This is a genomic window from Mycobacterium sp. RTGN4 (assembly GCF_033804635.1).
Lineage (GTDB): Bacteria > Actinomycetota > Actinomycetes > Mycobacteriales > Mycobacteriaceae > Mycobacterium.
Map to the genome: position 1 here is coordinate 287,027 of NZ_JAPZLB010000002.1, position 330,230 is coordinate 617,256.

The window sequence follows — 330,230 nt, forward strand, 5'->3', positions numbered from 1 at the left end:
GTGGCGGGGCGATGGCTTGGTGGCCGCCGCAGCCGACCTCGCCGGGGTGAAAGCTTATCATTACTAAGATTGCTAGATAGGGAATCGCGCGATCCGCGTGCCCGCTTCCGCCGTTACAAAATCCGCTCTAAGTGTCTATTTTAACTATGTTAGCATCTTAAGGTCTTGGGCCGGCCGTGGAAAGGCGGAGCGATGTCTTCGGGGCGCGTTCCCTTTGCGGATTGTCCGAAGGGCTGGTTTCACGTCGCATATAGCCGCGACGTCACCAACGGCAAGCAGATCGAGCAGGACATTCCCATTTGGGAAGCCAAGATCTACCGTGACAAGCCTGCCCTCGCGCGCGGTGAGTTCGCGATCACCGAGTTCAAGATCTGGGCGGAACGGTCCTATGCCGAGTCCCGTTGAGAGGCCAGCCATGAAAGTTCGCTCCTACGAACGGATATTCGTCGGCGGGCAGTGGCGGGAGCCGACGGGCGGTGGCCGTATCGACGTGGTCTCCCCGCACACCGAGGAGGTCATCGCGCACGCCGCGGCGGCCTCCGCGCAGGACGTCGACGCGGCGGTTTCCGCTGCGCGGACCGCCTTCGACGAAGGTCCATGGCCGCGGCTGAGTCATGCCGAGCGCATCGCGGTGGTGGAGCGGCTGGCCGCGATATACGGGTCGCACGTCGACGAGATGGCCGACCTGATCACCGCTGAGATGGGCTCGCCGGCGAGCTTCAGCCGACTGGGCCAGGCCGCAGGTGCCGCCTCGATGATGCAGCTCGCGGCGCAGGCGGCGCGGACGTTCCCGTGGGCCGAACGCCGCAACGGTGTGCTCGGCGAAGTCCACCTGCGCCGGGCGCCGGTGGGCGTCGTCGGCATCATTATCCCCTGGAACGTGCCGCAGAACCTGTTGATGCCCAAGCTGATTCCCGCGCTCATCGCCGGGTGCACCGTGGTGATCAAGCCTGCGCCGGAAACCCCGCTGGACACGTTGTGGGTCGCCGAGATGACCGAACAGCTTGGGCTGCCGGATGGCGTCGTCTCCGTGGTACCCGGTGGCCGCGAGGTCGGCGAGGAACTGGTGCGCCATCCCGGCGTCGACAAGATCGCGTTCACGGGTAGCTCTGCTTCTGGGCGGCACATCGCTTCGGTGTGTGGCGAGCAACTCAAGCGCTACAGCCTGGAACTCGGCGGCAAGTCAGCCGCGGTCGTGCTCGATGACGCCCACATCGGCAAGACGGTGGCGGGCCTCAAGATGGCCAGCCTGATGAACAACGGCCAGGCCTGTGTGGCCCAGACTCGCATCCTGGTCAGCGAGCGCAGGCACGACGAGTTCGTCGACGCGTTGGCCGACATGATGTCAGGACTGGTGGTCGGAGATCCGGCCGATCCCGCCACCGACGTCGGGCCGCTGGTGTCGCAGCGTCAGCAGCAACGGGTGCAGGAGTACATCCGCACCGGTGCCGCCGAGGGCGCGAAGATGGTGCTCGGCGGCGATGATTCACCGCTGGACCGTGGTTGGTACGTCCGCCCGACGCTGTTCGCCGACGCAGGAAACGATATGACGATCGCGCGCGAGGAGATCTTTGGGCCGGTGCTCACCGTCATCAAGTACACCGATGAGCGCGATGCGATCCGGATCGCCAACGACAGTGACTACGGGCTGGGCGGCTCGGTGTGGACCAAGGACGTGGCGCACGGCCTCGCGCTCTCCGGTCAGGTCCGCACCGGCACCTACGGCATCAACATGTACATGCTCGACATCTCCAGCCCCTTCGGTGGATTCAAGCAGTCCGGCATCGGCCGGGAGTTCGGCGAGGAAGGGCTGGCCGAGTACACCGAATTGCAGACCGTGGTGAGTGCGGGCAAGCTGCCCCCGCTGGATCAGGGCTGACGCGTGGCCCCGTCCGTCGGCATCATCGGAGCTGGGCCCGGCGGAATCGCCATGGGCATCCAATTAGCCAAGGGCGGTTACGAATTCACGATCTTCGACCGCAGCGACGGCTTCGGAGGTACCTGGCGCAACAACACCTACCCAGGGGCGGCGTGCGACGTCCCGTCCCACTTCTACTCGTTCTCGTTCGCGCTCAACCCGTACTGGAGCAAAACCTACGCCAACCAACCGGAGATCCTCGGCTACCTCGAAAAGGTGGCCACCGACTACGGTCTCGACGACCACCTGCTCACCGAGACCAGGGTGACCGAGTTGCGCTGGTCGGACGACACGCGCCGGTGGTCGGTGACGACCGAGTCCGGTGCCGCCCATGAGTTCGACGTCGTGGTCAGCGCCGTCGGCATGCTCGACGTACCCAACGTGCCCGACATTCCCGGCGCCGAGGGGTTCGCGGGACGGACGTTCCACTCGTCGGACTGGGATCACTCGAAATCGACTGCGGGCGAACGCGTCGCATCCATCGGGACGGGAGCCAGCGCAGTCCAGTACGTCCCTGCCATCGCCGCCGCGACCGAACACCTCGTGGTGTTCCAGCGCACCCCCATCTGGGTGGCCCCGCGCGTGGACGAGCCCTTCACCGCTGAGCAGCAAGCGCTCTTCGAACGCGACCAGGACGAAGCGCGCAAGGTCCGCAACAAGGCTTTCGAGGACTACGAGGCGGCGAACTTCGGAGCTGACTCCGAGGTGACGAAGTACCTGACGAAAGTGTCCCATGACTACCTGATGGCTAAGGTGGCCGACCCGCAGCTACGCGCGAAGCTGCTCCCCGACTACCCGGTGGGTTGCAAGCGACCACTGCAGTCGCGCACCTGGTTTGGAACCTTCGCACTGCCGAACGTCACCCTCGAGACCTCACCCGTCGCGGAGTTCACCGCGCGTGGGTTGCGCACCGCCGACGGCGTCGAGCACGAGGTCGACACGGTGATCTACGGAACCGGCTTCAAGGCCGCGGATTACCTGTGCAGTCTCGACGTGTACGGCACCGGAGGCCGGCGGCTGCGCGACGACTGGCGCGAAGGCGCCGAGGCGTATCTGGGCACCGTGGTGCCGGGCTACCCGAACCTGTTCACGCTGTACGGCCCCAACACCAACGGGGTCACCTCCATCATCTACATCCTCGAGGCGCAGGCCGAGTTCGTGCGGCGCACGCTCGACGACATGGTGGCCCGGACACTCGAGACGGTCGAGGTCCGACGCGACGTGCATGATGCCTTCAATGCAGAAATTCAGCACGCGATGGTGGGTACGGTGTGGATGGCCAACTGCAACAACTACTTCCGGCATCCCAACGGGAAGGTCGTCACGCAGTTCCCGTACAGCGGGCTGACGTTCGCACGGCGGCTGGCGCAGGTACAGCCGGATGCGTTTGTGGCAGGCCAAGAGAGGACCAGCACCTCATGATCGGCGTACACCACACCGCCATCGTCACCGCCGACGTCGAAACCTCGATGCGCTTCTGGCGTGACGGGCTGGGGTTCACCGAACTGATGGACTACACGTTCACCGGCGACTGGCCCACCCTGTTCGACGCGAAGACGGACACGCTGCGGTCGGTCTTTCTCGGCGACCCCGAGACACCGGACACCGGCATCCTCGAGCTGGTCGTGTTCGAAGGCGCGGCTGCTCCGCCCCCAACCGCGGCCGGGCCGACCGTCGGGTTCTTCTTGGTGTCGCTGCAGCGCGAGGTCGACCCCACCCTCGCCAGGCTCGGTGAGCTCGGTTTCACCGAAGGGCTGCGCCGCATCTCGATGCCAGCCCCTGGCGGCAAGGCGGTTCAGATGGCGGTCATCACTGCACCCGACGGGGTGCGGGTGGAACTGATAGGGGCAGCATCTTGAGCGTCATCGTGACCGGCGGCGGGTCCGGCATCGGCAGCGCCGCGGTGGCGCGACTCCGCACGGCGGGGCACGACGTCGTGGCATGGGACCTCAAGGGTGGCGACATAACGTGCGACATCAGCGCTCCCGAGTCGGTGACGGCCGCGCTCGAGCAGACCGTCGCCGCTCACGGTGCGCCGACCCGGCTGGTGGCGTGTGCGGGCGTCGGCGCGTCCGGGCTACTGCTCGAACAGGATCCGGATGCGTGGCGGCGCGTCATCGACACCAACCTGACCGGCACGTGGCTGACCATGCGCGCCGTGGCCCGCGCCATGATCGAGGCGGGCAGCGGAGGGTCCATCGTCGCGGTCTCGAGCATCAGCGGAACCCTCGCCGACCGTGACATGGGCGCCTACTGCGTGTCCAAGGCCGGTGTCGACATGCTGGTGCGGGTAGCGGCGGTCGAATGGGGCGCGCACGGCATCCGCGTCAACGCCGTTGGCCCAGGCGTAACGCGCACCCCGATGCTCGCCAAGCCCGAGCAGCTACCGGGCTGGGTCGAAGGGTTGACCGAACGCACTGCGCTCGGGCGCCTCGGCGAGGCCGACGACGTCGCCGAGACCATCGTGGGGGTACTCGAAATGTCGTGGGTCACTGGCCAAACCGTGTTCTCCGACGGCGGCCTCGCCCTGCACAGTCCGATCGACGCCTACGGGCAGGTGCAGCGGTTGATGAATCGCAGACCCATCTGAGCCAGCCCACGATATTGACACATCCGTTAAGTTGCGGCTTCGCTGTGACGCAGTTGGGTAACATGTGTTACTGAAGTGACGATAGTGGCTATTGGACACTCAAGTGTTCAGTCCCACCCATCCGCGCTCCAGGTCGAGGAGAGGCCCGTGTTCAGCAATACCCGACGCAGGATCTCGGGGGCAGCTGCCGCCACCTCGGTGGTTGCTGCCGCGTTGGCCAGTGCCGCGCCGGCATCGGCCGCTCCGCGTTGCCCCGACATCGAAGTGATCTTCGCGCGCGGAACGGACGAGCCCGCAGGCATCGGTCGGGTCGGCCAAGCTCTGGTTGACGAACTGCGTCCGCTGGTGGGCAAGAAGACGATAGGTACCTACGCCGTGAACTACCCGGCGTCCTACGACTTCATGGCGGCGGCCGGCGGCGCCACCGATGCGAGCAGGCGCATTCAGGACACCGCCGCGAAGTGCCCCAAGACGAAGATCGTGTTGGGTGGCTACTCGCAGGGCGCAGCCGTCATGGACGTGGTCGCCACGTCTCCCATCGCCGGGCTCGGCTACAGCGCACCGTTGCCCGCTGCCGTCGTTCCGCGCATCGCCGCGATCGCGGTATTCGGCAATCCGTCCGCTCGGCTCGGTCAACCGTTGACGCGCATGAGCCCGGACTTCGGGGCTCGGACCGCCGACCTGTGCAACACCAACGACCCCATCTGTTCGACCGGCCAGGACTTCAACGCCCACGTGCACTACCCGGAGTCAGGGCTGGTGAAGGTGGCGGCCAAGTGGGTCTCGAATCATGTCCAGCAGCGTGATTGAGGTGCTCGCTAGATTTCGATGGCTCCACTGATCAAGGACACCACCCCGGCGATGGCACCGAGCACGATGATCGCGAAGAGCACCGCCTCGGCAGGGCGGAACAGGCGAAGGTTCCGTTCCCTGCGCGCGATGACGTAGAGGATCGCGCCAGGGGCGTAGAGGATGCAGGACAGCAGCAGCTTGTCGGGACCGGCGGCGAAGATCAGGAACAAGGTGTAGAACGTCGCCAAGCCCGCGACTGCCATGTCCCCGGCCAGCGCTTTGCCGTCCGCATAGGTCTCCCGCGTCACGGTCAGCTTCAGCGCGTAGCCGGCGGCCAGCAGGTATGGGATCAGTGACAACGCCGCCGTCAGGTCGAGCATGAAGTTGAGTGCGTCGGAGGCGAACATCAGCGCGACCAGGAGCAGCTGGATCAGCCCGGCGGCCATCACCAGTGCCGTGATGGGCGCACCGTTGGAGTTGGTGCGGGCGAGGAACCGCGGCATGTCGTCGGTCTTGGCGGGGATGTAGAGGATTTCGGCCGACATCAGCGTCCAGGCCAGGTAGGCCCCCAGTACCGACAGCACGACCCCGACGCGAATGAAGATCGAGCCCCAGTGTCCCACAATGGATTCCAGGACCGACGCCATCGACGGCTGGGCAACGCCCGCGAGTTCGCCCTGCGGCAGAATGCCGTACGACAGCAGGGTCACCAGCGCGAAGACGCTGAGCACGCTGAGGAAGCCAATGACCGTCGCGCGCCCGATGTCTTCACGTTTGCGCGCGAACCGCGAGTACACGCTGGCGCCCTCGATACCGAGGAACACGAAGACGGTGATGAGCATCGTGCCCTTGGCCTGCTCGAAGATCGATGCGAAGGACCGGTCGCCCCCGCCCCAGAAGTTGTCGACGAACAGATGGCCCTTGAAGGCGACCGCAGCGATCACGATGAAGACCAGGATCGGCACGACCTTGGCGACGGTGGCAATCCGGTTGATGATCGCCGCTTCCTTCACGCCCCGCAGAATCAAATAGACGAACAGCCACACCCCGACGGAAGAGACGACGACCGAGAGCCACGTGTCGCCAGCGCCGAGCGCCGGGAACAGCGCGCTCGTCGTGGTCATGATCACCACCCAGTACGAGGTGTTGCCCGCGCAGGCCGACGCCCAGAAGCCGAAGGCCGAGTTGAAGCCGACGTAGTCGCCGAATCCGGCCTTCGCGTAGGCGAATATCCCTGCATCGAGCTCGGGTTTGCGCGTGGCCAACCGCTGAAAGACGAAGGCCAGCATCAACATTCCGGCACCGGCGATGGTCCAGGCGATGATCGCACCGAACACGCCAGTCTCGGTACCGAACCGCCTGGGCAGCAGGAAGACTCCCGACCCGATCATCGATCCGACGACCATGGCGGTCAGTGTGGGAAGGCTGACCTTGTCAGACTTCGAGGCCGTATCTGTTTCGCTCACGAAGCGCCTCCGGGTTCCTCGACAGTGGCGACCTTAGCGATCTCGAACCCGGTGAAGCGCCATTTCTGGTAAACGCGCGCTTCCGGGAACTCGGTGGACACTGGGTGTTTCACTGGGTGGATGACGATCAGTGGAGTGCTTGGCAGGCAAGGGCCGATGGCCGTCCGGGTCGGGGTTGCCGTCCTGATCGGAGCGGTGGCAGCGACGGCCGTCGCGACCGTGGCAGCCCGCTACGCACCCGTGATGGCGTGGATCGCCACCGCGGCAACCTTTGTCATCTGGACGTGGACTGCCGTCGGCCGGATGACGGCGACGGACACCCGAGACCACGCGACCCGGGAAGACCCGACTCAACCGGTCACCGACATCATCCTGCTACTAGCGAGCGTCGCCAGCCTGGCCGGCGTCGGCTACCTTCTGATCGCCCAATCAGCAAGTGGCGCGGACACCGAGCTCGCGGCGGCCGTCGGGGTCGGTAGCGTCGCGGTCGCGTGGCTGATCGTGCACACGGTGTACACCTTGCGCTACGCCAGGCTCTACTACGGCGACACTGAAGGCGGTATCGACTTTAACCAGGACGAGCCGCCGTGCTACCTCGACTTCGCTTATCTCGCATTCACCCTCGGTATGACATACCAGGTGTCCGACACCAACCTGCAGACCCGCGAGATCCGTGGCACCGCACTGCGACACGCGTTGCTTTCCTACGTGCTCGGCGCGGTCATCTTGGCCACCATCATCAACATGATTGCGGGCCTGGGCACTTCACGGTGACGGTTCAGGTGTAGCTAGGCTCGGCGAGCTTCACCAAGGTCTTGCCGATGTTGGCTCCGGTGAAGAGTCCGTTCAGGGCGTCGACGCACGACTCGACCCCGTCGAAGATGTGCTCGCGGTGCACGAGTCGGCCATCCTGTTCCCAACCCCGTAGCGCGCCGAAGGCCTCGTCGAAGCGACCCCACTTGTCGAGCGTGTTGAAGCCCTGCATCAGCGCGCTCTTGGCCAAGAGGTTGACGTAGTTGGCCGGGCCAGGGTGTTCGCCGGTGAGGTAGCTCGAGATGACCCCGCACAGTGCGACTCTCGCGTTTTGCGCGAGCCGGCCAAGCGCCGCGTCTAAGATCGGGCCGCCTACGCAGTCGAAGTAGACGTCGATCCGCTTGGGGCAGTGCGCTTTCAGCGCCGCCGGTAGGTCGCCGGACTTGTAGTCGATGCAGGAGTCGAACCCGAAGTCCTCGACGACCGCGCGGCACTTCTCGGGGCCGCCCGCGATGCCGACGACTCGAGCGCCCGCGATCTTGGCGATCTGCCCTGCCACCGATCCGGTAGCGCCCGCCGCGGCCGACACCACCACCGTCTCGCCCGGTTGCGGCCGACCGATGTCGGTCATCCCGAAGTAAGCGGTGGTGCCACTCGATCCGTAGATCGACATCACCGTCACCTGATCGCTGACGCCGGGTATCACCGTGGTGAAGACGTCGTCGCGGACGAGCGCGTACTCCTGGAAACCCGAGAGCGTGGTGACGACGTCGCCGACGGCGTAAGCCGCGCAACGCGACTCGACCACCTCACCGATCGAGGCCGCCCTGATGACCTCGCCCAGCTGAACGGGCGGCAGGTAGCCCGGCTGGTCGTCGAGCCAGGTCCGCGCGGCGGCGTCGATGCCGACGTAGGTGGTGCGGACCACGGCCTCGCCTTCGGCGGGCGATGGCGCCTCCGCGGTGACGAGTTCGGTATCACCCGGTTGGAGCAGCCCGGTGGGGCGGCGACGAAGCAGGATCTGGCGGTTCGCGGTCACGATTCTGAACCTACCGACGGCGCGGACGCGGTGGTGGTGAACCGTCGTCGATACGTTGCGGGGGTGATGCCGAGTTCGCGTTTGAACAGCCGGCGCAACGACTCGCTTGATCCGATTCCGGATCGTTCGGCGATCTGGTCCAACGAAGCGCGCGAGCTGTTGAGCATGACGCAGGCCGCTTCCAGTCGGGTGCGCTCGATGAAATGGTGTGGGGTGTAGCCGGTTTCGGCGAGGAAGAGTCTTGAGAGGTGACGTGGACTGGCGCCGGCGGCAGCGGCCAGTGCACGTAGCGAGTGGTCCGCCCGCGGGTCGGCGGTGATGGCGTTCATCGCGGTACGCACGATGGAGTTGTCGGTCGGTAGCGCTTCGAGGCGGACGCTGAACTGCGACTGATCCCCGGGGCGGGCCATGAAGACGACGAGGTCCTTGGCGACCTCGCGGGCCACGGCGGCGCCGAAGTCGTGCTCGATGAGCGACAGGGTCAGGTCGATGCCCGCCGTGACGCCAGCGGAAGTGACGAATCGGCCCGAGGTGACGAAGATGGCCGCCGGGTCGACGGCGACCTCGGGAAAGCGGGCAGCCAGCTGCTTGGCGAGCTTCCAATGGGTGGCCGCCGCATGCCCGTTCAGCAGTCCGGTCGCGGCGAGCGGGAAGGCCCCGGCGCAGATCGAAACGACGCGCCCGGCGCGCTGCGCCAGCGTGCGGACCGAGTCGACGAGGTCGGGATCGGAGATGCTGGCCTGCCAGTCCGGCGCGCCGGGCACCAGCAGCGTGCCGATGGTGCCCGAAACCGCGTCGGCCCGGCTGTCGACACCGAGGCGGACGCCCGAACTGGCGACGACGTCGCGGCCGGTGGGTGACGCGGTGGTGAGCTCATATGCACCGCCGAGTGCGTTCGCCGAGGCAAACGCGTCCATCGGACCGGTCGCGTCGAGGGCCTGGATGCCGTCATAGAGCATCACGACGACGCGATGGGCGCGCTGCTCCGTCATCAATGGTTCCCCGTGTCTACAAGTGTGGATTTCTTGGCTGCTTCGGCAGGGTTGTGCGACGCACTATTGGACGACAGTCAGGTCATGACTGAAATCATTGCTGGTGTAACCGTTCCGGACAGCGTTCTTGCACGAGAGGCTACGGCCCTGATCCGCGACACGACCACCGAACTCATCTATCACCACTCGCGCCGCGTGTTCCTGTTCGGCAGCCTGCAGTCCCGGAAGTTGGGGATGGCACCCGATCCCGAGTTGCTCTACGTCGCTGCGATGTTCCACGACACCGGACTGGTGCCGCCGTACCGCGGCCAACAGCAGCGCTTCGAGTTGGACAGCGCCGACGCGGCCAGGGACTTCCTCGGCTCGCGGGGACTGACCGGAAACGCCGCCGACGTGGTCTGGGCCGCGATCGCGCTGCACACCACCCCCGAGGTGCCCTACCGCATGGATCCCGTCATCGCGGCCACCACCGCCGGGGTCGAGACCGACGTGCTCGGCATTCGCCTCGCCGCGATCAGCGATGTCGACCTTGGCGCGGTCACCGCGGCGCATCCGCGGCCCAACTTCAAGTCCGAGATCCTGGCGGCCTTCGCCGACGGATTCAAGGACCGGACCGACACCACGTTCGGCACCGTCAACGCCGACGTGCTCGAACACTTCGTGCCAGGGTTTCATCGCATCGACTTCGTCGACGTCATCAAGAACTCGGCATGGCCGGAGTGAGCGCGGTGTCGGGGGTCGCTCAGCCCTCGACGGGGTTGATGCGGCTGACGATCAGCGGGTCGGCCGGGGTGAACGGGAAGTTCGGGAGGTCGTCGATGTGCGTGTTGAAGGCCGCGGCCAACACTTCGCGTGAGTAGGCGCTCGCGGACGCCCGGTAGCCGATGTCGGCGGGGAAGGGCTGGTCGAAGAAGATCAGGAAGTGCCAGTCGTCGGCACCGATGTTCTCAATGTGGTGCGGGTAGGCGCGCGGAATGAAGTACATGTCGCCGGTGGTCATCTTCCAAGTGTCAAGCGTGCCATCGGGATTCATGACCGTCATCCGCGCGTCGCCATGTTGGACGTAGCCCAGCTCGGCAGTGACCGGGTGCCAGTGCGGTTCCCGCATGCCTTCGTCGGCGACGCGCAGTGAGTACATCGAGATGTCTTTCAGCACCGGCCAAAACTGATCGCGGGCGAACCGCGCATTGCCACTGACGTAGTTCAATCCGGGCGCTTGGGCTTCGATGTCGAACTTGTGGGGGTCATTGAAGTAAGCGCCAGCCGGGATCTCGGGAGCGCCGATGCGGGCGGCCAGTTTGTGGTCGGTGGTGGTGCGCCGGATCTTGGCGAGGTCCGAAGCAGGCAGGTCGTAGGTGTTGCCCAGCACGGCGTCGGTGAAGGCGCCGAACGTGGCGCCGAAGCCGAAGTCCTCGGGGCGCTCATTGCGGAAGGCGATGATGAACTCTGCGACGTCGTCGCCGATGTTCTCGATGTGATGCAGCGACCCGGAATCGGCGTGGAACATCTGGCCCGCGGTGAGCACGAAACTCGAGAACTTGCTGCCGTCGTCGAGGATGGACACCAACGCGGTTCCCGACACGCAGTAGGTCAGTTCATTGGCGTTGGCATGCCAGTGCGGCGTGCGCATCGCACCCGGATTGAGCAGTACCCGCTTGATGGACAGGTTCTTGAGGATCGGCAGATTGTCGGCGGTGACCCGCCGCATCGAGCCCAGTTCGGACTCCTCGACGATCTCGCCGTCGAGCAGGGAGCGGGTGTGGCTGCTGCGGGTGATGGCTGTGGACATGAGTGCGCCTCCTCGATGTGACGGGCCGCCCAGACGGGCATGGGAGGTACTTTCCTCCGCGCAGGTCAGGTTGTCGTCAACGCCGACCGCCAGCGCGGCTACGGGGTGGCCGCAGAAGTGCGCTACCTGCTAGCCGCCATTGCCGCTCTACGCTGACGTGATGCGCCGTGACGACCTCCTCGGCTCTTGGCTGTTGACGTCGTATACCGCTGACACTGCGGGCGAAGTCAGTCATCCCTTGGGCCCGGCCCCCGAGGGAATCATCATGTACACCGATGACGGCTACATGTCCGCGCAACTGATGCGGCGTGACCGTCCGGCCTACGACAGGGCGATCACCGGCGGCGGCACGACCGAACAAATGGCGGCCGCGGCAAGCGGTTACCTCTGCTACAGCGGGCCTTACATCCTCGATGAGGCGGCCGACGTGCTGCATCACCACGTCCAAGTATCGCTGCTGCCCAATTGGCTTGGTGGAACACAGGTTCGGCATGCGCAGCTAAACGGCGACACGCTCACGCTCAGCGCCGCAATAACTTCGCGGAAGGGTGTTTCGTCGACGCACGTCCTGGTCTGGCGGCGTCCAGGCTGACGCTGGTTGGCCTGGTCAGCCTTGATGGCGGGCGCGAGCTATCGCGAAACATCCGACCGCTCTTCGCATTTCCAGCACTCGAACCACTGCAGAGCGCCGTCCACCTCCTGCCGCGTGCCGCAGTTTGGGCAGGCCACCTCGATGTCGGGGATGCGCTCCTTCTTGAACGTGAGCACTGCCACGCCGATGGGCCCGAAGAGTAGGCCGGTCTTGAAGCCGTCGAGCTTGTTCTGGCGGCGCAGCCCGGCTACGTGGGAGCCCGCCAGGCCGCATACGAGCCAGAGCAGCAATATCCAGGGCAGGAAGAACACCCAGGGGATCCAGCCGATCGGTTGCAACACTCAGTCCTCCAGCAGGTGGGTTACGCGGGCCGTCATGGGTGAATCTCCTTCGGGAGGTCGCTCTCTCGGCCCCGTGCTGAGCCAGCACGATAGTCGGTTGCGCTCGTTGTCGGCGGTGCTATTCCGGTGGTGGTGGTGGTGGTGGCAGGGGCAGGTGGTCGGGCTCGTCGGGCAGCACATTGCTGGGGAAGACGACGTAAGTCTCGTCTTCGAGCACGTTCAGGTCGGCCCAGTAGCCACCGGTGGTGGTGCAACTGACTGAGTATGTGCCGTAACAGTTGGTGGTCAGGGGCACCTGGTGCGCGGGCACCCAGATAGCCCGCTCCCGCGACCAGCTTCCATCCGGCCGGATCGGGCCGTCGCAGATGCTCCGCTGCTTGGCCTTGAAGAAGCCCACCCCGTTGGTCGCGCAGTTGGGCGGCTCGGGGTCGGCATGGGCCGTGGCCATCGGGGCTGCGAGCGCGGTCCCAAGCGCCATTCCACCGACAGCAATCAGCGTGCGAATCATTTTCAGTTCCCCCTCGTCGCGGCGCGGCCATCGACGGCCCCCCGGCTTCGGAGGGCAGACTGCCACGCGGCACCGACAACCTCACGGGCCTAAGGCCGGCCAGGGCCGGCGTCCTGCCACACTGGCCGTATGGACGTCGATGAGCGATCGCTGACCTCCGCCGACTTCCCGGTGCATTGGCCGGTGCTGACCCGGTGGACCGACAACGACATGTTCGGCCACCTCAACAACGCGGTGTACTACGAACTCTTCGACACCGCGATCAACGCGTGGATCAACACGATCACCGGACTCGATCCGCTGGCCGCCCCGTGGTTGGGCGTCGTCGCTGAATCGGGTTGCCGCTACTTCGCCGAACTGGCATTTCCGGACCCGCTGGTCATCGGCCTCGCCGTTTCCCGGCTGGGGACCAGCAGCGTGACGTACCGGCTCGCGGTCTTCACGCCGCCGGGCGATTCCGAAACCCCGAGTTCCGTTGCTGCCGTGGGGCATTGGGTTCACGTATACGTCGATCGGACCAGTCGCAGACCGGTGCCCATCCCAGAATCGATCCGGACGCTGCTCGCAAAGATCGCCCCAAGCTGACGTTAGGTGTGCTCGTCGAGCCAGCTGGAGATGGCGGCGACGGCGTCGCGGTAGAAGATCCGGTACGGACGATCGGCGACGTATCCGAGGTGCGGTGTGGCCAGCACGTTGGGCAGGGTGCGCAGCGGATGGTCGGCGGGCAGCGGTTCGGTGTCGAAGACGTCGAGCGCCGCCCCGGCGATCGCGCCCGACTGCAGCGCCGCGATCAATGCAGGTTCGTCGACGAGCGGTCCCCGAGAAGTGTTGACCAACAGTGCAGTCGGCTTCATCGCCGCAAGCTCGGCGGCCCCAACCAGCCCGCGGGAGCGTTCGCTGAGCTTCAGGTGCACCGTCAGCACGTCGGCCGCGGCGAAGAACTCGTCGCGCGGCAGATACCGAGCGCCGGTCTCGGCGGCTGCGTCGGCGGTCAGGTTCTGGCTCCATGCCACGACGTCCATACCGAACGCCGCGCCGATACGCGCCACCCGTGCGCCGATGCGGCCAAGGCCGAGCACGCCGAGCACTCGGCGGTCGAGCTCGCGGCCGACGGTCAGCTGCCAGCCGCCGTCGGCGACGGAGCGTCGTTCGGCGACCAGATGGCGGGAGGCGCCTAGGATCAGCGCCCACGTCAACTCCACGGTCGAAGCGACGGTGCCGCCGGTGGTCCCCACGAAGATGCCGTGTTCGGCGGCCGCGTCCATGTCGATCGAAGCATTGAACGGGCCGGTGGACGCGATCATCCGCAGCTTGGGCAAGCGCTCGATGACGTTGCGGGGCAGCGGTGTCCGCTCGCGCATCACGAAGATCACGTCGAACGGCGCCAGCCGACCGACCAATTCGTCGGCATCTGCGACGTGATCGGTGAACACCGTGACGTCGGCTCGTGACGTCACGGGGCCCCAGTCCGCCATCGTCAGGGCCACGTTCTGGTAGTCGTCGAGTACTGCTACTTGTACGCGTGCGCTCATCGTCTTCCTCTCGGTCGATTCGAGTGCGGCCGGATCCATATACTCAGGCCGTGCCGATCGTGAGCAAGACCGTCGAAGTAGCAGCCTCCGCAGAGTCGATCATGGCCATCGTGGCCGACTTCGAGTCGTATCCCCAGTGGAACGAGGAGATCAAGGGCTGCTGGGTGCTGGCCCGTTACGACGACGGAAGGCCCAGCCAGTTGCGGTTGGACACCTCGGTACAGGGCATGGACGGCACCTACATTCAGGCCGTCTACTACCCGGGCGAGCATCAGATTCAGACCGTCATGCAGCAGGGCGCCCTGTTTTCCAAGCAGGAGCAGGTCTTCGCCGTCGTCGCAACGGGTCCGACCTCGCTGCTGACGGTCGACCTGGACGTCGAGGTGACGCTGCCCGTACCCGCGGTGATGGTGAAGAAGATCGCCAACGACGCGCTGGATCACCTCGCGGGCAACCTCAAGTCGCGCGCCGAGCAGGTGGCGTCCTAACTCCGTAAATCGGGCCACAGCCCCAGCTCGTCGAGCCGTGCGGTGAGCCTGCGGGCGCCGTCGGCGAACTGCTCGGTGGTGAGCCGGACGGCCGCCTCGACGTCACGGCGGCGAAGGGCGGCGATGAGCTGCCGGTGGTTGGCCACCGCGTCGACGCCCCATTCCGCGTCGTTGGCGTAGATCCGGGCTGGTAGGTACCGCGTCGCGTGCAGCAGGAACCAGGACAGCTTCATCCGGCCCGCGGCCCTGTTGACGGCCCGGCGAAACGCGAATTCGGCGCTCGCCACCTGCTCGCCGTCCTTGCTGTCGATGGCCGCGGCAACCGCGTCGGCCAGCTGCTCGAGCTCGTCGATCTGGCCGTCGGTGATGCACTCCGCGGCCGATCGGATGAGTTGCGTGGCGATGGTGCTCTGCAGCCAGAAGAGGTCCTCGATGTCGCCGCGGCTGAACGGCAGCACTACGTAGCCCCGGTTCGGCTCGAGCTGCACCATGCCCTCTCCCCGCAGGGTGCGCAGCGCCTCGCGGACGGGGGTAATGCTGACCCCGAGTTCGGCGGCGGTCTCGTCCAGCCTGATAAAAGTGCCGTGACGAAGTTCGCCCGACATGATCTCCGCACGCAGGTGAGCGGCGACTTCGTCGGACAGTTGTTCCCGCCGCCCGAGGCTCTGCCGTTGCTGGCGTGGCTTGGCGGGTGCGTTCACGATTTTCCCGTTCTAAGGTGCACCAGGCGACGGGTTGTACCCGGGCCGCCTAGGCCATATTGTGACCGGGGCAACACCATGTTTGATCAAATATCAACACACCGCAACCTGTGCGGAGCGACACCAACGGGAGCAGCCGCAGTTGAACGCACAGCCGTCCCCGCGCCCATCCGCCCTAGAGCAGCCCTACCTGGCCCGCAGGAACAACTGGACCAATCAACTCGCTCGCCATGCGCTGATGCAGCCGGATGCCACGGCGCTGCGCTTTCTCGGACGCACCACGACGTGGAGTGAGCTCGACCGTCGTGTCACGGCATTGGCCGGCGCACTGAGCCGCCGCGGCGTCGAGTTCGGCGATCGCGTGCTCATCCTCATGCTCAACCGAACCGAGTTCATCGAGACTTTCCTGGCGGCCAACCTGCTCGGCGCCATCGCGGTGCCCGTCAACTTCCGGATGACGCCGCCCGAGATCGCCTTCCTGGTCAGCGACTGTGCAGCCAAGGTCGTCGTCACCGAACCCGTGCTCGCCGCAGTGGCCAGCGCGGTGCGCGAGCTCGACCCCACCCTTGCCGACGTTGTCGTCGCGGGCGGACACACCGAGGACGGCCTGCTGGGCTACGAGGACCTGCTCGCCGAGGAGGGCGGTCCCGTCGAAATCCCGGACATCCCCAACGACGACCCGGCACTGATCATGTACACCTCGGGCACCACGGGCCGGCCCAAGGGCGCGGTGCTCACGCACGCGAACCTGGCCGGGCAGGGGATGACCTTCCTCTTCACCAGCGGCGCCGATCTCAACAACGACGTCGGATTCATCGGCGTCCCGCTGTTCCACATCGCCGGCATCGGCAACACGATCATCGGCCTGCTGCTTGGCCGCCCGACGGTGCTGTACCCGCTCGGCGCGTTCGATCCCGGCGCGCTGCTCGACGTACTGGAGGCCGAGCAGGTCACCGGCATCTTCCTCGTGCCCGCTCAATGGCAGGCGGTCTGCGCTGCTCAGCGGGCCAATCCGCGACAACTCAAGCTTCGCGTGCTGTCCTGGGGGGCCGCGCCTGCCTCGGATACGCTGCTGCGCGACATGGCCGCGACGTTCCCCGGCACCCAGATCCTGGCTGCGTTCGGACAAACCGAGATGTCGCCGGTGACGTGCATGCTGCTCAGCGAGGACGCCATCCGCAAGCTGGGCTCGGTCGGAAAGGTCATTCCGACCGTGTCGGCCCGCGTCGTCGACGAGGACATGAACGATGTGCCCGTCGGCGACGTAGGAGAGATTGTGTACCGGGCACCTACGTTGATGGCGGGGTACTGGAACAACCCGAAGGCCACCGCAGAGGCGTTCGCCGGTGGATGGTTCCACTCCGGCGACTTGGTCCGTCAGGACGAAGAAGGCTACGTGTGGGTCGTCGACCGCAAGAAGGACATGATCATTTCCGGCGGTGAGAACATCTACTGCGCCGAGGTCGAGAACGCCTTGGCTGCCCATCCCGCCATCGCGGAGGTGGCCGTCATCGGCCGCCCGCATGAGAAGTGGGGCGAAGTGCCCGTCGCAGTGGTGGCGTTGGCAGCAAGTGCGCCATCGGAGCTTGCCATCTCCGAACTCGACGAATTCCTCAGCGAACGGCTTGCCAGGTACAAGCATCCGAAGGCGCTGGAGGTTGTCGACACCCTGCCACGCAACCCGGCTGGCAAAGTACTCAAGACGGAACTGAGAGCGCGCTTCGGAACACAGAAAACCGTTGACGCCGACGAAAGCGCCTCTGCTCCAACGGATTCTGCACATAAGGCGGAGGTTTAGCCAGCGGTGACGGGTTTGCTAACGGTTCAATCCTCAATCCTGCAGATGCGGTGCAAGGTGCTCAGGGCATCGGGTACAGTCCTGTGGTCCGGCTTACTACCCGCGAGTAGGGAGACGGCTATCACACCTACTGAGCAGGGGCAAGGAGGGGGCGTGCGACAGAGTCTGCCGTTGCGCCACAGGCACCGCGACTTGCTGGTGGGGGACTCACGAAGGGCAGCAGTGCGGCCACTCGGAAGGCGGACCTCGTGACGGCGTCGACCGGAGGGCTGGGAAACTACGTCCGCGACCAGGTCAAGCCTGGTCTGGAGGCCGTCGGCGGCTTCGTCAAGATGTGCGTGCTCACGGCAAAGGCGCTGTTCCGCAGGCCGTTCCAGTGGCGGGAGTTCATCCTTCAGGGCTGGTTCCTGTTGAGGGTGGCATTCCTGCCCACCATCGCCGTCGCCATCCCGCTCACGGTGCTCATCATCTTCACGCTCAACATCCTGCTCGCCGAGTTCGGCGCGGCCGACATCTCCGGGGCGGGCGCCGCGCTGGGTGCGGTCACCCAGCTGGGTCCGCTGGTGACGGTCCTCGTGGTTGCGGGCGCCGGATCCACCGCCATCTGTGCCGACATTGGCGCGCGCACCATCCGCGAGGAGATCGACGCCCTCGAAGTGCTCGGCATCGACCCCATTCACCGGCTGGTCGTGCCCCGCGTGGTCGCGTCGACGTTCGTCGCCTTCCTACTCAACGGCGCCGTCATCACCATCGGTCTCGTCGGTGGCTTCATCTTTGGCGTGTACGTCCAGAACATCTCGGCTGGCGCATATGTATCGACGCTGACGCTGGTTACCGGGCTGCCCGAGGTCGTGATCTCCGTCGTCAAGGCACTGGCCTTCGGCCTGATTGCCGGGCTGGTGGGCTGCTACCGCGGCCTCACCGTCTCCGGCGGCGCCAAGGGCGTCGGTACGGCGGTCAACGAGACGCTGGTGCTGTGCGTCATCGCGCTGTTCGCCGTGAACGTCGTCATGACGACCATCGGCGTGCGATTCGGAACGGGGCGCTGACATGTCGACGACTTCCGTTGTTCGGTCCCGGTTCCCAAGGGGCACCGCCCGCGCCGAAAAGCTGGCCGGTTCGCCCGCCCGGTTCCTCGACAGCGTCGGCCACGTCGGCTGGTTCGTCGTCCAGGCCGTCGGGTCCATCGGCCACGCGCTGCGCAACTACCGCAGGGAGATGCTGAGGCTCATCGCCGAGATCGGCATGGGCACCGGTGCCATGGCCGTCATCGGCGGCACCGTCGCCATCGTCGGCTTCGTGACCCTGTCCGGCGGCTCGTTGATCGCCATCCAGGGCTTCGCGTCGCTTGGCAACATCGGCGTCGAGGCCTTCACCGGATTCTTCGCCGCGCTGGTCAACGTCCGCATCGCCGCGCCGGTGGTGGCGGGCCAGGCGCTGGCTGCGACGGTCGGCGCAGGCGCAACCGCCGAGCTTGGCGCGATGCGTATCAGCGAGGAGATCGACGCGCTCGAAGTCATGGGCATCAAGTCGATCTCGTACCTGGTGTCGACGCGCATCCTGGCCGGCTTCGTCGTCATCATCCCGCTGTACGCGATGGCGATCATCATGTCCTTCCTGTCCGCGCAGATCACCACGACGTTGTTCTACGGCCAGTCGACGGGCACCTACGAGCACTACTTCCGGACGTTCCTGCGCCCCGACGACGTGATGTGGTCGTTCGTGCAGGCGATCATCATCTCGGTGATCGTGATGCTCAATCACTGCTACTACGGCTTCTACGCCAGCGGCGGCCCCGTCGGCGTCGGCGAGGCCGTGGGCCGCTCGATGCGGGCCTCGCTCATCGCGATCGTCCTGGTCGTCCTGTTCGCTTCGTTGGCGCTTTACGGCACCAACGCCAACTTCAACTTGACGGTGTAGCCGATGACCGCCCCCGGCCAGTTTCAGTCACCGATCAACAAGCCCAAGACGCCGCCGTACAAGATCGCCGGACTGGTGCTGCTGGTGGTCTTCGCCATCGTGGTGGCCCTGGTCTGGACCCAATTCCGCGGCGGCTTCGCCAATCCCGAGCGGCTGACGCTCATCTCGTCGCGGTCGGGCCTGTCGATGGACACGGGCAGCAAGGTCACCTACAACGGCGTCGAAATCGGGCGCGTCGTCGACATCGCACCCATCGAACGGGACGGCAACCAAGAGGCCAAGGTCTCGCTCGACGTCAACCGTCAGTTCATCCACCTGATCCCCGCGAACGTCGACGCCGAGATCAAGGCGACCACGGTGTTCGGCAACAAGTACATCGCCTTCTCGTCACCGAAGGACCCTGCGCCACAGCGCATCACGTCCAACGACCAAATCGTCGCGAAGAGCGTCACGACGGAGTTCAACACGCTGTTCGAGACCGTCGTGTCGGTCGCCAAGCAGGTCGACCCCATCAAGCTCAACCAGACGCTGACGGCCACCGCACAGGCGCTCGATGGACTTGGCGAGCGGTTCGGCCAGTCGATCGAGAACGGCAACACGATCCTCGACCAGGTCAATCCGCTGATGCCAAGACTCCGTGAGGACAATCAGCGGTTGGCCGACCTGGCCGAGGTGTACGCCGACGCGGCACCCGACCTGTTCGACGGGCTGAACAACCTCGCCACGACGGCCAAGACGCTCACCGACGAGCAGTCCAACATCGACAAGGCGCTGATCGCCTCGGTCGGGTTCGGCAACACCGGTGGTGAGGTCTTCGAGAAGGGCGGTCCATACCTGGTCCGCAGCGCCAAGGATCTGGTCCCGACCAGCGCCCTACTCGACGAGTACAGCCCCATGCTGTTCTGCACCATCCGCAACTACCACGACGTGAACCCGAAGATCGCGTCGTCGCTCGGTGGCAACGGCTACTCGCTGAACACGCACTCCGAGATCTTGTTCCCGGGCAATCCGTACGTGTACCCGGACAACCTGCCCCGGGTGAATGCGCACGGCGGTCCCGAGGGCAGGCCGGGCTGCTGGCAGCCGGTCACCAAGGATCTGTGGCCGATGCCGTACCTGGTGATGGACACCGGCGCCAGCATCGCGCCCTACAACCACATCGAACTGGGTCAGCCAATCGCCATCGAGTACGTCTGGGGTCGCCAGATCGGGGAGAACACGATCAACCCATGAAAATCACCGGTACAGCGATCAAGCTCGGCGCCTTGTCTCTGGTGCTGCTGCTCTTCACCGCGATCATCGTCGTGGTGTTCGGCCAGATGCGGTTCGACCGCACCACCAATTACAGCGCTATCTTCAAGAACGCCAGTGGATTGCGCGCCGGACAGTTCGTGCGCGCCTCCGGTGTCGAGGTCGGCAAGGTCGAGAACGTCAAACTTCTCGACGGCGGTGGTCGTGTTCAGATCGACTTCAATGTCGACCGGTCACTGGGGTTGTTTCAGGGCACGACTGCCTCGATCCGCTACCTGAACCTCATCGGTGACCGTTACCTGGAACTCAAGCGCGGTGACGACAACACGAAGCTGCCTGCCGGTGGCACCATCCCGATCGAGCGCACCGAGCCTGCGCTGGACCTCGACGCGCTGATCGGCGGTTTCCGACCGCTGTTCCGCGCGCTCGACCCCCAGAAGGTCAACACGATCGCCTCGTCGATCATCACGATCTTCCAGGGCCAGGGCGGCACCATCAACGACATCCTCGACCAGACCGCCTCCCTGACGTCGGCGCTGGCCGACCGGGACCAGGCCATCGGCGAGGTGGTCAAGAACCTCAACACCGTGCTCGCCACGACGGTCAAGCACCAACAGCAGTTCGACGAAACGCTGGTCAACTTCCAGACGCTGATCACGGGGCTGAAGAACCGGGCCGATCCCATCGCCAAGTCGGTCGCCGACATCAGCGACGCCGCGGGCTCGGTCTCCGACCTATTGGCGGAGAACCGGCCGCTGCTCCAGAAGACGGTCACCGACCTCGAGATCATTCAGCAGCCGTTGGTCGACCAGAAAGTCGAAGTGAACGACACGTTGATCAAGATCCCGAACGCGTTGAAGATCATCGGACGTGCCGGCGGTATCTACGGCGACTTCTTCAACTTCTACGCATGTGACGTCACGCTCAAGTTGAACGGATTGCAGCCGGGCGGCCCCGTCCGCACGGTCAAGGTCTGGTCGCAGCCATCGGGTAGGTGCACACCGCAATGAGGACCCTCGAGGGAGACAACCGGATCCGCAACGGGTTGATGGGCATCATCATCCTGGTGCTCGTCATCGGTGTCGGGCAGAGCTTCGCCAGCGTGCCGATGATCTTCGCGAAGCCCGTCTACTACGCGCAGTTCACCGATACCGGCGGCCTCAATGCCGGCGACAAGGTCCGCATCGCCGGCGTCGACGTCGGTGAGATCCGCTCCTTGTCCATCGACGGCGACAAGGTCGTCATCGGGTACTCGCTCGACGGCATCAGGATCGGTACCGACAGCCGGGCGAACATCCGCACCGACACCATCCTCGGTCGCAAGAACCTGGAGATCCAGCCGAAGGGCGCTACCGGGTTGAAGCCCAATGGCATTCTCCCGCTTGGTCAGACCACGACGCCCTACCAGATCTACGATGCCTTCTTCGACGTGACCAAGGCCGCCTCGGGGTGGGACACCGAGACGGTGAAGAAGTCGCTGAACGTGTTGTCGGACACCATTTCTCAGACCTACCCCCATCTCAGTGCTGCGCTGGACGGCGTTGCACGCTTCTCCGACACCATCGGCAAGCGCGACGGAGACATCAGGCAACTGCTCGCCAACGCCAACAAGATCGCAGGTGTGATCGGCAACCGCAGCGGGCAGATCAACGAACTGTTGACCGGCGCACAGACGTTGTTGGCCGCCATCAACGAGCGCACCTACGCGATCAGCCAGTTGCTGGAACGGGTGAGCGCCTTCTCCGCACAGGTGAAGGGCTTCATCGACGACAACCCGAACCTGAACAAGGTGCTGACGCAGCTCAACACGATCAGCGACGTCTTGGTGGCCAGGAAGTACGACCTGGTCGACACGCTGACGTCGCTGGCCAAGTTCACCGCGTCGCTGGCCGAGGCCATCGCGTCGGGTCCGTACTTCAAGGTCATGCTCGTCAACCTGGCGCCGTACTGGATCCTCCAGCCGTGGGTGGACGCCGCCTTCAAGAAGCGTGGCATCGATCCCAACGAGTTCTGGCGCAACTCCGGACTGCCCGAGTTCCGGTACCCGGATCCCAACGGCCAGCGCCAGGCGAACGGCGCGCCGCCTCCGGCCCCGACGCCGCTCGAGGGTACGGCCGAGCACCCGGGACCCGCAGTGATCGCCGGCTCGCCGTGCTCGTACGCGCCCGGTCCCGGAAACTTCCCGACCGCGGGCAACCCGATGCCGTGTGCGCAGGCCGAGAACGGACCGTTCGGATCAAACCCGTACGGCGCCAACACCTACGGACCGCCGGACGTGCTGGGACAGCCTGCGAATCCGGACGCGCCGCCGCCTGCTCCCGGCGTGCCAAGCGCCGCGTTCCCCGGTGAGTACCCGTCGGCCGTTCCCGGCGTCCCGCCGCCACCGTTCGTGCAAGGCCCGCCAGGGGCCAGGACGGTTCCGGTCACCCCAGGTCCGTCCGATCCGTACATCGCTCCTGGCTCGCTGCAGGGTGACGGCACCTCGCCGTTGCCGCCTGCGCTCGTCGGTCCTCCGCCGCCTGCCGGTCCGGGACCGGCGGTCGGCGGCGGCGGCGAACCGCTACCGGGCAATCCACCGTTCCTTCCGCCAGGCTCACAGGGATAGGGGGCAGCTGAGATGTCGACGATTTTCAACGTGCGCAACATGAAGTTGCCTGCCCTGACCAAGGCGACGGTCATCATCGGAACGCTGGTGGTGATCCTCGCGCTGCTCGCGGCGTACGCGGGTTACTACGTGTTCAACAAGCTGACCACCAACACGGTGACCGCGGAGTTCCCGCAGACGCTCGCGCTGTACCCCGGCGACAAGGTCCAGATCATGGGCGTGCGGGTCGGTCAGATCGACACGATCGAACCGGCCGGCGACAAGATGCGGGTGACGTTCCATTACGACTCGAAGTACAAGGTGCCGGCCAACGCGACGGCCTCGATCCTGAACCCGAGCCTGGTCGCCTCGCGGACGATCCAGCTGGCCCCCGCCTACACCGGCGGCCCGGTGATGGAAAGCGGTGCGGTGATCCCGATGGATCGCACGCAGGTGCCCGTCGAGTACGACGAATTGCGGGATTCGATCAACCGCATCCTGACCGATCTGGGGCCGACCAAGGAGCAGCCCAAGGGTCCCTTCGGTGACGTCATCGAGTCGTTCTCCAACGGGCTCGAAGGCAAGGGCGAGCAGATCAACAAGACGCTCAACGGGCTCTCGGAGGCGTTGACGACGCTGAACTCGGGGCGCGGGGACTTCTTCGGGGTGATCAAGAGTTTGGCGCTGTTCGTCAATGCGCTGCATCAGAACGATCGCCAGTTCGTGGCGCTCAACGACAACCTGGCGCAGTTCACGAACTCATTCACCAACACCGACAACGAGGTCTCCACGGCGCTACAGGACCTCAACCAATTGCTCACCACCACCAGGGGTTTCCTGAACCAGAACGGTTCGGTGTTGACCAAGGACGTCAACAACCTCGCCGACGTGACGAATGCGATCCTGCAACCCGCGCCGCGGAATGGCCTCGAAACGGGCCTGCACGTCTATCCGAACCTGGCCGCCAATATCGTCAACATCGCCTCACCCAACGCCGGCGGCATCGTCGGTCTGCCGGTGATCAACAACTACGCGAACCCGATGCAGTTCCTGTGCAGTGCAATTCAGGCGGGCAGCCGGTTGGGTTATCAGGACTCGGCGGAAATGTGTGCGCAGTATCTGGCGCCGATCCTGGATGCCACCAAGTTCAACTACCCGCCGTTCGGGCTCAATCAGATCACCGCGGCGATGACGTTGCCCAAGCAGATCGCGTACTCCGAGCAGCGGTTGCAGCCGCCGCCGGGCTACAAGGACACCACGGTGCCGGGCATCTTCTCCCGTGACACGTTGTTCTCCCACGGCAATCACGAGCCGGGTTGGACGGTGGCGCCGGGGATGCAGGGCGTGGACGTGCAGCCGTTCACCCAGAACATGCTGACCCCGGAGTCGTTGTCGGAGTTGATGGGTGGCCCCGACATCGTCGCGCCGGATGCGCCGTACGCATTCGGGGTCAACGACGGCCGGCTGCCTGGGCCGCCTAATGCCTACAGCGAGAACCAGCCGTTGCCGCCGCCGTGGTACCCGCAGCCTGGCCCGCCGCCGATACCCGCGCCGGGTGTCATTGCCGGTGATCCACTTGGCGCCATCGCGCCTGCCGCTGGGCCGCCCCCGGCGCCCGCAGCCGCGGGTCCGGCGTTGCCCGCTGAAGCAGGAGGCAACTGATGCTGAAGCTGAAGCGTCCGAAGTTGGGTACCGTCGCGCGGCGCGGCGGCGCACTGGCCGCCGCCGCGGTGACGCTGACGTCCTGCGGCTGGCAGGGCATTGCCAACGTGCCCTTGCCCGGTGGACCCGGCTCCGGCTCGGACAAGATGACCATCTACGTCCAGATGCCAGATACGTTGGCGCTCAACGTGAACAGCCGTGTCCGCGTCGCCGACGTGTTCGTCGGCAGCGTGCGTGCGATCGAGTTGAAGAACTGGGTTGCGACGCTGACGCTAGACGTTCAACCCGGCCTGAAGCTGCCGTCCAACACCCTTGCCGCCATCGGCCAGACCTCGCTGCTCGGTTCGCAGCACGTGGAACTCGACGCGCCGCCCGACCCGTCGGGCCAACTGCTGAAGAGCGGGGACACCATCCCGCTGGCGCACTCGAGCTCATTCCCGACCACCGAGCGGACGCTGGCCAGCATCGGCACCATCCTGACCGGCGGCGGCATCCCCAACCTCGAAACGATCCAGACCGAGGTCGCCAACATCTTGGGTGGGCGGGCAGATCAGATCCGAGACTTCCTTGGCAAGCTCGACACCTTCACCGCGCAGCTGAACGCTCAGCGCGCGGACATCACAAGGGCCATCGATTCGACCAACAAGCTGCTGTCCATCGTGGCTGCGCGTGACGACACCCTGAATCGCGTGCTCACCGAGTTCCCGCCGCTGATCAAGCACTTCTCCGACACGCGGGATCTGTTCGCCGACGCGGTAACCGCACTAGGCCGGGTCAGCAAGGCCACCGACGACTCGCTGTCGGCGGCCAACCCGGACCTGCATCGCAACTTCCAGAACCTGCAGCGTCCGCTCGTCCAACTGGGCAAGGCCTCGCCGTACCTGCTCGGTGCGCTGAAGGTCATCGGTACCGCCCCCTTCAGCATCGAGAACGTGCCGAAGGCCATCCGCGGCGACTACATCAACGTGTCGCTCAACGTCGACCTGACCCTGTCCGCGCTCGACAACGGCGTGCTCAGCGGTACCGGGGTTTCCGGCATGCTGCGGGCCCTCGAGCAGGCCTGGGGTCGCGATCCCGCCACGATGATTCCCGACGTTCGGTTCACCCCGAACCCGCACGATGCGCCAGGCGGTCCACTGGTCGAGAGAGGTGAGTGAGCGATGCTGACTCGCTTCATCAAGATCCAGCTGATCCTGTTCACGATCCTGACGATCATCGCCCTGACTGCGCTGGGGTGGTACTACCTGCGGTTGCCTGCCGTGGCGGGCATCGGGCAGTACACGCTGTACGCCGAGTTGCCACGGTCGGGCGGGCTGTACTCGACGGCCAACGTGACGTACCGCGGCACCCAGATCGGCAAGGTCACCGACGTGGTGCCCACCGAGCGGGGCGCCAAGGCGACGATGAGCATCGACAGCAACTTCAAGATCCCGGCCGACGCCTCGGCCAACGTGCACTCCGTCTCGGCGATCGGCGAGCAGTACCTCGACCTGGTGTCGACGTCGGACAAGCAGGGGAAGTTCCTGAGCCCAGGCTCCACCGTCGCTACCGGCACGGTGCCCAGTGAGGTCGGGCCTGCACTCGATGCAGCCAACAAGGGTCTTGCGGTGTTGCCCAAGGAGAAGATCGACTCGCTGCTGACGGAGACGTCTCAGGCCGTTGGCGGGCTTGGTCCCGCGTTGCAACGCCTGGTGGACTCGACGACGGCCATAGCGAGCGACTTCAAGGACAACCTTCCGCAGGTCGACGACATCATCAACAACTCGACGCCCATCCTGAACAGTCAGGTCGAGTCGGGTGACGCGATCTCGCAGTGGGCCAAGAACCTCAACGTCATCGCGGCGCAGACGGCCCAGCAGGACGGCGCATTGCGTAGCGGACTGCAGCAGGCCGCCCCGACTGCCGACCAGCTCAACAGTGTCTTCGGCGGGGTTCGGGACGCGCTGCCGCAGACACTGGCGAACCTGGCGGTCGTCACCGACATGCTCAAGCGCTATCACGCTGGGCTCGAGCAGGCGTTGGTGATCCTGCCGCAGGGCGCGACGGTCGCTCAGGCCGGCACGATCTTCGAGGGCGAGGGGCTGCTGCACTTCGGGCTGTCGATCAACCAACCGCCACCGTGCTTGACCGGCTTCCTCCCTGCCTCGGAATGGCGCTCGCCCGCCGACACTTCGACTAAGCCACTGCCCGACGGGTTGTACTGCAAGATCCCGAAGGACTACCAGGGCAACGTCGTCCGCGGCGCACGCAACTATCCCTGTGCGGACGTGCCCGGCAAGCGCGCGGCCACCCCGGCGGAGTGCCACAGCAACGCGCCGTACGAGCCGATGGGCACCAATCCGTGGTACGGCGACCCGAATCAGATTCTGACGTGCCCGGCGCCCGGCGCACGGTGCGATCAACCGGTCAAGCCCGGCTACGTCATACCTGCCCCGACGATCAACAACGGCATGAACCCGTTGCCAGCCGATCAGTTGCCGCCACCCCAGTCGACGGCACCGATCAGTGATCCACTAACCGCGCCCGGCCATGGCTCGGTCAGCTGCAGTGGACAGCAGCCCAACCCGTGCATCTACACTCCGGCAGCAGGGTCGACCGCGATATACAGCCCGTCCAGCGGGACGGTCGTCGGGCCAGACGGAGTGAACTACTCCGTCAACAACTCAAGTGATCCAGGAGAAAACGGATGGAAGGAGATGCTGGCACCAGCCAGCTGAACCCCACCGGACCAGACACCGATACGTCGGAGCAGTCCGACGCACAATCCGCTACAACGCAGGAACAACCCGCAGACGTCGGGTCGGACGGCGACGTCGTGCCCGCCGCTGAACCCGAGGACGTGCGCCGTCAAGAGCGCATCGGTCGCGGTTGGCTCGTCGGGATATGCGCCGGCCTGCTCGTGCTGACGTTGGGCGTCGCGTTCGGCGGCTACACCGCGTTGCACGCGCACGACCAGAGTGCAGTGATGGCGCGGGAGGACGCACTCGCCTTGGCGCGTGCCAAGGAATGCGTGACCGCGACCCAGGCGCCCGACGTGGCGACCCTGACTGCCAGCCAGTCGAAGATCATCGAATGTGCGACGGGTGACTTCGCCGTGCAGGCCAACCTGTTCACGGGCATATTGGTCGAGGCCTACCAGGCCGCCAACGTCGCGGTGAAGGTGTCCGACATGCACGGCGCCGTCGAGAAGCACAACGACGACGGATCGGTCGACGTGCTCGTCGCGGTACGGGTGAAGGTGACCAACTCACAGGCCGCCAATCAGGAGCAGGGCTACCGGTTGCGGGTGAAGATGGCTCCGGCCGACGGCACCTACAAGGTCGCCAGACTCGACCAGGTCACGTCGTGACAGCGGTACTCGAAGACACCGTCGAGTCGGAGCAGGCCGCCCCGATTAGGTACGCCTCCTGGGGTGCTCGGCTCGGGGCCATCGCGTTGGACCTGCTCCCGGGTATCGCGGTGATCGCGACGCTGGGGGTGCTGGCGTATACGACGAATCCGGACAGCTGGCTGCGCTGGACGTTCGTGGCCGTCCTGGCACTGACGGTGGTCGCGATGGTCGTCAATCGCGTGCTGCTGCCTGCGCTGATCGGGTGGACGCTGGGCCGCGCGGTGTTGAGCATTCGCGTGGTTGGGGCCAACGGACAGCCAACGGGTGTGCTCCGCGTGCTACTCCGCGAATTCGCCCATCTACTCGATACGGCGGCGGCGTTCGTCGGGTGGTTCTGGCCACTGTGGGACAGCCGTCGCCGGACCTTCGCCGACATGCTGGTGCGCACCGAGGTGCGCGTCGTGGAAGGGCCGAAGCGCAACGTCCGCAGGCTCGCGGCGGTTGTGCTCGCGGCAGCGGCGCTGCTCTGCGTGGCCGGTGCGGGACTTGGATACCTGGTGGAGTACCGCCACGACCGGGCCGTCGATCAAACACGCACCGAGCTCACCGAGCAGGGGCCGCGAATCGTCGAGCAGATGCTGAGCTACAGCAAGGACTCCATGGTCGACGACTTCGCGAAGGCGCAGGCGCTGGTCACCGACGATTACCGCCCCCAGTTGATCGCCCAACAGACCGCGGCGCAGAAGGCAGGTGTGACGGCCAACGAGTACTGGGCCGTCAGCAGCGCCGTGCTGTCCGTCGAACCCGAGCGGGGCGCGATGTTGATGGCGTTGCAGGGCCAGCGCGGGTCTGATCCCAAGGACCTGAAGTTCATCACCGCCACGGTGCGCGCCGACTTCGAGAAGATCGACGGACGTTGGCGCGTGGGCACTCTCACGGTGCTGAAGAAACCTCAATCGAACGCACCCAGCCAGTGAGCCCACGCATCAAGGTTGACCCACAGGTCAGCGACTACTTCACCTTTTCCCTACGGAAACCACTGAGGTGGGGGCTGCCCGTCACCGCGATCGTGTCCGCGCTCGTCGTGGCCGCCGCGTTGGCCGGAAGCATCTTCATGTTGGTCGGTCATGAGAGTGACCGCCGGACTCAAGTCAGGGATGCGACGTCACTCGGCTGCGTGCGTGGCTTCATGACGAACTACACGACGTTGGACCCGTTCCACGCCAACGCCTATACGGACCGGGTCATGGCGCAGGCTACGGGTGAGTTTCTCAAGCAGTTCAAGGAGAAGCTGAACGAGATCGTCATCCAGGTCGCGCGCGCGGAACCCACCACGGGCACCGTCGTCGAGGCCGGCGTACAGCGCTGGAACGACAACGGCAGCGCCGACGTCCTGGTGGCCACCAAGATTTCGACGAAGGCGCCGGACGGAAAGACCACCATCGAGAGTGGAAACCGTTGGGTCGTAACGACTACCGAGGAAGGGCAGCAGTGCAAGATCAGCAACCTGATTCAAGTGATCTGAACACCGACGAAGACGCCGCCCTCTTGCCCGAGGGAAAGGCCGCGCGTCGGCGCCATCGGATGCCCCGCCAGAAGCTGCGGCAGGCCGGAGCCGAAGGCACCGACGACGTGTCCGTCGAGCCCAAAGCTGACGTTCACGTCGAGCCGGAGGCTGAAGCTCAAGCCGAGTCCGTGCCGGTGGCGGCTGAGGCAGTCGTCGAACCCGAACCCGAACCCGAGGTGGTCGTCGAGCCCGAGCCCGAGCCGGTGACCCGCCGCAGCCGTTTTCCATGGCGCCGAGCCAAGGCGGCCGCACCGGAGTCAACGACGGACGAGCCGCAACCCGAAGTCGCGGTTGCGGAGCCCGAATCGGAGCCGGCCGAAGCTGCCGAGCATGCCGAATCTGAAACTCCCACAGTCGAATCCGAGGATATCGAGTCCGGCGACCCCGAGGACTCGGAGCCGGAACTCATCATGGTTCCGCACCGTCCGGCGGGCCGGAGGCTGAAGGCTGCCGCGATCGTCGCGGGCGGACTGTTCGTTGCGGCCGCGGCCTTTGCGGGTGCGACGCTGCAGCCGTATCTCGTCGACCGGGCCGAGGTGCAGACCAAGCTCGACGTCGCACGCACCGCTCAGGCCGGCATCACGACGTTGTGGACGTACACGCCAGACGACATGGACAAGTTGGACGAGCGGGCCGCGAAGTACCTCGGCGGTGACTTCGCCAAGGACTACAAGGAGTACATCGGGCGCATCGTCGCGGCCAACAAGCAGGCGCAGATCTCGAACAGCACCCAGGTACTCGGGGCCGCAGTGGAATCGCTGACGCCGACCGAGGCCACCGCGATCATCTACACCAACTCCGTGGCAACCAGTCCGGTCACGAAGGGCATACCGTCTCTGCGCTATCTGTCCTACCGGCTGCAGTTGGAACGCCGCGACGGACGCTGGCTGATCACGTCGATGACGGCCATCACTTCGCTGGACCTGACGCCGCGGCTGTAGCGCAACCCAGGCGCAATGACCATGGAATCGCCTGTCTCCCACCGGATGACGGTAGTCGGCCTGCTGTTGTTGACGTTTGCCACCGGACTGGTGGATGCGGTCAGCGTGCTGGTGCTCGGTCACGTCTTCGTGGCGAACATGACGGGCAACGTGATCTTCCTCGGGTTCTGGTTGGTGCCGCACTCCGGGGTGGACATGATGGCGGCGGTGGTCGCGTTCCTGTGCTTCGTCGCCGGAACGGTGATCGGCGGGCGACTCGCACGTCATCTCGATCACGACGTGCGACGCTGGTTGGTGATCGCGCTCGGGCTGGAAGTCGTGATGATGATCGCGCTCGCCGTGCTGGCGGGCAGCGGGGTGGTCCACTACCACGACAACGGAAAGTTGGTCCTCATCGCCGGGCTCGCGGTGACCTTCGGCAGCCAGAACGCGACCGCGCGCCAGTTCGGCATCCAGGAACTCAGTACCACCGTGCTGACGTCCACGATCGTGGGCATCGGGTTCGACAGCAGGCTGGCCGGCGGCACCGGGCAGCGGGAAAAGCTGCGCTATGCCGTCGTGCTGACGATGTGCGCCGGCGCAGGTGTTGGAGCCACCCTGACGCTGGTGGCCGTCGCACCGATCATTGCGCTCGCGGGACTCGTGGTCGCGACCAGCCTTGGGATCTTCGCGTTCGGTCCCGCCCGGCTCCCGACCCCCGACGGCTAGCCTGAATCCCATGCCATCAGTACTCGTTACGGGCGCAGGCCGAGGTATCGGACGGTCCATCGCCGAACATCTCGCCGGCCGCAACTGGGACGTCATCGCGGGGGTACGCACCCAACGGGATGCCGACGCCATCACGTCGGCCAATCCGCAGCGCATCTCCGCGGTCATCCTGGACGTGACCAACGACGATCACCTCGAACAGCTCGCCGAAACGCTGCCCGTCCACCTCGACGCCGTCGTGAACAACGCGGGCATCGTCGTCCCAGGGCCGATGGAAGCGGTCACCACGGCAGATTGGCGTAAGCAGTTGGACGTCAACGTGATTGGCCAGCTGGCCGTGACTCGCGCGGTGCTGTCGCGGCTGCGGAGTACCCGCGGCCGAGTGGTGTTCATCTCGAGTGTCAACGGCCAGTTGGTGTTCCCGCTGATGGGCGCCTACTGCGCCTCGAAGTTCGCCCTCGAGGCCGCGGCGGAATGCCTGCGGATGGAACTTCGGCCCTGGGACATCCCGGTCGTCGTGGTGGAACCGGCTCAGACGGACACGGATATGTGGGAGACGGCGCCCGACATGGTCGCGGATGCCGAGGCCGCGCTCACTCCCGCCCACCGCGAGCTGTACGCGAAGCACATCGCAGGCTTCAAGAAGCGCATCCCGCTGTCGCAGAAGTTGGCCGTCGCGCCCGAGAAGGTGGCTGCCGTCGTCGAACGCGCCCTGACCACGAGACGGCCGCGGCCGCGATACGTCGTGGGTGGGGCGCCCAAGGTGCAGGCCGCGCTCATGACCAAACTGCCCATCGCCGTGCGCGATCGGGTGCTACGCAAGGTCGGGGGACAGCCGTAGCGCGCACGCGTACTCAGCTGAAGGCAAGCCAACTGGGTAGCGCGCGCTCGCGGGAATCGCACAACACCTGGTAGGTGTCGCAGGACCCCTTGGGAACCCCAGAACCTGCCCACATGCCACCGGTGTCGCGGCGCAGCACGATCGCCGACGAGCCGCCGCCGTCGAGCAAGATCGCGGTGTCGCTGCCCAATGCGCGGAAGAGATCCTGGATCTGGTCGGGGGTATAGCTGCCGCCCTGGAATACGTACATCTCGTCGCGGTCGCGTGCGTAGGCAAGCGCGGTGCGGGCGGCGCTCGGGCCGCCGTCGTTCATCTGTCCGGTGTCGCCCGGGGCGAGCAGACCGAGCCCGCTGACCGCTACGAAGCGCGTGCCTTTCGCCATCAGGTCGGCGATCACCGGGGAAGCTGCGTCGTAGTCGCCATTGGACTTTGGCGTGATCACGAACGGAGCACCACCGACCGGGAGGATCATCGTCGTCAAGGCGGTCCAGACCTCGTCCCCGCCTGAGAGTGCCTGCTTGCCTGCGTAGGCGACGGTGCCCGTGACGGCAGCATTGGCCTTGCCTTGTCCGCGGGTGTTGTCGACGTAGGCGCCAAGGGGTGAGCTGCACCCGGTTTGCTTCCAGGACCCGCCCTTCTGGCCGCGTACGTCGAAGAAGTTGGCGTTGATCGCGATGGTCGGCTGCCCGAGCGCCTGCCACGCCTGCAGCGGGGAGTAAGTTTCGGAGGCCTGCCACAGACCCTCGCTGGTTCGCGCGCCTGCGCTTCGCTCGCAGCGAGATTGGTAGCCGGAGTGGGAGTCGACGAGCAGCCGCGGGGTGAGTTTCTGCGACGCGTTCTTGATGATCATCAGGTGGCCGCCGCTGGACAGTTCGTACCAGCTGCCACCGGCGTTGAGCATCGGTGCCGGGTTGCCGCCGCCGAAGTTGTACACCAGGTAGCGGCCCTTGGTGTTGGCGATCGCGCTGGCCAGCAACTCCCGACCGTCGGCCGCGTTGGCGGTGGGTACTCCAGCCGTCGCGGCGACGGCAGCGCAAACGACCGCCGCCGTCGCAGACGCGACGAAGCGGCGGAATTTCGCGGGTCTGTGCAGCACAGTCGCCCCTTCGCCAGAATTGACAGTTAGTTAACAATAATCACAGCGAACACACTGTCAACTTTCATCACAGCTACATCACGCTTCGGTGGCGAGCGAATCACGTTGGCGCCGAGGGAATTTGCCACCCACGCCCGTTAGTGCGGCTTGCCCCTCGGGCAAGCACTCATCAGCGTGAAGGGGGTGCGAGCCGATAGATGGCATCGGCCTGGTCGTCGGTGATGTACACAGCGCCGTCCGGGCCGACGAGCGCCGCAACGGGCCGACCCCACCGTGAGCCATCGGCGTCCTGAAAGCCGCCGACGAGCGTCTGCTGATTGCCAAGACTTCCGTGCTGCCACGGGTAGAAGGACACCTCGGGCGCCCGCGGTGGCTGCCGGTTCCACGACCCGTGTACGCCGACCAGTGCACCGTGTGCGTACGGAGCGGGCAGCGCGCCGTCGACGAAGCTCAACCCGAGCGGGGCCGAATGCGCGGCCATGCTCTGCTCGATCGGCGGTAGCGCGGCGCAGTCGAGCTTGCTGCCGTCAGCATTGGTCTGGACGTCGCGGATCAACGGGAGGTTGGCGGGACCGCCATCGGGATTGCAGTAGGGCCAACCCAATTCGCGGCCCAGGGTGAGCTTCGCGATCGACTCGGGAGGATGATCGCCGACGTAGTCACCGACCACCTGGCCGTACGACGGACCGGCATCGGGGACCGCGACGTTGTCACGATTGTTGACGGCGGTCCAGAGGGACCCATCCGGCGCGATTGCGAGCCCGGTGCCATTGCGCACCCCTGTCGCGAAGATCTGAGCGGGACCGCCGCCCGGCGGGATGCGCATGACGGTGGCCCGCTGCGGGTTCGCAGTGCGGTCCCCGGCTGAGACGTTGCCGGTCGAACCGATCGAAAAATACACGGCGCCATCGGGTCCCACCGCAAGACTCTTCAGTGCGTGCGCGTAGGACCCACCCAGCTCCGGGCTGCCGGCATCGGGCAGGCCCGTGGCGACGAAACGTGGAGGCGAGGTCGTCTCGTTGGCGTACTCGAACGCATCTATCCGATTGCTCTCGGCCACGTACAGCGTCGAACCTGCAAAGGCGATGCCGTGAGGCTGGTCCATGCCCCCGATGAGGAGTCCCATGCGTGGGCCCGCACCCGTGGGTTCCAGCCGCGCTACCTGCCCGGCGCCGGGTATCGACACCAACAGGTTTCCGTCCGGAGCCCAGGCCGCCAAGCGCGGCTTGGGCAACCGCGCCCAGACTGACAGCGTCCAACCCTTGGGTACCAACGCTTTCCGAGGCACGTCGAACGGCGCCTGCGCCATGTCGTCCTGCACTTTGACGGCCACCTCGACGAGGCCCGCTTCCGAGGCAGGCTTCGTCGTCGCGGTGGGCGGCGCGGGGGTCGACGAACATCCCGCGAGCAACAAGAGCCCAACGAGCCCGATGCGCAACGATTTACGCGGCAGCAAGGCCCGCATGCATCTCCCAGACCAGGATTTCGGACGGTTCGGTCGCGACGACCCGTTGCCCTCCGGACGCGGTGAAGCGCACGGCGTCACCCTCTTGTAGTGAGCCGGCACCCTCCAGTGTGACCTCGCCGCGCGGCACGAACAGGTGCAGGTATGGGGCGACGGGTAGTTCGACGCCGTCGCCGGGCTGCATACGGGCGACGCGCAGGGCGGCATACCGGTTCCGAATGGTGATGGCAGCATCGTCGGCGTGCTCGGGCATGCCGGACGCGACCGTCACCAGCCCACCTCGGAGCAGTTCGTCGTCGATTTCCAATTGCTGATAGCCAGGGGTGAGGCCGGACTCATCGGGGGCCACCCACATCTGCACGAAGTGCACGGGTTCGTGATGGGCCTGGTCGCCGGTGAGCGTCCACGAATCGTTCTTCTCGGAGTGCATGATGCCACGTCCGGCCGACATCCGTTGTGCCAGACCGGGATAGATGACGCCGGAGTGCCCGGTGGAATCCTGGTGCACCAGTGACCCGCGCAGCACCCAGGTGACGATTTCCATGTCGCGATGAGGGTGGGTTTCAAATCCGCTGCCGGGGTTCACCTGGTCGTCGTTGTTGACCAGCAGTAGCCCGTGGTGGGTGTTCTTGGGGTCGTAGTGCGATCCGAACGAGAACGAATGCTTGCTGTCGAGCCACGAGATCTTGGTGGCGGCACGGTCCGCCGCGCGTCGGATCTCGGCGGTTTCGATGCTGGTCATGGGATCCCTCCTCGGGAGGCCTTCGCCAGCCTAGGTGGCAGGCACTGGACACGACAACATGAATGATGTGTCATGTATTCCATGTGGCTATCCAGTGACGAACAACGGGTGTGGCGCGACTACCTGACGATGACGGGGCGGCTGCAGATCGCCATGAACCGCCAGCTGCAACGCGACTGCGGGCTGTCCCTGGCTGACTACGACGTGCTCGTCGCGCTCGACGAACGCCCCGGTTGTCGGATCTCCGAGTTGGGGGACCGACTGGGCTGGGAGCAGAGCCGGTTGTCACACCAGCTGTCTCGGATGCGGACCCGCGGACTGGTACTGCGCCGCGGCGCCGACGACGACCGCAGAGCGGCGACCATCGAGCTCACGAAGGACGGAAGGAGTGCCCTGGACGCCGCGGCGCCCGGGCACGCGAAGTTGGTTCACGACGCGGTCTTCGCGGATGTGCGTGCCAGCGACCTACGCGCGTTGCAACGCTGGACGTCGGGGGTACTGGAGCGGTTGGAAGCCCGCCCCGGCATGTCACAAGGTCCGCGGTAGCCCGAACTTCTCGAACAACCCGTCGGCGTGGAACGCCACCACGTGCGTGACGCCCTCGGGGCCGACTTCGAGCACGTGCAGTTGGAACTCCTCGTGCAGGCCGGTTTCGCGGTTGAGCATGTAGAGCGCGGCGGCGGGCTGGCCGTTGGCGGTGGTGCGCACGAACTGCATGTCGCCTGCGCCCTCGGCTGGGCAGTGCGTCTTGGACAGCAGGACGATGTGCTCGGGACCCTGATACCAACCGTCGAACGGCGGCATCTCGAACACCGCTTCGGCTGTGAACAACTCGACGAGCTTGTCCATGTCGTAGGACTCGAACGCGTCGATGTAGCGAGTCAGCAGATCCTGCGCCTCCGGGGACTCCGGCAGCGCCACCTGATGATCCTCACTGGGCTGGATCGAATCGAGTTGCGCGCGGGCCCGTTGCAGCAGGCTGTTGACCGCGGCCGTCGACGCACCGATGGCGACGCCCACCTCTGCGGCCTTCCATTGCAGGACTTCGCGAAGCACTAGCACGGCACGCTGACGGGGCGAGAGGTGCTGCAGCGCGGCGATGAAGGCCAGCCGCACCGACTCCCGGGATTCGGCGATCACCGACGGGTCCGACGGGTGCTCGTGTGGTGAGTCGGGTAGCGGCTCGAGCCAGGTGATCTCGTGATGCTCGGTGATGTCGCCCGATGGGTCCGACGCGGGCGCGCCCAACCCCGAAGGCAGCGGCCTGCGCTTGCGGCCTTCGAGCGAGGTCAGGCTGGTGTTCGTGGCGATGCGGTAGAGCCAGGTGCGAACCGACGACTTGCCCTCGAATTTGTCGTAGGCCTTCCACGCCCGCAGGTAGGTCTCCTGGACCAGGTCCTCGGCATCGTGGAGTGAACCCGTCATGCGGTAGCAGTGCGCCAGGAGTTCGCGCCGGTAGCGCTGGGCGTCGGCCAGGAACGCATCCTTGGACTCGAAACCGACCGGATCTTCTGCGAGCACGCTCACCCTGGCAACACTACCGACGCCCCCCGACAAGGTCAGTCAAAGGACAAGGTCCCCCCAAAGCGTCACAGGTGGTGTTTAGTGCCGCCAGCTAGTCTCCCCTGATGGCAACCACCCGCAGCGAGCGAAGCTTCGACGGCGTCGGCGGCACCCAAATCGTGTACGACGTCTGGACCCCCAACACGGACCCGACCGGGGTGGTGGTGCTCTGCCACGGCTACGCCGAACACGCGCGGCGATACGACCACGTCGCCGAGCGGTTCGGTGAGGCCGGGCTCATCACCTTCGCCCTTGACCTGCGCGGACACGGCCGCTCCGGCGGCAAGCGGGTGTATCTGAAGAACATCACCGAGTACACCGCTGACTTTCATCATCTGGTCGGGCTGGCCAGCGCCGCCTACCCAGAGCTCAAGCGCGTGGTGCTTGGCCACAGCATGGGCGGCGGCGTGGTCTTCGCTTACGGGGTCGAGCACCCCGACGACTACGCCCTGATGGTGCTGTCCGGTCCCGCGGTGTTCGCGCAGGACGCCGTGTCGCCCGTGATGATCGCCGTCGCCAAGGTGGTGGGCAGCGTGCTGCCCGGGCTACCGGTCGAGAACCTGCCCGCCGACGCCGTCTCTCGCGACCCCCAAGTGGTGGCTGCCTATGAGGCCGATCCACTGGTGCATCACGGCAAGCTGCCCGCCGGGATCGCCAAGGCACTAATCGGCGTCGGCGAGACGATGCCCCAACGCGCGTCGGCACTGACTGCGCCGCTGCTCGTCGTCCACGGGGGCCAGGACAAGCTGATCCCTGTCGCGGGCAGCACACGCCTTGTCGAGTGCGTGGCGTCCGAAGACGTCCACCTCAAGGTCTACCCCGAGCTCTACCACGAGGTGTTCAACGAACCGGAACGCGCGCAGGTGCTCGACGACGTCGTGTCGTGGATCGAGGTGCGGTTGTGAAAATCGTTGGCCGACATACCTTCTGGATGCTGACCGCCGTGTTGGTGCTCGCGGGGTGTGGGTCCGGGTCCAAGCCTGCCGCGTCCGCGCCATCGTCGACGTCGCCGACCTCGGTCGCACTGCCCGGCGGCTGGGTCGAAGACGAGGTCACGTTCCAGGCCGAGGGCGGGCTCACCATCCACGGCACGTACCGGCACCGTGCGGACACAGCGCCTGGTGCCGCCGCGGTGCTGATCTCCGAGAGCGGCAACACCGACCGCAACGGCGACAACGCGGTGGCAGGCCCGGTGGGCAACATGCGCCAGCTGGCGGAGTACCTGGCAGGCAAGGGCATCGCCACGTTGCGATACGACAAGGTCGGCACTGGCAAGACCGGGCTTGGCCCGTATGCCCTTCGTCCCAAGGACGTGGGCAGCGCCATCTACACGCTCGGTGCGCGCGCCGCAGCCGCCTTTCTCGCCACCCAGCCGGGGACCGACAAGTCCCGGATTTCCGCCTACGGACTCGGGGAGGGCACGGTCCACGCGCTGACGTTGGCCGCCACGCCGGCGCCCGGTGGCCCGACGATTCACTCCCTGGGGCTCTTCCAGCCGCTGCACGGCCGCTATCTCGACATCATCACCGGGCGCGTCCGCATCAGCGTCGCCGCCGACGTGAAGGCGAACGCCAAGACGCAACAGCAGGCGGACGACGTGCTGAACACCTGGCTCGCGGCCGTCGAGGAGATCCGTACCAAGGGCACGGTGCCCGCCACGCTGCCGGAGGGGCTCGGCGCGATCGTCAACGCGGGCAACGTAAAGGCCGTCATCGAATCCGACGCCATCGACCCGCTTGCGCTGGCTGCGAAACTGCCAGCGGGGACTCCGGTGCTTTTGACGTGCTCGGACTCCGACAGCCAGGCCAACTGTCCCGCCGAACAACCGCTGATCGACGCACTCGGTCACACGGCGCTGACCGTCGTCCAACTCAAGGGTGTCAACCATGTGTTGCGCGACGACCCGACCGACAACGTCGCGCAGTATGCCAAGCAGGACCCGTTGTCGCCGCAGCTGCTGACCGCGCTCGACGGGTTCGTCGGCAAGTGACAGTGGATACACTTCGGCCATGACGAGAACTGTTGTCGCCGAAGGGTATGGCGGGCCGGAAGTCCTTGCAGTACACGACGTCGACCTGCCGGCTCCCGGCCAAGGACAGGTGCTCGTCGAAGTCCGTGCGGCGGGTACCAACCCGCTCGACTTCAAGCTGTACAGCGGTCAGATGGGCCGAGACCCGGCCAAGCTGCCCATGCCGCTCGGGCTGGAGGCCTCGGGAACGGTCATTGCGGCCGCCCCTGGCGCGAGTGGATACACCGGAGGTCTGACAGTCGGCGACGAGGTGATCGTCACCAACGTTGACGCCGCCTACGCCCAGCGGGTGCTCGCCGAGGCCTCTGAGGTGGGGCATAAGCCTGCGGGGCTGTCATTCGAACAAGCTGCCGGACTGTTGTTGGTCGCCGGTACCGCGTGGCACCTGTTGACCAACACCAAGGTGGGGAGCAATGACACCGTGTTGATCCACGGAGCCAGCGGTGGCGTCGGCCTGATGGCGGTGCAGCTTGCGGTCGCCAGAGGAGCCAAGGTAATCGCCACCGCGAGCCCCGCCCGGCACGATCAACTGCGCAGCTACGGGGCCGAACCGGTCGCATACGGCGACGGGCTGGCCGACCGGGTGCGGGCGCTCGGTCGGGTGGACGCGGCGCTCGACCTGATCGGTACCGACGAGGCGCTCGACACGTCGGTGGCGCTGGTGGCCGACCGTGCGCGCATCGCAACCATCGCCGGGTTCGGGCGGGCCGCCGAGCTCGGTATCGCGGCGCTGACCGGCGCCGATGGGGGGCAAGCCATCCGCGATGCCTCGCGAGCGGAGATCATCGCGCTGGCGGCGGACGGCAAGTTGGAGGTAACGGTCGACAAGGTGTTTCCGTTGGATGAGGCACCCGAGGCGCACCGGTACCTGCAGACAGGTCACGCCCGCGGGAAAGTCGTACTGGTTCCTTAGCTTGAAGCTATGACTAGACAGCGAGAAGCGGAGCGGATCCGCGCATGACTGAAGACAAGATGCTGGCGCGTATCGCGGCCCTGCTGCGCCAGGCGGAGAACACCGACAACGTCCACGAGGCCGAGACGTTCATGGCGGCGGCGCAGCGGCTCGCCACCACGACCTCGATAGACCTGGCCGTGGCGCGGGCGCATTCGGCCACGCGCAGCAAGGCCCAGGCCCCCACGCAGCGGACCATCACCATCGGCAACGCAGGCGCGCGAGGCCTGCGAACCTACGTGCAGCTGTTCGCGGTCATCGCGGCGGCCAACGACGTGAAGTGCGACGTCGCGTCCAACTCCACGTTCGTCTACGCGTACGGGTTCGCCGAGGACATCGACGCCACCCACGCGCTCTACGCCGGCCTGGTCGTACAGATGGTGAAGGCGTCCGACTCGTACCTCGCCACCGGCGCACACCGGCCGACGCCGACCATCACCGCACGGCTGAACTTCCAGCTGGCGTTCGGCGCACGTGTCGGCCAGCGGCTGTGGGAGGCCCGTGACGATGCCAAGCGGGAGGTCGCACGGCAACCCGAGCGCAGTACGGGTACCGCACTTGCGTTGCGCAACAAGGACCTCGAGTTGAAGAGCTACTACCGGGAGGCGTCCAAGGCGCGCGGCACGTGGCGGGCCACCAGCGCGACGGCGGGTTATTCGTCAGCCGCGCGGCGGGCAGGCGACCGGGCCGGGCGCCGGGCCCGGCTTGGCCCCAGTGCCGAACTGTCCGGGCCGGGTAAGGCGTTGGAGGCCTAGCCGCACGTGCCCCGCGACGCGCAACGCTCGAAGGTCTATGCCGCAGAGGAATTCGTGCGGAAGCTCTTCGACCGCGTGGACAGCCACGCCAGCCGCGCGCTGGACTTCTTCGGTACCAGCGTCACACTGCCGCCGGAGGGCCGGTTCGGGTCCGTGGACGCGGTGCAGCGCTACGTGGACGACGTGCTCGCCCATCCCGCGGTGCGAGCGCGGTGGCCCGAACGCTCGCCCGTGACGGTGCGTGGGCGGCGTGGTGAGTCGGCGGCGCACTACGAGTGGACACCGGTCTCGGCCACCATCGCGGTGCCTGAACGTCAAACCACCTGGGCGCTGAGGGAACTGGTCGTGCTTCATGAGCTCGCCCATCACTTCAGCCAATCCGACCCCCCTCACGGTCCGGAGTTCGTCGCGACGTTCTGTGAACTCGCCGCCGCGGTGATGGGCGCCGAGGTCGGATACGTGCTGCGGGTCGTGTACGCCAAGGAGGGGGCGCGCTGAGCACGCGCTGCCATTTCGGTGCATTTGCTGCCGATGCGCTGGCGTGGCGCCGCTCACACCCCTAGAAACCCCAGATCCCATCGGCACCATCGACTGCTGCCAATTGGCGTTCAAATCCTGCCAACCGGAAATCAACACCCCCACTTGCCTGTTGAACAAAACAGACCGGTTCGCGAAGTGCTTCGAAGCAAGTGCAGTGCGCCACGGTTGCAACAACGAAATTGATACCAAAGAAGGCACCATTATGCAGAAGATCACGTTTGCCACCGCCATTGCGTCCGTCATGACTGCCGGAGTTCTGGGACTGGCCGCGCCCGCCTCGGCCGACATCGGCCATCACGACTGGGTGAACAACATCACGAACCCGACCGCCCAGGTCCCCCACGTGGACACCACGGTTCACCAGAGCCACTGAGCCACCGACACAGTCGAACGACGGACACCCTTCGGGGTGTCCGTTTTTCGTTGTGAGCGGGGGCAACAGATCAGGGAACGTGGGGCTTGATTTCTTCGATCACCCACTGCGCGTAGTCGAGATATTCGTTGACGTCGGCCACCGGCGGGATCGGCACGGAACTGGTCGTGACGCCCAATGCGGCGAACCGGCCAAGCTTGTCGATGAGCTCCGGAGCAGTCATCCCGGGCTGCTGGGTGGGGTCGTCGATGACGACGTGGCCCTCACCGATCAGGGACGTACCGAGCCCGTAGCAGACCTCGAACGGTTCATCCCGAAATGTCGGCTGCGACTTGATGAATTCGATCTTCGCCGGGATCTCGTCCGGCTGAGTGAGGAATGGAATCCAGCCGGAGGCGAACCGCGCGGCGCGCCGCAGCGCCGCGTCGGCATCGCCTCCGATCCAGATCGGTAGGTGCGGCTTCTGGACCGGTTTGGGTTCGAACGCCACGTCGTCGAAGGACACGTACTCGCCGTCGAATTTCGGTGCGTCGCTGGTCCACAGCTCGATGATGGCGGCGAGGTACTCGTCGGCCATGCGACCACGCTGTCCGAATGGCACGCCAAGGATGCGGAACTCCTCTGCGTCCCAGCCGACACCGAACGTGACTACCATGCGTCCGCCGCTCAACCAGTCCGCAGTCGACAGGGCCTTGGCCATGATGATCGGGTGCTGCAAGGGCAGCAATGTCGCGGACGAGTTGATCGCGATGCGGTGCGTGGCGCCGGCCAGGAACGCCTGGGCGACCGTCGAGTGGAAGTAGTGCGGGCCCGACAACTCGACATGCGCACGCGGAACGATGAAATGCTCTGGGACGGTGATCATGTCGTAGCCGAGTTCTTCGGCACGTTGAGCAATCGTGGCCTGGTCCGGCCCGGTCACGTTGGACTCCCAGGGCTGGGTGAGCGCCTTCAGTCGCATCGAATGAGGAATGGGCAGTGCGAACTTCACGACATCGCCTCCAGTTTGGCGAGCTTGCCGACCTGCGCTGCGCTGAGATGTCCGGCCCGGTACATCCACGCCAATGTGTCGCGGTAGGTGGTGGCAACGTCACGGAAGCTCAGCCCGAGCTCACGTGTCGTCCGCTCGGCGTCGGCCCCCGGCCACCGCGTGGTGAATTCCATGCCGTCGCGCGTCAACGGAAAGTCGAAGTCGTGGACGCGCTTCAACGCGTCGCCGACGTAGCCCGCTGCGCGCAGCAGGGCGCCGGGAGCGGAGAAGTGACGCACGCTGCGGCCCGTGAGCTGGCAGACGAGCCGGTGAAGCTCCGGCCACGTCAGCATTTCGGCGCACGCCGCGTACCGGTGTGCCCCGTCGGGAAGCTCGAGCAGCTTTACGTGCAGCGTGGCCAGGTCGCGAACGTCGACGACCTGGAGACCGCTCGACGTGATCATGAAGACGTCCTTCATGAACGAGGCCAGCCCGGTGTTCACTTCGCTCATGCCGGGGTCGTCGGGCCCCGATATGGCCGCGGGATAACAGATTCGGATGTGTGCGCCGTTCACCTGAAGTCGGCGGACGTACGCTTCGGAGCGCGCCTTCGAGCGCGCGTAGGCCGTCGTCCCCGGCGCAATGGGAAGCGCGGGCGTCAGAGCCGGCCCGCCAGGCCGGAAGAACACCCCGAGGCTCGACACGTAGACGATGCTCGGAAGGCCCCGCTGCGCCGCCCCGCCGACCACCAGCTCGACACCCCGCACGTTGGTGTCCTCGACCATCCGGGCCATGGAGCGCCGCAGGTCGACGACGGCCGCGACATGGACGACCCCGTCGCAACCCACCAACGCCTCATCGACCGCCGCGGCGTCCGTCATGTCGCCGACCACTACGTCCTCGGGAACGAAACCATGTGGCGCGAACACGTTTCTCACCTTGCCGGGATCGCGCGCCAGGAGCCGCACGTCGTGGCCCGCGGCCACCAGCGCGCACGCGGTGTGCGACCCGGTGAATCCCGTGCCGCCCGTGACGAGCACCCTCATCGCTCGAATATCGCCGAGCGGCAGTCCGCGGATGTAAGTAGCCCACTACTCGAATTCCCGCCGATCCCTCGTCGGATTAACGTGAGATACGTGACTGAGCCCGATCCGCTTGAACTCGATGCCATGTTCGGCCAACTGCTGCACAGCGAGGATGCTGCCCTGACTGCGGCACGCGAGGCGGCCGACGCCGCTGGCATGCCCCGCATCGAGGTGTCCGCGCAGCATGCGAAGTTGTTGAACCTGCTCGCGAGGAGCACGGGCGCCACCCGGGTGCTCGAGATCGGAACGCTCGGCGGCTACAGCACGATCGCGCTGGCGCGCGGCGTCGGCCCCGACGGGAAGGTCGTCACGTTGGAATACGAACGCGCCCACGCCGACGTCGCCCGCAAGAACCTGCTGCGGGCCGACGTGTCCGACCGGGTGGAGATCGTCGTTGGGGCCGCGCTCGACAGCCTGCCCAACCTGGCCGACCGTGGTGACCGCTTCGACTTCTTCTTCATCGACGCCGACAAGGAGAACAACCCGGCCTACGTCGAATGGGCGGTGCGTCTGGCGGATCCGGGCGCGCTTATCGTGATCGACAACATCGCTCGGCAGGGCCGCGTGCTCGACCCGGCCCCCGACGATCAGCAGGCCCGCGCGGTCAAGGACATGTTCGTGATGATGGGCGAACACCCCAGGCTCGACACCGCGGCCATTCAGACGGTGGGCACCAAGGGCTGGGACGGATTCGCGGTCGCGCTGGTGAAGCCCTAAGCCGAACTACGACGCGCGCTAGCCGCAGACCGCCCCCTGCGCCGCAGAGCCGACCAGCTTGCGGTACTTGGCCAGCACTCCGGTGGGGTACTTCGGTGCGGGCGGGTTGAAACCCGCCTTGCGCGAATCGAATTCGGCCGCGTCGACCAGTACGTCCAGCGTGCCCTTGCCGACGTCGAGCCGGATCTTGTCCCCGTGCTCGAGGAACGCGATCGGGCCCGCGTCGACGGCTTCCGGCGCGACGTGCCCGACGCACAGTCCGGTGGTGCCGCCGGAGAACCGGCCATCGGTGAGCAGCAGCACGTCCTTGCCGAGCCCGGCGCCCTTGATGGCGCCCGTGATGGCGAGCATCTCGCGCATGCCGGGACCGCCCTTGGGGCCCTCGTAACGGATGACGACGACGTCGCCCGCGACGATGGTGCCGTCCTCCAACGCATCCATCGCGGCGCGCTCACCGTCGAAAACCCTTGCGGTGCCTTCGAACACGTCGGAGTCGAAGCCGGCCGACTTGACCACGGCACCTTCGGGGGCAAGCGAACCGTGCAGGATCGTGATGCCGCCGGTCGGGTGGATCGGGTTCGAGAGCGCGCGCAGCACCTTGCCGTCCGGGTCGGGCGGAGCGATGTGGGCGAGGTTCTCGGCCATGGTCTTACCGGTGACGGTCAGGCAATCACCGTGCAGCAGGCCCGCGTCCAGCAGCGCCTTCATGATGACCGGCACGCCGCCGATCTTGTCGACGTCGTACATCACGTGCTTGCCGAACGGCTTGACGTCCGCCAGGTGCGGAACCTTGGCGCCGACGCGGATGAAGTCGTCGAGCGTGAGCTTCACGTCGGCCTCGTGGGCGATCGCGAGCAGGTGCAGTACCGCGTTGGTTGACCCGCCGAACGCCATCACGACGGCGATCGCGTTGTCGAAAGCTTCCTTCGTCATGATGTCGCGGGCGGTGATGCCGCGCTTGAGCAACTCGACGACGGCCTCCCCGCTGGCTTTGGCGAAGCCGTCGCGGCGGCGGTCGCTGGCCGGCGGGGCCGCGCTGCCGGGCAGCGACATGCCGATGGCCTCGGCCGCGCTGGCCATGGTGTTGGCGGTGTACATGCCGCCGCACGCGCCCTCGCCGGGACAGATGGCGCGCTCGATGGTGTCGACGTCCTCGCGGGACATCAGGCCGCGCGAGCAGGCGCCGACCGCTTCGAAGGCGTCGATGATCGTCACGTCGCGCTCGCTGCCGTCCGAGAGCACGGCCTTGCCGGGCATGATCGACCCCGCGTAGAGGAACACGCTTGCCAGATCGAGTCGGGCGGCGGCCATCAGCATGCCTGGCAGGGACTTGTCGCAGCCGGCCAGCAGCACGGATCCGTCGAGCCGCTCCGCCATCATCACGGTCTCGACGCTGTCCGCGATCACTTCACGGGAAACCAGCGAGAAGTGCATGCCCTCGTGGCCCATCGATATGCCGTCGGACACCGAGATGGTCCCGAACTCCATGGGGAAGCCGCCCGCCGCGTGCACACCCTCTTTGACGGCCTTGGCCAGCCGGTCGAGCGAGAGATTGCAGGGCGTGATCTCGTTCCACGACGACGCGACGCCGATCTGCGACTTGACCCAGTCGTCGTCACCCATGCCGACCGCCCGGAGCATGCCGCGGGCGGCGGTCTTCTCGAGGCCGTCGGTGACGTCGCGGCTGCGGGGCTTGATATCGGGCGATGAGGGCATTGGTCAATTATGCCTTTGGCCTGCTAACCGACCAAACCATTTCCATACCCCTCCGGGGTATCCGGTACGGTGGGGTCATGAAGTCGCTCCCGGCCCTGCTGGCCGCCCTTGCCACCGCCCTGTTCCTGTCGTCCTGTAGCAGCCCAGCCACTGAGGAGCACGCCGGTCACGACCAGAGTGCCCCGCCGTCCTCCAGCGCAACTGCACCCGCCGCCTTCAATGACGCCGACGTGTCCTTCGCGACGAACATGATTCCGCACCACCAGCAGGCCGTCGAAATGTCCGCGATGGTGCCTGACCGGTCCACCAACCCGGAGGTCGTCAAGCTCGCCGCCGACATCTCAGCCGCCCAAGGTCCCGAGATCGAGACCATGAAGGCGTTTCTCGTTCAGTGGAACGCGGGCGGGTCCGACCACCAGGGCCATGGCGACATGGCAGGCGGAATGCAGATGGACGGCATGGTCGATCAGGCGACCATGACGAAGCTCGGGTCGCTCAAGGGGCCGGAATTCGACACACTGTGGCTCCAGTCGATGATCGGCCACCACGAAGGTGCCATCAAGATGGCGCAGGCGGAACTCGCAGGCGGCGCCAATGCCGATGCCAAGACGCTCGCGGGGCAGATCGTGACCGGGCAGCAGGCCGAGATCGTCACGATGAAGCAGATGCTGGGAGGGTGAGATGACGGAAAGCCAGTCCCCACATGGGTATTCGTCCAACAAGGACAACTACGCGAAGCGGCTTCGGCGAATCGAGGGGCAGGTCCGTGGCGTCGCGAAGATGATCGAGGACGACAAGTACTGCATCGACGTGCTCACCCAGATCAGTGCGGTCAACAGCGCGCTGCAGTCCGTCGCGCTTGGCCTGCTCGACGAGCATCTCGGCCACTGCGTGAGCCACGCCGTCGCCGAGGGTGGCGACGAAGCGGACAAGAAGCTCGCCGAGGCGTCGGCCGCCATCGCGAGGCTGGTGCGGTCCTGAGCGACGTGTCGGTCGTGCCCGCGACCATCGACGCGTTGGAGGCGTTCCAGCGTGATGCCGACGAGTTCGCCGAGCTCATCGCGAGCCCCGTGCCCGCGGGCTGGCCGGAGATTCCGGAGGGCATCGAGTTCACCATCGACAAGCTGCGCGAGCGACCGGACCAGGCCGGCTGGTGGCTGCACCTCTTCTTCGACTCGACCGGACGGCTGGTCGGATCGGGCGGTTTCGTGGGTCCGCCCGATGACGGTGTCGTCGAGGTCGGATATGAGATCGCGCCGGAATTCCGCAACCACGGCTACGCCACCGCCGCGGCCCGCGCGCTGGTCGCCAAGGCGTGCTCCGAAGGCGGGGTGCACACGGTCATCGCGCACACGCTGGCCAAGACCAACCCGTCGACGTCGGTACTCGGCAAGGCCGGCTTCGGTTTCGTCGGCGAACTGCCCGACGAGGAGCAGGGCACGGTGTGGCGCTGGGAGCTCCTGGTCGACTGAGCGGCTACTGCTTGGAGTAGGCCGTCGGGCGCACCACGATCACGATGCGGTCCGGGTGGTCGGGCGGCGGCTGGGTGAACGGGCCGCTGTAGCGATCGTTGAGGTGCATGTAGAAGTCGCCGTCTGGATCCGGCACCAATTCCACGACGTCGCCGCGCACCTCGAGGAACTTGTACGGGTTATCCGGGTCGATGACCGACATCGCCACCTGTGGATGTGCTGTGACATTGCGGTACTTCTGGCGCTTGTTCGTATGGGTGAAGCGGAGCAGTTCGCCGTCCCAGTCGAACCACATCGGGTTCACCTGCGCGGTGCCGTCCGGGCGGGTAGTGGCCAAATGGCCGTATAGCGGGCGCTCCAGCAGGTCCTGGTAGCCCTCGGGTATCGCGACCATGGCATTTCCGTTCGTTCGAAGAGAATTGGATGAAATCGAATGAAACCGTCTCCGCGGTGCAACGCAAAGGGGCGGAATTCCGTTACCGGCCCCTTGTCAATAGTGGGTTCGAAGTAACAATCCACTGCCGTCCGACGAACAACACTGCAGTTCAGGAGTGTCGGCGTCGGATCGTGCGCAGACCCCGTCGGGGTTCGCTGGCTTAGCCAGGACTTTTCGCTATGCGACACTGGAGTGAGTTATTCAATGGAGGTGAATCATGCCGCAACGGACTGTGAGGGGACTCGCTAGCGCGATCTTCGCGGCCGGATTGGTCGTTGGGATGGCTGTTGGCGGCCCGACCGCATGGGCCGATCCCGAGGTCAATCCCGATCCCGGTGCCATCAATGTGCCCCCGGTAGAGCAGCCTGGCCCGCCGCCGGAGGAAGTTCCACCGCCGCCCGCGCCGGTGGATCCGATGGCGTTGCCGCCAGCACCGCTGGATCCGATGGCGCCGCCGCCGGCAGATCCGCTGGGCTTGCCGCAGCCTTTGCCGCAGCCGACGGTCATTCCGGAGGGCACCCCCGCCGGTCAGAACCCGACCGCGTACACCGGCCCCCCGGTGTTCGCGCCGCCGACGTTCAACCCTGTCAACGGATCGATGGTCGGCGTCGGTAAGCCGATCTACATCAACTTCGCGCGTCCCATCGCCAACCGGCAGTTGGCTCAGGACGCGGTGCACGTCTCGTCCGTCCCGGCAGTGCCCGGCAAGTTCTACTGGGCCAGCGACACCCAGCTGCGCTGGCGGCCGTTGAACTTCTGGCCGGCCAACACCGTCGTCAACATCGACGCAGGCGGCACCAAGTCGAGCTTCCGCACCGGTGAATCCCTCATCGCGACGGCTGACAACGCCACCCACCAGATGACGGTCACCCGCAACGGCACGGTGGTTCAGACGTACCCGATGTCGATGGGCAAGACGGGTCACGACACCCCGAACGGGACCTACTACGTGTTGGAGAAGTTCCCCAGCATCGTGATGGACTCCGCGACCTACGGGGTGCCGAACACCTCGGCGCAGGGCTACAAGCTGACGGTGCAGAACGCCGTCCGGATCGACAACAGCGGCAACTTCGTGCACAGCGCGCCGTGGTCGACTGGCGACCAGGGCAAGCGCAACGTCAGCCATGGCTGCATCAACCTTGCCCCCGCAGCTGCGCAGTGGTTCTACGACAACTTCGGCAGCGGCGACCCCGTCATCATCAAGGGGTCGGTGGGCACCTACACCCAGCCCGACGGCGCCCAGGACTGGCAGGTCTAGTTACCAGATCCGCACGCGCAGTTCGGGATCCAGGAACAGCTCGTCGTCCGCGCTGACGTCGAATGCGTCGTAATACGCGTCGATGTTGCGGATGACACCGTTGCACCGGAATTCCGGCGGCGAGTGCGGGTCGGTGGCCAGTCGCCTGACCGCTTCCGCGTCGCGGGACTTGGTGCGCCACACCTGCGCCCAGCCGAAGAACACCCGCTGCACGCCGGTCAAGCCGTCGAGCACGGGTGCTTCGCGGTCGCCGAGCGACAATTGGTAAGCCAGTAGCGCGATCGACAGGCCACCGAGGTCGCCGATGTTCTCGCCAACGGTGAACGCGCCGTTCACGTGGTTGTCGCCGGTCAGTTGGCGGGGCACGAAGTGGTCGTACTGCTCGATCAATGCAGTTGTGCGAAGCCCGAATTCGGTGCGGTCACGGTCGGTCCACCAGTCGACGAGGTTGCCGTCCCCGTCGTACTTGGCCCCCTGATCGTCGAAGCCGTGCCCGATCTCGTGCCCAATCACCGCACCGATCCCGCCATAGTTGGCGGCGTCGTCGGCCTCGGCATCGAAGAACGGCGGCTGCAAGATGGCTGCGGGAAAGACGATCTCGTTCAACCCTGGGTTGTAATACGCGTTGACGGTCTGCGGCGTCATGAACCATTCGTCGCGATCGACCGGGCCGCCCAACTTGTCCAGCTCGCGGTCATAGGAGGCCGCATTGCCGCGCCGGTAGTTGCCGTACAGGTCACCGCGGTCGACCTCGAGTGTCGAATAGTCGCGCCAGCGGGCCGGATAACCGATCTTCGGAGTGAACTTGTCGAGCTTCTCCAGGGCGCGCTGACGCGTCTCGGGGGTCATCCACTCCAGGTCGGTGATGCTCGTGCGGTACGCCTCGCGCAGGTTCGCCACCAAGTCGTCCATCCGGGCCTTGGCGCCCGGCGGGAAGTGCCGTTCGACGTAGAGCTTGCCGACCGCGTCACCCATGAGGTTCTCGACGAGCCCGACGGCGCGCTTCCAACGGTCGCGCAGTTGTTCAGTGCCGGACAGTGTGCGGCCGTAGAACGCGAAGTTCTCCTCGACCAGGTCGTCGGTCAGCAGCGACGAGCGTCCGCTGATCAATTTCCAACGCAGCCAACGCTTCCAGTCCTCGATGGGCTCGCTCGCCCACGCCGCCGCGAACGCGGTGAGCGCATCGGGCTGACGCACCACGACCTCGGCCGCCCGCTCGGGGGAGGTCCCGATTGCGCTCACCCAGCCTGCCCAGTCGAAGCCGGGGGCCTCGGTGGGCAGGTCGGCGAAGCTGCGCAGGTTGTAGGTCAGGTCGGCGTCGCGGCGCTTGACGACGTCCCAGTGCGCCGCGGCCAGCTTGGTCTCCAAAGCGACGATGCGGACTGCCGTGTCGACGTGCTCGGCCTCATCGTCGGCGGGGCCGTAGACGAGCGCGAACATCCGCGCGATGTGCGCGGGGTACTCCGCAAGGATGGCCGCGTGCTGCGGGTCGCGGTAGTAGGACTCATCGGGCAACCCGAGCCCGGACTGGGACAGGTGCAGCAGGTAGCGCGTCGAGTCCTTGGAGTCGGTGTCGACGTACAGTCCGGTGCCGCCACCCACTCCTGTGCGTTGCAGCGCGCCGAGCAGGCCGGCCAGCGCGTCACGATCGGCGACGGCGTCGACCTCGGTCAGCTCGTCGAGCAGCGGTTGCACGCCGATACGGGCGATGGTGTCGGTGTCCATGAAGCTGGCGTACAGGTCGCCGATGCGCCGCTGGTCGGTCCCCACCGGCGCACCCGCTGAACCGATTCCCCGGTCGCTTCGCTCCTGCCCGCCGGAAGCGGCCTCGGTGATCAGTTCCCTGACCTGTTCCTCGGCACGGTCGGCGAGCAACCGGAAGGCTCCGTCGGTGGCACGGTCGGCGGGCATGGCGTAGTCGGCCAACCAGCGTCCGTTGACGTGGCCGAAGAGATCGTCCTGTGGGCGGGCGTCCGCGTCGACATGGGTCAGATCGATTCCGGAGTTCAACGTCGCAGTCACCCCTGCATCCTTCCAGATGCCCGCGGAGCGGGGTTTTGCCGCCGGGTAGCCTCACGCCCATGCCCGACGAGCCAGACCACGAACCCGTTCGGGGCGCGGACGGTGTCTTCACCGGCCTCGGGATCGGCTCGGCGGTGCTCGGCGCGGTGGCGCTGGTCGCGGTCGTGCTCGCCGGCCTGATCTGGACGGGACACCGCTCCGACGTCACCGAACGCGCCTATCAGTCGTCGGTGCTGCAGGCCGCCGCGAAGTGGACCGACGTTCTGATCAACATGAACAAAGACACCGTCGCGCAGAGCATGCAGACCCTGCACGACGGCACCGTCGGCCAACTCAACGCCAACTTCGAGCAAGCCGTTGAGCCCTTCAGCCAGGTGGTTCAGCGGCTACAGTCGCAGACCGTCGGTCAAGTCGAATCGGTCTCGATCGAGGCGCTGCACCATGCGGCCCCTGGAGACGCCGGCCTCGCGCCACCCCAGCAACCCGAGTTGGCGACCGTCTCCACGCGCACCGATACCGCGCTCGTGGTGGCCACCTCGGTCAGCCAGAATGCCGGCGCGAAGCCGCTGACGGTGCACTGGACGCTGCGGCTGGGCATCTCCGACGTCGACGGCAAGCTTCTGGTGTCCAGCCTGGAGACCATCCGATGAGTCTTGGCGTGTTTTCCAGAAATGGCCTCCGGGTGCTCGCGTTCGACCTGCTCGTTCCCATCGCGGCGATCGCGGCGCTGGTCTACGTCGGCATCGTCCTGACGTGGCCGCTGTGGTGGGTCTCGGTGTGCTCGGTGCTGTGTCTGCTGACCGTCCAGGGCGTCGTCGTCAACGGCGTGCTGTTCCGCAGGGACGGCGTCACGGTCGGAACCGACGACGACGGTCCCGGGCTGCGGTTTGCCGTCGTCGCGGTGGCCACGGCCGCGCTGGTGGGCGCCGTCGTGGTCGGCTACTTGCATTGGACCGGGCCGGACCGCGCGCTGCACCGCGACAGCGAGCAGGTCGTCGGCATCGCGAGCAGCGCGGCCGAAGCCTCCGCGACGTTCTCGCCGCAGAGCCCGACCGCGTCCCGCGATCGGGTGGTCGCTTTGATGACGCCGCGTGGCGCCGACAGTTACCGAACCGAATTCGATCCCATGGCAAAGGATTTGGCAAGTAAGAACCTGACTGTGTCGGCCAGCACGGTCTCAGCCGGGGTCGAGGCCATCGGACCGAACGACGCTGTCGTCGCGGTGATCATGCGCGGCACGCAGAACGCGCCGGGCCAGCCGCCCGTCGTGGTAGCGCTCCCGTTGCGGGTGAGCCTGACCAAGGACGGCGATCGCTGGCTCGTCGACGACTTGTCGCCGATCAACTCACGCTGACGCGCCACCCGCCGCGAGCAGGCGTCGGGTGAGTTCCACGGGCCGACTCAGCGCCATCAGATGACCGCCAGGCATCACGTCGACGTCGAGCCCAAGGCGCTCGCGGACGACGCGGCGCTGGAAGTCGAGCGGGAACAACCGGTCGTCGCTGCCGACAATGACGACGGTGGGCACCTGCGGCCACGCGGGCAACGGCCACGGCTGCTCGAAGGGCGTGTCGGACTCGGGTGGCTCGGGCTGGCGCAACGCCTCGTCGCGAAGCTCGGCGGGAACGTCGTGGAAGAAGTCCTCGACGACATCGAACTGCTTGTCACCCAACCCAATTCGACGGAAGTTCGCGACCATGGCCGATTTCTGTCCAGTGGCCGCCCACCACTTGCCCGCTGACTCGCCGGGGCTGGGCACCATCGGATTGACGAGCAACAGTTTTGACGTGGGTACGCGTGCGGCCACCATCGGGGCCGTGAAGGCGCCCATGGACTGACCGACGACGACCACGGGCTGATCGGAGTCGGCCACCGCGCGGCACGCGATGTCGGCGTAGGTGAACAAGTCGGCCGCGTCGTCGTCCATGGGCAGGTCCACTGCGATGGCGTCCACGCCCGCGGCCAGCAAAAGCGCTACGACGGGGTGCCAGTACCAGGCGCTGCCGCCCGCGCCGGGAATCAGGAGGTAGCGGGTGGACACTGGGCGGCGGGTGTCAGTCGGCGCGTTCGGCGCGCATCTTGGCGAACCGGTCGGACAGCCGCCGCATCCGGATCATCAACGACGCCGACGGGCTGACCGCGCCGTGGATGAACGACGCGAACTCGTCGGGCGGGATGCCGATTCGCGACGCGAACTCCTGTTGAGCCAGTCCGGAGCGATCGAGCAGCATGTGCACGTGGCGAGCCACCTCGGCACGTTCGTTGTCCTCGAGATGGGCGCGGGTGCGGGTCAGCACTTCGGCCATGGCCTTCGAAACGCCATATGGTCGTGCGGTTTCCAGCACTTCCTCGACCTGTCGTGCCGTCCGGCCGAAGGGGTCGCGCTTGATCGCGGTGACGATGCGCTGCCACGTCGTCAGATCGTCGGTCTCCAAGGCCGCCCGGATCGACGAGGTCGGCCAGAATTCGACAGGGCGCTTGTCCACCGGCGGTGGCCGCCGCGGCGAGGACGGTGCCCCGCCACGGGGGCGGTTGGAGGAAGCGTCGCTACGTGCATCCGTAGACAACGTCACCTCGCCTCCTCCAGCATCGCGACCGCCACCGACAGGCAGCGCTCTCGCACTCGTGCCCAATCTTCCTGCGCGTCCGGCCCCGACGTCGATTCGTCGTCCTCGTCCGACGGGTGCGGGTCGGCCAGGCGACGGACCAGTTGGGTGGCCACCCACTGCCTTCGTGAGCGCTGCCCACAGTAATACCGGTCCATTCCGGCCAGCACCACGGCCGCAGTTTGAGTCTCCATGGACTCGACCAAATCGGCAAACTCGCTGAAGTCCTTGGCGCTGTTCCGGCACATGATCAGGTAGCTCTTGAGGCGCAGCGTTTCGGCACCGGTCGGGATCTGCAGCCGGTCACCGGTGGGCAGCTGGACGTTGGTGGTCTCCATAGGGCTTAGCCGTCGCACCACGGGGGGATCGGTCGCGGCGGCGGTGGACAGTGCGTCGAGTGCGACGGAGAGCCGCCCGCGCCACATGGTGACGGGGTGGATCGGCTGACGAATTCGCACCGTGCGACCCGCGCCGTTGGGCGGGGCCGGCGGGTGCGCGCCGTTGGTGCCGTTCGGCTTGGGTGCGCCGTTGGTTCCGTTGCGCGCCCCGTTGACCTTGCCGTTGATCTTCTGCGGCCGGGCCCGGGGTTGCGGAACCTTGGGCCCGTCACCGACCTTGGCGTGTCCGCCGAAGGCGGGGCTGGCGGGCAGGCAGCCGCTGAAGGCCAGCGGGTCGGCGACGATGATGGATTTCGGGGCGAGGGTCTTCATCTTCGCCGCCGACCTCACCACGGTGCGAAGTTCGGAGCCCGACGGTCCGAGCGCCGAGATGTCGTCGGGGATGATGACCAAGTCGCCGATGTCCACCTTCGGCAGCGGCTTCTCGAAGTCCACCGAGGGCAGTACGCGATCGAGCCAGGCAGGCAGCCACCAGTTCCACTGGGCGAACATCGCCATCAGTGCAGGGACGAGCACCAGGCGCACCACGGTGGCGTCGACGGCGATCGCAACGGCACACGCCACGCCCAGCTGCGCCACCAGGGGCATTCCGGCGAATGCGAAGCCGATGAACACCGCGATCATGATGAGCGCCGCACTGGTGATGGTGCGGGCGCTGGTGCTGACGCCGTAGGCCACCGCGTCGCGGGTGTTGTTGGTCTGCAGGAACCGTTCCCGGATGCGGGTCAGCAGGAAGATCTCGTAGTCCATGGACAAGCCGAACGTCATCGCGAGCACCAGCGGCGGGATGGTGCTGTCGATCGACGCGATGGGCTCGAGGCCCAACGACTCCAACCAGCCCCACTGGAAGACCGCGACGAGACTTCCGTAGGCGGCCGCCACGGACAGCACGGTCATGAGCACGCCCTTGAGCGCCAGGAACACCGACCGGATCGAGATCAGCAACATCACGAAGGCGATGAGCGCGACGAACACGAACACCAGCGGCTGCGTCGAGCCCACTCGGTCGTCGAAGTCCTTGAGTAACGCGGTCGGCCCGCCGACGTCGACTCCGATGCCGGGACCGGTCGCCTCCGGCACGTTGTGACGCATCCAGTCGACGGCCGTGCGCGCGCCCGGGTCCTCCGGATCGACGGAGAGCACCGCGGACATCAGCGCGCTGCGGTTGTCGTCACCGAACACCGGCGGGGACACGGTGACGACGTTCGGGCCCTGAGTCATCTTCTGCTGCACCGCATCCAGGGCCGCCGTGTGCTCGGGCCCGTTGGCGTTGTGGTCGGGGAACGTCACCAGCACCTTGACCGGACCGAGCGCACCGGGCCCCAGGGCCTGCGCCGCAGCGCTGACGCCGCCCCGGATTTCGTGTGTGGGCTCGAACTGCCGCAGCAGGCTGTTGCCGAGCGTCATCGAGAACGCGGGGGCCGCCAACGTAAGTAGGAAGGTTGCCGCGGCGATGGCCGACACCCACGGCCGTCGCATCACCCAGCCGACCCAGCGGGTCCAGAACCGGGACTGGGTGGTGTCGGGTCGGCGCGAGACGTGCAGCCACGACGAACGCTTGGCGGCGGCCCTGCCGAAGGTCGCGAGCACTGCCGGCGTCAGCGTCGTCGATGTCAACACCGCGACGGCGACCGCGAGGATCGCTCCGGTCGCCATGGACGACAGCACCGGGGTGTTGATGAGGTAGATCCCCGTCATCGAAGCGATCACCGTCAGGCCGGAAAGCAGCACTGCGAGCCCCGAGGTCGCCATCGCGGCGTCCGCGGCCTGCTCCGGTTCGCGCCCAGACCGCAGTTCTTCCCGGAACCGCATCAAGATGAAGAGCGAATAGTCCACCGCCAGCGCGATGCCGAACATCGACACGGTCGACGTGACGAACACCGACATCTGCGTGATCATCGACAGCAGATAGACAAGGCCCATGGTGACGACGACCGTGCAGACGCCAAGTACCAGTGGCATCGCGGCCGCCGCCAACGATCCGAAGACCGCCAGCAAGACGATCAGGACGATCGGCAGGTTCCACCTCTCGGCGCGGGCGATGTCGTGTTTGGTGGCCTCACCGGCGGCCGCGCCGAGTGCGCCCTGCCCGATGACGTAGAGCTTGACCTTGCCGTTCTCGAGTTCGCCTGGCTTTTCGCCGTCGATGCCGACCTTTGCGCGCAGTTGCTTGGCCACGTTGGTGGTGCCGTCGGCGAAGTTCGTCTGGAGCATGACGACGTACGGGCGGTCCGGTTGTGGCGGCGGTTGCTGCGGGTTCGGGACGACCTTGACGCTGGGGACCTCGGCGGCGATGCGCTCGAGTTGGGCGACCGCGGCGGTCATGTCCGCGAACGACGCGTCCGCATTGGGCGCGGCGACCAATCCGAGCGGGGAGGCGCCTTGATCGGGGAAGTGGTCCTCGACCGCGTATTCGACGTTCTGCGACTGCGAGCCCGCGACCTCGAAGCCGCCACCCGTCAGATTGCCCGACTGGTTGAGCGCGAGGTAGATCGAGGGCACCAGCAGGAGCAGCCAGCACACGAAGACCGCCCAGCGGTATTTGCGCAGGTTGCTGCTCAACCGCATCATGAACTGCTGGATGGCGGACCTCTGCCTTCTTCCTGGCGTTTCGTAGCGAAAGCCTACAACAGCGTGGGGTAAGGTGACCGGCCCGCGCGAGGCAGGCGGCCTCCCAGCAGGGGCTGAAGGCGCTCCCGTCCTGCCGTATCGAGCCAACCGGGGTCCGCGTTACTACCTGAATGTTTGCTGTACGCGTTGGGTGGGCGCTCCCGTCGATGGCCACCTCCATGGGCAGACCAATCAGGCGCTCACCACCATCTCGCAACAGCAGCAGGCGGGGGGCGGCGTTCCTGGCGGTTTGCCGGGAGCGCAGTCGACCGCACAGACCTCGACGGTGCCCGGCGGCGTCGGCCCGGTTCAGTCCACCGCGGCGCCGTCGGCCGCTCGGGGTCCCGGTCCACTGCCGGGGCCTTACGAGGCCACGGTCGGCTAACCGCGCACCATGCCGGCGACCCGCCCCAACGGTGCACGCCAAGCCCATGACCAGCGCGTTCGGGCGTTTGCAGAATTGGTTGATCGCAAGGCAAGAAAGTGCGAACCGATTCTGCTTAGCTTCTGGTAGTCGGTAACCGTGGTTGGTTACGGCCCCCCATTGAGCCTGCAGAATTCGCGAAGGAGCTTGACCATGTTGCTCTCGGTCCGTGCTGGGCGGCGTGTGGTAGCTGGTGCGCTTGGCGCCGGTGCCATTGCCGGTGCCATGCTCGTCGGTACGATCCCGTCGGCCTTGGCCGATGACCCGGCCCTGAATCCGCCGAACTGCACCGCGGCCGACCTGGCGGGCGTCGCATCCGGGGTCTCGGCCTCGACGTCGGGCTACCTCTTCACCCACCCGGACGTGAACTGGTTCTTCACCAGCCTCGAGGGCCTGCCGCGTGATCAGGTTCGCACCAAGGTCGCCGACTACTTGAGCAACAACCCGACGGTGAAGGCCGACCTGACGGGCATTCGCCAGCCCTTGGTCGATCTGAAGGACCGTTGCGGCTCGGCGCCTGCACCAGCAATTCCGTAGCCCCCGTGCGGGTTGGGGATCCACCGGCACATGACAGCGCAGTTCACATGGTGCTCATGGTCGACGACGACCCGGACGTCAGGACTTCGGTTGCCCGCGGACTGCGGCATTCGGGTTTCGACGTGCGGGTCGCAGCGACCGGCAAGGAAGCGCTGAGGCTCCTCTCCAATGAGACGCACGACGCGTTGGTGCTGGACGTTCAGATGCCAGAACTCGACGGCGTGGCCGTCGTGACGGCGTTGCGCGCGCTCGGCAATGACATTCCGATCTGCGTGCTGTCCGCCCGCGACACGGTCAACGACCGCATCGCGGGACTAGAGGCTGGCGCGGACGACTACCTCACCAAGCCCTTCGACCTCGGCGAGCTGGTCGCACGCCTACACGCACTGCTGCGCCGCTCCAGTCACAGCGACCGGCCATCCGACACGATGACGGTCGGGCCGTTGACCATCGACACGGCGCGGCGGTTGGTGTTCGTCGCCGGTGAACGGGTCGAGCTCACCAAGCGGGAGTTCGACCTGCTGGCAGTGCTCGCCGAGAACGCAGGCGTCGTGTTGTCCCGCCAGCGCTTGCTCGAGTTGGTATGGGGTTACGACTTCGACGTCGACACCAACGTCGCCGACGTATTCATCAGCTATTTGCGGAGGAAGCTCGAACGCGAGGGTCAGCCGCGCGTGATCCACACGGTGCGCGGGATCGGTTACGTCCTCCGCGACGACCAGTAGCCTCGCCACGGTGCGCTTCCCACGGTTCGGCCGGTCGGCGTCACTGCGTACCCGGGTCGCCGTCGCTTCGGCGCTCGCGGCGTCGGCGGTGGTGGCGGCCTTCACCGTGCTCACCTCGGTCGTGTTGCTGAACAACGATGCGGCGCAACTGGATCGGCGGCTGGATTCGATCGTCGAGGCCAGCATGTATCCCGACCAGTCCGGTGACCCCCGGCGCGGGGTGCTCACCACCGGCCGGTCGCGGTCCACCGGCCAGGTGGTCTTCCAGCGGGGCTTCCAACTACCCAGGTTGGAACCGGGTACCGCCACCGTCCTGGTCAACGGCGTCGACTATCGGGTGCGGACCATCCCGCTGGCCCAACAGGGCAATGCCGTGCTCATCTCGATCGGCATTCCGGCTGAGGGCGCGCTGCTCAACCGCGCCAGGATTCCGCTGTACACCGCGGTCGGCGTCGTCACCGTGCTGATCGCAGCGGGCCTGGGCTGGATGTTGGCCGGGCCTGCGGTGCGACCCTTGCGCAGGCTCACCGAACAGACCATGCGGCTGGGCAAGGGTGGCGAGCAGATGGAGGCGGTCAAGGGTGCGCGGGAGGCCGAGGAGCTCTCCGACGCGATGGTCGGGATGCTGAGCCGGCTGACCACGGCCCAGCAGGCCACCACGAACTCGCTGCAGGCCGCCCAGGACTTCGCGGCCAATGCGGCGCATGAGCTGCGCACCCCGCTGACGGCCATGCGGGCCGATCTCGACACCCTGCGCCTTCACGATCTCCCTGACGACGAGCGCGATGAGGTGGTTGGTGACCTCGCCCGCGCCCAGCGGAGGGTGGAGGCCATCATCACCGCGCTCGGTCAACTCGCTTCTGGTCAGTTGGCGCAGGACGAAGACCGCGAAACCCTCGACGTCACAGACCTGCTCGACCGTGTCGCGCGCGAGAACATGCGGATCGGTACCGCCGAGATCGTCGTCGACGCCGAGCACATCGGCACCATTGAGGGCTGGCCGGGCGGGTTGCGGCTCGCGGTCGACAACCTGGTCCGCAATGCGGTCACCCATGGCGCGGCCAGCCGCATCGTGCTGACCGCGCGGCGCGAGCAGGGTGCCCTCGACGTGGAGACCGGCCAGCGTGAAGCCGAGTCGCTCACCATCGTCGTCGACGACAACGGGCGCGGACTACCCGCAGAAGAACACCAGCTGGTGATGGGACGGTTCGCCCGCGGAACCACTGCCGCGGCAGGCGGTTCGGGGCTTGGCCTGGCGCTGGTGGCTCAACAAGCTGCGTTGCACGGCGGCCACGTCGAGCTGTCCGACAGTCCGCTGGGCGGCTTGCGGGCGACGCTTATATTGGCGACTTCGCCTGGGCGGGAGCCGGATTGGCCCGCCCTCTCGACGCTCAGCGCCGAGTCCGTACAGCCGCGACACCGCGCCAGCCGAGTATCAGGATGGCGGTCACCACCGAAGCGACCACCAAAAAGCTGAACGCGGTGCCTTGAGCGGTCAACTTGCGCAACAGCATTCCGACGACGACGGTGCCAATCCACACGCCAAGCCCGGTCGGTGACAACGCGGTCGGGCGGCGCCATCCCCGCGTGGCCAGCCAACCCACCGCGGTGCCCGTCAGGAACGGCCACGCCGTCTCCGCGACGCCGCTCAGTGTGATGCCCTCGGCGTGGCTGCGCCTGCCGATCGCGCAGAACACCACGACGCAGGCGACGTCGACGAGCAATGCGACGGCCGTGGTCCGCACCCGGGCGGGGCTAGCCGTTGTCATAGGTCATGACGTCGAGTACCACCGGGCTGACTCCTGCCTCCGGCCGCGAACCGGATCCCGGCGCCAACGGCGCGGGCTTGCCGGCCAGCAGCGGATCGAGCAGGTCCGTCGACGCCAGTCGGCCGTCCAGCGTGAAGTCCTTGAAGACGAACGGCAACCCGTTGGAGCGCAACGGGTCCGGCGTGCTCATCACGTGAAAATGCAGATGTGGCGCGTCGCTGTTGCCGGTATTTCCGAGGTTGCCGAGCACCTGCCCGGTGGTGAGTTGATCGCCCACCTTGACCTTGACCGTGCCTGTCTTCAGGTGTGCGTAGAAGGCGTAGTTTCCGTCCCCGATGTCCTGGACGACGTGGTTGCCGCCGTACTGGTCGAGCGGTAGCCCGGTGGGACCCGTACCGGGCACCTGCTCGGGCAGTCCGTCGACCACGCCGACGACGGGGCCGTCGGCGACGGCATGGATGTCGGTGCCGAAATAGGGATAGCTCTCGGTCTTGTCCTTGGGTCCCTTGAACACGGTGCCGTCAGGGCTCAGCTGGAGGTAGTCGATCGCGAACCGCTCGGCCCCCCAGAGCCCGCCGTCGAGTGGGTTCATCGCCATCCGGTGGGCCGTCATGTCGCAACAACTGTTGCCGTCCAACCAGTTTGGACCGGAAAGTGGCGGTGAGATAGCGGCCGGCTTATGGGTGGACACAGTTACCGGCGCTACGTGCTCGCTCACCGTGGCGGGTATCAGCGGCGGCATCGGCTTGGCCACGTTCACGACGATGGTGTGGGAAAGGTCGGTAGGGGCGGGTGTGCCGTTGTCGACCACCACATCCAGCCACACCACGCCTGCCTGTCCTGGGCCGAGTGTGGTGGTTGGCTTGGTGCCTGCGCCGAGCGCGCGCGTCCAGTACGCCAACTTGTCGCCAGCCAACGTCAGCAGCGTCCGGTCGCCCGCATTGACCGCCAGCGAGGCGAGCGTGACGTCACTGCCCATCGCGTTCGTCACCTGCAGTTCGTAAGCCAGGTGGACCTTGCCGTCGGTGGCGGGCACCGGCACGGGCGCTGCCACGACGGTGGCGAGCACCGGGGTCACCGCGGGAGCAGGAGCGGGCGGCGCCGCTGCGCTCGAAGGGGTGGGCTTGGAGTCGGTTCCACATCCGGCGATGAGCACCGCGACACCCAGCACCGAAAGTGTTTTCCACTCAACAGATTTCATAGCCATCCTAGGGCTCGGGTTCATGCCTGGCTTCGGGGTCGGGGCTGAACTGTGCGCTCTCCGGGGTGGCAGCCTCGAGGGTGGCGTCGGGATCGATGTCCTTCTCCGTTCGGAAGACGAAGAAGAACACCACCCACCCGATCGCCGAGATGAAGATCCAGCTGACCATCCGGTAGATGAGCATCGCGGAGATCGCGGACGCCAAGGTCATGCCGCTCGACACCAGGCCCGGAACCAGCACCGCCTCCACGACGAGCAGACCACCGGGCATCAGCGGGATCGACCCCACCGCGCGGGCGGCGGCGTAGGCGACGGTCAACGCGGCAAGCGACGGCCGGCCGCCTGCTGCGTACGCGGCGAATGCCAGGCAGGCCACGTCGGCGATCCAGTTGAAGAGCGACCAGCTGAACGCCGTCGTCAGTGCGCGCCTGCTCAGCTGCACCGACTCCAGCTGCTGGAGCATCTCGCGCCATTTGTCCAATCCGGTGTCGGCCGGCTTGCCCCGCACCGAGTTGACCCACGAAAGGATCCGCACGCCGATGCCGTCGATCTGTTGCGGGTTCTTGGCGACGGTCTGGGCGAGCAAGAGCAGTGCGACGAACCCGCCAAGCGTGAAGATCAGGGACAACGGATTCCGGCTGGCGCCAAGCAGAAACGCGCCCGCGAGGCCGATGAGCGCCAGCCCGACGACCTGAAGTACCCCGGACATCACCAGCTGCCAGGACGCCACCATGGGTGACGCGCCCCAAATCCGTTGCTGCCGATACATGAACGTCGCCGAGAGCACGGGCCCGCCCGGCATCGTCGTCGACAACGCATTGCCTGCATAGAACGCCGACTCCGAGCGCCGCTGCTTGACGTACACCCCGGCCGACTTCAGTAGGGCGCGCTGAATCTGGGCGAAGCTGTGCATCGAGGCGGCCGCAGCGAACGCCGCGGCAAGCACCCACCACCAGTTGGCCGATAACAGGCTTCGCCAGGCCTTCGCGAGTTGGTCCCACACCAGCACGACTTCGACCGCGAGCACGGTGACGGCGACACCGATGACCACCCACCGCAGCCACCAGTATTTGCCGCGCGTGCGGCCCATCTGGCGGCGAGCGCCGCTAGCTGTTGACATCTCCCGGGTCGCTTCGCTCCTGCCCTCCGGGACGTCCTGGGACACGCCCTACAGGGTAACGGCGCGCGCACGCAGGAAGAACAAGCGTCTTGAGGGCGCGCCGAGGCCGTTACAGTACCGACATGCCATGGGCCCCATCCGTCGATTCCGAAGCAGATTCGTCCGTCCAACCGCTGGTCCGGAAGGCGGCGGCCTGGTCGTGGCGCTTGCTGGTGATCCTCGCCGCGTTCGTCGCGCTGCTGTGGCTGATCACGAAGCTCGAGTTCATCGTGGTTCCGGTCGCGCTGGCGACCATGATCACGGCGATGCTGGTCCCCGTCGTGGACTGGCTGGACCGACGCGGGCTGCCGCGCGGGGCCGCCGTCGCCATCGTGATCCTCACGGGCTTCATCGTGGTCGGCGGAATTCTGACGTTCGTCGTGCTTCAGTTCATCGAAGGCGCACCTGCTCTCGTCGAACAGGTGACGGCCAGCATCAACGGCGCCAAGGAATGGCTGACCACCGGGGTGTTCTCCCACTTCAGCACCGAACAACTGGACAAATTCAGCAAGGGCGCGATCGACGCCCTGCAGAACAACCAGGCCAAGCTGACCAGCGGTGTGTTCGCCACCGCGGGCACCATCACCGAGATCGTCACCGGTGCGCTGCTGGTGCTCTTCACGCTCATCTTCCTGCTGCAGGGCGGGCGGCATATCTACGCCTTCACCACGCAGATCTTCCCGACGTCGGTGCGGGAACGCGTACGGGACGCCGGACGGGCCGGGTTCCATTCGCTGATCGGCTATGTGCGCGCCACGTTCCTCGTCGCGCTTGTCGACGCCGTCGGCATCGGGGCCGGGCTGGCGATCATGGGGATCCCCCTTGCGCTGCCGCTGGCGTCGCTGGTCTTCCTCGGTGCGTTCATCCCGCTCGTCGGCGCCGTGGTCGCGGGCGGGCTGGCCGTGATCGTCGCGTTGATCGCCAAGGGTTGGGTGTTCGCGCTGATCACGTTGGGGCTGATCATCGCGGTGCAGCAACTGGAGGCGCACATCCTGCAGCCGCTGGTGATGGGGCGGGCGGTGTCCGTGCATCCGTTGGCCGTCGTGCTTGCCATCGCCGCGGGCGCCGTGCTCGCTGGAATCATCGGGGCGCTGCTGGCCGTGCCGATCGTGGCGGTAATCAACAGCGCGGCAAGGGTTTTGCTCGCTGACGACCCGGCCGCCGAGGAGCAGGCGCTGGATGCCGAAGTGGGTCCGAGGATCAGGTCCGAATCAGACGACGTAGATCGTAAAGACGAGCCAGCCCTTAAAGCCGACCCTCCCGCCGCAGCAGGTCCGCAGCACTGACGCCCCCGCCGCGACGTTTGCGTTCGTCGTCGCGGGTATCGATCTTCTCGGTGGCATCCGCTTCCGGCTTCTGCGCGGGGATGGCGGTGGTGGGTGGCTCGTTTCCTGGAGGTGCGTTCTGCGGGGGCTTCTGTGCCCGCGGGCGCTGCTCCGGGATGGCCCTCGTCGGCGGCTCATTCGACGGCGTCGCCGCGCCTGCGCCGCTCGCACGTAGGTCGCCCAGCCACGATTCGATCTCACGGCCGGCGGCGGCGCTGCTGCCCCTGCCGGAAGCCGGAGGCTTGCCCGCGGCTCGCGGTGGTGCGCCCCCGCCCTTCGGCGCCGAGAACCGGGTCGTCGGAGCCTCCCCGACAGGCGCGGCCGGGGCGGTCGGAATGCGTGTGGTGCTTGCCGCCGACGGCGGATTGGCGCGCGGCGGGGTAGGCGGGCGCCCAGGCGGGATGGCCCTGGGCCCGTCCGGATGGCCGGGATCGTGCGGTGGCCGCGGTCGGTTGGGTGGTGGCACGGGCGCGCCCGCACCGACGAGGGCTTCCTCCGGCTCTCTGACGGTGGGCCGCTTGCGTTCGTCGGGCAGTTCGGTCTCGCCGAGTCCGAGCTTTTCCTGAACGCGCTTAAGCCAACGCGGCGCCCACCAGCAGTCGTCACCCAGCAGCTTCATGATCGCAGGCACCAGGAACATCCGGATGATCGTGGCGTCAAGGAGCAGCGCGATGAGCAGGCCGAAGGCCAGGTACTTCATCATCACCAGGTCCGAGAACACGAAGGCACCCGCGACGACGGCCAGGACCAAGGCGGCACCGGTGATGAGCCGACCCGTCGTGGCGGTACCTATTCGGATGGCTTCGGCGGTGGACATGCCGCGCTCCCTGGCCTCGACCATGCGAGACACGAGGAAGACCTCGTAGTCGGTCGAGAGCCCCCAGATCACCGCAATGATCAACCCGATCATCGGTGCCATCAGCGGCTGCGGGGTGTAGTTCATCAGGCCGGACCCGTGTCCGTCGACGAACATCCACGTGAGGATGCCCATCGTCGAGCCGAGCGTGAGGGCGCTCATCAACGCGGCCTTGATCGGCAGCACCAGCGATCCGAACGCCAGGAACATCAGGATCGTCGTCGTGGTGATCAGGAACACCGCCATCAGCGGCAGCTTGGCGAACAAGCTGTGGATGCTGTCCTGCTCCAGCGCGGGCGTACCGCCGACCCACACCGTGACGTCCTTCGGAGTCTGCATGTTCCGGAGTTCGTCGATCTTCTTGGCGGCGTCGTTGCGGTTCTCCAACCCGTTCTGAAGCACGCACGGTTCGTCCTTGGCATCGCACGGATGCAGTTGGCCGTCCGCGCCCTTCGGGATCGCGGAGTTCGTGACGTCCGGCGCGACCGGGCGCTCGTCCCACGTGCCTGAGAAGCCCGAGATCTGGGTGGCCTTGTTCTTGACGTCGGCGATCTGCGCGGGCGTCGCGTTCTGGATGACCAGGGTCAGCTTCTCGGTGCGATACCCGGGGAAGCTCTCATCGAAGGCCTTCTGCGCATTGCGCACCGAGTTGTCGGGCGGCAGGTACTTCTCGCTGATGCCGCCGAGCGCAAGCTGGCCCAGCGGAATGATGAGGATGACCATCACGATGACGATGGGCGCGGCGAACGCGATCGGCCGCTTCATCACGCGGTTGACCAGCTTGCCCCAGAAACCCTTCTCGACCTCTTCGCGGGTCTTGGTCTTCTGCGTCTTCTCCGCCAGCCAGTGCAGCCACCAGACGATGGGGGTGCGTGCCAGTTCGACGGCGCGTGCGATTGCGAGTCCGGCGATGACCACCGCGACGAAGATGACGATGCCGAGCAGGATCCAGAACAGCGCACCGACGACGATGCCTGCGTCGCGCAGCGCGTAGATCCCCCAGGTGAGTGCGGCCATCAGCGCGGTGTAGCCGAGCACCAGTCCGATGGTGGCCAACCCGGCGCCGCGTTCCCCAGTGGTGCGGATGCGCTGGCGGGCGATGTGGCCGAGCGCGATGCCGACCGGTGGCACGAGTACGCCGAGCGGGATCGACGCAATGGCGAACGTGTTGGTTTGCGGGTTGTTGGGGTCGGATCGGATCGGATCGGGCTCGGCGAACTTGATCAGCGTCTTGACGCCGAGTGCGTCGACCCGGGGGCCCAGGATGGCAAGCGCGGCCGCCAACACGGTGTTCGAGAGGATCGCCGCGAGCATGACCGAGGCGATGATCGCGTAGGTGATCGACTTCAGGAAGCCCTGCGGGAACAGCAGCAGCGGCACGGACGACGCCACGATGATCACCGCGGAGAACATGACCGTCCGACCGGAGGTCATCATCGTTCTTCGGATCGCGGTCTCGGTGTCGTAGCCCTCGGCGATTTCCTCTCGGAACCGGCTCACGATGAAGAGCCCGTAGTCGATGGCGATGCCCAAGCCGATGAGCGTGACCACCGGCTGGGCGAAGAAGTGCACAGGCGTGAATTCGGCGACCAGCCGCATGATGCCCAGTGCGCCTGCGATGGTCAGGCCGCCGATGACAGCTGGCAGGGCAGCCGCGATCACTCCGCCGAAGACGAAGAACAGCACCACCGACACCAGCGGGATGGCCGCTACCTCGGCGCGCTGCTGGTCCTCACCGATGGTGCCCGTCAGCTCGCTGGCGATGGGTTGCAATCCGGCCAGCTTGATGCCGCCGTCATCGACCTTTTGCAGATCGGGCGCAATGGCCTTGTAGTTCTTGAGGATGGTGTCGTCGTCGTTGCCCTTGAGCGGCATGACGATGAACGTGCGCGTCCCGTCGTTGGCGATCGCCTTGTTGGTGGTCGGGTCGCCGGTGGGGCTCTTGAGGTAGCCCTGCCAGGACAGCACCTGGTCGGGATGGTCGGACTGGACCTTGTCGAGCTCGTCCTTGACCTGCTTCGACCATTCGGGGTCGTTGACCTTCTTGCCGTCCGGAGCGTCGAGCACGCCGACGATGTGGCTCAGCCGGTCGCGGCCGTAGACGTTGTCGGCGAGCTCAGAGGCCGCGACGGACTGGCTGCTTTCGTCGTAGAAGCCGCTCTGCGTGACGTGCTCGCCGAGGCTCATCCCGTAGATGCCGCCGCCGACGCAGAGTGCGACCATGACGCCGATAACTACGTATCGGAATCGGTACACAGTTCGACCCCACCAGGCGAACACGCTCAACTCCTCACGATCTTCTTCAAGTTTCTCTTTCGGCCTGCGCTCATGGTTTCAGTCATCCAACGCGCGAGGTCAATAGCGAGGACAGCGGCCGGAACGGCTGCAGCCAAGCTCCCTGCTCGGGCAGCGAATCAAGGCCGATTCGCGGTAGCGGCTCTCTGAAGACACCGGGGATGTCCTCGAGGTCGACAAACTCCAAGGTATCCGACGCTAGCGCCCAACTCGCGTGTTCGCGAAATCCGAGAACCTGGACCTGAGTGCCATCCTTCGCGGCGTCCTCGAGCGGAAGCCGGAATGCCTGCCCGTCGGCCGAAGCGACGAAGATGGCGGCCAACCCCTCGGCGCGGCGCAACGCGATGTGCTCGAGCATGTCGCTGTCGACGTCGCTGTCGTCATCGATCTTGGGCTTGGCGAACACCGCGAATCCGACGTTGCGCAGTGCCTCGACCCAGGGCCGCACGACGTCGGCACTGCCCTGCGCAATGTTGGTGAAGACGGTGGCTTCGGGTTCGAGCGAGATCTGGCGCTCATCCGGGGTACGAAGCGCGGCGAGCTCGGCGGTGCGGGCCAGCAGCCAACGTCCCAGTGCGTCGAACCGGGGGCGGTGCGCCGCCGTTGGCCTGCCGCCCAGGATCGAACCAAGCCCCATGTCGAGGTTCGGCGCGTCCCACACCAGCAGCACGCGCTCGGGGACCGGCGTTGCGGCCGCTTCCTCGGGAAGTCCTGGCAGTTGCGACAGGTCCTCGGTGATGCTCATGACCTTCGCTCCCAAAGCAGTTCCGTCACAGCGCTTCCGGCCCGGTGCGCCTTCTCCTCGAACTTCGTCGTCGGACGTTGCACCGACATGGGCAGGTCGGCGTCGTCGAGGGATACGCGGTGCAACAGTGGTTCGGCGTCGCCCACCTCGGCGATCTGCTCGGCGTAATCGGCGTGATCGGTTGCGGCGTGCAGGAGCCCTCCGGGGCGCAGCCGGTCGGCCATCAACGCGACGGTCGCCGGTTGAAGCAGCCTGCGCTTGTGGTGGCGGGCCTTGGGCCACGGGTCGGGGAAGAACACCCGCAAACCCGTCAGCGATTCAGGGACCAGCAGGTGCTCCAGTACGTCGACACCGTCACCACGGATGAACCGCACGTTCGTCAATCCCGCGTGGTCGACGGCACTGAGTAGTTGGCCAAGGCCGCGGCGGTAGACCTCGACGGCGATGACGTCCAGGTGCGGTTCAGCGACCGCCATCGCGAACGTCGACACCCCGGCTCCGCAACCGATCTCCAATACCAGCGGCGCGGACCTTTCGAACCACGTCGCGGTGTCCAGTTCACCGGCAGGCTGACCGTCGCCGTCCCTGGCCTGCATGCCGAGTTCGGGCCAGCGTCGATCCCAGGTCTGCTGTTGAGCATCCGACAGCGTGGAATGCCTGGATCGGAAGCTGGTGACGCGCGGGAAGGGGTGCGCAGGCACATGTGTCCCTTCGCGCTGCGCATGCATCAGTCCATCGTGACTCATCGAGGCCTTCGTACCCGCATCGAGATGCAGATTGATACCCAACAGTTGTCTTTTATTGGTACCCATCCACAGCCCGAAAAACGCCGCTCGGATGGGGCTCATCGAGCTGCGAGCATGGACGTGGGGCGTTGGGGGGTGTGGCGGCGGGATGCCGACGGAATGTGGGGCTGGGCCGACGGCCTTTGTCGAGGCGGTGACACGCTTTGCTGGATCTGCACCTCCGGCCGACCTATCGCAGATCATCTCGAGAATGGGCCACCCGGTACGGGTTGCGGTGTGCGGTCGGGCCGGGGTGGGCCGGGGCACGGTCGAGCAGGCGTTGCGCCGCCGCGGGGTGCACGTCGTGGCGGAGCCCGCGGCTGAGCTTCGCCTGCGGGTGATCGCCGAGGTGCTCAAGCCGGAGGATCGGGCGGCGCTGGCATCGTCGGAAATGCCGACCGTGATAGTGCTCACCAAGGCCGACGTGAGCGCATCGGTGGCCGACGCGTCCACCGTGTCGATGATCGGTCTGCTGGCGACGGTTACCGGGCTGGACGACCAACTGGTGGCTGCGCTGCGCACGTTCGCCGAAGAACCGCCGGACCTGAGCTCGGTCGATGCCTTCATAGACACAGCCCACTCGGTCGATCGCGCGGTGCGGACCCGCCTGCTCGACCGGCTCGACCGCTTCGGCATCGCCAACGCGGTGGCTGCGCTCGCGGCCGGAGCGGAGCCGACCGCCGTCGTCGTACTTCTTCAGCAGCTCAGCAACGTCGACGGTGTCCTTGCTCGGCTTCACGCGGACGCCGCTGCGGTCCGGTATCGACGGGTGCAGCACGCCCTGGCTGAGCTTCGTGCGCTGGCGGCCCGCACCGACGACCAGCGGCTGTGGCGGTTCCTGGCCGCCGATGCGACGGTTGCGGCGGTGATGGCCGCGGCCCTCGAGGTGCTCGAGGCCGACGAGCCGGACACGGATGAGCCCCGCGCGATCCACTGGAGCCGGTACGCCCGCGGCCCCGTCAACGCGCTGCATCGCTCGTGCGCCAACGACGTGGTCAGGGGCATGTTGCGGTGACGGGGTCGCGACAGCTCGTCTTGGTGACGGGACCGCCGCGGTCCGGGGTCACCAGCCTGGTCGCGACGCTTCGCGAGCGGATGCCCGAGCTTGCGCCAGTGGAGGCCACCGAACTGGGTCAGGGCGACGTGCCGACGGCGGTGGTGGTCGTGGTGTCGGGCGTCGCCCCGATGACCGAATCCGACTGCCGCCAAGTCGATGTCGCGACCGGACGGAGCGACGTCGTCATCGGGGTGGTTTCCAAGGTGGACGCCCATCGAGGCTGGCGCGAAGTGCTCGCGGCTTGCGCGCTGAGCTACCGGGCAATGCGGTGGGTAGCCGTCGCGGCGGCGCCCGACATCGGCGCGTCGAATATCGACGGCCTCGTCGAGTCACTGCGCGATACCTCTCGAAAACCCTTGCTCGCCAACGATATCCGTGTCGGACGGCTGCGTGCAGGCCGAACCGCGATGCTCCGCGACCGCAGGCAGGCCAGGTCGGCGCGTGCGTTGATACTGCGGGGTGGCCTACACGAGACGCGCGCAGCGCTGGGCCGGTTCGTCCGCCAGCGTTGCGTGGCCATGCGCACGGACTTTCGGGCCCGCACCGCGGAACTGAGCCGCGGCGACTTCGCACGGTTCGAGGCCGACCTACTCGACGAGGCCGAGACCATGCTCGATGAACTCGAGCAGCAGCTGCTGGCCCGGAGCGACGAGCTGGCTGGGACGCTCGACGTCGCCGCGCCCGCGTACCCGCGCCCCGGAGCTGGACCGCAGCTGCCCGCATCGCCGACAGCGCCCAGGCAAGAGCGTCGCTTGACGATGGTGCTCGGCGCGGGGTTCGGGTTGGGCGTCGCGATGGCGGTGAGTCGCTTGTTGGGCGGGCTGGACCAAGGACTGGCCGTCGCGGCGTTGGTCGGCGGCGCCGCGTCTGGGGTGGGGCTGACGGTGTGGTTGGTGATCACGCGCGCACTGCTGCAGGAGCGCGCTTTGTACGACCGCTGGGTCGGCGAGGTCGTCACGACCTTGCGATGGCATGGGGAGGAGTTGGTCGCCGGCAGGCTGCTCGCTGTGGAGCTTGGCTTCGCGGCCGAGTTGGCGGCCCGTGACGAGGCCGAATCAGCCGATTTGTCCGAGCGTGTGGGCGCCATCGACGCCGAGCTCAGGATGCTTTCGCGGCTCACAGCGGTCGTACAGGAAGATTGAGGCCCAATTTGGGGCTTCTGAATCGGTCCTGTGAGGGATCGGACATACTCCTGATTTACCGCGGGTATGTCACCCACGTTAACCTCTATGTGAGGTATAACCGCGACCGCTAGCAGGAGAATGTGATGACCGCAGCGACCATTCCGGGTCTGGACAGCGCACCGACCAAGCACGAGGGGCTGCTCGCCTGGGTTCGCGAGGTTGCCGAGCTGACGCAGCCGGACCGGGTGGCGTTCGCCGACGGCTCCGAGGAGGAGTACCAGCGGCTGGCCGAGCACCTCGTCGAGGCAGGCACCTTCCAGAAACTGAACCAAAAGAAGCAGCCGAATTCTTACCTGGCGTTGTCGGACCCCTCCGACGTGGCGCGGGTGGAGTCGCGGACCTACATCTGCTCGGAGCGCGAGCTCGATGCGGGCCCGACCAACAACTGGATGGACCCCGCCGAGATGCGGGAGCTCATGACGAACCTCTACCGCGGTTCGATGCGTGGCCGCACCATGTGGGTGGTGCCCTTCTGCATGGGTCCGCTCGGTGCCGACGACCCGAAGCTCGGCGTCGAGATCACTGACTCGGAATACGTCGTCGTGTCGATGCGCACGATGACCCGGATGGGCCAGGCCGCGCTGGACAAGATCGGCGACGACGGCTTCTTCGTCAAGGCGCTGCACTCGATCGGCGCTCCGCTGGAGCCCGGCCAGGCTGACGTACCGTGGCCGTGCAACGACACGAAGTACATCACCCACTTCCCGGAGACCCGCGAGATCTGGAGCTACGGCTCGGGTTACGGCGGCAATGCCCTGTTGGGCAAGAAGTGTTACTCGCTGCGCATCGCCTCGGCGATGGCGCACGACGAGGGCTGGCTCGCCGAGCACATGCTGATCCTCAAGTTGATCTCCCCGGAGAACAAGGCGTACTTCGTGGCCGCGGCATTCCCGTCGGCGTGCGGCAAGACCAACCTCGCCATGCTGCAGCCGACCATCCCTGGCTGGCGCGCCGAGACCGTCGGCGACGACATCGCCTGGATGCGGTTCGGCAAGGACGGCCGGTTGTACGCCGTCAACCCCGAGTTCGGATTCTTCGGCGTTGCGCCGGGTACCAACTGGGACTCCAACCCCAACGCGATGAAGACCATCGCGGGGGGCAACACCGTCTTCACCAACGTCGCGAAGACCGACGACGGCGACGTGTGGTGGGAAGGCCTCGAAGGCGAACCCGATCACCTGATCGACTGGAAGGGCAACGACTGGAACCTGCGGGAGACGGATACCAAGGCAGCGCACCCGAATTCGCGCTACTGCACCCCGATCTCGCAGTGCCCGACGCTCGCCCCCGAGTGGGACGACCCCCAGGGCGTGCCGATCTCGGCGATCCTGTTCGGCGGCCGCCGCAAGACCACCGTTCCGCTGATCACGCAGGCCCGCGACTGGCAGCACGGCGTCTTCATTGGCGCGACGCTCGGCTCCGAGCAGACCGCCGCCGCCGAGGGCAAGGTTGGCACCGTGCGCCGCGACCCGATGGCCATGCTGCCGTTCATCGGCTACAACGTCGGCGACTACATGCAGCACTGGATCGACGTCGGCAAGAACTCTGACGAGTCGAAGATGCCCGCGGTGTTCTTCGTGAACTGGTTCCGCCGCGGCGACGACGGCCGGTTCCTGTGGCCGGGCTTCGGTGAGAACAGCCGCGTGCTGAAGTGGGCGATCGAGCGCATCGAGCACCAGGCCGACGGCAAGTCGACCGCCATCGGCATCGTGCCGACGGCCGCGGATCTCGACCTCGAAGGGCTGGATGTCGACGCGTCGGACGTCGACCTGGCCCTGGCCGTCAACGCCGACGAGTGGCGCAAGGAACTGCCGCTCATCGAGGAGTGGTTCGAGTTCGTCGGCGAGAAACTGCCGACCGGCATCAAGGACGAGTTCGACGCCCTGAAGACCCGGCTGGCCGAGGCCGACTAACTTTCCCCACTCATAAACTAGGTGAGCGCGGCGCGGGCTAGGTCGATCTGTTCGAAGGCGTAGGCAGCCATCTCGGCAGTGGTCATGCCCGCGCCGGTTCGGGCGAGTGTCGCATAGCGCTCGGAGCCGAGAACTTCGCGCAAATGCGTGATCGCCGTGTCGATCTCGGGAAAACTGGCACGGGCGAGGGCTGTTGCGGCAAACCCACTGATGGTGGCCGCCGACTCACGGTAACCGAGCCGGTCGAACAACGCGGTGAGCAGCCCCAACGCACTGCGCATGAGCTCTATGGTGCCGGAATCGTAATAGTGCCGGATCGTTTGGGTTATGTAGCCGAGGGCGTCGGCGAGTTGGCCGTGGCTCACGGAGAGTCCAGTCAGAAGCCCCGAGATGATTGAAGTCTGTTGTCGTTCACCGCTTTTGCTAGCGATCACCAATGCCCGACGGAGTGCTTCGTATGCAGCGTTGGGATCGGACTCTCGGCGAGCCCAGCCATACGCAAGGAGCGCGGCGCCGGTCATACCAGGGTTGTCGGTACCCGCGGCAGCAGCAAGCAGACTCTCTGATGCCTCCATCGCTTCATTTGTGGCACCGGCGGTGGCCAACGCAATTGCCATCACCGCCCGACTGGCCGTGTGAGCGCCCGGACTGCGCACGACGGTAGCTCGACACCACTCGACGGCCCGCTCGGGCCGACCCGTGGTGCTGTAGCCAGCGGCGATCACGCTTGCGAGTTCGTCGCTGACGTCGTCGAAGTTCGACTGCGGCCCTTGGTGACGAGAACGCCGCGCACACTCCGTCTCCGGTGTGTTTGAAAAGCCACCCCGTGTACTTCTCGACCGCGTCGCGTAGCACAGCATCGTGGGCTTCCAACGCAGTTCGCATCGCGTCCGGGTCGGCCTCCCACCGCCGCGTCGACCCCTCGATGTCGGTGAAGAGGAACGTGACGATCCCCGACGGCGCGTTCACCGCGAATCGCCTTCCTCCGACAACGCAGCACGTGTGCGCGCAATCTCGTCCAGAGCGAATTGCGTGATACATGCGTTCGTCATGTTCGCGCCTATCTGAGCCAACGACTCATAGGCCTGGTCTCCGAGCGCGGCTCGAAGATGCGCCGACGTGGTGATGATCTGCGGAAATGAGGTCCGCGCGAACGTGGTGCCTGCGAAGCCCATGAGTGTCGCAGCAGCCTCGTAGTGTCCGGCCTGCTCGAGGTGGGTGGCGAGCACGCCCAGCGGGCTGACCATCTGGGAGTAGGTGCCAGAATCGTGAAAGTTGTTGAGTGCCAGCGTGAGGAAGTCGAGCGTGTCGACTGGACTGCTGTTGGTCGCCGAGAACGCCGACAGGTTGACCGCAATGTATGACTCAGTCATCAGGTTGCCGCTGTCCTGAGCGATCTTCAGACCGCGACAGAGCGCTTCGTAGGCGGCAAGAGGACGGTCACCGTGGCAGGCGTAGCCGTATGCGAGCATGGCGAAGGAGACGGCGGCCGGGTTGTCGGTGGCGTCGGCAGCTGCCATCAGGTCCGCGCAGGCGGCCCTGGCCTCATCGGTCCTCCCGGCGGCGACCAGGGCCATCACCATCGCGCCTCGGTTGAATGTGTTGATGCCGCGCCCCTGCGTAAATCTCTTGCGGCACAGTCGTAGCCACCGGTCGGCCAGCCCGTTCGTGATGTAGGTGCCGCCCAAGGCGGTCGGTTCGATATCGTGAACGCTTCGGTCGAACCTTTCACTGTCCAGAGTCTCCGTCGCCGCTTCGGCGTAGGCGACGGCTTCGGATATCCGACCAGTCCGGTAGCACTCGGATGCCGCCACATACAGCTGTCCCAATCGCGGATGTTGAATGGCGCGTGCGCGTTCGACGAGTTCCTCAGCCCATGTCGACGGCTCGTGCAGTTCCATCCAGCCACCAATGAACGCGCCGTCGACGGCGATTGTGGCCGCTGTGTCGATGTCGTGCTCGTCTGTGGCCCGGCGAAAGGCGATTCGAAGATTGGGCAGTTCCGTGGTCAACCAGGTGTAGGCCTCACGCTGCCGAGGGCCGTCCCAAAGGGCCAATGCCTCTGCCACCCGACCGGCATAGTAATGCGCGTGTGCAGAGCGGGCGGCGTCCGCCTCACCGGCGGTGACGAGTTGTTCTTCGGCGAACTGGCGGATCGTCTCCAAAATTGAGAACCGGGTCTGCTCTGATGATCGGTCAGCGCTGACCAATGATTTGCGCACCAGGGCGTCGAGCAGGTCGAGGGTGGCGAATTCGTCGTCCATGCGGGCCACTGCGCACGCGCCAGCTAAGTCGAATCCGCCGGCGAAGACCGAACAGCTTGCCAGCAAGCCCTTTTCGTCGTCATCAAGCAGATCATGTGACCACTGCACCGTTTGACGCAGCGTCTGGTGGTGCTCGAGTCCGCGCCGTGATCCCACCAGCAATCGGAAGCGGTCATCGAGCCGGTCGCGAACCTCGAGCGCGGTCATCGACACCATTCGCGACGCTGCGAGCTCGATCGCCAGCGGGATCCCGTCAACACGACGGCACACTTCTGCGATGGCCACGGCTTCATCGGTTCCGGTCAGCGAGAGCTCAGGTGCGACGTGGCGGGCCCGCTCGACGAACAGCGTCACTGCGGGCGAGTCGACTCCGGCGCGGGTGTCCAGTGCTGGTACCGGCCAGAGTTGTTCATCGACCAGCCGCAGACCCTCTCGGCTGGTGGCCAGCACGCGTACGGTGTCCCCGCCGCGAAGGATCGTCTCGATCAGGTCGGCCGTCGCGTCGAGAAGGTGTTCGCAATTGTCGAACACCAGTAGGCGCGTGCGACCTTCAAGTGCCGTTGCCACGCTGTCTGCCACACTCATGCCCGGCTGCTGGGTGATGCCCAGCACGCTGGCCACCGCGTCGGGAACTGCCGAAGGGTCGCTAACCGGCGCAAGCTCGATCACCCACACTCCATCGGGAAAGGCATTCACCGCGCTCGCGGCGACCTCCAAAGCCAGCCGCGTCTTGCCTACCCCTCCGACGCCGGTCAGCGTTACCAGGCGATGCGCATGTAATGCAGCTTCGACTTGGACGAGTTCACTTTCGCGCCCAACGAAACTGCTGGTTCGCGGGCGGAGGTTCCCTGGCGTGGGGTCCAACGTCCGTAACGGCGGAAACTCGTCGGACAGTCCATCTGCTCGTACCTGATGCACGTCGACCGGCTGGCTGATGTCCCGTAACCGCCTTTGGCCCAACGCAGTGAGGTCGACGCCGCTCAGCAGTCCCGCCGTCTGGCCGTCGAGCAGGATTTGACCGCCATGGCCGGCCGCCATGACACGGGCGGCGCGGTTGAGCGCCGGGCCGAAATAGTCGCCGCCACGCTGCTCGGCTTCGCCGGTCGCGATGCCCATCCGAACCGGCAATTCCAATGACCGTTGCGCTGCGATGGCCGCATCCACCGCTGCAGGAGGCGAGGCGAAGGCCGCACACACCCCGTCGCCGGTGTGCTTGAACAACCAGCCCCCGTGCTTCTCGACGGCCTCGCGTAGCACCCGATCGTGAGCGTCCAGCGCGGCGTTCATCGCGTCGGCGTCGGCCTCCCACCGCCGGGTGGAACCCTCGATGTCGGTGAACAGGAACGTGACGACGCCCGAGGGCCTGGCCAACGCGCCTGCCTGGACGTTCATGGAGCACCCCCGCACTCACGGGTTCCCCCGGCGGTGTCATGGTATGGCGTGTGAGGGCGCCGCAAGTTGGGATTCGCACTCCTGACGATCTTGTGTTGAGGACCTAGTTGACACCCGTCAAGTAGGGCCGTCGTAAAGTCTGCTCATGCAGATTCGCGACACCGCCGTTGCCACGCCCGACAAGCCCGCCATCATCATGTATCCGTCGGGGACGGTGGTGACGTTCGGCGAGTTGGAGGCCAGGGCCAATCGGCTGGCGCACCTGTTCCGGACGGCCGGCCTCGTCGAGGGCGACGCGGTGGCGATCATCATGGAGAACAACGAACACATGCACGCGGTCATGTGGGCCGCGCGCCGGGCCGGGCTCTACTACGTCCCGATCAACACACACCTGACCGCTGCCGAAGCGGCTTACATCATCGACAACAGCGCCGCGAAGGCCATCGTGGGCTCGGGCGCGTTGCGTGACACGCTCGCCGGACTCGGCGCCGAATTGCCAAAGGGACTGCCCGAGGTGCTGCTGATCGTCGACGGCGAGTTGGATGGCTGGCAACGCTATCCAGAATGCGTTGCCGATCAACCGGATACCCCCATCGCCGACGAGATCGAGGGCGACCTGCTGCAGTACTCGTCGGGTACCACGGGCCGGCCGAAGGGCATCAAGCGCGATTTGCCGCACGTATCGCCCGCCGAATGGCCGGGCATGATGTCCGCGCTCGTCGGGTTCTGGATGCATCCGGAGGCCGTGTACCTGAGCCCCGCGCCGCTGTACCACACCGCGCCCTCGGTGTGGTCGATGCAGACGCAGGCCGGCGGCATCACCACCGTGGTGCTCGAGAAGTTCGACGCCGAAGGCGCGCTGGAGGCCATCCAGAAGCACCGCGTCACCCACGGTCAGTTCGTCCCGGTGATGTTCACTCGAATGCTGAAACTCCCCGAGGCCGTGCGCAATTCGTACGACGTGTCTAGCTTGGAGCGAATCATGCACGCGGCGGCGCCGTGTCCGGTGGAGATCAAGCAGCAGATGATCGACTGGTGGGGACCGATCGTCGACGAGTACTACGCCTCCTCCGAGGCCATAGGCTCCACGCTGATCACGGCCGAGGACTGGCTGAAGCACCCAGGTTCGGTCGGCAAGCCCATGATGGGTGCGCTGCACATCGTCGACGAGGACGGCAACGAACTGCCGGCAGGACAGGCCGGGGAGATCTTCTTCGAAGGCGGCCTCGACTTCGAGTATCTCAACGATGCGGGGAAGACCGCGTCGTCGCGGGACTCGCATGGCTGGAAGACGGTGGGGGACATCGGCTATCTCGACGAGGACGGCTACCTCTACCTCACCGACAGGCGTCACCACATGATCATCTCCGGTGGGGTCAACATCTATCCGCAGGAGGCGGAGAACATGTTGGTCACACATCCGAAGGTGATGGACGCTGCGGTGTTCGGCATTCCCGACGACGAGATGGGCCAGCGTGTGAAGGGCGTCGTGCAGACGGTCGATCCCGCCGACGCCACCGATGAGTTCGCCGAGGAACTGCAAGCTTGGCTACGGGATCGCCTGTCGCACTACAAGTGTCCGCGGACGATCTCGTTCGAGGCCCAACTGCCGCGCACCGACACCGGCAAGCTGTACAAGCAGTCCCTCATAGACAAGTACTCAGCCCCGGTCGGCTGACTCCGATGGGGCAGCGCGACGTCGAACTTTCGGGTGACGTGCTCGTCGGCGTCGAATCACCTTCAGATGCAGCGGCTTTCACGCTCGTCGAGCAAGCCTGCGACGACCGCCGCGCCATCACTGTCCCGTCCGTGTCGGCGGCGCTGGCCGAGCTCGAACGGCGTTGCTCGCGCTGGCCGCAGGCCGCCGCGGTGTGCGACGACGTGCTACGTGCCGTCGACGTCGATGAGCCGGCATTCAGCGGCGTGATCACCGAATCGCTGGCGTACTCGACACTGCAGTCCGGCCCGGAGTTCGCAGCCTGGCTCGCAGAGCGCGGGCCTGCGGTCGTGCCCGATCTCCCGGAGCCCGTCGTCGCCGAGCGCATCGGGGACGTGCTGCACGTCCGGTTCAACCGCCCGCAGCGCCACAACGCGTTCTCCACGGATGCCAGGGCCGCACTGCTCGAGGCGCTCGACGTCGCGCTGCTCGACACGTCGGTGACGGACGTCGTGCTGGGCGGCAATGGGCCTTCCTTTTGTAGCGGTGGGGATCTCGCCGAGTTCGGCACCTTCGCCGATCCGGCGAGCGCGCACCTGGCCCGCACCCGGCACAGCCCGGCGCTGGCGCTCGACGCGCTCACCAGCCGGCTCGGGGATAAGTGCCGGGCCGAGGTGCACGGTCAGGTGCTCGGCAGCGGGCTGGAGATGGCCGCGTTCTGCGGACACGTGACGTGCCGGGCCGACGCAACCCTGGGGCTCCCGGAGTTGGCGCTCGGGCTGATCCCCGGTGCGGGCGGCACGGTCAGCATCACGCGCCGGATAGGGCGTTGGCGTACGGCGTATCTGGTGCTGTCGGGCGCGACCATCGACGGGGCCACCGCGCTGGATTGGGGCCTCGTCGACGAACTCACGTAGTGAGTTGTCGCAGCAGCCTTCCGAGCTCCTCGACGTGGTCCGGCCCGAAGCGGCGGGCCATGGAGCTCTCGTGCTCAGCCGCGATCCCATCGAGCCGCGCCAGCAGGCTCTTGCCGAGTGGCGACAACTGGATGGCGATGCGACGGCGATCGTCCGGGAAGTGTGTCCGGTACAGCAGGGCCGAGGAGGCCAAAGTGTCGAGCGTGCGGGTGAAGGTCGGCTGTGCGATGCCGAGCCGGGCCGCAATGGCGACCATCGGCTCACCCTCATCGGCGGCCAATGCACGCAATATGCGCCACTGGTCGACGGTGGTCGACTCGGCGTCGAAGGCGACCGCCAGTTCGCGGGACAACGTCCGTTGAACGGACGTCAGCAGGTCCATCACGGGAGCAACCGCGACAGTTGGCACCTCGGATCGCGTGACCATGATGCGAGCATAGTGACGAGCTGCATACTTGTCGGTGTGTCGCCGCTTGACGTTGTGCGGCCGTCTCTCGAAGTGCTGGTGGACGGACCCTCGGACGATGTGCTGCGCCTTGGCCTTCTGATCCCGATGTCCGGCCCGTTGGGTCTGACGGCGACGTCTGCGCTCGATGCCGCGTGCCTGGCCGCTATGGAAGTCAACGAGCGCGGTGGCGAACGTGGCCGCCGCGTGGAGCTTGTGCTCGTCGACGCAGGCAGTGATCCTCACCGCGTCGCGGCGGAGTCGAGGTATCTCGCCGACGCTAAGTTGGTCGATGCCTTCGTGGGCCTGCACACCAGCGATGTGCACCGCGCGATCGAAGCCGCGCTCGCGGGACGGACACCGTACATTTTCACGCCGCCACACGAGGGCGGACACCGATCACCGGGCGTCGTGCTCATCGGTGATCCGCCGGCCCGCCAGATTGGCCCGGCATTGACCAACCTGATGTCCCGGCGGCGGCTTCGACAATGGGTGATGATCGGCAGCGACTACATCTGGACGTGGTCGATGCATCGCTTCGCCGCGAAACAGATCGTCGCGGCCGGCGGATCGGTCGTCTCGTCGAGGCTGGTTCCGTTCGGTCTCCATGCCGCCGACGCCGACGAACTCGTCGATCTGCTGTCGCGGCGGCATGCCGACGCGGTCTTGTTGAGCCTGATCGGCAGCGACCTGGCCGTGTTCAACCGCGCGTTTGCCCGCGCTGGTCTAGGCGATCGGGTGGTGCGGCTGTCTGGCTCCCTGGAAGAGAACGGACTGCTGGCCGCCGGCGGGGACGATACCGGCGAGTTGTATTCGGCGATGCGGTCTTTCGCCGGGCAAGCCGACGATCGGCGCCGGGCACTCGCAGAGAACCATCACCGCGCGTTCGGCGATTTCGCCCCAGTGCTCGACGCCTACTCCGAAGGTTGTTACGACGGCGTCCACCTGGCAGTGGCCTTGGCCTCGATCGATGCGCTGGCCGCCGCGCCTGCCCAATCCGCGGCCCGCCACCTGTTGGCGCGTGGCGGCGTCGACTGCTCTGACGCCTGGGCGCACGTTCCTGTCGGAGCACCGCAGCAGCACCGATGTCTGGCTCGGGCCGATGGCCTGGACTTCGCGGTTGTTGCCGATCTGTAAACTATCCATTTGAATACTATTCATTTGGTTGGTTGTGGGTTTAGGCTCGCCTGATGGCTGAGGAATCACTACCGAAGACGGTGCGCGCATCGCAACCGCCCACCACCGGAACGCTTCACCGCGGATTGAGCGTGAAGGGCGTCATCGCCCTTGCGGTCAGCGACATCACCCCGATGGCCTCACTGCTGATCATTGCCCCGGTAGTGCTCGCCGCGTCCGGAACCGGATCGATGTGGGCCTACCTCATCGGCTGCTTCCTCGCGATCAGCGTCGCGCTGTGCATGGGCGAGCTCGGCTCGATGTATCCGGTTGCAGGCGGCCTTTATTCGATCGTGCATCGGGTACTCGGCCGCCCGACGGGATTCCTTGCCCTCGTCGACTACGTCGCCCAGGGAGTGTTTCTGCCGGCGAGCATCGCGTTAGGTGTGGGCACCTACCTGCACGCGTTGAACGACTCGATTCCGGTGAACCTGTCCTCGGCCATCGCGATGGCTGTTGTGACACTGCTGGCGGTGCTGCGCATCCACATCGGCGCCATTCTGGTGGCGATATTCCTCGCCATCGAGGTCACCGTCCTCGTGGTGGTCGCCGTTGCGGGCTTCTCGCACTGGAACCAGCCGCTGAGCATCCTGACGCACCCGGTGAACTTCGACGGCACCACGCTGTCTTCGGTCGGAGCCGGTGCCATCGTCGCCGCGATTGCGATCACGATGTTCTCCGTCAACGGGTTCGACAGCGCCATCAACTTCTCCGAGGAAGCTCGCGGCGGCCCAGCAACCATCGGAAAAGCCGTCGTCATCGCGGCGCTGACAGGCATCGTGCTCGAACTCGTTCCGTTCTTCGGCGGCCTGATGGGCGCGCAGGATCTTGGCCAATATTTGTCCAGCGCAACGCCGCTCACCGATCTGATCAACCAGGTGTGGGGACCGACGTTCAAGAACATCGTCATCATCGGTGCGTTGTTCGCGGTGCTCAACGCCATCCTGGCGATCACGTTGCAGTTCGCCCGGATTCTGTGGTCGAGTGCGCGGGACCGGGCCTGGCCGGACGTGGTCAACTCCGCGCTGGGCCGGGTGCACCCGAAGTTCCAGTCCCCGTGGGTGGCGACGCTCGTGCTCGGTACGGTCGCGACGGCGCTGTGCTTCGCGTCAGATCTAGTCACCACGGTGACGTTCACCGCGGTCCTGATCATCGTGCTCTACGGCCTGATCGCGATTGCCGCCCTGGTCAGCCGGATCCGCGACAAGGACACCGTGCGCCCATCCCGGATGCCGCTGTGGCCGCTGCCCCCGCTGCTGGCACTGGCCGGTGTCATCGTCGCGCTGACCCAACAGACGCCGCATGACATTTGGATCGTCGTCATCCTTTTCGCCGCCGCCGCGGTCTACTACTTCGGCTATCTGCACCGCGCCAAGAACGATCGCTGGGTGCCGCACACCGTCGCCGAGGAAGCACTGTGAGACCGCCCGTTGGCAGGGGGCGCGCCCGGGCACTTGGCTTCCCGGTCGGCCACATGCCGACCGGCCCACTGAACGCCATCACCGACGTCGCCGGTGTGCGCGTCGGTCAGGCCACGGTGTGGCGCGACGACGGTGTCACGGCCAGAACCGGTGCCACCGCGATCTGGCCACACGAAGGCAACCCCTTTCGCGAACGGGTCTACGCGGCGACCAGTGTGTTCAACGGGTACGGGATTCTGACCGGCGACATCGTCATGCAGGAATGGGGCCTGATCGGGGCGCCAATCGTCTTGTGCGACACGGCGAATCTGGGTGTCGCGTACCAGGCCAGCGTTCGATACATGTCGGATCTCGACGAGGTGGTGGGAACCGACGACGTGCTCATGCCCGTGGTGGCCGAATGTGACGACGGATTTCTCAACGACAACCGCGCCGTCACCCTTACCGAGCCGGATGTGCGCGCCGCGCTGGATGGCGCGAACACCGGCCCAGTGGCCGAAGGTGTGGTGGGAGCCGGCACCGGCACGCAGATGTTCGACTTCAAGGGCGGGATCGGCACCGCGTCGCGCGTCATCGAAATCGGTTCGCGCACATACACCATCGGGGTGCTGCTCAACACCAACTACGGCACCCGGCCGCAGCTGCAGATCGCCGGTCACCCACTGGGCCGCCAAATGGTCGAGAACATGCCGGTGCACCACAAGGAAGGATCGTGTATCGCGGTCGTCGCGACGGACCTACCGCTGCACCCGAATCAGTTGCGGCGGTTGGCCCGCCGCGTCGACATCGGGCTGGGGCGTACGGGCAGTGTCGGCAATGACGGTTCGGGGGAGATATTCCTCGCCTTCTCCACCGCGCACCGTATTCCCCGCGAGGCCCCGGACGGGCTGCTGCCGATAGAGGTGCTTGTGGAGGGCCAGTTCTGGACGCAGGGCTCACCTTTCGACCTGATCTTCGACGCTGTCGCGGAAGCGTCCGAGGAGGCCGCGCTCAACGCGCTGTGCCAGGCGGACACCGTGCACGGGCGCGACGGTCACGTGTTGTCAGGCTTTCCGATCGAGCAGGCGCTCGCCCGGATGAAGTGAGCTGCAGTCGCGGGGTTACCGAGCCCGACGCAGCGTGACCCGGTAGGTGTACTGCTCCGGCAGGAAGTGGCTGACGGCCAACTCGACGGGCATGCCGCTGGCATCTGAGTACAACCGGTCCACTCGCAGCATCGGATGGCCGGGCTCGCAGCCGACCGCCGCGGCCACCTCGTCGTCCGCCGGAGATACCGTAATCGATTGCGCTGCTTCGGCTATCGGCGCGTCCAGACGCGGCTCGGTGAGGCCGATGATGGTGGTGGTGCTCACCGCTCCGTCGGCCAGCTCGGGGGCACCGAGCACGGTTCTGGCCACCGACTCGGGCAGGTGTACCCGCGTCATCACGAACGGCACACCGTCATGCAGGCGACGGAACGCCACGGTGTACACGACGTCGTCGTCCAATCTCAATCGGCTGGCCACCTCGACGTCGACCCGGCGCCGAAGCCCGGCGAGCACCTCCATCGTGGTGTCGTCGGACAGGCTCATCAGATCCTCGATGGAACCGAGCTGCCGAAGGTACCGGTGTCCAGCGAGGTCGCGGGCGTACGTCCCGCGGCCCGGCACCCGATACACCGCGCCCTCGGCGACCAGATCTTGAAAGGCCCGTCGCACCGTCTGCCGGGACACCCCGTGTCGCGCCACCAACTCCGATTCGGTGGGTAGCCGCGCGCCGTCACGATACTCACCGGCCGCGAGCTCGGCTCGAAGCTGTTGGCGCAATGCCTGATACGCGGGTGCCGGCTTGGTCATCAGAGCCCGCCGCGGGCCACCAACTGAGCGGCGATGACGTTGCGCTGGATCTCGTTGGTGCCCTCCCCGACGATCATCAGCGGCGCGTCGCGGAAGTAGCGTTCGACGTCGTACTCGGTCGAGTAGCCGTAGCCGCCGTGGATGCGCACCGCGTTCAGCGCGATCTCCATCGCGACCTCCGACGCGAACAGCTTGGCCATGCCCGCTTCCATGTCGGCGCGTTCGCCGTCGTCGTAGCGTTCGGCGGCGTGCAAGGTCAGCTGGCGGGCGGCCGTCAGCTTGGTGGCCATGTCAGCGAGGTAGTGACCGACGGCCTGGTGCTTCCAGATCGGCTGGCCGAAGCTCTCGCGCTGCTGGGCGTAGCTGAGCGCGTCCTCGAGCGCTGCGGTGGCCACACCGAGTGCTCGCGAGGCGACCTGGATGCGACCAGTTTCGAGCCCCTTCATCATCTGACCGAACCCCTTGCCGGGTACACCGCCGAGGATGGCCGACGCGGGAATGCGGTAGTCGGAGAAGGCGAGTTCGCACGATTCGACGCCCTTGTAGCCCAGTTTGGGTAGATCGCGCGACACCGTCAGGCCCTCGCCGTGCTCCGCAAGCACCACCGAGATGCCGCGGTGCTTCGGTTCGGCGTTGGGATCGGTCTTGCACAGCAACGCGATCAGGCCCGAGCGCCTGGCGTTGGAGATCCACGTCTTGGCGCCGTTGATGACGAGTTCGTCGTCCTCGGCCCGCGCGACCGTGGACATGTTCTGGAGGTCTGACCCGCCACTGGGCTCGGTCAGCGCCATGGTGGCGCGCAGCTCGCCGGTGGCCATCGCGGGTAGGTACCGCTGCTTTTGATCCTCGGTTCCGAACAACGTCAACAGCTTCGCGACGACGGTGTGCCCGCCCATCGCGCCGGCCAGGCTCATCCAGCCGCGGGCCAGTTCCTGTGTGACCAGCACGTAGCAATGCGTGGACACCGGGGAGCCGCCGTACTCCTCTGGCACCGCAAGCCCGAAGATGCCGATGCGCTTCATCTGTTCGATCCACGCCTCGGGGTAGGTGTTGGCGTGCTCGACGTCGCGGACCGTGGGCTTCACGTCACGGTTGATGAAGTCCCGTACGGTCGCCACCAGCATGAGTTCTTCGTCGGAGAGTTTCATATGTACGGCCATATTGACATTTTTGTGGCCAAACTGCCAGCATGTGACGCTGTGACTTTGTACGGCCAAATTCCGGGCGGCCCATACTTCGACGACCTACGAGTGGGCCAGGTCTTCGACTGGGCACCCGCCATGACGCTGACGAGCGGCGCGGCCGCGGTACACCAATCCATCGTCGGCGACCGGATGAGGCTGCCGCTGGACGCCGACCTGAGCCGGCTGGTAACGGGTTCGCCCGCCGCGCTCGCGCATCCGGCGCTGGTGTGCGACGTCGCCATCGGCCAGTCAACGCTTGCCACGCAACGGGTCAAGGCCAACCTGTTCTACCGCGGGCTGTGGTTCCACCGCTTCCCGTTGCTCGGCGACACGCTGCGGACCACGACGGAAGTGGTTGGCCTGAAGCAGAATTCGACCAAGCCGGGCCGGGCTCGTACCGGGCTGGCGGCGTTGCGCATGACCACGGTGGACCAGGACGGTCGACTGGTGCTGGACTTTCACCGGTGCGCCATGCTGCCGTTGCGCGAGGGCGCCGCCGACACCGACTACCAGGACGACCTGTCGACCATCGGCACCGACCTGCCCGCCCCTTCGGACCCCACGCAGTACTGGGATGCCGATGCCTTCCGCGCGCACGTGCCGGGACCGCACTTCGACGCCGAGCTGAAAGGCACGGTCATTCCGACCACGGCCGACGTGGTCAGCAGTGCGCCCGAGCTCGCCAGGCTGACGCTCAACATCGCTGCCACCCATCATGATTCACGGGTCGGAGGGCAGCGCCTTGTGTACGGCGGACATACCATCGCGCTGGCGCTGGCACAGGCGACGCGGGCGCTGCCCAACCTCGTCACTGTGCTGGGCTGGGAATCGTGCGACCACACCGGGCCGGTGCACGAGGGCGACACGCTCTACAGCGAGGTGCACGTCGAGGCGGCCGCCCCGCTGGAGGGTGGACGTGGAGGGGTGCTGCGGCTGAGGTCGCTGGTGTACGAGGCCGGTGACGACCGTCAGGTTCTGGACTGGCGATTCTCCGCCCTGCAGTTCTGAAGAGGCCACAATGGGGGCCGTGGACACCGCGATGCAGGACTGGGGTGCAGGCGGCCTGGCCTACCTGACCGGTCAGCCGTCGGGGGCGCCCGACTTCTCGCGCGCGGCCGTGCTCGGACAGGCGCGCCGGGTCGCCGACTCGTACCGCGTGCACACCGGAGTCCGCGTGGACGCGGCTGTGCTGCTCGCGGGCCGCGCAGGAATGTTGGGCTTGGCCCGCAACGGGCGGACCTCGGCCGGCGGAGCAAGCAGGTTGCTGCGTTGCCGCGACGGCTGGTGCGCGCTGACCCTGTCGAGACCTGACGACGTGGCCGCGGTGCCCGCCATGGTGGAGGCTGAAGAGCCGCAGGCTGACCCGTGGTCCGCGGTCGAAAGTTGGGCGGCCGGACGGTCCGCCGTCGAGGTGGTCGAACGCGCCCGCCTGCTCGACCTTCCGGCGGCGGTGCTCGGCGAGCGTCGCTGCGCCGCGGTGGTGGAAGGGCAGGCTGGGCCAGCGGACGCACCACGCCACCCCTCGGGACTGCTGGTGGTGGACATGTCCGCGATGTGGGCCGGACCGTTGTGTGGGCAACTTCTGGCGCAGGCAGGCGCCACGGTGGTCAAGATCGAAAGCCCGAAGCGCCCCGACGGCACCCGCGCAGGCCCACAAGCGTTCTTCGATTGGATGAATGCCGGAAAACTCTCCTACGCAGTCGATTTCGATGACGTCGAACGCCTGAGCGCGCTACTCGAGGTGGCCGACGTCGTCATCGAATCGTCTCGCCCGGCGGCCTTGCGGCGCCGCGGCCTCGGCTACGACGGCGTCGTCCCACGGCCCGGCCGGGTATGGCTGCGGATCACGGGTCACGGCGCCGATGGCGAGCAGGCCAACTGGGTGGGCTTCGGCGACGACGCCGCGGTCGCCGGCGGTCTGGTCGGTACGGACGGGGTTGGCCCGGTGTTCTGCGCCGACGCCGTCGCAGATCCGTTGACGGGCCTCCAATCCGCCCTTGCGGTGACCGACGCGCTGGCCCGCGGTGGTGGCGTCGTCGTCGACGTCGCGATGGCGGGCGTGGCGGCCAGCTATGCGGAACTGCCGCGAGCGCCATCCGAAAGTGGCTGTGCTGCAATGCCGCCGCCGCTACCGATCGTCGCAGGGGCGGCGGCCCGCCTGGGCGAGCACAATGCCTACGTCGAACGACTGGTCGACGAGCGGAGGCTCGCATCATGTTGATACAGCGTGCGACGCTGCTCGACGGGACCGTGGTCGACATCAGGACGGACCACCACATCCTCGACGTGTCCGACCGCCTTACCCCCGTCAAAGGCGAGCGGGTGCTCGATGCGGCCCACGGCACCGTCATCCCCGGACTGCACGACCACCACGTCCACTTGCATTCCGCGGCTGCGGCTTTGACGTCGGTACCCGTCGGACCACGGGAGGTCGGCGATCGAGCCGCGCTGCGCCGGGTGCTCGCCGCTGCTCATGTGGGTGACGACGGCTGGATACGGGCCGTCGGATATCACGACGCCGTCGCTGGCCCGCTCGACCGCGACGTGCTCGACGAGGTGTCCCCGAACGTCCCTGTTCGCGTGCAGCACCGCAGCGGCGTGCTGTGGACGCTCAACTCGGTCGGGCTAGCCAGGGTTGGCCTGCCCGATCACCCCGACGGGCAGCTGCGCAGCGCCGATCCGCATTGGTCGGATGCGTTGCAGCGCAGGGAAGTCGGCCTTGCCGAGGTCAGCCGTCGGCTCGCGGCTTTTGGGGTCACCGGGGTCACCGACGCCACGCCGGACCTCGGAGTCGCGGACGTCGTCAAGTTCGCCGAAGCTCACCAGCACGGCGAGCTGCTCCAGCGAACGCATTGCCTGGCGCCGGGAAAAGTCATCCTGCACGACGACGACCTCGATCTCGACGGGCTTACCGCATGGATCGCCGCCCGTCACGCCGACGGCGCTCAGGTGGCACTGCACTGCGTGACGGCGGCCCAACTCGTCGTCACCATCGCTGCGCTGCGCGCCGCGGGCGCTCGGCCCGGCGACCGCATCGAACACGCCGCGGTGGTCCCGGCGGACTGCCTGTCCGAACTGGCCGAACTGGGCGTCACGGTGGCGACGCAGCCGAACTTCGTTGCCGAGCGCGGAGATCAGTACCTCACCGACGTGCCCGACCACGAACACGGTGGGCTGTGGCGGGTGGCGTCGCTGCTGTCGGCGGGAGTCCCGGTCATGTTGTCGACTGACTTTCCGTTCGGCGATGCCAATCCGTGGGCGGCGATGCGCGCCGCGGTGCGCCGGACCACACCGTCGGGCGCCGTACTCGGGGCGACCGAACGCATTTCGGCGCTCACCGCGTTGACACTGTTCTTGGGCTCGCCCGCCCAGCCCACACAGGCGCGCAGCGTCTCACCCGGGCAACCGGCTGACCTGTGCGTGCTCGCCGGGCCGCCCGCGACCGTGCTCGGTGAACTCGACGAAGGCATGGTGGCCGCCACCGTCATCGACGGCGATGTCGTGTACGAGCGATAGCGGTCAGGCGTCCGCCGTTTCGGTCTGCGTGAGCGCTCCCCGCAGGAACTCGACCTGGGTGGCGAAGAAGGACTTCGACACCTTGGCCTTCATGAGGACAAGGTCGAAACCGTGAAAGGCGCCGGGTATTTCGACGACGTCGCACGGTACCCCGGCGGCCTTCAGTCGTTCGGCGTAGGCGATGTCCTCGGTGTGGAAGAGGTCAAACGTGCCGACGCCGATCCAGGCGGGCGGCAAGCCGCTGAGGTCGTCACGGCGGGCGGGCACGGCGACGTTCGGATCGGCGTCACCCAAATATGCCGACCAACCGAACGCGTTGGACTTCTGGTTCCACAGCCGGTGGTTGGAATCGTGCAGGCCGGCCGTGGTGCCCGACCGGTCGTCGAGCATGGGGTACACCAGCAGCTGAGCCGCGATCGCCACTTCGGCACGATCGCGCGCCAGCAGGGCGAGCGCTGCAGCCAACCCGCCCCCGGCGCTAGCGCCGCCGATCGCGACGTGCGCCGGGTCGACGGCGGGCAGGCCGGCCAGCCACGTCAGCGCGGAGTAGCAATCCTCCAGCGGTGCAGGGTATGGATTTTCGGGCGCCAGTCGGTAGTCGACGGACGCCACGGTGACCCCGAGTTGGCGCGCGAACCGACGGCACATCGCATCGTCCTGGGCGGCGCTACCCATCACGTAGCCGCCGCCGTGGATCCATAGCAGGCCGGGTCCGACGCCGGTAGCGCCCGGCGGCCGGTGCAGGTGGACGCGAACCCCCGACGGCAAGGTCAGCACCTCGACATCCGCGGACTTACGCAGGCCCATCAGCTTCGTCCCCGCGCGGATCAGCGGCAACGACACCGGCGTAATCAATGTGCGCGGCAAGAGCGGGGCCGCGTTGGCGAGGTCGGGGTGAAAGTCGGGCACGGCTCGACATTACTCACTGGGCAGGATCAGTCGCGATCGGTGAGCATGGCCTCGAAGGCCACCCTGTCACCCCGGTACAACGAACGGACCACCTCGATCGGTCGATCGTCGGTGTCGAGCGAACGCCGGTTGAGCCGCAGCATGGGCATTGCGGTCGTCGACTCGAGCAGTCCCGCCTCGCGCGGGGACGCCAACACGGTCTCCACGCGCTCGACCGCGGAACCGAATTGGATGCCCGTCGCGCGGATCGCGGCGTAGAGCGACGTCGTCGGGTCAAAGGTCGAGTTGAACTCCCCGAAGCGATGCCTGGGCAAGTAGGTGCTCTCCAACCCGATGCGCTGCCCATCGGCCAGGAGCAAGCGCTCTAGGTGCATCACGGCGTCGCCCTCGGCCACCTCGAGGCCCGCGGCGAGCTCCGTCGTGGCCTCGACGTCATCCCAGGTGACGAGGATGCGGCCCGGCTTGCGGCCCATCCGCAACGCGCCCTCGGTGTATGACCTCAACGAAAGGGGTTGAACCAGCTTTGGTTTCGACACCACGGTGCCGCGGCCGCGACGTTCGATGCGCCCCTCGACGAGCAGCTCCTGCAACGCTTGCCGGACGGTCTCCCTGGCCACTTCGAAGCGGGCGGCGAGTTCGCGTTCGGGAGGGAAGGCGTCACCTTCGACTAGCCCGTCGAGGATCCCGTCGAGTGCGGTGCGGACTGCGTGGGGCTTGCTCACGATGGATCCTGTTGTTGCCGAACCCGTTCCGCTATGGCAAGCACGTGCTCGATTGTGGCACCCGTCGCTGCCGGGTCCTTGGCGGCGTCGTCGTAGCGGCGCAGGCGCAGGGCGTCGGGCCACCACGGATGCGCCACGAGGTCGTCGTCCATACCGGGCCCGCCCTGTGCGGTCAGTGACAGCGCAGACGTGGGGGACAGTGGGTACTGGGGGTCGGTGGCGACCAGGTACCGCTTGGCGGCGACGTGAGCGCCCGCCAGCCAGCCCACCCGTGCGCCGAACCGAGGGGTCAACCAGTCCCTGGCGGCAACGTCATGTCGCGCCGCATCGGAAGGATCGAACAACGGACTGTGCGCCACGTCGTGCAGCGCGGCGGCGAGCACCAGTTCGTCGTCAGCTCGATCGTCGATGGCGCGGGCTGCCGACTGGAGTGCGTGGTCGAGTTCGTCGACCGCATCTTCGTCCCAGACGTCGCGCAGCGAGCGCAGTAGCGCAGCGGTTTCCTTCAGCACGGTCATCGCGGCCAGCATACCGCGAATTGGTCTATACCAATTGTTAACCTGCTGTTCCAGTGCGCAACACCGAACCTTTCGCAGGCCGTATCCCTGAGTCTGAAAGGTCACTGAACATGCGTGTGACGATCGTCGGTGGCGGCATTCTCGGGACTGCCCACGCGCTCGAAGCGGTCCAGCGTGGCCACCACGTCACACACCTCGAACGTGAAGTTGAGGCGCGCGGAGCGACCGTGCGGAACTTCGGCCTGGTGTGGGTGTCCGGTCGGGCTGAGCACGAGCTCGCCGCCGCCCTTCGGTCCCGTGAGTTGTGGGAACTGATCGGGGCCCGCATTCCCGGCGTCGGATTCCGCCCCGCCGGCTCGTTGACGTTGTTGCGGACTCCGCGCGAGGTTGCAGTTGCCGAGCAGGTCGTCGCCCGCACCGACGCCGCGGTGCGCGGATTCGCATTGCTGGAACCTGACCGGGTACGTGCGCTCAATCCGGCCCTTCGTGGCAAGTTCCTTGCCGGCCTTCACTGTTCACGTGATGCCGCCGTGGAATCCCGTCAGGCGATGCCCGCCATTCGGGAGTACCTCGCGGCAAAGGGCAGGTACCGGTTCGTGTCGGGTGCCGAGGTGCGGTCCATTGACGGCCAGACGGTGCGCGACGACCACGGGCGCAGTTACGGTGGCGACCTGGTGCTGCTCTGCCCAGGGGCCGCGCACGGTGGGCTGACGCGCGAGCTCGCCGGCGAGCTGCCGGTGCGTCGCGTCCGGCTTCAGATGATGCAAACCGACCCACTCGATGAACCACTCACCACCGCGATCGCCGACGGCGACAGCTTTCGTTACTACCCCGGCTTCGAGGGCAGCGCCCTGGATGCTCTGCGGGACACCGAGTCCCAGGACGTGGTCGCCGAAGAACATCGCATGCAGCTGCTCTGCGTCCAGCGTCTGCACGGCGGGCTCACCATCGGCGACACCCATGAATACGACGAACCGTTCGGGTTCGACACCGACGACGCCCCGTATGCGTACCTCGCCGCGTTGGTCGAGGAATTCCTCGGTCGCCCGCTGCCTCCGGTTCGGCGGCGGTGGGCTGGGGTGTACAGCCAGTGCGTCGACCCCGGCGAATTGGTGTGCCGCACCTTGGCGGGCGATGGCGTGTGGGTGGTCACCGGCCCTGGCGGGCGTGGGATGACGCTCGGCCCGGTCATCGCGGAACAGACCGCGGACCTGATCGAACTCTGAGCGGAAAGAATCCAATGAGCAACGGTATTCAACTCGCGGTCATCGACATGGCGGGCACCACGGTCGCCGACGACGGACTTGTCGTCGCCTCGTTCGAGGCGGCCGCGACGGCCGCGGGCCTGCCCGAGTCGGGACCCGAACGCGAACACGCCCGCCAGTACGTCATCGACACGATGGGGCAGTCCAAGATCACCGTCTTCCGGGCGTTGTTCGGCACCGAGGACCTCGCACAGCATGCCAATGCCGCCTTCGAGGCGGCATACGAGGCCGCCATCGACAACGGAGCGGCCAAACCCATCAACGGTGCGGCCGAGGCGATCTCACGGTTGCGCGCTGCTGGGGTCAAGGTGGCGCTCACCACCGGCTTCAGCGGTTCCACCCAGGACAAGCTGCTGGCGGCGTTGGGCTGGCAGTCGAGCGCCGATCTGGTGCTCGCGCCGGGTGACGGCGTGCGTGGCAGGCCCTACCCGGACCTGATCCTGACCGCACTCATGCGGTTGCAGGCCGACGCGGTGTCCAACGTCGCAGCGCTCGGCGACACCAGCAGTGACGTCGACAGCGCACTGCGGGCTGGATGTGCCATCGCCGCAGGCACGCTCACCGGTGCGCACGACGAGCAACAGCTGCGCGACGCGGGGGCGACCCATGTCGTACCCACCGTCACCGAGTTCGCAGACCTGATCCTCAACCATCAATCGAAGGACTGAAGAAATGAAGCTCCGCAAGACCCTGGCGGCCGTCGCGGCCGCAACCTTGGCCGTCGCGATGACCGCTTGTGGCGGCACCGGTTCCACCGGCTCTGGAAGCGGCGAGACGCTCACCGTTTACAGCTCCGACGGACTGGCCAGCTGGTACAAGCCTCAGTTCGAGAAGTTCACCAAGGACACCGGCATCAACGTCAACCTCGTCGAAGCCGGCTCCGGCGAGGTGGTTTCGCGCGTCGAGAAGGAGCAGGCCAACCCGCAGGCTGACCTGTTGGTCACCCTGCCGCCCTTCATCCAGAAGGCCGACAAGTCAGGTCTGCTGCAGGCCAGCGGTGTCGACCCCAAGGGCATCCCTGCCGCGCAGGTCGGACCCGACGCCAAGTACCTACCGATCGTGAACAACGCGCTGAGCTTCATCGTCAACCCCGGCGCCACCCCACAGCCCTCGACCTGGGACGACCTGCTGAAGCCGGAATACAAGGGCAAGCTGCAGTACTCGACACCGGGGCAAGCCGGGGACGGCACCGCCGTGCTGGTGCTGCTGCAGCACCTGCTTGGCAAGCCGGCCGCGCTGGACTATCTCGGCAAGCTGCAGGCCAACAACGTGGGTCCGTCCTCGTCCACCGGCAAGCTCCAACCGAAGGTGAGCAACGGTGAGCTGCTTGTTGCCAACGGCGACGTCCAGATGAACCTTGACTCGATCAAGAGCGACGGATCGAAGTTCAACATCGTCATCCCCGCGGCGGCTGACGGTAAGAAGACCACCGTCTCACTGCCTTACGTCGGCGGCGTCGCCAAGGGTGCGCCGCATGCCGACGGTGCCAAGAAGCTGCTCGCGTACCTGGTGTCCGAGGACGTGCAGAAGACGGTGGCACCCGACGCGCTCGGCATCCCGGTGCTCGATTCGCTCGTCGCGTCCTCTGAGGAGTCGGCAGCACCCAACACCCCGGCCGCGGTGCTCAAGGGTGTCGAGTTGTGGGTGCCGGACTGGAACACCGTGCTGGCCGAGCTCGATGCCGACGTCGCCGCATACCAGAAGGCCACCGGTAGCTGATCATGACGGAGCTCGGGGGGTCGGAGGGCAGGAGCGCAGCGACCCGGGAAGTGGGGTCGGAGGGCAGGAGCGCAGCGACCCGGGAAGTTGGGTCTCGCACGAAGGCGGCGCTCGACGACGGCGCGAAAGTTGTCATCGAAACCCATACGCCGGCAATCACCTTCGATCGCGTGCGGGTCCGCTACGGGCGCGGCAAGAAGGTGACCGATGCGCTCGTCGACTTCAACCTGCGCGTCGCGAAGGGCGAGACGGTCGCCCTGCTGGGTCCGAGCGGGTCGGGAAAGTCCACCGCGCTCAACGCGTTGGCGGGCTTCGTGCGCCCCACGTCCGGTTCGGTCCGGCTGGCTGGACGTGACGTCACCGACTTGCCGCCTGCCAAACGCGGCATCGGCGTGGTGTTGCAGTCCTACGCGTTGTTCCCGCACATGCGGGTTGCCGACAACGTGGCCTTCGGACTCAAGGCGCAGCGCGTGCCGCGCGGCGAGCTGGCGTCACGGGTCAACGAGGCGTTGGACATGGTCGGCATGTCTGCATTCGGAAAGCGTTTGCCCCGTGAACTTTCCGGCGGGCAACAGCAGCGCATCGCCATCGCCCGCGCATTGGCCATTCGGCCGAGCGTGCTGCTGCTCGACGAGCCGCTGGCCGCGCTGGATGCCCAGTTGCGCCAGTCGATGCTCGCCGAACTGCAGCGGCTCAAGGAAGCGCTGCCCGACACCGCAATGATCTACGTGACACACGATCAGTCCGAGGCCCTGGCGTTGGCGGACCGCATCGTGGTGATGAACAACGCCCGACTGATGGACGTGGACACCGCCGAGAACCTGTGGAAGCGACCGCCGAGCAGCTTCACGGCCGCGTTTCTCGGTGGCGCGAACCTGATCCCGTGCACGGTCGGCCGCGTCATCGGCACCTCGGCGCTGGTCACCTTTGCCCACAAGACCGTCAGCGCGGAGGCCCCGCAGCCTGCCGTCGGAAGGATCGACTGGGCGCCGGAATCGAAGGCGCTCTTGTGCATTCGGCCGCACGCGCTGAAGGTCGCCCCAGTCGGTGATCGGGACGTGCTGCGCGCCACCGTCAACGCATCGGTGTGGCGCGGAGCGAGTACCCGGCTGGTGCTGTCGGTCAGCGGCTTGCCCGATCAGCTGATCGACGTCGACGTCCCCGGCCACACGCAATACGACATCGGCGCCGAATTGGGCGTGCGCCTGCCCGAGCCCGCGGGCGTGCTGGTGGGCGGCTCGCCGTGACGGCACTGCTCGAGCACGCCGCCGAGGCGCCGGACCGGCCCGCACCGCCGCGCTCGCGGGCCACGTGGTTGGCCTTACCGCCCTTGGTGATCGTGTTGGTGGTCGCGGTGTATCCGTTGGCGCGGGTGTGCCTGGAGTCGCTGAAGGTCCGCGACGGGGGCAGTGGTTGGTCGACCTGGACGTCGGTGCTTGCTTCGCAGGCCTTCCGCGAAGCGCTGTGGCGCACGGTTGCGATCGCCGCGACGTCGACCGTGGGTTGTCTGGTGCTCGGCACGTTCCTCGCGATCGTGCTGGCGTTCGTGCCGTTTCCTGGCAGCCGACTTGTCGGCCGGCTCATCGACACCGTGCTCGCGCTGCCGTCGTTCCTCATTACGCTCGCGTTCACATTCCTCTACGGCACTGCGGGTGCGGTCAACGCCGCGATCGCGGGTATCACCGGCGACGACACCCCTGCGCTGAACTTCCTCTACACGCCGGTCGGCGTCATCGCCGCCGAGATCACATTCTTCACGCCGTTCGTCATCCGCCCGCTGCTGGCGTCGTTCTCGATGCTGCCGAGGGCGCAACTGGACGTCGCGGCAAGCCTCGGCGCATCGCCGCTCCGGGTGTTGCGCTCGGTGGTGCTTCCGGAGGCCTGGCCTGCCTTGATGGCGGGTGGCAGCCTGGTTCTGTTGTTGACGCTCAACGAGTTTGGCATCGTGCTGTTCACCGGAGCCAAGGGCGTCACCACTTTGCCCGTGCTGATATATACCCGCGGCATCGTGACGTTCGACCTCCCGGGCGCGGCCGTGATCGCCACCGTGCAGATCGCGCTGTCGCTTACCTTGTACACGCTCTACCGAGTGGTGTTCACCCGGCTAGTGGCCAACCGAGGAAGGGAGGTCGCCGATGTTGTTGTGGACCCGGCGCAGTAGGGCACTCCTCCTCGGCGTCTTCGGCGTGGTCGTCTTCGTCGTATTCGTCGCACCACTGGCGACGGTGGTACTCGCCGGTTTGGCGGGCTCTTGGACCGGTGCGCTCCCGTCACGCCTGGGTTTCGCCCACTTCGGCGATGCACTCTCAGGCGAAAACCTGGCCAGCCTCTCGGTGAGCCTGCAAACCGCCTTCGTCGCGGGTGGGCTCGCACTGGTGCTCGGCACGTGGGCGGCACTCGCGGCGCGCGAGGCGCCGAGATGGCTCAGCCGTGTCACCGACGCCGTGTTCCACCTTCCGATCGCCGTGCCGTCGGTGGCCATCGGCCTCGGCCTCCTGATTTCCTTCAACTCGCAGCCGTTGCTGCTCGGCGGGACCAGGTGGATCGTGATCCTGGCCCACGCGGTGCTGGTCTTGGCGTTCTCCTTCAGCTCGGTATCGGCCGCGCTCGATCGCCTCGATCCGGCCTATCGACAGGCCGCGGAATCCCTTGGCGCGGGCTCGACGAGGGTCTTGACGCGTGTCACGCTCCCGCTGTTACTGCCTGCGCTCGGCGCAGCCGCCGGGTTGGCGGTCGCGTTGTCGATGGGCGAGCTGGGCGCGACGGTGATGGTGTACCCCGCGACGTGGAAGACGTTGCCCGTCACGATCTTCGCGTTGACCGACCGGGGCCAGGCGTTCCAGGCCGCGGCCTGCACGACGATCCTGCTGCTCGTCACCCTCCTGGCGCTGGTGGGCGTGGGCCGTATCCGCGGTCGGGCCGCCCTGCGCTAAGCGGGCGGTGGTCCCGGCAGCGGGCCCGCAGGTGGTGGAGGCGCGGGCTCCGGCGGCACGTACCCCGGCAGCGTGATCGGGGGCAGCCCAGGAAGCTGGATGATGCCTGGCGGCGGGTTCGTACTCTCACTGGGTGTCGGCATGGGCTCCGGCGGTGGCGACGGCGCAGTAGTGGTGGTCGGTGTGGTGGTTGGCGTGGCCGCCGGCACGGGGGCCGGCGTGGCCGCAGTGACCACGGGCGCCGGGGGAGCCTGGATGGGTGACGCGGGTTCGGGGGCACGCAGTTCGGATGACGGCGGCGGCGGCGCTTCCGGGGGCGGCGGCGCAGGAGCGGCCTCGGCGGCCTGTCCCTTCACGCTGCCGACCAGAGGCTGCAGACCTTGCCCGCCGGGTGATTCGAGCCGGCACGCGATCTGGCGGCTGCCCGCCGACCAACTGTCTTCCGAAAGCGCGTCGTACTTCAGTGACAGCCCGGTGGCCTGCAGCGGAAGCGGCGCGAGGTAACCGTTCGCGATCCGGGTGCACTCGTCCTTGACGAATGCGTCCTGGTCGGCCGTCTCCGGCGGCCCACTCGGAAAGCGCTCGGCCAGGCTCACCGCACCGGCGATCTCGACGGCATGCCCGGTTGCGCAGTCGACCGGGATATCTGTGGACCGATTCGTGGCCGGGTCGATGCCCAAACAGGTGCCTGCGGGCCAGATCTTCGACTGATCGAGCTCGGCGACCCGGCCCTTGAACGGTGTCGGCTTGCTCCCTGGACCGAGTAACTGCAGTCCGCACAACAGGTTTCGGTCAGCGGGTGGGGCTCCACCGTTGTCGCCCGCCCACAGCACGCTGATCGTGAACCTGCTGCTCGGGTCGTACCGGTCCCCGAGGTATTGGCGCACTGCGGCCTGGCACGGTTCGCCGAAGTTGCCCATCCCGACCGACTTGGCGACCTCGAAGAGGTGGTTGTCCCGGCACTGCACGAACGATGGCTTGTCCGGTGAGTCGGCGGGCCAACTCAGGCAATTGCCGGCTTGCGCACTGCTGAACACCACGCCGGCGCGGCTGTCGTCCGACGGTCCGTCCCTGGTGTCCGGCGTCGCCATCAGTAGTTGGATGACAGCGCCGACGAGCAGGGCCACCAGCGCAAGGCCCAGCGTGGCGCGCTTGTTCGCATGGGCGCTGCGCCCGGATTCGCACGGCGCGTACAGGGGATGCCTGCCACCCGCGGCGCCGAGCGCGAGGGCAACGGTCTGGAGATCGGCTGGCGGCTCGCTTGACCGCGGCGACGACTCCACCGCCGTCACCGCTGTCGTCCCGGTAGCTCCGGGTTCCTACCTGCGGCAATGCGCCGACCAGGTTTGCCAGCCACGACAATAGAGCCTTGCACAGGTGGCCACGTCCCGCTACGTGGAGCCACCAGACGGCCACCTGAATGTGGCCCGGTCGTTACTTGAGGTCGTTACTTGAGCAGCGGGTCTCTCGGGAGCCCGAGGATGCGCTCGGCGATGGTATTGCGGGTGATTTCCGACGTACCGCCGGCAATCGTCATCGCGCGGTTGCCGAGGTAGGCCTGCGTGAGGAGTGGGTTCTGGCCGACGACGGCGCCGGCGCCCGCCAACTCCATACCGAGTTCGGTGAGGCGTTGACCTTGCTCGGCGACCAGCAGCTTCGTCACGTTGCCCTCGGGACCTGGTTCGGCACCGGCCAGCGCCCGCGTGACCCGGCGCAGGTTCAGCAGCCGCAGCGTGTGTCCCTCCGCGATCACCTCGCCCGCCTGCCGGAGGCGTGCGGCCGCGGTGTCGGCGGCCGCGGCGTCGAGCAACTCGACCAGCTCGTCCGCGGTGAAGCCGGTCGGTCCGCCCGAACCCCCGCCGATCGAGATGCGCTCATTGCCCAAGGTCGCGCGCGCGACGAGCCAACCGCGGTTGACGTCGCCGACAACGTCACCGTCGGGGACGAATACGTCGTCGAAGAACACCTCGTTGAAGTGCGCGTGCCCGGTGATGCCGCGCAAGCCGTTCACCGTCACGCCCGGCGCCTTCATGTCGATCGCCATCATCGTCACGCCTGCATGCTTGGGCGCATCGGCGTCGGTGCGGACGGTGGCGAGCCCCCATTGGCACATGTGGGCGAGGCTGGTCCACACCTTCTGTCCGGTGACGCGCCAGCCGCCGTCGACCTTCTTGGCAGTGGTGCGTACCGCTGCCGCGTCGGAACCCGCACCCGGCTCGGAGAACAGCTGGCACCACATCACCTGCCCGCGCAGGACCGGTTCGACCCAACGCTCACGCTGGTCGTCGTTGCCTGCCTGGGCGATGGTCAGCGTGACCCAGCCGGTGATGCCCATGTCGGGCCGCTCGACGTTGGCGAACTCCTCCTCGATGACCAACTGTTCGGCCACTCCGGCCTCCCGACCCCACGGCTTCGGCCAGTGCGGCACCAAATAGCCGGAGTCGACCAGGAAGTCGCGCTGCTGCTCCGAAGGCAGCGAGCGCCACGTGCTGACGGCGTCGCGGGCAGCGGTGCGGAATTCCTCGGCTTCGGCGGGCAGCGTGAACCGCGCGCCATGTGCCTGCCCGCTGCGCTGACCGTCGACGACGTCGAACAGCGGGTCGGCTCCGTCGCCCATGATCGCGGCCAGGGTGCGGGCGCGGCGCAGGTACATGTGTGCGTCGTGTTCCCAGGTGAACCCGATGCCGCCATGCAGCTGAATGTTGCACTGCGCGTTGAAGATCTGCGTGCGGATGGCGTGTGCGGCGGCCACCGCGGCAGGGAACCACGCGCTGTCCAGTTCGTCGGCACGTGCGGCGTCCCAGGTGGCGGCCGTGGTCTGTTCCGCGTTGACGAGCATGTTCGCCGCATGGTGCTTGACCGCTTGGAAGGTCCCGATGGTGCGGCCGAACTGTTCTCGGATCTTGGCGTATTCGACGGCCATGTCCAGCGTCGCCCAGCTGACCCCGACTGCTTCGGCGGACGCCAGGATGCGGAAGACGGTGCGGGCCCGGCGCGCCGCACCCCGCAGCACCCGGTCCTCGGGCAGGGCGACGGCCCGCAGTGCGACCGTCCCGATGCTGCGGGTGGTGTCGAGCGAACTCAGGGGCGTGACGGTGACCCCTTCGGCGTCGGCGTCCACGATGACGACGTCGTCGCCCGCGGTGAGTACCAGCACCGAGGCGTCGGGGGCCCCGAGTACCGCGGGACTCTCGCCGCTCACTATCAGATCCGACCCCGCGACGATGCTGCCGGAGCATCCGAGTGCCCCGACGGTCGAGCCGTCCGCGAGTCCCGGAAGGAGTTGGGCGCGAACGGAATCCGGTGCGCAGCGGTCGATCACCGTGGCCGCGCTGACCGTCGGCAGAAACGGCCCGGGGCAGAGTTCGCGGCCTTGCGCTTCGAGTACGACGGCCAGTTCGGACAGTCCGAAGCCCGAGCCGCCGTGTTCCTCGGGGATCGCCAACCCCTGCCAGCCGATCTGGGCGGCGGCCGCCCAGATGTCCGCCGGATGGTTGGTCGCCGGCGAGTCCGGGTCGAGGGTCGCCCTGGCCGCGGCCAGGCTCTTCACACGCCCCAGCTGGCCGGATGCCGAGTCGGCCAGTGCTCGGTGCTCGTCGGTGATGGCCAGCGCATTGATTCCCAGAGAGGTGCCCACGAACTCACATAACCACCGCCACCGGCGCGCCGTACCTGTGAGACAGGTCACAGCCAGGTCAGCGGCGTGGGGTGGTAGACAACTTCTCCACATTGTCGATTACCGACGAGTAACCGGGGTACAGTCGCGCCATGACGGCTCGACCGGATACCCGGTATCCAGGACCGACCATGGCCACACGCGCGAAGTGGTTGCTAAACGCGGGCCCCTCGGATTACCTACTTGCCATGAGCGTGGCGTCGACGTCGCTGCCGGTGATCGGCAAACACCTTGAGCCACTTGGCGGTGCGACGGCGATGAGCATTTGGGGAGTCCGTCACATGCCGGACTTCCTCGGGGCAGCGGTGAAGAACATGTTCACCCCTGGCATTGCTGAAGAGCGCAAGCGGAACCGCGACAAGACCAACGAAGTGGTGCAGAGCGCGCTCCGCGGTGTGGTGGCGCCCGAGGCCCTCGACATCGAATGGCCCGCCCCGGATTCGACGCCGCCGGTATGGAAGGCGTTGGAGCACCGTCGCAACGTGTACCGGACCTCGGTTCGCTACGGGGACAGTCCTGCTCAGGTGCTCGACGTGTGGCGGCCCAGGGAACTTCCCGCCCAGCCCGCACCGGTGATGATCTTCGTGCCCGGCGGGGCCTGGGTGCACGGCGGTCGCATCCTCCAGGGCTACGCATTGATGTCGAAGATGGCCGAACTCGGCTGGGTGTGTTTGTCCGTCGAGTACCGGGTGGCGCCTAATCATCCATGGCCGCAGCACATCACCGACGTCAAGACCGCGATCGCGTGGGCCCGCGCCAACGTCGACAAGTTCGGCGGCGACCGCAACTTCGTGACGATCGCGGGAACGTCGGCAGGTGGGCACCTGGCGGCCCTCGCCGGCCTGACCGCCAACGATCCGGAGTTCGACGCCGACCTGCCGGAGGGCTCGGACACGTCGGTGGACGCCGTCGTCGGCATCTACGGCCGTTACGACTGGGAGGACCGGTCCACGGTCGAGCGGGCGCGCTTCGTCGACTTCCTCGAGCGCGTGGTGGTGAAGCGCAAGATCACCAAGCGGCCCGAGATCTTCCGGAAGGCCTCGCCGATCGCTCGCGTCCACGACAACGCCCCACCGTTCCTGGTGGTGCACGGTGGCGGCGACACGGTCATCCCGGTGCAGCAGGCGCGCGACTTCGTCGCCAAGCTCACCCACGTCTCGCGGGCCGCGGTCAGCTACGCCGAGTTGCCAGGCGCCGGCCACGGGTTCGACATGACCGACGGGGCCAGGACGGGTTCGACGGCCACCGCAATCGGCTTGTTCCTCAACCAGGTTCACCAAAACCAGATGTTGGTCGGGTCGCAGCAGGTTATATAGCCCCGTGAGGCGGCTCAGCGGGTGGGACGCGGTACTGCTGTACAGCGAGACGCCCATGGTGCACATGCATACCCTGAAGTTGGCCGTGATCGCGCTCGACGAGCTTGGTGACCGGAAGTTCGGGGTCGACGAGTTCCGCCAGGTCATCCACGGCAGGCTCTACAAGCTCGATCCGTTCCGCTATGAGTTGGTCGACATTCCGTTCAAGTTCCACCACCCGATGTGGCGGGAGAACTGCGAGGTCGATCTCGAGTACCACATCCGGCCCTACCGGGTGGAGCGCCCCGGCGGCCGTCGCGAACTCGACGACGCGGTGGGCAAGATCGCCAGCACGCCGCTGGACCGCTCCAAGCCGCTATGGGAGATGTACTTCATCGAGGGACTGGCGAACGGCCGCATCGCGGTGCTGGGCAAGATCCACCACGCGTTGGCCGACGGGGTCGCCTCGGCCAACCTGATGGCGCGCGGGATGGATCTCCAGACCGGTCCGGCCGATCGCGATTCGTATGCGACTGATCCCGCGCCGACGCGATCGGAATTGGTACGCACGGCCTTTGGTGATCACCTCCGCCAGCTCGGCCGGCTGCCCGGCGTCATGCGCTACACCGCCCAGGGCATCGGCCGGGTGCGCAAGAGTGCACACAAGCTGTCGCCGGAATTGACCCTCCCCTTCACCCCGCCGCCGAGCTTCATGAACCACATGGTCGACGGAACCAGGAAGTTCGCGACGGCAACGCTCGCGCTCGCCGACGTCAAGGCGACCGGCAAGCATCTCGGGGTGACCATCAACGACATGGTGCTCGCCATCTCGTCGGGGGCGCTGCGTCAGCTGTTGCTGCGTCACGACGGCACGGCCGATCATCCGCTGTTGGCTTCCGTCCCAGTCAGTTTCGACTTCTCCCGCGACCGCATCTCGGGAAACTACTTCACCGGCGTCATGATGACGCTGCCAGTGGAACTCTCCGATCCGCTCGAGCGCGTGCAAGCCGTGCACGACGCGGCGGTGTCGGCGAAGGAGACCCACCACCTGATGGGACCGGAGCTGGTGAGCAGGTGGTCGGCGTACTTCCCGCCCGCGCCTGCCGAAGCGCTGTTCCGCTGGCTGGCCAACAAGGACGGCCAGAACAAGGTGCTCAACCTGCCGATCTCCAACGTGCCAGGGCCACGCGAGCACGGGCGGGTCGGCGGCGCGTTGGTGACGGAGATCTACTCGGTGGGGCCGCTGACCACCGGTAGCGGGTTGAACATCACGGTGTGGAGCTACGTCGATCAACTCAACATCTCGGTGCTTTCCGACGGCGCCACGTTGGACGATCCGCATGAGCTCACCAAGGCGATGGTTGATGCGTTCATTGAAATCCGCCGCGCCGCAGGTCTTTCCGAGGAATTGACCGTAGTCGAAGGGGCGATGGCCCAGTAGCGGGATAGCTCAGCCCCGCTTGGCCTTCACCCAGTCCAGGAAGTGCGCAACGGCCGTCGCGGTGAAGTGTCCGTGCGGCGAGCCGAAGAAGTCGAAAGCATGCTGCGCGTGGGGAATCTCGGAGTACACGACGACATCGTCCGACTTCTGTGCGAGCGCTTCGGCGAACTCGCGGCCCTCACCGACCGGGATGATCGAGTCGTCCTCGCCGTGAAGGATGAAGAACGGCGGTGCGTCCGGCCGGACCTTGGTGATGGGCGACGCGTCCAGGTACACCTGCCGGTTCGCCGAGAACCGCTTCTTGACGATGAAGCGCTGCAGGATCGAGATGAACTCGGGGCGCCCTGTGCCCTCCTTGCTGAACCAGTCGTAGCGGCCGTAGATGGGCACCGCAGCCACCACCGAGGTATCGGCGTCCTCGAAGCCCGGCTGCCACTGCGGGTCGTTGGGCGTCAGCGCCGCCAGCGCGGTCAAGTGCCCGCCTGCCGACCCTCCGGTGATCGCCACGAAGTCGGGGTCGCCGCCGTAGTCGGCGATGTTCTCCTTGATCCAGGCCAGCGCTCGTTTCACGTCGATGATGTGCGCGGGCCAGGTATTGCGAGGGCTGACGCGATACGCCATCGAGACGCAGATCCAGCCGCGTTCGGCCATGTGGCCCAGCATCGGGTAGGCCTGCGGACGGCGCATACCGATCGCCCATGCGCCGCCGGGCACCTGAAGCAGCACGGGTGCCTTACCGTCGCGCGGCAGGTCGCTGCGGTGCCAGACGTCGGCGACGTTCACCCGGTGCGGGCCGTACCGGATGATGTCGGACTTCTTGACGTACTGGCGTCGTGACCACGACGTACGGAGCACACCGCCACGTCGCCTGCGTCGCTCTTCTGCGGCGACCGCGGTGTAGTCCTCGCCGAGTGCCGCCCGCAGCGGATCTTCGAAGGACGGCTGTGACTTGGCACTGCGCCGATAGACGAAGCCCAGCACCCCCCACGAAGCCGCGGTCAGCGCCAGGGCGATCCGGCCGCGTGGGCCCTTGAAGTCGTCACGCACGCCGCGCCGGAGCGCGTCGAGCATCGACGCGCCGATGACTACCGGGGCGGCCTCGGCCGAGGGCCAGCCGAGAAAGAACACCGGGATCGTGACGTACCCCTCGCGCCCCAGCGGCTGGATTGCATTGGCAGCGTTGGCGAGTTCGGCGGTCGCCCGCAACAGCGGGTACCGCTTACGCGTCTTACGCCTCATCGGTCGAAGCGAGTTCAAGAAGCTCACGACGAAGAATCTTGCCAGTGCTGCCCCGCGGCAAACCTTCCAGCACTGTGATGCTGCGCGGAACCTTGTAGTTCGCCAGCTGCTCGCGGACGTGCGCCTTGAGGGCGTCGGGGGTCACGGAACCGCCGGTGCCCAGCACGACGAACGCCACCAGCCGCTGTCCGTACTGTTCATCGTCGACGCCGAGTACGGCGGCTTCGGCCACGTCGGGGTGGGTCGCCAGCGTCTTCTCCACCTCGATCGGGTAGACGTTCTCGCCGCCGGACACGATCATCTCGTCATCGCGTCCGACGACGAACAGTCGGCCCGCCGAGTCGAGGTAGCCGACGTCGCCTGAGCTCATGAAGCCCTCGTGAAAGGCTTTCTCTTTGTCGTTCGACCCCTTGGTGTAGCCGTCGAACTGGGTGGAGTTGCGCACGAAGATGGTGCCCACCTCGCCCTGCGGTACTTCCCGGCGCTCGGCGTCCAGGATCCGAAGGTCGGTGCCATCGGCCGGCCTGCCTGCGGTGTCCGGCGCCGCGCGTAGGTCGGCGGGTGTCGCGGTCGCGATCATGCCCGCTTCGGTGGCGTTGTAGTTGTTGTAGATCACGTCGCCGAACTGATCCATGAACTTGACGACGACGTCGGGTCGCATTCGGGAGCCCGACGCGGCGGCAAAGCGCAGGGAGCGCCCGCTGTAGCGCCCGCGCACCTCGTCGGGCAAGTCCATGATGCGGTCGAACATGACTGGGACGACACACAATCCGGTGGCGTGATGCTCGTCGACCAACGCCAGGGTGGCCTCGGGGTCGAACTTTCGCCGGGTGACGATGGTGCACGCCATCGACGCGGCGAACGCAAGCTGGGCGAAACCCCACGCGTGGAACATCGGTGCGACGATGACGGTGACCTCTTCGGCATGCCACGGCGTGCGGTCGAGGATGGCCTTCAAGGTGTCGGGCCCGCCGCCGGAGTGGCTGGCGCCCTTGGGTGTTCCGGTGGTGCCCGAGGTCAGCAGGATGACCTTGGACTTGCTGTCGGCCCGGCGTGGCTGCCCGCCTTCGTGCGCGGCGATCAGCTTCTCCACCGTCAAACCCGGGACTGCGCGGTCCGTCCACGCCACGATCCGGATTGCTTCGGGGTTGTCGGCCAACGCGCGGTCAACACTGGGGGTGAACTCTTCGTCGTAGATGACGGCAAGGGATTTCGAAACACTTTCCCGCGCCACCACTTCCGCCAGCGCGGGTCCGGCGAAGGAGGTGTTCAGCAGCAGCACGTCGGCGCCGATGCGATTGGTGGCGATCAACGCTTCGACGAAGCCACGGTGGTTGCGGGCCATGATCGCTACGACGTCGGGCGCACCTCCGCGCAGCGCTTGCAATGCAGCGGCGAGTGCGTCGGCGCGCTGGTCGATTTGCCGCCAGGTCAAGGTGCCGAGTTCGTCGATCAGGCCGGCTCGGTCCGGGCAGCGTTGTGCAGCGGCCGCGAAACCTGAAGTGATGCCCATGTGTTCGCGCGCCATTGCCGCAGCGATGCGCACGTACTTGTCCGGCCTCAGTGGCGCGATCACCCCGGCACGCACCATCGTCGTGACCAAGCCGAGCGTGTCGGACAGTCCCATGTCAGCCAATTACCGGGAGCCGACGTTCCTTGGCCAGTTCGTCGAGCGCCTTCTGCATGACGTGCCGGACGTGGGCGTCGACCTCGTCGACGTCGGGGTCCTCGCCGAACTCAGCGACGATGTCGATGGGCTCCAGCACCTGGGTGACGATCTTGGTGGGCAGCGGAACGTTAACGGGCAGTACGGCACTCAGGCCGAACGGGAAGCCGAACGAGATAGGCAGGATCTTCGCGCGGAACAGCTTGTCCAACCGAAGCGCCTTGGCGACCGAGGTCCCGCGGCTGAGGTACAGCTGGCTCTCCTGCCCGCCGATCGACACCGACGGCACGATGGGCACGCCCGCATTGAGCGCGGCCCGGACGTAGCCGGTGCGGCCGCCGAAGTCGATGGTGTTGCGGGACGTCGTCGGCCGGTACACGTCGTAGTCACCGCCGGGGAACACGATGACCACACCACCGGTGCGCAGGGCCTCGTCGGCATTCTCGTGGTTGGCGGGGATGAAGCCGGTCTTCTTGAAGAGGTCGGAGGTCGGGCCGACGAAGATCAGGTCGAATCCGAGCGTGTAGACCGGCCGGTCGTAGCCGTACGTCTCGTAGAAGTCGGTGGCGAATACCGGAACGTCCATCGCGAACAGTCCGCCGGAATGGTTCGCGACGACGAGCACGCCTCCCGGCGGGACGTTGTCCAGCCCGCGGACCTCCGAGCGGTGCCAGCCCTTGATCAGCGGCCGGATCAGGCCCATCACCTTCTCGGTCAGGCCCGGATCCCACTTGGTCACTTCCGACGGCGTTACTTCAGACGGCTCGCTATCGGTCTTCGGCACGGCTCCCCCTCGCGAAATTGGAACGTGTTCTAGTTTTAGCGTACCGGTGTCCGCTCCAGCTGGGAAATCCTCTGCCGTGGCTACAGCGGGCAGACGACCTTGACCCATTCATCGATGCGGGTGTTGAACTTCTCGTAGTCCGGATCGTCGAACTGAGCGCCCTGGGTGGAGACGAAGTGGTCGATGGCTTCCTGGACGTCCGGCGGCGGGTTGTACTTGGCGAAGATGTCAGCGGCCTTCTTGGCGTCCTCGGTATTCTTCGCGACCGCGAGATCCAGGTTGGCGCCCGTCACATCAGTGCACGCACTGGGATCCAGCGGCGCCTGGGGCGCCGCCGCGGGAGCGCTTGCTTCCGCGGCCGTCGACTCCGCGGAGCTCGACGTGTCCGAGCTGGATGACGACGACGGCGAGTTGGTGGTCGGCTTGCTGCCTCCGCAACCAGCGAGCAGCAATGCGAAGGCCGCGACGACCGTCACGATCCACCGATGGGACATGCGGGTTCTCCTCTGCCTGGCCGCACCAAGCAGAACAGGATCCGCTAGATCGCGGCGATGTACTCCGAAGTGTAGAACTCCGCTGGAGTCTGCGAATTCGGGGCAGGCCGCTCGACGATGACCCACGCTCCCGTCTTGCCGGACGCGATGGGGCCCTGCACCGTGACGGAACCCAGGCCTACGTCGTTGATCTGGAGCACGCCGCTGATGACGCCCGGGTCGCCTGCCGCACATCCATTCGACGGGCGCGGGGTCTGGATGATCCGCACGTCGTACTGGCTGTTCGGCGGGGCCGTTGCGGCGTCGACGTGCGCCGTGACCGTGGAGCCCGATGAACTGACTTCCGCGATCATCCTGCTGTCGCCGACCGCGGCGACCCACTTGAGCTGGCTGAAGTCACAGGCCCGCCACTGGCTGGAAAGTGGCATCGGGGACGCCGCACCGGCAACCGCAGTACTCGAGGCGAGCAGCGCCATGCCGACGGCCGTAACTTTCGCCATCGTAAATTTGGTCATAAGCCCCCATACTGCTCTTTTGCCGCAAACCGTGCAGTAGTCCCGATCACAGAATCGTGGTGATATTGCTCAAGTTCGCCGTGGGCGCAATCTAGAGGCCGCACCATGGATGGCATGCCAGAGGTCACCGTGAACCCCGCCGAGTACTTCGCACGCATCGGCTACGACGGCCCGACCGGACCGAACGAGGAATTGCTGCACGCACTCGTCGCCGCGCACGGCCGGACCATCCCGTTCGAGAATCTCGATCCACTGATGGGCGTGCCTGTCGACGACCTCGGACCCGAGGTGCTCGCGGAGAAGCTCGTCGGCCGCCGGCGCGGTGGCTACTGCTACGAGCAGAACGGACTCGTCGGCTACGTGCTGGAGGCGCTGGGCTACGGCATCGACCGGATCGCGGGCCGGGTGGTCTGGATGCGCGACCCCGACGCTGGTTTGCCCGCGATGACCCATCAGGTCCTGGCGGTCACGGTGCCCGGTGAGCACGACCGCTTCCTCGTCGACGTCGGATTCGGCGGGCAGACGTTGTCGTCGCCCATTCGGCTGGTGGCCGGGCCGGAACAGGCGACCCGGCACGAGCTCTATCGCATCGTCGACCGCGGTGAGGACCTGATCCTGCAGGCTCAGCTCCGCGACACGTGGCTGACGCTCTACGAGTTCACCACCCAGCCGCGCCCACGCATCGACCTCGAAGTCGGAAGCTGGTATGTATCAACGCATCCCGCCTCGATATTCGTCACCGGGCTGACCGCCGCGCTCGTCACCGACGAAGCGCGGTACAACCTGCGCGGCCGAAATCTGGCGATCCACCGCAAGGACGGCAGCGAGAAGATCCGCTTCGACACCGCGGCCGAGGTGCTCGACGCGCTCGAGGGGCGCTTCCACATCGATGTGGCCGACCTCGGTGACCGCGACGTCGTCGAAGCTCGCGTCGGCCAGGTGCTCGACGCCTGACTAGGGTCCGACGACGAACGTCCACGGGTCGTCGGCCGCGAGCGCCATCCGGCCCAGCCTGCGCGCGTGGAAACCGGTCGTGCCGAACTCGCCGGCCCAACTTCGGGCCCGCATGGTGGCCAGCCACAGGGGATGCTCGATGGTCACGCCGATCGCGCCGTGCAGCTGGTGCGCGATGGTGGTCACAGGTGCGACGGCCCGGCCCACTGCCACCTTGGCCACGGTCAAGGCATAGTCGGCCTGACGACTGTCGAAGCCGTAGTCGGCGGCTGCGGCGGTCGCCAAAGCCGCTGCAGCGCTGGCACGTTCGAGCTCGCCCGCCATTGCAGCCAGCGCGTGCGCGACGGCCTGGAAGTTGCTCAACGGCCGCCCGAACTGAACGCGGTCCCTGGTGTGTGCGACGGTAAGTTCGGTGGCGGCGTCGAAAGCGCCGACGAGATGTACACAGCGGGCCCATGCGCCCCGCCGTAGTAGTTCGTCACCCACTTCGGGGGCGAGCCGGACGACGTCGTGGGCGGGCACGTCGAACGCGATGGCGCCCCGCGGCTCGCCCGCCAGATTGTGACCGTCGACGACGACGGGTTCCGCCAGCCATGCCACCGAAAGCGCGTCGGAGCTGCGGGCGGCCAGCAGCACGGGACCCGAGCCCGGCCACGGCACGTCGGTGGCGGTGCCCGTGATCCGCTGGCCGGAAGAATCAGCGTCGGCGAACGCGACTGTCAGCGGTCCGGTCGCAGGCACTGCTAGGCCGGCTGCGGTGGCCAACCAGGCTGCGAGCACATCGGTTTCGGCGACGGGGACCGCGGCGGCCCAACGGGCGAGTCCCCGGAGCACGACGGCCGACTCCCGTATCCCGGCTCCTTCGGTGCTCGTCAATCGGCTCAACCCGGTGTCCTCGAGCGTGCGCCACAACTGATCGTCGAACGCATTCGGTAGGGCTCGGTGGCCGAGGCCCGCATCGAACGACCGGCGGCCGATGTCGTCGACGAGCTGGGCCAATTCGTCGTTCGGCCCGCTTGCCGCGGGCGCCCGCTCGAGACTCTTCGCGACGACGCCACGCAGCACCTCGTTGGTGCCGCCGCGCAGGGTGAACAGCGGCGAGTGCACCCGTGCCGCATCCAAGAGGCCGCGCAGCCGGTGTGCTTCGGGCGATGCGGCGTCGACGTGCTCGAGCAGGTCCGCAGCAAGTTCCACCGACTCCTGCTCGAACCGGGTGCCGAGGTCCTTCACCAGCGCCGCCCGCGTCGCGGCTTCCCCACCGTCGGACAGCGCCCGCGCCACCGATATCGACAGCTGCCGTAGCGAGCTCATCCGCGCGATCAGGTCGCCGACGGTCTCCGCGGGCGCTGAGTCGGCCTGCAGCCCGAGCGCTCGGATCAGCTCGAAAAGCAATGTGGCGGTGGATAAGATGCGTTCCGGACCACTGCGCTCGAAGCCCAGTTCCGCGGTCACTTGATGCCAGCCGGCACCGATTTCGCCCAACACGTCGTCGTCGGTGAGCGCGACGTCATCGAAGAGCACCTCGTTGAAGTGGTGCTCGCCGTTCATCAGCAGGATCGGGCTGACCGTCACGCCGGTCGCGTCGGTCGGCACGATGAACTGGCTGAAGCCCTCGTGACGATGCGCGGGATCGAGCGGGCTGGTGCGGGCCAGCACGACGATCTGGTGGGCCAGGTGCGCACCGCTGGTCCACACCTTGGAGCCGTTCAGCACCCAGCCGTCTGCGCTTCTGGTGGCTCGGGTCGCCACGGCGGCCAGATCGGAACCCGCGCCGTGCTCGCTCATCCCGATGGCCGAGTACAACCGGCCCTCGGCGATGCGGGGCAGCAGGCGGCTGCGCTGCTCCTCGCTGCCGAACGACATCAGGCCGGGGGCGACTTGGCGGTCCGCGATCCAATGCGCTCCGACGGGGGCGCCGCAGGCCAGCAACTCCTCGGTCACCACGTAGCGGTGCAGATACCCAAGCCCATGGCCGCCGTACTGCTTCGGGATGGTCAACCCGACGAAGCCCGCGTCGGCGAGTCTGATGCTGAAGTCGGCGTCCCACTTGGCCAACCAGCAGTCGACGGCGGGCTGCCAACCGTATCGATCGTGATCGGCCGCAAGGAAACTCCGGATGGCCGAGCGGAGTTCGGCCAGCTCGGCGTCATTGGCGCGCAGGGCGTCGAATTCGGTCACTGGATAGTGGAGTCTAGTGGGGACCCAATGACTGGATGAGAGGGAGCTGAGATGGCATTGGTGTACTTCACCGCGTCGAGTCTGGACGGGTTCGTCGTCGACGAGGCCGACAGCCTGGACTGGTTGACGTCGCGGGACGTCGACGCCCTGGGGCCGTTTGGATACGAGGCGTTCGCGAAATCCGTTGGCACGCTTGTCATGGGCTCGGCCACCTACGAATGGCTCGTCGCGAACCAGCCGGGGGCATGGCCCTACGAGCAGCCGAGTTGGGTGCTGACGAGCCGGCCGCGGATCGTCGTCGAAGGCCACCCCGTCCAGACGTTCGACGGCGACGTCCGCGAGTTGTATCCACGACTGGTCGCCGCCGCGGGGGACAGGGACGTGTGGTTGGTCGGTGGCGGGGAGGCGGCGGCTCAGTTCGTGGTGGCCGGCCTGGTCGATGAGCTCATCGTGTCCTACGCGCCGTGCACGCTGGGGCAGGGCGCCCGGCTGTTGCCGACGCGTTCGGAGTGGAAGCTGACCGAGTCGGCCGTCAACGGCGAATTCGTTTGTGCGCGTTGGGTCAAAGCCGCTTAGTGACCGGGCAGGCCGTAGCGCCGCACGAATTCCCTTGACTTGATGAGGAACTCCATCTGGTCGGCGACATCGCGCAGCGGGCCGGCGTTGCGGGTGGAGCGGCAAAGTACCACCGCTCCCTCCAGCGCGGCGATGCACGTCACGGCCAGCGACCCGGCGTCGGACTCGTCGAACCCGTCGGCGACGAACGCTCGGGTGAGCGCGGTGCGCCATCGGCCGAAGATCTCGCCCGCCACTGCGGTCAGGGCCGGATCGTCGTCGGCCGACCCGATGGCGGCTGCCACCACTGGGCAGCCTGCGGTGAACTCGCTGCCCGCCAGGGTGCGCTCCCAGAAGTCGACGAACTCGTGCACCATCGAGATGCCTCCGCGGTCAACGGCCCCGTCGATCAGTGAGGTGATCTTGTCGCCCGCGAACTGGAGGGCTTCGGTGAGCAGTTGGTTCCTGCCGTCGGGGAAGTGGTAGTACACCGAACCGCGGGGGGCGCCGCTGCGCGTGAGCACCTCGTCGATGGTGACGCCTGCGGCACCGCGTTCACGCAGCACTTCGGCCGCGCTGAGCAGCATGTTGTGCCGTGTCGACCCTCGCTTGTTCGGCTTGGTCGCCGCTTCTGTCATCAGGCCGCGGCCCTCGGGTGCCGCATGTGCGACAGCCGAGCACCCACGCTGCGTGGGCCGAACTTCAACGTCTCGCGACGGTCGCGCACCTCGTACGTGAATCTGCGGCCAAGGACGTTCACTTCAACGATCCACATGGCCCACCTCCCTGGGTATGTACCTGAGCATAAAACTCGCAACACACATCCACAACGAATGTATTCCGGCTCACACGATCTACGTGCTGGAGCCGAGGTGAATGGCATTTGATAGGACATTCTAAATGCAGCGCCGCCGATCCGCTGATTATGGTGAATTGCATAATTTGGCCATAGCGAGTTCACTGCACCCATGACCACGCCCACCCTGGACACCGTGACCCTCGAACGGGACGGACACGTCCTCGTCATGGGGCTCAACCGGCCGGAGAAGCGCAATGCCTTCACGGTGGCGATGCTCGCCGACCTGTCGCGCGCGTACGCCCTCCTGGAGCGCGACGAGACCCTTCGGGCGGGTGTGCTCATCGCCAACGGCGAGCACTTCACCGCAGGCCTCGACCTCGTCGACGTCGCGCCCTACCTCGCCGAGGGCCGTGACCCGATGCCCGAGGACGGCCGCGACCCGTGGCGGCTCGATGGCGCGTGGACCAAGCCGGTGGTTGCTGCGGTGCAGGGACGTTGCCTGACGCTCGGGATCGAGCTGCTGCTGGCGGCCGACATCCGGGTGGCCGCGGCAGATGCGCGGTTCGCCCAAATCGAGGTGTTGCGCGGAATCTTCCCGTTCGGCGGTGCCACGCTGCGCCTGCCGCGCCAAACCGGCTGGGGCAACGCCATGCGCTGGCTGCTCACCGGTGACGAATTCGACGCAGAGGAGGCGCTCAGGATCGGACTCGTCCAGGAGGTCGAGGCCAGCCCGGCGGCTGCGCAGGCGCGGGCGCGGGAACTCGCGCACACCATCGCCGACCGTGCTGCCCCGCTCGGCGTTGCGGCCACGCTGGCGTCGGCGCAGCTGGCCCGAACCGACGGTGATGCGGCCGCGATAGCCGCGCTGCGACCCGAGGTCACCCGGCTGTTCGGGACCGCCGACGCGGCCGAGGGCGTGCAGTCGTTTATCGAGCGTCGACCCGCCCGGTTTGCTGGTCGCTGATGGGCAACCGGGACTAGGCTCTTGACCCAGTTCGACGGTGAAAGGCGCAGACCGTGGGTCACTACAAGAGCAACGTGCGTGATCTCGAATTCAACCTCTACGAGGTGCTCGACCTGGAGAAGATTCTGGCGACCGGCGAGTTCGGTGACATGGACGGCGAGTCGGTGCGCGAGCTACTCGCCGAGGCGTCGCGGCAGGCCGAGGGCCCGCTGGCCGAGTCCTTCGCCGAAAGCGATCGGCACCCGCCGACCTTCGACCCCGAGACCCACACCGTCACCATCGGGGCACCCTTCAAGAAGTCGTTCCGGGCGTGGCAGCAGGGCGAGTGGTTCCGCATCGGACTGTCCGAAGAGGTCGGAGGCATGCCTGCGCCGGCCATGGTGGCCTGGGCCATCAACGAGTTCCCGCTAGGTGCGCAGCCCGCGGCCTTCATGTATCTCGCAGGCCCGGTGCTCGCCAACATCATCTTCCAGATCGGCAACGACCAGCAGAAGCATTGGGCCGCAATGGCCATCGAGCGGAACTGGGGAGCCACGATGGTGCTCACCGAGCCCGACGCCGGCTCGGACGTCGGCGCGGGCCGTACCAAGGCCGTGCCGCAGCCCGACGGCACCTGGCACCTGGACGGGGTCAAGCGGTTCATCACCAACGGCGACTCCGACGACCTGTTTGAGAACATCCTCCACATGGTGTTGGCGCGACCCGAGGGTGCGGGTCCCGGCACCAAGGGCCTTAGTCTCTTCCTCGTCCCGAAGTTCCTGATGGATCCCGAGTCAGGAGCGCCGGGCGAACGCAACGGCGTCTACGTCACCGGGCTCGAGCACAAGATGGGGCTCAAGGCGTCCGCGACGTGCGAACTGACCTTTGGCCAACATGACCGGCCCGCCGTCGGCTACCTGGTCGGTGACGTGCACAGCGGCATCGGGCAGATGTTCAAGATCATCGAGTATGCGCGAATGATGGTGGGCACCAAGGCCATCGGCACGCTATCGACCGGCTACCTCAACGCACTCGAGTACGCGAAGACCAGGGTGCAGGGCGCTGACCTGACCCAGATGACCGACAAGACGGCGCCAAGGGTCACCATCCTGCACCACCCCGACGTGCGGCGCGCGCTGCTCGTGCAGAAGTCGTACGCGGAGGGCTTGCGCGCGCTCTACCTGTACACCGCCGCCCATCAGGATCCCGCCGCCGCGGCGATCGTTTCCGGCGCGGACGCGAACATGGCCGAACGCGTCAACGACCTTTTGTTGCCCATCGTCAAGGGCGTCGGATCGGAACGCGCATACCAATGCCTCACCGAATCGCTGCAGACGTTCGGGGGATCCGGCTTCCTGCAGGACTACCCGATCGAGCAGTACATCCGCGACGCCAAGATCGACTCGCTCTACGAGGGCACCACGGCCATCCAGGCGCAGGACTTCTTCTTCCGCAAGATTGCCCGTGATCAGGGTGGGGCGCTGGCTCACGTGGCGGGCCAGATCCAAACCTTCCTGGACAGCGAGACGGCCCGCCCCGAACTCGCTGAGAGTCGCGCCGTGCTGGCGGCCGCCAACGCCGACTTGCAGGCGATGCTGGTTGCGATGACCGGGTTCCTGATGGCCTCTCAACAGAATCCCCGCGAGCTCTACCGGCTGGGGCTCGAGTCGGTGCGCTTCCTGCTGGCCGTTGGCGACCTGCTGATCGGGTGGATGCTGCTGCATCACGCCGAGCTTGCGCTCGATGCGCTCGACGCCAATCCCTCCGCAGAGGATCGCGCGTACTACGCCGGAAAGGTCACTACCGCAACGTTCTTCGTGGCGACGGTGTTGCCGCGGCTAGCGGCCGATCGCAAGATCGTCGAGTCCGCCGACCTCACTGCGATGGACGTGGCCGAAGCGGCCTTCTAGCCGCTCGAGGTGCTACGCGGCGGTTTCGGAGAATGCATCGCGGTGTTCCCGCACGAAGTCGACGAACCGGGCAGGCGGGTGCCCGAGCGCCGTGGCGAGGGTGTCGGCGTCAGGTGTTATGCGTGGTGCCGCACCACCGGCGAATGCTCCACCGATGATCGAGATGTGTTGCGCCATAGCCCTGTTCACGGGGGAGTCGTCGGTCTCCGCCCGCGCCTCCAGCTGCGCCCGCCAGGCTTCAGGTGAGATGGATTGGTAGCGGACGTACCGGCCGGTCTCCTCGGAGATGATGCGCGCGACGTCGGAGTGGCTGAGCGCTTCGGCCGCGGGCGGGTAGCTGATGGCCGGAGCGCTAGGCGCCGGTTTGAGCAGTTCCGCCACCGCGAGTTCGGCGGCGTCGCAACCACCGATCCATGGAGCCCTGCCTTCACCAAAGCTGTTGGCGATCGTCGCGTCCGCCCGGATCGTGCCGCCGTGCAACGTGAGCACGTTCTCGTGAAAGAGCCCCGCGACGCGCAAGATGGTCGGGTTGAGGCCGGCCCAAATCAGCACCTCTTCGGCGACGGCCTGCGCCTGACCCAACTTGCTGGGACTGCCGTGCGCCGAGGCGGCCATCGACATCACGACGACGTGCACTGGCCGCGCGGCGTCGACGAGCACCGACGCGAGATTGGTCGCCGCCGGAATCACCCCTGCGGCAATGGGATAGGTGAAGTAGACCGCGGCCACACCGTCGACCGCATCCACCAGCGAGCGGCGGTCGTGTAGGTCGCCGATGACGGTAGTGGCGCCGCGCTGTCTCAGCGCCGCGGCCCGTTCGTCGTCGGCCCGGGTGAGCACCCGGACGTGACGGCCGGTCGCGAGTAATTCGTCGACCACGGCGCTACCGGTGCGGCCGTGGCGGCCGGTGGCCCCGATGACAAGTACGTTGTCCATTGCGGTTCTTTCGTTTGAGTCGCCGTCAGGCGGCGAGGAAGTTGGCGACCTCGGTAGCGAAGGCCCGCGCGTGCTGGAACAGGAACGCGTGGCCGGCGTCGCTATAGAGCACCAGGGTGGCCGTGTCGAGGTGTTGCACAGCCACGTAGGAGGCCAGCGCGGGGATCATCACGTCGTGAATGCCGTTGGCGTACAGCACCGGTTGCTTGATGTCCTCCAAAGTCGAGCGCACTTCGTCGAACGGGACCGACAGGATCTTGCCGACCGCCACGAGTTGACCCGTCGCGGCTTCCTCGGATACCGCAGGGCCACCATTGGCGAGCCGGGTGGAAACCTTGGCCAGGTGCTGGCGGCCCGCGAGTCGAGCGGCGTCGGTTTCGGGATAGAACAGGTAGAGCAGATCGTTCGCGTCCGCCTCGGGTTTGGCCATGATGCGCAGCACTTCCTGGCTCATATCCGGCTGCCCCGGCACCGGCCCGACCGGTGCGCTACCCGCCACGACAAGTCTGCGGACGAGGTCGCGGCGACGGTGCGCCACCGCCTGCGCCACGATGCCGCCGAGTGACCAGCCCAGCAGGTCAACCGTAGGCACGCCGAGTGCTTCGATGAATTCGACTGCACCATCGGCGAATCCGTCCAACGAGTCACGGGGTTGTCCGGTGGAGTAGCCGATGCCGACGTTGTCGAACACGATCACGTCGTGGTCGGCGGCGAGATAGTCGATGAACTCCGGGTCCCACCAATCGATGGTGCCGCGGAAACGGTTCAGCAGCACGAGCGGGACGCCGCCGCGCGGGCCCACCCGCCGATAGGTGAACCGGGCCGAGGGTCCTTCAACGGTGAGGTCTTCGGCAGTATCAGCGAGGTAGGCGCTCACGAGCGGTCTCCTTCTTCGAGGTGCGGTCTCCTCCGGCCCGGAGGGGCAGCTTGTTGAACTTGCGAATCTGCTTGTCGAACATCCGAGCTGGCACCAGCCGGCGCACGGTGGCGAGGTTGCGCGCCCGCGGGCTGGCGGGGTAGCGCAGTTTGGGCGCGGTATCGGTGGCCGCCGCAACGATGGCCGCGGCGACCAGGGCGGGGTCGTCGCCGTCGTTCACCGCTTCGGCCACCACGTCGCCGACGAGCCGACGGCTCGATGCGTAGGCCTCGAGCGGACGGTCGGCTTGTGCGGTGTTGTCGTCGAAACCCGTTCTGGTTCCTGCCGGTTCGACGAGCACCGCCCGGACTCCGAACTCACGGATTTCGTGGTCGACGGACTCGGTGTAGCCCTCGATCGCGTGTTTGGTCGCGGCATAGGTCGCCATGAACGGCGCGGGGATGAGGCCGAAGATCGACGAGACGTTGATGATCCGTCCATGGTGTTGGGCGCGCATGTGCGGCAGCACGGACTTGGTCATCCGCATGACGCCGAACACGTTGATGTCGAAGATCTGCTGGTCCTGCGTCAGGGAGGTTTCCTCGGTGGCACCGGCCAAACCCACCCCGGCGTTGTTCACCAGCACGTCGATCCGCCCGAATCGCGCGATCACACGCCGCACCGTCTCGTCGACCGACTCGGCACTGCGCACGTCGAGATCCATCAACGTGACACCCGCGGGTGGCTCGATTCCCGCTGTGCGGCGGCCTGTTCCGACGACGTCGTAGCCCGCCTTCGTGAGCGCGGCCGCAGCAAGTCGACCGATGCCTACGGTGGCACCGGTGACCAGTGCCACCGGTCGAGTTGTTGTCATGGGAACTCCCAATCCGTCATTGAAGTATGATCGTAATATAATCAGACCGACCAGAGGATGGCAAGCTCGGTCTTCACACGGGCAGAGCGCATGGGGAGGAGATGCGATGAGGTACGGAAGCGAACAGAAGCAAGCCACCAGGCAGCGGATCATCGAGACCGCAGGGCGCCGGTTCAAGAAGGACGGCATCGACGGGTCGGGAATCGCCACACTGATGGCCGACGCCGGGCTGACCAACGGTGCCTTCTACGCCCACTTCGCCTCGAAGCAGGACCTGGTGGCTGCCGCGGTGTCCGAGCAGCTGAGTCGACAAAACGACAACTTCGGGGCGTTGGCGACCGAACCCGACGGCCTGGAAAGGCTTGTCCGCGCTTACCTTTCGAAGCAACACCGGGACAATCCCGAGCAGGGCTGCCCCTCGGCGGCGCTGCTCGATGAGCTCGGCCGCTGCGCAGACGTCACCAAGCAGGCCTACACCGACGGGGTACTGCCGGGCATCGATGCTATTGCGGCTCGACTCGCTCCGAAGGATCCGCAGTCGGCGCGGGTGAGGGTGCTGAACGTCTTCGCGATGATGGTCGGCACACTGCAGCTATCCCGTGCCCTGGTCGATCCTGTGCTCGCCGACGAGCTTCTGGAGCAAGGTGTCCAGGACGCGCTCACGTTGTTGGGCGTGCGCCCCTAGGCTGAAGGCATGGGGCTGGGAATAGTGGTGCTGCTCATCGGCATACCGATCGGGTTGCTGATGATCTTCAAGCCGCGCGAGGTGTGGCATGCCACCGAGGGGTGGAAGTTCCGGAATCCTGAGGCCAATGAGCCAAGCGGTGCCGCCTATCTGCTCGGCGGGTTGGGAACCATCACATGCACGCTCCTGCTCGCCATGCTCGCGTTCAGCAAGCCCGACTCGGCCGAATCGGCGACCAAGACCACGCCGATGCCGACCTATCCGTCCTTCACCTACTCGCCGCCGCCGCCCACCGCGTTCATGCCACCGCCCGTCATGACCCGCGGTGCCCTGAACATGATCGGCTACCTCACCAATCCCGGGCCCGATGGGAGCCTGATCGCGACGGTGTACTTCTGGGCGCCCGAGGTCGCGTCGCGGGTCCCGGCAGGCGAACCGCCGCCCCCGGCGCCGTGCGAGCTGGCACCGGACGTCAAGGGCGCAGGAACTGACCACGTCACGGTGGACGTCGTCTTGGCATGGTCTCCGAAGACGACGTCCAGTCTCAGCATGAACAGCGACTGCAACGCCAACGGGCGCGGTCACCAAGTCCGACGGTCCTACGTCGTCGGACCGGTGTCGTCGTCGGCGAAGCTGTTCACCAGCCAGCCGGAAGCGGACACGCCGTTGCCCAGGTTGGCCGAGGCGCCCGGTCCGCTTGGCGACCCCGCGCCCGCGTGACGAACTAGCCCGCAGTCTCGAGTGCGGCCAGCGCCGCCGCGACGGCGAAGAACTTGTTGGCGCCCAACTGGCGCACCGTCTTGATGCCGAACGCATCCGCGAGGTGCTTCGCGTCCGCGTCGGTCACTCCAGCCAGCGCGGCCGGGGACGCGTCGAGAATCTCCTTGAGCGACTTGCTCTCGTAAGCCTTGTCGAGTGCCTTGTCCAGGTCGACCGATACCGCCATGAGTTCCTCCTGAGCTAGATGCGTAAATGCCAGCGGGCGCCAAACGTATTCGGCCACCCTGTCAACAAGGTGTGAAGACGTTGGACGCCCGCTGGCTATCCGATCGGGGTTACTCCGGCGTGTAGCCGAACGGCAGCAGCACGCTCTTGGCCTGCGTGTACTGCTCGATGCCCTCGGGCCCGTTCTCGCGGCCGATGCCGGAGTTCTTGTAGCCGCCGAATGGCGCGCCGGGATCGAAGGCGTACATGTTGACCGCGTAGGTGCCGGTGCGAATCTGCGCCGCGATCTTCATCGCCTTGTCGTTGTCGCTGGTGAACACCGACCCGGCCAGGCCGTAGACGGAGTCATTGGCGATCCGCACGGCGTCTTCCTCGGTGTCGTAGGGAATCACCGCCAGCACGGGGCCGAAGATCTCTTCCTGCGCGATCGTCATCGAGTTGTCGACGTCGGCGAACAACGTCGGCTCGATGAACCAGCCGCTGTCGAGGCCTTCGGGACGCCCGCCGCCGGTCACCAATCGTGCACCCTCCTCGACGCCCTTCTTGATGTAGGCCTCGACGCGCTCGCGCTGCTTCTCGCTGATCAGCGATCCGATCATCGCGCCCGGATTGTCGGGCAGTCCGACGGGCATGTTTTTGACAGCTTCCCCGAGTTTTTCTACGACCTCGTCGTAGCGCGAGCGGGGCGCCAGGATGCGGGTCTGCGCGACGCACGCCTGCCCGGTGTTCATCAGCCCGGAGAAGACGAGCATCGGCAACGTGGCGTCCAGGTCGGCGTCCTCGAGGATGATGGCCGCCGACTTGCCGCCCAGCTCCAACGAACACGGCTTGAGCTTCTCGGCGGCGATCTTGGCGATCTCCTTGCCGACCGCGCTGGACCCGGTGAACGTGAACTTGTCGATCTCCGGGTTGGCGGTCAGTGCGCGGCCTGTATCCGGGCCACCGGGTACCACCGAGAGCACGCCCTCGGGAAGCCCCGCCTCGGCGAAGATGTCGGCCATCGCGAACAACGACAGCGGCGTCTCGGCGGCCGGTTTCACCACGATGGTGCAGCCCGCCAGTAGCGCGGGTCCGAGCTTGTTGGCGGCCAGGAAGAACGGCACGTTCCACGCCGTCACCGCGGCGACGACGCCGATCGGCTCGCGCAGCACCATCGTCGTGCCGTACACGCCGTCGCGGAAGTCGCGCCAGGTGAACTTGTCGGCCGCGCCCGCGAAGTACTGGAACGACGACATTGCGGCGCCGTACTGCATCATGTCGACGATCGTCGGCGGCTGGCCCGTCTCGGCGGCCAGCAGGAACTTCAGCTCGTCGGCCCGCTCTTCCAAGATCTTGACGGCGCGGCCCAAAATCTCGGCGCGCTCGGCGGGCGACAGGTGCGGCCAGGGGCCCTCATCGAAGGCCTTGCGGGCGGCGGCGCACGCGGCGTCGACGTCGGCCGGGGCAGCCAGCGGCACCTTGCCGACCAGTTCACCGGTGGCGGGCGAGTGCACTTCGATGACGTCCGACGTCGAGGGCTCGACCCACTTGCCGCCGATGAACAGCTTGTCCCACTCGGTCTTGAAGGCGGTGCTCTGTGTCATGAGCGTCACATTACCCACCGAACGGCCAAACGAGAACCTGTTGCAGTTCAATGGTTCACGACGGCTGCAACACCAGCACCAGATTGCTCACCGTGAATTCACGGAGCACCGGAACACGGGCCATCCACCAGGCCCATCGTGGGTGGTAGCGGGGGAATGCGGCGACCAGCGCACCGGTGCTGGCGGCCCATTCGAGGCCGTCGGCGGCAGTGACCGCAAACAACGACGAGCCGTAGTCATTCTTCGGTCGATGGCCGTGCTTGCGCGCATACCGATCGGCCGCGCGGCGGCCCCCAAAGTAGTGCGTCAACCCCATTTCGTGCCCGCCGAAGGGGCCGAGCCAGACCGTGTACGACAGCACCACCAGCCCGCCGGGCCGGGTGACGCGGAGCATTTCCCGACCAAGCAGCCACGGCTGCGCGACGTGCTCGGCCACGTTCGAGGACAGGCAGATGTCGACGCTGTCGGCGGCGAAGGGCAGCGCCATGCCCGAGGCCCGGACGAATGTGCCCGCGCCTGGCTCGCCGGCCGGTCCGGCATGCAGCTCGGCAGGGTTGGGCTCGACGCCGACGTAGTTAAGTCCGGCGTCGTCGAACGCGGTGGCGAAGTACCCGGGGCCGCCGCCGACGTCGAGCAGCGTGCGGCTCGTAGGCGCGGTGCCGTGCAGCGCCGTCCACAAGGAGGTGACCAGAGCGACGGTGTCGTCGGCCAGCGCTCCGTAGAACCGTGCGGGGTCGCGCTGCTCGAACCGGAACTCTCCGAGTAAGCGCAGCGACCGGGCCAGCGTGGCCTGCCGTGCGAAGACGTCGGTGGCGGTCACCCCGGCAACTCTAAACAGCCAGCTACGCTGGACCGGATGTCTGCTCGCCCGGTCCGGTCCGTCCTGCTGTTGTGCTGGCGTGACACTGGTCATCCGCAAGGCGGCGGCAGCGAGGCCTACCTGCAGCGCATCGGCAGTCAGTTGGCTGCCGACGGCATTGCGGTGACGCTGCGCACGGCCCGGTATCCGGGTTCGCCCCGCCGGGAGGTCGTCGACGGCGTCGACGTGAGCCGCGCGGGCGGCCCCTACTCCGTGTACGTGTTGGCGATGTTCGCGATGCTGCTCGCCAGGGTCGGGCTCGGACCGTTGGGGCGCACGCGTCCCGACGTCGTGGTCGACACTCAGAATGGGCTGCCGTTCATGGCTCGGTTGGTGTTCGGTCGCCGGACCGTCGTGCTCGTGCACCATTGCCACCGTGATCTGTGGCCGGTCGCCGGGTGGATGTTCAGTCGGGTGGGTTGGTTCGTCGAATCGGTCGTGTCGCCGCGGCTGCACCGGAGCAACCAGTACGTGACGGTTTCGCTGCCTTCGGCGCGCGATCTCGTCGAACTGGGGGTGAGCACCGACCGCATCGCGGTGGTCGGCAACGGACTGGACGAGGCGCCGGCCCACACGTTGACCGAGCCGCGTTCGAGCACCCCACGAGTGGCAGTGCTGTCAAGGTTGGTGCCGCACAAGCAGATCGAACATGCCCTCGATGCCATCGCCGGGCTGCGCACCCAGCTGCCCGAGCTGCACCTCGACGTCATCGGAGCGGGTTGGTGGGCGGAGCGGCTCGTCGAGCATGCGGCGCTGCTCGGTATCTCGGACGCGGTGACCTTTCACGGCCATGTCGACGACGAGACCAAACATCGTGTGCTGCAACGATCCTGGGTGCACGTCCTGCCTTCGCACAAGGAGGGTTGGGGGTTGGCGGTCACCGAGGCGGCCCAGCATGCGGTGCCGACCATCGGTTACCGGTCGTCGGGCGGCCTGACGGACTCGGTCATGGACGGCGTGACGGGACTGCTCGTCGATAACTATGGCGAACTGGTCGACGCGCTGGAGCGGTTGCTGACCGATGACGTGCTCTGCGCTCAGCTCGGCGCCAAGGCGCAGGTCCGAAGTGCCGAGTTCTCTTGGCGCCAAAGCGCAGTAGCCATGCGGACGGTGCTGCAGTCGGTGGCTTCAGGCGAGCGGATCAGCGGCGTCGTCTAGGCCTCATTCGCCTGGGCGTTGAGTCGGCGTTCGTGGTCGATGCGCCGTCGCCGGTCTTGGGTTCTGGTGGTTTTGCGTTTGGGCATGGTGAGGCCTGCGGTGTGTTTGGCCGGTGGTGTGCCGGTCACCGTGAATTCCGCAGTGGGGGTGCAGAGTTCGGGGAACAGTAGTCGGCTGCCGGGGTGGGTGGTGGCGGTGTGGCCATCGGGATCGGTCCAGCGCACGGTGCCATCGGGTGACTGTTGGTCGTGCCAGCCGGGCCAGAACGTTTTCAATAAATGATGTTCGCGGCATAGACATTTCAGGTTCGACGCGCACGTCGGCCCGTAGGGCCAGGGGATGGTGTGGTCGATGTCGGCGAGGGTGGCGGGTTTGGTGCAGCCGGGAAACCGACACGTCAGGTCGCGGCAACGGACGAATTCGGCGAGTTTCTTCGACGGCCGGTAGCCCGGTTCGGGTGGGGCTTGGCCGGGGTGGGCGAGTGTGGTGAGGGTGGCGTGGAAGGCGGCCTGGGCGGCGATGGGGGCGGGCAGTACCGCGCCGCCGAGGATCACGGCCGGCGGTGCGGCCGGGCACTGGCCGCGGTCGGCGTCCAGGGCGGCGCCCAGCCCTGAGAGGGTGTAGCTCGACCAGGGTTTGGGCAGCAGGGGCGGCGGGTCACCGACCAGGGCCCGACGTTGGGTTACCAAGTCACCCACTGGCGGTGAGGCGGGCTCGGGTTCGGTGGGTGGCTTTGGATCGGCCGGTGGCTTGGGGTCGAGGGGTGGCTCGGGGTCGGTGCTTGTGTCGAGGGCGTCGGGGCGGGCGATGACGTGGATGACGACCCCGCCGCCGGCGGGTTTGGAGGCTGCCTGGCAGTCGGGCTGTTCGCACAGACACGGCAGCCGGTCCCACCCGAAACCCAACGCCCCCACTGCGGCGGCGCGGCGCTGATCGAGGGTGCGGGGGTCGCGGTCGCAGACGGTGCCCGCGAGCGCGTGCAGGCGTTGGTCGAAGGCCTTGCCGTCGGTGGCCACCACGGTGCCCGACAGATGCGCGATGCCGGTGGAGTCCTCGACATAGACGTCGACGCTGCAGCCCCGGCTGGTGGCTTCGGTGCGGTGCACCCCGTCCGGATCGTGCGTGAGCACCAGGGCGTCGATGGTGCGCTCGGCCTCACACACCGACATCGCCCCACGGTGGCGCAGTTCGGCGGCCAACTCGGCGTCTAGCGCGCGCAGGGCGTCGGGGTCGCGGACCAGGGTGGTGCGGGTACAGATGGCGTGCACCAGCCGGTAGGAGATCAGTCCCTCGGCGAACAGTGCGGCGACTTGGGGCAGCCGTTCGCGCAAGGTGACCGCATCCATCAAGAGTCCGGAGGCGACGCCGCTGGTGACCTGGTGGGCGGCCCCGATCTGTGCACAGACCGCGGCCCAGTTGTCGAGGCGCCATTGGTCGCGTTCGGCGGATCCGTCGGCGGCATACGCGGCGGCGAGCATGTCGGCCATCGCGGCGAGTCGGGCGGCGCAGGCGGCGTTCTCCAACCGGGCACAGGCCCGGACGCGGTCACCGGGGGACCGGGCCGCGGTGATGAGGGTCAGGATCGGTTCGAACACACTTTCGAAGGTAATTGCCGCCATGCCGTCCGGCCACGGATCCGGCCACCCCGAATCCGGATCTGTGGATGAAACCCAGACTGTGGATGAAATCGAGCCGGGAGCCCGAAAGTGTCAGTGGGACATGCTAAGTGAACTGGCCGTAGTGGAAGCGGACTACGGCACGGTGAGTTCGAGCAGGCCTGCGAGGTCGGCGAATTGCTCGAGCCCCCAGCAGACACGCGCCAGTTCGAGCGCCCGTTCGGAGCCGAGTACCGGCGCGGCGAGTGCGACGAACTTGTCCTCGAGTTGGCCGTCGGACATCGGGTTGTCCGGGGTGCCGAGGTTGTGCGCAACGTGGCGCGCGAGCGACCGCCCGTCGTGCAAGTTCAGCACCACGCGCGCAGAGTCCTTGGTCTGCTCGGGATCGACGTGGACGGCGACGATTTCGCGCAACGCGAAGAGCGCCGGGTCGGCGACGCGGTCGTCGGTGAACTGCGCCAGCGACGCGGCGCCGTCGGCGAGTGCCACGGCCAGCACGTGGTAGATGCTGAACTTGCCCTGAAGTCCGGTGCGCGGTTCGGTCAGTCCGGTCGTCGTCTTCACGTAGTCGTGCACGTAGGCGTCCACCGACGTGACGTCATCGGCGGTCAGATGATGCTCGGCGCGCAGCTCGAGCAGAGCCTGCGCAGCCGGATGGGTCAGCGATCCGCATGCGTACGGCTTGAACCCGTCGCGGGGCAGGTACCACGTCTCGCCGAGTCCTTCGACGGCACGCCACGGCGCGGGATCGGGTGAGAACAGGTGGAGGAATCCGCGGTGACCCTCGACGGGTTCGGCGCTGGAGGTGAAGCCGTCGCGGGCGAGGAATCCCGACAGCAGCCCGTCCATCGCAGCCTTGCCAGGATGCAGGGACTTACCCATCGACCCGTAAACCACCTTCATGCCCGCGCTCTGCGTGGCACCGGTGCCGAGTGCCGCTAGCGTCTGGTCCGCCGAAAGCCCGAGCAGGCGTGCCGTTGCGACCGCGGCACCGATGTGGCCGACGGTGCCCGTCACATGCCAGCCGACGTCGTAGTGACCGGCACCTGCGGCGACCGCCACGCGCGTCTGCACTTCGAAGCCTGCGACGAATGCTGCGATCGCGGCCTTGCCGGTGACGGGCAGGAGCTCGGATGCGGCGGCGATCGCCGGCCACAGCGGAGCACTGCCGTGGATCGTTGTGCGGTCGGGGTTGAACGTGTCGTCGAAGTCCAGCACGTGTGCTGCGATCCCGTTGGCCAGCGCCGCGTATCCGGCCGAGGCGCGTTGCCGGGTGCCGACGATGGTGGCGGTGCGGGAACCGTCGCCAGGGTCGAGTGCGCCGAGCCCCGTACGGACCAGCGCGGCCTCCGCGGTGGCGGAACCCGCCAGGGTGCAACCGAGCCAGTCCACAAGGCACCGGACCGCCTGATGGACGACCTGGGCAGGCAGGTCCTCGGTCCGCAGGCCCGCCGCGAACGCGGCAAGCTCCGCGCTTACCGGGAATGCTCCAGTCACGGATCCACCTAAGTCTGTAATACGGACAGCACTTCTGTTATACAGAATGAATGGCAGCTACGGAGGCGAACTCGGAAAACTACGACGACAGGACGTCCGCCGAAACGCGCACGCTCCTCGAATTCGTCAGGCACACCGCCGCTGCCGACCTGCCGGCGGCTGTGCTGCACGAGAGCGCCCGCTGCCTGCTCGACCATCTCGGCCTCGCCATTGCGGGTGCGTCGGAACCCGCCGCCAGGATCGTCCGCGAGCAGGCCCTGATCCTCGGCGGAGAGCCGCAGGCCAGAGCGCTCGGGACCACCGCGCGGCTCCGCGTCACCGACGCCGCATTGGTCAATGGAATCGCTTGCCACGCTTTGGATTTCGACGATACACACGTGCCGACGATCCTGCACCCGACCACCCCGCTCTACGCCGCGGGTACTGCGCTCGCCGAGTGGTTGGGTACCGGCGCCCTCGACCTGCTGGCCGCGCACGCCCTTGGCTACGAACTCGCCGCGCGGGCCAGCAACGCGCTGTACCCGGAGCACTACGACGCGGGATGGCACATGACTGGAACCACCGGAGCGCTGGCGTCGGCGACGGTCGCCGTCCGACTGCTCGGGCTGGGCGAGCGGAAGGCCACGCACTGCCTCAGCATCGCGGCCACGCAGGCCGCCGGGCACCGGGAACAGTTCGGCACGATGACCAAGCCGTTCCACGCGGGGCACGCCGCGCAGGCCGGAGTCTGGGCGGGCCTGCTCGCGAATGGCGGATTCACCGGCGCACCCGATCCGCTGCAGGGCAGGCGCGGCATGTTCGCCGTGATGTCGTCGGCCAGCACCCAGGCCGACCTCGTCGACGGGCTCGGCGAGAAGTGGCAGATCTTTGACAACGGCGTGAAGCCGTACGCCTGCGGCGTGGTCATTCACCCTGCGATCGATGCCGTACGCGACCTGGCCGCGCGCAAGGGCCTGTCCGCCGATCGGATTCGGTCGATCAAGCTGAGGGTCCACCCGCTGGTGCTCGAGCTCACCGGAAAGACTGATCCGAGAACGGGTCTCGAGGGCAAGTTCTCCGTCACGTTCGCCTGCGCGATCGGCCTGCTGCGCGGCCGCGCCGGTGAGGCCGAGTTCTCCGACGCGCTGGTCGTCGATCCCGCGGTTCGGGCCGTAATGGGACTCATTGAGGTGACGGCGGATCCGGACGTCCCGCACACCCAGGCCGGCGCGACCGCACTGACCGACGACGGCAACATCGTCGAGACCTGGGTCGACGACGCCCGCGGAACGCCCGGCAATCGGTTGTCCGACGACGAGTTGCGGGACAAGTTCTTCGGTTTGGTCGACGAGGCGATCGGCCACGAGCGCGCAGAACGGTTGGCAGACACCACGTTCGGACTCGCGGGCAGCGGTGACGTTGAGGCGTTGCTGGCGCTTACCGTCCCCGGTCAGTAGGCCCGCGACACAGCTACCTCGGAGCCGTCGCAGTCCACGTGGACGACGGTTCCGGTCACCTCGGTCGGTTCGACCGTCAGCCGGGCCACCTGCTCGGCGATCTCGTCACGGCAACGGTCCAGATTGGCTCCCGCGCAATCGATTCCGGGGGATACGGCGTTGACGGCGACCCCGTCGGCCCGCAATGAGGCCGACAAGGCGCGGGTGAGCCCGAGCAGGGCGTACTTGGCCGACGACACGTGCACCCGCTTCGGGTCGCCGTCCAGCGCGTTGCGGCCGAGGATGTTGACCACCCGACCGCCTGGCACCAGGGTCGGCAGCGCGCTCCGAATGCACAGGAACGCGCCATCGAGCGTGACGGAATGGACTGCGTGCCAATCTTCCTCGGTGATATCGGCAAACGACGAGCGCGGCCGGTAGGAAGCGTTGTTCACGACCACCCGCACCCTGCCGTGCTCCGCGATGGCGTCGAACATGCTGCGCACCGCGGCCGCATCCGCGATGTCTGCGGGCGCGCTGAAGGCCTGTCCGCCTGCTGATTCGATAGCGGCCACCACGGCCTCGGCGTTGTCTGCGCGGGAACGGGTGTTCACCGCGATCGTCAGCCCGGAACGGCCGAGCCGTGCGGCGATGACGGCACCGAGTCCGCTGCCTGCACCAGTAACGAGGGCGATACCGGGGTCAGGCATCGTCGAGCGGCACCGTCTGCACGAGCAGCGCTGACACGTCTGCCAATTCGTCGATGTGCCAACAGGTGTGCAACAACGTCTCGGCGCGCTCGGCGCCGAGCACCGGGGTGACCAGCTCGCGGAACTTGAAGCTCAGTTCGGCGTCATCCAGGGGCGCCGCCGGGGTGCCACGGTTGCCCCGCACCTCGGTCGTCAGCGTGCGCCCGGAGGTCAGCACGAGTTCGACGTCGGCGTCCTGCTTTCCCAATGCCGGGTCGGTGACCACCTTCACGCGCTCGCGAAGGTCGACGACGTCGGGTCGGGTCAAGATCGGGTCGCCCAACTCCTCGGTGCCGACGCGGCGGAAGGTGACGGCGGCAGCGGCGCAGTGCCGAAGACTGAACTTGGCCTGCATTCGGGTGGCGGGACGGGGCAGGTCGGTGAAGCGGGCGGCGGGCGGCGAGACCCTGATGTCGATGACGCTGACCTCGTCGGGCCCTACGTCCTCGGCGGTGACCAGTGCGATCACGCCGTCGATCATGGGGTGGGTCAACGACCCACTCGGATAGAGCTTGTGCCCGTTGGACGGCAGGTTCCAGGTCTCACCGAGGCCGGTGCTGAGCCTGCCGGGAGCGGGCTCAGCGCTCATCACCGCGAGGTACCCGAAGTCACCTTCCAGCGCCTTGGCACTTGCCGTCAGTCGCTGCTCGACGAGGGCGGCCGCCAGCACGCCGTCCATGGCGGCCTTGGCGGGATGCATGCTCTTCAAGTCACTGCCCGCCATCACGCGCAGGCCCGACGCCTGCGTGGCGCCCGCGGCAATCGCGTGTTCGACCTGCTCGGCCTGCAGGCCCATCGTGCGGGCTGCGGCGGCCGCGGCGCCGACGTGACCGGACGTGCCCGTGACGTGCCATCCTGCGTCGTAGTGGCTCTGGCCCGCAGCGTGCGCGACCCGCGTCTCCACCTCGAAGCCAAGGGCGAACGTCGCGAGCGCGGCCTTGCCGGTAACCGGCCGGGTGTCGGGGGCGGTGTCGGCGACGGCGAGGATGGCGGGCCAGACCGAACAACTCCCGTGCACGGTGGTGCCCGGTGGGTTGTAGACGTCGTCGAGGTCGAGCACATGGGACGCGAACGCGTTGAGGAATGCGGCGTAGGGAGCCGATACCCGCATGCGGGTACCGACTACCGTTGCGCTGCTGCCATTTTCGCTCGGCGTGAAGGCATTTCTGGCCCGCCGCGTGGCGTCGTCCGTGGATCCGGCGACCGTCACCGCGATGTGGTCGACGAGTGCGCGCCGCGCGGCGTGGAGCACCGCTTCGGGGATCCGGTCGCCGTCGTGCTCTGCGACGAATCGCGCCAGCAGTGAGGTGTGATCGGGTTCGAGAGAGACAGAGCTCACTGATCCTTCCTCAGACCCAGCCCCGCAAGCAGGCCGCCGACGATGTCGGTCTGCTCCTTGAGGTAGCTGGTGAACTTGTCGTCCTGGAAGTTTTGGGTGACGAGGCCGTTGTCCTTGGCGATGGTCTTCCAGCCGTCGGTCTCGACCATCTTGGTGAGGTCGTCCTGGTAGCCCTGTACCGAGTCGGCAGGCATGTCGGGTGCGCCCATCACCGCGCGGAACTGAACGGGCACCTTGGCCGAGTCGATCCCCTGCTCGGTGGTGGTGGAGACGTCCGGAAAGGTATCCAGGCGCTGATCGCCGACCACTGCGATGACCTTGAGTTGCCCGGCCTTCACCTGCTCGGTGACGTCGGATGCGCTGCCCAGCATGATGTTTGCGTCGTTGCGTAGAAGGGCGGTGATGCGCGATCCGGTGTCCTCGAAAGAAAGGAACTTCCACTTGGCACCGAGCGTGTCCTGAAGGACCAGTCGGGTCAGCGCGTCGTTCGCGGTGCTCGAGCCGCCGGCCTGGACGAGGGTGTCAGGTGACTGCTTGGCCTGGGCGACGAAGTCGGAGAACGAGTTGAGCGGAGATTTCGCATTCGTCACGATCACTTGAGGTTCGGTGGCGACCAGCGCGATTGGCGTCAGCATGTCGAGCCCGACTTTGGCGTTGGCGACCGTCATCGGCGTGGCCAACCAGGTCGGGGTCACCTGAGCGAGCAAGCCCGCGTTGCCCTTTCGGTCGATCATGTACGACATCGCACCAATTGAGTCACCCGCTGGAACGTTGCGCACGGGCCATTGCGTCGGGATGATCTTGTTGTCGTACATCACCTTGATCATCTGGCGGGTGAACACGTCGGACCCGCCGCCAACTGCGTTGTGCGTCACCACCTCTACGGGCCCGGACTTCCCTCCGCCCGATCCGGAGCCGCTACATGCTGCGACGCCGAGCAGCGCGAGGATTGCGATCGCGATGGTGAGGACTTTCCTGAATCGGATCATGAGTGTGCCTACTTTCTGTTACGAGCCGACTGGTGGGAGCTGAAATTGCCTGTGGGGTATGGCTTCAGGCGTCGACGTCGACGAGTTGTTCGCGCACCTTCCGCGTCTTGCGGCCGAAGCCGAGTACCGCCAGCAGCAGCACCGCGAGCCCGATGAGCACCGCAGAGATGGGCCGTTCGAGGTAGATCATCGGGCTGTTGTCCGAGAGCAGCAGCGACTGCCGGATGGCGTTCTCCGCGATCGGGCCCAGCACGAACGCCAGAACCAGTGGCGCGGGCGGGATGTCGAGCTTCCTCATCACGTAGCCAAGCAGTCCGAAGACCGCAAGCAGGCCGACATCGAACATCGAGAAGTTCACGCTGTAGACGCCGACGACCGAGATCAACAGGATCGCGGGGTAGAGCACTTTGTACGGCGTATTGAGCAGCTTCGCGAAGAGCGGCACCATCGGAAGGTTCATGATCACCAGCACGACGTTGCCCAGGTACATGCTCGCGATGATCGGCCAGACCACGTCCGCGTGTTCGTGGAACAGCAGCGGGCCAGGGTTGAGCCCGTAGAGCACCAGGGCGCCGAGAAGTACTGCGCCCGTGCCCGAACCGGGGATGCCCATGGTCAGCAGCGGCACCATCGCGCCACCGGTCTCGGAGTTGTTCGCGGCTTCCGGGGCGGCCACGCCCTCGATGGAGCCCTTCCCGAATTCCTCCGGGTGTCGCGACGTCTTCTTGGCGATGATGTAGGAGACGAACGAGGCCACGGTGGAACCGGCGCCCGGCAGGATGCCGATGACGAAGCCGACGATGCCGCCCTGCAGCATGGCGGGCGTGGCCTGCTTGATGTCCTTCATGGACGGCAGCAGCTCGCGGATCTTGTTGGGCACCTTGAAGAGTTGCTTCTCGGTCTTCTCCTCGATGTTCACCAGAACCTCGCCGATCGCGAAGATGCCGACCGACAATGCGATGAATTCGACGCCGCCGGCCAACTCGATCTGGCCGCCGGTGAAGCGCTGCTCACCCGAGAACAGGTCGGTGCCGATGGTGGCGAGGAACAACCCGATGAACATCGAGATGAACCCCTTCAGCATCGAGTCGCCGGCCAGCATGATCACCAGCAGGAGCGCGAACAGCATCAGTGCCGAGTACTCGGGGGGACCGAAGTTCACTGCGAGGTCGGCGGCGATCGGGGCCAGAAACGTCAGGCCGATGACGCCGATGGTGCCGGCGACGAACGAGGCGATGGCCGCGATGCCCAACGCCGGTCCTGCCCGCCCCTGCTTGGCCATTTCGTAGCCGTCGATGCAGGTGACGACTGACGACGACTCGCCGGGGATGTTCAACAGGATGGACGTGGTCGACCCGCCGTACTTGGCGCCGTAGTAGATGCCCGCCATCATGATGAGCCCGGTCGCCGGTTCGAAACCGGTGGCCAACGGCAGCAGGATGGCGATGGTGGCAGGCGGGCCCAGCCCGGGCAGGATGCCGACCAGGGTGCCGAGCAGGCAGCCGACGACCAGCCACAGCAGGTTGGTCGGTGTGAAGGCGGCCTCCAGGCCCGACAGCAGGCCATCGATCGCGTTCACTGGTCTCCTTCAGCCCGTAGCAAAGCGCCAAATCGGTTCACCGCCATAGGGTTCCTTCCGGGAGTTGCACCTCGAGCAGAATCTCGAAGAGCACGTACATGCCGGGTGGCACCAGGATCAGCGCCACGATCGACGGAATCGAACGGATGCGTTCGATGACCACGATGATCAGGAACACCAGCACCTCGCCCGCGATCAGGAATCCGAACGGTTCGATCAGTGCAATGCAAACCACCAGCGCCAGCCACACCACCACAGCCCTGCCCATGCCGGCCCTGGACAGCGAAAGCGTGGGCACGTCACCGCTTTTGGCCCGCGGGCCCCAGAGCCAGACGGCTGAGAGTGCAAGGCCGAGTCCGATGAGCCCGATGGTCAGTAGTGCCGGAAGATAACCCGGCCCTGGCTCGCCGTTGCTGCCCTTGAACGCGAGTTCCGTCAGGCTGCGGTAAAGCAGCCAGGTCCCGAGTGCGGCGATCACCAGCCCGAGCGCAACGTGGACGCGCTGCGTCAGCCGGACGTCGGCAGGGTCGGGGGCAGGCTTGGGGTCGGGAGCGGGCTCGGCTGGTTCGGAAACAGGTCCGTCGTCAAGGGCGGACACAGCAGGCCGGTCGGTGTCACTGGCCATTCAGACCTCTTCGCTGGATGTCTTGAGAATGGAAACATCTTCTGGTCATAAGAAAACCTAGGGTTCGAGCGCGGGTGTGTCAAGCGTCACTTTCACAGGCTCAAGCCGGTTCTTTCTCAGCGAACGCTCGGTACTCTTCTTCTATGCAGACACCTCGACCGGAGAGCGAAACCGGGCCGGCGTATCCGATCTCCTCGGTGAACAACGCCCTCCTTTTGCTGCTGCTGTTTCGCGAGCAGCCGCGGGTGCGCCTCACCGATGCGTGCAAATACCTGGGGGTTGCCCACTCGACTGCCCACCGACTGCTCGCGATGCTCGCTCACCACGGGTTCGTCCAGCAGGAGCCCGTCACTCGCGCGTACGTCGCCGGGCCCGCCCTCGTCGAGGTGGGGCTTGCCGTCGTGGGTTCGCTGAACGTCCGCGAGCAGGCTCGTCCGGCGATGGAAGAACTCAACACCGAACTCGACGAGACGGTGCACCTTGGCGTGCTGGAGGGCAATCAGGTCCGCTACGTCGACGCCGTCGAGTCTGAACGCGCCCTGCGGGTGGTGGCTCGTACCGGCACCCTGGTGCCTGCCCATTGCACGTCGCTGGGCAAGGCACTGCTGTCGCAGATGACGGATCAGCAAGTGGCCGAGCTCTATCCGACCACCGCGGAACCGTTTCCCGCGCGCACGGCCCGTTCGATCACCACCCTGGAAGCGTTGATGAAGGAGCTTGCGAAGGCCAGGAATCGCGGGTATGCGGTCAACTTCGGGGAGACCGAAGACGACGTGGGCTCCGTGGCCGTCGCCTTCCGTGACTTCGCAGGGCGACTTGCCGCCATCGCCGTGGCCGCCCCATCCAGTCGCTTGAACGCACAACGGATTTCACGCGTCGGCGAGTTGATGATCGCCACGCTCGCCAAGGCGCCGGAGTCGCCGCGCCGCTAGTCGTCCGGTGCTCCTCGGGCCCCGACCGCGCCGGAGGCGGCGGTCGCGAACATGACGACGGCGAGAAGGACGAAGGCGCTCTGTACGCCCAACCATCCCGAGACGACGCCCGCGACCGCGAGAATGATCGTCTGCCCAAGGCGATTCGTCGCGAGCCGAAGGCCAAGTGCGGATCCTCTGCTGGTGTCGTCGACGAGGTTCACCACCCAGTCCATGGTGGTGGTTTGCGACAGGCCCAGCGCGAACCCCAGGATCGACATCGCGACGATCATCGGCGCCAGGGCGTCACTCAGCGCGAGCACCACCAGACAGCACGCAGCGACCGTCGTTGCGAGCACGGTCAGCCGTAGCGTCGGAATCCGCCGCACGAATATCGGCGTCGCGGCACGCGCCAGCAGCGCGCCGGTCGAGCTGATGCCGAGCAGGATGCCGACCTGGGTAGGGGCCAGTCCGATCGCGGCGCCAAGCAGGGGCATGTACACGAGTAGTAGGTCGATGCCGCTCTTCGCGGAGAAACTCGTCATCAGCGCGGCGGGCATCCCCCGTCTGCGCAGTAACTGCCACACGCGCTCCGCGCGGCCCGTCCGCACCGTCGAGCGTGCGATCCTGGTGCGCCAGGCGAGTAGCGCCGGCGGAAGGCCCGCGAGGAAGACCCAGGCCGCGACGAAGAGCGCCGACGACGTCGCGCCGAGGCTGGGTTTTTCGGAGTGGCCGATGATCACGCCACCGAGCACCGGCCCCACGATCTGACCGAGCGCCGACACCGTGGTCAGGGTGCCGAACCGGTTGATGCGTGCCAGTGAGCTGTGGGCCTGGGCCATGATGCTCTGCGCACCGATGGTTCCCGACATGTGTCCGATGCCGAGCGTGGTGGTCGCGAGCGCGATCGCCGGAATCGGCTCTGCGACGACGAGCGCGAACGACGAGCCGGCTGCGACGACCAGGCCGAGACCGAGAAGGATTGCGGGGTGGTGCTTCTCGGCCCAACGCCCGAAGCCGACGGCAAGCAGCATGGGCGGAACGGCGAAGCACGCCGCGGTCAGGCCGAGGGTGGTGCCGTCAGCGCCCAGTGCCAGCAGTCGGTAGGTCGATACCGGTCGCGCGAGGGTGACCGCCACCTGCAGTGCGAAGATGCTGACGACGGTGCCGACGAGCCACCACGGCGGGACGCGGGCCACGCGCAACGCGCGCGTGGGTCAGAACTTCCAGCCGCGCTCCGGCGTGGCGACGTCGACCTCTACGCCGTCCGGATCGCGGAACTTGAAGAAGCGCGGCGGGTCGGCCTGTTCGGCGCCGTACACCTCGATGCCGCGTTCCTTGAGTGCGGTTACCACGGCACCGGTGTCTTCGATCGTCACCCCGATGTGGTTGGGCCCCATGCCGCCGTACGTCCACTCCGACCGCTGGATGTCCGGGTTGGGTTGTAGCAGTGAGTAGTTGACCTCGCCGTCACTGAGGTCGATGGCCTTGCCGGGGTAGTGGCCTGGCGTTCGGATGTCGCCGAGTCGCGTGAAGCCGAGCACGTTCACGTAGAACTCGGCGGTGGTCTCGAGATCCTGGACCACGATTCCAAGGTGTCGGATGCGCATTGATGCCCTCTCTATCCTTCCGGCCGGGACGACCATATTCCGTTGTGGAGAAATAGTTTCTGCAAATCAGACTCTAGGCCGGACGAGTAGGACCAGTCAATGGGTTGCGAGGTGACGAATCAGGTGTCTGTCAGGCAGAAGCCACGCCGGTGCGCTCGCGTCGCAACCGGGCTGCGCCGACGAGCATCCCGACCGCCCCGACCCCTAGCGTGGCCAGCCACACCATGTGCGCGGCGATCAGTTCGCCGCGATGCTCGGCGGCGGGGTGGTCACCGCCGACCCGATACAACGTGAGCGTCTCGTCGCGGTAGGCCACGGGGAGATGCAACGGCGCCAAGGGAATTGAGCCCTTACCCGACTCCACCACTACCCACCCCACGCCTGCGCCGGCCAGCTGGTCGACGCTGGTACCCGAAAGCAGCATCCGCTGAACCTCGCGCGCGCGCTCGCCCTCGCCGGGCACGGTCTGGCCACCGATCACCAGATCGCCGGTCGCCAACACGTCCGCTGACACCCAGCGTGGCAACGGGTCGAGTATCGGCGCGCCACGCGCCCAAGGAAACTCACGCATGCTGTCGGGTGGTAGCACCGCGACCGCGCGCGGGTCGGCATTGATCATGGCCGCCACCGCCGTCCACCCCGGCGGATAGCGCACCGCGGCGACCTTGCCGCCCACGCCGAAGGCGAGGTCGGGCAACACCGCGAGCAGCACCACGCAGCACCCGGCGGCCGCTGCGATGGCGGGCATCCGAGCCCGCAGTGTCACGACGGCCGCGGCGCCGGCGACCGCGTACCCGGGCACCGCGAGTGCCACCCACTTCTGTCCGTCGCGCAATACCCCGAGGCCAGGCAGCGTGCGCACCACCGCCTCGAGTGCGGCCACGCCGGGACCGGTCGCCATCGCCGCCGGGAACACCACGGCGACGGCCGCGAGCGCCAACAACGGCACCGCGGCCGGACGGCGCAGCGCCGTCGGGAGCCCAAGGGCCACGATCGCCAACAGCGCGGCAGTGCCGACCAACGCGAAAAGGGTTGTCCGAGAATCGGGTACGGCCTGTGCGTTCCAAATGCCGGCCAGCCCCGCGAGGCTGCCGAAGGTGCCGAGCCCAGGTTCCGCGCGGGCGGCGAAGACGGGCACGCCCGTCGCCTGCGTCGAGGAAAGGGAACCGGCGAGCGCTGAGGCGACCAGCCACGGCAGCGCCGCAAGCAACGCCACCCCGAGGCTGAGCGTGACGCACGCCCACCGCGGCCGTCCCAGCCCCGGCGCCGTGGCGCTCACCACCGCGACGGTGGCGGCCAGCAGCAGCCCCGTCGGCGTCAGCCCCGCGAACGCAATCCAGAACACCAGCGGCGACCAACCGCCGTCCCCGGCGCGCAAGCGGAGCATCGCCGTCGCCACCCATGGCAGGCAGCCGTACCCCACCAACAGACTCCAGTGGCCCTGCAATAGCCGCTCCGCCACATAGGGATTCCAGATTGCGAGCGTGACGGCGACGAACTGGCCGGGCCGCCCAGCGTCAGGCACGACCGTCGCGACGAGCCGCGCGGCACCCCAGCCCGCGCACCACAACCCTGCGATCAGCAGCGCCTTGACCACGACCCCGCCGCCGACTGCCCAGGATCCGAGCGCCACGAGAAAGTCCTGCGGCAACGCGCGAGGGGCGGCCTCGGACAGCCCGAGGGCCGCGTCGGACAGATACGAGCGCGGCGTCGACACCGCGTCCCGCAGCAACAGATAGCCGGGTGCGAGCAACGGCGCCGTCACCAGTAGGGCCAGTGCCAGCGCATACGCTGGCACCGCCAGCCGACGGATGGTCAGACGGGTCGGTCCGGGGGCGCGTCGGGACGTCGCTGCGTCGGGAGTTTCTCCGTCTGCGCCTCAGCAGCAGGCATCGGCCCGGAGTCCATGGCGCGTCTACCGAAGAAGCCGTGGTCGGGTTGGTCGAGGCCGGGGTCGATCAACGCCGACTCGGACCGCAGTGTGAAGAACGTGAACGTGCCACCTGCGACCAGGGCCAAGATGCCGAGCGCGGTGAAGCTGATCGGCAGCACGCGGCCCCACAGGCCGACTCTGTCCCGTTCGTCCCTGGCGCTCGCCACCTGTGACTCGACGGTGTCCTCGGTGGAGTTGACCGTGTAGTCGACGTAGGTGACCTCGGGCTTGAGCTTGTCCCGTGCGTAGTAGTGGTAGCCGTGGTCCTTGGCCTTGACGATGGTGCCCGACACCGGATCGACCCAGAAGGTGCGCTGCGCGGCGTAGTAGCGCGTCATGGTGATCGGTTCGCAAGGATCGCCTTCGCCGGTGAGCCCCCACTGCGCGGCCACGGCGGTGACCGTGGTGTCGACGCTGTCGGAGTACAGCGACGGGTACTTCACCGGGTCGACGAGCTTGTTTTCGGCGTCGTAGCCGACGTTCTGGGTGAAGCGGTAGGTGGTCAGGCCGTTGACGTCGTCTTCACCGTCGTAGTTCGCGTCGAACGGCTTCTGCGCGATCGGGTCGAAGTACGGGTACGTCTTCTTCTCGGTGTGGAAGGGGAAGCGGTAGGCGAGCCCTTCGTGCGGCAGCGGCTTGGTCGTCGGGTTCGCGGGCGCGGTCGTCGACGCGGGTGGCTCCGCCATCGGCCGTGGGCTCTGCAGTCCGCCTGCGGGGTCTTCACTCGAGAGCGCGGTCGTGCGGTTGAGCGTCACGAAGTCAACCATCGCCAGCAGCAGACCTTCGTCCTTCTGCTTGTCGACGCGCCGCAACGTGCTGCCCACCTGGAGGGTCACGACGTCGGCATTGGCCGGCGCCTCAACGCTGACCTGCTGCTGCAACGTCATCGGCACGTTCTTGTTGATGGCGAACGGCACGCGGCCACAGGTTTCGTCACCGGGCGGCGGCTTGGGGGGCTCACCCTCGCGCGGCGCGGCAGGCGCCGACAGCGACGTCGGATCGAGCCCGGTCCCGGTTCCGTCGCTGACCAGCGTGGTGTCGATGTCGAGCGGGATCTTCGCGATCCTGCCCTCCGTATAGGTGGACAAGAGCAGCGCGGCAATTAGCAGAGCAGCGCCCAATCCCAAGAGCACCCACGTCGCCATGCGCAGCGCCTCAGCGCGGTTCAAACCGTGCCTCCCTATGGTTCGGACTACCAGTCCACCAGACAATCGACGTGCAGCCCAAACACCCGTCTGGGCTGCACAGAAAAACCCGCTCGACCCTAACAGCCGATGATAAGGCTGCGGCTTACCGCGAGGACATCCGGCAGACTGGCCGGGTGCTCAGTGCAGGCGGCCCCCCGAAGGCCCGGCTCGCCGTGGGTGGCGAGGTCGGCGGAACCCGCAGCTTCCTGCCCGCCGTGGAGGGGATGCGCGCCTGCGCGGCCATCGGGGTGGTGATCACCCACGTGGCGTTCCAGACCGGGCACACCACCTGGAGCACCGGCCGGTTCTTCGGCCGATTCGACCTTGCGGTCGCGGTGTTCTTCGCCCTGTCCGGCTTCCTGCTGTGGCGCGGACACGCGGCCGCGGCACGGGGTATGCGCCTGCGCCCGCCGACCGGTCACTATCTGCGGTCCCGGATCGTGCGCATCATGCCGGGTTATCTGCTGGCCGTCGTGGTGATCCTCTCGCTGCTACCCGATGCCAGTTCGGGCCTGACGGTGTGGCTGGCCAACCTGACGCTGACCCAGATCTACGTCCCACTGACGTTGACCGCGGGCCTCACCCAGATGTGGAGCCTGTCGGTCGAGGTCACCTTCTATCTGGCCCTGCCGCTGCTCGCCCTGCTGGCGCGCAGGCTGCCGGTACGCGCGCGCATCGCGGTGATCGCGGGCGCGGCGCTGGCGAGCTTCGGCTGGGGCCTGCTCCCGATTCACACCCCGTTCGGCGTCAACCCGCTGACCTGGCCGCCCGCGTTCTTCGCCTGGTTCGCCGCAGGCATGCTGCTGGCGGAGCTCACGGTGAGCCCGGTCGGGTGGGCGCACCGGATGGCTCGGCGCCGGGTGCTCATGGCGGTCGTGGTCGTCGTGGCCTTCACCATCGCGGCCTCCCCGCTGGCGGGTCCGGAGGGGCTCATCCCCGGCAACCTCGGCCAATTCGTGGTGAAGGTGGCGATGGGCACGGTGGTGGCGGGTGGGCTGCTGGCGCCGCTGGTGCTGGACCGGCCCGACACCCCGCACCGGATCCTTGGCAGCGCGCCCATGGTGACGCTGGGCCGCTGGTCATACGGACTGTTCGTCTGGCACCTGGCAGCGTTGGCCATGGTGTTCCCGATGATCGGGGCGTTCCAGTTCAACGGGCACATGCCGGTGGTGCTGGTCTTGACGGTCGTGATCGGTTTCGCGATCGCGGCGGTCAGCTACGCGCTCGTCGAGTCGCCGTGTCGGGATGCGTTGCGGCGCTGGGAGCGACGCAACGACATCACGCCGCTGGACAGCTCGGTCAGCGATGCGCCTGAGCCTGCCGACGCGCGATGACGTCATCGCGTACGGCCGTGCGGCGGGCCTTGCCCGCGTCGTCCCGCAACGGCCGGTCGACGAACTCCACCGTGCGCGGCACCTTGTAGGACGCCACCCGTTCGGCGAGAAAGGCTCGCACTGCGTCCTCGTCGAGCTCGCCGTCGGGCTGGACGAGTGCGTATGGCACCTGACCGAGATCATCATCGGGTACGCCAACGACCAAGCAGGACAGGATCATTGGATGTTCGGCCAGCGCCGCCTCGACCTCGGCGGGGTAGACGTTGCGGCCGCCGACGGTGAACATGTCGACGCGCCGGTCGCTCAGGTACAGAAATCCGTCGCTGTCGAAGTAGCCGAGGTCGCCAAGGGAATCCCACCCGTCGCGGCTCTTCGCGGCGACGCCGACGTAGCGGTACGTCGGGGCGCTGCCCGGGCTGGGGCGCATGTAGATCTCGCCGACGACGCCAGGCGGGCATTCGCGGCCGTCGTCGTCGAGCACCTTCATCTCGCCCGCCACCACGACCCCCACCGATCCGGGGTGGGTCAGGTACTGGTCACCGGAGATGAACGTCAGCGCCTGAAGTTCGGTGCCGCCGTACAGTTCCCAGACTTGCTCGGGTCCGACGATGTCGATCCAGGCGCGCTTGATCACCGGCGGGCATGGCGCGCCGAGGTGCCAGAACCTGCGGATCGACGACAGGTCGTACGCGTCCGGGTCGGCCCGGTAGACGGGCAACAGCCGTTGCATCACCGTCGGCACCGTCGCGAGGAACGTGACCCGGTGCTCGGCGATGAGCCGCAGGAACTCGGGTGCGTCGAAGCGCGGCATGATCACCAGCTGGTGCCCGAGCAGCAGTCCGGCCGCCGCGGTAGTGAAACCGGTGTTGTGGCTCAACGGAACCGAGAGCAGATTGACGTCGCCCTCGAGCATCCCGAGCGGGTAGCCGATGGCCGCAGGCAGCCTGCTGTCCCCACCCGCCTCGATCAGCTTGGGTCGGCCGGTGCTGCCGCCTGAGGTCATCGACTTCCACACCGGTGAAACGGCCTCGGGCAGCGCGTCGTCGGACAGCGCCGCGTCGGGCGTGAAATCGGCTGGGACGCTCGGCACTTCGCCACGTGGATCCTCGCGACCCACGATGAGCGCCCGCGGCTTCAGGTCGAGGATGCCCGTGAACTCCGCCTCGGGCAGCCGCGCGGACAGCGGTTGGGGTACCGCGCCGAGCTTCCAGCACGCGACGACGGCCTGAATCCATTCGATCGAGTTCGGCATCGCGATCGTCACGTAGTCGCCGACGCCGACGCCGAGTGCGGCGTATGCCCGGGCGAGCCGGTTGGTCGAGGCGTCCAATTCGGCGCGGGTGAGGGTGCGGCCCTCACACGTGACCGCGGGTGAAGCAGGTTCGGCCGCAGCCAGTGCGGACATCTGCGTGCTGATCGGCGGGACGCCCTCGACCACGTCAGTACCCGCCTTGCGTCGAGAAGATGGTTCTGGGGTTGTCCACGAGCATCGTGGTGAGCTGCTCGTCGGTGACGCCACGCTGTTTGAGCGCAGGGATGACGTCGTTGTGGATGTGCAGGTAGTGCCAATTAGGCAGCGCCACGGGCAGGGTCTCCTCGGGCAGTGCGTCGAAGTAGCACGACGCGTCGTGAGACAGCACCATCTTGTCGGCATGCCCGCGCTCGCACATCGTCGCCACGGTGGCGACGCGCTCCTCGAAGCCGAGGAACGCGTCGACTCCGAACCGGTCCATGCCGAGGTAGGAGCCCGCTGCGATGAGTTCCTCGAGGTAGCCGATGTCGGTCGTGTCGCCGCTGTGGCCGATGACGACGCGGGTGAGGTCGACGCCCTCTTCGGCGAAGATGGCCTGCTGCTCGAGTCCGCGCCGGGACGCGGCATGGGTGTGCGTGGAAATCGGCACGCCGGTCTGCCGATGGGCCGCGGCGACCGCGCGCAGCACCCGCTCCACCCCTGGCGTCACGCCGGGTTCGTCGGTGGCGCACTTGAGGATTGCCGCCTTGATCCCGGTATCGGCGATGCCTTCCTCGATGTCGCGGACGAACATGTCGATCATGGGCTCTGGTCCACCGAGTGGCGCACCAGGTCCCCGGTAGTGGAAGAACATCGGCACGTCGTTGAAGGTGTACAGCCCGGTGGCGACGACGATGTTGAGCTCGGTGGCGGCGGCGATGCGTGCGATGCGGGGAAGGTAGCGCCCCAGCCCGACGACGGTGAGGTCGACGATGGTGTCCACGCCGCGGGACTTGAGTTCGTTCAGCCGAACGATGGCTTCGGCTTCCCGGCGGGCCCCGTCGCCCCACGCCTCGGGATAGTTCTCCATGATCTCGGTGGTCATGATGAACACGTGCTCGTGCATCAGCGTGACGCCGAGGTCAGCCGTTGCGATGGCACCTCCGGCCGTGTTCACCGTGCTCATGGCTAGCTCCCGTCGTCGTCGCCGTCGTCGACCAATCGGGATGGTACGACCGGGCTAGCCTCCGGCACCAGGGTCGCCGCCAGCGCGGCCACCGACAGCAACGCCAGCAGCTGTACGCCCCAGTCGTGGCCGACGTACCCGTCGACCGAGCGCCACGGATAGCGGCTGAGCGCCGCGCCTGCCAGTATCAACCCGCCGGCCGCCACGCCGACGGTCAGCCGCTTGGACACCGAAGGCCGGACCCGCAGCCGGACCAAGAGCGCCGCGCCGACGACGACCGCCCCAACCACTCCGGATATCGCGAAACCCATTGCGACGATGGCGACTCCGACTGCCACGGGTCCCGGCTGCCACGGCGTGGCGGGTGGGGCGTTCGGTTGCGGCTTGCGTCGCCAGAAGGCCAGCAGGGCGAGCAGCGGCAGCAGGGCGAGGCCGCCGAACAAACCGAGGCGGTAGGGCGTGTTCGAGGGAAACGCCAGCGTGATAGGCCCTGACGCGTCCGCGGGCACCACCCAGCCCTGTTGCCAGCCGTTCACCGTGATCGGCGTCAGGGCCGTGCCGTCGGATGAGTGGGCCGTCCAGCCCGGGTTGATGCTCTCGGGCACCACCAGCACCCGCGCAGTGCCGGAGAAAGGCACGTCGACTATCCGGCGGTCGGAGGTCCACGCCTCCGTCTGGACGGGAGCGGTTGGGGCACTGCGTACTTCACCGGCCAACGGTCCGGCCAACTGAACGCCGTCGGCGACGAATGCGGCGCCGGGGCTGATCAGCAATTCCTGCTGCCCAGCGGGCAGCAGGATCGGGGCTGTCCGACATGGGTGCGCGGCGATGGGCTCGCCATCGAGCAGTGCGCCGACGGTGGTGTCCACCGAGGTCTGCACGAACTGGCCTGCGACGCCGATGATCGGCCCACGCCCGCATGGCAGTGCGATGACCCTGGTCCGGTTCCGCACAGCATCGGCGGCCGCGATGGGCTGACCCTGGGCGTCGAGTGCAGTCACCTCGGCGAGCCCTGGCGGCTTGACCTGATCGAAACCCAGTGCGGTGCGGTCGATCACGTCGTTCCAGTCCAGGATCGACAACTTCACGACGTCGGTCACCCGCGGCTTCAGCGCGATGGTCTGCGCTCCGTTCGGCTCGAGCCTGCGCACCTGCGGACCGTCGCCCAGGTCAACGGCCACCAGCGTGGGGTGGGCAGGCAGTTCCGCGGCGCTCGGCGTCAGGCGCAGCGCGGTGACCTCGGTCGGGTGGGGGAGCCGTAGCTCGAGGTTCGGGGCCGACCTGTGCTGCGTGACGCGTTGCGGCGCCGTCCATGAGGTACGTGGGTCGCCGTCACTGGCGGCGTAGGCGGAGCCCAGAACGTCGATGAGGTCGGCGTCACCCATCGTCCGCGCCGTGCCGGGTGGTGCGATGAGGTCGGCGAGGTTGGGACCCTGTCTGGCCCTAACCCACACCGTCGGCGTCACCGACATCGGCCCGGGCAGCGTGAGGGTGCGGCTCAGGTTGACCGGCTCCTCCGGGGCCATCGCCATCGTGGCAGCGCATCGCACTGCGTCGGGACCGTCCGCGCAGCCACCGCGACCGAGCAGGTCGTCGCCCAAATCCCATTGTGCGACAGCCGAACCCGCGGGCGGTCCGGGCACAACGACGGTGTGTCGCAGGCTCACTGGTTGGGCGAATCCGGAGGCGTCGTACTGGGTGACCGTGAAGTCGGTGATCCCGAACTGCACTCCAGGCGATCCGTCGTCGGTGGCCGCGGCCGTGAACCGTACCCACGGCGTCTCACCGCGCGGCAGCCGAACGGTCAGTGGAATGCCTGGCTCGTCGAACCGCATGGTGCGAGTGCCGTTGACGGTGGACACCTCGATGCGGCGAACCTGGGCACCAACGGCGGTCGCGCTAGGCGTGAGCGTGACGGTGGCGTTGGTGATCGGGTGGTCGAAGTCGACCTGCAGCCACTGTCCGACGGCCGACTGCAGCGCGTTGGACACCCAACTGGTCGATGTGTCGCCGTCGATCGCCGCCGCTGGGCCCGATGCGGTGGAAACATTCGGCAGCGCAGTCGAATCCGCCGCGGAGCTCGAGGTCGATATCCGCCCGCCCGGCCACTGCCCGTAGACCAGATCGGCTCCCGGCGCCGGGTAGTCGAGCACTCTGTTGAACGTATGGCGGGTGTCGTCGGGCGTGCGGATGGCGGACGAGTGGTCATCGACGCGGCCGTAGTCGGTCTCCCGTGCCATCGGCGTGTCGGTGACGGTGACGACAGGAACTGCCAACCCGGCGTGTTGCGCGTCGGGGGTCAGCAGCATGGGTCCGAGCGGCGGTTGACCGAGCAGTCGGCGGCGTTCGTCGAGTCGTAGCAACGACTCAGGACCACCGTCGACGCGGGCCATCGCATCCGCGTCGGTCAGGTAAGGATGGCCCGGATTGGTTTGCGCACCACCACCATCGACCCGGTAGATCTCCACGGCTGGGTAGCGCGGTCGCAACCCGCTGTCGGTGATGAACCCGTCCAACGTGCCAGGGCCGACGGGCTCGCCGAACTGTGCCACCCGATCGAGGCCGGGCGATCCGTCGATAGCGCGGTGGACCAGCAGGGGGCGTGCGGACCTTGACGCGTCGGGGTCGAGATCGTTGCGCAGCACCACATACGAAATCCCTTGCCTGGCAAGGCTATCGGCCAAACCGGCGGACGGCCGACCCGCGGCGAACAAGCGCTGCACCGAATCGAGCGCCCGGATGGTCTGCGGCGGGGTGAGCGGGATGGAATCGCGTACCCCCCACGGGCTGTGGCCAAGCACCTGCAGCGGCTCGTCGTGGCTGTTGCCCCACGTCTGGGTGGCGAACGGGGCGCCGGGCACGACCAGCACGCGACCGGCCGCCGGGTCGTTCCCCGGCACCTGGTTGTGCTCGTCGAGCCAGTCCGCCGCCTGGTGCCAATACTGCGGAATTGCCGTGAACGTACCGGGCGGCGCCAACCGGCCGGTCCACGCCAAGGAAGTTGCCGAACCGAGCGCGACGAGCACGACGATGCCAACGGCCACGCGTTTGTCGCGTTCGGGATGGACCAGCGCGGCCACCCACACGGGGCGCGGAGTGCTTCCCGGCAGGGGCACGCGGCTGAGCAGGTGGGCCAGCCCGAGGGCCAGCGGCATGCGCAGCAGCGGTTCGAGTTTGTGCACGTTGCGCAGTGGCGTGCCCGACGCGTCGAGGAACAGCTGAAGCTGATGTGCGAACGGCCCTCCGAGGCCGCCCGAGTAGGCGACTGCCAACAACGTCAGCCCGATCAGGAGTGTCACGATCAGCAGCCGCCGCGCGGGCATGCTCCGCAATGCGAGTCCGGCCATGCCCGCCGCCGCCACCAACGTCGTCGCAAGCACTGCCACCGAACTGGTCACCAGCGTGCTGCCCGCGGTGGCGGTCGGCGCCACGAACGGCGTCCAGCTGTAAGTGCCCCGCAACACCTCCGTGAGCGAAAGCCATTGTGTGGTAACGCCCGACGATTCGATGAAGTCGAGGAACGGTGGGCTGACGCGGCCAAGCATGAACAGCGCCACCACCCACCACAGCACGGCCAGCACGACCGACAGTGCCCACCAGCCGGTGAAACGCCACCACAGCTTGTTCGGGCGGTGGGCGGCCCACCAGATGACGGCGGCCAGGCACCCGGTCAGGGTCGCGACGGCGTTGACGGCGCCCATCAGCGCAATGGCCAGCGCCGAGCGCGCCGCGAGCACCCGGACATTACCGCCCGTGCCACGCAGCGCCTGGATCACCGGGATCAACACCCACGGCGCCAGCATCATCGGCAGCGTCTCGGACGAGATGGCGCCGAGTGTCGTCAGCACCCGCGGTGACAACGCGAACGCGGCCGCCGCGAGGACGCGGGAGCTGGTGTTGCCGATGCCGAGCGTCTCAGCGAGCCGCAGCAGCCCCCAGAACCCCACCGCGAGCAGCAACGCCCACCACAGCCGTTGCGTCACCCAACCCGGCAGTCCGAGCGCATCGCCCGCCAGGAAGAACGCACCGTGGGGGAAGAGGTAGCCGTAGGCCTGATTCTGGGCTTGGCCGAACGGCAGGTCGCTGTTCCACAGGTTCGCGGCGCGGGCCAGGAATCGCAGCGGGTTGGCGGTGAGATCGAGTTTGGTGTCGGGGGAGATCTGCCCAGGGGACTGGACGAACGCCAGGACCAGCGTCACTGCGGCGACCAACCACAGCCAACGTCGCGACAGCATCACACCTCGAGTCGCTTCGCTCTCTCCCGGTGGCGGGGTATCAGGTGCGGTCGCCGTACTCGACCCTGTTGAGCACCGACGAAGCTGGGTCGCCCCCCACCAGCAGCGGGCGCTCGTCCTGCTTGATCATCAGCGTGATGCTGAAGACGGCCGCGGCCCCGAGCAAAAGCCCGATGACGACGCTAGCCAGCGCAGGTAAGGCGAACCGATCCACCCGGCCAACCTAGCACGGGCGGCCCTACCGACCGATTGACGCGCGCGGTCGAAAGGCGGTTACGATGCGGCGCATGCCGTTCCCTAGCGGAGCATCTTTCGCCGGCTACACGCTAGTTCGGCCGCTCGCTTCCGGCGGGTTGACTGAGGTCTATCTCGCCGAGCATCCCCGCATGCCTGGGTCCGTGGTGCTGACGGTGCTCAACGCCAACGCAGCGGCCGACGCTGGGGCCCGCGAGCGGTTCGCCGCGAGGGCTGCCGCCGTCGTAGCGCTCGACCACCCCCACGTCCTGCGCGCTCACGACCACGGCGACTTCCAAGGCTGGTCATGGGTCGCGATGGACCACGTGGACGGCCCGGACTGCGGGCGACTGCTCGAGACGCGATATCGCGACGGGATGCCTCCCGAGGCCGCCGTGACGATCGTGACGGCCGTCGCAAGCGCGTTGGACTACGGGCACCAGCACGGCATCGAGCACGGTGACGTGAGGCCGGCCAACATCCTGCTGACCCAGACCGATTCCACCGGGTCCCGCGGCATCCTGCTGGACTACTTCGGCAGCTCGTACGTCGACGTCCGTCCGTCGGTGACACCTGACGACAAGCCCGATCAGTACGCGCTGGCGGCCACCACTGTCCATCTCCTCACCGGCGCCCCGGCGACGGCGAACACACCGCTACCCCAAGCCGTGGCGCCGGCAGCAGCGCCGCTCGCGAAGGCGCGCGCCGCCGCCCCGGCCGCCCGGTTCGATTCGTGTCAGGCGTTCGCCGATGCGTTGGCCGCAGCGTTTCCCGAGCCGTCCGCGACCGCCTCTGCGGAACAGCCGGCCGAACAGCCCGCTGCGAAGGCCACCTCGTCCCATGCGCACTCCTCTCGGTCCAAGCGAAAGTCGCGCTTCCGCGTGGCCACGGTGGTGCCCGCGCTGTTGACCGTGCTGGTACTCGTTGCGGTGTCGGCGTACGTGTTCCGCGACCGGTGGTACGACCGGTTCTTCCACCAGGCCGCGGCGGCGACGAGCCAGGCGGCGTCCACCCCGGCCGCGACCTCGGCTGCTGGCCCGCTGCCGCCCGCCCCGCCCGCATGTGGCGAGGGTCAGGACCTGCTGGCGTCGATGTCGTTGCGGGACAAGCTCGCACAGCTGGTGATGGTCGGCGTCACAGATTCGGCCGACGCCCGCAAGGTCGTCACCGACCACCACGTCGGTGGCATCTTCATCGGCAGCTGGACCGACCTCTCCATACTGTCCGACAACACGCTGCCCCAACTCTCCGATGCGGGCGGACCGCTGCCGTTGGCAGTCAGCGTCGACGAGGAGGGCGGTCGGGTGCAGCGGCTGAAGAGCATCATCGGCTCGCAGGACTCGGCCCGGGTGCTCAGGCAGACATTGAGCCTGCAAGAGGTCCATGACCTCGCGTTGGAGCGTGGCCAGAAGATGAAGGCGCTTGGCATCACCATCGACTTCGCCCCCGATGCCGACGTCACCGACGAACCCGACGACGAGGTCATCGGCGACCGGTCCTTCGGGTCCGACGCGGCGACGGTGACCGAGTACGCGGGGGCATACGCGCAAGGGTTGCGTGAGGCAGGCCTGCTGCCGGTGCTCAAGCACTTCCCCGGACACGGCCACGGATCGGGCGACTCGCACACCGGTGGGGTTTCCACGCCGCCGCTGTCGGACCTTGAAGCCGACGACCTCATCCCGTACCAGACCTTGACCACCGAGAAGCCCGTCGCGGTGATGGTCGGCCACCTCGACGTGCCGGGGCTGACCACCGACTATCCGGCCAGCCTTTCCCCGGAGGCGTACGCGCTGCTGCGGTCGGGCGACTACGGCGGGCCGCCCTTCGACGGCCCGGTGTTCACCGACGACCTGTCCAGCATGCGGGCCATCTCCGACCGATTCGGCGTGGCCGAGGCTGCGTTGCGCGCGCTGCAGGCCGGCGCCGACGTCGCGCTGTGGGTGACCACCGACGAGGTGCCCGCGGTGCTGGACCGGCTCGAGAGCGCCGTGCACGCCGGCGAATTGAATCCCGCCCAGGTCGACGCGTCGGTGTTGCGGGTGGCCGGCTTCAAGGGCAAGAATCCGCACTGCGGAGGCTGATTCGCCGCCGACTGCTTACGCTGGTTGAGAATGGGCGGAATACCTTGCCCTGGGTGAGTGACCGGCAGGAAAAGGAGCATGAGACATGGCGGGTGGTACCAAGCGGTTGCCTCGCGCCGTCCGCGAGCAGCAGATGCTCGACGCCGCCGTCCAGATGTTCTCCGTCAACGGTTATCACGAAACGTCGATGGACGCGATCGCCGCGGAGGCGGCGATCTCCAAGCCGATGCTCTACCTCTATTACGGCTCCAAGGAGGAGTTGTTCGGGGCGTGTCTGAACCGCGAGTTGGCGCGGTTCGTCGACGCGGTGCGGTCGGACGTCGACTTCACGCAGAGCCCGAAGGACTTGCTGCGCAACGCCGTCGTGTCCTACCTGAGTTACATCGATGCCAACCGGGCGTCCTGGATCGTGCTCTACACCCAAGCCACCAGTTCGCAGGCGTTCTCGCACACCGTGCGTGAGGGTCGCGAGAAGATCGTCGAACTCGTCGGCAGGCTGCTGCAATCCGGCACGCGAAATCCCCAGCCGGACAGCGACTTCGACATGATGGCCGTCGCGCTGGTGGGAGCGGGCGAGGCGGTGGCGAACCGGGTGAGTGTCGGCGACGTCGATGTGCACGACGCCGCCGAACTGATGATCAACCTGTTCTGGCGTGGCTTGGTGGGCAAACGGGACCCCGCAGTGCCCGCCGAGCGCTAAAGCTTGGAGACCGTTGCGGTGAGGTGCGGGTAGCCCTTGGACAGGTTGCGCAGCGCCAACTCCCAGCCGTCCGTCGTCCGGTCCACGTACAGCCCGGCACGAGCAGGCAGCACGACGGGCTTGCCGAAGCGCACCGAGTACTGAACTGCGTCCGGCAACTGGCCCTCGATGTTGGCCAATACGGCTGCAGCGCTGAACATTCCGTGCGCGATGACGGTCGGAAAGCCGAACAGCTTGGCGCCGACGGAGCTGGTGTGGATCGGGTTGTGATCGCCGCCGACCGACGCGTAGTGGCGAATCTGGCCGGGCGTGATGCGCAGGATGGCGTTCGGTGGCGGCAGTTTCGGCTGCTTCTTCGGTTCGGACTTCGGCTCGTCGGACAGGCTGGTGCGCTGCTGGTGGAGGAACGTCGTGACCTGGTGCCACGCGGTGTCGTTGCCCACGTTGACGTCGGTGATCACGTCCACCAGCAGTCCCTTGCGGTGTTCGCGGAGGTTTTCCGCATGTACGGCGACGTCGACGACGTCGGTCACCGCGATGGGCCGGTACCGCGTGATCTGATTCTCGACGTGCACCGAACCCATTGCAGCGAACGGAAAGTCGAAACCGCTCACCAGCGCCATCACCGAGGGAAACGTCAGCGCGAACGGGTACGTCAGTGGCACGGCGTCGGCGAACCGCAGGCCCGTGACCGCCGCGTACGCGGCGACGTTGGCCGAGTCGATCGCGAGGCCCTCGACGGACACCGTGCGCTTCGGCAGCGTGTCGCCCCGCCGGACGAACGGCAGTGCACCCGCCGCCGCCCTTGCCATGTTGAGCAGCCCGCTGGGCTGGCCGGTCATCGCCGTCACGCTCCTAACAGGGCTTGGCCGCAGACGCGGATCGTGTTGCCGGTCACCGCATTCGAGGCGGGGCTGGCGAAGTAGGCGATCGCCTCGGCGACGTCGACGGGCAGGCCGCCCTGGAACAGGGAGTTGAGCCGCCTGCCTGCTTCCCTGGTGGCCAGCGGAATGGCCTCGGTCATCTTGGTCTCGATGAAGCCAGGCGCGACGGCGTTGATCGTGATGCCTTGCTCCTCGAACCCGGGGGCCAGCGCCTGCGTCATGCCGATCATGCCCGCCTTGGTGGCGGCGTAGTTGGTCTGGCCACGGTTGCCTGCGATGCCCGCCATCGAGGAAAGCCCGACGATGCGGCCGCCTTCACCGATGATGCCGTTGTCCACCAGTCCTTGGGCAAGCCGTTGCGGGGCAAGCAGATTCACTGCGATCACGCTGTCCCAGCGGGCGTCGTCCATGTTCGCGAGCAGCTTGTCGCGGGTGATTCCTGCGTTGTTGACCAGGATGTGCGCCTTCCCGCCGTGGTGCTCGGCCAGGTGTGCGGTGATCTTCTCGACCGCATCGGGGGCCGTGACGTCCAAAGTCAACGCCGTCCCGCCCACCTTGGATGCGGTCTCGGATAAAGCAGCGGACGCCTCTGCTGCGCCTCCCATGTCGATTGCCACCACCTTCGCGCCGTCGCGCGCAAACACCTTGGCGATCTCGGCACCGATGCCCCGCGCCGCGCCCGTCACCAGCGCCACCTTGCCGTCGAGCGGCTTGTCCCAGTCGGCGGGCGGCACCGAGTCGGCGGCGCCGACGTAGAAGACCTGGCCGTCGACGTAAGCAGACTTGGCCGACAGCAGGAACCGCACCGTGGACTCGAGCCCAGTCGCGGCCGGCTTGGCGTCCGCAGCCAGGTAGACCAGGCCGATCGTCGCCCCGCGCTGCAATTCCTTGCCGAGTGAGCGGGTGAAGCCCTCGAGCGCCCGTTGCGCGATGCGTTCGTCGATCGAGGCCGTCTGGTCCGGCGTCGTGCCGATGACGACCACCCGGCCGCAGGAGCCCAGGTTCCGGAGCACCGGCGTGAAGAACTCGTGCAGTGCCTTGAGCCCTTCCGGGGTGGTGATGCCGGTGGCGTCGAAGACGAGTCCCCCGAAGGAGTCGGCCCAGCGGCCGCCGATGTTGTTGCGGACCAGTTCGTAGTCGTCGGCCAGTGCGCTGCGCAGCGGTTCGGCTACGCGGCCGTCGCCGCCGACCAGCAAGGATCCGGCCAGGGGGGCGTCGCCCGCCCGGTAACGACGAAGCTCCTGTGGCTGGGGGACGCCTAGTTGCTTGGCCAAGAACGAGCCGGGGCCGGAGTTGAGGACTTGTGAGAACAGATCGGTAGCCACTGCGCTGCCTTTCGGGGTGGAGAAACTTGGGTACTCGTCGTATGGAGTCGAGTATGGGGTACCCACTGTCGTGTCGATCACGAACTTACTCCAGAGTAATAACGGTGGGTAGTATGACGCTCGACACCGACGTCCATCTCACTGCCCGGAGGTAACTGTGGCTGACCAGAAGACCGCCCGGCGAGTAGCCATTCTCGGCGGCAACCGAATTCCTTTCGCGCGCTCCGACGGCGCGTACGCCAACGCGTCCAACCAGGACATGTTCACCGCCGCGCTCGACGGACTGATCGACCGGTTCGGCCTGTCCGGCGAGCGGCTTGGCGCAGTGGTCGGAGGCGCGGTGCTCAAACACAGCCGCGACTTCAACCTGATGCGCGAATGCGTGCTCGGCAGCGCGCTCTCGCCGTATACCCCGGCCTACGACCTGCAGCAGGCCTGCGGCACCGGGCTGCAGGCCACCATCGCCGTCGCCAACGCCATCGCCCTGGGTCAGTACGACTCCGGCGCCGCGGGCGGCGTGGACACCACGTCGGACGCGCCCATCGCCTTCGGTGACGACCTGCGCCGCGTGCTGCTCGGGCTGCGCCGGGCCAAGTCGAACGTCGACCGGCTCAAGCTCGTCGGCAAGCTGCCCGCCGCACTCGGAGTCGAGATCCCCACCAACGGCGAGCCCCGCACCGGGCTGTCGATGGGTGAGCATGCCGCCATCACCGCCAAGGAACGGGGCGTCAAGCGCGTCGACCAGGACGAGCTCGCCGCGGCCAGCCACAAGAACATGGCCGCCGCCTACGACCGCGGGTTCTTCGACGACCTGGTCACCCCGTTCCTCGGGCTCTACCGCGACAACAACCTCAGGCCCGAGTCCACCCCGGAAAAGTTGGCGAAGCTGCGACCCGTGTTCGGCGCCAAGCTGGGCGACGCGACCATGACGGCGGGCAACTCGACGCCGTTGACCGACGGTGCATCGGTGGCGCTGCTGGCGACCGACGAGTGGGCGGCCGAGCGAAAGCTGCCGGTGCTGGCCTACTTCGTCGACGGGGAGACCGCGGCAGTCGACTACGTCAACGGCGACGACGGCCTGCTGATGGCACCCACCTACGCGGTGCCACGGCTGCTGGCCCGCAATGGGTTGACGCTGCAGGACTTCGACTTCTACGAGATCCACGAGGCGTTCGCTTCGGTGGTGCTCGCGACCCTTGGGGCGTGGGAGTCAGAGGAGTACTGCAAGGAGCGGCTCGGGTTGGATGCAGCACTGGGCAGCATCGACAGAACCAAGCTCAACGTCAACGGCTCGTCGCTGGCCGCGGGTCACCCGTTCGCCGCGACCGGAGGCCGGATCGTCGCGCAGCTGGCCAAGCAACTCGCCGAGAAGAAGAAGCAGACCGGGCAGCCAGTGCGTGGGCTCATCTCGATTTGTGCAGCAGGCGGCCAGGGCGTGACGGCCATCCTGGAGGCGTAGAAAAACTTTCGACGGGGCTGTAACGCCGGCGCACGGTCCTTCGATATGTGAATAGTCCCGCGTTGTCGTCTGACCCCCCGACCCGACGACAACGCGGGACTCTTTCTTTGGAAGAATCGCCGTCATGGTCCAGCTACACGTGGAGCGGACGATCGCCGCACCTCCGGAACGGGTCTTCGATTGGCTCGCCGACCCGGCCAGCCTCAAGTCCGCGCCCTTGGTGTTGAAGAGCGTTTGGGCGAAGGGGTCGATGCCAGGGGCCGGGGGCCTGCGGGAAGTGACCGGTGCGGGCATGTGGTTCCGCGAGGAGATCACGGCCCTTGACGCTCCCCGGAGCTACTCGTACCTGATCGTCGCGTCGTTTCCGCCGTTCGACCACGAGGGCGGGACGCTGACGTTCACCCCGACCGGCGACGGCACGCATGTCGACTGGGACACGACGTACCGCCACCCGGCCCGCGCGGGCGGCAAGGTGCTGGAGACAATCAGCGCGCCGCTGCTCCGCATGAGCTTCAACGCGGTGCTCGCGGGCTGCGCGAAGGCGCTCGAGGCTTAGGCCGGCGGCGGATCCTTCTTCGCCTTGATCGGACCGGCCGCAGGCACGGGCGCAAACAGACTTCCTCCGACGCTGCCCCTGGCCGTGCGCACCGCGACGAGCCCCCAGGTGCCGAGCAACGCAACGTAGGCGAGCGCGGCGGCGATCTTGAAGGCGGGCAGCCCGGTGTGGACGGCCAGCTGCGTAGTGCCGGTGACGAAGGTGCCGACCGGGAACGTCAGGCTCCACCACGTCAGCGCGAAGGGCATGCCGCGCCGAAGGGTGCGCACCGTCAGCTCGGTGGCCAACACGATCCACAGCACGGCGAAGCCCCACACCGGAACGCCGAACAGGATCGCGAACACGCTCATGCCGCTGGCCAGCTCGGCGGGCACCGCAAGGTGCGCGACGGTCCCGAGCAGTCCGGCCGCCGTGATGCCCTGGCCCAGCGGGCCGAGCACGATCCACAGGGTAGGCACACGCGCGGTGCCCGACGTGCCGTAGAGCGCGAGCCTGCTCCAGATCATGCTGATGATGATCAGCGCCGCGATCAACGACAGCCCGAACATGGCGTAGCAGCCGTAGAGCATCGTGGTGCGCCCCGGGCCCGGCTGCATGTGTGGAATCAACAGCGCACCCGCTGCCGCCGAAACCATCGGCGGCACAACGGGCATGAGCCAGCCGCCGAACGCCGCATCGGGCTCGACGTTCAACTGCGTGAACATCAGGAACGGGATGGTTGCCGCGGTGAAGAGGCCGCCTGCGGTACCCGCGATCCACAGCACCCAGTCGAGCTCGACGGCAAGCCGCAGGCCGATGAGGTCCTTGCCGATCAGGATGGCGCCCGACCCGACGGTGAGTAGTGCCATCGGAGCCGCGCCGTAGAAGTGGGCCATCTGCGGGTTGTGCGAGTGGCCGCGGGCCACCGTCGGGTGCCGAACCCACTGTGCGGTCACCGCGATGACGAGGATCAGGAGCAGCCCGGCGGCGCCCGCCCAGACGACGCGGGTGAACACGTGCAGCCCAGGAACCTGAATCGGTAGCGTCGCCCCGGCCGTCGCCACGATTCCGGTGCCCATGACCGACGCGAACCAGTTGGGCCCGAAGTTCTTCAGTCGCGCCGCTTCGGTGGTCATGGCTTCGGTGGTCATGGAAGGCCATTGAACAGGCCGGCGGCGGGAACGCAAAGCATTCCGGCGCTTCGATGACGCCGGATCCGGTCAGCGGCCCTGTGGCTCAGCCAAAGCCGTGGGGGCAGGTTCCGCCGTCGGCGCGGCCAGCGAGCCTGCCGGCAGCGGAACGGTCGGGCCGCCCGGCGTGTGGATCGCCCCGAACAGCCAGGGCACCGCATCCGTGAAGACCTTGGTCGCCAACGGCCAGTCGTGCCGGCCCGTCGTCGGCACGACCGCGCACGTGATGCCATTCGCCCGGCCAAGCCCGCAGAGGGTGTTGGCGGCCTCGGTCTGGTCGCCCGGGTTGCCTGCCGCGTCACGTCCACCGAGCCCGACCGCGTCTTCGCCCCCGTCGCCTCCCTTGTGCTGGGTGGGCGCATCCGTCGATATCGCGAACCAGCCCGAAACCCCGTGATAGGGACCGTGTTTGGAGATGACCGTGGACGGGTCGAAGTCCGCCCACGCGGCGGCGTTCCCGCTGTAGAGCCGCGAGATGGTCTGGTCCTTGGTGCCCGCGTTGGGCCCCATGTCGCCCGCGATGTCGACGAAGCTGCTGAAGAGTTCGGGATGCATCACGGCGAGATCGACCGCGCACGTGCCACCCATCGACCAGCCGACGACGCCCCAGTCGGCACCGCTGGTACTCGTGCCGTAGTGCGAGTTCACATACGGCACGACGTCTTTCGTCAGGTGGTCCGCGACGTTCCCCCGGACGCCGTTGACGCATTCGGTGTCGTTGTTGAACGACCCGCCGGAGTCGACGAACACCAGCACCGGCGCGTTGCCACCGTGCGCCTGCGCGTAGCCGTCGACGATCGCGGCGGCGTTGCCGGTGCGCAGCCAGTCCGCCGGGGTGTTGAACTCGCCTGCGATCATCATGACGACCGGCAGCTTGGGCGGTGGGCTGGTCGCGAACCACTTGGGCGGCAGGTAGACGAGTTCCTGCCGATGCTTGAAACCCGATGCGTCCGACGGGATGTCCACCGGGACGACGCTGCCGTGGTTGAGCACGGTGTGGGCCTGCTGCATCGCGGCGACGGTGTTCGCATCCGTCTCGTCAGGCAGCGGCCCCGCGGTCAGCTGGTTCCATGCGACCTGGACGGTGGGGAAGTAGCCGACCCAGGTGTTGAGCGCCAGCCCGGTGCCGAGCAGACACAACGGGACGGCTACCACGGCCGTGAGTCGCCGCCGCCACTTGACGCCCCGCCAACCCAGTACCGCCACTCCGAGCGCGAATCCCGTCAGGCCGGTCCATATCCACAGCGAGTCAGGGGCGGGATCGCCCGCCATGCCTTGCGAGTCGACGAACCAATGCGCCCACGCGGCGATCGCAAGCCCGATGACGAGCGACACCGGCAGCCACACGAGGCTCCACCGGCGGGTGCGCCAGCCGATCGCGAGCGCCAGCACGATGATGGCAATGATCTGCAGGGTTAGCGGCAACCAGCCATGCAGTAGCGACAATCCGCCACGGTGGTACGCGGGAGCATCGGCTGCAAGCAGGTCCGCGGCAATGGGAACAAGAGGTGCGGGCACTAGAACATGGTGGCTGGCGTTCCTGAACGAATCCCGAAAAAACCGGGTGGCTCAGGTGTTTTCACAGCTAATGCATAAGGCCCCCGCCTAAGCGGGGGCCTTATGTGAGTTGAGCGGCGGTTAGAAGCTCGCTTCGTCCAGTTCCATCACTTCGTTGTCAATCGTGTCGATGACCAACTTGGTGCTGGTGAGCAGCGGCAGGAAGTTCTTCGCGAAGAAGGACGCGACCGCGACCTTGCCCTCGTAGAACGACTTCTCGGAACCCGTTGCGCCCTCGTCGAGCTTGGCGATGGCCACGGCGGCCTGCTTCTGCAGCAGCCAGCCGAGCACCAGGTCGCCGACGCTCATCAGGAAGCGCACCGAGCCCAGCCCCACCTTGTAGAGGCTCTGCGGGTCTTCCTGCGCGGCCATCAGGTAGCCGGTCAGCGTGGCGGCCATGCCCTGCACGTCGGCCAGCGCGGTCGCCAGCAGCGCCCGCTCGGCCTTCAGCCGGCCATTGCCTGCCTCGTTCTTGACGAACTGGTCGATCTCGTTGGCGACGTAGCCCAGCGCAACGCCCTTGTCCCGCACGATCTTGCGGAAGAAGAAGTCCTGCGCCTGGATGGCCGTGGTGCCCTCGTAGAGCGAGTCGATCTTGGCATCGCGGATGTACTGCTCGATCGGGTAGTCCTGCAGGAAGCCGGACCCACCGAACGTCTGCAGGCTCTCGGTCAACTTGGCGTACGCCTGCTCGGAGCCCACGCCCTTGACGATCGGAAGCAAGAGGTCGTTGATCTTGGTCGCCAACCCTGCGTCCACGCCGTGCACCGTCTCGGCGACCGTGGCGTCCTGGAACGTCGCGGTGTAGAGGTACAGCGCGCGCAATCCCTCGGCATAGGCCTTCTGGGTCATCAGCGACCGGCGCACGTCCGGGTGGTGCATGATCGTGACGCGCGGTGCGGTCTTGTCGGTCATCTGGGTCATGTCCGAGCCCTGTACGCGACTGGAGGCGTACTCGAGCGCGTTCAGGTAACCGGTCGACAGGGTCGCGATGGCCTTGGTGCCCACCATCATTCGGGCCTGCTCGATGACGTCGAACATCTGCGCGATGCCTTCGTGCACCTCGCCGACGAGCCAGCCGACGGCGGGCACGTCATGTTGGCCGAGCGACAGTTCGCACGTCGCGGAGACCTTGAGCCCCATCTTGTGCTCGACGTTGGTGACGAACACGCCGTTGCGCTCGCCGGGCTCACCGGTCTCGGGGTCGAAGTGGAACTTCGGTACGAAGAACAGCGAAAGCCCCTTGGTGCCGGGTCCGGCGCCCTCGGGACGGGCCAGCACGAGGTGCAGGATGTTCTCGCCGAGGTCGTCGGCGTCACCGGAGGTGATGAAGCGCTTCACGCCATCGATGTGCCAGGTGCCGTCGGGCTGCTGGACGGCCTTGGTGCGGCCCGCTCCGACGTCGGAACCGGCGTCGGGCTCGGTGAGCACCATGGTCGAGGTCCAGCCGCGTTCGGAGGCAAGCACGGCCCACTTCTTCTGCTCTTCGGTGCCGAGGTGATGCATGATCTGCGCGAAGCCGGCGCCCATCGCATACATGTAGACGGCGGGGTTGGCGCCGAGGATGTGCTCGATCAACGCCCACTGCAGGGCGCGGGGCATAGGCATGCCGCCCATTTCCTCGTCGAGGCCGATCTTGTCCCAGCCGCCGTCAAGCAGTGCGCGCACCGACTTCTTGAATGCGGGGGGCAGCGTGACGGTGTGGTTCTCGGGGTCGAAGACCGGCGGATTGCGGTCGCCTTCGGCGAACGATTCTGCGATCGGTCCCTCGGCCAGCCTGCTGATCTCGGCCAGCATCTCCCTGGCCGAATCCTCGTCAAGGTCGGCGTACGCACCCTGGCCCAGGGCCTTGTCGATGCCGAACACCTCGAACAGGTTGAACGCCTGGTCACGGACATTGCTCTTGTAGTGGCTCACGTTTCCTCCTCGATGAGAATGCCACCTGCGGTTGGGTACTCACGATAAGTTACCCACCAGTAACTGCGGCCAACTATACCGTTCAGTAACTTCAACGCAAAGCGGTGTCGAGCAAATTTCAGCCAGCTAACTAACCCATTGGTTGATCGGACCTGCCCAAACGGTTGGTTGGGCGTCGTGAACTGGGCATTTGCGCTGATGTGATATCTGCCACGAGTGGCCGCAGCACGGCCGTTAGGGTAGGTCGGATGAGGCGTCTCGCGGTGTGGGGAACAGGCAATATGGGTGCAACGGCGATCCGGTCGGCGGTTGCCTTCCCGGGGCTTCGGCTGACCGGGGTAATCACCTCATCGGCGGCCAAGTCTGGTAGGGACGCCAGCGAGTTCGCCGGCCTCGGCGCGCCGACGGGTGTGGCCGCCACGACCGACGTCGACGCGGCGCTGGCGGAGTGCGACGCGGTGGCCTACATGGCATCGGGTGACATCCGACCCGACGAGGCGATCGACGACATCGTGCGGTGCCTGCGCGCCGGTGTGCACGTCGTGACGCCGTCGCTGTACTCGCTCTACGACCCACGTTCGGCGCCGAAGGAATGGGTCGACAAGTTGACGGCGGCCGCCGAGGAGGGTGGCGCCACCCTGCTGGTCAGCGGCGTTGACCCGGGCTGGGCCAACGACGCGCTTGCCGTGATGGCCGCTGGCCTGTGCACCCGCATCAAGACCATCTACTGCCAGGAGATCTTCGACTACTCGACCTATGACCAGCCGTATGCGGTCAAGGTGTCGTGCGGATTCGGCGGGTCGATGGACGACATGCCGATGATGCTGCTGCCGTCCATTCCGACGATGGTGTGGGGCGGCAACATCCGGCTCATCGGGCGTGGTCTGGGGCTCGACATCGACGAGATCACCGAAGAACTCGAGCGGCTGCCGCTCGAGGAATCGGTCGACACCGTGATGGGGCCCTTCGAGAAGGGCACGCAGGGCGCCTTCTGGCTCAAGATCATCGGCTGGTCGGGCGGCAAGAAGCGCATCGTCGTGGACCACATCACCCGCATCCACCCGTCGTGCGCGCCGCATTGGCCACAGCCCGACGAGGGTGCGGGGGACCACCGCGTCTTCGTCGACGGCGACCCGCAGCTGACCATTGTCAGCCGCGCCGACCTGCCGGGCGGTAACCGCGCCGGCGGCGGCAATACCACTGCCGCCAACCGGCTGCTCGGTGCCATCGAGTGGCTGGCGACCCAAAAGCCAGGCATCTACGACGGCCTCGACGTGCCGCTTCACACCCCGTTGCCGGACGAGGTGGAAGCGACACGTTGGGCCTAAGCAGGGCCAGGAGACTTCCACCTGGGTGAGCCCTCCGATGGTCGGATAGTCGAGTGCCGCGGTCGCGTTCTATCCCGGTACTGCCCGAAGGTAGCGCCGTCACGATCGATCGCGTTGCGCCCCAAGCACTTCAATCCTGCAACGCGGGCCGTGCGCTCGTGCGAGCCGCGCATCAAGCGTTATCAGTGTGGCGTCGAAGGCCTCTGCCAGTGCAACGTAGAACGCGTCCCAGCCGCGGACGGAATCGCGTAGTTCCCATGCCCGATCCAGCAGCCAACGATGGCCGTACCGCTCGCCGGGCCAATCCCGTAGGTCGGCTATCGCCTGTCCGGCTGCGGTGCGGTCGATCCGCTCGCGCAAGCGAAGAGCACGGATGACGCCCATCACCTCGACGTCGATGACCGACGGCGCAACCTGGTCCTCGTCAGACGCCAGGCGGGCGGCGATTTCGCCAGCTCGCGGAGTGTCTACGACGACCTCGACCAGGCATGATGCATCAACGACCAGCATCTGGCCACTCGCCGCGCCAATCGTCCAACGCTCCTAGCACCTCGGCGGTCGATGCCTCAGAGGGCCGCCGACCCGTCCGGGTCAACCATTGCGCGATCGACGGTCGTGCGGCCAAACGCGCGGCCTCCCGGCGCAGTAGTTCGGGCACGGTTAGCCCCTCTTCTCCGGCGCGTCTGACGAGTCCCGCGTACACCTCATCGTCGATGTCTCGGATCTGGACTGTCTTGGGCATATATGCACCTTAACATGCATATGTGCATGACAAGGTGCGAATATGCATCGCGCGATGCGGATGTAGCCGAGCGCTGTAGGACTAGGACGGGCTCGACGTGCCGCTTCACACCCCGTTGCCGGACGAGGTGGAAGCGACACGTTGGGCCTAAGAGGGCCTAGGAGACTTCCACCTCTGCGTCTTCCTCGGCCACGGCCTCGGCCTCGGCCACGACCTCGGCCTCAGGTTGCGTCTCCGGCTCTGCCGCTGGCGATTCCGCGTCCGGCAGCTGAGCGACGAGATACTCGGCGAGCCCTCCGATGGTCGGGTAGTCGAATACCGCGGTGGCGTTGATCGTGAACGCTCCGCCGAACTGACTGTGCAACCGGTTGCGGAGTTCGATGGCCATCAGCGAATCGGTACCAAGGTCCAGGAACCGATTCGTGGCGGCCGGCGGCGACGCGAGTCGTAGGAAGTTCTGCACTTCCTTCTGGAGGAACTCGGTCACGAACCCTGCACGCTGCGGCACCGGGATCTCCTGCAGTTGCTTGAGCAACTCACTGTCACCAGTCAACTCGCCGAGGGCACTCGGCAAGACGAGGTCCAGGATCGGCGGACGCGAGCTGCCGAGCACCTTCGCCGCCCGCTGCCAGTTGGCCTTGATGACGGTGGCTTGGCCGGTGCCGTTGGCGACGACCTCGGCGAGTGCGCTCAACGCTGCCGACGGTTCCAGTGGAATCAGGCCCTGTGCACTGATATTCGCCGTCGCCGCCTCCGAAGAGGCCATGCCGCCTTGTGCCCAGGGGCCGAAGTTGACACCAGTGGCAGGCAGGCCCTGCGCCCTCCTATGCGCCACCAGGCCGTCGAGCAACGCGTTGGCAGTCGCGTAGTTGGACTGACCGGGTGAACCGAACAAGCTAGACACCGAGGAGGACACGATGAAGAAGTCCAGGTCGTCGTCCTTCGTCAACTTGTCCAGGTGATAGGCGCCGAAGGCCTTGGGCGCCAACGTCGTCCGGAAGCGCTCCACGCTCTGCTGTCCCAGCAGCGCGTCGTCGAGCACACCTGCGAGGTGAGCCACCCCAGCGAGCGGGGGCAACTCGGCACGAATCCGCGTCAGCAGCTGCTCGACCTCGGATTCCTCGCCGACGTCGGCGGTGAACACGTGGACGCGCGTCTTGTAGCGGTCGGTGATCTCGTCGATCAACCGTTGCGCGTCCACATCGGGCGCGCGGCGGCTGGTCAACACGATGTCACCGGCACCGAGTTGGGCCAGATACGACGCCGTGTGCAAACCGATCGCACCGAGTCCACCGGTGATCAGATAGCTCCGATCTGCCTTCGGCTGCAGCGGGTTCGGAATCTGCACCACGATCTTGCCGATGTGGCGCGCCTGCTGCATGCGGCGGAACGCGGCCCTCGACTCGGTCAGCGGGTAGATCTCGGCGGGCAGTGGCGTCCACTCGCCATTGGCCAATCCCTCCGACACCTCGGTCAGCAAGTCGCGAATGCGATCGGGTTCGGTGAACATCACCGTGTCCAACGCGACGATCTCGTAGGCGATGTCGGATCGGGCCTCGGCCATCTGCTCCGGTGACCAGATGTCGCGCTTGGCGATCTCGGCGAAGCGGCCGTTCTGGGCGGTGGCCTTGAGCGTCGCCTCGATGAAGCCCTCGCTTGTCAGCGAGTTCAGCACCACATCCACACCCTTGCCGTCGGTGTCCGCCAGGATCTGATCGGCGAAGTCCGTCGTACGCGAGTCGTAGACGTACTTCACGCCCAGCTTGCGCAGCGTCGCGCGCTTGTAGGTGCTGGCCGTGGCGAAGACCGTGGCGCCCTGCTGCTGGGCCATCTGGACAGCCGCCAGACCCACACCACCGCTGGCCGCGTGGATCAGCACCTTGTCACCGGGCTTCAGTTGCGCCCAGTCGAACGACAGCCGAACCGTCAGCGCCGCGGCCGGGATGGTGGCCGCCTCGACGGCGCTCACTCCGTCCGGAATCGGTGCCAGGAACTGGGCAGGCACGTTGAACCGGCTGGAGAACGCACCCTGCATGGAGCCGTAGACGCGTTGCCCCAGTTCGAGTCCGGTGACACCCTCACCCAATTGTGTGACGACGCCTGCGAAGTCGCCGCCGATCGGGCCGGGATCGCCCGGGTAGAGGCCAAGGACGTTGAGCACGTCGCGGAAGTTGAGCCCCGCGGCCTCCACCCGCACCTGCACGTAGCCTTCGTCCGGCGCCGGCACGTCCTTTTCGACCAGCCGCAGGTTGTCGATCGCGCCGCGTTCGGTCGGCGCGAGGACGTAGTCGCCCCCGCGCGGCACCGCGAGGTTGCCGCTACGCGCCCACGGCAACAACCGCGACGCCAGCAGCTTCCCTTGCCGCACTGCGATTTCCGGCTCGTCAACCGGGGTAGCCAACAGATTGGCCAGTGCCGAAACGGCCTCCGGTGATCCGTCGATGTCGAGAAGTTTGGCGCGCAACGCCGGTTCCTCGTTGATGGTGGTACGCCCGAAGCCCCACAGCGCCGCCTGTACCGGATCGACCGGTTCGCCGGATTCGGTGGCAACGGCCCGCTCGGTGACGATCCACAGACCGCCGGGCAGTTTCACGCCGCCCTGCACGGTGTGTACGGCGCTGAGCAGGTTGGTGAGCTCGGTTTCGAGCCGCGCGACGGCATCGGCGGTCGACTCTTCTGCACCGGGCCCGGTGCTGCGCCAGACCACGCCGGAGAACGGAAGACCGCGCTCCTGCGCCTCTTGCAACAGCTGTCCCAAGGATTCCGAACTGGCTGCCCGGTCGAAGGGGATGCACCCCGGCACCTTCGCGGCCAACTCGCTGAATCCGTTGATCAGCCAGGTGCCGTTCGCGGTGTCGGCACCGTCTTCGGATGGTGGCGGAGGAACCTCATGCCAGCCAAGTGTGTACAGCAGCCGGGTGGCGTCGCCGCCGAGCCCGCGCAACAACGCCTCGCGCGGCGCGCGCTTGACCGTGAACTCGCGGATTCCACCTAGCTTCTTGCCATCCCGGTCGACGAAGTCGAGATCGAAGACCTGGGTCTCGCTGTCGAGCCCTGTCTCGTGCCACCGCGCGCGGCAGTAGAACCTGCGGGGCATCTTCTCGCGCAGCGTCACCTGCCCGTAGCGCAACGGCAGGAACAGATCGTTCACACCCTGTTCGGCCGCGAGAAGTGCGGGGAACGCCGGGAAGGCAACGCCGGTGCACAGGTCCATCAGCACCGGGTGCATCGGCTCGGTTCCGAGGTGTTCGGCGAGTTCTTCGCCGACGACGATGTCGCCGATCGCCTCACCGTCGCCGAGCCACAGCGACTTCAGGGAACCGGACCAGTTCGGCCCCCACGCCAGCTCCAGATCGGCGAAGGTCTCGAACAACTCCTGCGGACGCATGCGGTTCAACCGCTCGATCACCGTGTCGACAGGGTCAGTCGACTCTTCGGTCGGCTCATCGTCGACACCGCTGAGGACAGTCCCTTCGGCGTTCAACGACCATTCGGCATCGCGTTCACCGTAGGGGCGGCTGTGCACCTTGAAGGTAGAACCGGCACCGTCCGCGAGCGGATGCAACGAGAGTTGAACCTCGCGAGACGCCTTCTCGGGCAGGATGATCGGCTCGTAGAAGAAGACGTCCTTCGCGTACGCCGGGGTACCGACGGCGGCCAACGCCATCGCTGCATACGTCGCCCCTGGCACGACGACGGTGCCGTAGATGACGTGGTCAGAAAGCCACGGCTGGGACTTGACGGACAACCTGCTGGAGTACACGGAGTCACCGGAGGCGAGTTCCTTTGCGCTACCGAGGATCCCCGAAACCGTCGGACCGTCAGCGGTGATGCCGGAGGTCTTGGGCCAGAAGCGGCGGCGCTGGAACGGATAGGTGGGCAACTCGAGTCTGCGACCGGGGTGACGATGCAGATTGGCGAAATCGGGTCGGTGGCCGCCGACGTAGGCCGCGGCCAGTGCGTCGGCGATCTGGCGGCGGTCGCCAACTCCCTTGCGCAGCGAGACGATTGCCCGCGGCGCGGCCAAGTGCTCCGGCCACACCTGCACCGCAGCCCCGGTCAGCACCGGTTGCGGACCGAGCTCCATCAGTACCGAGCAGCCCAGCCCCGCCACCGTGCGCACGCTTTCGGCGAATTGCACGGGTTGACGGGAATGCCGCCGCCAGTACTTCGCGTCGAGCGGCGTTTGGGCCGTGAGCACCGCGCCCGTGCGGTTGCACACCAGCGGCAACGTCGGAACGGCGAACTGCAACTGCGCTGCGTACGACTCGAATTCGTCGAGCACCGGATCCAGCAATTCCGAGTGGAAGGCGTGGCTGGTCTGCAGCCACGTGCAGCGGATCCCTTCGCCGTCGAACTTGGCGACTGCCTGTTCCAGATCTTCACCAGGACCCGACAGCACGGTGTTGGGCCCGTTGTAGGCGCCGACCGATACGTGTGGGAATTCGGCTGCGATCGCCTCGACCTGCTTGGCATCGGCGAAGACTGCGACCATTCGCCCACCCTCGGGCAGACTGCCGAACAGCCGGCCGCGCTCGGCCATCAGCCGTGCGCCGTCCTCGAGGCTGAAGACTCCGGCCACGCATGCCGCTGCATACTGGCCGACGCTGTGGCCAAGCACCACGTCGGGCTCGATGCCCCACGACTGCCACAACCGGGCCAAACCCATTTCGACGGCGAAGAGCGCCGGCTGCGCAAACGAGGTGTGCCGCAGGGTTTCTCCGGTCTCGCGATCGGTGGCGAACAGCACCTCCAAGAGCGGATGCGGCAGCATGCCGTCGACCGCCTCCGCGCAACGCCTCACGGTCTCGGCGAAAACCGGCTCGGCGTCGAACAACTCGCGCGCCATGCCCGGATACTGGCTGCCCTGCCCGGTGAACAACCACGCCGTCGTCGGGTGGTGCGTGTGCTCACCACGGACGACACCGGGCCGTAGGCGGTTCTCGGCCAACTCGGCCAGACCTTCACGCGCAGCCGCGACCGAATCCACGACCAGCGCAGCGCGATGTTCGAAGTGAGAACGGCCCGTGCCGGCGGTGAGGCAGACGTCGGCGAGGTCGGAGTCCGGGCGGCCGTCCAACCAGGCCTCGTAACGCCGTGCCACCGCCACCAATGCTTCTGGTGACCGCGCGGACAGTGCCAGCACGTTGAAGGGCTGCTCGGACGTGTACGACTCCGGGGTCACCGGTGCATCCGCGCTGGGCGACAGTGCAGGCGCCTCCTCGATCAGCACGTGTGCGTTCGTACCGGTGAAGCCGAAGGAGCTCACGCCTGCGCGCCGCGGCCTGCCGTTGGCGTGCCAGGGGATCGCCTTGTCGACGACCCGCACCGGCAGCGACTCCCACGGGATATGCGGCGATGGCGTGTCGAAGTGCAGGCTCTGCGGCAGCAGCTCGTTCTGCAGCGACAACACGACCTTGATCAGACCTGCTGCACCCGAAGCTGATTCGGTGTGTCCGATGTTGGTCTTCACCGATCCCATCAGGAGCGGACGGTCCGCGTCGCGTGAGCCGCCGTAGGCGGCTGCTGCGGCCTGCACCTCGATCGGATCCCCCAGTGGGGTGCCCGTACCGTGCGCCTCGAGGTAGTCGACGTCGCCGCCCGTCAGCCCGGCGCGAGCCAGCGTCGTCCCGATGAGCCGTTGCTGCGCCCCACCATTGGGCACCGTCAACCCGCTGGAAGCGCCGTCCTGGTTGACCGCGCTGCTCGAGATGACCGCGCAGATCCGATCGCCGTCGCGTTCTGCGTCGCTGAGTCGCTTGAGCACCAGAATTCCGCAGCCTTCACTGCGCACGTAGCCGTCGGCGGAGGCATCGAAGGTCTTGCATCGCCCTACCGGGGAAAGCATCCTGGCGCGCGAGGCGGCCACGACCGTCACCGGAGAAAGCAAGACGTTCACTCCACCGGCCAACGCCAGATCGCAGTCACCGGAGTGCAGTGCCTGGACGGCCTGATGGACGGCCACCAGCGCCGAGCTGCACGCGGTATCGACGGCCATTGCCGGCCCTTCGAGTCCCAGCGCGAAGGCAACCCGACCGGAAATGGCGTTGAGCGCATTGCCGGTGATGAAGTACGGCTCGATCTTGTCGATCGACTCCGACGACAGCAGATGCGCGTACTCGTTGGCGGCCACCCCCATGAAGATGCCGGTGTGGCTGCCGCGCAGCGCCGCCGGTGAGTATCCGGCGCGTTCGAGCCCCTCCCATGCCGTTTCGAGCGTCAGCCGCTGCTGGGGCTCGATCCAGACTGCTTCGCGCGGGGAGATGCCGAAGAATTCGGGATCGAATCCGTCGATGCCGTCCAGGAAGCCGCCAAACCGCGTGTAGGTCTTGCCGGCAGCGTCCGGGTCCGGGTCGAAGAACTCGTCGATGTCGAAGCGGTCCTCCGGGACTTCCCGGATCGCATCGATACCGCCGGACAGCACGTCCCAGAAGGCTTCCGGGTCGGGGGCGCCGGGGAAGCGGCACGACACCGCGACGATCGCGATCGGTTCGTCCGTACGCGTCGGCGCCGCTGATGCGGGCTTCGGCGCGGTCTTGGGCTGCTCGGCGAGGCCGAGCACGTCACCGAGCAGGTAAGCGGCGGCGTCGGACAGCCTCGGGTGATCCATCACCAGGGTGACGGGTATCTCCTTGCCAACGCCTTGTTCGATGCGCTGGCGCAATTCGACGGCCATCAGCGAGTCCATGCCGAGGTCGAAGAACCCTGTCTCCTCGCGGATCTCGGCAACGTCGACGCGTGTCACCTCTGCCACCGCTTCACGCAGGTAATCCGTCACGAGCTTCTTGCGCTGCTGCACCGGAGCATTCGTGAGTTGCTCGACCAGTTGGGTCTTGCCCGACGGTAGTACGACCGGCGCGGCATCTGGCACCTCGCGCGCCAACTCGGCCAGGAATGCCCGCCGCCCCGCCTGCTGGTAGAGCGGCAGGAAACGGGCCCAATCGATCCGGGCCACGACTCCCTGTGCTGGGCCTTGCGCCGAAGCGGCCGCGACGACATCGGCCAGTCCCGCCAAGGCATCGGCGGGTGACAGTGTCCGGACGCCTCGCTTCTCCAATCGCGCCCGCGACTCCGCGTCGGCCATGCCCGTCGACCAGGGGCCGAAGTTGACGCTGACCCCGGGGACACCTTGCTCGCGCAAGCGGTAGGCCAGTCCGTCGAGGAAGGCGTTGGCCGCGCCGTAGGCGGTCTGACCGAATCCGCCCCATACCGAGGCGATCGATGAGGTGCTGATGAAGAAGTCCAGCTTCAGGTCAACAGCGGCTTCGCTCAAATGCCAAGCGCCCCAGACCTTGCCGGCGAAGACGCGATCTACTTCGGCGTCGTCAAGGTTGCTCAACGGAGTGATGCCGAGCTCGCCCGCGGCATGGACGATGCCGGCCAACGGAGGCAGCTCGGCAGCCACGGTGGACAGCAGACGTGCAACGTCGTGTGCATCGGCGACATCGGCGGTGATGACCCGCAATTCCGAGCCGTACTGCTTGGCCAGCGCGTCGATGCGCTGTTGCGCGGCATCGCTCGGCGCGCTTCGGCTGGTCAGCACCAGGTGCTTGGCGCCACCGGCGGCCAGGTGCCCTGCGATTTCCAGTCCGATCGATCCCAGCCCACCGGTCACCAAATACGTTGCGCCATCGCGAAGGTTCAGCGGCGCGGCGCTCGGCTGCTCGTCCCGTCGCACCAGCCGTGGCACATAGACCGCATGTTCGCGCAGCGCGATCTGGTCGTCGTCACCTTGCTGCGCAACCACGTGGTTGATGAACCGTGACCATTCGTCTGTGACATCTCCCGTCGGTTCGCTCGCCCCAGTCGTGCCGCCCGACATGTCGGCCAGTCCACCCCACACCTGCGGAAGCTCCAGCGCCGCGGCCCGACCGAATCCCCAGAGGCAACTCTGATCCGGCGACACGGTGTCCGCATCGGTGATGCGCTGTGCGCCACGGGTTACCACCCAGATGGGGGCCCGCAATTCCGCGTCGACTGCGGCGCGGAAGAGCCGCCGAGTTCCGCTGAGAATCCGGTGTTGCATTCGCAACAACGACCGCATCGACGTCCCGCCGTTGGAGTCCAGCGCCGCGACGTGCACGATGCGGAGCGTCGGATCGTCCGCCGCTGCGGTGCGCAGCGCGTCCGCGAGATGTTCGATGTCCGTGTCCGACGCAGGCAACCCGAGGAACTGGTGCCGGTCGCCACGTGCGGTCAGCACGTCGACCAACGGTTGCGCGGCAGCGGGGTCGTCGCCGACGAGGATCCAGGTGGATCCGTCGCCGGTTGCCGCGCCAGAAGTTCCAGCGGCGGACTTCTCCCAGTGGAACTCGTAGCGGTCGTTGGTGATGGATTGGTTCGTACGCTGCTGATTGTGTTGTGCTGCAAGCTTAGTCAGCACATTCAGGGTGTGGTCGTCGCCGTTCGCGCCGTCGAGAAGCGCCGCGAGTTCCTCGAGCCCGCCATCCTCGAGGAGGCGGACGGCTTGGGTACGGGGTCCGCTGACGTGCTGTGGTTGTTCGGGTCGTTCCCGAGCGTCTTGGAACCAGTACTCACGGTGCTCGAACGGATAGTTGGGGAGGTCGAGCTTGCGCGCGTCCGGCTGCCGGAAGGCGGCGAATTCGGGAAGGTGCCCCAAAACGTACGCGTCGGCAACGGCTTCGGTGATCTGCCGGTGGTCGGCGGTGTTTCGGCGCAGCGACGCGATGGCCCGCGGCGAGGTGGACGGGTCGGGCCATGCGCGCAGGGCTGAGGCGGTCAGCACCGGTTGCGGACCGATCTCGAGCAGCACCTTGCAGTTCAGCTTGGCGAGGGTGCGCACGCTCTTGGCGAACTCCACCGGTTGGCGCGCGTGACGACGCCAATAGGCGCCGTCCAGTTTCGTGCTTCTGCCGAGTGCTTCGCCGGTGCGGTTGTCGATCAGAATCCGTTGTGGCGGAGCGAATTCGAACCGCTGAGCATAAGCCTCGAACTCGTCGAGGATCGGGTCAAGCAGCGCCGAGTGGAACGCGTGGCTGGTTTCCAGCCAGTCGCACCGGACACCGTCGGCCACCAGGTGGGCCACGGCCTGCTCGAGGTCGTGTGCTGGGCCCGACAGCACTGTGTTGGCGCCGTTGTAGGCGGCCACGGACAGACTCGGGAACTCGTCGGTGAGGCTTTCGACACGCTCGGGGGCGGTGAACACCGCGGCCATCCGACCACCCGCAGGCAAGCTGCCGAAGAGTCGGCCGCGCTCTGCGATCAACAGCATGCCGTCTTCGAGACTGAACACGCCGGCGACACAGGCCGCCGCATACTGGCCGACGCTGTGGCCAAGCACCACGTCGGGTTCGAAGCCCCACGACTGCCAGAGCCGAGCTAGGCCAACTTCCACCGCGAACAACGCGGGCTGTGCGTAGCTGGTCTGCCGTAGCGTCGCTTCACTATCCGGGCCATCGGTGTCAAAGATGACTTCCAACAACGGCTTTTCGAGTACGTCGGCGACCACTGCCGCACAACGTTTCAGCGTCTCTGCGAACACCGGCTCGGTGTCGAACAACTCCCGGGCCATGCCGGGGTATTGGCTGCCCTGACCAGTGAAGAGCCATGCCGTCTTCGGGGGTTCGTGGGACTCGCCACGAACCAGACCGGGTGACGGCCGGTCGTCGGCGACTGCGCCGAGCAACTCGACGGCAGCTTCTCTCGAATCCACCACCAATGCGGCCCGGTGGCCCAGGTGTGCGCGTGCCACCCCGGCGGTGAGGCACACGTCCGCCAGGCTGGCTTCCGGGTGTGCGCTCAACCAGGTGCGGTATTGGTCGGCGATCTGCACCAGTGCGTCGGGGGTACGAGCCGAGAGCGGGAGCAGGCTGAACCGTCCGTCGGCGGGCTGGTCGACCGGGCTAGGTGCCGGCGCTGCCTCGGGTGCTTCCTCGAGGATGACGTGGGCGTTGGTCCCGGCGAACCCGAAGGAACTGATTCCCGCGATGCGCGGCTGACCGTTGCGCTCCCACGGCGTGGCCTCTTTCACGACCTCGACCGCAAGGCGGTCCCAGGGAATGTGCGGCGACGGATTCTCGAAGTGCAGGTGCTTCGGCAATGTCTCGTGCTCGAGCGACAGGATGACTTTGATGACGCCGGCGATACCCGCGGCGGCTTCCAGATGGCCGATGTTCGTCTTCGCCGAGCCAATCAGCAGCGGCTGGCTCGCCTCGCGGCCGATGCCGTACGCCGCACCGGCGGCCTGAGCCTCGATCGGATCGCCAAGCGATGTCCCCGTTCCGTGCGCCTCCAGGTACCCGACCTCACTGGGTGCGACGCCGGCGCGCTTCAGCGCATCGGCGATAACTCGTTGCTGCGCAACGCCGTTCGGCACCGTCAATCCACCCGATGCGCCGTCCTGGTTGATCGCACTACCCCGGATCACGGCGCGAATCCGGTCGCCGTCGCGGACCGCGTCCTCAAGCCGCTTGATGACGATGACGCCGCAACCCTCGCCGCGCACGTAGCCGTCGGCGGCCGCATCGAAGGTCTTGCATTTTCCGTCGGGCGCGAGCATGTGCGCGTGGGAGAAGGTGATCATGGTCGCCGGGGTGAGCAGCACGTTCGCGCCGCCGGCCAGTGCGAGGTCGCATTCTCCCAAATGCAGTGCCTGGCATGCCTGATGGATGGCTACCAGTGATGAGCTGCATGCCGTGTCAACGGCGACCGCGGGGCCCTGCAGGCCCAGCCGATAGCTGATCCGTCCCGCTGCTGCGGCGTTCGACGTCCCGATGGCCATGTAGGCCTCGATCTCGTGGTAATCCAGTGCGTCGGATGCCATTCCGAGGTAGTCGTGGGTGGCCAAGCCGACGAACACACCGGTGTTCGAGTTGGCCAAATCCGTTGGCGCGGTGCCCGAATGCTCCACCGCTCGCCACGCCGTCTCCAACAGGAGTCGGTGCTGCGGATCCAACATCCTGACCTCGCGCGTGGACATGCCGAAGAACGGCGCGTCGAATCCCGTCACGTCATCGACGAAACCCGCGCGACGGGTGACGACCTTGCCGGGTACCCCGGGTTCGGCGTCGAAGAATTCGTCGGCGTCCCACCGGTCCTTGGGCACCTCGGATGTCGCGTCGCGGCCGTCACGCAGGACGTCCCAGAATTCACTGGCATTCTGAGCACCCGGAAACCGTGCCGCGTATCCAACGATGGCAAATCGGGGGGACTCGATCGGAAGTTTTGCAGATCCCATGGGCGTGCCTTCCTTTTGAACTTACGGTCCGGTAACTTACTCCACGGTCAGATGAATTTCTAGGCGGTCGGTTTTACACCTCGAGTGGCATCTGTAGCGCTGAGGACCAACCTCAACGCTCACTATCCCACGTGTGCCTGTGCCTTGTTGGGGCGCTCCGTCAGGGGTAGGGGGGTGCCAGGCACCTGTTACCCATCGAGGGTAAGTTGATCGACGCGACGTTAGCCGGACTCGGGAACCGGCCAAGCTGGGAGGACGAAGTTTTGCGCATCGGAAAAATTACTGTTGGTGCACTTGGCGAGTGGTCACTGACACCGGGTGTTGTCACGTCTTGGCATCCGACGGACGCGGCCAAGGAGGTCGCTCGACAGGCACCGACCAGTTCGGTGCCGGTTAGCTACATGCAGAGCCAGCACCTCCGGAACTACTCCGAACGGGCGGCCGCCGGCCAGACCTTCTCGCGGCAGATCATCGCCAGTTGCGACGTGGCCGGGCAGTGCGACATTTCAGCCATGGACCACGCCGTCAACACATACCTGCGTCGGCACGACACATTCCGCAGCTGGTTCGAAGCGGGGGGTGACGGCGGCTTCACTCGACATTCGATCGAAGATTCAGCAAATATTGAGTTCGTGCCCGTCGATCAGGGCCTCATGTCCGATGCTGAGATACGCGCGCACGTCGTGGACATACCGAATCCGTTGGAGTGGGGTTGTTTCCTCTTCGGGATCGTTCAGCACGAAGATCACTTCACCTTCTTCGCGGCTATGGATCACGTCCATGGGGACGCGACCTTGATCGGCACGACGATGATGGAAGCCAACGGCATGTACTCCGCGATGAGCGGAGCCGGGCAGGAACTCGCCCTGCCCGACGCCGGTAGCTTCGACGATTTCTGTATCCGCGAGCGAGAGTTCACGTCAACGTTGACCCTTGACTCGCCTGGGGTGCAGGCGTGGATCGAGTTCGCCGAGAACAACAGTGACGGCTTTCCGGACTTCCCACTGCCGCTGGGTAATCCGAACGAGGCGACCACCAGTGCCTGGAGCTCGCTATTACTGATGAGCACAGATCAGACGGACCGATTCGAAGCGGCTTGCAGTACGGCGGGTGCGCGCTTCGTCGGCGGTTTGTTCGCTTGTCTCGGCTTGGTGGAGCACGAATTCACCGGTGCGCTCACGTATTACGGGCTCACCCCGAGGGATTCGCGCACGGCCAGCGACAACTTCATGACGCAGGGCTGGTTTACCGGGTTGATCCCGATCACCGTTCCCATCGCGGCGACCTCTTTCAACGATGCGGCATACGCGGCGCAGGCCTCATTCGATTCCGGTCTGGCCATGGCACGAGTGCCGTATTACCGCGTATTGGAGTTGGCCCCGTGGTTGAACTGGCCCCGGCCGAACTTTCCGGTGTCCAACTTCTTGCACGGTGGCGCCGCGCCGCTCAACGCTATCCTCGCGGCAGGGGAGTTGGGCCTTGCGAACAACATCGGGATGTATCCGGACGACCGGTTTTCCTACCAATTGACGATCTACATATTCCGGTACGGGGAAGGCACCGTCATGGCGATCATGCACCCCGACAATCCGGTCGCCGAGAAGTCGGTCACCCGCTATATGGAGGCCATGAGATCGGTGTCCATACGGGTTGCTGACAGCGGCCACTGGGGACGCGTCGCATAGCGGTGCGGGATCGATGGCAAGGATGAGGGCGACATGCGACGTTTAGCCGATCTCGTGGTGCGATGGCCATGGGCGGTGATAGGGATTTGGATCGCCTTGGCGGTCGTCCTTCCCCTGTCGCTGCCCTCGCTGGGCGAGATGTCGCAGAAGCATCCGCTCGCGATCTTGCCTAGCGGTGCACCTTCAAGTGTCACCGCCGCGAAGATGAACGAGGCCTTTCACGAACCGGGCAACGATGACCTGCTGTTGGTGACGTTGATAAACGAGAACGGACTGACACCCGGCGACGAGGTCACCTACCGCAAACTCGTGGATGCGCTGCACGATGACCAGGCCGATGTGGTCACGGTGCAGGACTTCGTCAACACGCCACAACTGCGACAGTTCCTGACGAGTGAGGACAAGAAGACCTGGGTGTTGCCCGTCGGCCTCGCGGGTGAGTTGGGCACGCCGCGGGCCTTCGACGCATACAACCGAGTGGCCGACCTCGTCGAACGCAACGTCGCAGGCAGCCAGATGACAGTGCACCTCACCGGTCCCGCGGCTACCGTCGCGGACCTCACCGTCGCGGGTGAAAAGGATCGCCTGCCGATCGAGCTCGCGATCGGCGTCCTGGTGCTGTTGGTGCTGCTGCTGGTCTACCGCAGTGCGGTCACGATGCTGCTGCCGTTGGTGACGATCGGCTCGTCCCTGGTGATCGCGCAGGCCGCGGTGGCGGGCTTCTCCGAGTTGACCGGCTCGGGCGTCTCGAATCAGTCCATCGTCTTCTTGAGCGCGATCATGGCGGGTGCGGGCACGGACTACGCGGTCTTCCTGATCAGCCGCTATCACGACTACGTGCGGTCTGGGATGGACTCCAACCGGGCGGTCAAGGCGTCAATGATCTCGATCGGCAAGGTGATCACCGCATCCGCCACCACGGTGGGGCTCACCTTCCTCCTGTTGAGCTTCGCCAAGATGGGCGTGTTCCGAACGGTCGGAATCTCGTCGGCGATCGGTATCGGCGTCGCGTTCCTGGCCGGACTGACGCTGCTGCCGGCAATACTGGTGCTCGCCGGGCCGCGCGGCTGGGTCAAGCCGCGGCGTGAACTGACGGCGCGGTTCTGGCGACGTTCGGGCATCCGCATCGTGCGCAGACCGGTGCCACACCTGGTCGCCAGCGTGCTCGTCCTGGCCATCCTGGCCAGCTTCGCGATCTTCGCGAAATACAATTACGACGATCGAAAGGTCGTCTCGGCGTCGGCGCCGAGCTCGATCGGGTACGCCGCGCTGGAACGTCACTTCCCCATCGCTCAGTCCATCCCGGAATACATCCTCATCCAGTCACCGCACGACCTGCGCACACCGCGGGCGCTCGCAGACTTGGAACAACTGGCTTCGCGCGTCGCACAGCTGCCGAACGTCGGTCTGGTCAGCGGCATCACCCGACCACTGGGAGTGGTACCGCAAGAATTCAGGGCGACGTATCAGGCCGGGCTCGTCGGCGACCGACTGGCTGATGGATCCGATCAGATCACCCAGCGCACCGGTGACCTCAACCGACTGGCGACCGGAGCCAACACGCTGGCAGGCACCCTCAATGACGTGCGTGCTCAGGTCAACAGGATCGTGCCGAGCATCCAGGCTTTGGTCACCGAGTTCTCTTCGATGCGAACCCAATACGGTGGGGACAAGCTGGTGCGCGACGTCGACACCGCAGCCAAGCTCGTCGACAGCATCAACGCGCTCGGCAATTCCATGGGTGTGAACTTCACCGCCACCAAGAACTTCTTCGCCTGGATAGGCCCGGTGCTCCTGGCGCTGGACGGCAACGCGATCTGCGACGCCAATCCCTCCTGTAGCGACACCCGCACGCAGTTTCGGGCACTGGTCGACCCGAGCAACGAGGGAAACGTCAACCAGATCAACGACCTCGCGCACCAGTTCCAGGGCTTCGGTGACAAGCAGACCCTCAACGCGACGGTGAACAAGCTCAACAGTGCACTCACCAACGTCGCCAAGGCAGTCAACGACATGGGCCTGAACAAGCCCGGTGGCCCGCAGGCGGGCCTGAGCCAGCTGAAGCAGAACGCCGACCGCCTGGCGGGCGGGAGCCAGCAGGTCGCAGGCGGTGTGGACCAACTCGTCGATCAGATCAAACTGGTGGCGTCCGGACTCAACGAGGCATCGGCCTTTCTCTTGACGATGAAGGACAACGCCGCGGACCCGTCACAGGCGGGGTTCAACATTCCGGAACAAGTGCTGGGTCTTCCGGACTTCAAGAAGGCCGCCAAGGCGTTCATCTCGCCCGACGGTCACTCGGCGCGGTATCTGGTGCAGACCAAACTGAACCCGTTCAGCTCCGAGGCGATGGATCAGGTCAATGAGATCAATGACACCGCTCGGGGGGCCCAGCCGAACACCACACTGTCCGACGCCACGATTTCCATGGGCGGATTCCCTGCCGCGCTGCGGGACACGCGTGACTACTACGAGCACGACATCCGATTCATCATCATCGCGACCCTCATCGTCGTCATGCTGACGCTGATGGTGCTGCTGCGTGCGATCATCGCGCCGCTCTATCTCGTTGGCTCCGTGGTGATCTCGTATTTCGCGGCGATCGGCATCGGCGTCTTGACGTTCCAATTAATCCTCGGCCAGCAGTTGCACTGGAGCGTGCCCCCGTTGGCCTTCGTGGTGCTGGTCGCAGTGGGCGCCGACTACAACATGCTCTTGGTGTCGCGAATGCGGGACGAGTCTCCGCACAGCATGCGGTACGGAATCATCCGTACCCTGGGTTCGACGGGCGGCGTGATCACCGCGGCTGGGTTGATATTCGCCGCCTCGATGGGCGGGCTCTTGTTCTCCAGCATCGGCATCGTGATCCAGGGCGGTTTCGTGATCGGGGTGGGCATTCTGCTGGATACCTTCGTGGTACGCACCATCACCGTGCCCGCCATCGCGACGCTGGTCGGGCGGGCGAGCTGGTGGCCGTCACAAGGGCCCGCAGCGCCGCGGGCACCAGCCAAGGCCGTCGCCTCACAGGGTTAGCGAGGACACGCCATGTATGTGAAACTAGAGAAGCTGAGCGGTCAGGAGCAGGGATGAAGAAACTCCTCGCAGGGTTTGCAGTGCTGGTAACTGCCGGTGTCACAGGATGTTTCGGCGCCGGGAGCGCCACCGCCGACAACTCGCCCACCCCCGCGCCGCCTGCGCCCGGTGCGGCCGGGCCCGCCACGACGCCGCCCGGTGCGACGGGGCCCAACGCGACGGCGTATGCGCTTGGCGGAGCTCACGTGCTCGGCATTCCCTATGACGAGTACATCCGCATGACCGGCGAGCAATGGTTCCCTGGCATGAAGCGGGTGAAGGTGGACTACCCGGCAGGACAGGTGCAGGGCCACGTCCTGGAACGCCTGTTCCCCGGCATCGGCCCGATCGGAGAAAAGATCCATCCCGGCTTGGGCCTGGATGGGCCGAGCATCGGCGAGTCCGTCGACATCGGAGAGCCAAACCTCGAGGCGGCCATCCGCAAGGGTGGCCCCGGGACCGCGATGGGGTTGTCCGAGGGCGCGTTCGTACTCAATGCCGTGAAGGCATCGATGGCCAACGATCCGACCGCTCCGCCGCCTGATCAACTCAGCTTCGCGACGTTCGGTGACCCACTCGCGAAGACCCCCTTCGGGGAGAGCTTCCTGACCCAGATGTTTCCGCCCGGCAGCGTCGTGCCCGCGCTGGACTACCGCATGCCTGCGCCGGTGGAGAGCCAGTACCACACCGACCAGTTCGTCTCTGCCTACGACAGCATTGCTGACTTTCCCGACCGGCCAGACAATCTGTTCGCCCTGGCCAACTCGATCGCCGGCCTGGCCACCGGTCACACCGCGATTGCGTTCACCAACCCGAGCAATGTTCCGGCGCAGAACATCGTGACGACGGTCAACTCGAAGGGTGCGACGACGACGACGTACCTCGTCCCCGAGCAGCACCTTCCCCTGACCCTGGGCTTCAAGTACCTCGGGTACGACGAGAACACGCTGAACCAGCTGGACGCGATCCTGATGCCCAGGGTCAATGCTGGCTATTCGCGCAACGACGACCCGGCGACCGCACCGATCCAGGTGGATCCGGTGCGCGGCTTCGACCCCGCAGTAGTCACCGCACCGGCCAACGACGCGACGTTCGGCGGCGGCGGCGACCCCATTTCGACGCTCGTAAACGGCGCCATGTCGGTGCTGTCCAACGGCGCGCACCCATAACGGATGTGACGTGACATGACGCTTAGCCCCCAATCAACCATGCTCTCCATGCTGCACGGACGGGCCAGCCTGCGCCCCGACGACGTGGCCTTCACGTTCACCGACTACGCGCAGGATCCATCGGGTGTTGCGGAGCGGCTCACGTGGTCGCAACTGTCCCGCCGGACGATGAATGTGGCGCGCGAGCTCAGCCTTCACGCATCGGTCGGAGACCGGGCGGTGATCCTGGCGCCTCAGAGCCTTGACTACATTCTGGCTTTCCTGGGATCCATGCAGGCTGGGCTGATCGCGGTGCCGCTTCCGTTGCCGCATCGCGGCTCGAGTCACGATCGGGTTGGTGCGGTCTTTGCCGACACGTCGCCGTCGGTCGTGCTCACCACGTCCGCGGTCGCGGGCGATGTCGGCGACTACGTGGATCAAGCGCGCCTGGACATCGCTCCCAAGCTCGTCGAAATCGATTCCTTGAATCTGGACGTCGAGGTCGGACCGGGCATCGACCTGACTGACGTGCCCAGCACCGCGTATTTGCAATACAGCTCAGGTTCGACCCGAACGCCGACCGGGGTCATGCTTTCGCATCGCAACCTCCAGACGAATTTCGAGCAATTGATGCGCAGCCTCTTCGCGCACTCCGGCGTCAAGATCCCGGCTGACATCACCATCGTGTCGTGGTTGCCCTTCTACCACGACATGGGTTTGGTGCTGGGCGTCTGCGCCCCGATCCTTGGCGGCATTCCGGCCGACTTGACCAATCCGGTGGCGTTCCTGGAGAAGCCGTCCAGGTGGGTGCGAGCGCTGGCGCAGAATCCCAGTGCCTTTTCGGCGGCGCCCAACTTCGCGTTCGACCTGGCCGCCCGCAAGACCACCGACGCCGATCTGGCCGGCCTTGACCTCGGCGGGGTGCTTGGCATCATCAGCGGCGCCGAACGCGTCGAGCCGACCACTTTGGAGCGCTTCGTTGATCGGTTTGCGCACTTCAACTTTCGCGACCACATGATGCGTCCTTCGTATGGCTTGGCGGAGGCCACCGTCTTCGTGGCGTCAGGCACGTGGAGCGAATCATCGCCAGCGGCTCAGTTCGATGTCGAAGAGCTGTCCGCGGGCCGCGTTCAGCGGAGTGCGGCTGGCAGAGGCACGTCGCTTGTCAAATACAAAGTGCCGCAGGACCCTACGCTGCGCATCGTCGATTCCGAGACGAATCGCGAGTGCCCGCAGGATGTGGTCGGCGAGATCTGGGTGCATGGCGACAATGTCGCCGACGGCTACTGGAGCAGAGCGCCTGAGGAGCAGGGCTGCTTCGGCGCAACGCTGCTCGACCCTTCATCGGGCACGCCCGACGGACCGTGGCTACGAACCGGCGACCTCGGATTCATTTCCGACAGTGAGCTTTTCATCGTCGGCCGCATCAAGGATCTGCTCATCATCCGTGGAAGCAATCACTATCCCGAGGACATCGAGGTGACGGTCCAAGAGATCACAGGTGGGCGAGTCGCGGCGATAGCGGTGCCGGTGAACAGCACCGAAAACTTGGTCACCATCATCGAACTCAAGAAGCGAGGCGCTTCCGACGAGGAGGCATTGCGCTGGCTCAGCGGGGTCAAGAGCGACGTCACCTCGGCGATATCCAATGCGCACGGCTTGAACGTCGGGGATCTTGTGCTGGTCTCGCCAGGGTCGATTCCGACCACGACGAGCGGCAAGATTCGACGGGCCGCGTGCATCGAGCAGTACCGCCAGGACCAATTCGCCCGGTTGGACGCCTGAGCTCAGCGTCCTCGACGCTAGAGTCCGGCCGATCCCGCGCCGATCAGCAGGAAACCGACCACGGCCAGCAATATGGCGACGTCGCGGCGGCGTCGCCTGCGCACCCAGTCCTGCAGTGCCGTCAGGGTGGCGCGCGTCCGGTCCGGGGCCACCAGATAGCAGACCAACGGGATCTCCACGAACGCGAACGCCACTACGTTGAAAAGCAGTAGGGCGCAGAGTTGGGCGGACGCTGCGGCGCCGGAGGCGGCAATGAGCGCCAGGACGGCGAGATAGTCGACGGACGGCAGCGCGATGCCGAGGCCTGCGGCTCCGGCGGTCCACAGGGACCGGCCGTTGAGCAGCTTCTTGGTGCGCGTCGCGAGCGTTCCGGACGGCCGATCTGCCTGGCTCCCATCGTCTTTGCCGCGTTTACCAATCACGCCCGAGGCCACCACCGCCGCGTTGACCAGGAGCACCACGCCGACCACGATCTGCACTCGGGGCAACGTGAAATGGGCGGAACCCAAGGCCGGTCGCAGCACGAAAAGCGCGATGACACCCACCACGAGCCCCATGACGAAGCCGCCAACGAGGAAGGCGAGTAGTTGGAGCAGCGGCCGGGGCCGGTTGATCATCAGGATTGTCATGCCGATCCGGAACGGCTCCAGGCTGACCGCAACGGCCATCAACAGCAGCGTGATCCACATGACGAGGCGAGCGTTGGCTAGGTTCGCTTAGCCGCGCAGCACGGACAGAAGGGACGGCGCGGGCATGGGCGTTACGTTACCGCGCTCGGCCCGCCGACTCCAGGTCGCTTGCATTCACGGCGATTCCGACCCTGGCGGGCGTCGAGGAATCCGACCATCATGGCCACGTGACCTCCGTTCGGACCACGCTGCCCGTTGTCGACCTGCGCGACGAACCGGCCGCGCTGACCGAACGATTGCGGACGGTCGCGCACGAGGTCGGTTTCTTCTACCTGACCGGGCACGGCGTCGGCGATGATCTGACGGATCGCGTGCTGGCGGCGGCGCGCGCACTGTTCGCGCTACCGCAGGCCGACAAGGACGCCGTCGCGATGATCAACAGCCCGCACTTTCGCGGCTATACCCGGCTCGGAGGCGAGCTCACCGGCGGCGCGGTCGACTGGCGCGAACAACTCGACATCGGCCCCGAGCGCGTGCCGTTGCCTGACCCCGACGAACCGCACCTCTGTTTGCAGGGCCCCAACCAGTGGCCGGTAGCGCTTCCCGACCTGCCCGCCGTCATCGCGGAATGGGACGTCGCGCTGGCAGCGGTAGCACGAAAGCTGTTGGAGCACTGGGCGGTATCGCTGAGTAGTCCGGCTGATGTCTTCGAGCCCGCGTTCGCGGACACCCCGGCGACGCTGATCAAGATCGTGCGCTACCCGGCTCGGGCCGTCACTCCGCAAGGCGTCGGCGCGCATCGGGATGCGGGCGTGCTCACCCTGCTGCTCGCCGAACCTGGCACCAGAGGGCTCGAAGTCCGCGGGCCGAGCGGGGCGACGGGGCTTGGGTACGGGGAGTGGATCGACGTGGACCCGCTGCCTGGTGCCTTCATCGTCAACATCGGCGAGATGCTCGAGCTGGCCAGCGGCGGCTATCTGCGTGCCACCGAGCACCGGGTCCGGATCGCCGACACCGAGCGCATTTCGGTGCCGTACTTCTTCAACCCCCGGCTCGACGCCCAACTGCCCGTGCTGACGTTGCCCGACGAACTCGCCGGGGGCGCGCGCGGCGTCACCGCGGACCCCTCAAACGAACGCATCTACTCGGTCTACGGACGCAACGCGTGGAAGAGCAGGTTGCGGGCGCACCCTGACGTGGCCGCCGCGCATGGATACGTGTGAAGATGGAAGTGTTATGAGTAGCACCGATCTCAGCCCGGCCTCCCTGCGCGAAGCATTCGGCCACTTTCCGACCGGCGTCATCGCCATTGCCGCGGAAGTGGAAGGCGTGCGCGTCGGCTTGGCCGCCAGCACGTTCGTACCGGTATCGCTCGACCCGCCGCTGGTCTCGTTCTGCGTGCAGAACACGTCGGAGACGTGGCCCAAACTCAAGGATCTACCCGCGCTGGGGATCAGCGTGCTCGGTGAATCCCATGACGCGGCGGCCAAGACCCTCGCCGCGAAGACGGGCGACCGGTTCGCGGGCCTGGAGACGGAGTCGCGGACAAGTGGCGCGGTATTCGTGCACGGGACCAGCGTGTGGCTTGAGAGCGCCATCGAGCAGTTGATCCCCGCCGGCGATCACACCATCGTGATCCTGAAGGTCAGCGAGCTCACCGTGCACGACGACGTCGCGCCCATCGTTTTCCACCGCAGCACGTTCCGGCGGTTGGGCGGCTAGCTACGGTCTAGCGGCCAGCTCGTCGCGGTAACCCTGTACGCGTTGCTCCAGTTCGGCCGCGTCGTCGGGCCTGCCCTCTTTGCGGGCCAGCTCGGCGCGGGCGGAAAGCTCGCGGATCGCGGTACGAATGTCGTTGACGCTCTGGGTTTCTCCAGTGCTCATGTGGGTGCCTTTCGTCGCTGAATGGCGTTTGACTTGCACATTCCACCGTACGCCGCCAAAACGAAACGGCTGCGAAGTCCTGATGGACTTCGCAGCCGTTCACGTGCTCGAGCGCTTACTTCTTTTTGAAGAGCACTACTTCTTCTTGAAGAGCACCTTGCCCAGCCAGACGACGGGGTCGTACTTGCGGTCGGCGACGCGCTCCTTCATGGGGATCAAAGCGTTGTCGGTGATCTTGATGTGTTCGGGGCAGACCTCGGTGCAGCACTTGGTGATGTTGCAGTAGCCAAGGCCGAACTCTTCCTGGGCCATGTCCTTGCGGTCCACGACGTCCAGCGGGTGCATGTCGAGTTCGGCGATGCGCATGTGGAAGCGCGGACCCGCGAAGTTCGCCTTGTTCTCCTCATGGTCACGCACCACGTGGCAGACGTCCTGGCACAGGAAGCACTCGATGCACTTGCGGAACTCCTGGCTCCGCTCGACGTCCTCCTGCTGCATGCGGTAGTCGCCGGGCTGCAGATCCTTCGGCGGGGTGAACGACGGGATCTCGCGTGCCTTCTGGTAGTTGAAGGACACGTCGGTCACCAGGTCGCGCATGACGGGGAAGGTGCGCAGTGGCGTCACCGTCACGGTCTCGTCCTCGCCGAACGTGGACATGCGGGTCATGCACATCAGCCGCGGGCGGCCGTTGATCTCCGCCGAGCACGATCCGCACTTGCCTGCCTTGCAGTTCCACCGCACGGCGAGGTCATTGGCCTGGGTGGCTTGCAGCCGGTGGATGATGTCGAGCACGACCTCGCCGTCGTTGACCTCGACGGTGTAGTCCTTGAGTTCGCCGCCGGTTTCATCGCCGCGCCACACCCGCAGACTCGCGTCGTATGCAGTCATGTTCAGCCCTTCCGTTCCGGGTGCTCGGCCAGTTCGGCGTCGGTGTAGTACTTCTCGAGTTCGGAGAGCTCGAAGGTGCCCAGCAGATCCGGTCGCATCGGGACCTGCTCTTCGGGGACGACGGTGACGCCGGGGACCATCGCATCGGCGGTCGCGGCCGCCGTGGTCTTGCAGACCAGCAGCGTGTTGCGCCAGTTGGCGTCCATCGCCGGATGGTCGTCGCGGGTGTGTCCGCCGCGGCTCTCGGTGCGCTGCAGCGCCGCCTTGGCCACGCACTCGCTGACCAGCAGCATGTTGCGCATGTCGATGGCCAGGTGCCAGCCCGGGTTGTACACCCGGCCGCCCTCGACGGCGACGTTCTGGAGGCGGCCCCGCAATTCGTCGAGCTTGACCAGCGCCTCCTCGATCTCTTCCTTCTTGCGGATGATGCCGACGAGGTCGTTCATCGACTGCTGAAGCTCGGCGTGCAGCGTGTACGGGTTCTCGGGTTGCGCATGTGCGTCGTAGGGCGCCAATGCCATCTTGGTGGCCTCGTCGACGGCGTCCTGCGGCGGCTTCGGCCGGTCGTCGGCCAGCGCCCGCACGTAGTCGGCGGCGCCGAGTCCGGCGCGGCGGCCGAACACCAGCAGATCGGATAGCGAGTTGCCGCCGAGCCGGTTGGAGCCGTGCATGCCACCGGAGCACTCGCCTGCGGCGAACAGTCCTGGCGTGGCAGCGCCGCCGGTGTCGGGATCGACCTCGATACCGCCCATCACGTAGTGACAGGTCGGACCGACCTCCATCTCGTCCTTGGTGATATCGACCTCGGCCAGCTCGATGAACTGGTGGTACATCGAGGGCAGCCGACGCTTGATCTCCTCGGTGGGCATGCGCGACGCGATGTCGAGGTAGACCCCACCGTGCGGGGTGCCGCGGCCAGCCTTGACCTCGGCGACGATGGCCCTGGCGACTTCGTCGCGGGGCAGCAGGTCAGGCGTGCGACGGGCGGAGTCGTTGTCCTTGAGCCACTGGTCGGCCTCTTCCTCGGTCTCGGCGTACTGCCCCTTGAACACCGGGGGGATGTAGTCGAACATGAACCGCTTGCCCTCGGAGTTCTTCAACACCCCGCCGTCGCCGCGGACACCCTCGGTGACGAGGATGCCCTTGACCGACAGCGGCCAGACCATGCCGGTCGGGTGGAACTGGATGAACTCCATGTTGATCAGGTTGGATCCCGCGCGCAGCGCCAGGGCGTGGCCGTCGCCGGTGTACTCCCAGGAGTTCGACGACACCTTGAACGACTTGCCGATGCCGCCTGTCGCGAGCACCACCGCGGGCGCGTCGAACAGGATGAAGTTGCCGGTCTCGCGCCAGTATCCGAACGCGCCTGCGATACGGTCGCCGTCCTTGATCAGATCGGTGATCGAACACTCGTGGAAGATCTTGATCCGGGCCTCGTAGTCGCCGAATTCCTTGAAGTCGTCCTGCTGCAGCGACACGATCTTCTGCTGCAGCGTGCGGATGATCTCCAGGCCGGTGCGGTCGCCGACGTGGGCCAGCCGCGGGTAGGTGTGCCCGCCGAAGTTGCGCTGGCTGATCTTGCCGTCCTTGGTGCGGTCGAACAGCGCACCGTAGGTCTCCAACTCCCACACCCGGTCGGGCGCCTCCTGCGCGTGCAGTTCGGCCATCCGCCAGTTGTTGAGGAACTTGCCGCCGCGCATGGTGTCACCGAAGTGCACCTGCCAGGAGTCCTTGGTGTTGACGTTGCGCATCGCCGCCGCGCAGCCACCCTCGGCCATCACGGTGTGCGCCTTGCCGAATAGCGACTTGGTCACCACTGCGACGCGCAAACCGCGTTCACGGGCCTCGATGACCGCGCGTAGTCCAGCCCCGCCGGCCCCGATCACGACGACGTCGTACTCGTGCCGTTCGAGTTCAGCCATACTAATTCAACCTCACTAGTTTGTGAATGGCCTTGTCAGCCAACGAATCTCAGGTCGGTGATGGTCCCACTGGCGACCAACATGATGTAGAAGTCGGTCAGCATCAGCGTGCCGAGCGTGATCCACGCGTACATCTTGTGCCGCGTGTTCAGCCTGCTCACCTGTCCCCAGAACCAGTACCGGACGGGGTGCTTGGAGAAGTGCTTGAGCCGTCCGCCGACGACGTGGCGGCAGGAGTGGCAGGACAGCGTGTAGATCCACAACATGACGACGTTGACGACCAGAATGATGTTGCCCAATCCGAATCCGAAGCCGCCGGGCCCCTTGTCGGAGTGGAACGCGATGATCGCGTCGTAGGTGTTGATCACCGAGATGATGCCGGCGATGTAGAAGAAGTACCGGTGCGTGTTCTGGATGATGAGCGGAAACCGGGTCTCGCCGGTGTACTTCGCGTGCGGTTCGGCCACCGCGCAGGCGGTCGGGGCCTGCCACACCGTGCGGTAGTAGGCCCCGCGGTAGTAGTAGCAGGTCAACCGGAACAACAGCAGGAACGGCAGTGTCAACGCCGCGTAGGGCAGCCACCACACGTCGGGCAGGAACTGGCCGAAGTGACTGGACTCGGGGAAGCAACCCGACTGCGTTGCTTCGTTCCACTTGACCACACACGGTGAGTAGAACGGCGTCAGGTAGCGGTACTCGGCGACGAAGTAGTTGTTCTGCAGGAACGCCCGAACCGTCGCGTAGATCACGAACGCGGCGAAGCCGAGGTCAATGATCAGCGGCGACTTCCACCAGGCGTCGGTGCGCAGCGTGCGTTGCTTGATTTGCGCTCGCGTTGGCGAGAAGACACCTGTGCCGGGGCGGTCGGCGGTGGGTGCGCTCAAGGGGATTCCCTCACTTCGGTTGTAATGTGTCCGACCGGACGTTAGCGGAGTGCCCGGCGACGGGCGAAATCAAGCTTGCCTAACGGGTCCCACCGAGGCCTTCGTCGTCCACGTCCTGCCAGAAGTCGCTGGCGTACTGGGTGTCGGGGATTCCGATCTTCTCGCCGACGTGATGATGTTGGCTCACCCCCCGCGTGAGTTCCAGTTCCTCAGCGTCGATATCGAGCCGATCGATGTCGTTCATGATGCGTTCGGCGTCGTTGACCACGCGACGCATCGCAGCGGAGTCGCCGTAGCGTGAAGACAGTGAGGACACGCAGCGTCGCAAGCCACCGATCAATTCGTGTAGCTGAGCGAGTTCAGTGGTGGTGGACAAGAGGCCGACCTCCTTGGGCTGAAGGGTGTCACGAATCACATTACGACAACTGATGCTAGCCACGTCATCGGATCACAGTGAGACAAGTCACGTCACAGAACGGAGTTGGGGACATGCCAGAAGAGGTTTTGAAGGACCGCGCCATCGCGCTACTGGCGCTGCACGTGCCGGGCAATCCGGCCATCCTGCCGACGGTGTGGGACGCGTGGTCGGCAAAGCTGGCCGTCGACGCAGGCTTTGCTGCCCTCACGGTCGGCAGCCATCCGGTCGCCGACTCGGTGGGCAAGGCCGACGGCGAGGGGATGTCGTTCGACGAGCTCACCACCCGGGTCGCCCAGCTCACGGCCGCCGTGGACGCGCCCGTCTCGGTCGACATCGAGTCGGGCTACGGCGAATCCCCGCAGCGGATCATCGAGGGCTTGCTTTCGGCGGGTGCCGTCGGGCTCAACATCGAGGACACCGTCCACAAGGAGGGCAAGCGACTACGTACGGCCGAAGAACACGCCGCGCTCGTCGGTGAGCTCCGCAAGGCCGCGGACGCCGCGGGGGTGCATGTGGTCATCAACGCCCGCACCGACCTCTTCCTGCGGCAGGACGGTGACGAGTCCGATCGCGTGGACCGGGCGATCGCGCGGCTCAAGCTCGCCGCAGAGGCTGGTGCGGACAGCCTCTACCCGGTTGGCCGCCACGACCCGGACACGCTGCGCAGGCTCGCCGACGAACTGCCCTTGCCGATCAACGCCATCGCGCTGCCGGATCAGGACGACCCGGCGTCGTTCGGCCCGCTCGGCGTGGGCCGGATCAGCTTCGGCCCATTCCTTCAGCGGGCGCTATCCGGCAAGGCCGAGGAGATCCTGGCCCGCTGGAAGTAGCGCTCCCGGTTTACGATCCGCCGGTGACCGAGGACGAGCCGTGGCATGAGCACCAAGGCGTGGTGGTTGCGAGCGGGGTGGCCGGGCTCGTGCTGCTCGGACTGCTGGTGTACGCCGTGATGCGGGTTTCGGACAGTTCGGTGGACCCGCCAGACGTGGTGTACCCCGATACGTCGGTGGCTAGTACGAGCTTCACGACTCCGTCGTCGACGACCACCAGCTACGCGAAGCCGAGCGTGCAGACGAGCGAGCTGGGGCCCCCGGCCCCGGCGGGTCCGCCGCCGAACGCGCCACCCGAAGGCGGCGACCAGCCGTCAACCGTCGACACCCCGACCACGATCTACAACCCGTACGCAACGCCCACCAGTCAGGGGTCCGCAGGCCACATCTGAGCCGGCGGCTCACACGTCACCGATTCGACCGGTGAGCACACCGTGACGAGCGCTTCACATGAGGCGACATCCAGGCAATGTCGGGTGCTTAGCGTGGCGCCATGCACTATCCCAAGCGCGTGGTCGTCGTCGGTCACGGCATGGTCGGGCACCGGTTCGTCGAGGCGCTGCGCGCCCGCGACGTCGACGGCACCTGGCACGTCACCGTCGTGGCCGAAGAAGCCGACGCCGCCTACGACCGCGTTGGCCTCACCGGCTACACCGAGCATTGGGACCGCCAACGCCTTGCGTTGGCGGGCAATGGATACGTCGGCGACGAGCGCGTCGAGGTGGTGTTGCGGGACCGAGTGACCATGATCCACCGCTCGGCGAAGTACGTGACGACGCTGCTGGGCCGCAGACTTTCCTACGACGCGCTCGTCCTGGCCACGGGGTCGTTCGCGTTCGTCCCGCCCGTGCCGGGTCACGACCTGCCCGGGTGTCACGTGTACCGCACGCTCGACGATCTGGACGCCATTCGCGCCGACGTGCAAGCCACGATGGCCGCAGGCGCCGCCGCCGGGGTCGTGATCGGCGGCGGTCTGCTGGGGCTCGAGGCGGCGAACGCGTTGCGCGGCTTCGGTTTACACGCGCACGTCGTCGAGCGCGCCCCGCGGCTGATGAATCAGCAGCTCGACACCGCGGGCGGTGCGCTCCTGCAACGTATGGTCACCGAACTCGGGATCTCGGTGCACGTCGACGTCGGTACCGATGCCATAGAGCAGGTGGGTGCTGACGGCTTACGGGTGCTGCTCAGCGACGGCACCCCCATCGATGCGGGCGTGGTGATCTTCGCGGCGGGCGTGCGGCCGCGTGACGAACTCGCGAAGGCAGCAGGCCTGCCGCTCGCCACCCGCGGCGGCGTGTTGACCGACTTGACGTGCGCCACTGTCGATCCCGATATCTACGCCGTCGGCGAAGTGGCCGCGATCGAAGGCCGCTGCTACGGGCTTGTTGGCCCCGGATACACCAGCGCCGAGGTGGTCGCCGACCGGTTGCTCGACGGTGCCGCGGAGTTCGGCGAGGCCGACACGTCGACCAAGCTGAAGCTGCTCGGCGTCGACGTGGCCAGCTTCGGTGACGCCATGGGTGCGACCCCTGGCTCCCTGGAGGTCGCAGTCAACGATGCGGTAAACCAGACCTACGCCAAGTTGGTGCTCTCCGACGATGCCAAGACCCTGCTCGGCGGGATCCTGGTCGGCGACGCGACGGCCTACGGCGTGCTGCGGCCCATGGTCGGTGAGCGCCTCCCCGGCGATCCGCTCGCGCTCCTCACACCCGCCGGATCAGCCGACGGCTCAGTACAACTCGGGGTCGGCTCGCTTCCCGCCGCCGCGCAGGTGTGCTCCTGCAACAACGTCACCAAGGGCGACCTCACCGACGCGATCACCCGTGGCTGCGCGGACGTGCCCGCCTTGAAGAGTTGCACCAAGGCGGGCACGTCGTGCGGGTCCTGCGTGCCGTTGCTCAAACAACTGCTCGAGGCCGAGGGCGTGGAGCAGTCCAAGGCACTGTGCGAACACTTCGCCCAATCCAGGGCCGAACTGTTCGAGCTCGTCTCGGCCACCTCGGTCCGCACGTTCTCGGGGCTGATCGAACGGTTCGGACGCGGAACTGGTTGCGACATATGCAAACCCGTGGTGGCGTCGATCCTGGCATCGACGAGTTCCGAGCACATCCTGGACGGCGAGCAGGCCTCGCTGCAGGATTCCAACGACCACTTCCTTGCCAACATTCAGCGCAACGGCAGTTACTCGGTGGTGCCGCGGGTGCCGGGTGGCGACATCACCCCCGCTCAACTGATCCTCATCGGCGAGATTGCCCGTGACTTCGACCTGTACACCAAGATCACCGGCGGCCAGCGCATCGACATGTTCGGGGCAAGGGTCGACCAACTTCCGGAGATCTGGCGGCGGCTCGTCGAAGGTGGCATGGAGTCCGGACACGCCTACGGCAAGGCGCTGCGCACGGTGAAGAGCTGTGTGGGCAGCGATTGGTGTCGTTACGGCCAACAGGATTCGGTGCAGATGGCGATCAACCTCGAACTGCGCTACCGCGGCCTGCGCGCCCCGCACAAGATCAAGATGGGGGTGTCGGGCTGCGCGCGCGAATGCGCAGAGGCGCGGAGCAAGGACGTCGGCGTGATAGCCACCGAGACCGGCTGGAATCTGTACGTCGGCGGCAACGGCGGCGCGACACCACGGCACGCCGAACTACTGGCCAGCGACCTCGACGACGAGACGCTGGTGCGCTACATCGACCGCTTCCTGATGTTCTACGTCCGCACGGCCGACCGCTTGCAGCGCACGGCACCGTGGGTCGAGGCGCTCGAAGGAGGGCTCGACCACCTTCGTGATGTGGTCTGCCACGACTCCCTCGGCCTGGCAGCGGAGTTCGAGGAGGCCGTGGCCCGCCACGTCGCCGGATACGCCTGCGAGTGGAAGGGCGTACTGGAGGACCCCGAGAAGCTGTCCCGATTCGTATCGTTCGTCAACGCACCCGATGCGGCCGACCCGACCGTCGAGTTCACCGAGCGGTTCGGTCGCAAGGTGCCCCTCGCGACACCCGCGTTCCGACCACTGCAGGAGACCACCTCGTGACCCTTCTTGACGACCGCGAAACGGCCACCCTCCCAGCGGATCCCGAGTGGACGACGGCGTGCGCGTACGAGCGCCTTGCGCCGTGCCGCGGGGTGGGAGTGTTGATGCCCGACGGCACGCAGGTGGCGCTGTTCCGGCTCACCGACGGATCCGTGCGGGCGATCGGCAACGTCGACCCGTGGTCGGGTGCTGCCGTGATGTCGCGTGGCATCGTCGGCGACCGGGCCGGCCGGGCGTGCGTGCAGACCCCGATCAAGAAGCAGGCCTTCGCCTTTGACGACGGATCCTGCCTCGATGACGACACCGTGCGCGTTGCGGTCTACCGGACCAGGCTGACGGCGGACGGCGACGTGCAGGTGGCCGCGAAGTGCGCTGCGTAATCTGACCCGTGCACACTAGAGCGCGCGCCGCAGCCGGGCCTCACGTGGCGTGCACCGAGCGTCGACCGCCACGTCGCGCACGGGCGAGTTCCAGAGCTCGACGGTTTGCACCACCCAGTAGGCGCCGAACTCGGCGATGAGGAGTACCTCGACCACGAGCACAATATGGTTGAAGTCGTCGAGCACGAAGTGCACCACGACGGTCGCTACCAAGGTCAGCACCATCAGCACCGAGATGACTTGGTAGACAACCCGGTAGCGGGTACGAACAAGGACCGCGTTGATCAGCACCGTCACGATGAATACGCCGAACATCGTGCTGGCGGCGATGCCGTGCGCGTTGGCCACGAACCACTTGGACGCGACGATCAGTGTGACGAGTCCGACGGCGAGCACTGCCCGCTGCACCCAGATCGCGACCGTGCCGAGTGGGCTGCGGTCCCGGCCGGTCCTCGTGCGTCGATACATCCACCACGAGGCCGCGCGCGACACCGCGAGCGCGACGACCAACGCCCACACGTTGGCGATCACCGCGCGCTCGTTTACCGCGTCGACGGGCAGGGTTGATGCTCCGCACAGCAGTACCGGTCGCGTCGTCGGCACGAATGCGACGACGAACGCGAGGATGCCTGCCAGGTTCAGCAGCACGTCCTCGGTGTCGCTGCTGCCCTTGTAGACGATCAGCAGCGTGCCGATCGCGCAGATGGTCCCGATGAAGACGGCGTGCACTCCGGTGAAGTAGTACGCGCTGATGGAGGTCTGCCAGCAGGTCGCGGTGGCGCGCTCGATGATGAGCGCCGAGGCCAGCATGACGAGCATGACCGGCATGCCGCCGCGCAGGTACCGATAGGTGTCCAACGCGATGTCGCGGTCCATGACCGCATATTCTGCGCCTCGTGAAACCCCGAGCTGACCGCTTTGGCTCAGGCGGCGACCGGCAACACCGCGCGCCGGAACCGGGAAGCGACGAGGCGGACGACCCCGGGGTGAGTGCCGAGCGGCTCAGCCACCACGTCGGCCCCCGACGCCCGCAGCCGGTCTTGAAAGAGCCCGTCCGCCAACAGATACGACGCAACGGCGACGCGGCGTGCGCCACGGGTGCGCAGCCTGGCCACCGCCGATGCGACGCTGGGCTCGCCCGTCGCGGCGTAGGCCAGTTCGACGCGCTGCCCCACTGCCGCCGACAGCAGGGCCGCAGTGATGCGCAGGTCGCGTTGGGCGCAGGGATCAGAAGTACCCGCGGCCGCCATCACCACGGAATCGGAAGGCCGCCAACCCGATTCGAGCAATCGGTCAACGACCACACGCACCGTCTCTTGCGCCGGACCCAGTGCCGCGGTCACCACCGTGTTGGGATGCCCGCTGGCCGTGACGTGGCGGGGGATGTCGGTGCGCACGTGGTAGCCACTGGAGAGGAAGGCCGGGACCAGCACGGTCGGACCGTCGTCGGGCAACGTCTGCAGTACGTCGGCAGGCGTCGGGCCGAGGACATCGACGAAGGCGGTCCGGACCCGGCGGCCCAGCGCTGTGCTCACCCGGTCGGCAAGCTCTCCGATCATCTCGACGCCATGGGCCTTGCGGGTCCCGTGGGCGACCAGGATGGGGATCACGCGACGCCAACTGGGTAGGCGTCGTCGACCGTGAGCCGGTATCCGCGCTTCACCACGGTCGACACGATGTGCTTGTCGCCCAAGGCAGTTCGCAACCGCAACACCGCCGTCTCGACAGCGTGGGTGTCGGAGCTGCTGCCAGGTAGCGCATTGAGCAGGTCGTTGCGCGACACCACGGTGCCAGGGCTCTGCGCCAGCACCCGGATCGTCGCCATCCCGGCGGGCGACAGTTCCTTGACGACTCCGTCGACCAGCACGCAGGTACCTCGGATCTCGAGCAGATGACCGGCCACCTTGACCGTGCGGGCCTTCAACAGCGGTAGTTCGTCGGTGATGTGACGGGCCAGCGCGCCGAGCCGCATCCGCTCGGGCGCCGATGTCGGCACGCCAAGCCGTACCAGTGGACGCGCCGTGACGGGGCCGACGCACATGGCGTGGACCTCGGTGCGAAGCGCCGACAACACCTTGTCCTCGACGCCGAGTTCGACTGCGCGCATCAGCGTGGCGGCGACCGCGGGCGCGGAGGTGAAGCTGACCGCGTCGAACTTGCGCTCGGCGATGCCCATGACCAGCTGATCGAACCCGCCGTCCCTGGGGGCTGGGCGCCAGCGGTACACGCGGATGGGCACTACCTCGGCGCCCGCCGCGCGCAGCTCGTCGAGGAACTCCGGAAACGGATCCCAGTCGTCGGTGGCGCCGTGCAACTGCACGGCGATCCGCAACCCGGCGATACCGCCATCGAGCAGGTAGTGAAGGACCTCGCGGGACGACTCGGAGTCCGGTGACCACTCCTCGGGCAGTCCGGCCGCCCGCAATGCCCCGGTGGCCTTGGGTCCGCGGGAGACGATGCGTGCGGCGGCTAGTGCACTGGTCAACTGGGTGGCGATGCCCCACCCGTCGGCCGCCGCGATCCAGCCGCGCAACCCGATGCCGGTGGTGGCGACGACGACGTCGGGCGGCTGTGCGATGAGCGCTTCGGTGTTGGCTCGAAGTTCGTCGTCGTCGGGCAGCGGCACCATCGTGATCGCTGCGGCGCTGGTCACCGAGGCGCCGCGGCGGCACAGCAACGCGCTCAACTCCTCGGCTCGTCGTGCCGAGGTCACTGCCACCCGGAATCCGGTGAGTGGCGCCCAATCAGGCTGACCCATGGCACCAAGTGAATGCATTGCATGTTTCCGAGCGGTTACCTGGTCATTGCTCCTAGGTGTTTTCGCAGAATCTTGATGACTCGACCGTCACATTCCGCTCACCCGCGTCGCTGCTGGGGTGTGAGGTCAGGAGCGGGTGTGCTCACCACACGTCGCCGGGGCGCCAGTCGCAGGTGAGCTCGGCCGTGGTGTCGAGCTCCACGCTGATCGGCATGACGAACAACGATCCGTCGTCGTCCGGGGTGGGCGTGACCCCGGTGGGGCTCAACACCGCCGACTGCCCTTGCCACGGCTGCCAACCTCGCGCGACGTACATTGGCCTGCCCGCCTCCGACGAGCAGAGCGCCCCCAGTTGGTACCCGCCCCGCAGCACTTGCTCGGCGGCGTCCATGATGGCCATGCCGAGGCCCTGGCCACGCCAGTCCTCCCGCACGGCGACGGCTTCGAGATAGCCGCACCGCAACGCGACGCCCTTGTGGATCAGCCTGCGTTGCACGACGGCCCCGTGCGCGATGAGCACGCCATGCACGCAGATCATCGCGTGCATGCCGCCGAGTGCGTGTTCCCAGTCGGCGTCGCTGAATTCGCCATCGGGGCCGCCGAACGCCTCGATGACCATGCTTCGGGCGCCCTCGCGCATCTCGGTGTCGAGATCGGAGGTATGAACAAGGCGTGCGGTATGCACCCCTTCGTTCTACCAGTGTCGGCGCGGACGTGACCAGTGGAACCGGACGTGCTGACCGGGCCGCAGCTGCGCGACCTTGTCGATGTCGCCGTCGGTCACCACGCCGATCACGGGGTACCCACCGGTCACCGGGTGGTCCGGACCGAGGATCACGGGTAATCCGTTGGGCGGCACCTGAATTGCACCTCGAGTCGCGCCCTCGCTTGGCAGCTGCCGATCGGGCCAGCGGGGCCGGAGCGCCGGGCCTGCGAGCCGCACTCCGACCCGGTCGCTGCGATCCGATGCGATCCAGTCGGTGTGCACCAGGGCGTCCGGTTCGGCGAACCAGTCGTCCCGAGGCCCGGGCACCACCGTCAGTTCCAACCCGACGTCGGCGATGGCGGCCACCGGAGCCTGCTCGAGCTCGGGGAAGTCCACGGTGTGCGGCCCGACGGCAAGCACGTCGCCCGGTTGGAGCGGCCGCGGCCCGAGCGCAGACATGACGTCATAGCTGCGCGAACCGAGCACGGGCGCGACGTCGATGCCGCCGCGCACCGCCAGGTAGCTGCGGAGCCCGGTGTGCGGCGCCCCGAACGAGATCACCTCGCCGTCGCGTGCGTAGTGAATGCTGTTGGTGCCGAAGGGAATACCGTTCACCGATGGATCGGTGTCGGCACCGGTGACGGCGATCGCGACATCGTCGCCGCGTACCCGGGCCGAGAAGCCGCCGAACGTCACCTCGATGGTGGCGTGCTCGTTCGGGTTGGCGACCAGTCGGTTGGCCAGGGTGTGCGAGCGCCGGTCCGCGGCTCCGGATCTTGACACGCCCAGGTGGGACAGGCCCGGTCGGCCGAGGTCTTCGACGATCGCGAGCGGCCCGGTCTTGAGAATCTCCAACGTGGCGCTCATCGGGGCCTCCTAACCGAGCGCGCGGAACTGGACCCACATGCCGGGGGTCAGCAGGGCGGGTTTGTCGCGGTTGACGTCCCACAGCACGGCGTCGGTGTGGCCGATCAGCTGCCAGCCGCCAGGTGATTCCCTGGGATAGACGCCGCTGAACTCGCCAGCGAGCCCGACCGAACCGGCGGGCACCCTGGTCCGCGGCTCGGCCCGCCGCGGTACGTGCAGCCGTGGGTCGCCACCGACGAGGTACGCGAAACCCGGTGCGAATCCGCCGAATCCGACGCGTAGTGGGGTAGCGGTGTGGGCGGCGACGACCTCGGCGACCGTGAGCTTGGAGAGCCGGGCCACTTCCGCGAGGTCGGCGCCGTCGTAGCTCACGTCGATGACGACGTCGGGTTCGTGGCCCAGCGGGGCGGTTGCACCGTCGACCTCCAGCGCCTCGACGCGCAGCTTGGCGAGGCGCTGTCTGGTCGGTTCCCGATAGCGCGGCCCGGCCAGCTTCACCAGCACCGTGCGCGAGGCAGGCACGATGTCGAGCACACCGAGCAGGTCGGCGGCCCGCAATGTATCGGTCCACGCCAATACCTCGGCGGTGCCGCTCAATTCGAGCAGCAGCGCCTGGTCCCCATAGTCATGGACGGTGCCGAGCGACGCCCCGGAAGACTTAGCGTCCATCACATCCCCGGTGACTGCCATGCTTCCAAGCTACCCGCGAGTAGCTACGTTTACACCAAGCTTTAGAAGGCCGCCAGAAGAGCCTTAGCAATGGCTCAGGCGGCCAACTCGTAGGTGGGCTCGCGGCGCTTGATGTAGCCGATGACGCGATAGGTGATCGGCAGCATGACCACCTCGACAGCGGTCTTGTAGAACCAGCCGAGTGCGGTGTAGACGGCGAGATCGTGAAACGTGGTGATGCCGATGGCGCTCGCCGCGATCGTGCAGAACACCAGCGTGTCACCGAGCTGGCCGGCAAACGTGGAACCGACCAGCCGCGCCCAGAGGTGCTTCTCCTTGGTGCGTTCCTTGATGGCGACGACAACCCAGGCGTTGATGGTCTGGCCGACGATGAAGCCGGCCAGCCCGGCCACGATCAACTGGGTGTACGCGTGCACGACGTTCTCGAAGTGCACCTGATTCTCGTAGAAGTCGGCGGCCGGGAGGTAGATCGTGACCCAGAACGCGAGCGCAGCCAGCACGTTCATCGAGAAGCCGAGGATGATCGCGCGGCGAGCGGCCTTGAAGCCGTACACCTCGGAGAGCACGTCGCCGATGACGTAGGTCAACGGGAAGACGATGAAGCCCCCGTCGGTGATGATCGGCCCGAATGCGACGCCCTTCGTGGCCGTGACATTGGAGATGATGACCAACGCCGTGAACACCGCGACGAGGATCGGATAGTAAGTCGAGCCAACCTGAGCAAACGCTGTCCGCTTGTCGGGTTCTTCCACGCCGTCGGTTGTCACCGGGACATCTTGCCACCCGCAGTGTTAGGCCAGCACCTTGGCGATCATGGGCGGCAACTGATTGGCGACCACGGGATAGGAGAGTACCGATGAGAACGCGATGGCGCCCGTGAGGTCCTTGCCGGTGAAGACGTTCCGGTTCGTCTTCGTCGACTTCAGCCCGACGAACATCGGATCGGCGACCAGGGCGGCCTGCTCCTGGTCGTGCTCGGTCGTCCAGACGACCACGTCGGCGGCGTCGAGGACGGAAGCCAGCTTGTCCCGCGGTATCTGCGCACGGCCTTCCTTGACGAACTCGTTGATGCTGTCGGGGATGGCGAAACCCATCTGCGTCAAGAATTCGGTCCGCCAACCGGGCGGGGTCACGTCGGCCTTGTCCTGAAAGAACGTTGCGCTCACTACGACGATCTTCTTGCCGTTGAACGAGGCGTTGTTCTTGCCCGCTTGGGTGAATCCGTCGTCGACCGCGGCGACGAGCTTGTCCATGTCGTCGTGCTTGAAGACGGCCTGGCCGATGGTGTTGGCCTGGTCCTTCCACGGCTCGAAGAACGCGTCCTGACCGGACTGCGCGACGGTCGGCGCGATGGCCGAGAGCTTCGCGTAGGTATCGGCGTCCAGGCCGGCGTTGGTGGCGACGATGAGATCGGGCTTCAGGGCGGCGATCTGGTCCACCTGGATGCCCTCGTAGAGGTTGAGTACGGCGGGCGTCGCGCCACCGAGTTTCGCCTGCGCCCAAGGCCACACCGCGAAGGGTTCGTTGCCGAACCACTCGGTGACGGCGACGGGCACCACGCCGAGCGCCAGCAGGTCGTCCTGCCCGGTGAACCCGGCGCTCACCACCCGCTTGGGGGGACCGGGAATCTTGGTCTCCCCGAAGACGTGCTTGACGGTGACCGAGCCGTCGCTGGCGATCGCCCCGGGTTTCTGGGAGCTACAGCCTGCCGCGACGGCGGCGGCGCCGGCGGTGAGGATGAGAAAGTTGCGGCGGGACCACCTTGCTGGCACGGCCCGAGCGTAATCCCTAACCAGGCTTGGGGCCCGGAGAAACGGCTACCCGTCGTGCTTGGTAGCTGTCCGAAGCTCCTCGCGGGCCCGGCTCACCGATTCCCCAACCCGCTGGCGAGCGGCGTCCACCGCTGCGCCGACCTCGACGCGTTCCCGGCCGAAGACCTCCCGCACGTCGCCACCCTGAGTCGCCGTCGAGGCAATCGTGAACGCGGCGTTGAGTGCGGATGCGGTGACGGTGCCCTGGGCCCGTACGAGCGACTCGGCGACGTCGGCCGTTCCGACGACGACGGCGTTCGGCAGCGCGGCCTGAGCGCCGACGTATCCGCCGACGGCGGTCCTGACGCGGCCGCCGACGTCGTTGACGACGCCGCGCAACGACGTTCCCGTGTTGGCCAGTGCGGTGGGTAGCGTTGCGCCGCCGCGGATCTCGTCGACCACCGACGCCGGTGTATGTGCGACGGCGGCCGAGACGTCGGTGGCTGCATCGACGAGTTGCACGCCGAGTGCATTGCCCACGACGAGCTGGCGTTCCAGCACGTGGCGGATGGCAAGGCCGCGGACCGGTCGATCCTCGACGTCGTCCGCGTCGTCGGAGCGAACCACTTCTGCGGTCACCTCGACCGGCTCCTCGCGGACTTCCTCGGTGATGGTCGGTTCGTGCTCGGTGGTGGCGGTGTCCTCGAGGGTGGTGTCAGAGTCAGGCATGCCGCCATTGCACAGGTCGCGTTCGACTCAGAGCCGACCCCGAGGTGGCCACGGGATGAAGGCCTTGTTGCGCATCAGGAAGTCGGCGAGGAAGCCCTCGTGGGGGAGCTGAGCCGCCCCGTGGTGCGTGACCTGACGGCCGACGTAGAGGTTGACCACGCTGGGTTCGTCGACCAACGCGTCGATCAAGTCTTCGTCGCGGGTTATCGCATTGACGACCAGCGAGTTTCGCAGCGGCGGAATTCCATCAGCGCGGGTCCACGGTGCCACCCAGACGCACGGAAACGGCAGTTCGGTGTTGATGGTGTCGATGTCCAGCGTGGTGAGTCGGTGCACGGCCGGGCGCAGCGCGGCCCTTCCGTCCCCACGGTCGGCGACCACCTGGTCGGCACCAAGCACGGCGACGGTGCCCGCCGCCTTGGCAGCCAGGTGATCGGCGAGCGCACGGGCGTCGGCCACGGGTGCGGTGGGCAGGGTGTCGGGTGGCAGCGCCGCCAATCGCACGGCGATGGCGTCGGCGAGTTGGGTCGGATCGCCCTCGTACAACACTGCGGTCGCGTTGACGCAGGCCATGCCGCCAAGGTTCGAGATCGAGTCGACCAGCTCGTCGAGATAGTCGCGCCAATCCTGTTCGGCGGTAACGATTATCTTGGTCCGGCCGGGACCGTTCACCAGCACCGTCTGGTCTGCGGCGTAGCGATCCGCGACGTCTTGACCGCCGTAGACGAGGGAAAGATCAGCCGCCCTGATGATTTCGTCCGCCCCTTCGTAGTCCGTGGGCAGATACGTGGCATCTTCATTGCGAAAGCCCGCTTGGCGCAGCGCATGTACCAGGCGGTGTGCGGTGAAGGGCTCGCGCCGGGACGGGCGGACGGCAACCCGGTACCCGAGGGCCAGCGCCTGCGGCCACAGCCCGTGTACACCTGGCGCGTTGCCCGGCGCGTGCACTGCCAGCACTTCGCCGCGGCGGGCCCATACCGCGCCGCCTGCCGCCGGTGAGTCGCGCCAGTCGGCGACCGTACCCGCTGGTCGGGCAGGTTCAACCGCGTCCAGGGTGGTGGCCAGCGAGTCGGCCACCACGTGCGCGCCCGCTCGCGCCACACTCCGCGGCAATCCTGAAACACGTTGGGTGAGTTCGACATACGTGTCGAAGTCGAGCCCCGCAATGGTCGCGGTGCGGAAGAGTTCGGCGGCTTTGTCCAACGCCGCAACGCGCTGGGCCGCGGGCAGTGGGCGAACCTTGCGCTGCGCGGCCAACGCCCTGGTCACGAACAACCGCGGCACCACGCTCAACTCCGCAACGGGCGTGCCTGCAGTGTCGAAGACGAGTTCGGGCTTGCGCGTACGATATTCGCCGCCCGGACCGAGCGCGTCGATTCGTACCAGATCGCTCGCCACGGCTAGTACACGCCCTCGATGACCCGCTCGCCGCCGAACACCGCGACGGGCGCGACCTCGGTGACCGAATCGCCGACGCTACCTTCGGGCCCGCGGACACGGACCGCGGTGTCGCGCTCGAGGTTGTTCGGAATGAACATGCCCTTGCTGACGTGGTTCATGACCACCTGGCCGCGCTCGCCGTATGGCACCTGCGCTCCGGTGTCGGGATCGACGACCCAGAACGCCACGTACGGGGACCTGGGGTCGAAGACTGCCACGCCGTCGTCGGCGATCCGGGTGGCGGCCTGCGACAGGATCATCGTGCTTCCGAAGACGGTCGCGATGGCCGCTTCCGGAAACACGTCCCGCAGCACGTCGTAGGTGTCGAGGTCCACGTGTGCGCCGCTGAGCAGCACGTACCGGATCTTCTCGTTGACCAGGTCGACCAGTGCGTCGTCGCGCGCGAGCGCTTCCAACAGGGGCGGGGTGGCGTGCAGATTGGCCACGGACTGTGTTTCGAGGATGAACCGGGCTTGGTCGACGACGTGATCGACGTAGGCCGCGACTTCCGCGGTCGCTCGCGCGTCCTGGCGGGCGGCGAGCTTCTTGACCCACCGCGGGTCGAGGTCGATGGCGTGGAACGTCGCGCCCAGCCGTTCGGCGACCTCCCGATCGAAGTGCCCGACGCCGTGGGGCCCGCTCGGCATCAGGCACAGCAGGCCCCGACCCGACACGAAGCCGCCCGCGGTGAAGTCCTCGACCTGCCAGCGCGTCACCTGCTCGACCCAGTCGGGGAGCTGCACGGTGCGCTTGGGGGCGCCCGTCGTGCCGCCTGACTCGTAGATCCGGGGAACCGGCGCCGGGGTGCCGTAGCCGCGGGGGACGAGTTCTTCGACTGGGACGCTTCGTAATTCGTCGACCAGGTTCGGGAACCGACTCAGGTCCGAATACGTCCGAATGTCGGTGAGCGGGTCGAAGTCGAGGTCCTTCGCGGCGCGCAACCAGAACGACGAGCCGGTGTCAGCGCCGAAGTGCCATGCCACGGCCGTGCGGAGGTAGGCGTCGGCGTCTTCAGGCGGCGTCTCCCGTGGGATGTCGAGCAGCGAAAAGTCCACCACTCAATCCTGACCCAGCCGCGCACGGGTGGACGGCGGGCGCACCTGAACATTCGGCGTCGGGAGGGCGAACGTCAGCCGCCGGCTAGCGTTCCGAGCCGGGACAGCGCGGCCAGCGTCAGTGCCTCCACGCCGGTGGTCAGCGTCGGCTCGAGCGCTGGAGCGAACTCGGGAGAGTGGTTGGTGGGCAACGGCTTCGACGTTGCGACGGCTTGCTGGATCCGGTCGTCGTCGTAGCCGCCCCAGAACCAGAAGGCGGTCGGTACGCCGAGGGTGCTGCCGAAGAAGCCAACGTCCTCGCTCGCGGCGACCGGCTGCTGCGATTCGAGCACGTGGGCGTCACCGAAGTGCGAACGGAAGACGGCGGCCACGTCCTGCATGACCGCGTCGTCGACGGTCGTCACGGGGAAGCTGTGCATGGTGCTCACCGTGGGTGCTTTGTCGGCACCGGACGCAACGGACTCCGCGTTGACGATCCGTGTGATCGCCGACAGGGTGGTCGTCCGCACCTCCTCGGTGAAGGTGCGGACGTTGATGCCGAGTTCGGCGTCGTCGGGGATGATGTTGTCCTTGGTCCCGGCGCGCAGGTAACCGACGGTCACCACCGCCGGATCGAACGGTGAAAGCTCCCGGGAGACAATCGTTTGCAGCCGTTGTACGACGTTGGATGCCATGACCACGGGGTCGATGGTCGCGGCCGGCTGCGAGCCGTGCCCACCCCGTCCGAACAGCCGCACCTTCAGTGAGTCTGCGGCGGCCATCACGACTCCGGTCTTGTACCCGATCGTCCCCGCGGGCAGCGGACCAACGTGTTGACCGAGCACGACGTCGGGCCGGCCGAAGCGTTCGAACAGGCCGTCGTCGATCATCGCCTGCGCGCCGGCGCCCAATTCCTCGGCGGGCTGGAACACCGCCATCACGGTGCCCGACCAGGTGGCCCTGAGCGCGTCGAGCAGGCGCAGTGCACCCACCAGTGCCGTGGCGTGCATGTCGTGACCGCAGGCGTGCATGACCGGGACGTCGGTGCCGTCGGCGTCGGTGGCATGGACGGTGCTGGCGTACGGCAGGCCGGTGCGCTCTTCCACCGGGAGCGCGTCGAAGTCCGCTCGCAGCATGACGACGGGTCCAGAACCGTTGCGCAGCAAGGCAACGACCCCGGTACCGCCGACGCCGTCGGTGATTTCGAGGCCGAGTGGTACCAGGGGTGCGAGCGCTTCCTGCACCTTCTTGGCGGTGCGGTGTTCGGCGAAGGACAGCTCAGGATTGGCGTGCAGGTCGCGATAGAGGTCGGCCAGCTCGGCGCCGAGCGTGTCGGACCAGTCGGCGGGCAGCGCAATGCTCACGTGGTGATCTTCGGCGAGTTCGTCGGCCGACGCAATGGCGCAATGGATTGTCAGGACACTGCCAGCGATGCACCCAACGCAACCATCGTGACGGCGATCAGTGCGTCGAGGATGCGCCAGGTCCGCGGGGTGGCGAACAGTCCGGCGAGCCGGCGTGCGCCGACGCCAAGACCGGTGAACCACACCGCGCTGGCAGTCACCGCCCCGACGCCGAACAGCCAGCGGCCGTCGCTGTGCTCGTTGGCAAGCGCGCCGAGCAGGACCACGGTGTCCAGGTAGACGTGTGGGTTGAGGAACGTCAGCGCAGCACACGTCACCAGTACTTCGGCGAGCCGGGCAGGGGTGGCGTCAGCCGGGCTCAAGGTCGCCGGCCGCCACGCGCGCTTTGCGGCGATCAGCCCGTAGCCGACCAGGAACGTCGCGCCGCCGAACTTCGCGACGTTCAGCGCCCCGGGATGCGCGGCGATGAGTGCGCCGACGCCTGCGATTCCTGCCGAAATCAACACGATGTCGGAGAGCGTGCACATCGCTACGACGGGCAACACGTGCTCGCGGCGGATCCCCTGGCGCAGCACGAACGCGTTCTGGGCGCCGATTGCGGCGATCAACGCGAAGGATGCCAGGAATCCGACGATCAGGGGCGAGCTCATGGCGTCGACGCTAGGTAACCGGGTGGATTGAGTACAGCTAATGATTCTGAAGCTCCATTAGTAACTCTAATCTGACGCGTGTGCTCATTACGCAAAGCTTCCCCGCGTTACTCTTTGCCGATGATCGTGGGCGACAAGGCGCCTAACTTCGCTCTGTATGACCACACCGGTCGGCCTCGGACACTGTCGGCGCTCCTTTCCGAAGGGCCGGTGGTGCTGTTCTTCTTCCCCATGGCGTCCTCGCCGATCTGCACCGCCCAGGCTTGTCACTTTCGGGATCTGAGCAACGAATTCGCCAGGGTGGGCGCCCAACGGGTCGGCATCAGCACCGACACCGTCGACAGGCAGGCCCACTTCGCCCAACAGCGCTCGTTCGACTATCCGCTGCTCTCCGACGCGGACGGCGTGGTGTCCGAGATGTTCGGGGTGCGCCGAGGCAGGCTCGCCAAGCTGCGTAGATCCGTTGCGGCGCGTGAGGCGGCCTGGCGTGGCCGGCACACTCGGCGCCGTGGCCTGCTGGGCCGGATGCTGCCGGTCAGGCGGACCACATTCGTCATCGACACCGACCGCACCGTGCTCAAGGTCGTCTCCAGCGAGGTGCGCGCATCGGTCCACGCCGACCAGACCTTGTGGTTCTTGGAGAACCACAAGGTGCCGCAGCAGTCGGAGGGCACAGACGAGCTGACCGGCGACTGGTTCACAGCACCGGAAGCCGCCGACGAGCCGAGCCTGGTCCGGCCGTACACGCTGACGGAAGGCCGTATCGACTCCGGTGTCGAACTGGCACTCGAGGCTCCGGTCGAAGCGCTGAACACCACGGCCAAGCCGCCGCGCTGGCCGCGAAATGATGTGCGGGGCCAAATCCTGACGTCGTGCGTGCACAGCACCACGGTCGCAGAGCTCGCCGCCGGGCTGTCCTTGCCGCTCGGTGCGACGCGGTTCCTGGTCGACGACCTGGTGACACAGGGTTACTTGCGGGTGCGCGCCCCCCTCGGTGACTCGATGACCATCGCCGAACGACGTGACCTATTGGAAAGGACGCTGAGCGGCCTACGAGCACTCTGAGGGCGCGCGCAGTCGAACCTTGATCTCAGTCAGTAGATGGATCATGTCGTCGAGCGCGTACGCCGCCAGCTGTCGGTCTGGGTCGCGCCATGCAAGCTGGCGCACGGGACGCGCGGTGGTGATGATGTGGTCGATCTCCGAAGACAGGCCGGCTATCGCTCGCTCGATGTCGTGGTGGGCGCGCTGCGGACTCGAGGTGGACCCCGTGGTCATGGAGCCAATTCTGCCCAAATTCGGCGGCCGCTAGGGTTTTTCGACAACGTTTTCAGCAATCTCGCAGGATCGGTTTCCGAAACCTCGGAGGCCAGTCAGCCGAGCGGTTGAGTACGCGGACGAACGGGAAACCATCAGAGGTGTTTACCAACGATGTCGAGAAGCGCTGGCACGACCCGGGGGCGCTGCGGGCAGCCGTCGCCTATGTGAGCATCGTCGTCGTGGTCGCAGCGGTCGTCTTCACCGCGCAGGTGACGTTCGCGCGTGGCCAGTTGGCCTGGGCATTCGCGACGCCGGGAACGCTCTTCCTGGGTGCACTCGGCGCCTTCGTGAAGACCTACCGCGATTGGCTTGCTCAACGCACCTGGCCGATTTGGCACGGTGCGGGCTGGGCGCTTTTGGCCCTGACGCTGTTGGCATTCGCGGTTCCGTCATCCGCCACCGGCTAGTTCGGCCCGTACGTTGCCCGCCAAAGCGACTCGGGGCTCACTGACCCTTGAGGCTGCCAATCCCGAGGGAACTGTCCTTCGGCCGCTGGCTGGCCTCGGCTTCCGTCTCGTCGACGTAAGCCTGGGGATCGCGATCAACTATCGCCAGGCCCATGGTCGTGGGGTGTTCGGCCATGAACTCGCCGTACTGGGCACCGAGTGCCTCACGCAGGCCGATGGGCGCGTGGCGACGAAAGTCGGCAAGGCCCTCGCGTTCCTCTTCACCCATGTGGTCGTCATTGGCTACCCGGGCCCGACCGACCGCCGCCCACCACTCGTCGGTGCCGATCGCTGCGGCGTTGGCATCTCGAACTCCGTCCCGGATGTCGTTGTGATCGCCTATCGCATCGAGCGTCTCGCCCTCTGGGTCGTCGGCTCCGCGTTGGAGAAGTTGCGGATAGAAGATCTTCTCCTCGATGTATGCGTGCACGTCCAATTTGTCGGCGAGGGGACGCCAAACACGTTCGAGCGCATCGCTTCCGGTCGACTCCCGGGCCTGGAGGTAGTCGAGCCGAGCGAACTGCTCCCGGAACCAGGCGTGGTCGTTCAGTATCAGCATGGTGATGTCGGCCATCACGACTCCAATGGTCAGCTAACGCCCGGGGCGGACGGGCGACACATGACGATTGTGCACGACCACGGCAATTGATCCGCTGCGTCCTGCCAATTTGCGTACTTGCCGAGCCTCGCTCAGCCTCTTACACCGCGGTCGAAGCACCGTCACCGAGCGTAGCGGCCGAACGGGCCCGCTCCAGTGCAGTCGTCGCGCCCCAGATTCCGAAGGGTTCTCCGATCGCGAAGGCATGCTCACGGCACTCGGTCACCACCGGGCAGTCTCGGCAGATGCGTTTCGCGCGTTGTTCGGTGGCGCTGCGGTGTCGCCGGGCCCCGTCCTCCGGAAAGAACAGTTCTGTCGGCATGTTTCGGCAACTGCCGCGCTGCTGCCAGGTCCAGTCCTCGAGGAGCGGACGCGGCGTCGCGTTCAACAGCGCGTGGCGGCGGCGGGTTGCCATCGTGAGTTCCTCTTGTGGTGGGGGTCGGCATCATCGTGGCGAGCATTCGAACCAGGGGACAGGTATCGGATCGACGTGAATCCAAGACGCCGACGTGCGGTCGGAATCACCGCGATCGGATGTCTTGTCGTCCCGTGTCAGAGGGTCGAGCATCGCTCGCAGTCATTTCTCTAAAAGGAGAGCGTCGTGACCCAGCCCGGGCCCGAACCAAGTTCCGAAAATCCCACCGCGACCGCGCCATCGGGGTCGTGGACCGGTACCGTCGGCCGCCTCGGCACCGACTGGTGGGCCACGATCGTGGCGGGCGTCATCACCGTGCTCGCGGTCGCCAACGTGCTCCCCAAGATTCCGTGGTGACGCGATGAGCACAGTGTCCGTCGAGTCCGACGAGGAACGCTCCGAGGAGACGTTCCCCACCAAGAACGTACTGGCCTATGTGCCGGGCGTGCTCCTGCTCATCGCGGTCGGATTGCTCGGCAAGTACGCCGAGATCTGGTGGCTCGCGATTGCCAAGCGCGAGCACTGGACCGTGCCCGACATCGAATTCGTGTTGTGGGCGATCGTGATCGGCCTGGTGATCACCAATACCGTCGGTGTGCATCGCATCTTCAAGCCTGGTGTGCAGACCTACGACTTCTGGCTGAAGATCGGAATCGTCGCGCTCGGTTCACGTTTCGTGCTCGGCGACATCGCCAAACTCGGCGCGACCAGCCTGGTGCAGATCCTCATCGACATGGCGGTTGCCGGGGCGATCATCATCGCGGCGGCCCGGTTCTTCGGACTCTCCGGCAAGCTCGGCTCGCTGCTGGCCATCGGCACGTCCGTCTGCGGTGTGTCGGCGATCGTCGCGTCCAAGGGCGCTATCCGGGCCCGCAACTCCGATGTCGCGTACGCCATCACGGCCATCCTGGCGCTGGGCGCGGTCGCCCTCTTCACGCTGCCGCCGCTGGGCCACCTGATTGGGCTCACCGATCACGAATTCGGGCTCTGGGCCGGCCTGGCCGTGGACAACACCGCGGAGACCACCGCGACCGGCTACCTGTTCTCCGACGAGGCAGGCAAGATCGCGGTTCTGGTCAAGTCGGTGCGCAACGCGCTCATCGGATTCGTGGTGCTCGGCTTCGCGCTGTACTGGGCCGCGCGCGGCGAGGCCGACGAGCTCGCCCCCGGACTCAAGGCCAAGGCCGCGTTCATCTGGGACAAGTTCCCCAAGTTCGTGCTCGGATTCCTCGCGGTGTCGGCCATCGTGACGGCCGGCTGGCTGAGCAAGGGCCAGACCGCCAACCTCGCCAATGTCTCCAAATGGGCGTTCCTGCTGACCTTTGCCGGGGTGGGGCTCAACACCAACTTCCGCGAACTTGCCCGCACGGGCTGGCGGCCACTTCTGGTGGCGGTGATCGGACTGGTCGTCGTGGCGACCGTCTCGCTCGGCCTGGTGCTACTGACCTCGCGCGTATTCGGATGGGGCGTGCACTAGAACGGCGTGCACGCGCAAGTCACTGCGAGTGCAGCGAAGGCGAAGCCAACTGCCAGGGTGCGGACCATTTCGGGATGCTACAGCGGGGCGGCCGAGGAGTGTGGTGACCTGAGTGGGCACACCCCACGATCGACTCGACACGAAGGATCCAACCGATATGTCGACCTGGCTCATCACCGGCTGCTCAACCGGCCTCGGCCGCGCGCTCGCGGAGGCGGTGCTCGCGAGTGGGCACAATGCCGTCGCCACCGCCCGCGACGTCTCCACCGTGGAACACTTCGTCGGCAGCTACCCGGATACCGCTCTTGCGCTCGCCCTGGACGTGACCGACTCGGCGCAGGTGGCGGCGGCCGCCGAGCAGGCGCAGGCGCGCTTCGGCAGCATCGACGTCCTGGTGAACAACGCCGGGTACGGCTATCGCGCCGCGATCGAAGAGGGTGACGACGGCGACCTCCAACGGCTGTTCGCGACAAACTTCTTCGGTGCTATTGCGATGATCAAGGCCGTGCTCCCTGGAATGCGTGCGCAGGGCGCGGGCGCCATCGTGAACATCTCGTCGATCGGGGCGCGCATCACGCCCGCCGGATCCGGCTACTACTCCGCGACGAAGGCCGCATTGGAAGGTGCGTCCGGATCCTTGCGGTGGGAGCTTGCCCCGCTGGGCATCAGCGTGACCGTGGTGGAACCCGGCGCGTTCCGCACCGATTTCGCCGGGCGTTCGCTGTCCCAGTCGGCGGAGGCGATCGACGCATACGCCGAGACCGCGGGACAGCGGCGCATCGAACATGGCACCGGCCACGGCACCCAGGCCGGCGATCCCGCCAAGGCCGCCCAGGCGATCATCACGGCTGTCGAGGCTCCTGACACACCGTTCCTGCTCATGCTCGGCGAGGATGCGCTCAACGGCTTCCGCTACGTCAGCGACGCACAGTCGGCCGAGGTCGAGAAGTGGCAGGCGCTCTCGATCGGCACCGCGTACCAATGAGCTCGACCGCCGACGTCATCGTCATCGGTGGCGGCATCGCGGGTGTCTCGATCGCTTACGAACTCTCCAAAGTGGTGCGGGTGACCGTGCTCGAGATGGAGTCGACGCTGGCTTATCACACCACGGGTCGGTCGGCCGCCCTGTTTCTGGAAAGCTATGGCGGAGTGCATGTTCGAGCCCTGACGACCGGCAGCCGGGCGTTCTTCGAGGAGCCGCCGGACTCCTTCGCGCCGGTGCTGATGACGCCGCGGGCGCTGCTGCAGTTCGCAGTCGCTGGCCGTGGGCATGTCATCGAACGCATGCACCAGGCCGTGCTGCCGTTGGTGTCGGATGCCGAACTGTTGGACGGAGCGCAGTGCGGTGAGGTGTTCCCGCTGCTGCGGCCCGAGGTGGCCGAACGTGGGATCTACGAGCCGCGCGCGATGGCGCTCGACGTCGCAGCCATCCATCAGGGCTACGTCCGCGGTGCCCGAGACAACGGCACGGTCATCGTCCGGGATGCGCATGTGGTGACGGTGGACCGGGGCGCCAACGGCTGGACGGTGAGCACCGCGGACGGCGGTCGGCATCAAGCGCCTGCGCTCGTCGATGCCGCCGGTGCGTGGGCTGACGTCGTTGCCGCCATGGCAGGCGTACGCGGCGTCGGCCTGAGCCCGCTGCTCCGCACGATCTTCATGGTGGCCTCGCCGCTGGGTGAGCGGAGCAAGGGGCTTCCGGCTTGCAGCGAGGTCGATGAGGCGTTCTACGCGAATCCCGAAGGGGCGCAGTTCTTGTGCTCACCCGCTGACGAGACACCAAGTCCGCCATGCGATGCCAAGCCTGATGCGCTGGAGATCGCAAGGGCCATCGATGCGATCAACGCCGCCACCACCATTGGGGCGCGCAGCGTCACCTCGTCGTGGGCCGGGTTGCGCAGCTTCGCCCCTGATCGCCAGTTCGTGGTCGGTGAGGATCCCGAGGCCCCTGGCTTCTTCTGGCTGGCCGGGCAGGGCGGATACGGGATCCAGACCTCGCCGGCGGCGGCCAGGCTTGGCGCCGCGCTGGTGCTCGGACAACCCGTCCCGCCAGACCTCGTCGCCCGGGGGTTGGACGCCGCGCGCCTGGCCCCTCGCAGTGCGGGCCGGGTGTCGGGGGCCTAACGAATGCGTCGAGTTTCGGCGACGCCCCTCGCGTAACCAGGTCAGCCGTGGTCTGGTTGAGCTCTGATGTCTGATCGCGGGCTTGGCGCCCTCCGCATCGCCGTCGCTGCGGCGGCGGGTTCGATGCTGCTCGCGATAGGGGTGCCGCAGGTGATGGCGGCGCCTGCCTCCGACGCCCTCGGGTATGTCGACTCGACGGCGCGCTGCACCTCGCCTGACACTGCGGTCGCGTTCGGCACCACGGATACTTCCCGCGTCGCGATATGCAAGACGCCCGATGGCAAGTACACGTACCGCGGGGTGCGGCTGCGCGACGGCGCGAAGCTCATCCTTCCCGCCACTGCGTCGGGCGGCAGCTTCGTCGCCGAGAACGACGGAAACACCTACACCGTGACGGCGAGTTCCTTGTCGGTGCGTTCGGGCAGCGAGGCCGCCCGTGAGGAGCCCATGGTGGACTTCCACGGCGACCTGCCCAAAGCGCCGGCTCCCGCTCCCGCCCCGCCGCCGCCGTCGTCGTCGACGGTGCCGCTGCCACCCCCGTTGCCTGCCGAGGTCGGCGGCTAAGACGGGTGTTTCTTGCCAAAGGGCAACACGTGCACGACCGCCACGACGACGGCGCCGACGACCAGTCCGATCACCGCTGACGCCGCCGTGTTGACCAGCCAGCCCAGCACTGCGTTGCGGACCGCCTCTTCGAGGTGGTGCACCACACCGTAGGGCGGGTGCCAGCCCAGTTCGTCGGCCCCGACGAGCAGTATGTGGCCGCCGACCCAGAGCATCGCGACGGTACCGATGACCGAGAGCGCAGCGAGCAGCTTGGGCATCCCCGCCACCAGACCGCGGCCGATGCGCTGCGCGAGCCGTGACGAGCGCTGCGCAAGGCTCAGCCCGACGTCGTCCATCTTCACGATGACGGCGACGACGCCGTACACCGCGGCGGTGATGACGAAGGCGACGACGACGAGGATGATCAGCCGTGGCCAGAACGATTGGTCGGCAACCTCGTTGAGTGCGATGACCATGATCTCGGCGGACAGGATGAAGTCGGTCCGGATCGCACCGGACGTCATCTGGCGTTCGGCGTCCTCGCCTGCGACGGTGGTCGGCGCGGCGTGACCCTTGCCTCCGTGAAACCAGCCAAGGACCTTCTCGGCGCCCTCGTAGCAGAGGTAGGTCGCGCCGATCATCAGGATCGGAGTGAGCAGCCACGGCACGAACTGGCTGAGCAGCAAGGCCGCCGGAAGGATGAACAGCAGCTTGTTGCGAAGCGATCCGATCGCGATCCGCTTGATCATCGGCAGTTCGCGCTCGGCGGCAATGCCGTGAACGTACTGCGGCGTCACCGCGGTGTCATCGATGACGACGCCCGCCGCCTTGGCCGTCGCACGCCCTGCAGCGGCGCCGATGTCGTCGATCGACGCGGCCGCCAGCCGGGCCAGCGCGGCTACGTCGTCGAGAAGTCCGAACAGCCCCGCGCTCATCGTGCCTCCATGGCATCGAAGGGTACCTGTGGACGCGCCCACGTCTCATTAGCGATGTTGATGATTCGGGCCAAGCATTAGCATTGCTCAACATGGTGTCCGAGCGCCTTGGCGCCGACCAGCTTGCTGCGTTCGCCGCGGTCGTGGAGCAGGGCAGCTTCGACGCGGCGGCAGCACTGCTGCACGTCACTCCTTCGGCGATCAGTCAGCGCATCAAGGCACTCGAGCAGCGCGTGGGTCAGGTGTTGGTCATCCGTGAAAAACCGTGCAGGGCAACGACTGCTGGTATACCGCTATTGCGCTTGGCCGCACAGACGGCGCTACTGGAGTCCGAGGCACTCGCCGAGACCAGCGGCGCCGACGCGCGGCAGTCGAACCGCATCGCCATCGCCGTGAACGCCGACTCGATGTCGACGTGGTTCACCGCGGTGTTCGCAAAGCTGCCCGACGTGCTGTTCGACGTTCGGATCGAGGATCAGGACCACTCGGCGCGGCTATTGCGCGAGGGCACCGTGATGGGTGCGGTGACCACCGAGCGGACTCCGGTGTCTGGATGCCGGGCGGACCCGTTGGGCGTGATGAGATACGTGCCGGTGGCCAGCCCCGCGCATGCCGAACGATTCTCCGAGGGTTTCACCGCCGATTCGGTGGCCGCGGCCCCCTCGCTGGCCTGGAATCGCGATGATGCCCTGCAGGACATGTTGGTGCGCAAGGCATTCAAGCGCGATGTCGCGCGGCCCGTGCACTACGTCCCGACCGCGGAGGGGTTCGGGGCGGCCGTCCGGGCTGGCTTGGGCTGGGGTATGTACCCCGAACAGCTCGCCGACGCGGGGATTGCGCGCGGCGACTTCACACGCATCTCGAGTCAGCACCTGGACGTACCGCTGTATTGGCAGTGCTGGAAGTTGGACAGCCCGACGGCGCGCCAGGTGACCGACGCGGTGCAGACCGCCAGCGCCAGGCTGCTCAGACATCCGCCGACACAGCGAAACCCGTGAACACGCAGCTCACTGCACGGCTCCACCGTCGGATTCCCATCGATGCAGCGCCTTTTGAAAGCCCAGGAGTTCGTCGGGTGTGGATGAATCGTTGGCGTCCGCCGCGGTTGTCACCGCCGTGTACGCCTGTGTGGCATCGGTGTAAGGCGGCACCACGAGCAGGGTCAGCGCTCCGAAACGGAGCCCGGACACCAATATGACGTTCGGTGCGTCTCGGTTGTCATCGAGGACCACCTCAGCGCCCTGGTGCTTGATGCGATGGGGCGCTGGGGACCAGTCGTTTTCGTGGTATCGCACGCGGTCGATTGGCCCGAACCGCAATGACAGTGCCGTCAGCAGTGAAGGAAGTTCGGCGGTGAGCACCGGTGATCGGGGCCACCAGGCGCCCTGCACGAACCCGCACGCCTGATGTGCGGGTTTCAAGAGATATCGCAGGGTTCCGACCGTCGGTCGGCGGGCGCGTGTGGTGGCCATGTTTTCAACGGTCAGTGTCATGTTGCTGCCTTCCTCTTTCGTGTCGGTAGCTCATCGGAGTACGGGTTGGCTGAAGTCGGTCATGTGAATGCCGTAGGGCACCGCGTTGAGGAGCGTGACGGCCAGCGCCCCACCAGTGGGCAGTCGGTAGGTGCGCCGTTCACCGGGGCGTGCGCCTGAGATGGCGGCGCCCAACGCGGATTCGATGGAGTAGACCTCGATGTCGCCGTATTCGGCGCCGTGCACGCCCAGGAGGAATGTGTCGGTATCACCGGTCGCGTCGTAGCGGATGGTGACGACCATGCCGGGTTCGGCAATCCCGTCATTGGGTGGGTCCTCGCCGACGACCGCGTTGATCAACAGGTCGTGGATCTGTTGCATCCGGGTCGCCCACGCGTGTCGGACGGCGGCGGCGTTTTCGTCGGCGTCCTCATCAGGGCTTCCGGCGGAGAACAGGAAACGCAGGGTCCCCAGTTCCCGGTGTAGCCGCTCGTGGGCCTGCGGCGAGATCCAGACGCGTGGCGTACTGGGCATGTCATTTCCTCTCATGACACGAGCGCGGATTTCGGCGCGTGCATCCCGTAGGGCACGGCCTGAAGGAGCGTGACGGGCAGGTTGGCCCCACTGGGTATGGAGTAGGTGCGTTGTTCGCCAGGGCGTGCTCCGGCGATCGCGCTTCCGAGCGGTGATTGCATCGAGTACACCTCGACGTCGCCGTCTTCGGCGCCACGTACGCCGAGCAGAAACGTTTCGGTCTCACCGGTGTCGTCGTAGCGGACGGTCAGCACCATTCCCGGTTCGGCGATGCCATCGTCTGGCGGATCCTCACCGACGACGGCATTGCTCAGCAGGTCTTGAATTTGGTGGATGCGTGCTTGTCGTGCCGCGTGGCTCACGCCGAGGTCGTCGCGGTAATCCATGAAGTCGTCGGGGACTTCGATGATGGGATGTGAACGCAGCACGGCAAGTTCGGCCTGCAGTCGAGCGTGGGCCTGTGGTGTTATCCAAACCCGTTCGGTGGTAGTCATTTTGGAGAGTGTCCTTTCGTGCGGGAAGTGTTTGTCGTCAGGGGCGGGCCGCACTAGGCGCGCCGCCCCTGACGACTCGGGGGTGGTATCAGCGGCCGGTTCGGCGCAACGGGTCGAACTCGCGCAGGGCTTCGGGTTGCTTGCCGGTGGTGATGTATTCGGCCAGAAGACGACCGGTCACCGGGCCATGAGCCAGCCCCCACATGCCGTGTCCGCCAGCCACGTACACCCCTCGTGACATCTCACCGACCAGGGGGCGGCCATCGGGGGTGACCGGGCGCGGGCCAACCCAAACGTCGCTGCGTTCGGCCCAGCGCACCCCGTCCAGGAACGGACTGGCTGACGCGATGATGGCGCCCACACGTGCCGGCATCGCAGGTTCGTACGGGTCGCGGAACTCCATCGTGCCCGAAACACGAAGGCCGCCTTGGTAAGGCGTACACGCCACCCGCGCGTCGGGCAGGTAGATCGGGCCCGGTACCGGGCGGTCCACGGGCACGGTAAACGAGTAACCGCGACCGGCCTGCACTGGGACACGCACCCGGCCTCCCACCAGTCGCGACAACCATGCGCCGGTGGCGATCACCGCGGTGTCGGCGGTCAATGGCTTGTCGCCGCGCGGGTACGCGGTGACACCGCTGCCGGAGCTCATCACGTCAACGATCTCCAGCGTGCGCATCGTTGCCCCCCTGGCTGCGACTGCTTCCCCAAGGGCATGCACGAATCGACCAGGGTCGACGAAGCGCTGCTCGTTGATGTTGAGGCCGGCGGCGATCGCCGCACCGGCCAGGGGCACTTGTTCGCGCAATGCCGCGCCCGACAGTCCGGTGACAGATATTGGCTGCCCGGCCTTTTCGAACTGGCGAAGCTCGGCCATCATGTGCTCGGCGGCTTCGGTGGTGCGGAACAAGGCAGTGATCGGGGCCGTTGTGATGGGCGCGTCGACCCCGTTGGCGGTGAGCACGTCGAAGGCTTCGATGCATTCCTCGTTGAGGGGCACGTTGGCCCGCACCGCCCGCTTCCACGACGATCGTCGACAGTTGGCGGCGAACTGGAACAAGAAGCGCGCAAGTCCGGAGTCGGCGGTCAACGGGATGTGCAGGGGAGCGGCGGGGTCGCGCAGGGAGCGCAGCCCGTAGCGCAGTACGCCGGGGGAGTTCAAGGGCAGGGTCAGTGCCGGCGCGATCCACCCGGCGTTGCCCCACGAAGCGCCGGCTGCCACGCCCGTGCGGTCCACCACGGTCACGTCGACTCCGCGTTCTTGCAAGAACCACGCCGTCGACAACCCGACGATGCCTGCACCGACCACGATCGCCGATCGCGGCCCGCCGTCTAGACGTTCGACGCCGACCATCACACACCTCCATAGATGAAGCTTGTTTGCTATCTCCATGGTGGGCTGGATAGGCGGAGAAGCCTTTGCCCGAGCGAGACAATGGTGCGTCGGGGCGTTGTCGCGATCCGACAACACCCCAGGCGGGAGGCCCGTCGAGACGTCGACGGCAGCCAAGAACTTACTGTGCGGTGTACCCGCCGTCGACTTTGATGGTGGTACCCGTGACGTATCGCGATTCGTCCGACACCAAGTAGATGACCGCGGACGCGATGTCCTCGGGTGCTGCCAGTCTGCGCAACGGGATCTGTGAAAGCACGTTGCGTTCGGTCTGGTCGGCGTCTTGCGCGTCGGCCAGCCAGGCATCGTAGAGCGGGGTCTTCGTCATCCCGGGCGCGACGTCGTTCACCCGAATCCCGCGGGGCGCAAGCTCGACGGCTGCGGACAGCGTGAACGCGCGCACCGCCCCCTTCGACGCTGCGTAGACCCCCATCGTCGGCACCCCGACGAAAGCCAGGCGCGATGTGATGTTGACGATCGATCCGCCACGTTCGGGCATCGATCTGGCAGCGGCTTGGATCATGGCGATCGTGCCGAACGTATTGACCTCGAAGACCTGTCGAACGACGTCCATCGACGCAGACTCCAGCGTGTCGGTGTGGTCAACTGCGGCATTGTTGACCAACGCATCGATGGCGCCGAACGATGCGACACATGCATCGACCACGACGCCGGCCGCGTCAGGATCGGTAATGTCCGCCGCGACGAAGCGGACACGGTCGCCCAGTGCGTCGGCTAATCGGTTCCCGCGGTGCGCATCTCGTCCGGTCGCCAGCACACAGGCGCCTTCGGCGTGCAGTCGTGACGCGGTCGTCAGGCCGATACCCGAGGTCGCACCGGTCACCACCACGGCCTTGCCCTCGAGCCGCTCAGGCATGGTCGGGCATGGCGATCATGGGAGCTTGAGCGCTATTTCACCAGCGGCCGCGATCACCTGTGCGCCAGCATGTTCGAGGTTCTCCGGCGTCAATCGGTGGGTTAGGAAGCTGATGCTCAGCGCGTAGCGGGACGGCTCCCCGGCTGCGGTCGGAACGGCGGCGGCCACGCAGGTGAGTTCCTCGTCGGCCTCCTCGCGATCGACTGCGAAGCCGCGCTGACGAATCTCCTTGATTTCCACGGCCATCTTCTTCATGGACGTGATCGTGTGCGGGGTCAACTCGGGGAGCCCTGCTGAGGCGACGATGTCGCGCCAGACGCTGTCGGGCATGGTCGCCAGGAGCGCCTTGCCCAACGCGGATGCGTGCCAGGGATCCGACTGCCCGACATCGCTGATCTTCTTCACCGCGCGACGGCCCTCGATGACTTCGAGGATGACCACGCTGCGCTCCTTGTGCGCCGCGAAGTTCACCGTCTCGTTGAACTCGAGCACCAGTCGCTCCATGGTGGGCAGTACCGCGTCGGACGGCACTTGACCGGAGAATGCGCGCTGTCCCAGCCGGAAGATCTCCCAGCCGAGCCGATACTGGTTCGCGTTGAACCGCTCGACGTATCCGAGCGAGGCCAGACTGCTCAAGTACCGCAATATGGTCGCTTCGTTAAGCCCTGTACGCCTTGATATCTCGGTCAGATTGCCGGCTTCCGCATCGGCCACGGCAGTGAGGATTCGGGCGGTGCGTTCGACACCGATCAGATTCGAGCTCTTCTCGGAAGTTCCCGACGATATTTTCACCTAGTGAAGGTTACCAGTACTCACTGAATGGTCGTCGGCGCAAGAACGTCTGACGACTTTCCTGTTGACACCGGGTCACTTGTCTTCTAGTTTTCAGTGAGCGCAATGAAATATCATCTACTGAAATACGGACCGCGCACTGTCCGTACTCGAAGGAGACACGATGCCCACCGCAGCCGACAGTAGTTCGTCGAAGGTCGACGGAGCCAGCATTCTGGCTTCGCAAAACCTCTTGTCGGCTGACGACTACGCGCTGACACCTTCTCCGATCGCGTTCGACGACGGCGGGAAGTACAGGCTGGAAATCTCTGGCGTCGAACGCCTTTCGACTCTCGAGGCGCTGTTGGACGAGGCCGACAAGCAGGGCGTCTTCATCCACCGCATCGTTGCGTTTGGCGGTGGCACGACATTGCTGACCACGGGAGAGTTGAGTGACGTCGCCGCCCTCGCCGCAGAAAACGCGATCGAACTGATCGCCGTCCCAGGCCCTCGAACCGGGTGGGACCTCGGACGACAGGCGCTCAGCAGCGAGGGCCAGGCGGGCGGGCGACGCGTGCGGGGCCTCGACAACGTCCGTTACCTGCTCGACGACTACCTCAGAGTCTTCTCGACGGGCATCCGAGGTGTGCTGGTGTGGGACGAAGGCGTCCTCGACATCCTGAACAAGGCACGCGATGCCGGCCACATCCCCGCGGATGCCCAATTCAAGATCTCGGTCTACGCGGGCCACGCCAATCCCGCCTCCATCAGGATCCTGCAGGACCTCGGTGCCGACAGCGTCAACCCGGTGGGCGACTTGAGCCGCCCAATGCTCGCTGCCATTCGACGGTCAGTCGGCATTCCCCTCGACGTCTGGGCCGAGACCTTCGAGTCCTTCGGCGGGATGAACCGGCTGTGGGAGGCCGGCGACATCGCCCGCGTCGCAGGGCCGGTCTACTTCAAGATCGAGCCGGGGGAGTCCGAGGCCGTCATGTACAACGGCTGGGTCCGAGCCGGATTCCACGAAGAACTCGTTCGGCACAAGGTGCGCCACGCCGCCATTCTCAACGAACTGGTCGCGAGCAGCTCGCCTGACGTGGCGGTGTCACCGCGGCCACGTACCGCCGCGCACGCACTTGCCACCAACTGACGCCGCGGCAGCCCCGGTACGAGCGGAGGAAGAATGACACAGCGCCATCGGGCCGCGATCATCGGTTCCGGGAACATCGGCACCGATCTGATGTTCAAACTGCGTCGGTCGACGGTGCTCGATGTCGTTGCGATGGTCGGGATCGATTCGGCCAGTGACGGTCTGGCGAGAGCCTCCGCGTTGGACGTGACGGTGACGGCGGCAGGCGTTGACGGGCTGGTGCGGCTCAGCGTCTTCGATGACGTCGAGGTGATATTCGACGCCACCAGCGCCGAGGCGCACATCGCGAACTACGCGAAGCTGCGGCCGTTCGGTCGCCGGGTCATCGACCTCACCCCCGCCGCCATCGGGCCGTTCGTAGTTCCCGCGGTGAACATGGCCAAACTCACCGACCACCAGAACCTCAACATGGTGACCTGTGGCGGACAGGCAACCATTCCCATCGTCGCGGCGCTGGCGGGCGTGACGACGGTGCACTACGCCGAGATCGTCGCGTCGATCTCGTCGCGCTCGGCCGGTCCTGGGACCCGCGCGAACATCGACGAATTCACCAGCACAACGGCGCGAGCCATCGAAGAGGTGGGCGGTGCTGCCCGCGGCAAGGCGATCATCGTTTTGAACCCGGCCGAGCCGCCGATGCTCATGCGCGACACGGTGGCCGCGCTGGTGTCCCAGGTGGACCAGTCTGCGATCGCATCGGCGGTAACCGCCATGGTTGCCGCGGTGTCACGTTACGTTCCGGGTTATCGCCTCACGCAGGAGGTATTGATATCACCTGTACCACAACATGATTCGCGTAGGCGGCTGGTAGGTGCCGCGGCCCAGGTCGCCGACCTGGCGCAGGTGACGGTCTTCCTCGAAGTGGAAGGCGCCGCCGACTATCTGCCCGCCTACGCTGGCAACCTCGACATCATGACCGCCGCCGCGGTTCAGGTGGCTGAACAGGTAGTCCAGGCCACCCGACTCCCGGAGCCGGCGCGATGACGACCGACGTCTACGTCCAGGACGTGACGTTGCGCGATGGCATGCATGCGGTCGGTCATTCGTTCAGCCTGGCGGACACGAAGCGCATCGCGAGCGCGCTCGACCGCGCAGGCGTGTCCGCAATCGAGGTGGCTCACGGGGATGGCCTCGCAGGCGGCGGTCTGACTTACGGCGCAGGCGCGCACAGTGATGCCGAGTGGATCGCCGCCGCGGCCGACGTCATTCAAAGGGCCCACCTCACAACCCTTCTCATCCCGGGCATCGGCACCCTCGATGATCTGCGCGCAGCGGTCGACGTGGGAGTGACGTCGGTGCGCATCGCCACCCACTGCACCGAGGCCGACATCGCCCGTCAACACATCGAGACCGCTCGCGCGCTGGGTCTGGACGTCGCAGGGTTTCTGATGATGTCGCACCTCGCTGATCCCGAACGGCTTGCAGCACAGGCGAAGATCATGGAAAACGCGGGTGCGCAGTGCGTGTACGTCACCGACTCGGGCGGCCGACTGACCATGTCCGACGTGCGGGATCGAGTGCGCGCCTATAAAATGACACTGGCGCCGACGACGTCGATCGGCGTGCACGCACACCACAATCTCGCACTGGGAGTGGCCAATTCACTCACCGCGGTCGAGGAGGGTGCGCACCGCGTCGACGCATCGCTCACCGGGCTTGGCGCAGGCGCGGGCAACTGCCCACTGGAGGTCTTCGTCGCCGTCGCCGAACTCAACGGGTGGAGTCACGGTTGTGATCTCTACGCGTTGATGGATGCGGCCGACGACATCGTCCGCCCCCTGCAACAGCGCCCCGTGCGCGTCGACCGCGAGACACTCACCTTGGGCTACGCGGGTGTGTACTCCAGCTTTCTCCTGCACGCGGAGCGCATCGCCGCCGAGGTCGGCGTCTCCACCCGCGACCTGCTCGTCGAAGCCGGTCGCAAGTCGATGGTCGGCGGCCAAGAAGACCTGCTCCTTGATGTCGCGCTCGGCATGAGGAGGTGAGTCAGCGCCTCACCCAGCCTCAGTTCGCAGCCCCTCTTACCGAGGAGAACGAGAAGTTGGCCCCCACGGATCGTTAGACGCCCAATTCACGAGAGATGAACGACTATGGAGAACGTCACTCAGTCCCTGCCGCCACGACGGCCGACACCGGCCCCGTCACCACCAGACCCGCTCCCGCCTGCCGGGCGGCGAAACCATGGGCTGAAGGTGAACAGCCTTGGTGTGCCGAGCATCTTCTTCTACATCATCGCCGCGGCGTCACCTCTGACGGTCGTGGTGGCGCTGTACCCGATCATCCTTAGCGCAGGCAATGGGGTCGGCATGCCGGGCGCGTTCGTGATTGCCGCGGTGGTGCTGATGATCTTCGCGGTCGGCTACGTGGCGATGAGCAGGCACGTCACCAACGCGGGTGCCTTCTATGCCTACGTCACGCTCGGGCTCGGTCGCATTCCCGGGCTCGGGTCAGCCGCCCTCGCGATCTTCGCCTACAACGCCATCCAGGCCGGGCTCTACGGTGGCTTCGGCTACTACGCCTCCGAGTTGTTCAACCCGCGGCTAGGCGTTGACATCCCTTGGTGGGCATACGCATTCGTCGGGCTGATCCTGTGTCTCGGCCTGGGCGTGCAGGGCGTGCACTCCGGGGCGAAGGTGCTCGGGGTGTTCATGACGCTCGAGGTCACGATGATCACCATCCTCAGCGCCTTCAGTCTCTTCGGCGACGCCGTTCCGGTCTCGGACTTCTCGCTCGCGCCGTTTCAGCCGAGTGTGGTGTTCGGGGGTGCCCTTGGCGTCGCACTGATGTTCGCGCATGCGTCGTTCATCGGTTTCGAAGGGTCGGCGATCTACGGCGAGGAAGCCCGCGACCCGGCCCGCACCATCCCGCGCGCGACGTATCTGTCGATCGCGTTCATGGGCATCTTGTACGCGGTGTCGGGGTGGCTCATCATGAACGCGCTCGGATTGGACAAGGTGGTGGCGATCGCCACCGAGACCGGCGGCAACTTCATCTTCGCGGCCAGCGACACCATCATCGGGCACAACATCTCGTTGGTCTTTCAGACGCTTATCGTGACGGCGACGTTCGCTGCCATCGTCACCTTCCACAACAACGTCGCCAGGTACATGTTCTCGCTCGGCAGGCAGGGGCTGGTGTGGAAGCCGTTGGGCTGGACGCTGGTTCGACGGCAGACGCCGTGGGTGGCCTCGATCGTGCAGAGTGTCACCGTTGGGATCGTCATCGCCCTGTTCGCACTTTTCGACCAGGATCCCTTCGCGACGCTGTTCACCTGGGCGACGGGCATCGGCACGATCGGCGTGATCTTCTCCCAGCTCGTTGCGGGGATCGCGATCTTCGTCTTCTTCCGCAAGTCCGATGTCGACAAGCGCAAGTGGAACACCGTGATCGCACCGATCCTGGCGATCATCGGGCTTGGCGCCTTCTTCGTCTTGACGCTGAACAGCCTGGACATCCTGTTGGGAGTGCACGGCGCCACCGCGGTCGTGATGCTGTCGCTGGTCTTCATCGCACTCTTGGCGGGGATGGCGTACGGCGCCTATCTGCGCTTTGCCCGGCCAGATAGGTACGCGCTGGTCGGTAAGGCCCTGAACGAGCGGGAGCTGGCCGAGCCCGCGCCAGAAGCCGTGTAGTGCCTGTTCCAATCGTGTAAACGACGTACGCCCGCGGAGTTCGTTACGTACATTTGTCCCCATCGATACGTACAAACGTTCTTAACGAGAGGCCGACCATGGGTTCCGCTCCGCGGCGCGCACGTCGTCATGACCCGAAGAGAAAGGAGCGCATCGTGGACTCAGCGCTGGAGGTGCTCGCCCGCGACGGTGTCGCAGGCATCACCCACCGCGCCATCGGCGAAGCCGCCGACGTGCCGCTGGGTTCGATCACTTATCACTTCGCCACCCTCGACGACATCGTCCAGCTGGCGTTCCAGACCCACGTGGACAAGTTGGCCAGCCGGTTCGAGCAGCGACTGGCTTCTTGCGAGCAGGCAGCCGACCTGATCGAGTGCATCGCCATGGCGATCACCGACGACCTCGCCGCCGATCCCAACGAGCTCGCCGTGACCTACGAGCTGTACGGAGACGCGGTGCGTCGCGGAGCGACCAAGCGGCTCACCCAACAGTGGATGGTGCGCGCCGAAGATGCGCTGGCCCAACATGTCGATCGGGCAACTGCTCGCCTGCTCGACGTCGTCATCGAGGGCCTGATGGTGCACATGTCCATTGCGCAACAACCGATCTCGAAGGACGAGGTCCGTGCCCTGCTGACCATGGCGGCGAGCGGAGCACGTTGACACCGACCGAATTCCGACCGACTTACCGACCGCTTCACGACCTCAAGGAGAAATCATGACCTTCCACAGCAAGATGTTCATCGACGGCAGCTGGACCGACGCGTCCGACGGTGCGGTGGACCAGATCCCCGCCCCCGCGACGGGCGAGGCATTCGCCGAAATCGCCCATGGCACAGCTGCGGACGTCGACCGTGCAGTGGCCGCCGCAGACGCGGCCTTCCCCGACTGGGCCCGAACGCCGGTGGGCGAGCGGGCCCGCGCATTCCTTGCACTGGCCGACCGGGTGGAGGACGATCAGCGCACACTCGCCGAGATCGAATCGCGCAACGTCGGCAAGCCCATCAGCCTGGCGCTCGAGGAGATGGAGATGATTGCCGACCACCTGCGGTTCTTCGCAGGCGGCGCGCGCACCATGGAGGGTCGGGCGGCAGGAGAGTTCGTCCGCGGCAAGACCAGCATCATCCGCCGCGACCCGCTCGGTGTCGTGGGATCCGTGGCGCCGTGGAATTACCCGTTGCTGATGGCGATCTGGAAGATCTCGCCGGCGCTGCTGACCGGGAATACCCTGGTGCTCAAGCCTTCTGAGCACACCCCGTTCTCGGTGCTGCGACTCGCCGAACTTGCCGAGGGGCTGTTCCCCGCTGGCGTGTTCAACGTCGTCACCGGCGACGGTCATGACGTCGGCGCGAGGCTGGTCGCTCACCCCAGGGTGCGGATGTCCTCGCTCACCGGTTCGGTCGACACCGGACGGGCTTTGATGCGCGCATCGGCCGACTCCAATCTCAAGCGATTGCACCTCGAACTCGGCGGCAAGGCACCGGTGCTTGTGTACGCGGACGCGGACGTTCCGTTCGCGGTCGGCAAGATCATGGAGGGCGCCTTCTGCAATTCCGGCCAGGACTGTATGGCCGCCTCCCGACTCTATGTTCACAGCGCCGTGCACGACGATGTGGTATCCGGGCTCGAAAAGGCGGTCAAGGACCTCGATCTCGGGGACATCGCGGACGAGCACACCACCATGGGCCCGGTGATCACCGCGGCCCACCGTGACCGGGTCGAAGGCTTCGTGGCCCGCGCCAAGGCCACCGGTCACACCGAGCTGATCCAGGGCGAGCATCCAGGGACCGGCTTCTACACCGCGCCGACGGTGGTGGTCGGCGCCAGGCAGGGCGACGAGATCGTCAGCACCGAGGTGTTCGGTCCGGTCACCTCGGTGACCAGATTCGATGACGGCGATGACGTCATCGCGTGGGCGAATGACACCGAATATGGCCTTGCGGCTTCGATTTTCACCAACGACATCTCCCGGGCGATGACCGCGTCGAGCGAGCTTCAGTTCGGCACCGTGTGGATCAACGACCACCTGCCCGTCACTCCCGAAATGCCCCACGGCGGCTTCAAGCAGTCCGGCAACGGCAAGGACATGTCGGTGTACGCGCTCGAGGAGTACACCGAGATCAAGCACGTGATGATCAACCGCGAGACCGCCTGACATGACCATCCACGCGATCAACACGTTCCGGCTACGGCCAGGGGTCAGCACCGCGGACTTCGAACGGTTCTCGGTCGAACTCGACCGCCCGACGTGCCTGGCGTTCGACGTCGTGCTCGGCTTCGAGGTCTTCCTCGTCGATCGGGCGCCAGACACCGGCACCGACGTCGTCGAGGTCATGACGGTCACGTCGTGGCCGGAGTGGGAACGCGTGCGCGATGCGGCGGCGGAACTCAGACCCGTCGTCGCGCGATTCGACGAACTCGTCGAGCCCGGCAGCGTCACCACGCTGCTCACTCGCAAATCACCCCTGGCTCAGGAGAACTGACATGTCGACACAACAGGATTACGACGCCATCGTGATCGGAGCTGGCCACAACGGCCTGGTCACCGCGAACTATTTGGCGCGCGCAGGAAAGCGAGTGCTGGTACTCGAGGCGCGCAACGTGGTCGGCGGCGCTTGCGTGACCGAGGAACTGATCCCTGGCACGAAGTGGTCGTCGTGTGCTTTCATCGCGGGGCTGCTGCGACCGGAGATCATCGAAGAACTCGAGTTGGCTCGGTTCGGCCTCGAGCTCTACCAGGGTGACGCGCTGTCCTTCACGCTGTTCAGGGACGGGACCTCGTTCACGATGTGGAAGGAGACCGACCGCACCCTGCGCGAACTGGAGAAGCTCAACAAGAACGACGCGCAGTCCTTCCTGGACTTCGGGGTCCGGCTGCAACGCTTCGCCGGACTCGTCACCCCGTACCTGCTGAGCTCCCCGCCGCAGCGCTCGGAGGTCATCGCCGCGTTCGAAGAGGCCGGTGAACAAACGTTGTTCAACGAATTCACGTTGCTCTCGGTGCGCGACCTACTCGACCGGTACTTCGAAGACGAGCGACTCAAGAGCATGCTGACGTTCTTCGGGATGGTCTCGATATTCGGCGGCCCAAGCTCACCGGGCACGGCCTACACCTACGGCCATCACTCCTGGGGTGAGTTCAACGGCAACTTCGGGCAATTCGGCCTGGCCCGCGGCGGGATGGGCGCGATCACCGAAGCCCTCGCGGCGGGAGCACGCCACTACGGCGCGACCATCCGGACGTCGACTCCCGTCGCTGACGTGGTCGTGGAGCACGGAACCGCGACCGGGGTCCGCCTCGAGGACGGCTCCGTCATCACGGCCGCGCAGGTGTTCTCCAACGCCGATCCCAAGCGGTCCATGCTGCAGCTGATCGAACCGGGAGTGCTACCGGCCAAACTCGTTCACGACGTCAAGGAGATCGACACCAGGGGATCGATGGCAAGGATCCATCTTCTGATCGACGAACTGCCGCACTACCTTCCGTTTCCTGACGCCACGGCAGGGCCGCAGCATCACGGACATCAACTGCTCGGGCCCAGTCGCGAAGCCTTCGAGGAAGCCTACGAAGCGCAGCGCCGGGGGACCTTCCCGAGCACCTTCGTCATCGAAGCGGTCACCCAGTCGGTGACCGACGACTCGCTGGCACCGGAAGGACTGCACACGTTGACCCTTGGGATTCAGCAGCTTCCGTCGGAGCTCAACGGGACCACCTGGGCGGCGGAGAAGGAGAAGTGGGCGGACCTGGTCCTCGAGGACCTGTTCACCTACGCGCCCAACCTACGCGAGCACATCCTGGACCGGGTGATCATCACGCCCGACGACCTCAACGACGAGTACCTGATCACCGATGGCAACATCTTTCACGGCAGCATGATGTTGGATCAGCTGTTCGGGGCTCGCCCGATTCCGGAGTTGTCGAATTACCGCACACCCGTGCGCAATTACTACCTCTGCGGATCTGGCACCCACCCCGGCGGCGGGGTGATGGGAGCCAACGGACACAACGCGGCGAAGGTCGCCATCGCCGACGCCGAGGGCCTCGCCGCACCGGTGAAGGCGGCCGGCGTTCGGTCGGGCGCTCGTAAACCGCCGTGGCAGCAGCGGCTGGTTGGCTCCCTGATGTCGACCAGGGCCGGGCGTTGGGCGGGCTACCAGGCCGCACGCCAGCCGGCTCTGCGCAAGATCACCGCCTATGCCGCCCGCGTCCGCTAGCCATGACGGCATCAGAGGGCTTGCGAAGCGCGAAGTGGTTTGCCGGAAAGGATGTTCCAGGGTTCGTCCACCGCTCGGCGATGCGGGCGTCCGGATTCTCCCGGATGGCATTCGAGGGCAGGCCGATCGTCGGCATCTGCAACTCGTGGTCCGAAGTCGTCAACTGCAACATGCACTTTCGCGGCCTGGCCGACTCGGTGCGACGAGGGGTGCTGGCAGCTGGCGGGTTCCCGCTGGAGTTCCCCACCATGTCACTCGGCGAACAGCTGATGAAGCCGACCACCATGTTGTTTCGCAACCTCATGGCGATGGACGTCGAAGAGTCCATCCGCGCATACCCGTTCGACTCCGTCGTCCTGCTCGGCGGATGTGACAAGACGGTGCCCGCTCAGCTGATGGGGGCGGCCAGCGCCGATGTGCCCGCCATCGTCCTGACTGGCGGTCCGGCCGCGCCCGCGGTGTTCCGGGGCAAGCAGATCGGGGTGGGCACCGACCTCTGGGAGTACATCGACGACGTCAGGGCGGGTCGGATGTCGATGGATGAGTACGAGCAGCTCGAGGCCGCGGCGGGCCCTTCGCGTGGTCATTGTCCGGAGATGGGCACCGCCTCGACGATGGCCACCCTGGTCGAAGGTCTCGGCATGACGCTGCCTGGCACCGCGGCCGTGCCCGCGATGGACTCGCGGCGGCTCCAGGTGGCCGAGGAGTGTGGCGCGCGCGCCGTCGGCTTGGCCAACGAGCGGCTGCGGCCATCCCAGGTGATGACGCGCGAGGCCTTCGACAACGCCATCACGCTGATGCTGGCGGTCGGTGGGTCGACCAACGCGATCGTGCATCTGTTGGCGATTGCGGGCCGCGTCGGAGTTCCGTTGTCGCTGGACCGCTTTCACGAACTGTCCGCGCGCACACCCCTGGTGGTCAACGTGCGGCCAGCCGGTGAGCACCTCGTCGAGCAGGTCTTCCACGCCGGCGGAATACCGGCGGTGATGAAGTCGGTGGAGTCGTTGTTGCATACGGACGCACTGACCGTCACCGGTAAGACCGTCGCCGACAATCTGCCCACCGCCGCGGCGACCGACACGTCCGTCATCGCTGCGTTGAGTGACCCCTTCCAACCGCCGCAGGGCCTTGCGGTGGTGCGCGGCAACCTCGCGCCCAACGGCGCGGTGATCAAGTGCAGCGCCGCAAGCCCCGAGCTACTGATTCATCAGGGCCCCGCCGTCGTGTTCGAGAACATGAAGGATCTCGTGGCGCGCTTCGACGATCCCGACCTCGAGGTGACGCGCGACTCCGTCCTGGTGCTGCGGTCGGCAGGCCCGCGCGGCGCCCCTGGCATGCCCGAGTGGGGACAGTTGCCGATTCCCAGCAAGTTGCTCAAGCAGGGTGTCGCGGACATGGTGCGGATCTCCGACGCCAGGATGAGTGGAACCGCCTATGGCACTTGCGTTCTGCACGTCAGCCCGGAGTCGGCCGTGGGAGGGCCGCTCGGCCTGGTCCGCGACGGTGACGTCATCGCACTCGATGCCCATGCGGGGAAGCTCGACGTCCTGCTCTCCGATGCCGAACTTGCCACCCGGCGCGCCGAGTTCGCCCCGGCGCCAACACCGCACACGCGCGGTTATGCCGCCATGTACGTCGAGCGGGTGCTGCAGGCCGACCAAGGATGCGACTTCGACTTCCTCGTCGGACGCTCGCAACGCCCCGAGCAAGAGCCCGACGCGATATTCGAGGGCTGGATCGGCGGATGGTGAACGGCTGCGCGTCACCCTTCCGAAGCGCGGCCCGGACGCTGGTGCCCGTCGCTGGGATCGACGAGGCTGTCGAGAGCGTGTTGCCATCCAGTGGAGCGGATGTGGTTGCACACCAATCTGGTGACGGTGAACACGACCGCCGCCGCGATGGCGAAGGCCACCCAGCTCACTAGTGCGACCGTGACGGCCTCCACCGCGGCGCGGGTGTGCGGGATTGATTCGGTGACCGTCGCCTGCGCGGCGTAGACGTCGCGGCGGGAGTCATAAACTTCGGTGCCGATCGCCGCGGCGATCGGTGCGGCGAGCAGCGTCACCACCACAATCAGCACCGAGATCAGTGCTTCGACCCGATCGGTGGTGCGGACGAGTGGTTCGCGACCCAACAGGCGCAGCAGAATGGGCCACCGGGGCAAGCGGACGGTATAGGTATCCATTTCGGGTGCGGCAGGCGGACGGTGTCCGGTTCCTGGTCGCTCGTGGCGGCGGTCGGGGTTCATGGCATCCCCTTTCGACTCGACCATCGGTTGGCTCCATGGTCGCCTGGATGACCGTCGCAGGGTTTGCCACAACCAGACAAGGCCGCCGCCGCGCTTTGTCGTATTCCGACAGGACGCAACCTCAGTCGACGTCGGTGGCAGCAAGTTCGATCATCATGGCCAGCCGCTTCTTGGCGTCGTCCAGTTGCAGGTTGGCGAGCTCGGCCATCTTGCGCAGTCGGTAACGCACGGTGTTCTCGTGCACCCCCAACCGCACGCCAGCCTCGGTCGGATCGCCTTGCGCCTCCAGCCAGGCCTGCAGAGTTGCCACGTATTCGGTGTCGTTGGCGAGGTCGTGGCGGCGCAGCTCGGCCACCGGTCCCCGCTCTGGGGAACGACCCGATCGAGCGGCCGTGCGTAGCCGCTGCAGCAGGATGTCGTCCCACGACTCGTCGTAGGCCGCAGGCGCGGTACCGGGCCGTGCGCCCGCGTGCAGCGCCAGACACTCGTCGGCTTCGAGGCGCGCGGGGCCCAGGTCTTCCACGGAGGCGGCGCCGCTGATGCCTGCCACCACCGCCACCCCGTCGGGAAGCGCGGCCCGCAGACCGCTGACCCAGGCCCGAGCCGTTTCCGCCTGCTCGCCGGGCAGCAGGGTGTACACGGTGTTGCCGGCCAGGGCGCTGCGCCCAGGTCTGGACCAGCCAAATCCGGTGGTGGCGCGCTCGAATGCCAACAGCAGTGCGGTATCCCGTTCCTCACCGATGAATGCATGGACCGCGATCACGCGTAACGGGCTTTGAGGTAGGCCCAACCGGCTGGCGGCCGTGGCAGCGTCCGGGGTGCCCTCCAGCAAGCGGATCACCAATTCGGATTCGACCTGGCGTTCCAGGTCGGCGCTGGCGCGCGACCGCAACAGGTGCAGGGCCACCGTGCGAGCGCCGTCCGCCAATGCCGTGAGGGGAACCCCTCGCAACGGCGCCGGACACGCCACCCATACCGACCCCATGAGCATTCGCCCCGAGCGGACCGCGACCACCATCCGCCCGGTCAAGCCAAGTTCGGCGTCGGAGCCGACGAACAGCGGTTCGTCAGAGGCCGCCAGATGCGCGAACACCCCGCGGGCATCGAAGAATTCGCGCAACTGCTCCGGCGCCTGGCGGCCGACGATGGTAGCCACCCGGGCCTGGTCGGCGTGTTGCTGAAGTTTGGAATACGCCAGCACGCGCGAGAGCCCGTCCTCGATCGTCACCGCTCCACCGGCAGCCTCAGCCAAGCTGTCGGCCAACGCAAACAGATCCGTTGGGCCACGGCCGGATTCGGTTTCGCGGCCCTCCAGCACCAATCCGAAGATGACCGCGGCCAGCTCACTCCACGACACCGCAGGGTCGACCACCATCACCGCGATGCCCTCGTCCGCACCGCCGAACGCGGTGTCGTCGTCGCCGTCACGAATCAGCACGACAACCGCTCGCGCGGCGGCGGCCCACCGCACTGCTTCCTTGACCGAGCGGGCCCCGATGCCGAGCAGCACGTCACCGACGACGGTCCGGCCTTCGGTCACCTCGTGCATGATGACGCTGCGCAGCTCCGTGGACCGGGCTATCGGGCAGAACCGCAGCCGGACGCCATAGCTCCCCAACACATTCACCAGGCGGTCTAACGTGACCACGCGCGCTCCCCAGGTCGAACCGATCAACCAGCCTATCCGGACGCCGTCTGAACGGATTTGGCGACGGTGAGCAGCACGACGCAGTCTTCGACGGCATGCAGGCCGTGCCGGGTGGAGGGAATGACGAGGTGATCGCCGGGGCTGCCGTCCCAGCTGGTGTCGGCGGTCGTTAGCTGAACGCGCCCGTGCAACACCTGCAGCGTCGCTTCACCGGGACTCTCGTGTTCGTCGAGGTCGGTACCTGCGGTCAAGGCAATGAGCGTTTGTCGCAGCGTGTGTTGGTGCCCGCCGTACACGGTATGCGCGCTGCGGCCGCTGCGGGCGTCGTGCGCGGCCGACAGTTGTTGACGGCTGAGCGCTGTCAGCGAGATCTTGTCCATCTGGGTGTCCCCTCAGTGACTCGGTGGCGGTGTCAACTGGCGATGAAGGTCGTCGACGTAACCCTCGTAGGCGGCGGCGACTGCGTCGAGGTCGACCTGTTCGGGCAAGTCGTCGGCGCTCTGACGCGCGATCAGGTATGCCGCGGTCGCCTCGACGACGCGCTGCTCGTCGGCGGCGATTTGGACAACCACGGCGGGGTCGGCGTACATGCGCACGACAACGGAGTCTTCGCCCTGCTGAAACCGGACGAGATAGTCGTGATCGCCGAGCGCCTCCAGGGTTGGCTGAACAGTGCTCATGTGACTACTCCTTCGTCGCGGCCAGGTGTGCCACGCACAAGTCCGGCTCGACGAAGGGGTCGAGCCGTTCGACGGTGACAGGGGCCCGCATCGCGGTCAGCGCGCCCTGCATGAGGCCCAGATGCAATGAGCAGATCACCTCGCCGTATTGCTCGGCCAAATTCTGAAATGGACAGTGCCGCAACCGGATCTCGCGTGTGCGCCGACCGTCGGTGGGTTCGGGCTCAAAGCCCAGTCCGGCAAGGAGCTCGACCAGTTCGGAGACAGCGCGGGCTCTCGACGACGGGCGGGGGCGCGGGGTGGACGCGACCAGCGCCGGGCTCGACGCACGCCCCAGCTGTGCGGCGATGGTCCCGGCATCGGGTCTGCCTGCCACGTAGTCGGTCAGAATGCTGGCGAGCAGCCGGTAGTTCGTCGGCCCGGTCGGGTCCATGCGGCGACTGGCGCGAAACAGGATCGGGGGGCGACCGCGACCCGTGGAGTCACCGAGCACTTGTTCGACGCGGCCGGCGCCCAGCAGCGCGTCGATGTGAAACCGCACCGTATTCGGGTGCACGCCAAGCTCATCGGCGATGGTCGCGATGCTCCGAGGTTCGGCAGAGGCGCGCAATAGCTGCAGGATGACCTCTCGCCGACCAGGGGGGCCCGCCCCCGGTTTCGGCGCGGTCGCGTCGGTAGGCATCAGTCGCCCTGCGGGGGCAGCGCCGCCACCATCGGAGTGTCGGCATCGATGGCGCCGACCTTCGCCGCTCCTCCGGGTGAGCCCAGGGGCTCCGTCCGTCCAGGCAGGGTGTCAGTGAAGAACTTGACGTTCTCGTCGGTGTAGGGCTGCAGCTCTTCTGGGAGGTCGTCTTCGTAGTAGATCGCCTCCACTGGGCAGACCGGTTCGCACGCGCCGCAATCGACACACTCGTCGGGGTGGATGTAGAGCATGCGTCCCCCCTCGTATATGCAGTCCACCGGGCACTCGTCGACGCAGGCGCGGTCCTTGATGTCCACACATGGTGCTCCGATTACGTATGTCACATACCCGACATTACTCTAATTATCACTTGTGGGAATAGTATGTGGTCATGACCCTCCACGATCCGCATGGTGCTGCCGATACCGACGAGTTGGATGTGCGCCAGATACCCAAACCCCAACGGCACCCGATGATCTTTGCCCGGTTCGACGCACTCGCCGTGGACGAGTCGTTCGTGCTCGTCAACAGTCACGATCCGATCCATCTGCGTGACGAGTTCGCGCGCGAGCGGCCTGGTGTCTATGAATGGCGCTATCTGGAGAGCAGTCAATCCGACAGGCTGTGGCGTATCCGGATCGTCCGAGTCGCCGAGTCCGGCGCAGCCCGCCTGGCCTGACTCACATGACGACGTTGTCGACTGACTGGTCGCGCGCGATGGGCCTTGACGCGCCCATTCTCAATGCACCGATGGGGGGAGTGGCCGGGGGAGCGCTGGCCGCAGCGGTCTCGCGTGCCGGCGGGCTGGGCATGGTCGGGATCGGAAGCGCCGGTACATCATTGGACCTTGAGCGGCAACTGCGATACCTGTCCGAGCTTGGTCGCCCGTTTGGCATCGGCCTTGTGGAATGGGTGACTCGGTGCGAGCCCGACCTGCTCGCCGCCGCGATCGCCGCCAAACCGGCGATGCTCTGCGTCAGTTTCGGTGACGACTTTTCGTGGGTTCAGCGCGCACACGACGCGGGTATCGTCGCGGCGACCCAGATTGGTGATCTTCGGGGTGCCGCGCGCGCCGTCGATGCCGGCGTCGATGTGGTGATCGCTCGGGGCGCCGAAGCTGGCGGGCACGGAATGCCCAGCGTTGGCACCCTGCCACTTCTGGCGGCGATACTCGACGAACTATCCGTACCCGTCCTTGCGGCAGGTGGAATTTCCTCGGGACGCGCGCTGGCTGCCGTGCTCGCCGCCGGTGCATCAGGGGCGTGGCTGGGCACGGCATTCTGTGCGTGCACCGAAACACTGTCGTCCGACGAGACACGTCGCGCACTGCTCCCCGCCGAGGACACCGACACCGTGACCACCCGCGTCTTCGACATCGCGCTGGGGTATCCATGGCCGAAGAGCATCCCAGAACGCGTGTTGCGCAACGAGTTTACCGACCGCTGGCACGGTCACGAACACGAATTGTCTGCCAACGGCGATGCTTCAGCGGCGCTCCACACGGCGATCGCCGAGGGCGACCATCGCCAGGCCCCGATCAACGCCGGGCACGGTGTCGGGATGCTGCGAACCGTGCGGCCCGCAGCCGAGGTGATCGATCGGCTGTGCACTGACGCGTCCCGGCTGCTCGGTCGCCGCTACATCCCCTAGTGCTCGCACCCCTACCCCAATCCTATTTAGCGGACTATAGTGCGTTAAATAAGTGATTCGCGTAGCGGGAGGCGGTGGCGCATGGCGCGCGAGATAGCCCATCCCCGCACCACTTTGGGCACACCGTGAGCACCGTCGCCGAACTGGCGCCCACCCGGCCGATTCCGCCGGTCCGGGGACTCAAGGGCACGTTCGCGTACCGGGTGGTGACGACGACGGACCCCAAGCTGCTGGGCATGATGTACACCGTCACCTCGCTCGCCTTCTTCATGGCCGGCGGGTTGATGGCGTTGTTCATGCGCTCCGAGCTCGCCGCACCGGGTTTGCAGTTCTTGTCCAACGAGCAGTACAACCAGTTGTTCACCATGCACGGCACGGTCATGCTGCTGCTCTATGCCACCCCGATCGTGTTCGGATTCGCGAACTGCATTCTGCCGCTGCAGATCGGCGCTCCGGATGTGGCGTTCCCGCGGCTCAACGCGCTCAGTTACTGGCTCTACCTGTTCGGTGCGCTGGTGACCATGGGCGGGTTCCTAACTCCTGGGGGCGCAGCGGATTTCGGTTGGACGGCGTACGCGCCGCTGAGCGACGCCATCCATTCGCCGGGTGCAGGCGGTGACCTATGGATCATGGGACTGATCATCGCGGGACTTGGCACCATTCTGGGTGCGGTCAACATGATCACCACGGTGGTCTGCATGCGCGCGCCAGGCATGACGATGTTCCGGATGCCGATCTTCACATGGAACATCCTGATCACCAGCATCATGATTCTGATCGCGTTCCCGCTGTTGACCGCCGCTCTGTTCGGGCTGGCCGCCGACCGTCACCTCGGCGCACACATATTCGACCCGGCGAACGGCGGGGTCCTGCTGTGGCAGCACCTGTTCTGGTTCTTCGGCCACCCCGAGGTGTACATCGTGGCGATCCCGTTCTTTGGCATCGTCACCGAGGTCATCCCGGTGTTCAGCCGCAAGCCCGTGTTCGGTTACAGCACCATGGTTTACGCGACGGTGAGCATCGCCGGTCTGTCCACCGCGGTGTGGGCCCACCACATGTTCGCGACGGGCGCCGTGCTCCTTCCCTTCTTCTCGTTCATGTCGTATCTGATCGCCGTCCCGACTGGCATCAAGTTCTTCAACTGGATCGGCACCATGTGGCACGGCCAGCTGACCTTCGAAACACCCATGCTGTTCTCGGTCGGCTTCATGGTCACGTTTCTCCTGGGCGGGCTGTCCGGCGTGATGCTGGCCAGCCCCCCGATCGACTTCCACGTCACCGACACGTATTTCCTTGTCGCGCACTTCCACTACGTGTTGTTCGGCACCATCGTGTTCGCCAGCTACGCGGGCATCTACTTCTGGTTCCCGAAGATGACCGGACGGCTGCTCGACGAGCGGCTTGGCAAGCTCCACTTCTGGCTGACGCTGATCGGTTTCCACACCACGTTTTTGGTGCAGCACTGGCTGGGCAACGAAGGGATGCCGCGTCGCTACGCCGACTACCTGCCGACCGACGGATTCACCGTGCTCAACGTCATCTCGACGATCGGGGCGTTCACCCTTGGCGTGTCCATGCTTCCGTTCGTGTGGAACATCTTCAAGAGCTATCGCTACGGCGAAGTCGTGACCGTCGACGATCCCTGGGGCTTCGGCAACTCTTTGGAGTGGGCCACCAGTTGCCCGCCGCCGCGGCACAACTTCACCGAACTGCCTCGCATCCGCTCCGTGCGGCCAGCCTTCGAACTGCACTACCCCCACATGGTCGAACGTATGCGCGCCGAGTCGCACATCGGCGGGGAACGGACGTCCGCCGAAGGATGACGAGGCTCAGCCAGGCCGATGCGACGGCGTCGCGTCGTGGACGACTACGCAACAACGGTCGGTATCCGGGTCGAGTTCGGCGCGCGCATTCGGCTGATCGCACCCCGCGATCACCCCCTCGACGAGGCGCAGATTGAGCCCGCACACCACATCTCGGTGATCCTGGGCCACTAAATGGAAGGGACAGTTCCGCAGGTTGATACGGCCTTCACCGACGGCCTGCGGCAGGTAACCACAGGCCCGCAACGCACCAACGAGGCTGCCGGCTGTCTCGCCGCCCGCACGCCGGCCGGCCTCGAACGCGGCACCGTTCACGGCCGCTCGCACCGTTCCGCCGCCGTCTTGTTCGAGGGATGCCACTAGCAATCTGGCGAGCAATTCGTAGTCGCGGGGAGGCACGCTGACTGTCAACTCTTGAGTCGCAGGGGCGTACAGCTTCGCCGGGCGCCCTGCGCCCGGCCCCCCGCGTCCCTCCGGGCGCTGATAGCTGACCGTCAATAGTCCGGCGTCGACCAGTTTGTCGAGATGGTAGGCCGCGAGCGTGCGACCGATTCCCACTGCCGAGGCCGCCACATCCCGCGAGACCGAGGCGTCACTGTCGGCGACGTATTGATAAAGCCGTTGGCGCAGTGGGTCGCCCAGGCTGCTCAGACCTTCGAGCGCCACCAGATGGTCGGGTCGGTTCCTGCCCATGCCTCAACTCTAACACCAAAAAGTATTGACAAATATGGTCAACGGGGCGATTCTAAAACTAGTTCTGATTAGTCTTACAAAGGAGTGCTCAATGGCCGCCTCATCGCTAAGCACATCGGCAACGTCCAGCGGGGTGTACGAGCGCGCCCGCAACGACCCGGCCTATGCGGCGTTTCTGCTTCTGCGGATCGGATTCACGGCGCTGCCCATCGTTTTCGGGCTCGACAAGTTCACCAACGTGCTCGCCGACTGGGACGCCTACCTGGCGCCGTGGATCGTGGACGTCAGCCCCATCAGCGCCTACCAGGTGATGCTGCTGGTCGGGGTGATCGAGATCGTCGCCGGCGTCGCCGTCGCCATCAAGCCGCGATACGCCGCCTACGTCGTCGCCGCCTGGTTGGCGGGAATCATCATCAACCTGCTCAGCTACCCCGGCTTCTACGACGTCGCGTTGCGCGACTTCGGGCTGCTTCTAGCCGCACTCACACTCGCCCGACTGGCCGTCGTGTACGACCCGTCGTGGCATCGGAGCACCGTCGCGTAGTCGGTCCACGGCATCTCTTCGGAAGGTATCTGCCATGCATTCCAGTTCGGCACTGCAATTGGTGCACGAATCGCCGGCCAGGGATCTCGCCGCCGCGGAAGTCGCCGCCGCTGCGTTCATCGAAGCCCTTGGAATTTCCCTGGATTCGGAGGGTCTTCGCGGCACGCCGGGCCGAATGGCACGCGGTTACGCCGAGCTGTTCACCCCACGGGCCTTCGACCTGACCACCTTTCCCAACGACGAGGGTTACGACGAACTCGTCATCTGCCGCAACCTGCCCGTGCGATCGGTGTGCGAGCACCACATGTTGCCCTTCGCCGGCATCGCGCACATCGGCTATCTGCCGGGCGAGCGCATCATCGGACTCTCCAAGCTCGCCCGCGTCGCCGAGCACTTCGCCTGTCGACCCCAAACGCAGGAACGGCTGACCAAACAGATCGCCGATTGGCTTGCCGCGCAATTGAAGCCCCGCGGCGTTGGCGTGGTCATCGAGGCCGAGCACACCTGCATGACGTTGCGAGGAGTGCACGCCGAAGGGTCTGCGACCATCACGTCCACACTGCTGGGCGCCTTGCGCGAGCACGCCAGTTCACGCGAGGAGTTCTTCGCACTCGCCTGCGGCAAAAGTTGAGCACAGCCGAACCGCTTCCACATCTCCTACCTCCCAACCCATTCCAACTGGGTGTGGCCATGGGCTAGACTTTACACAAGTCACGATTGTAGAAATTAGCCATCCGCTCGAGGCAGACGCACCCGTCGACGCTGGACGAGCGGTGAGTAAAGGAGTTCGTTGGTATGAGCATCGCGGATCGGATAACCCGGACCACCTGGGAAGGCCCCCTGGCCACCGGCGAAGGCAAATTCTCCGACGGCAGCAGCGGAGCGCTTGACGGACTTTCGGCGACCTGGGCTTCCCGGACCGAGGCGCCTGGCGGCAAGACAAGTCCAGAGGAGTTGGCAGCGGCAGCGCATTCGTCGTGTTTCGCGATGGCGTTGGCATTGAAGCTGGGTGAGAATGACACCCCGCCGCAACGCCTGGACGTGCAGTCCACGGTGACCCTGGACGCAGTCGACGGGGTTCCGACGATCACTACCTCCCGGTTGACGGTCCGCGCACAGGTAGCTGGGCTGGAGGCCGACGCCTTCGCCTCGGTGGTGGATGCGGCCGCAGCGCTGTGTCCGGTGTCGCGATTGTTCGCGGGCGCGCAGATCAGCGTCGACGCCAAGCTGGACTAGGGGCGGCGCTATGCCCGGTGAGGTGCTATCTGTCGTGCTCGAGCGTGAGCACAATGAAATAGACCGTGGAATAGCGGCTTTCGTCGAAAAACTCGACGGTGGCAGCGTGCAGCCGGAACCACTGAGTGCGGCGTTGGACGCGCTACGCCGACACATCTACCTCGAGGAGATCATCCTCTTCCCGCCGATCCGTGAGGCTGGCATGACGATGCCGATCTTCGTGATGATGCGCGAGCACGGCGAACTGTGGCGCACCATGGCGGCCTTGACCAAGCTGCTCACCGACGGGGCCGACAGCGCACCGCTGCGCGATACCTGCACGCAACTGCTGGACCAACTCGAGCATCACAACAGCAAAGAGGAACCCATCATCTATCCCCATGCGGATACCGACTTACCCGAACAGGTCAGCGCGGAACTCGCCCGCTTCATCGAGTCCGGCCGTACCCCGGATGGATGGGTTTGCCAACAGGCTCGCCAGTGAGGCGCCGCCGCTGCAACAGTGTGCGTTCCACGTAGTCGGCGACTCGAGCACGCATGATGTGAGTCCGCGTTCGGATCTATACGCGCACCTCGGAATTGGCGCGGAGGTTCAGAAACCACATCGGGTGTGTGGGTAGAGCTTCTTAGGTGCCATTGTCAGGGCCCGACTTCGAGTTTCGAGCGAGCAACTGCCGAAGGACGTACCGCAAGATGCCGCCGTGCCGGTAGTAGGCGGCCTCGGCGGGAGTGTCGATCCGTACCGTGGCGACGAATTCCGTGTTCTGACCGTCCCGTTCGGCCCGAACGGTCACCTCGCCCGGGAACGGTGCCGTGGGGTCGGCGCCGTCGAGTCCGGTGATCGAATACACCTCCTCGCCGGTCAATCCCAGGCTTTCCCGCGAAACGCCCTGTAGGAATTGCAGGGGCAGTACGCCCATGCCGATCAGGTTCGAGCGGTGTATCCGTTCGAAGGAGGTCGCCAGGACTGCCTTCACCCCGAGCAGCAGGGTGCCCTTCGCCGCCCAGTCACGCGAGGATCCCGAGCCGTATTCGGCGCCCGCGAAGATGATCAGCGGCACCCCCTCCGCCGCGTAGGCGGTGGACGCATCGAAGATGCTCATCGGCTCACCGTCGGGCAGGTGCCGGGTGACACCGCCCTCGGTGCCGGGAGCGAGCAGGTTGCGTAGCCGGATATTCGCGAACGTGCCCCGAATCATCACCTCGTGGTTGCCGCGGCGGGAGCCATAGGAGTTGAAATCGCCTCGCGCTACGCCATGCCCGCGTAGATAGGCCCCGGCCGGGCCGTCGGTCTTGATCGTCCCGGCCGGTGAAATATGGTCGGTGGTCACCGAATCACTCAGCACGGCGAGTGCTCTCGCACCTTCGATGTCGCGGACCGGCTCTGGTTCCCGGGTCATTCCTTCGAAGTACGGCGGGCGGCGGACATAGGTGGAGGTGTCGTCCCACTCGAACACCTGACCAGTGGCGACCTCGAGGCCCCGCCACTGGTCGTTGCCGACCAGCACGTCGGCGTAGCCGCGGGTGAACATTTCGGCCTGCACGCATTCGTCGATCACGTCCTTGACTTCCTTTGTGCTGGGCCAGATGTCGCGCAGGTACACGGGTTCCCCGAAGGGGTCGGTTCCGAGCGGATCGTTGAGCAGGTCGGCAAGCATGGTGCCCGCGAGTGCGTAGGCGATCACCAGCGGCGGGGAGGTCAGGAAGTTCATCTTGCACTCGGGATGAATGCGGCCCTCGAAGTTGCGGTTGCCCGACAGCACCGAGCACACGGTCAGGTCGTGCTCGGTGACGGCCGCGCTTACCTGCGGGATCAGCGGTCCAGAGTTGCCGATGCAGGTGGTGCAGCCGTAGCCGACCAGTGAGAACCCGAGCTTGTCGAGGTACGGAGTCAGGCCGGCGCGGTCGTAGTAGTCGGTCACGACGCGCGAGCCGGGCGCGAGTGTCGTTTTCACCCAGGGCTTTCGGGACAGGCCGCGCGCAACGGCCTTCTTGGCGAGCAATCCGGCGCCGATCATGACCGACGGGTTCGAGGTGTTGGTGCACGACGTGATCGCGGCGATCACCACATGCCCGTGATCGATTGCCGCGGGCGTGCCGTCGTCGAGTGTCACCGACACCGGATCCGTGGGCCAGTCGTGGGTTTGGCCGCAGCTGCATGGCGCGGCAGGAATGGCCCCTCCGCGGTCGTGGCCGATGGCGACGGGGTCACTTGCCGGGAATGATTCGTTCAGCGCTTCATCGAGCCCGGGGGCCAACACGGACGAGCCCGTCTGGTCGGCGAGCAGTGAACCGACCGCGTGCGATGCGGTCGACAGTGGGATGCGGTCCTGAGGTCGCTTCGGCCCGGCAATCGACGGTTCCACTGCGGCCAGATCGAGTTCGACGCTCTGACTGTAGACGGGCTCGTCATCCGGGTCATGCCACAGGCCCTGCTCCTTGGCGTATGCCTCCACCAGCCGTATCTGCTGTTCGGGGCGTCCGGTCAGCCGCAGATATGTCAGCGTCTCCGCGTCGATCGGGAAAATCGCACAGGTTGAACCGTATTCGGGACTCATGTTGCCCAGAGTCGCCCGGTTGGCCAACGGCACGTTCGCAACGCCGGGGCCGTAGAAGTCAACGAATTTGCCGACCACTCCGGTCGTGCGCAGCAGTTCAGCGACAGTGAGCACCAGATCTGTTGCGGTGGTGCCTTCCCGCAGCTCCCCGGTGAGCTTGAGACCGAGTACCTGAGGGATCAACATGCTCATGGGCTGCCCGAGCATGGCTGCCTCCGCCTCGATGCCGCCGACGCCCCAACCGAGCACACCGAGCCCGTTGACCATCGGGGTGTGCGAGTCGGTGCCGACGAGCGTGTCGGGATAGGCCTGAGTGCCATCCGGGCCCGCCCGGGTGAACACCACCCGCGCCAGGTATTCGAGGTTGACCTGATGGCAGATTCCGGTGTCTGGCGGGACAACCAGGAAATCGTCGAACGCCTGCTGCGCCCACCGCAGCAGCTGATAGCGCTCGCGGTTACGGCTGAATTCGAGGCCGGCATTGACTCCGAATGCGTCGGGACGAGCGAAGACGTCTGCTATCACCGAGTGGTCGATCACCAGTTCCGTCGGGATCAGCGGATTGATCGCAGCCGCATCGCCGCCCAGTGCGGTCATCGCATCACGCATCGCGACGAGGTCGACGACGCACGGGACGCCGGTAAAGTCCTGCATCAACACCCTTGCTGGGGTGAACTGAATCTCGGTGCGGCTGTCCTGCAAGGGATTCCAGGTGGCCAACGCCCGCGTCTGATCGCCGGTGACCAGACGGCCGTCCTCGTTGCGCAACAGATTCTCCAGCAGCACGCGCAGGCTGTATGGAAGCCGATGGGCGGTCTGGATCCGGTCGAGGCGGAAGATGTCGTAGGTCTCGCCGTCGACGACGAGCCGATCACGGGCGCCGAAACTGTCGAGGCTCATGATGGCTGACCATCCACCCGAGCGGCACCAGATCGGCGCGACATCTGCGGTGTTGCAGGCAGATACAGGGACTCGGACATTGCGCATCTCCACTCCGCGCTGGCGGGCCGTGGCGGGTCTGTCGCGCGCCTGCAGCGCTGGCCTCCTTGTTCACTCTACCCGCCGAGGAGTAATATAAAGGGATAAACTACTTTAAATTAGCGAGGTTGACGTGACGGATACGCAGGCGCGGACGATATCAGCCCAGACCACCCGGGTCGCGTCGTCGGTGATCCGGGTTCGCGACGTGGACCGGTCGGTGAACTTCTACAGTGACGTCTTCGCTTGCCGTGTCGCTCTTCGTGAGCCGGATGCGGCACTTCTGTTGACCCCAGACGGATTTCAGCTCTACCTGTACTCGAAATCCTCGCCAGGGCCGTTCGGTGTCAGCGCCGTTCAGTATCTGATGTGGGCCACCGACAGTGAGGCCGAGTTGCAGCGGATAACGCGCCGCCTGCGCGCCTACGACACGGCCGCCTACACCCACACGGAGAACGCGCTGACGTTGGTCGAGGCTTGCGAACCCGACCACGGCCGGATCATCGTCGCCTATCCCGGCCCAGAACTGCTCCCGCGAGATCTGATCGCGTCGCGTTTTCGCGGTCGCTAATGTGCCGCCTTGCAACGGCGTGTGTTCACGCCAAGAGGTCGGCGAGTACCGCGGCCTCGCTGATGTCGACCTCTCGAGTAGCGGTCAGCAGCGTCAGCGCTTGTTCATCGGCGAGTTGATGCAAATGTGACAGCGCGGCGGCGCGGCCAGGCTCGGTCAGCTCATCGCGATAGCGGCGGGCGAACTCGTCGAACAACGTCGGGTCGTGGCGATACCACTTGCGCAATTCGGTTGAAGGAGCGACGTCTTTGCACCACTCGTTCAGGTGTGCCCTGGTTTTGCTGACCCCTCTCGGCCAGATCCGGTCGACCAATACGCGGGTGCCATCGGCAGGCGTGGGGTCGTCGTAGATGCGGCGCACTTGGATATGTCGTCGTTTGGTCATCACGCACCTCATTCGTCAGATTCTTTGTCGGACAAGCCTGTCGAGCTCCTCGGAGTCGTTTCCCGTCAGACGCCGATGCATGGCCCACGCAATCCTGGTGGCCTGGACTTTGGCGAGCTCGGCGACCGGACCCCGGTACATGTGGTCGATGCTGGTGTTCCAGAGCGCGAGCCAGCGCAGGAAGTGCTGGGCAGTCAGCGTATGGCGATTTTGCACGGGCTGATGGGCCCGTCCGACGCTGCCCTGATACAGCCCGGCGCGGAACAGCACGGTCTGCCAGAAGTCGCACATGACCGGGAGGTGTGATTCGAGGCCGGTGGTGCGGATCTGTGCGAAGGGCTCCGCCAGGAGGTCGTCCACAAGGACCTGACCGTAGAAGCTCCGCAGCAGCGCCTCCACGTCGGCTCGGGTCGTCAGATCGACCCGAGCTCTCGCTCCGGTCAGGGCAGACATGTGATCACCGCGGCAGTGAGGCTGAAGGCCAAGGCGATGAGCAGGCCCACCTTGGCGAGCTCCAAAGCGATGTAGACCCAGTGCATTCGCGAGCGCGGCGCGGTCGCCCCCGCGAGTATCCGGTCGGAACGTTTGCTCAGCGGCGGGCGGACCACCACGACCTGGATCGCCAAAACCGCTGCCACACATACGAGCAGGATCAGTGCGGTCGTACCGGGCCTGGCGGCAAGGCTGGCGGCCGCAAGCGCGACGAGCAGGATGGCTTCAACGGTGTTGAGTGCCTTGAACACGCGCCGTCCGATGCCGAGCCCGATGGGCAGCGTCACGCCCGGTGCCTGAAATTTCAGAGGTGATTCCAGAAACGAGATGGCGACCACCATGCCGAGCCACAGCATCGGCACAAACAGCTGCAGATACCGGGCGGCGCTCATCCAGCGACCAGCCTGGCCACGCAGAGTTCGGGTTCGACGAAGGGCTCGAGGTGTGCCGACATCGCCCGCCGCGCGGTCGTTGAAGGGCCGCCCTCGGCGACTGTTTTACTGAGCAGGCCGTTCAGCAGCCCCCGATGCACGGCGCACCCCACCTCCGGATGTGCTCGCGCGAGCTCCCTGACCGGGCAGGCGTGCAGGCGAATGATGCGCTCCTGCACAGGGTTTGCTGTCGTGGGTGCCGCCGTATTGGCGAGCTCGGGGGCGAATCCCATTCGGGTGAAGGCCTCGGTGGCGCGTGAAGCGGCTCGATCAAGCAGGTCATCGTCGGTTTCTGTGCCCGGCGTGCCCTCGGCACGATCGGTGACCTCGCGCGTATCCGCCAGCCTGGCGGCCCATTTTTGCCCGGCGCGCTGAGCTCGCTGAGCGCGCGTTTCCGCGGTTTGGCCGAGTTCCATCGCGAGCACCTCGGCGAGCACGCGATAGTCCAGGCGTTCCTCGACCGCGACATATCCGGTGCGTGGCCGGCCGCGACCCGGCAGGTTCAGCCGGGTGCGCGCGACCAGTTCCTCGTCGCACAACGCGTCCAGATGAAATCGAACCGTGGTCACATGCAATCCGAGCTGCGAAGCAAGTTCGACGGCGTCCAGGGCGCCGTCGTGCTCACGCACCATGTGAAGTACTCGTTCACGTTGCCGGTTGCGCGGCAGGCGATCTCGCCGTGGCCGCCCGGCATGAGTGTCTGACTCCTCGTTCACCAGGTGCACCTTTCCCTTCCCATATTTAAAGGATATACTTCCTCTATATTAACAGCTTCTCGACGAAGCGAGGTAGTAATGACGGTCGGGGATGTCGACGGTCGGTAGGAGGCAACACATGTCCGCACCAACTCTGCTCGGCAATGCGCCACTGGGACGACCCAGGGCCGACCGAGGTCTGCGTCTTCGGTTGAAGCCGGCCCGCCGGTCTAGCGGGTCCGTGCAAGGTGCCTGGTGGCCGCGGACCAATCAACTGTGCACAGAACTTCCGCGTCTGCTGGCGGCGCTCGCGCCACGGCTGGGCTACATCGACCGCATAGTCGTCGACGAGACCACCTGGGCGCCAGCATCATTGCAGATGGATGTCGGGGACCGAAGCCTCGTGCTCGAGGGCTCCAGCGACGCCTCGACCAACGTACTGTCGGTGTTAGGTAAGGGGTTCGGCAGGCTGGATTTGCTGGTCGTTCCGCCCACCACCGATCCCGCCCGCGCCTATTCGGCGGTGATGACGGCGTCGCGACCCGACGATGTGTCGACCCCCGACGAGTTGCTGGGCATCGGGGCCCGGGAGGCCGCAGACCGCCGACTGGTCCTGTTGGCGCACCAGCGCTGGGAGTCCGAAGGCGGAGCGTTGCAAGCCGAGCACGGCACGACCGGCCCGCACGTCGAAAGGCGTAAAGTTGGGCTCGGAACTAGCTGCCCGCAGTCGCCGTCGGGTACCGACCGCGATGTCCGGGCGGAATCGGAGTCCTCATGTTGACTCTCTACGTAGTGGCATCAGCCATCGGTGTCGGCGTGCTTTGGCTGGCATCGAACCTACGCGTCATCAAGCAATACGAGCGGGGCGTGGTCTATCGCTTCGGGCAGGTGCAACCGACCGTGCGCGGACCCGGACTCACATGGTTGATCCCCATCGCCGATCGCCTCGACAAGGTGAACATGCAGATCATCACCATGCCCGTACCCGCCCAGGACGGCATCACCCGCGACAACGTCACCGTGCGGGTCGATGCCGTCATCTATTTCAACGTCTGCCATCCGGTACGCGCGGCCGTCGACGTCCAGAACTACATGTCGGCGGTCGGGCAGCTCGCGCAGACCTCGCTGCGCTCGATCATCGGCAAGAGCGAGCTGGACGACCTGCTATCCAATCGCGAGGGGCTCAACCAGGGTCTGGAGTTGATGATCGATAGCCCCGCGTTGGGCTGGGGGATCCACATCGACCGGGTCGAGATCAAGGACGTGGTGCTGCCCGATTCGATGAAGCGCTCGATGTCACGCCAAGCCGAGGCCGAGCGGGAGCGTCGGGCGCGCGTCATCATTGCCGACGGCGAGCTGCAGGCGTCGGACAAGCTGGCTCAAGCGGCCGAGGTCATGTCCGAACACCCCGCAGCGTTGCAACTGCGACTGCTGCAAACCGTCGTCGAGGTCGCGGCGGAGAAGAACTCCACCCTGGTGCTTCCGTTCCCGGTCGAGCTGCTCCGGTTCTTGGAGAGGGCCACACCGCAACCATCCGAGCCCCACGACACGGCAGTGCCGACGCCATCTGAGCCGCCTGCGCTTTCCCACCGCGAGCCGCCGAACGGGGCGTCGTCGAGTATCGACGACCCTCGCGGGCTGCCGCTCGAGAGCATCGCAGGTCAGCCGTTCAGATTGAATCAGTAGTCGACGGAGCGGGTGGCGAACACGTTGAGCTCGTTCATGATTGGCGCTGACATTGCCACCGATTCATCGAGCACGGTGACGGTCTGAAGGGTCGACACGAGGGCGGCGATTGCGAGCTCGACCAGCGGCTCGCTGTCGACGTCGGCCTGCGAGATTCGGTCGATCATCATCTCGTCGAAGTAGCCGACCCAACCACGCATCGCCATGCGGAGCATCGGTGGAACCGGTTCGACGATGCCTAGCGCAAGCAGGATGCGCTGTGCGCCAAGCCAACGCAGGTTGTCGATAGCCGATTGCTGATCGGCGTCGGAGCCCAGCTCGCCGCGCATGAAGGCCACGAATGTCTCGGAATGGCCGTCGAGGTAGGTGATTTGGCTGCGCAGTGCGTGGCGCAACTGGTCGATGAGCGTCGCACCCGGTGGCGGCGGGCTCAGTTGCACCGCAGCGATCTCCACGGCCAGCTCGTTCATCACCGCCAGGTACAGCCCACGTTTGTTCTCGAAGTGGTGCGCGATCAGGCCATAGGCGACGCCGGCCTGCTTGGCAATCTCGGTGGTGGTGACATCGTGGTACGGGCGCTGTGTGAACAGCGCGCGGGCGCTGTCGATCAGCGACTGGCGGCGGTCGACGCTCACGAGTGCATTTCGAGCGCGCCGCGGGTATCGACACGTCGGCCGCCGATTCGGGCGACCAGGCGGCCAATGGCCGGAAGCTCCAGCGGGGCAAGCGAGTACGTCGGATAGACGACCCGTGCGGATCCGCGTCGCAGCGCCCGTACGATTGCGGCCGCAGTCGCGTGAGGCGATACCGGGGGCAGGGTCCTTGGCGGGGCGGTCTTCCATGGCAGCTCGTCGATGTCGCGCAGCGCGGTGTCGGTGGAGCCGGGCACTGCTTCCAGAACGTGTATCGGCGTTTCGGCGAGCTCGAGTCGTAGCGCACGGGTCGCCTGCGCCAGCGCCGATTTGGATGCTCCGTAGTAGCCGAGCAGTGGGAGCGGCACCGCTTGCATCGTGGAGGTCACGTTGACGACGGTCCCAGAACCTGCGTCGAGCATTGCTGGGAGTACCGCCGCAGTCAGCGCCAGCGGGGCCCAGAAGTTGACGTCGAAGACGGTGCGCGCCTGCGCACTGTCGGCGATCGAAGCCTGTGCCCCGCTGAGGCTGCCTCCTGCGTTGTTGATGACGGCGTCGACCCGGCCGCCGAACGTCTCGAGCGCCGTGGCGCCGAGCGCCGCCGCCGCGCCACGCTGGGAGAGATCGGTGCTGACGATCGTCGGTCGCTTGTGAGTGGCCGCGGTGAGCTCCTCGGCGACCTGCTCGAGTAGGTCGCCGCGCCGGGCAGCCAGCAGCAAGTCGGCCCCCTCGGCGCCCAATTGCAAGGCAAGCGCCCGCCCGATGCCACTGGATGCACCGGTCAGCACGATCCGTGCGCCGTCGAGTTCTACGCCGCGCGACCGTCGGCGCCTGCTCATGTCGTCATCGCTACGCAAATCGCCTGCATCTGGCCACTCTGACATATTGACTGATTATCAGTCAATGATGGGTTCGGTGAGTTCACGGTGTTCGCTGCGGCAAGGCTAAGAAAATTAAGATAGAAAGTAAGGAGTTAATAAGACGAAAGGGGGCGGTCATGACCGATCACGCGGTGGTGATCGCCGGCGGCGGCCCGACGGGTCTCGTCCTTGGCGCCGAATTGGCCCTGGCGGGCGTCGACGTCGCGATCGTCGAACGGCGGACCAGTCACGACGTCGAGGGCTCCCGTGCCGGCGGCCTGACGTCACGCACACTTGAGGTGCTCGATCAGCGCGGGGTGGCGGATCGGTTCCTCGACAGGGGATGGACTGCCCAGGCCGTGCACTATTCCGGAATCTTCCTCGATGTCAGCGACTTCCCCACGCGGCACAGCTACGTGCTGGGGTTGGCGCAGTACCGCGTCGAGCGCATCCTGGCGGACTGGGTCGCCGAGCTCGGCGTGCCCGTTTACTACGGCCGTGACGTCGAGGCCTTCACGCAGCAGGAGACCGGGGTCGTCATCGGGCTATCCGACGGCCAAGCGCTGCGGGCGGCATACCTGGTCGGGTGCGACGGGGGCCGAAGCGCAATTCGCAAGATGGCCGGAATCGAGTTTCCCGGCTGGGACCCGACCACGAGCTGCCTGGTCGCCGACGTCCAGACCACCGCGGAGCCCGAGTGGGGCATCCACCGGGACGGCGGGGCGCTGCACGTCCTGGCGAACATCGAGGGCGGGGGTCCGACGCGGGTCTTGGTGACCGAACCGGAACTGGGCCGCACCGACGTGCCGACGTTGCGTGACGTCAGCGCCGCGCTCATCGCCGCACGGGGGACTGACTACGGAATGCACAGTGCCACGTGGGTTTCCAGGTTCACGGACGTGACACGCCAAGCGGCGTCCTACCGGGCGGCGCGGGTGCTGCTGGCCGGGGACGCGGCACACGTGCACTTTCCGATCGGCGGACAGGGGCTCAACACCGGGATTCAGGACGCGGTCAACCTAGGGTGGAAGCTGGCTCAGGTGGTCAAGGGAACGTCGGATGAAAGCCTCTTGGACACCTACCACGCCGAAAGGCATCCGGTGGCCGCTCGGGTATTGCGCAACACGATGGCCCAGACTGCGCTGAGCGGCCCCGGCGAGCGCATCGATGCGTTGCGCGACACGATGTCTGAGCTGTTGGACATGGAGGAACCGCGCACGCGGATCGGCGCGATGATGACCGGGCTCGACATCCACTACGACCTCGGTGAGGGACATCCGCTGCTTGGGCGTCGCATGCCGGATCTCGACGTGGTCACCGCGCATGGCCCGCGGCGGGTGTACTCCATGCTCAACGACGCCCGCCCCATCCTGCTGAACCTCGACGCACCACTACGGCTCGACCTCGCGCCTTGGGCCCGACGGATCCGGCTGGTCGACGCGAAATATGTTGGCGATTGGGAGCTTCCGGTGCTCGGCAGGGTGTCAGCCCCGTCGGTGGTGTTGATTCGGCCGGACGGCTACGTCGGCTGGGTGGGAGCCACACCCCATCAGGGGCTGCCCGAGGCGCTGGACAGGTGGTGCGGTCACAGGTCGACGACGACGTCCTCGACCGGTTGAGCGCAGCAGATCAGGATGTTGCCTTCGGCAGGCGGGTCCAGCGGTTCGGGGTCGTAACGGACCGCCCCGGACAGCAATGCGGTCTCACAGTTGTGACATACCCCGGTCCGGCATGACCACCGCGTCGGGACGTCGCAGGCCTCGGCGAATTCCAGCAGGCTGGTGCTCGGCGGACCCCATGGCGACGCGATGCCGCTGCGCGCGAACGAGACTTCTGGTCCAGTGCCGCGCGGCCCGACCGGCTGATGCGGCGCAACCGCGCTGGTTGCGATCCCTGGCGTGAGTGCGGCTGCGGCGCCGAACAATTCGGTGTGTATCCGCGCGGGCTCCAGTCCGTTGGCGACGAGCGTGCTGCTCAGCTCGGCCATGAACGCGGCGGGGCCGCACAGGTACGCATCGGCGTCGTCGGGTAGCCCGAGGGCGGTGATTCCGGCAGCGGACATCCGTTCGGCGGGTTGCACTTCAGCGGGAGTTGGGCGGCTGTAGAAGACCCGAAATATGTTGTTGGGCAAGCGTTCCAGCAGCGCGCTGACCTCGCCTCCGAAGGCCTGCTCGGCGCGGTTGCGGGCTCCGTGTAGCCACCAGACCGGCCTGTTGGTACCCGCGAGCGAATGCAGCATCGAAAGCACCGGGGTGACACCCACTCCGGCGGACAGCAGGATCACCGGGTTGTCGCCGTCGGTGAGGAAGAACGTGCCCCGCGGCGCAGCTACGTCGAGCGTGTCACCGACCTTCACGTGGGAGTGAAGGTATCCGCTGCCGGCTCCGCGAAGTTCCCGCTTGACGCCGATCCGGTACTCGGCCGAGCCCGGCTCGTTGGACAACGAGTAGTTGCGGATCAGCGTGGAGTTCTCGGAGTCCGCCCGAAAACGCAGTGCGATCGATTGCCCTGGAAGCCATTTCGGGAGCGGAGTGCCATCGGGCGTGGCCAACGTGAACGAGCGGATGCTGGCGCTCTCGTCGTGAACGTCCGCCACGCTCAGCTGACGGAATCCCGGCCACGCAGGAGGAGGGCTACTCGCGGTCAGACCCACGTTGCCGGACGCGGCGGAGCCAGAGCTGGCTTGTTCGGCCATGCGCTCCAACGAGCCCCGCCAACCGCGGCTCAGCGCGGGGATTCGCAGCGCGCGTTCGAGCGCATCGTGCGGGTGGCCGGGCAGGTAGAGCAGCGCGTCGATTTCCGCGACGGTCACCCGTTCGGGCCCGGTGCTGACCTTGACGATCTCCTGGCCCGCTTCGACTTCACCCTCGGTGATCACCCGGCAGTAGAACCCCGGCCTGCGGTGCGACACCAGCAACGCCGCCATCCGAGGCTCACCGATGCGCATACCCGCCCGGTAGCAGGTGACGCGCGGCTGGGTCACCTCGAATACCGCTTGGCCGATCCGGTACCGGTCCCCGATGCACACCTCGTCGTCCGGCAACCCGTCGACGGTGAGGTTCTCGCCCAGCAACCCGGGCGTCAGGTCAGTGCGGCGAAACTCCTTCGCCCAGTGGCGATAAGAGTCGAGTTGGTAGACCAGCACCGCGCGGTTCTCCCCGCCGTGGCCTTCGAGATCGCCTTGCCCGTCGCCGTCGATGTTGAGCCGACGCACCATCCGGGGCCCGGCCACCGGCGTCTTCCACGCCCCGGTGTGGACGGTGCGGTTGTTCCACGGCACGTCTTTGGGTAGCCCGACATTTACTGACGTCAGCGTCGCGACCCTGTTCACCCTGTTAGTTTCAGGCATCCTGGGCAGGTGGGCTTGATATTCCGGTTGGCCGAGTTGCTGCTGTTCGCACTACCGGTCGCGGGCGCGGTGTGGGCCGCGGTCGGGGCCTGGCGTCGCGCGACCGGCCCGCGTGAGCCCGCGGACGCTGGCATGGCTCAGCGCCTGCCCACCACCAACGACCAGGGCACCCAGTGGCGCACCGTGACCCGCATCATCGAGCAACACACCCGCACGGACACGCGGTGGCTCGACTACGAGCTCGATGCGGCCAAGCTGCTCGACTTCCCGCTCATGACTGACATGACGAACCCCCTGGTGATGCGGTTTCACAAAGCCAAGCTGCGAGCCGACCTGCTTCGCCCGGAGCGTGCCGAGGAACTGCTCGACGGCCGGTCGTCGGCAGGTGACTACCTCGCGGCGGTCGAGGACTACGTGACGGCCTTCAACGCTGCCGAGGCCGAGGCATTCCGCGTCCGGCGCGGCGAATTCTCGCGCGAGGCGCAGCAGCGGATTGCCCGTGCGCAGAGTCTGCTGCGGGTGGCAGGTGATTCCACCGCGACGCCGCCGGAGCGCTCGCAGGCTTACGAACTCGCAGGTAACGAGCTCGACGGCCTCATCGTGCTGCCAGAGTCCACGCGCTTGAGCCTCGAGCGCGGAATCGCAGGCGAACTCGACTAGCCGGTGACGTGCTCGTCGGCGACGGTGAGTGCGGCGTCGAGGGCTTTGAGTCCTTCGGCGACCTCGGCGTCGCTGATGTTGCAGGCGGGCACGGCGTGGATGCGGTTGAAGTTCGCGAACGGCAGCAGGCCGTTGGCCTTGCAGGCGCCGATCACGGCGTTCATCGCGGGGCTGGAGCCGCCGTAGGGGGCCAGCGGTTCGCGGGTCTGCGGGTTGGCGACCAGGTCGAGTGCCCAGAACACGCCCAGCCCGCGGGCTTCGCCGACTGAGGGGTGCTTGGCGGCCAGCTCGTGCAGACCGGGGCCGAGCACGTCGGATCCGATGCGGGCGGCGTTGGCCACCATGTGCTCGTCTTCCATCGCGTTGATGGTGGCGACCGCCGCGGCACAAGCCAGCGGGTGGCCGGAGTAGGTCAGCCCGCCGGGGTAGGCGCGGTCGGTGAACGTGTTGTAGATGGCGTCGCTGATCGCGACTCCGCCGAGCGGCACGTAGCCGGAGGTGACGCCCTTGGCGAAGGTCATCAGGTCGGGAATCACGTCGAAATGCTGGATGGCGAACCACTTTCCGGTCCGGCCGAAGCCTGCCATCACCTCGTCGGCGATGAGCATGATGCCGTAGCGGTCGCAGAGCTCGCGCACGCCGGCCATGTACCCCGGCGGCGGCACCATGATGCCCGCGGTGCCGGGCACGGACTCCAGGATGATCGCGGCGAACGACGTCGCACCCTCGTGCTGGATGAGCCGGTCCAGGTAGTCCAGGGCGCGTTCGGTTTCCTGCTGCTCGTTCTCCGCGTGGAACGACGTCCGGTACAGGAACGGGCCGTTGAAGTGCACGACGCCGCTGCTGGCGTAGTCGTTGGGGTAGCGGCGCGGGTCGCCGGTCAGGTTGATCGCGGTGTCGGTGCCGCCGTGATAGGAGCGGTAGCGCGAGAGCACCTTGTAGCGGCCGGTGTGCAGGCGCGCCATCCGCACGGCGTGCTCGACGGCGTCGGCGCCACCATTGGTGAAGAACACGTGATCCAGGTCGCCCGGGGTGCGCTCGGCGATCAGTCGGGCGGCCTCGGAGCGGGCCGCGTTGACGTGCTGCGGGGCGACGGTACACAACTTGGCGGCCTGTTCGGCAATGGCGGCAACGACTTTCGGGTGCTGATGCCCGATGTTGGTGAAGACCAGTTGTGAGGAGAAGTCGAGCAGCTTGTTGCCGTCGCCGTCCCACACGTAGGAGCCGTCGGCCGCCAAGACCGTCATCGGGGTGATCTGGGCCTGCGCCGACCACGAGTGGAAGACGTGCTTGCGATCAAGCTCGTAGGCGTGGGCACCTTCGGCGATCGCGGACTCGACGTCCTGGCCGTTGGGTAGGGATTTGGTGTCGGGCACAGCAGTCATGGGTCGTCCTCCACAGAGCTCAGCGGCGCAGGGAAACTCCGCGTCGCTGATGACGATATCGGAGCGAGTAGTGACCGCCGCGGGCTATTCGGGGGACGCCGCAAGCAGCAGCGCCGTCAACTGGGCACGCGCGTCATCCGGTATCGGGGCCGGGCCGTCGTCGTCGAGCAACACCAGCACGGTGTCGCACAGGCTGATGCACGCGTCGGCCACGAATAGCCCCGTCGATGCGACGTACGACGTCCGCCCGATCCGTCCGATTCCGATGCCCGTGTGAATGGTCGCAGGCCAGTGCGATTCGCGCAGAAAGTGCACGACGCTATTCGCGGCGACGATCCGGTACCTGCGGTCCGACGCGGTGTACACGCCGGGGAAGACCTGCGTGTTGAGCGTTGCGCGAGCGTTCTCGTGCATCGCCTCGAGCGCAAGATTATTCAGGTGACGATTGGCGTCCATGTCGCCGAAGCGGGCTTCGACAGTGCTCCGAACGGGATAGAGCGTCGGGCGGAGGCGGTCGGGATGAGGACGCGCAGCGGCGCTGACGATGCTCATCCGGACAAGTTAGACCGGCGCGGTTGTCTCGGCCTGAACCGCCTTGGGCCACGGCACGGGCACCGGCCGTTGACGGACGAGTTGCGGCCACCAGAACCACTTGCCGAGCAATGCCGCGATCGACGGCATCATCAGCGACCGCACGATCAGCGTGTCGAACAGCAAGCCAAGGCCGATGGTCGTACCGACCTGCCCGATCACGGTGAGCGAACTGACCGCCATCGACATCATGGTGAACGCGAACACCAGGCCAGCCGACGTCACGACCGATCCGGTTCCACCCATCGCGCGGATGATGCCCGTGTGGAGACCGGCGTGGATCTCCTCCTTGAACCGCGCGACGAGCAGCAGGTTGTAGTCGGCGCCGACGGCCAACAGGATGATGACCGACATCGGCAGCACCATCCAGTGCAGGTCGGTGCCGATGAGGTGCTGCCAGATCAGCACGGACAACCCCAGCGAGGCGCCGAGGGACAAGATGACCGTCAACACGATGACGGCCGCGGCGACGACGGCGCGGGTGATGATCAGCATGATGATGAAGATCAACGCCAACGCGGCGATGGCCGCGATCATCAAGTCGTACGTCGATCCGTCGGACATGTCCTTGAAGGTGGCGGCCGTTCCGGCCAGGTAGATCTTGGAGCCCTCCAGTGGAGTGCCCTTGACCGCTTCCTTGGCCGCCTGCTTGATGGCATCGATGTGCGAAATGCCTTCCGGCGTAAGCGGATCCCCTTCGTGCTGGATCATGAAGCGCACCGAGTGGCCGTCGGGCGAGATGAAGTTCTTCATGCCGCGCTTGAAGTCGGGGTTGTCGAACGCTTCCGGCGGTAGGTAGAACGAGTCGTCGTTGCGGGACTTGTCGAACGCCTCGCCCATGGCCGACGAGTTCTCCGAGGCCGACTTCTGCTGATCCGACTGACCCTTCTGGGTCTGATACATCGTCAGCATCATCTGCTTCATCGACTTCATGGTCTCGATCTGCGACGGCATCAACGCGACCAGTTGCGGCATCAGCTGATCGAGGCGCTCGAGATCGGGCAACAGATTCTGGATGTCGTCGGTCATGGTGTCGATGCCATCGAGCGTGTCGAACACCGACCGGATGGCAAAGCACCCTGGGATGTCGAAGCAGTGCGGTTCCCAGTAGAAGTAGTTGCGCAGCGGCCGGAAGAAGTCGTCGAAATTGGAGATGTTGTCGCGCAATTCGGCGATGTCAACCGTCATGCCCTTGGTCTTCTGGACCATCGAGTGCGTGGTGTCGGCCATCTGCTGCGTGAGCGCCGACATCTGCGTCAGCGTGTCGATGGTGGACTGCATGTCGTCGGCCTGTTTGAGCATGTTGGCCTGCATGTCCTCGGTGTACTTCTGATTCATGATCTGAGGGACGCTCTGCTGGCCGAGCTGGAACGGGATGGTCGTGTGCTCGATGGGCTTGCCCTCGGGCCGGGTGATGGTCTGTACCTCGGCAATGCCGGGCACCGCCGTGACGGCCTTGGCGATCTTGTTGATGACCAGGAAGTCCGCCGAATTGCGCAGATCGTGGTCGCTCTCGATCATCAGCAATTCGGGATTCATGCGCGCCGGCGAGAAGTGCCGGTCGGCCGCGGCGTAGCCCACGTTGGCCGGAACGCTCTTCGGTAGGTAGTTCCGGTCGTTGTAGCTGTTGCGGTAGCCGGGCAGCGTCAGCAATCCGACGAGTGCGAGCGCGATGGTGCCGACGAGGATCGGGCCGGGCCAACGGGTGACGGCGGCGCCGAGCTTGCGCCAGCCGTGCACCTTCATCGCGCGCTTGGGTTCGAGCACCTTGCCGAAGCGACTGGCCGTCGAGATCACTGCGGGACCAAGAGTTAGCGCGGCGAGTACGACGACCACCATGCCGATGGCCAGTGGGACGCCGAGCGTCTGGAAATACGGAAGATTCGTGAAACTCAGGCAGAACGTCGCGCCCGCGATGGTCAGTCCGGACCCAAGCACGACGTGGGCCGTTCCCCCGAACATGGTGTAGTAGGCGGACTCTCGATCTTCGCCCACTCCGCGGGCTTCCTGATATCGGCCTATCAGGAAGATCGCATAGTCCGTCGCCGCGGCTATCGCGAGCGTGACAAGGAGGTTGGTCGCGAACGTCGAGAGTCCGATGATGTTGTGAAATCCGAGGAACGCCACCACTCCTCGGGCGGCCGCGAGCTCGAGCACGACCATCACCAGGGTGATCAGCACCGTGACGATCGATCGGTAGACGAGCAACAGCATGACGATGATGACCGTGAAGGTCACCGCTTCGATCAGCTGCATGCTGCTGTCGCCCGCGGTGAGCTGGTCCGCGGCGAGCGCGGCGGCGCCGGTGACATAGGCCTGCACGCCCGGCGGCGGGGTGACGCTGTGCACGATCTGGTTGACGGCCTCGACGGACTCGTTGGCCAGCGTTTCGCCCTGGTTGCCGCGGAGGTAGACCTGAACGTAGGCGGCCTTGTTGTCATTGCTCTGCGACCCGGATGCGGTGAGCGGGTCGCTCCAGAAGTCCTGCACGTGTTCGACGTGCTTGGTGTCGGCCTCGAGCTTCTTGATCAGCTGGTCGTAGTACGTGTGCGCCTCGTTGCCGAGCGGTTCCTGGCCCTCGAGCACGATCATCGCCGCGCTGTTGGAGTCGAACTCCTGGAAGACCTTGCCGATGTGCTGCATCGAGATCATCGACGGGGCGGCGTCGGGGGTCATCGACACCGAACGGAGCTTCCCCACCTCTTCGAGCTGAGGCACGACGACGTTCAGGACGACTATGAGAAGCACCCAGCCGAGGATGATCGGGAGTGCGAGCGTTCGGATGAGCCGCGGGAGGGCTGGGCGGGCTGCATGCCTCCCGGTAGGGATGGCGTCCGTGGTGGCTTCGTCCGAGTGAGTACTCATGCGGATGCCGCCGGGATGCTTTGCACAGATATATAGTACGGCTAATATTATCCAGCGCAAGCTCGCCGTGTTTGAGGCGAACGGCCGGCCAGCCGGAAAGAAACTGTTGCAGTCGAACAACATTCGCATGGGCGGACCCGAGTGCGTAGCATCGGGTGATCGGACCAACAGCGACCGGCCAAAGTGTCGGCCGTCACATTCCATTGTGTCGTGATGTATGGTGCCGCCGTGACGTCGCGGGAAGTTGATGTCGACAGCGTCAATGAGCTGCTGTCGCAGGCCACGGTGCTTTTGTCCCGGCATCTGCTCGATCGCACCGGGCTGAGCCCCACGGCGTCGGCGGTGCTGTATCGGCTGCACGCCGAAGGCCCGGTCCGGCTCACCGCGCTGGCATCATCGGTCGAGGTCAGCCAGCCTTCGATGACGCAGTTGATCCAACGGCTGGAGCGCAAGGGCCTCGTCGCCAGGCTGACCGATCCGATCGACCGGCGCGCGGCGTTGGTGACGGTGACCGATGGCGGCCGACAGCTGGTGCTCGATCGTCAGGACGGCGTCCGCGAGCGCCTCGGCGAGCTGTTGATGATGCTGTCCCAGCACCAACGCGACGCGCTTGACCTGGCCGCACGCGTCGCGTTGCCCGTCATCAACATCCTCATCGACGTCGAAGCTGCCCAAGCACCGACGCCCGGTTAGCCCGCAACGTCGAACTCCCTGGCGAGCACTTCGGGGGCGCACGTGGTGCGGAAGGTCTCGACGGGTTCGGTGTCTTCGAATGGAAGGCCGGCCGCGCGCAGTGCCTGCGCCTTGAATGCGCGCGCCGCCCCGCTCATTCGATAGGTGACCGACCGGCTGCCGCGGTCGAGTGCGCCCGGCAGTGCCCGACCCCAGACGAGCACCTCGGTGGCCCTGGTGGCCAGCGCGGATTCCACTTCCGACCTGGCGCGGCGGTCGTCTACGTACAACGCGGACGACGCCACCAGCGCGGTGTGGCGTTGGCGGTGCCCGCCGGGCGTCGCCCCCAGCCCGGCGACTTCAGCTCCCAGGATGGCCAGCGGACGAGCATCCGCTCCTGCCGGAACCAGGACCGTGACCTGCCACCCATGCCGAGCCCGATCGAAGATGAGCCCGCCCACCCCGTGCACGGCGTCGGCGACGTTCTTCGACATCACGAGTAGGCCAGGACGCAGTGCGGAGGTGTCATCCATTGTTTCGATCCTCAATCGGTGCTGAGCCAACCGTTTGTACAACCGTAACTCATTCGGCATGGCTTGCGCGCCTATCGTGGGGACCATGACGACGCTCGACTCGCCCATACCCCGGTTCCATCTGGCCATGCCGGTCGACGATCTGGCCGCGGCCAGACGCTTCTACGGCGACGTGCTCGGCCTCGAGCAGGGTCGAAGCGCCGAAACCTGGGTGGACTGGAACCTCAGCGGCCACCAGGTGGTGACCCACCTTGCCCCTGGGCGCGTCCGACCCATCCACAATCCGGTTGACGGGCACGACGTGCCGGTCCCGCATTTCGGATTGATCCTCGAGGTGCCGAAGTTTCGAGCGCTCGCGGACCGACTGCGCGCGGCCGACGTCGAATTCGTCATCGAACCCTACGTCCGATTCGAGGGCGAGACAGGAGAGCAGTGGACCATGTTTCTATTGGATCCGGCAGGAAATGCCTTGGAATTCAAGGCTTTTGCAGATGACTCCCAGGTGTTCGCGGCATGAGTAAGCGGATCGTCATCGCAGGTGGCCACGGCAAGATCGCACTCCGACTCGAACGGCTGTTGACCCAGCGGGGCGACACGGTCGTCGGGCTCGTCAGGAATCCGGCGCACGCCGCGGACCTGGAGGCCGCGGGCGCCGAGGCTGCCGTCATCGACCTCGAGCACGCCACGGTCGCCGAGGTTGCCGGGCACGTGCGGGGTGCCGACGCCGTGGTCTTCGCCGCGGGCGCAGGCCCTGGCAGTGGCGCTGCCCGCAAGGACACGGTCGACCGCGCCGCAGCGGTGCTCCTCGCTGATGCCGCGATCGAAGCCGGCGTCGGCCGCTACCTGATGGTCTCGGCGATGGGCGCCGACAGCCGCGTCGAGGACACGGCCCCGTCTGACCCGGTGTTCGCGGCATACCTGCAGGCCAAGGCGGCTGCGGACGAAGACGTGCTGGCCCGCACCGAGCTACAGGCGACGGTTGTGCGACCGGGCCACCTGACCGACGACGACGGAACGGGCCTGGTGTTGATTGCGGCCTCGACCGGACGCGGCGACGTGCCCCGGCAGGATGTGGCGGCCGTTCTGGTGGCGGTGTTGGACGCACCCGACACCGCAGGGCAGACGTTCGAATTGATCAGCGGTGAGACACCGATCGCAGCTGCCGTGGCAGCCGTTGGACGCTAGCGCGGTCGGTCAGGCGGCGTGTGCGTGGTGCGTCGGCCGGTGGGCGACCACCGGAGCGGACGGCGCCGGCTTGCGCCTGCGGAGCAGGTGGACGAGCCCCCGAAAGTCGAGCAACATCATTCTGTCCTGTCTCTTAAGCGGACTTGGTCATGATCGGAAGCAGGCGCCTGCGCGCCGCGGTGGTGTCGGCGAAGTGGTGCAACGCCTCGGGCACCGAGTCAACGGTGTGGAAGTCGGCGGGGTCGCCGTAGTTGCTCATCACGCGAATGACCGCGGGACTGGCCACGACCGCCCACTCGATGCCTACGTCGTAGCTGGCGTCATCGATGGCGTACAGCAGCGCGACGGCGCGATCCGAGAAGGCCTCAACGCCGCTCAGATCGAGCACGAAGGGCTTCTCGCACAACACGTATCGCGTGGCGTACTGCGTGACTCGGCCGATGTTCGCGTCGTCGACCTCGCCTGTCACCGACACGATGGTGGCGAGTTGACGGCAGAGGGCACTCATCTGGGCACGCTCACAGTCGAGCGCCGGATTTCCATAGCGGAAGCCACGATCCGGCGCGGAGATGGATCTCGCGATCGTCATGATGAGCCTCGTTCCTGTTCGCTGGGTGGCTGCGGACGACGCCGTCACCTCAACCTGTCCTCGAAACTAGCCATGCACCTTGGCTTACCGTTGAGTAGCGGCTAATACTTCGCTAAGAGTCCTTGGGACCGCTGCGAGCAAACGCTCTAACGCTGCCACTGGGGGCCGGAGTAATTGGTCCACGGCGAGTAGTCCGCAATCAACTCCTCCTGCGGCGGCCGCTCTTGCTCTGGCACGTGCTGGAGGTTGATGCGGATGCGGTACCAGATCGAAGAAGGCCCGCGCATCCCGTCGACGAGCACGTCCACGGGCTCGAGTTTTTCGGCCGCGCCGGGATGGCGTCCACGCCAGGTATCGAGCGCGGCCATCGCCTCGTCCCTGGTCTTCGTGCGGGCAATCTCGATGAGTGGCATGGTCGACGCACGGCGACCGGATTTGTCGGACGCCTTCGCTGACCTTTCCATGGGGCCCAGTTCCTTCGCCCGGTCCAGCAACCCGTCCAGCCGACCCGCCGCGTCGTCGATGCCCTCCCACGGATCGCCCAGCTCGGCGTAGCGGGCGGGCACCGTCGCCACCGTGAACGCCTCGGGCAGGCAGTCGGGCACCTCGTCCCAGCGAAGTGGCGTCGACACCCGGGCGTCGGACCGCGACCGGACGGAGTAGGCCGACGCGACGGTGCGGTCCTTGGCGTTCTGGTTGAAGTCGACGAAGACGCGTTCGCCGCGTTCTTCCTTCCACCACTTGCTGGTGGCCAACTCAGGTGCGCGGAGTTCGACTTCCCGTGCGATGGTCTCGGCGGCGAGTCGCACCTGCTTGTACGGCCAGTCCGGCGCAATGCGCGCGTAGATGTGAAAGCCCTTGGAGCCGGACGTCTTTGGCCAGGCCGTCAACCCGTAGTCGGAGAGCACTTCCCTGGCCACCATGGCGACGTCGACGATCTGGGCCCATTCGACGCCGGGCATGGGGTCCAGATCCACGCGAAGTTCGTCGGGGTGGTCCAAATCCTCGGCGAGCACGGGGTGGGGATTGAGGTCGACGCAGCCAAGGTTGACGGCCCAGACCAGTCCGGCCGCGTCGCGGAGCACCGCCTCCTTGGCCGACGTGCCCGACGCGTACTTCAGTTCGGCGACCTCGATCCAGTCGGGCCGCTTCTCGGGCGCGCGCTTCTGGAAGATCGCCTCTTGCGAGATGCCTTTGACGAACCGTTTGAGGATCATCGGTCGACCCGCGACTCCGCGTAGCGCGCCGTCGGCAACGGCCAGGTAGTAGTTGATCAGGTCCAGCTTGGTGAGCCCAGGCTCGGGGAAGACGACCTTGTCGGGATTGGATACCGACACCGTGCGACCGCCCACGTCCAGGGTCAGCGCACCGGCCATAAAGCCATGGTAGTTACTTGTCCCGAGTGCGACGCTCGTCACATAAGGTGGGGCCATGTCCAACGCCCGGCCCAGTCTCACTGACCTCCCATTGCAGGCAGCGGCCAAGATTCAAGAGTCCGTCGGCAAGTACTGGGAGCGCGGTTCAGCCGAGCTCCATTACGCCCGCAAAATGTTCGAAGCGGGCGCGCTCAAGCTCGAGCCGCCGCAGAACATCGCGGCCATGCTCGCCGACATCAGGCGCTGGGGCGAGTTCGGGATGATCCCGGCGCTCAACGCGCGGCGCAATCCGAACGGCATCGCCGTGATCGACGACGACGGCGAGTTGACGTTCAAGGAGCTCGACGACGCCGCCAACGCCGTCGCGAACGGCCTGCTGAGAATCGGCGTCAAGGGTGGCGACGGGCTGGCGCTGCTGATCCGCAACCATCGCTGGTTCCTGATCGCGCTCTACGGCGCCGCCAAGGTCGGCGTGCGGCTGATCCTGCTCAACAGCGAGTTCTCCGGTCCGCAGATCAAGGAGGTCTCCGAGCGCGAGGGCGCCAAGCTCATCATCTTCGACGACGAGTACACCAAGGCCGTCTCCGCGGCCGAGCCCGAACTCGGCAGGCTGCGCGCACTGCCGACCAACCCGGACAACGACGAGCCGTCGCAGAGCACCGACGAGACGCTCGCCGACCTGATCGCCCGCAGCAAGCCGAATCCGCCTCCGAAGGCCGCGGCGCATTCCAAGATCATCATCCTGACCAGCGGCACCACCGGAACGCCGAAGGGCGCCAACCGCAGCACTCCGCCGTCGTTGGCCCCCATCGGCGGCGTGTTGTCGCACGTGCCGTTCAAGTCGGGTGAGGTGACGTCCCTGCCCGCCCCGATGTTCCACGCGCTCGGCTTCCTGCACGCCACCATCGCGATGATGCTCGGCTCCACGCTGGTGCTGCGCCGACGCTTCAAACCGGCCACCGTGCTCGCCGACATCGAGGAGCACAAGGTGACGGCGATGGTCGTCGTGCCGGTGATGCTGTCCCGCGTCCTCGACGCGTTCGACGGCATGGAACGCAAGCCGAACCTATCGAGCCTGAAGATCGTGTTCGTGTCCGGCTCCCAGCTCGGCGCGGAACTGGCCACAAGGGCGCTCAAGGACCTGGGCCCGGTCATCTACAACCTCTATGGCTCAACGGAGATCGCGTTCGCGACCATCGCGCGGCCCAAGGACCTGTCGATCAATCCGGCGACCGTCGGGCCCGTCGTCAAGGGCGTCAAGGTGAAGCTCTTCGACGACAACGGCAAGGAGGTCGAGCAGGGCCAGGTGGGCCGCATCTTCGTGGGCAACACCTTCCCCTTCGAGGGGTACACCGGCGGCGGCGGAAAGCAGATCATCGACGGGCTCATGTCATCGGGCGACGTCGGCTACTTCGACGAGCACGGACTGCTGTACGTCAGTGGCCGCGACGACGAGATGATCGTGTCCGGCGGCGAGAACGTGTTCCCGGCCGAGATCGAGGACCTGATCAGCGGGCATCCCGAGGTCATCGAGGCCACCGCGCTCGGCGTCGAGGACAAGGAGTGGGGGCATCGCCTGCGCGCCTTCGTCGTCAAGGCCGAAGGGGCGAGCATCGACGAGGACGCCATCAAGGTGTACGTCCGAGATCACTTGGCGCGCTACAAGGTTCCGCGCGAAGTGATCTTCCTCGACGAACTGCCGCGCAACCCGACGGGCAAGATCCTCAAGCGCGAACTACGCAAGCACGGTGAGGACGGCGAGGGCTAGCCGCTATCTCAACGAGTCGAGGTCACGTCGCGGTCGGCGTGGCGCCCAACACCCGCTGGAGGTCGGGCTTCATCTGCTGCAACTGCTGGCCCCAGTAGCCCCAGTCGTGCGTGCCGCTGTCGGGGAAGTTGAAGACGCCATTCTTGCCGCCCGCAGCGACGTAGTTGTCCTGGAACGTCCGGTTGGTGCGGATGGTCAGGCCTTCGAGGAACTTGGCGGGCAGGTTGTCCCCGCCGAGGTCGCCAGGGGTGCCGTTGCCGCAGTAGACCCAGATGCGGGTGTTGTTGTTGACCAGCTGCTGGATGTTCACCATCGGGTCGTTGCGCTTCCAGGCGCTGTTCGGATCTTCCGTTGGGCCCCACATGTCATTCGCCTTGAAGCCGCCCGCGTCACCCATCGACACGTTGATCAGGAAAGGCCATGACCCCTCGGAGGGGTTCAAGAAACCCGACAGCGATGCCGCGTAGATGAACTGCTCCGGATGGTAGATCGCCAGCGTCATCGACGCCGAGCCGGCCATCGACAGCCCGACCGCGGCGCTGCCGGTGGACTTGACCTGCTTCTCGGAGGCCAGGTAGGCGGGCAGTTCCTGGGTCAGGAACGTCTCCCACTTGTACGTCTGGCAGCCAGCCTTGCCGCACGCCGGCGAATACCAGTCGCTGTAGAAGCTGGACTGGCCGCCGACGGGCATGACGACCGACAGACCAGAACCGTAGTACCACTCGAAGGCCGGGGTGTTGATGTCCCAGCCGTTGAAGTCGTCCTGGGCGCGCAGTCCGTCCAGCAGGTACACCGCGGGCGAGTTGGGCCCGCCGCTCTGGAACTGGACCTTGATGTCGTGGCCCATGGAAGCGGACGGCACCTGGAGGTACTCGACCGGCAGCCCGGGGCGCGAGAACGCGTTCGCCGTGGCGGAGCCGCCCACGAAGCCTGCGAATACGGGCAACAGAACTGCCATGAAGGCCGTGATCAACAACCGGCGCAAGATGTTCTCCCATCATCGATGGGGCTCGTGGCAACAGAGCGCCCATGAGTCTGCGGTGCCCGGCAGAGGCATCCGCTCCTCAAAATGGTGGCATATGTGCCTGGGAAGTTCATGTGGGCGTCGTTGTGACCCCTGCGATTTGTGGAGTATTTCCGGTGCTGGGCACCGGAAATACTCCACAAATCAGTAAGAGATGGCCTCGATCAACGGGCCTGGCTCGTCCATCAACGCCCAGAAGCGGTCTCGGATGGCGACGGTGATGGGGCCGGGTGTGCCGTCGCCGATCTTCTCCCCGTCGAGGGTGTTGATCGGCGTGACACCGCCTGCGGTGGTGACGGCCATCAGTTCGTCGGCGTCGTAGAGCTCTTGGCTGGTGACGTCGCGCAGGGTGGCCGGGATGCCCATCTGATCGGCGAGCTCGAACACCGTCTTGCGGGTGATGCCCGGCAACGCATTTCGCGAGGGTGACGCGAGTTGGCCGTCCTTGACGATGACGACATTGAAGCCGGGTCCTTCAGCCACGCAGCTGTCGGAGTCGAGCAGGATCGCGGTGCGGGCGCCGCGGTCCTTGGCCTCGAAGCTGGCCGCGGTCAGGTCGCCCCACTGGTAGTTCTTGATGGTCGGGTCGACGGTGTTGCGGCCTGCGCGGCGCACGTGACGGGGGACGATCGCGGTGGTGCCGAAGATCTGCTCGGCGGGGGGGAACGCCCACAGGTAGGGGATCGCGTAGATGTAGACCTGGTGGGTGAGTTTGGATAAGTCCTTCTCACCCTTCTTCTTGCCGTAGCCGCGGGTGATGGTCAGGTTCACGAAGGATTCGCGCAGCTGCGACATGGAGACGCACTTGCGGGTGATCTCGGCCAGTTCGGCCTTGCTCAGGCCTGCGTCCAGGCGCAGTTTGCCGGCGCCGTCGAGCAGGCGGTCGATGTGGTCGTCGAGCCGAAAGATGTTGCCGTGCCACACGTGGGCGACGGTGTAGGTGACGTCGGAGTGTCCGAATCCGGTGTCGAAGATGGAGATCTTGGCTTCTTCGGCCGGGATGTACTCGCCTTCGATCCAGGCCACCCCGCCCGCGAAGGGGCTGGAGGTGTCCAGTTCGTAGTCGCTGTACTGGATCACCGAGCCGGCGGGAGTGTCCTCACGGATGGCGGCGCCGGGCTCCACGGCGACCAGGTTGCTTGCGCCTAGGTCGGTGGTGAGTGTCATGATGTTCCTTTCGAAATAGCTTGTGAATCTTGGTTATTCAGTTGATGTGGGTCTTGGCGAAGTCCGGTCCGGCCTCGCCGGTGGCCAGCCGCTTACGCAACCCGGTGAAGGCCCAGAGCGTGGCGAGCGCGAGCAGTCCGAGGAAGACGTAGCCGTTGCCCGCGAACTGCGGGAGGAAAATCAGCGCGGCGCACACCAGGGTGAAGGCGATGGCCGCGACCACTGCCACCGGCACGCGGGCCTTACCGAGATCGAAGGTTCCTGGCTCGGCCGCCGGGATGGTTCCACGCCGGGTGGCGATCATCACGGCGATGGTCTGCAGGAGGTACATCGCGCAGACCGCCAGCGAGGACAGTCCGAGGATGAGGAAGAACGCCTTCTCGCTGACCAGGGCAAAGAGCAGCAGGACCGTCGAGAAACCGAAGATTCCGAGCACCGCGTACGTGGGCGTGCGGTTCGTCGGGGACACGTGCCGCCAGATGTGGGAGAACGGCAGCATGTTGTCCCTAGCCATCGAGTAGGTCAGCCGGGTGGCGACCAGGATGTTGGCCAGGATGCACGCCAGCACGTTGGTCAGGGCCACGGCGACGACGATCTTGCTGATGACTGGGCCGACCTGCTGGGTGATGATCTCCTCGATGGGGGCAGCGGATGCGGCCTGAACGGCGTCTGCATCCTTGATCGCGAGCACGTAGACGACGTACATGCCGAACTCGATGACGATCGAGGCGGTCAACGCGTAGAACATCGTGCGCGGAATGACGCGCCGCGCGTCCTTCGTCTCCTCGGCGATGTCCGCACTTGCCTCCACTCCGATGAGTCCGAAGAAGGGGCCGAGCGACGCGGCCAGCCAGGCCAGGACATACGGGGTACTGCCGTCAGACGTGCCGCCGGTGAAGAGCACCGAAACGGATTGGTGGTTGTCCGGCGAGGAGAAGGCGACGATCGCGACCAGAATCGTTGCGCCGACGGTGATCACGAACTCGAGGCTGACGCCGATGTTGTTGACCATCGTCGCGAACCGCACGCCGTACAGGTTGATGAGCATGCAGACGGCCATCACGCCGATGGCGACGAGGATCTGCGCGGTCTGGCTCATGTTCCAGCCGAACAGGCTGCCGAGGTAGCCGGACAGAATGAAGCCGACACCGGTCATGCCGCAAATCCATCCGGCCAGCGCCAGCACGCCGGTGAACAGCGCCATCGTCGAGCCGACGAGGCGACTGGTCCACTGGTATGAATAGCCGGCCAAGGGGATCTTGGCGGTCAGGTCCGCGGCGATCAGCGTCCAGATCACGAACACCGCGGCGGCGAGCAGCAGGGTCCAGACGAATGGCCCGCCTGCGGTGAAGTAGCCGGCACCGAAGCCGGTGAACACCGCCGTCGTGGCGCTGATGGTGGCGAAGCCGATGGCGAAGGACGCGAGCTTGCCGACCGAGCGGTCGAGCTTCTGCGTGTAGCCAAACTCTGACAGTTTGGCGTCTTCGTCGGAGAGTGGAGGTGGAGTGGTGCGTGGTGCCGTGTCGGTCATCGGGAGCTCCAGGGATTCGAAGGCGTGTGAACCGAGATAACCGCACGTGAGGGCGCTGACGGAAGTTCCCATTTCTGATCTATTGATAACCATGGGTTATGAGTGGCCCCGCTCATTAAGAGAAGGTGGCCGGCCGCTCCGGAGATTGCCCCTCCTCGAAGGACCACTCGTCGCGGACTTGTTGAATCAGCGCGGCCGCGTCCTTGCCCAGCCGGGCGGGATGCCAGGCCAGTGCGGTGTAGTTGCGGCGCCGGTCGATGATCGGCACGTAAACGATGCCCTGCCTGTTGTAGAGCCGGGCGCTCGCCTCGCTCGTAAAGCTGATGCCGAGACCGCGCGCGACCGTCGTGGTCTCCTCTTCGTACGTGGAAGCGACGGCCGCGATGGTTGGCGTTGCGCCGCTTCGAGCGTCCATCGCCATCCAGTAGTCGCGCCACCGGCCGGCACTGCCAGGCGCGACGACGATGGGGTCGTCCAGCAGTTCGGCGATCGCCACCTCGCTGCGCTTTGCGAACCGATGATCGCGAGGTAGGCACGCCACCCAATTCTCGGCGTCGAGAATGAGCATTCGGTGTTCGGGCAGATCCACCGGCGGCCTGATGATCGCCACCTCGGTGGTACCGTCGGCAAGTCCGGCCGTTGGGTCGGAGAAGTCGAATTCCCGTGGTTCCACGCTTATTTCAGGGAAGGCGGCCTCGAAATGTCGAATCAGCCGGAACAGCACGTCTGCTCCGGTACCGATGAGGTAGCCCAGCCGGATCCGCCGATTGCGGCTGGACAGCACGCCGAGCTGGTCCACAGCTGAGTCGATGCCGGCAAGCGCGTCCTGGACCGTCGGCATCCACGCCGCACCGAGTTCGGTGAGTGCGACCTCGCGGGTGCTGCGAATGAACAACGGCACGCCCACTTGGTGCTCGAGTTGCTTGATCGCGGTGGAGAGGGCGGGTTGCGTGATGAACAGCCGCTCCGCTGCCCGTCGATAGTTGAGCTCTTCACCCAGCACGGCGAAGTAGCGAAGCTGGCGCAGTGTGACGTCCGTACTCGTGGAAGTGCCCTCCATCCGGGAACCCGATGATATGCACGGCCAGGCTCGACGAGGGCAGCACGCGTAGGGAAACACCCGATTTATTCGGTCACGCGCGTCGATAGCGTCGACTCCATGGATATGAGGGCTTCCGCAAGGGCGGGGCTCGCGATCGCGGCGGTGGCGTGCTTGGCCACCGCGTGTGCGAGCGATCCCATCAAGAACGCCGACCGCAGTTCTGAAAAGCCATCGAGCAGCAAGGCTGCAGGGCCGACGTCGAGCGCACAGGCTGCCGGCGGTGGCCTGTTCTCGGCTGCCGTGCCGTGGACCGAGGACGTCTCCGGCGCTGCTCCATCCGAGCGCAGCGCGGCCATCATCAGCGCGCTGAATGACGCGGGCGGCTGGGGCAACGACAACAAGCTCCAGACGGACTTCTCGATCACGGTCTTCGAGGCGGATTCGTCGACGCCCAAGGTCAAGGTCGTTGGCGCAGAGGAATACTGCTACGGCGGTCCAGACTGCGACGACGTGCCCGCGGAAATGCCAATTCCGGCCGAGGCCACCATCGAGGGCTCCGAGGACCTCACCTGCGACACCTCCGGCAACACCGAGGGCCAGGAGGACTGCCACCTGCTGGTGGCGGACCGTGACGAGCAGAAGCTCTACGAGGTGTACCAGGCCAACAAGTCCGGCGACGAGCTGACCGCAGGCGGGTTCTGGATCTGGGACCTTGCAAAGGAGTATCCCGAGACGCTCCGCGGGGATCAGTGCACCAGCGCCGACGCGGCCGGCTTCCCGATTTCGGCGCTTACGCCCACGGCTGACGAAGTAGCCTCCGGCACAATCGAACACGCGATTCGTTTCATCCTTCCGAACGACAGGATGAAGGAAGGTGTCTACGTTCGCCCGGCCACCCACGCGGGCGGCCCGGAAAGCACGGACCCAAATGCGCCGCCCTACGGGGTGCGCTTCCGGTTGAAGTCCGATTTCGACGATTCGTCGTACAACCCCGCAGAGCAGACCGTGATCGCGGCCCTCAAGAAGTACGGCATGCTGCTGTCTGACGGCGGCAACATCGCGCTGACCTTCGCCGACGACCGCACCAGCAAGGCCAAGTGGTCTGAGCTCGACCTCGACTCGCAGTCGTTCAGTTCGATTGCGCCCGACCAGTTCGACGTGGTCGAACTCGGCGACGAGATCCCGCTGACCTACGAGTGCGTGCGAAACCCTTGACCGTCAGAGTTCACTCATCCGCCTGCCGAGCTCGGCCCGCGAGTGGATGTTGAGCTTGCGGTAGACCCGAGACAGGGTGGCCTCCACCGTCTTCGGGCTGATGAACAGCGTGGTGGCCATGTCCCGGTTGGTCATCCCGGTGGCCGCGAGTTCGGCGACGCGCAACTCCGACGGCGTCAGTGCCGCCGTTTCCCGTGGCCCGATGTTGGCGCGGGCCAGCTGATCACGGGCGTGATCCGCCCACAGCGGCGTGCCGAGGCGATCGAACTCGTCCACCGTCTCCCGCAAGGTGGTCGCGGCGAGGTCCTGCCTGCGCAGTCTGCGCTGTAGCCGGCCGTGCAGCAGCCGGGTGCGCGCCCGCTCGAACGGCATGGGCACCCGATCATGTTGCGTCAGTGCGCCTTCCGTGGCCTCAAGCGCACCTTCCAGATCTCCACGGGAGGCCAGCACCAGGCCGCGGCAGCGGCCCCCCACCGCCAGCATCCAAGCCCGGTCGAGGCGTGCTCCGTTGGCTACCAGGAGTTCTGCCCAGCGCTCGGCGTCGTCGAGTCGTCCGACTTGGGTCATCGCCTCGATCGCGTCGGGCAGAAACCACGCGGAGATGATCTCGGTGGTCCTCGGTTCCGAGGCGAGCCGTGTGAGCAGTGGCTCGAGCGCGGACAACGCCGCGTCATAGTTACCCGTCGTAACCTCGATGAAACCCGTAGTCATCAAAGGCCATTGGGCTAGATTCATTGCTCCGGATCGGACCGCCGCGGCAAGCGCGTCGGCGCTGTCCTGGCGACCCGCATCGATGTCACCCCCGAAGGCGGCCGACAGCGCCCTGGTGATCAACGCGACGTAGCGGGACACGTCGCCGTTGAGCTGCAGCGCACGTTCCATGGTGTCCTCGGCCTCGCGGGCCAACTCGCGGAATTCGCCGCGCCAGACGTTCAACATCGCGTTGTGAAAGCTGACGAAGATCAACTCGCTGTCTTCGCCGTGCTCGATGCAACGCCGCCTGACCGTCGCGAGTTCGCCACGGGCGCGGTCGAGCTCGCCGCTCCAGGCCGCGAGCAGCGCGCTCTGGGCGCTGGGCCGAAGCGCGATCGGAGTGCTGACGCGGAGATCTTCTACCTCGACTGCCCGGTCCAGGCTCACGCGGTCGAGGCCCTCGCCTTGCATGAAGCGCAGCGTGGTCCGCATCCCGAGCGCTTGGCCGAGCAGGTGTGGCTGCTGCAGTTCCTCCGACAGCGTGACGGCCTCGTCGACACAGGCGAGCGCCTCGGCCGCGCGGTCCGAGTTGACCTGTGCGAACGACAGGATGATCAGCAGCTCGGCTCGCGACACCGGTTGCTCGTCGAGCTCCGCGAGCGCGCGTTCCAACAGGTCGGCAGCCTCGGGGAAGCTGTCGTCGAACATTCGTACGACGCCGAGCAGATAGAACGCCCTCGAACGGAGCGCACCGGGGTCCAACGCTGCGATCGTCTCGTCGAGCATCGTGCGCGCCCGCTCGGAGTCTCCTGAATTGAAGTAAGAGCGTGCCAAACTCAGTCTGCGTTCCGGCGTATCGCCGCCGAGCGCCATGGCGAGGTTGACCAGTTCCGCGGAAGCCTCTGGGGCGCCCCTGCTTCTTGCGATCTCCGCTGCGGCGTCCAGTGCGCTCAGGGTGGCCGGGTCGCCCGTCGTCGCTGCCAGCGCGAGCTGCCTGGCTTGGGACTCGGGTTCGTCGATGAGCCCGGCGAGCCTGCGGTGCATGGCCTGCCTGGCGGTCGGCGAGGCGCGTTGGTAGACCCCCTTGGCGAGGATGGGGTGGGTGAAGTGGATGCGATTCCCGTCCCGGCTGACGATGCCCTGTTGCTCGGCTGTTTCGAGTAGCGCAACGAGCTCGGTGTGCCCGGTTTCCGTTGCCTGGGCGACGATTTCGATCGTCGGAGCGGCAAGACAGGAGCTGGCCAGTAGCGCTCCCTGAGCGCGCTGCTCGAGACTGTCGATCCGGTGGTTCACCAGTTCGATCAACGACCTTGGCAGGACTTCTTTGGTGCCGCTCCCTCGGTAATCGATCGACCTGGCCAATTCGATGGCGTAGAAGGGATTTCCGCCAGAGGTCTCATGGATGCGTAGCATCGTCGGCCGTGGATAGGAGCGCCCCAACCGTTGCGATAGCACGGCGTGCAGAGCTCCGATAGTCAATGGGCGCAGGGTGATTCGGTTCAGTCGAGCGGGTTGTGGCGTCTGAAACCACACGGCCGAACTCTCGGCTGACATGGTACGTACCGTGCCGAGCAGTCCGACGGGACCGCGGAGTCGGCGCGCGACGAACCCGAGCACGTGCACGCTCGACGAGTCGAGCCACTGCAGGTCGTCGATCGCCAGCAGCACGGGGCCCTCGCGCGCGAGGTGGTCAAGCACAGCCAGGAACCCCGCTGCGACGGCACGCCGATCGGTCGGAGGCTGGCCATCCTCGTCGCTGGTGCGCAACGTGATTCGGTCCACGGCGCGCCGTTGCGGCGTGGGTAGCGTGGCCCATGTCGACGGCGCGACCGAACCGAGCAGATCGGCCAACGCCGTGTAACCCATCACCGACTCCGAGGCGGAGGGGCGGGTCCCGAGCACGCGGAATCCGCGTTCCTGAGCCGAATCGACGGCCGCCAACCACCGTGTGGTCTTGCCGATCCCTGGCTCGCCGTCGAGCATCAAGGCGGCCGGACTCAGCGACGCGTCATCGAGCAATCGCGAGATCGCTAGTGACGCATCAAGATCGGTTACCGCGCGTGCCCCCACGTAGGAACCATCTCACAGCAGCTTACGGATCGCGAGGCAAACCTAGCAACCGTTCGGCAATGATGTTTAGCTGCACTTCCGTGGTGCCACCGTAGATCGTGGTGGCGCGACCGGCGAGCAGATAGTCCGCCCACTTGCCCGAAGGTTGCTCGGGATCACCGATCGCGGCGTCGGTTCCGAACGACGACACCCCGAACTCCGCGTACCCCTGTCCGGTCTTCATCGACAGCAGCTTCGAGATCGCAGCCGCGGGCATCGGGTCGCCACCGGCCAGGGTCAGCAGGGTCGAGCGCAGGTTGAGCACCTTCGCGGCGTGGCCCTCGGCGATCAGTCGGCCGGCCTCGTGCTGTTCGATCTGGTCGAACTGGCCCTCGCGAAGGAACCCGACGAACTGGTCGAGGCTGGCCAGGAACGGTGGTTCGCCGCTACCGATGGAGACGCGCTCGTTGGTCAGGGTGTTGCGGCTGACCTCCCACCCGCGATCCACCTCGCCGAGCACGTACTCGTCGGGCACGAACACGTCGTCGATGAAGACCGTGTTGAACATCGCGTTGCCGGTCAACTCGCGAAGCGGCTTCACCTCGACGCCCTCGCTGGCCATGTCCAGCAGGAAGTAGGTGATGCCGTTGTGCTTGGGAGCGCTCGGGTTGGTCCGCGCCAGCAGCGCGCCCCACTGTGAGTACTGCGCGCCGGTGGTCCAGATCTTCTGGCCGGTGATGCGCCAGCCGCCGTCGACCTTGGTGGCCTTGGTGGTCAGGCTGGCCAGATCCGAACCGGCGCCTGGCTCGGAGAACAGCTGGCACCAGATCAGCTCGCCGCGGAACGTCGGCGGCAGGAAGCGCTGCTGCTGATCATTGGTGCCGTACGCGACGATCGACGGGATGATCCAGGCGGCGATGCCCATGTTGGGCCGCTGAACCCGCCCGCTGGCGAACTCCTGGGCGATGATGATCTGCTCGATCGGGGTGGCGCCCCGGCCCCACGGCTTGGGCAGATGTGGTGTCACCCAGCCGCCCTCGGCAATCGCGGTGTTGCGCTCTTCGCGCGGAATCGCCTTCAGCGCTGCAACTTCCGCGCGGATCTCGTCTCGAAGCTTCTCGGTGTCGGGATCGAGGTCGATGTCGATGGACCGCATCCCTGTGGTGGTGGCGACGTCGACGACCTGCTGCGGGTAGTCGGCGGCCCGCCCGAAGCACGCGGCCAGCACGATGGCGCGCCGGTAGTACACGTTGGTGTCGTGCTCCCAGGTGAAGCCGATACCGCCGTGCACCTGGATGCAGTCCTGAGTGGTGTGCTGAGCGGCGACCGGGGCCAGCGTGGCGGCGACCGCGGCCGCGAACTCGTAGGCGCTGTCTGCGGCGGTCCCGCCGAAGGCCTCGTCGATCGCACGGGCCGCGTCCCAGACCGCCGCGGTGGCGCGTTCGGTCTCGGCGATCATGCCCGCGCACTTGTGCTTGATGGCCTGGAACTGGCCGATCGGACGGCCGAACTGCTCGCGGATCTTCGCGTACTCCGCCGCGGTGTCGGTGGCCCAGCGGGCGACGCCGATGCACTCGGCCGACAGCAGCGTGGACATGACGGCGCGGGCGAGCGTGCGGCTCAGGTTCGACAGCACGCGATCGTCGCCGACCTCGATCGCATTGGCCCGGACATGCGCGAGCGGACGGAGTGGGTCGACGCTCTTGACGGGTTCGAGCTCGACCTGGTCGGCGTCGAGCACCACCCATTCCTCGCCGCTGTCGATCGCGACTGGTAGCACCAGGATCGAGGCTTGCGCCGCCGCGGGCACGGCCCTGACCTCGCCGCGGACGACGAGCCCGTCCCCCTGGCGCGTGGCCGTCAGTCCGGAGTCGATGGCGTACGCGGCGATGGCGTCGCCGGAGGCCAACGCCTCGAGGCGCTTGTCGTCGGGGTCGTTGGCAGAGATCAGTGCGCTGGCGATGGCCGAGGGCACGAACGGGCCAGGCACGGCGCCGTAGCCGAATTCGGCGAGCACGATGGCCAATTCGAGGAAGCCGAAGCCCTGTCCGCCGACGGACTCGGACAGGTGCACGCCTTGCAGGCCCTGCTCGGCGGCGGCCTTCCAGTACGTCGGTGGATTGGCGATCGGGGTTTCCAGCGCCTCGTGCAGGACCTCCGACGGCACGACCCGCTTGACCAGGTCCCGGACCGAATCGGCCAAGTCGTTGTGCTCGGAAAGGATCGCAATGGGCATGGCTTCTGCTCCTTGAATCAACCGGTGGGTTGGGAACGAGGGTACCTGGGCGGCTATCGCCGACCGACGGGCACCTCGTTCACCAGGTTCACCAGCTGCGTACCGTCGCGCAGCCGAGCGCAGTTGGCGACGGCCTCGACCAGATAGCGCCGCATCGTGTCCGCGGTGTACCACGTGACGTGCGGTGTGACGACGACATTCTCGAGGGCCAGTAGCGGGTTGTCGGCCGGTACCGGTTCGACGGCGAAGACGTCGAGGCCGGCCGCGGCGAGCCGGCCCGACCGCAACGCGTCGACGAGGGCTGGCTCGTCGATGATCGGGCCCCTCGAGGTGTTGACGAGCACCGCGTCCGAACTCATGCGGCCCAGTGCGGCGGCATCCAGCAGGCCCGCCGTCGCGTCGTTCAACGGAAGGTGCAGCGACACGACGTCGCTGGCGGCCAGCAGGTCGGGCAGCGACCGCCAGCCGGGCCGGCCGTCGTCGCGCGTGCTGGTGTGGATGACCGTGGCCCCCATGGACACGACGATCGCCTCGACCCGCTTGGCGACGTTGCCGTAGCCCACCAAGCCGACCGTGCACCCGCCGATGTCGCGCACCGTCTCGCCGAGTGTCGGGTCCGACGGCCAGCCGTTTCCGGCGCGCGTGGCTCGGTCCAGCGCGGGCAGTCGGCGTAACGCGGCGAGCATCAGCAGTACCGCACCCTCGGCGACCGACGGTGCGTTGGCGCCTGGCATGTTGGCCACTCCGATGCCGAGTCGGGTCGCCGCGTCCACGTCGATGGTGTTCACGCCGGCTCCGAGTTTGTGCACCAGCCTGCAACGGCCGGCGCGTTCGAGGTCGGCGCCCGACAGTGGGCGGAGCACGTGCCAGATCACGTCCGCGTCGGGGAGCTCCCGGTAGAAGGTCTGCTCGTCATCCTCCGCGCAGTAGCGAATGTCCAGCCAACTTGCTTGGGGGGCAAGGAACTCCAGCACCTTGTCGCCCGGCGTGAAATGGGCGAGCACTCTCATCGCCACGGTGGATCTTCGTTCTGTCGATCGAATGGAGATACAACCCGCAAAGGTCGAACCCACTATTACATGGAAGCGTCCCCACTCCCCGTGCCGGGGAATGAGGGACGCTCCATATTCGCGGTGCTAGTTGCCTCAGCCCATCTACGGCGAGGAGGCTGACTGGTTGTTGCCGACCACTGATTTTGTGTGGTTGTTGCCGGGTCCAGCCGTCACGTTATCGTTGTTCCCGATCGCACTGGCACTGTTGTCGTTGCCAGAATGAGCGGCCACGGTACTGCCGTTGCCGACCGCAGTGGCTCTGTTGCGACTGGCACCGCTCGTCGTCGTCGTGAGGTTAGGTGCTCCTGCGAACACCTTGTTCCCGTTACCGAATACGTTGACGCGGTTGTCGTTGTTCCCGGTGCCGCCCAGATTCGATCCGGCGAATGCGGTGTTGCCACTGCCGGTTACGTTGACGCTGTTGCCGTCACCGTTGCCCGCCCCCGCGATGTTGGTGTTGCCGTAAACCCTGACCTTGTTGTGGTTGGCGGGCGTCGCGGTGGAAGATCCCGCCGCGACGTTGTTGTGGTCGCCGACCGCGGTGGCTTCGTTCCCGACACCCGGTCCCACCGTCTGCACGGTGTTGCTGACGCCACTGGCGGTGGCGGTGTTGGGTGCTGCCGCCGAGCCGTTGCCGACGGCCTGCGCCGTGTTCTTCGGTGCCCCCGTGGGCGTGTTCCCGGTCGCGGTGGCACGCTCCCAGGTGCCGCTGGCGACTGCGACGTTGTTGGTGCCGACGGCGCTGGCGAACACGTTGCTGCCGTTGGCAAGTGCGCTATTGCCGATGCCAATTGCGCCGGCGGTGGAGTTGGGGCCGTTGGCGATTGCGGAGTTGTCGGTGCCTATCGCGTACGCGAAGGAGTTCGCCCCCGACGAGGCGCAACTGTTCCCGCCGCTCCCAGTGGAGACGGTGTTGCCGTTGTACGACGCGCACGCACCAACCCCCGCATTGGCCGCGCCCGCGCCGAATGCCGTTGCGCTGACTAATGCACCCGTCGCTGCTGCCCCCAACAGAAAGACACCCACCCTGCTCTGGGTGCGACGACCCCCAAGCTTCATTGCTGTACTCATCATGTTTCTCTCCCCTGTTTCCCCTCGGAGGCTGGCGACTCCATCCCCTACACAAGTTGGTAGCACACGCGACAGCAAATGACCAGCTTTTGCTCAGTTTAGACAAAAAACTATCCTGAACAGGAAAAGTACTTGTACTGGCAACTAGAAACTCGTAGCGCAGCTAACGAGCATGGCGCGGACAAAGGAGTGGCAGCTGCCGTGAGTTCGGGCCCCCGCAGCGTATGGATTACCTGCTCCCACGACGTAAGTAGTGCACTACTCAAGTGTCGGCTCCGAACCACGGTTAAGGGCGAACCTCGAGCCACCGCGGCGTGGACGGCAAGCTCGCAGCGGGTGCGGTATGAGAGTCCGGAATCAGCGGACTGGTTGATAGCAAACCGTCAACCAACGTCACACGCGGACCACTAGCGCCACCGCTTGGCGATCCACCTGGCGATGATATCGGCCTGCTCGCTGCGGGCCCCGGGCGTGGTGAAGTAGTGATCGGAGTCGATCGCGCGAGTGGACTTGTCGGTGCTGGCGAGGGCGTCGTAGATGCGCTGCGCGTCAGACGGGTACACCCCGGTGTCCTGTTCGGCGTTGATGACGAGGGCGGGGCAGCCGATGCGTGCCAGGTGCGGCTCGGCACGGGTCTGTGCGTGACGCATGCTCCACATGCCCAGCCAACTGCGCAGGGTGGACGCCGCAGCGATGCCATGCGCGGACCGGTTGGCGTTGACGGGGACCCCGGCGTAGCAGGTATTGGCAGGACGCTTGGTCGGCTCCAGCGTCGGATCGACCATGCGTGGGTCTGCCCACGTGCGCAACACGGTGAAAGGGCGATCGGAGAACCCCGCTGCGCGAACACGTTTGAGCTCAATTTCGACCCAGTCGGTGATGGCGTTGTTGCGCGCTAGCTGGGCCGCTCGGTAGCGCTCGATGAATCCCGCGTCGAAAGGCGGACCGTTGTGGGCGTCGAACAGGTCCAGGGTGGAATCACCCGCCACCGCGTCGTGCTCGTCGATGACGGAGCCGTCCATCCACGCCGTGAGCACGTCGGGGCGGCCCGGGTGCGCGGCGCTGGCGACGTACCCGTCGGCGGGGATCAGGTCGGTCAGCCCGGCGGCGGGCCGCATGCCATCCAGTGGAGTGACGTGCGGATCGACGGCCTGCGCCTGGTAGGCGGCCATCAACGAGCCACCGCCTGAATTGCCCAGCAGCACTACGGTTTCTACGCCCTGGACATCGCGTAGCCACTGGACGCCCACCCCGATGTCGACGAGCGCATGGTCGAGCAGGAAGCTGCTCTCGTAGCCGCGAAAGCGGGTATTCCAGCCGAGGAAGCCGATACCCCTGGTGGCCATGTAGTCCGCGAGATAGTGCTCGGAGAAGTCGATCTGGTAGTGCGTGGCGATCATCGCCACCTTCGGCTTGCGGCCCACCCCGCGGTAGTAGATGCCCTGACAGGGGTGGCCTCCCGATCCGGCCCGTCGGGCGGTAGGCGAGTCGACGCCGATGAATTCTCTCGTCACGCCAGGCGTGCCGGATCCCCCCGGATTCTTCGTCATGTCGGCGGAGCCCCCTTGTAGTAGATGGTCCGATAGAAGATCGCGGCCAAGGTCGCGATGCACGCCCGGTCGTCGGCGCCCTTGGCGCCGTCCCCACTCAGCTGGGCGTAGCAGAATTGGTTGAGCATCGAAACCAGCGCGACGGCGATCAGGTGTGGATCGTCTTCGGCGCAGAACCCTTGGTGTTGAGCCTGTTTCACCATGGAGGTGACGAGACTGATCGGCAATTCGCAGATTTCGGCCCAGTACTGCGCGAAGTCGTCGCTGACCATCGCCAACTGCGACACGCTGATCATCTCCGCCAGCCGATGGCGGTAGGTGGTCCAGTGCGCGGCGGCGGCCCGATGGGCCCGTTCCCGGTTGGTCAGGTCGGGCTCGGTGGCTGCCCTGGCTCGGTCGCGCGCCTCGTCACGGAAGCGCACCGCCCACTCGCGCACCATCGCTTCCTTGGAGTCGTAGTAGTTGTAGAACGAGGCGGTGGACCGGCCGGCCTCTGCGGCGATGTCCGAGATCGTGGTGGCGAGAATCCCCTTGCGCGCGACCACTGCTCGCGCGGCCGCATCGATGGCGGCCTGCGTCTGCCTGCCACGAAGGGTCGGCAGTTGCTCACGCGGGGCGACGGTCACACGCGGGCCCTCCCCTCGAACCGGTGCTTGAACGACATCTGAACCTGATGTTAGATTCAGTTATTGACCTTGACCAGACCTTGGCCGGTGGCAATCGAGGAGCAGCGCAATGATCAAGCCGGACAACCCCAATTCGGAGTTCGAGCTAGGTGGTATCAACCACGTCGCGCTGGTTTGCGCGGACATGGCGAAGACCGTCGACTTCTACTCGAACGTGCTCGGCATGCCGTTGGTGAAGTCACTGGATCTGCCGGGTGGCATGGGGCAGCACTTCTTCTTCGACGCGGGCAACGGAGACTGCGTGGCGTTCTTCTGGTTCGCCACTGCGCCCGACGGGGTGCCGGGCATCTCGGCACCGGCCGCCATTCCCGGTATCGGAGAGATCGTCAGCGCGGTGGGTTCGCTGAACCACCTGGCCTTCCACGTGCCCGCCGAGAAGTTCGACGAGTACCGGCAACGACTGAAAGACAAGGGCGTCCGGGTGGGCCCGGTGCTGAACCACGACGAGAGCCCGGCTCAGGTGTCCGCAACCCTGCACCCCGGCGTGTACGTGCGGTCGTTCTACTTCCAGGACCCCGACGGCATCACGCTCGAGTTTGCCTGCTGGACAAAGGAATTTACGGAGAGCGACGTCGTGACGGTGCCGAAGACCGACGCCGACCGCCGCCCGCCAGTTGCTGCTCGCTAGTCGAGCCCGGAGGCGTGGCCGTCCGGGTCGGTCCAGACGATGGTCACTATTCAGTAAAGCGTTGCTCGCAGCAGGCAATAGTCGCTGGCGTAACGGGGTCAATGAGCTTCCGGCGTCAGGCGCAGAACCGGGATGGTGCGAATGCCGTTGGTGTTCGCGGCGTACGAGGTGTAGTTGGAGGCGTAACGCTCAGCCAGAGCGAACAACCGATCATGGTCCTCGCCCTCGGTCGGACAGGCTATGAAGCTACCGCCGCTGCCGCTGCGACCGTCGGCGAATATCTTGCACACTGGGTTCTTAAGCAGATTGTGGTACCAGCTTGGATGATTAGCCTGCCCGTAGTTCGAGGCGACCAGAATGACGTCATCGCTATCTGTGAAGTAGGTCAGCGGCACATCCCGCTCCACCCCCGACCTCGCCCCAGTTGTACGCAGCAAAACGAGCGGAATCGTGCCCTTCGCGAGATGCACGCGCCCGCCGGTTAGGTGCATCAAACGGGTATCGAGTGGGGCCATGAACATGCGGTGAAAGGCGGAGCCGCTCTTCGTTGTGAGGATGCGGGCCACCTCGCGCCGCATCACCGTCGGTTTGCTCGTCGGGTCTACGCGTGGAATGCCGTTCAACAGAGCCCCCGCCATGTTGGTGATGTTATCCCCGCTGAGCCGCCCGGCGAGGTCCTCTTTCGATACTGTTCGCGGCATCGGCAAAGTGCTTAGCGGCGCCTGCCGATGTCATCGACGGTCCGCGTGAGTTGATCGACGAGCTGGGCCTGGTCCAGTCCGAGGTCTCCCGACACCCATGCGCTGAGGGTCTGGGTGACGCCTCCGACCACGAAATGCGATACCGCCTTGACCCATTCGGCCTCGGGCACCTGGTACGCGGTCGTCACATGCTGGCCACTGAGCATGGCGAAGAAGCCGCCGAGTCCGGCACGTTTGCGTGCGACTACGGGATTGGAGAGTTGCGCGTTGAACAGCAGTCGGCCGATCCGTGAATCACCTGCGATCGTGCGTACCAGGTTGGCGATGCCTGCCCGGTTGAGCTCGTCGGGGGGAGCAGCAGCGATCGCAGCTTGGGTGGTGGCTGCGATGTCGGCGGCCACCCAGTCGAAGACCGCGTCGACCAATTCGTCCTTGTCGGTGAAACTCTCGTAGAAGTACCTCGCCGAAATTCCGGCGCGCGCGCAGATAGCGCGGACGGTGAGTTCGGGCGGATGGTCCGAGCCCCCGAGCAACTCCAGGCCCGCGTCGAGCAGCCGTCGCCTGCGCTCCGCGATTCGATCGCGGGCGTCGACGCCGCCGTAGGGCCGGACCTGTGCCATGCCGTCGATCTTGACACCGATCAGCCGCCAGGGGCAATATTAGGAAACACGCGTTATCACATTTGCCGAAGGAGTCGCCAGTGACCGACAGCCTTGTCGAACGTCCGGTGAGCGCATCGACCGCGACGGGGACGCCGCGCAAGTGGTCCAGGCGACGCGGCGGCCCTACGGTTGACGAGGGCCTGATGGGCATTGCACTGTTGGCCGGACCGGCGAACGTGATCATGCAGCTGGCCAGGCCGGGTGTCGGCTACGGCGTGCTGGAGAGTCGCGTCGAGAGCGGTCGGGTCGACCGTCATCCGATCAAGCGGGCGCGCACTACCTTCACCTACCTCGCGGTGGCCAACAACGGCACGGACGAGCAGAAGGCGGCCTTCCGCCGCGCGGTGAACGGGGCGCACGCCCAGGTGTATTCGACCGACGAGAGTCCGGTGAAGTACAACGCCTTCGACAAGGACCTGCAGATGTGGGTGGCGGCCTGTCTGTACAAGGGTGCCGTCGACGTCTACCGCCTGTTCGTCGGCGAGTTGGACGACGAGACCGCCGACCGGCACTACGCCGAGGGCATGGCCTTGGGCACCACACTCCAGGTGCCCGCCTCGATGTGGCCGGCCGACCGCGCTGCCTTCGACGAGTACTGGCAGCGCTCGTTGGACCAGGTGCACATCGACGACACCGTGCGCGAGTACCTCTTTCCGATCGCCGCGGGCCGCGTACGTGGGGTCAAACTTCCGGTTGCCATTCAGCGCCGACTCGATGCGTTCAATCTTCTGATCACGACAGGCTTTCTGCCGCAACGCTTTCGGGACGAGATGCAACTGCCCTGGGATGCCGGTCACCAGCGCCGCTTCGACCGGCTGATGGGCGTGTTGCGCACCGCTACGCGTTTGATGCCGCGGTTCGTCAGGCAATTCCCGTTCAACGTCCTGCTGAAGGATCTCGACTGGCGGATCCGGACCGGGCGGCCGCTGGTCTAGCTGCAGTGCGAGCTGGCTGTCAGGGACGTTGGGTATACCGGAGGTATGCGCCCTCACGGAGACGAACGAGACACCTGGGATATCACCACAAGCGTCGGCTCGACGGCATTGTTCGTCGCCGCCGCGCGCGCCATCGAGGGTCAGAAGTCGGAGCCGTTGGCGCTCGACCCCTATGCCGAGGTGTTCTGCAACGCGGCGGGCGGTGAATGGGCCGACGTCGTGGCCGACGTCCCGAGTGACGGCGGGCTCTACACCCGGCTGCGGTCCTCCGACTTCGGCGAGCACTTCACGTCGTTCCAAGGCGCGCGCACCAAGTACTTCGACGGCTTCTTCACGCGGGCCGTGGACGCAGGTGTGCGGCAGGTCGTGATCCTCGCCGCCGGTCTCGACTCGCGGTCGTTTCGGCTGCCGTGGCCGGACGGCACCGTGGTCTACGAACTCGACCAGCCTCAGGTGTTGGAGTTCAAGCGGGAAACGCTCGCCGAACTAGGAGATGTGCCGCAAGCGGAGCGGCGCGAGGTGGCCGTCGACCTGCGCGACGATTGGCCCCAGGCCCTGAAGGACGCCGGGTTCGACCCGTCGCAGCCGTCGGCGTGGGTTGCCGAAGGGCTGCTCATCTACCTGCCTGCCGCTGCTCAACAACAATTGTTCGAGGGCATCGACGAGCTCGCCAGCCCCGGTAGCTGGGTCGCCGTGGAAGAAGGCAGGCCCATGCCCACGGTGGTGTTCGAGGCCAAGCGGCAGGAAGAGCGGGCCGCGGGCGAGGAGGGCACCTTCTTCACGCTCACCTACAACGAGCAGATCGCCCCTGGTGCCGAGTGGTTCGGAGCGCGCGGCTGGTCGGCCGAGGCAACTCCGCTAACCGTGCGCCTGCGGGAACTCGGCAGGCCCATTCCGGAGGATCACCCCGACGCTGGGCCGATGGCCGGCGCGATCAGCCTGGTGACCGCACACAAGAGGTGACCGGGCTCACCCAACAGCCACGGCAGGTGCGTCTCGACACTTAGGTTATGCAGTGCTAACTTCGGCGGGAAAGTTAGCTTAGGCATACTTAAGGAGAGTGCGGGGGCTCGTCGCCTCCGTGAGACACGCATATGGGTAGTGACACGCTGGCGGCTGCCGACGCGCGGAGCAACAAGAGTCCCGTCGACCGTGCTGTGCTCAGTCGGTTCGCGACGTGCTGTCGAGCCTTGGGCCTGTCCGTCCACGATCGGCGACGTCCGGCCGATCTTCCCGCGGCCAGGTCCGGGTTCACCGAGCTCACTCGCATCGCGCGCGACCACTGCGACGCGTGGACGGGCCTCGCAGCCTCCGGCGACACCAGCGCCCGCGTGATCGAAGCGGTGTGGCAGACCGTGGACACGGCAGGCGCGCTCCAGCGCCAACTCGACCTCTCCGAGGGTGACCTGACGTTCACCTACGACTCCGGGTTGTACCTGAAGTTCGCCGCGGCCACCCGAGACGACTTCCAACTCGCTTATGCGGCAACGCTTTGCGACACGGACGACTACGCATCGGCGGACAAGCTGGTCGGTGCGCTGATCGACCGACGGCCCAGCTGGCTCGAAGCCAGGTGGGTGCGCGTCGCGATGTGTTACCGCACCGAACGGTGGTCGGATGTCGTGCGCCTGCTCACCCCCGTGGTCAACGACGCCAAGCTCGACGAGACGTACGCCCATGCCACGCGGGTTGCCCTCGGCACCGCACTGGCCCGGCTCGGCATGTTCGCCCCGGCCCTGTCCTATTTGGAGCAGCCAGGCGGACCGGTCCAGATCGCCACCGTCGACGGCACGTTGACCAAGGCATTGTCGTTGCGCGCGCAGGGCGAGGACCTCGAGGCCACCGACGTGCTGGCCGAGCTCTACGCCGCCAACCCCGAACACGACCAGGTGGAACTGGCGCTCTCGGATTCGTCGTACGGAATAGTCCCGACCACCTCTGCGCGCATCGAGGCCCGCTCCGACCCGTGGGACCCCGAGACCGAACCGACCGACGCCGACTTCGTCGATCCGGGCGCGAAGGAACGCAAGGCGCACCTGCTCATCGAGGCGGAGGCCGAACTCGCCGAGTTCATCGGGCTCGAAGAGGTCAAGTTCCAGGTCGCCCGGCTGAAGAGCTCGGTGGCCATGGCGCTCCGCCGCCAGGACCGCGGCCTGGCCGTCGCGCAACGCACCAACCACCTGGTGTTCGCAGGGCCGCCAGGGACGGGCAAGACGACCATCGCACGTGTCGTCGCCAAGATCTATTGCGGCCTAGGCCTATTGAAGAAGGAGACGGTCCGCGAGGTGCACCGCGCCGATCTCATCGGCCAGCACATCGGCGAGACCGAGGCCAAGACCAACGGCATCATCGACAGCGCGCTCGACGGCGTGCTGTTTCTCGACGAGGCCTACGCGCTGGTCTCGACCGGCGCCAAGAACGACTTCGGCCTGGTCGCCATCGACACCCTGCTGGCCCGCATGGAGAACGACCGCGAGCGGCTCGTCGTTATCGTCGCCGGTTACCGCGCGGACCTCGACCGCTTCCTCGACACCAACGAGGGCCTGCGGTCCCGCTTCACGCGCAGCATCGACTTCCCGTCGTACTCCGGACACGAGCTCGTCGAGATCGCGATGCGGATGGCCGAGAAGCGCGACAGCATCTTCGAGAAAGCGGCACTGGCAGACATGGAACGGCTGTTCGACCACCTTGCCTCGGCCACGACGCCCGACGCAGCCGGCGTGGCGCGACGCAGCCTCGACATCGCGGGTAACGGTCGCTTCGTGCGAAACCTCGTCGAAAGGTCGGAGGAGGAAAGGGAATACCGGCTCGACCACTCCGATAGTGACGACTTCACCGACGACGACCTGATGACCATCACCGCGGACGACGTGCGCCAGTCTGCCGTGCCGCTGCTGCGCGGCCTTGGCCTTTCGGTGCCCGCATGAGCGAGCCATCCGAGCGTCGCACGTTCACGTCGCGCACCCCGGCCAACGACAACCCCGAGCACGTCGCGTACCGGCGTGGATTCGTCACCCGTCATCAGGTCTCCGGCTGGCGATTCATCATGCGGCGCATCGCATCTGGAGTCGCGTTGCACGACACCCGGATGCTCGTCGACCCGCTACGCAGTCAGTCCAGGGCCGTGCTCGTCGGCGCGCTGGTACTCATCACCGGGCTGGCCGGCTGCTTCATCTTCTCGCTGATCCGCCCGGCAGGCGTCGTGGGTGACAGCGCGATCATCGCCGACCGCACCACCTCCGCGCTCTATGTGCGGCTGGGCGGTCAACTGCACCCCGCGCTGAACCTGACCTCGGCCAGACTCATCGCAGGCCGCCCCGACAACCCGACGATGGTGAAGAGCGCCGAGCTCGACCAGATTCCGCGAGGCAACCTCCTTGGCATTCCCGGTGCTCCGGAACGCATGGTGCAGAACACGACTCGCGATGCTGACTGGACGGTGTGCGACGGGATCTTCGGGCCTGCGTCCGGCGTTACGGTCATCGCAGGCCCTCTGCGCGACGGTGGCGAGCGGGCGGGCGCGCTTGGTGAGCGCGACGCGATCCTCGTCTCCAACGCGAATGGACCGAACGCTGGCGACTGGCTGTTGTGGAATGGTCGCCGCAGCCCCATCGACATGAACGACAGGGCCGTCACCGGTGCGCTCGGGTTGGGCGTGCAGACTCCTGCGGCCCGTCCCATCGCGCCGGGTCTGTTCAATGCGATTCCCGAGGCTCCCGCGCTGAGTGCACCCGTCATCGCGGGTGCCGGTGAACCGCCCCGCTACCAACTGCCCGTGCCCGCACCCGTTGGCTCGGTCGTCGCGTCGTTCGACGCCAACGACACGCTTCACCACTACGCAGTGCTCGGCGACGGGCTGCAACCGGTGTCCCCCGTGGTGGCGGCAATTCTGCGCAACACCAACTCCTTTGGACTCGACCAGCCACCCCGAATCGGGGCCGACGACGTGGCCCGGCTGCCCGTCGCGAGCGACCTCGACACCAGCGTCTACCCGAGCGAGCCGATCACGCTGATCGACCCTGCCGCCGCCCCGCTGACGTGCGCCCAGTGGACCAGGGCCGCCGATGCCACGGGTAGCGCGCTCGAATTGCGTTCCGGCGTCACGCTCCCCGTCTCCGACGAGCTGCGGACCGTCCAACTGGTCGGGGCGGGCGCGGGCCCCACCGCGGACCGCGTCGTCCTTGCGCCAGGACACGGCTACCTCGTGCAATCGGCCGGACCCGACGGCGCGTACTTCTGGATCAGTGACACCGGCGTGCGCTACGGCATCGGCGATGACGGTGACCAGAAAACCGTTGCTGCACTGGGGCTCACCCCACCAGGGCTACCGATACCATGGTCGATCCTCAGTCAGTTTGCGGCTGGCCCGACGCTGTCGCGTGCCGACGCGTTGCTGGCCCACGACGCACTGGCTGCCGACCCCCGCCCCGCAGTCGTGAGGGAGACCAACCCGTGAGCCGACTCATCTTCGAAGCGCGCCGCCGGATTCCAGTGCCGAGCACGCGCAAGGGCACCATCACCATCGAACCGCCTCCAGAGCTTCCCCGGCTGGTGCCGCCGTCGCTGCTGCGGCGCGTGCTGCCGTACCTGATCGTCATCCTGATCGTGGGCATGATTGTGGCGTTGGTGGCCACCGGTATGCGGCTGATCTCGCCGACGACGTTGTTCTTCCCGTTCGTGCTGCTGTTGGCGGCCACCGCGATGTACCGCGGCACCGACGGCAAGGTGCGTACCGAGGAAATCGACGCCGAGCGGGCCGACTATCTGCGCTACCTCTCCGTCATCCGCGACAACGTGCGCACGCACGCAGGCGAACAGCGCGCGGCACTCGAGTGGTCGCACCCCGACCCGACGCTGCTTACCGAGGTTCCTGGGACGCGGCGCCAATGGGAGCGCGACCCGCACGACGCCGACTTCCTGGTGGTGCGAACCGGATTGCACGATGCGCCACTGAATACGACACTGCGCGTGAAGGACACGGCCGACGAGGTCGACCTCGAGCCGGTTTCGCACAGCACGCTGCGTGGGCTGCTCGACGTCCAGCGCACCGTGCGCGCGGTTCCGGCGGGACTCGACATCGCCAAGGTCTCACGCATCACCGTGCTCGGAACTCCCGACGAGGTGCGCGCAGCGTTGCGCGCATGGATCGCGCAGGCCGTCACGTGGCACGACCCTGCCGTACTCGGCGTCGCGTTGGTCACCCCAGAGCTCGAGAGCGAAGCCTGGTCGTGGTTGAAGTGGTTGCCGCACTGCGACGTATCCGGCGACGGTCCGGCCCCGGGCGACGGAGCAGGCCCGGCCCGCTACCTGGCCGACGACGCTGCCGAACTACGGGAGCTGCTGGCTCCGGTGCTCGACGACCGCCCGTCGTTCGAGGCTGGTGGCGCCGACGCCAAACACCTCTTGATCGTCGTCGACGACGAGGACGCCGATCCGGACGCGATCGTGCCGCGCCGCGGCCTCGCGGGCGTGACGCTGGTGCACCGCAGCGCGGAGCCGCCACATCGCGAGCAGTATGCCGATCCGGAACGGCCCATCCTGCGGATCGTCGACGGGAAGCTCGAGCGTTGGCAGACCGGCGGTTGGCAGGCGTACGTCGATGCGGCCGACGGGCTTGGCGTCGCCGAAGCCCGCCACCTCGCGCGGCGGCTGTCGCGCTGGGATACCAACCCCAGCCACGCCCGTACCGGCAATGCCGGCATCACCACCTTCTCGACGTTGCTCGGCATTCCGGATGCGGCTGCGTTGGACGTGGCCAGCCTGTGGTCCCCGCGCGGCCGGGCCGAGGAACTGCGCGTGCCGATCGGGGTGACCGCCACCGGTGAGCCACTGCTCTTCGATCTCAAGGACGAGGCTGAGGGCGGCATGGGGCCGCATGGTCTGATGATCGGCATGACGGGGTCCGGCAAGTCGCAGACCTTGATGTCGATCCTGTTGTCGCTGTTGACGACTCACTCGGCCGACCGGCTTATCGTCATCTACGCCGACTTCAAGGGCGAGGCAGGCGCGGACATCTTCCGCAACTTCCCTCAGGTCGTGGCGGTCATCTCGAACATGGCCGAGAAGCGGTCTCTGGCCGACCGTTTTGCCGATACCCTGCGTGGCGAGGTGGCCCGCCGCGAGCAACTGCTCATGGAGGCCGGCCGCCGGGTGCAAGGCAGCGCATTTAATTCGGTGGTCGAGTACGAGGCAGCCATCGCGGCGGGCCATGACCTGGCACCGCTGCCGACGTTGCTCGTCGTCGCCGACGAGTTCTCGTTGATGATCGCCGACCACCCGGAGTACGCGGAACTCTTCGACTACGTTGCGCGCAAGGGCCGTTCGTTCCGCATCCACATCCTGTTCGCCTCCCAGACGCTCGACGTGGGGCGCATCAAGGACATCGACAAGAACACGTCGTACCGGATCGGGCTCAAGGTGGCCAGCCCCAGCGTCAGCCGCCAGATCATCGGCGTCGAGGATGCCTTCCACATCGAGGCGGGCCCCGAACACAAGGGTGAGGGCTTCCTGGTCCCGACCCCAGGCGCGCTGCCGGTGAAGTTCCGCAGCACCTACGTCGACGGCATCTACGACCCGCCTCGGATCCAGAAGACGATTGTCGTGCAAGCCATTCCGGAGCCGCACTTGTTCACCGCCGGTCCGGTGGAGACTGCGCCGGACACCGTCATCGTGACCGACCCGTCCGAACTCGACGAGCGCCAGCCACGCAAGTTGGTCGCCACCATCGGCGAGCAACTCGCGCACTACGGGCCCAAGGCGCCGCGACTGTGGCTGCCGCCGCTCGAGGACGCGATTCCACTGGACGAATTGCTGTCTCGCACCGACGTGTCCGAACGCCAATGGCGTTGGCCACTCGGCGAAATCGATCGACCCTTCCAGATGCGGCGCGATCCGCTCGTCTTCGACGCGACGTCAGCGGCCTCCAACGTTGTAATCCACGGTGGGCCCAAGTCGGGCAAGACCACCGCCTTGCAGACGTTCATCCTTTCGGCCGCCGCGCTGCACTCGCCGCGCGACGTGACGTTCTACTGCCTGGACTACGGCGGCGGTCAACTCAAGGACCTCGCACACCTCGCACACGTCGGTAGCGTCGCGTCGCCGCTGGAGCCCGAACGCATCAGGCGCACGTTCGGGGAACTGGAGCAGTTGCTGCGCGCCAGGCAGGCCCGCGGCGACCACCGGGACGAATACGGCGAGGTGTTCCTCGTGATCGACAACCTCTACGGGTTCAGCCGCGACAACACCGACACCTTCAACACGCGAAACCCACTGCTGGCCAAGGTGACCGAGCTCGTCAACGTCGGGATGTCCTACGGCATCCACGTCGTATTCACCACGCCGAACTGGCTGGAGGTGCCGTTGGCGATGCGCGACGGGCTGGGACTGCGGCTCGAACTCAAGCTGTCCGACGCTCAGGACAGCAACGTGCGCCTCGTCGGCGCGCTGCGCAGGCCCGCGGAGTCCGTCCCTGCCGAGCAACCTGGGCGTGGGCTCACGATGGCTGCCGAGCACTTCCTCTTCGCCCAGCCTGCGTTGCGCGACATCGGTGTGATCAACGCCCGTTACCCAGAGGTGTCGGCCCCACCGGTGCGGCTACTGCCGACCGATTTGGCCCCGGCCGCGATCGCCCCGCTGTACTTCGCACCGGAGCGGGTAGTGATCGGCCAGCGCGAGGAAGACCTCGGCGCCGTATCCGTCGACTTCGCGGAGAACCCGCTGTTGTTGGTGTTGGGTGACGCGAAGTCCGGCAAGAGCACGCTGCTGCGTCACCTGATTCGGACCATCCGCGAGCACTCGAGCTCGGATCGGGTGGCGTTCACGGTGATCGATCGGCGGCTGCACCTCGTCGACGAGCCGTTGTTCGCGGACAACGAATACACCCCGAACATCGACAGGGTCACCCCCGCGATGCTCGGACTCGCTGCGCTCCTGGAGGCGCGCCGCCCGCCCGCCGGGCTCACCCCGCAGCAGCTGAGTGGCTGGAGCTACCAGTCCGGTCCGGATGGTCACACGCACTACCTGATCATCGACGACGTCGACCAGTTACCGGATGCCCCCGCGGTCTCGGGGCCGTACGTCGGGCAGCGGCCATGGACCCCGATCATCGGATTGCTTTCGCAGGCAGCCGAACTCGGACTCCGGGTGATCGTCACTGCCCGCGCGACGGGTTCCGCGCACGCGCTGATGACCGCGCCGCTGCTGCGGCGGCTCAACGAACTGCAAGCCACCACCATCATGCTGTCGGGCAACCCGCAGGACGGCGGCAAGCTTCGCGGCCACCGCTTCAGCCGACTGCCCGCAGGCCGCGCGATGCTGCTGGACGACGGTGACAGCGCCACCTACGTGCAACTCGTCAACCCGTTTGCCGACGAGGCAGCGGTGCCAGGTCATCCGAGAAATACCGGAAGGGAGTTCAACTGATGAGTCTTCGTGTCGTTCCCGAGGGACTGACCGGGGCAGGTGCCGCGGTCGAAGCCCTGACTGCCCGACTGGCCGCTGCGCACGCGGCCGCGGCCCCGTTGGTCACGGCGGTGCTGCCGCCAGCCGTTGACCCGGTGTCGCTACAAACGGCCATCGGATTCAGCACGCACGGCACCGAGCACGCCGCCGTCGCTGCCCAGGGTCTCGAGGAACTCGGCCGGTCGGGCGCAGGCATCGGCGAGTCCGGAGCCAGCTATGCGGCGGGTGACGCGATGGCGGCGTCCTCGTATGTGATCGCCGGAAGCTGACCGTGACTGCCCCCATCTGGATGGCGTTGGCGCCCGAGGTTCATTCGGCGATGCTGACCAGCGGCCCTGGACCGGGATCGCTGTTGGCCGCCGCGGGGGCATGGCAGTCGCTGTCCGTCGAGTACTCCACCGCCGCAGCGGAACTCACCGGCCTGCTGGGCGCTGTCCAGGCCGGAGCGTGGGAGGGCCCGAGCGCCGAACAGTACGTCGCGGCGCATCAGCCTTACCTCGCCTGGCTGGCTCAGTCCAGCGCGAACAGCGCGGCGACCGCCGTCCAGCACGAGGCCGCGGCAGCCTCGTACACCACGGCGTTGGCGATCATGCCGACGCTCATCGAGTTGGCGCTGAACCACGCCGTCCACGGACTGCTGCTCGGCACGAACTTCTTCGGGATCAACCTGATTCCCATCGCGTTGAACGAAGCCGACTACGTGCGGATGTGGATCCAGGCCGCCACGGCGATGAGCACCTACCAGGCGGTGTCCGGTGCCGCGCTGGCCGCCACGCCTGCGACGACACCTTCGCCGCTGCTGCTGGCGCCGGGGGTTGGGGAGGCGGGCACCTCGGCCGCAACCGCGCAGCAGACCCTCGCGCAGCTTCAGGCCGCCGATTCCGGTACGGCGCTGAACAATTCGGACATTCTCTCGCAGCTGTTGCGGGCGGTTCAGCAGCTGTTCCAGGCGTACACCGACTACACCAACTCGCTCTTCCAGCCGATCATCGACTTCCTGGCCGATCCCATCGGCAACTTCCAGAACCTCATCACGGGTCTGCTGACCAACCCTGGACCGACGCTGGTGCAGTACGGGCCGTTCCTGTTCGCTGTGGCCTACCAAGCCTTTTCGTGGGTCGGGGCGTCGCTGACGTATCCGCAGCTGCTGATCCAACCGCTGCTGGCGATCGGGCTGGGCATTGGCTCCTACTTCTATCAGCAGTATCTGGACAAGTTGGCCGTGCCACCGGAACCCGCGCCTGCGGTCCCAGAACAAGCGCCGGCTCCGGCAGCCCGGCCGGTGGCGGTCCAGCCGAATCTGGGCGTAGCGACCGTCGCACCGACCGTTCCGAGTGCGCCCGCCGCGCCAGCCACGTCGGTGGCGGGCGGGTCGGTGCCTGCCACCAGTCCGGCGGCGCCAGGGGTGGCCACCGTGGTGCCATACGCGGTCGCGGGACCCGATCCTGGCCCCGGGCCGACCCCGACGCTGCGGGAGGGCACCGGAGCCAAGGCACCCGCGTCCGACATTGCGGCCACCGCGGCCGCGGCCGCCGCCGCGTCCTCGCTGGCGAAACGCAAGGCCCGCAGACGGCGCGGCGCAGCGGCGACGCAGCGTGGCTACGCCGACGCGTACATGGACTACGAACCCGATGAAGATGAAGCGCCGGAATCCACTAAAACAAATCCGCAGCAACGTGTTGCGGCCTCAGATCGCGGCGCGGGACCGATCGGCTTCACCGGGACCGCCGGCAAGGGGGACGCCGAGGCGGCCGGGCTCACCGAACTGGCAGGCGATTCGTTCGGCAGCGGACCAACCAATCCGCTGCTGCCCGGCGATTGGAACCCAGAGGGGGGATCGCGAAGCTGAACGACGACCGTCACACCCGAATTACTCCAGTCACTCGAAAGGACAGCACATGAGCCTCCTTGACGCTCACATCCCGCAACTCGTTGCATCCGAAGCGGCCTTCGCCGCGAAGGCCGCGCTGATGCGCAGCACCATCGCTCAGGCCGAGCAGGCCGCACAGTCCTCGCAGGCGTTCCACATGGGCGAGTCGGCCGCTGCGTTCCAGGCCGCCCACGCCCGGTTCGTCGAGGTGTCGGCCAGGGTGAACGCGTTGCTCGATATTGCGCAAGCCAACATCGGCGACGCCGCCGCCACCTACGTGGCCGAAGACGCCGCCGCCTCGTCCACCTACACCGCAATCTGAACCGCCCAGCCGAGCAGAAGGGAATCAACTGATGTCTCAGATCATGTACAACTACCCGGCCATGCTGGCGCTGTCCGCCGAGATGAACGGCTACGCAGGTGCATTGCACACCGTCGGCGCCGACGTCGCGAGCGAGCAGGCCGCGCTTTCCGGCGCATGGCAGGGCGACACCGGGATGTCCTACCAGGCGTGGCAGGCGCAGTGGAACACCAGCCTCGAGGAACTGGTGCGCGCGTATCGCGCGATGTCCAGCACCCACGAGACCAACACCATGTCGATGAGCGCACGCGATGCCGCCCAAGGCGCGAAGTGGGGCGGCATCTGATGATGAGCAGTGGTCGCTAACGCCGTCGAGCTGACCGCCGAGCAGGCCTGGTTCATCGCAGACACGGTGAGCGCGGGGAGCTTTCCCTGGGTGCTCGCCATCACGCCCGCCTATCACGAGGCGGCCGCCAAGTCGGCCTTCGAGGCCGAGCGGGCCGCCGAGCTCGAGGAGCTGGGTGTGATGTCGGGCGACGGGGTCGTCAATCCCGCCGTGCGCCAATGGATCACGACGACCTGCCGGGCTCGGCGCTGGCTCGAACTCCGCTTCGTCAGTGGTTCGGGAAACCTGCTGCGCGGCTTCGTCGGGCGGCGCGGGGACTCGACGGTGGTGGCGCTGCGCAACGGCGCCCTGGTCACGTTCTCGGCGCTGGCCGTCGACCACCCGCAGGCGCTCGTCCCGATCCTGACCGCGGGCCTGTCCGGACGCGCACCCGCGCGCTTCGAGGAGTTCACCATCCCGACGCGGCTGGGCGCACGTGCCGATGAGCAGTTGCGCAGCGGGGCCGCGCTCGTGGACGTTGTCGACTTCCTCGGCATCCCGCAGACCGCGCGCCCCGTGGTGGAGGCCGCCTTTGCGGCGGACCGCACCTACGTCGAGATCGTCGCGGGTGACCACCGTGACGGTCACCGCGTGAGCACCGAGGTCGGGGTCAGCATCGTCGATACGTCGGCGGGCCGGATGCTCGTCGCGCCTGCGAAGGCGTTCGACGGGGAAGTGTTGTCCACCTTCAGCTCTGGCACGCCACTGGCGATCGCCGCCGCGATCGAGCGGCTCACCGGGACGCTTCCCGACGGGCCTTGGTTCCCGCGGTCACACCTCACCCGAGACTTCGAAGAGAGAACGGAACAGCAGCAATGTCGACAGACAGTCAATTGACCGGCACCACGTCTTTGAGGGCGGCGTCGTTGGCGGCGATGCCGATCGTCCGCATCGCCGTGCTGGCCGCAGGCGGGCCAGACCATGCCAAGGGCGGCCGGGTGACCGACATGGCGCTGCCGACCGAACTGCCGCTGCGGGAACTGCTGCCCGCCGTGCGTCGGATGGCAATGCCGCCGAACGAGGATGCCGACGACTCGCCGCCAGTCGCGCTGTCGCTGGCCCCGGTCGGCGGGGCTCCGTTCAGCCTCGACGCCACCCTTGACACCGTCGGCGTGGTCGACGGCGACCTCCTTGCGCTGCAGCCGGTTCCGGTCGGACCGCCTGCCCCGCGCATCGTCGAGGACATCGGCGACGCCGCGATGATCTTCTCCGCAGCGCGCGAAAAGCCCTGGGGTGCTTCGCACCTCGAACGTGGGGCCAGCGTCGCGGTCATTGGACTGATCCTGCTGACCACCGTGCTGGCCGTGGTGCACCGCGCCGCGACCGGCGGCAATGCGGGGCTGGTCGCCGCGGGCGTCATTGCATTGGTCGCCATGCTCGCCGCGCTGTCGGTGCGCAAGACCCAGCTCGCGACGGCGTTGTCGGTGACGGCGCTGGTTCCGATCGCGGCGGCCTTGGCGTTGGCCATCCCAGGGGAATTCGGCGCGTCGCAGTTGCTGCTTGCGGCGGCAGGCGTGACGGCGTGGTCCATCGTCAGCATCACCGTGGCGGAGCGGGCGATAGCGGTCTTCACGGCCGCTGCCGTCGTCGGCGGTGCCACCCTGATCGCTGCGGTGGCCGCCGCCATCTGGACGCTCGACACCGTCGTCGTAGGAAGTGTGTTGGTGGTGCTGGCCCTGCTGGTCACCGTCTCGGCCGCGCAGCTGTCCGCGCTGTGGGCGCGGTTCCCCGCTCCGGTGCTTCCCGCACCAGGCGACCCCACGCCGTCGGCCCCGTCGATCCGGGTGCTCGAGGACCTCCCGCGGCGGGTTCGGATCAGCGACTCGCACCAGACCGGGTTCATCGCAGGCGGTGTACTGGTGGCGACCGCTGGCGTGTTGATACTGGCTGCGCCACACACTGTTTCGCCGTGGGTGTGGTACGTGGTGGGCGCGGTCGGGCTGGGGTGGGCGCTGCGGGCTAGGGTGTGGGATTCCGCCCCGTGCAAGGCCTGGCTGCTCAGCCAGCCCGCGCTCTCGGCCCTAGGGTTGCTGGCGGTGTTCGTCGTCGACGGGCGTTTGTCCGCGGCCTGGTTCGCGCTGTTGGCCCTTGGCGGGCTGGCCGTCGTGTGGGTCATCGCCGCACTGTTCGGAAGCGTGGCGTCGCCTGACACGTATTCGCTTCCGGTCCGGCGACTGGTCGGATTCCTTGCCTCGGCCGTCGACGCGTCGCTGATTCCCGTGCTGGCCTATCTCGTCGGTCTGTTCGCCTTGGTCTTGAACAGGTGACGTACGCCAGGCTGCAGTCCGGTCTCGCGGCGGTGACGGTGACACTCACCGTCGCGGCCGTGGGTTGTCCCGCCGCAGAGGCGATCACCCCGCCGCAGGTCGACGCTGCAGTCGCCCCGCCGTCGGGCAATGCAGGGCCGGTGCAGCCGATGACGCAGCGTTCCCCGTGCGTCACCAGTGTGGTGCTACCCGGCAGCGATCCCGGTGCGGTCAATCCAAATCAGTTGATGCTCAACCTCGCTGGCGCCTGGCAGTACAGCCGCGGGGATGGGCAGCTGGTCGCGGTCATCGACACCGGCGTTCGGCCGGGTCCGCGGCTGCCGAACGTCGACCCCGGTGGCGACTTCGTCGAATCGACCGACGGGCTCTCCGACTGCGACGGGCACGGCACGTTGGTGGCCGGGCTCATCGCGGGTCAGCCTGGGGCTGACGGCTTCTCCGGCGTCGCTCCCAATGCCAGGGTGTTGTCGATCCGCTCGACGTCCGCGCGCTTTGCGTCACGCAGTTCGGGCGAGGATCAGGCCACAGCGCGCGCGGCCTTGGACGTCGCCACGCTGGCGAGGGCAGTCGTGCGGGCCGCCGACCTCGGTGCGCGTGTCATCAACATCTCGGCGGTCACGTGCCTCGCGGCCGACCAGACCGTCGACCAGACCGAACTAGGTGCGGCACTGCGGTATGCCGCCGTCGACAAGGACGCGGTGATCGTCGCCGCGGCAGGCAACAACAGCGCAGGACTCAACCCGGGCTCAGCGTGTCCGTCGAACCCGCCTTCCGATCCAGGGCGGCCGGATGACCCGCGCAACTGGGCGGGGGTGACGTCGGTGTCGATCCCGTCCTCTTGGCAGCCCTATGTGCTGTCGGTGGGGTCGCTGACCACGACCGGCGGGCCATCGGGATTCACGATGGCGGGACCGTGGGTCGGCATCGCTGCGCCAGGCGAGAACATCGCGTCCGTCGGCAACTCCGACGGCGGCGGTCTGTCCAACGCGCTGCCCAACGATCGGGGTGACCTGTTCCCGATCCGCGGATCGAGCTTCGCCGCCGCCTATGTGTCCGGCGTGGCTACGTTGGTGCGCAGTCGATTTCCTGAACTCAAGGCCGAGCAGGTGGTGCAACGGCTGACCGCAAGCGCGCAGGGCGCGGCCAGAGCGCCGTCGAACCTGATCGGAGCTGGCCCCGTCGATCCCGTCGCCGCGCTCACTTGGGCAGCCGGACAAGGTGCCGGGGAGCAGGCACCCGAATCGAAGCAGCTCGCCGCACCCGCGGCGCCAAAACCCAAGGACACCACCCCGCGCACGATCGCACTCGCAGGCACGGGTGTGCTGGCCTTGGCCGCCGCGCTGGTGGCCGCCGTGGCCGCGTACCGACGAAAGGAACGGACCCAGTGACCATCCGAATCGCGTTGGCCCTGTCGGCCATCGTCCTCGCGACGTTGGCCCATCCGTGGCAGTCGCTCACTGAGCGCTGGGTGCTTGGCGGGGCGGTGGTCGTCGTGCTCGCTGTATTCGCCTGGTGGCGTGGGCTGTTCGTCACGACGATGATACGGCGACGGGTTGCGGTGTGGCGGCGCAACCACTCCAAGCCCAAACTCCGGCCGACCAGTCAGGTGACCGTTCTAATGCAGGTCGCCGACCCCGCCCGTGTCGGCCTGCCGTTGCCCGTCGTAGCAAGCTATGTCGACCGGTTCGGGGTGCGCTGCAACAAGATTCGAGTGACCAGTCTCGCCGACGGCGACACGCGCGCGACGTGGATCGGCATCACCCTGGACGCCGGCGACAACCTGGCTGCGTTGGCGGCCCGTTCGCCGGAGCTACCGTTGTCCGACACCGCCGAGGTCGTGGGGCGGCGGCTGGCGGACCACCTGCGCGAACTGGGGCTCGAGGCCACCATCGTGGACGATGCCGCCGCGCCGCTCAACGGGTCAGGCAAGGAGTCGTGGAGCCGGTTCCGCGACGACGTCGGCTACCTGACGGCTTACGGCCTCCCCGTCGACGAAAGCTTCACCGAGCGCATCGGTGAGGCGCGGGCGCAGCAGGCGCACACCTGGACGGCATTGGAGTTCAGCGGCTCGTCGGCACACCCGACCGTGGCGGCCGCGTGCGCGTTTCGGACGCAAGAGCCGCTCAAGAAGCTGCCCGTACCCGGCCTCGTCGCGCAACGCGGCGTCCAACGTCCGCTGCTGGCCGCCCTTGACCCGCGCTCCGTGCACAGGCTCGGGCTTAACGCGAGCCCATTAGGGGCCAGGCTGCTTGATCAGCTCGGCTGGCCGTCAGTCGAACATGAAGTCGCCCATGAACCGAGTCATCCTGCGTAGGTAGTCCGGTTGGCTGACGTGGAGCACGTGATTGCCGGGAAACCAGTGGAATGCGCAGTGGTCCCAGTGCTTCCACAACGCCTCGGCCTGCTCGGGCGGCGCGAGCCGGTCGCCGAGCCCCGCGATGATCAGCCTGCGGTCCTTGGGCACCAGAGGCGCGTAGTTCAGCGGGGAGTGGTACGCCGATGCGGCCGCGGAAAGCGTGCGATCGGTTCCGGTGACCCGGTTGCCGAGCTTCACCAGCAGGTTGGCCGGGAACCAGTCGTCGAACAGCGACTCCGGGTCTACGACAGGAACATTGGGTATGACGGCCTGGATGCGGTCGTCGACACCGGCGATCAGCGCCGAGGTGTAGCCGCCGAGCGACATACCCGTCAACGCGATGCGGTCGACCCCGGTGTACTCGAGATAGTCGAGCACCGAACGGAAGTCGTGCACGGCCTGCGCCATGGCCTCCGCAAAGCCCGCGAAGCCGTCGGCAAAGTAGCCGTAACCACTGAAGGGAGAATGCTTTTCGGCCCGGCTGCCGTGAAAGGGCAGCGTGTAGAGCAGGATGTCGTAGCCCGAACGGTAGAACCAGGGCAGTGAGAAGAACAGGCCGTTGAACAGATACGGCGACCCCATGAACCCGTGGATGACACACAGCGTGGGGTGCGGACCGTCGTCATGCGTCCAGTGTTGGGCGTGTACGACGTTGTTGCGCTGGTATCCCTTTCGCCGTTCGCGCAAGGCCGGGTTGATGGCCTCGAAGCTGCTCGTGAACTTGATGTTGCGCACCCGGCCGTGTGCCACCCACTCCGCCACCGGGTTCGCAGGCCGCGACGTCACACGTGGCGGCTCGATAGGTGCGGGGAATGACAGCACCGGATCCTGTGCCTTTCCCAGTTCGGCATAGAACCCCAACGCTTCTCGCTCGGCTCGGGAGTCCGACGGACGCAACACGGCACCTGCCACCGTCGGCAGCATCGCGGCGCCGACGAGCGAGGCGACGGCCGTCCGGAGGCCGAGATCGGCCGCGGCCGAGGCGTCGACGATCAACCGCTGCTGGAATGTGAGGTCGGCTCGCCGAGGGAGGCCGCCGAGAGTCGCATCGGCTCCGGAGACGTCGGGCACGGGGATGGGCGGATCCACGGGCGAACTGGTCACGGCCGATGCTAACGCGCCGCCAGTCAGCTCAACCCGAAAAGCCGCGCCCCATTGTCGTGCAGCACACCGCGTAGCCACGCGTCGTCGATGCCGTCGAGCCTGGTCAGCACCGTCAGCGCATCGAGATAGCCGTAGGGGATGTTGGGGAAGTCGCTTCCGAACAGGATGCGGTCGGACATGTCGAGCAGCCGCGGATACGCCTTTCGCGGGAATGGCATCAGTTCCTCGGTGAACGGGGTGAAGGCCATCGTGGTGTCCAGGTACACGTCGTCATACCGCTCGCAGAGGTCGAGGAAGTCGACGTACTCGGGCATGCCCATGTGCGCGACGATCATCCGCAACGTGGGGTGTCGGGCCAGCACGGCGCGGATGGGGTCGGGGCCGGTGTGCACGCCCGGCTCTGGACCGGATCCGCAGTGGGTGACGACGGGGATCCTGGCGTCAGCGAGCATCCCCCACACCCCGTCCAGCAGCGGATCGGTCGGGTCGTAGCCGCCGACCTGCACGTGCGCCTTGAACACACGGGTGCCTGCATCGATGGCGGCGGCGACGTAGTGCTCCGCGCCCGGCTCCGGGTAGAACGTCGCGGTGGCAAGGCAGTCCGGGGTGTCCGCCGCGAACTGCGCCGCCCATTGATTCAGCCACTCCGCCATCGCCGGCTTGTGCGGATAGACCAGCGACGTGAAGGCCCGCACGCCGAAGCTGCGCAGGAGGGTCAGCCGCTGGGCCTCGTCGGTGCGGTAGGTCACCGGCCACGTGCGTCCGACGAGCGGACCCGCCGCGTCGAAGTACTGCCACACCTTGTCCATGACGCGTTTGGGCATGAAGTGCGTATGCACGTCGACGAGGCCGGGCAGCCCCAGCGCTTCCCAGATTCCACGTACGTTCGTTGATTCGTCCATCATCAGAGAGGATGGTCTCATGTGGAACCCAGACGTCTACTTGGCCTTCGCAGACCACCGCGGGCGGCCGTTCTTCGACCTGCTGTCGCGGGTCGGTGCGGAGGCGCCACGGCGGATCGTCGACCTGGGCTGCGGGCCGGGCAACTTGACCGTCACTCTGGCTCAGCGGTGGCCGGATGCGGTGATCGAAGCGGTCGACAGCTCGCCCGAAATGGTCGCGGCCGCGAAGCAGCGCGGACTCGACGCCGTCGTCGGCGGCATCGACGACTGGTCGCCGAAGCCGGACACCGACGTCGTCCTATCGAACGCCGCGCTGCAGTGGGTGCCCGAACATGCTGCACTGCTGGCGAGTTGGGCCAAGACGCTACCCAAGGGGGCGTGGATCGCCATGCAGGTGCCCGGTAACTTCGACGCCCCCTCGCACGAGGCGGTGCGCGAGGTCGCCCGCCGCGCAGAGTTCGCGGAACCGTTGCGGGACATGCCTTGGCGGGAAGCAGACCAGGTGAAGACGCCCAGCCAATATGCGGACATCCTCACCGACGCCGGGTGCGCCGTCGACGCGTGGGAAACCACGTACATCCATCAGCTGACGGGGGAGACCCCGGTGCTGGACTGGATCACCGGCACCGCCCTGACCCAGGTGAAGAGCCGGCTGTCCTCCGAGGAGTGGCAACGTTATCGGGAGGCGATCATCCCGGTGCTGGCCGACGCGTATCCGGTCCGGGTGGACGGCACGACGTTCTTCCCGTTCCGGCGTATCTTCGTCGTCGCTCAGGTCGGCGGCTGACGCCGTTCGTTGAGCAGCGCGATCACCTGCGCGACGAGGTCGTCGATGTCGGCGCCCGTGGTGTCCAGTACCAGGTCCGGGTTCTCCGGTGCCTCGTACGGGGCGTCCACGCCGGTGAGGCCCTTCAGTTCACCGGCGCGGGCACGCGCGTAGAGCCCCTTGGGATCCCGCTTCTCGCACTCCGCCAACGACGTCGCGATGTGCACCTCGATGAAGGGCAACTTCGCCGCGTCGTTGAGCGCGCGGGCGATCTCCCTGTCGGACTTCAGCGGGGACACCAGCGAGGCCAGCGCCACCACTCCGGCGTCGGCGAAGAGTCGGGTGAGGTGGCCCACCCGCCTGATGTTCTCCGCGCGATCGCCTGGCGAGAAGCCGAGGTCGTCTGACAATCCGTGCCTGATGTTGTCGCCGTCGAGCAGGTATGCGACGTCACCGGATTCGACCAGCGCACGTTCGACGGCGACGGCGACGGTGGACTTGCCCGACGCGGGCAGCCCGGTGAACCAGATGGTGGCGCCCCGCTGACTAGTGGCCTTCGCGCGGTGCTCGCGGTCCAGTGCCGAAGGGTGCCAACGGATGTCGTTGCGGGTCTGCGCGCCGGGAATTACCTCGCGCGGTTCGACGATGGTGCCGGCGGCGATGGTGTCGTTCGACGTCTCGTCGATCAGGATGAACGCGCCGGTGTCGCGGTTCTCGGTGTAGGAGTCAGCCACCACCACCGAGCTGGTGCGCAGCGTCACCAGGCCGATGTCGTTGAGCGTCAACTCGACTGGGTTGTCGAGCTCGTCGAGCGTCTCGGGATCCAGCCGGGTGTGCAGGGCCTGCACTGTGGCGCGCACGGTCTTGGACGTCTGCTTCAGTGCGACCCTGTCGCCGGCGCGCAGTGGAGTCTCGGCGAACCAGCACACCGTGGCGTCGAGCTCGCGGGCGAGCACCGGCGGCGTGGCGTCTTCGGCGCCGCTGACGAACACGTCGCCACGGCCGACGTCGATGTCGTCGGCGAGCTCGATCGAAACCGACAGCGGCGCAACGGCCGTCGTACGTTCGGCATCCAGGGTGTCGACAGCGGTAACCGTCGAGCGGGTACCCGCGGGCAGCGACACGATCGGGTCGCCAACGCTCACGGTGCCCGCGGCGAGCCGCCCGGTATAGCGGCGCCGTTGGTCGGAGGTTGGGCGGGAGACCCACTGGATGGGCAACCGCAACTTGCTCGGCTCGGGCTGGGGTGCCGACAGTTCGATGCCCTCGAGGTACTCCAGCAGCGTGGGGCCGTCGTACCACGGGGTGTTGTCCGATCCATGCACGACGTTGTCGCCGTGTTTGGCCGCGATCGGGATCACCGTCAACTCGGCGCCGCCGAGCCTGGCGGCCATCTGCTGAAGCTCCGAAGCGACCTCGTCGAACCGGCCCTTGTCGAAGTCGATGAGGTCGATCTTGTTCACGGTGGCCACGAAGTGCTTGATGCCCAACAGGTTTGCGATTCTGGCGTGTCGGCGGGTCTGGCGCAGCACGCCCGCGCGGGCGTCGACCAACAGGATCGCGACATGAGCGTTGGACGCCCCGGTGAACATGTTGCGGGTGTAGCGCTCATGGCCCGGGGTGTCGGCCAGGATGTAGCTGCGGCGTTCGGTCGAGAAGAACCGGTAGGCCACGTCGATCGTGATGCCCTGCTCGCGCTCAGCACGCAGTCCGTCGGAGAGCGCGGCCAGGTCGGCGACGCCCGCCTCGTCCGTGACGGCTTCGAGATGGTCGAGCGGAAGGCTGTCGGTGTCGTGCATCAGCCGGCCGATCAACGTGCTCTTGCCGTCGTCCACCGAGCCGGCAGTGGCCAGGCGCAGTAGCTGCCTCGTCATCAGAAGTATCCCTCACGCTTGCGGTCCTCCATGGCTGCCACCGAGGTGCGGTCGTCGGCTCGGGTCTCGCCGCGTTCGGACACCGTGGCCGCAGAGATCTCGGAGATGACGCCTTCGATGCCCGTGGCGTGCGACCGAACGGCGCCGGTGATGGTGAGGTCGCCCACCGTGCGATACCGCACCCACTCGACTGCCGCGGTCTCGCCGTCCGCGGGCTGAACGAACTCGGACACCGCGAGCAGGATGCCGTCGCGTTCGACGACCTCGCGCTCGTGGGCGAAGTAGATGGACGGCAGTTCGAGGCCCTCCAATTCGATGTAGCGCCAAATGTCCAACTCGGTCCAGTTCGACAACGGGAACACCCGAACCTGCTCGCCCTTCCTGATCCGCCCGTTGTAGAGCGCCCAGGGCTCGGGTCGTTGCGCGCGGGGATCCCACTGCCCGAACTCGTCGCGGAAGGAAAGGATGCGCTCCTTGGCTCGAGCGCGCTCCTCGTCGCGGCGGGCTCCACCGAAGGCCGCGTCGAATCCGCCTGCCTCGAGGGCGTCCAGCAGGGTGCGGATCTGCTGGCGGTTGCGAGAGGCGCCCGGTCCGGGGTCGGGCACCCGGCCGGAGTCGATGGACTCCTGCACGGATCCGACGATCAGCTTGTGGCCGTGCTCGTCGAGCCGACGGTTGCGGAACTCGATGACTTCATCGAAGTTGTGACCGGTGTCGACGTGCAGCACCGGAAACGGGAGCGGAAACGGCCGAAATGCCTTCTCCGCCAGCCGGAGTAGCACGATCGAGTCCTTGCCTGCGGAGAACAGCAGCACGGGTCGCTCCAATTCGGCGACGACCTCGCGAATGATGTGGACCGATTCGGCCTCGAGAAGTCTCAGTTCCTCGACGTGGGTCGCATCCTCAGTGGGAGCCGTCATAGGGGCAGACCCTCCTTTTCCGCATCAGTGCGATACCGCTCCACCCAGTCGTCGGAGCGTTGGTCGGCTTGACGTTCGAGCACAGGCTCCGGCGCCAGCCGCGGATCGAGCCCGAGCGCCTCGAGCACCGTGCCGACCACCTCGGTGAGGTTTCTCCACAGCACCGGATACGAAACGTCGATGGGGGTGATGTGCTCTTCGGCGAACCACGTCCGCCACCCTTCCTCCTGCGCCCGCAACATCGTCACCACGTGTGCGATGGCGCCCGCGTGGTACTCGGCGCGGGCATCTCGCACGGGGTCGGGTCGGCCCCGCCAGACCCGGGTCTGCACGGCCCGCCAGAACGAAACGGCCTGTGAGATGACGTCGGGGCGGTACACATGGACCAACACGGGATCGGAGCCGACGACGTCGCGGATGGCCGCGAGCAGACCCGGCCCCGAGCGATTCGGCAGGCCCGCGGCGCGATCGAGCAGCAATGGCGTCTGGTTCCACATCAGCTTGCCGCCCCACACGCCGTTCGGCGTGCGTCCCACGGTGCGGATGTAGTCCCGCCAGATTTCGGACGGCGCGATGTCGGGTTTGCCTTCGTCCAGCGGGTCGAGAAGGCGCAGAATGGACTCGTCGCCGACGCCCTCGAACCACTGCCGGGGCTGCGGCGACTGGCTGGTGGTCGGCAGGTACTGGAAGAACTCCTGTGGCTCACCGGCCACGCCGGTGGCGCGCAGGGACTCGACGAGCAGCGTGCTGCCGCTGCGTTGTGACGCGAGCACCAGGTACGCAGTCGGGGCAGACATGCGGTGCAGCGTAGTCGGTGCCGAAACCCCTTGCAGGGGCGATATTCTGCTCACCACGAGCAGAACTATTGCTGAAGGTCGTCGTGCACGCCGCGGTCGACGGCGATGGCCGAACGGCTCGGAAGCTCCCGGGCCAGGATGTTCAGGTAGGTGTCCGTGTAGCGCTCGGCGATCCTGGTTCCTGCGAAGTCGGACGGGATGACGTCGTTGGTCTTGACGCGCCAAGCGTCGAGCAGCAGCGCGAGTTCGCCTGCGATGGCGTCGGCCTTGTCGGTCGGGTTGGTCAGCAGGTTCTCGCTCTCGGAGGGGTCGGAGTCGAGGTCGTAGAGTTCGCGGGCCGGGCGGGGACCGCGGGTCAACGGTTCGACCGCCTGGCCGGGGGCACTGTCGGCGATATCCCACGGCAGGTCCAGCACGGGTCGCGGCGCGTAGTTCTCGATATAGCTGTAATCCTTTGTGCGAACGGCCCGTATCGGATCGAAGGAATCGTGATACGTCTTCGTGGTGTAAACCTCGGTACGCGCCGGTCGGTCGCTGTGCTGCGGCGTGCGCAGATGAGGAGCGTGTGAAATGCCCTGCACCTCTTCGGGAATCGCCACATCGAGCAGTTCGAGCAACGTTGGCAGCAGATCAACCCCGCTGAAGAGGTCGTCGTACACCCTTGGGGCGCTGGCACTTCCGGTGGGCGGTCGCACGATGAGCGCGATGCCGGTGCCCGCTTCGTACAGCGTGGACTTGGCTCTGGGAAGAGCGGGACCGTGGTCGGTCAGGAACACCACCCAGGTGGTGCGGTCGAGGCCGGTCGACTCCAGGGTGTCGAGCAGTTGCCCGACGGCCGCGTCGGCCACCGTGATGGACCCGTAGAAGTCGGCGAGATCCTGCCGGACTTCAGGAGTGTCGGGGAGGTAGTCGGGTAGCGATACCGAGTCCGCCTGCGCAGGTTCGTACCGGTCGTGAGGATACGGCCGGTGGGTCTCGAAGAAGCCGGCCGTCAGCAGGAATGGCTGGCTGGGCGCCGCTTCGAGCCATTTGGTGGCGCGCTCGACGACGTATTCACAGTATGAGTTGGACACGTCGTACTCGTCGAAGCCGAGCCGCGAGGGGAATGACGTTTCATGTTGCATGCCGAACAGTGCGGTTCGCCAACCTGATTGGGCGAGTAACGCGGGCAACGTCTGCACGCCGGCGCGGTACTCCCAGCCGTGGTGCGCCAGCCCGATGAGCCCGTTGCTCTGGGGGTAGCGCCCCGTGAAGAGTGAACCTCGCGACGGCGAACACAACGGAGCGGTGGCGTGGGCCCTGGTGAATAGGATGCCTTCGTCTGCGAGCCGGTCGAGCCGCGGGCTCGAGACGTCGGCGTGCCCGTAGGCGCCCAGGTAGCGGCCGAGGTCGTGCCAGTGCACGAGCAACACGTTGTCGGTCATTGTTCATACACGGAACAGGTTCTACGCCGATTCGGCAACCGTTGCACTCGTGGGCTTGGTGAATCGGCCCTACCCCTGGGGATAGAAAAGGAACAACACGCAGCCTGTCGTCGATTGCGGGATATGCCACGACCCCGCCGGAGCGTGCAGGAACGTGCCTGCGGGATAGTCGTTTACGCCGTCGTTGAGGACACCGGACACGACATACACCTCTTCGGGTCCGGGACTGTGATGGTCTTCACCACCCCATACGGCACCAGGCGCAATGGTCGTGACGATGGCCTTGGCGCCATTTTCACCTCGCCAAAGCGGTTGCATCGTGACGCCCGGGAAGAGCTCGACAGGATCGACGTCGGCCAGCGATTTCCACGCATATCCGGGGGCGTTCGGGCCGAACTGTCCGGCGTCACCGGTGTCTAGGCTCATGTTCGGTGGAACCGAGCTCCAGGCCCAGGCATTCCCCCCACCACCGTTCTGACGAGGTGGCGGTGCACAATTCGTAGATGCCCCACGCGCGTGTGCCGTCACTAAGTAGCGGCGGGTTCGGCCAGCCGTGCCCCTGCGGCAGCGGAACCGGCCTCGACGCCTGCTGTGGACAGTTGCACCGCGGCGAAAGGCACGCGGCCACAGCCGAAGAGTTGATGCGGTCGAGGTATGCGGCCTACGCGCTGGGGGAGTCTGACTATCTGTTCCGCACCTGGCATCCGCGCACACGTCCCGCCGACGTGGCCACCGGTGGCGGCATTGTCTGGACGGCCCTCGAGGTGAACGACACCGTGGACGGCGGCGTCGACGATGATCAGGGACAAGTGGAATTCACCGCCCACTTCGAATCCGGCGGAAAGCCCGGCCGGATGCACGAGCGCAGCCGCTTCGAACGCCGCGTCGGGCGCTGGTGCTACGTCGACGGTGATCTTGAATAAGGGCACGTCGCGCGTCTCAATGTGAGCTGGAAAACACAAGATCGAACGAGCTGCGCTCGCATGCTGGGCAATGCCGTGCGAAAAGTGTTAAGCATCACTGCATTTGCGCTACACAGCGCATCTCCACTGCGCGCTTAGCGGGCTCATAGCAAAGCTGGCTAGCGTCGGGTCCTCGGGACAAATCGTGAAAATGCTCCCGGAGAAGGAGTGAGAAAACGATGAACCTCAAGAAAGCTGTCGCGGGAGTTGCTCTCGCAGGCGGCGTGAGCATGGCCCTGATGGGGGCCGGTTCTGGCCTCGCGAATGCGCAACCAGGCGGAGGCGGCGGAGGCGGCTGCATGCCGCCACAGTGCGGGGGACCTGGTCCTGGCGGACCTGGAGGCGGCCACGGCGGTCCCGGTGGACCTCCTGGTGGTGGTGACTTCCGCGGCGGTGGCCCCGGCGGCGGCCCCGGTGGCCAGGACTTCCACGACCGCGGCCCCGGTGGTCCCGGTGGCCCGGGTGATTTCCGCGGGCCCGGTGGGCCTGGTGGCCCAGGTGATTTCCGCGGCCCCGGCGGTCCTGGTGACTTCCGCGGTGACGGTCACGACTTCGGACCGCGGCCCAATGACGCATTCGGCGGCTTCCGCGGCCAGCCGTGGGGCGATGGAGCCGCGCCGTGGGGCTGGGGCGCACCGCCTCGTGCAGGCTGGGGCGGCCCGTTCCCTCCACCCGGAGGGGTCTGGAACCAGGGCCCGGTGAACTACTTCGGCTACAACGAGCAGCCGATCTGGGATCAGGGCCAAAACGGCTGGGGTTTCTACTTCTTCGGAGTCTGGATTCCGCTGTAACGAGTAACCGATAGGACGGCCGTCCCGCAGCTGCGAGGGCGGCCGTCTTACTTGGTGGGCACCCCGCACGCCGAATAGACGAACTTGGGGGGCGCGTCGAAGGCGAACGAACGCTGCGGCAGCTGCGCCAACACCTCGGGCGGCAGCGCTGCCTTGAAGTGCAGCGACATCGAGCCGGCGAAGGTGGGTTCGACCACGGAGATATCCGGAACGTCCAGCGTCAGACCGCTCTCGTCCAGCGTGGCCTGCACCATCGAGCCCGACGCGTGGTTCCACTGGTGGTCGACGGCCCGGCCCGCCTTGTTGGGCACCGAGGAAAGCGTCCCGAGCACCCGCAGCTGAGTCAGCGCCAGCGCCCCCACGTAACTGCGGATGTTGCCCTTGGCGGTCTTGCCGGGCACTTTCCCCGAGAATCTGAACGTCACGGGGACGAACTCCGTCAGGTGAATGAGTCCTTCGGCGTCGATCTGGGCTCGCATGTCATCGGGCAGCTTCCCGATGCCGAGCATCTTGCGCAGCAAGACGGCCATAGTCGAAGAGTATCGACTATGGCCGCCCCGCGGTTGCTTTTACTTCTGTGCAGGCAGGACGAACTCGCCTGTCTTGTCCGTGCTCAGACACAGCGAGCAGATGTAGGAATCCTCCTTGGTGGACTTCATCATGTCGGGCCGCTCGTAATCGTGATGGCAGACATGACATTTGAGGTGCGCGTCGGACGGGTTTCCATGCTCGTCGTACATCGGCAGGTCGATACCGTCGTCGGTGCGACGCAGGTAGTACTTGCCCTTGGTCGCGATCGCGATGATCGGCGGGAGCACCAGGGCCAGTCCGATGGCGACCAGCGGCGAGTACGGCCGGATGGCCTCGCCGAGTCCTCCGAAGAACGCCAGCACCGAGACGCCCGCCGCGATCAGCATCGAGCCGAACCCGACCGGGTTGAAGTTGTACAGCATTCCGCGCCGGAACTCCGGCTGCTTCGGCGACAGCTTCAACAGGTACTTGTTGAACACGATGTCGGACGCGACCACCACCACCCAGGCCATGCCGCAGTTGGCGTAGAAGCCGAGGATGGTGTTGAGGAAGTCGAACATGTTCGCTTCCATCAGGATCAGCGCGATCAGCAGGTTGAAGCCGAGGAACACCAGCCGACCCGGGTACGTCTTGGTCACGCGGGTGAACGAGTTGGTCCACGCCAATGAGCCGGAGTACGCGTTGGTGACGTTGATCTTGATCTGGCTGATGACCACCAGGCACACGGCCAGCGTCATGGCCAACCACGGCGGCAGGAAGTTCTGGTAGATCTCCAGGAACTGGTGCACCGGCTGATTGGCGATTCCGGCGCTCTCGGCGACGTTGGCGATCAGATACACGGCCAGGAAGAGTCCGACGATCTGCTTGATGGCGCCGAAGATGACCCACCCGGGTCCGGCCAGGAACATCCAGGTCCACCAGCTGCGCTTGTTCTCAGGCGTCTTGGGCGGCATGAAACGCAGGTAGTCGTTCTGCTCGGCGATCTGTGCGATCAGCGACAGACACACGCCGGCGGCAAGCAGGGTGGAGCCGAGGTCGAAGCCCTGGATGTTGTCCTTGCCGGTGTAGGCGAAGAACTGGCCGACGGATTCGGGATGGCTGACGACTAGGTAGACGAACGGCGCCACCATCAGGATGAGCCACAGTGGTGTCGTCCAAACTTGAAGTGTGGAAAGCACTTTCATGCCGTAGATCACCAGCGGGAAGATGACGAGCGTCGACGCCGCATAGCCGAGCCACACCGGTATCCCGAGCCCCAGCTTCAAGCCTTGCGCCATGATCGAGCCCTCGAGCGCGAAGAAGATGAAGGTGAACGTCGCGAAGATGACGTTGGTGACGACCGAGCCGTAATACCCGAAGCCGCTGCCGCGGGTGACCAGGTCGAGGTCGATGTTGTACCGGGCGGAGTAATAGGCCACTGGAAAGCCCGTCGCCATGACGACGACGGCGAAGATGAGGATGCCCCACAGCGCGTTGGTCGTGCCGTAGGCGATGCCGATGTTGGCGCCGATCGCGAAATCCGCCAGGTAGGCGATTCCACCGAGCGCCGAAATGCCAACCACCCGTGTCGACCACTTGCGATAGCTCCGCGGAGCGAAGCGCAACGTGTAGTCCTCCAAGGTCTCCTTGGTGGCGGTCATGGTGTCGAGGGTGGCGTCGTCGGCTATCTCCACCTCGGCCACCGGTTCTTTATTCAGTTCTTGAGTCATGGATTCCTCTCGCTGTGATTGCGCTGCATAGCAATCGCGCTTTGAGGAACTTAGATTCGAGGTGTTACTGCGGTATGACGGTTGTGTTCACGCCACGAGGCGAACGCTGACGCGGGCGTCAAATGCAAACTTCCAGCGACCGGTGGTACAGGTGTAGAGGTGACCCTGCGTAAACCTTGGCTCGGCGGGCTCTTGGCCTTGGCCGTGGTGGTGTACGTATCGATGTGGCTCGGCTGGTCGATGCCGTGGCAGCCGGTGGTGGCCTTCGATGACGCCGCGCTGGCCGTCACGCACCGGTTTGGGCTGGCGCATCCGGGCTGGATCACCTCGTGGGACGTCTTCTGCACGGTGTTCTCGCCGATGACGTTTCGGGTGCTGACGCTCGGCCTCATCGTCTGGGCGTTGATGCGGGGTCAACGACGGCTTGCGCTCTTCCTCTTCGTCAGTGTCGAGTTGAGTGCCGTGCTCACCGAGGTGGCGAAGGCCGCGGCGAACCGGCCACGCCCCGCGACGATGATGGTGGCCGCAACCTCGACGTCGTTCCCGTCCGGCCATGCGCTCGGCACGATGGTCGCGGTGCTGGCGCTGCTCGTCGTGACGCTGCCCTTGGTGAGGCGGACGTACCAGGGGTGGCTGATCGGCGCGGGCGTCGTCATCGTGCTTGGGGTCGGTATCGGGCGCGTCATCCTCAACGTGCACAACCCGTCCGACGTGCTAGCCGGCTGGGCGCTTGGCTACGTCTACTTCGTGGGGTGCCTGCTGCTGGTCGTCGGTTGGCGGGTCAAGGCAACGGCCGAAATACCGGCAGCCCTCGGTAGTGGACCTTGAAACTTGCTTGTTCGCAGCTGATTCCAACTTCGCCGTCGTGAGCGATGGACGTGGGTCCGTCCACCGTGGCGAAGCTGAACTCGGGCACCTGTAGCTCGTGATAGAGCGGGCTGCGCACCAGGCGGCCGAGCATCAGCGACGTCACGACCCTCAGCGTGCTGAACCTGCGCCCGGTCTCGAGGATGCGGATGTCGATGAGCCCGTCGTCCATCCGGGTTCGGCGTGACGGCGTGAATCCCGACGGCAGGTACACCGAGTTGCCGATGAAGAACAACGACGTCTGCAAGGTCTTGTCGTCGTAGGTGATTCGCACCGGTGCGTCGCGGCGCAGCGTGTGGAACAACGCGTACGCCCCGGCGAGCGGCTTGCCGATCTTGCCCTCGAGTTTCTCTCGGGTTTGGACGAACGCTGGGTACGCGCCGATGCTGGCCGTGTTGACGACGGTGTCGGTCTCGTTGAGTCGGATCGCATCGACGTAGGCCGCGGTGCCGTTGCGAATGGCGCCGACCGTCTTCGCGACCGTGTCGCAGCCGATGTCCTTGGCGAAGTGGTTGAACGTGCCCCCTGGAAAGACGGCCAGCGGGACGCCCGCGTCGAGTGCGACGCCTGCCGCCGCCGACACCGTGCCGTCGCCGCCTCCGATGGCGAGCACCTCGGCTCGCTCGGCGGCCGAGCGCAACTGCTCAAGGAGGTCGTCGTCTTCGCCGAGTTCGACGACCTCGGCCTGCGGGAGCGCCTCGCGGAATTCGTCGAGCACCCGCGCCCCGGTGCCGCTGCCCGAACGCGGGTTGATGACGAGCACCACGCCCGCACCGTCGGGTCGGGCCAGGGTGTCGACGCGCAGTGGTTCCGCGGGGCGAAGCCGGGGTTCGACGATCGGCGGCACGATGCGCCCGCCGACGACGGCCACCGCGGCCCCGATGCCGAACCCGGCGAACACGTCGCCGGGATAGTGCGCGCCGGTGGCCACCCGCGACAGCCCGACCAGGCCGGCGAGCAGGGCCAGCCCAAGTCCGAGTGGCGGGCTCTCGAGGCCGACGGCGACGGCGAAGGCGGCCGCGCTGGCCGAGTGGCCCGACGGTAGCGAGTTCGACGTCGGCATCCGGCGGGAACGGCGCACCAGCGGAACCGGGGCCCAGTTCGGCCGCGGGCGTTTCCATACGCGCTTGGCTACTTGATTGGTGAGCAGGCTGGTGACGGCCAGCGTCGCCACGCCACGCGCCGCACCGCGCTTCATCGACGGAGTACCTGCTGCTGCGATGGCCGCCGCGATCGCCAACCACAGCTTGGAGTGGTCGGCGGCTGCCGTGAGCTTGGGCATGAAGGCATCCAGCAGCGGGCTCGGCGACTCCGCGACCGCCTCGAAGATCTCCCGGTCGAGGGTCCCGAGACCCTCGCCGATCTGCTGAATGCCCCGGCGGCGTCGCAGGATGTCCATGGGCTTCAACCTAGCCGTCGGCTGAGAATCGTTGCTGAACCTTTACTTGACCTGGAGCTATGCGCGCCTCGACCATGGGAGTGTGCGCCGACTGGTGGTTCTGCTGAGCACAGCGGTGCTGTGGTTTGCCGTTGCCCCGGTGGCTCGGGCCGAGCTCATTCCATGGTTCGCCAATCAGGTGGGCAATGCGACTCAGGTGATTTCGGTTGTCGGAGTTGGCGGTTCGGATGCCAAGGTCGACGTGTACGAGCGCGCGGCGGCAGGCTGGCAGGCGGTCGCTGCAGGCATCCCCGCGCACGTCGGGTCGGCGGGCATGGCGCCCGAGACGCACGACGGCCAGATGCTCACCCCGATGGGCATCTTCTCGCTCGACTTCGCGTTCGGCACCGCGCCCAACCCGGGCGGCGGCCTGCAGTACGTCCAGGTGGGCAAGAACCACTGGTGGGACGGCGACATGAAGAGCCCGACCTACAACACGATGCAGATGTGCGAGAAGTCGCAGTGCCCGTTCAACACCGATCCGGCCAGCGGTACGGAGAATCTCGAGATCCCGCAGTACCGGCACGCCGTGGTGATGGGTGTCAACAAGGAACGCGTCCCCGGCAACGGCGGCGCATTCTTCCTTCACACCACCGACGGGGGACCGACGGCTGGGTGCGTGGCGATCGACGACGCCATGATGGTCAAGCTCATCAAGTGGCTGCGACCTGGCGCGTTGATCGCGGTCGCCAAATAGGCCAACTAGTCAGATGTGAACGGCCCGACCGGCTTTCACCTTGAAGTTGAGCGCCGCGACCGACATCGAGGCGTCGTAGGTGCGGTCGTAGCCGGTGACGCTGATCTTCCAGCCGTCCGCGGTGCGCCGGTAGCGGTCGTGATAGAAACCCGCGCCAATCAACATGAAGTCGTACTTCGGGACGATGACCTTGTCCTGCAGGTACCAGGTCCCGGTGGCTTCGTCGCCGTCGACGTCGATCTCGGGGTGCGTCACGCGGTGCTCGGTGATCATGTCGGCAGGCATCGACTCGCGCATGAACGCGACGAGTGAAGCGCGATCGGTGAAGTGGTGTTCCTCGCCGAGGGACTCGCCGTAGTCGCCGATGACGTCCTCGGTGAGTGTGTCCGAGAACTCGTCCCAGTGCTTCGTGTCGAGCGCACGTAGATACCGGTACTTGACTCGCTGAATCTCCTCGAAATCGCCCATTCGGACATTGCAACACGAGGGTGGGGCGCCGCATAGGGTCGGTCACGGGTTTCGGTGACGAATACGTCAAATCGCTGCCTGGTTGGTTGCCGGATGCACTCGACCGTCGCGGAATCCGCCGGACTCGGCATGGTTGCGACATGGTGTCAATTCCAAAACCTAGCTGGGAGAACGCTGTTCGATAGGTTCGCTACGGAGTGTCTGAACGATGGCCCCGGCGATCCGAGCTATCGTGGCACTGTTATGAGCGACCCAATGGGGTTGTCGATCGGGACGACCAACCTAGTGGCGGCTCGCGTCGGCAACCCACCCGTGATGCGGCGCTCCGTGCTGACCGTTTCCGGTGAGGCGGTCAGCGGCTTCGTCGAGCGCGTCGGAGACCCGGTACCGATAGTCACGGCCGACGGCTCGTCGCATCTCGCTGACGAGTTGGTGGTCGAGGCGATCACCGCGATGGTCGGCAACGAACCGACGCCCCACGTGGCGGTGGCCGTCCCCGCGCACTGGACAGGCGCGACCCTTCGCGCGCTGCGCACCGCGATGCGCAACAAGCCCAACCTCGCCCCCAACGGCGCGGTGCCGCGGCTGGTATCCGATGCCGTGGCCGCCCTTACTGCGTTGCATGTCAACCCCGGCCTGCCCGGGCAGGGTGTCATCGCGCTGCTGGACTTCGGCGGCGGGGGTACCAGCATCACGCTGGCCGATGCGGCCGCCAACTTCGAGCCCATCGACACGGTCCGGTATACCGACTTCTCCGGCGACGGGCTGGACCAGGTGCTGCTTGCCAAGGTGCTCGAGGGCATCGCCGACGCCGGCGAGGTCGACCCGGCAGGCACGCAGGCGGTCGGATCCTTGAGCCAGCTGCGGGAGGACTGCAGGCAGGCCAAGGAAGCACTGTCCGAGGCCACCACTACGGAGGTCGGCGTCGAGCTGCCCGGGTACTCGTCGACGTTCAACGTGACGCGCCCGGAGTTCGAGGCATTGGTCGACACCGGGTTGGCGGGCGTGCTGTCCGAATTGGACGACATGCTGCTACGCAACAGGATTCAGTGGGCGGACGTGACCACGGTGGCGATGGTCGGAGGCGGGGCCCGCATTCCGCTGATCGCTGCGCGCGTGTCCGAGCACACGAAGACGCCGCTGGTGGTGAGCCCGGTGCCTGCCCTTGACGCGGCCGTGGGGGCCGCGATCGTCGCGGCGTACACCCTTGACGCCGAGGCCGCGACGGGTGTGGCCCCGGCAGACCTGATCCCGACTGGAGAGTTCGACGCCGCCGCGCCCGATTCGGCGACGTTCCGCGCGCTTGCCTGGTCACAGGCCGAGGACTTCGACGACGACGACTCGTTGCTCTTCACGGACGAGACGGCGTATGGCTACGACACCGGCACGACGCGGGCGGTCGCACAGTACGTGCCCGCCGTCGACCCGGTGGACGCCGATGAACACCGTTCGTGGCAGCGCTTGCCACAGTTGATCTTCGGGGTTGCCGTGGCCGCCGTGCTGCTCGCCGTCGGCGGGGTCGCGATCGTGCTGACCACCGCGACGGACAACAGCCCGCCAACCCCGACCCCCGTTCCAGTGATCGCGCCGTCGATCCCGTCCAGCACCGTCGCGCCGCCACCACCGCCGCCACCGCCGCCGCCGGAGCCGTTGAGCACCGTCACGGTGACCGAGGCGCCGCCGCCTCCACCTCCACCACCACCGGTCGAGGTGACGACGACGCACACCACGGTCGCGCCGACACACACCACCACCACGACGACGACCACGACGCCGCCGACCACGACCACCACGACGGAAACGACGACGACAACCACCACGACGGAGACGACGACGCCGTCACCCACGATGACGACGAGTTACATCACCGTTCCGTTCGTACCCGTGCCCATCCCGATTCAGGTGCCTGCCACGCAGACCCCGACACCGCAGTATCCGTATCAGCAGCAGCCGCAATACCCATACCAGCAGCAGCCCCAGTATCCGTATCAGCAGCCGCAGTACCCGTACTAATCGCGGGGATGGTGGCACGCCGCCAGGTGTTGGGCCTCGAGCTCGCGGAGCTCGGGATCGTCGGTCTCGCACACGTCGGTCGTCCACGGGCAGCGAGTGTGAAAGTGGCAGCCCGACGGCGGGTCGATCGGACTGGGCGGGTCACCTTCGAGGATGAGTCGCTCGCGTGCGGTGTTGAGCTTAGGGTCGGGGATGGGCACCGCCGACAACAGAGCGTTGGAGTACGGGTGCAAGGGATGCTGGTAAAGGTCAGTCGCCGAACCGCTTTCGACGATCCGGCCCAGGTACATGACCGCAACGCGGTCGGACACGTGTCGGACCACGCCGAGGTCGTGTGCGACGAACAGATAGGACAGCCCCATCTCGTCCTGAAGGTCCTTGAGCAGGTTGACGATCTGAGCCTGTACGGAGACGTCGAGGGCAGACACGGGTTCGTCGGCGATGATCAGCTTCGGTTGCAGGGCAAGCGCTCTCGCGATGCCGATGCGCTGGCGTTGGCCCCCGGAGAACTCGTGGGGATAGCGGTCGCGGTGTTCGGGGGCAAGGCCGACTCGGTCGAGCAACTCCTGAACCCGCCTGCCGACGTCCCGGCCGCTGGCCAACCCATGCAATTGCATGGGCTCGCCGATGATCTGGCCGACGCGCTTGCGTGGGTTCAGCGAAGCGTAGGGGTCCTGGAAGATCATCTGGACCTGACGTCGGATGGGCCGCAACTGGCGTCGGGAGCGGCCCACCAGTTCCTCGCCAGCGAACCGCACCGAGCCCGAGGTAGGTGCGGTCAGTTGCAGGATCGTCCGGCACAGCGTCGACTTGCCGCAGCCGGATTCGCCTACCAGGCCTAGGGTTTCGCCTTCGTTGATGGTGAGGCTGACTCCGTCGACGGCGCGCACGCGGCCGACCTCGCGATCGACCACGAGGCCCGACTTGATCGGGAAGTGCTTGACGAGATCGGTGACCTCGAGCAGCGGGTTCACGGGCTGACCGCCTTTCGCAGCCCGATGCGACCGTCGACATCGCGGAGCACGCGTTTCTGCTCAGGCTCGAGCCAGCAGCGGTCACCGTCGCGCAGCGGCGGCGGTTCTGCGCACTTGTCGAACACGTGCGGGCAGCGCGGGGCGAAGCGACATCCGGTCGGCGGGGTGAGCAGTGACGGCGGCATTCCGGTGATCTGGGCCAGCCGCCCCGGCGTCGGTTGGTCCAGTCGGGCAAGGGATCCGAGCAGCCCCCAGGTGTACGGATGCTGGGGGTCGTAGAAGATGTCGTCCAGGCTGGCGTCCTCGACTATCTGCCCCGCGTACATCACCGCGACGCGGTCGGCGAGTTCGGCGACGACGCCGAGGTCGTGGGTGATCAGCACGATCGCAAGCCCGCGTTCCCGGTTGAGCCGGTCGAGTAGTCGCAGGATCTGAGCCTGCACTGTGACGTCGAGCGCAGTCGTGGGTTCGTCGGCGATCAGCACGTCGGGGTCGAGCGACAGCGCCATCGCGATCATCACCCGTTGGCGCATGCCTCCGGAGAACTCGTGCGGGTAATCGCGCACGCGGCGTTCGGGATTGGGGATGCCGACTGAGCGCAGGAGTTCGACGGTGCTATCGAGCGCCTCGCGCTTGGACACCTTGCGATGCGCCCTGATCATCTCGACGATCTGATCCCCGACGCGGTAGACGGGGTTCAGCGACGTCATCGGATCCTGGAAGATCATCGCGATGCGCTTGCCGCGGATGGCGCGCAGCTTGTCGTCGTCGAGCTTCGTGAGGTCCTGAGTTGGGCCACTGCCGTCGAACTCGACCGACCCGGTGATCGTGGCGTTGGGCGCACGGGTCAGACCAAGCAACGTCTGCGCGGTGACGCTCTTGCCGGAACCGGATTCTCCTACGATGGCGAGGATTTCGCCCTTGTCCAGGTCGAAGGAGACGCCCTCGACCGCGCGCACCACACCGCCGTCGGTGGCGAAGCTGACATTGAGGTCTCGAACCGAGAGGATCATGCCGGGGCCGCCTCGCCGAGTCGGATGCGTGGGTCCAGAACCGCGTAGAGGACGTCGACGATGGTGTTGAACAGCACGATGAAGAAGGCGCCGAACATGGTTACGCCGATCAGCGGCGGGAGATCGAGGCTGCCGATGGCCTGCCCGGCGTAGAGGCCGACGCCGTTGAGGTTGAACACGGTCTCGGTGAGGATCGCGCCGCCGCCGACGACCATCCCGAAGTCCAGACCGAACAACGTGATGACGGGGATCATGGAGTTGCGGAGCACGTGCTTGATGCGGATCTGACGCTCGCTGACGCCCTTGGCGCGGGCGGTGCGGACGTAATCCTCGTTCATCACGTCGAGCATGTTGGAGCGCAGTAGCCGGCTGTAGAAGCCCACGAACAGCACGGCGAGCGTGATCCACGGCAACACCAGGTGGTAGGCCCAGTCGGCGGGGTTCTTGGTCAGGGGTACGTAACTGCTCGTCGGGAACCACTGCGCCTTGAAACTCAAGTAGTACAACAGCATTGCGGCCAGCCAGAACACCGGCATCGAGATCCCGACCAGCGAGAGGATTGTCAGCGCCCGGTCGGTGAATCGACCCGCGTGCACGGCCGACAGGTAGCCGAACACCACGGCGAGCGTCATCCACAGCACCGCGGCGCCGATACAGAGCGACAGCGTTGCGGGCAATCCCTTCCAGATCTGCTCGACGACATTCTGGGAACTCGCATACGACGTCAGCTCACCGGTGAAGATCTTCTTCATCATCGTCAGGTACTGCACCGGAAGCGATCGGTCGAGGCCGAGATCTGCGGTGACGCGCGCGATCAGTGCGGGATTGGAGTTCTTGCCCGCGATGCGCGCCGCTGGGTCGGAGTTCGGGATCACGTTGAAGATCAGGAAGACGATCACCGAGATCGCGAACAGCACGGCGATCATGCCCAGCACTCGTCGCACGATGAAGCTCGCCACCGGTCAGTGCTCCAGCCGGATCTTGGCCCGCGGATCCAGCGCGTCCCGAAGGCCGTCGCCGAACACGTTGAGCGACAACACCGTCAGCACGATCATCAGGCCGGGCACGATCGTCAGGTGCGGTGCGGTGTAGATGTTCTGGTAGCCGTCGGCGATCATCGTGCCCCACGACGCGTTGGGCGGACGCACCCCGGCGCCGAGGAAGGACAACGACGACTCCAGCAACATGTTGTTGGCGATGTTGAGGGTGAAGAACACGATGATGGTCGACGCGACGTTGGGCAGCAGCTCGGAGATCATGATGCGCACCGACCCCTTGCCCTGTGCGACGGCGGCTTCGACGAACTCCTTCTCGCGCAACGCCAGAATCTCGCCCCGGATCGGTCTGGCCATGTACGGGACGTAGACGAATCCGATGATGAGGATCGGAATCCACAGCGAGTCGCCCGCCACGACGAGGCCACCGACCTTCACCCCGCCAAGGGCCAGGGTGGTACCGAGCGCGATGCCGAGCAGCAGCACGGGGAATGCCCACACGACCTCGAGGGCGCGGGACAGCACCGCGTCGATCCAGCCGCGGTAGTAGCCGCACACCAGTCCGACCAGGACCGCGAACACCGTCGTCACCAGCGCGGCGGCGACGCCAACGAAGATCGACGTCCGCCCGCCGTACAGCATGCGCACCATCACGTCGCGGCCGTTCTGGTCGGCACCGAGCAGGAACTGGCCGTGCAGTCCTGGCCCCAGCGGCGTTCCATCGGGGGAGACGACGTACGTCTCCTGCCCGTCGATCATGACCTTGTCGGTGATGTGGTTCTGGTTCGGGCCGGTGTGAGCGACGTGGTCGGCCCACAGCGGCGCGGCCAGGCAGATGGCCACGATCACCACGAACAGCACACCGAATGCGAGCGCAACCTTGTTGCGGCGCAAGCGCATCCATGCGAGTTGCCAGGGGCTGCGACCGCGGAGCTCAGCTGCGGGTACGCCGACGGGCAGCGGTGGATCGCCCGGTGCTTGCGCCGCTTCCAGGGATGCGGTCATCTACTTAACGGCGAACGACGAGTAATCCTGGTTGAACAGCAGATGGTGATAGGACTTGTCGAAATCCATGCGCTCGGACAGGAACGTGGTGAACTCCTCGTTGCCGTACGGCGCCCACACCGCCTGTTCCATGTAGGCCTTGTCCAGTTCCGCGTACTGCTTCTTCACGTCGTCGGTGAGTTGCTGTTCGAGCAGCTTGTCCATCGTGGCGTCGAGTGCCGGGATGTTGACCCGTGAGAAGTTGTTTCCGTTCGTCGGAAGGATGCTCTTGCCGTTGATCAGTGGACGGAAGAAGTCGTCGGGATGCGGGAAGTCCTGGAACCAGTCGCCGAAGCCGGTGTCGAGGTCGGGGGTCGACTGGTTGCCGATCGTGGTGAAGTAGACGTCGCCGGCGATCACCTTGAGCGTGGCGTTGAACCCCAACTGCGTGAGCAGGTCGTGGTAGTACTCGCCGATGCGCTTGCGGTCCGGCTCGTCGTCGGTCCACACCGTGATGTCCTTGTCGGCCGGATTAGCCTCGGCAAGTAGAGCTTTGGCCTTGTTCATGTCCGGCCCGGGGTAGAGCTTGTACTCCTCGTAGCCGGGCATTCCTGGCGGAAGGATCTGTTGCGTCGGGTGCAGGCGGCCGCCGAACACCCGGTTCAGCGCCTCGGGGTCGACGGCGTAGTTGATGGCCTGGCGCACCTTGGGGTCGTTGAACGGGGCGGTCTGGTTGTTCATCCAGAAGTAGTACGTGTTGATCGACTCTTCCATGCGGAAGCGGTCCGCGAACTTCGATTTCACCTCCGCCAACCGGTCCGCATCGGGTGGGTCGGTCATGAAGTCGATGGTGTTCTGCTCGACACCAGTGACCTGTGCGGAGTTGCTCTTGTTCTGGGTGATCGTGATCTTGTCGACGTTCGCGTCGGCGACTTCCGTTGCGCCCGCGTCCTTGACGGTCTGGAAGTTGGGGTTGCGTTCCAGCGTCAGCGTCTGCGGTTGTTCGACGTGCGTGATCACGAACGGTCCGCTGGATGGCGGGGGCTTGGGCGTCGCGTCCTTGTCCAGCGGTGTGCTCGGCGGCACCGGAGCGGCGAACGTAAGCGCCAGCAGACCCTCGAAGGTGCCGTTGGGCTGGGTCAGCGCGATGGTGATGGCACCGGTGGCATCGTCGGTGGTGATGCCGCTGATCTTGTCGGCCTTGCCGTCGGCGTAGTCGCGGGCTCCCACGATCGGCTCGTAGAACACCGAGCCGCCGGAATCGGCCTTGAACAGTCGCTGGATCGCATAGGTGAAGTCGGAGGCCTTGATCGGCGTGCCGTCGGAGTACTTCATGTTGGGTCGAAGGGTGAGTTTGTAGGTCTTGCCGTCGGCGGACACCTCGGGCATGTCCTTGGCCAGGCCGGGGACGACCTCGGTCCCCTCTTCGCCCTTCGCGTGCTTGTAGGTGAGCAGCGGGACGTAGGTGTTGTACAGGACTTCCCAGCCCTCGAGGGTGTACGAGAGTTGGGGGTCGACGTAGTCGGGGAACGACGTCATCGACACGTTGATGTCGCCGCCGCCGGAACCGCCACCACCTCCGGAATCCCCACCACACGCGGCCACCCCGAAAGTGGTCAGTGCGGTGACGATCGAGACGCTTAGGACTTTCCGAACCTTGCGACGTGCCCTCATCTAGGTGCGCCTCCCATGTGTCGAGATACCTGTCGAGCGGATGTCCATAACCTGTACGCCACCTTGCGGTGCTCTATGCAGCTTTCCCGAAATACGGCGGTGGGCAACTCGAGCGCCAAAGACCCCTTCCCGGCGTATGCCGGCAAGGGGCCTTGATCGGGCGCGCTTGGGCTCAGGCGCCCGGCGCGGTGAAGTTTGCCGCAGTCGTGGGATCGAGCAGCGACGGGTGGTGGCGGTGCCACCAGTTGCCCGGGGTGGCTCCGATGGCCGGCTGGGCCATGGTGTGCGGCGTGGCGACCAGTCCCGGCTGGGGCTGCGCGACGCTCGCGGCGCTGGCCGTACCAGCCAGGCCGAGCACCGTAGAACCGGCGATTGCGGCTGCCACGACGAACTGGGCGATGCGGGTGGGGATGTGCTTGTTCATGTGAATTCCTTTGCATAAGAGTACTTCTCGTTGTGCCGGCTGAGGTATTTCGGCCACGTGATAACACTCGCTGGGGCGTGGCCGGTTGTCTGTCGCGCAAAAGGGCGTTGCCAGGGATGAATCGGGTGTCGTCCGATTGATCGACACCGGAGCATCTCGGCTGGATACACTCCGCGGGTGCGCCAAGAGGGCCGGTTCTGGGTGAGCCTGGTCGTGCCGCCCATCGCGACCGGCGCGGGCGGCAGCGAGGCCGTCCGCGCGATATTCCTGAGGTTCGACGGCCAGGCCCAACGGCTGCGCAGCATCCTACGACTGCTCCTGGTCGCCGTGATGGCGATGGCGGTGTGGGCAGGCACGTCGAGTACCGAGTGGCCCGCCCAGTTTGCGTTGGTCGCCGGATACTTGGCGCTCGCCCTCGTCGCGGCCTGGATGTTGGTGCGGCATCCCCAGCGGGCCCGCAAGTTACGGGCGTTGGAACCGATGGTGCCCGTGGACGTCGCGGCGATCTGCGTGCTGCAGTTCCTGTCCGCGGGCAGCTACCTGGTGCTCGCCCTGCTGGCCTTCCTGCCGTTCTTCATCGCCACGCAGGCCGGCCGCCGCGCCGCGGTGATGTCGGTCGTTGCGATCCTGGGTGGGGGCTTCGCAGTCTTGACGGATCCGGTGTTCCGGCAACAGATGTCGGCCCCTTCGGTGGTGGCTCTGCTCACCATGTTGGCGCTGCTGTGCTACTGCTCGTACACGGTGTCCCGGGTGCAGCAGCGCAGGCTGGCCGGAATCGCCGAACTGACCGCAAGCAGGTCGCTGCTGCTTGCCGACGTGATGACGTCGGAGGAACGCGAGCGCCGCAGAATTGCCGAGGTGTTGCACGACGGCGCGCTGCAGACCGTGCTCGCTGCAAAGCAGGACCTACGGGATGCGTTGCGGCACAACGGCACCGATCCAGAGGTCGTGCGGGCCAGTGAATTGTTGGGGGACGTGTCGCACCAACTACGGCAGGTCACCCGCGAACTGCATCCATCGGTGCTCGACGAGGCGGGATTGGCGACGGCCGTGCAGACGCTGGCGCAGACCTTCACCGAACGAACCGGCCTACCCGTGGAATGCGTCGTCGACTACCCGCGGTCCCACCGCGACGATCCCACGCTGTATGCGGTCGCGCGCGAACTGCTCGCCAACGTCGCACGGCACGCAGAGGCCACGCGCGTCGAGGTCGAACTGCACGACACGGGAGACGCGGTAACCCTCGACGTGCGAGACGACGGCGTTGGCATGGATCCCGCAGTTATTGCGCATCGACTGAGCGAGGGGCACATTGGGCTTGCCTCGCACCGCGCACGCGTCGAGACCTTAGGGGGCGTCGTGACCTTTCGACCGACAGAGCGTGGCACCTGGATACACGTCGGGCTGCCCGCCGCCGAGCGCGCATCAGAAGGCTAGGGGGCGCCGTGAGCAGCTCAGACCGCAGGGTTCGCGTCGTCGTCGGAGACGATCACCCGGTGTATCGCGATGGCGTGGTCCGTGCGCTGGACGCCAGCGACCGAACGCAGGTCGTCGCTGCAGTCGGGGACGGCCACGCTGCGCTCGAGGCCATTCGCGAACACGGGCCCGACGTCGCGCTGCTCGATTACAAAATGCCTGGCCTCGACGGCATCGCGGTTGCCCACGCCGTCACCAGGGACCGGCTGCCGACGCGTGTGCTGTTGCTGTCGGCGACCACCGATGGCCACCTGGTCTATCGGGCGATCCAGGACGGGGCCGCCGGGTACCTATCCAAGGAGGCCGACCGCGACGAGATCGTGTCCGCGGTGGTGGCCTGCGCGCGGGGTGAGGACGTGTTGCCGCCAGAGCTAGTCACGTCGCTGACCGCGCAAGTGCGTCAACACGCGCAGGCGCCCGCCCCGATGCTCAGTGACCGCGAGCGCGAGATACTCCGCATGATTGCCGACGGCAAGTCCGTTCCGGACATCGCCAAGGAGCTCTACATCGCGCAGACCACCGTCAAGACACACATCCGGCGGCTATACGAAAAGCTCGGCGTGTCGGACCGCGGCGCGGCCGTCGCCTCTGCCATGCGCAGTCACCTCCTGGAGTAGCCGTGTCGTCCGATTGAACGACACCGGATTCATCCCCCGCATCGTTCGATTGCACGCTGCCGGTCGTTCCCGTTGCAACGCAAGCTGATCCGCATGACAAACAAAACCCTCCCCAAGTTCACTCACTCCTTCGAAACCGCCACCGAGGTCGGTCACCGAACGGCCGTCAAGTACGCGACCGAGGCCATCGGGACGCTCCTGCTGGTGTTCACCGTCGGCGCCGTGACGCGAGGCGGCAGCCCGCTCGCGCCGCTGGCGGTCGGCGCCGTGCTGATGGCCATGGTGTACGCCGGTGGACACGTCTCCGGCGCGCACTACAACCCGGCCGTCACCGTTGCGGCCTTCGTGCGTGGCCGCATCGGGCAGCGTGAGGCCGTCGGCTACGTGGCCGCTCAGGTGGTTGGCGGACTGATCGGCGCAGCGCTCGTCGGCACCGTCGTCCCGCAGGTCCCGAGCGCACCGCTCGCGCCGTCCGGGCACATGCTCGTCGCCGTCTTCGTCGCCGAGATGCTGTTCACGTTCGCGTTGAGCTACGTGGTGCTCAACGTCGCCACCAGCAAGGACCACCCCGACAATTCGTTCTACGGGCTGGCAATCGGCTTCACCGTTGCGGCAGGTGCCATCGCCGTCGGCGGTGTGTCGGGCGGCGTCTTCAACCCCGCCGTGCTGATCGGCGGCGCCGCAATGGGAATGTTCGCCGGGTCGACGCTGTGGGTCTACCTGTTGGCCCAGGTGGCGGCGGGCGTTGCCGCAGGCTTCACATTCCGCGCGCTCAACCCCGGCGACGGGTAGTCCACCGCAAACCACCCGGCCCGCCCTTCGTCTGCCTCGGCAGGCAGAGGGCGGGCCTCACGGCCTGGACGGTGAGAGCCTCGAGAAGTGGCTGGCTCGTCGCCCGCGCGCCTTGGCCGCGATGACGTGGTGGGCAGCGCGCTGAGGCCAGCTACCGGTTGCGGTTCGGCCGGGCCGAGCGCGCTGCAAGCCGGCTGCGTGGGTGGCGGAACCGTTGGGATGGTTGCTCCACGGCTGGGTCGGATGGCTCGTATCCGGTGGTTGAATCAACGAAAAGCGCTGCGCAGAAGTACTTTTGCGTATGTGACGCAAGTGGCTTGTGATGCCAAAGCGACGAGCGGCCGCTTTCGCTCGGCCGACCCGTTCGGGGTTTGCGCGTGCCGCGTTCGGGCGGCTATCGTGATCCGATGCAGCAAATAACGTTGCTGTAACGAAATGAAATTACGGAAATTGCTGGTCAATAGCACTAACAGACTGCTATTCTAGTGTAGCTGTTTGAAGTCTTCAGTGCCGACGGAGACGCCCTAGCCACCCGGTTTCCCGAGCACTATGGAGTACGTCGCGCATGACGACAGTCACGGCTATCAACCCTGCCCAGTCCACCGACCGCCACGGGCGCGTCGCCTGTTGGGATCCCGTCGCCGAGTGCACGCTCATCATGGCCACGCCGGCCGCCGAGCCCGAACTCTTCGCGGCATACCACCGCGGTGCCGTCGCGAACTACGCGCGATTCGGAGTCAGCGATGCGCTGGATTCCGACCTGCAACGGTGTGCGGAGGACACCGCGCTGTTCTGGACGCTGACGGACCTCGACGGTCGAGTCGTCGGTGGCGTGCGGGCCAAGGGTCCGCTGCGCACCCCCGAGGATGCGCACGCGGTGGTCGAGTGGGCGGGCCAGCCCGGTGAGGACGAGGTTCGCGCAATGATCGCAGCGCGCATCCCGCTTGGCGTCCTCGAGATGAAGGCGGCTTGGCTGGACAAGGACCCAACGCCTGGACGGCTTCGATCGAAGATCATCGCGCGCAGCGGGTTTCACGCAATGGCGATGCTCGGCGTCACCTTCTGCATGGCCTCGTCGGCGGCCCACATCCTCGAGCAATGGCGCTCGTCTGGCGGGGAGGTGGCCCCGATTCCGGCAACGCCATACCCGGACGACCGCTACGAAACCAAGATGATGTGGTGGGACCGAAGGACCTTCACCGCGCACGGTGACAGCGAACAGGTCGACGCGATCTTTCGCGAGATGGCGCAGGTCCAGCGCAGTACGCAGTCACGGCGCGTGGCCGGGTTGATCCAGCCCGCGCCGTCGCATGCGCTCCACCATGCGGGCGGGCGCGCGCAGCGGCGCCCGTGGCAGCCTGCGCCGGAAGTGGCCAACGCCTGAGCCGGGCTAACGGGTGGTCGGCACCCGCGAATGTGGCGCCGTGTCGGGAAATCGCCGATGCAGACCATTGATCAGCCGGTGCGTCTCGTGCAGTTCCCGCCGCAATGTCCCGGCGATGGGGTCTCGGCGGTTGGTGCCGCGGGCACGTGCCCGCCTATTGCGCTCATCGGCGGCTTCGAGCTTGTTCGAGATGTCGGAGACGTGGCCGTAAAGCTCTCTCAAGAATGCCCGCGCTTGGGCGCTCCCGGGTTCATCGATCACCTTAGGATCTTCTCACCCATTCTTAATGTGCGCTCATTTCGAGTCGCGAAGTGATGCAAATCATTTGGAAGCGTAGATACTCGGTCCGTGGCAGAACCAACGGTTCAGTTCCGGCGTCTCGCCGAACAGGTTGCTGACCAACTCCGAAGGCGCATCCTGCGCGGGGACCTCGCCGACGGCAGCGTGCTCCCGAAGGAGGACGAGCTCCTGCTCGAGTTCCCGGTCAGCAAGCCGTCGCTGCGCGAGGCGATGCGCATCCTCGAAGCCGAGGGGTTGCTGAGGGTTCGGCGCGGAAAGCTCGGGGGTTCGGTCGTGCGCCGGCCCAATGCGGCGAACGTGGCGTACACGATCGGCTTGGTGCTCGGTTCTCAGGAGGTCGGACTCTCGGATGTCGCAGGCGCGCTGCTTCAGGTCGAGCCCGCGTGCGCGGCGTTGTGTGCCGCCCGCCAGGACCGGAGTAGCTCCGTCGTGCCTGCGCTGCGGAAACTGCACGCCGAGTCGGTCGAAGCGGTGGATGACCTGCTGCTGGCCACGTCCGCGAGCCGCCGGTACCACGAAGCGCTGGTCGAACTGTGCGGGAACCAGACGATGATCATGCTGGCCGGTGCGCTCGAAATGCTGTGGTCAGCGCATGAGACCAGCTGGTCGAGCCGCGTGACGGACGGCAGCATCGTGCCCATCGACGAACGCCTTGCCGTGTTGGAGGACCACCGGCTGGTGATCGACGCGATCGAGGCGGGCGATGCGCGGCGCGCACACGACCTCGCCGCGGCGCATCTGGTCAACGCGCAGCACTACCCGGGTTCGTCGGGAGTCGTCGACCCGTCGATGGTGCGCAACTGGGCGCCCGACCATTGACGCGAGAGCTCATTTTCATATGATTTGGTGATGGGCGTCGACGGAGCCGCTGTCACGACGGCCGAAGCTGCGCGGTACCGGGCCGCAGGGTGGTGGTCGGACACCACCCTGTCGGAGTGCGTGGGCCGCAACGCGGCGTCCTCGCCGGACAAGCAGGCCTTCGTCGACTTCCCCGATGGACTTGCGCTGAGCTGGCGCGAGTTCCACCACGCCGCCACCAACCTGGCCCACCAACTGCTGAGCCACGGCGTCGGACCCGGGTCCCTGGTGGCCGTATGGCACCAGGACAACGCCGCGATTCACGTCCTGCTCGTCGCGATCGAACGCTGCGGCGCCGCGACGCTAGGACTCGGGGCGCGGGCTGGCGTTCGCGAAGTGGCCCAGATCCTCCGAACCGCGCAGCCCGCGCTGTTGGTCACCGACGTCAAGCACGTGCAGTCGGCGGCGCGCGCTGCCGCCGAGGCGGATCCGGTGCTGCGGGTCGTCGCGTTTGGGGACGAACTCGTACTCGACACACACCCGCCCCTCGAGAGTGGTCTTCAACCCGTCGGGCCCGACGACGTCTTCCTGATCAACTCAACCTCGGGTACCACGGGGCTGCCCAAATGTGTTGTCCACACCCAGAATCGATGGCACTACTTTCACCAGAAGGCCGTCGCCAACGGCGAGCTCACGTCCACCGACGTGTTCCTCCCGGTCATCCCCACGCCGTACGGGTTCGGAATCTGGACCTCCCACACCACGCCGATATACCTGGGTGCGACGACCGTGCGGATCGAACGCTTCAGCGCAGCGTCGACGTGCGCGGCGATCGAACGACACCGGGCCACCGTATTATGCTGCGTCAGTACGCAGTTGGCGATGATCATTGCCGACAAGGCCGCTCGCGAGCGTGATCTCAGCAGCCTGCGGGTGGTCTTCACCGGCGGTGAACCGTTGCCGTACAGCCAGGCCGCCGAATTCGAGGAGCTGACGGGCGCCACGATTCTGCAGTTCTACGGCTCCAACGAGACGGGCATGCTGAGTGCCACCAGCGTCGCCGATCCGTTGCACCGCAGGCTGCGTACCGCGGGTCGGATCGTGCCCGAGATGCAGGTCCGGCTCTTCGACGGAGAACGCGATGTCACGGAATCTGGTCGCGGACAACCAGTTTGCCGCGGGCCTGCGCTCAGCCTCGGCTACCTGGGTGGCACCGACCATGACAAGCTGTTCACCCGCGACGGTTGGATGCGGATGGGCGACATCTGCGAACTGGACGCCGACGGCTATCTCAGCCTGGCCGGCCGAACGTCTGATTTCATCCTGCGCGGCGGGAAGAACATCAGCGCCGTTCAGGTCGAGGAGGTGGTGGCGACTCATCCAGCGGTGGCAGTGGCCGCGGCCGTCGCGATGCCCGACCCGGTGTTCGGCGAACGGGTATGCGTATTCGTCGAACTCAAGCACGCCGACGTGCTCGACCTGCCGACGTTGGTCGAACACCTGCTGCAGCAGGGCGTTTCCAAGGAGTTGCTGCCCGAGCGGCTCGAAGTCCTCGACGAGCTACCCCGGTCATCGGGCGGCAAGGTCGCCAAAGGCGAACTCCGCGAGCACATTCGATCAGTACTAGGAGTCGAGACATGACTTCACGAAGACGAGCGCGAGTGAGGATCGCAGCGAGGAACGAGCGAGGACCGGAGCGAGTGGGAGTCGAGACATGACAACAGAGCAAGTGCGCCGGGGCGGCCTGGAGGTATGGGCCCCATCGAAGGTGCCCCCCATAGGCGTCGACCTCACCGAGGAGCAGGCGCTGGCGGTGGCGTTCCGTCACCTCGCCGGGCTGGGCTTCTCCGAGAACATGGCCGGGCACATCACCTGGCAACTGGACGGACAGACCGACATGCTGGTCAATCCGTGGGGGCTGTGGTGGCAGGAGCTCACCGCATCGGACATCTGCGTCGTCGACCAAGACGCGCGCGTGGTTCGCGGCCGCTGGGACGTCACCCCCGCCATCCACATCCACACCGAACTGCACCGGCTGCACCCCGACGCGCGTGTGGTGATCCACAACCACCCCTACTACGTCAGCGTGCTCGCAGCACTCGGCGTGCTGCCCGAGCTGGTCCATCAGACCGGCGCGCTGTTCCTCGACGACATGTTCCTCGTCCCGGATTACGACGGCGAGATCGACGAACCCTGGCGGGCAACCGAACTCGTCAAGCAGGTGGGGTCAGCCCACATGGTGCTGCTGGCGAATCACGGAGTCATCATCACCGGCCGGAACATCGAAGAGGCCGTCTACCGGGCCGCGTCGATCGAGCGCGTGTGCAAGCTGGCCTACGACGTGATGCTGACGGGCCGCACCCCGTCGCAGATGAACCGCGGTGACATGGTGGGCATGAAGGCGTCGCTCATCGAACGCGCAGCGGACGTGTACTGGGCCGGGGCTGCCCGGATGACCATCAAAGCCGACCGCACCGTGCTGAGTTAGAGAGGCAACCACCATGGCTTCCATCGACGAGCTCCAAGGGAACCTGAACTTCACCACGGCCAAGACCGGCGCCGACCGAACGGTGACGTTCCTGCCCGAACCCGAACGCGCCGAACGGCGTTACACCGTCATCTCCGTCGACGACCACATCGTCGAGCCGCCGGACACGTTCGAAGGCCGCGTCCCACGGAAGTTCGCCGACCGCGCACCGAGGGTGGTCGACACCTCAGACGGTGGGCAGACCTGGATGTACGACGGGCAGTCGCTGCCCAACGTCGGCTTCAACGCGGTCGTCGGCCGACCGGTATCCGAGTACGGCTTCGAGCCCGCCCGGTTCGACGAGATGCGCCGCGGCGCGTGGGACATCCATGCCCGCGTCAAGGACATGGACCTCAACGGCGTGTACGCCTCGCTGAACTTCCCGTCGTTTCTGCCTGGTTTCGCGGGCCAGCGACTGCAACAGGTGACGTCCGATCGCGAGCTCGCGATGGCGTCGGTGCGGGCGTGGAACGATTGGCACCTCGACGCGTGGGCCGGCCCCTACCCGGACCGCATCATTCCGTGCCAGCTGCCGTGGCTGCTCGATCCCGAGGTCGGCGCGAACATGATCCGCGAGAACGCCGCTCGCGGATTTCACGCGGTGACGTTCAGCGAGAACCCGGCGCTGCTCGGGTATCCGACCATCCACTCGGGCTACTGGGATCCGCTGCTGGCGGCCTGCGCCGAAACGGGCACGGTCGTGAACCTGCACATCGGGTCGTCGGGGACGTCGCCGTCGACCACCGATGACGCACCCCCGGACGTGGCTGGCGTGCTGTTCTTCGCCTACGCCATCACCGCGGCGGTGGACTGGTTGTACTCAGGGGTCTGCACCAGGTATCCGGACTTGAAGATCTGCCTGTCCGAAGGTGGGATCGGTTGGGTGGCAGGGCTTCTCGACCGCCTCGACCACATGCTGAGCTACCACGAGATGTACGGGACGTGGCGGCGCCTTGGCGAGCAGCTGTCGCCGTCGGAGGTGTTCAAGCGGAACTTCTGGTTCTGCGCCGTCGAGGACCAGTCGTCGTTCATCCAGCACGAGCGCATCGGCGAGGACAACATCATGCTGGAGGCCGACTATCCCCACTGCGACTCAACGTGGCCGCACACTCAGCGCACCATTCACGAACAGATTCGCGGACTGCCCGATTCGATCATTCAAAAGGTGACCTGGGAGAACGCCGCGCGGCTTTATCAGCACCCCGTGCCGGCCGCCATTGCGCGCGATCCGAATGCATTTTAAGCACTGACCTGCGGAAACGTGTAATTCAATAGCCTGAATTCGTCAAGATTGTCGCGTTTATAACGGTTTGATATACAGTGCCTTTCGTGGGGCGGCGCAAAGTAGCTAGCGCTCGGCGGAAGTCGTCGGGCTTGCTGGCTGTGGCCATAGCGCCGGTGGCGGTGATGTTCGCGCTGGGTGCCGACGTCCATCCGCTGGCCGCCCAAACCCACGTCAAGCCCGCAGTCGAACGTCTGGCGCCGGCAGCCGACACCTCGGGATCGTGCTGCATGCAGGTGGTGGCGGCGACGCCAGCGGCGTTCGCGGCCACCGAGCATGCGGGGTGGGTGGTGAGTTCGCCTGCCGTGCAATCGGTCTCGGCATCGCGATTGCGAATCATCGACATCCCACAACTGCTCCCCGCTGGCGACGCGCCCGAACGGGGCCTGCAGGTGAAGACCATCCTGGCCTCGCGCGTGATCAGCGTGGTGTTCCCCGAGATCCACGACATGGGTGGAGTTCGGCCCGACGCGCTGAGATGGCATCCCAACGGCTTGGCCCTCGACGTGATGATCCCCAACCCGAGTAGCGCCGAGGGCATCGCGCTCGGAAACCAGATCGTGGCGTTCGCGCTGAAGAACGCTGATCGCTTTGGACTGCAAGACGCGATCTGGCGCGGCGTCTACTACACCCGCAATGGGCCACGGGGTTCCATCGCCGGTCACTACGACCACGTGCACATCACCACCACCGGCGGCGGATACCCCACCGGCGGCGAGGTGTACTACCGCTGAGCTTGTGCGCCCTCTTGAGATGTGCCGCGTTTGCGGTGTAGGGCGCTAGATTCGTTGGCTGGCATCGTGGGCCAGCGGCCGTATTCAGCAGAGTCGGCGTGTCGCCCCTGAGGTGAACCCAGGTGGACCTTCGGGTAGGGCTGTCCCGTTTTCGGGTCGCGCGGGCGACCTGTTCGCCGCACTCCAGCCGTCCGAACGGCGTGGGTGCTAGCAGCCCCTGACCGCTTCGGCTCTTTCTATGTGCAAATTTCAGCAAACAATAGTGCGCGGCGCTGTGACGCACATCACTGCCGTCGCCACTGCGTAGACGTGCAGTTATTTGACTCGGCAAATTGAGCGCCGACGGCCCCTCGGAGGGCTCGGGCTATCAAATCACCGCCTGTGTCAAAACCGCCACAGCAACCTACTCAACCGTAGGTATGAGATTCGCTAGCTGACGCGGCGGTTCGCGCCGATCAAGGCTCTCACCAGTAACGAAACAATTGACGTCACCGCTATTTTCCTTGCGAGTGAGCTGTAGTTGAAGTTGGCGACAATTTTGTCAGCAAAATTGTGATCTGGGCAACATCGGGTGTTACGGTCCTGAGACCAGCCTGAGATGAGTCCTGAGGAGATCGGTCACATGGGGTCGAAGCATCGCAAACAGAGTCAGCGTGTGAAGAGAGTTGCGCTCATCGGTGCAGCTTCCGCAACGGCGACATGCCTGACTGTCGGCGCGGCCCCGCCGCCGCCAGCCCATCACGCGGTGTCTTCTGTGCCCGTCGCGCTCGCCGCATCGACGGGTCCCAACTACACCGAGCTCATCGAGAGCTTGTCGAATAGCACGAATAATGTGCTGTTCGCGTCGTCGAACTTCCAGAACGCGCTGACGAGTCTGACGAATCCGATCGCGGCGGCCTCTGGTGGCTTGCTACCGACGTTCAACTCGAGCGTCTCGCAGGACAACATTGCGACGCTTACTGGTCTGCTCGACTTACTCAGCCGACTGCTCGCCAACCCGGACCTGGACAATATCCCAGGGCTTCCGGCCGGGTCGCTCACCACGATCCTCAGTGCTCTGGCACCGGGCTTGGCACCGGTGACGGGGACTGTTTTGCCCGTCGTCAACAACCTCACGGGGACGTTGTCCGGCACCCTCGGCGCCGTTGCGGGCGTGTTGACGCTGCTGAACAACATCAACGGCGCCATCGACACCATTAACTTGAACCCCGCTACGCAGCTGTTGGGTATCCACATTCCGCCACTCAGCGGAATCCTGGACCTCAACAATCTGCTGAACAGTCTGCTGGGGATCACGGGGTCGATGACCCATTACACGTCGGGCATCTCGTGGCCGTTCTTGGGTATCGACGGATCAACCACCGTCGACAACACCATCGTGCAGTTGCCCAGCCTGACCTTGGACGAGCTGGTAGGCAACGTGCTCTCCACGGTCAATGTGTCGAACATTGACCTCGGGCCGCTGGGAGGGCTGACGGGGTTGGTACTCGCACCGCTGGCAACCGCCTTGAATCTGCCCGGCTTGTCGGGTGGGTCGCTCGACTCCCTCGTTGACGGTGCCGTCGGGAACTTGCTCAACCCACTACTCGACCCGCTGAACGGAGTCGCGACACCCTCAGTAACCGCTTGGCTCCCCTCCGCTTCGGGCAACTACACGCTGCCACTCGGGGGATCGCTCGGCTATCTCGCGACGATGCCAACCATTGCGATCGGCCCGCTTAGCTCGCTGACGGGTGGTCTGCTGCCGCCGCTCATCCCGTCCAATCTCGTCGACGTGAACTCCGAAACCGTCCTCGCCATCCCGCTCTTTGCGGGCGGCCTGACGCTTCCGCTAGGCCTCGCGTCGTTGGCGACCGTGGGTACGCCAGGGATCCTGTTCCCGACCGCCACCGGGCTCACCACGATCGGTGGCGTGTCCGTCACGGCGCTGAATCTTTTCGGGCTCCCAGTCTTCACCAACACGAACCTTCAACTCGCGAACTACTACGGCACCAACGGAATCGACTGGAGCAACGGGCAGAACATCGCAACAGTGCTGGGTCTACCTGTGGTCTATTCGTTGGGTTCATTCAACGTCGGCGACGACGGATTCGGATTCACGGGGCCATCGTTGTTCGGCGTCGGGCTCTTTCCGAAGTTCCAAGTCGGCGATGCTCCGACGCAGCAGTCTTCGGACGGGCTCGTTGGCAGCACGGTGCTGAACACCTTGTTCACTGCGGGGCGGTTGGTTCCGACCCAAACGACCAGTGTCACTCAGCTGCTCGGCATTCCCGACGTGGGTGGCGCACTGGGCAGTGCCGTCCTGGCGCCGGGGTACACCGCCCTCGTCACGCCGTTCGCGACGCAGTTCACGAACTTCCTCAATGAGAACGCCGGCTCGATCGTCAACGGAGGTGCCAACGGCTTCGAGCAGTTGACCGCCGCCATCGAGAGCTTCTCAGAAGGGCTGCCCGGCGCGCAGAAACAAACGGTGCCGCCAGCAGGGGAGTCGGCGCAGACGTTGACGACGCAATCGACTATCCAACCGCTCGCGAAGTCAGTCGACCCGACTCCTACCGTCGAGAAGCAGGTGGTGGTCACGGACACCAAGGACACGACCGACCCCATCAAGAACGTCCAGAATCAGGTGCGGGACGCGAACACTCAGATCACGACCAACATCACGGCTGCGCAGGCGAAGACCAAGGCGGCGGTGACGAAGGCCTCGGCCGACATCGAGAAGTCCGCCAAGAAGGCCGGCGCGACGCTCAACAAGATCGCCAAGGACGGCGAAGCACAGATCAAGAAGACCGCCGACGGGGTCAAGAAAGCCGTCAAGGACACCGTCAGTCATGTGAGCGACGCCGCAAAGGCCGGCACGGAGAAGAAGACGGAGAAGAAGAAGGAAGCCGCGTAGTAAGCAGAACGTCAGCGTCGAGGGGCCCCCCGGCGAAACCCAGGGGGCGGGGCAGGGGGGGGCCGCCCCCCGTTTCGGGGGAGCCCGGGCCCATCAGGGGTGTGCCCGGAGCGCGGGGGGC

Annotated in this window: 307 protein-coding genes and 4 pseudogenes; 156 read left to right on the forward strand and 155 right to left on the reverse strand. The window is 66.4% G+C overall.

Annotated elements, in window-relative coordinates:
• Nucleotides 1-192 precede the first annotated feature (192 nt).
• The 6 genes from SLQ30_RS05310 (at nucleotide 193) to SLQ30_RS05335 (ending at nucleotide 5,318) form a co-directional block, all read left to right on the forward strand.
• Nucleotides 193-405: a hypothetical protein gene (locus SLQ30_RS05310; protein ID WP_319447606.1), complete on the forward strand. Its 213-nt coding sequence runs from the start codon at nucleotides 193-195 to the stop codon at nucleotides 403-405.
• A gap of 10 nt (nucleotides 406-415) precedes the next feature.
• Nucleotides 416-1,879: an aldehyde dehydrogenase gene (locus SLQ30_RS05315; RefSeq protein ID WP_319447605.1), complete on the forward strand. Its 1,464-nt coding sequence runs from the start codon at nucleotides 416-418 to the stop codon at nucleotides 1,877-1,879.
• Nucleotides 1,880-1,882: 3 nt separating this feature from the next.
• On the forward strand, nucleotides 1,883-3,340 hold the full coding sequence (locus tag SLQ30_RS05320; protein WP_319447604.1) for an NAD(P)/FAD-dependent oxidoreductase: 1,458 nt from the start codon (nucleotides 1,883-1,885) through the stop codon (nucleotides 3,338-3,340).
• The gene (locus SLQ30_RS05325; RefSeq protein WP_319447603.1) at nucleotides 3,337-3,777 is read left to right on the forward strand and encodes a VOC family protein; all 441 of its coding nucleotides are present in this window, start codon (nucleotides 3,337-3,339) and stop codon (nucleotides 3,775-3,777) included. Before SLQ30_RS05320 ends, SLQ30_RS05325 begins: the two co-directional genes overlap by 4 nt.
• Nucleotides 3,774-4,508: an SDR family oxidoreductase gene (locus SLQ30_RS05330; protein ID WP_319447602.1), complete on the forward strand. Its 735-nt coding sequence runs from the start codon at nucleotides 3,774-3,776 to the stop codon at nucleotides 4,506-4,508. Before SLQ30_RS05325 ends, SLQ30_RS05330 begins: the two co-directional genes overlap by 4 nt.
• A 147-nt stretch (nucleotides 4,509-4,655) precedes the next feature.
• Entirely contained in the window at nucleotides 4,656-5,318 is a 663-nt protein-coding gene (locus SLQ30_RS05335; protein WP_319447601.1) for a cutinase family protein, read from the forward strand.
• Nucleotides 5,319-5,326: 8 nt separating this feature from the next.
• Here the strand turns inward: SLQ30_RS05335 and SLQ30_RS05340 are convergent, their stop codons facing one another.
• Nucleotides 5,327-6,766, reverse strand: coding sequence for a basic amino acid/polyamine antiporter (locus SLQ30_RS05340; RefSeq protein ID WP_319447600.1), 1,440 nt, complete (start codon nucleotides 6,764-6,766; stop codon nucleotides 5,327-5,329).
• Between the two features lie 120 nt (nucleotides 6,767-6,886).
• On the opposite strand from SLQ30_RS05340, the gene SLQ30_RS05345 reads away from it, so the two are divergent.
• A complete protein-coding gene (locus tag SLQ30_RS05345; RefSeq protein ID WP_319447599.1) occupies nucleotides 6,887-7,540 on the forward strand; it encodes a DUF1345 domain-containing protein in 654 nt (217 codons plus the stop codon).
• Between the two features lie 4 nt (nucleotides 7,541-7,544).
• Here the strand turns inward: SLQ30_RS05345 and SLQ30_RS05350 are convergent, their stop codons facing one another.
• Nucleotides 7,545-8,561 (reverse strand): NADP-dependent oxidoreductase, encoded by a 1,017-nt coding sequence (locus tag SLQ30_RS05350; RefSeq protein WP_413467945.1) that lies wholly within the window; start codon nucleotides 8,559-8,561, stop codon nucleotides 7,545-7,547.
• Complete coding sequence (locus SLQ30_RS05355; RefSeq protein ID WP_319447597.1) at nucleotides 8,555-9,550, reverse strand: GlxA family transcriptional regulator; 996 nt, start codon at nucleotides 9,548-9,550, stop codon at nucleotides 8,555-8,557. Before SLQ30_RS05355 ends, SLQ30_RS05350 begins: the two co-directional genes overlap by 7 nt.
• An 84-nt stretch (nucleotides 9,551-9,634) precedes the next feature.
• Here SLQ30_RS05355 and SLQ30_RS05360 point away from each other — a divergent pair, with 84 nt between their 5' ends.
• Nucleotides 9,635-10,273: an HD domain-containing protein gene (locus SLQ30_RS05360; RefSeq protein ID WP_319447596.1), complete on the forward strand. Its 639-nt coding sequence runs from the start codon at nucleotides 9,635-9,637 to the stop codon at nucleotides 10,271-10,273.
• Nucleotides 10,274-10,292: 19 nt separating this feature from the next.
• On the opposite strand, the gene SLQ30_RS05365 is transcribed toward SLQ30_RS05360, so the two are convergent.
• The gene (locus SLQ30_RS05365; RefSeq protein ID WP_319447595.1) at nucleotides 10,293-11,339 is read right to left on the reverse strand and encodes a cupin domain-containing protein; all 1,047 of its coding nucleotides are present in this window, start codon (nucleotides 11,337-11,339) and stop codon (nucleotides 10,293-10,295) included.
• Between the two features lie 160 nt (nucleotides 11,340-11,499).
• On the opposite strand from SLQ30_RS05365, the gene SLQ30_RS05370 reads away from it, so the two are divergent.
• Nucleotides 11,500-11,931 (forward strand): lipocalin-like domain-containing protein, encoded by a 432-nt coding sequence (locus SLQ30_RS05370; protein ID WP_319447594.1) that lies wholly within the window; start codon nucleotides 11,500-11,502, stop codon nucleotides 11,929-11,931.
• Between the two features lie 38 nt (nucleotides 11,932-11,969).
• Here SLQ30_RS05370 and SLQ30_RS05375 read toward each other — a convergent pair whose 3' ends face one another.
• Both SLQ30_RS05375 and SLQ30_RS05380 read right to left on the reverse strand, forming a co-directional pair.
• Nucleotides 11,970-12,272: a hypothetical protein gene (locus tag SLQ30_RS05375; RefSeq protein ID WP_319447593.1), complete on the reverse strand. Its 303-nt coding sequence runs from the start codon at nucleotides 12,270-12,272 to the stop codon at nucleotides 11,970-11,972.
• 118 nt (nucleotides 12,273-12,390) lie between these two features.
• The gene (locus SLQ30_RS05380) at nucleotides 12,391-12,780 is read right to left on the reverse strand and encodes a hypothetical protein (RefSeq protein WP_319447592.1); all 390 of its coding nucleotides are present in this window, start codon (nucleotides 12,778-12,780) and stop codon (nucleotides 12,391-12,393) included.
• 129 nt (nucleotides 12,781-12,909) lie between these two features.
• Between SLQ30_RS05380 and SLQ30_RS05385 the strand changes: the two genes are divergently transcribed.
• Nucleotides 12,910-13,365 carry a thioesterase family protein gene (locus tag SLQ30_RS05385; RefSeq protein ID WP_319447591.1) on the forward strand — a complete coding sequence of 152 codons (456 nt, stop codon included), beginning with the start codon at nucleotides 12,910-12,912 and terminating at the stop codon, nucleotides 13,363-13,365.
• Nucleotides 13,366-13,367: 2 nt separating this feature from the next.
• Here SLQ30_RS05385 and SLQ30_RS05390 read toward each other — a convergent pair whose 3' ends face one another.
• Entirely contained in the window at nucleotides 13,368-14,312 is a 945-nt protein-coding gene (locus SLQ30_RS05390; protein WP_319447590.1) for a D-2-hydroxyacid dehydrogenase family protein, read from the reverse strand.
• A gap of 50 nt (nucleotides 14,313-14,362) precedes the next feature.
• On the opposite strand from SLQ30_RS05390, the gene SLQ30_RS05395 reads away from it, so the two are divergent.
• Complete coding sequence (locus SLQ30_RS05395) at nucleotides 14,363-14,800, forward strand: SRPBCC family protein (protein ID WP_319447589.1); 438 nt, start codon at nucleotides 14,363-14,365, stop codon at nucleotides 14,798-14,800.
• Here SLQ30_RS05395 and SLQ30_RS05400 read toward each other — a convergent pair.
• A complete protein-coding gene (locus SLQ30_RS05400) occupies nucleotides 14,797-15,501 on the reverse strand; it encodes a GntR family transcriptional regulator (protein WP_319447588.1) in 705 nt (234 codons plus the stop codon). The two genes, SLQ30_RS05395 and SLQ30_RS05400, sit on opposite strands and share 4 nt — an antisense overlap.
• A gap of 142 nt (nucleotides 15,502-15,643) precedes the next feature.
• Here SLQ30_RS05400 and fadD5 point away from each other — a divergent pair, with 142 nt between their 5' ends.
• The 15 genes from fadD5 (at nucleotide 15,644) to SLQ30_RS05475 (ending at nucleotide 32,104) form a co-directional block, all read left to right on the forward strand.
• Nucleotides 15,644-17,299 carry a fatty-acid--CoA ligase FadD5 gene (fadD5, locus tag SLQ30_RS05405; protein WP_319447587.1) on the forward strand — a complete coding sequence of 552 codons (1,656 nt, stop codon included), beginning with the start codon at nucleotides 15,644-15,646 and terminating at the stop codon, nucleotides 17,297-17,299.
• Nucleotides 17,300-17,547: 248 nt separating this feature from the next.
• The gene (locus tag SLQ30_RS05410; protein ID WP_319447586.1) at nucleotides 17,548-18,348 is read left to right on the forward strand and encodes an ABC transporter permease; all 801 of its coding nucleotides are present in this window, start codon (nucleotides 17,548-17,550) and stop codon (nucleotides 18,346-18,348) included.
• A 1-nt stretch (nucleotide 18,349) separates the two neighbouring features.
• Nucleotides 18,350-19,219: an ABC transporter permease gene (locus SLQ30_RS05415; protein WP_319447585.1), complete on the forward strand. Its 870-nt coding sequence runs from the start codon at nucleotides 18,350-18,352 to the stop codon at nucleotides 19,217-19,219.
• Nucleotides 19,220-19,222: 3 nt separating this feature from the next.
• Nucleotides 19,223-20,452 carry an MCE family protein gene (locus SLQ30_RS05420; RefSeq protein WP_319447584.1) on the forward strand — a complete coding sequence of 410 codons (1,230 nt, stop codon included), beginning with the start codon at nucleotides 19,223-19,225 and terminating at the stop codon, nucleotides 20,450-20,452.
• Complete coding sequence (locus SLQ30_RS05425; RefSeq protein ID WP_319447583.1) at nucleotides 20,449-21,480, forward strand: MCE family protein; 1,032 nt, start codon at nucleotides 20,449-20,451, stop codon at nucleotides 21,478-21,480. Before SLQ30_RS05420 ends, SLQ30_RS05425 begins: the two co-directional genes overlap by 4 nt.
• Nucleotides 21,477-23,075 carry a virulence factor Mce family protein gene (locus SLQ30_RS05430; RefSeq protein ID WP_319447582.1) on the forward strand — a complete coding sequence of 533 codons (1,599 nt, stop codon included), beginning with the start codon at nucleotides 21,477-21,479 and terminating at the stop codon, nucleotides 23,073-23,075. Before SLQ30_RS05425 ends, SLQ30_RS05430 begins: the two co-directional genes overlap by 4 nt.
• A 12-nt stretch (nucleotides 23,076-23,087) precedes the next feature.
• Nucleotides 23,088-24,716: a virulence factor Mce family protein gene (locus tag SLQ30_RS05435; RefSeq protein ID WP_319447581.1), complete on the forward strand. Its 1,629-nt coding sequence runs from the start codon at nucleotides 23,088-23,090 to the stop codon at nucleotides 24,714-24,716.
• Nucleotides 24,716-25,873 carry a virulence factor Mce family protein gene (locus SLQ30_RS05440; protein ID WP_319447580.1) on the forward strand — a complete coding sequence of 386 codons (1,158 nt, stop codon included), beginning with the start codon at nucleotides 24,716-24,718 and terminating at the stop codon, nucleotides 25,871-25,873. The genes SLQ30_RS05435 and SLQ30_RS05440 overlap by 1 nt, the downstream gene beginning before the upstream one ends.
• A 3-nt stretch (nucleotides 25,874-25,876) precedes the next feature.
• A complete protein-coding gene (locus SLQ30_RS05445) occupies nucleotides 25,877-27,433 on the forward strand; it encodes an MlaD family protein (RefSeq protein ID WP_319447579.1) in 1,557 nt (518 codons plus the stop codon).
• Nucleotides 27,403-28,065 (forward strand): hypothetical protein, encoded by a 663-nt coding sequence (locus tag SLQ30_RS05450; RefSeq protein WP_319447578.1) that lies wholly within the window; start codon nucleotides 27,403-27,405, stop codon nucleotides 28,063-28,065. The genes SLQ30_RS05445 and SLQ30_RS05450 overlap by 31 nt, the downstream gene beginning before the upstream one ends.
• Nucleotides 28,062-29,024 carry an RDD family protein gene (locus SLQ30_RS05455; protein WP_319447577.1) on the forward strand — a complete coding sequence of 321 codons (963 nt, stop codon included), beginning with the start codon at nucleotides 28,062-28,064 and terminating at the stop codon, nucleotides 29,022-29,024. The genes SLQ30_RS05450 and SLQ30_RS05455 overlap by 4 nt, the downstream gene beginning before the upstream one ends.
• Nucleotides 29,021-29,572, forward strand: coding sequence for a mammalian cell entry protein (locus SLQ30_RS05460; RefSeq protein WP_319447576.1), 552 nt, complete (start codon nucleotides 29,021-29,023; stop codon nucleotides 29,570-29,572). The genes SLQ30_RS05455 and SLQ30_RS05460 overlap by 4 nt, the downstream gene beginning before the upstream one ends.
• Nucleotides 29,539-30,555, forward strand: coding sequence for a mammalian cell entry protein (locus tag SLQ30_RS05465; RefSeq protein ID WP_319447575.1), 1,017 nt, complete (start codon nucleotides 29,539-29,541; stop codon nucleotides 30,553-30,555). Before SLQ30_RS05460 ends, SLQ30_RS05465 begins: the two co-directional genes overlap by 34 nt.
• A 15-nt stretch (nucleotides 30,556-30,570) precedes the next feature.
• On the forward strand, nucleotides 30,571-31,263 hold the full coding sequence (locus SLQ30_RS05470) for a YoaK family protein (RefSeq protein ID WP_319447574.1): 693 nt from the start codon (nucleotides 30,571-30,573) through the stop codon (nucleotides 31,261-31,263).
• A 10-nt stretch (nucleotides 31,264-31,273) separates the two neighbouring features.
• A complete protein-coding gene (locus SLQ30_RS05475) occupies nucleotides 31,274-32,104 on the forward strand; it encodes an SDR family NAD(P)-dependent oxidoreductase (RefSeq protein WP_319447573.1) in 831 nt (276 codons plus the stop codon).
• Between the two features lie 13 nt (nucleotides 32,105-32,117).
• Here the strand turns inward: SLQ30_RS05475 and SLQ30_RS05480 are convergent, their stop codons facing one another.
• From SLQ30_RS05480 to SLQ30_RS05490, 3 genes are all read right to left on the reverse strand, one after another.
• On the reverse strand, nucleotides 32,118-33,200 hold the full coding sequence (locus tag SLQ30_RS05480) for a phosphodiester glycosidase family protein (RefSeq protein ID WP_319447572.1): 1,083 nt from the start codon (nucleotides 33,198-33,200) through the stop codon (nucleotides 32,118-32,120).
• Nucleotides 33,201-33,369: 169 nt separating this feature from the next.
• Nucleotides 33,370-34,665 carry a gluconolaconase gene (locus SLQ30_RS05485; RefSeq protein WP_319447571.1) on the reverse strand — a complete coding sequence of 432 codons (1,296 nt, stop codon included), beginning with the start codon at nucleotides 34,663-34,665 and terminating at the stop codon, nucleotides 33,370-33,372.
• Nucleotides 34,643-35,407 carry a pirin family protein gene (locus tag SLQ30_RS05490; protein WP_319447570.1) on the reverse strand — a complete coding sequence of 255 codons (765 nt, stop codon included), beginning with the start codon at nucleotides 35,405-35,407 and terminating at the stop codon, nucleotides 34,643-34,645. Before SLQ30_RS05490 ends, SLQ30_RS05485 begins: the two co-directional genes overlap by 23 nt.
• 72 nt (nucleotides 35,408-35,479) lie before the next feature.
• Between SLQ30_RS05490 and SLQ30_RS05495 the strand changes: the two genes are divergently transcribed.
• On the forward strand, nucleotides 35,480-35,953 hold the full coding sequence (locus SLQ30_RS05495) for a MarR family winged helix-turn-helix transcriptional regulator (protein ID WP_319447569.1): 474 nt from the start codon (nucleotides 35,480-35,482) through the stop codon (nucleotides 35,951-35,953).
• Here SLQ30_RS05495 and SLQ30_RS05500 read toward each other — a convergent pair.
• On the reverse strand, nucleotides 35,936-36,964 hold the full coding sequence (locus SLQ30_RS05500; RefSeq protein ID WP_413467933.1) for a sigma-70 family RNA polymerase sigma factor: 1,029 nt from the start codon (nucleotides 36,962-36,964) through the stop codon (nucleotides 35,936-35,938). The genes SLQ30_RS05495 and SLQ30_RS05500 overlap by 18 nt on opposite strands.
• A gap of 71 nt (nucleotides 36,965-37,035) precedes the next feature.
• On the opposite strand from SLQ30_RS05500, the gene SLQ30_RS05505 reads away from it, so the two are divergent.
• From SLQ30_RS05505 to SLQ30_RS05530, 6 genes are read left to right on the forward strand one after another with little or no spacing between them, the layout of a single operon-like run.
• Nucleotides 37,036-37,875, forward strand: a complete 840-nt coding sequence (locus SLQ30_RS05505) for an alpha/beta hydrolase (protein ID WP_319447567.1) — start codon at nucleotides 37,036-37,038, stop codon at nucleotides 37,873-37,875.
• Nucleotides 37,872-38,960 carry a hypothetical protein gene (locus SLQ30_RS05510; protein ID WP_413467934.1) on the forward strand — a complete coding sequence of 363 codons (1,089 nt, stop codon included), beginning with the start codon at nucleotides 37,872-37,874 and terminating at the stop codon, nucleotides 38,958-38,960. Before SLQ30_RS05505 ends, SLQ30_RS05510 begins: the two co-directional genes overlap by 4 nt.
• A gap of 19 nt (nucleotides 38,961-38,979) precedes the next feature.
• Entirely contained in the window at nucleotides 38,980-39,912 is a 933-nt protein-coding gene (locus tag SLQ30_RS05515; protein WP_319447566.1) for an NADP-dependent oxidoreductase, read from the forward strand.
• A 44-nt stretch (nucleotides 39,913-39,956) separates the two neighbouring features.
• The gene (locus SLQ30_RS05520) at nucleotides 39,957-40,706 is read left to right on the forward strand and encodes a DUF2786 domain-containing protein (RefSeq protein WP_319447565.1); all 750 of its coding nucleotides are present in this window, start codon (nucleotides 39,957-39,959) and stop codon (nucleotides 40,704-40,706) included.
• Nucleotides 40,707-40,712: 6 nt separating this feature from the next.
• On the forward strand, nucleotides 40,713-41,204 hold the full coding sequence (locus SLQ30_RS05525) for a TIGR04338 family metallohydrolase (RefSeq protein ID WP_319447564.1): 492 nt from the start codon (nucleotides 40,713-40,715) through the stop codon (nucleotides 41,202-41,204).
• A 43-nt stretch (nucleotides 41,205-41,247) separates the two neighbouring features.
• Nucleotides 41,248-41,619, forward strand: a complete 372-nt coding sequence (locus SLQ30_RS05530) for a hypothetical protein (protein ID WP_319447687.1) — start codon at nucleotides 41,248-41,250, stop codon at nucleotides 41,617-41,619.
• Nucleotides 41,620-41,689: 70 nt separating this feature from the next.
• Here the strand turns inward: SLQ30_RS05530 and SLQ30_RS05535 are convergent, their stop codons facing one another.
• Nucleotides 41,690-42,610 (reverse strand): TIGR03619 family F420-dependent LLM class oxidoreductase, encoded by a 921-nt coding sequence (locus SLQ30_RS05535; RefSeq protein WP_319447563.1) that lies wholly within the window; start codon nucleotides 42,608-42,610, stop codon nucleotides 41,690-41,692.
• Nucleotides 42,607-43,635 carry an NAD-dependent epimerase/dehydratase family protein gene (locus SLQ30_RS05540; RefSeq protein ID WP_319447562.1) on the reverse strand — a complete coding sequence of 343 codons (1,029 nt, stop codon included), beginning with the start codon at nucleotides 43,633-43,635 and terminating at the stop codon, nucleotides 42,607-42,609. The genes SLQ30_RS05535 and SLQ30_RS05540 overlap by 4 nt, the downstream gene beginning before the upstream one ends.
• A gap of 123 nt (nucleotides 43,636-43,758) precedes the next feature.
• On the opposite strand from SLQ30_RS05540, the gene SLQ30_RS05545 reads away from it, so the two are divergent.
• Nucleotides 43,759-44,391, forward strand: coding sequence for an O-methyltransferase (locus tag SLQ30_RS05545; protein ID WP_413467946.1), 633 nt, complete (start codon nucleotides 43,759-43,761; stop codon nucleotides 44,389-44,391).
• Between the two features lie 18 nt (nucleotides 44,392-44,409).
• Here the strand turns inward: SLQ30_RS05545 and ilvD are convergent, their stop codons facing one another.
• Entirely contained in the window at nucleotides 44,410-46,107 is a 1,698-nt protein-coding gene (ilvD, locus tag SLQ30_RS05550) for a dihydroxy-acid dehydratase (RefSeq protein WP_319447560.1), read from the reverse strand.
• 77 nt (nucleotides 46,108-46,184) lie between these two features.
• Here ilvD and SLQ30_RS05555 point away from each other — a divergent pair, with 77 nt between their 5' ends.
• Genes SLQ30_RS05555 through SLQ30_RS05565 form a run of 3 tightly spaced genes read left to right on the forward strand, consistent with a single transcriptional unit; the run spans nucleotide 46,185 to nucleotide 47,579 of the window.
• Nucleotides 46,185-46,787: a DUF305 domain-containing protein gene (locus SLQ30_RS05555; protein WP_319447559.1), complete on the forward strand. Its 603-nt coding sequence runs from the start codon at nucleotides 46,185-46,187 to the stop codon at nucleotides 46,785-46,787.
• A 1-nt stretch (nucleotide 46,788) separates the two neighbouring features.
• A complete protein-coding gene (locus tag SLQ30_RS05560) occupies nucleotides 46,789-47,088 on the forward strand; it encodes a metal-sensitive transcriptional regulator (protein WP_319447558.1) in 300 nt (99 codons plus the stop codon).
• A 14-nt stretch (nucleotides 47,089-47,102) separates the two neighbouring features.
• Nucleotides 47,103-47,579, forward strand: a complete 477-nt coding sequence (locus tag SLQ30_RS05565) for a GNAT family N-acetyltransferase (protein WP_319447557.1) — start codon at nucleotides 47,103-47,105, stop codon at nucleotides 47,577-47,579.
• 4 nt (nucleotides 47,580-47,583) lie between these two features.
• Here SLQ30_RS05565 and SLQ30_RS05570 read toward each other — a convergent pair whose 3' ends face one another.
• On the reverse strand, nucleotides 47,584-47,973 hold the full coding sequence (locus SLQ30_RS05570; RefSeq protein ID WP_319447556.1) for a PPOX class F420-dependent oxidoreductase: 390 nt from the start codon (nucleotides 47,971-47,973) through the stop codon (nucleotides 47,584-47,586).
• Between the two features lie 259 nt (nucleotides 47,974-48,232).
• Between SLQ30_RS05570 and SLQ30_RS05575 the strand changes: the two genes are divergently transcribed.
• On the forward strand, nucleotides 48,233-49,273 hold the full coding sequence (locus tag SLQ30_RS05575) for a L,D-transpeptidase (protein ID WP_319447555.1): 1,041 nt from the start codon (nucleotides 48,233-48,235) through the stop codon (nucleotides 49,271-49,273).
• Here SLQ30_RS05575 and SLQ30_RS05580 read toward each other — a convergent pair whose 3' ends face one another.
• Nucleotides 49,274-51,295 carry a M13 family metallopeptidase gene (locus SLQ30_RS05580; RefSeq protein ID WP_319447554.1) on the reverse strand — a complete coding sequence of 674 codons (2,022 nt, stop codon included), beginning with the start codon at nucleotides 51,293-51,295 and terminating at the stop codon, nucleotides 49,274-49,276.
• 59 nt (nucleotides 51,296-51,354) lie between these two features.
• Here SLQ30_RS05580 and SLQ30_RS05585 point away from each other — a divergent pair, with 59 nt between their 5' ends.
• Both SLQ30_RS05585 and SLQ30_RS05590 read left to right on the forward strand, forming a co-directional pair.
• A complete protein-coding gene (locus SLQ30_RS05585; protein ID WP_319447553.1) occupies nucleotides 51,355-51,945 on the forward strand; it encodes a hypothetical protein in 591 nt (196 codons plus the stop codon).
• A gap of 8 nt (nucleotides 51,946-51,953) precedes the next feature.
• Nucleotides 51,954-52,649 carry a hypothetical protein gene (locus SLQ30_RS05590; RefSeq protein WP_319447552.1) on the forward strand — a complete coding sequence of 232 codons (696 nt, stop codon included), beginning with the start codon at nucleotides 51,954-51,956 and terminating at the stop codon, nucleotides 52,647-52,649.
• Here the strand turns inward: SLQ30_RS05590 and SLQ30_RS05595 are convergent.
• Genes SLQ30_RS05595 through SLQ30_RS05605 form a run of 3 tightly spaced genes read right to left on the reverse strand, consistent with a single transcriptional unit; the run spans nucleotide 52,641 to nucleotide 56,870 of the window.
• Entirely contained in the window at nucleotides 52,641-53,336 is a 696-nt protein-coding gene (locus SLQ30_RS05595; RefSeq protein ID WP_319447551.1) for an alpha/beta hydrolase, read from the reverse strand. The genes SLQ30_RS05590 and SLQ30_RS05595 overlap by 9 nt on opposite strands.
• A gap of 13 nt (nucleotides 53,337-53,349) precedes the next feature.
• Nucleotides 53,350-53,868: an XRE family transcriptional regulator gene (locus SLQ30_RS05600; protein ID WP_413467935.1), complete on the reverse strand. Its 519-nt coding sequence runs from the start codon at nucleotides 53,866-53,868 to the stop codon at nucleotides 53,350-53,352.
• The gene (locus SLQ30_RS05605; RefSeq protein WP_319447550.1) at nucleotides 53,865-56,870 is read right to left on the reverse strand and encodes an MMPL family transporter; all 3,006 of its coding nucleotides are present in this window, start codon (nucleotides 56,868-56,870) and stop codon (nucleotides 53,865-53,867) included. Before SLQ30_RS05605 ends, SLQ30_RS05600 begins: the two co-directional genes overlap by 4 nt.
• Nucleotides 56,871-56,943: 73 nt before the next feature.
• Here SLQ30_RS05605 and SLQ30_RS05610 point away from each other — a divergent pair, with 73 nt between their 5' ends.
• From SLQ30_RS05610 to SLQ30_RS05625, 4 genes are all read left to right on the forward strand, one after another.
• Nucleotides 56,944-57,294 carry a hypothetical protein gene (locus SLQ30_RS05610; RefSeq protein ID WP_319458308.1) on the forward strand — a complete coding sequence of 117 codons (351 nt, stop codon included), beginning with the start codon at nucleotides 56,944-56,946 and terminating at the stop codon, nucleotides 57,292-57,294.
• Between the two features lie 192 nt (nucleotides 57,295-57,486).
• Nucleotides 57,487-57,870, forward strand: coding sequence for a heme-binding protein (locus SLQ30_RS05615; RefSeq protein ID WP_319447548.1), 384 nt, complete (start codon nucleotides 57,487-57,489; stop codon nucleotides 57,868-57,870).
• 47 nt (nucleotides 57,871-57,917) lie between these two features.
• A complete protein-coding gene (locus tag SLQ30_RS05620) occupies nucleotides 57,918-58,595 on the forward strand; it encodes a response regulator transcription factor (RefSeq protein WP_319447547.1) in 678 nt (225 codons plus the stop codon).
• Nucleotides 58,596-58,605: 10 nt separating this feature from the next.
• On the forward strand, nucleotides 58,606-60,072 hold the full coding sequence (locus tag SLQ30_RS05625) for a HAMP domain-containing sensor histidine kinase (RefSeq protein ID WP_319447546.1): 1,467 nt from the start codon (nucleotides 58,606-58,608) through the stop codon (nucleotides 60,070-60,072).
• Here the strand turns inward: SLQ30_RS05625 and SLQ30_RS05630 are convergent.
• Genes SLQ30_RS05630 through SLQ30_RS05640 form a run of 3 tightly spaced genes read right to left on the reverse strand, consistent with a single transcriptional unit; the run spans nucleotide 59,987 to nucleotide 62,685 of the window.
• A complete protein-coding gene (locus SLQ30_RS05630) occupies nucleotides 59,987-60,364 on the reverse strand; it encodes a DUF3054 domain-containing protein (protein ID WP_319447545.1) in 378 nt (125 codons plus the stop codon). The genes SLQ30_RS05625 and SLQ30_RS05630 overlap by 86 nt on opposite strands.
• The gene (locus SLQ30_RS05635; protein WP_319447544.1) at nucleotides 60,351-61,565 is read right to left on the reverse strand and encodes a M23 family metallopeptidase; all 1,215 of its coding nucleotides are present in this window, start codon (nucleotides 61,563-61,565) and stop codon (nucleotides 60,351-60,353) included. The genes SLQ30_RS05630 and SLQ30_RS05635 overlap by 14 nt, the downstream gene beginning before the upstream one ends.
• A gap of 7 nt (nucleotides 61,566-61,572) precedes the next feature.
• Nucleotides 61,573-62,685: a YbhN family protein gene (locus tag SLQ30_RS05640; RefSeq protein ID WP_319447677.1), complete on the reverse strand. Its 1,113-nt coding sequence runs from the start codon at nucleotides 62,683-62,685 to the stop codon at nucleotides 61,573-61,575.
• 122 nt (nucleotides 62,686-62,807) lie between these two features.
• Between SLQ30_RS05640 and SLQ30_RS05645 the strand changes: the two genes are divergently transcribed.
• Nucleotides 62,808-64,010: an AI-2E family transporter gene (locus SLQ30_RS05645; RefSeq protein ID WP_319447543.1), complete on the forward strand. Its 1,203-nt coding sequence runs from the start codon at nucleotides 62,808-62,810 to the stop codon at nucleotides 64,008-64,010.
• On the opposite strand, the gene SLQ30_RS05650 is transcribed toward SLQ30_RS05645, so the two are convergent.
• From SLQ30_RS05650 to trmB, 3 genes are read right to left on the reverse strand one after another with little or no spacing between them, the layout of a single operon-like run.
• A complete protein-coding gene (locus SLQ30_RS05650; protein ID WP_319447542.1) occupies nucleotides 63,970-67,185 on the reverse strand; it encodes an MMPL family transporter in 3,216 nt (1,071 codons plus the stop codon). The two genes, SLQ30_RS05645 and SLQ30_RS05650, sit on opposite strands and share 41 nt — an antisense overlap.
• A 58-nt stretch (nucleotides 67,186-67,243) precedes the next feature.
• Nucleotides 67,244-67,945 (reverse strand): NYN domain-containing protein, encoded by a 702-nt coding sequence (locus tag SLQ30_RS05655; protein WP_319447541.1) that lies wholly within the window; start codon nucleotides 67,943-67,945, stop codon nucleotides 67,244-67,246.
• Complete coding sequence (gene trmB, locus SLQ30_RS05660) at nucleotides 67,942-68,691, reverse strand: tRNA (guanosine(46)-N7)-methyltransferase TrmB (protein WP_413467947.1); 750 nt, start codon at nucleotides 68,689-68,691, stop codon at nucleotides 67,942-67,944. The genes SLQ30_RS05655 and trmB overlap by 4 nt, the downstream gene beginning before the upstream one ends.
• A gap of 250 nt (nucleotides 68,692-68,941) precedes the next feature.
• Between trmB and SLQ30_RS05665 the strand changes: the two genes are divergently transcribed.
• From SLQ30_RS05665 to SLQ30_RS05675, 3 genes are all read left to right on the forward strand, one after another.
• On the forward strand, nucleotides 68,942-69,745 hold the full coding sequence (locus tag SLQ30_RS05665; protein ID WP_319447540.1) for a hypothetical protein: 804 nt from the start codon (nucleotides 68,942-68,944) through the stop codon (nucleotides 69,743-69,745).
• Nucleotides 69,742-70,929, forward strand: a complete 1,188-nt coding sequence (locus SLQ30_RS05670) for a hypothetical protein (RefSeq protein WP_319447539.1) — start codon at nucleotides 69,742-69,744, stop codon at nucleotides 70,927-70,929. Before SLQ30_RS05665 ends, SLQ30_RS05670 begins: the two co-directional genes overlap by 4 nt.
• A 125-nt stretch (nucleotides 70,930-71,054) precedes the next feature.
• Nucleotides 71,055-72,884, forward strand: coding sequence for a phosphoenolpyruvate carboxykinase (GTP) (locus SLQ30_RS05675; protein WP_319447538.1), 1,830 nt, complete (start codon nucleotides 71,055-71,057; stop codon nucleotides 72,882-72,884).
• A gap of 17 nt (nucleotides 72,885-72,901) precedes the next feature.
• Here SLQ30_RS05675 and SLQ30_RS05680 read toward each other — a convergent pair whose 3' ends face one another.
• From SLQ30_RS05680 to SLQ30_RS05685, 3 genes and pseudogenes are all read right to left on the reverse strand, one after another.
• Nucleotides 72,902-73,501 (reverse strand): hypothetical protein, encoded by a 600-nt coding sequence (locus SLQ30_RS05680; RefSeq protein ID WP_319447537.1) that lies wholly within the window; start codon nucleotides 73,499-73,501, stop codon nucleotides 72,902-72,904.
• 139 nt (nucleotides 73,502-73,640) lie between these two features.
• Nucleotides 73,641-73,853, reverse strand: a pseudogene (locus tag SLQ30_RS33095) (adenylate/guanylate cyclase domain-containing protein); the annotation flags it as partial.
• Nucleotides 73,850-76,540, reverse strand: coding sequence for an ATP-binding protein (locus SLQ30_RS05685; RefSeq protein ID WP_319447536.1), 2,691 nt, complete (start codon nucleotides 76,538-76,540; stop codon nucleotides 73,850-73,852). The pseudogene SLQ30_RS33095 and the gene SLQ30_RS05685, both read right to left, overlap by 4 nt.
• A gap of 145 nt (nucleotides 76,541-76,685) precedes the next feature.
• Between SLQ30_RS05685 and fadD4 the strand changes: the two genes are divergently transcribed.
• On the forward strand, nucleotides 76,686-78,218 hold the full coding sequence (gene fadD4 / locus SLQ30_RS05690; protein WP_319447535.1) for a fatty-acid--CoA ligase FadD4: 1,533 nt from the start codon (nucleotides 76,686-76,688) through the stop codon (nucleotides 78,216-78,218).
• 5 nt (nucleotides 78,219-78,223) lie between these two features.
• On the forward strand, nucleotides 78,224-79,114 hold the full coding sequence (locus SLQ30_RS05695; protein WP_319447534.1) for an enoyl-CoA hydratase/isomerase family protein: 891 nt from the start codon (nucleotides 78,224-78,226) through the stop codon (nucleotides 79,112-79,114).
• Here SLQ30_RS05695 and SLQ30_RS05700 read toward each other — a convergent pair.
• The gene (locus SLQ30_RS05700) at nucleotides 79,107-79,541 is read right to left on the reverse strand and encodes a MarR family winged helix-turn-helix transcriptional regulator (protein ID WP_319447533.1); all 435 of its coding nucleotides are present in this window, start codon (nucleotides 79,539-79,541) and stop codon (nucleotides 79,107-79,109) included. The genes SLQ30_RS05695 and SLQ30_RS05700 overlap by 8 nt on opposite strands.
• Nucleotides 79,542-79,577: 36 nt before the next feature.
• Here SLQ30_RS05700 and SLQ30_RS05705 point away from each other — a divergent pair, with 36 nt between their 5' ends.
• The 3 genes from SLQ30_RS05705 to SLQ30_RS05715 are packed head-to-tail and all read left to right on the forward strand — an operon-like array spanning nucleotide 79,578 to nucleotide 83,241.
• Nucleotides 79,578-80,696, forward strand: a complete 1,119-nt coding sequence (locus SLQ30_RS05705) for a substrate-binding domain-containing protein (protein WP_319447532.1) — start codon at nucleotides 79,578-79,580, stop codon at nucleotides 80,694-80,696.
• Between the two features lie 53 nt (nucleotides 80,697-80,749).
• A complete protein-coding gene (locus SLQ30_RS05710) occupies nucleotides 80,750-82,156 on the forward strand; it encodes an APC family permease (protein WP_319447531.1) in 1,407 nt (468 codons plus the stop codon).
• A complete protein-coding gene (locus tag SLQ30_RS05715; RefSeq protein ID WP_319447530.1) occupies nucleotides 82,153-83,241 on the forward strand; it encodes a P1 family peptidase in 1,089 nt (362 codons plus the stop codon). The genes SLQ30_RS05710 and SLQ30_RS05715 overlap by 4 nt, the downstream gene beginning before the upstream one ends.
• Before the next feature lie 15 nt (nucleotides 83,242-83,256).
• On the opposite strand, the gene SLQ30_RS05720 is transcribed toward SLQ30_RS05715, so the two are convergent.
• Both SLQ30_RS05720 and SLQ30_RS05725 read right to left on the reverse strand, forming a co-directional pair.
• Nucleotides 83,257-83,991 carry a GntR family transcriptional regulator gene (locus SLQ30_RS05720; RefSeq protein ID WP_319447529.1) on the reverse strand — a complete coding sequence of 245 codons (735 nt, stop codon included), beginning with the start codon at nucleotides 83,989-83,991 and terminating at the stop codon, nucleotides 83,257-83,259.
• Nucleotides 83,991-85,139, reverse strand: coding sequence for an acyl-CoA dehydrogenase family protein (locus SLQ30_RS05725; protein ID WP_413467936.1), 1,149 nt, complete (start codon nucleotides 85,137-85,139; stop codon nucleotides 83,991-83,993). Before SLQ30_RS05725 ends, SLQ30_RS05720 begins: the two co-directional genes overlap by 1 nt.
• A 51-nt stretch (nucleotides 85,140-85,190) precedes the next feature.
• On the opposite strand from SLQ30_RS05725, the gene SLQ30_RS05730 reads away from it, so the two are divergent.
• Genes SLQ30_RS05730 through SLQ30_RS05740 form a run of 3 tightly spaced genes read left to right on the forward strand, consistent with a single transcriptional unit; the run spans nucleotide 85,191 to nucleotide 88,691 of the window.
• The gene (locus SLQ30_RS05730; protein WP_319447527.1) at nucleotides 85,191-86,183 is read left to right on the forward strand and encodes a MaoC family dehydratase; all 993 of its coding nucleotides are present in this window, start codon (nucleotides 85,191-85,193) and stop codon (nucleotides 86,181-86,183) included.
• 10 nt (nucleotides 86,184-86,193) lie between these two features.
• Entirely contained in the window at nucleotides 86,194-87,396 is a 1,203-nt protein-coding gene (locus SLQ30_RS05735) for a CoA transferase (protein ID WP_319447526.1), read from the forward strand.
• Complete coding sequence (locus tag SLQ30_RS05740; protein ID WP_319447525.1) at nucleotides 87,390-88,691, forward strand: amidohydrolase family protein; 1,302 nt, start codon at nucleotides 87,390-87,392, stop codon at nucleotides 88,689-88,691. Before SLQ30_RS05735 ends, SLQ30_RS05740 begins: the two co-directional genes overlap by 7 nt.
• A gap of 3 nt (nucleotides 88,692-88,694) precedes the next feature.
• Here SLQ30_RS05740 and SLQ30_RS05745 read toward each other — a convergent pair whose 3' ends face one another.
• The 3 genes from SLQ30_RS05745 to SLQ30_RS05755 are packed head-to-tail and all read right to left on the reverse strand — an operon-like array spanning nucleotide 88,695 to nucleotide 90,840.
• The gene (locus tag SLQ30_RS05745) at nucleotides 88,695-89,600 is read right to left on the reverse strand and encodes an alpha/beta hydrolase (RefSeq protein WP_319447524.1); all 906 of its coding nucleotides are present in this window, start codon (nucleotides 89,598-89,600) and stop codon (nucleotides 88,695-88,697) included.
• Between the two features lie 26 nt (nucleotides 89,601-89,626).
• The gene (locus SLQ30_RS05750) at nucleotides 89,627-90,325 is read right to left on the reverse strand and encodes a GntR family transcriptional regulator (RefSeq protein WP_413467948.1); all 699 of its coding nucleotides are present in this window, start codon (nucleotides 90,323-90,325) and stop codon (nucleotides 89,627-89,629) included.
• A complete protein-coding gene (locus tag SLQ30_RS05755; protein WP_319447522.1) occupies nucleotides 90,319-90,840 on the reverse strand; it encodes an HD family phosphohydrolase in 522 nt (173 codons plus the stop codon). The genes SLQ30_RS05750 and SLQ30_RS05755 overlap by 7 nt, the downstream gene beginning before the upstream one ends.
• A 110-nt stretch (nucleotides 90,841-90,950) precedes the next feature.
• On the opposite strand from SLQ30_RS05755, the gene SLQ30_RS05760 reads away from it, so the two are divergent.
• Genes SLQ30_RS05760 through SLQ30_RS05785 form a run of 6 tightly spaced genes read left to right on the forward strand, consistent with a single transcriptional unit; the run spans nucleotide 90,951 to nucleotide 96,757 of the window.
• Nucleotides 90,951-92,066 carry a TIGR03364 family FAD-dependent oxidoreductase gene (locus SLQ30_RS05760; protein ID WP_319447521.1) on the forward strand — a complete coding sequence of 372 codons (1,116 nt, stop codon included), beginning with the start codon at nucleotides 90,951-90,953 and terminating at the stop codon, nucleotides 92,064-92,066.
• 14 nt (nucleotides 92,067-92,080) lie between these two features.
• Nucleotides 92,081-92,773, forward strand: coding sequence for a phosphonatase-like hydrolase (locus SLQ30_RS05765; protein WP_319447520.1), 693 nt, complete (start codon nucleotides 92,081-92,083; stop codon nucleotides 92,771-92,773).
• A gap of 4 nt (nucleotides 92,774-92,777) precedes the next feature.
• Nucleotides 92,778-93,824 (forward strand): 2-aminoethylphosphonate ABC transporter substrate-binding protein, encoded by a 1,047-nt coding sequence (locus tag SLQ30_RS05770; protein ID WP_319447519.1) that lies wholly within the window; start codon nucleotides 92,778-92,780, stop codon nucleotides 93,822-93,824.
• Between the two features lie 2 nt (nucleotides 93,825-93,826).
• Nucleotides 93,827-95,071 carry an ABC transporter ATP-binding protein gene (locus SLQ30_RS05775; protein ID WP_319447518.1) on the forward strand — a complete coding sequence of 415 codons (1,245 nt, stop codon included), beginning with the start codon at nucleotides 93,827-93,829 and terminating at the stop codon, nucleotides 95,069-95,071.
• On the forward strand, nucleotides 95,068-95,985 hold the full coding sequence (locus SLQ30_RS05780; protein ID WP_319447517.1) for a 2-aminoethylphosphonate ABC transporter permease subunit: 918 nt from the start codon (nucleotides 95,068-95,070) through the stop codon (nucleotides 95,983-95,985). The genes SLQ30_RS05775 and SLQ30_RS05780 overlap by 4 nt, the downstream gene beginning before the upstream one ends.
• The gene (locus tag SLQ30_RS05785) at nucleotides 95,960-96,757 is read left to right on the forward strand and encodes an ABC transporter permease (RefSeq protein ID WP_319447516.1); all 798 of its coding nucleotides are present in this window, start codon (nucleotides 95,960-95,962) and stop codon (nucleotides 96,755-96,757) included. The genes SLQ30_RS05780 and SLQ30_RS05785 overlap by 26 nt, the downstream gene beginning before the upstream one ends.
• Here the strand turns inward: SLQ30_RS05785 and SLQ30_RS05790 are convergent.
• Together SLQ30_RS05790 and SLQ30_RS05795 are read right to left on the reverse strand one after the other, a co-directional pair.
• The gene (locus tag SLQ30_RS05790) at nucleotides 96,754-98,049 is read right to left on the reverse strand and encodes a septum formation family protein (RefSeq protein ID WP_319447515.1); all 1,296 of its coding nucleotides are present in this window, start codon (nucleotides 98,047-98,049) and stop codon (nucleotides 96,754-96,756) included. The two genes, SLQ30_RS05785 and SLQ30_RS05790, sit on opposite strands and share 4 nt — an antisense overlap.
• A gap of 155 nt (nucleotides 98,050-98,204) precedes the next feature.
• Complete coding sequence (locus SLQ30_RS05795) at nucleotides 98,205-100,382, reverse strand: acyl-CoA dehydrogenase (protein WP_319447675.1); 2,178 nt, start codon at nucleotides 100,380-100,382, stop codon at nucleotides 98,205-98,207.
• A 143-nt stretch (nucleotides 100,383-100,525) separates the two neighbouring features.
• Between SLQ30_RS05795 and SLQ30_RS05800 the strand changes: the two genes are divergently transcribed.
• Entirely contained in the window at nucleotides 100,526-101,749 is a 1,224-nt protein-coding gene (locus tag SLQ30_RS05800) for an alpha/beta hydrolase (protein ID WP_319447514.1), read from the forward strand.
• Between the two features lie 4 nt (nucleotides 101,750-101,753).
• Nucleotides 101,754-103,169 (forward strand): wax ester/triacylglycerol synthase family O-acyltransferase, encoded by a 1,416-nt coding sequence (locus tag SLQ30_RS05805; RefSeq protein ID WP_319447513.1) that lies wholly within the window; start codon nucleotides 101,754-101,756, stop codon nucleotides 103,167-103,169.
• Between the two features lie 9 nt (nucleotides 103,170-103,178).
• Here SLQ30_RS05805 and SLQ30_RS05810 read toward each other — a convergent pair whose 3' ends face one another.
• The 5 genes from SLQ30_RS05810 to SLQ30_RS05830 form a co-directional block, all read right to left on the reverse strand.
• Nucleotides 103,179-104,408 (reverse strand): alpha/beta hydrolase, encoded by a 1,230-nt coding sequence (locus SLQ30_RS05810; protein ID WP_319447512.1) that lies wholly within the window; start codon nucleotides 104,406-104,408, stop codon nucleotides 103,179-103,181.
• Nucleotides 104,398-106,035: an acyl-CoA ligase FadD12 gene (fadD12, locus tag SLQ30_RS05815; RefSeq protein ID WP_319447511.1), complete on the reverse strand. Its 1,638-nt coding sequence runs from the start codon at nucleotides 106,033-106,035 to the stop codon at nucleotides 104,398-104,400. Before fadD12 ends, SLQ30_RS05810 begins: the two co-directional genes overlap by 11 nt.
• A gap of 1 nt (nucleotide 106,036) precedes the next feature.
• Nucleotides 106,037-106,858, reverse strand: coding sequence for a lysophospholipid acyltransferase family protein (locus SLQ30_RS05820; protein ID WP_319447510.1), 822 nt, complete (start codon nucleotides 106,856-106,858; stop codon nucleotides 106,037-106,039).
• A gap of 80 nt (nucleotides 106,859-106,938) precedes the next feature.
• Nucleotides 106,939-107,352 carry a hypothetical protein gene (locus SLQ30_RS05825; protein WP_319447509.1) on the reverse strand — a complete coding sequence of 138 codons (414 nt, stop codon included), beginning with the start codon at nucleotides 107,350-107,352 and terminating at the stop codon, nucleotides 106,939-106,941.
• A gap of 44 nt (nucleotides 107,353-107,396) precedes the next feature.
• Nucleotides 107,397-107,852, reverse strand: coding sequence for a hypothetical protein (locus SLQ30_RS05830; protein ID WP_319447508.1), 456 nt, complete (start codon nucleotides 107,850-107,852; stop codon nucleotides 107,397-107,399).
• Nucleotides 107,853-107,972: 120 nt separating this feature from the next.
• On the opposite strand from SLQ30_RS05830, the gene SLQ30_RS05835 reads away from it, so the two are divergent.
• Nucleotides 107,973-108,821, forward strand: a complete 849-nt coding sequence (locus SLQ30_RS05835; RefSeq protein WP_413467937.1) for an arylamine N-acetyltransferase family protein — start codon at nucleotides 107,973-107,975, stop codon at nucleotides 108,819-108,821.
• On the opposite strand, the gene SLQ30_RS05840 is transcribed toward SLQ30_RS05835, so the two are convergent.
• Nucleotides 108,822-109,883 (reverse strand): acyl-CoA dehydrogenase family protein, encoded by a 1,062-nt coding sequence (locus SLQ30_RS05840; protein ID WP_319447674.1) that lies wholly within the window; start codon nucleotides 109,881-109,883, stop codon nucleotides 108,822-108,824. It abuts the gene before it with no gap.
• Nucleotides 109,857-110,999, reverse strand: a pseudogene (locus tag SLQ30_RS05845) (acyl-CoA dehydrogenase family protein); the annotation flags it as partial. The gene SLQ30_RS05840 and the pseudogene SLQ30_RS05845, both read right to left, overlap by 27 nt.
• A 51-nt stretch (nucleotides 111,000-111,050) precedes the next feature.
• Here SLQ30_RS05845 and SLQ30_RS05850 point away from each other — a divergent pair.
• Nucleotides 111,051-111,575, forward strand: a complete 525-nt coding sequence (locus SLQ30_RS05850; RefSeq protein WP_319447506.1) for a dihydrofolate reductase family protein — start codon at nucleotides 111,051-111,053, stop codon at nucleotides 111,573-111,575.
• On the opposite strand, the gene SLQ30_RS05855 is transcribed toward SLQ30_RS05850, so the two are convergent.
• Entirely contained in the window at nucleotides 111,572-112,192 is a 621-nt protein-coding gene (locus tag SLQ30_RS05855) for a TetR/AcrR family transcriptional regulator (protein ID WP_319447505.1), read from the reverse strand. The genes SLQ30_RS05850 and SLQ30_RS05855 overlap by 4 nt on opposite strands.
• The gene (locus SLQ30_RS05860) at nucleotides 112,192-112,329 is read right to left on the reverse strand and encodes a hypothetical protein (protein ID WP_319447504.1); all 138 of its coding nucleotides are present in this window, start codon (nucleotides 112,327-112,329) and stop codon (nucleotides 112,192-112,194) included. The genes SLQ30_RS05855 and SLQ30_RS05860 overlap by 1 nt, the downstream gene beginning before the upstream one ends.
• Before the next feature lie 193 nt (nucleotides 112,330-112,522).
• Here SLQ30_RS05860 and SLQ30_RS05865 point away from each other — a divergent pair, with 193 nt between their 5' ends.
• The gene (locus SLQ30_RS05865) at nucleotides 112,523-113,317 is read left to right on the forward strand and encodes a crotonase/enoyl-CoA hydratase family protein (RefSeq protein ID WP_319447503.1); all 795 of its coding nucleotides are present in this window, start codon (nucleotides 112,523-112,525) and stop codon (nucleotides 113,315-113,317) included.
• A gap of 53 nt (nucleotides 113,318-113,370) precedes the next feature.
• Nucleotides 113,371-115,206: an acyl-CoA dehydrogenase gene (locus tag SLQ30_RS05870; RefSeq protein WP_319447502.1), complete on the forward strand. Its 1,836-nt coding sequence runs from the start codon at nucleotides 113,371-113,373 to the stop codon at nucleotides 115,204-115,206.
• Between the two features lie 12 nt (nucleotides 115,207-115,218).
• On the opposite strand, the gene SLQ30_RS05875 is transcribed toward SLQ30_RS05870, so the two are convergent.
• Genes SLQ30_RS05875 through SLQ30_RS05885 form a run of 3 tightly spaced genes read right to left on the reverse strand, consistent with a single transcriptional unit; the run spans nucleotide 115,219 to nucleotide 117,872 of the window.
• A complete protein-coding gene (locus SLQ30_RS05875) occupies nucleotides 115,219-116,142 on the reverse strand; it encodes an NmrA family NAD(P)-binding protein (protein ID WP_319447501.1) in 924 nt (307 codons plus the stop codon).
• A 25-nt stretch (nucleotides 116,143-116,167) separates the two neighbouring features.
• Nucleotides 116,168-117,019, reverse strand: a complete 852-nt coding sequence (locus tag SLQ30_RS05880; RefSeq protein WP_319447500.1) for an alpha/beta hydrolase — start codon at nucleotides 117,017-117,019, stop codon at nucleotides 116,168-116,170.
• Nucleotides 117,000-117,872, reverse strand: coding sequence for an oxidoreductase (locus tag SLQ30_RS05885; protein ID WP_319447499.1), 873 nt, complete (start codon nucleotides 117,870-117,872; stop codon nucleotides 117,000-117,002). Before SLQ30_RS05885 ends, SLQ30_RS05880 begins: the two co-directional genes overlap by 20 nt.
• Nucleotides 117,873-117,978: 106 nt before the next feature.
• On the opposite strand from SLQ30_RS05885, the gene SLQ30_RS05890 reads away from it, so the two are divergent.
• Both SLQ30_RS05890 and SLQ30_RS05895 read left to right on the forward strand, forming a co-directional pair.
• A complete protein-coding gene (locus SLQ30_RS05890) occupies nucleotides 117,979-118,557 on the forward strand; it encodes a TetR/AcrR family transcriptional regulator (RefSeq protein WP_319447498.1) in 579 nt (192 codons plus the stop codon).
• A gap of 9 nt (nucleotides 118,558-118,566) precedes the next feature.
• Nucleotides 118,567-119,277 (forward strand): DUF6199 family natural product biosynthesis protein, encoded by a 711-nt coding sequence (locus tag SLQ30_RS05895; protein WP_319447497.1) that lies wholly within the window; start codon nucleotides 118,567-118,569, stop codon nucleotides 119,275-119,277.
• A gap of 4 nt (nucleotides 119,278-119,281) precedes the next feature.
• On the opposite strand, the gene SLQ30_RS05900 is transcribed toward SLQ30_RS05895, so the two are convergent.
• From SLQ30_RS05900 to SLQ30_RS05910, 3 genes are all read right to left on the reverse strand, one after another.
• Nucleotides 119,282-119,503: a hypothetical protein gene (locus tag SLQ30_RS05900; RefSeq protein ID WP_319447496.1), complete on the reverse strand. Its 222-nt coding sequence runs from the start codon at nucleotides 119,501-119,503 to the stop codon at nucleotides 119,282-119,284.
• Nucleotides 119,504-119,612: 109 nt separating this feature from the next.
• Entirely contained in the window at nucleotides 119,613-121,085 is a 1,473-nt protein-coding gene (locus tag SLQ30_RS05905; protein WP_319447495.1) for an aldehyde dehydrogenase, read from the reverse strand.
• A 55-nt stretch (nucleotides 121,086-121,140) separates the two neighbouring features.
• The gene (locus SLQ30_RS05910; RefSeq protein ID WP_319447494.1) at nucleotides 121,141-121,905 is read right to left on the reverse strand and encodes a class I SAM-dependent methyltransferase; all 765 of its coding nucleotides are present in this window, start codon (nucleotides 121,903-121,905) and stop codon (nucleotides 121,141-121,143) included.
• Between the two features lie 36 nt (nucleotides 121,906-121,941).
• Here SLQ30_RS05910 and SLQ30_RS05915 point away from each other — a divergent pair, with 36 nt between their 5' ends.
• Nucleotides 121,942-123,102 carry a glycosyltransferase family 4 protein gene (locus SLQ30_RS05915; RefSeq protein WP_319447493.1) on the forward strand — a complete coding sequence of 387 codons (1,161 nt, stop codon included), beginning with the start codon at nucleotides 121,942-121,944 and terminating at the stop codon, nucleotides 123,100-123,102.
• Here SLQ30_RS05915 and SLQ30_RS05920 read toward each other — a convergent pair.
• Both SLQ30_RS05920 and SLQ30_RS05925 read right to left on the reverse strand, forming a co-directional pair.
• Complete coding sequence (locus SLQ30_RS05920) at nucleotides 123,099-124,697, reverse strand: HNH endonuclease signature motif containing protein (RefSeq protein WP_319447492.1); 1,599 nt, start codon at nucleotides 124,695-124,697, stop codon at nucleotides 123,099-123,101. The two genes, SLQ30_RS05915 and SLQ30_RS05920, sit on opposite strands and share 4 nt — an antisense overlap.
• Nucleotides 124,698-124,853: 156 nt before the next feature.
• Nucleotides 124,854-126,215 (reverse strand): MmgE/PrpD family protein, encoded by a 1,362-nt coding sequence (locus SLQ30_RS05925; RefSeq protein WP_319447491.1) that lies wholly within the window; start codon nucleotides 126,213-126,215, stop codon nucleotides 124,854-124,856.
• A gap of 50 nt (nucleotides 126,216-126,265) precedes the next feature.
• On the opposite strand from SLQ30_RS05925, the gene SLQ30_RS05930 reads away from it, so the two are divergent.
• On the forward strand, nucleotides 126,266-127,651 hold the full coding sequence (locus tag SLQ30_RS05930; protein WP_319447490.1) for an MmgE/PrpD family protein: 1,386 nt from the start codon (nucleotides 126,266-126,268) through the stop codon (nucleotides 127,649-127,651).
• Here the strand turns inward: SLQ30_RS05930 and SLQ30_RS05935 are convergent.
• The 5 genes from SLQ30_RS05935 to SLQ30_RS05955 all read right to left on the reverse strand — a co-directional run bounded on the left by SLQ30_RS05935 (nucleotide 127,645) and on the right by SLQ30_RS05955 (nucleotide 132,911).
• Nucleotides 127,645-128,340 (reverse strand): SDR family NAD(P)-dependent oxidoreductase, encoded by a 696-nt coding sequence (locus SLQ30_RS05935; protein WP_319447489.1) that lies wholly within the window; start codon nucleotides 128,338-128,340, stop codon nucleotides 127,645-127,647. The genes SLQ30_RS05930 and SLQ30_RS05935 overlap by 7 nt on opposite strands.
• The gene (locus SLQ30_RS05940) at nucleotides 128,333-129,718 is read right to left on the reverse strand and encodes an MmgE/PrpD family protein (protein WP_319447488.1); all 1,386 of its coding nucleotides are present in this window, start codon (nucleotides 129,716-129,718) and stop codon (nucleotides 128,333-128,335) included. The genes SLQ30_RS05935 and SLQ30_RS05940 overlap by 8 nt, the downstream gene beginning before the upstream one ends.
• The gene (locus tag SLQ30_RS05945; RefSeq protein ID WP_319447487.1) at nucleotides 129,715-130,707 is read right to left on the reverse strand and encodes a tripartite tricarboxylate transporter substrate-binding protein; all 993 of its coding nucleotides are present in this window, start codon (nucleotides 130,705-130,707) and stop codon (nucleotides 129,715-129,717) included. Before SLQ30_RS05945 ends, SLQ30_RS05940 begins: the two co-directional genes overlap by 4 nt.
• 64 nt (nucleotides 130,708-130,771) lie before the next feature.
• Nucleotides 130,772-132,286 (reverse strand): tripartite tricarboxylate transporter permease, encoded by a 1,515-nt coding sequence (locus tag SLQ30_RS05950; RefSeq protein WP_319447486.1) that lies wholly within the window; start codon nucleotides 132,284-132,286, stop codon nucleotides 130,772-130,774.
• Between the two features lie 37 nt (nucleotides 132,287-132,323).
• Complete coding sequence (locus SLQ30_RS05955) at nucleotides 132,324-132,911, reverse strand: tripartite tricarboxylate transporter TctB family protein (RefSeq protein ID WP_319447485.1); 588 nt, start codon at nucleotides 132,909-132,911, stop codon at nucleotides 132,324-132,326.
• Nucleotides 132,912-133,054: 143 nt separating this feature from the next.
• On the opposite strand from SLQ30_RS05955, the gene SLQ30_RS05960 reads away from it, so the two are divergent.
• Complete coding sequence (locus tag SLQ30_RS05960) at nucleotides 133,055-133,843, forward strand: IclR family transcriptional regulator (protein ID WP_319447484.1); 789 nt, start codon at nucleotides 133,055-133,057, stop codon at nucleotides 133,841-133,843.
• On the opposite strand, the gene SLQ30_RS05965 is transcribed toward SLQ30_RS05960, so the two are convergent.
• The 4 genes from SLQ30_RS05965 to SLQ30_RS05980 form a co-directional block, all read right to left on the reverse strand.
• Nucleotides 133,840-135,021, reverse strand: coding sequence for an MFS transporter (locus SLQ30_RS05965; protein WP_319447483.1), 1,182 nt, complete (start codon nucleotides 135,019-135,021; stop codon nucleotides 133,840-133,842). The genes SLQ30_RS05960 and SLQ30_RS05965 overlap by 4 nt on opposite strands.
• A gap of 18 nt (nucleotides 135,022-135,039) precedes the next feature.
• The gene (locus SLQ30_RS05970; protein ID WP_319447482.1) at nucleotides 135,040-135,432 is read right to left on the reverse strand and encodes a VOC family protein; all 393 of its coding nucleotides are present in this window, start codon (nucleotides 135,430-135,432) and stop codon (nucleotides 135,040-135,042) included.
• Between the two features lie 130 nt (nucleotides 135,433-135,562).
• Nucleotides 135,563-137,230: a hypothetical protein gene (locus SLQ30_RS05975; RefSeq protein ID WP_319447481.1), complete on the reverse strand. Its 1,668-nt coding sequence runs from the start codon at nucleotides 137,228-137,230 to the stop codon at nucleotides 135,563-135,565.
• Nucleotides 137,231-137,247: 17 nt separating this feature from the next.
• On the reverse strand, nucleotides 137,248-138,534 hold the full coding sequence (locus SLQ30_RS05980; protein WP_319447480.1) for a DUF3068 domain-containing protein: 1,287 nt from the start codon (nucleotides 138,532-138,534) through the stop codon (nucleotides 137,248-137,250).
• Nucleotides 138,535-138,776: 242 nt separating this feature from the next.
• Between SLQ30_RS05980 and SLQ30_RS05985 the strand changes: the two genes are divergently transcribed.
• Nucleotides 138,777-139,886, forward strand: a complete 1,110-nt coding sequence (locus tag SLQ30_RS05985) for an acyltransferase (RefSeq protein WP_319447673.1) — start codon at nucleotides 138,777-138,779, stop codon at nucleotides 139,884-139,886.
• Here the strand turns inward: SLQ30_RS05985 and SLQ30_RS05990 are convergent.
• The 4 genes from SLQ30_RS05990 to SLQ30_RS06005 are packed head-to-tail and all read right to left on the reverse strand — an operon-like array spanning nucleotide 139,852 to nucleotide 146,752.
• Nucleotides 139,852-141,324 carry an AMP-binding protein gene (locus SLQ30_RS05990; protein WP_319447479.1) on the reverse strand — a complete coding sequence of 491 codons (1,473 nt, stop codon included), beginning with the start codon at nucleotides 141,322-141,324 and terminating at the stop codon, nucleotides 139,852-139,854. The two genes, SLQ30_RS05985 and SLQ30_RS05990, sit on opposite strands and share 35 nt — an antisense overlap.
• Nucleotide 141,325: 1 nt before the next feature.
• Nucleotides 141,326-142,303, reverse strand: coding sequence for a phosphotriesterase-related protein (locus SLQ30_RS05995; protein WP_319447478.1), 978 nt, complete (start codon nucleotides 142,301-142,303; stop codon nucleotides 141,326-141,328).
• A gap of 2 nt (nucleotides 142,304-142,305) precedes the next feature.
• Complete coding sequence (locus SLQ30_RS06000; protein WP_319447477.1) at nucleotides 142,306-146,538, reverse strand: alpha-(1->3)-arabinofuranosyltransferase; 4,233 nt, start codon at nucleotides 146,536-146,538, stop codon at nucleotides 142,306-142,308.
• 40 nt (nucleotides 146,539-146,578) lie between these two features.
• A complete protein-coding gene (locus tag SLQ30_RS06005; protein WP_319447476.1) occupies nucleotides 146,579-146,752 on the reverse strand; it encodes a DUF2613 domain-containing protein in 174 nt (57 codons plus the stop codon).
• Between the two features lie 73 nt (nucleotides 146,753-146,825).
• Between SLQ30_RS06005 and SLQ30_RS06010 the strand changes: the two are divergent.
• The 3 genes and pseudogenes from SLQ30_RS06010 to SLQ30_RS06020 form a co-directional block, all read left to right on the forward strand.
• A pseudogene (locus tag SLQ30_RS06010) lies at nucleotides 146,826-147,260 on the forward strand (protein kinase domain-containing protein); the annotation flags it as partial.
• A gap of 453 nt (nucleotides 147,261-147,713) precedes the next feature.
• Complete coding sequence (locus SLQ30_RS06015) at nucleotides 147,714-148,853, forward strand: glycoside hydrolase family 3 N-terminal domain-containing protein (RefSeq protein ID WP_319447672.1); 1,140 nt, start codon at nucleotides 147,714-147,716, stop codon at nucleotides 148,851-148,853.
• Nucleotides 148,854-148,938: 85 nt separating this feature from the next.
• Nucleotides 148,939-149,553 carry a TetR/AcrR family transcriptional regulator gene (locus SLQ30_RS06020; RefSeq protein WP_319447475.1) on the forward strand — a complete coding sequence of 205 codons (615 nt, stop codon included), beginning with the start codon at nucleotides 148,939-148,941 and terminating at the stop codon, nucleotides 149,551-149,553.
• Here the strand turns inward: SLQ30_RS06020 and SLQ30_RS06025 are convergent.
• Nucleotides 149,550-150,395 carry a MaoC/PaaZ C-terminal domain-containing protein gene (locus SLQ30_RS06025; protein ID WP_319447474.1) on the reverse strand — a complete coding sequence of 282 codons (846 nt, stop codon included), beginning with the start codon at nucleotides 150,393-150,395 and terminating at the stop codon, nucleotides 149,550-149,552. The genes SLQ30_RS06020 and SLQ30_RS06025 overlap by 4 nt on opposite strands.
• A gap of 5 nt (nucleotides 150,396-150,400) precedes the next feature.
• Nucleotides 150,401-151,762, reverse strand: coding sequence for a 3-oxoacyl-ACP reductase (locus SLQ30_RS06030; protein WP_319447671.1), 1,362 nt, complete (start codon nucleotides 151,760-151,762; stop codon nucleotides 150,401-150,403).
• A 157-nt stretch (nucleotides 151,763-151,919) separates the two neighbouring features.
• Between SLQ30_RS06030 and SLQ30_RS06035 the strand changes: the two genes are divergently transcribed.
• Together SLQ30_RS06035 and SLQ30_RS06040 are read left to right on the forward strand one after the other, a co-directional pair.
• Nucleotides 151,920-153,221 carry an acetyl-CoA C-acetyltransferase gene (locus SLQ30_RS06035; RefSeq protein ID WP_319447473.1) on the forward strand — a complete coding sequence of 434 codons (1,302 nt, stop codon included), beginning with the start codon at nucleotides 151,920-151,922 and terminating at the stop codon, nucleotides 153,219-153,221.
• A gap of 124 nt (nucleotides 153,222-153,345) precedes the next feature.
• The gene (locus tag SLQ30_RS06040; RefSeq protein ID WP_319447472.1) at nucleotides 153,346-153,777 is read left to right on the forward strand and encodes an SRPBCC family protein; all 432 of its coding nucleotides are present in this window, start codon (nucleotides 153,346-153,348) and stop codon (nucleotides 153,775-153,777) included.
• On the opposite strand, the gene SLQ30_RS06045 is transcribed toward SLQ30_RS06040, so the two are convergent.
• The 3 genes from SLQ30_RS06045 to SLQ30_RS06055 all read right to left on the reverse strand — a co-directional run bounded on the left by SLQ30_RS06045 (nucleotide 153,774) and on the right by SLQ30_RS06055 (nucleotide 158,420).
• Nucleotides 153,774-154,907 (reverse strand): TDT family transporter, encoded by a 1,134-nt coding sequence (locus SLQ30_RS06045; protein WP_319447471.1) that lies wholly within the window; start codon nucleotides 154,905-154,907, stop codon nucleotides 153,774-153,776. The two genes, SLQ30_RS06040 and SLQ30_RS06045, sit on opposite strands and share 4 nt — an antisense overlap.
• A gap of 69 nt (nucleotides 154,908-154,976) precedes the next feature.
• Nucleotides 154,977-156,218, reverse strand: coding sequence for an alpha/beta hydrolase (locus SLQ30_RS06050; protein ID WP_413467949.1), 1,242 nt, complete (start codon nucleotides 156,216-156,218; stop codon nucleotides 154,977-154,979).
• Between the two features lie 366 nt (nucleotides 156,219-156,584).
• Complete coding sequence (locus SLQ30_RS06055) at nucleotides 156,585-158,420, reverse strand: acyl-CoA dehydrogenase (RefSeq protein ID WP_319447470.1); 1,836 nt, start codon at nucleotides 158,418-158,420, stop codon at nucleotides 156,585-156,587.
• A gap of 248 nt (nucleotides 158,421-158,668) precedes the next feature.
• On the opposite strand from SLQ30_RS06055, the gene SLQ30_RS06060 reads away from it, so the two are divergent.
• On the forward strand, nucleotides 158,669-159,748 hold the full coding sequence (locus SLQ30_RS06060; RefSeq protein WP_319447469.1) for a dihydrodipicolinate reductase: 1,080 nt from the start codon (nucleotides 158,669-158,671) through the stop codon (nucleotides 159,746-159,748).
• A gap of 99 nt (nucleotides 159,749-159,847) precedes the next feature.
• On the opposite strand, the gene SLQ30_RS06065 is transcribed toward SLQ30_RS06060, so the two are convergent.
• From SLQ30_RS06065 to SLQ30_RS06075, 3 genes are all read right to left on the reverse strand, one after another.
• Nucleotides 159,848-160,258, reverse strand: coding sequence for a type II toxin-antitoxin system VapC family toxin (locus tag SLQ30_RS06065; protein ID WP_319447468.1), 411 nt, complete (start codon nucleotides 160,256-160,258; stop codon nucleotides 159,848-159,850).
• Nucleotides 160,245-160,490 (reverse strand): hypothetical protein, encoded by a 246-nt coding sequence (locus SLQ30_RS06070; RefSeq protein WP_319447467.1) that lies wholly within the window; start codon nucleotides 160,488-160,490, stop codon nucleotides 160,245-160,247. Before SLQ30_RS06070 ends, SLQ30_RS06065 begins: the two co-directional genes overlap by 14 nt.
• Nucleotides 160,491-160,647: 157 nt before the next feature.
• Nucleotides 160,648-171,687: an SDR family NAD(P)-dependent oxidoreductase gene (locus SLQ30_RS06075; protein ID WP_319447466.1), complete on the reverse strand. Its 11,040-nt coding sequence runs from the start codon at nucleotides 171,685-171,687 to the stop codon at nucleotides 160,648-160,650.
• Nucleotides 171,688-171,950: 263 nt separating this feature from the next.
• On the opposite strand from SLQ30_RS06075, the gene SLQ30_RS06080 reads away from it, so the two are divergent.
• Genes SLQ30_RS06080 through SLQ30_RS06095 form a run of 4 tightly spaced genes read left to right on the forward strand, consistent with a single transcriptional unit; the run spans nucleotide 171,951 to nucleotide 179,377 of the window.
• Nucleotides 171,951-173,372, forward strand: a complete 1,422-nt coding sequence (locus SLQ30_RS06080) for a condensation domain-containing protein (RefSeq protein WP_319447465.1) — start codon at nucleotides 171,951-171,953, stop codon at nucleotides 173,370-173,372.
• A 33-nt stretch (nucleotides 173,373-173,405) separates the two neighbouring features.
• A complete protein-coding gene (locus tag SLQ30_RS06085) occupies nucleotides 173,406-176,405 on the forward strand; it encodes an RND family transporter (protein ID WP_319447464.1) in 3,000 nt (999 codons plus the stop codon).
• Nucleotides 176,406-176,458: 53 nt separating this feature from the next.
• A complete protein-coding gene (pe, locus tag SLQ30_RS06090) occupies nucleotides 176,459-177,613 on the forward strand; it encodes an acyltransferase PE (RefSeq protein ID WP_319447463.1) in 1,155 nt (384 codons plus the stop codon).
• 15 nt (nucleotides 177,614-177,628) lie between these two features.
• Nucleotides 177,629-179,377 (forward strand): AMP-binding protein, encoded by a 1,749-nt coding sequence (locus SLQ30_RS06095; protein ID WP_319447462.1) that lies wholly within the window; start codon nucleotides 177,629-177,631, stop codon nucleotides 179,375-179,377.
• Nucleotides 179,378-179,394: 17 nt separating this feature from the next.
• Here SLQ30_RS06095 and SLQ30_RS06100 read toward each other — a convergent pair whose 3' ends face one another.
• Nucleotides 179,395-180,066 carry a GAP family protein gene (locus tag SLQ30_RS06100; RefSeq protein WP_319447461.1) on the reverse strand — a complete coding sequence of 224 codons (672 nt, stop codon included), beginning with the start codon at nucleotides 180,064-180,066 and terminating at the stop codon, nucleotides 179,395-179,397.
• 167 nt (nucleotides 180,067-180,233) lie between these two features.
• On the opposite strand from SLQ30_RS06100, the gene SLQ30_RS06105 reads away from it, so the two are divergent.
• Both SLQ30_RS06105 and SLQ30_RS06110 read left to right on the forward strand, forming a co-directional pair.
• A complete protein-coding gene (locus tag SLQ30_RS06105; RefSeq protein ID WP_319447460.1) occupies nucleotides 180,234-181,229 on the forward strand; it encodes an isopenicillin N synthase family dioxygenase in 996 nt (331 codons plus the stop codon).
• Between the two features lie 13 nt (nucleotides 181,230-181,242).
• Nucleotides 181,243-181,728, forward strand: coding sequence for a flavin reductase family protein (locus SLQ30_RS06110; protein ID WP_413467938.1), 486 nt, complete (start codon nucleotides 181,243-181,245; stop codon nucleotides 181,726-181,728).
• On the opposite strand, the gene SLQ30_RS06115 is transcribed toward SLQ30_RS06110, so the two are convergent.
• The 5 genes from SLQ30_RS06115 to SLQ30_RS06135 form a co-directional block, all read right to left on the reverse strand.
• Nucleotides 181,729-181,890: a hypothetical protein gene (locus SLQ30_RS06115; RefSeq protein WP_319447458.1), complete on the reverse strand. Its 162-nt coding sequence runs from the start codon at nucleotides 181,888-181,890 to the stop codon at nucleotides 181,729-181,731.
• A gap of 135 nt (nucleotides 181,891-182,025) precedes the next feature.
• Nucleotides 182,026-182,778, reverse strand: a complete 753-nt coding sequence (locus SLQ30_RS06120; RefSeq protein WP_319447457.1) for a succinate dehydrogenase/fumarate reductase iron-sulfur subunit — start codon at nucleotides 182,776-182,778, stop codon at nucleotides 182,026-182,028.
• Between the two features lie 2 nt (nucleotides 182,779-182,780).
• Nucleotides 182,781-184,700, reverse strand: a complete 1,920-nt coding sequence (locus SLQ30_RS06125; protein ID WP_319447456.1) for a fumarate reductase/succinate dehydrogenase flavoprotein subunit — start codon at nucleotides 184,698-184,700, stop codon at nucleotides 182,781-182,783.
• A 35-nt stretch (nucleotides 184,701-184,735) separates the two neighbouring features.
• A complete protein-coding gene (locus SLQ30_RS06130) occupies nucleotides 184,736-185,584 on the reverse strand; it encodes a hypothetical protein (protein WP_319447455.1) in 849 nt (282 codons plus the stop codon).
• A gap of 79 nt (nucleotides 185,585-185,663) precedes the next feature.
• The gene (locus SLQ30_RS06135) at nucleotides 185,664-185,960 is read right to left on the reverse strand and encodes a hypothetical protein (RefSeq protein WP_319447454.1); all 297 of its coding nucleotides are present in this window, start codon (nucleotides 185,958-185,960) and stop codon (nucleotides 185,664-185,666) included.
• 113 nt (nucleotides 185,961-186,073) lie between these two features.
• Here SLQ30_RS06135 and SLQ30_RS06140 point away from each other — a divergent pair, with 113 nt between their 5' ends.
• From SLQ30_RS06140 to nirD, 4 genes are all read left to right on the forward strand, one after another.
• The gene (locus SLQ30_RS06140; RefSeq protein ID WP_319447453.1) at nucleotides 186,074-186,832 is read left to right on the forward strand and encodes an isocitrate lyase/phosphoenolpyruvate mutase family protein; all 759 of its coding nucleotides are present in this window, start codon (nucleotides 186,074-186,076) and stop codon (nucleotides 186,830-186,832) included.
• 23 nt (nucleotides 186,833-186,855) lie between these two features.
• On the forward strand, nucleotides 186,856-187,224 hold the full coding sequence (locus tag SLQ30_RS06145) for a hypothetical protein (RefSeq protein WP_319447452.1): 369 nt from the start codon (nucleotides 186,856-186,858) through the stop codon (nucleotides 187,222-187,224).
• 101 nt (nucleotides 187,225-187,325) lie between these two features.
• Nucleotides 187,326-189,863, forward strand: a complete 2,538-nt coding sequence (gene nirB, locus SLQ30_RS06150) for a nitrite reductase large subunit NirB (protein WP_319447451.1) — start codon at nucleotides 187,326-187,328, stop codon at nucleotides 189,861-189,863.
• Nucleotides 189,860-190,243, forward strand: a complete 384-nt coding sequence (nirD, locus tag SLQ30_RS06155) for a nitrite reductase small subunit NirD (RefSeq protein WP_319447450.1) — start codon at nucleotides 189,860-189,862, stop codon at nucleotides 190,241-190,243. Before nirB ends, nirD begins: the two co-directional genes overlap by 4 nt.
• A gap of 15 nt (nucleotides 190,244-190,258) precedes the next feature.
• On the opposite strand, the gene SLQ30_RS06160 is transcribed toward nirD, so the two are convergent.
• From SLQ30_RS06160 to lysE, 13 genes are all read right to left on the reverse strand, one after another.
• Nucleotides 190,259-191,119, reverse strand: coding sequence for a hypothetical protein (locus tag SLQ30_RS06160; protein WP_319447449.1), 861 nt, complete (start codon nucleotides 191,117-191,119; stop codon nucleotides 190,259-190,261).
• Nucleotides 191,120-191,166: 47 nt separating this feature from the next.
• Nucleotides 191,167-191,853, reverse strand: coding sequence for a sirohydrochlorin chelatase (locus SLQ30_RS06165; RefSeq protein ID WP_319447448.1), 687 nt, complete (start codon nucleotides 191,851-191,853; stop codon nucleotides 191,167-191,169).
• Entirely contained in the window at nucleotides 191,850-193,001 is a 1,152-nt protein-coding gene (locus SLQ30_RS06170; protein WP_319447447.1) for a uroporphyrinogen-III synthase, read from the reverse strand. The genes SLQ30_RS06165 and SLQ30_RS06170 overlap by 4 nt, the downstream gene beginning before the upstream one ends.
• Nucleotides 193,002-193,143: 142 nt before the next feature.
• Nucleotides 193,144-193,641 carry a GNAT family N-acetyltransferase gene (locus SLQ30_RS06175; RefSeq protein WP_319447669.1) on the reverse strand — a complete coding sequence of 166 codons (498 nt, stop codon included), beginning with the start codon at nucleotides 193,639-193,641 and terminating at the stop codon, nucleotides 193,144-193,146.
• 54 nt (nucleotides 193,642-193,695) lie between these two features.
• Nucleotides 193,696-194,574: a 5-oxoprolinase/urea amidolyase family protein gene (locus SLQ30_RS06180; protein ID WP_319447446.1), complete on the reverse strand. Its 879-nt coding sequence runs from the start codon at nucleotides 194,572-194,574 to the stop codon at nucleotides 193,696-193,698.
• A 9-nt stretch (nucleotides 194,575-194,583) separates the two neighbouring features.
• On the reverse strand, nucleotides 194,584-195,264 hold the full coding sequence (locus SLQ30_RS06185; protein WP_319447445.1) for an allophanate hydrolase subunit 1: 681 nt from the start codon (nucleotides 195,262-195,264) through the stop codon (nucleotides 194,584-194,586).
• 74 nt (nucleotides 195,265-195,338) lie between these two features.
• A complete protein-coding gene (locus tag SLQ30_RS06190; RefSeq protein WP_319447444.1) occupies nucleotides 195,339-196,031 on the reverse strand; it encodes a queuosine precursor transporter in 693 nt (230 codons plus the stop codon).
• 24 nt (nucleotides 196,032-196,055) lie between these two features.
• Nucleotides 196,056-197,036, reverse strand: a complete 981-nt coding sequence (locus SLQ30_RS06195; protein ID WP_319447443.1) for an ABC transporter substrate-binding protein — start codon at nucleotides 197,034-197,036, stop codon at nucleotides 196,056-196,058.
• Between the two features lie 45 nt (nucleotides 197,037-197,081).
• Entirely contained in the window at nucleotides 197,082-197,744 is a 663-nt protein-coding gene (locus tag SLQ30_RS06200; protein WP_319447442.1) for a hypothetical protein, read from the reverse strand.
• Between the two features lie 27 nt (nucleotides 197,745-197,771).
• On the reverse strand, nucleotides 197,772-199,130 hold the full coding sequence (locus SLQ30_RS06205) for an aldehyde dehydrogenase family protein (protein ID WP_319447668.1): 1,359 nt from the start codon (nucleotides 199,128-199,130) through the stop codon (nucleotides 197,772-197,774).
• Between the two features lie 14 nt (nucleotides 199,131-199,144).
• Nucleotides 199,145-200,239 (reverse strand): AMP-binding protein, encoded by a 1,095-nt coding sequence (locus SLQ30_RS06210; protein ID WP_319458309.1) that lies wholly within the window; start codon nucleotides 200,237-200,239, stop codon nucleotides 199,145-199,147.
• A 74-nt stretch (nucleotides 200,240-200,313) separates the two neighbouring features.
• Nucleotides 200,314-201,582, reverse strand: coding sequence for a M20 family metallopeptidase (locus tag SLQ30_RS06215; protein WP_319447440.1), 1,269 nt, complete (start codon nucleotides 201,580-201,582; stop codon nucleotides 200,314-200,316).
• A gap of 50 nt (nucleotides 201,583-201,632) precedes the next feature.
• Nucleotides 201,633-202,232: an L-lysine exporter gene (gene lysE, locus SLQ30_RS06220; protein ID WP_319447439.1), complete on the reverse strand. Its 600-nt coding sequence runs from the start codon at nucleotides 202,230-202,232 to the stop codon at nucleotides 201,633-201,635.
• 120 nt (nucleotides 202,233-202,352) lie between these two features.
• Here lysE and SLQ30_RS06225 point away from each other — a divergent pair.
• Together SLQ30_RS06225 and SLQ30_RS06230 are read left to right on the forward strand one after the other, a co-directional pair.
• Nucleotides 202,353-202,883 (forward strand): annotated as a pseudogene (locus tag SLQ30_RS06225) (peroxiredoxin); the annotation flags it as partial.
• Entirely contained in the window at nucleotides 202,884-203,297 is a 414-nt protein-coding gene (locus SLQ30_RS06230) for a DUF742 domain-containing protein (protein WP_319447667.1), read from the forward strand.
• On the opposite strand, the gene SLQ30_RS06235 is transcribed toward SLQ30_RS06230, so the two are convergent.
• The gene (locus tag SLQ30_RS06235; RefSeq protein ID WP_319447438.1) at nucleotides 203,283-203,510 is read right to left on the reverse strand and encodes a hypothetical protein; all 228 of its coding nucleotides are present in this window, start codon (nucleotides 203,508-203,510) and stop codon (nucleotides 203,283-203,285) included. The two genes, SLQ30_RS06230 and SLQ30_RS06235, sit on opposite strands and share 15 nt — an antisense overlap.
• 140 nt (nucleotides 203,511-203,650) lie before the next feature.
• Between SLQ30_RS06235 and SLQ30_RS06240 the strand changes: the two genes are divergently transcribed.
• Nucleotides 203,651-203,959, forward strand: coding sequence for a hypothetical protein (locus SLQ30_RS06240; protein WP_319447437.1), 309 nt, complete (start codon nucleotides 203,651-203,653; stop codon nucleotides 203,957-203,959).
• 37 nt (nucleotides 203,960-203,996) lie between these two features.
• On the opposite strand, the gene SLQ30_RS06245 is transcribed toward SLQ30_RS06240, so the two are convergent.
• Complete coding sequence (locus SLQ30_RS06245) at nucleotides 203,997-204,572, reverse strand: hemerythrin domain-containing protein (protein WP_319447436.1); 576 nt, start codon at nucleotides 204,570-204,572, stop codon at nucleotides 203,997-203,999.
• 124 nt (nucleotides 204,573-204,696) lie between these two features.
• Complete coding sequence (locus SLQ30_RS06250) at nucleotides 204,697-205,011, reverse strand: WhiB family transcriptional regulator (RefSeq protein ID WP_319447435.1); 315 nt, start codon at nucleotides 205,009-205,011, stop codon at nucleotides 204,697-204,699.
• A gap of 186 nt (nucleotides 205,012-205,197) precedes the next feature.
• Between SLQ30_RS06250 and SLQ30_RS06255 the strand changes: the two genes are divergently transcribed.
• From SLQ30_RS06255 to SLQ30_RS06275, 5 genes are all read left to right on the forward strand, one after another.
• On the forward strand, nucleotides 205,198-205,368 hold the full coding sequence (locus SLQ30_RS06255; protein WP_319447434.1) for a hypothetical protein: 171 nt from the start codon (nucleotides 205,198-205,200) through the stop codon (nucleotides 205,366-205,368).
• 4 nt (nucleotides 205,369-205,372) lie between these two features.
• The gene (locus tag SLQ30_RS06260; protein WP_319447433.1) at nucleotides 205,373-206,488 is read left to right on the forward strand and encodes a YeiH family protein; all 1,116 of its coding nucleotides are present in this window, start codon (nucleotides 205,373-205,375) and stop codon (nucleotides 206,486-206,488) included.
• A 157-nt stretch (nucleotides 206,489-206,645) separates the two neighbouring features.
• Nucleotides 206,646-207,473, forward strand: coding sequence for an oxidoreductase (locus SLQ30_RS06265; protein ID WP_319447432.1), 828 nt, complete (start codon nucleotides 206,646-206,648; stop codon nucleotides 207,471-207,473).
• The gene (locus SLQ30_RS06270) at nucleotides 207,470-208,612 is read left to right on the forward strand and encodes an FAD-binding oxidoreductase (protein WP_319447431.1); all 1,143 of its coding nucleotides are present in this window, start codon (nucleotides 207,470-207,472) and stop codon (nucleotides 208,610-208,612) included. The genes SLQ30_RS06265 and SLQ30_RS06270 overlap by 4 nt, the downstream gene beginning before the upstream one ends.
• A 66-nt stretch (nucleotides 208,613-208,678) precedes the next feature.
• The gene (locus SLQ30_RS06275; RefSeq protein ID WP_319447430.1) at nucleotides 208,679-209,176 is read left to right on the forward strand and encodes a hypothetical protein; all 498 of its coding nucleotides are present in this window, start codon (nucleotides 208,679-208,681) and stop codon (nucleotides 209,174-209,176) included.
• Here the strand turns inward: SLQ30_RS06275 and SLQ30_RS06280 are convergent.
• The gene (locus tag SLQ30_RS06280) at nucleotides 209,173-210,093 is read right to left on the reverse strand and encodes a DUF808 domain-containing protein (RefSeq protein ID WP_319447429.1); all 921 of its coding nucleotides are present in this window, start codon (nucleotides 210,091-210,093) and stop codon (nucleotides 209,173-209,175) included. The genes SLQ30_RS06275 and SLQ30_RS06280 overlap by 4 nt on opposite strands.
• Before the next feature lie 92 nt (nucleotides 210,094-210,185).
• On the opposite strand from SLQ30_RS06280, the gene SLQ30_RS06285 reads away from it, so the two are divergent.
• Nucleotides 210,186-211,091, forward strand: a complete 906-nt coding sequence (locus SLQ30_RS06285; protein WP_319447428.1) for a LysR family transcriptional regulator ArgP — start codon at nucleotides 210,186-210,188, stop codon at nucleotides 211,089-211,091.
• A 9-nt stretch (nucleotides 211,092-211,100) separates the two neighbouring features.
• Here SLQ30_RS06285 and SLQ30_RS06290 read toward each other — a convergent pair whose 3' ends face one another.
• The 6 genes from SLQ30_RS06290 to SLQ30_RS06315 all read right to left on the reverse strand — a co-directional run bounded on the left by SLQ30_RS06290 (nucleotide 211,101) and on the right by SLQ30_RS06315 (nucleotide 215,655).
• Nucleotides 211,101-211,565 carry a DUF5994 family protein gene (locus SLQ30_RS06290; protein ID WP_319447427.1) on the reverse strand — a complete coding sequence of 155 codons (465 nt, stop codon included), beginning with the start codon at nucleotides 211,563-211,565 and terminating at the stop codon, nucleotides 211,101-211,103.
• A 51-nt stretch (nucleotides 211,566-211,616) separates the two neighbouring features.
• Nucleotides 211,617-212,099, reverse strand: a complete 483-nt coding sequence (locus tag SLQ30_RS06295) for a GreA/GreB family elongation factor (RefSeq protein ID WP_319447426.1) — start codon at nucleotides 212,097-212,099, stop codon at nucleotides 211,617-211,619.
• A gap of 11 nt (nucleotides 212,100-212,110) precedes the next feature.
• Complete coding sequence (locus tag SLQ30_RS06300) at nucleotides 212,111-212,593, reverse strand: GreA/GreB family elongation factor (RefSeq protein ID WP_319447425.1); 483 nt, start codon at nucleotides 212,591-212,593, stop codon at nucleotides 212,111-212,113.
• 88 nt (nucleotides 212,594-212,681) lie between these two features.
• A complete protein-coding gene (locus SLQ30_RS06305; RefSeq protein ID WP_319447424.1) occupies nucleotides 212,682-213,947 on the reverse strand; it encodes an FAD-dependent oxidoreductase in 1,266 nt (421 codons plus the stop codon).
• Nucleotides 213,948-214,107: 160 nt separating this feature from the next.
• Nucleotides 214,108-214,863 carry an SDR family oxidoreductase gene (locus tag SLQ30_RS06310; protein WP_319447423.1) on the reverse strand — a complete coding sequence of 252 codons (756 nt, stop codon included), beginning with the start codon at nucleotides 214,861-214,863 and terminating at the stop codon, nucleotides 214,108-214,110.
• A 15-nt stretch (nucleotides 214,864-214,878) separates the two neighbouring features.
• Nucleotides 214,879-215,655 carry an IclR family transcriptional regulator gene (locus SLQ30_RS06315; protein WP_319447422.1) on the reverse strand — a complete coding sequence of 259 codons (777 nt, stop codon included), beginning with the start codon at nucleotides 215,653-215,655 and terminating at the stop codon, nucleotides 214,879-214,881.
• A 163-nt stretch (nucleotides 215,656-215,818) separates the two neighbouring features.
• On the opposite strand from SLQ30_RS06315, the gene SLQ30_RS06320 reads away from it, so the two are divergent.
• From SLQ30_RS06320 to SLQ30_RS06360, 9 genes are all read left to right on the forward strand, one after another.
• Nucleotides 215,819-216,784: a hypothetical protein gene (locus SLQ30_RS06320; protein WP_319447421.1), complete on the forward strand. Its 966-nt coding sequence runs from the start codon at nucleotides 215,819-215,821 to the stop codon at nucleotides 216,782-216,784.
• Nucleotides 216,785-216,817: 33 nt separating this feature from the next.
• Entirely contained in the window at nucleotides 216,818-217,768 is a 951-nt protein-coding gene (locus tag SLQ30_RS06325; RefSeq protein WP_319447420.1) for an acetaldehyde dehydrogenase (acetylating), read from the forward strand.
• Entirely contained in the window at nucleotides 217,765-218,769 is a 1,005-nt protein-coding gene (gene dmpG / locus SLQ30_RS06330) for a 4-hydroxy-2-oxovalerate aldolase (protein ID WP_319447419.1), read from the forward strand. The genes SLQ30_RS06325 and dmpG overlap by 4 nt, the downstream gene beginning before the upstream one ends.
• Before the next feature lie 207 nt (nucleotides 218,770-218,976).
• Entirely contained in the window at nucleotides 218,977-220,416 is a 1,440-nt protein-coding gene (locus SLQ30_RS06335) for an APC family permease (RefSeq protein ID WP_319447418.1), read from the forward strand.
• 155 nt (nucleotides 220,417-220,571) lie between these two features.
• Nucleotides 220,572-221,078, forward strand: a complete 507-nt coding sequence (locus SLQ30_RS06340) for a hypothetical protein (protein WP_319447417.1) — start codon at nucleotides 220,572-220,574, stop codon at nucleotides 221,076-221,078.
• 55 nt (nucleotides 221,079-221,133) lie between these two features.
• A complete protein-coding gene (locus SLQ30_RS06345) occupies nucleotides 221,134-222,570 on the forward strand; it encodes an aminobutyraldehyde dehydrogenase (RefSeq protein ID WP_319447416.1) in 1,437 nt (478 codons plus the stop codon).
• Nucleotide 222,571: 1 nt separating this feature from the next.
• Complete coding sequence (locus tag SLQ30_RS06350) at nucleotides 222,572-222,898, forward strand: hypothetical protein (protein ID WP_319447415.1); 327 nt, start codon at nucleotides 222,572-222,574, stop codon at nucleotides 222,896-222,898.
• 1 nt (nucleotide 222,899) lies between these two features.
• The gene (locus tag SLQ30_RS06355; protein ID WP_319447414.1) at nucleotides 222,900-224,630 is read left to right on the forward strand and encodes an NAD(P)/FAD-dependent oxidoreductase; all 1,731 of its coding nucleotides are present in this window, start codon (nucleotides 222,900-222,902) and stop codon (nucleotides 224,628-224,630) included.
• A 2-nt stretch (nucleotides 224,631-224,632) separates the two neighbouring features.
• Nucleotides 224,633-226,381, forward strand: coding sequence for a dihydroxy-acid dehydratase (locus tag SLQ30_RS06360; protein ID WP_319447413.1), 1,749 nt, complete (start codon nucleotides 224,633-224,635; stop codon nucleotides 226,379-226,381).
• A gap of 11 nt (nucleotides 226,382-226,392) precedes the next feature.
• On the opposite strand, the gene SLQ30_RS06365 is transcribed toward SLQ30_RS06360, so the two are convergent.
• From SLQ30_RS06365 to fdxA, 6 genes are all read right to left on the reverse strand, one after another.
• A complete protein-coding gene (locus tag SLQ30_RS06365; RefSeq protein ID WP_319447412.1) occupies nucleotides 226,393-226,902 on the reverse strand; it encodes a hypothetical protein in 510 nt (169 codons plus the stop codon).
• Nucleotides 226,903-226,999: 97 nt separating this feature from the next.
• Nucleotides 227,000-228,526 (reverse strand): helix-turn-helix domain-containing protein, encoded by a 1,527-nt coding sequence (locus SLQ30_RS06370; protein ID WP_319447411.1) that lies wholly within the window; start codon nucleotides 228,524-228,526, stop codon nucleotides 227,000-227,002.
• Between the two features lie 32 nt (nucleotides 228,527-228,558).
• A complete protein-coding gene (locus tag SLQ30_RS06375) occupies nucleotides 228,559-228,906 on the reverse strand; it encodes a cupin domain-containing protein (protein WP_319447410.1) in 348 nt (115 codons plus the stop codon).
• A 12-nt stretch (nucleotides 228,907-228,918) separates the two neighbouring features.
• Nucleotides 228,919-229,206, reverse strand: coding sequence for a hypothetical protein (locus SLQ30_RS06380; RefSeq protein ID WP_319447409.1), 288 nt, complete (start codon nucleotides 229,204-229,206; stop codon nucleotides 228,919-228,921).
• Nucleotides 229,207-229,210: 4 nt separating this feature from the next.
• Nucleotides 229,211-229,888 carry a helix-turn-helix transcriptional regulator gene (locus tag SLQ30_RS06385; protein ID WP_319447408.1) on the reverse strand — a complete coding sequence of 226 codons (678 nt, stop codon included), beginning with the start codon at nucleotides 229,886-229,888 and terminating at the stop codon, nucleotides 229,211-229,213.
• Nucleotides 229,888-230,232, reverse strand: a complete 345-nt coding sequence (gene fdxA / locus SLQ30_RS06390; protein WP_319447407.1) for a ferredoxin — start codon at nucleotides 230,230-230,232, stop codon at nucleotides 229,888-229,890. Before fdxA ends, SLQ30_RS06385 begins: the two co-directional genes overlap by 1 nt.
• A 47-nt stretch (nucleotides 230,233-230,279) precedes the next feature.
• On the opposite strand from fdxA, the gene SLQ30_RS06395 reads away from it, so the two are divergent.
• From SLQ30_RS06395 to ctaD, 3 genes are all read left to right on the forward strand, one after another.
• Entirely contained in the window at nucleotides 230,280-230,567 is a 288-nt protein-coding gene (locus tag SLQ30_RS06395; protein ID WP_319447406.1) for a DUF2249 domain-containing protein, read from the forward strand.
• 5 nt (nucleotides 230,568-230,572) lie between these two features.
• Entirely contained in the window at nucleotides 230,573-231,538 is a 966-nt protein-coding gene (locus SLQ30_RS06400; RefSeq protein WP_319447405.1) for a nitronate monooxygenase, read from the forward strand.
• Nucleotides 231,539-231,663: 125 nt separating this feature from the next.
• On the forward strand, nucleotides 231,664-233,361 hold the full coding sequence (ctaD, locus tag SLQ30_RS06405; protein ID WP_319447404.1) for a cytochrome c oxidase subunit I: 1,698 nt from the start codon (nucleotides 231,664-231,666) through the stop codon (nucleotides 233,359-233,361).
• A gap of 6 nt (nucleotides 233,362-233,367) precedes the next feature.
• Here the strand turns inward: ctaD and SLQ30_RS06410 are convergent, their stop codons facing one another.
• The gene (locus SLQ30_RS06410; protein WP_319447403.1) at nucleotides 233,368-234,054 is read right to left on the reverse strand and encodes a helix-turn-helix transcriptional regulator; all 687 of its coding nucleotides are present in this window, start codon (nucleotides 234,052-234,054) and stop codon (nucleotides 233,368-233,370) included.
• Between the two features lie 91 nt (nucleotides 234,055-234,145).
• Between SLQ30_RS06410 and SLQ30_RS06415 the strand changes: the two genes are divergently transcribed.
• The 4 genes from SLQ30_RS06415 (at nucleotide 234,146) to SLQ30_RS06430 (ending at nucleotide 236,318) form a co-directional block, all read left to right on the forward strand.
• A complete protein-coding gene (locus SLQ30_RS06415) occupies nucleotides 234,146-234,598 on the forward strand; it encodes a DoxX family protein (protein ID WP_319447402.1) in 453 nt (150 codons plus the stop codon).
• Between the two features lie 34 nt (nucleotides 234,599-234,632).
• Nucleotides 234,633-235,229: a GTP cyclohydrolase I gene (gene folE, locus SLQ30_RS06420; protein ID WP_319447401.1), complete on the forward strand. Its 597-nt coding sequence runs from the start codon at nucleotides 234,633-234,635 to the stop codon at nucleotides 235,227-235,229.
• Nucleotides 235,230-235,393: 164 nt separating this feature from the next.
• On the forward strand, nucleotides 235,394-235,834 hold the full coding sequence (locus SLQ30_RS06425; protein ID WP_319447400.1) for an OsmC family peroxiredoxin: 441 nt from the start codon (nucleotides 235,394-235,396) through the stop codon (nucleotides 235,832-235,834).
• 10 nt (nucleotides 235,835-235,844) lie between these two features.
• A complete protein-coding gene (locus SLQ30_RS06430) occupies nucleotides 235,845-236,318 on the forward strand; it encodes a hemerythrin domain-containing protein (protein WP_319447399.1) in 474 nt (157 codons plus the stop codon).
• 142 nt (nucleotides 236,319-236,460) lie between these two features.
• Here SLQ30_RS06430 and acnA read toward each other — a convergent pair whose 3' ends face one another.
• Complete coding sequence (acnA, locus tag SLQ30_RS06435; RefSeq protein ID WP_319447398.1) at nucleotides 236,461-239,292, reverse strand: aconitate hydratase AcnA; 2,832 nt, start codon at nucleotides 239,290-239,292, stop codon at nucleotides 236,461-236,463.
• A gap of 211 nt (nucleotides 239,293-239,503) precedes the next feature.
• Between acnA and SLQ30_RS06440 the strand changes: the two genes are divergently transcribed.
• Nucleotides 239,504-239,941, forward strand: coding sequence for a VOC family protein (locus tag SLQ30_RS06440; RefSeq protein WP_319447397.1), 438 nt, complete (start codon nucleotides 239,504-239,506; stop codon nucleotides 239,939-239,941).
• Nucleotides 239,942-239,966: 25 nt separating this feature from the next.
• On the opposite strand, the gene SLQ30_RS06445 is transcribed toward SLQ30_RS06440, so the two are convergent.
• From SLQ30_RS06445 to SLQ30_RS06460, 4 genes are read right to left on the reverse strand one after another with little or no spacing between them, the layout of a single operon-like run.
• Nucleotides 239,967-240,326 (reverse strand): DUF488 domain-containing protein, encoded by a 360-nt coding sequence (locus SLQ30_RS06445; protein WP_319447396.1) that lies wholly within the window; start codon nucleotides 240,324-240,326, stop codon nucleotides 239,967-239,969.
• A 15-nt stretch (nucleotides 240,327-240,341) separates the two neighbouring features.
• Entirely contained in the window at nucleotides 240,342-240,779 is a 438-nt protein-coding gene (locus tag SLQ30_RS06450; RefSeq protein WP_319447395.1) for a group III truncated hemoglobin, read from the reverse strand.
• Nucleotides 240,767-241,210 carry a hypothetical protein gene (locus tag SLQ30_RS06455; protein ID WP_319447394.1) on the reverse strand — a complete coding sequence of 148 codons (444 nt, stop codon included), beginning with the start codon at nucleotides 241,208-241,210 and terminating at the stop codon, nucleotides 240,767-240,769. The genes SLQ30_RS06450 and SLQ30_RS06455 overlap by 13 nt, the downstream gene beginning before the upstream one ends.
• Complete coding sequence (locus SLQ30_RS06460; RefSeq protein WP_319447666.1) at nucleotides 241,207-241,881, reverse strand: transcriptional regulator; 675 nt, start codon at nucleotides 241,879-241,881, stop codon at nucleotides 241,207-241,209. The genes SLQ30_RS06455 and SLQ30_RS06460 overlap by 4 nt, the downstream gene beginning before the upstream one ends.
• Here SLQ30_RS06460 and SLQ30_RS06465 point away from each other — a divergent pair.
• The 3 genes from SLQ30_RS06465 (at nucleotide 241,819) to SLQ30_RS06475 (ending at nucleotide 243,630) form a co-directional block, all read left to right on the forward strand.
• The gene (locus SLQ30_RS06465) at nucleotides 241,819-241,953 is read left to right on the forward strand and encodes a hypothetical protein (RefSeq protein WP_319447686.1); all 135 of its coding nucleotides are present in this window, start codon (nucleotides 241,819-241,821) and stop codon (nucleotides 241,951-241,953) included. The genes SLQ30_RS06460 and SLQ30_RS06465 overlap by 63 nt on opposite strands.
• A gap of 130 nt (nucleotides 241,954-242,083) precedes the next feature.
• A complete protein-coding gene (locus SLQ30_RS06470; RefSeq protein WP_319447393.1) occupies nucleotides 242,084-242,725 on the forward strand; it encodes a DUF5994 family protein in 642 nt (213 codons plus the stop codon).
• Nucleotides 242,719-243,630: a slipin family protein gene (locus SLQ30_RS06475; RefSeq protein WP_319447392.1), complete on the forward strand. Its 912-nt coding sequence runs from the start codon at nucleotides 242,719-242,721 to the stop codon at nucleotides 243,628-243,630. The genes SLQ30_RS06470 and SLQ30_RS06475 overlap by 7 nt, the downstream gene beginning before the upstream one ends.
• Here SLQ30_RS06475 and SLQ30_RS06480 read toward each other — a convergent pair.
• On the reverse strand, nucleotides 243,624-244,265 hold the full coding sequence (locus SLQ30_RS06480; protein ID WP_319447391.1) for a helix-turn-helix domain-containing protein: 642 nt from the start codon (nucleotides 244,263-244,265) through the stop codon (nucleotides 243,624-243,626). The genes SLQ30_RS06475 and SLQ30_RS06480 overlap by 7 nt on opposite strands.
• Nucleotides 244,262-245,101, reverse strand: a complete 840-nt coding sequence (locus tag SLQ30_RS06485; RefSeq protein ID WP_319447390.1) for an SDR family NAD(P)-dependent oxidoreductase — start codon at nucleotides 245,099-245,101, stop codon at nucleotides 244,262-244,264. The genes SLQ30_RS06480 and SLQ30_RS06485 overlap by 4 nt, the downstream gene beginning before the upstream one ends.
• A 158-nt stretch (nucleotides 245,102-245,259) precedes the next feature.
• Between SLQ30_RS06485 and SLQ30_RS06490 the strand changes: the two genes are divergently transcribed.
• A complete protein-coding gene (locus SLQ30_RS06490; RefSeq protein ID WP_319447389.1) occupies nucleotides 245,260-246,741 on the forward strand; it encodes an FAD-dependent monooxygenase in 1,482 nt (493 codons plus the stop codon).
• On the opposite strand, the gene SLQ30_RS06495 is transcribed toward SLQ30_RS06490, so the two are convergent.
• Complete coding sequence (locus SLQ30_RS06495; RefSeq protein WP_319447388.1) at nucleotides 246,708-248,453, reverse strand: MOSC and FAD-binding oxidoreductase domain-containing protein; 1,746 nt, start codon at nucleotides 248,451-248,453, stop codon at nucleotides 246,708-246,710. The genes SLQ30_RS06490 and SLQ30_RS06495 overlap by 34 nt on opposite strands.
• Before the next feature lie 27 nt (nucleotides 248,454-248,480).
• On the opposite strand from SLQ30_RS06495, the gene SLQ30_RS06500 reads away from it, so the two are divergent.
• The gene (locus tag SLQ30_RS06500; RefSeq protein WP_319447387.1) at nucleotides 248,481-249,131 is read left to right on the forward strand and encodes a hypothetical protein; all 651 of its coding nucleotides are present in this window, start codon (nucleotides 248,481-248,483) and stop codon (nucleotides 249,129-249,131) included.
• On the opposite strand, the gene SLQ30_RS06505 is transcribed toward SLQ30_RS06500, so the two are convergent.
• The 3 genes from SLQ30_RS06505 to SLQ30_RS06515 all read right to left on the reverse strand — a co-directional run bounded on the left by SLQ30_RS06505 (nucleotide 249,128) and on the right by SLQ30_RS06515 (nucleotide 253,972).
• A complete protein-coding gene (locus tag SLQ30_RS06505; RefSeq protein WP_319447386.1) occupies nucleotides 249,128-250,516 on the reverse strand; it encodes an aspartate aminotransferase family protein in 1,389 nt (462 codons plus the stop codon). The two genes, SLQ30_RS06500 and SLQ30_RS06505, sit on opposite strands and share 4 nt — an antisense overlap.
• An 84-nt stretch (nucleotides 250,517-250,600) precedes the next feature.
• Entirely contained in the window at nucleotides 250,601-251,068 is a 468-nt protein-coding gene (locus tag SLQ30_RS06510; protein ID WP_319447385.1) for an acyl-CoA thioesterase, read from the reverse strand.
• Nucleotides 251,069-251,077: 9 nt separating this feature from the next.
• On the reverse strand, nucleotides 251,078-253,972 hold the full coding sequence (locus tag SLQ30_RS06515) for an MMPL family transporter (RefSeq protein WP_319447384.1): 2,895 nt from the start codon (nucleotides 253,970-253,972) through the stop codon (nucleotides 251,078-251,080).
• A gap of 228 nt (nucleotides 253,973-254,200) precedes the next feature.
• Here SLQ30_RS06515 and SLQ30_RS06520 point away from each other — a divergent pair, with 228 nt between their 5' ends.
• On the forward strand, nucleotides 254,201-254,665 hold the full coding sequence (locus SLQ30_RS06520; protein WP_319447383.1) for a MarR family transcriptional regulator: 465 nt from the start codon (nucleotides 254,201-254,203) through the stop codon (nucleotides 254,663-254,665).
• Here SLQ30_RS06520 and SLQ30_RS06525 read toward each other — a convergent pair.
• Complete coding sequence (locus SLQ30_RS06525) at nucleotides 254,662-255,177, reverse strand: hypothetical protein (RefSeq protein WP_319447382.1); 516 nt, start codon at nucleotides 255,175-255,177, stop codon at nucleotides 254,662-254,664. The two genes, SLQ30_RS06520 and SLQ30_RS06525, sit on opposite strands and share 4 nt — an antisense overlap.
• A gap of 85 nt (nucleotides 255,178-255,262) precedes the next feature.
• Here SLQ30_RS06525 and SLQ30_RS06530 point away from each other — a divergent pair, with 85 nt between their 5' ends.
• On the forward strand, nucleotides 255,263-255,694 hold the full coding sequence (locus SLQ30_RS06530) for a VOC family protein (protein WP_319447381.1): 432 nt from the start codon (nucleotides 255,263-255,265) through the stop codon (nucleotides 255,692-255,694).
• A complete protein-coding gene (locus SLQ30_RS06535; RefSeq protein WP_319447380.1) occupies nucleotides 255,691-256,362 on the forward strand; it encodes an NAD(P)H-binding protein in 672 nt (223 codons plus the stop codon). The genes SLQ30_RS06530 and SLQ30_RS06535 overlap by 4 nt, the downstream gene beginning before the upstream one ends.
• A gap of 133 nt (nucleotides 256,363-256,495) precedes the next feature.
• On the opposite strand, the gene SLQ30_RS06540 is transcribed toward SLQ30_RS06535, so the two are convergent.
• Both SLQ30_RS06540 and ligD read right to left on the reverse strand, forming a co-directional pair.
• Complete coding sequence (locus SLQ30_RS06540; protein WP_319447379.1) at nucleotides 256,496-256,951, reverse strand: STAS domain-containing protein; 456 nt, start codon at nucleotides 256,949-256,951, stop codon at nucleotides 256,496-256,498.
• 146 nt (nucleotides 256,952-257,097) lie between these two features.
• Nucleotides 257,098-258,327: a non-homologous end-joining DNA ligase gene (gene ligD / locus SLQ30_RS06545; RefSeq protein WP_319447378.1), complete on the reverse strand. Its 1,230-nt coding sequence runs from the start codon at nucleotides 258,325-258,327 to the stop codon at nucleotides 257,098-257,100.
• 55 nt (nucleotides 258,328-258,382) lie between these two features.
• On the opposite strand from ligD, the gene fadD2 reads away from it, so the two are divergent.
• On the forward strand, nucleotides 258,383-260,095 hold the full coding sequence (fadD2, locus tag SLQ30_RS06550) for a long-chain-fatty-acid--CoA ligase FadD2 (protein ID WP_319447377.1): 1,713 nt from the start codon (nucleotides 258,383-258,385) through the stop codon (nucleotides 260,093-260,095).
• A gap of 22 nt (nucleotides 260,096-260,117) precedes the next feature.
• Here the strand turns inward: fadD2 and SLQ30_RS06555 are convergent, their stop codons facing one another.
• From SLQ30_RS06555 to SLQ30_RS06570, 4 genes are all read right to left on the reverse strand, one after another.
• The gene (locus tag SLQ30_RS06555; protein ID WP_319447665.1) at nucleotides 260,118-261,053 is read right to left on the reverse strand and encodes an alpha/beta hydrolase family protein; all 936 of its coding nucleotides are present in this window, start codon (nucleotides 261,051-261,053) and stop codon (nucleotides 260,118-260,120) included.
• A 210-nt stretch (nucleotides 261,054-261,263) separates the two neighbouring features.
• Entirely contained in the window at nucleotides 261,264-262,286 is a 1,023-nt protein-coding gene (locus tag SLQ30_RS06560; protein ID WP_319447376.1) for an aminotransferase class IV, read from the reverse strand.
• 37 nt (nucleotides 262,287-262,323) lie between these two features.
• Nucleotides 262,324-263,817, reverse strand: a complete 1,494-nt coding sequence (locus SLQ30_RS06565; protein ID WP_319447375.1) for an APC family permease — start codon at nucleotides 263,815-263,817, stop codon at nucleotides 262,324-262,326.
• 115 nt (nucleotides 263,818-263,932) lie between these two features.
• Entirely contained in the window at nucleotides 263,933-264,877 is a 945-nt protein-coding gene (locus SLQ30_RS06570; protein WP_319447374.1) for a LysR family transcriptional regulator, read from the reverse strand.
• Nucleotides 264,878-264,976: 99 nt separating this feature from the next.
• Here SLQ30_RS06570 and SLQ30_RS06575 point away from each other — a divergent pair, with 99 nt between their 5' ends.
• Nucleotides 264,977-266,074: a hypothetical protein gene (locus SLQ30_RS06575; protein WP_319447373.1), complete on the forward strand. Its 1,098-nt coding sequence runs from the start codon at nucleotides 264,977-264,979 to the stop codon at nucleotides 266,072-266,074.
• A gap of 3 nt (nucleotides 266,075-266,077) precedes the next feature.
• On the opposite strand, the gene SLQ30_RS06580 is transcribed toward SLQ30_RS06575, so the two are convergent.
• The 6 genes from SLQ30_RS06580 to SLQ30_RS06605 all read right to left on the reverse strand — a co-directional run bounded on the left by SLQ30_RS06580 (nucleotide 266,078) and on the right by SLQ30_RS06605 (nucleotide 275,351).
• Nucleotides 266,078-268,837 carry a helix-turn-helix transcriptional regulator gene (locus SLQ30_RS06580; RefSeq protein WP_319447372.1) on the reverse strand — a complete coding sequence of 920 codons (2,760 nt, stop codon included), beginning with the start codon at nucleotides 268,835-268,837 and terminating at the stop codon, nucleotides 266,078-266,080.
• 22 nt (nucleotides 268,838-268,859) lie between these two features.
• Nucleotides 268,860-271,052 (reverse strand): acyl-CoA dehydrogenase, encoded by a 2,193-nt coding sequence (locus SLQ30_RS06585; RefSeq protein ID WP_319447371.1) that lies wholly within the window; start codon nucleotides 271,050-271,052, stop codon nucleotides 268,860-268,862.
• 53 nt (nucleotides 271,053-271,105) lie between these two features.
• A complete protein-coding gene (locus SLQ30_RS06590) occupies nucleotides 271,106-272,062 on the reverse strand; it encodes a 2-hydroxyacid dehydrogenase (protein WP_319447664.1) in 957 nt (318 codons plus the stop codon).
• A gap of 144 nt (nucleotides 272,063-272,206) precedes the next feature.
• Nucleotides 272,207-273,178: a hypothetical protein gene (locus SLQ30_RS06595; RefSeq protein ID WP_319447370.1), complete on the reverse strand. Its 972-nt coding sequence runs from the start codon at nucleotides 273,176-273,178 to the stop codon at nucleotides 272,207-272,209.
• 404 nt (nucleotides 273,179-273,582) lie between these two features.
• Nucleotides 273,583-274,725 (reverse strand): alpha/beta hydrolase, encoded by a 1,143-nt coding sequence (locus SLQ30_RS06600; protein WP_319447369.1) that lies wholly within the window; start codon nucleotides 274,723-274,725, stop codon nucleotides 273,583-273,585.
• Nucleotides 274,722-275,351 (reverse strand): TetR/AcrR family transcriptional regulator, encoded by a 630-nt coding sequence (locus tag SLQ30_RS06605; RefSeq protein ID WP_319447368.1) that lies wholly within the window; start codon nucleotides 275,349-275,351, stop codon nucleotides 274,722-274,724. The genes SLQ30_RS06600 and SLQ30_RS06605 overlap by 4 nt, the downstream gene beginning before the upstream one ends.
• Nucleotides 275,352-275,460: 109 nt before the next feature.
• Between SLQ30_RS06605 and SLQ30_RS06610 the strand changes: the two genes are divergently transcribed.
• Nucleotides 275,461-276,039, forward strand: a complete 579-nt coding sequence (locus SLQ30_RS06610; protein ID WP_319447367.1) for a VOC family protein — start codon at nucleotides 275,461-275,463, stop codon at nucleotides 276,037-276,039.
• A 98-nt stretch (nucleotides 276,040-276,137) separates the two neighbouring features.
• On the opposite strand, the gene SLQ30_RS06615 is transcribed toward SLQ30_RS06610, so the two are convergent.
• The gene (locus tag SLQ30_RS06615) at nucleotides 276,138-276,740 is read right to left on the reverse strand and encodes a nitroreductase/quinone reductase family protein (RefSeq protein WP_319447366.1); all 603 of its coding nucleotides are present in this window, start codon (nucleotides 276,738-276,740) and stop codon (nucleotides 276,138-276,140) included.
• Between the two features lie 11 nt (nucleotides 276,741-276,751).
• Nucleotides 276,752-277,360, reverse strand: a complete 609-nt coding sequence (locus SLQ30_RS06620; RefSeq protein ID WP_319447365.1) for a TetR/AcrR family transcriptional regulator — start codon at nucleotides 277,358-277,360, stop codon at nucleotides 276,752-276,754.
• Between the two features lie 80 nt (nucleotides 277,361-277,440).
• On the opposite strand from SLQ30_RS06620, the gene SLQ30_RS06625 reads away from it, so the two are divergent.
• The 13 genes from SLQ30_RS06625 to eccE all read left to right on the forward strand — a co-directional run bounded on the left by SLQ30_RS06625 (nucleotide 277,441) and on the right by eccE (nucleotide 293,934).
• On the forward strand, nucleotides 277,441-278,337 hold the full coding sequence (locus SLQ30_RS06625; protein ID WP_413467939.1) for an oxygenase MpaB family protein: 897 nt from the start codon (nucleotides 277,441-277,443) through the stop codon (nucleotides 278,335-278,337).
• 45 nt (nucleotides 278,338-278,382) lie between these two features.
• Nucleotides 278,383-279,300: a class I SAM-dependent methyltransferase gene (locus SLQ30_RS06630; protein ID WP_319447364.1), complete on the forward strand. Its 918-nt coding sequence runs from the start codon at nucleotides 278,383-278,385 to the stop codon at nucleotides 279,298-279,300.
• A gap of 131 nt (nucleotides 279,301-279,431) precedes the next feature.
• Complete coding sequence (gene eccA / locus SLQ30_RS06635; RefSeq protein ID WP_319447363.1) at nucleotides 279,432-281,264, forward strand: type VII secretion AAA-ATPase EccA; 1,833 nt, start codon at nucleotides 279,432-279,434, stop codon at nucleotides 281,262-281,264.
• The gene (eccB, locus tag SLQ30_RS06640; protein ID WP_319447362.1) at nucleotides 281,261-282,793 is read left to right on the forward strand and encodes a type VII secretion protein EccB; all 1,533 of its coding nucleotides are present in this window, start codon (nucleotides 281,261-281,263) and stop codon (nucleotides 282,791-282,793) included. The genes eccA and eccB overlap by 4 nt, the downstream gene beginning before the upstream one ends.
• Complete coding sequence (eccCa, locus tag SLQ30_RS06645; protein ID WP_319447361.1) at nucleotides 282,790-286,758, forward strand: type VII secretion protein EccCa; 3,969 nt, start codon at nucleotides 282,790-282,792, stop codon at nucleotides 286,756-286,758. Before eccB ends, eccCa begins: the two co-directional genes overlap by 4 nt.
• Complete coding sequence (locus SLQ30_RS06650) at nucleotides 286,758-287,066, forward strand: PE family protein (RefSeq protein ID WP_319447360.1); 309 nt, start codon at nucleotides 286,758-286,760, stop codon at nucleotides 287,064-287,066. Before eccCa ends, SLQ30_RS06650 begins: the two co-directional genes overlap by 1 nt.
• Nucleotides 287,067-287,068: 2 nt before the next feature.
• Nucleotides 287,069-288,646 (forward strand): PPE family protein, encoded by a 1,578-nt coding sequence (locus SLQ30_RS06655; RefSeq protein ID WP_319447359.1) that lies wholly within the window; start codon nucleotides 287,069-287,071, stop codon nucleotides 288,644-288,646.
• Between the two features lie 49 nt (nucleotides 288,647-288,695).
• Nucleotides 288,696-288,989, forward strand: coding sequence for a type VII secretion system protein EsxG (gene esxG, locus SLQ30_RS06660; RefSeq protein WP_319447358.1), 294 nt, complete (start codon nucleotides 288,696-288,698; stop codon nucleotides 288,987-288,989).
• Between the two features lie 31 nt (nucleotides 288,990-289,020).
• Nucleotides 289,021-289,314 (forward strand): WXG100 family type VII secretion target, encoded by a 294-nt coding sequence (locus SLQ30_RS06665; protein WP_319447357.1) that lies wholly within the window; start codon nucleotides 289,021-289,023, stop codon nucleotides 289,312-289,314.
• Between the two features lie 9 nt (nucleotides 289,315-289,323).
• Nucleotides 289,324-290,190: an ESX secretion-associated protein EspG gene (locus SLQ30_RS06670; protein WP_319447356.1), complete on the forward strand. Its 867-nt coding sequence runs from the start codon at nucleotides 289,324-289,326 to the stop codon at nucleotides 290,188-290,190.
• Nucleotides 290,169-291,620, forward strand: coding sequence for a type VII secretion integral membrane protein EccD (gene eccD / locus SLQ30_RS06675; RefSeq protein WP_319447355.1), 1,452 nt, complete (start codon nucleotides 290,169-290,171; stop codon nucleotides 291,618-291,620). Before SLQ30_RS06670 ends, eccD begins: the two co-directional genes overlap by 22 nt.
• Nucleotides 291,617-293,008, forward strand: a complete 1,392-nt coding sequence (gene mycP, locus SLQ30_RS06680; protein WP_413467940.1) for a type VII secretion-associated serine protease mycosin — start codon at nucleotides 291,617-291,619, stop codon at nucleotides 293,006-293,008. The genes eccD and mycP overlap by 4 nt, the downstream gene beginning before the upstream one ends.
• Entirely contained in the window at nucleotides 293,005-293,934 is a 930-nt protein-coding gene (gene eccE / locus SLQ30_RS06685; RefSeq protein ID WP_319447354.1) for a type VII secretion protein EccE, read from the forward strand. Before mycP ends, eccE begins: the two co-directional genes overlap by 4 nt.
• On the opposite strand, the gene SLQ30_RS06690 is transcribed toward eccE, so the two are convergent.
• Together SLQ30_RS06690 and SLQ30_RS06695 are read right to left on the reverse strand one after the other, a co-directional pair.
• On the reverse strand, nucleotides 293,890-295,080 hold the full coding sequence (locus SLQ30_RS06690) for an alpha/beta hydrolase family protein (protein WP_319447353.1): 1,191 nt from the start codon (nucleotides 295,078-295,080) through the stop codon (nucleotides 293,890-293,892). The two genes, eccE and SLQ30_RS06690, sit on opposite strands and share 45 nt — an antisense overlap.
• A gap of 23 nt (nucleotides 295,081-295,103) precedes the next feature.
• Nucleotides 295,104-295,982 (reverse strand): amidohydrolase family protein, encoded by an 879-nt coding sequence (locus SLQ30_RS06695; protein WP_319447352.1) that lies wholly within the window; start codon nucleotides 295,980-295,982, stop codon nucleotides 295,104-295,106.
• Between the two features lie 19 nt (nucleotides 295,983-296,001).
• On the opposite strand from SLQ30_RS06695, the gene SLQ30_RS06700 reads away from it, so the two are divergent.
• The gene (locus tag SLQ30_RS06700; RefSeq protein WP_319447351.1) at nucleotides 296,002-296,769 is read left to right on the forward strand and encodes a trans-aconitate 2-methyltransferase; all 768 of its coding nucleotides are present in this window, start codon (nucleotides 296,002-296,004) and stop codon (nucleotides 296,767-296,769) included.
• Here SLQ30_RS06700 and cysC read toward each other — a convergent pair.
• The 5 genes from cysC to SLQ30_RS06725 form a co-directional block, all read right to left on the reverse strand.
• Nucleotides 296,754-298,622, reverse strand: a complete 1,869-nt coding sequence (gene cysC, locus SLQ30_RS06705) for an adenylyl-sulfate kinase (protein ID WP_319447350.1) — start codon at nucleotides 298,620-298,622, stop codon at nucleotides 296,754-296,756. The genes SLQ30_RS06700 and cysC overlap by 16 nt on opposite strands.
• Entirely contained in the window at nucleotides 298,622-299,542 is a 921-nt protein-coding gene (cysD, locus tag SLQ30_RS06710; protein ID WP_319447349.1) for a sulfate adenylyltransferase subunit CysD, read from the reverse strand. The genes cysC and cysD overlap by 1 nt, the downstream gene beginning before the upstream one ends.
• Nucleotides 299,539-300,339: a trehalose 2-sulfotransferase gene (gene stf0, locus SLQ30_RS06715; RefSeq protein WP_319447348.1), complete on the reverse strand. Its 801-nt coding sequence runs from the start codon at nucleotides 300,337-300,339 to the stop codon at nucleotides 299,539-299,541. Before stf0 ends, cysD begins: the two co-directional genes overlap by 4 nt.
• 65 nt (nucleotides 300,340-300,404) lie before the next feature.
• A complete protein-coding gene (locus SLQ30_RS06720) occupies nucleotides 300,405-301,763 on the reverse strand; it encodes a sulfatase (RefSeq protein WP_319447347.1) in 1,359 nt (452 codons plus the stop codon).
• Nucleotides 301,764-301,832: 69 nt separating this feature from the next.
• On the reverse strand, nucleotides 301,833-302,189 hold the full coding sequence (locus SLQ30_RS06725; protein WP_319447346.1) for a cupin domain-containing protein: 357 nt from the start codon (nucleotides 302,187-302,189) through the stop codon (nucleotides 301,833-301,835).
• 77 nt (nucleotides 302,190-302,266) lie between these two features.
• Here SLQ30_RS06725 and SLQ30_RS06730 point away from each other — a divergent pair, with 77 nt between their 5' ends.
• Together SLQ30_RS06730 and SLQ30_RS06735 are read left to right on the forward strand one after the other, a co-directional pair.
• Nucleotides 302,267-302,686, forward strand: a complete 420-nt coding sequence (locus tag SLQ30_RS06730; protein ID WP_319447345.1) for a YchJ family protein — start codon at nucleotides 302,267-302,269, stop codon at nucleotides 302,684-302,686.
• A 218-nt stretch (nucleotides 302,687-302,904) separates the two neighbouring features.
• A complete protein-coding gene (locus tag SLQ30_RS06735; protein WP_319447344.1) occupies nucleotides 302,905-303,516 on the forward strand; it encodes a chitin-binding protein in 612 nt (203 codons plus the stop codon).
• A gap of 47 nt (nucleotides 303,517-303,563) precedes the next feature.
• On the opposite strand, the gene SLQ30_RS06740 is transcribed toward SLQ30_RS06735, so the two are convergent.
• Both SLQ30_RS06740 and SLQ30_RS06745 read right to left on the reverse strand, forming a co-directional pair.
• On the reverse strand, nucleotides 303,564-304,046 hold the full coding sequence (locus tag SLQ30_RS06740; RefSeq protein WP_319447343.1) for a hypothetical protein: 483 nt from the start codon (nucleotides 304,044-304,046) through the stop codon (nucleotides 303,564-303,566).
• 39 nt (nucleotides 304,047-304,085) lie between these two features.
• Nucleotides 304,086-305,687: a hypothetical protein gene (locus SLQ30_RS06745; RefSeq protein WP_319447661.1), complete on the reverse strand. Its 1,602-nt coding sequence runs from the start codon at nucleotides 305,685-305,687 to the stop codon at nucleotides 304,086-304,088.
• A 291-nt stretch (nucleotides 305,688-305,978) separates the two neighbouring features.
• Between SLQ30_RS06745 and SLQ30_RS06750 the strand changes: the two genes are divergently transcribed.
• Complete coding sequence (locus SLQ30_RS06750; RefSeq protein ID WP_319447660.1) at nucleotides 305,979-306,584, forward strand: phosphatase PAP2 family protein; 606 nt, start codon at nucleotides 305,979-305,981, stop codon at nucleotides 306,582-306,584.
• On the opposite strand, the gene SLQ30_RS06755 is transcribed toward SLQ30_RS06750, so the two are convergent.
• A complete protein-coding gene (locus SLQ30_RS06755; RefSeq protein WP_319447342.1) occupies nucleotides 306,538-308,022 on the reverse strand; it encodes a bifunctional phosphatase PAP2/diacylglycerol kinase family protein in 1,485 nt (494 codons plus the stop codon). The two genes, SLQ30_RS06750 and SLQ30_RS06755, sit on opposite strands and share 47 nt — an antisense overlap.
• Nucleotides 308,023-308,104: 82 nt before the next feature.
• On the opposite strand from SLQ30_RS06755, the gene SLQ30_RS06760 reads away from it, so the two are divergent.
• Nucleotides 308,105-308,758 carry a L,D-transpeptidase family protein gene (locus SLQ30_RS06760; RefSeq protein ID WP_319447341.1) on the forward strand — a complete coding sequence of 218 codons (654 nt, stop codon included), beginning with the start codon at nucleotides 308,105-308,107 and terminating at the stop codon, nucleotides 308,756-308,758.
• 9 nt (nucleotides 308,759-308,767) lie between these two features.
• Here the strand turns inward: SLQ30_RS06760 and SLQ30_RS06765 are convergent, their stop codons facing one another.
• Entirely contained in the window at nucleotides 308,768-309,226 is a 459-nt protein-coding gene (locus tag SLQ30_RS06765; protein ID WP_319447340.1) for a nuclear transport factor 2 family protein, read from the reverse strand.
• 243 nt (nucleotides 309,227-309,469) lie between these two features.
• On the opposite strand from SLQ30_RS06765, the gene SLQ30_RS06770 reads away from it, so the two are divergent.
• Nucleotides 309,470-311,239: an Hsp70 family protein gene (locus SLQ30_RS06770; RefSeq protein ID WP_319447339.1), complete on the forward strand. Its 1,770-nt coding sequence runs from the start codon at nucleotides 309,470-309,472 to the stop codon at nucleotides 311,237-311,239.
• Here SLQ30_RS06770 and SLQ30_RS06775 read toward each other — a convergent pair.
• From SLQ30_RS06775 to SLQ30_RS06800, 6 genes are all read right to left on the reverse strand, one after another.
• Nucleotides 311,236-312,213 (reverse strand): dipeptide ABC transporter ATP-binding protein, encoded by a 978-nt coding sequence (locus SLQ30_RS06775; protein ID WP_319447338.1) that lies wholly within the window; start codon nucleotides 312,211-312,213, stop codon nucleotides 311,236-311,238. The genes SLQ30_RS06770 and SLQ30_RS06775 overlap by 4 nt on opposite strands.
• The gene (locus SLQ30_RS06780; protein WP_319447337.1) at nucleotides 312,210-313,226 is read right to left on the reverse strand and encodes an ABC transporter ATP-binding protein; all 1,017 of its coding nucleotides are present in this window, start codon (nucleotides 313,224-313,226) and stop codon (nucleotides 312,210-312,212) included. Before SLQ30_RS06780 ends, SLQ30_RS06775 begins: the two co-directional genes overlap by 4 nt.
• Nucleotides 313,223-314,185 (reverse strand): ABC transporter permease, encoded by a 963-nt coding sequence (locus tag SLQ30_RS06785; RefSeq protein WP_319447336.1) that lies wholly within the window; start codon nucleotides 314,183-314,185, stop codon nucleotides 313,223-313,225. Before SLQ30_RS06785 ends, SLQ30_RS06780 begins: the two co-directional genes overlap by 4 nt.
• Before the next feature lie 3 nt (nucleotides 314,186-314,188).
• A complete protein-coding gene (locus tag SLQ30_RS06790; protein ID WP_319447335.1) occupies nucleotides 314,189-315,226 on the reverse strand; it encodes an ABC transporter permease in 1,038 nt (345 codons plus the stop codon).
• Nucleotides 315,227-316,879, reverse strand: coding sequence for an ABC transporter substrate-binding protein (locus SLQ30_RS06795; RefSeq protein ID WP_319447334.1), 1,653 nt, complete (start codon nucleotides 316,877-316,879; stop codon nucleotides 315,227-315,229).
• 172 nt (nucleotides 316,880-317,051) lie between these two features.
• On the reverse strand, nucleotides 317,052-317,303 hold the full coding sequence (locus SLQ30_RS06800; protein WP_319447333.1) for a hypothetical protein: 252 nt from the start codon (nucleotides 317,301-317,303) through the stop codon (nucleotides 317,052-317,054).
• A 177-nt stretch (nucleotides 317,304-317,480) separates the two neighbouring features.
• On the opposite strand from SLQ30_RS06800, the gene SLQ30_RS06805 reads away from it, so the two are divergent.
• From SLQ30_RS06805 to SLQ30_RS06820, 4 genes are all read left to right on the forward strand, one after another.
• Nucleotides 317,481-318,740 (forward strand): sensor histidine kinase, encoded by a 1,260-nt coding sequence (locus SLQ30_RS06805; protein WP_319447332.1) that lies wholly within the window; start codon nucleotides 317,481-317,483, stop codon nucleotides 318,738-318,740.
• 8 nt (nucleotides 318,741-318,748) lie between these two features.
• Complete coding sequence (locus SLQ30_RS06810; protein WP_319447331.1) at nucleotides 318,749-319,396, forward strand: response regulator transcription factor; 648 nt, start codon at nucleotides 318,749-318,751, stop codon at nucleotides 319,394-319,396.
• Nucleotides 319,397-319,489: 93 nt separating this feature from the next.
• The gene (locus tag SLQ30_RS06815) at nucleotides 319,490-320,188 is read left to right on the forward strand and encodes an MIP/aquaporin family protein (protein WP_319447330.1); all 699 of its coding nucleotides are present in this window, start codon (nucleotides 319,490-319,492) and stop codon (nucleotides 320,186-320,188) included.
• A gap of 565 nt (nucleotides 320,189-320,753) precedes the next feature.
• Nucleotides 320,754-321,572, forward strand: coding sequence for a hypothetical protein (locus SLQ30_RS06820; RefSeq protein WP_319447329.1), 819 nt, complete (start codon nucleotides 320,754-320,756; stop codon nucleotides 321,570-321,572).
• Nucleotides 321,573-321,578: 6 nt separating this feature from the next.
• On the opposite strand, the gene SLQ30_RS06825 is transcribed toward SLQ30_RS06820, so the two are convergent.
• Nucleotides 321,579-321,833, reverse strand: a complete 255-nt coding sequence (locus SLQ30_RS06825; RefSeq protein ID WP_319447328.1) for a hypothetical protein — start codon at nucleotides 321,831-321,833, stop codon at nucleotides 321,579-321,581.
• Nucleotides 321,834-321,920: 87 nt separating this feature from the next.
• On the opposite strand from SLQ30_RS06825, the gene SLQ30_RS06830 reads away from it, so the two are divergent.
• The 6 genes from SLQ30_RS06830 to SLQ30_RS06855 all read left to right on the forward strand — a co-directional run bounded on the left by SLQ30_RS06830 (nucleotide 321,921) and on the right by SLQ30_RS06855 (nucleotide 330,109).
• The gene (locus SLQ30_RS06830) at nucleotides 321,921-322,691 is read left to right on the forward strand and encodes a FadR/GntR family transcriptional regulator (protein WP_319447327.1); all 771 of its coding nucleotides are present in this window, start codon (nucleotides 321,921-321,923) and stop codon (nucleotides 322,689-322,691) included.
• Between the two features lie 30 nt (nucleotides 322,692-322,721).
• Nucleotides 322,722-324,311 carry a class I adenylate-forming enzyme family protein gene (locus tag SLQ30_RS06835; RefSeq protein WP_319447326.1) on the forward strand — a complete coding sequence of 530 codons (1,590 nt, stop codon included), beginning with the start codon at nucleotides 322,722-322,724 and terminating at the stop codon, nucleotides 324,309-324,311.
• Between the two features lie 73 nt (nucleotides 324,312-324,384).
• On the forward strand, nucleotides 324,385-325,158 hold the full coding sequence (locus SLQ30_RS06840) for a class II aldolase/adducin family protein (protein ID WP_319447325.1): 774 nt from the start codon (nucleotides 324,385-324,387) through the stop codon (nucleotides 325,156-325,158).
• Between the two features lie 13 nt (nucleotides 325,159-325,171).
• The gene (locus tag SLQ30_RS06845; protein ID WP_319447324.1) at nucleotides 325,172-326,440 is read left to right on the forward strand and encodes an amidohydrolase family protein; all 1,269 of its coding nucleotides are present in this window, start codon (nucleotides 325,172-325,174) and stop codon (nucleotides 326,438-326,440) included.
• An 86-nt stretch (nucleotides 326,441-326,526) separates the two neighbouring features.
• Nucleotides 326,527-327,213, forward strand: coding sequence for a hypothetical protein (locus tag SLQ30_RS06850; protein ID WP_319447323.1), 687 nt, complete (start codon nucleotides 326,527-326,529; stop codon nucleotides 327,211-327,213).
• A 655-nt stretch (nucleotides 327,214-327,868) separates the two neighbouring features.
• Nucleotides 327,869-330,109, forward strand: a complete 2,241-nt coding sequence (locus SLQ30_RS06855) for a hypothetical protein (RefSeq protein ID WP_319447322.1) — start codon at nucleotides 327,869-327,871, stop codon at nucleotides 330,107-330,109.
• Nucleotides 330,110-330,230: the final 121 nt, after the last annotated feature.

What these genes read in the sequence shown, in the direction of transcription:
- SLQ30_RS06300 (WP_319447425.1), bottom strand. Translation starts at nt 212,593, where the DNA reads ATGACTACCACCGAACGGGTTTGGATAACACCACAGGCCCACGCTCGA.
- SLQ30_RS06430 (WP_319447399.1), top strand. Translation starts at nt 235,845, where the DNA reads ATGCCCGGTGAGGTGCTATCTGTCGTGCTCGAGCGTGAGCACAATGAA.
- SLQ30_RS05985 (WP_319447673.1), top strand. Translation starts at nt 138,777, where the DNA reads ATGCGCGCCTGCGCGGCCATCGGGGTGGTGATCACCCACGTGGCGTTC.
- SLQ30_RS06290 (WP_319447427.1), bottom strand. Translation starts at nt 211,565, where the DNA reads ATGGCCACCACACGCGCCCGCCGACCGACGGTCGGAACCCTGCGATAT.
- SLQ30_RS05390 (WP_319447590.1), bottom strand. Translation starts at nt 14,312, where the DNA reads ATGAGCGCACGCGTACAAGTAGCAGTACTCGACGACTACCAGAACGTG.
- SLQ30_RS05355 (WP_319447597.1), bottom strand. Translation starts at nt 9,550, where the DNA reads ATGACGGAGCAGCGCGCCCATCGCGTCGTCGTGATGCTCTATGACGGC.
- SLQ30_RS05825 (WP_319447509.1), bottom strand. Translation starts at nt 107,352, where the DNA reads ATGTCCCATCGGTGGATCGTGACGGTCGTCGCGGCCTTCGCATTGCTG.
- SLQ30_RS06565 (WP_319447375.1), bottom strand. Translation starts at nt 263,817, where the DNA reads ATGACCGACACGGCACCACGCACCACTCCACCTCCACTCTCCGACGAA.
- SLQ30_RS06815 (WP_319447330.1), top strand. Translation starts at nt 319,490, where the DNA reads ATGACAAACAAAACCCTCCCCAAGTTCACTCACTCCTTCGAAACCGCC.
- eccA (WP_319447363.1), top strand. Translation starts at nt 279,432, where the DNA reads ATGGGTAGTGACACGCTGGCGGCTGCCGACGCGCGGAGCAACAAGAGT.
- folE (WP_319447401.1), top strand. Translation starts at nt 234,633, where the DNA reads ATGCATTCCAGTTCGGCACTGCAATTGGTGCACGAATCGCCGGCCAGG.
- SLQ30_RS06445 (WP_319447396.1), bottom strand. Translation starts at nt 240,326, where the DNA reads ATGACCAAACGACGACATATCCAAGTGCGCCGCATCTACGACGACCCC.
- SLQ30_RS05520 (WP_319447565.1), top strand. Translation starts at nt 39,957, where the DNA reads ATGACTGAAGACAAGATGCTGGCGCGTATCGCGGCCCTGCTGCGCCAG.
- SLQ30_RS05540 (WP_319447562.1), bottom strand. Translation starts at nt 43,635, where the DNA reads ATGAGGGTGCTCGTCACGGGCGGCACGGGATTCACCGGGTCGCACACC.
- SLQ30_RS05615 (WP_319447548.1), top strand. Translation starts at nt 57,487, where the DNA reads ATGTTGCTCTCGGTCCGTGCTGGGCGGCGTGTGGTAGCTGGTGCGCTT.
- SLQ30_RS05725 (WP_413467936.1), bottom strand. Translation starts at nt 85,139, where the DNA reads ATGAAACTCTCCGACGAAGAACTCATGCTGGTGGCGACCGTACGGGAC.
- SLQ30_RS06735 (WP_319447344.1), top strand. Translation starts at nt 302,905, where the DNA reads ATGAACCTCAAGAAAGCTGTCGCGGGAGTTGCTCTCGCAGGCGGCGTG.
- SLQ30_RS06600 (WP_319447369.1), bottom strand. Translation starts at nt 274,725, where the DNA reads ATGACGAAGAATCCGGGGGGATCCGGCACGCCTGGCGTGACGAGAGAA.
- SLQ30_RS05655 (WP_319447541.1), bottom strand. Translation starts at nt 67,945, where the DNA reads ATGAGCATCACCGAGGACCTGTCGCAACTGCCAGGACTTCCCGAGGAA.
- SLQ30_RS06410 (WP_319447403.1), bottom strand. Translation starts at nt 234,054, where the DNA reads ATGGGCAGGAACCGACCCGACCATCTGGTGGCGCTCGAAGGTCTGAGC.
- SLQ30_RS05485 (WP_319447571.1), bottom strand. Translation starts at nt 34,665, where the DNA reads ATGCGGGCCTTGCTGCCGCGTAAATCGTTGCGCATCGGGCTCGTTGGG.
- SLQ30_RS05775 (WP_319447518.1), top strand. Translation starts at nt 93,827, where the DNA reads ATGACGGAGCTCGGGGGGTCGGAGGGCAGGAGCGCAGCGACCCGGGAA.
- SLQ30_RS06060 (WP_319447469.1), top strand. Translation starts at nt 158,669, where the DNA reads ATGAGGCGTCTCGCGGTGTGGGGAACAGGCAATATGGGTGCAACGGCG.
- SLQ30_RS05935 (WP_319447489.1), bottom strand. Translation starts at nt 128,340, where the DNA reads ATGCCTGACCCCGGTATCGCCCTCGTTACTGGTGCAGGCAGCGGACTC.
- SLQ30_RS06485 (WP_319447390.1), bottom strand. Translation starts at nt 245,101, where the DNA reads ATGAGCAGGCGCCGACGGTCGCGCGGCGTAGAACTCGACGGCGCACGG.
- SLQ30_RS05900 (WP_319447496.1), bottom strand. Translation starts at nt 119,503, where the DNA reads ATGGCGGTATCGGTCGACCTGGACAAGGCACTCGACAAGGCTTACGAG.
- SLQ30_RS06460 (WP_319447666.1), bottom strand. Translation starts at nt 241,881, where the DNA reads ATGGTGCGTGAGCACGACGGCGCCCTGGACGCCGTCGAACTTGCTTCG.
- SLQ30_RS05585 (WP_319447553.1), top strand. Translation starts at nt 51,355, where the DNA reads ATGCCCGACGAGCCAGACCACGAACCCGTTCGGGGCGCGGACGGTGTC.
- SLQ30_RS05800 (WP_319447514.1), top strand. Translation starts at nt 100,526, where the DNA reads ATGACGGCTCGACCGGATACCCGGTATCCAGGACCGACCATGGCCACA.
- SLQ30_RS06755 (WP_319447342.1), bottom strand. Translation starts at nt 308,022, where the DNA reads ATGGACATCCTGCGACGCCGCCGGGGCATTCAGCAGATCGGCGAGGGT.
- SLQ30_RS06170 (WP_319447447.1), bottom strand. Translation starts at nt 193,001, where the DNA reads ATGGGTCAGCCTGATTGGGCGCCACTCACCGGATTCCGGGTGGCAGTG.
- SLQ30_RS06470 (WP_319447393.1), top strand. Translation starts at nt 242,084, where the DNA reads ATGTCCGCACCAACTCTGCTCGGCAATGCGCCACTGGGACGACCCAGG.
- SLQ30_RS06180 (WP_319447446.1), bottom strand. Translation starts at nt 194,574, where the DNA reads ATGAGCGCCACGTTGGAGATTCTCAAGACCGGGCCGCTCGCGATCGTC.
- SLQ30_RS06285 (WP_319447428.1), top strand. Translation starts at nt 210,186, where the DNA reads ATGGTGTCCGAGCGCCTTGGCGCCGACCAGCTTGCTGCGTTCGCCGCG.
- SLQ30_RS06700 (WP_319447351.1), top strand. Translation starts at nt 296,002, where the DNA reads ATGTGGAACCCAGACGTCTACTTGGCCTTCGCAGACCACCGCGGGCGG.
- SLQ30_RS06740 (WP_319447343.1), bottom strand. Translation starts at nt 304,046, where the DNA reads ATGGCCGTCTTGCTGCGCAAGATGCTCGGCATCGGGAAGCTGCCCGAT.
- SLQ30_RS06475 (WP_319447392.1), top strand. Translation starts at nt 242,719, where the DNA reads ATGTTGACTCTCTACGTAGTGGCATCAGCCATCGGTGTCGGCGTGCTT.
- esxG (WP_319447358.1), top strand. Translation starts at nt 288,696, where the DNA reads ATGAGCCTCCTTGACGCTCACATCCCGCAACTCGTTGCATCCGAAGCG.
- SLQ30_RS06415 (WP_319447402.1), top strand. Translation starts at nt 234,146, where the DNA reads ATGGCCGCCTCATCGCTAAGCACATCGGCAACGTCCAGCGGGGTGTAC.
- SLQ30_RS05710 (WP_319447531.1), top strand. Translation starts at nt 80,750, where the DNA reads ATGGCTGAGGAATCACTACCGAAGACGGTGCGCGCATCGCAACCGCCC.
- SLQ30_RS05865 (WP_319447503.1), top strand. Translation starts at nt 112,523, where the DNA reads ATGACCACGCCCACCCTGGACACCGTGACCCTCGAACGGGACGGACAC.
- SLQ30_RS05680 (WP_319447537.1), bottom strand. Translation starts at nt 73,501, where the DNA reads ATGGCAATTGCGTTGGCCACCGCCGGTGCCACAAATGAAGCGATGGAG.
- SLQ30_RS05440 (WP_319447580.1), top strand. Translation starts at nt 24,716, where the DNA reads ATGCTGAAGCTGAAGCGTCCGAAGTTGGGTACCGTCGCGCGGCGCGGC.
- SLQ30_RS06790 (WP_319447335.1), bottom strand. Translation starts at nt 315,226, where the DNA reads ATGACCGCATCCCTGGAAGCGGCGCAAGCACCGGGCGATCCACCGCTG.
- SLQ30_RS06355 (WP_319447414.1), top strand. Translation starts at nt 222,900, where the DNA reads ATGTCGACACAACAGGATTACGACGCCATCGTGATCGGAGCTGGCCAC.
- SLQ30_RS06260 (WP_319447433.1), top strand. Translation starts at nt 205,373, where the DNA reads ATGAGCACAGTGTCCGTCGAGTCCGACGAGGAACGCTCCGAGGAGACG.
- SLQ30_RS06050 (WP_413467949.1), bottom strand. Translation starts at nt 156,218, where the DNA reads ATGGCGGGCGATCCCGCCCCTGACTCGCTGTGGATATGGACCGGCCTG.
- lysE (WP_319447439.1), bottom strand. Translation starts at nt 202,232, where the DNA reads ATGAGCTCGCCCCTGATCGTCGGATTCCTGGCATCCTTCGCGTTGATC.
- SLQ30_RS05740 (WP_319447525.1), top strand. Translation starts at nt 87,390, where the DNA reads ATGTTGATACAGCGTGCGACGCTGCTCGACGGGACCGTGGTCGACATC.
- SLQ30_RS06570 (WP_319447374.1), bottom strand. Translation starts at nt 264,877, where the DNA reads ATGGAGGGCACTTCCACGAGTACGGACGTCACACTGCGCCAGCTTCGC.
- SLQ30_RS06575 (WP_319447373.1), top strand. Translation starts at nt 264,977, where the DNA reads ATGGATATGAGGGCTTCCGCAAGGGCGGGGCTCGCGATCGCGGCGGTG.
- SLQ30_RS05645 (WP_319447543.1), top strand. Translation starts at nt 62,808, where the DNA reads ATGCCATGGGCCCCATCCGTCGATTCCGAAGCAGATTCGTCCGTCCAA.
- pe (WP_319447463.1), top strand. Translation starts at nt 176,459, where the DNA reads ATGAAGAAACTCCTCGCAGGGTTTGCAGTGCTGGTAACTGCCGGTGTC.
- fadD12 (WP_319447511.1), bottom strand. Translation starts at nt 106,035, where the DNA reads ATGGGACTGTCCGACACGCTCGGCTTGGTCACGACGATGGTGCGTGCC.
- SLQ30_RS05495 (WP_319447569.1), top strand. Translation starts at nt 35,480, where the DNA reads ATGTATTCCATGTGGCTATCCAGTGACGAACAACGGGTGTGGCGCGAC.
- SLQ30_RS05675 (WP_319447538.1), top strand. Translation starts at nt 71,055, where the DNA reads ATGACCGCAGCGACCATTCCGGGTCTGGACAGCGCACCGACCAAGCAC.
- SLQ30_RS06395 (WP_319447406.1), top strand. Translation starts at nt 230,280, where the DNA reads ATGACCCTCCACGATCCGCATGGTGCTGCCGATACCGACGAGTTGGAT.
- SLQ30_RS06515 (WP_319447384.1), bottom strand. Translation starts at nt 253,972, where the DNA reads ATGAGTACTCACTCGGACGAAGCCACCACGGACGCCATCCCTACCGGG.
- SLQ30_RS05555 (WP_319447559.1), top strand. Translation starts at nt 46,185, where the DNA reads ATGAAGTCGCTCCCGGCCCTGCTGGCCGCCCTTGCCACCGCCCTGTTC.
- SLQ30_RS06265 (WP_319447432.1), top strand. Translation starts at nt 206,646, where the DNA reads ATGTCGACCTGGCTCATCACCGGCTGCTCAACCGGCCTCGGCCGCGCG.
- SLQ30_RS06840 (WP_319447325.1), top strand. Translation starts at nt 324,385, where the DNA reads ATGACAACAGAGCAAGTGCGCCGGGGCGGCCTGGAGGTATGGGCCCCA.
- SLQ30_RS06800 (WP_319447333.1), bottom strand. Translation starts at nt 317,303, where the DNA reads ATGAACAAGCACATCCCCACCCGCATCGCCCAGTTCGTCGTGGCAGCC.
- SLQ30_RS05475 (WP_319447573.1), top strand. Translation starts at nt 31,274, where the DNA reads ATGCCATCAGTACTCGTTACGGGCGCAGGCCGAGGTATCGGACGGTCC.
- SLQ30_RS06045 (WP_319447471.1), bottom strand. Translation starts at nt 154,907, where the DNA reads ATGACCACCGAAGCCATGACCACCGAAGCGGCGCGACTGAAGAACTTC.
- SLQ30_RS05425 (WP_319447583.1), top strand. Translation starts at nt 20,449, where the DNA reads ATGAAAATCACCGGTACAGCGATCAAGCTCGGCGCCTTGTCTCTGGTG.
- SLQ30_RS06400 (WP_319447405.1), top strand. Translation starts at nt 230,573, where the DNA reads ATGACGACGTTGTCGACTGACTGGTCGCGCGCGATGGGCCTTGACGCG.
- SLQ30_RS05325 (WP_319447603.1), top strand. Translation starts at nt 3,337, where the DNA reads ATGATCGGCGTACACCACACCGCCATCGTCACCGCCGACGTCGAAACC.
- SLQ30_RS05895 (WP_319447497.1), top strand. Translation starts at nt 118,567, where the DNA reads ATGGGGCTGGGAATAGTGGTGCTGCTCATCGGCATACCGATCGGGTTG.
- SLQ30_RS05930 (WP_319447490.1), top strand. Translation starts at nt 126,266, where the DNA reads ATGGCAGCTACGGAGGCGAACTCGGAAAACTACGACGACAGGACGTCC.
- SLQ30_RS06360 (WP_319447413.1), top strand. Translation starts at nt 224,633, where the DNA reads ATGACGGCATCAGAGGGCTTGCGAAGCGCGAAGTGGTTTGCCGGAAAG.
- SLQ30_RS05635 (WP_319447544.1), bottom strand. Translation starts at nt 61,565, where the DNA reads ATGAAATCTGTTGAGTGGAAAACACTTTCGGTGCTGGGTGTCGCGGTG.
- SLQ30_RS06530 (WP_319447381.1), top strand. Translation starts at nt 255,263, where the DNA reads ATGACGACGCTCGACTCGCCCATACCCCGGTTCCATCTGGCCATGCCG.
- SLQ30_RS05310 (WP_319447606.1), top strand. Translation starts at nt 193, where the DNA reads ATGTCTTCGGGGCGCGTTCCCTTTGCGGATTGTCCGAAGGGCTGGTTT.
- SLQ30_RS06375 (WP_319447410.1), bottom strand. Translation starts at nt 228,906, where the DNA reads ATGGACAAGATCTCGCTGACAGCGCTCAGCCGTCAACAACTGTCGGCC.
- dmpG (WP_319447419.1), top strand. Translation starts at nt 217,765, where the DNA reads ATGACGACCGACGTCTACGTCCAGGACGTGACGTTGCGCGATGGCATG.
- SLQ30_RS06185 (WP_319447445.1), bottom strand. Translation starts at nt 195,264, where the DNA reads ATGGCAGTCACCGGGGATGTGATGGACGCTAAGTCTTCCGGGGCGTCG.
- SLQ30_RS06065 (WP_319447468.1), bottom strand. Translation starts at nt 160,258, where the DNA reads ATGCTGGTCGTTGATGCATCATGCCTGGTCGAGGTCGTCGTAGACACT.
- SLQ30_RS05945 (WP_319447487.1), bottom strand. Translation starts at nt 130,707, where the DNA reads ATGATCCGATTCAGGAAAGTCCTCACCATCGCGATCGCAATCCTCGCG.
- SLQ30_RS05360 (WP_319447596.1), top strand. Translation starts at nt 9,635, where the DNA reads ATGACTGAAATCATTGCTGGTGTAACCGTTCCGGACAGCGTTCTTGCA.
- SLQ30_RS06085 (WP_319447464.1), top strand. Translation starts at nt 173,406, where the DNA reads ATGCGACGTTTAGCCGATCTCGTGGTGCGATGGCCATGGGCGGTGATA.
- SLQ30_RS05905 (WP_319447495.1), bottom strand. Translation starts at nt 121,085, where the DNA reads ATGACACAGAGCACCGCCTTCAAGACCGAGTGGGACAAGCTGTTCATC.
- SLQ30_RS05785 (WP_319447516.1), top strand. Translation starts at nt 95,960, where the DNA reads ATGTTGTTGTGGACCCGGCGCAGTAGGGCACTCCTCCTCGGCGTCTTC.
- SLQ30_RS05345 (WP_319447599.1), top strand. Translation starts at nt 6,887, where the DNA reads ATGACGATCAGTGGAGTGCTTGGCAGGCAAGGGCCGATGGCCGTCCGG.
- nirB (WP_319447451.1), top strand. Translation starts at nt 187,326, where the DNA reads ATGCACTATCCCAAGCGCGTGGTCGTCGTCGGTCACGGCATGGTCGGG.
- SLQ30_RS06730 (WP_319447345.1), top strand. Translation starts at nt 302,267, where the DNA reads ATGCCCCACGCGCGTGTGCCGTCACTAAGTAGCGGCGGGTTCGGCCAG.
- SLQ30_RS06555 (WP_319447665.1), bottom strand. Translation starts at nt 261,053, where the DNA reads ATGGCAGTTCTGTTGCCCGTATTCGCAGGCTTCGTGGGCGGCTCCGCC.
- SLQ30_RS06425 (WP_319447400.1), top strand. Translation starts at nt 235,394, where the DNA reads ATGAGCATCGCGGATCGGATAACCCGGACCACCTGGGAAGGCCCCCTG.
- SLQ30_RS05640 (WP_319447677.1), bottom strand. Translation starts at nt 62,685, where the DNA reads ATGTCAACAGCTAGCGGCGCTCGCCGCCAGATGGGCCGCACGCGCGGC.
- SLQ30_RS05850 (WP_319447506.1), top strand. Translation starts at nt 111,051, where the DNA reads ATGGCATTGGTGTACTTCACCGCGTCGAGTCTGGACGGGTTCGTCGTC.
- SLQ30_RS06610 (WP_319447367.1), top strand. Translation starts at nt 275,461, where the DNA reads ATGATCAAGCCGGACAACCCCAATTCGGAGTTCGAGCTAGGTGGTATC.
- SLQ30_RS06560 (WP_319447376.1), bottom strand. Translation starts at nt 262,286, where the DNA reads ATGACACTCACCACCGACCTAGGCGCAAGCAACCTGGTCGCCGTGGAG.
- SLQ30_RS06720 (WP_319447347.1), bottom strand. Translation starts at nt 301,763, where the DNA reads ATGACCGACAACGTGTTGCTCGTGCACTGGCACGACCTCGGCCGCTAC.
- SLQ30_RS06310 (WP_319447423.1), bottom strand. Translation starts at nt 214,863, where the DNA reads ATGCCTGAGCGGCTCGAGGGCAAGGCCGTGGTGGTGACCGGTGCGACC.
- SLQ30_RS06535 (WP_319447380.1), top strand. Translation starts at nt 255,691, where the DNA reads ATGAGTAAGCGGATCGTCATCGCAGGTGGCCACGGCAAGATCGCACTC.
- SLQ30_RS06665 (WP_319447357.1), top strand. Translation starts at nt 289,021, where the DNA reads ATGTCTCAGATCATGTACAACTACCCGGCCATGCTGGCGCTGTCCGCC.
- SLQ30_RS06115 (WP_319447458.1), bottom strand. Translation starts at nt 181,890, where the DNA reads ATGAGCACTGGAGAAACCCAGAGCGTCAACGACATTCGTACCGCGATC.
- SLQ30_RS06200 (WP_319447442.1), bottom strand. Translation starts at nt 197,744, where the DNA reads ATGCCTGACTCTGACACCACCCTCGAGGACACCGCCACCACCGAGCAC.
- SLQ30_RS05810 (WP_319447512.1), bottom strand. Translation starts at nt 104,408, where the DNA reads ATGAGGCGTAAGACGCGTAAGCGGTACCCGCTGTTGCGGGCGACCGCC.
- SLQ30_RS05575 (WP_319447555.1), top strand. Translation starts at nt 48,233, where the DNA reads ATGCCGCAACGGACTGTGAGGGGACTCGCTAGCGCGATCTTCGCGGCC.
- SLQ30_RS05545 (WP_413467946.1), top strand. Translation starts at nt 43,759, where the DNA reads ATGTTCGGCCAACTGCTGCACAGCGAGGATGCTGCCCTGACTGCGGCA.
- SLQ30_RS06525 (WP_319447382.1), bottom strand. Translation starts at nt 255,177, where the DNA reads ATGGATGACACCTCCGCACTGCGTCCTGGCCTACTCGTGATGTCGAAG.
- SLQ30_RS05570 (WP_319447556.1), bottom strand. Translation starts at nt 47,973, where the DNA reads ATGGTCGCGATACCCGAGGGCTACCAGGACCTGCTGGAGCGCCCGCTA.
- SLQ30_RS05960 (WP_319447484.1), top strand. Translation starts at nt 133,055, where the DNA reads ATGCAGACACCTCGACCGGAGAGCGAAACCGGGCCGGCGTATCCGATC.
- SLQ30_RS06595 (WP_319447370.1), bottom strand. Translation starts at nt 273,178, where the DNA reads ATGATGAGTACAGCAATGAAGCTTGGGGGTCGTCGCACCCAGAGCAGG.
- eccD (WP_319447355.1), top strand. Translation starts at nt 290,169, where the DNA reads ATGTCGACAGACAGTCAATTGACCGGCACCACGTCTTTGAGGGCGGCG.
- SLQ30_RS05765 (WP_319447520.1), top strand. Translation starts at nt 92,081, where the DNA reads ATGAGCAACGGTATTCAACTCGCGGTCATCGACATGGCGGGCACCACG.
- SLQ30_RS06270 (WP_319447431.1), top strand. Translation starts at nt 207,470, where the DNA reads ATGAGCTCGACCGCCGACGTCATCGTCATCGGTGGCGGCATCGCGGGT.
- SLQ30_RS05470 (WP_319447574.1), top strand. Translation starts at nt 30,571, where the DNA reads ATGACCATGGAATCGCCTGTCTCCCACCGGATGACGGTAGTCGGCCTG.
- SLQ30_RS06770 (WP_319447339.1), top strand. Translation starts at nt 309,470, where the DNA reads ATGAGCGACCCAATGGGGTTGTCGATCGGGACGACCAACCTAGTGGCG.
- SLQ30_RS05835 (WP_413467937.1), top strand. Translation starts at nt 107,973, where the DNA reads ATGGATGGCATGCCAGAGGTCACCGTGAACCCCGCCGAGTACTTCGCA.
- SLQ30_RS05760 (WP_319447521.1), top strand. Translation starts at nt 90,951, where the DNA reads ATGCGTGTGACGATCGTCGGTGGCGGCATTCTCGGGACTGCCCACGCG.
- SLQ30_RS06585 (WP_319447371.1), bottom strand. Translation starts at nt 271,052, where the DNA reads ATGCCCATTGCGATCCTTTCCGAGCACAACGACTTGGCCGATTCGGTC.
- SLQ30_RS06140 (WP_319447453.1), top strand. Translation starts at nt 186,074, where the DNA reads ATGCCAGAAGAGGTTTTGAAGGACCGCGCCATCGCGCTACTGGCGCTG.
- SLQ30_RS06125 (WP_319447456.1), bottom strand. Translation starts at nt 184,700, where the DNA reads ATGGCTGAACTCGAACGGCACGAGTACGACGTCGTCGTGATCGGGGCC.
- SLQ30_RS05885 (WP_319447499.1), bottom strand. Translation starts at nt 117,872, where the DNA reads ATGACAACAACTCGACCGGTGGCACTGGTCACCGGTGCCACCGTAGGC.
- SLQ30_RS06280 (WP_319447429.1), bottom strand. Translation starts at nt 210,093, where the DNA reads ATGAGCGCGGGGCTGTTCGGACTTCTCGACGACGTAGCCGCGCTGGCC.
- SLQ30_RS05665 (WP_319447540.1), top strand. Translation starts at nt 68,942, where the DNA reads ATGGGCCACCCGGTACGGGTTGCGGTGTGCGGTCGGGCCGGGGTGGGC.
- SLQ30_RS06365 (WP_319447412.1), bottom strand. Translation starts at nt 226,902, where the DNA reads ATGGTCGAGTCGAAAGGGGATGCCATGAACCCCGACCGCCGCCACGAG.
- SLQ30_RS06795 (WP_319447334.1), bottom strand. Translation starts at nt 316,879, where the DNA reads ATGAGGGCACGTCGCAAGGTTCGGAAAGTCCTAAGCGTCTCGATCGTC.
- SLQ30_RS06385 (WP_319447408.1), bottom strand. Translation starts at nt 229,888, where the DNA reads ATGCCTACCGACGCGACCGCGCCGAAACCGGGGGCGGGCCCCCCTGGT.
- fadD4 (WP_319447535.1), top strand. Translation starts at nt 76,686, where the DNA reads ATGCAGATTCGCGACACCGCCGTTGCCACGCCCGACAAGCCCGCCATC.
- SLQ30_RS06835 (WP_319447326.1), top strand. Translation starts at nt 322,722, where the DNA reads ATGGGCGTCGACGGAGCCGCTGTCACGACGGCCGAAGCTGCGCGGTAC.
- SLQ30_RS05450 (WP_319447578.1), top strand. Translation starts at nt 27,403, where the DNA reads ATGGAAGGAGATGCTGGCACCAGCCAGCTGAACCCCACCGGACCAGAC.
- SLQ30_RS06175 (WP_319447669.1), bottom strand. Translation starts at nt 193,641, where the DNA reads ATGCGCGAGGGCGCCCGAAGCATGGTCATCGAGGCGTTCGGCGGCCCC.
- SLQ30_RS06490 (WP_319447389.1), top strand. Translation starts at nt 245,260, where the DNA reads ATGACCGATCACGCGGTGGTGATCGCCGGCGGCGGCCCGACGGGTCTC.
- ligD (WP_319447378.1), bottom strand. Translation starts at nt 258,327, where the DNA reads ATGGCCGGTGCGCTGACCCTGGACGTGGGCGGTCGCACGGTGTCGGTA.
- SLQ30_RS05380 (WP_319447592.1), bottom strand. Translation starts at nt 12,780, where the DNA reads ATGATTCGCACGCTGATTGCTGTCGGTGGAATGGCGCTTGGGACCGCG.
- SLQ30_RS06380 (WP_319447409.1), bottom strand. Translation starts at nt 229,206, where the DNA reads ATGAGCACTGTTCAGCCAACCCTGGAGGCGCTCGGCGATCACGACTAT.
- SLQ30_RS05445 (WP_319447579.1), top strand. Translation starts at nt 25,877, where the DNA reads ATGCTGACTCGCTTCATCAAGATCCAGCTGATCCTGTTCACGATCCTG.
- SLQ30_RS05365 (WP_319447595.1), bottom strand. Translation starts at nt 11,339, where the DNA reads ATGTCCACAGCCATCACCCGCAGCAGCCACACCCGCTCCCTGCTCGAC.
- SLQ30_RS05720 (WP_319447529.1), bottom strand. Translation starts at nt 83,991, where the DNA reads ATGACCAAGCCGGCACCCGCGTATCAGGCATTGCGCCAACAGCTTCGA.
- SLQ30_RS06160 (WP_319447449.1), bottom strand. Translation starts at nt 191,119, where the DNA reads ATGGACCGCGACATCGCGTTGGACACCTATCGGTACCTGCGCGGCGGC.
- SLQ30_RS05560 (WP_319447558.1), top strand. Translation starts at nt 46,789, where the DNA reads ATGACGGAAAGCCAGTCCCCACATGGGTATTCGTCCAACAAGGACAAC.
- SLQ30_RS05420 (WP_319447584.1), top strand. Translation starts at nt 19,223, where the DNA reads ATGACCGCCCCCGGCCAGTTTCAGTCACCGATCAACAAGCCCAAGACG.
- SLQ30_RS06765 (WP_319447340.1), bottom strand. Translation starts at nt 309,226, where the DNA reads ATGGGCGATTTCGAGGAGATTCAGCGAGTCAAGTACCGGTATCTACGT.
- SLQ30_RS05915 (WP_319447493.1), top strand. Translation starts at nt 121,942, where the DNA reads ATGTCTGCTCGCCCGGTCCGGTCCGTCCTGCTGTTGTGCTGGCGTGAC.
- SLQ30_RS06725 (WP_319447346.1), bottom strand. Translation starts at nt 302,189, where the DNA reads ATGAGCCTAGACACCGGTGACGCCGGACAGTTCGGCCCGAACGCCCCC.
- SLQ30_RS05630 (WP_319447545.1), bottom strand. Translation starts at nt 60,364, where the DNA reads ATGACAACGGCTAGCCCCGCCCGGGTGCGGACCACGGCCGTCGCATTG.
- SLQ30_RS05370 (WP_319447594.1), top strand. Translation starts at nt 11,500, where the DNA reads ATGCGCCGTGACGACCTCCTCGGCTCTTGGCTGTTGACGTCGTATACC.
- cysC (WP_319447350.1), bottom strand. Translation starts at nt 298,622, where the DNA reads ATGACGAGGCAGCTACTGCGCCTGGCCACTGCCGGCTCGGTGGACGAC.
- SLQ30_RS05435 (WP_319447581.1), top strand. Translation starts at nt 23,088, where the DNA reads ATGTCGACGATTTTCAACGTGCGCAACATGAAGTTGCCTGCCCTGACC.
- SLQ30_RS05695 (WP_319447534.1), top strand. Translation starts at nt 78,224, where the DNA reads ATGGGGCAGCGCGACGTCGAACTTTCGGGTGACGTGCTCGTCGGCGTC.
- SLQ30_RS06750 (WP_319447660.1), top strand. Translation starts at nt 305,979, where the DNA reads ATGTGGCTCGGCTGGTCGATGCCGTGGCAGCCGGTGGTGGCCTTCGAT.
- SLQ30_RS05620 (WP_319447547.1), top strand. Translation starts at nt 57,918, where the DNA reads ATGGTGCTCATGGTCGACGACGACCCGGACGTCAGGACTTCGGTTGCC.
- SLQ30_RS05605 (WP_319447550.1), bottom strand. Translation starts at nt 56,870, where the DNA reads ATGATGCGGTTGAGCAGCAACCTGCGCAAATACCGCTGGGCGGTCTTC.
- SLQ30_RS05755 (WP_319447522.1), bottom strand. Translation starts at nt 90,840, where the DNA reads ATGACCGTGCTGAAGGAAACCGCTGCGCTACTGCGCTCGCTGCGCGAC.
- SLQ30_RS06455 (WP_319447394.1), bottom strand. Translation starts at nt 241,210, where the DNA reads ATGAGCGCCGCCCGGTATCTGCAGCTGTTTGTGCCGATGCTGTGGCTC.
- SLQ30_RS06745 (WP_319447661.1), bottom strand. Translation starts at nt 305,687, where the DNA reads ATGACCGCCACCAAGGAGACCTTGGAGGACTACACGTTGCGCTTCGCT.
- eccB (WP_319447362.1), top strand. Translation starts at nt 281,261, where the DNA reads ATGAGCGAGCCATCCGAGCGTCGCACGTTCACGTCGCGCACCCCGGCC.
- SLQ30_RS06295 (WP_319447426.1), bottom strand. Translation starts at nt 212,099, where the DNA reads ATGCCCAGTACGCCACGCGTCTGGATCTCGCCGCAGGCCCACGAGCGG.
- SLQ30_RS05315 (WP_319447605.1), top strand. Translation starts at nt 416, where the DNA reads ATGAAAGTTCGCTCCTACGAACGGATATTCGTCGGCGGGCAGTGGCGG.
- SLQ30_RS06450 (WP_319447395.1), bottom strand. Translation starts at nt 240,779, where the DNA reads ATGTCTGCCCTGACCGGAGCGAGAGCTCGGGTCGATCTGACGACCCGA.
- SLQ30_RS06325 (WP_319447420.1), top strand. Translation starts at nt 216,818, where the DNA reads ATGACACAGCGCCATCGGGCCGCGATCATCGGTTCCGGGAACATCGGC.
- SLQ30_RS05830 (WP_319447508.1), bottom strand. Translation starts at nt 107,852, where the DNA reads ATGGCGAAAGTTACGGCCGTCGGCATGGCGCTGCTCGCCTCGAGTACT.
- SLQ30_RS06505 (WP_319447386.1), bottom strand. Translation starts at nt 250,516, where the DNA reads ATGACTGCTGTGCCCGACACCAAATCCCTACCCAACGGCCAGGACGTC.
- SLQ30_RS06100 (WP_319447461.1), bottom strand. Translation starts at nt 180,066, where the DNA reads ATGTGGATCACGCTGCTGTTGATGGCCGTTGCGGTCAGCCTGGAGCCG.
- ilvD (WP_319447560.1), bottom strand. Translation starts at nt 46,107, where the DNA reads ATGCCCTCATCGCCCGATATCAAGCCCCGCAGCCGCGACGTCACCGAC.
- SLQ30_RS05735 (WP_319447526.1), top strand. Translation starts at nt 86,194, where the DNA reads ATGGGGGCCGTGGACACCGCGATGCAGGACTGGGGTGCAGGCGGCCTG.
- SLQ30_RS05685 (WP_319447536.1), bottom strand. Translation starts at nt 76,540, where the DNA reads ATGAACGTCCAGGCAGGCGCGTTGGCCAGGCCCTCGGGCGTCGTCACG.
- SLQ30_RS05860 (WP_319447504.1), bottom strand. Translation starts at nt 112,329, where the DNA reads ATGTGGATCGTTGAAGTGAACGTCCTTGGCCGCAGATTCACGTACGAG.
- SLQ30_RS05770 (WP_319447519.1), top strand. Translation starts at nt 92,778, where the DNA reads ATGAAGCTCCGCAAGACCCTGGCGGCCGTCGCGGCCGCAACCTTGGCC.
- SLQ30_RS06070 (WP_319447467.1), bottom strand. Translation starts at nt 160,490, where the DNA reads ATGCCCAAGACAGTCCAGATCCGAGACATCGACGATGAGGTGTACGCG.
- SLQ30_RS05855 (WP_319447505.1), bottom strand. Translation starts at nt 112,192, where the DNA reads ATGACAGAAGCGGCGACCAAGCCGAACAAGCGAGGGTCGACACGGCAC.
- SLQ30_RS06110 (WP_413467938.1), top strand. Translation starts at nt 181,243, where the DNA reads ATGAGTAGCACCGATCTCAGCCCGGCCTCCCTGCGCGAAGCATTCGGC.
- trmB (WP_413467947.1), bottom strand. Translation starts at nt 68,691, where the DNA reads ATGAGTCACGATGGACTGATGCATGCGCAGCGCGAAGGGACACATGTG.
- SLQ30_RS06020 (WP_319447475.1), top strand. Translation starts at nt 148,939, where the DNA reads ATGGCGGGTGGTACCAAGCGGTTGCCTCGCGCCGTCCGCGAGCAGCAG.
- SLQ30_RS06235 (WP_319447438.1), bottom strand. Translation starts at nt 203,510, where the DNA reads ATGACCACGGGGTCCACCTCGAGTCCGCAGCGCGCCCACCACGACATC.
- SLQ30_RS06320 (WP_319447421.1), top strand. Translation starts at nt 215,819, where the DNA reads ATGCCCACCGCAGCCGACAGTAGTTCGTCGAAGGTCGACGGAGCCAGC.
- SLQ30_RS06350 (WP_319447415.1), top strand. Translation starts at nt 222,572, where the DNA reads ATGACCATCCACGCGATCAACACGTTCCGGCTACGGCCAGGGGTCAGC.
- SLQ30_RS06650 (WP_319447360.1), top strand. Translation starts at nt 286,758, where the DNA reads ATGAGTCTTCGTGTCGTTCCCGAGGGACTGACCGGGGCAGGTGCCGCG.
- SLQ30_RS06845 (WP_319447324.1), top strand. Translation starts at nt 325,172, where the DNA reads ATGGCTTCCATCGACGAGCTCCAAGGGAACCTGAACTTCACCACGGCC.
- SLQ30_RS06540 (WP_319447379.1), bottom strand. Translation starts at nt 256,951, where the DNA reads ATGACGATCGCGAGATCCATCTCCGCGCCGGATCGTGGCTTCCGCTAT.
- SLQ30_RS05515 (WP_319447566.1), top strand. Translation starts at nt 38,980, where the DNA reads ATGACGAGAACTGTTGTCGCCGAAGGGTATGGCGGGCCGGAAGTCCTT.
- fadD2 (WP_319447377.1), top strand. Translation starts at nt 258,383, where the DNA reads ATGTCCAACGCCCGGCCCAGTCTCACTGACCTCCCATTGCAGGCAGCG.
- SLQ30_RS05970 (WP_319447482.1), bottom strand. Translation starts at nt 135,432, where the DNA reads ATGCGCATCCGACACCTTGGAATCGTGGTCCAGGATCTCGAGACCACC.
- SLQ30_RS06305 (WP_319447424.1), bottom strand. Translation starts at nt 213,947, where the DNA reads ATGGTCGGCGTCGAACGTCTAGACGGCGGGCCGCGATCGGCGATCGTG.
- SLQ30_RS05875 (WP_319447501.1), bottom strand. Translation starts at nt 116,142, where the DNA reads ATGGACAACGTACTTGTCATCGGGGCCACCGGCCGCCACGGCCGCACC.
- SLQ30_RS05385 (WP_319447591.1), top strand. Translation starts at nt 12,910, where the DNA reads ATGGACGTCGATGAGCGATCGCTGACCTCCGCCGACTTCCCGGTGCAT.
- SLQ30_RS06000 (WP_319447477.1), bottom strand. Translation starts at nt 146,538, where the DNA reads ATGCTGTCGCGACGTTGGCTGTGGTTGGTCGCCGCAGTGACGCTGGTC.
- SLQ30_RS06590 (WP_319447664.1), bottom strand. Translation starts at nt 272,062, where the DNA reads ATGAGAGTGCTCGCCCATTTCACGCCGGGCGACAAGGTGCTGGAGTTC.
- SLQ30_RS05430 (WP_319447582.1), top strand. Translation starts at nt 21,477, where the DNA reads ATGAGGACCCTCGAGGGAGACAACCGGATCCGCAACGGGTTGATGGGC.
- SLQ30_RS05995 (WP_319447478.1), bottom strand. Translation starts at nt 142,303, where the DNA reads ATGAGCACGGTGAACACGGCCGGAGGTGCCATCGCAACGGCTGACCTC.
- SLQ30_RS06345 (WP_319447416.1), top strand. Translation starts at nt 221,134, where the DNA reads ATGACCTTCCACAGCAAGATGTTCATCGACGGCAGCTGGACCGACGCG.
- stf0 (WP_319447348.1), bottom strand. Translation starts at nt 300,339, where the DNA reads ATGTCTGCCCCGACTGCGTACCTGGTGCTCGCGTCACAACGCAGCGGC.
- SLQ30_RS06275 (WP_319447430.1), top strand. Translation starts at nt 208,679, where the DNA reads ATGTCTGATCGCGGGCTTGGCGCCCTCCGCATCGCCGTCGCTGCGGCG.
- cysD (WP_319447349.1), bottom strand. Translation starts at nt 299,542, where the DNA reads ATGACGGCTCCCACTGAGGATGCGACCCACGTCGAGGAACTGAGACTT.
- SLQ30_RS05890 (WP_319447498.1), top strand. Translation starts at nt 117,979, where the DNA reads ATGAGGTACGGAAGCGAACAGAAGCAAGCCACCAGGCAGCGGATCATC.
- SLQ30_RS06780 (WP_319447337.1), bottom strand. Translation starts at nt 313,226, where the DNA reads ATGATCCTCTCGGTTCGAGACCTCAATGTCAGCTTCGCCACCGACGGC.
- SLQ30_RS06620 (WP_319447365.1), bottom strand. Translation starts at nt 277,360, where the DNA reads ATGGCACAGGTCCGGCCCTACGGCGGCGTCGACGCCCGCGATCGAATC.
- SLQ30_RS06510 (WP_319447385.1), bottom strand. Translation starts at nt 251,068, where the DNA reads ATGAGCATCGTCAGCGCCGCTGCGCGTCCTCATCCCGACCGCCTCCGC.
- SLQ30_RS05490 (WP_319447570.1), bottom strand. Translation starts at nt 35,407, where the DNA reads ATGACCAGCATCGAAACCGCCGAGATCCGACGCGCGGCGGACCGTGCC.
- SLQ30_RS06820 (WP_319447329.1), top strand. Translation starts at nt 320,754, where the DNA reads ATGACGACAGTCACGGCTATCAACCCTGCCCAGTCCACCGACCGCCAC.
- SLQ30_RS06695 (WP_319447352.1), bottom strand. Translation starts at nt 295,982, where the DNA reads ATGGACGAATCAACGAACGTACGTGGAATCTGGGAAGCGCTGGGGCTG.
- SLQ30_RS05415 (WP_319447585.1), top strand. Translation starts at nt 18,350, where the DNA reads ATGTCGACGACTTCCGTTGTTCGGTCCCGGTTCCCAAGGGGCACCGCC.
- SLQ30_RS06095 (WP_319447462.1), top strand. Translation starts at nt 177,629, where the DNA reads ATGACGCTTAGCCCCCAATCAACCATGCTCTCCATGCTGCACGGACGG.
- SLQ30_RS06630 (WP_319447364.1), top strand. Translation starts at nt 278,383, where the DNA reads ATGCGCCCTCACGGAGACGAACGAGACACCTGGGATATCACCACAAGC.
- SLQ30_RS06245 (WP_319447436.1), bottom strand. Translation starts at nt 204,572, where the DNA reads ATGGCCGACATCACCATGCTGATACTGAACGACCACGCCTGGTTCCGG.
- SLQ30_RS05505 (WP_319447567.1), top strand. Translation starts at nt 37,036, where the DNA reads ATGGCAACCACCCGCAGCGAGCGAAGCTTCGACGGCGTCGGCGGCACC.
- SLQ30_RS06075 (WP_319447466.1), bottom strand. Translation starts at nt 171,687, where the DNA reads ATGGGATCTGCAAAACTTCCGATCGAGTCCCCCCGATTTGCCATCGTT.
- SLQ30_RS06120 (WP_319447457.1), bottom strand. Translation starts at nt 182,778, where the DNA reads ATGACTGCATACGACGCGAGTCTGCGGGTGTGGCGCGGCGATGAAACC.
- SLQ30_RS05700 (WP_319447533.1), bottom strand. Translation starts at nt 79,541, where the DNA reads ATGGTCACGCGATCCGAGGTGCCAACTGTCGCGGTTGCTCCCGTGATG.
- acnA (WP_319447398.1), bottom strand. Translation starts at nt 239,292, where the DNA reads ATGAGCCTCGACAGTTTCGGCGCCCGTGATCGGCTCGTCGTCGACGGC.
- SLQ30_RS06250 (WP_319447435.1), bottom strand. Translation starts at nt 205,011, where the DNA reads ATGGCAACCCGCCGCCGCCACGCGCTGTTGAACGCGACGCCGCGTCCG.
- SLQ30_RS06465 (WP_319447686.1), top strand. Translation starts at nt 241,819, where the DNA reads ATGCAATCCGAGCTGCGAAGCAAGTTCGACGGCGTCCAGGGCGCCGTC.
- SLQ30_RS06615 (WP_319447366.1), bottom strand. Translation starts at nt 276,740, where the DNA reads ATGCCGCGAACAGTATCGAAAGAGGACCTCGCCGGGCGGCTCAGCGGG.
- SLQ30_RS06040 (WP_319447472.1), top strand. Translation starts at nt 153,346, where the DNA reads ATGGTCCAGCTACACGTGGAGCGGACGATCGCCGCACCTCCGGAACGG.
- SLQ30_RS05955 (WP_319447485.1), bottom strand. Translation starts at nt 132,911, where the DNA reads ATGGCCAGTGACACCGACCGGCCTGCTGTGTCCGCCCTTGACGACGGA.
- SLQ30_RS06025 (WP_319447474.1), bottom strand. Translation starts at nt 150,395, where the DNA reads ATGACCGGCCAGCCCAGCGGGCTGCTCAACATGGCAAGGGCGGCGGCG.